Source organism: Pseudomonas sp. AC252 (assembly GCF_979258105.1).
Genome location: NZ_OZ409837.1, coordinates 1 through 454,274, shown reverse-complemented (window position 1 = coordinate 454,274; position 454,274 = coordinate 1). Strand labels below are relative to the sequence as shown.

The 454,274-nt window shown below is 59.8% G+C and carries 395 protein-coding genes, 10 tRNA genes, 3 rRNA genes, 20 pseudogenes and 1 riboswitch; of the genes and pseudogenes, 256 read left to right on the top strand and 172 right to left on the bottom strand.

Features of this window, described 5'->3' with window-relative positions; all coding sequences use genetic code 11:
* Nucleotides 1-131: 131 nt before the first annotated feature.
* A pseudogene (locus tag ACZZZ4_RS02140) lies at nt 132-1,153 on the bottom strand (transporter).
* Nucleotides 1,154-1,248: 95 nt separating this feature from the next.
* Here ACZZZ4_RS02140 and ACZZZ4_RS02135 point away from each other — a divergent pair.
* A pseudogene (locus tag ACZZZ4_RS02135) lies at nt 1,249-2,166 on the top strand (methyl-accepting chemotaxis protein); the annotation flags it as partial.
* Nucleotides 2,167-2,283: 117 nt separating this feature from the next.
* Nucleotides 2,284-3,051, top strand: coding sequence for a methyl-accepting chemotaxis protein (locus ACZZZ4_RS02130; RefSeq protein WP_430981868.1), 768 nt, complete (start codon nt 2,284-2,286; stop codon nt 3,049-3,051).
* A gap of 182 nt (nt 3,052-3,233) precedes the next feature.
* Here the strand turns inward: ACZZZ4_RS02130 and ACZZZ4_RS02125 are convergent, their stop codons facing one another.
* The gene (locus tag ACZZZ4_RS02125) at nt 3,234-3,539 is read right to left on the bottom strand and encodes a PepSY domain-containing protein (protein WP_039758030.1); all 306 of its coding nucleotides are present in this window, start codon (nt 3,537-3,539) and stop codon (nt 3,234-3,236) included.
* A 157-nt stretch (nt 3,540-3,696) separates the two neighbouring features.
* Nucleotides 3,697-4,824, bottom strand: coding sequence for a glycerophosphodiester phosphodiesterase (locus tag ACZZZ4_RS02120; RefSeq protein ID WP_463547151.1), 1,128 nt, complete (start codon nt 4,822-4,824; stop codon nt 3,697-3,699).
* 220 nt (nt 4,825-5,044) lie between these two features.
* Between ACZZZ4_RS02120 and ACZZZ4_RS02115 the strand changes: the two genes are divergently transcribed.
* Nucleotides 5,045-5,371 carry a DUF2025 family protein gene (locus ACZZZ4_RS02115; protein WP_463547150.1) on the top strand — a complete coding sequence of 109 codons (327 nt, stop codon included), beginning with the start codon at nt 5,045-5,047 and terminating at the stop codon, nt 5,369-5,371.
* A gap of 154 nt (nt 5,372-5,525) precedes the next feature.
* Here ACZZZ4_RS02115 and ACZZZ4_RS02110 read toward each other — a convergent pair whose 3' ends face one another.
* The 3 genes from ACZZZ4_RS02110 to ACZZZ4_RS02100 all read right to left on the bottom strand — a co-directional run bounded on the left by ACZZZ4_RS02110 (nt 5,526) and on the right by ACZZZ4_RS02100 (nt 8,499).
* Nucleotides 5,526-6,239, bottom strand: a complete 714-nt coding sequence (locus ACZZZ4_RS02110; RefSeq protein ID WP_463547149.1) for a CTP synthase C-terminal region-related (seleno)protein — start codon at nt 6,237-6,239, stop codon at nt 5,526-5,528.
* Between the two features lie 99 nt (nt 6,240-6,338).
* Nucleotides 6,339-7,658: a methyl-accepting chemotaxis protein gene (locus tag ACZZZ4_RS02105; RefSeq protein WP_463547148.1), complete on the bottom strand. Its 1,320-nt coding sequence runs from the start codon at nt 7,656-7,658 to the stop codon at nt 6,339-6,341.
* A 232-nt stretch (nt 7,659-7,890) separates the two neighbouring features.
* On the bottom strand, nt 7,891-8,499 hold the full coding sequence (locus ACZZZ4_RS02100) for a TetR/AcrR family transcriptional regulator (RefSeq protein WP_110602421.1): 609 nt from the start codon (nt 8,497-8,499) through the stop codon (nt 7,891-7,893).
* Nucleotides 8,500-8,709: 210 nt separating this feature from the next.
* Here ACZZZ4_RS02100 and ACZZZ4_RS02095 point away from each other — a divergent pair, with 210 nt between their 5' ends.
* On the top strand, nt 8,710-9,765 hold the full coding sequence (locus ACZZZ4_RS02095) for an MBL fold metallo-hydrolase (RefSeq protein WP_463547147.1): 1,056 nt from the start codon (nt 8,710-8,712) through the stop codon (nt 9,763-9,765).
* 10 nt (nt 9,766-9,775) lie between these two features.
* Here ACZZZ4_RS02095 and ACZZZ4_RS02090 read toward each other — a convergent pair whose 3' ends face one another.
* From ACZZZ4_RS02090 to ACZZZ4_RS02075, 4 genes are all read right to left on the bottom strand, one after another.
* Entirely contained in the window at nt 9,776-10,093 is a 318-nt protein-coding gene (locus ACZZZ4_RS02090) for a helix-turn-helix domain-containing protein (protein WP_122602120.1), read from the bottom strand.
* Nucleotides 10,083-10,430, bottom strand: a complete 348-nt coding sequence (locus ACZZZ4_RS02085; protein WP_276320601.1) for a type II toxin-antitoxin system RelE/ParE family toxin — start codon at nt 10,428-10,430, stop codon at nt 10,083-10,085. Before ACZZZ4_RS02085 ends, ACZZZ4_RS02090 begins: the two co-directional genes overlap by 11 nt.
* A gap of 62 nt (nt 10,431-10,492) precedes the next feature.
* Nucleotides 10,493-10,810, bottom strand: coding sequence for a helix-turn-helix domain-containing protein (locus ACZZZ4_RS02080; protein WP_415761745.1), 318 nt, complete (start codon nt 10,808-10,810; stop codon nt 10,493-10,495).
* Nucleotides 10,811-10,903: 93 nt separating this feature from the next.
* Complete coding sequence (locus ACZZZ4_RS02075; protein WP_463547146.1) at nt 10,904-11,671, bottom strand: AraC family transcriptional regulator; 768 nt, start codon at nt 11,669-11,671, stop codon at nt 10,904-10,906.
* Between the two features lie 109 nt (nt 11,672-11,780).
* On the opposite strand from ACZZZ4_RS02075, the gene ACZZZ4_RS02070 reads away from it, so the two are divergent.
* From ACZZZ4_RS02070 to ACZZZ4_RS02060, 3 genes are all read left to right on the top strand, one after another.
* Entirely contained in the window at nt 11,781-12,596 is an 816-nt protein-coding gene (locus ACZZZ4_RS02070; RefSeq protein WP_463547145.1) for a sulfite exporter TauE/SafE family protein, read from the top strand.
* Between the two features lie 77 nt (nt 12,597-12,673).
* Entirely contained in the window at nt 12,674-13,393 is a 720-nt protein-coding gene (locus tag ACZZZ4_RS02065) for a DUF6933 domain-containing protein (RefSeq protein WP_463547144.1), read from the top strand.
* Between the two features lie 81 nt (nt 13,394-13,474).
* Complete coding sequence (locus ACZZZ4_RS02060; RefSeq protein ID WP_463547143.1) at nt 13,475-14,611, top strand: hypothetical protein; 1,137 nt, start codon at nt 13,475-13,477, stop codon at nt 14,609-14,611.
* 3 nt (nt 14,612-14,614) lie between these two features.
* On the opposite strand, the gene ACZZZ4_RS02055 is transcribed toward ACZZZ4_RS02060, so the two are convergent.
* From ACZZZ4_RS02055 to ACZZZ4_RS02010, 10 genes are all read right to left on the bottom strand, one after another.
* Nucleotides 14,615-15,601, bottom strand: coding sequence for a hypothetical protein (locus tag ACZZZ4_RS02055; RefSeq protein WP_463549243.1), 987 nt, complete (start codon nt 15,599-15,601; stop codon nt 14,615-14,617).
* A 274-nt stretch (nt 15,602-15,875) separates the two neighbouring features.
* Nucleotides 15,876-16,385 carry a BRO-N domain-containing protein gene (locus tag ACZZZ4_RS02050; RefSeq protein ID WP_463547142.1) on the bottom strand — a complete coding sequence of 170 codons (510 nt, stop codon included), beginning with the start codon at nt 16,383-16,385 and terminating at the stop codon, nt 15,876-15,878.
* A 623-nt stretch (nt 16,386-17,008) separates the two neighbouring features.
* Nucleotides 17,009-17,362: a hypothetical protein gene (locus tag ACZZZ4_RS02045; protein ID WP_463547141.1), complete on the bottom strand. Its 354-nt coding sequence runs from the start codon at nt 17,360-17,362 to the stop codon at nt 17,009-17,011.
* 218 nt (nt 17,363-17,580) lie between these two features.
* Nucleotides 17,581-17,757, bottom strand: coding sequence for a hypothetical protein (locus ACZZZ4_RS02040; protein ID WP_463547140.1), 177 nt, complete (start codon nt 17,755-17,757; stop codon nt 17,581-17,583).
* Complete coding sequence (locus ACZZZ4_RS02035; protein ID WP_463547139.1) at nt 17,754-18,539, bottom strand: hypothetical protein; 786 nt, start codon at nt 18,537-18,539, stop codon at nt 17,754-17,756. Before ACZZZ4_RS02035 ends, ACZZZ4_RS02040 begins: the two co-directional genes overlap by 4 nt.
* A complete protein-coding gene (locus ACZZZ4_RS02030) occupies nt 18,514-18,939 on the bottom strand; it encodes a hypothetical protein (protein ID WP_463547138.1) in 426 nt (141 codons plus the stop codon). Before ACZZZ4_RS02030 ends, ACZZZ4_RS02035 begins: the two co-directional genes overlap by 26 nt.
* Before the next feature lie 41 nt (nt 18,940-18,980).
* Complete coding sequence (locus tag ACZZZ4_RS02025; RefSeq protein ID WP_463547137.1) at nt 18,981-19,961, bottom strand: hypothetical protein; 981 nt, start codon at nt 19,959-19,961, stop codon at nt 18,981-18,983.
* Complete coding sequence (locus ACZZZ4_RS02020) at nt 19,946-20,422, bottom strand: hypothetical protein (protein ID WP_463547136.1); 477 nt, start codon at nt 20,420-20,422, stop codon at nt 19,946-19,948. Before ACZZZ4_RS02020 ends, ACZZZ4_RS02025 begins: the two co-directional genes overlap by 16 nt.
* Before the next feature lie 43 nt (nt 20,423-20,465).
* The gene (locus ACZZZ4_RS02015; protein ID WP_463547135.1) at nt 20,466-20,798 is read right to left on the bottom strand and encodes a hypothetical protein; all 333 of its coding nucleotides are present in this window, start codon (nt 20,796-20,798) and stop codon (nt 20,466-20,468) included.
* Nucleotides 20,799-20,882: 84 nt separating this feature from the next.
* Nucleotides 20,883-21,338: a very short patch repair endonuclease gene (locus ACZZZ4_RS02010; protein ID WP_463547134.1), complete on the bottom strand. Its 456-nt coding sequence runs from the start codon at nt 21,336-21,338 to the stop codon at nt 20,883-20,885.
* Between the two features lie 13 nt (nt 21,339-21,351).
* On the opposite strand from ACZZZ4_RS02010, the gene ACZZZ4_RS02005 reads away from it, so the two are divergent.
* Nucleotides 21,352-22,986 carry a DNA cytosine methyltransferase gene (locus tag ACZZZ4_RS02005; protein ID WP_463547133.1) on the top strand — a complete coding sequence of 545 codons (1,635 nt, stop codon included), beginning with the start codon at nt 21,352-21,354 and terminating at the stop codon, nt 22,984-22,986.
* A gap of 94 nt (nt 22,987-23,080) precedes the next feature.
* On the opposite strand, the gene ACZZZ4_RS02000 is transcribed toward ACZZZ4_RS02005, so the two are convergent.
* The 3 genes from ACZZZ4_RS02000 to ACZZZ4_RS01990 form a co-directional block, all read right to left on the bottom strand.
* Nucleotides 23,081-23,944 (bottom strand): HNH endonuclease, encoded by an 864-nt coding sequence (locus ACZZZ4_RS02000; RefSeq protein WP_463547132.1) that lies wholly within the window; start codon nt 23,942-23,944, stop codon nt 23,081-23,083.
* A gap of 157 nt (nt 23,945-24,101) precedes the next feature.
* On the bottom strand, nt 24,102-25,352 hold the full coding sequence (locus ACZZZ4_RS01995) for a ribonucleotide-diphosphate reductase subunit beta (protein WP_016773579.1): 1,251 nt from the start codon (nt 25,350-25,352) through the stop codon (nt 24,102-24,104).
* A 547-nt stretch (nt 25,353-25,899) separates the two neighbouring features.
* Nucleotides 25,900-26,160, bottom strand: coding sequence for a DUF2790 domain-containing protein (locus ACZZZ4_RS01990; protein WP_024014021.1), 261 nt, complete (start codon nt 26,158-26,160; stop codon nt 25,900-25,902).
* 423 nt (nt 26,161-26,583) lie between these two features.
* On the opposite strand from ACZZZ4_RS01990, the gene acs reads away from it, so the two are divergent.
* The 7 genes from acs (at nt 26,584) to argR (ending at nt 34,646) form a co-directional block, all read left to right on the top strand.
* Nucleotides 26,584-28,539, top strand: a complete 1,956-nt coding sequence (acs, locus tag ACZZZ4_RS01985; RefSeq protein WP_016773581.1) for an acetate--CoA ligase — start codon at nt 26,584-26,586, stop codon at nt 28,537-28,539.
* 724 nt (nt 28,540-29,263) lie between these two features.
* A complete protein-coding gene (locus ACZZZ4_RS01980; protein ID WP_463547131.1) occupies nt 29,264-30,037 on the top strand; it encodes an ABC transporter substrate-binding protein in 774 nt (257 codons plus the stop codon).
* 91 nt (nt 30,038-30,128) lie between these two features.
* Nucleotides 30,129-30,818: an ABC transporter permease gene (locus tag ACZZZ4_RS01975; RefSeq protein ID WP_016773583.1), complete on the top strand. Its 690-nt coding sequence runs from the start codon at nt 30,129-30,131 to the stop codon at nt 30,816-30,818.
* A complete protein-coding gene (locus ACZZZ4_RS01970) occupies nt 30,815-31,513 on the top strand; it encodes an ABC transporter permease (protein ID WP_122507650.1) in 699 nt (232 codons plus the stop codon). Before ACZZZ4_RS01975 ends, ACZZZ4_RS01970 begins: the two co-directional genes overlap by 4 nt.
* Nucleotide 31,514: 1 nt before the next feature.
* Nucleotides 31,515-32,627 carry a succinylglutamate desuccinylase/aspartoacylase family protein gene (locus tag ACZZZ4_RS01965; RefSeq protein WP_463547130.1) on the top strand — a complete coding sequence of 371 codons (1,113 nt, stop codon included), beginning with the start codon at nt 31,515-31,517 and terminating at the stop codon, nt 32,625-32,627.
* A 27-nt stretch (nt 32,628-32,654) separates the two neighbouring features.
* Nucleotides 32,655-33,419, top strand: coding sequence for an ABC transporter ATP-binding protein (locus ACZZZ4_RS01960; RefSeq protein WP_402813557.1), 765 nt, complete (start codon nt 32,655-32,657; stop codon nt 33,417-33,419).
* A 246-nt stretch (nt 33,420-33,665) separates the two neighbouring features.
* Nucleotides 33,666-34,646: a transcriptional regulator ArgR gene (argR, locus tag ACZZZ4_RS01955; RefSeq protein ID WP_415761755.1), complete on the top strand. Its 981-nt coding sequence runs from the start codon at nt 33,666-33,668 to the stop codon at nt 34,644-34,646.
* Nucleotides 34,647-34,653: 7 nt separating this feature from the next.
* Here the strand turns inward: argR and ACZZZ4_RS01950 are convergent, their stop codons facing one another.
* Entirely contained in the window at nt 34,654-38,406 is a 3,753-nt protein-coding gene (locus ACZZZ4_RS01950) for a leucine-rich repeat domain-containing protein (RefSeq protein ID WP_463547129.1), read from the bottom strand.
* A complete protein-coding gene (locus ACZZZ4_RS01945) occupies nt 38,403-42,431 on the bottom strand; it encodes a dermonecrotic toxin domain-containing protein (RefSeq protein WP_463547128.1) in 4,029 nt (1,342 codons plus the stop codon). The genes ACZZZ4_RS01950 and ACZZZ4_RS01945 overlap by 4 nt, the downstream gene beginning before the upstream one ends.
* A 303-nt stretch (nt 42,432-42,734) precedes the next feature.
* On the opposite strand from ACZZZ4_RS01945, the gene ACZZZ4_RS01940 reads away from it, so the two are divergent.
* From ACZZZ4_RS01940 to astE, 7 genes are all read left to right on the top strand, one after another.
* Entirely contained in the window at nt 42,735-43,955 is a 1,221-nt protein-coding gene (locus ACZZZ4_RS01940; RefSeq protein WP_016773586.1) for an aspartate aminotransferase family protein, read from the top strand.
* 236 nt (nt 43,956-44,191) lie between these two features.
* On the top strand, nt 44,192-45,211 hold the full coding sequence (aruF, locus tag ACZZZ4_RS01935) for an arginine/ornithine succinyltransferase subunit alpha (RefSeq protein ID WP_463547127.1): 1,020 nt from the start codon (nt 44,192-44,194) through the stop codon (nt 45,209-45,211).
* A 51-nt stretch (nt 45,212-45,262) separates the two neighbouring features.
* Nucleotides 45,263-46,288, top strand: a complete 1,026-nt coding sequence (gene astA / locus ACZZZ4_RS01930) for an arginine N-succinyltransferase (RefSeq protein ID WP_024014014.1) — start codon at nt 45,263-45,265, stop codon at nt 46,286-46,288.
* Nucleotides 46,285-47,754: a succinylglutamate-semialdehyde dehydrogenase gene (astD, locus tag ACZZZ4_RS01925; protein ID WP_463549242.1), complete on the top strand. Its 1,470-nt coding sequence runs from the start codon at nt 46,285-46,287 to the stop codon at nt 47,752-47,754. Before astA ends, astD begins: the two co-directional genes overlap by 4 nt.
* A gap of 164 nt (nt 47,755-47,918) precedes the next feature.
* On the top strand, nt 47,919-49,265 hold the full coding sequence (gene astB / locus ACZZZ4_RS01920; RefSeq protein WP_463547126.1) for an N-succinylarginine dihydrolase: 1,347 nt from the start codon (nt 47,919-47,921) through the stop codon (nt 49,263-49,265).
* Between the two features lie 57 nt (nt 49,266-49,322).
* Nucleotides 49,323-49,613 (top strand): hypothetical protein, encoded by a 291-nt coding sequence (locus ACZZZ4_RS01915; protein WP_016773591.1) that lies wholly within the window; start codon nt 49,323-49,325, stop codon nt 49,611-49,613.
* Nucleotides 49,614-49,625: 12 nt separating this feature from the next.
* Nucleotides 49,626-50,633: a succinylglutamate desuccinylase gene (astE, locus tag ACZZZ4_RS01910; protein ID WP_463547125.1), complete on the top strand. Its 1,008-nt coding sequence runs from the start codon at nt 49,626-49,628 to the stop codon at nt 50,631-50,633.
* A gap of 136 nt (nt 50,634-50,769) precedes the next feature.
* On the opposite strand, the gene ACZZZ4_RS01905 is transcribed toward astE, so the two are convergent.
* Nucleotides 50,770-51,279, bottom strand: coding sequence for a 6,7-dimethyl-8-ribityllumazine synthase (locus ACZZZ4_RS01905; RefSeq protein ID WP_039757946.1), 510 nt, complete (start codon nt 51,277-51,279; stop codon nt 50,770-50,772).
* Between the two features lie 103 nt (nt 51,280-51,382).
* Nucleotides 51,383-51,554, bottom strand: a riboswitch (FMN riboswitch).
* 276 nt (nt 51,555-51,830) lie between these two features.
* Here ACZZZ4_RS01905 and ltaE point away from each other — a divergent pair.
* From ltaE to ACZZZ4_RS01870, 7 genes are all read left to right on the top strand, one after another.
* A complete protein-coding gene (gene ltaE, locus ACZZZ4_RS01900) occupies nt 51,831-52,835 on the top strand; it encodes a low-specificity L-threonine aldolase (RefSeq protein WP_463547124.1) in 1,005 nt (334 codons plus the stop codon).
* Between the two features lie 146 nt (nt 52,836-52,981).
* Entirely contained in the window at nt 52,982-55,597 is a 2,616-nt protein-coding gene (alaS, locus tag ACZZZ4_RS01895) for an alanine--tRNA ligase (protein ID WP_039757942.1), read from the top strand.
* 90 nt (nt 55,598-55,687) lie between these two features.
* Complete coding sequence (locus tag ACZZZ4_RS01890) at nt 55,688-56,929, top strand: aspartate kinase (RefSeq protein ID WP_016773595.1); 1,242 nt, start codon at nt 55,688-55,690, stop codon at nt 56,927-56,929.
* 186 nt (nt 56,930-57,115) lie between these two features.
* Nucleotides 57,116-57,304, top strand: coding sequence for a carbon storage regulator CsrA (gene csrA, locus ACZZZ4_RS01885; protein WP_002554426.1), 189 nt, complete (start codon nt 57,116-57,118; stop codon nt 57,302-57,304).
* A 62-nt stretch (nt 57,305-57,366) separates the two neighbouring features.
* Nucleotides 57,367-57,457 (top strand) — tRNA-Ser (locus tag ACZZZ4_RS01880).
* Between the two features lie 107 nt (nt 57,458-57,564).
* Nucleotides 57,565-57,641: transfer RNA gene (locus ACZZZ4_RS01875), tRNA-Arg, on the top strand.
* 72 nt (nt 57,642-57,713) lie between these two features.
* Nucleotides 57,714-57,790, top strand: a tRNA-Arg gene (locus tag ACZZZ4_RS01870).
* A gap of 19 nt (nt 57,791-57,809) precedes the next feature.
* On the opposite strand, the gene ACZZZ4_RS01865 is transcribed toward ACZZZ4_RS01870, so the two are convergent.
* Nucleotides 57,810-58,322, bottom strand: a complete 513-nt coding sequence (locus ACZZZ4_RS01865; RefSeq protein WP_463547123.1) for a cell envelope protein SmpA — start codon at nt 58,320-58,322, stop codon at nt 57,810-57,812.
* 321 nt (nt 58,323-58,643) lie between these two features.
* Here ACZZZ4_RS01865 and mgtE point away from each other — a divergent pair, with 321 nt between their 5' ends.
* The gene (gene mgtE, locus ACZZZ4_RS01860) at nt 58,644-60,086 is read left to right on the top strand and encodes a magnesium transporter (RefSeq protein ID WP_016773597.1); all 1,443 of its coding nucleotides are present in this window, start codon (nt 58,644-58,646) and stop codon (nt 60,084-60,086) included.
* Between the two features lie 116 nt (nt 60,087-60,202).
* Here mgtE and ACZZZ4_RS01855 read toward each other — a convergent pair whose 3' ends face one another.
* The gene (locus ACZZZ4_RS01855; protein WP_003178899.1) at nt 60,203-60,529 is read right to left on the bottom strand and encodes an Arc family DNA-binding protein; all 327 of its coding nucleotides are present in this window, start codon (nt 60,527-60,529) and stop codon (nt 60,203-60,205) included.
* Between the two features lie 388 nt (nt 60,530-60,917).
* Between ACZZZ4_RS01855 and phnN the strand changes: the two genes are divergently transcribed.
* Nucleotides 60,918-61,487, top strand: coding sequence for a phosphonate metabolism protein/1,5-bisphosphokinase (PRPP-forming) PhnN (gene phnN / locus ACZZZ4_RS01850; RefSeq protein ID WP_463547122.1), 570 nt, complete (start codon nt 60,918-60,920; stop codon nt 61,485-61,487).
* On the opposite strand, the gene ACZZZ4_RS01845 is transcribed toward phnN, so the two are convergent.
* A complete protein-coding gene (locus tag ACZZZ4_RS01845; RefSeq protein ID WP_016773599.1) occupies nt 61,462-61,641 on the bottom strand; it encodes a PA3371 family protein in 180 nt (59 codons plus the stop codon). The genes phnN and ACZZZ4_RS01845 overlap by 26 nt on opposite strands.
* 22 nt (nt 61,642-61,663) lie before the next feature.
* A pseudogene (locus ACZZZ4_RS01840) lies at nt 61,664-61,894 on the bottom strand (hypothetical protein); the annotation flags it as partial.
* Nucleotides 61,895-62,192: 298 nt separating this feature from the next.
* Here ACZZZ4_RS01840 and ACZZZ4_RS01835 point away from each other — a divergent pair.
* Together ACZZZ4_RS01835 and ACZZZ4_RS01830 are read left to right on the top strand one after the other, a co-directional pair.
* Nucleotides 62,193-62,269: transfer RNA gene (locus ACZZZ4_RS01835), tRNA-Arg, on the top strand.
* A 136-nt stretch (nt 62,270-62,405) separates the two neighbouring features.
* Nucleotides 62,406-62,945 carry a hypothetical protein gene (locus ACZZZ4_RS01830; protein WP_129997702.1) on the top strand — a complete coding sequence of 180 codons (540 nt, stop codon included), beginning with the start codon at nt 62,406-62,408 and terminating at the stop codon, nt 62,943-62,945.
* 6 nt (nt 62,946-62,951) lie between these two features.
* Here ACZZZ4_RS01830 and ACZZZ4_RS01825 read toward each other — a convergent pair whose 3' ends face one another.
* Both ACZZZ4_RS01825 and ACZZZ4_RS01820 read right to left on the bottom strand, forming a co-directional pair.
* On the bottom strand, nt 62,952-67,088 hold the full coding sequence (locus ACZZZ4_RS01825) for a CheR family methyltransferase (protein WP_463547121.1): 4,137 nt from the start codon (nt 67,086-67,088) through the stop codon (nt 62,952-62,954).
* Nucleotides 67,089-67,273: 185 nt separating this feature from the next.
* Nucleotides 67,274-68,629 (bottom strand): lysozyme inhibitor LprI family protein, encoded by a 1,356-nt coding sequence (locus ACZZZ4_RS01820; RefSeq protein WP_463547120.1) that lies wholly within the window; start codon nt 68,627-68,629, stop codon nt 67,274-67,276.
* A 217-nt stretch (nt 68,630-68,846) separates the two neighbouring features.
* On the opposite strand from ACZZZ4_RS01820, the pseudogene ACZZZ4_RS01815 reads away from it, so the two are divergent.
* From ACZZZ4_RS01815 to ACZZZ4_RS01800, 4 genes and pseudogenes are all read left to right on the top strand, one after another.
* Nucleotides 68,847-70,450, top strand: a pseudogene (locus ACZZZ4_RS01815) (response regulator).
* Nucleotides 70,447-71,139, top strand: coding sequence for a sensor histidine kinase (locus ACZZZ4_RS01810; protein ID WP_262136700.1), 693 nt, complete (start codon nt 70,447-70,449; stop codon nt 71,137-71,139). Before ACZZZ4_RS01815 ends, ACZZZ4_RS01810 begins: the two are co-directional and overlap by 4 nt.
* Before the next feature lie 199 nt (nt 71,140-71,338).
* On the top strand, nt 71,339-72,580 hold the full coding sequence (locus ACZZZ4_RS01805) for a glutamine synthetase family protein (protein WP_463549241.1): 1,242 nt from the start codon (nt 71,339-71,341) through the stop codon (nt 72,578-72,580).
* Between the two features lie 69 nt (nt 72,581-72,649).
* A complete protein-coding gene (locus ACZZZ4_RS01800; protein ID WP_463547119.1) occupies nt 72,650-74,032 on the top strand; it encodes an MFS transporter in 1,383 nt (460 codons plus the stop codon).
* Nucleotides 74,033-74,104: 72 nt separating this feature from the next.
* On the opposite strand, the gene ACZZZ4_RS01795 is transcribed toward ACZZZ4_RS01800, so the two are convergent.
* The 4 genes and pseudogenes from ACZZZ4_RS01795 to flgA all read right to left on the bottom strand — a co-directional run bounded on the left by ACZZZ4_RS01795 (nt 74,105) and on the right by flgA (nt 76,709).
* On the bottom strand, nt 74,105-74,851 hold the full coding sequence (locus tag ACZZZ4_RS01795) for a flagellar brake protein (RefSeq protein ID WP_039757860.1): 747 nt from the start codon (nt 74,849-74,851) through the stop codon (nt 74,105-74,107).
* A 92-nt stretch (nt 74,852-74,943) separates the two neighbouring features.
* The gene (locus ACZZZ4_RS01790) at nt 74,944-75,411 is read right to left on the bottom strand and encodes a flagella synthesis protein FlgN (RefSeq protein WP_039757859.1); all 468 of its coding nucleotides are present in this window, start codon (nt 75,409-75,411) and stop codon (nt 74,944-74,946) included.
* 48 nt (nt 75,412-75,459) lie between these two features.
* Nucleotides 75,460-75,785, bottom strand: a pseudogene (flgM, locus tag ACZZZ4_RS01785) (flagellar biosynthesis anti-sigma factor FlgM).
* 162 nt (nt 75,786-75,947) lie between these two features.
* Nucleotides 75,948-76,709: a flagellar basal body P-ring formation chaperone FlgA gene (gene flgA, locus ACZZZ4_RS01780; protein ID WP_080769351.1), complete on the bottom strand. Its 762-nt coding sequence runs from the start codon at nt 76,707-76,709 to the stop codon at nt 75,948-75,950.
* 82 nt (nt 76,710-76,791) lie between these two features.
* Between flgA and ACZZZ4_RS01775 the strand changes: the two genes are divergently transcribed.
* The 7 genes from ACZZZ4_RS01775 to ACZZZ4_RS01745 all read left to right on the top strand — a co-directional run bounded on the left by ACZZZ4_RS01775 (nt 76,792) and on the right by ACZZZ4_RS01745 (nt 83,681).
* Entirely contained in the window at nt 76,792-77,724 is a 933-nt protein-coding gene (locus ACZZZ4_RS01775; protein WP_016773611.1) for a chemotaxis protein CheV, read from the top strand.
* 46 nt (nt 77,725-77,770) lie between these two features.
* Entirely contained in the window at nt 77,771-78,598 is an 828-nt protein-coding gene (gene cheR / locus ACZZZ4_RS01770) for a protein-glutamate O-methyltransferase CheR (RefSeq protein WP_016773612.1), read from the top strand.
* Nucleotides 78,599-78,965: 367 nt separating this feature from the next.
* Nucleotides 78,966-79,376 (top strand): flagellar basal body rod protein FlgB, encoded by a 411-nt coding sequence (gene flgB / locus ACZZZ4_RS01765; protein ID WP_016773613.1) that lies wholly within the window; start codon nt 78,966-78,968, stop codon nt 79,374-79,376.
* Nucleotides 79,377-79,379: 3 nt separating this feature from the next.
* Nucleotides 79,380-79,823, top strand: a complete 444-nt coding sequence (flgC, locus tag ACZZZ4_RS01760) for a flagellar basal body rod protein FlgC (RefSeq protein ID WP_039757856.1) — start codon at nt 79,380-79,382, stop codon at nt 79,821-79,823.
* A gap of 15 nt (nt 79,824-79,838) precedes the next feature.
* Complete coding sequence (gene flgD / locus ACZZZ4_RS01755) at nt 79,839-80,564, top strand: flagellar hook assembly protein FlgD (protein ID WP_129997429.1); 726 nt, start codon at nt 79,839-79,841, stop codon at nt 80,562-80,564.
* A 31-nt stretch (nt 80,565-80,595) separates the two neighbouring features.
* Entirely contained in the window at nt 80,596-81,924 is a 1,329-nt protein-coding gene (gene flgE, locus ACZZZ4_RS01750) for a flagellar hook protein FlgE (RefSeq protein WP_016773616.1), read from the top strand.
* 237 nt (nt 81,925-82,161) lie between these two features.
* Nucleotides 82,162-83,681, top strand: a protein-coding gene (locus ACZZZ4_RS01745) for an IS3 family transposase (RefSeq protein WP_374046330.1) whose coding sequence is annotated in 2 segments (ribosomal slippage) — nt 82,162-82,627 and nt 82,627-83,681 — 1,521 coding nt in all. Because the reading frame shifts where the segments join, the coding sequence is not laid out codon by codon here.
* A gap of 798 nt (nt 83,682-84,479) precedes the next feature.
* On the opposite strand, the gene ACZZZ4_RS01740 is transcribed toward ACZZZ4_RS01745, so the two are convergent.
* On the bottom strand, nt 84,480-87,374 hold the full coding sequence (locus ACZZZ4_RS01740; RefSeq protein WP_024013986.1) for a ribonucleoside-diphosphate reductase subunit alpha: 2,895 nt from the start codon (nt 87,372-87,374) through the stop codon (nt 84,480-84,482).
* Nucleotides 87,375-88,231: 857 nt separating this feature from the next.
* Between ACZZZ4_RS01740 and ACZZZ4_RS01735 the strand changes: the two genes are divergently transcribed.
* Nucleotides 88,232-88,954 carry a response regulator gene (locus ACZZZ4_RS01735; protein WP_415761767.1) on the top strand — a complete coding sequence of 241 codons (723 nt, stop codon included), beginning with the start codon at nt 88,232-88,234 and terminating at the stop codon, nt 88,952-88,954.
* Nucleotides 88,951-90,561, top strand: coding sequence for an ATP-binding protein (locus tag ACZZZ4_RS01730; RefSeq protein ID WP_463547118.1), 1,611 nt, complete (start codon nt 88,951-88,953; stop codon nt 90,559-90,561). The genes ACZZZ4_RS01735 and ACZZZ4_RS01730 overlap by 4 nt, the downstream gene beginning before the upstream one ends.
* 141 nt (nt 90,562-90,702) lie before the next feature.
* Here ACZZZ4_RS01730 and ACZZZ4_RS01725 read toward each other — a convergent pair whose 3' ends face one another.
* Both ACZZZ4_RS01725 and ACZZZ4_RS01720 read right to left on the bottom strand, forming a co-directional pair.
* Nucleotides 90,703-91,428, bottom strand: coding sequence for a 4'-phosphopantetheinyl transferase family protein (locus ACZZZ4_RS01725; protein ID WP_415761769.1), 726 nt, complete (start codon nt 91,426-91,428; stop codon nt 90,703-90,705).
* Between the two features lie 152 nt (nt 91,429-91,580).
* Nucleotides 91,581-92,372, bottom strand: coding sequence for a dienelactone hydrolase family protein (locus ACZZZ4_RS01720; RefSeq protein ID WP_463547117.1), 792 nt, complete (start codon nt 92,370-92,372; stop codon nt 91,581-91,583).
* 143 nt (nt 92,373-92,515) lie between these two features.
* Here ACZZZ4_RS01720 and ACZZZ4_RS01715 point away from each other — a divergent pair, with 143 nt between their 5' ends.
* From ACZZZ4_RS01715 to ACZZZ4_RS01705, 3 genes are all read left to right on the top strand, one after another.
* Nucleotides 92,516-93,121 (top strand): hypothetical protein, encoded by a 606-nt coding sequence (locus ACZZZ4_RS01715; protein WP_463547116.1) that lies wholly within the window; start codon nt 92,516-92,518, stop codon nt 93,119-93,121.
* 148 nt (nt 93,122-93,269) lie between these two features.
* A complete protein-coding gene (locus ACZZZ4_RS01710; RefSeq protein ID WP_016773623.1) occupies nt 93,270-93,947 on the top strand; it encodes a response regulator transcription factor in 678 nt (225 codons plus the stop codon).
* Nucleotides 93,944-95,290 (top strand): ATP-binding protein, encoded by a 1,347-nt coding sequence (locus ACZZZ4_RS01705; protein WP_310405455.1) that lies wholly within the window; start codon nt 93,944-93,946, stop codon nt 95,288-95,290. The genes ACZZZ4_RS01710 and ACZZZ4_RS01705 overlap by 4 nt, the downstream gene beginning before the upstream one ends.
* 95 nt (nt 95,291-95,385) lie before the next feature.
* Here the strand turns inward: ACZZZ4_RS01705 and ACZZZ4_RS01700 are convergent, their stop codons facing one another.
* Entirely contained in the window at nt 95,386-96,384 is a 999-nt protein-coding gene (locus ACZZZ4_RS01700; RefSeq protein ID WP_463547115.1) for an AraC family transcriptional regulator, read from the bottom strand.
* A gap of 347 nt (nt 96,385-96,731) precedes the next feature.
* Here ACZZZ4_RS01700 and ACZZZ4_RS01695 point away from each other — a divergent pair, with 347 nt between their 5' ends.
* Nucleotides 96,732-98,066, top strand: coding sequence for a dicarboxylate/amino acid:cation symporter (locus tag ACZZZ4_RS01695; RefSeq protein WP_039757846.1), 1,335 nt, complete (start codon nt 96,732-96,734; stop codon nt 98,064-98,066).
* A 143-nt stretch (nt 98,067-98,209) separates the two neighbouring features.
* Complete coding sequence (locus ACZZZ4_RS01690; RefSeq protein WP_463547114.1) at nt 98,210-99,391, top strand: CaiB/BaiF CoA transferase family protein; 1,182 nt, start codon at nt 98,210-98,212, stop codon at nt 99,389-99,391.
* Between the two features lie 106 nt (nt 99,392-99,497).
* Here ACZZZ4_RS01690 and ACZZZ4_RS01685 read toward each other — a convergent pair whose 3' ends face one another.
* Nucleotides 99,498-99,992 carry a SprT family zinc-dependent metalloprotease gene (locus tag ACZZZ4_RS01685; RefSeq protein ID WP_024013976.1) on the bottom strand — a complete coding sequence of 165 codons (495 nt, stop codon included), beginning with the start codon at nt 99,990-99,992 and terminating at the stop codon, nt 99,498-99,500.
* A gap of 147 nt (nt 99,993-100,139) precedes the next feature.
* A complete protein-coding gene (locus ACZZZ4_RS01680; RefSeq protein WP_016773629.1) occupies nt 100,140-100,742 on the bottom strand; it encodes a Yip1 family protein in 603 nt (200 codons plus the stop codon).
* Between the two features lie 423 nt (nt 100,743-101,165).
* Here ACZZZ4_RS01680 and ttcA point away from each other — a divergent pair, with 423 nt between their 5' ends.
* Nucleotides 101,166-101,990, top strand: a complete 825-nt coding sequence (gene ttcA / locus ACZZZ4_RS01675) for a tRNA 2-thiocytidine(32) synthetase TtcA (protein WP_039757843.1) — start codon at nt 101,166-101,168, stop codon at nt 101,988-101,990.
* A gap of 167 nt (nt 101,991-102,157) precedes the next feature.
* On the top strand, nt 102,158-102,832 hold the full coding sequence (locus tag ACZZZ4_RS01670) for a DNA-3-methyladenine glycosylase I (RefSeq protein WP_463547113.1): 675 nt from the start codon (nt 102,158-102,160) through the stop codon (nt 102,830-102,832).
* 146 nt (nt 102,833-102,978) lie between these two features.
* Here the strand turns inward: ACZZZ4_RS01670 and ACZZZ4_RS01665 are convergent, their stop codons facing one another.
* Genes ACZZZ4_RS01665 through arsC form a run of 3 tightly spaced genes read right to left on the bottom strand, consistent with a single transcriptional unit; the run spans nt 102,979 to nt 104,350 of the window.
* Nucleotides 102,979-103,404, bottom strand: a complete 426-nt coding sequence (locus ACZZZ4_RS01665) for a DUF2069 domain-containing protein (protein ID WP_463547112.1) — start codon at nt 103,402-103,404, stop codon at nt 102,979-102,981.
* Entirely contained in the window at nt 103,404-104,000 is a 597-nt protein-coding gene (gene wrbA / locus ACZZZ4_RS01660) for an NAD(P)H:quinone oxidoreductase (RefSeq protein ID WP_463547111.1), read from the bottom strand. The genes ACZZZ4_RS01665 and wrbA overlap by 1 nt, the downstream gene beginning before the upstream one ends.
* On the bottom strand, nt 103,997-104,350 hold the full coding sequence (gene arsC, locus ACZZZ4_RS01655) for an arsenate reductase (glutaredoxin) (protein ID WP_415761774.1): 354 nt from the start codon (nt 104,348-104,350) through the stop codon (nt 103,997-103,999). The genes wrbA and arsC overlap by 4 nt, the downstream gene beginning before the upstream one ends.
* 113 nt (nt 104,351-104,463) lie before the next feature.
* Here arsC and ACZZZ4_RS01650 point away from each other — a divergent pair, with 113 nt between their 5' ends.
* Nucleotides 104,464-104,928, top strand: a complete 465-nt coding sequence (locus tag ACZZZ4_RS01650; RefSeq protein ID WP_016773636.1) for a TlpA disulfide reductase family protein — start codon at nt 104,464-104,466, stop codon at nt 104,926-104,928.
* Nucleotides 104,929-105,070: 142 nt separating this feature from the next.
* Here ACZZZ4_RS01650 and ACZZZ4_RS01645 read toward each other — a convergent pair whose 3' ends face one another.
* Together ACZZZ4_RS01645 and ACZZZ4_RS01640 are read right to left on the bottom strand one after the other, a co-directional pair.
* A complete protein-coding gene (locus ACZZZ4_RS01645) occupies nt 105,071-105,475 on the bottom strand; it encodes an META domain-containing protein (RefSeq protein ID WP_463547110.1) in 405 nt (134 codons plus the stop codon).
* Complete coding sequence (locus tag ACZZZ4_RS01640) at nt 105,475-105,909, bottom strand: hypothetical protein (RefSeq protein ID WP_039757838.1); 435 nt, start codon at nt 105,907-105,909, stop codon at nt 105,475-105,477. The genes ACZZZ4_RS01645 and ACZZZ4_RS01640 overlap by 1 nt, the downstream gene beginning before the upstream one ends.
* 134 nt (nt 105,910-106,043) lie before the next feature.
* On the opposite strand from ACZZZ4_RS01640, the gene ACZZZ4_RS01635 reads away from it, so the two are divergent.
* Nucleotides 106,044-106,502: a hypothetical protein gene (locus ACZZZ4_RS01635; protein ID WP_463547109.1), complete on the top strand. Its 459-nt coding sequence runs from the start codon at nt 106,044-106,046 to the stop codon at nt 106,500-106,502.
* 6 nt (nt 106,503-106,508) lie between these two features.
* Here the strand turns inward: ACZZZ4_RS01635 and ACZZZ4_RS01630 are convergent, their stop codons facing one another.
* Both ACZZZ4_RS01630 and ACZZZ4_RS01625 read right to left on the bottom strand, forming a co-directional pair.
* On the bottom strand, nt 106,509-107,498 hold the full coding sequence (locus ACZZZ4_RS01630) for a 2-hydroxyacid dehydrogenase (RefSeq protein WP_463547108.1): 990 nt from the start codon (nt 107,496-107,498) through the stop codon (nt 106,509-106,511).
* Between the two features lie 81 nt (nt 107,499-107,579).
* Nucleotides 107,580-110,333 (bottom strand): response regulator, encoded by a 2,754-nt coding sequence (locus ACZZZ4_RS01625; protein WP_039758470.1) that lies wholly within the window; start codon nt 110,331-110,333, stop codon nt 107,580-107,582.
* Nucleotides 110,334-110,540: 207 nt separating this feature from the next.
* Between ACZZZ4_RS01625 and ACZZZ4_RS01620 the strand changes: the two genes are divergently transcribed.
* From ACZZZ4_RS01620 to ACZZZ4_RS01590, 7 genes are all read left to right on the top strand, one after another.
* The gene (locus ACZZZ4_RS01620; protein ID WP_463547107.1) at nt 110,541-111,263 is read left to right on the top strand and encodes a response regulator transcription factor; all 723 of its coding nucleotides are present in this window, start codon (nt 110,541-110,543) and stop codon (nt 111,261-111,263) included.
* Nucleotides 111,250-112,674 (top strand): histidine kinase sensor domain-containing protein, encoded by a 1,425-nt coding sequence (locus ACZZZ4_RS01615; RefSeq protein WP_463547106.1) that lies wholly within the window; start codon nt 111,250-111,252, stop codon nt 112,672-112,674. The genes ACZZZ4_RS01620 and ACZZZ4_RS01615 overlap by 14 nt, the downstream gene beginning before the upstream one ends.
* A 234-nt stretch (nt 112,675-112,908) precedes the next feature.
* Nucleotides 112,909-113,811 carry a cysteine synthase CysM gene (cysM, locus tag ACZZZ4_RS01610; protein ID WP_039757833.1) on the top strand — a complete coding sequence of 301 codons (903 nt, stop codon included), beginning with the start codon at nt 112,909-112,911 and terminating at the stop codon, nt 113,809-113,811.
* Nucleotides 113,811-115,187 (top strand): 23S rRNA (uracil(1939)-C(5))-methyltransferase RlmD, encoded by a 1,377-nt coding sequence (rlmD, locus tag ACZZZ4_RS01605; protein ID WP_463547105.1) that lies wholly within the window; start codon nt 113,811-113,813, stop codon nt 115,185-115,187. Before cysM ends, rlmD begins: the two co-directional genes overlap by 1 nt.
* A gap of 101 nt (nt 115,188-115,288) precedes the next feature.
* Nucleotides 115,289-117,532, top strand: a complete 2,244-nt coding sequence (gene relA, locus ACZZZ4_RS01600; RefSeq protein WP_129997412.1) for a GTP diphosphokinase — start codon at nt 115,289-115,291, stop codon at nt 117,530-117,532.
* Between the two features lie 130 nt (nt 117,533-117,662).
* Nucleotides 117,663-118,496, top strand: a complete 834-nt coding sequence (gene mazG, locus ACZZZ4_RS01595) for a nucleoside triphosphate pyrophosphohydrolase (protein ID WP_024013963.1) — start codon at nt 117,663-117,665, stop codon at nt 118,494-118,496.
* Between the two features lie 26 nt (nt 118,497-118,522).
* Entirely contained in the window at nt 118,523-119,065 is a 543-nt protein-coding gene (locus ACZZZ4_RS01590; protein WP_016773645.1) for a DUF2058 domain-containing protein, read from the top strand.
* A 68-nt stretch (nt 119,066-119,133) separates the two neighbouring features.
* On the opposite strand, the gene ACZZZ4_RS01585 is transcribed toward ACZZZ4_RS01590, so the two are convergent.
* From ACZZZ4_RS01585 to ACZZZ4_RS01560, 6 genes are all read right to left on the bottom strand, one after another.
* Nucleotides 119,134-119,322 (bottom strand): hypothetical protein, encoded by a 189-nt coding sequence (locus tag ACZZZ4_RS01585; protein ID WP_016773646.1) that lies wholly within the window; start codon nt 119,320-119,322, stop codon nt 119,134-119,136.
* Between the two features lie 441 nt (nt 119,323-119,763).
* Nucleotides 119,764-120,984 carry a beta-ketoacyl-ACP synthase I gene (fabB, locus tag ACZZZ4_RS01580; RefSeq protein WP_016773647.1) on the bottom strand — a complete coding sequence of 407 codons (1,221 nt, stop codon included), beginning with the start codon at nt 120,982-120,984 and terminating at the stop codon, nt 119,764-119,766.
* An 11-nt stretch (nt 120,985-120,995) separates the two neighbouring features.
* A complete protein-coding gene (gene fabA, locus ACZZZ4_RS01575) occupies nt 120,996-121,511 on the bottom strand; it encodes a 3-hydroxyacyl-[acyl-carrier-protein] dehydratase FabA (RefSeq protein WP_024013962.1) in 516 nt (171 codons plus the stop codon).
* Between the two features lie 247 nt (nt 121,512-121,758).
* A complete protein-coding gene (locus ACZZZ4_RS01570; RefSeq protein ID WP_129997409.1) occupies nt 121,759-123,663 on the bottom strand; it encodes an ATP-binding protein in 1,905 nt (634 codons plus the stop codon).
* On the bottom strand, nt 123,660-124,592 hold the full coding sequence (locus tag ACZZZ4_RS01565) for an ABC transporter substrate-binding protein (protein WP_415761785.1): 933 nt from the start codon (nt 124,590-124,592) through the stop codon (nt 123,660-123,662). Before ACZZZ4_RS01565 ends, ACZZZ4_RS01570 begins: the two co-directional genes overlap by 4 nt.
* Before the next feature lies 1 nt (nt 124,593).
* The gene (locus ACZZZ4_RS01560) at nt 124,594-126,750 is read right to left on the bottom strand and encodes a TonB-dependent receptor plug domain-containing protein (protein WP_463549240.1); all 2,157 of its coding nucleotides are present in this window, start codon (nt 126,748-126,750) and stop codon (nt 124,594-124,596) included.
* A gap of 163 nt (nt 126,751-126,913) precedes the next feature.
* On the opposite strand from ACZZZ4_RS01560, the gene ACZZZ4_RS01555 reads away from it, so the two are divergent.
* The 9 genes from ACZZZ4_RS01555 (at nt 126,914) to ACZZZ4_RS01515 (ending at nt 134,938) form a co-directional block, all read left to right on the top strand.
* Complete coding sequence (locus ACZZZ4_RS01555; RefSeq protein WP_463547104.1) at nt 126,914-127,939, top strand: NAD(P)H-dependent glycerol-3-phosphate dehydrogenase; 1,026 nt, start codon at nt 126,914-126,916, stop codon at nt 127,937-127,939.
* A gap of 30 nt (nt 127,940-127,969) precedes the next feature.
* On the top strand, nt 127,970-128,317 hold the full coding sequence (locus ACZZZ4_RS01550; protein WP_016773653.1) for a DUF4389 domain-containing protein: 348 nt from the start codon (nt 127,970-127,972) through the stop codon (nt 128,315-128,317).
* Entirely contained in the window at nt 128,314-128,766 is a 453-nt protein-coding gene (sixA, locus tag ACZZZ4_RS01545) for a phosphohistidine phosphatase SixA (RefSeq protein WP_415761787.1), read from the top strand. The genes ACZZZ4_RS01550 and sixA overlap by 4 nt, the downstream gene beginning before the upstream one ends.
* A 200-nt stretch (nt 128,767-128,966) precedes the next feature.
* Complete coding sequence (locus tag ACZZZ4_RS01540; RefSeq protein ID WP_463547103.1) at nt 128,967-130,622, top strand: AMP-binding protein; 1,656 nt, start codon at nt 128,967-128,969, stop codon at nt 130,620-130,622.
* A 31-nt stretch (nt 130,623-130,653) separates the two neighbouring features.
* The gene (locus ACZZZ4_RS01535) at nt 130,654-131,097 is read left to right on the top strand and encodes a hotdog fold thioesterase (protein WP_463547102.1); all 444 of its coding nucleotides are present in this window, start codon (nt 130,654-130,656) and stop codon (nt 131,095-131,097) included.
* A 151-nt stretch (nt 131,098-131,248) separates the two neighbouring features.
* Nucleotides 131,249-132,055, top strand: a complete 807-nt coding sequence (locus ACZZZ4_RS01530) for an alpha/beta fold hydrolase (RefSeq protein WP_039757823.1) — start codon at nt 131,249-131,251, stop codon at nt 132,053-132,055.
* Nucleotides 132,052-132,906: an alpha/beta hydrolase gene (locus tag ACZZZ4_RS01525; protein WP_463547101.1), complete on the top strand. Its 855-nt coding sequence runs from the start codon at nt 132,052-132,054 to the stop codon at nt 132,904-132,906. Before ACZZZ4_RS01530 ends, ACZZZ4_RS01525 begins: the two co-directional genes overlap by 4 nt.
* A 115-nt stretch (nt 132,907-133,021) precedes the next feature.
* Entirely contained in the window at nt 133,022-133,828 is an 807-nt protein-coding gene (locus ACZZZ4_RS01520) for a DUF4892 domain-containing protein (RefSeq protein ID WP_463547100.1), read from the top strand.
* Between the two features lie 69 nt (nt 133,829-133,897).
* Nucleotides 133,898-134,938, top strand: a complete 1,041-nt coding sequence (locus ACZZZ4_RS01515; RefSeq protein ID WP_415761791.1) for an AI-2E family transporter — start codon at nt 133,898-133,900, stop codon at nt 134,936-134,938.
* 937 nt (nt 134,939-135,875) lie between these two features.
* Here ACZZZ4_RS01515 and ACZZZ4_RS01510 read toward each other — a convergent pair.
* Nucleotides 135,876-136,925: a sensor histidine kinase gene (locus ACZZZ4_RS01510; RefSeq protein ID WP_463547099.1), complete on the bottom strand. Its 1,050-nt coding sequence runs from the start codon at nt 136,923-136,925 to the stop codon at nt 135,876-135,878.
* Nucleotides 136,925-137,674, bottom strand: coding sequence for a response regulator (locus tag ACZZZ4_RS01505; protein ID WP_129997404.1), 750 nt, complete (start codon nt 137,672-137,674; stop codon nt 136,925-136,927). Before ACZZZ4_RS01505 ends, ACZZZ4_RS01510 begins: the two co-directional genes overlap by 1 nt.
* Before the next feature lie 261 nt (nt 137,675-137,935).
* Here ACZZZ4_RS01505 and pyrF point away from each other — a divergent pair, with 261 nt between their 5' ends.
* Nucleotides 137,936-138,634: an orotidine-5'-phosphate decarboxylase gene (pyrF, locus tag ACZZZ4_RS01500; protein WP_129997403.1), complete on the top strand. Its 699-nt coding sequence runs from the start codon at nt 137,936-137,938 to the stop codon at nt 138,632-138,634.
* Between the two features lie 126 nt (nt 138,635-138,760).
* Here pyrF and ACZZZ4_RS01495 read toward each other — a convergent pair whose 3' ends face one another.
* Nucleotides 138,761-139,765, bottom strand: a complete 1,005-nt coding sequence (locus ACZZZ4_RS01495) for an NADP-dependent oxidoreductase (protein WP_016773662.1) — start codon at nt 139,763-139,765, stop codon at nt 138,761-138,763.
* Between the two features lie 233 nt (nt 139,766-139,998).
* On the opposite strand from ACZZZ4_RS01495, the gene ACZZZ4_RS01490 reads away from it, so the two are divergent.
* The 4 genes and pseudogenes from ACZZZ4_RS01490 (at nt 139,999) to ACZZZ4_RS01475 (ending at nt 144,427) form a co-directional block, all read left to right on the top strand.
* Entirely contained in the window at nt 139,999-140,760 is a 762-nt protein-coding gene (locus ACZZZ4_RS01490; RefSeq protein ID WP_463547098.1) for an SDR family oxidoreductase, read from the top strand.
* A 190-nt stretch (nt 140,761-140,950) separates the two neighbouring features.
* The gene (locus ACZZZ4_RS01485; RefSeq protein ID WP_039764163.1) at nt 140,951-142,351 is read left to right on the top strand and encodes an aminotransferase-like domain-containing protein; all 1,401 of its coding nucleotides are present in this window, start codon (nt 140,951-140,953) and stop codon (nt 142,349-142,351) included.
* A gap of 108 nt (nt 142,352-142,459) precedes the next feature.
* A pseudogene (locus tag ACZZZ4_RS01480) lies at nt 142,460-143,566 on the top strand (HAMP domain-containing protein); the annotation flags it as partial.
* Nucleotides 143,546-144,427 carry a methyl-accepting chemotaxis protein gene (locus ACZZZ4_RS01475; RefSeq protein ID WP_372241007.1) on the top strand — a complete coding sequence of 294 codons (882 nt, stop codon included), beginning with the start codon at nt 143,546-143,548 and terminating at the stop codon, nt 144,425-144,427. The pseudogene ACZZZ4_RS01480 and the gene ACZZZ4_RS01475, both read left to right, overlap by 21 nt.
* Before the next feature lie 249 nt (nt 144,428-144,676).
* Here ACZZZ4_RS01475 and ACZZZ4_RS01470 read toward each other — a convergent pair whose 3' ends face one another.
* Nucleotides 144,677-145,435 carry a hypothetical protein gene (locus ACZZZ4_RS01470; RefSeq protein WP_039764159.1) on the bottom strand — a complete coding sequence of 253 codons (759 nt, stop codon included), beginning with the start codon at nt 145,433-145,435 and terminating at the stop codon, nt 144,677-144,679.
* A 383-nt stretch (nt 145,436-145,818) separates the two neighbouring features.
* Between ACZZZ4_RS01470 and ACZZZ4_RS01465 the strand changes: the two genes are divergently transcribed.
* The 4 genes from ACZZZ4_RS01465 (at nt 145,819) to ACZZZ4_RS01450 (ending at nt 146,231) form a co-directional block, all read left to right on the top strand.
* Nucleotides 145,819-145,894 (top strand) — tRNA-Glu (locus ACZZZ4_RS01465).
* Between the two features lie 2 nt (nt 145,895-145,896).
* Nucleotides 145,897-145,972 (top strand) — tRNA-Gly (locus tag ACZZZ4_RS01460).
* Nucleotides 145,973-146,076: 104 nt separating this feature from the next.
* Nucleotides 146,077-146,152: transfer RNA gene (locus ACZZZ4_RS01455), tRNA-Glu, on the top strand.
* Nucleotides 146,153-146,155: 3 nt separating this feature from the next.
* Nucleotides 146,156-146,231 (top strand) — tRNA-Gly (locus tag ACZZZ4_RS01450).
* Between the two features lie 137 nt (nt 146,232-146,368).
* Here ACZZZ4_RS01450 and ACZZZ4_RS01445 read toward each other — a convergent pair.
* The 4 genes from ACZZZ4_RS01445 to ACZZZ4_RS01430 form a co-directional block, all read right to left on the bottom strand.
* Complete coding sequence (locus tag ACZZZ4_RS01445; RefSeq protein ID WP_463547097.1) at nt 146,369-148,108, bottom strand: dipeptidase; 1,740 nt, start codon at nt 148,106-148,108, stop codon at nt 146,369-146,371.
* Between the two features lie 187 nt (nt 148,109-148,295).
* Nucleotides 148,296-148,934 carry a LysE family translocator gene (locus ACZZZ4_RS01440; RefSeq protein WP_016773667.1) on the bottom strand — a complete coding sequence of 213 codons (639 nt, stop codon included), beginning with the start codon at nt 148,932-148,934 and terminating at the stop codon, nt 148,296-148,298.
* 1 nt (nt 148,935) lies between these two features.
* Nucleotides 148,936-149,706 carry a 2OG-Fe(II) oxygenase gene (locus ACZZZ4_RS01435; protein ID WP_122700212.1) on the bottom strand — a complete coding sequence of 257 codons (771 nt, stop codon included), beginning with the start codon at nt 149,704-149,706 and terminating at the stop codon, nt 148,936-148,938.
* Between the two features lie 90 nt (nt 149,707-149,796).
* On the bottom strand, nt 149,797-150,423 hold the full coding sequence (locus tag ACZZZ4_RS01430; protein ID WP_463547096.1) for an alanyl-tRNA editing protein: 627 nt from the start codon (nt 150,421-150,423) through the stop codon (nt 149,797-149,799).
* An 89-nt stretch (nt 150,424-150,512) separates the two neighbouring features.
* Here ACZZZ4_RS01430 and ACZZZ4_RS01425 point away from each other — a divergent pair, with 89 nt between their 5' ends.
* Nucleotides 150,513-151,511: a LysR family transcriptional regulator gene (locus ACZZZ4_RS01425; protein WP_463547095.1), complete on the top strand. Its 999-nt coding sequence runs from the start codon at nt 150,513-150,515 to the stop codon at nt 151,509-151,511.
* Nucleotides 151,512-152,136: 625 nt separating this feature from the next.
* Here the strand turns inward: ACZZZ4_RS01425 and ACZZZ4_RS01420 are convergent.
* Nucleotides 152,137-152,544, bottom strand: a complete 408-nt coding sequence (locus tag ACZZZ4_RS01420) for a PA2817 family protein (protein WP_039760212.1) — start codon at nt 152,542-152,544, stop codon at nt 152,137-152,139.
* Between the two features lie 73 nt (nt 152,545-152,617).
* Entirely contained in the window at nt 152,618-155,065 is a 2,448-nt protein-coding gene (locus tag ACZZZ4_RS01415) for an acyl-CoA dehydrogenase (protein ID WP_463547094.1), read from the bottom strand.
* A 247-nt stretch (nt 155,066-155,312) separates the two neighbouring features.
* On the opposite strand from ACZZZ4_RS01415, the gene ACZZZ4_RS01410 reads away from it, so the two are divergent.
* The 4 genes from ACZZZ4_RS01410 to ACZZZ4_RS01395 all read left to right on the top strand — a co-directional run bounded on the left by ACZZZ4_RS01410 (nt 155,313) and on the right by ACZZZ4_RS01395 (nt 158,481).
* Entirely contained in the window at nt 155,313-155,972 is a 660-nt protein-coding gene (locus tag ACZZZ4_RS01410) for a transglutaminase-like domain-containing protein (protein WP_463547093.1), read from the top strand.
* Between the two features lie 43 nt (nt 155,973-156,015).
* A complete protein-coding gene (locus tag ACZZZ4_RS01405) occupies nt 156,016-156,639 on the top strand; it encodes a glutathione S-transferase family protein (RefSeq protein ID WP_123443610.1) in 624 nt (207 codons plus the stop codon).
* A gap of 133 nt (nt 156,640-156,772) precedes the next feature.
* A complete protein-coding gene (locus ACZZZ4_RS01400) occupies nt 156,773-157,705 on the top strand; it encodes an ABC transporter ATP-binding protein (protein WP_095181611.1) in 933 nt (310 codons plus the stop codon).
* Nucleotides 157,702-158,481, top strand: coding sequence for an ABC transporter permease (locus tag ACZZZ4_RS01395; RefSeq protein WP_039760202.1), 780 nt, complete (start codon nt 157,702-157,704; stop codon nt 158,479-158,481). The genes ACZZZ4_RS01400 and ACZZZ4_RS01395 overlap by 4 nt, the downstream gene beginning before the upstream one ends.
* Nucleotides 158,482-158,618: 137 nt before the next feature.
* Here the strand turns inward: ACZZZ4_RS01395 and ACZZZ4_RS01390 are convergent, their stop codons facing one another.
* Nucleotides 158,619-159,137: a DUF2062 domain-containing protein gene (locus tag ACZZZ4_RS01390; RefSeq protein WP_016770668.1), complete on the bottom strand. Its 519-nt coding sequence runs from the start codon at nt 159,135-159,137 to the stop codon at nt 158,619-158,621.
* A gap of 136 nt (nt 159,138-159,273) precedes the next feature.
* Here ACZZZ4_RS01390 and ACZZZ4_RS01385 point away from each other — a divergent pair, with 136 nt between their 5' ends.
* The 12 genes from ACZZZ4_RS01385 (at nt 159,274) to ACZZZ4_RS01330 (ending at nt 170,788) form a co-directional block, all read left to right on the top strand.
* Complete coding sequence (locus tag ACZZZ4_RS01385) at nt 159,274-161,508, top strand: DNA internalization-related competence protein ComEC/Rec2 (RefSeq protein WP_463547092.1); 2,235 nt, start codon at nt 159,274-159,276, stop codon at nt 161,506-161,508.
* Between the two features lie 101 nt (nt 161,509-161,609).
* The gene (locus ACZZZ4_RS01380; RefSeq protein WP_016771007.1) at nt 161,610-162,245 is read left to right on the top strand and encodes a MotA/TolQ/ExbB proton channel family protein; all 636 of its coding nucleotides are present in this window, start codon (nt 161,610-161,612) and stop codon (nt 162,243-162,245) included.
* Nucleotides 162,242-162,670, top strand: coding sequence for an ExbD/TolR family protein (locus ACZZZ4_RS01375; protein WP_039760196.1), 429 nt, complete (start codon nt 162,242-162,244; stop codon nt 162,668-162,670). The genes ACZZZ4_RS01380 and ACZZZ4_RS01375 overlap by 4 nt, the downstream gene beginning before the upstream one ends.
* Nucleotides 162,670-163,680: a tetraacyldisaccharide 4'-kinase gene (gene lpxK / locus ACZZZ4_RS01370; protein WP_463547091.1), complete on the top strand. Its 1,011-nt coding sequence runs from the start codon at nt 162,670-162,672 to the stop codon at nt 163,678-163,680. Before ACZZZ4_RS01375 ends, lpxK begins: the two co-directional genes overlap by 1 nt.
* A gap of 23 nt (nt 163,681-163,703) precedes the next feature.
* Complete coding sequence (locus tag ACZZZ4_RS01365; RefSeq protein WP_003179363.1) at nt 163,704-163,889, top strand: Trm112 family protein; 186 nt, start codon at nt 163,704-163,706, stop codon at nt 163,887-163,889.
* A complete protein-coding gene (gene kdsB, locus ACZZZ4_RS01360; protein WP_095181614.1) occupies nt 163,886-164,650 on the top strand; it encodes a 3-deoxy-manno-octulosonate cytidylyltransferase in 765 nt (254 codons plus the stop codon). The genes ACZZZ4_RS01365 and kdsB overlap by 4 nt, the downstream gene beginning before the upstream one ends.
* Entirely contained in the window at nt 164,650-165,114 is a 465-nt protein-coding gene (locus ACZZZ4_RS01355; RefSeq protein WP_463547090.1) for a low molecular weight protein-tyrosine-phosphatase, read from the top strand. The genes kdsB and ACZZZ4_RS01355 overlap by 1 nt, the downstream gene beginning before the upstream one ends.
* Nucleotides 165,111-166,130: a UDP-N-acetylmuramate dehydrogenase gene (gene murB / locus ACZZZ4_RS01350; RefSeq protein WP_463547089.1), complete on the top strand. Its 1,020-nt coding sequence runs from the start codon at nt 165,111-165,113 to the stop codon at nt 166,128-166,130. The genes ACZZZ4_RS01355 and murB overlap by 4 nt, the downstream gene beginning before the upstream one ends.
* A 299-nt stretch (nt 166,131-166,429) precedes the next feature.
* Nucleotides 166,430-166,900 (top strand): (2Fe-2S)-binding protein, encoded by a 471-nt coding sequence (locus ACZZZ4_RS01345; RefSeq protein ID WP_039760186.1) that lies wholly within the window; start codon nt 166,430-166,432, stop codon nt 166,898-166,900.
* The gene (locus ACZZZ4_RS01340; RefSeq protein WP_463547088.1) at nt 166,897-169,215 is read left to right on the top strand and encodes a xanthine dehydrogenase family protein molybdopterin-binding subunit; all 2,319 of its coding nucleotides are present in this window, start codon (nt 166,897-166,899) and stop codon (nt 169,213-169,215) included. The genes ACZZZ4_RS01345 and ACZZZ4_RS01340 overlap by 4 nt, the downstream gene beginning before the upstream one ends.
* On the top strand, nt 169,215-170,195 hold the full coding sequence (locus ACZZZ4_RS01335) for an XdhC family protein (protein WP_463547087.1): 981 nt from the start codon (nt 169,215-169,217) through the stop codon (nt 170,193-170,195). Before ACZZZ4_RS01340 ends, ACZZZ4_RS01335 begins: the two co-directional genes overlap by 1 nt.
* Nucleotides 170,192-170,788 carry a nucleotidyltransferase family protein gene (locus tag ACZZZ4_RS01330; protein ID WP_463547086.1) on the top strand — a complete coding sequence of 199 codons (597 nt, stop codon included), beginning with the start codon at nt 170,192-170,194 and terminating at the stop codon, nt 170,786-170,788. Before ACZZZ4_RS01335 ends, ACZZZ4_RS01330 begins: the two co-directional genes overlap by 4 nt.
* A 100-nt stretch (nt 170,789-170,888) precedes the next feature.
* Here ACZZZ4_RS01330 and rne read toward each other — a convergent pair whose 3' ends face one another.
* Nucleotides 170,889-174,173, bottom strand: coding sequence for a ribonuclease E (gene rne, locus ACZZZ4_RS01325; RefSeq protein WP_463547085.1), 3,285 nt, complete (start codon nt 174,171-174,173; stop codon nt 170,889-170,891).
* Nucleotides 174,174-174,872: 699 nt separating this feature from the next.
* Between rne and rluC the strand changes: the two genes are divergently transcribed.
* Genes rluC through sppA form a run of 3 tightly spaced genes read left to right on the top strand, consistent with a single transcriptional unit; the run spans nt 174,873 to nt 177,495 of the window.
* Nucleotides 174,873-175,832, top strand: a complete 960-nt coding sequence (gene rluC / locus ACZZZ4_RS01320; RefSeq protein WP_415761807.1) for a 23S rRNA pseudouridine(955/2504/2580) synthase RluC — start codon at nt 174,873-174,875, stop codon at nt 175,830-175,832.
* Complete coding sequence (locus ACZZZ4_RS01315) at nt 175,819-176,481, top strand: HAD-IA family hydrolase (protein ID WP_083352208.1); 663 nt, start codon at nt 175,819-175,821, stop codon at nt 176,479-176,481. Before rluC ends, ACZZZ4_RS01315 begins: the two co-directional genes overlap by 14 nt.
* A 24-nt stretch (nt 176,482-176,505) precedes the next feature.
* On the top strand, nt 176,506-177,495 hold the full coding sequence (sppA, locus tag ACZZZ4_RS01310; RefSeq protein ID WP_039760176.1) for a signal peptide peptidase SppA: 990 nt from the start codon (nt 176,506-176,508) through the stop codon (nt 177,493-177,495).
* An 86-nt stretch (nt 177,496-177,581) separates the two neighbouring features.
* Here sppA and ACZZZ4_RS01305 read toward each other — a convergent pair whose 3' ends face one another.
* The gene (locus tag ACZZZ4_RS01305; RefSeq protein ID WP_463547084.1) at nt 177,582-178,160 is read right to left on the bottom strand and encodes a Maf family protein; all 579 of its coding nucleotides are present in this window, start codon (nt 178,158-178,160) and stop codon (nt 177,582-177,584) included.
* Nucleotides 178,161-178,265: 105 nt separating this feature from the next.
* Here ACZZZ4_RS01305 and ACZZZ4_RS01300 point away from each other — a divergent pair, with 105 nt between their 5' ends.
* The 27 genes from ACZZZ4_RS01300 to ACZZZ4_RS01170 all read left to right on the top strand — a co-directional run bounded on the left by ACZZZ4_RS01300 (nt 178,266) and on the right by ACZZZ4_RS01170 (nt 203,120).
* Nucleotides 178,266-178,793 (top strand): YceD family protein, encoded by a 528-nt coding sequence (locus tag ACZZZ4_RS01300; RefSeq protein WP_003204262.1) that lies wholly within the window; start codon nt 178,266-178,268, stop codon nt 178,791-178,793.
* A 13-nt stretch (nt 178,794-178,806) separates the two neighbouring features.
* On the top strand, nt 178,807-178,989 hold the full coding sequence (gene rpmF / locus ACZZZ4_RS01295) for a 50S ribosomal protein L32 (protein ID WP_003179396.1): 183 nt from the start codon (nt 178,807-178,809) through the stop codon (nt 178,987-178,989).
* 4 nt (nt 178,990-178,993) lie between these two features.
* Nucleotides 178,994-180,004, top strand: coding sequence for a phosphate acyltransferase PlsX (gene plsX / locus ACZZZ4_RS01290; RefSeq protein WP_264083031.1), 1,011 nt, complete (start codon nt 178,994-178,996; stop codon nt 180,002-180,004).
* A 123-nt stretch (nt 180,005-180,127) separates the two neighbouring features.
* Nucleotides 180,128-181,066 (top strand): ACP S-malonyltransferase, encoded by a 939-nt coding sequence (fabD, locus tag ACZZZ4_RS01285; RefSeq protein WP_463547083.1) that lies wholly within the window; start codon nt 180,128-180,130, stop codon nt 181,064-181,066.
* 16 nt (nt 181,067-181,082) lie between these two features.
* Nucleotides 181,083-181,826 carry a 3-oxoacyl-ACP reductase FabG gene (fabG, locus tag ACZZZ4_RS01280; protein WP_016770989.1) on the top strand — a complete coding sequence of 248 codons (744 nt, stop codon included), beginning with the start codon at nt 181,083-181,085 and terminating at the stop codon, nt 181,824-181,826.
* A gap of 196 nt (nt 181,827-182,022) precedes the next feature.
* The gene (acpP, locus tag ACZZZ4_RS01275; protein WP_003175607.1) at nt 182,023-182,259 is read left to right on the top strand and encodes an acyl carrier protein; all 237 of its coding nucleotides are present in this window, start codon (nt 182,023-182,025) and stop codon (nt 182,257-182,259) included.
* A gap of 108 nt (nt 182,260-182,367) precedes the next feature.
* Nucleotides 182,368-183,612 carry a beta-ketoacyl-ACP synthase II gene (gene fabF / locus ACZZZ4_RS01270; RefSeq protein WP_038860467.1) on the top strand — a complete coding sequence of 415 codons (1,245 nt, stop codon included), beginning with the start codon at nt 182,368-182,370 and terminating at the stop codon, nt 183,610-183,612.
* Nucleotides 183,612-184,427 carry an aminodeoxychorismate lyase gene (gene pabC / locus ACZZZ4_RS01265; RefSeq protein ID WP_463547082.1) on the top strand — a complete coding sequence of 272 codons (816 nt, stop codon included), beginning with the start codon at nt 183,612-183,614 and terminating at the stop codon, nt 184,425-184,427. The genes fabF (ACZZZ4_RS01270) and pabC overlap by 1 nt, the downstream gene beginning before the upstream one ends.
* A 3-nt stretch (nt 184,428-184,430) precedes the next feature.
* Nucleotides 184,431-185,612: an endolytic transglycosylase MltG gene (mltG, locus tag ACZZZ4_RS01260; RefSeq protein ID WP_463547081.1), complete on the top strand. Its 1,182-nt coding sequence runs from the start codon at nt 184,431-184,433 to the stop codon at nt 185,610-185,612.
* A gap of 19 nt (nt 185,613-185,631) precedes the next feature.
* Complete coding sequence (gene tmk, locus ACZZZ4_RS01255) at nt 185,632-186,264, top strand: dTMP kinase (RefSeq protein WP_039760153.1); 633 nt, start codon at nt 185,632-185,634, stop codon at nt 186,262-186,264.
* A complete protein-coding gene (locus ACZZZ4_RS01250) occupies nt 186,257-187,240 on the top strand; it encodes a DNA polymerase III subunit delta' (RefSeq protein ID WP_463538577.1) in 984 nt (327 codons plus the stop codon). The genes tmk and ACZZZ4_RS01250 overlap by 8 nt, the downstream gene beginning before the upstream one ends.
* Nucleotides 187,241-187,282: 42 nt before the next feature.
* Nucleotides 187,283-187,639: a PilZ domain-containing protein gene (locus ACZZZ4_RS01245; protein ID WP_016770983.1), complete on the top strand. Its 357-nt coding sequence runs from the start codon at nt 187,283-187,285 to the stop codon at nt 187,637-187,639.
* A gap of 15 nt (nt 187,640-187,654) precedes the next feature.
* Complete coding sequence (locus tag ACZZZ4_RS01240; RefSeq protein WP_463538576.1) at nt 187,655-188,446, top strand: TatD family hydrolase; 792 nt, start codon at nt 187,655-187,657, stop codon at nt 188,444-188,446.
* 349 nt (nt 188,447-188,795) lie between these two features.
* The gene (locus ACZZZ4_RS01235) at nt 188,796-189,434 is read left to right on the top strand and encodes a TetR/AcrR family transcriptional regulator (RefSeq protein ID WP_016770981.1); all 639 of its coding nucleotides are present in this window, start codon (nt 188,796-188,798) and stop codon (nt 189,432-189,434) included.
* Nucleotides 189,435-189,572: 138 nt separating this feature from the next.
* Complete coding sequence (locus ACZZZ4_RS01230; RefSeq protein ID WP_076563802.1) at nt 189,573-190,541, top strand: GTP 3',8-cyclase MoaA; 969 nt, start codon at nt 189,573-189,575, stop codon at nt 190,539-190,541.
* A 181-nt stretch (nt 190,542-190,722) separates the two neighbouring features.
* Nucleotides 190,723-191,328, top strand: a complete 606-nt coding sequence (locus tag ACZZZ4_RS01225; RefSeq protein WP_463547080.1) for a DUF4823 domain-containing protein — start codon at nt 190,723-190,725, stop codon at nt 191,326-191,328.
* Between the two features lie 14 nt (nt 191,329-191,342).
* Nucleotides 191,343-191,903 (top strand): DUF1285 domain-containing protein, encoded by a 561-nt coding sequence (locus ACZZZ4_RS01220; RefSeq protein ID WP_463547079.1) that lies wholly within the window; start codon nt 191,343-191,345, stop codon nt 191,901-191,903.
* A 192-nt stretch (nt 191,904-192,095) separates the two neighbouring features.
* On the top strand, nt 192,096-192,812 hold the full coding sequence (locus tag ACZZZ4_RS01215; protein WP_039760144.1) for a FadR/GntR family transcriptional regulator: 717 nt from the start codon (nt 192,096-192,098) through the stop codon (nt 192,810-192,812).
* A gap of 134 nt (nt 192,813-192,946) precedes the next feature.
* Complete coding sequence (locus tag ACZZZ4_RS01210) at nt 192,947-193,822, top strand: SMP-30/gluconolactonase/LRE family protein (RefSeq protein WP_463547078.1); 876 nt, start codon at nt 192,947-192,949, stop codon at nt 193,820-193,822.
* A gap of 270 nt (nt 193,823-194,092) precedes the next feature.
* Nucleotides 194,093-194,911, top strand: coding sequence for an SDR family oxidoreductase (locus ACZZZ4_RS01205; protein ID WP_463547077.1), 819 nt, complete (start codon nt 194,093-194,095; stop codon nt 194,909-194,911).
* 136 nt (nt 194,912-195,047) lie between these two features.
* Entirely contained in the window at nt 195,048-196,052 is a 1,005-nt protein-coding gene (locus tag ACZZZ4_RS01200; RefSeq protein WP_016770973.1) for a substrate-binding domain-containing protein, read from the top strand.
* 53 nt (nt 196,053-196,105) lie between these two features.
* The gene (gene araG / locus ACZZZ4_RS01195) at nt 196,106-197,653 is read left to right on the top strand and encodes an L-arabinose ABC transporter ATP-binding protein AraG (RefSeq protein WP_236168407.1); all 1,548 of its coding nucleotides are present in this window, start codon (nt 196,106-196,108) and stop codon (nt 197,651-197,653) included.
* A 12-nt stretch (nt 197,654-197,665) separates the two neighbouring features.
* Nucleotides 197,666-198,634, top strand: coding sequence for an L-arabinose ABC transporter permease AraH (araH, locus tag ACZZZ4_RS01190; protein WP_463547076.1), 969 nt, complete (start codon nt 197,666-197,668; stop codon nt 198,632-198,634).
* A gap of 186 nt (nt 198,635-198,820) precedes the next feature.
* Nucleotides 198,821-199,534, top strand: a complete 714-nt coding sequence (locus ACZZZ4_RS01185) for a GntR family transcriptional regulator (RefSeq protein ID WP_129997374.1) — start codon at nt 198,821-198,823, stop codon at nt 199,532-199,534.
* Complete coding sequence (locus tag ACZZZ4_RS01180; RefSeq protein WP_463547075.1) at nt 199,531-200,529, top strand: ADP-ribosylglycohydrolase family protein; 999 nt, start codon at nt 199,531-199,533, stop codon at nt 200,527-200,529. Before ACZZZ4_RS01185 ends, ACZZZ4_RS01180 begins: the two co-directional genes overlap by 4 nt.
* 202 nt (nt 200,530-200,731) lie before the next feature.
* Entirely contained in the window at nt 200,732-202,198 is a 1,467-nt protein-coding gene (locus tag ACZZZ4_RS01175) for a purine-cytosine permease family protein (RefSeq protein ID WP_463547074.1), read from the top strand.
* Nucleotides 202,191-203,120 carry a PfkB family carbohydrate kinase gene (locus tag ACZZZ4_RS01170; RefSeq protein WP_463547073.1) on the top strand — a complete coding sequence of 310 codons (930 nt, stop codon included), beginning with the start codon at nt 202,191-202,193 and terminating at the stop codon, nt 203,118-203,120. Before ACZZZ4_RS01175 ends, ACZZZ4_RS01170 begins: the two co-directional genes overlap by 8 nt.
* A 105-nt stretch (nt 203,121-203,225) precedes the next feature.
* Here ACZZZ4_RS01170 and ACZZZ4_RS01165 read toward each other — a convergent pair whose 3' ends face one another.
* The 5 genes and pseudogenes from ACZZZ4_RS01165 to ACZZZ4_RS01145 all read right to left on the bottom strand — a co-directional run bounded on the left by ACZZZ4_RS01165 (nt 203,226) and on the right by ACZZZ4_RS01145 (nt 206,351).
* Nucleotides 203,226-203,606 carry a Rho termination factor N-terminal domain-containing protein gene (locus ACZZZ4_RS01165; RefSeq protein ID WP_463547072.1) on the bottom strand — a complete coding sequence of 127 codons (381 nt, stop codon included), beginning with the start codon at nt 203,604-203,606 and terminating at the stop codon, nt 203,226-203,228.
* Between the two features lie 61 nt (nt 203,607-203,667).
* The gene (locus tag ACZZZ4_RS01160; protein WP_024013907.1) at nt 203,668-203,925 is read right to left on the bottom strand and encodes a hypothetical protein; all 258 of its coding nucleotides are present in this window, start codon (nt 203,923-203,925) and stop codon (nt 203,668-203,670) included.
* 44 nt (nt 203,926-203,969) lie between these two features.
* Complete coding sequence (locus ACZZZ4_RS01155; protein ID WP_463547071.1) at nt 203,970-204,314, bottom strand: hypothetical protein; 345 nt, start codon at nt 204,312-204,314, stop codon at nt 203,970-203,972.
* A gap of 39 nt (nt 204,315-204,353) precedes the next feature.
* Nucleotides 204,354-205,589: an MFS transporter gene (locus tag ACZZZ4_RS01150; protein WP_463547070.1), complete on the bottom strand. Its 1,236-nt coding sequence runs from the start codon at nt 205,587-205,589 to the stop codon at nt 204,354-204,356.
* A 109-nt stretch (nt 205,590-205,698) separates the two neighbouring features.
* Nucleotides 205,699-206,351 (bottom strand): annotated as a pseudogene (locus ACZZZ4_RS01145) (HD domain-containing protein).
* Nucleotides 206,352-206,576: 225 nt separating this feature from the next.
* Between ACZZZ4_RS01145 and ACZZZ4_RS01140 the strand changes: the two are divergent.
* The 10 genes from ACZZZ4_RS01140 (at nt 206,577) to ACZZZ4_RS01095 (ending at nt 214,965) form a co-directional block, all read left to right on the top strand.
* On the top strand, nt 206,577-207,056 hold the full coding sequence (locus ACZZZ4_RS01140) for a GNAT family N-acetyltransferase (RefSeq protein ID WP_041479417.1): 480 nt from the start codon (nt 206,577-206,579) through the stop codon (nt 207,054-207,056).
* A 159-nt stretch (nt 207,057-207,215) separates the two neighbouring features.
* Nucleotides 207,216-207,878, top strand: a complete 663-nt coding sequence (locus ACZZZ4_RS01135; protein ID WP_463547069.1) for a hypothetical protein — start codon at nt 207,216-207,218, stop codon at nt 207,876-207,878.
* Complete coding sequence (locus ACZZZ4_RS01130) at nt 207,875-208,369, top strand: PAAR domain-containing protein (protein WP_041479413.1); 495 nt, start codon at nt 207,875-207,877, stop codon at nt 208,367-208,369. Before ACZZZ4_RS01135 ends, ACZZZ4_RS01130 begins: the two co-directional genes overlap by 4 nt.
* Before the next feature lie 6 nt (nt 208,370-208,375).
* Nucleotides 208,376-209,110 carry an alpha/beta hydrolase gene (locus ACZZZ4_RS01125; RefSeq protein ID WP_415761826.1) on the top strand — a complete coding sequence of 245 codons (735 nt, stop codon included), beginning with the start codon at nt 208,376-208,378 and terminating at the stop codon, nt 209,108-209,110.
* A 3-nt stretch (nt 209,111-209,113) separates the two neighbouring features.
* Nucleotides 209,114-209,611, top strand: a complete 498-nt coding sequence (locus ACZZZ4_RS01120; RefSeq protein WP_463547068.1) for a hypothetical protein — start codon at nt 209,114-209,116, stop codon at nt 209,609-209,611.
* A gap of 139 nt (nt 209,612-209,750) precedes the next feature.
* Nucleotides 209,751-210,740 carry a 2-dehydro-3-deoxygalactonokinase gene (locus ACZZZ4_RS01115; RefSeq protein WP_463547067.1) on the top strand — a complete coding sequence of 330 codons (990 nt, stop codon included), beginning with the start codon at nt 209,751-209,753 and terminating at the stop codon, nt 210,738-210,740.
* 19 nt (nt 210,741-210,759) lie between these two features.
* Complete coding sequence (locus tag ACZZZ4_RS01110) at nt 210,760-211,380, top strand: 2-dehydro-3-deoxy-6-phosphogalactonate aldolase (RefSeq protein ID WP_463547066.1); 621 nt, start codon at nt 210,760-210,762, stop codon at nt 211,378-211,380.
* Between the two features lie 60 nt (nt 211,381-211,440).
* A complete protein-coding gene (gene dgoD / locus ACZZZ4_RS01105) occupies nt 211,441-212,589 on the top strand; it encodes a galactonate dehydratase (RefSeq protein ID WP_463547065.1) in 1,149 nt (382 codons plus the stop codon).
* Nucleotides 212,590-212,789: 200 nt separating this feature from the next.
* Complete coding sequence (locus ACZZZ4_RS01100; RefSeq protein WP_130888462.1) at nt 212,790-214,100, top strand: MFS transporter; 1,311 nt, start codon at nt 212,790-212,792, stop codon at nt 214,098-214,100.
* 61 nt (nt 214,101-214,161) lie between these two features.
* The gene (locus tag ACZZZ4_RS01095; RefSeq protein ID WP_016770958.1) at nt 214,162-214,965 is read left to right on the top strand and encodes an IclR family transcriptional regulator; all 804 of its coding nucleotides are present in this window, start codon (nt 214,162-214,164) and stop codon (nt 214,963-214,965) included.
* On the opposite strand, the gene ACZZZ4_RS01090 is transcribed toward ACZZZ4_RS01095, so the two are convergent.
* Complete coding sequence (locus ACZZZ4_RS01090) at nt 214,962-216,014, bottom strand: NAD(P)-dependent alcohol dehydrogenase (RefSeq protein ID WP_016770957.1); 1,053 nt, start codon at nt 216,012-216,014, stop codon at nt 214,962-214,964. The genes ACZZZ4_RS01095 and ACZZZ4_RS01090 overlap by 4 nt on opposite strands.
* A 190-nt stretch (nt 216,015-216,204) precedes the next feature.
* Between ACZZZ4_RS01090 and ACZZZ4_RS01085 the strand changes: the two genes are divergently transcribed.
* On the top strand, nt 216,205-217,095 hold the full coding sequence (locus ACZZZ4_RS01085; RefSeq protein WP_463547064.1) for an AraC family transcriptional regulator: 891 nt from the start codon (nt 216,205-216,207) through the stop codon (nt 217,093-217,095).
* A 184-nt stretch (nt 217,096-217,279) separates the two neighbouring features.
* Here ACZZZ4_RS01085 and ACZZZ4_RS01080 read toward each other — a convergent pair whose 3' ends face one another.
* Nucleotides 217,280-218,944 (bottom strand): electron transfer flavoprotein-ubiquinone oxidoreductase, encoded by a 1,665-nt coding sequence (locus tag ACZZZ4_RS01080; protein WP_039760105.1) that lies wholly within the window; start codon nt 218,942-218,944, stop codon nt 217,280-217,282.
* Nucleotides 218,945-219,493: 549 nt separating this feature from the next.
* Here ACZZZ4_RS01080 and ACZZZ4_RS01075 point away from each other — a divergent pair.
* The 10 genes and pseudogenes from ACZZZ4_RS01075 to ACZZZ4_RS01030 all read left to right on the top strand — a co-directional run bounded on the left by ACZZZ4_RS01075 (nt 219,494) and on the right by ACZZZ4_RS01030 (nt 228,917).
* Nucleotides 219,494-220,243 (top strand): electron transfer flavoprotein subunit beta/FixA family protein, encoded by a 750-nt coding sequence (locus ACZZZ4_RS01075; protein ID WP_007908338.1) that lies wholly within the window; start codon nt 219,494-219,496, stop codon nt 220,241-220,243.
* Nucleotides 220,244-220,245: 2 nt separating this feature from the next.
* Nucleotides 220,246-221,175: an electron transfer flavoprotein subunit alpha/FixB family protein gene (locus ACZZZ4_RS01070; protein WP_042610727.1), complete on the top strand. Its 930-nt coding sequence runs from the start codon at nt 220,246-220,248 to the stop codon at nt 221,173-221,175.
* 80 nt (nt 221,176-221,255) lie between these two features.
* Nucleotides 221,256-222,077 carry a substrate-binding periplasmic protein gene (locus ACZZZ4_RS01065; protein ID WP_463547063.1) on the top strand — a complete coding sequence of 274 codons (822 nt, stop codon included), beginning with the start codon at nt 221,256-221,258 and terminating at the stop codon, nt 222,075-222,077.
* A 9-nt stretch (nt 222,078-222,086) separates the two neighbouring features.
* Nucleotides 222,087-222,427, top strand: a pseudogene (locus ACZZZ4_RS01060) (DUF4398 domain-containing protein); the annotation flags it as partial.
* 16 nt (nt 222,428-222,443) lie between these two features.
* Nucleotides 222,444-223,256: an OmpA family protein gene (locus ACZZZ4_RS01055; RefSeq protein WP_463547062.1), complete on the top strand. Its 813-nt coding sequence runs from the start codon at nt 222,444-222,446 to the stop codon at nt 223,254-223,256.
* 201 nt (nt 223,257-223,457) lie between these two features.
* Nucleotides 223,458-224,897 carry an aminotransferase-like domain-containing protein gene (locus ACZZZ4_RS01050; protein ID WP_024013893.1) on the top strand — a complete coding sequence of 480 codons (1,440 nt, stop codon included), beginning with the start codon at nt 223,458-223,460 and terminating at the stop codon, nt 224,895-224,897.
* Between the two features lie 78 nt (nt 224,898-224,975).
* Nucleotides 224,976-225,447: pseudogene (locus tag ACZZZ4_RS01045) on the top strand (translation initiation factor 2).
* Between the two features lie 162 nt (nt 225,448-225,609).
* Nucleotides 225,610-225,864 carry a YkgJ family cysteine cluster protein gene (locus ACZZZ4_RS01040; RefSeq protein WP_463547061.1) on the top strand — a complete coding sequence of 85 codons (255 nt, stop codon included), beginning with the start codon at nt 225,610-225,612 and terminating at the stop codon, nt 225,862-225,864.
* 40 nt (nt 225,865-225,904) lie between these two features.
* Nucleotides 225,905-226,510 (top strand): START domain-containing protein, encoded by a 606-nt coding sequence (locus ACZZZ4_RS01035; RefSeq protein ID WP_039760095.1) that lies wholly within the window; start codon nt 225,905-225,907, stop codon nt 226,508-226,510.
* Nucleotides 226,511-226,823: 313 nt separating this feature from the next.
* Entirely contained in the window at nt 226,824-228,917 is a 2,094-nt protein-coding gene (locus tag ACZZZ4_RS01030; RefSeq protein WP_463547060.1) for an LTA synthase family protein, read from the top strand.
* A 71-nt stretch (nt 228,918-228,988) separates the two neighbouring features.
* On the opposite strand, the gene ACZZZ4_RS01025 is transcribed toward ACZZZ4_RS01030, so the two are convergent.
* Nucleotides 228,989-229,141, bottom strand: a complete 153-nt coding sequence (locus ACZZZ4_RS01025) for a DUF3309 family protein (RefSeq protein ID WP_003183939.1) — start codon at nt 229,139-229,141, stop codon at nt 228,989-228,991.
* Between the two features lie 331 nt (nt 229,142-229,472).
* On the opposite strand from ACZZZ4_RS01025, the gene ACZZZ4_RS01020 reads away from it, so the two are divergent.
* The 3 genes from ACZZZ4_RS01020 (at nt 229,473) to csrA (ACZZZ4_RS01010) (ending at nt 231,003) form a co-directional block, all read left to right on the top strand.
* Nucleotides 229,473-230,288: an SDR family oxidoreductase gene (locus ACZZZ4_RS01020; protein ID WP_039760088.1), complete on the top strand. Its 816-nt coding sequence runs from the start codon at nt 229,473-229,475 to the stop codon at nt 230,286-230,288.
* 63 nt (nt 230,289-230,351) lie between these two features.
* Entirely contained in the window at nt 230,352-230,684 is a 333-nt protein-coding gene (locus tag ACZZZ4_RS01015; protein ID WP_016770946.1) for a YnfA family protein, read from the top strand.
* 133 nt (nt 230,685-230,817) lie between these two features.
* Complete coding sequence (csrA, locus tag ACZZZ4_RS01010; protein WP_024013891.1) at nt 230,818-231,003, top strand: carbon storage regulator CsrA; 186 nt, start codon at nt 230,818-230,820, stop codon at nt 231,001-231,003.
* Between the two features lie 5 nt (nt 231,004-231,008).
* On the opposite strand, the gene ACZZZ4_RS01005 is transcribed toward csrA (ACZZZ4_RS01010), so the two are convergent.
* The 4 genes and pseudogenes from ACZZZ4_RS01005 to ACZZZ4_RS00990 all read right to left on the bottom strand — a co-directional run bounded on the left by ACZZZ4_RS01005 (nt 231,009) and on the right by ACZZZ4_RS00990 (nt 236,264).
* On the bottom strand, nt 231,009-231,236 hold the full coding sequence (locus ACZZZ4_RS01005) for a YheU family protein (RefSeq protein WP_003172962.1): 228 nt from the start codon (nt 231,234-231,236) through the stop codon (nt 231,009-231,011).
* 169 nt (nt 231,237-231,405) lie between these two features.
* Nucleotides 231,406-232,595 (bottom strand): annotated as a pseudogene (locus tag ACZZZ4_RS01000) (osmoprotectant NAGGN system M42 family peptidase).
* Between the two features lie 147 nt (nt 232,596-232,742).
* Nucleotides 232,743-234,488, bottom strand: coding sequence for an N-acetylglutaminylglutamine synthetase (gene ngg, locus ACZZZ4_RS00995; RefSeq protein WP_463547059.1), 1,746 nt, complete (start codon nt 234,486-234,488; stop codon nt 232,743-232,745).
* 3 nt (nt 234,489-234,491) lie between these two features.
* Nucleotides 234,492-236,264, bottom strand: a complete 1,773-nt coding sequence (locus ACZZZ4_RS00990; protein WP_463547058.1) for an N-acetylglutaminylglutamine amidotransferase — start codon at nt 236,262-236,264, stop codon at nt 234,492-234,494.
* Between the two features lie 316 nt (nt 236,265-236,580).
* Between ACZZZ4_RS00990 and ACZZZ4_RS00985 the strand changes: the two genes are divergently transcribed.
* Together ACZZZ4_RS00985 and ACZZZ4_RS00980 are read left to right on the top strand one after the other, a co-directional pair.
* A complete protein-coding gene (locus tag ACZZZ4_RS00985; protein WP_463547057.1) occupies nt 236,581-239,823 on the top strand; it encodes a dermonecrotic toxin domain-containing protein in 3,243 nt (1,080 codons plus the stop codon).
* Complete coding sequence (locus ACZZZ4_RS00980; protein ID WP_463547056.1) at nt 239,820-241,391, top strand: NEL-type E3 ubiquitin ligase domain-containing protein; 1,572 nt, start codon at nt 239,820-239,822, stop codon at nt 241,389-241,391. The genes ACZZZ4_RS00985 and ACZZZ4_RS00980 overlap by 4 nt, the downstream gene beginning before the upstream one ends.
* 3 nt (nt 241,392-241,394) lie before the next feature.
* On the opposite strand, the gene mnmC is transcribed toward ACZZZ4_RS00980, so the two are convergent.
* Nucleotides 241,395-243,374, bottom strand: coding sequence for a bifunctional tRNA (5-methylaminomethyl-2-thiouridine)(34)-methyltransferase MnmC2/FAD-dependent 5-carboxymethylaminomethyl-2-thiouridine(34) oxidoreductase MnmC1 (gene mnmC / locus ACZZZ4_RS00975; RefSeq protein ID WP_463547055.1), 1,980 nt, complete (start codon nt 243,372-243,374; stop codon nt 241,395-241,397).
* A 313-nt stretch (nt 243,375-243,687) separates the two neighbouring features.
* Between mnmC and pap the strand changes: the two genes are divergently transcribed.
* A complete protein-coding gene (gene pap / locus ACZZZ4_RS00970; RefSeq protein WP_463547054.1) occupies nt 243,688-245,202 on the top strand; it encodes a polyphosphate:AMP phosphotransferase in 1,515 nt (504 codons plus the stop codon).
* 103 nt (nt 245,203-245,305) lie between these two features.
* Entirely contained in the window at nt 245,306-246,490 is a 1,185-nt protein-coding gene (locus ACZZZ4_RS00965) for a thiolase family protein (RefSeq protein WP_039760075.1), read from the top strand.
* 116 nt (nt 246,491-246,606) lie between these two features.
* On the opposite strand, the gene ACZZZ4_RS00960 is transcribed toward ACZZZ4_RS00965, so the two are convergent.
* Complete coding sequence (locus ACZZZ4_RS00960; RefSeq protein ID WP_071173176.1) at nt 246,607-246,798, bottom strand: DUF6316 family protein; 192 nt, start codon at nt 246,796-246,798, stop codon at nt 246,607-246,609.
* 210 nt (nt 246,799-247,008) lie between these two features.
* Between ACZZZ4_RS00960 and ACZZZ4_RS00955 the strand changes: the two genes are divergently transcribed.
* Nucleotides 247,009-247,968: a DMT family transporter gene (locus ACZZZ4_RS00955; protein WP_129997354.1), complete on the top strand. Its 960-nt coding sequence runs from the start codon at nt 247,009-247,011 to the stop codon at nt 247,966-247,968.
* A 123-nt stretch (nt 247,969-248,091) separates the two neighbouring features.
* Here ACZZZ4_RS00955 and ACZZZ4_RS00950 read toward each other — a convergent pair whose 3' ends face one another.
* Complete coding sequence (locus tag ACZZZ4_RS00950; protein WP_129997353.1) at nt 248,092-249,486, bottom strand: class II fumarate hydratase; 1,395 nt, start codon at nt 249,484-249,486, stop codon at nt 248,092-248,094.
* Nucleotides 249,487-249,677: 191 nt separating this feature from the next.
* Between ACZZZ4_RS00950 and ACZZZ4_RS00945 the strand changes: the two genes are divergently transcribed.
* The 7 genes and pseudogenes from ACZZZ4_RS00945 (at nt 249,678) to ACZZZ4_RS00915 (ending at nt 257,501) form a co-directional block, all read left to right on the top strand.
* Nucleotides 249,678-250,199 (top strand): DUF2059 domain-containing protein, encoded by a 522-nt coding sequence (locus tag ACZZZ4_RS00945; RefSeq protein ID WP_039760068.1) that lies wholly within the window; start codon nt 249,678-249,680, stop codon nt 250,197-250,199.
* A 12-nt stretch (nt 250,200-250,211) separates the two neighbouring features.
* Complete coding sequence (locus tag ACZZZ4_RS00940) at nt 250,212-250,511, top strand: BolA family protein (RefSeq protein WP_415761844.1); 300 nt, start codon at nt 250,212-250,214, stop codon at nt 250,509-250,511.
* A gap of 164 nt (nt 250,512-250,675) precedes the next feature.
* Nucleotides 250,676-251,617: an oxygen-dependent tRNA uridine(34) hydroxylase TrhO gene (gene trhO / locus ACZZZ4_RS00935; protein ID WP_463547053.1), complete on the top strand. Its 942-nt coding sequence runs from the start codon at nt 250,676-250,678 to the stop codon at nt 251,615-251,617.
* A 35-nt stretch (nt 251,618-251,652) separates the two neighbouring features.
* Nucleotides 251,653-252,254: pseudogene (locus ACZZZ4_RS00930) on the top strand (DsbA family protein).
* Nucleotides 252,247-254,064, top strand: a complete 1,818-nt coding sequence (locus ACZZZ4_RS00925) for an ABC transporter ATP-binding protein (RefSeq protein ID WP_463547052.1) — start codon at nt 252,247-252,249, stop codon at nt 254,062-254,064. The pseudogene ACZZZ4_RS00930 and the gene ACZZZ4_RS00925 overlap by 8 nt, the downstream one beginning before the upstream one ends.
* Nucleotides 254,065-254,201: 137 nt before the next feature.
* A pseudogene (locus ACZZZ4_RS00920) lies at nt 254,202-256,660 on the top strand (EAL domain-containing protein).
* A 79-nt stretch (nt 256,661-256,739) separates the two neighbouring features.
* A complete protein-coding gene (locus tag ACZZZ4_RS00915) occupies nt 256,740-257,501 on the top strand; it encodes a TenA family transcriptional regulator (RefSeq protein WP_404822179.1) in 762 nt (253 codons plus the stop codon).
* A gap of 102 nt (nt 257,502-257,603) precedes the next feature.
* On the opposite strand, the gene ACZZZ4_RS00910 is transcribed toward ACZZZ4_RS00915, so the two are convergent.
* A complete protein-coding gene (locus tag ACZZZ4_RS00910; RefSeq protein WP_463547051.1) occupies nt 257,604-258,530 on the bottom strand; it encodes a GGDEF domain-containing protein in 927 nt (308 codons plus the stop codon).
* 156 nt (nt 258,531-258,686) lie between these two features.
* Between ACZZZ4_RS00910 and ACZZZ4_RS00905 the strand changes: the two genes are divergently transcribed.
* Nucleotides 258,687-258,905 (top strand): hypothetical protein, encoded by a 219-nt coding sequence (locus ACZZZ4_RS00905; protein ID WP_415761849.1) that lies wholly within the window; start codon nt 258,687-258,689, stop codon nt 258,903-258,905.
* Here the strand turns inward: ACZZZ4_RS00905 and ACZZZ4_RS00900 are convergent.
* The 4 genes from ACZZZ4_RS00900 to ACZZZ4_RS00885 all read right to left on the bottom strand — a co-directional run bounded on the left by ACZZZ4_RS00900 (nt 258,892) and on the right by ACZZZ4_RS00885 (nt 262,648).
* On the bottom strand, nt 258,892-259,632 hold the full coding sequence (locus tag ACZZZ4_RS00900) for a YciK family oxidoreductase (RefSeq protein WP_463547050.1): 741 nt from the start codon (nt 259,630-259,632) through the stop codon (nt 258,892-258,894). The genes ACZZZ4_RS00905 and ACZZZ4_RS00900 overlap by 14 nt on opposite strands.
* 248 nt (nt 259,633-259,880) lie before the next feature.
* Complete coding sequence (mupP, locus tag ACZZZ4_RS00895; RefSeq protein ID WP_463547049.1) at nt 259,881-260,552, bottom strand: N-acetylmuramic acid 6-phosphate phosphatase MupP; 672 nt, start codon at nt 260,550-260,552, stop codon at nt 259,881-259,883.
* Nucleotides 260,553-260,556: 4 nt separating this feature from the next.
* Nucleotides 260,557-261,255 (bottom strand): bifunctional 2-polyprenyl-6-hydroxyphenol methylase/3-demethylubiquinol 3-O-methyltransferase UbiG, encoded by a 699-nt coding sequence (gene ubiG / locus ACZZZ4_RS00890; RefSeq protein ID WP_463547048.1) that lies wholly within the window; start codon nt 261,253-261,255, stop codon nt 260,557-260,559.
* 58 nt (nt 261,256-261,313) lie between these two features.
* Nucleotides 261,314-262,648, bottom strand: a complete 1,335-nt coding sequence (locus ACZZZ4_RS00885; RefSeq protein ID WP_463547047.1) for a TRZ/ATZ family hydrolase — start codon at nt 262,646-262,648, stop codon at nt 261,314-261,316.
* A 108-nt stretch (nt 262,649-262,756) separates the two neighbouring features.
* Between ACZZZ4_RS00885 and mtnA the strand changes: the two genes are divergently transcribed.
* The 18 genes and pseudogenes from mtnA to ACZZZ4_RS00795 all read left to right on the top strand — a co-directional run bounded on the left by mtnA (nt 262,757) and on the right by ACZZZ4_RS00795 (nt 285,358).
* Complete coding sequence (mtnA, locus tag ACZZZ4_RS00880) at nt 262,757-263,833, top strand: S-methyl-5-thioribose-1-phosphate isomerase (RefSeq protein WP_039760044.1); 1,077 nt, start codon at nt 262,757-262,759, stop codon at nt 263,831-263,833.
* A 423-nt stretch (nt 263,834-264,256) separates the two neighbouring features.
* A pseudogene (gyrA, locus tag ACZZZ4_RS00875) lies at nt 264,257-266,912 on the top strand (DNA gyrase subunit A).
* A 231-nt stretch (nt 266,913-267,143) separates the two neighbouring features.
* A pseudogene (gene serC, locus ACZZZ4_RS00870) lies at nt 267,144-268,230 on the top strand (3-phosphoserine/phosphohydroxythreonine transaminase).
* Nucleotides 268,230-269,324 carry a prephenate dehydratase gene (pheA, locus tag ACZZZ4_RS00865; RefSeq protein ID WP_016770924.1) on the top strand — a complete coding sequence of 365 codons (1,095 nt, stop codon included), beginning with the start codon at nt 268,230-268,232 and terminating at the stop codon, nt 269,322-269,324. The pseudogene serC and the gene pheA overlap by 1 nt, the downstream one beginning before the upstream one ends.
* A 13-nt stretch (nt 269,325-269,337) precedes the next feature.
* A complete protein-coding gene (gene hisC, locus ACZZZ4_RS00860) occupies nt 269,338-270,450 on the top strand; it encodes a histidinol-phosphate transaminase (protein ID WP_415761854.1) in 1,113 nt (370 codons plus the stop codon).
* Between the two features lie 28 nt (nt 270,451-270,478).
* Nucleotides 270,479-272,686 (top strand): bifunctional prephenate dehydrogenase/3-phosphoshikimate 1-carboxyvinyltransferase, encoded by a 2,208-nt coding sequence (locus ACZZZ4_RS00855; protein WP_463549239.1) that lies wholly within the window; start codon nt 270,479-270,481, stop codon nt 272,684-272,686.
* Nucleotides 272,683-273,372 carry a (d)CMP kinase gene (gene cmk, locus ACZZZ4_RS00850; protein ID WP_024013869.1) on the top strand — a complete coding sequence of 230 codons (690 nt, stop codon included), beginning with the start codon at nt 272,683-272,685 and terminating at the stop codon, nt 273,370-273,372. Before ACZZZ4_RS00855 ends, cmk begins: the two co-directional genes overlap by 4 nt.
* 119 nt (nt 273,373-273,491) lie before the next feature.
* Complete coding sequence (rpsA, locus tag ACZZZ4_RS00845; RefSeq protein ID WP_016770920.1) at nt 273,492-275,177, top strand: 30S ribosomal protein S1; 1,686 nt, start codon at nt 273,492-273,494, stop codon at nt 275,175-275,177.
* 192 nt (nt 275,178-275,369) lie between these two features.
* Nucleotides 275,370-275,648: a hypothetical protein gene (locus ACZZZ4_RS00840; protein ID WP_129997345.1), complete on the top strand. Its 279-nt coding sequence runs from the start codon at nt 275,370-275,372 to the stop codon at nt 275,646-275,648.
* A gap of 153 nt (nt 275,649-275,801) precedes the next feature.
* Nucleotides 275,802-276,098 carry an integration host factor subunit beta gene (gene ihfB, locus ACZZZ4_RS00835; RefSeq protein WP_007950920.1) on the top strand — a complete coding sequence of 99 codons (297 nt, stop codon included), beginning with the start codon at nt 275,802-275,804 and terminating at the stop codon, nt 276,096-276,098.
* Nucleotides 276,099-276,128: 30 nt separating this feature from the next.
* The gene (locus ACZZZ4_RS00830) at nt 276,129-276,368 is read left to right on the top strand and encodes a lipopolysaccharide assembly protein LapA domain-containing protein (protein ID WP_039760034.1); all 240 of its coding nucleotides are present in this window, start codon (nt 276,129-276,131) and stop codon (nt 276,366-276,368) included.
* A 222-nt stretch (nt 276,369-276,590) separates the two neighbouring features.
* A complete protein-coding gene (gene rfbB / locus ACZZZ4_RS00825) occupies nt 276,591-277,667 on the top strand; it encodes a dTDP-glucose 4,6-dehydratase (protein ID WP_129997343.1) in 1,077 nt (358 codons plus the stop codon).
* Nucleotides 277,664-278,557 (top strand): dTDP-4-dehydrorhamnose reductase, encoded by an 894-nt coding sequence (gene rfbD, locus ACZZZ4_RS00820; RefSeq protein ID WP_415761855.1) that lies wholly within the window; start codon nt 277,664-277,666, stop codon nt 278,555-278,557. Before rfbB ends, rfbD begins: the two co-directional genes overlap by 4 nt.
* Complete coding sequence (gene rfbA, locus ACZZZ4_RS00815; protein WP_039760028.1) at nt 278,554-279,444, top strand: glucose-1-phosphate thymidylyltransferase RfbA; 891 nt, start codon at nt 278,554-278,556, stop codon at nt 279,442-279,444. The genes rfbD and rfbA overlap by 4 nt, the downstream gene beginning before the upstream one ends.
* A 251-nt stretch (nt 279,445-279,695) precedes the next feature.
* Nucleotides 279,696-281,138, top strand: coding sequence for a mannose-1-phosphate guanylyltransferase/mannose-6-phosphate isomerase (locus tag ACZZZ4_RS00810; RefSeq protein ID WP_310405673.1), 1,443 nt, complete (start codon nt 279,696-279,698; stop codon nt 281,136-281,138).
* Nucleotides 281,139-281,287: 149 nt separating this feature from the next.
* Nucleotides 281,288-282,652 (top strand): phosphohexomutase domain-containing protein, encoded by a 1,365-nt coding sequence (locus tag ACZZZ4_RS00805; protein WP_463547046.1) that lies wholly within the window; start codon nt 281,288-281,290, stop codon nt 282,650-282,652.
* A gap of 100 nt (nt 282,653-282,752) precedes the next feature.
* The gene (locus ACZZZ4_RS00800) at nt 282,753-283,976 is read left to right on the top strand and encodes a glycosyltransferase family protein (protein ID WP_463547045.1); all 1,224 of its coding nucleotides are present in this window, start codon (nt 282,753-282,755) and stop codon (nt 283,974-283,976) included.
* Nucleotides 283,973-285,358 carry a glycosyltransferase family 4 protein gene (locus tag ACZZZ4_RS00795; RefSeq protein ID WP_129997337.1) on the top strand — a complete coding sequence of 462 codons (1,386 nt, stop codon included), beginning with the start codon at nt 283,973-283,975 and terminating at the stop codon, nt 285,356-285,358. The genes ACZZZ4_RS00800 and ACZZZ4_RS00795 overlap by 4 nt, the downstream gene beginning before the upstream one ends.
* A gap of 48 nt (nt 285,359-285,406) precedes the next feature.
* Here the strand turns inward: ACZZZ4_RS00795 and ACZZZ4_RS00790 are convergent, their stop codons facing one another.
* From ACZZZ4_RS00790 to ACZZZ4_RS00745, 10 genes and pseudogenes are all read right to left on the bottom strand, one after another.
* A complete protein-coding gene (locus ACZZZ4_RS00790) occupies nt 285,407-286,708 on the bottom strand; it encodes a glycosyltransferase (RefSeq protein WP_463547044.1) in 1,302 nt (433 codons plus the stop codon).
* The gene (locus ACZZZ4_RS00785; protein ID WP_039760021.1) at nt 286,705-287,742 is read right to left on the bottom strand and encodes a glycosyltransferase family 4 protein; all 1,038 of its coding nucleotides are present in this window, start codon (nt 287,740-287,742) and stop codon (nt 286,705-286,707) included. Before ACZZZ4_RS00785 ends, ACZZZ4_RS00790 begins: the two co-directional genes overlap by 4 nt.
* A complete protein-coding gene (locus ACZZZ4_RS00780) occupies nt 287,739-288,203 on the bottom strand; it encodes a glycosyltransferase family 4 protein (protein ID WP_463538820.1) in 465 nt (154 codons plus the stop codon). Before ACZZZ4_RS00780 ends, ACZZZ4_RS00785 begins: the two co-directional genes overlap by 4 nt.
* Nucleotides 288,200-288,772, bottom strand: coding sequence for a glycosyltransferase family protein (locus ACZZZ4_RS00775; RefSeq protein WP_463547043.1), 573 nt, complete (start codon nt 288,770-288,772; stop codon nt 288,200-288,202). The genes ACZZZ4_RS00780 and ACZZZ4_RS00775 overlap by 4 nt, the downstream gene beginning before the upstream one ends.
* Nucleotides 288,772-289,874: pseudogene (locus tag ACZZZ4_RS00770) on the bottom strand (DegT/DnrJ/EryC1/StrS family aminotransferase). The gene ACZZZ4_RS00775 and the pseudogene ACZZZ4_RS00770 overlap by 1 nt, the downstream one beginning before the upstream one ends.
* A 10-nt stretch (nt 289,875-289,884) precedes the next feature.
* The gene (locus tag ACZZZ4_RS00765; protein WP_463547042.1) at nt 289,885-290,514 is read right to left on the bottom strand and encodes an acetyltransferase; all 630 of its coding nucleotides are present in this window, start codon (nt 290,512-290,514) and stop codon (nt 289,885-289,887) included.
* Nucleotides 290,504-291,049, bottom strand: a complete 546-nt coding sequence (locus ACZZZ4_RS00760) for a hypothetical protein (protein WP_463547041.1) — start codon at nt 291,047-291,049, stop codon at nt 290,504-290,506. The genes ACZZZ4_RS00765 and ACZZZ4_RS00760 overlap by 11 nt, the downstream gene beginning before the upstream one ends.
* A gap of 5 nt (nt 291,050-291,054) precedes the next feature.
* Complete coding sequence (locus ACZZZ4_RS00755) at nt 291,055-291,798, bottom strand: ABC transporter ATP-binding protein (RefSeq protein ID WP_039760008.1); 744 nt, start codon at nt 291,796-291,798, stop codon at nt 291,055-291,057.
* A 12-nt stretch (nt 291,799-291,810) separates the two neighbouring features.
* A complete protein-coding gene (locus tag ACZZZ4_RS00750; RefSeq protein WP_463547040.1) occupies nt 291,811-292,131 on the bottom strand; it encodes an ABC transporter permease in 321 nt (106 codons plus the stop codon).
* Nucleotides 292,128-292,634 carry an ABC transporter permease gene (locus tag ACZZZ4_RS00745; protein ID WP_463547039.1) on the bottom strand — a complete coding sequence of 169 codons (507 nt, stop codon included), beginning with the start codon at nt 292,632-292,634 and terminating at the stop codon, nt 292,128-292,130. Before ACZZZ4_RS00745 ends, ACZZZ4_RS00750 begins: the two co-directional genes overlap by 4 nt.
* 354 nt (nt 292,635-292,988) lie before the next feature.
* On the opposite strand from ACZZZ4_RS00745, the gene gmd reads away from it, so the two are divergent.
* The 4 genes and pseudogenes from gmd (at nt 292,989) to ACZZZ4_RS00725 (ending at nt 297,197) form a co-directional block, all read left to right on the top strand.
* Nucleotides 292,989-294,020, top strand: a complete 1,032-nt coding sequence (gene gmd / locus ACZZZ4_RS00740; protein WP_039760002.1) for a GDP-mannose 4,6-dehydratase — start codon at nt 292,989-292,991, stop codon at nt 294,018-294,020.
* Nucleotides 294,020-294,916: a GDP-mannose 4,6-dehydratase gene (locus ACZZZ4_RS00735; RefSeq protein WP_039759999.1), complete on the top strand. Its 897-nt coding sequence runs from the start codon at nt 294,020-294,022 to the stop codon at nt 294,914-294,916. The genes gmd and ACZZZ4_RS00735 overlap by 1 nt, the downstream gene beginning before the upstream one ends.
* Nucleotides 294,917-296,062 carry a glycosyltransferase family 4 protein gene (locus ACZZZ4_RS00730; protein ID WP_415761860.1) on the top strand — a complete coding sequence of 382 codons (1,146 nt, stop codon included), beginning with the start codon at nt 294,917-294,919 and terminating at the stop codon, nt 296,060-296,062.
* Nucleotides 296,059-297,197: pseudogene (locus ACZZZ4_RS00725) on the top strand (glycosyltransferase family 4 protein). Before ACZZZ4_RS00730 ends, ACZZZ4_RS00725 begins: the two are co-directional and overlap by 4 nt.
* Nucleotides 297,198-297,267: 70 nt before the next feature.
* Here the strand turns inward: ACZZZ4_RS00725 and ACZZZ4_RS00720 are convergent.
* The 6 genes and pseudogenes from ACZZZ4_RS00720 to ACZZZ4_RS00695 all read right to left on the bottom strand — a co-directional run bounded on the left by ACZZZ4_RS00720 (nt 297,268) and on the right by ACZZZ4_RS00695 (nt 305,199).
* Nucleotides 297,268-299,469, bottom strand: coding sequence for a hypothetical protein (locus ACZZZ4_RS00720; protein WP_463547038.1), 2,202 nt, complete (start codon nt 299,467-299,469; stop codon nt 297,268-297,270).
* 130 nt (nt 299,470-299,599) lie between these two features.
* Nucleotides 299,600-301,795, bottom strand: a complete 2,196-nt coding sequence (locus tag ACZZZ4_RS00715) for a hypothetical protein (RefSeq protein WP_129997329.1) — start codon at nt 301,793-301,795, stop codon at nt 299,600-299,602.
* Nucleotides 301,796-301,805: 10 nt separating this feature from the next.
* Nucleotides 301,806-302,216, bottom strand: a complete 411-nt coding sequence (locus ACZZZ4_RS00710; RefSeq protein ID WP_235374471.1) for a GtrA family protein — start codon at nt 302,214-302,216, stop codon at nt 301,806-301,808.
* Nucleotides 302,217-302,247: 31 nt separating this feature from the next.
* A pseudogene (locus ACZZZ4_RS00705) lies at nt 302,248-303,168 on the bottom strand (WxcM-like domain-containing protein); the annotation flags it as partial.
* Nucleotides 303,161-304,105: a glycosyltransferase family 2 protein gene (locus ACZZZ4_RS00700; RefSeq protein WP_039759989.1), complete on the bottom strand. Its 945-nt coding sequence runs from the start codon at nt 304,103-304,105 to the stop codon at nt 303,161-303,163. The gene ACZZZ4_RS00700 and the pseudogene ACZZZ4_RS00705, both read right to left, overlap by 8 nt.
* Complete coding sequence (locus ACZZZ4_RS00695) at nt 304,102-305,199, bottom strand: DegT/DnrJ/EryC1/StrS family aminotransferase (RefSeq protein ID WP_039759986.1); 1,098 nt, start codon at nt 305,197-305,199, stop codon at nt 304,102-304,104. The genes ACZZZ4_RS00700 and ACZZZ4_RS00695 overlap by 4 nt, the downstream gene beginning before the upstream one ends.
* Nucleotides 305,200-305,578: 379 nt before the next feature.
* Here ACZZZ4_RS00695 and ACZZZ4_RS00690 point away from each other — a divergent pair, with 379 nt between their 5' ends.
* From ACZZZ4_RS00690 to fabF (ACZZZ4_RS00670), 5 genes are all read left to right on the top strand, one after another.
* A complete protein-coding gene (locus ACZZZ4_RS00690) occupies nt 305,579-306,550 on the top strand; it encodes a UDP-glucose 4-epimerase family protein (RefSeq protein WP_463547037.1) in 972 nt (323 codons plus the stop codon).
* The gene (locus ACZZZ4_RS00685) at nt 306,547-307,563 is read left to right on the top strand and encodes an MraY family glycosyltransferase (protein WP_463547036.1); all 1,017 of its coding nucleotides are present in this window, start codon (nt 306,547-306,549) and stop codon (nt 307,561-307,563) included. Before ACZZZ4_RS00690 ends, ACZZZ4_RS00685 begins: the two co-directional genes overlap by 4 nt.
* A gap of 106 nt (nt 307,564-307,669) precedes the next feature.
* Nucleotides 307,670-309,664 carry a polysaccharide biosynthesis protein gene (locus tag ACZZZ4_RS00680; protein ID WP_415763998.1) on the top strand — a complete coding sequence of 665 codons (1,995 nt, stop codon included), beginning with the start codon at nt 307,670-307,672 and terminating at the stop codon, nt 309,662-309,664.
* Nucleotides 309,665-309,774: 110 nt separating this feature from the next.
* Nucleotides 309,775-310,110: a ComEA family DNA-binding protein gene (locus ACZZZ4_RS00675; RefSeq protein ID WP_463547035.1), complete on the top strand. Its 336-nt coding sequence runs from the start codon at nt 309,775-309,777 to the stop codon at nt 310,108-310,110.
* Nucleotides 310,111-310,315: 205 nt separating this feature from the next.
* The gene (fabF, locus tag ACZZZ4_RS00670) at nt 310,316-311,590 is read left to right on the top strand and encodes a beta-ketoacyl-ACP synthase II (RefSeq protein ID WP_463547034.1); all 1,275 of its coding nucleotides are present in this window, start codon (nt 310,316-310,318) and stop codon (nt 311,588-311,590) included.
* Here fabF (ACZZZ4_RS00670) and ACZZZ4_RS00665 read toward each other — a convergent pair.
* The 3 genes from ACZZZ4_RS00665 to eat form a co-directional block, all read right to left on the bottom strand.
* Complete coding sequence (locus tag ACZZZ4_RS00665) at nt 311,587-312,144, bottom strand: TetR/AcrR family transcriptional regulator (protein WP_129997325.1); 558 nt, start codon at nt 312,142-312,144, stop codon at nt 311,587-311,589. The genes fabF (ACZZZ4_RS00670) and ACZZZ4_RS00665 overlap by 4 nt on opposite strands.
* Nucleotides 312,145-312,281: 137 nt before the next feature.
* Entirely contained in the window at nt 312,282-312,449 is a 168-nt protein-coding gene (locus ACZZZ4_RS00660) for a DUF2897 family protein (protein WP_016770901.1), read from the bottom strand.
* Nucleotides 312,450-312,578: 129 nt separating this feature from the next.
* On the bottom strand, nt 312,579-313,943 hold the full coding sequence (gene eat, locus ACZZZ4_RS00655; RefSeq protein ID WP_310405719.1) for an ethanolamine permease: 1,365 nt from the start codon (nt 313,941-313,943) through the stop codon (nt 312,579-312,581).
* A gap of 351 nt (nt 313,944-314,294) precedes the next feature.
* On the opposite strand from eat, the gene kdpF reads away from it, so the two are divergent.
* The 6 genes and pseudogenes from kdpF (at nt 314,295) to ACZZZ4_RS00625 (ending at nt 322,376) form a co-directional block, all read left to right on the top strand.
* A complete protein-coding gene (gene kdpF, locus ACZZZ4_RS00650) occupies nt 314,295-314,384 on the top strand; it encodes a K(+)-transporting ATPase subunit F (RefSeq protein ID WP_007899818.1) in 90 nt (29 codons plus the stop codon).
* A gap of 8 nt (nt 314,385-314,392) precedes the next feature.
* On the top strand, nt 314,393-316,087 hold the full coding sequence (gene kdpA, locus ACZZZ4_RS00645) for a potassium-transporting ATPase subunit KdpA (RefSeq protein WP_039759970.1): 1,695 nt from the start codon (nt 314,393-314,395) through the stop codon (nt 316,085-316,087).
* 10 nt (nt 316,088-316,097) lie between these two features.
* Nucleotides 316,098-318,155 carry a potassium-transporting ATPase subunit KdpB gene (gene kdpB, locus ACZZZ4_RS00640; protein WP_463547033.1) on the top strand — a complete coding sequence of 686 codons (2,058 nt, stop codon included), beginning with the start codon at nt 316,098-316,100 and terminating at the stop codon, nt 318,153-318,155.
* A gap of 128 nt (nt 318,156-318,283) precedes the next feature.
* Nucleotides 318,284-318,829 carry a potassium-transporting ATPase subunit KdpC gene (gene kdpC / locus ACZZZ4_RS00635; protein WP_122611497.1) on the top strand — a complete coding sequence of 182 codons (546 nt, stop codon included), beginning with the start codon at nt 318,284-318,286 and terminating at the stop codon, nt 318,827-318,829.
* Nucleotides 318,830-318,981: 152 nt separating this feature from the next.
* A complete protein-coding gene (locus ACZZZ4_RS00630) occupies nt 318,982-321,633 on the top strand; it encodes a DUF4118 domain-containing protein (protein ID WP_463547032.1) in 2,652 nt (883 codons plus the stop codon).
* Nucleotides 321,634-321,681: 48 nt separating this feature from the next.
* Nucleotides 321,682-322,376 (top strand): annotated as a pseudogene (locus tag ACZZZ4_RS00625) (response regulator).
* A 109-nt stretch (nt 322,377-322,485) separates the two neighbouring features.
* Here ACZZZ4_RS00625 and ACZZZ4_RS00620 read toward each other — a convergent pair.
* Nucleotides 322,486-323,523 carry a patatin-like phospholipase family protein gene (locus ACZZZ4_RS00620; protein ID WP_463547031.1) on the bottom strand — a complete coding sequence of 346 codons (1,038 nt, stop codon included), beginning with the start codon at nt 323,521-323,523 and terminating at the stop codon, nt 322,486-322,488.
* 215 nt (nt 323,524-323,738) lie between these two features.
* Here ACZZZ4_RS00620 and ACZZZ4_RS00615 point away from each other — a divergent pair, with 215 nt between their 5' ends.
* From ACZZZ4_RS00615 to ACZZZ4_RS00605, 3 genes are all read left to right on the top strand, one after another.
* Nucleotides 323,739-324,017 (top strand): lipoprotein, encoded by a 279-nt coding sequence (locus ACZZZ4_RS00615; RefSeq protein WP_042607906.1) that lies wholly within the window; start codon nt 323,739-323,741, stop codon nt 324,015-324,017.
* A gap of 104 nt (nt 324,018-324,121) precedes the next feature.
* Entirely contained in the window at nt 324,122-324,883 is a 762-nt protein-coding gene (locus ACZZZ4_RS00610) for a CHAD domain-containing protein (protein ID WP_463538550.1), read from the top strand.
* A gap of 236 nt (nt 324,884-325,119) precedes the next feature.
* Nucleotides 325,120-325,914: an acyl-CoA thioesterase gene (locus ACZZZ4_RS00605; RefSeq protein WP_463547030.1), complete on the top strand. Its 795-nt coding sequence runs from the start codon at nt 325,120-325,122 to the stop codon at nt 325,912-325,914.
* Between the two features lies 1 nt (nt 325,915).
* Here ACZZZ4_RS00605 and ACZZZ4_RS00600 read toward each other — a convergent pair whose 3' ends face one another.
* From ACZZZ4_RS00600 to ACZZZ4_RS00590, 3 genes are all read right to left on the bottom strand, one after another.
* Nucleotides 325,916-326,281 carry a DUF962 domain-containing protein gene (locus ACZZZ4_RS00600; protein WP_310405730.1) on the bottom strand — a complete coding sequence of 122 codons (366 nt, stop codon included), beginning with the start codon at nt 326,279-326,281 and terminating at the stop codon, nt 325,916-325,918.
* Between the two features lie 228 nt (nt 326,282-326,509).
* Entirely contained in the window at nt 326,510-327,991 is a 1,482-nt protein-coding gene (locus ACZZZ4_RS00595; RefSeq protein ID WP_463547029.1) for a methyl-accepting chemotaxis protein, read from the bottom strand.
* Nucleotides 327,992-328,207: 216 nt separating this feature from the next.
* On the bottom strand, nt 328,208-329,014 hold the full coding sequence (locus ACZZZ4_RS00590) for a TatD family hydrolase (protein ID WP_463547028.1): 807 nt from the start codon (nt 329,012-329,014) through the stop codon (nt 328,208-328,210).
* 233 nt (nt 329,015-329,247) lie between these two features.
* Here ACZZZ4_RS00590 and ACZZZ4_RS00585 point away from each other — a divergent pair, with 233 nt between their 5' ends.
* The 3 genes from ACZZZ4_RS00585 (at nt 329,248) to ACZZZ4_RS00575 (ending at nt 331,775) form a co-directional block, all read left to right on the top strand.
* On the top strand, nt 329,248-330,669 hold the full coding sequence (locus ACZZZ4_RS00585) for an MltF family protein (protein WP_463547027.1): 1,422 nt from the start codon (nt 329,248-329,250) through the stop codon (nt 330,667-330,669).
* 113 nt (nt 330,670-330,782) lie between these two features.
* Nucleotides 330,783-331,217: a DoxX family protein gene (locus ACZZZ4_RS00580; protein ID WP_039759946.1), complete on the top strand. Its 435-nt coding sequence runs from the start codon at nt 330,783-330,785 to the stop codon at nt 331,215-331,217.
* 249 nt (nt 331,218-331,466) lie between these two features.
* Nucleotides 331,467-331,775 carry a hypothetical protein gene (locus ACZZZ4_RS00575; protein ID WP_041478394.1) on the top strand — a complete coding sequence of 103 codons (309 nt, stop codon included), beginning with the start codon at nt 331,467-331,469 and terminating at the stop codon, nt 331,773-331,775.
* Between the two features lie 6 nt (nt 331,776-331,781).
* Here ACZZZ4_RS00575 and greB read toward each other — a convergent pair whose 3' ends face one another.
* The 3 genes from greB to ACZZZ4_RS00560 are packed head-to-tail and all read right to left on the bottom strand — an operon-like array spanning nt 331,782 to nt 335,501.
* Nucleotides 331,782-332,279 (bottom strand): transcription elongation factor GreB, encoded by a 498-nt coding sequence (gene greB / locus ACZZZ4_RS00570; protein ID WP_071173132.1) that lies wholly within the window; start codon nt 332,277-332,279, stop codon nt 331,782-331,784.
* Nucleotides 332,280-332,313: 34 nt separating this feature from the next.
* Nucleotides 332,314-334,818, bottom strand: a complete 2,505-nt coding sequence (locus ACZZZ4_RS00565) for an ABC transporter permease (RefSeq protein WP_463547026.1) — start codon at nt 334,816-334,818, stop codon at nt 332,314-332,316.
* Nucleotides 334,818-335,501: an ABC transporter ATP-binding protein gene (locus ACZZZ4_RS00560; RefSeq protein WP_016770883.1), complete on the bottom strand. Its 684-nt coding sequence runs from the start codon at nt 335,499-335,501 to the stop codon at nt 334,818-334,820. The genes ACZZZ4_RS00565 and ACZZZ4_RS00560 overlap by 1 nt, the downstream gene beginning before the upstream one ends.
* 10 nt (nt 335,502-335,511) lie before the next feature.
* Between ACZZZ4_RS00560 and ACZZZ4_RS00555 the strand changes: the two genes are divergently transcribed.
* The 3 genes from ACZZZ4_RS00555 to ACZZZ4_RS00545 all read left to right on the top strand — a co-directional run bounded on the left by ACZZZ4_RS00555 (nt 335,512) and on the right by ACZZZ4_RS00545 (nt 337,652).
* The gene (locus tag ACZZZ4_RS00555) at nt 335,512-336,117 is read left to right on the top strand and encodes an arylesterase (protein WP_129997313.1); all 606 of its coding nucleotides are present in this window, start codon (nt 335,512-335,514) and stop codon (nt 336,115-336,117) included.
* A 57-nt stretch (nt 336,118-336,174) separates the two neighbouring features.
* Entirely contained in the window at nt 336,175-336,468 is a 294-nt protein-coding gene (locus ACZZZ4_RS00550) for a hypothetical protein (RefSeq protein WP_039759936.1), read from the top strand.
* 212 nt (nt 336,469-336,680) lie between these two features.
* Nucleotides 336,681-337,652: a L,D-transpeptidase family protein gene (locus ACZZZ4_RS00545; RefSeq protein ID WP_024013783.1), complete on the top strand. Its 972-nt coding sequence runs from the start codon at nt 336,681-336,683 to the stop codon at nt 337,650-337,652.
* A 126-nt stretch (nt 337,653-337,778) separates the two neighbouring features.
* On the opposite strand, the gene oprI is transcribed toward ACZZZ4_RS00545, so the two are convergent.
* Complete coding sequence (gene oprI / locus ACZZZ4_RS00540) at nt 337,779-338,030, bottom strand: outer membrane lipoprotei OprI (RefSeq protein ID WP_003183784.1); 252 nt, start codon at nt 338,028-338,030, stop codon at nt 337,779-337,781.
* Nucleotides 338,031-338,669: 639 nt separating this feature from the next.
* Between oprI and ACZZZ4_RS00535 the strand changes: the two genes are divergently transcribed.
* Nucleotides 338,670-338,951 (top strand): GNAT family N-acetyltransferase, encoded by a 282-nt coding sequence (locus ACZZZ4_RS00535; protein WP_016770879.1) that lies wholly within the window; start codon nt 338,670-338,672, stop codon nt 338,949-338,951.
* A gap of 60 nt (nt 338,952-339,011) precedes the next feature.
* Here the strand turns inward: ACZZZ4_RS00535 and ACZZZ4_RS00530 are convergent, their stop codons facing one another.
* Both ACZZZ4_RS00530 and ACZZZ4_RS00525 read right to left on the bottom strand, forming a co-directional pair.
* The gene (locus tag ACZZZ4_RS00530; protein WP_016770878.1) at nt 339,012-340,088 is read right to left on the bottom strand and encodes a 3-deoxy-7-phosphoheptulonate synthase; all 1,077 of its coding nucleotides are present in this window, start codon (nt 340,086-340,088) and stop codon (nt 339,012-339,014) included.
* A 129-nt stretch (nt 340,089-340,217) separates the two neighbouring features.
* Entirely contained in the window at nt 340,218-340,661 is a 444-nt protein-coding gene (locus tag ACZZZ4_RS00525) for a PilZ domain-containing protein (protein ID WP_463547025.1), read from the bottom strand.
* Here ACZZZ4_RS00525 and ACZZZ4_RS00520 point away from each other — a divergent pair.
* The 5 genes from ACZZZ4_RS00520 to cysB all read left to right on the top strand — a co-directional run bounded on the left by ACZZZ4_RS00520 (nt 340,660) and on the right by cysB (nt 344,617).
* Nucleotides 340,660-341,046, top strand: coding sequence for a thioredoxin family protein (locus tag ACZZZ4_RS00520; RefSeq protein ID WP_463547024.1), 387 nt, complete (start codon nt 340,660-340,662; stop codon nt 341,044-341,046). The two genes, ACZZZ4_RS00525 and ACZZZ4_RS00520, sit on opposite strands and share 2 nt — an antisense overlap.
* A complete protein-coding gene (locus ACZZZ4_RS00515; protein ID WP_463547023.1) occupies nt 341,043-341,999 on the top strand; it encodes a putative 2-dehydropantoate 2-reductase in 957 nt (318 codons plus the stop codon). The genes ACZZZ4_RS00520 and ACZZZ4_RS00515 overlap by 4 nt, the downstream gene beginning before the upstream one ends.
* A 22-nt stretch (nt 342,000-342,021) precedes the next feature.
* A complete protein-coding gene (locus tag ACZZZ4_RS00510) occupies nt 342,022-342,927 on the top strand; it encodes a 5'-nucleotidase (RefSeq protein WP_039759920.1) in 906 nt (301 codons plus the stop codon).
* Nucleotides 342,928-343,025: 98 nt separating this feature from the next.
* Nucleotides 343,026-343,529 (top strand): universal stress protein, encoded by a 504-nt coding sequence (locus tag ACZZZ4_RS00505; protein ID WP_039759918.1) that lies wholly within the window; start codon nt 343,026-343,028, stop codon nt 343,527-343,529.
* Between the two features lie 113 nt (nt 343,530-343,642).
* Nucleotides 343,643-344,617: an HTH-type transcriptional regulator CysB gene (cysB, locus tag ACZZZ4_RS00500; RefSeq protein ID WP_016770873.1), complete on the top strand. Its 975-nt coding sequence runs from the start codon at nt 343,643-343,645 to the stop codon at nt 344,615-344,617.
* 9 nt (nt 344,618-344,626) lie between these two features.
* Here cysB and ACZZZ4_RS00495 read toward each other — a convergent pair whose 3' ends face one another.
* Entirely contained in the window at nt 344,627-345,109 is a 483-nt protein-coding gene (locus tag ACZZZ4_RS00495) for a GreA/GreB family elongation factor (RefSeq protein ID WP_071173126.1), read from the bottom strand.
* 2 nt (nt 345,110-345,111) lie between these two features.
* Nucleotides 345,112-345,528 (bottom strand): hypothetical protein, encoded by a 417-nt coding sequence (locus ACZZZ4_RS00490; RefSeq protein ID WP_415761880.1) that lies wholly within the window; start codon nt 345,526-345,528, stop codon nt 345,112-345,114.
* A gap of 125 nt (nt 345,529-345,653) precedes the next feature.
* Here ACZZZ4_RS00490 and earP point away from each other — a divergent pair, with 125 nt between their 5' ends.
* Entirely contained in the window at nt 345,654-346,796 is a 1,143-nt protein-coding gene (earP, locus tag ACZZZ4_RS00485) for an elongation factor P maturation arginine rhamnosyltransferase EarP (RefSeq protein WP_463547022.1), read from the top strand.
* Nucleotides 346,797-346,844: 48 nt separating this feature from the next.
* On the top strand, nt 346,845-347,414 hold the full coding sequence (locus ACZZZ4_RS00480) for an elongation factor P (RefSeq protein ID WP_003226785.1): 570 nt from the start codon (nt 346,845-346,847) through the stop codon (nt 347,412-347,414).
* A gap of 178 nt (nt 347,415-347,592) precedes the next feature.
* Here ACZZZ4_RS00480 and ACZZZ4_RS00475 read toward each other — a convergent pair whose 3' ends face one another.
* The 4 genes from ACZZZ4_RS00475 to ACZZZ4_RS00460 form a co-directional block, all read right to left on the bottom strand.
* On the bottom strand, nt 347,593-348,603 hold the full coding sequence (locus tag ACZZZ4_RS00475; protein WP_463547021.1) for an alpha/beta hydrolase: 1,011 nt from the start codon (nt 348,601-348,603) through the stop codon (nt 347,593-347,595).
* A gap of 37 nt (nt 348,604-348,640) precedes the next feature.
* A complete protein-coding gene (locus tag ACZZZ4_RS00470) occupies nt 348,641-349,060 on the bottom strand; it encodes an organic hydroperoxide resistance protein (RefSeq protein WP_463547020.1) in 420 nt (139 codons plus the stop codon).
* Nucleotides 349,061-349,400: 340 nt separating this feature from the next.
* Nucleotides 349,401-349,856, bottom strand: a complete 456-nt coding sequence (locus ACZZZ4_RS00465) for a MarR family winged helix-turn-helix transcriptional regulator (protein WP_129997308.1) — start codon at nt 349,854-349,856, stop codon at nt 349,401-349,403.
* 27 nt (nt 349,857-349,883) lie between these two features.
* Nucleotides 349,884-350,888: a LysR family transcriptional regulator gene (locus ACZZZ4_RS00460; protein ID WP_463547019.1), complete on the bottom strand. Its 1,005-nt coding sequence runs from the start codon at nt 350,886-350,888 to the stop codon at nt 349,884-349,886.
* A 112-nt stretch (nt 350,889-351,000) separates the two neighbouring features.
* On the opposite strand from ACZZZ4_RS00460, the gene ACZZZ4_RS00455 reads away from it, so the two are divergent.
* Entirely contained in the window at nt 351,001-351,747 is a 747-nt protein-coding gene (locus tag ACZZZ4_RS00455) for a sulfite exporter TauE/SafE family protein (RefSeq protein WP_434766278.1), read from the top strand.
* Here ACZZZ4_RS00455 and ACZZZ4_RS00450 read toward each other — a convergent pair.
* Nucleotides 351,737-352,591, bottom strand: coding sequence for a LysR substrate-binding domain-containing protein (locus tag ACZZZ4_RS00450; protein ID WP_172667885.1), 855 nt, complete (start codon nt 352,589-352,591; stop codon nt 351,737-351,739). The two genes, ACZZZ4_RS00455 and ACZZZ4_RS00450, sit on opposite strands and share 11 nt — an antisense overlap.
* Nucleotides 352,592-352,688: 97 nt before the next feature.
* Here ACZZZ4_RS00450 and ACZZZ4_RS00445 point away from each other — a divergent pair, with 97 nt between their 5' ends.
* Together ACZZZ4_RS00445 and ACZZZ4_RS00440 are read left to right on the top strand one after the other, a co-directional pair.
* Nucleotides 352,689-352,910, top strand: a complete 222-nt coding sequence (locus ACZZZ4_RS00445) for a DUF1127 domain-containing protein (RefSeq protein WP_024013770.1) — start codon at nt 352,689-352,691, stop codon at nt 352,908-352,910.
* A 64-nt stretch (nt 352,911-352,974) separates the two neighbouring features.
* A complete protein-coding gene (locus tag ACZZZ4_RS00440; protein WP_463547018.1) occupies nt 352,975-354,201 on the top strand; it encodes a winged helix-turn-helix domain-containing protein in 1,227 nt (408 codons plus the stop codon).
* A gap of 131 nt (nt 354,202-354,332) precedes the next feature.
* Here the strand turns inward: ACZZZ4_RS00440 and ACZZZ4_RS00435 are convergent, their stop codons facing one another.
* Nucleotides 354,333-355,679 (bottom strand): class II 3-deoxy-7-phosphoheptulonate synthase, encoded by a 1,347-nt coding sequence (locus ACZZZ4_RS00435; protein WP_129997307.1) that lies wholly within the window; start codon nt 355,677-355,679, stop codon nt 354,333-354,335.
* Between the two features lie 151 nt (nt 355,680-355,830).
* Between ACZZZ4_RS00435 and ACZZZ4_RS00430 the strand changes: the two genes are divergently transcribed.
* On the top strand, nt 355,831-356,586 hold the full coding sequence (locus ACZZZ4_RS00430) for a spermidine synthase (protein ID WP_130911595.1): 756 nt from the start codon (nt 355,831-355,833) through the stop codon (nt 356,584-356,586).
* Between the two features lie 131 nt (nt 356,587-356,717).
* Here ACZZZ4_RS00430 and ACZZZ4_RS00425 read toward each other — a convergent pair whose 3' ends face one another.
* The gene (locus ACZZZ4_RS00425; RefSeq protein ID WP_463547017.1) at nt 356,718-357,509 is read right to left on the bottom strand and encodes a crotonase/enoyl-CoA hydratase family protein; all 792 of its coding nucleotides are present in this window, start codon (nt 357,507-357,509) and stop codon (nt 356,718-356,720) included.
* A 419-nt stretch (nt 357,510-357,928) separates the two neighbouring features.
* On the opposite strand from ACZZZ4_RS00425, the gene ACZZZ4_RS00420 reads away from it, so the two are divergent.
* The gene (locus tag ACZZZ4_RS00420) at nt 357,929-359,602 is read left to right on the top strand and encodes a DEAD/DEAH box helicase (protein WP_039759894.1); all 1,674 of its coding nucleotides are present in this window, start codon (nt 357,929-357,931) and stop codon (nt 359,600-359,602) included.
* A 103-nt stretch (nt 359,603-359,705) separates the two neighbouring features.
* Here ACZZZ4_RS00420 and ACZZZ4_RS00415 read toward each other — a convergent pair whose 3' ends face one another.
* Complete coding sequence (locus ACZZZ4_RS00415; protein WP_463547016.1) at nt 359,706-360,473, bottom strand: DODA-type extradiol aromatic ring-opening family dioxygenase; 768 nt, start codon at nt 360,471-360,473, stop codon at nt 359,706-359,708.
* 104 nt (nt 360,474-360,577) lie between these two features.
* On the opposite strand from ACZZZ4_RS00415, the gene ACZZZ4_RS00410 reads away from it, so the two are divergent.
* Nucleotides 360,578-361,234, top strand: a complete 657-nt coding sequence (locus ACZZZ4_RS00410; protein ID WP_463547015.1) for a thiopurine S-methyltransferase — start codon at nt 360,578-360,580, stop codon at nt 361,232-361,234.
* Nucleotides 361,235-361,404: 170 nt separating this feature from the next.
* Here ACZZZ4_RS00410 and htpX read toward each other — a convergent pair whose 3' ends face one another.
* Together htpX and ACZZZ4_RS00400 are read right to left on the bottom strand one after the other, a co-directional pair.
* Complete coding sequence (htpX, locus tag ACZZZ4_RS00405) at nt 361,405-362,292, bottom strand: protease HtpX (protein WP_007908619.1); 888 nt, start codon at nt 362,290-362,292, stop codon at nt 361,405-361,407.
* Nucleotides 362,293-362,595: 303 nt separating this feature from the next.
* A complete protein-coding gene (locus ACZZZ4_RS00400) occupies nt 362,596-363,807 on the bottom strand; it encodes a pyridoxal phosphate-dependent aminotransferase (protein WP_463547014.1) in 1,212 nt (403 codons plus the stop codon).
* 224 nt (nt 363,808-364,031) lie between these two features.
* Here ACZZZ4_RS00400 and msrB point away from each other — a divergent pair, with 224 nt between their 5' ends.
* The 3 genes from msrB (at nt 364,032) to ACZZZ4_RS00385 (ending at nt 365,473) form a co-directional block, all read left to right on the top strand.
* Nucleotides 364,032-364,427: a peptide-methionine (R)-S-oxide reductase MsrB gene (msrB, locus tag ACZZZ4_RS00395; protein ID WP_463547013.1), complete on the top strand. Its 396-nt coding sequence runs from the start codon at nt 364,032-364,034 to the stop codon at nt 364,425-364,427.
* A gap of 105 nt (nt 364,428-364,532) precedes the next feature.
* The gene (locus ACZZZ4_RS00390; RefSeq protein WP_463547012.1) at nt 364,533-365,018 is read left to right on the top strand and encodes a glutathione peroxidase; all 486 of its coding nucleotides are present in this window, start codon (nt 364,533-364,535) and stop codon (nt 365,016-365,018) included.
* A complete protein-coding gene (locus ACZZZ4_RS00385; RefSeq protein ID WP_415761888.1) occupies nt 365,015-365,473 on the top strand; it encodes a MarR family winged helix-turn-helix transcriptional regulator in 459 nt (152 codons plus the stop codon). The genes ACZZZ4_RS00390 and ACZZZ4_RS00385 overlap by 4 nt, the downstream gene beginning before the upstream one ends.
* Here ACZZZ4_RS00385 and ACZZZ4_RS00380 read toward each other — a convergent pair.
* The gene (locus tag ACZZZ4_RS00380; RefSeq protein ID WP_463547011.1) at nt 365,457-367,778 is read right to left on the bottom strand and encodes a hybrid sensor histidine kinase/response regulator; all 2,322 of its coding nucleotides are present in this window, start codon (nt 367,776-367,778) and stop codon (nt 365,457-365,459) included. The genes ACZZZ4_RS00385 and ACZZZ4_RS00380 overlap by 17 nt on opposite strands.
* A gap of 165 nt (nt 367,779-367,943) precedes the next feature.
* On the opposite strand from ACZZZ4_RS00380, the gene ACZZZ4_RS00375 reads away from it, so the two are divergent.
* A complete protein-coding gene (locus ACZZZ4_RS00375; protein ID WP_039759880.1) occupies nt 367,944-368,834 on the top strand; it encodes an ATP-binding protein in 891 nt (296 codons plus the stop codon).
* The gene (locus ACZZZ4_RS00370; RefSeq protein WP_463547010.1) at nt 368,831-369,313 is read left to right on the top strand and encodes a GAF domain-containing protein; all 483 of its coding nucleotides are present in this window, start codon (nt 368,831-368,833) and stop codon (nt 369,311-369,313) included. Before ACZZZ4_RS00375 ends, ACZZZ4_RS00370 begins: the two co-directional genes overlap by 4 nt.
* Here ACZZZ4_RS00370 and ACZZZ4_RS00365 read toward each other — a convergent pair.
* From ACZZZ4_RS00365 to ACZZZ4_RS00330, 8 genes and pseudogenes are all read right to left on the bottom strand, one after another.
* A pseudogene (locus ACZZZ4_RS00365) lies at nt 369,314-372,258 on the bottom strand (HD domain-containing phosphohydrolase). It abuts the gene before it with no gap.
* 49 nt (nt 372,259-372,307) lie between these two features.
* Nucleotides 372,308-375,948 (bottom strand): annotated as a pseudogene (locus tag ACZZZ4_RS00360) (transporter substrate-binding domain-containing protein).
* Nucleotides 375,949-375,956: 8 nt separating this feature from the next.
* On the bottom strand, nt 375,957-376,583 hold the full coding sequence (locus tag ACZZZ4_RS00355; RefSeq protein ID WP_039759876.1) for a response regulator transcription factor: 627 nt from the start codon (nt 376,581-376,583) through the stop codon (nt 375,957-375,959).
* Between the two features lie 392 nt (nt 376,584-376,975).
* A complete protein-coding gene (locus ACZZZ4_RS00350) occupies nt 376,976-378,304 on the bottom strand; it encodes a deoxyguanosinetriphosphate triphosphohydrolase (protein WP_463547009.1) in 1,329 nt (442 codons plus the stop codon).
* A 69-nt stretch (nt 378,305-378,373) separates the two neighbouring features.
* Entirely contained in the window at nt 378,374-379,537 is a 1,164-nt protein-coding gene (locus ACZZZ4_RS00345; protein WP_463547008.1) for an EAL domain-containing protein, read from the bottom strand.
* Nucleotides 379,538-379,657: 120 nt separating this feature from the next.
* Nucleotides 379,658-379,996, bottom strand: coding sequence for a hypothetical protein (locus ACZZZ4_RS00340; RefSeq protein WP_039759873.1), 339 nt, complete (start codon nt 379,994-379,996; stop codon nt 379,658-379,660).
* Nucleotides 379,993-380,379: a phage holin family protein gene (locus ACZZZ4_RS00335; protein ID WP_039759872.1), complete on the bottom strand. Its 387-nt coding sequence runs from the start codon at nt 380,377-380,379 to the stop codon at nt 379,993-379,995. The genes ACZZZ4_RS00340 and ACZZZ4_RS00335 overlap by 4 nt, the downstream gene beginning before the upstream one ends.
* A 2-nt stretch (nt 380,380-380,381) precedes the next feature.
* Complete coding sequence (locus ACZZZ4_RS00330) at nt 380,382-380,696, bottom strand: ElaB/YgaM/YqjD family protein (protein ID WP_016770842.1); 315 nt, start codon at nt 380,694-380,696, stop codon at nt 380,382-380,384.
* 301 nt (nt 380,697-380,997) lie between these two features.
* Between ACZZZ4_RS00330 and ACZZZ4_RS00325 the strand changes: the two genes are divergently transcribed.
* A complete protein-coding gene (locus ACZZZ4_RS00325) occupies nt 380,998-382,206 on the top strand; it encodes an ammonium transporter (RefSeq protein WP_039759870.1) in 1,209 nt (402 codons plus the stop codon).
* Here the strand turns inward: ACZZZ4_RS00325 and ACZZZ4_RS00320 are convergent.
* On the bottom strand, nt 382,203-383,915 hold the full coding sequence (locus ACZZZ4_RS00320; protein ID WP_415761894.1) for a cation:proton antiporter: 1,713 nt from the start codon (nt 383,913-383,915) through the stop codon (nt 382,203-382,205). The genes ACZZZ4_RS00325 and ACZZZ4_RS00320 overlap by 4 nt on opposite strands.
* A gap of 199 nt (nt 383,916-384,114) precedes the next feature.
* Here ACZZZ4_RS00320 and ACZZZ4_RS00315 point away from each other — a divergent pair, with 199 nt between their 5' ends.
* From ACZZZ4_RS00315 to ACZZZ4_RS00305, 3 genes are all read left to right on the top strand, one after another.
* A complete protein-coding gene (locus ACZZZ4_RS00315; RefSeq protein ID WP_039759867.1) occupies nt 384,115-384,351 on the top strand; it encodes a glutaredoxin family protein in 237 nt (78 codons plus the stop codon).
* Between the two features lie 114 nt (nt 384,352-384,465).
* Nucleotides 384,466-384,783, top strand: a complete 318-nt coding sequence (locus tag ACZZZ4_RS00310) for a hypothetical protein (RefSeq protein ID WP_016770837.1) — start codon at nt 384,466-384,468, stop codon at nt 384,781-384,783.
* A 70-nt stretch (nt 384,784-384,853) separates the two neighbouring features.
* A complete protein-coding gene (locus tag ACZZZ4_RS00305) occupies nt 384,854-385,744 on the top strand; it encodes a pseudouridine synthase (protein WP_463547007.1) in 891 nt (296 codons plus the stop codon).
* A gap of 82 nt (nt 385,745-385,826) precedes the next feature.
* On the opposite strand, the gene ACZZZ4_RS00300 is transcribed toward ACZZZ4_RS00305, so the two are convergent.
* Nucleotides 385,827-386,048 (bottom strand): YgdI/YgdR family lipoprotein, encoded by a 222-nt coding sequence (locus ACZZZ4_RS00300; protein ID WP_016770600.1) that lies wholly within the window; start codon nt 386,046-386,048, stop codon nt 385,827-385,829.
* Between the two features lie 78 nt (nt 386,049-386,126).
* Nucleotides 386,127-386,729, bottom strand: coding sequence for a molybdenum cofactor guanylyltransferase MobA (gene mobA / locus ACZZZ4_RS00295; RefSeq protein WP_463547006.1), 603 nt, complete (start codon nt 386,727-386,729; stop codon nt 386,127-386,129).
* An 81-nt stretch (nt 386,730-386,810) separates the two neighbouring features.
* On the opposite strand from mobA, the gene moaB reads away from it, so the two are divergent.
* Both moaB and ACZZZ4_RS00285 read left to right on the top strand, forming a co-directional pair.
* Nucleotides 386,811-387,350 (top strand): molybdenum cofactor biosynthesis protein B, encoded by a 540-nt coding sequence (gene moaB, locus ACZZZ4_RS00290; RefSeq protein WP_016770598.1) that lies wholly within the window; start codon nt 386,811-386,813, stop codon nt 387,348-387,350.
* A complete protein-coding gene (locus tag ACZZZ4_RS00285) occupies nt 387,334-388,560 on the top strand; it encodes a molybdopterin molybdotransferase MoeA (protein ID WP_463547005.1) in 1,227 nt (408 codons plus the stop codon). The genes moaB and ACZZZ4_RS00285 overlap by 17 nt, the downstream gene beginning before the upstream one ends.
* A 59-nt stretch (nt 388,561-388,619) precedes the next feature.
* On the opposite strand, the gene ACZZZ4_RS00280 is transcribed toward ACZZZ4_RS00285, so the two are convergent.
* Entirely contained in the window at nt 388,620-388,928 is a 309-nt protein-coding gene (locus ACZZZ4_RS00280) for a hypothetical protein (RefSeq protein ID WP_205884313.1), read from the bottom strand.
* A 315-nt stretch (nt 388,929-389,243) separates the two neighbouring features.
* Between ACZZZ4_RS00280 and yegS the strand changes: the two genes are divergently transcribed.
* Nucleotides 389,244-390,161: a lipid kinase YegS gene (gene yegS, locus ACZZZ4_RS00275; protein ID WP_039759859.1), complete on the top strand. Its 918-nt coding sequence runs from the start codon at nt 389,244-389,246 to the stop codon at nt 390,159-390,161.
* On the opposite strand, the gene ACZZZ4_RS00270 is transcribed toward yegS, so the two are convergent.
* The 3 genes from ACZZZ4_RS00270 to ACZZZ4_RS00260 form a co-directional block, all read right to left on the bottom strand.
* Nucleotides 390,145-390,804, bottom strand: coding sequence for a response regulator (locus ACZZZ4_RS00270; protein ID WP_039759857.1), 660 nt, complete (start codon nt 390,802-390,804; stop codon nt 390,145-390,147). The genes yegS and ACZZZ4_RS00270 overlap by 17 nt on opposite strands.
* Nucleotides 390,801-391,694 carry a sensor histidine kinase gene (locus tag ACZZZ4_RS00265; protein WP_463549238.1) on the bottom strand — a complete coding sequence of 298 codons (894 nt, stop codon included), beginning with the start codon at nt 391,692-391,694 and terminating at the stop codon, nt 390,801-390,803. Before ACZZZ4_RS00265 ends, ACZZZ4_RS00270 begins: the two co-directional genes overlap by 4 nt.
* Nucleotides 391,695-392,155: 461 nt before the next feature.
* Entirely contained in the window at nt 392,156-392,626 is a 471-nt protein-coding gene (locus tag ACZZZ4_RS00260; protein ID WP_463549237.1) for a hypothetical protein, read from the bottom strand.
* Nucleotides 392,627-393,080: 454 nt separating this feature from the next.
* Between ACZZZ4_RS00260 and ACZZZ4_RS00255 the strand changes: the two genes are divergently transcribed.
* Nucleotides 393,081-394,016: a chemotaxis protein CheV gene (locus tag ACZZZ4_RS00255; protein WP_016770829.1), complete on the top strand. Its 936-nt coding sequence runs from the start codon at nt 393,081-393,083 to the stop codon at nt 394,014-394,016.
* A gap of 166 nt (nt 394,017-394,182) precedes the next feature.
* On the top strand, nt 394,183-394,989 hold the full coding sequence (locus ACZZZ4_RS00250; RefSeq protein WP_129997295.1) for an MOSC domain-containing protein: 807 nt from the start codon (nt 394,183-394,185) through the stop codon (nt 394,987-394,989).
* A 71-nt stretch (nt 394,990-395,060) separates the two neighbouring features.
* On the opposite strand, the gene ppnP is transcribed toward ACZZZ4_RS00250, so the two are convergent.
* The 8 genes from ppnP to ACZZZ4_RS00210 form a co-directional block, all read right to left on the bottom strand.
* Nucleotides 395,061-395,345 carry a pyrimidine/purine nucleoside phosphorylase gene (gene ppnP / locus ACZZZ4_RS00245; protein WP_039759849.1) on the bottom strand — a complete coding sequence of 95 codons (285 nt, stop codon included), beginning with the start codon at nt 395,343-395,345 and terminating at the stop codon, nt 395,061-395,063.
* Between the two features lie 71 nt (nt 395,346-395,416).
* Nucleotides 395,417-395,959 carry a 3'-5' exonuclease gene (locus ACZZZ4_RS00240; RefSeq protein WP_039759847.1) on the bottom strand — a complete coding sequence of 181 codons (543 nt, stop codon included), beginning with the start codon at nt 395,957-395,959 and terminating at the stop codon, nt 395,417-395,419.
* A gap of 70 nt (nt 395,960-396,029) precedes the next feature.
* A complete protein-coding gene (locus tag ACZZZ4_RS00235; RefSeq protein ID WP_463547004.1) occupies nt 396,030-397,991 on the bottom strand; it encodes an acetyl/propionyl/methylcrotonyl-CoA carboxylase subunit alpha in 1,962 nt (653 codons plus the stop codon).
* A 120-nt stretch (nt 397,992-398,111) separates the two neighbouring features.
* Nucleotides 398,112-398,906, bottom strand: a complete 795-nt coding sequence (locus tag ACZZZ4_RS00230) for an enoyl-CoA hydratase/isomerase family protein (protein WP_463547003.1) — start codon at nt 398,904-398,906, stop codon at nt 398,112-398,114.
* Nucleotides 398,903-400,060 (bottom strand): citronellyl-CoA dehydrogenase, encoded by a 1,158-nt coding sequence (gene atuD, locus ACZZZ4_RS00225; RefSeq protein WP_039759842.1) that lies wholly within the window; start codon nt 400,058-400,060, stop codon nt 398,903-398,905. Before atuD ends, ACZZZ4_RS00230 begins: the two co-directional genes overlap by 4 nt.
* A 30-nt stretch (nt 400,061-400,090) precedes the next feature.
* Entirely contained in the window at nt 400,091-401,707 is a 1,617-nt protein-coding gene (locus tag ACZZZ4_RS00220) for an acyl-CoA carboxylase subunit beta (RefSeq protein WP_463547002.1), read from the bottom strand.
* A gap of 3 nt (nt 401,708-401,710) precedes the next feature.
* Entirely contained in the window at nt 401,711-402,595 is an 885-nt protein-coding gene (locus tag ACZZZ4_RS00215) for an SDR family oxidoreductase (RefSeq protein ID WP_310405819.1), read from the bottom strand.
* Nucleotides 402,596-402,607: 12 nt separating this feature from the next.
* Nucleotides 402,608-404,392: an acyclic terpene utilization AtuA family protein gene (locus ACZZZ4_RS00210; RefSeq protein ID WP_463547001.1), complete on the bottom strand. Its 1,785-nt coding sequence runs from the start codon at nt 404,390-404,392 to the stop codon at nt 402,608-402,610.
* A gap of 184 nt (nt 404,393-404,576) precedes the next feature.
* Here ACZZZ4_RS00210 and ACZZZ4_RS00205 point away from each other — a divergent pair, with 184 nt between their 5' ends.
* The 3 genes from ACZZZ4_RS00205 to ACZZZ4_RS00195 all read left to right on the top strand — a co-directional run bounded on the left by ACZZZ4_RS00205 (nt 404,577) and on the right by ACZZZ4_RS00195 (nt 407,191).
* Nucleotides 404,577-405,200 carry a TetR/AcrR family transcriptional regulator gene (locus tag ACZZZ4_RS00205; protein WP_039759835.1) on the top strand — a complete coding sequence of 208 codons (624 nt, stop codon included), beginning with the start codon at nt 404,577-404,579 and terminating at the stop codon, nt 405,198-405,200.
* Nucleotides 405,201-405,294: 94 nt separating this feature from the next.
* Entirely contained in the window at nt 405,295-406,092 is a 798-nt protein-coding gene (locus ACZZZ4_RS00200) for a substrate-binding periplasmic protein (RefSeq protein ID WP_463547000.1), read from the top strand.
* An 85-nt stretch (nt 406,093-406,177) separates the two neighbouring features.
* Nucleotides 406,178-407,191, top strand: a complete 1,014-nt coding sequence (locus ACZZZ4_RS00195; RefSeq protein WP_463546999.1) for a GNAT family N-acetyltransferase — start codon at nt 406,178-406,180, stop codon at nt 407,189-407,191.
* A gap of 134 nt (nt 407,192-407,325) precedes the next feature.
* Here the strand turns inward: ACZZZ4_RS00195 and ACZZZ4_RS00190 are convergent, their stop codons facing one another.
* The gene (locus ACZZZ4_RS00190) at nt 407,326-407,880 is read right to left on the bottom strand and encodes an RNA polymerase factor sigma-70 (protein WP_008088195.1); all 555 of its coding nucleotides are present in this window, start codon (nt 407,878-407,880) and stop codon (nt 407,326-407,328) included.
* Between the two features lie 371 nt (nt 407,881-408,251).
* On the opposite strand from ACZZZ4_RS00190, the gene ACZZZ4_RS00185 reads away from it, so the two are divergent.
* From ACZZZ4_RS00185 to ACZZZ4_RS00175, 3 genes are all read left to right on the top strand, one after another.
* Complete coding sequence (locus tag ACZZZ4_RS00185; RefSeq protein ID WP_463546998.1) at nt 408,252-421,250, top strand: non-ribosomal peptide synthetase; 12,999 nt, start codon at nt 408,252-408,254, stop codon at nt 421,248-421,250.
* A gap of 185 nt (nt 421,251-421,435) precedes the next feature.
* The gene (locus tag ACZZZ4_RS00180) at nt 421,436-422,266 is read left to right on the top strand and encodes an alpha/beta fold hydrolase (protein ID WP_463549236.1); all 831 of its coding nucleotides are present in this window, start codon (nt 421,436-421,438) and stop codon (nt 422,264-422,266) included.
* Nucleotides 422,267-422,432: 166 nt separating this feature from the next.
* A complete protein-coding gene (locus ACZZZ4_RS00175; RefSeq protein ID WP_463546997.1) occupies nt 422,433-423,461 on the top strand; it encodes a ParB/Srx family N-terminal domain-containing protein in 1,029 nt (342 codons plus the stop codon).
* Between the two features lie 30 nt (nt 423,462-423,491).
* Here ACZZZ4_RS00175 and dsbG read toward each other — a convergent pair whose 3' ends face one another.
* From dsbG to ACZZZ4_RS00155, 4 genes are all read right to left on the bottom strand, one after another.
* Nucleotides 423,492-424,262 carry a thiol:disulfide interchange protein DsbG gene (dsbG, locus tag ACZZZ4_RS00170; protein ID WP_039759820.1) on the bottom strand — a complete coding sequence of 257 codons (771 nt, stop codon included), beginning with the start codon at nt 424,260-424,262 and terminating at the stop codon, nt 423,492-423,494.
* Nucleotides 424,238-425,119 (bottom strand): TlpA disulfide reductase family protein, encoded by an 882-nt coding sequence (locus ACZZZ4_RS00165; RefSeq protein ID WP_039759818.1) that lies wholly within the window; start codon nt 425,117-425,119, stop codon nt 424,238-424,240. Before ACZZZ4_RS00165 ends, dsbG begins: the two co-directional genes overlap by 25 nt.
* Nucleotides 425,119-426,852 (bottom strand): protein-disulfide reductase DsbD, encoded by a 1,734-nt coding sequence (gene dsbD / locus ACZZZ4_RS00160; RefSeq protein ID WP_463546996.1) that lies wholly within the window; start codon nt 426,850-426,852, stop codon nt 425,119-425,121. The genes ACZZZ4_RS00165 and dsbD overlap by 1 nt, the downstream gene beginning before the upstream one ends.
* Before the next feature lie 97 nt (nt 426,853-426,949).
* On the bottom strand, nt 426,950-427,642 hold the full coding sequence (locus ACZZZ4_RS00155; protein ID WP_415761911.1) for a hypothetical protein: 693 nt from the start codon (nt 427,640-427,642) through the stop codon (nt 426,950-426,952).
* Between the two features lie 253 nt (nt 427,643-427,895).
* Between ACZZZ4_RS00155 and ACZZZ4_RS00150 the strand changes: the two genes are divergently transcribed.
* From ACZZZ4_RS00150 to ACZZZ4_RS00130, 5 genes are all read left to right on the top strand, one after another.
* Nucleotides 427,896-428,576, top strand: coding sequence for a response regulator (locus ACZZZ4_RS00150; protein WP_039759813.1), 681 nt, complete (start codon nt 427,896-427,898; stop codon nt 428,574-428,576).
* Nucleotides 428,576-429,898 (top strand): ATP-binding protein, encoded by a 1,323-nt coding sequence (locus tag ACZZZ4_RS00145; protein WP_463546995.1) that lies wholly within the window; start codon nt 428,576-428,578, stop codon nt 429,896-429,898. The genes ACZZZ4_RS00150 and ACZZZ4_RS00145 overlap by 1 nt, the downstream gene beginning before the upstream one ends.
* 205 nt (nt 429,899-430,103) lie before the next feature.
* Nucleotides 430,104-430,625 carry a GNAT family N-acetyltransferase gene (locus ACZZZ4_RS00140; protein ID WP_122507481.1) on the top strand — a complete coding sequence of 174 codons (522 nt, stop codon included), beginning with the start codon at nt 430,104-430,106 and terminating at the stop codon, nt 430,623-430,625.
* Between the two features lie 106 nt (nt 430,626-430,731).
* Nucleotides 430,732-432,144 (top strand): diaminobutyrate--2-oxoglutarate transaminase, encoded by a 1,413-nt coding sequence (locus ACZZZ4_RS00135; RefSeq protein WP_463546994.1) that lies wholly within the window; start codon nt 430,732-430,734, stop codon nt 432,142-432,144.
* An 83-nt stretch (nt 432,145-432,227) separates the two neighbouring features.
* Nucleotides 432,228-432,452 carry an MbtH family protein gene (locus ACZZZ4_RS00130; protein ID WP_041478467.1) on the top strand — a complete coding sequence of 75 codons (225 nt, stop codon included), beginning with the start codon at nt 432,228-432,230 and terminating at the stop codon, nt 432,450-432,452.
* A 199-nt stretch (nt 432,453-432,651) separates the two neighbouring features.
* Here the strand turns inward: ACZZZ4_RS00130 and ACZZZ4_RS00125 are convergent, their stop codons facing one another.
* The 10 genes from ACZZZ4_RS00125 to soxR all read right to left on the bottom strand — a co-directional run bounded on the left by ACZZZ4_RS00125 (nt 432,652) and on the right by soxR (nt 440,152).
* A complete protein-coding gene (locus tag ACZZZ4_RS00125) occupies nt 432,652-433,557 on the bottom strand; it encodes a metal ABC transporter substrate-binding protein (protein ID WP_463546993.1) in 906 nt (301 codons plus the stop codon).
* Nucleotides 433,558-434,457 carry a metal ABC transporter permease gene (locus tag ACZZZ4_RS00120; RefSeq protein ID WP_129997278.1) on the bottom strand — a complete coding sequence of 300 codons (900 nt, stop codon included), beginning with the start codon at nt 434,455-434,457 and terminating at the stop codon, nt 433,558-433,560.
* A complete protein-coding gene (locus ACZZZ4_RS00115) occupies nt 434,457-435,155 on the bottom strand; it encodes a metal ABC transporter ATP-binding protein (RefSeq protein WP_463549235.1) in 699 nt (232 codons plus the stop codon). Before ACZZZ4_RS00115 ends, ACZZZ4_RS00120 begins: the two co-directional genes overlap by 1 nt.
* Before the next feature lie 148 nt (nt 435,156-435,303).
* Entirely contained in the window at nt 435,304-436,233 is a 930-nt protein-coding gene (locus ACZZZ4_RS00110) for a metal ABC transporter substrate-binding protein (protein WP_463546992.1), read from the bottom strand.
* A gap of 35 nt (nt 436,234-436,268) precedes the next feature.
* Nucleotides 436,269-436,844, bottom strand: coding sequence for a DUF6162 family protein (locus ACZZZ4_RS00105; protein ID WP_463546991.1), 576 nt, complete (start codon nt 436,842-436,844; stop codon nt 436,269-436,271).
* The gene (locus ACZZZ4_RS00100; protein WP_463546990.1) at nt 436,841-437,179 is read right to left on the bottom strand and encodes a hypothetical protein; all 339 of its coding nucleotides are present in this window, start codon (nt 437,177-437,179) and stop codon (nt 436,841-436,843) included. The genes ACZZZ4_RS00105 and ACZZZ4_RS00100 overlap by 4 nt, the downstream gene beginning before the upstream one ends.
* Nucleotides 437,176-437,718 (bottom strand): thiamine pyrophosphate-binding protein, encoded by a 543-nt coding sequence (locus ACZZZ4_RS00095; protein WP_463546989.1) that lies wholly within the window; start codon nt 437,716-437,718, stop codon nt 437,176-437,178. The genes ACZZZ4_RS00100 and ACZZZ4_RS00095 overlap by 4 nt, the downstream gene beginning before the upstream one ends.
* Nucleotides 437,715-438,914: a PepSY-associated TM helix domain-containing protein gene (locus ACZZZ4_RS00090; RefSeq protein WP_463546988.1), complete on the bottom strand. Its 1,200-nt coding sequence runs from the start codon at nt 438,912-438,914 to the stop codon at nt 437,715-437,717. Before ACZZZ4_RS00090 ends, ACZZZ4_RS00095 begins: the two co-directional genes overlap by 4 nt.
* A gap of 215 nt (nt 438,915-439,129) precedes the next feature.
* On the bottom strand, nt 439,130-439,588 hold the full coding sequence (locus tag ACZZZ4_RS00085) for a VOC family protein (RefSeq protein WP_415761920.1): 459 nt from the start codon (nt 439,586-439,588) through the stop codon (nt 439,130-439,132).
* A 111-nt stretch (nt 439,589-439,699) separates the two neighbouring features.
* The gene (soxR, locus tag ACZZZ4_RS00080; RefSeq protein WP_039759792.1) at nt 439,700-440,152 is read right to left on the bottom strand and encodes a redox-sensitive transcriptional activator SoxR; all 453 of its coding nucleotides are present in this window, start codon (nt 440,150-440,152) and stop codon (nt 439,700-439,702) included.
* Nucleotides 440,153-440,243: 91 nt separating this feature from the next.
* Between soxR and ACZZZ4_RS00075 the strand changes: the two genes are divergently transcribed.
* From ACZZZ4_RS00075 to ACZZZ4_RS00055, 5 genes are all read left to right on the top strand, one after another.
* The gene (locus tag ACZZZ4_RS00075; protein WP_039759790.1) at nt 440,244-440,597 is read left to right on the top strand and encodes an antibiotic biosynthesis monooxygenase; all 354 of its coding nucleotides are present in this window, start codon (nt 440,244-440,246) and stop codon (nt 440,595-440,597) included.
* Between the two features lie 111 nt (nt 440,598-440,708).
* The gene (locus tag ACZZZ4_RS00070; RefSeq protein WP_039759788.1) at nt 440,709-440,978 is read left to right on the top strand and encodes a lipoprotein; all 270 of its coding nucleotides are present in this window, start codon (nt 440,709-440,711) and stop codon (nt 440,976-440,978) included.
* Nucleotides 440,979-441,079: 101 nt separating this feature from the next.
* Complete coding sequence (locus ACZZZ4_RS00065) at nt 441,080-441,694, top strand: LysE family translocator (RefSeq protein WP_039759787.1); 615 nt, start codon at nt 441,080-441,082, stop codon at nt 441,692-441,694.
* A 205-nt stretch (nt 441,695-441,899) separates the two neighbouring features.
* Nucleotides 441,900-443,066 carry an aminotransferase class V-fold PLP-dependent enzyme gene (locus tag ACZZZ4_RS00060; RefSeq protein WP_463546987.1) on the top strand — a complete coding sequence of 389 codons (1,167 nt, stop codon included), beginning with the start codon at nt 441,900-441,902 and terminating at the stop codon, nt 443,064-443,066.
* A 57-nt stretch (nt 443,067-443,123) separates the two neighbouring features.
* Nucleotides 443,124-444,932 carry an aminopeptidase P family protein gene (locus ACZZZ4_RS00055; protein WP_463546986.1) on the top strand — a complete coding sequence of 603 codons (1,809 nt, stop codon included), beginning with the start codon at nt 443,124-443,126 and terminating at the stop codon, nt 444,930-444,932.
* A 44-nt stretch (nt 444,933-444,976) separates the two neighbouring features.
* On the opposite strand, the gene ACZZZ4_RS00050 is transcribed toward ACZZZ4_RS00055, so the two are convergent.
* On the bottom strand, nt 444,977-445,573 hold the full coding sequence (locus ACZZZ4_RS00050) for a 2-hydroxychromene-2-carboxylate isomerase (protein ID WP_463549234.1): 597 nt from the start codon (nt 445,571-445,573) through the stop codon (nt 444,977-444,979).
* 40 nt (nt 445,574-445,613) lie between these two features.
* Nucleotides 445,614-446,342: an SDR family oxidoreductase gene (locus ACZZZ4_RS00045; protein ID WP_415761925.1), complete on the bottom strand. Its 729-nt coding sequence runs from the start codon at nt 446,340-446,342 to the stop codon at nt 445,614-445,616.
* Between the two features lie 91 nt (nt 446,343-446,433).
* On the opposite strand from ACZZZ4_RS00045, the gene ACZZZ4_RS00040 reads away from it, so the two are divergent.
* The gene (locus ACZZZ4_RS00040; protein ID WP_415761926.1) at nt 446,434-447,003 is read left to right on the top strand and encodes a TetR/AcrR family transcriptional regulator; all 570 of its coding nucleotides are present in this window, start codon (nt 446,434-446,436) and stop codon (nt 447,001-447,003) included.
* Here ACZZZ4_RS00040 and ACZZZ4_RS00035 read toward each other — a convergent pair whose 3' ends face one another.
* Both ACZZZ4_RS00035 and rhtA read right to left on the bottom strand, forming a co-directional pair.
* On the bottom strand, nt 447,004-447,285 hold the full coding sequence (locus ACZZZ4_RS00035; protein WP_039759777.1) for a hypothetical protein: 282 nt from the start codon (nt 447,283-447,285) through the stop codon (nt 447,004-447,006).
* Nucleotides 447,286-447,452: 167 nt separating this feature from the next.
* Complete coding sequence (gene rhtA, locus ACZZZ4_RS00030; protein WP_039759775.1) at nt 447,453-448,340, bottom strand: threonine/homoserine exporter RhtA; 888 nt, start codon at nt 448,338-448,340, stop codon at nt 447,453-447,455.
* 674 nt (nt 448,341-449,014) lie between these two features.
* On the opposite strand from rhtA, the gene ACZZZ4_RS00025 reads away from it, so the two are divergent.
* The 5 genes from ACZZZ4_RS00025 to rrf all read left to right on the top strand — a co-directional run bounded on the left by ACZZZ4_RS00025 (nt 449,015) and on the right by rrf (nt 454,226).
* Nucleotides 449,015-450,551 (top strand): 16S ribosomal RNA (locus ACZZZ4_RS00025).
* Between the two features lie 81 nt (nt 450,552-450,632).
* A tRNA-Ile gene (locus tag ACZZZ4_RS00020) sits at nt 450,633-450,709 on the top strand.
* 30 nt (nt 450,710-450,739) lie between these two features.
* Nucleotides 450,740-450,815, top strand: a tRNA-Ala gene (locus tag ACZZZ4_RS00015).
* Nucleotides 450,816-451,062: 247 nt separating this feature from the next.
* Nucleotides 451,063-453,956, top strand: a 23S ribosomal RNA gene (locus ACZZZ4_RS00010).
* Nucleotides 453,957-454,110: 154 nt separating this feature from the next.
* Nucleotides 454,111-454,226 (top strand): 5S ribosomal RNA (gene rrf / locus ACZZZ4_RS00005).
* The 16S, 23S and 5S rRNA genes sit together here with 2 tRNA genes alongside, the layout of an rRNA operon.
* Nucleotides 454,227-454,274 lie beyond the last annotated feature (48 nt).

Sequence of the window (454,274 nt, the reverse complement as noted above, 5' to 3'; positions counted from 1 at the left end):
TTATTAGTCTGACCATGATCGTTCCCACGCTCCCGCGTGGGAATGCCGCCCGGGACGCTCCGCGTCCCAGTGACGCAGAGCGTCACCTGATGCATTCCCACGCAGAGCGTGGGAACGATCATGGCAAGAGCTCAATAATCCCCACGCTTGCGAAACGCCCAGCGTCCGGCAATCACGGTGAATGTCGCCACCAACGCAACCAGCACCCAGAACCCATGGGGATCCTGCGACAGCGGCACACCCCCACATTCATGCCGAAAAAACCGGCAATGATGTTGATCGGCAAGGCCAGCACCGTCACCACCGTCAGGGTGAACAGCGTGCGGTTGCTCTGTTCGTTGAGGTTGGCGGCGATTTCTTCCTGCAACAGTTTGATGCGTTCGCCGAGGGCGGTGAGGTCGTTGATGATCAGCGCAAACTCCTCGGTGGATTTGCGCAACTCCTTGACGTCCTCCTTCTGCAACCACGGCGGCGGACGATTGAGCAGGCGCAGCAGCGAACCCGGCTCCAGCGCCAGGAGCCGTTGCAGCCGCACCAGCACGCGGCGATTGGCGCCGAGTTCGGCGCGGTTGGTCGACAGACGCGAAGAGAGCAATTCGTCTTCGACCTGATCGACACTCAGGCTGGTCTTGCGCACGATCTGCGTCAGCACTTCGCCCTGATCGCGCAGCAGGTGCACGAGCAATTCCGAGGGCGAGCGAAAGCACTCGCCGGCCTTCACCGACGAGCGCAACTTGTCCACGGAGTGCAGCGGTTGCAGGCGCGCGCTGACGATGAGTTTGCTGCGCACGCAGACCCACAGCGTCGACACGTCGGAGGAGACCATGCTGCTGAGGTTGAACACCACATCGTTGACCACCGCCAGCAGCGCCGAATCGACATGCTCGATGCGCGTCGAACGCGAACCTTCGTGAAGCGCTTCGAAAAACTCCTCGGGCAATTGCAGATGACTTTTCATCCAGCGCTCGCACGCGGCATGGGCTAGGTTCAAGTGCAGCCAGAGGAATTCGCCGCTGTCACTGCCGTCCTGCAAACAGCGCAAAGCCGTCGCCGAATCGATTTCCCGACCACGCTCACCGGGCAGAAAACGAAAGCCGTAGAGCAAGCCAAACAGGTCCGGGTCGCGATGACTGATATCGAGGCTGTGGTTCATGGCGGCTCGCTGCGAGGAGGGTGTCTGGGGCAGGATTTTCAGGTTCACCTGGGCGGCATCATCGCAAGCTCACGTGACCGTTTTGTGACAGCAAAATGACGTCAAATCAATGCCTTACCGGCTGTCGGAAGTTTCTCAAGGAAGGCTCTGGCGCGCCGATCTCAGGTGAGTTAGGTTGCGCGCCATTGGCGTTTGCCACGGTGCGACGACAGGGAAGTCCGGCCATTTCTCACGTCCGCCCGGGCGTGCCTCATCCCTGCTTCGAGTACCTTGCAATGCTGCAAAAATCCCTGAGAGCGCAAATTCTCGCCCTGCTGAGCGGCAGTCTGCTGGCGATGCTGTTGATCGCGCTGGCCTGCTTTCATTTCCTCTCCAACGGCGTGCAAAGCTACAGCCAGTTGATTGCTGGCCCGTTGCACACTTCGCAACTGATCGATGAAGCCAACCTGCAATTCAAAGTGCAGGTGCAGGAGTGGAAAAACGTCTTGCTGCGCGGCAAGCAACCGGCAGATCTGGCGAAATACTGGAGCCAGTTCGAGGATCGCCAGCGCGACGTGCAGAACATTCTCGGTGAATTGGCCGGCCAGAAGGGTATCGAGGCCAATCTCAAATCACGTATCGAACGCTTGCGCGAAGAGCATCGCCAGTTAGGTGCTGCCTACCAGAAGGGCCGCGATGCCTACGTGGCTGCCGGTGGTGATCCGAGCGCCGGCGACGCTGCGGTCAAAGGCGTCGACCGCGCCACCAGTGAACAGATGAGCGCGTTGGTCGCCGAGCTGCGCGAGCAGGGCACCGCGCAATCGGCATTGATCAGTTCCAGCGCTGATCGCACCGTGTGGCTGGGCCTGTTGGTGATGCTCGCGTCAGGCTTGCTGATCGGTCTGCTGAGCCTGTGGCTGGTCAGCCGCAACCTGATCGAGCCGATCCGCAACCTCATCGATTACGTCACTCGCTTGAGCCGTGGCCAGTTGGCCGAGCGCGTAGTCAGCGAGCGTCGCGATGAGCTGGGCAACCTCGCTGCTGCTGCGAACACCTTGCGCGATTTTCTCGCGGACACCTTCACTCGGTTGCAGCACAGCGCGAGCAATCTGGACAGCGCCAGCGGTGAGTTGAATGCCATTGCCACGACCATGGCCGGCGGCACCAGCGAGCAATTCAGCCGCACCGATCAGGTAGCCACGGCGATGAACGAAATGTCCGCCACGGCACAGGAAGTGGCCCGTCACGCCGCCGATGCCGCGCGTGCTGCCGACGATGCCGATCAGTCGGCGCAGCAGGGTGAAAAGGTCATGCAGACCACCATTCACTCGATCACCCAGATGCGCGGTGAAATTGCCAACACCGCCACGGTGATTCGTCGCCTGGAAACCGACAGCGGTCGTATCGGCAAGGTGCTGGAAGTGATTCGTGGCATCGCCGAGCAGACCAACCTGTTGGCCCTCAACGCAGCCATTGAAGCGGCACGCGCGGGTGAGGCCGGGCGCGGTTTTGCCGTCGTCGCCGACGAGGTGCGCAACCTCGCGCAGCGCACGGCGGAGTCGATCATCGAGATCAACCAGATCATTCAGAACGTGCAAACCGGCGCGGTGGATGCCGCGCAGGCTATCGAGAGCGGACAGGCACGCAGTGATGAAAGTGTCGAGCAAGTGACCCAGGCTGGCGCGATGCTGGAGCGCATCACTTTGGCCGTGGAGGCGATTCGCGACATGAACCGTCAGATCGCCACGGCAGCAGAAGAACAGACGTCGGTGGCCGAAGATATCTCGCGCAACCTGACTGAAATCACGGCGATCGCCAGTACCAACCTGGACAACGTGCAGCGCACCGAAAGTGCCAGTCAGAACCTGCATGGGTTGTCGGGGCAGTTGAATGAGGTGACGGCGCGGTTGAGTGCTTGATTGCGAGTTCAAGCGTCCGGCAACTTTCGTAGGTCCTCGCCTGCTCGCGATAACGGTGGAACAGTCAACATTGATGTCGCTGACACTCCGCTTTCGCGAGCAGGCTCGCTCCCACATGTTTTACGGCAGGCATGAAAAAGCCGCACGATCTTTCAATCGTGCGGCTCTTTAACAGCGGTCTATCAAGTGTCTTGCTTGTTGCTCAGCACTTTACCGGTGGTGGCATCAAAGTCCACGTCGAACTCTTTCCCATCAGCGGTTTTAAGTTCAACTTCATACTCATAACCGTTGAAGTGGTTATCCAGGTCGGTGTCGGTAATCGTTGCGCCCGGGTGCAATTTCAGTGCTTCGGCGTTCATCGATTCCAGCGACTTGATCTTGCCGTCCTTGACCAGTTGCGGCACTTGGTCGATGCGAACATCAGCCTGAGCCAGGCCAGCAGTGAGGGTCAGGGCAGCGGCGGTAAACAGGGCAGTCAAAGTTTTCATCGGTTCATTCCTTGGCAGTGCGTTGAAGTGGTTGATCTGTGTAAGTGGGTTCAGATTAACCAGCGCAACTTAACTCACCCTTAAATCTCTGCTTCGCGATAAAACTGCTCTTTTGTGGGAGCGAGCCTGCTCGCGAAGCAGGCGACTCGATAACCAGTCAGAAACCGTTCTTCTTCAAAACCTCGTCAACACTGCCAACAGCCGGACGCTTATAAAACTTCAACAATTCACTGGCGCGGTTAGTAAAGATGCCGTCGACACCCGCCGCCATGACCTTCTCGTAGTCCACCGGCTCGTCGACCGTATAAACGTGCACCAGCATGCCTTGGTCGTGGGTGTACTGATTCATCCACGGTTGCACCAGGTCGGAGTAGCTCTGATCACCACCCTGAGTCAGCTTCGCCGAAGGGCCGGTGCCGATCGCGCCCTGAGCTTTGGCGTAGTCGATCCACTGCTTGAATTCAGCTTCCGACTTCGGTTCCTGCTTGCCGTAGAACACGTTTTTGTCTTTCTCGCCGGACGCGGCAAACGTCACGGCGGATTTAGGCTCGATGCTGCCTTCGCCGACCCACAACAGCAGGATCTTCGGCACTTGCGGCATTTCCTTTTCCAGCAATTGCAGGCTGTTCTTATCGAAGGTCTGCAGGATCACCTTGCCTTTGCCCTGACCGACGCCGAGCGCACTTTTCGCCAGTTTCGAACCGGCCGGGCTCAGCCAACCGCGATCCTGCAGTTTTTCCTTGAGGTCATGTTCGATGCCGGGAAACAGCTGCGGCTCTTTGGTTTCGATGTACAGGCCCGGCTTGTGCTGCGGGTTGGCGCGGGCGATGTCGATGATTTCATCGAGGGTGAGAATTTTCAGCCCGGCGTAGGAGGGGCGTGCGCGGTCAGGGTATTTGGTGTTGAACCAGCTGCCGGCATCGAGGGTTTTCAGTTCGGCCATGGTGAACGCGGTGGCCGGACTGTCCTTGCGCTCGGGGAATTTGCTGGCGACGTCGGTGGTGCGTTGCAGGTTGTCGTCGTGCAGGGCGAAGAGCACGCCGTCCTTGCTGCGCTGCAAATCCATTTCCAGGTAATCGGCGCCGAGGTCACGGGCCAGTTTGTAGGCCGCAGCGGTGGATTCCGGGGCATCGAACGACGCGCCACGGTGGGCGATCACTGCCGGATGCGGAATGCCATGGGCGGCAGCGATTGCCTTGGGCTCGGGATGGCTGGCGGCGTGCGCCTGACCGAGGCCGAACAACAGACTCAGCACCAGAGCGCTTCGGGTAAAAGTGGCAGGCATGGTCGAGTTCCTTTCGCAGGTTTTTTTCGAGACGTACCTTTTAACAATTGACGCGCCGCAGGGCTATCGCCAGACCGACATAAACCGCGCAAAACGGAAATTTCCTGCACTTTTGTGGCGCTGTTTGCAGTACGCTTGCCCTCGGCTGACGCCCCGGCAGAGGGCGCGCCGCTACATTGCCCTGCGTGTAAACCATCGATCATCTTTCGTGAGGTTTACCATGCGCATCACCTCCCAACTCATCTGCCAGGCCGCCGACGATCTCAAAGGCTTGGTCGGCCTCAACCGCAAGACCGGCCAGTACATCGTGCGCTTCAGCGAAGATTCATTCGGCATGGACGTGGCCGACGACGGCATCATCCCGGCCAGTGAATTCGTCTGGGCGAAGGCGTCGGAAACCACCATGACCCTCAAGCGCGAATTGATTCAGCTGATGCTCGATCAACACATCGACGACCGGATCAACATCACCGAACCGTTACGGGTTTACATGAGCAAGGTTGAAGTGCCGGAGATTGTGGCGGTTCGGAGTCTGGTGCGCGGTTGAGGTGGATCGGTGACTTAATGGCCATTCGCTGGCAAGCCAGCTCCCACAGTTTATGCATTGTATTGAAGAGCACGCTGTACCTGTGGGAGCGGGCTTGCCCGCGAAGAGGCCGGTTTAGACATCGCTAGGTTCAAGGTTCAGCTCACACCTGCATTCAACCCGGCACAGTGGAATTCACACAAGCCTTCACAAATGCCCGTACCAGCGGCGGAGTTTTGTTCTTGAGGGCGGCGCGTTCCGGCTGGAACAGCGTGGCGACGAAAAACGGATGACTTTTAAGTTCGATAGCGCGCAGATCCCCCGCTGAATCACGGCCTACCGCTTGTAGCTGATCGCTCATCAAATGCTGTTCGAACTGCGGATTCACCCCGTAGCGGCAGCGATAGCCTTCTTCAATTTCAGACTTTTCGTACGCCTTGGCGATCAACGAGCCGGGCTGGAGGTGAATGACGTCGATGGCTTCAACCAGCGAGCAGCTCAGCGACGTGAGTACAGCGCGTTCGGATTCTGGCGAGGTTTCGCCGTGCTCGGCGTCGGCCCATCCTAGAACATTGCGCGAATATTCCAGAACCGCATGCTGAAAACCGCCACAGGTGCCGAGGAAAGGTCGCCCTTGCTCGCGGGCAAAGCGGATGGCGCGTAGCGCACCGTCTTCACTTTTATAAGGGCTGGCGGGTACACACCAGAACCCATCGAATTGAGTCAGCGCAGTGTCGGTGCCGATCTCTTCAGTGGCCAGCCACTCGAACTGCACGGTGCGTTGCAGGTGTTCGGCGACCAGGCCGAGTGCAACCGGAATCGCTTGGTGGGCGGTGACTTGGGGGTCGTAATCACCAACCAGGGCGATGCGAATGGCGCGATTTTCCATGGGATTTCCCTGCGCTTGCTGACGGATGGCAGTCACTATAGATCGCGTGATTGCCATCCCACTATCCCGAGTTTTACCTGGTGACTGAGACTACCGCTATCACCCCGACACCCGCTCATTGGCAAACATGCTCACCGCATCCACCGCCTCACTGGCGCCATCGCGAATCTGCAGAATCACCGTGCCGGCCTGATTGGCCAATTCCACGCCTTCTGCGGCGCGGTCGCGGGTGCCTTGCATGCTCTTGATCGCCTGCCGTGTTTCGCTCTGGATCAGACTGATCATGGTAGAAATTTCCGCTGTGGAGCCGCTGGTGCGCGCCGCCAGTTGCCGGACCTCATCGGCCACCACGGCAAAACCGCGACCCTGTTCACCGGCGCGCGCCGCTTCGATGGCAGCATTCAGGGCGAGCAGGTTGGTCTGATCGGCGATCGCGCGGATGGTGTTGACGATGGCCGTGATCTGTTCAGAGCGTTCGCCCAGTTGCGCGATCAGAGTTGAAGACTGGCTGATGTCCTCGGCGATTTCGCGCATTTCGCTGGCAGCCTGTTGAATCACCTGCGTACCTTGCTCGGCGACTTTTCGCGTCGCCACCGAGATGTGATAAGCGGTGCTGGCGCTGCGCGCGTCCTGCTCGTGTTGTTCGACGCGGGCGGTGACGTCGGATGCGAACTTCACGACTTTGTACAAGCGACCCGAAGCGTCGTAGACCGGGTTGTAGTTGGCCTCCAGCCAGATGATCTGGCCGCGTTTATCCACACGCTCGAACTGCCCGTGGAAGAACTCGCCCTGATTCAGGCGCCGCCAGAAATCCTGATAGGCACTGCTGTTGACCAGCGCCGGGGTGCAGAACAACCGGTGATGCTGGCCCTTGAGCTCCGCGAGGTTGTAACCCATCCGGGTAAGAAAATTCTGGTTGGCGGTAAGAATGTTGCCGTCGAGATCGAACTCGATCACCGCCATCGCGCGATCGATCGCCTGCAGCTTGGCGTTGGCCTCGTTCTCCTGCTGCACCTTGGCGGTGACATCCATGGCGTACTTCACCACTTTGATTACCCGTCCCGACGCATCCTTGATCGGGTTGTAACTGGCCTCGAGCCAGATCGGCTGGCCTTGGCTGTTGACTCGTTCAAAAGTGCCGGACTGGAACTGACCGTTTTTCAGGCGCGACCAGAGCTCGGTGTATTGGGCACTGCGACCGAACTCTGGCGTGCAGAAATGCCGGTGCGGCTGGCCGATCGCTTGGGCAGCGGTGTAACCCATGGTCTTGAGGAAGTTGTCATTGGCACGTAACACCACGCCATCAAGATCGAATTCGATCACCGCCATCGAACGGTTGATTGCTTCGAGCATTGCAGCTTGGTCAAAAACGGTGTGTTGCAGATCTTCGAGGGCGGCTTTGTGGCGGTTGAAAAACATGCTTGCGATACTCGGGAGTGGGAAAAATCAAAAGGATTCAGTCCCTATTCCTGCGCCGGCAGACCGAAATGCACAGACGGCATTCGGTGGTGGCTGCTCAATGCCAGCGTTCCGTTACTGGCAGATGGCTACTTATACAAAACTTAATAAAGTTGTACAAGAAAGGAATTTTTCGCGAGTTTGTATAACTTTTTGTGAAATTAGTTGTACGCGGCTCGACGCTGTCGGTGATTCACCGCTGATACAGTGCCAGGAACATCTCCAGCGCCGACTCGGCAACTGCATTCTGCGCGTCTGGATCAAGGGCCGCGCGACCCAGCGAGATCTGCGGCCAGAACGCGAATGCCTTGAGCAACCCCTGCACTTGATGCGCGGCAAACTCTGGATCCACCGGCTTGAGCCGTCCGTCGGCTTGCGCCGCGCGTATCCAGACGGTCAGGCCTTCCTCGCGCTCGCCCATGCGCTCGATCATGTTCTGCGCACGTTCAGGGGAATGAATGGTCGCGGCAATCGCCACCCGGGCGAGGGTGAGAAAATTCTCGTCAGCCATCATCTGCACTTTTTCTCGCAGCATCAGGCGCAGCTGCTCATGCAGCGGTCGCTCGCGGTCGTAGCTCACCGATGGCTCGGCAATGATCCGCGCCCACAGCTGATTAAGGATCTCGGCGAACAGCTCTTCCTTGCTCGGGAAGTGGTTGTACACCGTCCGCTTCGACACCCCCGCCGTGGCGGCGATCTTGTCCATGCTGGTGATTTCGAACCCGTGGGCACGGAATTCGGCGATCGCCGCCTGGATGATGGCTTCGCGTTTGCGGTCAGTGAGGCGTTGTGGAGCGGTCATGAGCGGGCTTCGGCAGAGAGGAATGAAATTACACTCGGCAGTTTACTTGGCGTCGGCTTTGATGCAACCTAGAAACTACACCGCTCAGTGTAATGTTGCGTTAATCCTCGCACCTTACAAACCAGAGCGTTTGGCCTTTGCGTGCAGCTTGGCCATTTTCATTTCCCGTGGAATACCGTGCAGCACACGGTTTTTCGGAGTCGTTCAGTCATGGCCAATCCAGTCTCTCTCCCGGATAACACTCCCACGCCTGAAGCCTCTCGACAGGATCAAGGGCTGTTTCGCAATCATGCCCCGGTTCAGCGCGAAGGCATACGCAAAATGCTGCGGATCATGTGGAACATGATTTTCCACAAACCGCGCGACACCCGTCCGAGCGCCGCCATTCCTGTGCAGCCGCTTACTCGCGAAGATCTGCTCGCAGCGCCCAATCACAGCGTTTACCGCTTGGGGCACTCGACGCTGTTGTTGAAGATGCGCGACAAATTCTGGATCACCGACCCGGTGTTCGCCGAGCGCGCCTCGCCGGTGCAATGGGCGGGTCCGAAACGCTTCCACCAACCACCGATCAGCATTGAGGAGCTGCCGCCGATCGAAGCGGTGATCCTCTCGCACAATCATTACGACCATCTCGACTACGAAGCGGTACTCAAACTCGCCGCCAAAACCACTTACTTCCTGACTCCACTCGGCGTGGGCGACACCCTGATCAAATGGGGCATCGACGCCAGCAAGGTGCGCCAGTACGACTGGTGGCAGGGCACCGAAATCGCCGGTATCCGCTTCATCGCCACCCCATCGCAGCACTTCTCCGGCCGTGGCCTGTTCGACGGCAACAGCACGCTGTGGGCGTCATGGGTGATGATCGACGCCGACACACGAATCTTTTTCAGCGGCGACAGCGGTTACTTCGACGGCTTCAAACGCATCGGCGAACAATACGGCCCGTTCGACCTGACCCTGATGGAAACCGGCGCCTACAACGTCGAATGGCCCCACGTGCACATGCAACCGGAAGAAACCCTGCAAGCCCACATCGACCTCAAGGGCCGCTGGCTCTTCCCGATCCACAACGGCACCTTCGACCTGGCCATGCACGCCTGGCACGAACCTTTTGACCGCATCCTTGCGCTTGCATGGGAACGCAGTATTGCGATTACCACACCGCGGATGGGGGAGGCGTTCAGCCTTGCGCATCCACAACGGGGGAGTGCGTGGTGGATGGCGGTTGAAGAGGAGGGGGAGGCGCTAGTGCAGAACGCCTGACGCGTTCGCCTCAAGCGAATACCACCTCAATACGGCCCTCTTTCCGCGATCGGGGGGCCGATTTGACTACAATTTGCACATCTCGTCCGAGACGTGAAAGGCATTCCATCATTTTGGCCTCACTGATTCCGCGAAATTTGCCACGCAACATTTCGGAAAGCTTGGGTTGTGATAGTCCCAAGATTTCTGACGCCTGAATCTGAGTGAGATGACGCGCCTTAATGATTGCGCCAATTTTCGCTGCGAGCTGCGACTTCACCTGCATTTCACTTGCATTGGGTAAGTCCAGATCGTGATAGACGTTTCCGCTACCTACTTCAATCTCCATGGTTTTCTGATCCTTTCGCATGTTCCTGGGCGGCTCGAAGTCTGTTTCTGATCAGATCAATGTCCGACTGGGCGGTTTTAATCCCGCTTTTCGACTTTTTCTGAAAGCAGTGCAAAACGTAAATTGCACTGCCAAAACGAACCGTATAAATGGCGCGGTAGGTGTCGGTGTCGAAGTCTTCTATCAACTCCAGGACACCTGCGCCTCCGAACCCTTTCATTGGTTTTGCATCTGAATACTTCAGGCCACATTGAGCCAGATCCAGTGCGTGACCAAAAACGTCTTGTACCTCTGTGGGCATCTGCTTGAGATCTTTTTTACTACTGCAGACCCACATAAGCGGCTTCCTTGCACTCATGCGAAATATACCTATTTTGGAATAATTATCAAATTGCCGTTTCAGTCAGCCATCGCAAAATCCCCACGCCCCACCGATTCCCCCGCCATCCCCTGCGCCCTGACACCGCGCCCCGGTGCAAACCCCGGGAAGAACACCAACCCCTGCGCTTCAAACCGATAAGCCAGTGCCAGTCTTGCGGCGTCCGCCACGTCCTGCTGCGCTTCGAACCGCTGGATATCCGCGACTGCAACTTCGGCCTCGCGCGACAGTTGTTCAACACTCCAGCCCAGCATGGCGCGGGCCTGGACGCAGTGGGTCGGGGTGAACTGGAAAAGGGCAATGCGTTCGAGGACGTGGTTCATCGCAAGAGAGGCCATGGTGTGCTCCGGGCTCAAAAGTGCTGATTGAAAATGTACTGTGTTTTTGTACAGTTGTTTTCGGCCGGGATCAAACGCATTTTTCGAATTTGCCTAGTTCGTCGGCTCCAACCAGACGGACGGTGCCTGTCCCAGCACACGCCGAAACATCGTCGAAAACGCCGCCGGGCTCTCGTAGCCGAAGTCCAGAGCAATCCGCGTCACCGCTTCCCCCGCCGCCAACCGTGCCAACGCCTGCACGACGCACGCCTGCTGGCGCCACTGACGAAAGCTGAGCCCGGTCTGCTGCCGAAACAATCTGTTAAAGGTACGCAAGCTTATGTGTAACTGGTCCGCCCAATGCTGCGGGGATTGATGGGTGTTGGGCATGTTCAGAAAGGTCTGACACAGACTGAGGAGCTTTCCTTCGGTGGGCATAGGAATGTGTAGGGGAAGGGGCGCACTGCGTGTCAGTTCATGCAACAGCAAGTTGATCAGCACACCATCACGTCCGGCCTGGTCGTAAATCAGCGGCACGTCCACCGCCTCCATGAGCAAATGCCGCAGCAGCGCCGACACGTTGAGCACTTGGCACTTCGGGCCCAAATCCACCGTGCACGGTTCGATGTAGAGGCTGCGCGTGCTCACCCCTAGCATCAATACTTCGTGGGCGACTCCCGGCGGAATCCACACTGCACGCTGCGGCGGCACCACCCAGTTGCCGCTCTGAGTACTGACCCGCATTACACCAGTGGCGCCGTAGAGCAATTGCCCACGTCGATGCGTATGAAACGGGAGTAGGTGGCCGTGGGAATAATCGGTACCGATGGCCACGACCGGGCGAGGCGTGTCATCAAGCTGATTGATCGAAATATTGCGCATCAGGCGAGTTCCAGCGATTGGCGTAAACGCGAACATTATTGGCCCAACTGCTGAAGCCGGCCAATGCCTGCCGCACTAATGTCACGGCTCCCAGTTCTGGACGCTCACCATGTTCTACCTCCTGCTTACATTGTTCGGCTGCCTCACCGGCATCAGCGCCGTGCTCTTCGGTTTCGGCGGCGGCTTCGTCATCGTGCCGCTGCTCTATCGCATGCTCACCGCCAGCCACGCAGCCGACGACCCCATCGCTCAGTCGGCCATGCACATCGCCGTGGCCACCTCGACCTGCGTGATGATCGTCAACGCCCTGATCGCTACACGCAAACACCAACGCGCGGGCAATCTGCTCCGGGAATACCTCTGGCCATTGGGCGGGTTTATCGGCGTGGGCGCGGTAGTCGGCGCCATCGCTGCCATGTGGGTCAGCGGCGAAGTGATCCGCTACGCCTTCATCGCCTACCTGGGCGTAACCATCGTCGATTGCCTGCTGCGCCAAGGATTTCTCACACAGTCCCAAACGACAATCCCACGACGACTGACCTCAACAAAAACATCCGCCGGCGGTGTAGGCATCGGCGCCATCGCGACGTTCCTCGGCGTAGGAGGAAGCGTCATGACCGTGCCGCTGCTGCGCCGTTGCGGGCTGAGCATGTCGCAAGCAACGTCCATGGCCAATCCGCTCAGCGTCCCGGTGGCGTTGGCCGGGACGTTGACGTACATATCGCTGGCCGGATTCAGTGAAACGGATCTGGGGGAGTGGTTTGTCGGGTATGTGGATTTGCTGGCTTTTGCAGTGCTGACGGTGGGATCGTTGTTGGGGATCCGACTCGCGACACCGTGGATCGGGCGGATTCCGGATCGGGTGCATGCCTGGGTTTATATCGGTTTGCTGATTATCGTGCTGCTGTGTATCTCGTTTAAATGAACCATTGCCAGGCTACAGTGCAAGAAACCAAAATCGATAACTGAACGCTGTCCTCCAGCAATAACCAGAGACCCAGGATGTTGATCTTTAATTGCACCGAAGCCGCCAGCAAGTTTTTTAGCCGTGTTCACAAAGGCAAGAAGGTCACGCCGGTGGACGTTAGTCCGCCGTCCTCAATCATTGAAGATCATGAGTTGAGCGGCGCTGACGAGCAGTGGCTGGTTCACGCCATAACGGTGCAACGCAAGCACGTGCTGCTGGTCATTCATGTCAAAACCCGTTATTGCCTGATTCTGGCCGATTTGAAAAAGGCCAATACCGAAGACTTCGTTGCGCGGTTTATTGATCGCTGGGTCCATGGATTGATGATCAACGCACACCTTCATAAACTCGGACCCTGGCTTAACCCGGAATTGATGGCGGCACGTCTGCTACAGACCTGTGAACACCAACGGTTCTATCGACGCAGCCATCGCAGCGCGCAAAAACACATTGATGAGATTGCATGGATGTTCCAAGACAAGGTCGCCCATACCGGGTCTTTGCCACCGGATGAAACCGCAGCGATGGTGTTCGACGCACAAATGAATGACACACCCCGGAATAGCAAGGGCGTCAAGTATTACTTCTTTCCGGATGAAGAAATGACACTTCACTGGCTGCGTCATTACTGCTTTCTTGATGACGTCCAGCTCCATGCGGCCAAGGAATGTCGCCAACAAGTGGCTCGAGAACTCACAGCCCTTGAGCACGAAGCCTGGCTTAAAGAGTACGAACGAGAAAACTCGAATAGTTGATCGACTCTCGCCATAATCCGCAGCGTATTTTTCAGCGTCGGCCCCGTCGACGCTATCTCCGACCTCTTCTAGGATTGATACATGTTCAAAGGACTGATGCGCCTGGCACCATGCGCTGCTGCGCTGTTCTCATTGATTTCCATCGCCCATGCCGAAGAAGGCCCGCGTGTCTTCACCGGTACGTTGGGCAAATCACCGATCGTGGTTGAGCTCAACACTGCACAACGCGACGAAGTGACCGGTCGTTATTTCTACGAGAAGTACCACCGTGACCTGGCACTCAGCGGCTCGCTGCAGGACAACACGCTAAGCCTCGTCGAAGGCAACAACCGTTATGGTGAAGACAAACCGCTACCAACCCTCAAGTTGAAAACCACCGCCAACGGGTGGCAGGGCGAATGGCGAAATACCAAGGGCAAGAAGTTTCCGGTGCAACTGACCGAAGCCAGACTTCCTGCGCCAGCCGCTACAACGCTGCCCTTTATTGCCACATTGTCGAAAGATGATCGCTACGAATATTTGCGCTTACAGGGGCTCAAGCTTAAGCCGGAAAAGAAAGAAAATTTCATGGGCTACGACCTGCAATGGTGGACAGAGCCTGAGTCGAAGATCTCGCTGTTCAGCGTCGAGTCGGGCTACCCGAAAGAAGAGCAGCAGCGCATCAACAACCACTTGCTCGGACGACTCTGGACTGAAGTCATCGACTTTCACCGCTGCATGATGGATGGAGGGGAATACGCCGAGTTTGATCAAGGTGCTGCCCCGCAGTTTCTCTCGGCCGACGTGGTCAGTCTGGACATTTCCACCGGCTACAGCTGCGGCGGCGCTCACCCGGACTTCGGCAGTTCGCCGATCAATCTGAATGCGCACACCGGTGAATTGTTGAAACTCAAAGACGTGCTGTGGATTGGTGAACCTGATAGCGCAGCCACCGAGTACGATCAGTTGAAAGTCATGGCGCCGTGGCTGGTCAAACAGTTCACCACGCTGTACCCCGAGGAAATGAAAAAGCCCGCCGAAGACGATGGCGACTGCGACTACACCGATGAAAGTGTTTGGGGTTACGCCAACTGGCACTTCACGCCGAAGGGGATTTACCTGGGCGCTTATTTCGCCCGTATCCAGCGCAACTGCGACAACCCCGATTGGCCAGTGCTACCGTACTCGCTGGTCAACCAACACCGTGGCGAAGCCAAACTGCAACTACCCAAAGGCTAACCGTCACTCCAACCCCGGCGCTTCACGAATAATGAAGTGATCCAGGTTCTCGATATCGGCATTGAAGACCTCGAACGGCTTTTCGGGGTTCTTCTTGCCGGGCACCTGCTTCAACTCCGGCGTCACCCCATAGAAGAAACAGAACAACGCCTTGTCGCTATCCACCGCGTGCTTGATCTCCTCCAGAAACGCCTTGCGCTTGCGGTAGTTGTCGATCAGCTTCTTGTTCAGATAAACGCTGACCGGATACGGCTTCTTCTTGCTGTCCTCGGGCTTCTTGAACCAGACCTTGTCCTCGAAATCGATACGAAAACTGGCACTGTGGAAGTCCTCAATCTTCTTTATCCGCCCCCAGTAAATCAGCCCCTTGTTGTCCGTCAGATACTCAATCTTTTTGAAAAACGAACTGTACGGTGCCGAATGCTCGCCGACCTTCAACGGCATCCGCTTGAGCAGCTCCTTGTCAGCGAAGTTGGAAACAAAACACTCCACCGGATGCGCAAACACACTGGTCTTGTCCGGCGCCGACTCACGCCCCGCTGATTCCTTGCCACTGTCCGCCGCCGCCCGCACCGGATCATCCCGCAACACATCCGCCGCCCCCGCAGGCGCGACAGGCTTGCGCACATACTCACGCCGCGTCAGCAACAACTCCGACGGAAAGTGTTCCTCCCGCCCGTCACCCACCTCGCCATCCGCCGTCTCAACGCCAGACGCTGAAGCCTTCAAACTCACATACGGACAACCCGTCACGTGCTGCGTAGTGGGCAGGTTCTTGAAGTGCGGCGTGCGCACATAGTTCACGTTCTTGGCGTTGAACGTCCCCAACTCATTGGAAACCTCGAACGCCGAACGACAGGCATCGTTGGGACACTGGAAGTGTTCCTTCGCAGAGTCAAACGCCACCGTCTCATCGAAATTGAGATCGCGAACGTCATAGATCGACAACTTGTCGTCGAGGCTGAGGCAGTAGGCGAGATCGAATTTCATGGTGGGGCTCGAATCCTTGAGTGGGGGAGGGGTATTAATAGCGGGAGGCGGGGTGGGTTGCACTGATTGTTTTCTGGATGATGCGGGATCTGTGGGAGCCAGCCTGCTGGCGATTCTTGGCATCAACCAACCTTCAATACTCAGACCGCCATTGCAGGCCACGCATCACCTTGTGGCGAGGAAGCTTGCTCCCGCTCGGCTGCGAAGCAGCCCCAAGCATTTTGAACTACAAAAAATCCGCTGCTTGAAACCTAAGCAACGGATCTTGAAACCATCAGCAATCACGCAACAATCGCGAAGCTCTACGCCACCAGGATTCCTGCCGATTGAACGGATCCTCCGCCAGCAAACAAGGCATATCCCGCAACCGAATCCACGGCTCATCCTGCCAATGCAACGTACTCAGCGACATCTGCGGCCAACTCAAGACACTCAACGTCGGACGCTCAACCGAGCGCGCCGGACGAGCATCACGCAGAGCAGGCACAACCTGATGCGTCAGCCACTCACGAAGCTGCCGATGCTCAGGACAGTAGTGATAGATCAGCAGTGCATACACACCCGACTCACTCACCATCATGTGGTCCTCAGCTTCGCCATAGGTCTCCACGCGCATCATCTGCTGCTGATCAGCGTCGAGTTTACGCAATTGGCGCTCGTCAAGATGTTTGCCCATCAATCGGCCCAGCCCCTGGACGCAGAACCACGCCTGGTTCTCAACCAGAAGGGCGTGCAGGTGGGTTTTGTTTCGGGTGAACCGAGTAGGAAGAAGTGGTTCAGACATGGCATGCCTCCTGATCAAGAGGCAGGGGATTCGAACGGCGGGTACAGCGATTCACCTTCATCATGAAGGTTTGATATCCAGGCATTTCCATTTACCTCTGGCTGCTTTCTTAGGGCATTCGTTAGGGTGTCGGGAGCTAAGAAACCCACCAGAGACGGGCCGGACATATTCCCCTTTCGGGTCTTGTATTCGCCCACTCCCGACATAACGGGATTTTTCGCAGACGTAGAGAAACCGCAGACGAAAAAAAGCCGCATGACTGTCGGGTGCGGAGGACCGCTCTGGTTTAAGGCGTTTCTTAGGCGCCGACTTTGAATCCTAGGCGTTTGACGCGTTAGGGTCAACCTCAGGCAAAAGACGACTATTTTGAAGCGAAGAGATATGTGGCGTCGAGGCTAAGTCAAATACATATTGAATTTGAATTGTAGAAGACTTCTTTTTTGAGTAGAAACTGTATTGATCATGTCATCTCTCCCGCTTGCTCAGGGCTCGCTGGGCAGGAAATATTTCGTCCATTGCTAAAGTTTACGTTGCTACAGATGTTATGTGAAGAAAGGGATCCTGTGCGATTGAGAAAAAACTGCGCAAACCAATTTCTGATAAATGCGCAGTTTATTATCCGTTCAGTCTTTTGCCTGCCATTTGAGATACTCAGTTGGCAGCAGTTTTGTAATTTCGTCGCTGTCCATCTGACGTAAGTTGTAAGTGCGCTCAAACTGTTTGAAGGTGAAAGGTAGACGGCGGATTCCTCCTAGCCCAGCTTTGCTCTTCGGGTCGCAGCGATCTTTCTTTTGTCGTTGGCTAGTCGCTCCTTTTTTTACCGATCCATCGGGCATCGCGTAAAGCGCATTTGCAACAGGCCAAAAACTTCGATGCGCGTATATTTCTTGGCGTGATGTCATTTGTTCTGCCATTTCACCCCAAGGCGATCTCAGGGATCCCAAGGCGACCTTGGCTGCTGTTCCATGCAGGCTCACAAGATCCCATGCAGTTCGTGCAACAAGTCGATATGCCAATCTGGGAGACTGCATTATGTAGTGCGGCTTCGCTAAAGGTTTTCCTACGCCAGTACCTCGTCCTTTACTCGTTAAGCTTTCGATGAATGCTAGTGAGATCCATGCCCACATTCCATGGTTCGACAAGAGGGAGAAGCGATCAATATTGCCAACGAAAACTTGATTTGCCAGATACTCGCCTAGCTCGTAGCTTGTTGAGATTTTTTTGAAAGATCAATTAGATATTCATTATCAATAATATCGGTAAATGTATCGCTCTCTAAAAGCTCCGTTGGAGCTGATCCAACAGGGTTGTCTATCCAAGCAGCAAGTTTGGCAATGCCTACTTCACTAAGTGATCTGACTTGGCTTGTCATGATGACGAACCTTCCATATCGGCCAAAGCTTCAGCCATGTGATGTTTAAAAATCCCTTTTGATGCGAATCTTCGAACAACATCGTCGGCCCAGTTTTCTTGAGCTAAAATATCGTCCTCATAAGACTCAACGGGCAGATTAGTACCCAGCGTGATGATGAAGTCCGCCCATGCGGAGATCCATGTTTCGGAGTCATCAAGCGCCGAGGGGTCTTTCGCGATTGCGATTGCAATTTGACGCATTACTTCCGGCATGACGAGAGAGCCAAACCAAGGCTGGTTTACTGCAGAGGCGGCAGTGGGAAATAAAGATCGCTCAACTAGCACGTTCGGTTTTTCGCCCTGTCCTTTGCCTTCTGGAAGTATAAGTCTCCAAGCTATGCCATTAAGATCGGTGGGCTCAATGTCGACTAAACTGGAGCCGAGATTTCCCGCTTCATCCAATGCTCTGACACCGTCTGCATAGCCAACGAGCATCGATTCACCTGGCTTGTTAAAAATGAATCTGAACTTTAAAGGCTTGTCTGTGGCGATATCCCGAATGCTCATTGACGTTTTGTTAAACTCAAACACAGGGCCAAGTTCGAAGTACTCTTCTGTACTTCCCGCTTGGACGATACAGCCCATTAGTACGGACGGATCAAGATCGGCTGCCGCATAGTCGAAGCTGTCCAGCCAGAAAACTCTTCCGTCAGATGAATCATTTCTAACTCGAACCAAGAAATGCTTCTTGTCAATCTGCCTCAGCCGGGTCGGGTTAGTCGTCCTCGTTATTTGCCCCATCGGACACCTCCTGGTACTTCACGCGGATTTCAAGCTGTCGATTGCGATCAAAACCATTAACGGATAGCCAAGAGTTTTCATCCTCCAAGCGGAAGCTCATTGTATTAAGTGCAGCAGTAGGCTGGGAAACTCTAGAATGTTTACGTGGATATGATGACTCATCACCGATCCAGAAGTCAGCGGCATCCCATAGCTTGAATGCGTCACCAATAACGGTGGCATAGGCCAAAGTAATTGTGCAGTCAATAGGAAAAGTGAATCCCTCTGCTGCGTTCGCACGAACCTCGAATCCTTCATCGAGTATTTTGAGTGCAACAGGTTTGGGTTTCGGCTTCGGAATATCTACCGGCGGTTGTCGTTCACCCCTAGGAGTTTCCGGCGTAATTCCGCTCCCTCCCATGCGTTTAACTGGGGGCGAAGCCGGATCGGAGAAATAAACCGCTAAAGCGGTTTCGTCCTTTTCCCCTCAGGTGAAATCAGTTGAACTAATCGAAGTGCGGCATTGCGAACTGCATTCAGCACATCGTTGGGGGAAAAGTATTGAGCCACGACTTTTGGGCGGCGAGCGTTCCAGTTACGATGCGTTGGCTCTTCAGCAGCGACTAGCAAATCAGAGAGTTTTGGATCTTGAATAAAGGTGAGCGCCATTACAGGGACAATGATTCTTGCAGCCTTTAACCTCTTTTCACCATCGATCCCTAAGTCTTGCCTAACGAACAGCTCTTGGCTCTGTTCTGCGTTTTCGTCTTGCTGGAGAAAAACCCTAAAATTTGCAATGGATGTTTCTTTCGGTTGTTTCTTTTTTACTGGAATGAGAAAGTCTACTGAAACTAATTCTGAGTTTTCGAATTTTTCTTTTAAAGACGTCAGCTCGTCTTCTTCGAATGCGTTTACTGTCAGTCTCGCATCTTTCGACCAAGACTCATTTGCCGTAGCTGTGACTGTACTGACATCTCTTGCAGTTAATGCAAGAAAATCACGATAACCCTTACTCAGTCGGCATTGTTCTCCCATGTCATTCGCTACGCCTGCGATGCTTGACGTATCCAGAGTAATGCCACCGACTTTTACCACTAACCGACCACGATTGATGGCAAAAAAGAATTCGTTGATAACCGCATTTCGCAGAGCTTTTTCCGTTATATCTTCCGCAGGCATCGGGACAATGAAAGTCGTTCCGGCTTCTGCTCCTCTAGCTAGACCAAGCTCTGCCTTGATTCCTCCGAGCATCTGTATGTTTTCTACAGGGATTGCCAGCTCATTCGGATTACTGGTTGCTCCCCATCTGGCTTCCTTTGCCCAGCGCCTGCTGTCTTCCGGCAGTTTGTAATTACGTTTGAAGCGGCAGCAGCCGAAGAGTAGTTCAAGTCCATCCGATTTACGCTTCGTCAGTGCAAAAACGCTCCTTAGCTTGCTAGCCAAGTACAAAGTGATTTTTCCTTGACCCGCCCCCCGTTGGACCTCGTCGTTTTCGCGCCTTCACCTTCACGAAACCAGAATGCATTCCAATTTTGCGTTGATCCCTCGAATGAGGAGTCCTTGTAACAGCCTTCCAGCCCGGTTGTTCCGAAATCCTCAATTACCAGAAATGTCATCTTTGCTGGTAGTTGATCGTTCTCGATTAGTTCGCCGGCTTGGAAGTGCTTAATCCAGTCGTCCGAGAAAATGGACCGGGCGAACTTAGTCGTTGCCAAGTCTACCGTGACCAGTTTGTATTCAACGCGTACGACGCTTTCGCTGCTTCGTGCGTCCAGTGGATTCTGCAAGGTTTCGCGAACGAGAATTTCAACGCTGGTGCGTTCCTCATCCGCAAAATTGTCGTCTGAAATGCTTGATCCTGAAGTCTCATTCGGATTTAGCGGGCGGAACTGCCAATGAACCACAATCAAATCTCCCTATCTTTAGTAGATTCAGAACAATGAGTGACTACAGTTTGAAGTCACCGCCAGCCGCGTTTTCTGCGTCAGAAAAGCGCGTTTTTGCTTGGTCTAGCTCCTTCTGCAAGGTCTTGAAGATTTTCTTGATGTCCTCGTCGCTAAAACTGTAAGCACTACGGTTGGATAGGTTTCCGATCAAGCGAATGTCATTGAGCGCTCGATTTACACGCTGCTCAGCTAATCGTACAAATTTCTCTCTTTTTTCTGACATTGTTCTGTCAAAGCTCCTACAATTTTTTAGGAATATTCCTGAAATCTTTGGGTAATATTTAGTAGTTTTTTCTACCGTAGTCAAATTTTTTTGCAGGCTGATTGCCATCATTTACGGTTGGCCGCTCCTTACGTAGCAAAAAAGCCAGTGGTATCGGGCCAAGGGATAGAGGTATCAGGCGAGGTGCCGTTAAATTTAGAAGGACCCCTCAAAGAGATCAGGCCAAGACACGGTTTTTTGATTACAATCCTTGATCGCATTTAGGATCCAGCTGATCTCAGCTTCAGGCCTGCGAATTCCGCACTCCCATAGCTCGAAGACACGCCATCCTTGCTGGAGAAGTTCGTTTTTTTGCCTGATGTCTCGCTTCACGTTTTGATCGAATTTCAGCTGCCAGAATTCTTCGCGAGTTCGAGGGGTTGTGGCGTATTTACAGCCAGTGTGTCTGTGCCAAAAGCAGCCATGAATAAAAATGCAGACGTTGTAGCGAGGAAGCACAATATCTGGCTTGCCTGGAAGCTTCCGAGAATGCAGTCGATACCTGAAACCGTGTCGGTGCAGCAGCTTGCGGACCTTCATTTCGGGAGATGTATTACTGCCGCGAATACCGGCCATCATCCGAGACCTGACTTCTTTACTGACTATGTCCATGACTGAGCCCCAGATGAATTTGCCTTTAGGCCGAGATACCACTATCGAATGTGACACCGCGCGTTCGAAGCCAATTCAGATTGTCGACCTTTTCGCAGGCCCTGGAGGTCTTGGTGAGGGTTTCGCTTCCTATGGTGATGGATCACGTTTTGAGATTTTAGTCTCAGCCGAAATGAACCCGATTGCCCGCGAAACGCTCAGGTTGAGAGCGTTTTACCGTCTGCTTAAAAAACAGAATCCAAAGCAGCTAAACGACTACTACAATTTCTGTAATGGCCTAAGCCCTACACCGTATAGCGATTCAAGTAAGGCTCAGTGGCTGGAAGCGGACAGGGAAGCTAGATGTATCACTTTGGGATCTAATGAGGGTGATGAGGAGCTTGATGCGATTCTTGACGATAAACTCGAGAACAGGCCTTGGGTGCTAATCGGCGGGCCTCCGTGCCAAGCCTACTCAATTGTCGGTAGGTCGCGTAATCAGGGGAAGGCCGATTACAGCGCTGAAAATGATCACCGCCATTTTCTGTACAAGGAGTATCTCCGAATCATCAAGGAGAGAAAACCGGCTGTTTTTGTGATGGAAAATGTAAAAGGAATCTTGTCCTCAAAGATCGCTGGCGAAAGCATTTTTACCCAGATTTTGCAGGATCTTACCGACCCGAATAAGGCGCTTGGCGATCCTTCGCCGGGCAAAAAATATCGCATCTGTTCGCTTGTGACGGGTCAATCTTTCGGGCCGGATGATGATGTAAGTAAGGTAGACCCTCGAGGCTACATTATTAGATCGGAGGAGTATGGAATTCCTCAGGCAAGGCATCGAGTGATACTCCTAGGGATTGCATTGGACGAGCATGGAAGTACGGAACAATACGAATGTATTGCGAAGGCTATTGGACGAGTAAGTACGAGGCAGGTTCTCGGTGATCTACCAGAATTACGTAGTCGTCTGACCAAGCAGTCCGATGATAGCGAAACATGGTATCGGGAAGTTGCCGCTCATCTAGATGGACTGATTTCGGAAGTTGATAGTGCGTTAGAGCCGAAACTTCATGCTGAAATGAAAATCGCCCGTGAATCTCTTCTCTCCACGTCACTTGAGGTTGGCGCTCTTCGTGTTCCACGTCGTAATGACGATGGGAAGACGAAAGATGAAGCTTTAGATGATTGGTATCGTGATAAAAATCTACATTTTTGGTTAAATCATGATGCGCGTGGACATATGCCTTCTGATTTACGACGCTACATGTTTGCTAGTGTATATGCTCGAGCTTATAAGGCTTCTCCAAAAGGACATCAGCAATTCAGTCTGTCCGGATTAGCTCCCGCCCACAAAAACTGGGAGACGGGCAAATTTAGTGATCGTTTCAGAGTGCAACTGGAGCAGCTTCCATCAACAACTGTTACCAGTCATATATCCAAAGATGGCCACTATTTCATTCATTATGATCCTAAGCAGTGTCGTAGTTTGACCGTTAGAGAAGCTGCTCGGCTTCAAACATTTCCGGATAACTATTTTTTTCAAGGTAATCGAACCCATCAGTTTCATCAGGTTGGGAACGCGGTTCCACCTCTGCTAGCAAATAAAATCGCTTCGGTAGTTTTTTCAATAGTGCAGAAGAAATTGGTAGTGGCAGAGCGTCTAGCATAGTTTGATGAAAAGAATCTCTTCGAGACGACGTAGATCTCAAGCCTCGCTTAGCGAGGCTTTGCTGATTTATAAATGATGCAAGCAGTAGACGTGTTTAGTACTTATACCAAGACTGATATTTGTTCGAAGTTATTGCTTTCCCTGCTTTCTTTTCAAGTTGATTGCACTCCTTGCAAAGCAATTGAATGTTAGAGATATCATTAAAGCCGTGCCCTGCCAATGGTACTATGTGGTCGTAGTTTTCTTGGTTTTCCAAATTGATTTGGCCGGATAAATCTTTATCGCAAAGTACGCAACGGCCTCTGTCGCGATAAAAGACCGCTCTTCGCACCCATTTTGGTATGGTTGTGCGTTTCAGTACGCCGGGTTTTTTAAAGAGATATTCGATTTCTTTAGGGCAAGGGGAAGTAGATTCGGTTTCTAGCGCGTCGGCCATCATGACATTGAAGACTTTCATCAGATCGCGGTTCTGAAACAAGACATGAAATATCTCTTTAGATATATGTTCTATTAGTTTGTCAAATACACCGTCCTCACGAAGCTCATGGATATATTCATAAACGTCGTCTATGCTGCATTCAATGAATACTTTTCTCTTGCTTTCTAAAAATTCTTCAAAGCTCCGATGTTTCATGTTGTGGTGTTCGAGTGCGCGTTCAATGGGTAGTACGTGTGGCCTCATGTGTTTCAGGGCAAAAGGCAGCTCTAAAAGGGATTCATATATTGTTTTCTTTTTGTTGAGTACAGATTCATCTGCTTGATCGTAATAGACGTCGTGAATAATGAATTCGATGAACTCATGAAATAATGAGTATTTGCTGAAAGTGCTTAGTCTATAGTTTATTCGTCCATCTCCATGGAACTCATTTAGCATTCTGAGATAGTCGTCAGGATAATAAAGGATATTTTTTATTATGTTACAAAAATAGTATGTGTCGTAAAATTTTGCCTCAAGCATTTTTTTCTCGGCTTTTAGGATGTGAGGGCTGTGTGAAGTTATTTTATTTCGAATTAATTAATTTTTTTCAATAAAAAGCCCCGATCAGATCGGGGCTTTTTGCTTTCTCGATTCGCCGACTCAAACCGCAATCGTCAAATCGCTCCAAGCGAGACTATTAGTCCCAGCTCAGAGCACCACCAGTCTGATACTCAATAACCCGCGTCTCAAAGAAATTCTTCTCTTTCTTCAAGTCCATAATCTCGCTCATCCAAGGGAACGGGTTAGTCGTCCCTGGGTATTCCTCTTTCAAACCAATCTGCGACAAACGACGGTTCGCGATGAACTTCAGATAGTCCTCCATCATCGCCGCATTCATCCCCAACACCCCACGAGGCATGGTATCCCGGGCGTATTCGATCTCCAGCTGCGTACCCTGCAGAATCATCTGAGTCGCTTCTTCCTTCATCTCAGCATCCCACAAATGTGGGTTTTCGATTTTGATCTGGTTGATCACGTCGATGCCGAAGTTCAGGTGCATGGATTCGTCGCGCAGGATGTATTGGAACTGCTCGGCGACGCCGGTCATTTTGTTGCGGCGGCCCATGGAGAGGATCTGGGTGAAGCCGCAGTAGAAGAAGATGCCTTCCAGAACGCAGTAGTAGGCGATCAGGTTGCGCAGCAACTCTTTGTCGGTTTCCGGGGTGCCGGTTTCGAACTTCGGATCGGAGATCGAGCGGGTGTACTTCAGGCCCCAGGCTGCTTTTTTCGCGACCGATGGGATCTCGTGGTACATGTTGAAGATTTCGCCTTCATCCATGGCCAGCGATTCGATGCAGTACTGGTAGGCGTGGGTATGGATCGCTTCTTCGAAAGCCTGGCGCAGGATGTACTGGCGGCATTCCGGGTTGGTGATCAGGCGGTACACGGCCAGGACCAGGTTGTTGGCAACCAGGGAGTCGGCGGTGGAGAAGAAGCCGAGGTTGCGCATGACGATGCGGCGCTCGTCGTCGGTCAGGCCTTCCGGGTTTTTCCAGAGGGCGATGTCGGCGGTCATGTTGACTTCTTGCGGCATCCAGTGGTTTGCGCAACCGTCCAGGTACTTCTGCCAGGCCCAGTCGTACTTGAATGGCACGAGTTGGTTGAGGTCGGCGCGGCAGTTGATCATGCGCTTTTCGTCAACGGCGACACGGGCGGAGGCGCCTTCGAGTTCGGCGAGGCCTTCGGCGACGTCGAGGGAGTTCAGTGCAGCCTTGGCGCGGGCCACGGCGGCCGAGTCGTCGGCGGTGACGGCGCGGGCTTCCAGCGCGGCGGCGCCGCCGGCGTTGTCGAGGCGGTCCATGTTGGCTTCGCTTGCGTGGCCGGCGTTGGCGCCTTTCACGGTTGCGACTTCACTGTCTTCTTTATCGAATTCGTCCCAGCTCAGCATGACGTGTCGTCTCCTGCGTGAGGGCCTGTGCCCGTGTGAAACCTGATGGGTTGGTTTTTCACACGGCCAAAGCCGCGTTGGATGTCGTTTTTTGCAGCGCTGCACGCAGGCAAATAAACAGAAATTTTGACGGGTTCCGAGAGCCTCTGATGGGCGCAATCAGCGTCGGGCACTGTTGCGGGGCTTCAGAATGGCTTTTGCTCCCTGTAAGGGAATATTGCTGACCCGTATAGGGCGGCATTATAGGGAAATTTTTACCGGCGTGGTGCGGCGAATCGGCTCATGGCGAGGCCGAGGAGGGCGCGGATTTCGGTTCGACCGAGGGATTACAGGGCTTTGCGCGGAGTCGAGGCCGGCAGATTTTTTTTCGTTAAATTTTTGGCAGGTGATTTTCTGTTTAAAAAATAGCCAGAAAAGTGCGTTGTTCACTATATCTAGTGTTTTGCAAGCCTTTTTCGCGGCTCCAGACACAACTGAGCCCGACCGGAGCCGGGCTGGAATCGACCCTCAATGCAGCGTTGAGCGATCCGATTCGGTGCAGTCTGATTCAGTTCGTGCAGCCGTTGCCCATGATGCTGTAGCGCAGGATGTGGCGTTGGCCTTTGGAGTCGTCGTATTCCATTTTTGCCGGTACTACTTCGCAGACATTCGGAACGTCGCTCATCGATACAACTTTGGCGATGTCCAGATGGGTGGAGTAAGTGTATTCCTCGATGACCGGTTGTTGCTGTGCGACATCAGTCGGGACCTCGTCTGCCATGGCGGTTGCGCACAGACTGCTGAGGGCCAGAACCAATAAAGCTTTCATTGCTAATTCACCTTTTTGAGGTCGAGTGGGGTCACGCAACCTTTTTAGGGTTGCGTGTGGAGCTTGAGTAGTTGATGCGTTACTTGGAGAGCTGGATTAACGGCCTTCGTGGGGGCTGTAACGTTGTTAATCGCGGTTGCCTTGTTGGCGAGGTGAATTTTAGGGCGGTGGTGTGTCGGTAAACAGGGGCGGTTTTGATAAACACTTTTGATAGATTTGGTAACAATCGATTCAGGTCTTGGTGTCTGGCCGGATGGGGTTTGCCTGACGGACCGCGTTGACTGCATCGCTGGCAAGCCAGCTCCCACATGGAATGCGGACATTTTGTAGGGGCTTGTTACTACCATCGTCGAATGGTTCTATGGGCCCCACCCGGCTACAACGGGGTCATACAAAAACAACTATTACACCGAGGTAGGAAAGATGAGTGCGGCTTCTCTGTATCCCGTTCGTCCCGAGGTTCTGGCAAACACGCTGACTGACGAGGCGACCTACAAAGCCATGTACCAGCAGTCGGTCGTCAACCCTGACGGCTTCTGGCGCGAGCAAGCCAAGCGTCTGGACTGGATCAAGCCTTTCACCACGGTGAAACAGACCTCGTTCGACGATCACCATGTCGACATCAAGTGGTTTGCCGACGGCACCCTCAACGTTTCCTACAACTGCCTCGACCGTCATCTGGCCGAGCGCGGCGACCAAGTCGCGATCATCTGGGAAGGTGACGATCCTTCCGAAAGCCGCAACATCACTTACCGCGAACTGCACGAGCAAGTGTGCAAACTGGCCAACGCCCTGCGTGGTCAGGACGTGCACCGTGGTGACGTGGTGACCATTTACATGCCGATGATTCCCGAAGCCGTGGTCGCCATGCTGGCCTGTACCCGGATCGGCGCGATTCACTCGGTGGTGTTCGGCGGTTTCTCGCCGGAAGCCCTGGCCGGCCGCATCATCGACTGCCGCTCGAAAGTGGTGATCACCGCTGACGAAGGCATCCGTGCCGGCAAGAAGATTTCCCTCAAGGCCAACGTCGACGACGCCCTGACCAACCCGGAAACCAGCAGCATCCAGAAAGTCATCGTCTGCAAGCGCACCGGTGGCGACATAAAGTGGAACCAGCATCGCGACATCTGGTACGAAGACCTGATGAAAGTCGCGGGCACCGTCTGCGCGCCGAAAGAGATGGGCGCCGAAGAAGCGTTGTTCATCCTTTATACCTCCGGCTCCACTGGCAAGCCGAAGGGCGTGCAGCACACCACTGGCGGTTATCTGCTGTATGCGGCGATGACCCACGAGCGCGTGTTCGACTACCGCCCGGGCGAAATCTACTGGTGCACCGCCGACGTCGGTTGGGTTACCGGTCACAGTTACATCGTTTACGGCCCGCTGGCCAACGGCGCGACCACCGTGCTGTTCGAAGGTGTGCCGAACTACCCGGATATCACCCGGGTGGCGAAGATCATCGACAAGCACAAGGTCAACATCCTCTACACCGCGCCGACCGCAATCCGCGCGATGATGGCTTCGGGTCAGGCCGCCGTGGAAGGCGCCGATGGCAGCAGCCTGCGCCTGCTCGGGTCGGTGGGTGAGCCGATCAACCCGGAGGCCTGGGACTGGTACTACAAGAATGTCGGCAAGTCGCGTTGCCCGATCGTCGATACCTGGTGGCAGACCGAGACTGGCGGCAACATGATGAGCCCGCTGCCGGGTGCTCACGCGCTGAAGCCGGGTTCGGCGGCGCGTCCGTTCTTCGGTGTGGTGCCGGCGCTGGTCGACAACCTCGGCAACATCATCGAGGGCGAGGCCGAAGGCAATCTGGTGATTCTCGATTCGTGGCCGGGCCAGGCGCGTACGCTGTACGGCGATCACGATCGTTTCGTTGATACCTACTTCAAGACCTTCCGTGGCATGTACTTCACCGGTGACGGCGCGCGTCGCGATGCCGACGGTTACTACTGGATCACCGGGCGCGTGGACGACGTGCTCAACGTGTCTGGCCACCGCATGGGCACCGCCGAGATCGAGAGCGCGATGGTCGCGCACCCGAAAGTCGCCGAAGCTGCGGTGGTGGGTGTGCCGCATGACATCAAGGGGCAGGGCATCTATGTCTATGTGACCTTGAAGAACGGCGAGGAGCCGACCGAGCAATTGCGTCTGGAGTTGAAGAACTGGGTGCGCAAGGAAATCGGCCCGATTGCTTCGCCGGACGTGATCCAGTGGGCGCCGGGGCTGCCGAAGACGCGTTCGGGCAAGATCATGCGCCGCATCCTGCGCAAGATCGCCACGGCGGAATACGATGGGCTGGGCGACATCTCGACCCTGGCGGATCCGGGTGTGGTGCAGCATTTGATTGATACGCACAAGACCATGAATGTTGCTTAAGTAGCGGTTTGATGTGCTGAAAAGCCCTGTTCGGTGTTCGCCGGACAGGGCTTTTTTCTGTCTGCAGATTTTGTGCTGGTAGGGCTGGCCTTATCGCTGGCAAGCCAGCTCCCACACGTTTTGTGGTGTATTGAAGATTTCGGTTGCAGCACGAATCCCTGTGGGAGCTGGCTTGCCAGCGAAGGCGATCTGTCAGACACCGCAGTAGTCACCTGTAGGAAACCGCAACACCCCAACCAATAATTATCGATCTGCACCGTCAGGCCTTTCCCGCTGTTACCCGCCACGACCCAATGTGTAACCGCCCGCGCCAAACCGGGGCGATGGGAAACGCGATGCCCCGTTTTAGAGCCTCATAGCCCCCGCTGAAAAATAAGACACAACGCTGCGCTTGCCGGATTAGAAGGGTTTGCGAATAATGGGCCCGCAACTTGCAATATGTATCGGTTCACTGTCTTTCGCTCTTGCATGAATTTGCAGGGCTGTCAATGAGCTCAAACCGCTTTCTCGGTGCATCTGTAATTAGTTGTCGCATTGAAGAAATATCGGCTTCGGGCCTGTCGTTAGAATGCCGATCACTCGCTCATCGTGGCCGACGTTGAAATCGCCTGTGGTTTCAATGGGAAATTTCCCGCCGATGCGCAACCGATTTCCGATTCACCCATTCGCATATTGGGCTGTCGCTCACTCTGCCGTTTTTGCCCTTTACCGATGGAGTCCCAAGATGAAGAAACTTGTGCTGCTTGGCGCCCTGGCACTGTCCGTGGTGTCGCTGAATGCCGTCGCTGACGAAAAACCTGTGAAGATCGGCATCGAAGCGGCGTACCCTCCATTCGCTTCGAAAGCTCCGGACGGCAGCATCGTCGGGTTCGACTACGACATCGGCAACGCGCTGTGCGAAGAAATGAAGGTCAAGTGCGTGTGGGTCGAACAAGAGTTCGACGGCCTGATCCCGGCACTGAAAGTGCGCAAGATCGACGCCATCCTGTCGTCGATGTCGATCACCGAAGATCGCAAGAAGTCGGTCGACTTCACCAACAAGTACTACAACACCCCGGCGCGTCTGGTCATGAAGGCTGGCACTCAGGTCAGCGAGGGTCTGGCTGAGCTGAAAGGCAAGAACATCGGCGTACAGCGTGGCTCGATCCACGAGCGTTTCGCCCGCGAAGTTCTCGCTCCACTGGGCGCCGAGATCAAGCCGTACGGCTCGCAGAACGAAATCTACCTCGACGTGGCTGCCGGTCGCCTGGACGGTACCGTGGCTGACGCTACCCTGCTCGACGACGGTTTCCTGAAAACCGACGCCGGCAAAGGCTTCGCATTCGTTGGCCCGGCCTTCACCGACGTCAAATACTTCGGCGACGGCGTAGGTATCGCGGTGCGCAAGGGCGACGCCCTGAAAGACAAGATCAACACGGCCATCGCGGCCATCCGCGAAAACGGCAAATACAAAGCAATCCAGGACAAGTACTTCGCCTTCGACATCTACGGCAAGTAAGACGTCTCTGCGACAAGTCCGAAATGGCGCAAGCAACAGAATCTCTGCGGTTTGCGCCATTTTTTCATCCCAACTTTCGAGGACCTGAATCATGTTGAAAGGCTACGGGGCTGTCATCCTCGATGGCGCATGGCTGACGCTTCAGCTCGCCTTGTCGTCCATGGCTCTGGCCATCGTTCTCGGGCTGATCGGTGTCGCGTTGCGCCTGTCGCCAGTGCGCTGGCTGGCGTGGCTGGGCGACCTGTATTCGACGGTGATCCGCGGCATTCCCGATCTGGTGCTGATCCTGCTGATCTTCTACGGCGGTCAGGACCTGCTCAACCGCGTTGCGCCAATGCTTGGCTATGACGACTACATCGACCTGAACCCGCTGGCCGCCGGTATCGGTACCCTCGGTTTCATCTTCGGTGCGTACCTTTCGGAGACGTTCCGGGGTGCGTTCATGGCGATTCCCAAGGGCCAGGCCGAAGCGGGCATGGCGTACGGCATGAGCAGTTTTCAGGTGTTCTTCCGGGTGATGGTGCCGCAAATGATCCGCCTGGCGATTCCCGGCTTCACCAACAACTGGCTGGTACTGACCAAGGCCACCGCGCTGATTTCCGTAGTCGGTCTGCAAGACATGATGTTCAAGGCCAAGCAGGCGGCGGATGCCACGCGCGAGCCTTTCACCTTCTTCCTCGCAGTGGCGGCGATGTACCTGGTGATCACCAGTGTTTCGTTGCTGGCATTGCGTCACCTTGAGAAGCGCTACTCGGTAGGCGTAAGGGCGGCTGATCTATGATCTTCGACTACAACGTCATCTGGGAGGCACTGCCGCTGTACTTCGGCGGCCTGCTGACCACCCTCAAACTGCTCGCGCTGTCGCTGTTCTTCGGCTTGCTCGCGGCGTTGCCGCTGGGGCTGATGCGCGTCTCGAAAAACCCGTTCGTCAACGGCGCCGCGTGGCTGTACACCTACGTGATCCGTGGCACGCCGATGCTGGTTCAGCTGTTCCTGATCTATTACGGTCTGGCCCAGTTCGAAGCGGTGCGCGAAAGTTTCCTGTGGCCGTGGCTGTCGAGCGCAACGTTCTGTGCCTGCCTGGCTTTTGCTGTGAACACCAGCGCCTACACCGCAGAAATCATCGCCGGCAGCCTCAAGGCTACGCCGAACGGTGAGATCGAAGCGGCCAAGGCCATGGGCATGTCGCGCTTCAAACTGTACAAGCGCATTCTGCTGCCGTCGGCCCTGCGCCGCGCGCTGCCGCAGTACAGCAACGAAGTGATCATGATGCTGCAGACCACCAGTCTGGCGTCGATCGTGACGCTGATCGACATTACTGGCGCGGCACGAACCGTCAACGCGCAGTTCTACCTGCCGTTCGAGGCGTACATCACTGCTGGCGTGTTCTACCTGTGCCTGACCTTCATTCTGGTCAAGCTGTTCAAACTGGCCGAGCGTCGCTGGTTGAGCTACCTCGCGCCACGGAAGCACTGATATGCAACGCATCGACCACGTATTGCCGTGGAGCCACCTGGGCAGCGAGCGCAAAGTCTCGGTTTTCCGTTTCGGTAGCGGCGAGCGCAAGGCCTACATTCAGGCCAGCCTGCACGCCGACGAACTGCCGGGCATGCGCGCCGCCTGGGAGCTGAAAAAGCGCCTCCGCGAGCTCGAAGCCCAGGGCTTGCTCAACGGTGTGATCGAGCTGGTGCCGGTGGCCAATCCTCTGGGTCTCGGGCAATTGCTGCAAGGCAATTTCCAGGGCCGTTTCGAGGCGGGCAGCGGCAAGAATTTCAACCGTGACTTCGTCGAGCTCAGCGCGCCGGTAGCGGCGGCACTGGGCGACAGGCTCGGTGATGATCCGCATGCCAACGTGCGCCTGATCCGTCAGGCCATGGCCGACCACCTGGCCGGATTGCCCGAAGCGAGCAGCCAGTTGCAAGGCATGCAGCGTGTGCTGCTCAGCCACGCCTGCACCGCCGACGTGGTTCTGGATCTGCACTGCGATGCCGAAGCCGCGCTGCACATGTATGCGCTGCCGCAGCACTGGCCGCAGTGGCGTTCATTGTCGGCGCACCTGAACGTCAAGGTCGGTTTGCTCGCGGAAGATTCCGGCGGCAGCTCCTTCGACGAAGCCTGCTCGTTGCCGTGGCTGCGCCTGTCGCGGCAGTTCCCCGACGCGCAGATTCCGTTGGCATGCCTGGCGACGACCATCGAGCTGGGCGGGCAGGCCGACACCGGCCGCGTCGAAGCCGAGGCTTACGCCGAAGGCATTCTCGCGTTTCTCGCCGAGCAGGGCCTGATCACTGGCGAGTGGCCAAATCCGGCCTTCGAACCGTGCGAAGGCATGCCGTTCGAAGGCACTGAATTGCTGTTTGCGCCGCACCCCGGTGTGGTGAGTTTTTCCCGCAAGCCCGGCGAATGGGTCGAGGCGGGCGACGAGATTTTTCAAGTGATCGACCCTGTGTCCGATCGGGTCAGCACGGTGTGTGCTGGTACGTCCGGGGTGCTGTTTGCCATTGAACGGCTGCGCTATGCCCAACCCGGTTTCTGGCTGGCCAAGGTGGCGGGGCGCGAAGCGCTGCGTCACGGGCGCTTGCTCAACGACTGACTGACTGTTTTTGTGAGAACCGACCGCATGTACAAACTTGAAGTCCAAGACCTGCATAAACGCTATGGCAGTCACGAAGTGCTCAAGGGCGTGTCCCTGAAAGCCGCCGCCGGCGATGTGATCAGCATCATCGGCTCCAGTGGCTCCGGCAAAAGTACTTTCCTGCGTTGCATCAACCTGCTCGAGCAGCCGCACGCCGGCAAGATTCTGCTCAACAACGAAGAGCTGAAACTGGTGGCGAACAAGGACGGCGCGCTGAAAGCCGCTGATCCGAAACAGCTGCAGCGCATGCGTTCGCGCCTGTCGATGGTGTTCCAGCATTTCAACCTGTGGTCGCACATGACCGCGCTGGAAAACATCATGGAAGCGCCGGTGCACGTGCTCGGCATATCCAAGGCCGAAGCCCGCGAGAAAGCCGAGCACTACCTGAACAAGGTTGGCGTGGCCCATCGTAAGGATGCATTCCCCGGGCATATGTCCGGCGGCGAGCAGCAGCGTGTGGCGATTGCCCGTGCGCTGGCGATGGAGCCGGAAGTGATGCTGTTCGACGAACCGACCTCGGCCCTCGACCCGGAGCTGGTCGGCGACGTGCTGAAAGTCATGCAGGCGCTGGCGCAGGAAGGTCGCACCATGGTTGTGGTGACTCACGAAATGGGCTTCGCCCGTGAAGTGTCGAACCAGTTGGTGTTCCTGCACAAAGGCGTCGTCGAAGAAAGCGGCAACCCGCGCGAAGTGCTGGTCAACCCGCAGTCGGAGCGCTTGCAGCAGTTCCTGTCGGGCAGCCTGAAATAAATCAGGGCTGCCGTTGTGCACCAGATTAGGTCATGCTTCGCGATCTCAAGCCTGACCCAGATCCCCTCTAGGAGCTGCCGAGTGCATTGAGGCTGCGATCTTTTGATCTTGTTTTTCGAAAATCAAAAGATCGCAGCCTTCGGCAGCTCCTACATGGATCTGTGTCGGACTCAGGATTTGTGTTCATTTCCGGGCTAGCATTGGCCCATGCCTTCATCACCGTTGTTCGTTTCGGATTGCCCGCCCATGACTGCCCATCGAATTGGTTTCCTGATTTGGCCCAGCACTAAAGCGTTGACGCTGGCGCTGGCGGAGGAGGCCTTGCGTGTTGCGCAGCGGGTGCACCCGGACGTGGTTTACGAACTGACGTTCTTGCAGGCCGAGCCGCAGACCGAAGGTGCCTGGCAACTACCCGGCGAGCCCTGGGCCGGCAAGCTCGAGAATTTCCAGAAACTGTTCCTGCTCGCTGATGAGCCGCCCACCACTTTGGCGCCGGCGCTGAGCAGTGCGCTCAAGCAAGTGGTGCGCGCCGGTTGCGTGATCGGTGGTCTCTCGGCTGGTGTCTATCCACTGGCCCAGCTCGGTCTGCTCGACGGTTATCGCGCCGCCGTGCACTGGCGCTGGCAGGACGATTTTGCCGAGCGCTTCCCCAAGGTCATTGCCACCAGTCATCTGTTCGACTGGGATCGCGATCGTCTGACCGCTTGCGGTGGCATGTCGGTGCTCGATCTGCTGCTGGCAGTATTGGCCCGTGATCACGGTGCGGAACTGGCCGGTGCGGTGTCGGAAGAGCTGGTGGTCGAGCGCATTCGCGAGGGCGGTGAGCGTCAGCGCATTCCGTTGCAGAATCGCCTCGGCTCCAGCCATCCGAAGCTGACCCAAGCGGTGTTGCTGATGGAAGCCAACATCGAAGAGCCGCTGACCACCGACGAAATCGCCCAGCATGTGTGCGTATCCCGTCGGCAGTTGGAGCGGATCTTCAAGCAGTACCTCAACCGCGTGCCGAGCCAGTACTACCTGGAATTGCGCCTGAACAAGGCCCGGCAGATGTTGATGCAGACCAGCAAGTCGATCATCCAGATCGGCCTGTCCTGTGGCTTCTCCTCGGGGCCGCATTTCTCCAGTGCCTATCGCAATTTCTTCGGTGCCACGCCGCGGGAAGATCGCAACCAGCGGCGCAGCAGCAGCCCGTTCGAATTGTCGTCAGTGCCGCCAGAGCGCGGCTGATCGCGGCTTAACTGTCGCGGTTGAACTCCACGCCGACGGATATCTCCGACCCGTCACTGTCATCGGGCGATGGATTCAGGTTGACCTGACCGGCCTGCTCTTCAAGCAGACGCATTTGCCGTGCGCGGTTGTAAGCCTCAAGGCGTTGCAGACTCTGCGGATTCAGTGGATTGCCGCTGAAGTTGTAGTGCGTCGCCACGTCGCCGGGAGTCGATGGAAACTGACTTGGCAACTCGCTGATGACGTTATCCGCCAGGTTCACTGACTTCAGTCCTGGCAGATCGAACAGTCCTTTGGGCGTTGCGCGCAGGCCGATATTGTTCAGACGCAATATCTGCAGATTGGCCAGTTTGCTCAGCGCAGGAACGTTGCCCAGCGGATTGTCGCCCAAGTCCAGAGAGACGAGGTTTTGCATTCCGGCGATGGCATCTGCAGTTTGCTGGGGCAGCGTCAGGCGGCAGTCGGGCAAACTCAGGGTCGTCAGTGCATCCAGTCCGGTGATTGCCGGCGGGACTTCCCTCAGCGGGTAATTGCGGATGTCGACCACGCTCAGCTTCGGAAAAAGCTCCACCAGGCGATTGACGCCGGGAGGCGAAGCGGCGGTGCTGGTCAGTTCCAGCTGTTCGATGTAGTCGAAGCGTCCGGCCAATGGCGGCAACTCTCCCGAGAAGGCCAGATCGCAGACGAACGCGTTGTCCTTTGGCGATTTCGGATAGCGGCGCAGGCGCGCCTCCAGATTTTCCTTGAAGCGTTTTCGGCTGGCTGATTCCCGCCGCGCCGCTTCGCCGGTCAGCGGCGTACGCAAAGCCGGATGGTGCGCAGTTTCGTTGCACCAGGTATCGAGTCGCGTGAGCAGGCGCGTCATCTCCGTCTGTCGGCGCGCCAGTTCGACACGTCCGTCCGCCAGTGTGCCCGGCAGACGGTACAACAAGTCGTTGGCTTCCAGGCCGGTCAACGAGGGGTACAGCGATTGCATCAGGTTGAGGTCGGCCGGTTCGGCCCAGACGCCAAAGTTGTCTGCGGTCATTTGAAAAGTTGCCTTGATGCGCTCTCTGGACGCCGCTGACAGCGGATTGGCGCCTACGTCAATGCCATGCCCGGCGTAAGGAACGAGGTCGCCGGGCAGCTCGGCAATGTTGTTGTCGTTCAATAACGCGGCGTTTAACTGTGGCAGTTGCTCAAGCCCTGCGGGCACAGAGTCGATTCCGGTCCGGATCAGGTCGAGAAATCTCAGATCCGTCAGCGCTGATACGTCCGGGGTGGCCTCCAGAGTGTTGCCGAACAGGTCCAGCGCCTTCAAACGGCCCAGCGTGGACAAGATCGCTTGCCCCGCCGCATCGAGCGTGATCCGGCATTTGCTCAGCATCAGGGTTTCCAGCGACGGTGTGCTCTGCAGAGCCTGCGGGATCCGGCCAAGGTTGAAGTCTTTGAGTTCCAGCCCGCTTAATCCGTTGAAGCTGCGCAGAAAGCCGTCAGGCACGCTCAGCCCCGGATTACCATCAATTTGCAAATGCGTAATGTGGCCGAAATCAGCGTTCAACGGCGGTAATTCGCCGGCAAACTTAGCGCTCGTTTCAAACCTGTCCAGGCGTAACGCCAAATTTCCGGTTCGTCGGCCACGCCACAGTCGTTCCAGTCGCTTCGCGAATTCTTGTCTGGCGTCCAATTGCGCCACTCTTTGCTCGGCCGTCCAGAATTGTCCTGTGGACGGATCATTGGCTGGGATTTGGTCACGCCATGTATTGAGGTCGGCGATCATTCGGGCGAGTTCCGCTTCCCAGCGAAGCAACTGCGCCGTGCCGGCCTGCAAGGTGCCGGGCAGACGGTAGATCATGTCGCTGGCCGCCAAGTCGTTCAGTCCCGGGAAAAGCTTTCGCGCCAGGGCGATGTCCGTCGGCGCGGGGCTCACCCCAAAGTCGTGTGCGTGGCTGGCATGGTAGCGCTTGATTCGCTCACGGGTAGCGAGGGACAGCGGGTTGTCGTTCAGATACAAGCCATCGAGGCGTTGTGAATTCGCGGCGAATAGAGTCTCCGGCAACTCTGTGATGAGGTTGTCATTGAGGTACGCGTACTGCAGAACCGGGTGATCGACAATGCCTTCGGGCAGGACGGTCAGGCCGGCATTCATCAGAAAGACATCCACCAGCGCCGGCATGGTGCGCAGATCGGGCGCCATGGCCAGCGGGTTATTACTCAGATCCAAAAGCTTGAGCGTGGGCAAGGAATTGAGTACTTCCTGTCCGGCAGGTGTGAGCTTCACGGCGCAATGACTCAGGCGCAGTTCCTTGAGCGTGTGCAGGTCCGCCACAAATGCTGGTATATCGTTCAGGGCAACGGCTTTGAGCTCCAGAGCCTGCAGGTTGGGGAAGCGTTCGACGAACGTGCCGATGTTACTGATTGCAGCGTTTGCGTTTAGCTTCAGACTTGTAACGTGGCTGAAATCCGCCGACAGCCGTGGCATGTCGCCAAAAAACTTCAGGTCGGCGGCAAAAAACTCGCTTCGCGCTGCAGTCTCGTTCGACCGCTGTCGCCAAAACGCTTCCAGTGCTTCTTTGAAGGCAGTTCGCGCCGCCGTTTGCGTCTGTAATTCATCGGCCGACAGCACCTGCCCGGTAACCGGATGAGTGGCGGTGATTTGCTCTGTCCATTGCGCGAGATCGAGCTGCATCTGCTCCAGCTCTGCGCGCCATTGATCGAGCTGCATGCGACTGTCCGCCAGGTCGCCTGGCAAGTCGTAAATCATATCGCTGGCCTGTTGCTGATCCAGCCCGGTAAACAGTTGTCGGGCAAGGGCAATGTCCTGATCATCGGCGCGCACATCAAAATCGTTCTGATGGAGGCGGTAATAGGCTTTGATCTTGTCGCGTGTCGCGGCCGAGAACGGGTTGTCGGAAAGATAAATGCCGTCGCTGCGAGCCCCCGGGATCTCGAACAGGGCGTCGGGGAGGTCGGTGATGCGGTTGCCGGTCAGCACCGCAATGGGCAGCTTCGGATGAGTGGCCAGCCCATCGGGGAGTACAGTGAGACCGCTGTTGGACAGGTCGATGTATCTCAGTTCAGGCAGCAGATTCAGATCGGGAAATGTCCCCAGCGGGTTGTCACTCAGGTCCAGCCTGCGCAGGCCGTTCATGGACATCAGGGCTGCCTCGTTTTCGGGGGTCAGAACCACGCCGCAGTTTTTCAGCTCCAGTTCCGTCAGACCGGGCAGGCTGATTCCGGCCAGCGTCGGTGTATCCAGTGCGAAGCTGTCCAGACGCAGGGTAGTCAGGTTGGGGAAGCGTTCCACGAAAGGAGCGATGGCGGAGAGGTTGCTGTTGCCGCTCAGGTTCAATCGCGACACATGGTCGAAATTGGCGCTGAGGACGGGCATGGCGCCGCTGAACTCGGCACGCGCCCTCAGCTCGTCAGCGCGGCCGAACCCGGTCCGGGTGCGCCAGAACAACTGAATTTGCCGGGCGAAGGAGCGCCTTGCATTGGTCTCGCGGGTCTGTGCTTCAGGGCTCAACGGCTCGTCCGATCCAGATGGAGTCACGGAAGCCTGTTCGACCCACTGCTCCAGTTCGAGATTGAGTTGTCTCAGCTCTGCCTCCCAGCGCGACAACTGCGCCCGTCCCTCGGCCCAGTTCCCGGGCAACCGGTACAACACCTCAGTAGCCTGCTCGGCGTCAATATTGGGAAACAGGTTCATGGTGCGTTGCAGGTCTTGCGTCTCGGGGCGGACGCCGAAGTATTTGCCGGTGTGGTTGTAATAGTTTTTCACCCGTTCCTTGATGCCGTCGACAATGGATTGTCGGCAAAGGTGTAGCCATCGCTGAGGGAGCTGGCGAGGTTGAAGAACCGCTCGGGAATGCTCGTGATCCGGTTGCCGTCGAACTGCGCGGAGATCAATCGCGGGTGATCGAGCAGGTCATCCGGCACGGCGTAGAGCCCGGTATTGGACAAGTTGACGTAGCGCAGCGAAGGCATCGTGTGCAGGTCGGGAGGCAGGCCCAGCGAGTTGCCTTGCAGGTCCAGCAGGGTGAGTTGTGGTAACGACGCGAGCACCGATTGCGTGGTGGTGGTCAGGCTGATCCGGCAATCACGCATGCGCAATTCGCGAAGCGCCGGCATCGAGGTGAGCGACTGAGGCAGGCTCGGCAGGTTGAGATTGTACGCATCCAGTCTCTGCAACCGCTGGAACGACTGCAAAAAGCTGTCGAAAGAACCGGTCATGGTGTTGCCATCGATCGCCAGCCAGGTGATATGGCTGAAATCGGCCGACATCACCGGCAAGTCACCCATGATGCGGAGAGTCAGCAACATGGCGTGGCCCGAGGCGGCGCCCTGCGCATCGATCCCGACGACATTCTCCCGTCGCCAGCCCTGCAGCAGTTGTTCCCTGAATAAACGTCGGTTGCGAATTTCGGCTTGTCGCTCGATTGACGTGAGCGCGCTGCCTGTCAGAGGGTGCCGGGCGGGTGGGTTGTTGGCCCAGACCTGAAGCTCGTTCTGCAATTGCAGGTAGTCGGTTTGCAAGCGGACCATTTCCGCGCGCCAGCCCAGAGGACTGGCGCGCAGGCGTTGTGCGAAGCGGCTTGATTCAGCGGCCGACATCCTTGGATAGAGTGTTCTTATGTTGCGCTCAAGGTCGCCAATGGTCTCGCCTGTCACGACGATTGGAGGGGGAAGACGCGGGTAACCCTCCGTCCCCAGGATCCGTAATGTATCGGTCATCGGTGGCTTGATCGGATTCTCCGACAGCACCTGCCGCAGCTCGCTGCGTTCCAGCGTGTGTTCGCGAATCGCGGTTTTCAGTGTCTGGCCCTCTCCGATTTGCAGGGCGAGGCTCTGGCGTTCACTGTCCGGCAGCGCATAGAGCAGGCTGGAGTAGAAGTCACTGAGCGAATGCAGTGCCTGGCCGCGATCGTCGTAAGGTTGATATTGACCATCATCGTTGCGCACGAGGACTTTCTGCTCGGGAGCCTCTTCGCTTCCGATGCTATCGAGGACCGGGCCGTCGTAGCCGCCGTCGCGGATTTCGATGCGCACGTCGCCGCTCCAGCCTGGCAGCAGTTTCAGGCTGTGCAGGGCGAGGGCGTCGGAGTCGGCATTGCTCACCGAGCCGAGCTGCAATCCTTCGTAGGCGCGGGTGACGCGCACTTCCTGGCGCGCCAGTTGCAGCAGCTCCTGCTGACGCGGCGGGACCTGACCCTGATCCAGCTGCAACATTTCGTCGCCGGTAGCGGTGTCGAGCAGTTCGCGGGTGACGCTGGCCGGCAGCTCGGGTGCCCGGGCCTTGAGCGGTTGGGCCAGTGGATCGTCGATACCCTGCAGCGCCTGATAGCGCGACTCGAACAGCGCGCTTTTGTGGGTTTTCGCAAGGCCGGCCAGTTGCTTGCGCAGGGTCTGGCTGCGGACATCCAGTGGTGGGGTCAGCGCAAAGGGTTCGTCAAGCAGCGCCTTGATTTGTTCTTCGTCGAGGGCGGAGAGCAAGGATTTGAGCAGGTCGCCGCCGATCAGCCGATCCTGCCTCAACTCGGTCAGGGGCAGGCTTTCGTCTGCGGAGGATTGCCAGAGCAGTTCGCCGTTGCGATCAACCAGACGCAGCCGCCTGTTGCTCGGCCAACGGCCATGGTCGGTCAGCAGTTGCAACTGGGTGACCGGATCGGCACGCAAGAAATCTTCAGACGTTTCGCTGTCCATCTGATCGACGAAGCGCTGCAGCTGCTGGTCGATCTTGAAGCGCTGAATGCTGTCGGCCAGCAGCGGCGGGAGCTTTTCCTGATTGACGTGCATCTTGCGCAGGGCGTCTTCGCTGGTGCCGCTGACCTGCAGAATGGTTTCCCGCTCGGCCGGCGAAAAGCTCTCCACCGACGGGCCGATGCGGCGCAGTGCGGTTTCGCCGTCCCATTCGAGCGGTTGTTCGAGCTCTGTGTGCCAGGCGCCCTCACCGTTGTGGCGGACTGCAGGCTGGTAGGCGTCGGGCCGGGTGGGGTGTTCGATGCGGTACTGCCCGGGCTCCTCGGCGGGCTTCAGGGAAAAATGCGCATCGTCGAGCGGCAGAAGTTGCTTGCCCTGATGGGCGTGCAGGCCCAGTGCGTCGGGTTGCGAGTCGACGGGCGGACGCAGCGGGTGCTTGTAGCGCTCAAGATCGGGCTGCCAGTAGCGGGTTTCGCCTTTGGCCAGTTTCACCGGTTTGAAACGGTCGATGAACGCCAGCACGTCTGCAGGCAGCACCTTGCGAAACTCGGCTGCGCCAATCGCACCGCCCACCGCGAACAGGCCCAGCTGAATCATCGATTCGACGGTGTCCATCAGGTGCCCGATGGCTTCGGTGTTGCGACCCTGTGCCCATTCGACGATGCCTTCGAAGGTTTCGTCGAGCATCTGGTAAGCCATATACGCCATCATCGCTTCGCCAAGTACCGGCACGAATGGCGCGACAATCAGGGCTGCGGTCTGGGCGATGCTGGAAAGGATATTGACCACCGAATCCCAGAAGGCCCAGCGTGCGCGTTGATCGACCCAGGCCGTCGGGACGGCGATGACCCGGGCATCGTTGAAGACCTTGTTCAGTTTGGCCTGGTGCAGGTGTTGCCACAGGCCATCGTAAAACGGTACCAGCGCGGTCTGCAGGTCAGGCCGTTCCACGGGCGCCTCGCGCCACGCGGGCAGGGCGCTGCCGGGCTCGTGGGGATGCCATTTGATTGCGCTCAGGCGGCTGTTGAGTGTGCTGAAGAAGTAGCCGCGCTGTTCGTGATTGACGAAGCGGCTGAAGAACTGCTGGTACTCTTTTGAGCGCAACTGGCGCGTCAGCTCGACGAGCATTTCAGCCGGGGACGCATATTCCTTGAACGGATGCTCGGGATCATTCGGTACATAGGCCACGACGCGTGCGACATTGCGCGTCTGGTACAGATCCGCAGCGAACACGACGATGCCGGTGAGTGGTGCGCAGAGCATCGTCACGTCATGACACAGCACCGGTGCACCGTTGATGTAGAGCCCTGTCATGCCGTCGAGCATGGCGTCGACCAGGCGGAAATGATTTTCCGACACGTCACGGTGCATCCGCGCCCACTGCAGCGCGGCTTTCATCGCGGCCTTCTCGCTGGTGTCCAGTTTGGCGCGCAGGCTCGAGGCGAGCGCAGGGTCGGAGTAACCGAGATTTTCTTCCAGGCTGGCCTTGTACTGCGCACCGATATCCAGTCGGCGGCACAGCTGGGTAAACGCCGGAATGCTCAGTCTGGCCTTGATGTCCGGCAGTGGCTCGAACTGCCCGCTGGCCGAAGGTGCGGTGGTGTAGGTCGATGCGGCTTCGAAAGCGTTTTCGTAGGTTTCACGGTCTTCGAAGTTATGCAGTACGGCGTCCAGCAACGACACCGTCCAGACGCGGGCGCCGGTGCTGATGGCAAACCATGGTGTCGTCACCGGAATATACAAGCGCACATAGGTGTTTCTGACATCCACGTCGAGGTTGAAGCAGTTTTTCAGTTCCGCTTTGAGCAGAGGCTCGGCGAAAGCGGCGGCGTCCTGCAGATGTTCCAGGCTTTTGTCTACCTCGCTCTGCGCGGTGAGAGTGGTCGCAGTGAGTTTCTTCATCACGGCGTGTTGCTCGGCGGGAGCGGACTTGAGCGCCTCAGGCACTAGGGCCGGGCTGTTTTTCAGTGCCTCGCGGCGGGAGGCCGAGGTGTTGCCGAGCCATTGGGGAATCGCGTTTTTCAGCGGTTGATAGTGCTCGTCCGGATGTTGTGGTTCGGGCGTCTTGCTAAAGGTTGTCGGTGAGTGGCCATCAGACAGGTGCATGAGCATTCCTTGGCGTTGAGAAGAACCCTCAGCAAATCAGCAACAAGCGCCCACCGTGCGGTACATATTTATCTCTCTGCGGCGAGGCTGACTTGGTATTCTGCGCGGCCTGCCGCAAATCGGCCGCGCCCGGTAAACTGCGCCTTTGCGACGCTATATGTCGCATTGCCGTAAACCCGGGAAAATCCGGGGTTTGCGCTATAAGAAGTTGTCGCTTGGCGACAAGGCCGGGCACCCAACTGTCCTTACAATCCCCTCATCGCTCGCCAGTTCCAGGCGGGTGTTCCTCTTCAGGAGACTCCGATGTCCGTTGAGCACGCTGCGGTACAACGCGCCGATTTCGACCAGGTAATGGTTCCCAACTACGCGCCTGCCGCTTTCATTCCGGTGCGTGGCGCCGGTTCCCGGGTCTGGGATCAGGCCGGCCGCGAGCTGATCGACTTCGCCGGCGGGATTGCCGTCAACGTCCTGGGCCACGCGCATCCGGCGCTGGTCGGTGCGTTGACCGAACAGGCGAACAAGCTGTGGCACGTGTCCAACGTGTTCACCAACGAACCGGCGCTGCGCCTGGCGCACAAGCTGATCGACGCCACGTTTGCCGAGCGCGTGTTCTTCTGCAACTCCGGCGCCGAAGCCAACGAGGCCGCATTCAAGCTGGCCCGTCGCGTCGCATTCGACCGTTTCGGCACTGAGAAATACGAAATCATCGCCGCACTGAACAGCTTCCACGGCCGTACCCTGTTCACCGTCAACGTCGGTGGCCAGTCGAAGTATTCCGACGGTTTCGGCCCGAAAATCACTGGCATCACCCACGTTCCGTACAACGATCTGGCCGCACTGAAAGCCGCGGTGTCCGAGAAGACCTGCGCGGTCGTGCTCGAGCCGATCCAGGGTGAGGGCGGCGTGCTGCCGGCCGAGCTGGCCTACCTGCAAGGTGCCCGCGAGCTGTGCGACGCCAACAACGCATTGCTGGTGTTCGACGAAGTGCAGACCGGCATGGGCCGCAGCGGCAAGCTGTTCGCCTACCAGCATTACGGCGTGACCCCGGACATCCTTACTAGCGCCAAAAGCCTGGGCGGCGGTTTCCCGATCGCGGCGATGATGACCACCGAAGCGCTGGCCAAACATCTGGTCGTCGGCACCCACGGCACCACTTACGGCGGCAACCCGCTGGCCTGCGCCGTCGCCGAAGCGGTGATCGACGTGGTCAACACCCCTGAAGTGCTGAACGGTGTGAACGCCAAGCACGACAAGTTCAAGACCCGCCTGCAACAGATCGGCGAGAAGTACGGCCTGTTCACCCAGGTGCGTGGTCTCGGTCTGCTGATCGGTTGCGTGCTGAGCGAAGCCTGGAAAGGCAAGGCCAAGGACATCTTCAACGCCGCCGAGCAGGAAGGCCTGATGATTCTCCAGGCCGGCCCGGACGTGATCCGTTTCGCCCCGAGCCTGGTGGTGGAAGACGCCGATATCGATGCCGGTCTCGACCGCTTCGAACGCGCCGCGGCGAAGTTGACGCAAGCCTGATGGACCTTTCAGCGCCTGGAGGTTTTCCGGCGCCGAAGCCAATTTTTTACATCGGACAGATTCGACTGTCGGAGTGAGCCCTGTGGTGAGGGGATTTATCCCCGTTGGGGCGCGAAGCACCCCCAGAAAAGGGGCCACTACGCAGCCCAACGGGGATAAATCCCCTCGCCACACAGGCTCACTCCTACAAGGTCCGGTGTTTTTTTCTGTGAATATTGAGAGAAAGGAGTGACACCATGCTGGTGATGCGCCCCGCGCAAATGGCTGATCTGGGCGAGGTACAGCGTCTGGCTGCGGATAGCCCGATTGGTGTCACTTCCTTGCCGGATGACGTGGAACGTCTGAGCGACAAGATCGCCGCGAGCGAAGCTTCGTTTGCCGCCGAAGTGAGCTTCAACGGTGAAGAGAGTTACTTCTTTGTCCTTGAAGACTCGAGCACCGGAAAACTGGTCGGCTGCTCGGCCATCGTCGCGTCCGCCGGCTACTCGGAGCCGTTCTACAGCTTCCGCAACGAGACTTTCGTCCACGCCTCCCGCGAGCTGAAGATCCACAACAAGATCCACGTGCTCTCGCAGTGCCACGACCTGACCGGCAACAGCTTGCTGACCAGTTTCTACGTGCAGCGCGAACTGGTCGGATCGCCGTGGGCCGAGCTCAATTCCCGTGGCCGTCTGCTGTTCGTTGCCAGCCACCCGGAGCGTTTTGCCGATTCGGTGGTGACCGAGATCGTCGGTTACAGCGACGAGAATGGCGACTCGCCGTTCTGGGATGCGATCGGGCGTAATTTCTTCGACCTCAACTACGCCGAGGCCGAGCGTCTGTGCGGGCTGAAAAGCCGCACCTTCCTCGCCGAGCTGATGCCGCATTACCCGATCTACGTGCCGTTGCTGCCGGACTCCGCCCAAGAGGCGATGGGCCAGGTGCATCCACGGGCGCAGATCACCTTCGACATCCTGATGCGCGAAGGCTTCGAGACCGATCACTACATCGACATCTTCGACGGTGGCCCGACCCTGCATGCGCGGGTTTCCGGGATCCGTTCGATCGCCCAGAGCCGCGTGGTGCCGGTGAAGATCGGTGAGCCGGTCAAAGGCGCCGGGCGCCAGTATCTGGTGGCCAACGCGCAGTTGCAGGATTACCGCGCGGTGTTGCTCGAGCTGGATTACGCGCCGGGCAAACCGGTGACGCTGGATCTGGAAGCGGCCGAAGCCCTGGGCGTCGGTGAAGGTGCCAGCGTGCGCCTGGTGGCGGTTTAACGCCTTAGCGAGTTTCACGGGTGGCGCGAGCGGCCCGTTTGAGGAGATAGCATGATTGTTCGTCCCGTACGCAGCAGCGATTTATCCGCGCTGATCGACCTGGCCCGCAGCACCGGCACCGGCCTGACTACCTTGCCGGCCAACGAAGAGCGCCTGACCCACCGGGTCGGCTGGGCCGAGAAGACCTTTCGCGGCGAAGCCGGGCGCGGTGATGCCGACTATCTGTTCGTGCTCGAAGACGATGACGGCCGTGTGGTGGGGATTTCCGCCATCGCCGGTGCGGTCGGCCTGCGTGAGCCCTGGTACAACTTCCGCGTCGGTCTGACGGTCAGCGCTTCGCAAGAGCTGAACATCTACCGAGAGATTCCGACGCTGTTTCTGGCCAACGACCTGACCGGCAATTCCGAGCTGTGCTCGCTGTTCCTGCACGCCGATTACCGCAACGGTCTCAACGGCCGGATGCTGTCCAAGGCGCGCATGCTGTTCATCGCCGAGTTCCCGGAGCTGTTCGGCAACAAGATCATCGCCGAGATGCGCGGCGTGTCCGATGACGCCGGGCGCTCGCCCTTCTGGGAAAGCCTCGGTCGGCATTTCTTCAAGATGGAATTCAGCCAGGCCGATTACCTGACCGGCGTCGGCAACAAGGCATTCATCGCCGAACTGATGCCAAAATTCCCGCTATACACCTGCTTCCTCTCGCCGGATGCGCGCAACGTCATCGGCCAAGTACACCCGGACACCGAGCCGGCACTGGCCATGCTCAAGAGCGAAGGCTTCAGCTATCAGGGCTACGTCGACATCTTCGATGCCGGCCCGGCCATCGAATGCGAAACCAGCAAGATCCGCGCGGTGCGTGACAGCGAAGCACTGGTGCTGGCCGTCGGCACACCGGGCGATGACGCCACGCCGTTCATCATCCACAACCGCAAGCGCGAGGATTGCCGCATCACGGCTGCACCAGCGCGCCTGGCTGCGGGCACCCTGGTGGTCGATCCGCAGACCGCGAAACGTCTTCAACTCAGCGCCGGCGATCAGGTTCGCGCCGTGGCGCTGTCCGCTGCACGGGAGTCCAAATAATGAATTCGCTATACATCGCAGGTGAGTGGCTGGCCGGTCAGGGCGAAGCCTTTCAATCTTTGAATCCGGTGACCCAGCAGGTGCTGTGGGCGGGCGAGGGCGCCACTGCCGCGCAGGTCGAATCGGCGGTGCAGGCTGCTCGTCAGGCGTTTCCTCAGTGGGCACGTCGCACCCTCGAGGAGCGCATCAGCGTTCTCGAAGCTTTTGCTGCTGCGTTGAAAAACCACGCTGACGAACTGGCTCGCACCATCGGCGAAGAAACCGGCAAACCACTGTGGGAAGCCGCGACTGAAGTGACCAGCATGGTCAACAAGATCGCGATTTCGGTGCAGAGCTATCGCGAGCGCACCGGCGAGAAGAGCGGCCCATTGGGCGACGCCACCGCCGTGTTGCGCCACAAGCCCCACGGCGTGGTCGCGGTGTTTGGTCCTTACAACTTCCCCGGTCACCTGCCTAACGGTCATATCGTCCCGGCGCTGCTGGCCGGTAACAGCGTGCTGTTCAAGCCCAGCGAACTGACGCCGAAAGTCGCCGAGCTGACGGTCAAGTGCTGGATCGAAGCCGGTCTGCCGGCAGGCGTGTTGAACCTGCTGCAAGGCGCGCGGGAAACCGGTATCGCTCTGGCGGCGAACCCGGGTATTGACGGTCTGTTCTTCACCGGCTCCAGCCGCACCGGCAATCACCTGCATCAGCAATTCGCCGGGCGCCCGGACAAGATTCTTGCGCTGGAGATGGGCGGCAACAACCCGCTGGTGGTCGATCAGGTCGCCGATCTGGACGCGGCGGTGTACACGATCATTCAGTCGGCGTTCATTTCCGCCGGTCAGCGCTGCACCTGCGCCCGCCGTCTGCTGGTGCCGCAAGGCGCGTGGGGCGACAGCCTGCTCAAGCGTCTGGTGGAAGTCAGTTCGACCATTGAAGTCGGTGCGTTCGATCAGCAACCGGCACCGTTCATGGGCTCGGTGATTTCCCTCGGCGCGGCCAAAGCGCTGATGGATGCGCAGGAACAACTGCTGGCCAACGGCGCGGTGGCGCTGCTGGAAATGACTCAGCCACAGGCGCAATCGGCCTTGCTGACTCCGGGCATTGTCGATGTGACGGCCGTGGCCGAGCGTCCGGACGAAGAACTGTTCGGGCCGCTGCTGCAAGTGATCCGCTACACCGATTTCGCTGCGGCGATCACTGAGGCCAACAACACCGCTTATGGGCTGGCCGCCGGTTTGCTCTCGGATTCCGAAGCGCGTTATCAGCAGTTCTGGCTGGAAAGCCGCGCCGGCATCGTCAACTGGAACAAACAGCTGACCGGCGCCGCGAGCAGCGCGCCGTTCGGCGGCGTCGGCGCCTCGGGCAACCACCGCGCCAGCGCCTACTACGCAGCAGATTATTGCGCGTACCCGGTGGCGTCGCTGGAAACGCCGAGCCTGGTGTTGCCTGCCTCGCTGACACCCGGCGTGAAAATGACGTAGCGCCCAATCGCTGGCAAGCCAGCTCCCACAGGGTCAGAGACGTCCACACATTTTGTGTACGACGCGGTCAATGTGGGAGCTGGCTTGCCAGCGATGGCCGCACCGCGGTCTTACCTAATTGTTACTCGATGCCTATAACAACAGATTCTCGTGGAGCCTCGCTGATGAAATCCTATGAAGTCAATTTTGACGGTCTAGTGGGGCCGACCCATAACTACGGTGGTCTGTCCTACGGCAACGTCGCCTCGCAGAGCAACAGTCAGCAATCCTCGAATCCGAAGGAAGCGGCGCTGCAAGGTCTGGCCAAAATGAAAGCGCTGATGGACATGGGCTTTCAGCAAGGCGTGCTGGCTCCGCAGGAACGTCCTGATGTGGCGGCGCTGCGCCGTCTGGGCTTCAGCGGTACTGACGCGCAAGTGATCGAGCGCGCCGCCAAGGAAGCGATGCCGCTGCTGGTCGCCAGTTGCTCGGCGTCGAGCATGTGGGTGGCCAACGCCGCCACGGTCAGCCCAAGTGCCGACACCGCTGACGGCCGCGTGCACTTCACCGCTGCCAACCTCAATTGCAAATATCACCGCAGCATCGAACACCCGACCACCAGCCGCGTGCTCGGTGCGATGTTCGCCAATCAACAGCACTTCGCCCATCACGCCGCTTTGCCGGCAGTGGCGCAGTTCGGTGATGAAGGCGCGGCCAACCACACGCGTTTCTGCCGTGAGTACGGTGAAGCGGGCGTCGAGTTTTTCGTATTCGGCCGCAGCGCCTTCGACAATCGTTTCCCGGCACCGCAGAAATACCCGGCGCGCCAGACCCTCGAAGCCTCGCAAGCCGTCGCGCGTCTGCACGGTCTGCGTGACGAAGGCGTGGTCTACGCCCAGCAAAACCCCAACGTCATCGATCAGGGCGTGTTCCACAACGACGTGATCGCCGTGGGCAACGGTGAAGTGCTGTTCTATCACGAGGACGCGTTCCTCGAGACCGACAAGATGCTCGCCGAACTGCAAGGCAAACTGGCCAAGGTCGGCGGCAACTTCCAGTCGGTGTGTGTGCCGCGTTCGGCGGTCAGCGTCGATGATGCGGTGCGTTCCTACCTGTTCAACAGCCAGTTGCTTTCGCGTGCCGATGGTTCGATGCTGCTGATCGTGCCGCAGGAATGCCAGGCCAACGAACGTGTCTGGGCTTATCTGCAAAGCCTGACCAGCTCGGGTGGAATGATCCGCGAAGTGAAGGTCTTCGATCTCAAGCAGAGCATGCAGAACGGCGGTGGCCCGGCATGCCTGCGTCTGCGTGTGGCGCTGAATGAAACCGAACTGTCAGCGGTCAACCCAGGGGTTATCATGACGGCCCCGTTGTACGGTTCGTTGACCGCATGGGTTGAAAAGCACTACCGCGACCGCCTGAGCGAAACCGACCTGGCGGACCCGCAGTTGTTGCTTGAATGCCGGACGGCACTGGATGAACTGACGCAAATCCTTAAACTGGGCGCGGTTTATCCCTTCCAGATCAATTGATCGCCGGCGCGCTGCCTGAACGTGGCGCGCGGCGTGTCACCCCAAGAGAGTAAAAACATGAGCGATTCCCTGCAGCTGATCCTTGAAGACACCGACGGCACGCAACTGCAAACCTCGTGCACCCGCGTTGCGGTCATGTGGCAAGGCAAAGAGCTGTGGATCCAGCAGGACGGCCGTGGCCAGCTGCTGATCGGCGTCGACGTCGAGGAAGGTGACGAAGAGTACGCCAATCTGCTGCTGCGCCCATTGGCGACTAATCTGGTAAGTCTGCAACTGGAAATGGAACCGGCTGACCTCGGCGCTGACGAGGATCACGTACACGGCCCGGATTGCAACCACGACCATTAAGGAAATCGCTCTATGCTCGCCCTCGGCAAACTGCTTGAACTGACCCTCGCCGGCCGCGAACCGGCGGAGAAGACTCAACTGACTGTCGAAGGCGTGCGCATGCGCTGGTTGAGCGAAGGGGCGCTGGAAGTGCGGCCCCCGGAAGCGCGCGACAATGGCCTGGACCTGCTGCTGTCGGCAGGCATCCACGGTAATGAAACCGCACCGATCGAGTTGCTCGATCGGCTGCTGCACGACATCGCACGCGGCGATCTCAAGCCGCGCGCACGCATTCTGTTCCTGTTCGGCAACCCGGAAGCCATCCGCAAGGGTGAGCGTTTCGTCGAGCAGGACGTCAACCGGCTGTTCAACGGCCGCCACGAACAAAGCAGCGGCTCGGAAGCGTTGCGCGCCTGCGAGCTGGAACGGCTGGCGGCGAGTTTCTTCAGCAAGCCCGAGCGCCAGCGTCTGCACTACGACCTGCACACCGCGATTCGTGGGTCGAAGATCGAACAGTTCGCCTTGTACCCGTGGAAGGAAGGGCGCCAGCATTCCCGTCGCGAACTGGCGCGCCTGCGCGCTGCTGGCATGGAGGCGGTGCTGTTGCAGAACAAACCGTCGATCGTGTTCAGTTCTTATACCTACGACAAGCTCGACGCCGAGGCTTTTACCTTGGAATTGGGCAAGGCGCGACCGTTCGGGCAGAACGATGGCGTTAACGTTTCACTGCTGGAAACCCGCCTGAAGCAGATCATCGAAGGCACTGAGCCGGAGACAGAAGAAGGGCTGGACGGCTTGCAGTTGTTCAGCGTGGCGCGGGAAATCATCAAGCACAGCGATGCGTTCCGCCTGAATCTGCCTCAGGACATCGAGAACTTTTCCGAGCTGGAACCGGGTTATGTGCTGGCCGAAGACCTGGCCAATACCCGTTGGGTGATCGAAGAGCAGGGCGCACGAATCATCTTCCCCAACCCCAAGGTCAAGAATGGCCTGCGCGCCGGCATCCTGATCGTCCCGACCACAGACGAAAACCTTGCCTGACTTCACCGCATTCCGTGTGTGATCGTTCCCACGCTCCGCGTGGGAATGCAGCCCGGGACGCTCCGCGTCCCAACAGCGGACGCAGAGCGTCCATTGAGGCATTCCCACGCAGAGCGTGGGAACGATCATGTGAGAATCAGACCGCTACAGCGCGCGGCTCGGTTCGACGCAACGCGCGAATCTTCAGCAACGTATCCGCGCAAGTCCGCGCTGCTTCCTGGCCCTTGTGCACAAAGTGCTCGAAGAAGAACTTCTGATGCTCTTCGCCCGAATGGAAGTGATGCGGGGTCAGCGACACCGAGAACACCGGCACTTCGGTTTCCAGTTGCACCTGCATCAGGCCGCTGACCACCGATTGCGCGACGAACTCGTGGCGATAAATGCCGCCGTCCACCACCAGGGCGGCGGCGACGATGCCGGCGTAACGGCCGGACTTGGCCAGCAGCTTGGCGTGCAGCGGCATCTCAAAAGCGCCGCCGACTTCGAAGAAATCGATGTCCGATTCCTGATAACCCTGCACCAGCATTTCGGCGATGAAGCCTTTACGGCTCTGGTCGACGATTTCCTTGTGCCAGCAGGCCTGGATAAACGCGACGCGCTCGCCCTGTGGGTGTTTGCTTTTGCTGTCGATAGCGGTGGGTTGCATGTTCTGACTCCTGTTTGTGTGAAAAACAGGGCGTTATGAATCGAAAGGGATGCAAGGGTGCGAACGCAGGCACGAATGCACGCGGACGGCCCTTTGGCGTCGATCCCGTTCTCTCTTCATCCGGACTATGACCGTCGGCCCCGGAATCACACCGGGTCTGCTGACCTTGCCGACGCACCCGACTCAAGTCGTGTGCAACGCCAAGCGCTCGCGGGCTATGCGCGTTGCGCGCAATTACCGCCGGTGGGGAATTGCACCCCGCCCTGAGAACGTTTTCGCCGCCCATAGGCGGCGGCGGCAAGTTTGTAACACATATTTCCCGGCCATGCACATGACACTGTGGGAGCGAGCCCGCTCGCGAAAGCGGCTTCACATTCAACGAATATGCTGACTGTTACTCCGCTTTCGCGAGCAGGCTCGCTCCTACATGGGCTTTGTCTTCTCGAGGAAGAATGGGATTTTTCCGCTTTCAAGGGTTGATTAATCTGCGCGATGACCGCAGTAATCCTACTTCACAACGGGATTTCCCCTGCTGACCAGAGGCCAGATTCATGAGCGTTATCGATCTTCGCAGCGACACCGTCACCCAACCGACTCCCGCCATGCTCGAGGCGATGACCGCAGCGGACACCGGAGACGATGTGTACGGTGAAGATCCGACGGTCAATCGCCTCGAGGCCGAGCTGGCCAAACGCCTGGGCTTTGCCGCGGCTTTGTTCGTGCCGACCGGGACCATGAGCAACCTGCTCGGCCTGATGGCGCACTGCGAGCGTGGTGACGAGTACATCGTTGGTCAGCAGGCGCACACCTATAAGTACGAAGGTGGCGGGGCGGCGGTGCTTGGTTCGATCCAGCCGCAGCCGCTGGAAGTGCAGGCCGACGGTTCACTGGATCTGGATCAGGTCGCCGCCGCGATCAAACCGGACGATTTCCATTTCGCCCGCAGCCGTTTGCTGGCGCTGGAAAACACCATGCAGGGCAAAGTGCTGCCGCTGGAATATCTAACGCGCGCGCGACGCTTTACTCAGGAACACGGCCTGCAATTGCACCTGGACGGCGCGCGGCTGTACAACGCGGCGGTCAAGCTTGGCGTCGATGCCCGGGAGATCACCCAGCATTTCGATTCGGTGTCGGTGTGCCTGTCCAAAGGCCTCGGCGCGCCGGTCGGCTCGGTGCTGTGCGGATCCGAACAGTTGATCGACAAGGCGCGGCGTTTGCGCAAAATGGTCGGCGGCGGCATGCGTCAGGCCGGGTTGCTCGCGGCGGCTGGCTTGTACGCACTGGATCATCACGTCGAACGTCTGGCGGATGACCATGACAACGCGCAGTTGCTCGCCGACGGTCTGCGTGAGGCCGGTTTCGTCGTCGAACCCGTGCAAACCAACATGGTTTATGTGCAAATGGGCGACAGAGCCCAAGCACTCAAGGCCTTTGCCGGCGAACGCGGGATCAGGCTCAGCGCCGCTGCGCGCTTGCGCATGGTTACGCACATGGACGTTAGCCGGGCGCAAATCGAGCAAGTGATCGCGACATTCGTCGAGTTTTCACGCAAGTGACAGCGTTAGCCGTCCAATTGACCGTTTCTATCGTATAAACACGCTGTACCCCGCGCGCAGGGCCGATATAATGCGGCCCTTTGCCGTCGCTTCGTCTCACGACGTTTCGAACAGGCCTTTGGCCGCAGCCTCCGTGGAAGAACCTAATGAAAAGCGCAGAAATCCGTGAAGCCTTCCTTCGCTTCTTCGAAGAGCAAGGCCACACCCGTGTAGCCTCCAGCTCTTTGATTCCGGGCAACGACCCAACCCTGCTGTTCACCAACGCGGGGATGAACCAGTTCAAGGACTGCTTCCTGGGCCAGGAAAAACGTGCGTACACCCGTGCCACCAGCAGCCAGAAATGCGTGCGCGCCGGCGGCAAGAACAGTGACCTGGAAAACGTCGGTTATACCGCGCGTCACCACACGTTCTTCGAAATGCTCGGCAACTTCAGCTTCGGCGACTACTTCAAGCACGACGCGATCACCTTCGCCTGGACCTTCCTCACTGGCGTGCTGAAGCTGCCGAAGGAAAAGCTCTGGGTCACCGTCTACGCCACCGACGACGAAGCGTATGACATCTGGACACAGAAAATCGGTGTGCCAGCCGAGCGCATGATCCGCATCGGCGACAACAAGGGCGCACCGTACGCGTCCGACAACTTCTGGACCATGGGCGATACCGGCCCGTGCGGCCCGTGCACCGAGATTTTCTACGATCACGGCGAGCACATCTGGGGCGGCCCGCCGGGCTCGCCGGAAGAAGATGGCGACCGCTACATCGAAATCTGGAACAACGTGTTCATGCAGTTCAACCGCACCGCCGATGGCGTATTGCATCCGTTGCCAGCGCCGTCGGTGGACACCGGCATGGGCCTGGAGCGGATCAGTGCGGTGATGCAGCACGTCAATTCCAACTACGACATCGACCTGTTCAAGAACCTGCTGAAGGCTTCGGCTGAAGCGATCGGCTGCGAAAACGGCGATCAGTCGTCGCTCAAAGTCGTCTCCGACCACATCCGTTCCTGCGGCTTCCTGATCGCCGATGGCGTGCTGCCGTCCAACGAAGGTCGCGGTTACGTGCTGCGCCGGATCATCCGTCGCGCCTGCCGTCACGGCAACAAGCTCGGCGCTACCGGCAGCTTCTTCTACAAGATCGTCGCGGCGCTGGTCGCCGAGATGGGCGAAGCCTTCCCGGAACTGCAGAAGCAGCAAAGCAATATCGAGCGCGTGCTCAAGGCTGAAGAAGAGCAGTTCTCCAAGACCCTGGAGCACGGCCTGAAAATCCTCGAGCAGGATCTGGCCGAGCTCAAAGGCACCGTGGTGCCGGGCGACGTGGTGTTCAAACTCTACGACACCTACGGTTTCCCGATGGACCTGACCGCCGACATCGCTCGCGAACGCGGCCTGACCGTCGACGAAGCCGGCTTCGAGCGCGAGATGGAAGCCCAGCGTGTGCGCGCGCGTTCGGCGAGTTCGTTCGGTCTGGACTACAACACTCTGGTCAAGGTTGACGTGGCCACCGAATTCACCGGTTACGCCGCCACCAGCGGCTCGGCGAAAATCGTTGCCATCTATAAGGATGGTCAGTCGGTCGACGTGCTGAGCGAAGGTCAGGAAGGCGTGATCGTGCTCAATCAGACGCCTTTCTACGCCGAATCCGGTGGCCAGATCGGCGACTGCGGTTTCATTCAGGCCGGCAACAGCCGCTTTGATGTGCGTGACACCACCAAGACCGGCGGCGCATTCCTGCACCACGGTGTGCTGGCCTCGGGCAGCCTGACCATTGGCGCGCCGGTGGAAACCCACGTCGACGCCGAAGTGCGTCACGCCACTGCGCTGAACCACTCGGCTACGCACTTGCTGCACGCCGCGCTGCGTCAGGTGCTCGGTGAGCATGTGCAGCAGAAAGGTTCGTTGGTCGACAGTCAGCGCTTGCGTTTCGACTTCAGCCACTTCGAAGCGATCAAGCCAGAACAGATCAAGCAGCTGGAAGACATCGTCAACGCCGAGATTCGCAAGAACTCCGCCGTTGAAACCGAAGAAACCGATATCGAAACCGCAAAGAACAAAGGCGCCATGGCGCTGTTCGGCGAGAAGTACGGCGACAGCGTGCGCGTGCTGAGCATGGGCGACTTCTCGGTCGAACTGTGCGGCGGGATCCACGCCAACCGTACCGGCGACATCGGCCTGCTGAAAATCATCAGCGAAGGCGGTGTGGCATCGGGCGTGCGTCGTATCGAGGCAGTCACCGGTGCTGCGGCGCTGGCCTACTTGAACGCGGCGGAAGAACAACTCAAGGAAGCGGCCAGCCTGGTCAAGGGCAGCCGCGACAACCTGATCGACAAGCTCTCGGCGGTACTGGAGCGCAACCGTCTGCTGGAGAAACAACTCGAGCAGTTGCAGGCCAAGGCTGCCAGCGCGGCGGGCGACGATCTGTCGGCCTCGGCGGTGGACGTCAAGGATGTGAAGGTGCTGGCCGCCCGTCTGGACGGTCAGGATGGCAAGGCGCTGCTGGCGCTGGTCGATCAGCTGAAAAACAAACTCGGCCGCGCAGTGATCCTGCTCGGCGGTGTCCATGAGGAAAAGGTCGTACTGGTTGCAGGCGTAACCAAGGACCTGACTGGCCAACTCAAAGCCGGTGATTTGATGAAACAGGCTGCTGCGGCAGTGGGCGGGAAGGGCGGTGGTCGTCCGGACATGGCGCAGGGCGGCGGTGTCGATGCCGCTGCGCTGGATGGCGCACTGGCGCTGACCGTTCCATTCGTCGAGCAGGCTTTATAAGACGGCTCGCCGGGCCTGCAGTCTAGTGGCGGGCCCGGCGACTGTTCGGAAGATTATTGGGCGCCCTTCATGGGCAGAGGCGGCTTTGAAATGGCTTTGATCGTACAGAAATTTGGAGGCACCTCGGTCGGCACTGTCGAGAGAATCGAGCAGGTCGCCGACAAGGTTAAGAAATTCCGCGATGCCGGCGATGACCTGGTGGTTGTGCTGTCTGCAATGAGCGGCGAAACCAACCGTCTGATCGATCTGGCCAAGCAAATCAGTGGTGAGGCACAACCGGTTCCGCGCGAGCTGGACGTGATCGTTTCCACCGGTGAACAGGTGACGATTGCCCTGTTGGCCATGGCGCTGATCAAACGCGGTGTGCCGGCGGTGTCGTACACCGGTAATCAGGTGCGGATACTGACTGACAGCGCACACAATAAAGCGCGTATCTTGCAGATCGATGACCAGAAGATTCGCGGTGATCTGAAGGCCGGTCGCGTGGTGGTTGTCGCCGGTTTCCAGGGCGTCGATGAGCACGGCAACATCACCACCCTCGGTCGCGGCGGTTCCGATACCACTGGCGTGGCACTGGCAGCTGCCTTGAAGGCCGATGAATGCCAGATCTACACCGACGTCGACGGTGTCTACACCACCGACCCGCGTGTGGTGCCGGTCGCTCAGCGTCTGGACAAGATCACCTTCGAAGAGATGCTGGAAATGGCCAGCCTAGGTTCCAAGGTCCTGCAGATCCGTGCGGTGGAATTCGCCGGCAAGTACAACGTTCCGCTGCGCGTACTGCACAGCTTCAAGGAGGGTCCGGGCACCCTCATTACTATTGATGAAGAGGAAACCATGGAACAGCCGATCATTTCCGGCATCGCTTTCAATCGCGATGAAGCCAAGCTGACCATCCGTGGCGTGCCAGACACCCCGGGTGTGGCGTTCAAGATTCTCGGCCCGATCAGTGCCGCGAACATCGAAGTCGACATGATCGTGCAGAACGTCGCGCACGATAACACCACCGACTTCACCTTCACGGTGCACCGCAACGACTACCAGGCCGCACAGACCGTGCTGGAAAACACCGCTCGCGAGATCGGTGCCCGCGAAGTCGTTGGCGACACCAAGATTGCCAAGGTCTCGATCGTCGGCGTCGGCATGCGTTCCCACGCAGGCGTCGCCAGCCGCATGTTCGAATCCCTGGCCAAGGAAAGCATCAACATCCAGATGATCTCGACTTCGGAAATCAAGGTGTCCGTAGTGATCGAAGAGAAATACCTGGAACTGGCCGTGCGCGCGCTGCACACGGCTTTCGAACTGGATGCTCCGGCCCGTCAGGGCGAGTAATCCGCTTCAGTGAAGGGCGCGGTCTGACCGCGCCCTTTATTTTTGAATGGCGCGAGCCCCGGAACTGTTCTTTTGCTCGCGCTGGTCAATACTCAGGCATGTAGGGCTACGATCGCTGCGGTTGTAGGTCGGGTGCCTTTTTTTGCAGACTGTTGTCCCTGAAATGAATGGCGTAAGGAGAAAGGTATGCTGATTCTGACTCGTCGGTGCGCGGAAAGCCTGATTATCGGTGACGGCGAAATCACCGTGACCGTGCTCGGCGTCAAAGGAAACCAGGTGCGTATCGGCGTCAACGCTCCGAAAGAGGTTGCGGTGCACCGTGAGGAAATTTACCTGCGTATAAAGAAAGAGAAGGACGAAGAACCAAGCCATTAATTTTTATCGATTTTTATGTTTGCAAACGGGGAAGAAGCTGGTTAATATACGCCCCGTGTTGCGGAGAGCTGGCCGAGTGGCCGAAGGCGCTCCCCTGCTAAGGGAGTACACCTCAAAAGGGTGTCGGGGGTTCGAATCCCCCGTTCTCCGCCATTATTTGCTTAGTACGTCGTAATCTGGCTTCTTCTGTAAGTTGTTGAAATTACTAGAAAAAGTGTTTGACATAGAGATTAGACGGCCTATAATGCGCGGCAACAAATGCACTCGTAGCTCAGCTGGATAGAGTACTCGGCTACGAACCGAGCGGTCACAGGTTCGAATCCTGTCGAGTGCACCATTTAAGAGTTATTTGCTGTAAGGTGAGTAACTCGGCTTCAGCCAGTTGTGGTCTGGTTTAAAAACACAAAATGCACTCGTAGCTCAGCTGGATAGAGTACTCGGCTACGAACCGAGCGGTCACAGGTTCGAATCCTGTCGAGTGCACCATATACCAAAAAGCCCGCGTTTAACGCGGGCTTTTTGCTGTCCGGGATTTGGCTTTTCCCTTCACACAACCCCTTTCATCAAAATCAATTTGAGCACTGCGGCCTCGCTTGAGGTCGTAACGATAGCTCGTGGTCGATGTGCGCGTGTTGATCTTGTCCGGCTTGCCCAGTGCGCTTTCGACGTCCCGCTGGCTCATGCCGGCAATCACCCGCCGGTTGATGATTGCGTCGCGCCGCTGCCTGTTATCGATCTGGTTTCCACATTTGTGTTCGGCGCCGCCGACGATGCCCGGTTCGCGGCCGCGGTCGTTCATGCCTGTCACAGCTTCGTGATTGAACTCCGGCATGATTGCGACCCAGCCGGGAGAATAGGGATGAACCTCCTGAACCGAGAGTTGCTCACCCATTGCGCAGCTCATCGATGTGAAGGTGACGCTGCCGTCAGCGGCCTCGCAACGATGAAGCGTGGCGGCTTTGGATGAGATGACGGGGAGCAGGGCGGTCAATAGAAAAAGCGCGGGTTTTGATGGCATTCGATGTCCTCCGTGACGATCTACGCTCAAGGGTAGTCGCTGCTTTTTGCAATGTCGGTGTGTTTTCTTTTCAAGATGAGTCGTCGCATTTGCACGGATCACGCAAGCGCTCAGGTTTGTTTCGCAAGCGCTTGTTTCAGCCGTGATTTTTTCAACGTTTTAAACCGTCGGGCGTGTATCATTGCGCCCGTCAGCCCCGCCGGGGCTTATGGAATACCTCCATGGACTTACCCAGTAGTTGTTCAGTAAACCGTTTCACCAATCATGAATTGACTGATTGATCCTTCCGGCGTGCCCCGCTGCTGGGAGTGGAGTTCGCCTATGTCCGAAATCGAAGTAAAGAAAACACAGGAAAGCCTGCAGGACCGTCTGGCTCAGGTCGTCGAGCTGCTGCAGCGCCAGCGTGTCGTTGAAGACCTGACTCATCGCCAGGAAGGTCCGCACCACGACCGCGTGGAAAACCTGGTTCACCGGCAAAATCTCGTCGAGCTGCAACGCAAGCTCGATGACCTGCACTCCGCCGACGTCGCCTACATTCTCGAAGCCTTGCCGCTGGACGATCGTCTGACGCTCTGGCAACTGGTCAAGGCCGACCGCGACGGCGACATTCTTCTCGAAGTATCCGATTCCGTCCGTGAAACGCTGATCGCCGACATGGACGATCACGAGCTCCTGGCTGCGGCCAAGGACATGGACGCCGACGAACTCGCTGACCTGGCCTCCGAGCTGCCGCGAGACGTCGTCCATGAGTTGATGGAGAGTCTGGATAACCAGCAGCGCGAACGCGTGCGCTCGGCTCTTTCCTACGACGAGGATCAGGTCGGTGCGCTGATGGACTTCGAGATGGTGACGATCCGTGAGGACGTCAGCCTTGAAGTGGTTCTGCGCTATCTGCGTCGCCTCAAAGAGCTTCCCGGTCACACCGACAAACTGTTCGTGGTCGATTACGACGGCGTGCTCAAGGGCGTGTTGCCGATCAAGCGTCTGCTGGTCAACGATCCGGAAAAACAGGTCGCCGAAGTAATGGCCAGCGATCCGGTGAGTTTCCACCCGGATGAAGACGCTTACGACGCTGCTCAGGCATTCGAGCGTTACGACTTGATCTCGGCGCCGGTGGTCGACAAGAACGGCAAACTGATCGGCCGTCTGACCATCGACGAAATGGTCGACCTGATTCGTGAGGAAAGCGAAAGCGAAGTCCTCAACATGGCCGGTCTGCGCGAAGAGGAAGACATCTTCGCCTCGGTGTGGAAATCCCTGCGTAACCGTTGGGCATGGCTGGCGGTGAACCTGATCACTGCATTTGTGGCATCGCGGGTGATCGGTCTGTTTGAGGGCTCGATCGAGAAACTGGTGGCGCTGGCGGCACTCATGCCGATCGTCGCCGGTATCGGCGGCAACTCCGGCAACCAGACCATCACCATGATCGTGCGCGCCATGGCGCTGGATCAGGTCAGCACCGGCAACACCTCGCGATTGATGCGCAAAGAGCTGGCGGTTGGTTTGATCAACGGTCTGGTCTGGGGCGGGGTAATCGGCGTGGTCGCGTACATGCTTTACGGCAGTTGGTCGCTTGGCGTAGTGATGACGGCAGCAATGACGCTCAATCTGTTACTGGCGGCATTGATGGGCGTGTTGATTCCGATGACGCTGGCCAAAATGGGCCGCGATCCGGCGATGGGCGCCAGCGTCATGATCACTGCGATGACCGACAGCGGGGGGTTCTTCATCTTCCTCGGGCTGGCGACAATCTTCCTGCTCTGATCTGTAGTGAATGAAAAGCCCGTCAAATTGACGGGCTTTTTTTGCGCCTGCGAAATCTCGAAAACCGAGGCAAAAAAAGCCAGCAATCATGCTGGCTTCAATATGTTCGGTATAGCTCAGGACGCGTCTGCGGCCATCTCGGCGTCGTGGGCGATCAGCGACACAAGGGCGTTCTGCTGACGGTGCGACAGCTGACGGAAGCGTTGCAACAGCTCGCGCTCGTGCAGCGACAGCTCCGGGCTGTCCAGGCGCATGCTCAGCTCTTCGCCCAGTGCGCCTTCCTGAATAAGACTCTGCTCAAGGCGCGCAATGATCTCGGAGTTCATGCTGCGATGATGATTGCGAGCCACCTCGGCAATGCGTTCACGCATTCCGTCTGGCAGACGTACGACAAACTTGTCAGCCGTACGGCTGGAATAAATTGCCTGTTTCAATGGGCGCATATATTTAACCGGTTAGTTCAGGGGAGCGGTTCTCGGGATTGGCCGCAGGATGTGTGGTAGGACAAGCATCCGGACCAATTGGTTCAACCTGAATTGTTAAGAGGCCGGCATCATGCCTCAAAATTGCCAGATCATTGGCGTCAATTCTGTGACAAATATTGAGCCGGGTAAAGGCGTAATGCCAGCACCAGTTGTCAGAAATGCGGACTGGTTGGAAAACTTTCCATTCGTCCGTATCGCTGCCCGCTTTCGAATGCACATCTGTTGATGTCCGAAGACGCCAGAACGTGCATGCTATGCAGCTCGCTATTCTTGATCCCTGTCTGTACAGGATAGTGGCAATTTGCCGATTTACTAGAGGCAGAACCTGTCGGAGGGCGTTTACAGGATGGATGGCAAGCTTTTTTACCTGATGGGGCCGTCCGGTTCGGGCAAGGACAGCCTGATCGAGGCAGCGCGAGAGCCATTGCGAGCGTTGAACTGTGAAGTAATGCGCCGGGTGATTACCCGATCAGCGGAGTCCGTTGGCGAAGATGCAATCGGCGTGACGCCTGAAGAGTTCGACCGGCGACAGCGCGCCGGGGCCTTTTCCTTGGCTTGGCAAGCCAACGGCCTGTCTTACGGTATTACCAAAGAAATGGATGAATGGTTGCGAAGCGGGCGGCATGTGCTGGTGAATGGTTCGAGAGCGAACCTGCGCCAGGCGATGGAGTTTTATCCGACCCTTGTGCCGATCCTGCTGACCGTCAAAGACGAGGTCCTGCGCAAGCGCTTGCTCAAGCGTGGCCGGGAAACCCCTGAGCAGATCGATGCGAGGCTGGCTCGCAACGCGTTGTTCAAAGACCGAAGATCCAGCGACAGCCCCGTTCACCAGATCGATAATTCTGCCGACCTTGCCGTCGCTGTCGCCGCGTTACTGGAATGGGTTCAACTCAACGCAGGACCGGATCGAACTTGATCTTGCGCCCGGCGATCAGCGCCAGCACAAACAGCACTGCAAATACGCCACAGCCAACCAGAGGCAAGGTGACTTCCGTCTCCTCGAACAGCGCCAGGTGGGTAACGCCACTCAGTAAAGCGAGGATGAGAAATCCTGTCGCCGATTTGGACATGTTCTACTCCTGAAGATATTTCAAAAACCAGACGTTCGGTGGTCGGCGCCGAGGCTTGCTCAGGCTCGCTGACCATTTGCGTAGAAGCGTCGCTGCGGTCACTCAACACTGCCCACTGCGGCGCTTTCTGCACCTGCAGGTAATGCGGCATGCGCTGCGCTACTGGCTGCTCAATGTCAGCCTTGGGAAAAAAATGTGATCCGAGCAAGAAAGCCAGAGCCGCTGCGTTTGCAAGCAAGAGGGTGCTGTTCATGGCACGACGCTCCAAATTGTTCTTTTTGATAGAACAGGCATAGCAGTCGCCGTGCCAACAGTGTAACGGGTGATAAGTCCTTTAAAAACAAGGGTTTGGTAAGGTTTTTCGCGAAGCGCTGATTGCAATCTGCAATGACTGCATTTTCGCGCAGTGCAATTTGCCCGGTAAAAGTTCCCGCAATCTTGCGGGGCGCTTGCCTACACTTAAAAAGCCCTACGGACGACATGACAAAACAGGGGCTGGCCGTTAACATGCACGCCGTCTGTCGTGCCGCGTCCAGCGCGCGACAATCAGTGTCTCAGTAGCTCAATTGGATAGAGCATCCCCCTCCTAAGGGGAAGGTTGCAGGTTCGAACCCCGCCTGGGACACCACCTCTTCAACACCGAAAAGCCCCGTCGCATCTATCCGTGCCACGGGGCTTTTTGCGTTTGTGTCAGCTGACGAGTTGTCCTGGCGATCCGCCGATTCTGTGCCTTAATTTCCGACTCGCGGGGGAGGAGAGCCATGGTGAGACGTCGGGGTGCCCAGTATTGGTTTTGGAGCAACAGCCGTTTAGCGCTGTACAGCCATGAAGAAGTCTTGAGCGACGGCTTGCAGATCGAAGTGCAGGCGCGGATCAACACACGCGGCGTGACACAGGTGTTTGTCGGGGTTTACCTGGAGGACGGGCGGGCGCTCAGTGAGGAGTTTCACGATCGTGAAACCTCGCAATCCTGCGAGGTGGCCTTGAAGTGGGGGACCCGGCGCGCACGGGAGATCTTGCTCGACTACCAGGGGTTCATTTCACCGCACCGGGTTCAGTGCGTCTTGAGTCCGGTGGTCACCGACCCATTGGCGCTGGCCCTGCGCCGGATGGACATGAGCGAAACCGAGCGGCTCAAGCTCAAGGCTGCCGACGCCTGGTCGGAATACCTGGAAGCCAAAGCCGTCGTGCTTGAGTTGATGCGCCGCACGCGCGTCGATCCTGGCCTCTGGGCCGAGAGCAAGGCGCGTTTGCAGCAGGCGATCGATCGTCGGGTCTGCGTGCAACGCGCTTATTTGTGCTGAGCGCCGTTACAGCAACTCTGAGCGGCGCAACGCCTCGATGGTTTCAATCAGGTCGTCGTACGCCACCGGTTTGCCCAGATGCTGATCGAACCCGGCTTCACGGGACTTCTGCATGTCGCTCTGAGTGCCATAACCGGTGAGGGCGATCGCCGGTACGTTTTTCACCAGCGGCAGCTTGCGCAGTGCAGCCATCAGTTCGTACCCGCTCATGACCGGCATGCCAAGGTCGGAAATGATCAGATCGAAGCGCGTACCCTCGGCAGCTTTCAGCGCTGCCACGGGATGGTCGAACGCGGTCACTTCGGCATCTTCCATTTCGAGCAGCATTTTCAAGGTCTCCAGCACTTGCGGCGAGTCATCGACCAGCAGAATGCTCAAGCCCACCAGCTTGCCCGATTCCGGTTCTGCCGGCGGCTGCTCGGAGGTTTCCACGGTTTCGATGGCTAGCGGCAGGCATACGGTGAACGTACATCCGGCGCCCAGCCCCGGTGAGGCAACCCGTACGGTGCCGTGTTGCGCCTCGGTCAGTTGCCGTACCAGCGACAAGCCAATGCCGAGCCCTTCGCGTTGATGATTGGTGTGCTGTTTTTCCGCTTGGCCAAACAGGTCGAACACGTGTTCGAGGTTTTCCGCTGCGATGCCGACGCCGTTGTCCTTGACGTTGAGTTGAGCCATTTGCCCACTCTTGCTGGCAATCAATTCGATGCGTCCGGTCGGTGGGGTGAATTTCAGCGCGTTGTTCACCAGGTTCCAGATGATCTGCTCGACGCGGGTTGGATCGGCATGGATGAACAGCGACTCTTCGGGCAGTTGCAGGTCGATGTGCGTTGCATGCTGTTCATTCAGCACGACCGTGTGGATGTCACGCAGCACAGCGCTCAGGTCGACGCGGGCCAGTTGCAGCTTGAGCTTGCCGGTGCGTACGCGAGCCACGTCGAGCAAGTCGTCGATGATCCGCGCCTGGCTGTTGACCGCATCGCAGATGGTATTGACCGCTTTGGTCGCCGGGCCGGCAGTACGGATCATCGGCAGGCGACGCAGCAGTTCGGCGTTGAGCTGAATCAGATTCAAGGGATGCTTGAGTTCGTGGGACATGACCGCAAAGAATTCGTCGCGCAACGACACCGTGTTGCGTGTCTGGGCCAGTTCCTGGCTTTGCTCGTCCTGCGCGCGTTTATGCCCGGTCAGATCGCGAGCGATTTTCACATAACCCTGCAGGTGATCGCCGCTGAGCAACGTGACTTCGCCGCTGCAGAAAAACCGGCTGCCATCCTTGCGTATGTGCCAGCGCTCGTCCTGAGCGCGTCCGTGCTGACGAGCCGTCGCCAGTTCGTTTTCGGCCATACCGGCGTTGCGGTCTTCACCGGTAAAAATGAAATCGTAAAACTGCCCCTCGGCCTCGCTCTTGGTGTGGCCGAAGATCAGCTCGGCACCCTTGTTCCAACTGGTGATCACGCCCATCTCGTCGAGAATGATGATTGCGTAATCGCGGGTGCTTTCGGCGACCAGGCGCATGCGTTCTTCGCCCAGGCGCAGCTCTTCCTCGGCTTCGCGGCGCTTGCTGATGTCGATGAAGGTCAGCACCGTGCCGTCGATATGGTCTTCGCTGGAGCGATAAGGCAATAGCCGGGCGATGTACCAGCGATTATCGGTGCTGTTAACCTCGCGTTCGATCATATTCAGCGATTCAAATACCTGCGCAGCGTCCTGGGCCATGTCCGGGTAATTCAAGCGATGGGTGATATCCAGCAGCGAACGGCCGGTGTCTACCGGCAGCATGCTGAAGATGTCGGTGGCGCGCGGCGTGAACCATTTGATGCGCATGCTGCGATCGACGAACACCGTAGCAATGTCAGTTGAAGCGATCAGGTTGGTCAGATAATCGTTGATCTTGTCGGTTTCCTCGACTTTGGTCTTCAGCTCGTAATTGACCGTCAACAGCTCTTCATTGATCGACTGCAACTCTTCCTTGCTGGTCTCGAGCTCTTCGGTGGCCGAGCGCAATTCTTCGTTGATCGCCTGCATCTCCTCGTTGGAAGCCTTGAGCTCTTCGCTGGAGATTTCCGACTGTTCGATGGTGTCCTGCAAATGCAATTTGGTGCGTTGCAGCTCACGTTCCAGGTTCGAGAGCACTTGGCTTTCAGTCTGCAGCACCGTGGTCAGCGCCTGCTCGTGCGCGTCGATCTCCGTTTCATCGAAGGTCACCAGCACGCACTCGCTGTCGAAGTCGTCGTCCTTGTACGGCTGCGCAATCAGCGTGATGCGGTACTGGCGCTCCTCGCGCTTGAGCAGCACTTCACGCGAGCGCACGGTGAGGTTGCTTTGCTGCACCTGGAACAGTGTCGTGCGAATTTCCAGGCGCAGTTCCGGCAGGATCAGCGTCAGCAAGTTGCGTGACAGCTCGCCGCCGACATGCCGCAGGAAACGCCCGGCGGCTTCGCTCATGTGAAGAATATCGGCATTGGTGTCGACGATGATGCTCGGCGGGGCGAAGCGTTCTATGGCGCGGCGGTGGATATCGGCAAACGACAGCTTGACGGGCTCGATGGCTTTCGATGGCGGTCGGGAAACGCTGGTGCGCATGTAACCGCCACGTGGCATGGTCGGGGTGCGGCGGCTGTTCGGGGTACCGGTCTTGGCGCGGAAGATGCGGTTGCGCTTGTCCACTGGCGCGAACAATTCATGGCAGGCATCGGCGCTTTCAGAGGTGCCGAGAAACAGGAAACCGCCCGGTCGCAGGGCAAAGTGGAACATCTGCAGGATTTCCCGCTGCACCTCGCGATCCAGGTAAATCAGCAGATTGCGGCAAACGATCAGGTCGATCTGCGAGAACGGCGGGTCGGACAACAGGCTGTGCTTGGCGAACAGAACTTTCTCGCGGATTTCCTTGCGAATCCGGTAATGCTCATTGTCCTTGACGAAATAATGTCGCAAGCGGGTTGGCGGTACGTCGGTAACGATGGCTTGCGGGTAGGTGCCGGCGCGGCCGGTGGTGATCGCACGTTCGTCGATATCGGTGGCGAACACTTGCAGATTGGCCTTGCTGCTTTGTACCTGCATCTGATCGTCGAGCAGGATCGCCAGGCTGTAGGCTTCCTCGCCGGTCGAGCAACCGGCAGACCAGATGCGCAGTTCTTCTTTTTCCGACGAGTCGGCAACCGATTGCACCAGTTGCGGCAGCACATCGCGCTCAAGGGCTTCGAAGGCTTCGCGGTCACGGAAGAAGTTGGTCACGCCGATCAGCATGTCGCCGAGCAAGGCCTTGGCTTCTTCCGGGGTATTTTGCAGGTAGTTGTAGTAAGCGCTGAGGTCAGACTGGCTGTTGACCTGCATGCGCCGCTCGATGCGGCGCAGCACGGTGGCGCGCTTGTAGTGTTTGAAATCGTGACCGGTGCTGCTGCGCAGGTACAACAGGATTTCATGCAGGCGTTGTTCGGCGATCGACGCCTCGTGTTCGTTTGCAGGCTTCAAGGCTTTCAAGTCGGGATCATTGGCGCTGGGTAATTTGATGTTCTGGGAGTTGCGCCAGAGCTCCATCAGTTTCTGCGGCATCTCGACCACTGGCAGCACCAGATCGACCATGCGCGTCTCGATGGCGGCGCGCGGCATGCTGTCGAACTCGGCGTCTTCCGGCACTTGCACCAGCGTCACGCCGCCCTGTTCCTTGATTCGCGACAAACCCACCGCACCATCGGAACCGGTGCCTGACAGCACCACGCAGAACGCCCGCTCACGGTGCACATCGGCCAGATCGCGAAAGAACAGGTCGATGGCCGTGTGGCGCGCCTGCGGCGAACCGGCCGTGCTGACCCGCAGATAGCCGTCGTTCATCGACAGCGAATGCGCTGGCGAGATCACGTACACACAGTTCTTTTCGATCGGCACCGGCTGCGTCACTTGCAGCACCGGCATGCGCGTCGATTCCTGAATGATCTGGTCGGCGATGCTTTGGTGATCGGGCGACAGATGCAGAATGATCACGAACGCCATGCCACTGTCCTTCGGCATATGCTCGAAAAACAGCTTGATCGCTTGCAGGCCGCCCGCCGAGGCGCCGATGCCCACCACCGGGAAATTCAGGTGGCTGGGGGTCACATCCTTGCGCTCGGGCGCAGAGGGCGAGGCAGGGGTTTTCGAGGTCATCACTTCGGCCTTTTTTTGTGGCGGTACAAGCGTATCGCGGACGTCCGGGGGCGCAGGTAATTGAGCAGAATAAACCTCATTTGCGGATCTGCCTGCATTTTTGAAGGACAAATGTGCTGTCTGTGTCTTTGACCTCCGGCGATTGGCAACCGTGCCGATTATTTTGCCGGTGTGATGATCGGTGGTCAGTCGTCGTTGATTTCGACTTTGCCAAGGCTCCCGCTGACCTCGGTAACATGCCGGCGGCCGTAGACTTCGTAGCTAGTCCCGCTGGCCTCGACGCCCGGCTTGCGCACGGCCAGTTGGGCGAATAACCCAGCCTTTTCGCTGTAGCTGCCGAACCAGTTGACCAGCGCCCCGATGTAGCATTCGCCGCCAATCATCACCGGCAGGTCGGTGATCTTTTCGATGGCATAGTACGTTGGGCCGTAGCTGTAGTAATCGTCGTCTCCGGTACCCGTGGGAGGAATTGGGCAAAGGGGCGAGTTATTGGTTGAGTCGGGGGCGGCTTTCATCGCTTGAGTGATGGCGTGGTCGAGTGCCGCGTGCAAATCCGCTTCGAGCTCATACGTGCTGGTGTCGTCTTCTTTATGTTGCGTGGTTGGCACTTGCAGGGAGTAAGCGTAACGCACGGACACCGTCGGTACCTGACGGTTGATCTTCAGCGGATTGAGCAGGTACAGATTATCGACACCATAGGTGCCGTTTCGGTAAGCGGCATAAATTCTGTCGTGAAGCCTGATCCAGCTGACTGCCTGATTGGCGCCACGGTCGTTGGTGTAGAACAGCGAACTTTCCGGCTCGACCGATCTTTTGACAAAGCGCTCGCCCGTTCGGTGCCAGGTTTCCACGTAGGTGAACAGGCCAGTGCCGCCTGAGTATGTGTCGACGATAAGGTCGCGTTGGCCATCATCGTCCAGATCCAGCAGTGCGTAGGAAGTCCGTCCGGTCTCGGCGGCGCCTTCAATGCGTGAGGCGTTCAATGCTTTCCATTCGTCCTCGCTCACGCCTTTGGGGCGCGACTTGGGGAAAGTGGTTTGCTCGCCGTAACTGTCGTCGACTGGATCGCCTGCGAACGATGTCTCGGATGCATCGAAAGCCCGCGCGGCCAAGGCATGTTCCAGCGCAAACTCCGGATGGCTTTTGTTCTCGGCACGAATGCTGTCCTGCAGATCGTTCATCGCCTGAAGGTCCACGGCGTCCGGCTGCCACATTGCGGCTTGCGTCCATTGTGCCTGCAACGCTTGCAGGCGCTGGCGGTAGCTGCCATCCAGGCAAGCGACATCGTCTGCGCAGGTGTTGCGGCTTTTCAGCCAGGCGCGCTGGGTGCGCTTGAGTTCCGGTTGCGCCGCTGCGGCAGCTGTCATCAGTTGGCGATACAGCGTGCCCATCTGGGCGTCCAGCTCATACAGCGTTTTGTTCGCACAAATCGTGTTTTCCACGTCGTTCGCGGCTTTTGTGCAGTCCATTGCCGCCGCACTCATTGGCTGGATAAACAGCAGCAAAAAGGCCGACAGGATGTAGCGTCCCTTGATGTACACGATTCAGTCCTTATGGAAATCCTTGAGCAGGCGCGCAGAGTAATACTCGAAGCAACATTCTTGAAGCACCACCCTCAGGCCCCGGCACTTTTGGCCGATAACCCGAACGGTGAGTTCAGACTCCAGCGAAATCGCTTGATGGCGCATGGCCTCCAGCTATCATCTGCGCGCCTGAAATCGCCTCGGTTCGTTTTCTTCAATTGCCTGGAAATCCTCGATGTCGTCGTATCACCAAAAAGCTTTCTGATCGTCGATGATTTTTCCGATTTCCGCAGTTCCGTGCGTTCGATGTTGCGTGAGCTCGGCGTCAAGGATGTCGATACTGCCGACACTGGCGAGCAGGCGCTGAAGATGTGCTCGCAGAAGTCCTATGATTTCATTCTTCAGGACTTCCACCTCGGCGACGGCAAGAAGAACGGCCAGCAGGTGCTCGAAGACCTGATGTCGGAAAAGCTCATCAGCCACGAAGCCGTTTTCGTCATGGTCACCGCCGAAACCAGTCAGGCGATGGTGCTCAGTGCGCTGGAGCATGAGCCGGATGCGTACCTGACCAAGCCGTTCAACCGTTCCGGACTGGCCCAGCGCCTTGAGCGTCTGGAACAACGCAAGACGTTGCTCAAACCGATTCTGCAAGCCCTTGATCGCGGTAAGCCGGTCGAGGTGCTCAATGCCTGTATTGCGCTGTGCAAACAGGACATCCGCTATTCGCCGCTGTGCCTGCGTTACCGCGCCGACGCCCTGCGCGACATGAACCAGAACGAAGCGCTGGAGCGACTCTACGACGGCATCATTGCCGACCGCCCATTGCCATGGGCCTTCGCTGGATTGGGCAAGTTGCTGTTCAAACGCGGGCAGGTCTCGCAGGCCAAAGAAGTTTATGAAAAAGCCCTGAAAGTCTTCCCGATGATGCCGGCGCTGTATGACGGCATGGCTGATGTGCTGGTGGCCGAAGGCGACAGCAAAGGCGCGCAGCGAGTGCTGGAAGAAGCGATTCGCCTGTCGCCGCTGGCAGTGCGTCGTCAGGCCTTGCTCGGCAAACTGGCGATGGCCAACGAAGATTTCGAAACCGCCTCGCGTGCTTATCGCCAGGCAGTAGCACAGGGCGCGCAGTCGCGTTTCAAGGACCCGGAAAGCAATCTCGGCCTGGCGCACGCGCTGATCAGCAAGGGCAGTGATCGCGGTCTCGACACGCGCACGCGGCTGGAGATCAACACCACACTCAGCGCCGTGGCCAAAGAAAATCCAAGCGACCCCGGCCTGCAGATTCGTGCGCGGCTGATGAAAGCCACCAGCCTGTTGCTTAACGACGCTGAAACCGCCGATAAGCTCACCGAACAAGCACTGATGCGCCTCGATGGCATGGAACAATTCATGAGCCCCGAGGCGGCGCTGTTGGTGGCCAAGCAGTTGCAAATGCTCGGTCAGGCCGAGGCGGGCACTTCGATGCTCAAGAGTTGCGCGGAGATCTACGGTGATGATCCGGCGGTGATGAAAGACATCGCCAAGCTCACCGACGATCCGACCATTCTCAGTTCGAGTAACGCCGCGGCCGATCTCAACCGCCAGGGCGTGCGCGTGTACAAGACCGGCAATCTGGTCGAGGCCCGCGAGGTGTTCCGCAAGGCGCTCAAGCTGCAACCGAAAAACATCAGTATTGCGCTGAACCTGGCCCAGTCGCTGTTGCATGGCACCGACACCAGTGTGCCGTCGGCGGAGCTGGAAGAATGTCGGGCCTGCCTGAAACTGGTGGGCCTGATGCCCGACACCGACGCGCGGTTTGCGCGTTATCAGAAGCTGAAAAGCAAGGCGTTTGGCGAATGAACCCAATTGATCCGGCGCTGGATTTTTCCACGGTGATTGCCTCCACCGTCCACGACATGAAGAACTCCCTGGCCATGCTGATGCAGGCGCACAGCCAATGGCTGGCGCGTTTGCCGAAAGAGTTGCGCGAAGGCTCGGAGCAGGGCGTGATCGACTTCGAGTTCGCCCACCTCAATGGCATGCTGGTGCAGTTGCTCGGGCTGTACAAACTCGGCGTCAATCAGTTGCCGCTGCAGCCGGCGTATCACGAACTCGACGATTTCATCGAGGCGCAACTGGCCGCGCATCAGGAAGTGTTCGCCAGTCGCGGCATCATCGCCACTTATGAGGTCGATCCGTTGAGCCCGCTGGGTTTCTTCGATCGTGAGCTGATCGCTTCGGTGCTCGGCAACTGCATCAACAATGCGATCCGTTACGCCCGCGAGTCGCTGCTGATCACCGTCAGCGACGAAGCCGGGCAACTGGTGCTGAGCATCAATGACGATGGCGACGGCTATCCGGCGCAGATGCTCGAGCGTCAGGCCGATTATGTCCAGGGCATCAATCACAGCAGCGGCAGCACTGGGCTGGGACTGTATTTCGCCAATCGCATCGCCGCGCTGCACCAGCGCAACGGTGTGGAAGGGCGCACCGAAATCAGCAACGGCGGGCCGTTGGGTGGTGGGGTGTTCAGCCTCTATCTGCCATGACAGGCTTTTTGTTTGACGCTGCTTGATATTCCGAACAGCCGCAGCCTATTTTGTCCGGGTCGCCGTTCGCGGCTCGCACAACAACAAGGATTGCGTCATGACAACCGATGGCCAGGGTTCACTCGCGCAGCGATTGACCGGCATTGATGAGATTGAATGTGTCACCCCGGATCTGAACGGGGTGCCACGGGGCAAGGTGATGACCGCCGAGGGTTTCCTCGAGGGGCGGCGTTTGCAGTTGGCGCGGGGTGTGCTGCTGCAATGCATCATGGGCGGCTATCCGCCGGCGCGGTTTTACGGCAGTGACGACGGCGATCTGGCGCTGGTCGCCGATCCTGCGCAGATTCATCGTTTGCCATGGAGCGACGAGCCGCGCGCCATGGCGATTTGCGACGCCGACGAACTGGGCGGGGAGAGCTCCAGCCTCTCGACCCGTGGCCAGCTCAAAGCGGTCATCGCCCGTTATGCCGCGCACGGTCTGGCGCCGGTGGTGGCGACCGAACTGGAATTTTTCGTCTTCGCACCCAATACCGATCCGACTCAGCCGTTCCGTCCGCCGGTAGGCCTCGACGGTCGCCGCGAGGATGGCCAGTCAGCGTTCAGCGTCAGTTCCAACAACGGTCTGCGGCCGTTCTTCTGCGAAGTGTATAAATGCATGGCCGCCCTCGGCCTGCCGCGTGACACCTTCATGCATGAAATGGGCGTCAGCCAGTTCGAGATCAATCTGCTGCACGGCGATCCGCTGCTGCTGGCCGATCAGACGTTTCTGTTCAAGCACCTGCTCAAGGAAGTCGCGCTCAAGCATGGCCTGAGCGTGGTGTGCATGGCCAAACCGCTGGCGCATACGCCGGGCAGTTCGATGCATATTCACCAGAGCATCGTTGAAATCGGCAGCGGCAAAAATGTCTTCACTGACACGAAGGGCGAGCCGACGGCGATGTTCCGCCACTTCATCGGCGGGCAGCAGGCAGGGTTGGCCGACTTCACCGCGCTGTTCGCGCCCAATGTGAATTCCTATCAGCGCCTGTGTCATCCGTACGCGTCGCCGAACAACGCCTGTTGGTCCCATGACAATCGCGCCGCCGGCTTGCGTATTCCCGCCAGCTCGCCGGTCGCCCGTCGGGTCGAAAACCGTTTGCCGGGCGCCGATGCCAATCCGTATCTGGCCATCGCCGCCAGTCTGGCCGCGGGTTTGCACGGCATCGAACAAGAGCTGGAACCGAGCGCGGCGATCCAGGGTGAATTCGCCGTGCCGGATAGTCTGGCCTTGCCGTGTACCTTGCACGCCGCGCTTGAGCGTCTGAAACGTAGCCAGTTGGCGAGGGAACTGTTCGGGTCGGAGTTCATCGAAGGCTACATCGCTTCGAAGACCATGGAGTTGACCAGCTTCTTTGATGAAATCACCCCCTGGGAGCGCCGTGTACTGGCCGCCCAGGCCTGACGTATCGCTGCTGCCGGGCAGTCGTTCTGACCGCCCGGTATTTACTGCAAGGAGCCGCTCGGAACGCCGATGCGCCAAATCTGGAAATCCTTTCGAGCACTGTATTTCGCCTCGCTGATGATGTTGATCGGCTCTGGCCTTCTTTCTACTTATCTGGCTTTGCGTCTGGCCGCCGACAATGTCGACGGTCTGTGGGTCGGTGCGCTGATGGCGGCCAACTATTTCGGTCTGGTGCTGGGCGGCAAGATCGGCCATCGCCTGATTGCCCGGGTCGGGCATATCCGTGCCTACTCGGCGTGTGCCGGGATCGTCGGCGCGGCGGTGCTCGGCCATGGGCTGGTGGACTGGTTGCCGGCGTGGCTGGTGCTGCGGACAATCGTTGGTCTGGGCATGATGTGCCAGTACATGGTGATCGAGAGCTGGCTCAACGAGCAGGCCGATGCCAATCAACGCGGCCTGGTGTTCAGCGGCTACATGATCGCCTCGTATCTGGGCCTGGTACTGGGCCAGCTGATTCTGGTCATGCACCCCGGCCTCGGGCTGGAACTGCTGATGCTGGTGGCGCTGTGCTTTGCTCTGTGTCTGGTGCCGGTAACGCTGACCCGACGGATTCACCCGGCGCCCCTGCACCCGGCGCCGATGGAGCCGCGCTTCTTTATCAAGCGCGTGCCGCAATCGCTGAGCACGGTGCTCGGCGCCGGTCTGATCATCGGTTCATTTTATGGTCTGGCGCCGCTGTATGCCTCGCAGCAGGGGCTGTCGACCGAGCAGGTCGGTCTGTTCATGGGTAGCTGCATTTTTGCCGGTTTGCTGGTGCAGTGGCCGTTGGGCTGGTTGTCCGACCGTTATGACCGTGCGCTGCTGATTCGCTGCTTTGCCGGGTTTCTGGCGGTGGCGGCGTTACCGTTGGCGATCATGCCGCAGGTACCGCTTGAGGTGCTGTTCGTCGTCGGTTTCTTCTGTTCGCTGGTGCAGTTCTGCCTGTATCCGCTGGCGGTGGCGTTCTCCAATGACCACGTCGAAGGCGATCGCCGGGTGTCGCTGACCGCCATGCTACTGGTGACTTACGGCGTTGGCGCGAGCATCGGGCCGCTGTTGGCGGGCGTGCTGATGAAGTTTCTCGGCAGTCAGAGCCTGTATGCGTTCTTCAGTTTCTTCGCGTTGGTGCTGGTCTGGCGGATTCGTCCGAAAGCGGTCACCAACCTGCACCAGGTCGACGACGCACCGCTGCATCACGTGGCGATGCCGGACAGCATGTCGAGCTCGCCGCTGGTGGCAGCGCTTGATCCGCGTGTCGATGAGCAGGTGGTGCAGGAGCAGATGGTGCAGGACCCGGCGCCGGTCACCCCTGAGCCTGAGCCCGAAGCGCAGCCGGGAGCAGTCGTTGAAACCGAACTGGACAGCGGCAATGACGATAAGCCTGCGCCGGATATCAGTGGTGGCAGGCCTTGAGCCGAAGATAAACATCGGCGCATAAAAAAGGGCAGCCCTGTGCGGGACTGCCCTTTTTTTGATCGCTGCGACTCAGAGATCGTCTTTGTCGAAACGCCGTGCTTCACGCTGCAACTGATAAACAAAACGCTCGACGTTGCGCGCAGCCTGGCCACTGATGTTGTGGAAGCGCAGACCGGCGAAGGTGATGTTGAGTTTTTCTTCGAAATGCAGATAGCGCAGTTCGACCGATGTTGGCTGATTGCCGAACAGCGGCGGGGCGATCAGGCGATCATAGACCTGGCCCAGTTGCAGGCGATCAGTGATGTCGCCTTCGAAGCGGAATTTGCAGCCAGTGGCGGAGATATCCAGCAGCTTGCCGTGCAACGGCGTCTTGAGCTTTTCGCCGCCCAGTTCCACGCTGACCAGATCAGTGAGCTTCAACGCAGCGCGGAAGGCGTTGCGGCGCTGGTGATAGACCACCTCGCTCGGCAGCTCACCGGTATAGAAGCGGTCGCCGTCGGATTCTTCGATGTTCAGCGTGCCGTTGCATTCCCAGGCGATGCGCACGCCGTCATGAAAGCCTTCGACCTTGAACGGTTCGCCCGCCTGCAGAAAGCGCTCGCCATCACGCGGAATCATTTCGTCCAGTGCGATCGTTGCGGTTTCGCGGTCGACCTTGATCAGGTAACTCTGAAAGCGCTGGCTGCGTTCATGGAAAGTGATGATCAGCGGATCGTGGCTGTCTTGCAGCTGGCGCAGGTTGCTGGAGATTTCCAGTGGCGTGGTGAGCACCTTCGGAGGCTGCGGAGCATCATCCGCGCTTAGGGTGTTGGACACGGTTCTTCAATCTCCAGACAAAATAAGACTACGGCCGGCCAGTATTTTGCCAGCATCTTGCGCAGGTGGATAGGGCAGGGCCAGCGATTGGCTCATGCCTGGCTGAGCGTTCGCGGTTTGACCGGCTTGGCAAAAGTCCCGCTGGCGTCGTACAGCGCTGGCGGCTCACCGCCGGTGAGGATCTTCAGCTGGTTGGCCGTAGTCGCCTGCTGGATCTGGATCGACTGACCGTTCTTGACGTTGGCCGCCTGGCATTGGGCGATCAGCGCGGTCAGGGCGTCGCCCTGGGCCAGCAACTGGTCGCCAATGCTCGACTGGCTGGCCAGTTGCTCAAGACCTGTGCGATCGGTCGGCAGGTTGAGGCTGGCGAGGATTTCGCTGCGCTTGCGGCCATGCTGCTCGAGCAGAATGATCAACGCTTGCTTGGTCGCCAGAATTTCTTCCAGCAACGGCATGTCGCGACCATGCAAAGCGAGGGATTCGGTTTGCAATAACTCCAGCAATTGTTGCGCTGGAGCAAAGTCGTCGTTGATCAGTTGCAATAAGTTAGTGTCGTGCATGGCTGGCCTTGGGGTTTAAGCGTCCAAAAGCCTGGCGCCGGCAAAAGCCTAGCGCTGGGCTTCGAAGTTGAGCAGTTTGCTGGCTACACGGTTGCTGTCGACTTTATAGCTGCCATCGGCAATCGCGGCTTTCAACTCGGCCACACGGGCTTTGTCGACAGCAGGCTGATCGCGCAGCTTGTCAGTGAACTTCTGCAACTGTTGAGCCTCATTGCTGAGGTGTACCGATTCCCCGCTTTTGGCGGCACTGGCCGGTTCGGCCTGGGTATTCAGCGGCGCGGAGGGGCTGTTTTCAGCGCTTTCCTGGCGTTGCTGGTACGTGTATTGCCGGTAAGTGACGAGGAACTGTTCAATCGGTTGAAATCGATAACCATGATAAAAAACCTCTGGGAATTTGGACGCTTGCCATGTTTTCGGCTATCCCCTGAAAAACTTTAGGCCCAATCAACCATAAGCTTGCATGCGCCGCTGCGAGACCTGCTGCGGCACAGTTTAGGGAAGCGACGGGATCGGCGCCAGTTTTCTCCGCGAGGCTTTTACATGGCCACTTCGACCTGTCCCGGCGCAATCACCTGCGCCTTGATAACTCTTTGAGAATTAAGGTTTTTTACGCGAATCTGTTCTTTCATGCCGCCATTGGAGAGTGCTTCCCCCGGCATGCGTACGGCGAGGGTGCCGCTGCGCGCTGTGATTACCACCTGGTCACCCTTGCGCACGACTTCGGCCTGCTCCAGATGCACCTGCGTGATGACCTGATCGGCTACCGTTGGTCGGGTCAATTTCTGCCCGATCGCTTCGTCGACGGAGGTGAGGAAACCCTGATTGATCGTGCTGACATCGCGCTCGCGCAACGTCACGTCCTGCGGCTCGATGATACCGGCGCGTTTCAGCGGACGAGTGGTGGTCACGATCTCGCGAAACAGGCGGACTTGAGCGGGTACGAACACCGTCCAGGGCGAACTGCCTTCGCAGCGAACCTTCACCGTGACGCGCCCCAGCGGGCGTGCCGGGCTCTCCAGAGTGGCTGTCAATTCCTTGTCGCACATCGGCATGCGCATGCGCGGGTCGAGCTGGTTGACTTCGATTTCGTAGCGGCCTTCGGTTTGACTGGAAGCCAAATAGTCTTCTACGGTGAATTCAAGAAAGCCCTGAGTCACGCCGATAAGCATATCAGGCAAGGTAACCGCATCTGCATGGGCAGGACTGCCAGCAAGCAAGCAGCAAACGGCGGACACCGCGCAAAGCCCTTTGCGAAGGGTAGATGTCAGGCGTCGGGAAAATGTCGTTTGAGCGTTCATACGAGTTAAAAAGCAAGCGCCGTGCCGTTTAGCAATGAATGTGCGTCGCAACAACACTTGGCGTTGATGTAGGAGTCTGGGCATGGCTGGTGTAATGGATTCGGTGAACCAGCGCACGCAACTGGTAGGGCAGAATCGCCTCGAGCTGCTGTTGTTCCGTCTCGACGGGCCGCAGCTCTATGGGATCAACGTGTTCAAGGTACGGGAAGTGTTGCAATGCCCGTCCCTGACCTTGATGCCCAAATCCAGTCCTGTCGTGTGCGGGGTAGCGAATATACGGGGAGCGACCATTCCGATCCTGGATCTGGCAATGGCAACGGGCTCCGGTGCGTTGAAAGACAAGAACAGCCCGTTCGTGATCATCACGGAGTACAACACCAAGACCCAGGGTTTCCTGGTCCGCTCGGTGGAGCGCATCGTCAACATGAACTGGGAAGAGATCCATCCGCCGCCCAAGGGTACCGGCCGCGATCACTACCTGACCGCTGTGACTCGGGTCGACAACCAGCTGGTCGAAATCATCGATGTCGAGAAGGTGCTGGCCGAAGTGGCGCCGACGCCGGAAGCCATTTCGGTGGGCGTGGTCGATGTCGAGACGCAGACGAAGGCATTGTCGCTGCGGGTGCTGACGGTCGATGACTCGTCGGTGGCGCGCAAGCAGGTCACGCGTTGTCTGCAGACCATCGGTGTCGAAGTGGTGGCGCTGAACGATGGCAAGCAGGCGCTGGATTACCTGCGCAAGCTGGTCGACGAGGGCAAGAAGCCGGAAGAAGAGTTCCTGATGATGATTTCCGACATCGAGATGCCGGAGATGGACGGGTACACCCTGACGGCGGAAATCCGCGGCGACGCACGCATGCAAAAGCTCCATATCATCCTGCATACTTCGTTGTCGGGGGTATTCAATCAGGCGATGGTGAAGAAAGTCGGTGCTGATGACTTTTTGGCCAAATTCCGTCCTGATGACCTCGCATCCCGGGTAGTCGACCGGATCAAAGCAGCAGATATCAGCTAGGGGCGTTTTGCCCTTGGCGTTCAACACGATTTAAGAGGCGGCATCATTGTCTACGGGTAATTTGGATTTCGAACAGTTCCGGGTCTTCCTGGAAAAAGCCTGTGGCATTCTGCTCGGTGAAAACAAGCAGTATCTGGTCTCGAGCCGTCTCAACAAACTGATGGAGCAGCAAGGCATCAAGTCCCTGGGTGAGCTGGTACAGCGCATTCAGACCCAGCCGCGCAGCGGTTTGCGCGAGCAGGTGGTCGATGCCATGACGACCAACGAAACCCTGTGGTTTCGCGACACCTATCCGTTTGAAGTCTTGAAGAACAAGGTACTGCCGGAAGCGATCAAGGCCAGCCCCAACCAGCGTCTGCGGATCTGGTCGGCGGCCTGCTCGTCGGGGCAGGAACCGTACTCGCTGTCGATGTCGATCGACGAGTTCGAGCGCAGCAACCTTGGGCAGTTGAAGATGGGCGTGCAGATTGTTGCCACCGATCTGTCGGGTCTGATGCTCAACAACTGCAAGACCGGTGAGTACGACAGCCTGGCGATCGGTCGCGGTCTGTCGCCGGAACGCCTGCAACGCTACTTCGACCCGAAAGGGCCGGGGCGCTGGGTGGTCAAGGCGCCGATCAAGAGCCGAGTGGAATTCCGCTCCTTCAACCTGCTCGACAGCTACGCAGCGCTGGGCAAGTTCGACATCGTGTTCTGCCGCAACGTGCTGATCTACTTCTCTGCCGAAGTGAAGAAAGACATCCTGTTGCGCATTCACAGCACGTTGAAGCCGGGCGGGTATCTGTTCCTTGGCGCGTCCGAGGCGCTGAACGGTTTGCCGGATCATTACCAGATGGTTCAGTGCAGCCCGGGGATTATCTACAAGGCGAAATAAGCGGTTTGCGCTGATACAAAAAACGGGAAGCCCGCAAAGGCCTCCCGTTTTTTTATGTCCGAAGAAATTCTCTTAACACCAACAATCCCTGTGGGAGCGAGCTTGCTCGCGAAGAGGCCGTCACATTCTGCATTTGCATTGGCTGGCACTCCGCCTTCGCGAGCAAGCTCGCTCCCACAGTTTTTCGCCGGCGATAGAGGCAGCCAAGCGGCAGAAAAGCGGCATCCGGCGGTAATCGATTGCCGCTTTTCTGGCATTGCCGCTTTGCCTGTTCGGCGCAAGGCCCCGGAATACGGGGCTTTGTTGATTTGGCACGGCGCTTGCTAAAGCTCAGATACGAAAAACCGGTCACCTGAAGGTTCCCGACATGAGCATCAGCTTCGACAAAGCGCTGGGCATTCACGAAAAGGCATTGGGCTTCCGCGCCCAGCGTGCCGAAGTGCTGGCCAACAACATCGCCAACGCCGACACCCCGAACTACAAGGCGCGGGATCTGGATTTCTCCAAAGTGCTCGAAGCACAGACCGAGAAAACCAAGACCGGCGGCCACTTTGCCCTGAACATGACCAACAGCCGTCACATCGAGGCTGAAGGGCTGGGCAACGGCGACGAGTCGCTGATGTATCGCACGCCGATGCAGCCTTCGATCGACCAGAACACCGTCGACGCTCAACTGGAACAGTCCAACTACGCGGAAAACGCCGTCGGTTTCCAGGCCAGCTTCACCTTGCTCAACAGCAAATTCAAAGGGCTGGTGTCAGCCCTGCGCGGAGAATAATCCATGTCCCTGTCCAGCGTTTTCAACATTGCCGGCAGCGGCATGAGCGCGCAGACCACACGTCTGAACACCGTGGCCTCGAACATCGCCAACGCCGAAACCGTCTCCTCGAGCATCGACCAGACCTACCGCGCCCGTCACCCGGTGTTCGCCACCATGTTCCAGGGCGGCCAGGCCGGCGGCAGCAGTTCGTTGTTCCAGAACCAGGACGCGGCCGGGCAGGGTGTGCAGGTGCTCGGCGTTGTCGAAGACCAGAGCAACCTCGAGGCGCGCTACGAGCCGAACCACCCGGCCGCTGACGCCAAGGGCTACGTCTACTACCCGAACGTCAACGTGGTGGAAGAAATGGCTGACATGATTTCCGCCAGCCGCTCGTTCCAGACCAACGCGGAAATGATGAACACCGCCAAGACCATGATGCAGAAGGTACTGACCCTCGGTCAGTAATAAGGGACGAATGCCATGAGCGTTACGGACACCACCAGCACCCTGAGCATGAAAGACATCCTGGCCAACTCGTCCAAGACGAGTAGCACCACGTCGGGCGGCATCGCCTCGGCGACCAACAGTGCCACCGGCGGCCAGGCGCTGGGCAAGGATGCGTTCCTGCAATTGCTGGTCACCCAGCTGAAAAACCAGAACCCGCTCGACCCGCAGGACAACAGCGCTTTCGTGGCGCAACTGGCGCAGTTCAGCAGCCTTGAAGGCATCACCACGCTGAACTCCACAGTCAGTGGCCTTGCCGGCAACTACAACTCGTCGCAGGCGCTGCAAGCCTCGTCGCTGGTCGGTCGCAACGTAATCGTGCAGACCAACACCGCGCAGCTCGATGACCCGAGCAAAGGCCTGACCGGTTCGGTCTCCGTGCCTTCGTCGATTGCCGGCGGCACCGTGACCATCACCGACAAGGACGGCAAAGCCGTGCGCACCATCGACCTGGGCAGCCGCGCTGCGGGTGCTGCCAGTTTCACGTGGGACGGCAAGGACACCGCCGGCACCGTGGTTCCGGTCGGTACTTACACGTTCAAGGCCAGCGCACCGATCAACGGCGCGGCGACCGACCTGGCGACCTACCTGCCAGCAACCGTCAACAGCGTGACGATCAGCCAGACCGGTGGCGAGCTGATGCTCAACCTGGCCGGCAAGGGCACCGTCGCCCTGTCCAAAGTACAAACCATTGGTATATAGAGCCGACTAACCCGGCACGAAGGAGTGGTACATGTCTTTTAACATCGGCCTTAGCGGTCTCTATGCCGCCAACAAACAACTCGACGTGACCGGCAACAACATCGCCAACGTCGCCACCGCCGGGTTCAAATCCTCGCGCGCAGAATTCGAAGACGTCTATTCGGCGACTCGTCTGGGCAGCGGCAGCAAAGTGATCGGTAACGGCGTACGCCTGGCCAACGTGTCCCAGCAGTTCACCCAGGGTGACATCAACAACACTGGCAACGTGCTGGATATGGGCATTAACGGCTCTGGCTTTTTCACCATGAACAACAACGGCTCGGTGTCTTACACCCGTGCCGGTACGTTCAAGGTCGATAACGCCGGCTACATCACCAACACCGACTACACCTCGCGTTTGCAGGGCTACGGTGTGGATGCCAACGGCAAGATTATTAACGGCGTCTTGACCGACCTCAAGATCGATACCTCGAACCTGGCCCCGAAGTCGACTTCGGCGGTGGCTTCGACCATCAATCTGAACTCGACCGCTGCGGTGATCGACGATACGGTCGCGGCAGGCAAATTCGACCCTACCAACACTGCGACCTACACCAAGTCGTTCAGCACCCCGATCTATGACAGCCAGGGCAACCAGCACACCATGGATCAATACATGGTGAAAACCGGCGCCAACACCTGGAAGGTCTACACCCTGGTGGACGGTCGTAACCCGGATGCGACCGGCAGCGATCCGAAGACCACCGCGCCTGTGGCCTCGACGCTGTCCTTTGACGCGACCGGCAAGCTGACCCAGGTCAGCACGCCAGATCCGCTGGGTGGCCCGGCCATCATCAGCAGCGACCTGACACTCAAGGGCTGGGTGCCAGGCACTGTGACCGATGGTGTCTGGAAGGCTAACGGCGCGGCGGCAAACCCGGCGGGTGTGACCATCTCGATGGCCAAGACCACTCAGTACAACGCCGACACCTCGCGCACGATTCCTACTCAGGATGGTTACGCGACTGGCCAGATCACCAACCTGACCATCGACGGTACCGGTACCTTGTTCGCCAACTTCAGCAACAACCAGAGCAAGGCCATCGGACAGGTTGCACTGGCGAGCTTCACCAACGAACAGGGCCTGCAGGCGATCGGTGGCACCAGCTGGAAAGAGACGTTTGCTTCGGGTATTCCGGGCTACGATGCGCCTGAGACCGGTACGCTGGGTTCGGTGGTGTCCAACTCGCTGGAAGAATCGAACGTTAACCTGACCAATGAGCTGGTTGATCTGATCAAAGGCCAGAGCAACTATCAGGCGAACGCCAAGACCATTTCGACGCAGAGCACGATTATGCAGACCATTATTCAGATGACCTGATTCGGGTTTCTGAGCTGGTTTTTTGGGCCCCTCGTTTTGAGGGGCTTTTTTTTGGTCTTGGCGGCCTCTGGGTCGGCCAGGCTTTGGGTGATTTGGGTGAATATCCGTTGCTGCGGTCGCGGCTGCTGGCGGTTTCGCCTGACGGCGACTTACTTTTTTACAAGCGCCCCCCGTGTCAGCCTACCTGTCACCTCTGTTGATTGACTCAACCATTCATGGGGGCGAAGGTGTCTAGCAATGCCGAAGCGTTATGACGATGACTTCAGAGACTGGGCTGTTCTTCAAATGATGCCGCCCTTAAACCGTTCCGTAGCAGAGCTCGCCGTTGCAATCGGCGTCACCCCACAGTCACTGCGAAACTGGAGGCAAATGGCTAGAGATAAAGGATTGATTGTTCCTGGGAATAATAAAACCAGCAATCAGTGGTCCAGCGCCGACAAATTCAACGCCGTTCTGGAAACCGCGCCGTTGAGCGAGGTAGAGCTTTCACAATATTGCCGAATCAAGGGCATTTATCCTGAGCAGATTCAGCAATGGCGCCAAGCTTGCCAGAATGCCAACACTGCGATGGAGCCTCAGCCCAACAAAAAACCGACCACCGAGCAAATACGGATAAAGGAGCTGGAGCGACAACTGCTTCGATCCGATGCTGATTGCAAGGAGGCGGTCGCTTTACTGGAACTCAGAAAAAAAGCCAATGCGATCTGGGGCAAGGACAAGGAAGGCTGATCAGCGCCCCTGATCGTGTGCAGGCTTTGGGCCTGATCGCTGAGGCAGTAGCAAGTGGTGCTCGTCGGTTTCGTGCATGCAAAGAGATCGGGCTGTGTTTGCGGACGGTTCAGCGTTGGCGACACTGCGAAGCCGACAAGCGCCAGATCATCAAGCGCGAAGCACCGTCCAACAAACTCAGCGTCGCAGAGCGTCAGGCTGTTTTGGATGCTGCTAATCAACCTGGCTACGCGAGTCTGACACCGCACCAGATTGTCCCGAAGTTAGCTGACGAAGGTATCTATCTGGCATCGGAATCAACATTCTATCGGGTGCTGAAAGAGGCAAATCAGAATAGCCGTCGAGGCCGAGCCAAAGCTCCGAAGCGCCGAGCTTTGACCACACATTGTGCTGATGCCCCAAATCGAGTTTGGTGTTGGGATATCACGTGGTTACCCACCACCGTTAAAGGTCGCTTTTACTACTGGTACATGGTCAAAGACATCTATAGCCGCAAATTAGTGACCAACGAAGTACACGAATCCGAACGCGCAGAACATGCATGCGTACTGCTTGAAAAAGGATGCTTACGAGAGCGTACGGCGGGTCGTCCGCTGGTACTGCACTCGGACAACGGTCACGTAATGAGAGGCTCGCTTCTTCGAGAAAGCATGATTGCATTGGGCGTCGAACCGTCGTTCAGCCGACCCCGAGTAAGCAATGACAACGCCTATGCCGAAGCGCTTTTTCGTACGGCTAAGTATTGCCCGCTGTGGCCCGAGCGGCCCTTCGACAACCTCACGGAAGCACGACTCTGGGTGCAGAAATTCGTTGAGTGGTACAACGACGAGCATCGTCATAGCGCCTTGAAATACGTGACGCCCAATGAGCGTCACGAAGGCAAGGCACCTGCGTTACTGCAGGCACGGGAGAATCTTTACAAGGCAGCCAAAGCAACTAACCCTAGCCGTTGGAGCGGCGAAGTACGTAATTGGAAACTCGCAAACGCTGTTTACCTGAATCCAGAGCGCCCTGAAACAAGGGCGTAATAGACTCCTAAAACAGCCGTGAAGCGACAGATACGTTGACACGCACCGGCGCCAAAAAAAGTAAGCAAAAAACGCTTGCTCCTGCGTTCGGCCCTCGCAGGCTCGGGTTCCTTCGCTCCGGGACTGATCCAGGCGCAGCGGCTACGGTTTGCTTCGCTGCACCTCCTTGCGCTGTGTCTGGCTGCGCCAGACGGTCGCTGCGCTCCCACGCCCGGATCAATCCCTCCGCTCAGCCTTCCGACGTCGCCTGTGGATCAAGATCAAGGGCGCTCGAGCTTGCGCTCATTGTTGAGTGGGGCGGCTTCGCCGCGGGCAGCTGCGCTGCTTTGCTTTTGCTTTTGTGGGAGCGAGCCTGCTCGCGAAGGCGGCCTGTCAGCCGACCTGTCCTTGAGCGTACGCGATCCAACTGTAGGAGTGAGCCGGCTCGCGATAGCGGTCTGGCGGCCAACCAATTTCGCCCAGATACCCACGATCCAACTGTAGGAGCCGCCGAAGGCTGCGATCTTTGATCTGGCTCTTGATCTGGCTTTTGCTTTGCTTCGGCTCTTGATCTTTCGCCCCTTCGGCAGGCTTCGTTACGGGATCGATCCGGGGGAGGAAGCGCAGCAACCTACGACCAGGTCTCTGAAAAGGTGACTCGCTGTAACAGCGAAACCATAAGAAGCCGTTATCGCTGCAACGGATATTCACCCAAACCTAAACCCCAAAAAACAAAACCCCCGACAAACCAGAAGTCTGTCGGGGGTTTTGTTTGCCTTGAGATTCCAGGCGTCTCGCAACGCCTGGTCTCAGCTCAGCTTATTGACAAGCTTCGCAATCCGGCTCGTCAATCGCGCAGGCCTTTGGCACGGGTGCCGGACCTGCCGGAGCGGCCAGGACCGAATCGTCGCCGTGGTTGCCGCCGCTGGAAACAGCGTTCAGCTTACCGGTGTTGATGGTCGACTTCTCGGTGCTGGTCGCGGCCAAGGCACGGAGGTAGTAAGTGGTTTTCAGGCCACGGTACCAGGCCATGCGGTAGGTCACGTCGAGCTTCTTGCCCGATGCGCCGGCGATGTACAGGTTCAGCGACTGGGCCTGGTCGATCCACTTCTGACGACGGCTGGCGGCGTCAACGATCCACTTGGTGTCCACTTCGAACGCGGTCGCGTAGAGCTCTTTGAGCTCTTGCGGGATGCGCTCGATCTGCTGCACCGAACCGTCGTAGTACTTCAGGTCGTTGATCATCACCGAGTCCCACAGACCGCGAGCTTTCAGATCGCGAACCAGGTAAGGGTTGATCACGGTGAATTCGCCCGACAGGTTCGATTTCACGTACAGGTTCTGGTAGGTGGGTTCGATCGACTGCGAAACGCCAGTGATGTTGGCGATGGTCGCGGTCGGTGCGATGGCCATGATGTTCGAGTTACGGATGCCTTTCTGTACACGGGCGCGAACCGGTGCCCAGTCGAGGGTTTCCTTCAGGTCGACGTCGATGTACTTCTCGCCACGCTGTTCGATCAGGATCTGTTGCGAATCCAGCGGCAGGATGCCTTTGGACCACAGCGAGCCGTTGAACGTCTCGTAGGCGCCGCGCTCGTCGGCCAGGTCGCAGGAAGCCTGGATCGCGTAGTAGCTGACCGCTTCCATCGACTTGTCGGCGAACTCGACGGCAGCGTCGGAGCCGTAGGCAATGTGCTGCAGGTACAGAGCGTCCTGGAAGCCCATGATGCCCAGACCGACCGGACGGTGGCGGAAGTTGGAGTTCTTCGCTTGCGGCACCGAGTAGTAGTTGATGTCGATCACGTTATCGAGCATGCGCACAGCGGTGTTGACGGTGCGTTGCAGCTTGGCGGTATCGAGCTTGCCGTCGACGATATGGTTCGGCAGGTTGATCGAGCCCAGGTTGCAAACGGCGATTTCGTCCTTGTTGGTGTTCAAGGTGATCTCGGTGCACAGGTTCGAGCTGTGGACCACGCCGACGTGCTGCTGCGGGCTGCGCAGGTTGCACGGGTCTTTGAAAGTCAGCCATGGGTGGCCGGTTTCGAAGAGCATGGACAGCATTTTGCGCCACAGGTCTTTGGCCTGGATGGTCTTGAACAGCTTGACCTTGCCCGGGTACTCGGTCAGCGCTTCGTAGTACTCGTAGCGCTCTTCGAAGGCTTTACCGGTCAGGTCGTGCAGGTCCGGTACTTCGGATGGCGAGAACAGGGTCCACTTGCCGTCATCGAAGACACGCTTCATGAACAGGTCAGGGATCCAGTTGGCGGTGTTCATGTCGTGGGTACGACGGCGATCGTCACCGGTGTTCTTGCGCAGCTCGATGAACTCTTCGATGTCCATGTGCCAGGTTTCCAGGTAGGCACACACTGCGCCTTTGCGCTTGCCACCCTGGTTCACGGCCACAGCGGTGTCGTTCACCACTTTGAGGAACGGCACCACGCCTTGCGACTTGCCGTTGGTGCCCTTGATGTACGAACCCAGCGCACGAACAGGCGTCCAGTCGTTGCCCAGGCCGCCGGCAAATTTCGACAGCATGGCGTTGTCGTGGATCGCGTGATAGATGCCCGACAGGTCATCCGGCACGGTGGTCAGGTAGCAGCTCGACAGCTGTGGACGCAGGGTACCGGCGTTGAACAGGGTTGGAGTCGAAGCCATGTAGTCGAACGAGGACAGCAGGTTGTAGAACTCGATCGCACGGTCTTCTTTCTGCTTCTCTTCGATCGCAAGACCCATGGCCACGCGCATGAAGAAGATCTGCGGCAGTTCGAAACGCACGCCATCCTTGTGGATGAAGTAGCGGTCGTACAGGGTCTGCAGGCCCAGGTAGGTGAATTGCTGATCGCGCTCGTGGTTGATCGCCTTGCCCAGTTTTTCCAGGTCGAAGGTGGCCAGCACAGGGTTCAGCAGTTCGAACTCGATACCCTTGGCGATGTACGCCGGCAGGGCCTTGGCGTATAGGTCGGCCATTTCGTGATGGGTGGCGCTTTCGGCAACTTCGAGGAAGTTCAGGCCTTCGGCACGCAGGGTGTCCATCAGCAGGCGGGCGGTGACGAACGAGTAGTTCGGCTCACGCTCGACCAGGGTGCGGGCGGTCATCACCAGTGCGGTGTTGACGTCGGTCAGGGCGACGCCGTCGTACAGGTTCTTCAGGGTTTCGCGCTGGATCAGGTCGCCGTCGACTTCTTCCAGGCCTTCGCAGGCCTCGGTGACGATGGTGTTCAGACGGCCCATGTCCAGCGGCGCCAGGCTACCGTCGGCGCGGGTGATGCGGATCGACGGGTGCGCGTTGACGGCTGCTTCGGCCGGGGCGTGGGCAGCGCGTTCTTTCGAACGGCCGTCACGGTAGATCACGTAGTCGCGAGCGACTTTCTGCTCGCCGGCACGCATCAGGGCCAGTTCGACCTGGTCCTGGATTTCTTCGATGTGGATGGTGCCGCCCGATGGCATGCGACGCTTGAAGGTCGCGGTGACCTGTTCGGTCAGGCGCGCAACGGTGTCATGGATTCGCGACGAAGCGGCAGCGGTGCCGCCTTCAACTGCGAGGAACGCTTTGGTGATAGCGACAGTGATCTTGTCATCGGTGTAAGGAACGACAGTGCCATTACGCTTGATCACGCGCAGCTGGCCAGGCGCGGTGGCTGCCAGATCCGAAGTCGAATCGGCGGCCTGCGGCAAGGTGCCCTGCGGGTTCTCGCGAGTTGTGTCGGTTTGCATGGGGGTGGTCTCCACATTCTCTATGTTTGTTTGGCACCGTCATGGTGCTCACCGTTCTGTACCGAAGCACTGCAACCGACGGGCGTCGGCATTACAAACTTCGGAACAGTAGGAAAAAGGCTGCAACGCCGCATCCTTGCCGAAGTTTTGGTAGCCAGCCGAAGCTCGCCACCGGATTCCTTCGCGGGTGACAGTCATGACTGCAACACCCATACCGTTTTGTCCGTTTCGGACCAAATAAAACGGTGCCATCCGCCAGTGCGGTTTGGGCTTGAAAAAACTCGTTCGTTCAACCGGAAACTCGCCATAAAGCGCTTGAGTTTCAGGTCTGAAATGTGGTTGGGCGATTTAGACGAAAACCCTATATGTAGGGTCTGCGTTTTCGCGGTGCTACAAGATAATGCGTTTCAGGGGGGATTGCAACGTACTACCTGTGGATAAGCCTGTGCGTAATTTGTGTAAGAAACAGGGAAAACGCGTGTAGGCCGCGAACCTGCTGAGCCAGACCGTTTGTCACTGTTTTTTTGCCTGGAAAAACGTTACAGCGGTTTTTTAAGGGCGCGAACCCTATCACAGAATTCCGCCTTGTCCGAACGCATTTACCGACTTGTTTTCCGGGTGGCCGGCGTTTATACAATCGCTGGCTGCATGGGCATTTTTATCCTCCTGAAACATGACAGATGATCGGGAGGTACACGCAGGATTGTGGGAGCGAGCCTGCTCGCGAATCGGTTGACCACTGAGCATTCAGGTTGGAGCAACTGACGCTTTCGCGAGCAGGCTCGCTCCCACAGGTTTTGTCCGTGTCAGGCGATTGTCTTTCTTATTTTAATAAAAACAGCAAACAGAGGTCACCGGTGGAGCAACAAACCTGGCAGGTATTGATTGTCGAGGATGACCAGCGACTGGCCGAGCTCACCCGTGACTACCTGCAAGCCAATGGCCTGCGCGTGGAGATCGAAGGCAACGGTGCGCTGGCGGCGGCGCGGATCATCAGGGAGCAGCCGGATCTGGTGATCCTCGATCTGATGCTGCCCGGCGAGGATGGCCTGAGCATCTGCCGCAAGGTGCGCAGCCAGTACGACGGGCCGATCCTGATGCTCACCGCGCGCACCGATGACGCTGATCAGATCCACGGCCTCGACCTTGGTGCCGACGACTATGTCTGCAAACCGGTGCGCCCGCGTTTGTTGCTGGCGCGGATCCAGGCGTTGCTGCGACGCAGTGACACACCGGAACCGGCCGCGGAAAAATCCCGTCGCCTGCAATTCGGCCCGCTGGTGGTCGACAACGCGTTGCGTGAAGCCTGGCTGAGCGACAACGGCATCGAGCTGACCAGCGCCGAGTTCGACCTGCTCTGGCTGCTGGTCTCCAACGCCGGGCGGATTCTTTCGCGCGAAGAAATCTTCACCGCATTGCGCGGCATCGGCTATGACGGCCAGGACCGCTCGATCGACGTGCGCATCTCACGCATCCGTCCGAAAATCGGCGACGACCCCGATCATCCGCGTCTGATCAAGACCATTCGCAGCAAAGGCTACCTGTTCGTCCCGGAAGCCTGTGCAGACCTGGCGCTGTGAATTCGATCTTCCTGCGCATCTACGGCGGCATGTGCGCCGCGCTGATTCTGGTGGCGGTGCTCGGCGTGCTGGCACTGAACCTGCTCAATCAGGTGCGCAGCGAGCAATATCGCGAACGCCTGGCGCACGGCACTTTCTCGCTGATGGCCGACAACCTGCAACCGATGAACCAGACCGAACGCCATCGCGCGTTGCTGGTGTGGGAGCGGCTGCTCGGCATCCCGCTGACGCTGAAGAAATTCTCTGAAAGCGACCTCGATCTGGCCCAGCGCACCCGTGTGCTGCGCGGTCAAGCGCTGGTCGAGCAGACCGGACCCCACGCGGCCAAGGTCTATCGACTGGTCAGCGAAAAAGGGCAGCTTGTACTGGTAGGAGAGGTACAGCAGATCAGCGAGCAACTGGCCCGGGCGACCATTTATTTGCTCGCCGATGAACTGGTGCGAGTACCGGTCGGCGAACAGCCCAAACGTCTGGCGCAGATAAAGCAGGAAAAGGGCTTCGGCTTCGATCTGCGTCTGGTCACGGTAAATGACGCCGACATGGACGAAGACCAGAGCCGCCGCGTGGCCGAGGGCGATACGGTGATGGCGCTGGGCAAGGGCGGCGATTCGATCCGCGTCTTCGCCGGCATGGTCGGCACGCCGTGGGTGCTGGAAATCGGCCCGCTGTATCAGATGAATCCGTACCCGCCGGAATGGCTGGTGCTGATTGCCGCTCTGGGTCTGACGCTGATCGGTCTCATCGTCTATCTGTTGGTGCGTCAGCTTGAGCGGCGTTTGCGCGGCCTCGAAGCAGCGGCCACGCGCATCGCCAAGGGCAGCCTGGAAACCCGCGTGCCGGCGCGCGGTGCCGACTCGGTTGGACGGCTGGCGTCGGCGTTCAATGGCATGGCCGAGCATTTGCAGCAACTGCTGGCGATCCAGCGAGAACTGGTGCGCGCGGTCTCCCATGAGTTGCGCACGCCGGTGGCGCGGCTGCGTTTCGGTCTGGAGATGATCGGTACGGCGACCACCCCGCAGGCACTGGAGAAATACCGCGAAGGCATGGATCACGACATCGAAGACCTCGATAAGCTGGTCGACGAGATGCTCACCTACGCAAGACTGGAGCAAGGCTCACCGGCGCTGACCTTCCAGCGCATCGATCTGGATGCGCTGGTCAATCAGGTCATCGAAGAACTGGCGCCACTGCGCGCCGAAGTCACGGTGCAGCGCGGTTTGTGTCTGTCATCGGCCGACAACGACGGCGCCTGGGTCGAGGCCGAGCCGCGTTATTTGCACCGAGCGCTACAGAATCTGGTGGGCAACGCGATGCGCCATGCGCATTCGCAGGTGACGGTGAGTTATCAGGTCGGCCAATTGCGCTGCCGGATCGACGTCGAGGACGACGGGCCGGGAGTGCCGGAGGTGGCATGGGAGCGGATCTTCACGCCGTTTCTGCGCCTCGACGATAGCCGCACGCGGGCCTCGGGCGGGCATGGTCTGGGCTTGTCGATTGTGCGGCGGATCATTCACTGGCACGACGGCCGCGCGATCATTGGCAAGAGCAAGAGCCTGGGTGGGGCGTGTTTCAGTCTGAGTTGGCCGAGGAATCAGGAGCGCCGGTAGGGTGTGTAGTGGCAGGGCTGGCCCCATCGCTGGCAAGCCAGCTCCCACAGGTTTTGCGGGTGTACATTGTCTCTGTGTACACCGCGAATACTGTGGGAGCTGGCTTGCCAGCGATGAGGACCATGCAGGCAATGCAAAACTTCAGGCAGGAATGCTGACCAGACTCAACAACTGCCCATCCTGCACTGCAAACTGCGCCTCCAGCTCCGATCCGTTGCGCCATTCGCCGGACAAATCAGTCAACAAGCGCAGCCTGACCTGACCCGCCTCAGTCCACTCCAACACTTCTGCATGCTCGAAATAAAAACGCTGCTGCACGATCGGGTACAGCGCTTTGAATAAACTCTCTTTGACCGAAAACGTCAGGGTCACCAGTAACGCCAACTGATCCTCAGATCCCGCTGCCATGCGCTGCAGTTCCGCTGGGGTGAGAATTTCCCCGGCCAGGCGTTCGGCGCGCTCGTGGCTCAACAGGTTTTCCAGATCCATGCCCAGGCCGCGCCAGTGCTGCTTGTTGGCGACAATCGCTGCGGCGCGGCCGGTGCTGTGGGTGATCGAACCGCAAATGTGCGCTGGCCACACCGGGGCGCGGTCTTCGCCGATCGGCGGAACGATATTCAGGCCTTCGAGTTGGTGCAGCGCGGCACGGGCGCAGATGCGCCCGGCGAGAAACTCGGCCTGACGCTTGGCCACCGAGCGCTGGATGCTTGGCGGCGCGAGTACAGCGCTGCGATGGAAGTCATCGCCGAGCAACTGTGCCGGATCGAAGTGGGTACTGAGCAGCACGGTATCGGCAAGCACCGTTGGCAACGGCCAATGGCTGTCGAGGGCAGTGCAGCAGGCGGGCAGGGCGAGGGTGATATGCATGGCGGGCATTTTGCCGGTTAGTCGGGGCGAGGTCGAGATCGGCGGTGAAGCCTTCGCGAGCAGGCTCGCTCCCACAGGGGATCTTCTGTGCGACAGATACCCGGTGTGGGAGCGAACCTGCTCGCGAAAGCCACGCCTCGGTCGTTACTGACTCAACCGAAAATCCTCTTGAAGAACGCCTGCATATCCGCCCACGACTTCTCGTCCGCCGCCTTGTTGTAACCAATGTCCGGCCCGCCATGCTCGCCATGGCTCAGGCGATCGGCATCCGGGTTGCTGAAACCATGCTTGGCGCCATCCAGACTGACGAACTGGTAGTCCGCCCCGGCCTTGTCCATCTCCGACTTGAACGCGGTGACGTGGTCCTGAGTGACCATGCTGTCCAGCGCACCGTGCTCGACGAGGATTTTCGCCTTGACGCTGCCCGGAGTCGCCGGGGTCTTGGTTGCCAGCGCGCCATGGAAACTCACCACACCGGCCAGCGGCACACCCTGACGCGCCGCATTCAGCACCACGCCGCCACCGAAGCAATAGCCGATGGCGGCGATTTTGTTCGGGTCGGTCTGCGGTTGCTTCTTCAGCAGATCGAGCCCGGCGGCGAAGCGTTTACCGGCAGCATCGGCGTCCTTGGTCGCTGCCTGCATGAAGGCCATGGCGTCTTTCGGGTGCTCGGTGTTCTTGCCTTCGCCGTACATGTCGATGGCCAGCGCGCTGTAGCCGAGTTCGGCGAGATCCCGCGCGCGGCGCTTGGCGTAATCGTTCAACCCCCACCATTCGTGGACCACGACAACGCCGGGGCGGGGGCCTTTGATCGCGTCGTCATAGGCGTAGTAACCGATCAGTTGGCTGCCGTCGGCGCTTTGATAGGGGATTTCTGCAGTCTTGATCGCAGCCTGGGTGAGGCTGCTGACCGCCAGCAAAGTCAGGGCGAGGAACAGGCGCATGGTCGGGTCTCCTTATTGAAAGTGGTCAGAACAGCCTAGTCGATCTGGTTCAGGTCTGGTTCAGAGACGGTTCAGGGGCCGTACAGGGGCGGCTGAGTAACCTTGCGCCATACCCAAACAGCACTGTGAAAGAGGAAATACCCATGACTCGTATCAACAAACTGCTGCTGGCTTTTACCCTGTTAGGCTCCAGCATCGCGGCCAATGCTGACGACACCAGCAACTTCGCCGGCCTGACGTTCGGCCAGACCAGCGACAAGATCGACAAGTCCCACGCACTGAACAATAACCTCGGCCACCCCAACGTCACGGGGGCCATCGACGGCAACAACACCTACGGCATGCGCCTCGGTCAGCAAAACAGCCAGGGCCGCTATTACGCCACCTACGACAACGTTTCCGGCTCGCACAATGGCGTTAAACTGCGCCAGGAAAATCTGCTCGGCAGCTATGACCTGTTCTACCCGGTGGGCGGCAGCACCAAGTTGTTCGGTGGCGCCACCGCCGGTCTGACCAAGCTGACGCAGGATTCGCCGGGCTTCAGCCGTGACAGCGACATCGGTTACGCCATCGGTGGTCAGGTCGGTGTGTTGCAGCAGGTTTCGCAGAACACGTCGGTGGAACTCGGTTACCGTTACCTGCGCAGCAACGCCAGCACCGAAATGAAAGAGAGCGGCGGCAGCAAACAGGGCTCGCTGGACTTGACCAGCAGCGCGCAGACCTACCTGTCGGCCAACTACTATTTCTAAGCGGTTGCCGCCGATTGAAGTGTGGGAGCGAGCCTGCTCGCGAAAGCGATGTTTCATTCAACATCATCGTTGACTGAATGACCGCATTCGCGAGCAGGCTCGCTCCCACAGGTTGTGACTGGAGTGTTCAAGTGATGGGGAGAAGGACATGAAACTGTTGGTCGTCGAAGATGAGGCGCTGTTGCGTCATCACCTGCAAACCCGCCTGACGGAGAGCGGTCATGTGGTCGAGTCCGTGGCCAATGCCGAGGAGGCGCTGTACCAGACCGGACAGTACAACTTCGATCTGGCAGTGATCGATCTCGGCCTGCCGGGCATGGGCGGCCTGGACCTGATCCGCCAGTTGCGCTCGGGCGGCAAGACCTTTCCGATCCTGATCCTCACCGCGCGCGGCAATTGGCAGGACAAGGTCGAAGGGCTCGCCGCCGGTGCCGACGATTACGTGGTCAAGCCGTTCCAGTTCGAAGAGCTCGATGCACGCCTGAACGCATTGCTGCGCCGCTCCAGCGGCTTCACCCAGTCGACCATCGTTGCCGGGCCGTTGCTGCTCGACCTCAATCGCAAACAGGCGAGCCTTGATGAGCAGCCGCTGGCGCTGACCGCCTACGAGTACCGCATCCTCGAATACCTCATGCGCCATCATCAACAAGTGGTGCCCAAGGATCGCTTGATGGAGCAGCTCTATCCGGACGATGACGAGCGCGATCCGAATGTCATCGAAGTGCTGGTCGGCCGTCTGCGGCGCAAACTCGAAGGCCCGGCCGGGTTCAAGCCGATCGACACCGTGCGCGGCCTCGGCTACCTGTTCAATGAGCGCTGCACTTGATCCGTTCCCTTCGCGTTCGCTTGATGCTCGCCGCCACCACGTTGGCGGTGTTGTTCATGCTTGCCTTGTTGCCGGCGATGCAGGGCGCCTTCAGCCTTGCCTTGCAGGACTCGATCGAGCAACGTCTGGCCTCCGACGTCACCACATTGATCTCCGCCGCACGGGTGGAAAACGGCCATTTGGTGATGCCCTCGCAATTGCCGGATGAGCGCTTCAACCTTACCGATTTCCGCTTGCTCGGCTATATCTACGACCGCGACGGCAAGCTGGTGTGGCGTTCGAAAGCCACCCAGGAAGAACAGATCAACTACAAACCGCGTTACGACGGCCTCGGCAACGAGTTCGCGCGGATCCGGGAAGCCAGCGGTCAGGAGTTCTTCGTCTACGACGTCGAAGTCAAATTGCTCGGCGGCAAAAGCGCAGCGTTCAGCATCGTCGCCCTGCAACCGGTGCGCGAATACGAAACCACTCTCGAAGGCCTGCGCGAAAACCTCTATCTGGGCTTCGGCGCGGCATTGCTGGTTTTGCTGGCGCTGCTATGGATCGGCCTGACCTGGGGCCTCAAGGCCTTGCGCCGCTTGAGCCAGGAACTCGACGAAATCGAAGGCGGCACTCGCGAAAGCCTCACGGAAAAACACCCGCGTGAACTGCTGCGCCTGACCGGCTCGCTCAACCGCCTGCTGCTCAGCGAACGCCAGCAGCGCAGCCGCTACCGCGACTCCCTCGACGACCTCGCCCACAGCCTGAAAACCCCCTTGGCGGTGCTGCAAGGTGTCAGCGAAGACATGGCGCAGCGCCCGGAAGACCGCGACCAGGCTTGGGTCCTGCAAAGCCAGATCGAACGCATGAGCCAGCAGATCAGCTACCAACTGCAACGGGCCAGCCTGCGCAAAAGCGGCCTGGTGCGCCATCAGGTGCGCCTGCAACCGGTGCTCAAAAGCCTCTGCGATACGCTGGACAAGGTCTACCGCGACAAACACGTGCGCGTAACCTTTGATCTGCCGGAACATTGCTACGTGCCGATCGAGCAGGGCGCCTTGCTGGAAATGCTCGGCAACTTGCTGGAAAACGCCTATCGCCTGTGCCTCGGCGAAGTGCTGGTCAGCGTGCGCGAGTCACTGGCCGGGATCGAATTGTGCGTAGAAGATGACGGGCCGGGTGTACCGCTCGATCAGCGTGCGCGGATTCTCGAACGCGGCGAACGTCTGGACGCCCAGCATCCGGGGCAGGGGATCGGGCTGGCGGTGGTCAAGGACATCATCGAAAGCTACAACGCCCGTTTGGCTTTGGGCGATTCGCCGATGGGCGGGGCGGCGTTCAGGATTCATTTTCCTGCGGTGTGAAGGTTGGCCGTGCCGGCCTCTTCGCGAGCAGGCTCGCTCCCACCTTGAAACGCATTCCCCTGTGGGAGCGAGCCTGCTCGCGAAGGCGTCTGACTTCACAACTCCTGCGCCCGATAAGCCCCCGGTGTCAGCCCCGTCCATTTCTTGAATGCCCGGTGAAACGCCGAAGGCTCGGAAAACCCGAGCTGCTCGGCAATCTGCTGCAATGACAGATCCGCCCGGCCCAGATGATAGATGGCGATATCCCGCCGCAGCTGATCCTTGAGCTCCTGAAAACTCGTGCCTTCCTCACGCAAATGCCGCCGCAAGGTTTGCGGGCTGATATGCAAATGCGCGGCGACGGCTTCCAGATCCGGCCAATGTGCCGCGTCGCGGCTGAGCAAGCGGCGCAGGCGGCTGCTCAGGCTGTCGCCGTCGTCCGGACGCGAGAGCAGGTCGGCGGGGGAGCGTTCGAGGAAATGTTTGAGCGTGCGTTCGTCCTGCAACAGCGGCATGGCCAGGTAGCGACTGTGAAACAGCAGGCTGCTCTGCTCGGCATCAAAGGTCAGCGGGCAGGGGAACAGCAAGTCGTATTCGCCGCCGTGCTCGGGGCGCGGATAGCTGAAAGTCGCCTGCTCGAGCCGAATGCGCTGGCCGATCAGCCAACTGCCGAGGCGATGCCAGATCACCAACAAACTCTCGCTGAGAAAATGATCCGGGTCCCACCACTGCGCATCGTCGAGGCTCAAACGCACCCATTCGTCTTCGCGGCGCAGAGCCAGGCGCGGGGCGTCGGGGAACAGGCTATAAAACAGCAAACCGCGTTGCAGAGCCTTCTCCAAGTTGCGGCAGTGAATCGAGGCGTGGCACATCATGGCGAAGCTGCCGGGCTTGCTCGGGGCGTTACCGAAACCCAGGTATTCGTCGTCCAGCGCCAGCCACAGCCCTTGAATCAGCCGGGTGAACTGCTCAGGGGCAATCCGCGCGCGGGGCTCGTCGAGCAACTCCGGGCTGATCCCCAGTTGCTGTAACAGGCCTGAATAATCCAGGCCGCGCCGGCGTGCGCCGCCAAGAGCGGCACGGGCGAAATGGCTGGCGATGGTGCGTTCGCGCATAAGCGGCAATCCTTGTTCAGGCACCGATCGTAATGGCGGGCCGGCAACGTCACAAGGCGGATTTCCGCCAAATTGCAGGACGCTGGACGCTCAGTTGGCGGAAATCCGCCATGCCTCAAGTCACTGATTGGTGACAGGAAAATCCCGCAGGCCCTGATATCAAAAGGCTTGCTGCCATTCGCACCAATCTGGCACGACGTTTGCGATACAAGCGACAGAAGCGTGCATTTTTTCCTCCCGGGAGGATGCCGTTCCAACAACAAATCCCTCCAGTGCAGGAGGGTTCGCAATTAAGGTTCGGCGCTCGACAGATGGATGTTGCCGCTGGACGCTTGAGGAAACCTGCAATGACGACTCGTCAGCCACTGTACAAATCCCTGTATTTCCAGGTGATCGTTGCCATCGCCATCGGCATCCTGCTCGGTCACTTCTATCCGCAGACCGGTGTGGCCCTCAAGCCACTGGGCGACGGCTTCATCAAGCTGATCAAAATGGTCATCGCCCCGATCATCTTCTGTACTGTTGTCAGCGGCATCGCCGGCATGCAGAACATGAAATCGGTAGGCAAGACCGGCGGCTACGCGCTGCTGTACTTCGAAATCGTTTCGACCATTGCCCTGCTGATCGGTCTGGTCGTGGTCAACGTTGTGCAACCGGGCGCCGGCATGCACATCGACGTCACCACCCTCGACGCCTCGAAAATCGCCACCTACGTGACGGCCAGTAAAGACCAGAGCATTGTCGGTTTCCTCCTCAATGTGATCCCGAACACCATCGTCGGCGCGTTCGCCACCGGTGACATCCTGCAAGTGCTGATGTTCTCGGTGATCTTCGGCTACGCCCTGCATCGCCTCGGCTCGTACGGTCGTCCGCTGCTGGACATGATCGATCGCTTCGCCCACGTGATGTTCAACATCATCAACATGATCATGAAACTGGCGCCACTGGGTGCGTTCGGTGCCATGGCGTTCACCATCGGTGCCTACGGTGTCGGCTCGCTGGTGCAACTGGGCCAGTTGATGATCTGCTTCTACATCACCTGCGTACTGTTCGTCGTGCTGGTGCTGGGTGCGATCTGCCGGGCTCACGGTTTCAGCGTGTTCAAGCTGGTGCGTTACATCCGTGAAGAACTGTTGATCGTACTGGGTACGTCCTCGTCGGAATCGGCACTGCCACGCATGCTGATCAAGATGGAGCGTCTGGGCGCGAAGAAATCGGTAGTTGGTCTGGTGATCCCGACCGGTTACTCGTTCAACCTCGACGGTACTTCGATCTACCTGACCATGGCCGCCGTGTTCATCGCCCAGGCGACTGACACGCACATGGACATCACCCACCAGATCACTCTGCTGCTGGTACTGCTGCTGTCCTCCAAAGGCGCGGCGGGTGTGACCGGTTCGGGCTTCATCGTGCTGGCCGCGACACTGTCGGCGGTAGGTCACCTGCCGGTGGCCGGTCTGGCGCTGATCCTCGGTATTGACCGCTTCATGTCCGAAGCCCGCGCACTGACCAACCTGGTCGGTAACGCTGTTGCGACCATCGTTGTGGCCAAGTGGGTCAAGGAGCTGGACACCGATCAACTGCAAGCCGAGCTGGCTTCCGGCGGTCGCGGCATCTCCGACGAGCGTGAAGAAGACGACCTGGGTGTCGCTGAAGGCCCAACCCCGAGCAATGTGAAGTAAGCATCGCTTGTAGAGAAAACCCGCTTCGGCGGGTTTTTCTTGCCCGGGATTTGAGCGCAACGGTCACACCTGCTGACATTTGCGGTGATTGCCGCATCGACAATGGCTGCCTAGGCTGAGTGCATCGCCCAAGGAGTTTGCCCATGTCCGCACCGCTGGCCTCACTGAAGATTCTCGATTTCTCGACCTTGCTGCCGGGGCCGTTCGCCTCGTTGCTGCTGGCAGACATGGGCGCCGAGGTGCTGCGCATCGAATCGCCGACCCGTATGGACCTGCTGCGAGTGCTGCCGCCGCATGATGGCGGGGTATCGGCCAGCCACGCTTATCTGAACCGCAACAAGCGCAGTCTGGCGCTGGATCTGAAACAGCCCGAAGCGCTGCAGATCATCAAGCAACTGCTGGGTGAATACGACATCGTCCTCGAGCAGTTTCGCCCCGGGGTGATGGAGCGTCTGGGCCTGGGTTATGAGGCATTGAAGGCGATCAACCCAAAGCTGATTTATGTGTCGATCAGCGGTTACGGCCAGACCGGGCCGTACAAGGAGCGCGCCGGGCATGACATCAACTATCTGGCCCTGGCGGGACTCGCCAGCTACACCGGACGCGCCGACAGCGGGCCGTTGCCGCTGGGCATGCAGGTGGCGGACGTGGCGGGCGGCTCACTACACGGCGTGATCGGCCTGCTGGCAGCGGTGATTGCCCGTCAGCAAACCGGGCAGGGCACCCATCTGGATGTGAGCATGACCGATTGCGCGTTCAGCCTGAACGCCATGGCCGGCGCGGGATATCTGGCCTGTGGCGCGGAACCGGGTTGGGAAGACCAGATGCTCAATGGCGGCAGCTTCTACGATTATTACCGCACCCGGGATGGGCGCTGGATGTCGGTGGGCAGTCTGGAACCGGCGTTCATGCAGCAACTGTGCACGGCGCTGGGCCGGCCGGAACTGGCGGCGCAAGGATTGTCGCCCAGGCCTGAGCAGCAACAGGCCTTGAAAGAGGCGTTGCGCATCGAATTCGAACGGCATGATTTTGCAGAACTGTGTGAGTTGTTCGCCGGGGTCGATGCCTGTGTCGAGCCGGTATTGAGTCTGGGCGAGGCGCTGCGCCATCCGCAGCTACAGGCGCGGGAGTTGATGACACAAGTGCCGCGCGGCGATGGCACGACGCAGGCGCAGATGGCGTGTCCGTTGAAATTCTCCGAGGCGTTGCCGGCGCCAAGGCATGTTGGCGCCGGGTTGGGGCAGCATACGGATGAGGTGTTGGGGGAGTTGGGGTTGAGTGCTTCGAAGATCGCTGAGCTGCGTTCCGCCAGGGTGATTTTGTAGCGCCCTGGCGCCGCCTTCGCGAGCAGGCTCGCTCCCACATTGAAATGCATTCCCCTGTGGGAGCGAGCCTGCTCGCGAAGGGGCCCGCCGATACTCTACAAAACTGTCATTCCACCCGCATTTCACCACTGAACACCAGCGTACTGCGGCAGCGCCGGCACAGATACCGCCGCCCTTGCCGCACCAGGCCATGGCGCTGGGCGGTAAACGGGAAATCACTGTCGGGACACGGGCATTTGTAGATATAGCGGGTCACGCTGCGTCGCTTGATTTCATAGGTGTGGCAGCGGTCCGGCGGCAATTCGTAGACGCCACGCATGATCAGTTGCCACTCCTCGCCATGGGGCTGGATGCGGTCGCCGAACAGTTGATGCGCGATCAGGTGCGCAACTTCGTGGGCCACGGTCTGCTTGAGGAAGTGCTCGGTGTTTTCCCGGTACAGCTGTGGGTTGAAGCGCAGCAGGTTCTCGTGCAGATGCGCGACACCGGCTTTCTGCCCGCGCAGCTTGAGGCTGACGACCGGGCGTTTGAAGGAGCGTTTGAAAAAGGATTCAGCGAGTTGGTAACAATCTTCGACGCGGGTATTGAGTTGCTCGGGCATGCTTGATGGATCTCCAGAGACGCCGAGTATGCCGCAACCCCGGCGACTTGCGAATCGCCGACCTGCCGAATGGTCGTCGCCCAACGAGAAGGCCGCCTTGCGGCGGCCTGTATTGGCAGATGTTGTTTTTCTCAGGGAGGAAACAGGTCAGTTGGTATAGACCGGGCCGACACCCAGGCCCCAGACAATCACGGTGAATGCCATGATCGCCACCAGCACCACCAGGCCGACGGCAAGCACTGAGCTGGAAAACAGGAAACCTTCATCCGAAGGAATGTTCATGAACGTCGGCAGGCCGACATACAACAGATACACCGTGTAGCAGATGGCCGCCGTGCCGACGATCATCCCCAGCCACATGTGCGGATACAAAGCGGCCAGTCCACCCACGAATAACGGTGTTGCGGTGTAAGTGGCAAACGCCACGCAACGGGCCAGGCTCGGGTTGGCGTCGTAGGTGCGCGCCATCCAGTGCACGAAGGCGCCCATCACCGCGACCCCGCCGAGCATGGCCAGGTACGACATGATGGTCATCCACAAGGCGCTTTCGAACGTGAGCATCACCGGCGCGCGATTGCCGATCACCCAGCCCACCTGGGTCGTGCCGATGAACGCCGAGACCGCAGGGATCGCCGCCAGGATCAGCGTGTGCGTCAAGTACATGTGGCTGATGCTTTCCTCTTGGTCGCCACGGATCTCTTTCCATTCCTGATCGGGGTGGGTAAACAGTCCCACTACGTGATGGATCATGCCATTCACTCCTCTTGTCATTGCCATCGCCCCCCAACGGAGCGCCTACGGGCCAAGGGCCGAGCAAATACAGGTCTAAAGACGTGTGCGACCTTATGTCGCAGTATAGGAAGGACTCCAGCGCACCGGTATGCCGGGCTTAGAGCAAATCGCGCTGTAAACATTGCAGGTAATCGCCTCGGGGTCTTGCGGGGAAGGCATTTTTGAGGTCGAAACACTTTTGTGGCGAGGGGATTCATCCCCGTTCGGCTGCGCAGCAGTCGCCAAGCCATTCACCGAGCAGGGTCAGGCGATACGAGTTCTCGGGTTTCAGGGCTGCTTCGCAACCCAGCGGGGATAAATCCCCTCGCCACAGATGCTTCGCGCTACTGGGGTTTTTGCGTAAAATGCCGGCCTTTCGTCACACCTCACGGATTTCGCGTCATGGGCACTCTTACGGTCAACCAGAACAAACTGCAAAAGCGCCTGCGCCGCCTGGCCGGCGAAGCGGTCGCCGATTTCAACATGATCGAAGACGGCGACAAGGTCATGGTCTGCCTGTCCGGGGGCAAGGACAGCTACACCATGCTCGACGTGCTGATGCACCTGCAGAAGGTTGCACCGATCAAGTTCGACATCGTTGCGGTGAACATGGACCAGAAACAGCCGGGCTTTCCCGAGCACGTGCTGCCGGCCTACCTGAAAGAACTGGGCATCGAGTATCACATCGTCGAGAAGGACACTTACTCGGTGGTCAAGGAACTGGTGCCGGAAGGCAAGACCACCTGCTCGCTGTGCTCGCGCCTGCGTCGCGGCACGCTGTACACCTTCGCTGACGAAATCGGCGCGACGAAAATGGCCCTCGGTCACCACCGCGACGACATCGTCGAAACGTTCTTCCTCAACATGTTCTTCAACGGCACCCTGAAAGCGATGCCGCCGAAACTGCGCGCCGACGATGGCCGCAACGTGGTGATTCGTCCGCTGGCGTACTGCAACGAGAAGGACATTCAGGCCTACTCGGACTTCAAGCAATTCCCGATCATCCCGTGCAACCTCTGCGGCTCGCAGGAAAACCTGCAGCGCCAGGTGGTCAAGGAAATGCTCCAGGACTGGGACCGCAAGACCCCGGGCCGTACCGAATCGATTTTCCGCAGCCTGCAAAATGTGGTGCCATCGCAACTGGCCGACCGCAATCTGTTCGACTTCACCAGCCTGAAGATCGACGAAACCGCGGCTTCGCGTTTCGTCAATGTCGTCAATCTGTAAACACAACCTGTAGAAGCGAGCCCTGTGGCGAGGGGATTCATCCCCGCTGGGGCGCGAAGCGGCCCCAAAATCTCGGGGTCTGCTGCGCAGCCCAGCGGGGATGAATCCCCTCGCCACAGGGGTCTGCTTCTGCAGGTGTTATTCATTTCCAAACCTCAGGAGAGGGCATGCGCGATTACAAGTGGCTGCACGAATACTGTCTGAACCGTTTTGGTTCGGCGGCTGAACTGGAAGCCCATCTGCCCGTTCCCAAGACCCCCGCTCAACTGCGCAAGATCCGCGACGACCGGTACCTCTCGACCATGGCCCTGCGGGTTTTTCGCGCCGGGCTCAAGCACAGCCTGGTCGACGCCAAGTGGCCGGCGTTCGAAGAAGTGTTCTTCAAGTTCGATCCGGAAAAAGTCGTGCTGATGAGCGCCGAGCACCTGGAGCGGCTGATGCAGGACGCGCGGATCATCCGCCACCTCGGCAAGCTGAAAAGCGTGCCGCGCAATGCGCAGTTCATTCTTGATGTGGAAAAGGACAAGGGCAGCTTTGGCGCGCTGATCGCCGACTGGCCGGTGACCGATATCGTCGGCCTGTGGACCTACCTGAAAAAGCACGGCCACCAACTCGGCGGGCTGTCGGCGCCACGCTTTTTGCGCATGGTCGGCAAGGACACGTTCGTGCCCAGCTACGACGTGGTCGCGGCGCTGAATGCGCAGAAGATCGTCGACAAAGGGCCGACCAGCCAGCGTGATCTGGCAACGGTGCAGAACGCCTTCAACCAGTGGCACGAACAGAGCGGCGGCCGGCCGATGAGCCAGATTTCGATGATGCTCGCCTATACCGTGAACCATTGAGTCAATCCGATCGTTCCCATGCTCCGCGTGGGAATGCCGCCATGGACGCTCCGCGTCCACTATGACGCAGAGCGTCACGGGATGCATTCCCACGCGGAGCGTGGGAACGATCATGTGGGAGCGAGCCTGCTCGCGAAAGCGGTTGGTCAGGCGACGCTGATCTCGCCTTCGCCCGCCAATTTGCGATTCAACTGATAGCGCCAGCGCACATACAGCAGCGCCGAGCAGAACACCGCCAGGCTCGCGGCCATTTCCAGCAGGCCGAACAGCTGCCGGTTGGGATCGTACGCCGCCAGTGCGCCTTTGATGAAATACAGGTTCACCACAAAACACATCCACGAATGACCACGGGCGCTGCCCGTGATCATCGCCGGGGCGAGGACCAGCCACGGGATCAGCTCGACCAGCAGAATCACCCACGGCCGCGCGCCATGCAGATCGGCGAACAGCAGGTAATAAGCCGCCAGCAACCCGGCGAGGGCGAAAAAGCTCAGCAGGCTGAGCACGCGCATCGCCTTGACCCGTGGCTCAAGCCACGCCACCGAGGGCAGGACTTTCGGCTTCTTCGCCATCAGCTCACCAGTTTCTGCGCGGTTTTCGCCAGACGCAGACCGAGCGCTCGACACAGCGCCACTTCGTGTTGATCCAGGCCACTCTTGCCATCGGCACCGGCGTGATGGCTGGCGCCGTAAGGCGTGCCGCCACCTTCGGTTTCGAGCAGGGCCGATTCGCTGTAGGGCAGGCCGGTGATCAACATGCCGTGATGCAACAGCGGCAACATCATCGACAGCAGCGTGGTTTCCTGACCGCCGTGCAGGCTGGCGGTGGAGGTAAACACGCCGGCCGGTTTGCCGACCAGCGCGCCAGTCAGCCAGAGGTTGCTGGTGCCGTCGAGAAAGTACTTGAGCGGCGCGGCCATATTGCCGAAACGTGTCGGGCTGCCCAAGGCGAGGCCGGCGCAGTTCTTCAGATCATCGAGGCTGGCGTAGAGCGCGCCCTCATCGGGAATCTCCGTCGCCACCGCTTCGCATTCGGTGGAAATCGCCGGCACTGTGCGCAAACGCGCTTCCATTCCGGCCTGCTCGATGCCACGGGCGATCTGCCGGGCCATCTCGTTGGTCGAACCGTTGCGGCTGTAATAGAGAACCAGAATGTACGGCGTGCTCATGGCAACAACTCCAGCACGTTTTCCGGCGGGCGACCGATGACGGCCTTGTCACCGACTTCGAGAATCGGCCGCTCCATGAGTTTCGGGTGCGCAGCGATGGCGTCGATCAGGTGCTGTTCGCTGAGGCTGGCGTCCGCCAGGTTCAGGGTCTTGTATTCATCTTCACCGCTGCGCAACAACTGCCGCGCACTGATCCCGAGTTTGCCGAGCAAGGCCTTGATCTGCGCGGCGCTCAGCGGCGTTTCCAGGTAGCGCACGACAGTCGGAGTCAAGCCGCGGGCTTCGAGCAGTTCCAGCGCGCCGCGGGATTTCGAGCAGCGCGGATTGTGATAAAGCGTCAGATCGGTCATGGCGGGTCGCTTCTGGCGTAAAGTGGCGGCTATTCTAACTGTGCGGCGCGCAATCCAGAACCGTCAGAGGCGATGGGTCGCAGGCGCTTTCGAATTTTCACAAGGAACACGACATGACACGGCGATTGGCAGCGGCATTGACGATTCTCGGGGCGTTGATGCTGGGGGGCTGCGGCAATGATTACGGCATCGACCAGAACGGCCAGAAGGTTGCGTCCGAACGTCTGGACAAACAATGGGTGGTGCTCAATTACTGGGCCGAGTGGTGTGGCCCGTGCCGCACGGAAATTCCTGAGCTGAATCATTTGGCTGATGAGCTCAAGAGCAAGAATGTCGGGGTGTTCGGGGTCAACTTCGACAACGTGCAGGGCGCGGAATTGAAAGAGGCGAGTGAAAAACTCGGCATCAAGTTCACCGTGCTGGCGCAGGATCCGGCCGAGCTGTTCGACCTGCCGCGCAGTGAAGCGCTGCCGGTGACGTTCATCATCGATGACAAGGGCAAGGTGCGTGAACAATTGCTGGGCGAGCAGACGGCGGCAGGGGTCATGGCGAAGCTGGAGGCGTTGCGGAACAAGTAACCTGTGGCGAGGGGATTCATCCCCGTTGGGTCGCGAAGCTGCCCCATGCGCAGTTCCAGGCGAACTGCAAACTCAGGGCTGCTACGCAGCCCAACGGGGATGAATCCCCTCGCCACAGGTCCCCTGCGGGCACAGAAGGGGCTCAGCCCTCTTCCAGCCACCAGCGCAACGGTTTGCCTTCAGCCGGCCAGAAGCGTATCTGCTCGATCGGCGAAATGTCCCAGCGCTCGACTTTCTCCAGCGCCTGCAAAAAGCGTTGTTCCTGCTCCATCAGCGCCGGGGCGCAGAGTTTGCGGGTCTTGCCGATCTTGCCAAAGGTCAGCTTGTCGCCGTCCTGCGTATAAGGCGCGAACCAATGGTTGCAGCCACCGTTGCCATAAGCACGGCCGTCATCGCCGAGGGTCACGGTCAGATGGCTGTAATCCATCAGTGGCCGCTCGCCGATCCATTCCAGGATGTAGCTGCGGTTGTGCTGCAGTTGCACCGGCTCTGCGGCACAACCAACCAGGCCGACACCGATCAGTGCGGTCAGGGCAAGCCGTTTCATCACGCAGGCTCCTGGCATTTCGGGCACAGGTGCTTGTCGCCCACGGCTTTCCAGCCGAGCTCGGCGATGCGCGCGGTGGCGGCGGGTTTCTCGGCGGTCTTGCCCAGCTTGGCGTCCACGGCAAATTCAAAGCTCAGCTCTTTCGCGCAGCTGTCGCAGTTGACCTGCCAGGTGTGAATCGCCAGTTCGCCAAACACCGGGCCAGTGGTCATTGCGGTCCATTGGCCTGGCGGATTGATCAGGTGGCGGACGGTGTCGACGGTCAGGCGCATGGACAAATCCTTGCTGCCTTTGAGCGTGACCAGCAGGGCATCGCCAATACGGATCGAGCCACCGTTGCCGGTCACCTGATAGCGGCCCGGAACGAGGGCGCGGCATTCGGTGAGGGTGTGTTGCGGGTTCATCAGGGTGTAGCGGAAATCGTGTTCGACCATGGGTCCTCCAAATATGCGCGACATGCTAGCACGGGCTCGATTGCAGAATGATGCGCGCGTGCGACCTTCGATCCGGTTCAAATGCGCCGACAGTCATGGCAAACTGCCGGCCCCCGAATCTGAAGGAACGGAACATGGCGCTGATCGAATGTTATGAATGCAAACGGAGCATCAGTTCCGAAGCGCTGGTGTGCATTCACTGCGGCGCGCCGATGGCCGAACACGCCGCCATGCAGGCGCAATCCACTGCGGCAGCGGCGCAGACCTCGACGATTTCCTTCGGCAGCTTGCCTCGCAACAAGGCTGTGCCCGAGGCGGTTGCGCCACCAGTGGCCGAGCCGCTGCCCAAAGTGATGCCAGCGGCAGCAGGGCGTCGCCGTCGTCAGCAGGCGGCGGAACAGGCACGCCAGGCACAACAACCGCTGAACGCCGATGGCAGCCGTCCGGTGGAAGGCTGGCTGAAAATCATGGTGTTTCTGTTACCAGCGTTTTTTGTCTGGTTCCTGCTGCGCAATGGCCACTCCAGCAAGCAGCGCCTGCTCGGTTTCGGCTGGCTGGGCTTGCTGATCCTGGCGTCTTTGTTGCCCAAGTAGAACGATTCAACCCTCGACCAGGTTCTGCGGCGCCCCCGCCGCCCAGGTCGCGATGTTGTGCAGGGTGGTCGCGGCAATCGCGCCCAGCGCCTCGCGCGTCAGGAACGCCTGATGCGCGGTGATGATCACGTTGGGAAACGTCAGCAGCCGCGCCAGCACATCGTCCTGCAACGGCAGGTCGGAGCGGTCCTCGAAAAACAGCTGGGCTTCTTCCTCATAAACATCCAGCCCCAGATACCCGAGTTGGCCGTCCTTCAGCGCGTCGATCAGTGCCGGCGTGTCCACCAGACCACCGCGCCCGGTATTGATCAGCATCGCCCCCGGTTGCATGCGCGCCAATGACTGGCGATTGATCAGGTGTTTGCTTTGCTCGTTGAGCGGGCAATGCAGGCTGATGATCCGCGACTCTGCGAGCAACTCCGGCAGGCTCAGGTAACGTGCGCCCAACGCCAGCACGTCGGGATTGGGATACGGATCGTAAGCCAGCAAATCACAGCCGAAGCCATGCATGATTTTTGCGAACGTTGCGCCGATCTGCCCGGTGCCGACGATGCCGACGGTCTTGCCAACCAGGTCGAAACCGGTCAGGCCATGCAGGCTGAAATCGCCTTCGCGGGTGCGGTTGTAGGCGCGGTGCAAGCGACGATTGAGGGCGAGGATCAGCGCCACCGCATGTTCGGCCACGGCGTGCGGCGAGTAGGCCGGCACACGCACCACGGCCAGGCCGAGGCGTTTCGTCGCCGGCAGGTCGACATGGTTGTAACCCGCCGAACGCAAGGCAATCAGCCGCGTGCCACCAGCAGCAAGGCGTTCCAGCACCGGGGCGCTGAGGTCGTCGTTGATGAACGCGCAGACCACTTCGTGCTGTTCGGCCAACGCCGCCGTATCGAGGCTCAGCCGCGCCGTTTGAAAGTGCAGGTCGAGCCCGGCCGGGCAGTCGGCGGCGAGGAAGCTGTCGCGGTCGTAGGTCTGGCTGCTGAAAATGATCGTGCGCATGAATCCTCCTGGAACATCGACGCGGGCCGCAATGGCCCGCGACAACTGTAGCGCTTTGCGCGCGTCGCGCCTTGCCGTGGATCAGACGCTGATGCGCGCCTGCGCCGCAAGTCGGTTGATCGAGCGCTCCAGTTCGTCCAGCGCGGCAGCGGCTTTCGGATCGTCCTGCTTGAGCAGGGTTTCGCTGCGCTGGCAAGCAGCGCGCAGTTGCGGCACGCCGCAATAACGGGTCGCGCCGTGCAACCTGTGCACGCGTTCGAGCAGAGCATTCTGGTCGTGACTGTCACGTGCGGCGCGAATCGCTTCGCGGTCGGCTTCCAGCGACGCCAGCAGCATGGCCAGCATGTCCGCCGCCAGATCGGCCTTGCCCGCCGCCAGGCGCAAGCCTTCCTCGTGATCAAGCACTGGCAGTTCCTGCTGACTCGCCGCGCTGTCGCCGCTGCGCTCCGGCGCCTGATTGCGCAGGGCTAGCCCGGTCCACTTCAACACCACTTGTGCCAGTTGCCGCTCGCTGATCGGTTTGGTCAGGTAGTCGTCCATGCCGCTTTGCAGCAGCGCGCGTTTTTCGTTGGCCATGGCGTGGGCAGTGAGGGCGACGATCGGCAGCGGCGTACAATGCCGCTCGCTTTCCCACTGGCGAATGGTTTCGGTGGTCTGGCGACCGTCCATGCCCGGCATCTGCACGTCCATCAACACCAGATCGAAAGATTCGCTCTGCACCGCTTTGACTGCCGCGTAACCGCTTTCGACTGCAAGTACGCGGGCGCCCATGTCTTCGAGCAGGGTTTGCACCAGCAACAGATTGGCCGGGTTGTCGTCGACACACAGCACGCGCGGCGCACGGCTCGACAGCGGTTCGCCCGGTTCGCTGCGGGTCTGGCGCGGATTGACCAGATCGGCCAAGGCCCGGCGCAATTTGCGCGTACACGCCGGTTTGGCTTGAAGCTGGCTGTGCGGGTTGGGCACCGACAAATGGAACAGCGTCTGCTCGGTGGTCGGGCACAGCACCAGCACTTTGCAGCCGAGGTGTTCGAGGTCCCAGATGTGCTGGTTCAAGCGTTCCGGGAGCATGTCGTTGCTGGTGATGCCGATCACCGCCAGATCAATCGCCTGATCGGTCTGATGCGCGCCGGTAACGCCATTGCTCAGGCTTTCCAGGGTGTTGAACGGAGTGACGTCGAGGCCGCAGTCTTCCAGTTGATGCTGCAAGGCCTGACGCGCCAGTTCGTGATTTTCCAGCACCGCCACGCGGCGCCCGAGCAGTGGCGCCGCGGGCAGGTCCTCGGCATCGTCGCGAGTCTTCGGCAGACTGAGGCTGATCCAGAATTCCGAACCTTCGCCCGGCGTACTGTCGACGCCGATCTCGCCGCCCATCTGTTCTATCAGTCGTTTGGATATCACCAGCCCCAGACCGGTGCCGCCGGGCTGACGTGACAGTGAATTGTCGGCCTGACTGAAGGCCTGGAACAGCGCGCGAACATCCTGACTCGACAGGCCGATGCCCGTGTCCTGAATGCTGATGCGCAACTGCACGCTGTCTTCATGTTCTTCTTCGAGCATCGCCCGGGCGACGATAGTGCCTTCGCGGGTGAACTTGATCGCGTTGCTGACCAGATTGGTGAGGATCTGCTTCAGGCGCAGCGGATCGCCGACCAGCGACAGCGGCGTATCGCGATAGACCAGACTGACCAGTTCGAGCTGCTTGGCGTGCGCCGCCGGGGCGAGAATGGTCAGGGTGTCCTGCAACAGATCACGGAGATTGAACGGAATGTGATCGAGCACCAGTTTGCCGGCCTCGATCTTCGAGAAGTCGAGAATCTCGTTAATGATTCCCAACAGGCTGTCGGCAGACTTTTCGATGGTGCCCAAATAGTCGAGCTGGCGCGGGGTCAATTCGCTTTTCTGCAACAGGTGAGTGAAGCCGAGAATGCCATTAAGCGGCGTGCGGATCTCGTGGCTCATGTTGGCGAGGAATTCGGATTTGATCCGGCTGGCTTCCAGCGCTTCTTTGCGCGCCAGGTCCAGTTCGATGTTCTGGATCTCGATGGTTTCCAGGTTCTGCCGCACGTCTTCGGTGGCCTGATCGACGCTGTGCTGCAATTCTTCGCGAGCGTTCTGCAGGGTGCCGGCCATGCGGTTGATGCCCGAGGCCAGTTCGTCCAGTTCCTGGCTGCCGAGGGGCGGCAAGCGGGTTTCCAGATGACCGTCCTTGAGCTGGGCGACCGCTTGTTTGATCTGGCTCAGCGGACGATTGATGGTGCGGCCCATGCGCAACGCGAGTAGGGCGGCACCGGCCAGTCCGGCGGCGATCAGCAGCAGGCTGGCGAACAGGCTGCGATAGCCGCGCAGCAACATGCCGTTGTGCGACAGCTCCAGCTCGACCCAGCCGAGCAGCCGTTCGGATTCTTCGGGAATGATTTCACCGGCGAGGTTGCGGTGCTTGCCGAACACTGGCATCAGGTAGCGCGTCGCGTCATTGCCGCTGCGTCGTTGCAGTAGCGCGCTGTCGCCGCTCGGTGCCTGATTGAGCATGGTCGGGCCGGCGTGGGCCAGAGGCGAGCGGTCCGCCGCGAGGAAGGTCACCGCGCGCACGTCGGGTTGTTCAAGGGACTGGGTGGCGATGCGTTCAAGCAGGTCGGCGTCACCGTGGCCCATCGCCGGCGCGACCAGTGGCGCCAGTTGCTCGGCGATCATTTCGCCGCGCTGCATCAATTGGCTCTGCAGGTCGGTCTGCTGCGTCCAGGTGAAATAGCCACCCAGCACCAGCGCCATCAGGCTGGTCGGCAACAAGGTCAGCAACAGCACGCGACCTTTGATTCCCAGTTTCTTGAGCACGCCTATCTCCCGCATCCCGCTGATCTGTTGACACATGCGTGCATCCGGCACGCGACATGGGCGCAGTGTAGCGATTTGCAGGCGGGCAATCTTGCGGAAAATGCAGGCGCCGCCCACGCACTCGTTCGTCCGACAGGCCAAGCTTGTGTTGCCCGCTGTCGGACAATCTTGAATAATCCGCCAACTGAGAATTACTTGCAGATACTCATGACTCCTGTTTCCGTTGGCCAGCCACGCATCCTTTCCATTGAAGACGATCCGGTCCTCGGCGCGTATGTGCACGAGCATCTGGGCCGCAGCGGTTTTCAGGTGACCTGGTGCCAGAACGGCCAGGAAGGTCTGAGCATCGCCCAGCGCCAGCCTTTCGACGTGGTGCTGATGGATATTCTGCTGCCGGGGCTCGATGGCCTGCAGTTGTTGACGCAATTGCGGCAGAGCCATTCGACGCCGGTGTTGCTGATGTCGGCGCTGGGTGCCGAGGCCGATCGCATCAGCGGTTTCCGCCTCGGCGCCGATGACTATTTGCCCAAGCCGTTCAGCATGGCCGAGCTGCATGTGCGCATCGAGGCGATTCTGCGCCGGGTTGCGCTGGATCGGCGCCCGCCCGCTGTCGCCCCTGCGGTCGTCAGTGGCACCCTGCGTTTCGACGATGAAAACTGCGACGTGTTCTTCCGCCAGCAAGCTGCCGGGCTGACCCGCAGCGAATTCCGTCTGCTGGAAACCCTGCACCGCAACAATGAAGAAGTGCTGAGCAAAGCCTTTCTCTATCAGCACGTATTGCAACGCGGCTATGCGGCGCACGATCGCAGCCTCGATATGCACATCAGCCAGATCCGCCGCAAACTCAAAGCCATCGGTTACACCGAGCGCGAAGTGCGCACGGTGTGGGGCAAGGGCTACGTTTTGAGTGCCGCCGATGAAACTGTCTGAACTGCCGGGGCGGCATTCGCTGTTCTGGAAACTGGCGTGCCTGTTGGTGGCGTTCTGTCTGCTGATGATCTGGCTGAGCTGGTCGTGGGGTCGCTACATGGAGGAGCGCAACCAGTTCCTCTCCAGTGACGCGCGCAGCACCCTCAGCCGTTATGCCGCGCAAGCCGAACAGGCGTGGCAGCGCGGCGGGCGCAATGGCGTCGATGACTGGTTGCAGAGCATGGAATTGCGCGAGGCCAGTTGGGTCGGGGTGATCGGCGCTGATTTGCAGTCGCTGAGCAGCCAGCCCTTGAGCGCGGCGGAGGTGCAGCACCTGACCTTTTTGCGCGGCCTCGACTGGCCGATTCACAAGAAGGGCCGACCCTGGCTGCGGCTACCGTTCCCCCAGGATCCGGCGGCGGGCATTCTGGTCATCGAATTGCCCGAGCGTTTTGTGCCAGGCAAATACCGGGTGTTCTGGCGGGTGATCACCAACGGCGTAATTCCCGGGTTGTTCACTCTGTTGCTCTGCGTCGGTTTGTATCGCCTGTTGGTGGTGCCGCTGAACAACCTGCGCGAACAGGCCAATGCCTGGCGTGCCGATCAATTGAATGTGCGCCTGTCGAGCGGTATCACCCAGCGCCCGGATGAACTCGGTGAGCTGGCGCGGGCCTTCGACTCTATGTCCGAGCGCCTGCAAACCACAGTCGCCTTGCAGCAGCAGTTATTGCGTGACTTGTCCCACGAACTGCGCACGCCGCTGAGCCGCCTGCGCGTGGCCAGCGAAAGCGAACAGAGCCTGGCGCCATTGCGCGAGCGCATCGGCCGCGAAGTCGATGGCATGCAACGGCTGGTCGAAGACACCCTGCAACTGGCCTGGCTCGACACCGACCGCTCGCCGTTGCCGGATGAAGCGATCCAGATTCAGGCGCTGTGGGAAATGCTCACCGACAACGCCTGTTATGAAAGCGGCTGGCCGAGTCTGCAACTGCAATGCTCGGTCGAAGCATCGTGCTGGGTGCGCGGCAACCTCAATGCCCTGGCGCAAGCGCTGGAAAACATCCTGCGCAACGCCATTCGTCACTCGCCCGAGGGCGGGATTGTGCGGCTCGATGCACGGCGCGATGGCGAGTATTGGCATTTGTGGCTGGAGGATCAGGGCGGCGGCGTGGCTGACGAAGATCTGCAGCGGATCTTTTCGCCGTTCATTCGATTGGACGGATCGAGACCCGGGGATGGTGGCTTTGGCCTGGGGTTAAGCATTGCGCGCAACGCGGTGCAACGGCAGGGTGGGTTGCTCTGGGCGGAAAATGCCGGGGCTGGGTTGCGGTTGAATTTGCGCTTGTTGGCCGATGATGGTGTTGCGCATGCGGACGCCTTCGCGAGCAGGCTCGCTCCCACAATGGAGCTCGGTTCGCCGCAGGCTGTGTGATCTACCGTTAATAGTGTCATCACTGCTGACACTAAATCCTGTGGGAGCGAGCCTGCTCGCGAATTCCAAGCATCACCACGAGAACTGAGTGTTGCGCAAATAAGAGTCGCACCACTGGCGCGACTTTTATTTGCTTATTCCCATAAACCATAAGCACCGCACTTTGCGTGATATGGCCTGCGCGGGTTTGCCGGTATGATAGGCGCCCCCGCACGTCTGGATTGCGAATACGCCATGACCCTGCAGTACCCAACCATCGCCGATTGCGTCGGCAACACGCCGCTGGTGCGTTTGCAGCGCCTGCCCGGCGCCACCAGCAACACTCTTTTGCTCAAGCTCGAAGGGAATAACCCGGCGGGTTCGGTCAAGGACCGCCCGGCGTTGTCGATGATCACTCGCGCCGAGTTGCGCGGGCAGATCAATCCCGGCGATACGCTGATCGAGGCGACTTCCGGCAATACCGGTATCGCGCTGGCGATGGCCGCGGCGATCAAGGGTTACAAGATGATCCTGATCATGCCGGACAACTCCAGCGCCGAGCGCAAAGCGGCGATGACCGCGTATGGCGCCGAGCTGATTCTGGTGACTCAGGAAGAGGGCATGGAAGGCGCCCGCGATCTGGCCCAGCGTATGGAAGCCGAAGGCCGTGGCAAGGTGCTCGACCAGTTCGCCAATGGCGACAACCCCGAAGCGCATTACACCACCACCGGTCCGGAAATCTGGCGTCAGACCCAGGGCAGCATCACCCATTTCGTCAGTTCGATGGGCACCACCGGCACCATCATGGGCGTGTCGCGCTACCTCAAAGAGCAGAGCGACAGCGTACAGATCGTCGGCCTGCAACCGATGGAAGGCTCGGCCATTCCCGGCATCCGCCGCTGGCCGCAGGAATACCTGCCGAAGATCTATCAGGCTGACCGCGTCGACCGCATCGTCGACATGGCGCAGAGCGAGGCCGAAGACGTCACCCGGCGCCTGGCCCGCGAAGAAGGCATCTTCTGCGGCGTGTCCTCGGGCGGTGCGGTGGCAGCGATGCTGCGCTTGTCCAAAGAAGTTGAAAACGCGGTGATCGTCGCGATCATCTGCGACCGTGGCGACCGTTACCTGTCGACCGGCATTTTCGACGCGCCGAACTGATGGCCAAACACGAGAGAGGCCTGCGCTTCCAGCCCACCGGCGGCAGCAAGGCGCCACAGATCCCGACCGGCAAAAAGCAGCGCTTGAGTATCGAGCGCCTGGCCAATGACGGTCGCGGTATCGCGTTTGTCGAAGGCAAAACCTGGTTCGTCCTCGGCGCCCTCGCCGGTGAAGAGGTCGAAGCGCGGGTGCTCGGCGCCCACGGCAAAGTGGTCGAAGCACGCACCGAGCGCGTCTTCACTGCCAGCGAATTGCGTCGCCCGGCCGCGTGCCCGCACTTCGGCCGCTGTGGCGGTTGCAGCGTTCAGCACCTGCCCCATACCGAACAGCTTGCCCTCAAACAACGCATGCTCGCCGAGCAATTGTCGCGGGTTGCCGGCGTCGAACCCGAAGAGTGGGCAGCGCCGTTGACCGGCCCGGAATTCGGTTACCGTCGGCGCGCGCGGATCGCCGTGCGCTGGGACATGAAAGCGAAGAAACTCGAAGTGGGTTTTCGCGCTGCCGGCAGTCAGGACATCGTCGCGATCAGCGAATGCCCGGTGCTGGTACAGCCCTTGCAACCGATCATGACCCGTTTGCCGGAGATGCTGCGGCGCCTGAGCAAACCGCAGGCGCTGGGCCATGTCGAGTTGTTCAGTGGTTCGTCGCTGGCGGTATTGCTGCGGCACATGGCGCCGTTGTCCGAAGCGGATCTGACGATTCTCAAGGATTTCTGCCAGTTTCATGAGGCGCAATTGTGGCTGCATGGCGAAGGTGAACCGCAACCGGTCGAGGCCGGTCAGAGCCTCGGTTATCGCCTGGAACAGTGGAATCTCGAGCTGGCTTATCGGCCGGGTGACTTCGTTCAGGTCAACGCCGGGGTCAACGAAGCGATGATCGCCCAGGCGCTGGACTGGCTGAAACCGACGGCTGAAGAACGCGTGCTCGACCTGTTTTGCGGGTTGGGAAATTTTGCGCTACCGCTGGCCAAAAGCGTCCGTGAAGTGGTGGCGGTGGAGGGCGTGCAGACCATGGTCGAGCGGGCCGCTGCCAACGCCGTCAGTAACAATTTGCATAACACAAAGTTTTTTCAAGCCGATTTATCCCAGCCTTTGACCGATGCCCAGTGGATCGGAAACGGCTTTTCTGCGGTACTCTTGGACCCACCGCGTGACGGTGCTTTCGAGGTGGTGCGCAAGCTCGCGACCCTGGGTGCCAGGCGGTTGGTATATGTGTCGTGCAACCCGGCCACGCTGGCGCGCGACACGCAGGAATTGATCAAGCAGGGCTACCGGTTAAAACGTGCCGGGATTCTCGATATGTTTCCTCAGACGGCACATGTCGAGGCCATGGCGTTATTTGAAGCGAGCCAGGACGGCTCGTCTGAATCCGCCTGATCTGTCCGCGCAGCGCTCGCCTGAGCCCCGCGAGCGCGAACGGACATTGAGGATCAGCGATTTGACGCATTGAATCTGCGTCGTAGGGAAGGTAAAGCAGCATGGTACAGGTGAGAGCACACCAGCCGATCAACACCGACGGCAGTATCAATCTCGAGGCCTGGCTCGATCACGCGGTCAGTGTCGATCTGGCACTGGATCGCGAGGCCTTGAAAGAGGCCTGCGAGTTCGCCCGCGAGGCCGAACAGCAGTCCAATGCGAAGAAGAACCTGTGGGCCGAAGGCTCCGGCAGTTTCAGCACGGGCCTGGAGATCGCCGAGATCCTCGCCGACCTCAAGCTCGATCAGGATTCGCTGGTCGCCGCCGTGTTGTATCGCGGCGTGCGTGAGGGCCAGATTGAACTGGCAGCAGTCGGCCAGCGCTTCGGTCCGGTAGTGGCCAAGCTGATCGACGGCGTGCAGCGCATGGCGGCCATCAGCGCCAGCCTAAGCCCACGGCAGTCGATGGTCATGGGCACGCAAGGGCAGGTCGAGAACCTGCGCAAGATGCTTGTGGCCATGGTCGATGACGTGCGCGTTGCGCTGATCAAACTGGCCGAACGCACCTGCGCCATCCGTGCCGTGAAAACCGCCGACGATGAAAAGCGCAACCGCGTTGCTCGCGAAGTCTTCGACATCTACGCACCGCTGGCCCATCGCCTCGGCATCGGTCACATCAAATGGGAGCTGGAGGACTTGTCCTTCCGCTATCTCGAACCCGATCAATACAAGCAGATCGCCAAGTTGCTGCATGAGCGGCGGCTGGATCGCGAGCGTTTCATCAGCGACGTGATGACCCAGCTCAAGGACGAACTGCAGGCCACCGGCGTCGACGCCGACATCAGCGGCCGGGCCAAACACATCTACTCGATCTGGCGCAAAATGCAGCGCAAGGGTCTGGAGTTCAGCCAGATCTACGACGTTCGCGCCGTGCGCGTATTGGTGCCGGAAATGCGCGACTGCTACACCGCGCTCGGTATCGTCCACACCCTGTGGCGGCACATCCCGAAAGAATTCGACGACTACATCGCCAACCCGAAAGAGAACGGCTACCGCTCGCTGCACACGGCGGTGATCGGCCCGGAAGGCAAGGTTCTCGAGGTGCAGATCCGTACCCATTCGATGCACGAAGAAGCCGAACTCGGCGTCTGCGCGCATTGGCGCTACAAGGGCACCGACGTCAAATCCGGCTCGAACCATTACGAAGAGAAAATTTCCTGGCTGCGTCAGGTCCTCGAATGGCACGAAGAGCTCGGTGATATCGGCGGTCTGGCCGAACAACTGCGCGTCGACATCGAGCCCGACCGGGTCTACATCTTCACTCCCGACGGTCACGCCATCGACTTGCCGAAAGGCGCGACGCCGCTGGATTTTGCCTATCGCGTGCACACCGAAATCGGCCACAACTGCCGGGGCGCGAAGATCAACGGCCGTATCGTGCCGCTGAACTACAGCCTGCAGACCGGCGAGCAGGTCGAGATCATCACCAGCAAGCACGGCACGCCGAGCCGCGACTGGCTGAACCCGAACCTCGGTTACGTGACCACCTCGCGAGCGCGGGCGAAGATCGTTCACTGGTTCAAGTTGCAGGCTCGTGATCAGAACGTTGCGGCCGGTAAAACCCTGATCGAGCGCGAACTCACTCGCCTCGGGCTGCCCGCGGTGGATTTCGACAAGCTGGCCGAAAAGGCCAACATGAAAACCGCCGAAGACATGTTCGCTGCCCTCGGCGCCGGCGACCTGCGTCAGGCGCATCTGGTCAACCTTGCGCAGCAACTGGTCGAACCGGAGCGCGGCAACGAGCAACTGGAACTGATCCCGCGCAAGGCCACCGGTTACAAACCGGGCAAGCGCGGCGATATTCAGATCCAGGGCGTCGGCAACCTGATGACGCAGATGGCCGGCTGCTGCCAGCCGCTGCCGGGCGATGCGATCGTCGGTTACATCACCCAGGGCCGTGGCGTGAGCATTCACCGTCAGGACTGCGCCTCGGTACTGCAACTCGGCGGGCGCGAGCCGGAGCGGATCATTCAGGTCAGCTGGGGGCCGGTGCCGGTGCTCACCTATCCGGTGGACATCATCATCCGCGCCTACGATCGTTCCGGGCTGCTGCGTGACGTCTCGCAGGTGCTGCTCAACGAGCGCATCAACGTGCTGGCGGTCAACACCCGCTCGAACAAGGAAGACAACACTGCGCTGATGTCGCTGACCATCGAGATCCCCGGTCTGGATGCGCTCGGGCGGCTGCTGGGGCGGATTTCGCAATTGCCGAACATCATCGAAACGCGGCGTAACCGTACCCCGTGAAGATGACTCTGATCCCATGTGGGAGCTGGCTTGCCAGCGATGCAGACAACTCGGTCTCTCAGGAGAGTCGAGGTGATGCAATCGCTGGCAAGCCAGCTCCCACAGGATTTTTTGGTGAGACAGATAGATGATGTATTCACTCGAAGACCTGCTCCACCTGATGTCCCGTCTGCGTGATCCGCAGTTCGGCTGTCCTTGGGACATCAAGCAAACCTATGCGACCATCGTCCCGCACACTCTCGAAGAAGCCTATGAAGTGGCGGATGCCATCGAGCGTGGCGATCTCGACCATTTGCAGGGCGAGTTAGGCGATCTGCTGTTTCAGGTGGTGTATTACAGCCAGTTGGCCAAGGAAGAAGGGCGGTTCGAATTCGCCGGGGTGATCGACAGCATCACGCGCAAACTGATCCGCCGTCATCCCCACGTATTCCCCACTGGCGATCTCTACGCGCCGCTCGACGTGCCGCGCTTGAGCGAAGAGCAGGTCAAGCAGCGCTGGGAAGAAATCAAGGCCGAAGAGCGCGCCGAGAAAGCCTCGGCGCCCGAGCAGTTGTCCTTGCTCGACGACGTGCCGGCCACGTTGCCGGCACTGTCGCGCTCAGCCAAGTTGCAGAAGCGCGCCGGGCAGGTCGGTTTCGACTGGCCGGACGCTTTGCCAGTGCTCGACAAGGTGCGCGAAGAGCTCGATGAAGTGCTCGAGGCGATGTCGGAAAATGACCCGGTAGCCGTGGCCGACGAGATCGGCGACCTGCTGTTTTCCGTGGTCAATCTGGCCCGGCATCTGAAGGTCGATCCGGAAACCGCCTTGCGCGGCGCCAATGGCAAGTTTGAAAGACGTTTCCGTTTTATCGAACAGGCATTGCGCGACACCCACCGTCCCATGGAAGATTGCACCCTCGAAGAGTTGGACGCCCTTTGGGGTGAAGCCAAACGCCAGGAAAAGAATGAGCCCAGCTGCGGCTGAGCCGTTGCCCAAGTGAGTAAGCATTGATGAGCCTTTCCCTTCGCGACCAGTTGCTCAAAGCAGGCCTGGTCAACCAAAAGCAGGCCAAACAGGTCAGCAAAGACAAGCAGAAGCAACAGCGCCTGGCCCACAAAGGCCAGGCCGAGCTGGACGATTCGCAGCAGCGCGCTGCCCAGGAAGCCATGGCCGAGAAGGTCAAGCGCGACCAGGAGCTGAATCGTCAGCAGCAGGAGAAGGCCGAGGCCAAGGCCCGCGCCGCGCAGGTCAAGCAGTTGATTGAAGTCTCGCGTCTGCCCAAGCTGACCACCGAGGACTACTACAACTTTGTCGACGACAAGAAGGTCAAGCGCATCTCGGTCAACACGCTGATGCGCAACAAGCTCAGCAGCGGTTCGCTGGCGATCGTGCACCACAACGGCGGCTATGAAGTGATTCCCCGTGAAGCGGCGCTGAAGATCCAGGAGCGCGACCCGCAGCGCATCGTCCAGCTCAACGTGCAGACCGAAGAGGTCAACGCTGAGGACGATCCGTACGCGGCGTACCAGATCCCTGACGATCTGATGTGGTAAATCCACGGCTGTAACAACGACGAACCCCGCTCATGGCGGGGTTTGTCGTTTTCAATGCTGTGGTTGCCTCAGGCGGACTTCAGTTCTCGTTGCTGTTCCTGCACTTCCAGTTCGGCCTTGTAGTTGTGGGCATCGATCTCGTTGTGGAACATGCCGACCAGCAAATCTTGTTGATGCACATCCCAGATACGGATGCCGGCGGCCAGGCCTTCGTGGGACATGTGTGAATCGTCGCGTTCAGTTACTTTTACAGTCATCTGCTAGCTCCAGATCTCAAGTTACTGCACCAAGGCATGTGCAGGACTCTGTTATAGGTTTTGTTAGCCAGCTAAGTAAACCGCCAATTGGCGCAAGGTGTCGTTGCGCATTTCGCAACAGTGCTGCAGGCCACGTAAACCGCGACATTCGGTCGCAGGGTAGTAAGTTTCATGACAGAAGTTTCATCTCCAGAACGCTCTGGATCCCTGTCTTTGATCGTTCCCACGCTCCGCGTGGGAATGCCTCTGGGGACGCTCCGCGTCCAGTGACGCGGAGCGTCACGGGCTGCATTCCCACGCAGAGCGTGGGAACGATCAATATCGCATTCGCGAGCAGGCTCGCTCCCACAGGTTTTGCGGTGTACCTGCTATTTTCTGCAGACGAAAAAAAACGCCCCGAACCAGTCGGGGCGTTTTCATGTGTGGCTCAGCAGCGGGGAATTACTTGCCTTCCCAGCGCTTCAGCACCAGCGTGGCGTTGGTGCCGCCGAAGCCGAAGCTGTTGCTCATCACGGTGTTGATGGTGGCGTTTTCGCGGGTCTTGGTCAGCACCGGCAGATCGGCCACTTCCGGGTCGAGCTCGTCGATGTTGGCGGAGCCGGCGATGAAGTTGCCTTCCATCATCAGCATGCAGTAGATCGCTTCGTGCACGCCGGCAGCGCCCAAGGAGTGACCGGACAAGCTCTTGGTCGAGCTGATTGCCGGAGCCTTGTCGCCGAACACTTCACGCACACCTTTCATTTCCGCGACGTCGCCGACCGGAGTCGAAGTGCCGTGGGTGTTCAGGTAATCGATCGGGGTGTCGACGGTGGACAGCGCCTGCTGCATGCAGCGGATCGCGCCTTCGCCGCTCGGGGCAACCATGTCGTAGCCGTCGGACGTTGCGCCGTAGCCAACGATCTCGGCGTAGATCTTCGCGCCACGGGCCAGAGCGTGTTCCAGCTCTTCGACGACAACCATGCCGCCGCCGCCAGCGATGACGAAACCATCGCGATCCTTGTCGTAGGCGCGGGAAGCTTGTTCCGGGGTGTCGTTGCGCTTGCTGGACAGAGCGCCCATCGCGTCGAACAGGAACGACTGGCTCCAGTGCTCTTCCTCACCGCCACCGGCGAAGACGATGTCCTGCTTGCCCATCTGGATCTGTTCCATGGCGGTACCGATGCAGTGAGCACTGGTGGCGCAGGCAGAAGCGATGGAGTAGTTCAGGCCCTTGATCTTGAACGGCGTGGCCAGGCAAGCGGAAACGGTGCTGCTCATGGTCCGCGTGACACGGTACGGGCCAACGCGCTTCACGCCTTTCTCGCGGAGGATGTCCAGCGCTTCCATCTGGTTCAGCGTGGAAGCGCCGCCGGAGCCGGCGATCAGACCGGTGCGCGGGTTGGACACCTGCTCTTCGGTCAGGCCGGAGTCAGTGATCGCGTCTTTCATGGCCAGGTAGGCGTAAGCCGCTGCATGGCCGACGAAGCGATAGATCTTGCGATCGATCAGCTCTTCAAGGTTGAGGTCGATGGAGCCGGAAACCTGGCTACGCAGACCCATTTCAGCATATTCCGGGTTGAACCGGATGCCAGGGCGGCTTGCACGCAGGTTAGCGGAGACGGTCTCTTTGTCATTGCCCAGGCACGAAACGATGCCCAGACCAGTGATAACGACGCGGCGCATGCGAATAACCCTTAGAAGTTGTCAGTGGAGGTGAACACGCCGACGCGCAGGCCTTCGGCGGTGTAGATTTCGCGTCCGTCGACACTGACCGAACCATCGGCGATGGCCATGTTCAGCTTGCCCTTGAGGACGCGTTTGATATGAATGTTGTAAGTGACTTTCTTGGCGGTCGGCAGCACCTGGCCGAAGAATTTCACTTCGCCCGAACCCAGCGCACGGCCGCGGCCCGGCAGGCCTTGCCAGCCCAGGAAGAAACCGACCAGTTGCCACATGGCGTCCAGACCCAGGCAGCCCGGCATCACCGGATCGCCTTCGAAATGGCAGGCGAAGAACCACAGATCAGGGTTGATATCCAGCTCGGCGACCAATTCACCTTTGCCGTACTTGCCGCCTTCTTCGCTGATATGGGTGATGCGATCCACCATCAGCATGTTCGGGGCGGGCAGTTGCGCGTTACCTGGGCCGAACAGCTCACCGCGACTGCAGCGCAGCAGGTCTTCCCGAGTAAAGGCGTTTTGTTTGGTCATGCGAGCTCCTCAATAATCCCATGCGGCAGGTGGGGCAGATCTTCCCGACCGTTCAAGGCGTTCATGCCTCGAACCGGCAGCCTACTCATAGACTATTGCGTTGTGGTGAAAGTCACAGCACCAAGGACATGAATGTACACTTGTGCACTGAAATTTTTAATCAAGCCCCTTTTGGGGCTCGTTCGGGTGCCTAAGACTGCCGCACTTTCGCTTTTCACGCCAGTCGCAGATGGTCGAAAGGCCCACACTACGACACCCAGCGCTGCAAAATCTGCTGCAGGTCATTGCGTTTGAACGGCTTGGCCAGGTAATCGTTCATCCCCGCCGCGAGACAGGTTTCGCGGTCGCCCTGCAGGGCATTCGCGGTCAGTGCAATGATCGGCACATCGCGGCGTCCGGGCAGGTCGCGGATCTGCCGCGTGGCCTCGTAGCCGTCGATGATCGGCAGCCGGCAGTCCATCAGAATCACTTCGAATTCGCCGCCCTCGGCACTGCGCACTGCTTGCGCGCCATCGGTCGCCACGCTGACGGCAAAGCCGAGGCTGCGCAGCATCGCTTCGATCACGGTCTGGTTGACCGGATTGTCTTCGACCAGCAACACATGGCGTCCTTCGCCCTGACCGCTGCCGTTCAACGCACGTGGCGCGGCCAGTGCGGGCATTGCCTGCTTATAGAGCGCCAACGGGATTTCCAGGGTGAAAACCGAGCCACGACCTTCTTCGCTCTGCGCGCGCAAGGTACCGCCCATGCGTTCGGCCAGGGTCCGCGCGATCGGCAGACCGAGACCGGTGCCGCCGTAACGACGGGAAATCGAACTGTCGGCCTGCTGGAAGGCATTGAACATCAGCTCCAGACTCTCAGAAGAAATGCCGATGCCGCTGTCGCGCACCGAGCAGGTGAACCACAGCAGTTCGTGATCCAGCGATTGCCATTGCGCTTCGATGCTGACCCGGCCCTGCTCGGTGAACTTCAAGGCATTGCCGACCAGGTTGACCAGAATCTGCCGGATCCGCGTCGGATCGCCCTGCACCTGCAAGCCACGCATGTCGTCGGGAATGCGCAGATTCAGCGCCAGGCCTCGCTGCACCGCGCTGTGCTGGAACGACTGCGCGCAGGCGCCGATCAACTCGGCGAGGTTGAACGGAATGTGCTCAAGCTCCAGCTCCGAACGCTCGATTCGCGAGAAGTCGAGAATGTCGTTGATGACCTTGAGCAAATGCTCGGTCGACTCCGACGCGAGCGCCGCGTATTCCGCCTGCTCGTCGGTCATCTCGGTGGTTTCGAGCAGTTGCAGCATGCCCAGTACGCCGTTCATGGGCGTGCGCAGTTCATGGCTCATCATCGCCAGAAAATCCGACTTGGCGTTGTTGGCCTTTTCCGCCTCTTCGCGGGTCTGGATCAATTGCGCCATCGCCTGCTGCTGTTCGCGACTGGCCTGCTCCAGCGCTTGGGCGAGGTTGTTGATGTGCTGCGACAGCGCACCCAGCTCTGTGTCATCGACAATCGGCAGCGGGGTTTTGTAGTCGCCTTCCTGGATCGCTTTGACAGCGTTGCCAATGTCACGGATCGGTTGCGACAGGCTGCCGGCCAGGCGCCGCGCCACGACAAAAGTGAAGAGCAGGGCGAACAGCGCGAGAATCCCGGCCTTGAACAGGATCTCCTGCTGGCGCTGACTGAAAGCATCGTTGGACAGGCCGACGATCACTCGCCCGAGATAATCCTCGCCGGCGGCGCTGTTGCTGACCTTGCCGTCCTGGAAAAAATCATTGTGCAAGGCGATCCGCTGCAAACGCACCGGCGCCTGGAATACTTCGACCTGATGCGGGCGGCTGTGGCTGTCGGCCGGTTGTTCGACGTACACCACAATCCGGTTGGCGCTGTCCTGCACTTCGAGAAAGCGCACATTGGGTGTGGCCAGTGTCGCCTTTAGCAGGCTTTCCAGCACTTCGTTGTTGCCGGAGATCACCCCGTATTCCGTGGCCGGGGCCAGTTGGTTGGCGATCAACTGGCCGGTGTGGTTCAGCTCCTGGCGCAAATCCTGAATGCGCACGAAGGTGAAAAAGCTGATCAACAGCAACGTCAGCAACAGCGCCGGCCCGAGGCTGATCAGCTGCGTGCGGGTGTTGATGTCCCAACGGCGACGAAAACTCATGGGCGGCGCTCTCCTTCGGCCAAGGCACTGGCGACAGATGCTTCATTCAGCGGTTCGATGCCTAAGGAACGAGCCACCTGCGCATTACTTGAGACTTTGAAACGAGCGGGATAAAGCGTTCGTGGCCAGGCACTGGTCGGCTGGTCGAGCAAATGATCGAGAATCGCCAGCCAGTCACTCTGGTCGCTGTAGGTGCTGGCGAGGCTGCCCGCGCGAACGAAGGCAATGTTGGGGCCGATCAGCGCAACCTGCCGCGAGTAGCTGCTGAGCAAAAGGTTTTTCGCCGTTTGCGAGTTGTACAGGTCGGGATCGTCGAGGCCGAGCAATACGTCGCTGTTTTTCAGCACCGCTTGCAGCGGACGGCTGTCGTGGGTGTTGTCCCAGCGCTGGCTGACGATGTCCAGATTCAACGGCCGCGCAGCCGCACGCAATTCGTCGAGAAGGAACTCGCCATGCTCATCGAACAACACGCCGACGCGTCGGGCCTGCGGCAGAATCCGTCGGATCAGTTGCAATTGTCGGCTTAGCGGCGGATCGCTCCACAACAGGCTCAGGCGCGCCGGGTGCGAGTCAGCGAAACGCTGGCGTGCCTGCAAGCGACTGATGCGCAACACCAGCGTCGACGGGCCTTGCGAGTCCTGCAGGCGCCAGTCGAGGCTGGGCAGGTCGAGCAGGATCAAGCGCAGGCTGGCCGGCAGTTTGCCCGGAGCCGGCAAACTGGCCAGCGGCTGAAACCGCACGTTGTCGGTCGGGCGCAGTTCACTCAGTGCCTGAACAAAAGCTTGCACGCCGGGGCTTTCCTCGGCGCCGGTCAACAGAATATCCGCCGCCTGCACCGCGACACCGTGCAGCCACGCGGTCAAGAACAGGCAGAGCCCGGCCAGCCAGTGGCCAAGGGTTGGCGTCTTCCGTGACGGGCCGTTGCGCATCCTAAAACTCCAGCTCGGCGCTGAAATACATCACTCGGCGTTCGTCGTAATTGTTGTCGACGAAGGTGTTCGGCTGATGGTCGAGACGCTGTTGCAGCACCCCGGCCAATTGCAGCTGAGCTTTGCCAATGGCGATACGTTTGGCGATGCGCGTGTCGACGCGTTCGAAGCGATAGCCGTTGAGCGCGTTGTCGCCGTAATAGACGAGGGCGCTGTTCCAGCCATGCCCCCAGTTGCGCAGCCAACCGGCGGAACCGCTGTGGCGTGAGGTGTACTGCTGGTCCAGCGGATTGCTCGCCTCGGCGTCGACGAAGGCGTAGGTCAAACGCAAGCGGTCGGCGCTGCCGAGGCGCCAGTCGAGTTGCGTTTCGGTGCCGCGAAAGCGCGAGCTGTTGGCGTTGCTGGCGATGTATTGGTTATTGCGCAGCGGCTCGCTGATCATGCCGGTGATTTCGTCGTAGAACAGCTTCACGTCCACCGCCAGACCGAGTTCGGCGAAATAACCGTTGTAGCCCAATTCACGCGAGCGCATGTGCTCCTGATCGAGATCGCCGGGGCCACGGGTCTTGACGAAATAACGCGCCGACGACTGGCCGTACGCCGAGGGCCGCAGGTTGCTGACCTGATAGCTCCAGTTGACGTTGTTCTCGAACATGTCCGGCGAACGGATCGCCTCCGAGTACACCGCACGCAGACCGTGACGCGGGTTGATCAGGTAGTTGACCGCGAAGCGCGGCGTCAGCGAACTGCCGATCAGTTGCGTGTCTTCGAACATCGCACCGCCCTGCAGCAGCCAGTGCTCGGTGGCGCGCCATTCCAGTTGACCGAAGGCGCGCCAGGTGGTGTCGTCGAGGGTGCCGTTGAAATAGGTCTCGGAGTCGGCGCGGTCGTAGCGGTAGTTGAGGCCGCTGACCAGACGCAGGCTGTCGGACAGACTGAGGGTGTCCTGCAGTTCGAGGTCGTAGCGCGATTCGCGGGCGCTCTGGTCGATGTCGCCGCATAGGGTCTGGCTGGCGCCGTTGCGCCATTGCTCAAGCACTTGATTGGCCAGCGCCATTTCCTGCGGCGTGCCGGGTGCCGCGCCGGGGCCGGTGAACTGGTTGATGTTGCGCGCCAGCCGCTCGGTGTAATTCGGGTTGAGCTGCCACAGCTGCGCCAGCTCGGGGCTGAACGACACTTCAGCATCGCAAGCGCGCCAGACTTGCTGGCGATCCCAGTGCTGCGCCGAACCTTGTACATAAAGGCTGTGTTCGGGGTTGATATCGAGGTTCCAGCGCACCGAACCGGCGTAATCCTTGGCCACCACGTCGGAATTGTTCCCGGCGTCGGTAATCCCCGAGAACACCGGGCGGTAGGTATAAGGTCGCTGATTGCTGCCGTCCTTGGCGTTGAGCTGCCAGTCGAGGCTTTGCCCTTCATTGAGGTCGTGGCTGACCGCCAGGCTCAGACGATTCAAGCGTCGACTGTCGCGATAATCGGCGCCGTTGCGGTCGCTGTCGAAACCGTCGTCTTCCTGGCCGGACAGCGACAGGCGCAGATCACCGCCATCCCACCCGGTGCCCTGGCTGGCATAAAAGTCGTTGATGCCACGCTGACCGCGGGTGATTTTCAGGCGCGTGCCGTGGCTGTCGGCCGGGTGTCGGGTGATGATGTTGATCACCGCCATCAGCGCGTTGGCGCCGTAGCTGACCGTGTTCGGGCCGCGAAACACCTCGATCCGGTCAATGTCTTCCATCGCTACCGGAATATCGCTCCAGTCCACCGTCGCCAGGCCGGCGCGATACACCGAGCGGCCATCGATCAACACCTGCATGCGCCGCGCTTCGCTGGCATTCGTGCCGTGGTAATTCACCGCCGGCTGATTGCCATTGATGCTGCCGACCATCATTCCGGGCACCAGCCGCAGCAGTTCGCTGATATCGCGGGCACCGCTGGCGTTGATCAATTCGTTGTCGAGCACGGTCATGCTCCCGGGCACTTCCGCCGGCGTCTGCTTCAGCCGCGTGGCCGTCAGCACCGGCGGCAGCGTCTGGCTGTCGACGAACAGGTCGTCCGCCAGTACCAGCGGGCTGAACAGCAGCGCCAGTAGCAGGGGCGAGCGCGGAGGAGGAGGGCCAGAAAACACGACACAGCCTGCAGAGAAGGAATTGGCGCGCATGTTAACCGAGGGCAGCGACTTTTCCAGTGACGTTACAGGCATTTTCCTAGGTTTTATTGGTCTTCTTCCTACAAATGTCGGTAATTGTTGCTGGGGCTGGCCGCCACCGGGGCGCCCCGTATAATGCCCGGCATCGCCACTGGTATGGATTAACGGATTGCATATGACTGAACAGCGCCCGATTGCGGTCCTGGGAGGCGGAAGTTTTGGTACCGCCGTGGCCAATCTGCTGGCCGAGAACGGCCATCAAGTCCTTCAGTGGATGCGTGACCCCGAGCAGGCCGAGGCCATCCGGGTCAATCGCGAAAACCCGCGTTACCTCAAAGGCATCAGGATTCTGCCGGGCGTGACCGCCGTCACCGACCTGCAAGCCACCCTCGACGCCTGCGATCTGTGCTTTGTCGCGCTGCCGTCCAGCGCCTTGCGCACGGTACTCGCCGCCCACGCCGAGCGTTTGAGCGGCAAGATGCTGGTCAGTCTGACCAAAGGCATCGAAGCGCAGACCTTCAAGCTGATGAGCCAGATCCTCGAAGAGATCGCCCCGCAGGCACGCATCGGCGTGTTGTCCGGGCCGAACCTGGCGCGGGAAATCGCCGAGCACGCATTGACCGCCACGGTGGTCGCCAGCGAAGACGAAGAACTGTGCAAAGCGGTGCAAGCCGCGCTGCACGGGCGCACCTTCCGCGTTTACGCCAGCGCCGACCGTTTCGGTGTCGAGCTGGGCGGTGCGTTGAAAAACGTCTACGCAATCATCGCCGGCATGGCGGTGGCGCTGGACATGGGCGAGAACACCAAGAGCATGCTGATCACCCGCGCCTTGGCCGAGATGACCCGATTTGCGGTGAATCAAGGCGCCAACCCGATGACCTTCCTCGGTCTGGCCGGGGTCGGCGATCTGATCGTCACCTGCTCTTCACCGAAAAGCCGCAACTATCAGGTCGGTTTCGCCCTCGGTCAGGGCTTGAGCCTCGACGAAGCGGTGTCGCGTCTCGGTGAGGTCGCTGAAGGGGTCAACACCCTCAAGGTGCTCAAGGCCAAGTCCCAGGAAGTCGGCGTGTACATGCCGCTGGTCGCCGGGCTGCACGCGATCCTGTTCGAAGGACGCACGCTGGAGCAGGTGATCGGTCTATTGATGCGTGCCGAGCCGAAAACCGACGTCGACTTTATTTCCACCAGCGGTTTCAACTGATTCAGCTGTTACACGGACAGGAAGCAAGCCATGAACGATCCGAAAAGCGAAACCCAGTACGAATCCATCCTCCTGCGGGTGTTGTGGATGATCGTTTATCTGCTGGTCTGGCAAGTCGCGCAATTCATCCTCGGCGCGGTGGTCCTGGTGCAACTGATCTACCGCCTGATCTACGGCGCACCGAGCGCCAGCCTGATGAATTTTGGCGACAGCCTCAGCCAGTTCCTCGCGCAGATCGGCCGCTTCGGCACGTTTCACAGTGACCAGAAGCCCTGGCCGTTTGCCGACTGGCCGGCGCCGCGCACCCCGGAAGGGGAAGCGCCGCACACTGTCGCCCCGGCCGCGCACCCGGTGCGCGATGAGGAGCCCAAACTATGAAACTCTGGGTATTGCGTCACGGTGAGGCGGTGCCTCACGGCTCGAAAATCGATTCCGAGCGCGAGCTGACCGAGCACGGCCGTAAGGAAGTCCTCAGCAGCGCGGCGCATCTGATCGGGCAGCCGCTGACGGCGATTTATGCCAGCCCTTATGTACGCGCTCAGCAAACCGCGCAGATTGTCCGCGAGGCGCTGGGGTTCGAGCCGGAGATTCGCACGGTCGAATGGCTGACGCCGGAGAGCGATCCGGACAAGGTTGCCGAGCAACTGGTATCTGTGAGCAATGTGTTGCTGGTCAGCCACAACCCGTTGGTGGGCAACCTGCTCAGCTATTTGCAGCACGGCGCCGGGCATCCGCCGGAGCGGGTCAGTACGGCGGGGCTGGCGGAGCTTGAGCACAGTGAACTGCTGATTGGCTCGATGAAGCTCAATAGCCTCAAGCACCCTTAACGCCATATCCCTGTGGGAGCGAGCCTGCTCGCGAAGGCGGCGTGTCATTACCCTTTTTGGGGCCGACACACTGCATTCGCGAGCAGGCTCGCTCCCACATTGTTTCTGTCACCCCAAGAAATTATTTGATTGAAAATTCCAACCAAGCACTTGCTTGGTTGACTACGCTTGCTCCAGACCAAAAAACAGGAGCGAGTCGCATGTCTGCCGCCTTCCGTTTGCCGCTGGACGTGTTCTACGAACGGGAAGCCCGGCACCCGCGCCAGCGCTTTCTGGTGCAGCCCATCGGCGGTGGTCAGGTCGAGACGCTGACGTGGGCCGATGTCGGCCATCAGGCCCGCTGCGCTGCACACTGGTTGCGCGCGCGCGAGTTGCCGCCCGGCAGCCACATCGCCTTGATCTCGAAAAACTGCGCGCACTGGATCATCGCCGATCTGGCGATTTGGATGGCCGGGCATGTGTCCGTGCCGCTGTACCCCAATCTCACCGCCGAGTCCGTGGCGCAGGTGCTGACTCACTCGGAAAGCGCACTGGCGTTCATCGGCAAGCTCGATGACTGGGCAGGCATGGCGCAAGGCGTGCCGACGGGTTTGCCGACCATCAGCCTGCCGCTACATCCGCCGGGGGAGTTCGATTACAGCTGGGCGGACCTGCAAAGCTGTTCGCCAATCCAGGACGATCCACGCCCCGCCGCCGAGCAACTGGCGACGATCATCTATACCTCTGGTACCACCGGTCTGCCCAAAGGCGTGATGCACAGTTTCGCCAATCTCGGTTTCGCCACCAGTCGCGGCACGCAGCTGTTCGGGCTCAACGAGAACGATCGGCTGCTGTCGTATCTGCCGCTGTGCCACGTTGCGGAACGCATGTTTGTCGAATTGGCGTCGATCTATACCGGGCAGACAGTGTTCTTTGCCGAAAGCCTCGAGACGTTCATCACCGATCTGCAGCGCGCGCGGCCGACGGCGATGTTTGGCGTGCCGCGTATCTGGACCAAATTCCAGATGGGCGTGTATGGCAAGATTCCGGCAAAGCGTCTGGATTTTCTCCTCGGGCTGCCCTTCATCGGTAAACGGGTCGGGCGCAAAGTGCTCGCCGGGCTTGGGCTGGACGCCTTGCGCGTGGCATTGTCCGGCGCCGCGCCGGTACCGCAGACCTTGCTCGCCTGGTATCAGAAACTCGGCCTCGATGTGCTGGAGGTCTATGGCATGACCGAGGGCTGCGGTTATTCGCATATCTGCTTGCCGGGGCAGTACAAGCAGGGCTGGATCGGCCAGCCATGCCCGGAAGTCGAGGTGCGCATCGATGAGTCCGGCGAAGTGCAGGTGCGCAGCCAGGCCAACATGCTCGGCTATTTCAAGGAACCGCAGAAAACCGCCGAGACGCTTACCGCAGACGGCTTTCTGCGCACGGGCGACAAGGGCGAGCAGGACAGTGAAGGGCGCCTGCGCCTGACCGGGCGACTCAAGGAAATCTTCAAGACCAGCAAGGGCAAATACGTCGCGCCGGCGCCGATCGAAAACCGTCTGGCCGTGCATTCGCGCATCGAGCAAGTGTGCGTGGTCGGCGATGGCCTAAGGGCGCCGCTGGGCTTGTGCGTGCTGTCGACGGTCAATCAGCAAGAGCCTCGTGCCAGCCTGCACGCGAGCCTGGAAAAGCTGCTGGGGGAGGTCAACGCCGCCCTCGACAAGCACGAACGCCTGCACCGGCTGGTCGTAGTCAAGGACAGTTGGGCGGTGGACAACGGCTTCCTCACACCGACCCTGAAAATCAAACGCAACGTCATCGAGGATCGCTACGGGCCGCGCTTCGAAGAATGGAGCGCGCGCAGCGAGGCGGTGCTGTGGCAGGATTAGGCATCGATTACAACAACAAAGGAAGTCTGCGATGAGCTTGTGGCGTACTACTCCCGACACCGAACAGTTGAACGCGATCCAGAAGAACACCATCGGCGAAGTGCTGGATATTCGCTTCGAAGCCTTCGATGAACAGTCGCTGACGGCGAGCATGGTCATCGACCACCGCACCCACCAGCCTTACGGCCTGCTGCATGGCGGCGCGTCGGTGGTGCTGGCGGAAACCGTGGGCTCGATGGCCAGTTATCTGTGCATCGATGCCAGCAAGTTCTATTGCGTCGGCCTGGAGATCAACGCCAATCACCTGCGCGGTTTGCGTAGCGGGCGGGTGACCGCGGTGGCCACGCCGATCCATATCGGCCGCACCACGCACGTATGGGACATCCGCCTGACCAGCGACGAAGGCAAGGCCAGTTGCGTATCGCGCCTGACCATGGCGGTGGTGCCGCTGGGAGAGCAGCCGCCGCTGCGTTGACAGGTTGAAGATCAAAAGATCGCAGCCTTCGGTGTTGTGGTCTTTTGCTTGCGAAGCGTCTCCACCACCATTTCTGGCAGTTATGGTCATTGCTGCGGCGCCGGGTCTTGCGGACAATCAACGCACGTTTCCCGCTCATGGATTTGCCCGCATGTCGCAACCGATCTTTTTCGCCCACGCCAATGGCTTCCCTTCGGGGACCTACGGCAAGTTGTTCGCGGCGCTGGCGCCGGAGTACCGGGTCGCGCATCTGGAGCAGCACGCCCATGACCCGCGTTTTCCGGCAGACGACAATTGGTACAACCTCGTCGATGAACTGATCCATCACCTCGAGCAGCAGGAACAGCCGGTGTGGGGCGTCGGCCATTCCTTTGGTGGTCTGCTGCATTTGCACGCGGCGTTGCGTTGTCCAGAGTTGTATCGCGGCGTGGTGATGCTCGACTCGCCAGTCTTGACCCGCACCGATCAGTGGGTGATTCGCGCGGCCAAGCGCTTTGGTTTCATCGACCGGCTGACTCCCGCCGGGCGCACCCTCGGGCGCCGTGAAGAATTCGCCGATCTCGACAGCGCCCGCAGTTATTTCTCCGGCAAAACCCTGTTTCGCGGCTTCGATCCGGAATGCTTCGATGCCTACCTGCAACACGGTTTGCATCAGGTCGACGACAAGCTGCGTCTGCGTTTTGACCCAGCCACGGAAATCAGCATCTATCGCGGCGTGCCGCACACCAGTCCGGGGCGCACCCGCCAGTTGCAGGTGCCGCTGGCCATGGTGCGCGGGCACAAGAGCCGCGTGGTGATGCGTCATCACACGCGTTTCGTCTCGCGACTGCCGCAAGGTGAGGCACTGAGCATGCCCGGCGGGCACATGTTTCCGCTGGAGCGCCCGCAAGATACGGCGCGACTGCTCAAGAGCCTGTTCATGCGCTGGGAACAGCGGCAGAACAAGGATTGCGCATGAGCGCGACCTGCGAAGAAGTGCGCCTGAATCTGCCGCACATCGAGTTGGCCGCGCACCTGTTCGGCCCCGAGGACGGCTTGCCGGTGATCGCATTGCACGGCTGGCTCGACAACGCCAACAGCTTCGCGCGGCTGGCGCCCAGGCTCAACGGCTTGCGCATCGTTGCCCTGGACATGGCTGGCCACGGCCATTCCGGGCATCGGCCGAGCGGTGCCGGTTATGCCCTTTGGGACTACGCCCATGATGTTTTGCAAGTGGCTGAGCAATTGGGCTGGAAGCGTTTCGGTTTGCTCGGGCATTCGATGGGCGCGATTGTCTCGATGGTCCTCGCCGGTTCGCTGCCCGAGCGCATCAGCCATCTGGCGCTCATCGATGGAGTGATCCCTCCGACAGACCAAGGTGAGAACGCCGCCGAGCGCATGGGCATGGCCCTGCAGGCGCAACTCGATCTGCGCGAAAAGCGCAAACCGGTCTACAGCAGCCTTGAGCGGGCCATTGAGGCGCGGATGAAAGGCCTGGTAGCAGTCAGTCGCGAGGCCGCCGAACTGTTGGCCCAGCGCGGCTTGATGCCGGTGCCCGGGGGTTACACCTGGCGTACCGACAATCGCCTGACCCTGCCATCGCCGCTGCGCCTGACGGAAGAACAGGCAATGGCGTTTTCCTCGCGCGTCAGTTGCCCGGCGCATCTGGTAGTCGCGGCGGATGGCATGTTGGCCAGGCATCCGGAGTTGCTGCAGCGTCTACCCTTCAGCCACGAACAGCTGCCGGGCGGGCATCATCTGCACCTGAATGACGAGGCTGGCGCAGGTCTTGTAGCAGACTGTTTCAATCGCTTCTTCGCCATGCCTTGACTTGCTGCGGGCAACTGCCGAGGCTGGGCGGGTTGAAATGGGAGACAAACTCGATGGATTTCTATACCGCTGCGACCCCGACCCGCCCAGCCATGACCGTCCGGTGAGCCTGACTATGCGGTCACTCAGTCTTTTCGCGCTGTGCTGCTTCAGCCCCTTGTGCTTAGCTGCCGATGTGCCGGGCAGCCAGGATCTGCAAATCGTGCCGCGTCTGGCCGACGCACAGATCGTCGACTACCGCCCTGCGGCCGAGCTGGAGCGCATCTACCCGCTGGGCTCGATCCGCAAGATCAGCGGCCAGTTGCGCTTCGACGGTCAGGTCACCGCCCGTGGCCAGACCACCTCGGTGACTTACGAGTTGCCGCCGGAACATTCCGCCACCGAAGCCTTTACCGCCGCCCGCGAAGCCCTGCAACAGCAGGACGCCGAGTTGCTGTTCTGGTGCCAGGCCCGCGATTGCGGCGAAAGCAGCCTGTGGGCCAACGAAGTGTTCGGCAACGCCAAGCTGTATGGCGCTGACGAGCAACAGGCTTATCTGTTGCTCAGGCTGGCGGCGCCAAAGGACAACACGCTGGTGGCGCTCTACAGCATCACTCGCGGCAATCGTAAAGCCTATCTGCATGTCGAACAGTTCGAGGCGACTGCGCCGTTGGGCGAACTGCTGCCGACCTCGGCAACCCTGCTGCGCCAGTTGAAAAGCACCGGCGAGCTGGATTTCCCGAAACTGGTCGATGAGCCGGATGCCACCTGGCTGCGCCTGATTTCCCGTGGCCTGAATCTCGACACGACCTTGCGGGTCACGGTTTCCGGGCCCAAGGCCGAAGCGTGGCGCCAGGCGCTGATCACTCAGGGTGTGCGCGCGGCGCGGATGGAAACCGGCAATCTCGACGGCTCTGGCCTGCGCATCGACCTGTTGCGATAAGCTGTACCGGGCGAGCACGCACGCAGTGTTCGCCTACTCTTTCGCTGACTGACTTTGCCGGGATTTTCCATGCTCAATAACGATCGCCTGCTGGTGCAGATTCTGCTGCTGGTGTTGTTTGGTGCCAGCCTGTGGGTGATGGCGCCGTTCTGGTCGGCGCTGTTCTGGGGCGCGGTGCTGGCGTTCGCCAGTTGGCCGCTGATGCGTCTGTTGACCCGCGCGCTCAATGGCCGCGAATCGCTGGCTGCGTTGATCCTGACGCTGGGCTGGATGTTGCTGGTGGCGGCGCCGCTGGTGTGGCTGGGTTTCAATCTTGCCGATCATGTGCGCGATGCCACGGCATTCATCAAGGACGTGCAGGTCGACGGTTTGCCGGAAGCGCCGACCTGGCTTGGCAGCGTGCCTCTGGTCGGTGAGCGGCTGGTGGCGATGTGGGACAGCATCGATCAGCAGGGCGCTGCGCTGATGGTCTCGATCAAGCCGTATCTGGGCCAGGTCGGCAACTGGCTGCTGGCGCGCAGTGCGCAGATCGGCGGCGGGATTCTCGAGCTGACGCTGAGTCTGGTGTTCGTGTTCTTTTTCTACCGTGACGGGCCGCGACTGGCGGCGTTTGTGCACAGTCTGCTGCAGCGCCTGATTGGTGATCGTGCCGGTTATTACATCGAGCTGGTGGCGGGTACTGTGCAGCGGGTGGTCAACGGTGTGATTGGTACGGCGGCAGCCCAGGCAGTGCTGGCGTTGATCGGGTTCCTGATCGCCGGGGTGCCGGGGGCGCTGGTGCTGGGGATCGTCACCTTTCTGCTCAGTCTGATTCCGATGGGGCCGCCGCTGGTGTGGGTGCCGGCCACGGCCTGGCTGGCGTGGAAGGGCGAATACGGAATGGCGGTTTTTCTCGGGATCTGGGGGACGTTCATCATCAGTGGCGTAGATAACGTGCTCAAGCCTTACCTGATAAGTCGTGGCGGGAATTTGCCGTTGGTGATTGTGTTGCTCGGGGTGTTTGGCGGGTTGATTGCCTTTGGCTTTATTGGGTTGTTTATTGGGCCTACGTTGTTGGCGGTGGCTTATAGTTTGTTGACGGATTGGAGTAAGAGTCAGGCTCGGGTCTAGGGGGGCTTGGCGGCCTTTGGGCCGACCATGCTTGGGTTTGTTTGGTGTGAATATCCGAATGTTTCGCTGCGGCGGCTGGCGGTTTCGCCTGACGGCGACTTACTTTTTACAAGCGCCAAAAAAGTAAGCAAAAAACGCTAGCTCCTGCGTTCGGCCCTCGCAGGCTCGGGTTCCTTCGCTGCGGGATCGATCCGGGCGCAGCGGCTACGGTTTGCTTCGCTGCACCTCCTTCCGCTGTGTCTGGCTGCGCCAGACGGTCGCTGCGCTCCCACCCCCGGATCACTCCCTCCACTCAGCCTTCCGACGTCGCCGGTGGATCAAGATCAAAAGCACTCGAGCTAACGCTCATTGTTGAGTGGGGCGGCTTCGCCGCGGGCAGCTGCGCTGCTTTGCTTTTGCTTTTGCTTTTGTGGGAGCGAGCCTGCTCGCGAAGGCGGCCTGGCAGCCAGCCCATCTCTCTCTGAAACCACTCGATCCCTGTGGGAGCTGGCTTGCCAGCGATAGCGCCCTCACATCCAACCAATATCTACCGAATACACTCAGTTTCATTGTGGGAGCGAGCCTGCTCGCGAAGGCGGCCTGGCAGCCAACCCATCTCTCTCTGAAACCACTCGATCCCTGTGGGAGCTGGCTTGCCAGCGATAGCGCCCTCACATCCAACCAATATCTACCGAATACACCCAGTTTCATTGTGGGAGCGAGCCTGCTCGCGAAGGCGGCCTGGCAGCCACCCCATCTCTCTCTGAAACCACTCGATCCCTGTGGGAGCTGGCTTGCCAGCGATAGCGCCTCCACATCCAACCAATATCTGCCGAATACACTCAGTTTCATTGTGGGAGCGAGCCTGCTCGCGAAGAGGCCGATACATTCAACCAAGGCATTGAATCATCAGACGCTTTCGCGAGCAGGCTCGCTCACACTTCAAGTCGGCTGAGCCTCAGCCTCGTGGCAACCGGACAACGGCGGTCAGCCCGCCACCCGGCGTTTCTTCCAGATCCAACCGCCCACCCAACCGCTGCGCCGCTTCGCGGGCGATGGTCATGCCCAGTCCTACGCCGCCGGAGTTGCGATTACGCGAGCCTTCCAGTCGGTAAAACGGCTCGAACACCGCTTCCCGCTGGTCCTCAGCAATGCCCGGCCCGTGATCAATTACCCGAATCAGCAGTTCTTCGCGCTGTTCCAGCAGTTCAATCCTTGCCTGTCCGGCGTAACGCAGGGCGTTGTCCAGCAGGTTGTTGATGCACGAACGCAGTGCCATCGGTTGCACCGGCAAGGGCGTGCAGCCGCCGCTGACCTGTACATCGGCGCCCTGGTCCTGGGCGTTCTCGCAGAGCGATTCGACCAGCGCTTGCACGTCGAGCAGTTGCAAGGCTTCGCTGGTGCGTTGTTCGTGCAGATAGGTGAGGGTGGCGTCGAGCATGCTGATCATGTCGTCCAGATCTTGGCGCATCTGGTTTTGAAGCTTGTCGTCGCTGATGTTTTCCAGGCGCAGTTTCAGCCGTGACAGTGGCGTGCGCAGGTCGTGGGAGACGGCGCCGAGCATGCGCGCGCGTTGCTGGACCTGTTCGCGGATGCGCCGTTGCATGAGGTTGAAGGTGTGCGCCGCTTGACGGGCTTCGCGTGGGCCGGATTCGTCGAGGGGGGCGCTGTCGAGGTCTTCGCTCAGGCGTTCGGCGGCGTCGCTCAGGCGCTGGATTGGCCGGCTGAGCAGTTTCGCACCGTACCAGGCAGCAATCATCAGCGTGATGAATTGAAAGGTCAGCGGTACCACCGGGCCACCGAACCAGGGCCGTGCTTGCCTCGGAGGGTAAGCAGGATCGTGCATGGGCGGTTGGCCGTCGATATTCGTTGAGAGTTCTGGCGGCGGTGGGGGCGGAGGAGGGCCGTAGAGTCTGAACCAGGCGAAGGCCAGCAAGTGCGCCAGGACAATCGCCACGAACAGCACGCCAAACAGACGCCCGAACAGCGTGTCGAAGCGCGCCTTCATCAGCCGATGTCCCGCGCGTCGAACAGGTAACCCTCGCCGCGTACGGTCTTGATCAGTTGCGGGGCTTTCGGATCGTCGCCGAGTTTTTGCCGCAAGCGCGAGACCAGCAGGTCGATGCTGCGGTCGAAGGCTTCGATCGAGCGACCGCGAGCGGCGTCGAGCAATTGTTCGCGGCTGAGCACGCGGCGTGGGCGTTCGAGGAAGACCCAGAGCAGGCGGAATTCGGCGTTGGACAACGGCACTACCAGGCCGTTGTCGGCGACCACTTGGCGCAGGACGCTGTTGAGGCGCCAGTTGTCGAAGCGAAGGTTCGCGCGCTGGTCAGTGCGGTCGTCGCGCACGCGGCGCAGGATAGTCTGGATGCGGGCGACCAGTTCGCGTGGTTCGAACGGTTTGGCCATGTAATCGTCGGCGCCCAGTTCCAGGCCGATGATGCGGTCGGTGGGTTCGCAGCGGGCGGTGAGCATCAGGATCGGGATGTCCGATTCGGCGCGCAGCCAGCGGCACAGCGACAGACCGTCTTCGCCGGGTAGCATCAGGTCGAGGACGATGACGTCGAAATGTTCGCCCTGCAGCGCCTGGCGCATCGCCGCGCCGTCGGTGACGCCGCTGGCGTGAATGTTGAAACGGGCGAGGTAATCGATCATCAGCTCGCGGATCGGCACGTCGTCGTCGACGATCAAAGCGCGGATGCTCCAGCGCTTGTCGTCTTTGCTTTCATCCGTCACGGTTGTCGGGGCGTTGGGCATGGGGCTGTTCACTACCAGAGGTGGTTTCAGCATAGGCGTCCAGCCGGGAGGCGGGAAGTGCTGTTGTAAGGACGTGTTGCGCCGGCGAGGCTAACCCCGGTGCGTGTTGCGGGCGTGTCGGCTGTGTATCGGAGTCGACACATTGGCCGCGCCGGCTAAGCTGATCACGGTCGGCGCGACGATTTACCGATCATCGGGTGCCGCGCCGCCGCCGGTTCCGCTACAATGCGCGCCGTTTTCGACCAGCCTGAGAGCCCATCCATGTCCGCCTGCCAGACTCCTATCATCGTCGCCCTGGATTTCCCCACCCGTGACGCCGCACTGAAGCTGGCCGACCAGTTGGACCCGAAACTGTGCCGGGTCAAAGTGGGCAAGGAACTGTTCACCAGCTGCGCGGCGGAAATCGTCGGCACCCTGCGTGACAAGGGTTTTGAAGTGTTTCTGGACCTGAAATTCCACGACATTCCCAACACCACCGCAATGGCCGTGAAAGCCGCTGCCGAGATGGGCGTGTGGATGGTCAACGTGCACTGCTCCGGTGGCCTGCGCATGATGGCGGCCTGCCGTGAGGTGCTGGACAAGCGCAGTGGTCCGCAACCGTTGTTGATTGGTGTGACCGTGCTGACCAGCATGGAACGCGAGGATCTGGCCGGTATCGGTCTGGATATCGAGCCGCAGGAACAAGTGCTGCGTCTGGCGGCGTTGGCCGAGAAGGCCGGGATGGACGGTCTGGTGTGTTCGGCGCTGGAAGCGTCGGCGCTGAAAACCGCGCACCCGTCGCTGCAACTGGTGACCCCGGGGATTCGCCCGGCGGGCAGCGCGCAGGATGATCAACGGCGCATTCTGACCCCACGTCAGGCGCTGGATGCCGGTTCCGATTACCTGGTGATCGGCCGTCCGATCAGCCAGGCGGCAGATCCGGCGCAGGCGTTGGCGGCGGTGGTAGCCGAAATCGCCTGAAACTTATTGAAGCTCCAACTGTGGGAGCGAGCCTGCTCGCGAAGAGGGAGTGTCAGTCGGCATCATTACCGACTGATCCACCGCTTTCGCGAGCAGGCTCGCTCCCACATTGGTTTCAGGCTTGCCTTAAACCTTCAACACTAATTTGCCAAAGTTTTCGCCGTTGAACAGTTTCATCAGCGTCTCCGGGAACGTCTCCAGTCCTTCAACCACATCTTCCTTGCTCTTGAGCTGCCCGTTGGCCATCCAGCCGGCCATCTCCTGCGCGGCGCTGGCGAACTGCGCGGCGTAGTCCATCACCACAAAACCTTCCATGCGCGCGCGATTGACCAGCAGTGACAGGTAATTGGCCGGGCCTTTGACCGCTTCTTTATTGTTGTACTGGCTGATCGCGCCGCAGATCACCACTCGCGCCTTCATGTTCAAGCGGCTCAGCACCGCGTCGAGAATGTCACCGCCGACGTTATCGAAGTACACGTCCACGCCTTTCGGGCATTCACGTTTGAGTCCGGCCACAACATCTTCGGCCTTGTAATCGATGGCGCCGTCAAAGCCCAACTCATCGATGAGGAATTTGCACTTGTCGGCCCCGCCGGCGATGCCAACGACGCGGCAGCCTTTGATTTTGGCGATCTGCCCGGCCACGCTGCCCACCGCACCGGCCGCGCCGGACAGCACCACGGTGTCACCGGCTTTCGGTGCGCCGACATCGAGCAGGGCGAAGTAGGCGGTCATGCCGGTCATGCCCAGTGCAGACAGATAGCGTGGCAATGGCGCGAGTTTCGGGTCGACCTTATAGAAACCGCGCGGCTCGCCGAGGAAATAATCCTGCACACCGAGGGCGCCGTTGACGTAATCGCCGACGGCGAAGCCGGGGTTGTTCGAGGCGATGACTTTTCCCACGCCCAGTGCGCGCATGACCTCACCGAGACCGACCGGCGGGATGTAGGACTTGCCTTCGTTCATCCAACCGCGCATGGCGGGGTCAAGGGACAGGTATTCGTTTTTCACCAGAATCTGTCCCGCCTGTGGCTCGCCGACCGGTACTTCCTGATAAGTGAAAGTTTCGCGAGTAGCGGCGCCCACCGGGCGTTTGGCGAGCAGGAACTGGCGATTGGTCTGGTTGGTCATGACAGGCACTCAAATGGAAGGAAGCCTTGTTGATAGCTCTTCAACGGCGATGTCGCAAGGTTGGCTGATACGGCGAATGCGAGACGATCCAGTGCAGTGATGGTTACGGCGCGGGTTTCATCACTGCAGCGCATGCGCCGGTAAACAGCGATTGCATAGTGCTGACGCGCTTTCGCTGCCCTTGGCTATGCTGCGACGCAACATCTCCAGTTTTTGCATTCGAGGACATCTCCATGAGCATGACATTCTCCGGTCAGGTGGTTGTAATCACGGGAGCCGCCTACGGCATCGGTCGCGCGACAGCCCTGGCGTTTGCCGCCGAAGGCCTGAAAGTGGTGGTGGCTGACCTGGATGCGGCTGGAGGCGAAGGCACGGTGGCGCTGATTCGTACAGCCGGTGGCGAAGCGTCCTTCGTGCGCTGCGACGTGACGGTGGAAAGCGATGTAAAAAATCTGATGGATGAGGTGATCACTACCTACGGGCGTCTCGACTACGCCTTCAACAACGCCGGGATCGAAATCGAGAAAGGCAAACTCGCCGACGGTTCGCTGGAGGAGTTCGACGCGATCATGGGCGTCAACGTCAAAGGCGTCTGGCTGTGCATGAAGTATCAGTTGCCGCTGCTGCTGGCACAGGGCGGTGGCGCGATCGTCAACACGGCGTCGGTAGCAGGGCTGGGCGCAGCGCCGAAAATGAGCATCTACGCGGCATCGAAACATGCGGTGATCGGCCTGACCAAGTCGGCGGCGATCGAATACGCGAAGAAGAAAATCCGCGTCAACGCAGTGTGCCCGGCGGTAATCGATACAGACATGTTCCGCCGCGCTTACGAAGCCGACCCGAAGAAGGGCGAATTCGCCAACGCCATGCATCCGGTCGGACGCATCGGCAAGGTCGAAGAAATCGCCAGTGCTGTGCTGTATCTGTGCAGCGATGGCGCGGCATTCACAACCGGGCACTCTCTGGCGGTGGACGGCGGTGTGACCGCGTTTTGACATTCGCCCTCATCCAACGAGCCCGCCTTCGCGCGGGTTTTTTTGTGCCTCGCGCTCTGCGGCGTGAATCCCGTTAAACAATGTGTATCAAAGAGTTAGAACCGCTGCATTTGACGCGTTTGTCGCACAGCTTCGACGGCGCGGCTGTGATTTACTGCTGCCAGCAAAACGGACAGGAGTTTGCGAGCTCATGGAACTGAGAATTGACCGACAGGCAATGGTGCCGGTCGTGCAGCAGGTTGTCGACGGTCTGACGGACTGGATTGTGCAAAGCGGCGTCCCGCCTGCAACGCGGTTGCCCTCTGTGCGGCAAATCGCCCGCGGTAATCTGCTCAGCCAGTCGTGCGTGGTCGAGGCCTGCGAGCGCCTGGTGTCGCAGGGTGTCCTGACCACGCGTCAGGGCTCCGGCTTTATCGTTGCGGCGCCGCCGACGCTGCGCGATGCAGATCCGGAACTCGCCGGGTTCGAGGGGCGCCATGCCTGGTGCAGTGAGATCAGTGCTGCGAGCGGTCGCTTGAAACTGGGGCAGGGCAGCTTGCCGTCGAGCTGGCGCGAGCCCGACGACCTCAGCTACGCGTTGCGTGAGGTCGCGCGCACCGATATGGACAGCCTGTTCAATTACAGCTCGCCGCTGGGCCTGCCAGCGCTGCGCGAGCAAATTGTCAGGCGCCTCAAAGTGCTGAATATTGCTGCCTGCAGCAGCCGGCTGATGAGTACCAGCGGTGCCAGTCATGCGCTGGATCTGATTGTCCGCACCCTGTTCAAGGCCGGCGATTGTGTGGTGGTGGAAACGCCCGGTCATGCACCGTTGTTTGACCTCTTGCGCATGCACGGCATACGGATGCTCGAAGTGCGCCGTACATCGAACGGGCCAGATGTCGAAATGCTTGAATCGGTACTTCGTCAGTTTCGTCCCGGCGCCCTGTTCATCGGCAGTCATCATCACAATCCCACCGGCAGTTGCCTGACGCCCGCCGTGGCCCAGCGCATTGTGCAGTTGAGCAAGCGCTACGATCTGCAGGTGATTGAGGATGATGTCTACGCTGACCTGCACACCGGCAACGGTACGCGGCTGGCGGCGCTGGATCATGAGGGCCGGGTCATTTACGTGGGCAGCTTTTCCAAGACACTGAGCAGTTCGTTGCGCGTCGGCTTTGTTCTGGCAGACAGCCACCTGCTGACGCGCCTGGCCGAGGTCAAGATGATCAGCGGCATGGGCTGTTCGAGACTGGCTGAGGCGGTGCTGGCGAGGCTGATGGCGACCGGCGCCTATCGCAAACTGGTACAACGTCAGCGCCAGCGCTTGAATGCCGATCGCGCAGCGGCCTTGCAGGCCCTGGAAGATGCCGAGTGGGAAGTGTTCGGCAAGCCGGTTGGCGGACTGTTCATCTGGGCGCGGGCACGATTGAAGGATCAAGCATTGGTGCGCAGCCAGGCTCAGCATTGCGGGCTGGAGTTATCGGCAGCAGATGCCTTCAGTCCCAGCGGCGAGGCGGGCGATTGGCATCGCATCAATGTGGCTTGTGCCTGTGACCCACGGGCCCGGCAGTTTCTTCGCAATACCTGCGCGGATCGACCTCCAGCATTCTGAAAACGACGCGGGCGTAGCTTTTTGCCATTATTCCGACGCCCGAGACTTGTGCTGGTTCGGGCCCGTTGCGAATCTTCGGCAACAGACTTTGGCAGGGGACTACGCGCAATGATTTCGGCCGTGCAAGGACGTTTTGCCAACCTCGGTATGGCGAAAAAACTGGGTATCGGATTTGTGCTGGTTTTGCTGTTGACTGCACTGGTCGCGGCGATTGGCGTCTGGTCCCTGCAAACGATCAGTCTGCGTTTCGACGGATTGAAGCAGATGTCCGCGCTCAACAGCGGGTTGCTGAATGTGCGCCTGCTCGAGCAGGAGTACGCGCTGCGTGGCAATCCGAAAACTGCCGATGCCTTGCGTGAAGGCGTCGATGGGTTGGTTGTCCTCGCCGGTGAGCTCAGGGCGCAAACGCCGGCCAATGTGCCGGTGATGAACGATGTCGAGCAAGCGCTGGGCGCGTATCGCAAGGCATTCGATGAGTTTGTCTCGCTGAGTCAGGCCAAGGATCTTGCGTTGGAAATGGCCAGTTGGTCGGTGTCCAGCGTGGCCAATAACCTCGATGTGTTGCAGGCCGGGCTCGCCGATGATGGCGCCTACACATTGAAAGACACCGAGGGCAAGGACGGCGCCCAGTTCATCGAACAGGCCAATCAGGTCAGTCAGGTCTCGCGACTGATGTTGCAGGCGATGAACGAAGCGCGCGTGCGTCTGGATCAGAGCCGCAAGGGCGATGCCGACAATGCCGGTCAAGGCAACATCGAGCAGGCGGCGCAAGCACAGGAGCAGGCCGAGGCGCTGAAAACCACGGTCAAGGACGAGGGCTATCTGACCGTGCTCAATGAAGTCTCGGGACATATCGCTGGATTCAACGAGAAACTGGCTGAATACACCGGTTTGCTGGCGCAAGAAAAAACGGTTTATGACCAACTGCATCAGCGCGCGGCGCAAGTGGTGGACCGGGTCAATCAGGCCTATGTCGCCGAAGATGCTGCGATGCAGGCGGAGCTGAAAAAGAACACGGTGTTGATCATTGGCTCTTCGGCGCTGGCCTTGTTGGTCGGATTGCTCGCTGCGTGGGTAATCACGCGCCTGATCGTTGCGCCGCTGCGCAGTGTGATTCGCGTGGCGCAGCAGATTGCTGCGGGTGATCTGACGGCGAAGGTCGAGGTGACGCGGCGCGATGAAATGGGGCAGCTGATGTTGGCGATGCAGCAGATGGCCGCCGGTCTCGGCACGATTGTCAGTGGCTTGCAGGCCGGTATCGAGCGACTGGCCGGCTCCGCACAATCGCTGTCTGCGGTGACCGAGCAGACCAATCTGGAGGTCAACAGCCAGAAGGAGGAAACCGAGCAGGTCGCCACGGCCATGAACCAGATGACCGCCACGGTACATGACGTCGCGCGCAATGCCGAAGAAGCGGCGCTGGCGGCGCAGACGGCGGATGACAAAGTCGAGAGCGGCCAGCAGGTGGTGCGCCAAAGCATGGCGCGGATCGAGCAGTTGGCGGATTCGGCGACGTCTGCCAGTTCCAGCATCGAGAGCCTCAGCGCCGAGATTCAGAATATCGGCACGGTGCTGGAGGTGATCAAGAGCGTGGCCGAGCAGACCAATCTGCTGGCCCTGAACGCGGCGATCGAAGCGGCGCGGGCTGGCGAGCAGGGCAGGGGATTTGCGGTGGTGGCTGATGAAGTGCGTGCACTGGCACGGCGTACGCAGCAATCGACCGAGGAGATCGAGCGCCTGGTCAGTGCCCTGCGCGCGGCGGCGCAGTCGTCGGTGCAGCAGATTCGCAGCAGTGGCGAGCTGGTGAAGCTGGCGGTCAGCGATGCGTTGCAGACCGAGAGTGCGTTGGGGAGTATTGCGGCGGCGGTATCGTTGATTCAGCAGATGAATCAGCAGATTGCCGCGGCGGCGGAGGAGCAGAGTTCGGTGGCGGAGGAGATCAATCGCAGTGTTACGCAGATTCGTGCGAGTGCGGATCACTCTTCCGTGGCCATGCGCGGGAATGCGGCTTCGAGTGTTGAGCTGGCGCAGTTGGGTGGGGAGTTGCGCTCGATGGTTGGGCATTTTCGGCTTTGAGCCGTTGGCGGCCTTTGGGCCGACCAGGTTCTCGACTTCGACGCGTGGGTATGGCCCGCTTTTGCTGTTCTGTGGGAGCTGGCTTGCCAGCGAAGGCGGTCTGCCAGCCGACCGATTTTTACCTGAGAGCACTGCTTCCCAATGTGGGAGCGAGCCTGCTCGCGAAAGCGGTCTTCAATTCACATCCTCTTTCAAGTCACCCACAAAAAAGCCACCCATGAAGGTGGCTTCTTTACCAGCATTCCCGCCTCAGTCGTAAATCACTTTCTTCTTCCAGTCCGCATCCGCTTCGACATCCTTCAAACCGGCGGTCAGTTGGTTTTCTTCACCTTCCACCGGGGCAATCTTGTCCATGACCTGGGCGTTGGCTCGGGCGAGGAGTTTTTCCAGGTATTGCAGTTGCTCGGCATACATCTGCGGGTCCTGCTGCTTGCGCAGATATTGCACGCCGCGTTCGAAGGCGAGGCGGGCCTGGCCGGGTTGGTTTTGTTGCAGGGACTGTTGGCCGAGGTTGTTGAAGAATTCGATGTGCAGCAGCACGAGGATGTGGCGCACCTCGCGAATCCATTGTTTGGCTTCGTTCGGTGGCAGGAAACCGTCGTGGGCGGCGCGGGTGATCTGGCCGTGCAGGGCTTCGAGGAGGAAGCGCACGTCTTTGGCTTTGGCTTCGGTCAGGATCGGCGCGGGCGGGTTGTTCACCGGGATCGATTCGCCTTGGGCAACGAGGGCGCTGAGTTCGGTGATGCGGGCCTTGGTCGTCGCGCTGGTTTTTTCCAGATTGAGCAGGCGCTGGCAGACGTTGAGTTCCAGGCGGGTCAGCAGCAGTTTCAGCGCCGGGGTCATGAACTGGCCGGGGAAGGTTTCGGTCAGTTCGCCGCAGCGGCGCAGGCGGTCGTTGAGTTCGACTTTGGTGCGGGCCTTCTCCAGTTTGTTGTTTTCCACCACATGGTTCATGTAGCCAATGGCGATCAGAATTGCGATCCCGGCTACGACTAGCAGGGTGATCATGAGTGGTGTCACCGGTAAGACCTCTTTATAGGGTTCGCATGCGAGTGTAGTGGCTGGGCATTTAGGCGCCTAGCGCCGCTCGACGGGTTTGATCGGCTGCTGCAATCTGTATCGGCCGCCGGCTGTATAGATGAATGCTGGCGCTGGATGTGCAGATTGCCATCACTGTGCGGTGACTATAACGTCTTGGCGAGTGGCGGAATATAGGCGTCAGGTTTCGGACGACGGAAAAGCCCTACGCGGCCCGTAATCCAGGTCGAAGTCATTGATTTAAATAAATTTATATCAGGGGGTTGACGACCCCTCAATCCATCCATAGAATGCGCGCCACTTGCAGCGTAAAGCACACAGCGAAACGCGGCAGGGAGTGAATGTTGTAGTGTGTCCCCTTCGTCTAGTGGCCTAGGACACCGCCCTTTCACGGCGGTAACAGGGGTTCGAGTCCCCTAGGGGACGCCAATGCGGGAATAGCTCAGTTGGTAGAGCACGACCTTGCCAAGGTCGGGGTCGCGAGTTCGAGTCTCGTTTCCCGCTCCAATTTTAAACAGCAGCGCTTTCGGGCGGTGCTGAGTGAAACCAGAACCAAGTCTTCGGATGCGGATCTGGACACCGAAACACACACCATGTGTTCCGGGTAGCGTGTCCCCTTCGTCTAGTGGCCTAGGACACCGCCCTTTCACGGCGGTAACAGGGGTTCGAGTCCCCTAGGGGACGCCATTTGCGGGAATAGCTCAGTTGGTAGAGCACGACCTTGCCAAGGTCGGGGTCGCGAGTTCGAGTCTCGTTTCCCGCTCCAATTTCACAAAAACGCCGATCAGTGATGATCGGCGTTTTTGTTTGTGCGCGTTTTGTGGCGGCCATAAAAAAAGGACCTTTTCACAGGTCCTTTTTTATTTTTGAGCCCGGTCATCAATGATCGGGCTCAGCCCTTGCTTACAGCTTCGGCAACTGCCCGACACGCCCCATCATTTCCGTGACGATCTGCAGATCCAGCAGGAACTGCTCGACGGTTTTGAATTCACCATCGGTGTGGCCGGTGTATTTGGCTTCAGGTCGCGCCAGGCCGAATTGCACGCCGTTCGGCAATTCGTGAACCGACGTCGCACCAGCGGAAGTACCGAATTCCGACTTCATGCCGAGGTTTTCGCTGGCCACGGCAAGCAGCGCCTTGACCCACTCACCCTCGGGGTTGCGATACATCGGTTCTGCCACCGAGTAATCGAACGCCACGGCAACATGAGTCTTCTTGCTCCAGGCATCCAGCTTCTCAGCGATCTCAGCCTTGAGCTTTTCCGGGGACTTGCCCTTCGGTACGCGCAGGTTTACCGCCAGCTTGAAGGCTTTGTCATCTTCGCCGACGTAGGTCAGCGAGGTGGTCAGCGGACCCATGAACGAGTCGGAGAAGCCCACGCCAAGTTTTTTGCCCAGGTAGTCCAGGCCCCAGTTTTCATCGGCATAACGTGCGGCGTCGGTGAACTGGTTGTGCTTGAGCGCGACTTTGCCGTCCAGGCTGTTGATGAAGCTCAGCATTCGCGCGACCGGGTTGACGCCGGACTCTGGTTCGGAGGAGTGCGCAGAAACTCCCGTCACGGTCAGTTTGACGTCTTCGCCATCAACCTTTGCCGCGACTTCAAAATCGCCGCCGTTGGCCTTGGCATAAGCGTCGCCGGTTTTTTGCAGACTGGTGGCGAGCTCGGCTGGCTTGTCGGTTACCAGCGTGACCACCGAAGCCGATGGGATCTGGTTGGTCGCCTTGCCGCCGGTCATCGAAACGATTTCCGCGCCGTTGCCTTCGCCTTTGCGTTTGGCAAAGTTGGCCATGACGGTGCCGTAACCTTTTTCGGCGATCACTACCGGATAACCGCCGTCCAGCGCCATGTTGTAGTTCGGCGTCGGGTTGCGCTCGAAGTAATAGGGAATGGCGTCGCCGCTGGTTTCTTCGGTGGTGTCGACCAGCAGCTTGAAGTTACGCGCCAGTGGCAGTTTCTCGTCCTTGATCACTTTCATGGCGTACAGCGCCACGACAATGGCGTTCTTGTCATCCTCGGTACCACGACCGTACATGCGATCGCCAATCAGCGTGACTTTGAACGGGTCGAGTTTGGTGCCATCTTTCAACACCCAGTTTTCCGGCGTCACCGGCACCACATCGGCGTGGGCATGAATGCCAACGACTTCGTCGCCTTTGCCGTCCAGAGAGATTTCGTAGACGCGGTTATCGATATTGCGGAATTTCAAACCGAAGGATTCGGCGAGTTTCTGGATCTCGCCGGCAATCTTGATGAATTCCGGGTTGTCGTGTTGCTCCACGCCGTCCTTGCGGAAGGTCGGGATCTCGACGAGTTGGCGCAGGGTTTCCAGCGCGGCCTTGCCATATTTCACGCGGGTATAAATGCCCAGCAGACGGTGAATTTCATTCTGCTGTTCGGCGTTCAGGGTCTTGTTGTCGAGGAAGGCGCTGATGGACGGGGTGAGATTATCCGTCTTGGCCAGGTCGCTTTTCGCCAGGCTGCCAAGGAAGCTGTGGAAATCCGTCAAGCTCTTGCCGTCAAAGGATTTCAGGATCGCTGCACTTTGCTCGGCAGTGATGTTGGCTTGTGCAGCGCTGGTAAACGCGGTGAGACTGACCATGACGAGCGTAGCGGCGGCCAGTTTTTTCAGGGAAAAGACCATTGAACAGGCATTCCTTTGCTAAGGGTGGGAGGAAATGATTCTGATGCTTGTTGCAGAAACATTTTGCAACCTAACACCGTGGGCGGGTGAAGAGGGAGTCACAAACTTGATCTGTCGCACAGAAATGCAAAAGAGGCGCACAAATGAAAAAGTCCCGGCAGCTGATGCCGGGACTTTTTTGTGTGGGTTACATCGACAGCATCAGGCGTCCGGCAAATAGAATCAGGATGACGCCCATGCTGCGCTCGAACCAGTGTCCAAGGCGCATGAACAGCAGGCGCACTTTGTTGCTGGAGAAAAACAGCGCGACGATCACGAACCACAGCGCGTTGACGAAGCACATCCACAATCCGTAAAACGCCTGGATCTGCAGCGGTGTGCTGGCGCTGATGATCGTGGTGAAGATGGCCAGGAAAAACAGCGTGGCCTTGGGGTTGGTCGCGTTGGTGAGAAAACCGGTGCTGAATGCCTTGAACAGTGACTGTTCAACCAGTGGCTCATCGGCGGTTTTCTCGCCTTCGACGCTGCTCTTCGGTTTGCTGCGAATCAGGCTGACGCCCAGATAGAGGATGTACGCCCCGCCGACCACTTTGGCCACAGTCAGCAGCCACGGTGTGGTGTGCATCAAAGCGCCAACGCCGAGCAGGGTATACAGCACGTGCACGGAAATTCCCGCGCCGATGCCCAGCGCAGTGCAGATACCGACGAGCCGACCGAAGCGCACGCTTTGGCGGATGGTCACGGCGAAGTCCGGACCGGGTGCAACCACGGCGAGAAAATGGATGGTGGCCAATGCGAGAAACTCGCCCAGGTAATTGGAAAGCATGTTAGCTCCAGAAAGTCAGAGGGGAAGCGTTGCCGCGATAGCCGACAAAGAACGACAGGCTCAAACGCGGGTCGGCCACGCCCGGGGTTACCGAGTGCATGCGCCGCGAATTGAACATGATGAAATCGCCGGGCTGCGGTCGTACTTCGAGGGCGGGCGGCCCCAGCAGGGACGGCTCGATGCCATAACTGTCGCCGCGCATTTCGTCGAATTGATCCGGGGTGATGTGGTCATTCCACATCTGCAAGGCGCCACCCTCGGTGGGCATGTTCAGGTAGACGTTGCAGGCAAATTGCGCCTCGAGGCTGCGCGCCTGAAAACTGTCCGGGGCGTCCTTGGCGAAGATGTCGTGATGAGCAAGAAAGCACACGCCGGGTTTGACCACGCGAGACAAGCCGACATACATTTTGCGCCCGTAAAGGTTTTCCAGATGCGCGCCAGCGGGCCAGGATTCGTCAAGCATGCAGCGCAAGGTGTCGATCGGCGAAGAGTAGGGCGCGCAGCGCTGGCGCAGTTCGTCGATGTTGCGGGTCGCGCGTTCGAAGTAATCCTCGATCAGCAGCGGCTGGTTTTCTGCCTCGTAAAAGGCCATCCCAATGCGGCCGATGCTCGGTGCGTTGATGTAGCCTTCAAAGCCGGGAGCGAGAATCTTGTCGCCAATTTCGATCGCCAGTGGCTCGGGCAGAAAGCGTTTGACGCGGATGGCGAGGACTTCTTCGTTGGCCAGTTTTTTTATGCACGTCTCATCGAGACGCTCGACGTCTAGCATCATTTGTTTTAGGTCCATCTATCGATAGTCAACGGAACCGGCGAGTGCGGTTCCCCGGCGTCGGACCCTGCGCAATGGCAGGGTCCGAAATGCTCAATCCACGCTGTAGTGGACGGACAACGTGCCTTTCTTCTGCGAAAGCGAGGCGATCGTGACTGTGCCCAGATCCTTCAGGCTGCGTACGTGGGTACCACCGCAGCCAAAGGCTGGCAGTTCACCAAAACTGATTTCTCGCGCGCCTTCGCGCAGGGAAGTCAGGCGCGGCAGATCGTGTTCGATCCACTGCTCGATGCCGGTTTGCACGGTGGGTGCATCGACTTCTTCTGCGCCATCGCCCGGTTTGAATTGCACCCGACCTTCGTCCGGCCAGTGGTGTGCCTTGATCGGCATCCAGCCCATGGCCTGAATGAAATGACCGATCAGGTGCCCGGCCGAGTGCATGCGTGTGTTGAAGCGGCGGCGCTCTTCATCGATGCGGATGACGGTCATGCCCAGCGGCAGCGGGCGGTCGACGAAATGCACAATGCGCTCCGCTTCCTGCACCACGCGCGACACCCGGCTTTCACCGATCCAGCCGGTGTCGCAAGGCTGACCGCCGCCCTGGGGGTGAAACAGGGTAGCGCGCAGCACTACGGCGAATTCGTTCTCGTGGGGTGTGCAGTCGAGGACTTCGACATTCGCCTTGAGGTCGTCAATGTGAAAAAACAGGCGAAGCGTCATATTCCATGCCCTGATCGAAGTTCTGTTTTTATTATATGAATCGTGCAATAACGTGATAATCCGTTCGAACATCAAAGGACTTGTGCGTCGTGAGCATCAATCTTCCGCTGCCGCTGCTGGGTGAAATGGCGATTTTCGTCAAGGTTGTCGAGACCGGCAGCTTCTCTGAAGCGGCGCGGCAGATGGGTTCCTCACCCTCGGCGGTCAGTCGCAGTATTTCCCGATTGGAAAAGGCGTTGGCCACGCGCTTGCTGCAACGCACCACGCGCAAACTGCGCTTGAGCGATGGCGGTGAGGAGGTGTTCAAGCGTTGCCAGGAAATGGTCAGCGCGGCCAGATCGGTGATGGAAATCAGCGGCCAGTTCACCCACGAAGCCGAAGGTCTGGTACGGGTCAGCGTGCCGAAAGCGGTGGGGCGCTTTGTGATTCATCCGCACATGCCGGAGTTTCTGCGCCGCTATCCCAAGGTCGACGTCGAGTTGTTGCTGGAAGATCGGCAGGTCGACTTGATCGATGATCATGTCGATCTGGCGATTCGCATCACTGATCGTCCACCGGCCGGTCTGGTCGGGCGGCAGTTGCTGACCATCGATCATTTGCTTTGCGCCACGCCGCAATACCTGGCCGAACATGGCACGCCGACGCATCCTCACGATTTGCTCAATCACAGTTGTATTTATCTGGGCGAAACGCCGAGCGATGCGCGCTGGAAATTCAAGAAGGGCAGCAAGGCGGTCACGGTCGGTGTGCGTGGGCGTTATGCCGCCAATCACACGGGCGTGCGGTTGGGTGCGGTGTTGCAGCACATCGGGATTGGCAGTCTGCCGTATTTCACGGCGCGTTATGCGTTGGAGCAGAAGCTGATTGTGCAGGTGCTGCCGGACTGGACGTTTCTTGCTTCCTATCATGGCGGGTTGTGGTTGCTGCATTCGCCGACGCGGTATTTGCCGCCGAAGTTGCGGGTGTTTATTGATTATCTGGTGGAGTGTTTGCAGAGGGAGCCGACGTTGGGTCGGCCCGGGAAGTCGGTAGGCGGGAGCAATGCGGCTGTGGCGTATGAGCTGCCGGAGAGTGAGGGGTTGCTTTGAGGTTTCTTTGGGGGGGCTTGGCGGCCTTGGGGCCGACCAGGCTCTTGGGGTTTTGGGTGTATATCCGTTGCTTCGGTTGTTGCTTCTGGCGGTTTCGCCCTTACGGCGAGTCACTTTTTCAGACGCCAAAAAGTAACCAAAACGCTAGCTCCTGCGTTCGGCCCTCGCAGGCTCGGGTACCTTCGCTTCGGGACTGATCCGGGCGCAGCGGCTACGGTTTGCTTCGCTGCACCTCCTTCCGCTGTGTCTGGCTGCGCCAGACGGTCGCTGCGCTCCCACGCCCGGATCAATCCCTCCGCTCAGCCTTCCGACGTCGCCGGTGGATCAAAATCAAAAGCGGTACTCGAGCTTGCGCTCATTGTTTTGAGTGGTGAAAAGCGTGTGGTCTGCTTTGGATCTGTGTTGGATTCACCCCTCACCCCAGCCCTCACCCGAGGGAGAGGGAGCTGATGTGTGTGCTTTTCAAATCCTGAGTTCAACTCGGACTTTCACATCGACGTACCTCGTCCAAACAGCGGGGTCAGTCCCCTCTCCCTCCGGGAGAGGGCTAGTGAGGGGCTTTTGATCTTGAAAAAAAGGCCCGCACTGAATCACCAGTGCGGGCCTTTTGATTACCTGTCGAATATCAATGCTTGCTGTCCTGCGCAGACATGGCCAGCAGTTGTTTTTCCTGGTTCCAGTCGAACGGTTCGTCGTTCTGTTCGGCTTCGTAGCGGCGTTCTTCGAGGGCCTGGTACAGGTCGATTTCTTCGTCGGAGAGGTAGTGCAGGCAGTCGCCGGCGAAGAACCACAGCAGGTCGCGCGGGATCAGGTGGGCGATTTGTGGGTAGCGGCTGATGACTTGGGTGAGGATGTCCTGGCCCAGGTATTGGCTTTCGATAGGGTCGATCGGCAGGGAGGCCAGCAGTTCGTCGAAGCGCTCGAGGAACAGGGCATGGCTTTCTTCAGGCACTTGTTCGGCCTCACCTACGGCGACCAGGATACTGCGCAGGTGGTCGAGCAACACGAGATGATCGGCAACGACGTTGGACACGAGATAAGTCCTCAAGAGCAAAACGGGCGCGGGAGTATAAAGCCCTCGCGCCGTTTTTTCACATAAACCGGGATCAGCGGACTTTGCCCTCTGCCTGGGTCAGTTCTTCTTTGGCGAAATCGTCGACGTCGATCACCTTGCGGCGGGCCGCTTCGGCGTCGCGCAGGCTTTGCGCTTCGACGGCTTGCAGTACGCCGGCTTCCAGCGCGGCATCGATGGCGTGTTCGCCGGCGGCCGGTTTCACCTGGCCGCTTTTCAACGCGGTGTGCAGTTTCTTGTGCAGCGGTTGCGCGGCGTTGAGCAGGTCACTGGCGTGTTGCAGGGCGCCTACGGCATCGTCCGCCGATTGCGGGCGGTAGCAGCCGGCGAGCAATTCTTCCAGTGCCGGATCGCCTTTGGCGCGACCGATGACCGCAGCGACTTCAGCGCCGAGTTTGTCCGATGGGCCTTTGTGACGGCGACCAAACGGGAAGACGATGACCCGCAGCAGGCAGCCGAAGACTCTGTTCGGGAAATTGCTCAGCAGTTCATCCAGCGCACGCTCCGACTGACCAAGGCTTTCTTCCATGGCCCAGCGGAACAGCGGCTCCATGTACGCCGGCGAATCCAAGTCGTGATAACGCTTGAGCGCGGCCGAGGCCAGATACAGGTTGCTCAGTACATCGCCAAGGCGAGCCGACAGACGTTCGCGGCGTTTCAGTTCGCCGCCCAGGAGCATCATGCTGAAGTCGGCGAGCATGGCGAATGCGGCGGCCTGACGGTTCAGCGCGCGGAAGTAGCCCTGACTGATCCTGTCGCCCGGCGCATGTTCGAAGTGTCCCAGGCCGAGGTTCAGCACCAGTGTGCTGGCGGCATTGCTGACGGCAAAACCGATGTGCTTGAGCAACAGGCCGTCGAATTCCTTGAGTGCCTGATCCTTATCGTCGCGACCGGCCAGGGCCATTTCCTTGAGTACGAATGGATGGCAGCGGATCGCGCCCTGACCGAAGATCATCAGGTTGCGCGACAGGATGTTCGCGCCTTCGACGGTGATGAAGATCGGCGCGCCGTTCCAGCTGCGGCCGAGGTAGTTGTTCGGCCCCATGATGATGGCTTTGCCGCCGTGCACATCCATGGCGTGGCTGATGCATTCGCGGCCGCGTTCGGTGAGGTGATATTTGAGGATCGCCGAGAGCACCGATGGTTTTTCGCCGAGATCCACCGCATTGGCGGTGAGCATCCGTGCGGCGTCCATCATCCACGCGTTGCCGCCAATACGCGCCATGGCTTCCTGAATGCCTTCGAAAGCCGAGAGCGGTACGTTGAATTGTTCACGAATTTGCGCGTACTGGCCTGTGACCAGACTGGTGAACTTGGCCGCGCCAGTGCCCACTGCTGGCAGCGAGATCGAACGCCCGACCGACAGGCAGTTCATCAGCATCATCCAGCCTTTGCCGAGCATTTCCTGACCACCGATGAGGTAGTCCAGTGGAATGAACACGTCCTTGCCGGAGTTCGGCCCGTTCATGAACGCGGCGCCCAGTGGCAGGTGACGACGACCGATTTCCACACCTGCGGTATCGGTCGGGATCAGCGCCAGACTGATGCCGAGGTCTTCCTCTTCTCCGAGCAGGTGGTCCGGGTCGTAAGCCTTGAATGCCAGGCCAAGCAGAGTCGCGACCGGGCCGAGGGTGATGTAGCGTTTCTCCCAGTTCAGGCGCAGGCCGATCACTTCTTCACCCTCCCACTGGCCTTTGCAGATGATCCCGGTATCGGGCATCGCGCCGGCGTCGGAACCGGCCAGCGGGCCGGTGAGGGCGAAGCATGGAATATCGTCGCCACGGGCCAGGCGCGGCAGGTAGTGATTGCGTTGTTCGTCGGTGCCGTAATGCAGCAACAGCTCCGCCGGGCCGAGGGAATTGGGCACCATCACGGTCGAGGCGAGGTCGCCGCTACGTGTCGCCAGTTTCATTGCTACTTGGGAGTGAGCGTACGCGGAGAAGCCTTTGCCGCCGTATTCCTTTGGAATGATCAGGGCGAAAAAGCCGTGTTCCTTAATGTGCGTCCAGGCCTCGGGCGGCAGGTCCATTGACTGGCCGATCTGCCAGTCGCTGACCATTGCGCAGAGTTCTTCGGTCGGGCCGTCGATGAAGGCCTGTTCCTCTTCGCTCAGTTGCACTTTTGGATAGGACAGCAATTTGTCCCAGTCCGGACGGCCGCTGAACAGCTCGCCGTCCCACCACACGGTGCCGGCGTCGATCGCATCGCGCTCGGTCTGCGACATTGGTGGCAGGGTTTTCTGGAACCAGTTGAACAGCGGCGCGGTGAAGTGCTTGCGGCGCAGGTCAGGCAGCAACAACGGCGCGGCGACCACCGCCAGCAATACCCAAAAGACAAAGAGCAGCCAGCCCGGCGCGTGACTGAAAATCCCCATGGCAACCAGATAGGCCGCAACGATGCCCAACGCGGGCAGCGGGGCGATGCGTCGATGGGCGAGATACGCCACGCCGACGATCAAAACCAGTATCCACAACAACAGCATATTCAGTCCTCCGTGAACCAAGGCAAATCGACCCTCCAGAGCTTAGACGGCATCTGCAAATAAGGGCGGTCAGAGCATGGTGATTGAAATCGTGGGAAACCCCGGATGGTTTTCGTAGGTTCGGTGGGCAACACGTGTGGGAAATCGTTCGTTGCTGCGCAGCTTTGCTTTCAGGTTTGGCCGAAACGTCGTTATCTCTGTGCTCAGGCTGTCGCTAGACTCGTGGCTTACCCAGGAGATTGCCGTCATGCACGAGTATCTGAGCCCCGGCCGCTTCATCGATAGTGACCACCCGGCGGTGGTGGAGTTCGCCGAGCAGCATCGCGGTGCCAGTAATGATCCGCGTGAGCAGGCGATCAGTCTTTATTACGCTGTGCGCGAGGCGGTGCGCTACAACCCGTACACCTTCAGCCGTGATCCGCAAACCCTGTGCGGCAGTTACGCACTGGCAGCGGGGGAGAGCTATTGCGTGCCGAAAGCCACCCTGCTCGCCGGTTGCGCGCGGCATTGCGGGATCCCGGCGCGCATCGGTCTGGCCGACGTACGCAATCATCTGTCGACGCCGCGTCTGCTCGAGTTGCTGAAAAGCGATGTGTTTGCCATGCATGGCTACACCGAGCTGTTTCTCGACGGCCGCTGGGTCAAGGCGACGCCAGCGTTCAACCAGCAACTGTGCGAGTTGTTCAACGTCGCAGCGCTGGAGTTCGATGGCATCAATGACAGCGTTTTCCACCCGTTCAACCGTGACGGCGCGCAGTTGATGGAGTATCTGATCGATCACGGCCAGTTTACCGATGTGCCGGAAACCTTCTTCTTCGAGCACCTGCAAAAGTGCTATCCGCATCTGTTCAGTGAGCAGTTGCCGGTGTTGCTGGGCGATATGCAGAGCGATTTGAGTCGCACCTGATCCGGCGTATGCTGGCCGTCCACTCACTTGCAAAGAGGCGGTCATGCTGAAGATCTGGGGACGGAAAAATTCATCGAATGTCAGAAAACCCTTGTGGGCTGCCGAAGAGCTGGGCCTCGCGTACGAGGCCATCGATGCCGGCGGCGCGTTCGGGGTGGTCGACACGCCCGAGTACCGCGCGATGAACCCGAATGGCCGGGTGCCAGTGATCGAGGATGACGGTTTCGTGCTGTGGGAATCCAACGCCATCGTTCGCTATCTGCTGGCCAAACACGCCCCGGACAGCGCCTGGTATCCGGCGGATGCGCAAGCCCGCGCCGCAGCGGACAAGTGGATGGACTGGACCACTTCCAGTTTCGCCGGGCCGTTTCGCACGGTGTTCTGGGGTGTGCTGCGCACGCCTGCCGAGAAGCAGGACTGGAAGGCGATCAACGCCGCGATCAAGGAATGCGATGAACTGCTGAACATGGCCGACCACGCCTTGATCAGCCAGCCTTATCTCTCCGGCAATGACATCGGCATGGGCGACATCCCGCTGGGCAGCTTCATTTATGCCTGGTTCGAAATGCCCATCGAGCGCGCCCCGCAACCGCATCTGCAAGCCTGGTATGAACGTTTGAAGCAGCGTGCGGCCTATCAGAAGGCGGTCATGACCGCGTTGACTTGATAATTACTATCGACACACTTGACTGTACTTGTGCGGCGGCGGCAAGCACCATTGCGAACGTGCGCCGCGGTTGTTTCCCTCGCCGCCCGCCCTTATCTATCCCTTTCCTTCCTTCTTGGTGCGTAAATCCGATATGAGTTCCGCTCTGTCCATCCGGCAGCTAACCAAAACCTACGGCAACGGGTTCCAGGCCTTGAGTGGTATCGATCTGGACGTCGCCGAAGGTGACTTTTTCGCCTTGCTCGGCCCTAACGGTGCCGGCAAATCCACCACCATTGGCATCCTCTCGACCCTGGTCAACAAGACCAGCGGTACCGTGAATATTTTCGGCAATGACCTGGACAAGAACCCGGCGGCGCTCAAGCGCTCGATCGGCGTGGTGCCGCAGGAATTCAACTTCAACCAGTTCGAAAAGACCTTCGACATCGTCGTGACCCAGGCCGGTTACTACGGCATTCCGGCGAAAGTCGCCAAGGAACGCGCCGAGCAGTACCTGACCCAGCTGGGCCTGTGGGACAAGCGCGATGTGCCGTCGCGTTCGCTGTCCGGCGGCATGAAACGTCGTTTGATGATCGCTCGTGCACTGGTGCACGAACCGCGTCTGCTTATTCTTGATGAACCGACTGCGGGCGTCGACATCGAGCTGCGCCGTTCGATGTGGACCTTCCTCACCGAGCTGAACCAGAAAGGCATCACCATCATTCTGACCACGCATTACCTGGAAGAGGCCGAGCAGCTGTGCCGCAACATCGGCATCATCGACCACGGCACCATCGTCGAAAACACCAGCATGAAACAGTTGCTGGGCCAGTTGCACGTGGAAACCTTTTTGCTCGACCTGAAACACGACTTGCACGTTGCGCCGCAATTGCTCGGCTACCCGGCCCGATTGCTCGACGGCCACACCCTGGAAGTGCAGGTCGACAAATCCATGGGCATCACGGCGCTGTTCACCCAGTTGGCGCAGCAGAACATCGAAGTGCTGAGCCTGCGCAACAAAACCAATCGCCTTGAGGAGTTGTTCGTGTCCCTGGTGGAGAAAAATCTGTCGAAGGTGGCGGTATGAGTTCCGAGTTCGGTCCCAACCTCGTCGCCCTGCAAACCATCGTCTACCGCGAGGTCAAACGCTTCATGCGGATCTGGCCGCAGACGTTGCTGCCGCCGGCGATCACCATGGTTCTGTACTTCGTGATCTTCGGCAACCTGATCGGCCGACAGATCGGCGACATGGGTGGCTTCACCTACATGGAGTACATTGTGCCGGGCCTGATCATGATGTCAGTGATCACCAACTCCTATGGCAACGTGGTCTCGAGCTTTTTCGGCAGCAAGTTCCAGCGCTCGATCGAAGAGTTGATGGTCTCGCCGGTGTCACCGCACACGATCCTGATCGGCTTCACCATTGGTGGTGTATTGCGCGGTCTGGCGGTGGGTCTGATCGTGACGATTCTGTCGCTGTTCTTCACCGATTTGCAGGTGCATCACCTCGGCGTGACCATCCTGGTGGTGGTGCTGACCGCGACAATTTTCTCGCTGCTGGGCTTCATCAACGCGGTGTTTGCGCGCAACTTCGATGATATTTCGATCATTCCGACGTTTGTGCTGACCCCGCTGACTTACCTGGGTGGCGTGTTCTATTCGATCACATTGCTGCCACCGTTCTGGCAGACCGTGTCGCTGGCCAACCCGGTGCTGCACATGGTCAACGCCTTCCGCTACGGCATCCTGGGTGTCTCGGATATCCGCATCGGCATCGCCATTACCTTCATGCTGGTGGCGACCGTGGTGCTGTATCTCGGCTGTGCGCGGTTGCTGGTGAGCGGGCGCGGGATGCGTACCTGATCCGACCGCGTCGCTTTCTTCGCGAGCAGGCTCGCTCCCACATTGGAATGATGTTCTCTGTGGAGCGAGCCTGCTCGCTAAGGGGCCAGCCCAGACACAACAAAAAACGGCCTCCCATCGCGGAGGCCGTTTTGCATTCATTTCTGCCGGCTTTTCTTGCGCCGCCGCCATTGCCGCGCCACCCACCAGCGCCAGTACAGCATCACCAGAAAGTAGGCGAGGACGCCCAGCACCAGACCGACGACCACCGAGCCGAGCAAAAACGGCTGCCACAATGTCGACAATTCGCCGCTGATCCATTCCCAGGTCAGCTCGTCCGGCAGATGCCGCGCCGGCACATCCATCAGGAACGCCCCGGCCTGGTAGGTGCAGAAAAACACCGCCGGCATGGTGATCGGATTGGTCAGCCAGACCAGACTCACCGCGATCGGCATATTGCCGCGCACCATCACCGCCAATGCCGCCGCCACCAGCATCTGTGCCGGGATCGGCAGGAATGCCGCAAACAAACCGACCGCCATCGCCCGGGCGACCGAGTGGCGATTGAGGTGCCAGAGGTTCGGGTCATGCAGCAACGTGCCGAGAAAGCGTAAGGATTTGTGTTCCCTGATGCTCGTCGGGTCGGGCATGTAGCGTTTGAATAAGCGCCGGGGCATAAGGCTTCTCGGTCGGTTAAGGCGGCAAGTATGTCTGGATTCTACGAACCGCCCATTCAGACTTTGTGACAATTGTTGACGACGGTGGTGCCGCAGACCCGCTATGCCTAAGGAGGGAACTCTCAAGGACGGGCATATGCGCACAGGGATGATGGCGCTGGCAGTCGGTCTGCTGGCCCCGGTTTTTTTGCCGGCCTTGCCGCCGGTCGGCTTGCTGGCAGTGCTGCCAGTGGTGGCGCTGATGCTGCTGCCGTTTCGCAGCTATCCATTGGCATGTTTGCTGTTTGGCTTTACCTGGGCCTGCGTTAGCGCGCAGTGGGCGCTGAATGACCGCTTGCCACCGAGTCTGGACGGCGAAACCCGTTGGCTCGAAGGGCGTGTGGTCGGCTTGCCGCAGCACGGCGACGGTGTGGTGCGTTTCGAGCTGGCCGATGCGCACTCACGGCACGAGAAACTTCCATCGCTGCTGCGCCTGGCCTGGTATGCCGGGCCGCCGGTCAATAGTGGTGAGCGTTGGCGCCTGGCCGTGAAGTTGAAGCGCCCGGGTGGCTTGCTCAATCCCGACGCCTTCGATTACGACGCGTGGCTGCTGGCACAGCGCATCGGTGCAACCGGGACGATCAAGGATGGCCAGCGTCTGGCTGAGGCCCGGCATGCCTGGCGCGACGGTGTTCGGCAGCGCCTGCTGGCCGTGGATGCGCAAGGGCGAGAGGGTGCGCTGGCAGCGCTGGTGCTCGGCGACGGTTCAGGCCTCAGTCGCGAGGATTGGCAGGTGCTGCAAGATACCGGCACCGTGCATTTGCTGGTGATCTCCGGCCAGCACATCGGTTTGCTGGCGGCGGTGATGTATATGCTGGTCGCCGGGCTGGCGCGTTTCGGAGTCTGGCCGTTGCGCTGGCCATGGTTGCCGTGGGCGTGTGGCCTGGCCTTCGCGGCGGCGCTGGGTTACGGCTTGCTCGCCGGTTTCGATGTGCCGGTGCAGCGCGCCTGCGTGATGGTGGCGCTGGTGCTGCTGTGGCGCCTGCGTTTTCGTCATCTCGGCGCATGGTGGCCGTTGCTGCTGGCATTCAATGGCGTGCTGCTGCTTGATCCGCTGGCCAGCTTGCGTCCCGGCTTCTGGCTGTCCTTCGCCGCAGTGGCGGTGTTGATCTTCACCTTCGGCGGGCGGCTGGGCGCTTGGCGGTGGTGGCAGACCTGGACTCGCGCGCAGTGGCTGATCGCGATCGGTTTGTGTCCGGTGTTGCTGGCGCTGAGCTTGCCGATCAGCGTCAGCGGGCCTGTAGCCAATCTGCTGGCGGTACCGTGGGTCAGCCTCGTGGTGTTGCCGCCGGCGTTGCTCGGCACGCTATTGCTGCCCGTGCCTTATGTTGGCGAAGGGCTGCTGTGGCTGGCCGGTGGTTTGATCGACTGGCTGTTTATCGGGCTGGCGCTGATTGCCGGGCAATGGCCGGCGTGGATACCCGCCGCCATTCCATGGTGGGCGTTGGTCCTGGGCAGCCTTGGCGCGTTGTTATTGCTGTTGCCCCGTGGCGTGCCGTTGCGCCCGTTTGGCTGGCCGCTGCTGTTGCTTCTGGTGTTGCCGCCCCGAGAGCGGATGGAGGAAGGCCGAGCCGATGTCTGGCAACTCGATGTTGGCCAGGGCCTGGCCATCCTTGTTCGCACCCGCCATCACGCATTGCTCTATGACGCCGGCCCGCGTTTCGGCGAGTTCGATCTCGGTGAACGAGTGGTGTTGCCTGCGTTACGCAAACTCAATGTGCAAGCGCTCGACCTGATGCTGCTCAGCCATGCCGACGCCGATCACGCTGGCGGCGCCAGGGCGGTTATGCGTGGATTGAATGTGCACCGTGTCGTCAGTGGCGATGCGCCAAACCTGCCGCCGGAGCTGAACGCCGAAGCCTGCGCCAGTGGCGAACAATGGCAGTGGGATGGCGTGCAGTTTCAGCTCTGGCAGTGGTCGGCGGCCGATGACAGCAACCAGCGCTCCTGTGTCTTGCAGATCGAGGCCAACGGCGAACGCCTGCTGCTCACTGGCGATATCGACACTCATGCCGAGCGCGTCCTGCTCGACAGCCCACTGGCCGTGCCGACGCAGTGGCTGCAATCGCCACATCACGGCAGCCGCAGTTCATCGTCGATGGCCCTGCTCAAAACCTTGCAGCCCGAAGCGGTGCTGATCTCCCGCGGCCACGGCAACTCCTTCGGTCATCCGCATCCAACCGTGCTTGCGCGCTACCGCAAGCAAGGCCTGCGCATCTACGACAGCGCCGAGCAAGGTGCCATTCATTTGCAACTGGGCAGCTTCAAGCCGCCGTGGACGATGCGTCAACAGCGGCGGTTCTGGCGCGATCCGCCGGTGGCTGGCCGTTGATCGGTGCCAGCATGGGTGCCACCTCACGGTCGTCGGGGCGGCGGGTCTTAATCGCGAATCGGTATGGTAAAGTGGCGCACTTTTTCGAGGGGACTGTCACTGTGTGGGAATTGGTCAAATCCGGCGGCTGGATGATGTTGCCGATCATTCTGAGTTCCATCGCGGCCATGGCGATCGTCGCCGAGCGCCTGTGGACACTGCGCGCCAGTCGCGTCACCCCCGAGCATCTGCTGGGTCAGGTCTGGGTCTGGATCAAGGACAAGCAGCTCAACAAGGAAAAACTCAAGGAATTGCGCGCCAACTCGCCGCTGGGGGAAATCCTCGCCGCAGGCCTGGCCAATTCCAAGCATGGCCGCGAGATCATGAAAGAGTGCATCGAAGAGGCCGCCGCGCGGGTCATTCATGAACTCGAACGCTACATCAACGCCCTCGGCACCATCGCCGCCATGGCGCCGCTGCTCGGCCTGCTCGGCACTGTGCTGGGCATGATCGACATTTTCAGTGCCTTCACCGGGTCCGGCATGACCACCAATGCTTCGGTACTGGCCGGCGGTATTTCCAAAGCACTGATCACTACCGCAGCGGGCCTGATGGTCGGGATTCCAGCGGTGTTCTTCCACCGCTTCCTGCAACGCCGCATCGATGAGCTGGTGGTCGGCATGGAGCAGGAAGCAATCAAACTGGTGGAAGTGGTGCAGGGCGACCGTGATGTGGATCTGGCCGAGGGCAAAGCGTGAAATTCCGTCGCAAGCCCCGGGAAACCGTAGACATCAACCTCGCGTCGCTGATCGACGTGGTGTTTATCCTGCTGCTGTTTTTCGTGGTCACTACCACCTTCACCCGCGAAACCCAGTTGCGCGTGGATCTGCCGGAAGCGGTGAGCGGTTCGCCTGCCGAAGATCAGCAGGTCAAACAGCTGGACGTCGCGATCAGTGCCGAAGGCGTGTTCTCGGTGAACAACAAGATTCTGCCGAAGAATGACCTGCCGACGCTGATGGAAGCCATGCAGAAAGAATCCAATGGCGACACCAGCATGCCGTTGTCGATCAGTGCCGACGGCAAGGCCCAGCATCAATCGGTGATCACCGCCATGGACGCGGCCGGCAAGCTCGGTTTCAGCCATCTGCGCATGACCACGGTCGAGGCGGCGCCGAAATCCTGATGAGCCTGTCTGATCGCCTGCTCGCCGCGTGGTATCAGGGGCATCCGGCCCTGACGCTGCTGCGGCCGCTGGAAATGCTGTATCGCCGCGTGGTGATCAACAAGCGTCAGCGCTTTCTCGACGGCGAAGGTGAAATCTACCAATCGCCGGTGCCGTTGATCGTCGTCGGCAATATCACCGTTGGCGGTACCGGCAAGACGCCGATGATTCTCTGGCTGATCGAACATTGCCGACGCCGTGGACTGCGCGTTGGAGTTGTCAGTCGCGGTTACGGCGCCAAGCCGCCGCAATTGCCATGGCGGGTTGAGGCCGAGCACAGCGCCGAGATTGCCGGTGACGAGCCGTTGCTGATCGTCCAGCGCACCGGCGTGCCGCTGATGATCGATCCCGATCGAAGCGCCGCCGTCAAAGCCTTGATTGCCAGTGAGCCACTGGACCTGATTCTGTCTGACGACGGCATGCAGCATTATCGTCTGGCGCGGGATCTGGAACTGGTGCTGATCGATGCGGCCCGGGGGCTGGGCAACCAGCGCTGTCTGCCGGCCGGGCCGTTGCGGGAGCCGGTCGAGCGCTTGCAAAGCGTCGATGGCGTGCTGTTCAACGGCGCCCTTGATGATCGCGACGATGGTTTCGCCTTTCGCCTGCAACCTACGGCGCTGGTCAATTTGCGCAGCGGCGAACGTCAGTCGCTCGAGCATTTTCCGCCCGGGCAAACGCTGCATGCGGTGGCCGGCATCGGCAATCCGCAACGTTTCTTCAATACCCTTGAAGCGCTAGACTGGCGCCCGGTTCCGCATGCTTTTGCCGACCACGCCGAGTACAGCCTGCAGGCGTTGAATTTCACCCCGTCATTGCCGTTGGTGATGACCGAAAAGGACGCGGTGAAGTGCCGTGCCTTTGCCGCTGCCGATTGGTGGTATCTGGCGGTCGATGCCGTGCCGTCGCCAGCCTTTGTGGCCTGGTTCGATACTCAGCTGATGCGCCTGTTGCCGGATCGTCTGCTGCCTTAACTCTTTTATTTCTGGGAATGTTCATGGACACCAAACTGCTCGACATCCTCGCTTGCCCCGTGTGCAAAGGCCCGCTGAAGCTCAGCGCCGACAAGACCGAACTGATCAGCAAGGGCGCGGGCCTGGCCTATCCGATCCGCGACGGCATCCCGGTGATGCTGGAAAGCGAAGCGCGCACCCTGACCACCGACGAGCGTCTGGATAAATGACCACAGCCTTCACCGTTGTCATTCCGTCGCGATTCGCCTCGACCCGTCTGCCGGGCAAGCCGTTGCTGGATATTGCCGGCAAGCCGATGATCCAGCATGTCTGGGAACAGGCGAGCAAAAGCAGCGCGACCCGCGTCGTTGTTGCAACTGACGATGCGCGCATCGTCGAGGCGTGCAAAAGCTTTGGCGCCGAAGTGGTGCTGACCCGTGAAGATCACAACTCCGGCACCGATCGTCTGGCCGAGGTCGCAGCGAAACTCGGTCTTGCGCCTGATGCGATCGTGGTCAACGTCCAGGGCGATGAGCCGCTGATTCCGCCAAGCGTGATTGATCAGGTCGCCGCCAACCTGGCTGCCCATACCGAAGCGCGCATGGCCACGCTGGCCGAGCCGATCGAAGACGTGGAAACCCTGTTCAACCCCAACGTGGTCAAGGTCGCCAGCGACATCAACGGCCTCGCGCTGACCTTCAGCCGCGCGACCTTGCCGTGGGCTCGCGATGCGTTTGCCAAGAGCCGTGAGCAACTGCCGCAAGGCGTGCCCTATCGCCGTCACATCGGCATCTATGCCTATCGCGCCGGGTTCCTTCAGGATTTCGTCAACTGGGGCCCATGCTGGCTGGAAAACACCGAATCCCTCGAACAACTGCGTGCCTTGTGGCATGGCGTGCGCATCCATGTTGCCGACGCGCTGATCGCGCCGCCGACCGGCGTCGACACCGTCGAAGACCTTGAGCGGGTTCGTCGCCTGCTGGGGGCCTGATGCGCGTTCTGTTCGTGTGCCTGGGCAACATCTGCCGTTCGCCCACCGCCGAAGGCGTGTTGCGCCACAAGTTGCGCGAAGCCGGATTGGCGGACGTGGTCGAAGTGGCCTCCGCGGGCACCGGTGACTGGCACGTTGGCAACCCGCCGGACAAGCGCAGCCAGGCCGCGGCGAAACTGCGCGGTTATGACCTGTCGACGCAACGCGCGCAACAGGTCAGCCGAGCCGATTTCGCCAGCTACGACCTGATTCTCGCGATGGATAACAGCAATCTGCGCAACCTCAAGGCCTTGCAGCCGTCCACCGGCAGGGCCGAGCTGGATCTGTTTTTGCGTCGTTATGCCGGGCTGCTCGATGAAGTGCCGGATCCGTATTACGACGGTGAACAAGGTTTCGAGCAGGTGCTCGATCTGATCGAAGCGGCCTGCGACCAGTTGCTGATCGAAGTGAAGGGCCGTTTATGAGTTTGCAGGTGCAACCGCAAGTATCTTTGCAGGCCTTCAATACGTTTGGCGTCGATGTGCGCGCGCAGCTATTTGCCGAAGCCCGCAGCGATGAAGATGTCCGCGAAGCGCTGGCCTATGCCGCGTCCCATGACGTGCCGTTGCTGGTGATCGGCGGCGGCAGCAATTTGCTGCTGACGGCGGATATTCCGGCGCTGGTGTTGCGCATGGCTACACGCGGCATCCGCGTGCTCAGCGACGATGGCAGTCGCGTGGTGGTCGAGGCGGAAGCGGGCGAACCGTGGCACCCGTTCGTGCAGCAAACGCTGGCCCAGGGTTTTGCCGGGCTGGAAAATCTCAGCCTGATTCCCGGCACCGTCGGCGCCGCGCCGATGCAGAACATCGGTGCCTATGGTGTCGAGATCAAGGACGTGTTTGCCGGCCTCACCGCGCTGGATCGCGAGAGCGGCGAGTTGCGGGATTTCAGCCTGGAGCAATGCAACTTCGGCTACCGCGACAGCCTGTTCAAGCAACAGCCGGGACGTTGGCTGATCCTGCGGGTGCGCTTCACGCTTGATCGCGCAGCGCACCTGCATCTGGAATACGGCCCGGTGCGTCAACGCCTGAGCGAGCTGGGCATCGAACAGCCGACGCCCAGCGACGTCAGCCGCGCCATCTGCAGCATCCGCAGCGAAAAACTGCCGGACCCGGCGGTGCTCGGCAATGCCGGCAGCTTTTTCAAGAATCCGCTGGTGTCCGCCGCTGTGGTCACGCAGATCAAAGCGCAGCACCCGGATCTGGTGGCTTACCCGCAAGCGGACGGACAGATGAAACTGGCCGCTGGCTGGCTGATCGAACGCGCAGGCTGGAAAGGTTTTCGCGACGGCGATGCCGGCGTGCACAAGTTGCAGGCATTGGTGCTGGTCAACTACGGCACGGCGACCGGCCTGCAACTGCTCGACCTGGCGCAGCGTATCCAGAAAGACATCGCCGAACGGTTTCATGTCGAATTGGAAATGGAGCCCAATCGGTATTGAGGCAGCTGCAAGCTTCAAGCTTCAAGCTTCAAGCTTCAAGCTACACTGCGTCATGAGCGCCAAGCCGCTTCTACTTGCAGCTTGTAGCTAGAAGCTTGCCGCTAAAAAGCCCTGTTTAAGCAGGGCTTTTTTGTTAATGCTGGGTTAACTTAGCCAGCTAACGATACCAATCATTTGCTCCACCCAAGACGCGGTTGCGAGCTGCAAGCGAATCAGACACGCCTTCACTTGTAGCTTGCAGCTCGAAGCTTGCCGCTAAGATGTTACCCATAACCACTAAAAAATATGCGGGCGTGCCCATGATTACCCTGAAACTCAACGGTCAAGACCACTCTCTCGATGTCACTGAAGACATGCCGCTGTTGTGGGCGATTCGTGACGTCGCCGGATACAACGGCACCAAATTCGGTTGCGGCATGGGCCTGTGCGGCGCCTGCACCATCCATATCGACGGCTTGCCGGCACGCAGTTGCATCACGCCGATCGGCTCGGTGATCGGCCAGAACGTCACCACCATCGACAATCTCCATGCCGACCCGGTCGGCAAGGTCGTGCAGCAAGCCTGGCTCGACAGCGCTGTGGCTCAATGCGGTTATTGCCAGGGCGGGCAGATCATGTCGGCCACCGCTCTGCTGAAAACCAACCCCAACCCGAGCGACGAGCAGATCGAAGAAGCCATGGTCGGCAACATCTGCCGCTGCGGCACCTACAACCGGATCAAGACCGCGATCCGCCAGGCCTCCACCCAACTGAAGGGGGTGAAGGCATGAGCCGCGTCCCGAATGATTTCGCCCTGAGCAACCTCAGCCGTCGTGGTTTTCTCAAAGGCGTCGGCGCCACCAGCGCGCTGGTCCTCGCCGCGAGCTGGGGCTGGCAGGATGCGCTGGCCGATGACGCGAAGAAGTTTGGCGCCGATGGCATGCCCAATGGCTGGATCGACGATCCCAAGGTCTACGTGAGCATTGCTGCCGATGGCAGCGTCACCGTGGTGTGCAACCGTTCGGAAATGGGCCAGGGCGTGCGCACCAGCCTGAGCATGGTGGTTGCCGATGAACTTGAGGCCGATTGGGCTCAGGTCAAAGTGCAGCAGGCGCCGGGTGACGAAGTGCGCTTCGGCAACCAGGACACCGATGGTTCGCGCAGCATGCGTCACTGGTACGAGCCGATGCGTCGTTGCGGCGCCGCGGCGCGAACCATGCTCGAACAGGCCGCTGCTGCGCAGTGGAAAGTGCCGGTTGGCGAATGCCATGCGCAATTGCACAAAGTCATTCACAAACCGTCCGGCCGCGAACTGGGCTACGGCGAACTCGCCGCTGCCGCCAGTGCGCTGGCAGTACCGGCGCGTGACAGCCTGCGACTCAAGCAGCCGTCGGAATTTCGCTACATCGGTAAGGAAGGCACCAAGGCCATCGACGGTGCCGATATCGTCAATGGCCGCGCTGTGTACGGCGCTGACGTGCATTTCGACGGCATGCTCTACGCCACCATCGCTCGTCCGGCGGTGTATGGCGGCAAGGTCAAAAGCCTCGATGACAGCGCCACACTGAAAGTCCCCGGCGTGCTAAAAGTCATGCAGATTGAAGGCCGACCGTTGCCGTCGGAGTTTCAGCCACTGGGCGGCGTCGCGGTTGTGGCCAGCAACACCTGGGCGGCGATCAAGGGCCGCGAGGCGCTGAAGATCGAGTGGGATGACGGCCCGAATGCCAGTTATGACTCGATTGCCTATCGCAAAGAGCTTGAAGCCGCGTCGCTGAAGGCCGGCAAAGTGGTGCGTAACACCGGTGATATCGACAAGGCCTTGAGCGGCGCCGCCAGCACGCTCGAAGCCTCGTATTACCTGCCGCACCTGGCGCAGGCACCGATGGAACCAATGGTCGCCATCGCGCGATTCAAGGACGGCGTCTGCGAAGCCTGGGCGCCGAGTCAGGCACCGCAGGTCACCCGCGAGCGCATCGCCGAACGCCTGGGCGTGCCGTTCGAAAAGGTCACCTTCAACGTAACGTTGCTGGGCGGTGGTTTCGGGCGCAAGTCGAAACCGGACTTCGTCGTCGAAGCGGCGATTCTCGCCAAGGAGTTCCCGGGCAAGGCTGTACGGGTGCAGTGGACCCGCGAAGACGACATCCACAATTCGTATTTCCACACGGTGTCGGCGGAATATCTGAAAGCGGGCATCGACAAGAACGGCCTGCCGTCCGGGTGGCTGCATCGCACCGTGGCGCCAAGCATCACTGCGTTGTTTGCGCCGGACATGAACCACGAGGCCGCGTTCGAGTTGGGCATGGGCTTTACCAATATGGCCTATGCGATTCCCAACGTGCGCCTGGAAAACCCCGAAGCCAAGGTGCACACGCGGGTCGGCTGGTATCGCTCGGTGTCGAACATTCCCCACGGCTTCGCAATTCAGAGCTTCGTCGATGAACTGGCGCACAAGGCCGGGGAAGATCCGCTCAAGTACCAGATCAAATTGCTCGGCCCGGATCGGCAGATCGATCCACGCACCTTGAGCGAGGAGTGGAACTACGGGGAATCGCCCGAGCGTTATCCGATCGACACCGGGCGCATGCGCACGGTGCTGGAAACTGCCGCCAAGGCCGCCGGTTGGGGGCGCAAGCTGCCAAAGGGCCGTGGGCTCGGTCTGGCGGTGCATTACAGCTTCGTCACCTATGTGGCGGCAGTGATCGAAGTCGAGGTCAAGGACGACGGTTCGCTGATCGTGCACAAGGCCGACATCGCCGTCGACTGCGGGCCGCAGATCAACCCTGAGCGCATCCGTTCGCAGTTCGAAGGCGCGTGCGTCATGGGCCTGGGCAACGCTGTACTCGGCGAAATCAGCTTCAAGGACGGCAAGGTCCAGCAGGACAACTTCCATATGTACGAGGTCGCGCGCATGTCGCTGGCGCCCAAGGAAGTTGCGGTGCATCTGGTCACGCCTCCAGGTGACGTGCCGTTGGGTGGCGTCGGTGAGCCGGGTGTGCCGCCGATTGCCCCGGCGCTGTGCAATGCGATCTTCGCCGCCACCGGCAAGCGCATCCGCAATCTGCCGGTGCGGTATCAGTTGCAAGGCTGGCAGAAGGCGCAAGCGTAATGGACAGCGTCGATCTCAACGTCCTGCGCAGCGTCCTCGAGTGGCGCCGTGCCGGGCAGCGGGTGGTGCTGTTCAGCGTGGTGCAGACCTGGGGCACCGCGCCGCGCTCGCCCGGCGCCATGCTCGCCTTGCGCGAGGATGGTGTGGTGATCGGTTCGGTGTCAGGCGGCTGTGTCGAAGATGACTTGATCGCGCGGCTGCACGACGGTCGCATCGCCACCGATGGTCTGCCGGTGCAGATGATTACTTACGGCGTGACCCGCGAGGAGGCTGCGCGTTTCGGTCTGCCTTGCGGCGGCACCCTGCGCCTGACCGAAGAGCGCGTCGGCGACCCGGCGTGGGTGGCCGAGTTGCTGCAGCGTTGCGAAAACCATGAAATCGTTGCCCGTGAACTGAACATCGAAACCGGCGCGGTACTGCTGGCACCGGCCACTAAATCCGACTCGCTGGTATTCGACGGCAAAGTCCTGCGAGCGATTTACGGCCCGCGCTGGCGCCTGTTGTTGATCGGCGCCGGGCAGTTGTCGCGCTACGTCGCCGACATGGCGCGGCTGCTGGATTTCGAAGTGCTGATCTGCGACCCGCGCAGCGAGTTCGTTTACGGCTGGGAAGAGCAGCACGGCCGTTTCGTTCCCGGTATGCCGGACGAGGCGGTGTTGAACATCCAGACCGACGAACGCACGGCGATTGTCGCCTTGACCCACGATCCTCGCCTGGATGACATGGCTTTGCTCACTGCGCTCGACTCGCCGGCGTTCTACGTCGGTGCGCTCGGTTCGCGGGTCAACAGCCAGAAGCGCCGGGAAAATCTCGCTCAGATAGGCTTGTCGCAAGCGTCGATTGATCGCTTGCATGGGCCGATCGGCCTGCACATCGGCAGTCATTCGCCGGCAGAGATCGCCTTGTCCTTGCTGGCGGAAATTGTCGCGATCAAGAACGGTGTGGAGCTTAAACAGAAAAAACCGCTGGAGGGTGCATGAGCCAATCCATCGCAGTGATTGTGCTGGCGGCGGGCGCGGGCAATCGCTTTCGCCAGATTGCCGGCCCCGATAAAGACAAGTTGCTCGCTGACTGCACCGGGCGCGACGGCGCCGTGCGCTCGGTCGTCGAGCAGGTGCTGGTGAACCTGCCGGCCAGTCTCGACAAGCGCGTGTTGGTCACCACTGAAGCGCGACCGCAGGCGATGCGCATGGCCCAGGCTTACGGCTGCGACGTGGTGTCGATCGAATCGACCGGCATGGGCGACAGCATTGCCGCCGGTGTTGCCGCTTGCCCGGACGCTGATGGCTGGTTGATTGTGCTGGGCGATATGCCGTTTATCTTGCCGTCGAGTATCGAGCGAGTGGTCGCGGCGATGGCTGATGACGCGGTGAGCGTGCCGGTGCTGGATGGCGAGTTTGGTCATCCGGTAGGGTTTGGTCGTTCGTTTGGCGCGCAATTGCAGGCGCTGACCGGTGATCGTGGTGCACGGCCGTTGTTTGCGCAGGGTAGGGTGGTGGAAGTGGCGGTGGATGATCCTGGCGTGTTGTGGGATATCGATGTGCCTGAATCTCTGGTATTTCCTCGGCCCTGAGCCGTGTTGTATCCCTTGTGGGAGCGATGATGCTGGATTTCAGGCAATAAAAAGCCCCGCCAGGCTTTCACCGGGCGGGGCTTTTTAACGGCTTCAGGAATTACACGAGTGGTTTAGGCTCGTGCTCTTTTTCCTGAGCTTCTTCACGCTGCTCTACCGCGTCCTGAACGGAGCGTGGCGCTTCAGCGATCACCGCTTCAACCGATGCTTCTTCAGCGACCGGGGCAGGGGCTGCCTCGATCACTTCAGCTGCAGGGGCTGGTTCGGCAGCAACCGGAGCCGCAGCGGCAGCCAGTTCGGCTTCCTTCTGCAGACGCTCGGCTTCACGCTTGCGACGGCGCACTTCACGCGGGTCGTTTGGTGCGCGGCCGTTTGGCGTCAGGGCGCTGACCGGAGCCGGCGCTTCAACCACTGGCGCTGGCGCTTCGACTGCGGCTGGCGCTTCTTCAACCTGAGCTTCGGCAACCGGAGCTTCAACAACTGGTGTCGGCGCCGGCTCTGCTGCTGCAACTACTGGCTCGGAAACCATGGCTTGCGGCACTTCGGCTTCAGCGACTGGCGCTGGAACTTCGGTCACAGCTGGCTCGGCAACCCAGTTGAACGCAGTCTGCTCTTCGCGAACTTCACGCACGGTTTTGGTCACGTTTTCGCTGACGGTTTCTACCGCTGGCTCAGTGACGGCCGCTGGTGCTTCGACGACAGCTTCCGGTTCGGCAGTTGCTTCAGCCTGAGGCTGAGCTTCGCGGACCGGAGCGACTTCGATTTCCGGTGCAGCAGTCACTTCTACAGCAGTGGTGGCTTCGACAACCGGCGCTTCGACTGGAGCAGTTTCCAGTGTGGCGGCAGTGGCGCGTTCAGCCTGCTCGTGAGCTTGGGCTTCTGCCGGAGCGCTGATGGTGCTGCTGGCAACGGCAGTGGTGACGGCCAGGCCAGCGGCCAGATCGGCAGTGCTTGGCTCGCCAGCGTTTTCAGCGGACTCGGACTCTTCCGAACCTTCGATCACATTGCCATTGGCGTCACGTTGACGCTCGCGACGGTTGCTGCGACGACGCTGGCCACGGGAGCGACGACGTGGACGATCGCCTTCGGCGTTGTCCTGACCGTCTTCCGGCAGTTGCTCTTCGTTGTTGCTGTTCACTTCTTCTTCAGCGACGGCAGCAGCGGCCTGCTCGGAACGCGGTTGACGCTCTTCACGCGGCGGACGCGGAGCGCGTTCTTCGCGTGGCTGACGGGCCGGACGCTCTTCAGCGGTCACGGCTGCAGCGGCTGCAGCGGCTGCAGCGGCTGCGACTGGCGCGGCGTCCAGTGGCTCGCGCAGTTCACGCACGCGCTCTTCACGCTCGCCGCGCGGCTTGCGATCTTCACGCGGTGCGCGCGGTGCACGTTCTTCACGCGGGGCACGTGGTGCGCGCTCTTCGCGGGCTACCGGCGTTTCGCTGCGAGTTTCACGCGGCTCACGGGCTTCACGTGGCTGACGCTCTTCGCGCGGCTCGCGTGGGGCGCGTTCTTCACGTGGCGCACGCTCTTCGCGCGGCTTGCGTTCTTCATCGCGGCGACCGTTACGGTTGCGGCTCTGCTGACGACCGTTGCGGCGCTCTTCGTTGCGGGCAGGACGCTCGGTGGCAGCCGGTTTCGCAACGGCAACCGGTGCGGCTGGCTCTTCCTTGGTGGCGAACAGGCTGACCAGCGACTTCACCAGACCCTTGAACAGGCTTGGCTCAGGCGCGGCAACCGGTGCCGGAGCAGGTGCGGCAGGTGCAACTTCAGTCGGCACCGGTGCGTTGGCACGGGCCGGCGCAGTTTTCACTGCAGCTTCCTGGCGAACCAGGGTGCGGGTCGCAGCGGCTGGCTGGACTTCTTCGACTTCGGCAGCGGCCGCAGCGATTTCGTAGCTGGACTGGTTGGTCGCCGCTTCCGGGCTGTCGTCACGCAGGCGCTGAACTTCGAAGTGCGGCGTCTCGAGGTGATCGTTCGGCAGAATGACGATGCGGGCACGGGTGCGCAGTTCGATCTTGGTGATCGAGTTGCGTTTTTCGTTGAGCAGGAACGCAGCGACCGGGATCGGCACTTGCGCGCGAACTTCGGCGGTGCGGTCTTTCAGGGCTTCTTCTTCGATCAGGCGCAGGATGGCCAGCGACAGCGATTCAACGTCACGGATGATGCCGGTGCCGTTGCAACGCGGGCAGACGATGCCGCTGCTTTCGCCCAGCGATGGACGCAGGCGCTGACGGGACATTTCCAGCAGGCCGAAACGCGAGATGCGACCGATCTGCACGCGGGCGCGGTCGGCTTCCAGGCATTCACGGACTTTCTCTTCCACGGCGCGCTGGTTCTTGGCCGGGGTCATGTCGATGAAGTCGATGACGATCAGGCCGCCGATGTCGCGCAGGCGCAACTGACGGGCGATTTCTTCGGCGGCTTCAAGGTTGGTCTGCAGGGCGGTTTCTTCGATGTCGCTGCCTTTGGTGGCGCGCGCCGAGTTGATGTCGATGGACACCAGGGCTTCGGTCGGATCGATGACGATGGAGCCGCCGGAAGGCAGTTCAACGACGCGCTGGAATGCGGTCTCGATCTGGCTTTCGATCTGGAAACGGTTGAACAGCGGCACGCTGTCTTCGTACAGCTTGATCTTGCTGGCGTACTGCGGCATCACCTGACGGATGAAGGTCAGGGCTTCGTCCTGGGCTTCAACGCTGTCGATCAGCACTTCGCCGATGTCCTGGCGCAGGTAATCGCGGATGGCGCGGATGATCACGTTGCTTTCCTGATAGATCAGGAAAGGCGCGGAACGATCCAGCGAGGCTTCTTTGATGGCGGTCCACAGTTGCAGCAGGTAGTCGAGGTCCCACTGCATTTCTTCGCTGCTGCGGCCCAGGCCTGCAGTGCGCACGATCAGGCCCATATCGGCCGGAGCAACCAGACCATTCAGCGCTTCACGCAGTTCGTTGCGCTCTTCGCCTTCGATGCGACGGGAGATGCCGCCGGCACGCGGGTTGTTCGGCATCAGTACGAGGTAACGACCGGCCAGGCTGATGAAGGTGGTCAGGGCGGCGCCCTTGTTGCCACGTTCTTCTTTCTCGACCTGAACGATGACTTCCTGGCCTTCGCTCAGGACGTCCTTGATGTTGACGCGGCCTTCGGGGGCTTTCTTGAAGTATTCGCGGGAGATTTCTTTGAGGGGCAGGAAGCCGTGGCGCTCGGAGCCGAAATCGACAAAGGCAGCCTCAAGGCTTGGTTCGATGCGAGTGATACGGCCTTTATAGATGTTGGCCTTCTTCTGCTCGCGTGCACCGGATTCGATGTCCAGGTCGTAGAGGCGCTGGCCATCTACCAGTGCAACACGCAACTCTTCGGGTTGAGTTGCGTTAATCAGCATTCTTTTCATGTAGTACCGTCGGTTTCCGGGCTGCCGGAAACGGCGTTCGGCACACACGACTTCTCACGGTCGGTGTCAGGTGCGTCGGGAGTGGTTGGCCATTCCCGTGTCCAGCGATGTGCGACCAATTGGGCCGATACCGCGACGTACGCGTCCTGCTTGCTGTGGCTACTTAAGCACTCAGTCAGGAGGAGGAATCAACCAGCGGCTGTGGACGAGATGAAGCGTCTTGATCAAAGCTTGTTGCTACACAGTCCGGCGGTTGTGCATCTCCACCCTACACGTATCCCTGATAATTCGGGTGCTGCCGCGCGCAGAATCCGCAGCGGGTTGGCATTTACCGTGAGCTCCGAAAGGGGAGGTCACGCATCATGGCTAATTCAGGCGATGTTTCCGAAGCAATCGCTCGGGGTCATTCGCAGTCGACTGCACTTTGTGAACTGGCCTCGAATGTCGCCTGCCGGGCGAGTGAGAACTCTGCTCGGCGGTGTAATTCAGGCCTCATGTCACCTGCGCTCGTTACAACCGCAAACTCCACCGTTACGTAGCGAAAGCCCCGTAGGACGGCCTCGCGCCCTGGTGAATTGCGTTGGTCAGGGCCGGTCTTTGACCGTGGTTCCGCTGTCCAGGCCGCTTTTGGCGGCGTTCGCGACTATAGCAGCAATGATTAAGTGCTTCAATTCCATAAAAATTGTTATCATCCGCGGCATGACAACTACTGCCCCTTCGACTCCAGGCGTTCAACTGCTTGAAGTCTCGCCGGAGTATGCCGGCCAACGAATCGACAACTTTCTCCTCGCCCGGCTCAAAGGCGTGCCCAAGACCTTGATTTACCGCATTTTGCGCAAAGGCGAAGTGCGCGTGAACAAAGGTCGGATCAAGCCCGAATACAAGCTGCAGGCCGGCGATATCGTGCGCGTGCCGCCGGTTCGCGTGCCTGAGCGTGACGAGCCGGTGCCGCTGGCCCAGGGGCTGTTGCAGCGCCTGGAAGCCTCGATCGTCTTCGAAGACAAAGCCCTGATCGTGATCAACAAGCCCGCCGGCATTGCGGTTCATGGCGGCAGCGGGCTGAACTTCGGCGTGATCGAAGCCTTTCGTCAGTTGCGTCCCGATGCCAAGGAGTTGGAGCTGGTTCACCGTCTCGACCGTGACACCTCCGGACTGCTGATGATCGCCAAGAAGCGCAGCATGTTGCGTCACCTGCACGAGCAGTTGCGCGGCGATGGCGTCGACAAGCGTTACATGGCACTGGTCCGTGGCAACTGGGCAACCTCGATCAAGCAGGTTCGCGCACCGTTGCTCAAGAGCAATCTGCGTTCCGGCGAGCGCATGGTCGAAGTCAACGATGAAGGCAAAGAAGCCCTGACGATGTTCAAGGTGCTGCGCCGTTTCGGTGATTTTGCCACCATGGTCGAAGCTAAGCCGGTTACCGGTCGTACCCACCAGATTCGCGTGCACACGCTGCATGCTGGCCATTGCATTGCCGGTGACAGCAAGTATGGCGACGAGGATTTCACCAAGGAAATCCGTGATCTGGGCGGTAAGCGCCTGTTCCTGCACGCTTACATGCTGACCGTGCCGCTGCCCGACGGCGGCAAGCTGAATCTGCAAGCGCCTGTCGATGAAATGTGGGCCAAAACCGTGGAGCGATTGAGTGCGCCCATCTGATTACAAACTGCTGATTTTCGACTGGGACGGCACCCTCGCCGATTCCATCCATCGCATCGTCGAGGCCATGCACTCGGCCTCCGGGCGTTCCGGTTTCGAGTTGCGCGATGACTTCGCCGTCAAAGGCATCATCGGTCTCGGCTTGCCGGAAGCGATTCGCACGCTATACCCCGAGATCAGCGACGCAGAATTGCTCGCGTTTCGCGAGTATTACGCCGATCACTACATCGCTGCCGAAGCTGTGCCTTCGCCGCTGTTCGAGGGCGTGGTCGAGTCGATGGCATCGTTTCGCGAGCAGGGTTATCACTTGGCGGTTGCGACGGGCAAGAACCGGCGCGGACTGGATCGTGTGCTCAAGGCCAACGGATGGGAAGATTATTTCGATATCACCCGCGCGGCCGATGAAACTGCCAGCAAGCCGCACCCTCTGATGCTTGAGCAGATTGTCAGCCACTGCGGCGTACGCCCGGAGCAGGCGTTGATGGTCGGTGATTCGTCGTTCGATCTGCTGATGGCGCGCAACGCGGGGATGGATTCGGTGGCGGTCAGTTATGGCGCACAATCGATCGAGTCCCTGCAACAGTTCGAGCCGCGCCTGTCGATTGACCGTTTTTCTGAATTGCACGCCTGGCTGGGTCAGCGGGCTTAACAGGTTTTTGTTGGGGTGGATGGCATGACCGACGAATGGAAAGCACCGGACAAGGCAAGTGCCGCCGACGGTGACGCGAAAAGCTGGAAGCTGTTGGAAAAGACTTTGCTGGCCGGTGTACAGGAACAACGCCGTTCGCGGCGCTGGGGGATTTTCTTCAAGCTGCTGACGTTTGTTTATCTGTTTGTTGCGCTGCTGCTGTTCACGCCGCTGATGGACATGGAAAAAAGCGCCACCCGCGGCCCGAACTACACGGCGTTGATCGAGATCGACGGCGTCATTGCCGACAAGGAGCCAGCCAGCGCCGACAATATCGTTGGCAGCTTGCGCGCGGCGTTCGAAGACAAGAAGGTCAAGGGCGTGGTCCTGCGCATCAACAGTCCGGGCGGCAGTCCGGTGCAGTCTGGCTATGTCTATGACGAGATCAAGCGTCTGCGAGCTTTGCACCCGGAGATCAAGCTCTACGCAGTGATTTCCGATCTGGGTGCTTCGGGCGCCTATTACATCGCCAGCGCGGCGGATCAGATCTACGCCGACAAGGCCAGTCTGGTCGGCTCAATCGGCGTGACAGCAGCGGGTTACGGTTTTGTCGGCACCATGGAAAAACTCGGGGTTGAGCGTCGCACCTACACCTCGGGCGAGCACAAGGCATTCCTTGATCCGTTCCAGCCGCAAAAGCCTGAAGAAACCGCATTCTGGCAAAGCGTGCTCGACACCACGCACAAGCAGTTCATCAACAGCGTCAAGCAGGGTCGTGGCGATCGCCTGAAGGACAAGGAGCATCCAGAGCTGTTTTCCGGACTGGTCTGGTCGGGTGAGCAGGCGCTGCCGCTGGGCCTGATCGATGGCTTGGGCAGTGCCAGTTCGGTGGCGCGTGATGTGATTGGCGAGAAGGAGTTGGTGGACTTCACCGTGCAGGAATCGCCGTTTGATCGCTTCTCGAAAAAGCTCGGCGCCAGCGTGGCCGAGCAGTTGGCGATGTGGATGGGGTTCCACGGGCCGTCGTTGCGGTAAGACGTTTCAAGGTCGAAAGATCGCAGTCGGCGGCAACTCTTGCACGGATCGGTGTAGGAACTGCCGAAGGCTGCGATCTTTTGCTTTTAAGGGATTTGCACGCCTTCGACCAATAACATATCGATCAGGCGAATCAGCGGCAGGCCGATCAGGCTGGTAGCATCCGGGCCTTCGGTCGATTGAAACAGGCTCACGCCCAGTCCTTCGGCCTTGAAGCTGCCGGCGCAGTCGTACGGTTGCTCGATGCGCAGGTAGCGTTCGATGCGCGCCTGATCCAGCTGACGCATGTGCACGGTAAACGGCACGCAGTCGACCTGGCATTGCCCGGTCTGGCTGTTGAGCAGTGCCAGGCCGGTCAGGAAGGTCACGCTCGCGCCGCTGGCCGCCATCAATTGCGCGCGGGCCTTTTCGAAGGTGTGCGGCTTGCCAATGATCTGTTCGCCCAGGACGGCGACCTGATCCGAGCCAATGATCAGATGAGCAGGGTGGCTGTCCGCCAGGGCGCGGGCTTTTTCTTCAGCGAGACGTTTGACCAGATCGATCGCGGATTCGCCCGGGCGGTGACTTTCGTCGATGTCCGGCGAGCCGCAGACGAACGGCAAGTGCAGGCGGGCGAGCAATTCGCGGCGATAAGTCGAGCTTGAAGCGAGTAATAAAGGCAGCATGGACGTCTCCTGAGGCAGGTACGGATTCTAGCGGAGGCGCGCAAGTGACGGACAGGGCACAATTTCCTTTGACATGGGTGGGTGCATCCCTATAATGCTGCGCCTATGTTGAATGACCCGATTCCACCTCACGTTGACCCGCGCAAATTGGCTGACCGTGGCACCACCCTTCAAGGTGAACTGCTGCTGGCCGATTTGAAGAGACTCTGCGACCCGCTTTCCGACGATGTCGGTACGGTGCAGGCCAAATTCGTTTTTGAACGAGATGAACGTAAGTCTGTGGTCATCCACAGCTTTATCGACACCGAAGTCAAAATGGTTTGCCAGCGTTGTCTTGAGCTGGTCACCCTGCCGATCCACAGCGAATGCAGTTACGCGGTGGTGAAGGAGGGTGCGAATACCCAGTCGTTGCCGAAAGGTTATGACGTGCTGGAACTGGGCGAAGATCCATTGGATCTGCAGTCACTGATCGAGGAGGAGCTTCTGCTCGCCTTGCCCATTGTGCCTGCTCATCATCCGGAAGAATGCCAGCAGCCGGCGGGAGCAGATGAGCCCGAACCGAGCGAGGACGAGGTAACGCGGTCCAACCCGTTCAGTGTATTGGCGCAGTTAAAGCGTGACCCAAACGTTTAGGAGTTAATCAATTATGGCTGTTCAGCAGAACAAAAAATCCCGCTCTGCCCGTGACATGCGCCGTTCGCACGACGCTCTCGAGGCTAGCACCCTGTCTGTAGAAAAAACCACTGGTGAAGTTCACCTGCGTCACCACGTATCGCCAGAAGGCGTATACCGTGGCCGTAAAGTGATCGACAAGGGCGCTGACGAGTAATCACTTGTCTGCTCAAGTCATCGCGATTGACGCAATGGGCGGGGACTTCGGTCCCCGCAGCATTGTTCAGGCCAGTCTCGCTTGCCTGTCTGCTACGCCCTCGCTGCACCTGACCCTCGTCGGTCAACCCTCCCTTCTTGAAGAATTGATCCACGGCCAGTCGGCTGCTGATCGCGCGCGCCTGACGATTGTTGCGGCCAGCGAAGTCATCACCATGGACGAAAAACCTGCCCAGGCCCTGCGTGGCAAGCCGGATTCGTCGATGCGTGTCGCCCTAGAACTGCTGCGCGATGGCAAGGTGCAAGCCTGTGTCAGTGCCGGCAATACCGGTGCGTTGATGGCCTTGTCGCGATTCGTGCTCAAGACGCTGCCCGGCATTGATCGTCCGGCCATGGTCGCGGCGATTCCGACGCAGACCGGTTATTGCCAGCTGCTCGATCTGGGCGCCAACGTCGATTGCAGCGCCGAGCATCTGTTGCAGTTTGCTGTGATGGGTTCGGTGGCCGCGCAGACCTTGGGTATCGCCCGTCCGCGTGTAGCACTGCTGAACATCGGCACCGAAGACATCAAGGGCAATCAGCAGGTCAAACTGGCCGCAACACTGTTGCAGGCGGCACGCGGGATCAACTACATCGGTTTTATCGAAGGCGACGGCTTGTATCGCGGTGAGGCCGACGTGGTGGTGTGTGACGGCTTCGTCGGCAACATCCTGCTGAAATCCAGCGAAGGTCTGGCGACGATGATTGCTGCGCGCATCGAGGCCTTGTTCAAGAAAAACATGGCCTCTCGTGCGGTCGGCGCTCTCGCGCTGCCGTTGATGAAGCGTCTGCAGGCCGACCTGGCCCCGGCGCGACATAATGGCGCAAGCTTTCTCGGCTTGCAGGGCATCGTTGTGAAAAGCCACGGATCGGCCGGGGTGCAGGGCTTTCAGAGTGCCATTCAACGGGCGCTGATCGAGATTCAGGAGAACCTGCCCGAGCGTCTCCACGGTCGTCTGGAGGAACTGTTGTCTTAGGCGTTTTCGTCGGACAATGCTTAAATGTGACCGCCCGGTTCAAAGGGCCATCCAAACTGTCAGTTTCTGGCGTCCCCAACGGGGCGTTATTTTCCGACGACAAGATCATTAGGGGCTTGTTACATGTCTGCTTCCCTCGCATTCGTCTTTCCAGGACAGGGTTCGCAGTCCCTCGGCATGCTGGCCGAGCTGGGCGCGCAACATCCGCTGATCCTCGAAACCTTTCAAGAAGCCTCTGCTGTGCTGGGCTACGACCTGTGGGCACTGACCCAACAGGGCCCGGAAGAGCTGCTCAACCAAACCGATAAAACCCAACCGGCCATTCTGACCGCTTCGATCGCCCTGTGGCGTCTGTGGCTGGCCGAAGGCGGCGTGCGTCCGGCATTCGTCGCCGGCCATAGCCTGGGTGAATACAGTGCGCTGGTTGCCGCCGGCAGCCTGAGCCTGGCTGACGCGGTCAAGCTCGTTGAGCGCCGTGGTCAGTTGATGCAGGAAGCGGTGCCGGCCGGGCAGGGCGGCATGGCCGCGATCCTCGGCCTGGAAGATGCCGACGTGCTGGCTGCCTGCGCCGAAGCGGCGCAAGGTGAAGTCGTCAGCGCGGTGAATTTCAACTCACCGGGCCAAGTGGTGATCGCCGGTGCCAAGGCAGCCGTCGAGCGCGCCATCGAAGGCTGCAAGGCCCGTGGTGCCAAACGCGCCATGCCGTTGCCAGTGAGCGTGCCGTCGCACTGCGAGCTGATGCGTCCGGCTGCCGAGCGTTTCGCCGAATCCATCGCCGCCATCGACTGGCAGACGCCGCAGATTCCGGTTGTGCAGAACGTCAGCGCGCAAGTGCCGGCCGATCTGGAAACCCTCAAGCGCGATCTGCTTGAACAGCTCTACAAGCCAGTGCGCTGGGTTGAATCGGTGCAGACCCTGGCCGCCAAGGGCGCGACCAATCTGGTCGAATGCGGCCCGGGCAAAGTCCTCGCTGGCCTGAACAAGCGTTGCGCCGAAGGCGTTTCGACTTCCAACCTCAATACCCCAGACGCCTTCGCTGCCGCTCGCGCAGCGCAGGCCTGAATCAGGAGAAACTTGCATGAGTCTGCAAGGTAAAGTTGCACTGGTCACCGGTGCAAGCCGCGGTATCGGCCAGGCCATCGCGCTGGAATTGGGTCGTCAGGGCGCCATTGTTGTCGGCACCGCGACCTCCGCATCGGGCGCCGAGCGCATTGCCGCGACCCTGAAGGAAAACGGTATCCAGGGCGCCGGTTTCGAACTCAATGTCACCAGCGACGAATCGGTCAGCGCCGTACTGGCTGGCATTCAGGAGCAGTTCGGTGCGCCGGTAGCGATTCTGGTCAACAATGCCGGTATCACCCGCGATAACCTGATGATGCGCATGAAAGACGACGAGTGGTACGACGTGATCGATACCAACCTGAACAGTCTGTATCGCCTGTCCAAGGGCGTTCTGCGTGGCATGACCAAGGCGCGTTGGGGCCGAATTATCAGTATTGGCTCGGTGGTGGGTGCCATGGGCAACGCCGGCCAAGTAAACTATGCAGCCGCCAAGGCCGGTCTGGAAGGTTTCAGCCGGGCGATGGCGCGTGAAGTCGGTTCGCGTTCGATTACGGTCAACTCGGTAACCCCAGGGTTCATCGACACCGATATGACCCGCGAACTGCCTGAAGCACAGCGTGAAGCCTTGCAGACGCAGATTCCGCTGGGTCGTCTGGGACAAGCTCAAGAGATCGCGTCCGTGGTCGCTTTTCTTGCATCTGACGGTGCGGCATACGTTACCGGGGCTACAATCCCGGTGAACGGTGGGATGTACATGTAAGTAAAATGTGACGGATTGCTTCAAAAAAATGTCATACGAGCTGTCTAAAATCCGTTATAAAGCTGCAATCTATTTATAGGCAGATGGCCGCAGGGTTTGAGGAGTGAAGCTTTCAGTTGAAAAACTGAAAAGGCTTTCTATACACTTACCCACTGGCCAGCTGCCTGAATTTGTCCATTAGGAGTGAAAACAAGGTATGAGCACCATCGAAGAGCGCGTCAAGAAAATCGTTGCCGAGCAACTGGGTGTTAAAGAAGAAGAAGTGGTCAACACCGCTTCCTTCGTAGAAGACCTGGGTGCCGACTCCCTTGACACCGTTGAGCTGGTGATGGCTCTGGAAGAGGAATTCGAGACCGAAATCCCTGACGAAGAAGCTGAAAAGATCACTACTGTACAAGCTGCAATCGACTACGTTACCAGCCACCAGGCGTAATAGTTTGTAATCGTTGCTTGCTGTCATGGAAAAACCGCACTGCCATCATGGCGTGCGGTTTTTTCTTTAGGCCTGATGCAAAGTCGTCATTTGAAAAAGGAGAGTGCTGTGTCGCGTAGACGCGTCGTAGTCACCGGTATGGGTATGTTGTCGCCACTGGGCACGGATGTGCCGAGCAGTTGGCAGGGCATTCTGGCTGGCCGCAGTGGCATTGGTCTGATCGAACACACCGACCTTTCTGCCTATTCGACTCGCTTCGGCGGCTCGGTCAAAGGCTTCAATGTCGAGGAATACCTGTCGGTCAAGGAAGCGCGCAAGCTCGACCTGTTCATTCAGTACGGCCTCGCCGCAGGCTTTCAAGCCGTGCGCAACGCTGGTCTGGAAGTCACCGATGCCAACCGTGAACGCATTGGCGTGGCCATGGGTTCGGGGATTGGCGGTCTGACCAACATCGAAGAGACCAGCCGCACCCTGCACGAGACCGGTCCGCGTCGGATCTCGCCGTTCTTTGTGCCTGGCTCGATCATCAATATGATTTCCGGCTTCCTGTCGATCCATCTGGGCGCACAGGGACCCAACTACGCCATCGCCACCGCATGCACCACCGGTACGCACTGCATCGGCATGGCGGCGCGCAACATCATGTACGACGAAGCCGACGTGATGATTGCCGGCGGTGCGGAAATGGCCGCCTGCGGTCTGGGTATGGGCGGCTTCGGCGCATCCCGTGCGCTGTCGACGCGCAACGACGAGCCGACCCGTGCCAGCCGTCCATGGGACAAGGGCCGTGACGGCTTTGTTCTGTCCGACGGTGCCGGTGCGCTGGTTCTCGAAGAGCTCGAACACGCCAAGGCCCGTGGTGCGACGATCTACGCCGAGCTGATCGGTTTCGGCACCAGCGGCGATGCGTTCCACATGACCTCGCCACCCGCCGACGGCGCCGGTGCCGCGCGCTGCATCACCAATGCGTTGCGCGACGCGAAGATCAATGTCGATCAAGTGCAGTACATCAACGCCCACGGCACCTCGACGCCGGCCGGCGACCTTGCCGAAGCCAACGCGATCAAGTCGGTGTTCGGCGATCACGCCTACAAGCTGGCGGTCAGCTCGACCAAGTCGATGACCGGCCACCTGTTGGGTGCGGCGGGCGCGGTTGAGGCGATCTTTAGCGTGCTGGCAATCAACAGCCAGGTGGCGCCGCCGACCATCAACCTCGATGAGCCGGACGAAGGCTGCGATCTCGATTTCGTCGCGCACACCGCGCGCAACATGGACATCGATGTCGTGCTGTCCAACTCCTTCGGTTTTGGCGGCACCAACGGCACCTTGGCGTTCCGTCGGTTCGCCGGCTGATGGACAGCTGGGTCGACGGTCAACCGGCTGACGCGCTGTCGCTGAAAGATCGCGGCCTGGCTTACGGCGATGGTCTGTTCGAGACCATTGCCGTGCGCAGTGGACAGCCGGTCCTGCTGGATCGGCACCTGGCGCGTCTGGCTGATGGCTGCGTGCGTCTGGCCATCGCGACCGATCTCGAGCTGATTCGCCATGAGCTGCTCAGCTATGCGGCAGCGCTGGGCGAGGGCGTGCTCAAGCTCATCCTCACTCGTGGCGACGGTTTGCGCGGTTATGCGCCCGATCCTGCGGCGCAGGCCCGACGCATTCTGCAAGGCAACCCGCCGGCGGCTTATCCCGCTGCCCATGCCGAGCACGGCATCCGCCTGTATCCCTGCAACACGCGTTTATCTACGCAGCCGTTGTTGGCCGGATTGAAACATTTGAATCGACTGGAACAGGTGCTCGCCCGCGCCGAATGGCAGGACAGCGATCATGCCGAAGGCTTGATGCTTGATCAGGCCGGGCGCGTCGTCGAAGGCGTGTTCAGCAATGTTTTCCTGGTGCGCGACGGTGGCTTGATCACGCCCGACTTGAAGCGCTGCGGCGTCGCTGGGGTGATGCGCGCGGAAATTTTGTTTCAGGCCGAGTCGCTGGCCATCCCCACGCAAATCGCCGATATCAGCCTCGAACAGCTGCAATGGGCTGATGAAGTGTTTGTCTGCAACAGCGTTTATGGCGTCTGGCCGGTACGCGCCTGTGCTGCACTGAGCTGGCCGGTTGGCCCGCTCACCCGTAAACTGCAAACCATTGCCCGCGCGCTACTGGATGCCTGATTCGTGAGACGTAAACTTTTGCTGCTGCTGGAAACCGGACTGGTTCTGGCAGGGCTGCTGTTGGGCGCCAGCGCCTGGAAAATTCATTCGGCGCTGGAACAGCCCCTGAACATCCCGCAGGAACAACTGCTGGATGTGCCGAAAGGCTCTACCCCGACCCGTACCTTCCTTGAACTCGAAACCGATGGCGTCATCAAGGACGCGTTCTGGCTGCGCGTCTACTGGCGCTTCAATCTTGCCGGCACACCGATTCACAGCGGCGAGTACCGCATGCAGCCCGGCATGACCGTCAACGGTCTGATCGATTCGTGGAAGCGCGGCGACGTGGTTCAGTACAGCCTGACCCTGGTCGAAGGCTGGACTTTCCATCAGGTGCGCGCCGCCCTGGCCAAGGACGACAAGCTCGAGCAGACACTCAATGGTCTGAGCGACAGCGACGTCATGGCGAAAATTGGACACAAAGGCTTGTTCCCTGAAGGCCGGTTCTTCCCGGACACCTATCGCTTCGTGCGCGGCATGTCCGATGCCGAGTTGCTGAAAAAGGCGTTTGATCGACTTGACGAGGTGCTCGCCAAAGAGTGGGCGCAGCGTTCTGCCGATGTGCCTTACAGCGAACCTTATCAAGCGCTGATCATGGCCTCGCTGGTCGAGAAAGAGACCGGTGTTCCGCAGGAGCGCGGGCAGATTGCTGGAGTGTTCGTACGGCGCATGGCGCTGGGCATGCAGTTGCAGACCGACCCGACGGTGATTTATGGCCTCGGCGACCGCTACACCGGCAAACTGACCCGCGCGCATCTGAAAGAGCCAACGCCCTATAACACTTATGTGATTCCCGGCTTGCCGCCGACGCCGATTGCGATGGTCGGGCGCGAAGCGATTCATGCTGCGCTCAATCCGGTGGAAGGCAGCAGCCTGTATTTCGTCGCCCGTGGCGATGGCAGCCATGTGTTTTCCGATGATCTGGATGCACACAACAACGCGGTGCGCGAATACCAGCTCAAGCGCCGTGCCGATTACCGTTCCAGCCCGGCACCAGTAACCGCGCCGGCCACCGATGAGGCGATTCCAGCGGCCTCGCCGAACACCGCGCCCGAGGTGCTGCCCGAAGTGCCATCGAAAGCGCCGCCGCAAGATCCGGCGCCAGCCCAAGAACCGGACCCCGCTGCACCACAGAACGCGCAATGACTTTGATGAAGGACTGCCTGTGACTGGCTTGTTTATTACCCTGGAAGGCCCGGAAGGCGCGGGCAAGAGCACCAATCGCGAATACCTCGCCGAGCGCCTGCGCGCCGCCGGTATCGAAGTGCTGCTTACCCGTGAGCCAGGCGGTACGCCGCTGGCCGAGCGGATTCGCGACGTGTTGCTGACCCCGGCCGACGAAGTGATGCACCCGGACGCCGAGCTGTTGCTGGTGTTCGCCGCCCGCGCGCAGCATCTGGCTGAGGTGATTCGCCCGGCGCTCGCTCGTGGCGCGGTGGTGTTGTGTGATCGCTTCACTGATTCGACGTACGCCTATCAGGGCGGCGGTCGTGGTTTGTCGCTGGAACGCATCGCCACCCTGGAAACGTTCGTGCAGGGCGACTTGCGGCCCGATCTGACCTTGATTTTCGACCTGCCCGTGGAAATCGGTCTGGCCCGCGCCAGTGCCCGTGGTCGACTGGACCGTTTCGAATTGGAAGGCCGGGCCTTTTTCGAGGCTGTGCGCAATGCGTTTCTGAAGCGCGCCGAAGCCGATCCTTCGCGCTATGTGCGCATTGATGCCGGTCAGCCACTGGCCAAGGTTCAACAATCGCTGGATACCCTGATTCCGAACTTGTTGGAGCTGGCCCGTGGCTGAGGCCTATCCATGGCAGGACAGTCTCTGGCAGCAACTGGCCGGACGCAGTCAGCATGCCCATGCGTATCTGCTGCACGGTCCGGCCGGGATCGGCAAGCGCGCACTCGCTGAACGCTTGATGGCCAGCCTGCTGTGTCAGCGCCCTGCGCCTGAGGCGTGCGGCGAGTGCAAATCCTGTCTGCTGCTCAAGGCCGGCAGTCATCCGGACAATTACATTCTGGAGCCGGAAGAGGCGGACAAGGCGATCAAGGTCGATCAGGTTCGTGATCTGGTCAGTTTCGTCGTGCAGACCGCGCAGCTTGGCGGGCGCAAAGTGGTGCTGATCGAGCCGGTCGAGTCGATGAACATCAACGCTGCCAACGCCTTGCTCAAAAGTCTTGAAGAACCGTCCGGCGATACGGTTCTGCTATTGGTCAGCCACCAGCCGAGCCGTTTGTTGCCAACCATCAAGAGCCGTTGCGTGCAGCAGGCCTGTCCGCTGCCGGGCGAAGCAATGAGTCTGCAATGGCTGGAGCAAGCGTTGCCGGAATGTTCCGAAGAGGAGCGCGTCGAACTGCTGACGCTGGCCGCCGGTTCGCCGTTGATGGCGGTCAGCCTGCAATCCCAGGGTGTACGTGAACAGCGCGCGCAAGTGGTCGAAGGCGTGAAGAAGCTGCTCAAGGGCCAGCAATCGCCGACGCAACTGGCGGAAGAGTGGAAAAGCATTCCGATGCTGCGTCTGTTCGACTGGTTCTGCGACTGGTCGAGCCTGATCCTGCGCTATCAACTGACTCAGGACGAAGCGGGCCTCGGCCTGGCCGATATGCGCAAGGTTGTGCAATACCTGGCGCAGAAAAGTGCGCAGGGCAAAGTGCTGGATATTCAGGACTGGATTCTCGCCCAACGGCAGAAAGTGTTGAGCAAGGCCAACCTCAATCCGGCCCTGTTGCTGGAAGCATTGTTGGTGCAATGGGTGGGATTGCCTGGTCAAAGATAAGAATGTGTACCTAGACTCTGAAGATCAGCAGTGGAGGTGAACATGATTGAGCCTGTCAGCCCGGGGCCACGTAACGGCATCTTGTCCCTGACCATCAAGGACAAGTCGGTGCTTTACGCCGCCTACATGCCGTTCATCAAGAATGGTGGTCTGTTCATCCCGACCAACAAAAGCTACCGGTTGGGCGACGAGGTGTTCATGCTGTTGCACCTGATGGATGAAGCGGAAAAAATTCCCGTCGCCGGCAAAGTCGCCTGGATCACCCCCAAAGGTGCACAAGGCAATCGCGCCGCCGGTGTCGGCGTGCAGTTCAACGACGGCGACGACACTGCGCGCAGTCGCATCGAAACTCATCTGGCCGGAGCGCTGAAATCCGACCGTCCCACTCATACGATGTAAGTTGCAGTCCCTTTTATGCTCGTAGATTCCCATTGTCACCTTGATCGTCTCGACCTCGCCGCCCATGACGGCTCGCTGGATGCCGCACTCGCTGCGGCCCGCGAGCGTGGGGTCGGACACTTTCTGTGCATCGGCGTCAGCGCCGACAACGCCGCCGACGTCAAAGCCCTCGCTGAACGTTATGACGATGTCGATTGTTCGGTCGGTGTGCATCCGCTGGATGTGCAGCCGGGCGCGGCGCCAGCGCTGGACTGGCTGCTGCACGAACTCAATCACCCGAAAGTGGTGGCGATCGGCGAAACCGGCCTCGATTATCACTACGAGCCGGAGGCCGCCGAGCTGCAGCAGGAATCGTTTCGCCTGCACCTGCAAGCGGCGCAGCAGACCGGCAAACCGGTGATCATCCACACCCGTGGCGCCCGTGCCGACACCCTCGAACTGCTGCGCGAAGCGGCGTTGCCACAGGCCGGTGTGTTGCATTGCTTCACTGAAGACTGGGACATGGCCAAAGCGGCGCTGGACATGGGCTATTACATTTCCCTGTCGGGCATCGTCACGTTCCGCAATGCCGACGCCTTGCGTGACGTGGCGAGCAAAGTGCCGGCCGATCGCCTGCTGGTGGAAACCGACTCGCCGTACCTGGCGCCGATCCCGTATCGCGGCAAGCCGAACCTGCCGCAATACGTGCGCGAAGTCGCGGAATTTCTGGCGATGTTGCGCGGTGAAAACTACGAGCGCTTTGCCGAGCAGACCACAGAGAACTTCAAGCGTCTGTTCCCGCTGGCGAGTGTTAAATCTGCCCCGTGACCGCTGGTCAAATCGCAGGCAAAAAAACCCGGGTTCTGGGGGTGAATCCGGGTTAAGACCATTAGGAGTAAAACAAAGGCACGCGGTCCGTTGGTACCTTTACCGGCGCGACACTTGGGGGAGATGTCGCCCGACAGTTCAAGTATTGATCAGTCTGGCGCGCAGTCCAGTGAGCCGGTCGGGATTTTTAAACAAATTTGGAATACGTTCGCTTCAATTGAGTTCTCATTGCACTCCAATCGTTCTCGAAATGAACAAGAAACACAGATTTGGTCGATGAACCGTGCTTTTTTGCGCAAGTTAGGCATAATACGCGGCTTCGAATTTTGACCCTTCAGACCTTTTTCTTATGCATAAAGAACCTCGTAAGGTCCGTGAATTTCGTCGCCGCGAGCAGGAAATTCTCGATACCGCGCTCAAGCTGTTCCTCGACCAAGGTGAAGACAGTGTCACCGTCGAGATGATTGCTGATGCCGTGGGTATCGGCAAAGGCACGATCTACAAGCACTTCAAATCCAAGGCCGAGATCTACTTGCGCCTGATGCTCGACTACGAGCGCGATCTGAACGAGCTGCTGCATTCCGCTGATGTCGACAAGGACAAGGAAGCACTGTCCCGCGCCTACTTCGAATTCCGCATGCGCGACCCGCAGCGCTATCGCCTGTTCGACCGCCTCGAAGAGAAAGTGGTCAAGGGCAATCAGGTGCCGGAGATGGTCGAGGAGCTGCACAAGATCCGTGCCTCGAACTTCGAACGCCTGACCCTGCTGATCAAGGGTCGCATCAGCGAAGGCAAGCTCGAAGACGTGCCGCCGTACTTCCACTACTGCGCATCCTGGGCGCTGGTGCACGGCGCGGTGGCGCTGTATCACTCGCCATTCTGGAGCAATGTGCTGGAAGATCAGGAAGGCTTCTTCCAGTTCCTGATGGACATCGGCGTGCGCATGGGCAACAAGCGCAAGCGCGACCCGGAAACGCCGAGCACATAAGCCATTCAGCGGGCTGATTGCGCCGTGTTTTCGCAACATGGCGCAATAGCACAGGAATATACTCAGGCATAGGGCTTGCTAAAACCTGATTTCTCAGTCAAGTTTTGCTCGCTCGATTTTCTTTCGCCGGAGTGTTTCATGATCGTTGACCGTCAAGGCAGGCGTTTTCGCAATCTGCGCATCAGCCTGACCTCTGCCTGCAATTACGCCTGTACCTACTGCGTGCCCAACGGCAAGCGGTTGGTCGCTGCGCAGGATGAACTGTCGGCCGAAGCCATGGCGCGCGGCGTCGAATACCTGATTGAAGCGGCCGGCATCGAGCGCCTGCGCATCACCGGCGGCGAGCCACTGGTCAGCCCCAAACTCGAATCGTTCATGACTGCCGTCGGCCAGATGGGCCTCGACGACATCAGCCTGACCACCAACGGTCAACTCCTCGCGAAAAAACTGCCGCTGCTGGTCGATGCCGGTCTGCGCCGGATCAACGTTTCCCTCGATACCCTTGATGCCGCTGCTTTTCGCAGCATCGCCCGTGGCGGCGATCTGGCCAGCGTGCTCGATGGCATGGATCAGGCTGCCGCCGCCGGGATGAAGATCAAGGTCAACATGGTGCCGTTGCGCGGGCAAAACCTCGATCAGGTCATGCCGTTGCTTGATTACTGTCTGGAACGCGGCTTCGAACTGCGCTTCATCGAGCTGATGCGCATGGGCCACCTGGCCAAGGATTCCAATGCCTTCCTGCAGCAGTTCGTCAGCCTTGAGCAGTTGCTCGGCCTGATTGGCGAGCGCTATGAATACGCCCAGACCGACGCACCGGTGGACGCCACGGCTGTGCGCTATGCGATTCCCGGTCGCGGCAATTTCGGGGTGATCGCCAACGAAAGCGTGCCGTTCTGCCGCACCTGTTCGCGCTTGCGCCTGTCGTCGACCGGTTGGCTGCATGGCTGCCTGTCGTCGAGCAACCGCCACTATGTCGGCGATCTGCTCGACAAGCCGCGTCATCAGGCGTTGCCGGCGCTGCAACGTTTGCTGGTCAAGGCGTTGGGTGACAAGCAGGAGGTGGCGTTCTCCGGTGGTGCGACCGTCATGAAGATCATTGGCGGCTGATTAACCGCCTTCGCGCGCAGGTCGAATCGTCGCACCGTCGCTCCCACATTTGGATTGCATTTCAATTGTGGGAGCGAGCCTGCTCGCGAATGCCTCTATCACTGAATTTGCCGAGCTGGCGCAAAAGCTGCATCCAACGGCCATTCGCCGGTTTTCCGACACCGGCTTCTGGAGGAATAGGATGCGTAGCCTGGTTTTGCTGCTGGCCGTTTTGGCGCTTGGCGGCTGCATGAATGTCAGCGATATGGCCGAAGGCACTCGCTATCACATGAGCGATGCGGGGCTTCTGGACCACAGCGACAGCCGCCGGGTGAGCAATATCCGCATTCAGCCGGACTCGTTCATCTTCATCGCCCAGGGCGCGTTCGCGCCGCCGGGTGGTTCCTATCCACGGCCGAACGTGGTCGCCGAAGAAGCCTTCAAGGGCTTTGTCGAATATTTCCCGATGGTCCGCCGCGCCCGTGCGCCGGAAGGCCTCGATCAAGCCATGGGCGAAGCCCGTGATGCCGGCGCGCATTACCTGCTCTACACACGTTTCGCCAAGGCTGACGACCGCATCGGCAACTCCGACGAGTGGCTGGATCAAGAGGCGGTGGATCGCCTCGGTATCGACGGCGGCGTGATTCAGATCATGTTGATCGAGACCAGCACCCAGTATTTGATTGATACTGCACGGATCAAGAGTCGTGGCGGTTTACTGACGTTCCATGACTCCAAACCCGAAGACCTCATCGGTCCGCCGCTGGCGCAGTACGCACGCAGCCTGCTGGGGATCGGCGACCAGTAATCAAGGAGTACGCCATGAGTGACCCGCAAACAGCCAATGACCTGCTGGGGCAGATCCCCAAGACCAAAGGCCTGCCACCGGTGCATTTGTGGAACCCGGATTTCTGCGGCGACATCGACATGCGCATCGCCCGTGACGGCACCTGGTATTACCTGGGCACACCGATCGGGCGCAAGCCGATGGTCAAACTGTTCTCCACCATCATCCGCCGCGACGGCGATGATTACTTCCTGATCACCCCGGTCGAGAAGGTCGGGATCAAGGTCGATGACGCGCCGTTTGTGGCGGTTGCGGTGGAAGTGGAGAGCGAGGGCGAGGCGCAGGTTTTGCGTTTTACCAGCAACGTCGAGGAAACCATCGAGGCGGGAGCGGATCATCCGATCCGTGTCGAGATCGATCCTGAGACCCAAGAGCCTGCGCCTTATGTGCATGTGCGCAGCAACCTTGAAGCGCTGATTCACCGCAATGTGTTTTACCAGTTGGTGGAATTGGCGGTGAGCCGCGAGATCGATGGTCAGCGCTGGTTGGGCGTGTGGAGTGGCGGCGAGTTCTTCCGCATCGGCCTGGAACCTTAAAACACATCACCTTCGTGGGAGCGAGCCTGCTCGCGAATGCGCTGTATCAGTCGCTAGCAATGTTGACTGACACGACGCTTTCGCGAGCAGGCTCGCTCCCACAATGGTTTGTGCAAGCTGAAAAAATCCGATTGACTGTTATTCGTATGATGATTAGCGTAGGCACCCATCGCGATTCGCCTTGAGGTGTACATGTCCAGCAGCTTTCATGCGTCGACCGTTGACTGGCTGGGCAGTTGGATTGCTGCCGGTCAGGTCAAGCCGGGGCAGACCATCAAGGTCGAGGCGGATCTGGGCGAACAGCTTGGCGTCAGCCGCACGGTGATTCGCGAAGCCATCAAAACCCTCGTCGCCAAAGGCATGCTCGAAGTCGGGCCGAAGGTTGGCACGCGGGTATTGCCGGTCCGGCGCTGGAATCTGTTCGATCCGCAAGTGGTCGGTTGGCTATCGCGCAACGGCTTGCCGGAAAACTTCGTCGATGACCTGCTGGATTTGCGCCGCACCATTGAGCCGATGGCGGTGCGCTGGGCCTGTGAGCGGGCGACGCCGGAGCAGATCGAAGCGGTGCAACTGGCCTTCAACGCACTGGAACGTGCCGTCGACAGCGGCATCGACTACAACCGTGCCGACCAGGCCTTCCACGAATGCATCCTGGCCGCCAGCCATAATCAGTTCATCGAACAAATGGTCCCGGCCCTTGGCGCGTTGCTGGCGGTGTCGTTCGAAGTCTCCGCTGCCGACCCGGATGAACTGCGCCGCACCTTGCCGATCCATAAAGACATGGCCGACGCCATCGCCGCGCGCGATTCGACCCGTGGCGTGTGGGCATGCATGACCTTGATCGACAACGCCGATCTGGCGATAAAACGTTTTTACCCGAAAGTCATGGCCGACCGAAAAGCCAGCTGAACACCGAGATCCCCTGAAGGAGTGAGCCTGCTCGCGATAGCGGTGCATCAGACGACATCATTGGCACTGAACCACCGCTATCACGAGCAGGCTCACTTCTACAATGCGCACAACAAGAACCTGAAGGATTCCAGATGACCTGCACCGCCCTGACCCAACACCGCGCGCAACTCGGCGAAGGCCCGTTCTGGGATGCGCCGACCCAGGCGTTGTACTGGGTGGATATCGCTGGCAAACAAGCATTGCGCCTGATTGGTCAGAATGTGCAGATCTGGCAGATGCCTGAGCACATTTCTGCCTTCATTCCCTGCGCCAGCGGAGATGCGTTGGTCACGCTGAGCAGCGGTGTCTATCGACTGGATCTCGATTCACCGGGCCTCGAGCCACGGTTGACGCTGTTCTGCGTCGCCGACCCGCAACCGGGCAACCGCCCCAACGAAGCCCGTTGCGATGCCTTGGGCCGGTTGTGGTTGGGCACCATGCAAAACAACATCGGCGAGCATGGCGAGGATCTGCCGCTGGTGCGCCGTTCCGGTGGCCTGTTCCGTATCGATCCCGATCAACGCGTGACACCGCTGCTGCTCGGTCTGGGCATCCCCAACACTTTGTTGTGGAGCGATGACGGCACCACGCTGCTGTTTGGTGAAAGTCTCGACAGCACGCTCAATCGATATTTCATCCGCACCGACGGCAGTCTCGATACGCCGCAGGTGTTTTACTCGTCCGATCAGAATGGCGGCCCCGATGGCTCGGCGATGGACGCCGAAGGCTACGTGTGGAATGCACGCTGGGACGGCAGTTGCCTGTTGCGCCTGACGCCGGACGGGAAGGTGGATCGCAAAATCGATTTGCCGGTCAGTCGCCCGACCAGTTGCGTGTTCGGTGGCGAAGATCTGAAAACCCTGTTCGTCACCAGCGCCAAGAGTCCGCTGAACCATCCACTGGATGGTGCGGTGCTGAGCATGCGCGTTGATGTTGCAGGAAAACTCTGTACGCGTTTTGCTGGATAAATCCCAAAATATGGGATGCAAAATTATATATTGAGATTATTTGGCGGTCGGGTTTATAGTCGGCTCCAGCAGTAACACGCACTCACACTTAAAAAGAACAAAACAGGTGAAGTGATGCAGCGAATTCTTGTCGCCCGCGCAAGCGGGATCCGCCTTTCGCCAAGGCTCAATGCCGTCGGCGACGCTTGCCTGTCTGTTTTTCCGAGCCGTCAGAACCGGACATCCACCGATGTCCGGTTTTTTTGCGCCTGCGTGCAGGAGGCTTGAGACATGGCTGAAGCGCTGACATTGCCGGCAGTGCCGGCCCCGCCGAAAGGCGAGCGCCTGAAAAACAAGGTCGTGCTGTTGACCGGGGCCGCTCAGGGCATCGGCGAAGCCATCGTCGCCGCCTTCGCCTCGCAGCAAGCCAGATTACTCATCAGCGACATCCAGGCCGACAAGGTCGAGCAGGTCGCCGCTCACTGGCGGGATCAGGGCCATGACGTGCAAGCGCTCAAGGCTGACGTGTCGAATCAGCAGGATCTGCACGCCCTGGCCCGACGCGCGGTGGAACTGCATGGCCGCATCGATGTGCTGGTCAACTGCGCCGGGGTCAATGTGTTTCGCGATCCTTTGCAGATGACCGAAGAGGATTGGCACCGCTGCTTCGCCATCGATCTGGACGGCGCCTGGTATGGCTGCAAAGCGGTGCTGCCGCAGATGATCGAGCAGGGCGTCGGCAGCATTATCAACATCGCCTCGACTCATTCCAGCCACATCATTCCCGGCTGCTTTCCGTACCCGGTGGCCAAGCATGGCTTGCTCGGCCTGACCCGCGCACTCGGCATCGAATACGCGGCCAAAGGCATTCGCGTCAACGCCATCGCGCCGGGCTACATCGAAACGCAGCTGAACGTCGATTACTGGAACGGCTTTGCCGATCCCCACGCCGAGCGGCAGCGCGCCTTTGATCTGCATCCGCCCAAGCGCATCGGCCAGCCGATCGAAGTGGCAATGACCGCAGTGTTTCTGGCCAGTGATGAAGCACCGTTTATCAACGCTTCGTGCATCACCATCGATGGTGGTCGTTCGGTGATGTACCACGACTGAATAAAACGAATTTCCAGCGCTGAACTACGCTTGAAATCCAATCATCATACGATATGACTATTTTCAACCAGCTTCACTAAGAACACGCTTCAACGCTTTTCAAACCTTGCTCAAAAAAATAACAAGGAGTCATCTGATGAAACGTCGTTTCGGGATTCGTACCCTGTGCAGCACTGCCCTGGCGGTCACTGCGTTCAGCCTGAGCAGCGCGCTGCTCGCCGCCGACGCGGTGAAGATCGGTTTTCTGGTCAAGCAGGCCGAAGAACCGTGGTTCCAGACCGAATGGGCTTTTGCCGAAAAAGCTGCCAAGGACAAAGGCTTTGAACTGATCAAGATCGCTGTGCCGGATGGCGAGAAGACCCTCTCGGCGATCGACAGCCTGGCCGCCAACGGCGCCAAGGGCTTCGTGATCTGCCCGCCGGACGTGTCCCTCGGCCCGGCCATCATGGCCAAAGCCAAGATCAACGACCTGAAAGTGATTGCCGTCGACGACCGTTTTGTCGACGCCAATGGCAAGTTCATGGAAGACGTGCCGTACCTGGGCATGGCCGCGTTCGAAGTCGGTCAGAAACAGGGCGCCGCCATGGCTGCCGAAGCGAAGAAGCGTAACTGGGACTGGAAAGACACCTACGCGGTGGTCAACACCTACAACGAACTCGACACCGGCAAGAAGCGCACCGACGGTTCGGTCGATGCCCTGAAGAAGGCCGGCATGCCGGAGGACCACATCCTCTTCGCCGCACTGAAAACCCTCGACGTACCGGGCAGCATGGACGCCACCAACTCGGCGCTGGTGAAACTGCCGAGCGCGGCGAAAAACCTGATCATCGGCGGCATGAACGACAACACCGTGCTCGGCGGCGTGCGCGCCACCGAAGCGGCCGGTTTTGCCGCAAGCAACGTGATCGGCATCGGCATCAACGGCACCGACGCCATCGGCGAGTTGAAAAAGCCTAACAGCGGCTTCTTCGGTTCGATGCTGCCTAGCCCGCACATCGAAGGCTACAAGACCGCCGAGATGATGTACGAGTGGATCACCGCCGGCAAAGAGCCGCCGAAGTACACCGCCATGGATGACGTCACCCTGATCACCCGCGAAAACTTCAAGCAAGAGCTGGAAAAAATCGGCTTGTGGAACTGAGGCAGCGACGGCCCGGGCAGCCGGGCCGTTTTTCGGTGTGAAGAGGTGGCTTTATGCACGCGCAAGTACAGACACAAGAACAACATGGCGCCAGCGGCAGCCTGCGCTTCAACGGGATCGGCAAGACCTTTCCCGGCGTGAAAGCGCTCGACGGCATCAGCTTCGTCGCCCACCCCGGCCAGGTTCATGCCTTGATGGGCGAGAACGGCGCGGGCAAATCGACCCTGCTGAAAATCCTCGGTGGCGCCTACATTCCGAGCAGCGGCGAGCTGCAGATCGGCGAGCAGGCGATGGCGTTCAAGTCCACTGCCGACAGCATCGGCAGCGGCGTTGCGGTGATTCACCAGGAACTGCATCTGGTTCCGGAAATGACCGTTGCCGAAAACCTGTTTCTCGGCCATCTGCCGGCCAGTTTCGGCTTGATCAATCGCGGTGAGCTGCGCCAGAAAGCCTTGAATTGCCTGAAAGGCCTGGCCGACGAAATCGATCCGCAAACCAAGGTCGGGCGCTTGTCGCTGGGTCAGCGGCAATTGGTGGAAATCGCCAAGGCGCTGTCGCGCGGCGCCCACGTCATCGCTTTCGACGAACCGACCAGTAGCCTCTCGGCGCGCGAGATCGATCGCTTGATGGCGATCATCGGTCGCCTGCGCGACGAAGGCAAAGTGGTGCTCTACGTGTCCCATCGCATGGAAGAAGTCTTCCGTATCTGCGACGCCGTCACCGTGTTCAAGGACGGCCGCTACGTGCGCACCTTCGATGACATGAGTCAGTTGACCCACGATCAACTGGTGACCTGCATGGTTGGTCGCGACATTCAGGACATCTACGATTACCGCCATCGCCCGCGTGGCGCCGTGGCGTTGAAAGTCGACGGCCTGCTCGGTCCGGGCTTGCGCGAGCCGATCAGTTTCGAAGCGCACAAAGGCGAAATCCTAGGCCTGTTCGGACTGGTCGGGGCAGGGCGCACCGAGCTGTTCCGCCTGCTCAGTGGGCTGGAGCGCAACACCGCCGGACGCCTCGAACTGCGCGGTCATGAGCTGAAACTGCGCTCGCCGCGTGACGCGATTGCTGCCGGCATTCTGCTCTGCCCGGAAGATCGCAAGAAGGAAGGCATCATCCCCTTGGCCAGCGTCGCCGAGAACATCAACATCAGTGCCCGTGGTGCGCATTCCGGGCTCGGCTGCCTGATTCGCGGTTTGTGGGAAAAGGGTAACGCCGACAAGCAGATCAAAGCCCTGAAAGTGAAAACCCCGCACGCCGGCCAGCAGATCAAATTTCTCTCCGGCGGCAATCAACAGAAGGCCATCCTCGGCCGCTGGCTGTCGATGCCGATGAAAGTCCTGCTGCTCGACGAACCGACCCGAGGCATCGACATCGGCGCCAAGGCCGAGATCTACCAGATCATCCATAACCTCGCCGCTGACGGTATTTCGGTGATCGTGGTGTCCAGCGACCTGATGGAAGTGATGGGTATTTCCGACCGCATCCTGGTGCTGTGCGAGGGCGCCCTGCGCGGCGAAGTCAGCCGCGACCAGGCCAATGAATCCAACCTGCTGCAACTGGCTTTGCCACGCCACCGCGCTGACGGCGTGGCGAACTGAGAGGTGACTATGATGACAACCCAAAACGAAACCCTGCCCAAAGAGCGCAAACCGCTGGACATGCGGCGCTTCCTCGACGACTGGGTCATGCTGCTGGCGGCCGTGGGCATTTTTGTCGCCTGCACGTTGCTGATCGACAACTTCCTTTCGCCGCTGAACATGCGTGGCCTGGGCCTGGCGATTTCCACCACCGGTATCGCCGCGTGCACCATGCTTTATTGCCTGGCATCCGGGCACTTCGACCTCTCGGTCGGTTCGGTGATCGCCTGTGCCGGCGTCGTCGCGGCGGTGGTGATGCGCGACACCAACAGCGTGTTCCTTGGGGTCAGCGCGGCATTGGTGATGGGCCTGATCGTTGGTTTGATCAACGGCATCGTGATTGCCAAATTGCGCGTCAATGCCTTGATCACGACGCTGGCGACCATGCAGATCGTGCGCGGCCTGGCCTATATTTTTGCCAACGGTAAAGCGGTCGGTGTGTCGCAGGAGTCGTTCTTCGTCTTCGGTAACGGCCAGCTGTTCGGTGTGCCGGTGCCGATCCTGATCACCATTGTCTGCTTCCTGTTTTTCGGCTGGCTGCTGAACTACACCACCTATGGGCGCAACACCATGGCCATCGGTGGCAATCAGGAAGCGGCGCTGCTGGCGGGCGTCAACGTTGACCGGACCAAGATCATCATCTTCGCCGTGCACGGTGTGATCGGTGCGCTGGCGGGTGTGATTCTGGCGTCGCGGATGACTTCCGGGCAGCCGATGATTGGTCAGGGTTTTGAACTGACGGTGATTTCTGCCTGCGTATTGGGCGGGGTTTCGCTGAGTGGCGGTATCGGCATGATCCGCCATGTGATTGCCGGGGTGTTGATTCTGGCGATCATCGAGAATGCGATGAACCTGAAGAACATCGATACGTTTTATCAGTATATGATTCGTGGTTCGATTCTGTTGCTGGCCGTGGTCATCGACCGCTTGAAACAGCGCTGACACAAGCACTTCCCTGTGGGAGCGAGCCTGCTCGCGAAGGCATTGGCACATCCAGCACTGATGTGTCAGGGATCCCGCCTTCGCGCGCAGGCTCGCTCCCACAGTTGATCGCGCCATTCCTGCCTTTTGTCATCTCCATTAAATAATTCTTGCTCGTCAGCGACCGTTTCGGTTATCAATTTGTACATGATTAGACAGGTACGATTCGACAAGAAACAACGGGTGGTCGACGAGCTCGTCCGACGCATCGAAAGCGGCCTCATGGAGGACGGCTTTCTGTTGCCCGGCGAACATCAGTTGGCTCAAGAATTCCAGGTCAGCCGTGGCACCTTGCGTGAGGCGCTGGCCGAACTGAAGCGGCGTAAATACATCGCCACGCAGAGCGGTGTCGGCTCCATCGTCACCTTCGACGGTGTCGCGCTGGATCAGCGCAGCGGCTGGGCGCAGGCGCTGGCCGACAGCGGGGCGCTGATCAATACCGAAGTCTTGCGCCTCGAAGCCGTGACCCGCCCGGATCTGCTGGTGCGTTTTGGCACCGATCAATTCATCACCCTCGATCGTCGCCGGCGCGCCACCGACGGTACGCTGGTGTCTCTGGAACGATCCTTGATGCCGGCCAACGGCGGCCTGGAAAGCCTGCCTCGCGTCGGTTTGATCGACAATTCCCTGACTATCACCCTGGCCGCCTACGGCTACATCGGCGAGCGCGGCGATCAGTGGATCGGCGCCGAGCCGCTGAATGCCGAAGACGCCGAGCTGCTCGGTCGCCCGGTCGGCACGGTGTTTCTCAAAGCGTTGCGCACTACTTACGACCGGCAGAACCGTTTCATGGAACAGGTCGAAAGCCTGCTCGACCCGGTGCACTTTCGTCTGCACCTGCAATTCGGAGAATCGAAATGACCGCGCTCAATCGTGCGCTTGGCGCTTTCTATGGTCTGGCCCTGGGTGATGCGTTGGGCATGCCGACGCAGTCGCTCAACCGCGAAACGATCAAAGCGCGCTTCGGCCAGATCACTGATCTGCAGGACGCAGGTCCCTTGCAACCGATCGCCGCGAACATGCCCAAAGGCTCGATCACCGATGACACCGAGCAGGCGATCCTGGTCGGCGAATTACTGGTCGAAGGCCAAGGCCGCATTGAGCCGGCGGTCCTCGCTCAGCGCTTGATCGAATGGGAAGCCGAGATGCAGGCCAAAGGCTCGCAGGACTTGCTCGGCCCCTCGACCAAACGCGCCATTGAAATGATCCTCGCCGGGCACTCCCCGGAAGAAGCCGGGCGCTACGGCACCACCAATGGCGCAGCCATGCGCATCACCCCGGTGGGGATTGCTGTGAACGTGGCCGATCCGCAGCGCTTCATTGCGGCGGTCGTGCAAGCGTGCCAAGTGACGCATAACACCACGCTGGGAATTTCCAGTGCGGCGGCGGTGGCGGCGGTGGTCTCCGCTGGCATCAACGGCGTTGATCTGGGCGAGGCGCTGAACCTCGGCCAGCAGATCGCCCAGCAGGCTGAAGCCCACGGGCACTGGGTCGCTGGCGGGCGCATGGCGTCGCGCATCAGTTGGGCGCGCAGTATCAGCGTCGACAGTGACAAAGCACTGCTGGCGGATCTGCTCTACGACGTGATCGGTACATCGGTGGCGTCGCAGGAGTCGGTGGTGGTTTCATTCGCCCTGGCCCAACAAGTGGCCATCGGTGAGATGACGGCATTCGAGGCGTTGTGCATGGCCGCCAGCCTCGGTGGCGACACGGATACCATCGCGGCGATTCTCGGCGCCATGCTCGGGGCCTGCCTGGGCCTTGAGTGCTGGCCGGAGCAGATGATCGAGACGGTGAAAGCTGTTAATCATCTGCAGCTTGAGCCGTTGGTACAGGGGCTGTTGGCCTTGCGTTGACTGGCTGGCCTCTTCGCGAGCAGGCTCGCTCCCACAATTGGAATGCATTCCCTTGTGGGAGCGAGCCTGCTCGCGAAAGGGGCGGCGCATTTCTAAAGAATTCACACAGCAATGGATCGCACAGACAGGCCTCGGAAGGCCGGTTGTCTTGTCGTTTTGCATCATTGCCACAACCACAAAAAAGGCAAACAGGAGCATCTTCATGAGTTCATCAACCGCCGGGCAAACCGTCGGGCAATTGGAAACCCGGGGCATCGAGCCGGTGCCGGAAGCCGAGTGCAACGGTCATCCGTTGCAGCTGTTCTGGGTCTGGTTTGCGGCCAATATTTCCATCCTCGGCCTGCCGCTGGGCGCCACGCTGGTGGCGTTTCGCGGGCTGGCGATCTGGCAGGCGATCATCGTCGCCATCCTCGGCGCCGCCGGTTCGTTTGCCGTGGTCGGGATCATTTCGATTGCCGGGCGTCGTGGCCGCGCGCCGAGCCTGACGCTATCGCGAGCAATCTTCGGCGTGCGCGGCAACATCGGCCCGACGCTGGTTTCGCTGATGTCGCGTCTGGGTTGGGAAACCGTCAATACCACCACCGCAGCCTTCGTGCTGCTGTCGCTGTGTTCGATTCTGTTCGGCTCGCCGGTCGAGGCGAAAAGTGCGCCGATACTGACGCTGATCTTCATCGCCATCTTCGTCCTGCTGACCTTGTCGGTGTCCGGCCTCGGCCACGCGACCCTGCTGGTGATCCAGAAGTGGGCGACGTACGTGTTCGGTGCGCTGAACATTCTCGTCGGCGGTTTTCTCTGCGCGACGATCGACTGGAGCGCGGTGTTCAACGCCACGCCAGCACCGCTGAGCGCAATGATCATCGGCATCGGCACCATGGCCGCCGGCACCGGCATCGGCTGGGCCAACGCTGGTGCCGACATGTCGCGCTATCAGCATCGCAGCGTCAAGGCTGTGCGCCTGGTGGCGTCGGCGGCGTTCGGCGCAGGGATTCCGCTGGTGCTGCTGATCACCCTCGGTGGCTTGTTGTCGGTGGGCAACAATGACCTGGCGTCGGCGACTGACCCGATCGTGGCGATCCGCGACATGCTGCCGACGTGGATGGCCGTGCCGTACCTGATCACCGCGTTCGGCGGTCTGCTGCTGTCGAACAACCTGTCGGTGTACTCCGCCGGCCTGACCACGCTGACACTGGGCCTGAAGGTCAAACGCGTCTATGCGGTGGTGGTCGACATCGTCGCGATCTTCGCCGGCTCGATCTACTTCATGCTGATCGCCGACAGTTTCTACGGTCCGTTCATTACCTTCATTTCCCTGCTGGCGGTGCCGATCACTGCGTGGGTTGGGATCTTCGTGGTCGACCTGATTCATCGTCACTACTACAGCCCCAACGACCTGCTCGACGTCAGCCCGAGCAGCGCCTACTGGTATCGCGGCGGCATCGAGTGGCGCGCATTCGGCGCGTGGGCGATCGCCATCGTCCTCGGTTTCAGCTTCACCACCATCGGCACCACAGCGGAAAACGTCTGGTTCAAGGGCTTTCTGTCCGACTCCTGGCTGGGTCACAACGGCCTCGGCTGGATCGTGACCTTCGTCGTCGCTGGTGGCCTTTACCTGATACTGGGCGGCGCGAAAGATCGTCGCGCCGCGCAACCCGAGAATGCTCATGCCTAAGATGTTGCACACCGGCCAGGTCATTATCGACCTGGTCATGGCCGTGGAAAAACTGCCGCAGATTGGCGGCGACGTGCTGGCGCAGTCGGCGGGGTTCGAAGCCGGCGGCGGTTTCAACGTGATGGCCGCTGCGGTGCGTAACGGTCTGCCGGTGGTTTACCTCGGTCGCCATGGCACGGGGCGTTTCGGTGACCTGGCGCGCCAAGCGATGCAGGCGGAAGGTATCGGCATCGGCATCCGCGAACCGGCCGAGCGCGACACTGGTTTGTGCGTGGCGCTGACCGATGCCTCAGCTGAACGCAGTTTCATTTCCTACATCGGCGCCGAAGGCGAGGTGACCGAGGACGATTTGAACAGCGTGGCTGCCGAGCCTGGCGATTACGTTTATCTCAGCGGTTACAGCCTGCTGCACGAAGGCAAGGCGCAGGCGTTGCTCGACTGGACGCTGGCGCTGCCGGCGGCGGTCCATGTGGTGTTCGACCCGGGGCCGTTGGTGGAGTCGCCCGATGCGCCAATGATGCAGGCGTTGCTGCCGCGCATTGATGTGTGGACCAGCAACAGTGTCGAGGCGCTGCGGTTTACCGGAGCCGATGAGATTGGTATCGCGATGGATCGCCTCGTGGAACTGCTACCGGAAAATGTGCTGATGGTGGTGCGCGATGGACCGCAGGGTTGCTGGATTCAACAGCGTGGCGAGCGTCGACAGGTGCCGGGGTTTGCTGTGAAAGCAGTGGACAGTAATGGCGCTGGTGATGCGCATGCCGGGGTGTTTATGGCCGGATTGGCGCAGGGGTTGGAGGCACCGGAAGCGGCGCGGCGGGCCAATGCGGCGGCGGCACTGGCGGTGACGCGCTGGGGGCCGGCGACATCGCCGGGAACGGCGGAGGTGGATGCTTTTATCCGCGCGTCCTGCGGTGACTGATAAATGGCTTTCGCGAGCAGGCTCACTCCTACAGGGGAACGCATTCCAACTGTAGTAGTGAGCCTGCTCGCGATAGGGCCATCACATACGCTGAAAGATCTGGACCTAGCCAGCCTTGCGCAACGCCTCGATCAACTCCTGCTTGCGCATCGACGAGCGCCCAGGAATGTTCTTCGCTCGGGCTTCCTTCATCAGGCTGTCGACAGTCTGCGTGTCCTTCGAAGTTTCGCTGTTGCGCGAATGGCCCTTGCGACTCGCCACCGCGCGCCGCGATGACTCTTTGCGATCTTCCGACTTGGCACTCGCAGGCTTCTTGCGCCCCGAGCCGCCGGACTTCTCACCACCACCGGACTGTTTGTTTACCGTCGCCCAAGCGCGAGCCTCAGCTTCATCTTGCGACACGCCTTTTTTCTCATAGCTGTCTTCGATGTGCTCGGCCTTGCGTTTCTGTTCACTGGTGTATTTGTCTTTGCTTCCACGAGGCATGGGATTTCTCCTCAAGTTGCGGATCCGGCCGCTCGCCGCTTCGACGGCGAGCGGCGTGGCACTACTGCAGATCCAGTTTGCGCGCCGCTTCGACGCCGGCAGAACTGAGCTTGATCGGCAGGTTCAGCGAGTGTTCGCCCGCTTCGCTCAAGGTCACATGACCATGATGAATCAGCCCGCGATCCTGCAGGGCGGCGAGGGCGCTGGCCACGACTTTCTCGCCCCGGTAATTGTCCAGCACCTCCTTGCCCAAGCCGTTGGGATGCGCGTGCAGCAGGCGGGTGAGGACTTCTTTTTCCAGGTCTTTGTCGACGTTCATGGTTACCTCTTCATGGGAGTGAATAGGGCGCTCGCGTCGGCGAACTACTGACCGGCACCTTCGGAACCGGAGCCACCTGTGGTGGTTTTCGAACCGACACCGGGGCCGGCATTGTCAGGCGCAGTGGCAGGAGTGTCAGGCGTGTTCATGCCGCCCTGACGCCCCGGATCGCTGCCCTGAGTACGCGGATCGGTGCCAGTGGCGGGTGGCTGATTAATCAACGGCACGCCGGAACCATCGGTGTTCATTCCGGGGGCACTGTTGATGGCGGGCGCGCGTGGCGGGGTCGGATCGGTAGGGCCAGTGCCCGCTGCCGTGGACGAGGCGGCGAACACCGCAGGGCAGAGCAGGGCGCTGAAGACTAAAGCGGTCAACCTTGACGGGATCATAGGGCTTCTCCAGTGATTGGAATCCTTACACTGGGTTGGTCAGCCCTTATGACGGATTGGTGCCTGAGGATCGACGAACGGTCGGCCTCGGCCTTGGGTTTTTGCAGTGAATCGGCGCCATAGCAGGCGGCCGATAGTGATCAACCAGTTCGCCAGCGCCACACCCAACAACGTCAGCAGCAATGACGCCATGCCTTGCTCGACGATGAGTTTGCCGGCGAGCAACGGGAAACCGAACACCCCGATAAAGTATGCGAGACTGAACAGCAGCAGTGCTTGGGAAGTGGTGCCATCAGGTGCTTCGTTGGCGGCGAGGCCGTTAATCACCGAATAGGTCAGCCCGTAACCGACGCCGAGCATGACCGCCGCCAGCAGATAGCTGAGGCCGCCGTTGACGCCGAACGCGAAGAGCATGACCGACGCGAGCATCACACCCGACAGCAGGCACGAGGCGCGTAACGGATCGCGCTTGATCACGTAGCCTGCGATCAACATCCGGCTGCTGATCGCCGCGCCCATGAACCCCACGAAAAACCACGAATAATCCAGCGCTCGCACGGCGGCGTAGCTGGTCTGGAAACTCGACAACCCGCCAAACACACAACCGCCCAGACCGACCATGATGATCGGCAGCAAGGCCTGTGAGCTGAAGACTTGAGTGGTCGCGCGCCAAGTGATTTTCGCTGTGGTGGTTTGCGATGGGGTCAGTCTCGGAGCAAGTCGCCAGAACAGCAGCGCGCCGACGAAGCTCGCCAGCGCAGCCAGATAAAAGGCTGAAGCGAGCGGTAAATCCAGTGCACTGGCCGCCCTTCCGAACAATGGTCCGCTGCCGATCCCGCTCATCATGCTGCCGGACAGCAAAGCGAAATATTTCGCGCGCTGAGCCGGGACCACCAGATTGGCAACGATGATCGGCCCCAGGGTGTAGAACACGCCCCAACCCAATCCCAGCAGCAAACCGAAAAACAGCAGCCCGTAACCGAACCCCGATGTCATCGCAAAGCCCAGACTCGCCGCCACCAGCAACAGGGCGAACACGCCAATCGAGCGCGCCGCGCCGAGCAGATCCGCCAGATGACCACAGCCCAGTACGGCAACAAAGGTACTGAGCATCGCCGCCGAAATCACCGTGCCCGCGTCATGTTCATTGCCGCCGCGCGCACCGATCAATAGCGCCAGCAAAAACGTCGTGCCATATGACAGCGACAGCAGATAACTGGCGAGACAGAACAGACCGAACAGTTTGCCTGACACCTTGGGTGTTACATGGGACATGGCGCGCTTCCTTGAGCGGGGGAATTAACCTTGTCTGTTTATCACGGAGAACGTGCGCGTCAGGTGTGAGGTTGCTGAAGTCAGGATCGCGCTTTGCCGGAGTAAAGGATCAGACGATGCCGATTTCTTCCTTGAACTGCTCCATGAAATCCTTCAAGCGCTGATGTCGAACCCACGCCAGGCGCTGGCCGGTGGCGGTCTGAAAACCCTCGGCGAGGTGCAGCAGTTTGGTCTGGAAGTGGTCCAGGCAGAAGCGTGTGTCGTCGTATTCGCGGTGCTGCGCCTCGGGGTCTTGCGGATCGTAAATGGCCGAGCCCATGCGCCCGGCGACGTAGAAGGTGCGGGCGACGCCGAGCATGCCCAGCGAGTCGAGGCGGTCGGCGTCCTGCACGATTTTCGCTTCGAGGGTCAGCGGGGCGATGTTGGCGGAGAAGCTGTGGGCTTCGATGGCGTGGGCGACGCTGATGGTTTTTTCGCGAGGCCAGTCCATCTCCTTCAGAACGGACGAAGCTTTTTCCGCTGCCAGACGCGAAGCCTGCGAGCGTAGCGGCGAGTTTTTTCGACCGATACGCAGTCGTGCAACAGCACCGCTGCGAGCAAAACCTCGAGATCGCCGCCTTCGGTTGCATGCAGGGTGCGTGCGGTGTGCCAGACCCGCTGCAAATGGGCGAGGTCATGGGCGCCGTCGTCCGAGGGTTCGAGTGCGTGGGGCAGCAACTGCGCCGCAAGGGTCGTCATCGGCACGAATGCATTAAGGCTCATCAGATTCCTTTCAGGTTGGCTTGGTACCTGTGGGAGCGAGCTTGCTCGCGAAGGCGTCCGGTCAGGGGAAACAGATAGCGCCTGATCCACCGCTTTCGCGAGCAAGCTCGCTCCCACACAGTCCCGCGGTGTTGGCAATGACTGTACATTAATCCCGTTTTGCCATGTGACGAGCGCCGCTGCGCGCCTTAGTATGGCGCTTTAATTTGCACACAAGGCCCGTCCATGACGATCGAAATCCGCCCGGCGACCCCCAGCGATGCACCGCAGATCCTCGCCTTCATCACCGAACTCGCCGATTTCGAAAAGGCCCGTCACGAAGTCATCGCCAGCGTCGCCGACATCGAACGCAGCCTGTTCGGCGAAGGCGCCACCGCCCACGGCCTGATCTGCCTGCGCGACGGCTTGCCGATCGGCTTCGCGGTGTTCTTCTTCAGTTATTCGACCTGGCTGGGCAGCAACTGCCTGTACCTCGAAGACCTCTACATCACCCCCGAACAACGCGGCGGCGGCGCCGGCAAAACCCTGCTGCGCCACCTGGCAAAAATCGCCTGCGCCAACGACTGCGGCCGCTTCGAATGGAGCGTGCTGGAATGGAACACCCCGGCCATCGAATTCTACAAATCCCTCGGCGCACAACCGCAGGAGGAGTGGGTGCGGTATCGCATGGATGGCAAGGTGTTGCGCGAATTTGCCGAGGGCTGAGCACAATGATGGCAATCTACTGCTGATTCAGTTGTCGCCACCGCTCTAGTCCGGCATTCTGTGCGCCATTTTTGCGCGCTCACGGACGACACTTGCAATGCATCTGGCAAAATTTCTCCGCGCCTGTGGAGCCCTCGCTGCGTCAATGAGTGACCAGCTATGAGCGGACTGCAGGCGTCTATGCGTCTGTATGGTCTGGTGAAAACTACCGGCTCTTCTGACGACCCGAATCGACAGGCTGTCGAAATTCTCTGCATGGCCCAGCGCACTGGCGGCGTGGCTATACGGGCTTTCGTGTCGCGGCTTGATGCCGAGTTGATGACGCGCAGTTCCGACCTTGGCGACTACCGCGTGATAGCGCTGAGAACCTTTGATCCCACAGCGATTATCGACGCCCATCAAGGCTGGCTGATGCTGCACGTCTGTTGCGGCTTCGTCGCTCTCGCCGGCCATTCTCTGTTGAAAAACGGTGCGTTGATCCCGATGGGCTGGCACGTCTACTCCGAAGTGGGGCGCTGGACCTCCAGGCATCATCTGGACCTTGGCGTGCAAATGGGCGACTTGCTGCAATCGACTTTCGAGCGCAATCACCTGCGCAACTACAACGCCTGGCTCAACGAACTTGATGATGCAACGCCTGCCGATTTGAGTTGGCAAGCCAATGAAGCCTGGCGTGCCATACAAACCGCGACATCACCTGAAAGCCGTGAGCATTGTCATGCTCTGTTCGACCCGGTCGACAATCGCTGGCGCTTTGCCGCGACCGACATCGACATCTATCAGCCATCCCCGGCACCCCTTAAGCAAGGAGCTTTGAATTGAGTGGTAAACCCGCAGCTCGCGTCACCGACCCAACCGCCTGCCCACTGCCAGGTCACGGCACCAACCCGATTGTCTCCGGCTCGCCGGACGTATTCTTCGACGGCCTCGCTGCTGCACGCATGACCGATAAATCAGCGTGTGGCAGCCCTATCACCGGAGCGGTCTCCGGCACTGTTTTCATCAACGGCCTGAACGCCGCGATGCTCGATAGCACTGGTGGGCATGGCAATGTCGTGATCGGTGGCTCGGGAACGGTGATCATCGGCCAGAGTGGGGGAGGGGCTGCGTTTAGTGGGCTGTTGCCGATGCCGGTGCATTTCACTGACAGGTTGCAAGTGACGAATGAAGCGACTGGACAGCCAGTGCCTTATCACGCCTACACCATTCAACGAGGCGACGGAAGTGAGGAACACGGTGTAACCGATGCAAACGGATTCACGCATATGGTCAGCTCGCACGTGGCAGAAACCATTAAATTATTTGTGGAGTGATGGGTGATGTCCGAAGTCAGCGCACCGAGTGAAACACCCCACGCGAAAAGGGAAGTGAAAGCACACATACTTACCTGCAAGACCGACCAGTCCAATAAGCAGGTGGCGATATCTTTGAGAAACTTCGTTGTATTCTTTATTGGCGGTGCTGGAGATCAGGAAAGCTATTATTTCAGCGGTCCTAATAATAACGTCGATGCAGTACGCGAAATATTTCTGAGAGATGCCAAGGCTCTGAAGTTTCCTGCAGGGAAATTTGAATCATGGCCCCTTGGGTATAATGATTTCATTAGTGATAAAGATCTGTCCGAAAAAGTGCTGGCTAGAATCCCTGACTGTTCTACCGCTGTGTATATCATTGGCCATAGCTTGGGAGGTTGGAATGGCGCCCACCTCTCATCTGTTCTCACAGAAAAAGGCTATACGGTAAGAATGTTAATGACCATCGATCCTGTCGGCGAGGGAGTGATGGTTTGGGGCATTTCCAATATCTACAGGTTGCCGCCCAAGCCCAAGGCCCAGTACTGGGTCAATATTCGCGCCGCACCAAAAGTAAGAAACGTTTCAGATACAGTTGCAAGCTTCGGTGAACAGTGGGAAATCACTACCGGACCAAATGTGATGGGACAGGTAGACGTGAACCATGCGGATGCCAATATCATGTATCTGCGGCCATTGAATAATGGCAAGACTGCTCGTCAGATTTTCAACGAGTCAGTATTGAATCTATTCAAGGAGTAAGATGTGTCCCGATTTGTCTTGATGTTTGTATTAGTCGCTTGCTCCGCATGTTCAATGAATCATGGCAAGCCGATAGCAAGGCTGGTTTATTCCGGAGTCGAGGAACTGGAATATACCGGGATTTATCAGATTCGTTTTCACTCCGACGTGCAAATTCTCGAGTTGTTCAAATCCCATATCAGCCAAGGGTTAGTATGTGCGGTGGACGATGATCTGGACTTTTCTGTGGCGCATACGATAAGACGCTCCGGTTTTGGTCTCGTTGAGCGCGACGAAAAGGGCGCACCAAACGATTACAAGGCCGAAGTCATATTTAGAGAGTCCACCGGAGAAAAGGGGGCCGAATTTTTCCCCGGTGGACCAGAGCTCGGTCGTTGGATCGCGACTAAACCTTTCATTTCTTGTGTGTTCCGAACTCACACGACTACTTACAAAACGTATTTTTCCGAAATCATGCGCGTGCCTACGACTGACTTGGCACGTGCTATTAATCGGAATTGAGTCTTTTCGTCTGGAAAGGCCTCTAGCTTGGTGATCGTCATATCCCATAATATGGGATAGACATTTATATATTGAGATTTCCCCGCCCCCGGGTTTATAGTCCATCGCACTCACTGCCAAAAACAAAACAGGTGAAGCGATGCAGGCGCAATTGATCGCGCTCGATTGGGGGACGACCTCATTACGTGCTTACAAACTCGCGGCGGACGGTGTGGTGCTGGAACAGCGTGCGCTGTCGTCCGGGATCATGCAGTTGCCCAAGACTCCACGAGTGATTCACGACAGTGAATGCGCCGACGGTTTTGAACTGGCGTTTGACGAGGCCTGCGGTGACTGGCTCGATGCGCAGCCGGATCTGCCGGTGATCGCTTGCGGCATGGTCGGCAGTGCGCAGGGCTGGCGCGAAGCGGCTTACTGCGAGACGCCGGCCGACGTCGCCCATCTCGGAAATTCCCTACAAACCGTTATCAGTCTGCGCGGCAATCCGGTGCATATCGTCCCGGGCGTGATCCAGCGTTCGCGACTGCCCAATGTGATGCGGGGCGAAGAAACCCAAGTCCTCGGCGTGCTGCAAAGTCTTCCGGCCGAAGCGGGTAACGATCTGCTGATCGGCCTGCCCGGCAGCCACTCGAAATGGGTAGAAGTGGTCGATGGCCGCATCACACATTTCGACACGTTCATGACCGGCGAAGTCTTCGCCGTACTCAGCGAGCACAGCATTCTTGGCCGTACCCAGCAGCCGAGCGCGACGTTCGATGCGCAAGCGTTCGACCGCGGCGTGCAAATCGCGCTGTCGGCGGATGCCGAGCTCGGTGTGCTCTCGACCTTGTTCAGCGCCCGCACCCTCGGCCTGACCGGTGAACTGAGCCCGACCGCTCAGGCGGATTATCTCTCCGGCCTGATGATCGGCCATGAGCTGGCAGCGCTTGCCAATGTGCAGCGGCGCCGGCGCAATCAATCGAACCTTCCAGCGATCGTGCTCATCGGTAATGCGCAACTGTGCACGCGTTATCGCCGCGCCCTCGACGCCTGCGGCTTTGCTCAGGTGACGCTGGCCGAGCAGGCGACCGAGCGTGGCCTGTGGCACCTGGCGCGCGCCGCCGGACTGATCGATTCCTCATCCCGTTAACCCTGACTGGAGGCCTGACATGCTCAAGCAAGCACTGGCACAAAACGGTCTGATCGCGATTCTGCGTGGCCTGCAACCGCAGGAAGCGGCGGCTGTCGGAGAAGTCCTGTATTCCGCCGGATTTCGTGTCATCGAAGTACCGCTCAATTCCCCATCCCCGTACGAAAGTATCCGCATCCTGCGTGATGCGCTGCCCGCCGATTGCCTGATCGGTGCCGGCACCGTGCTCAGCCCCGAGCAGGTCGAGCAGGTCAAAGCGGCTGGCGGCCAAGTGATCGTCATGCCGCACAGCGATGCCAAGGTGTTGCGCGCGGCGAAAGCGGCGGGGCTGTACCTGTCGCCCGGCGTGGCCACGCCGACCGAAGCCTTCGCCGCATTGGCCGAGGGCGCGGACATTCTCAAACTGTTCCCGGCCGAGCAGATGGGCCCGGCCGTCGTCAAAGCCTGGCTCGCGGTATTGCCGGCCGGCACGGTGCTGGCGCCGGTCGGTGGCATTACACCGGACAACATGCAGGCCTTTATTGACGCTGGTGTGAAAGGTTTTGGCCTCGGTTCCGGCCTGTTCAAACCGGGCATGACACCCGAGCAGGTGGCGGTCAATGCCAAGGCCTACGTGGCTGCCTGGAAAGCCCTGCGTTAAGACTTTTGGCGCTGTGAGCGCTGCATCTAATAAAAGCTGCATTTACAAAAGAGAGCAGAGATGAAAATCACCAAACTCACGACCTTCATCGTTCCGCCGCGCTGGTGCTTCCTCAAGGTCGAAACCGACGAGGGCGTGACCGGTTGGGGCGAGCCTGTGGTCGAAGGGCGCGCGCATACCGTAGCGGCTGCGGTGGAAGAATTGTCCGACTACCTGATCGGCAAAGACCCACGCAATATCGAAGACATCTGGACCGTGCTCTATCGCGGCGGTTTCTACCGTGGCGGCGCGATCCACATGAGCGCGCTGGCGGGTATCGACCAGGCACTTTGGGACATCAAGGGCAAGGCCCTCGGCGTATCGGTCAGCGATCTGCTCGGTGGCCAAGTGCGCGACAAGATTCGTGTGTACTCGTGGATCGGCGGCGACCGTCCGGCCGACACCGCGCGTGCGGCGAAAGAAGCAGTGAGCCGTGGTTTCACGGCGGTGAAAATGAACGGTACCGAAGAGCTGCAGTTCCTTGACACCTTCGAGAAAGTCGATCTCGCCTTGGCCAACGTCGCCGCCGTGCGTGACGCGGTCGGGCCGAACGTCGGCATCGGCGTCGACTTCCATGGCCGCGTGCACAAGCCGATGGCCAAGGTGCTGATGAAGGAGCTCGACCCGTACAAACTGATGTTCATCGAAGAACCGGTGCTCAGTGAAAACTATGAAGCGCTGAAAGAACTGGCGCCGCTGACCAGCACGCCGATTGCCCTCGGCGAACGGCTGTTCTCGCGTTGGGACTTTAAACGGGTGTTGAGCGAAGGCTACGTCGACATTATCCAGCCGGATGCCTCCCACGCAGGGGGCATCACTGAAACCCGCAAGATCGCCAACATGGCCGAAGCCTACGACGTCGCGCTGGCGCTGCACTGCCCGCTGGGACCGATCGCGCTGGCGGCGTGTTTGCAATTGGACGCGGTTTGTTACAACGCGTTTATCCAGGAGCAGAGCCTGGGCATCCATTACAACGAAAGCAACGACTTGCTCGACTATGTGAAGGATCCACGGGTGTTCGACTACGACCAAGGCTTCGTCAAAATCCCGAACGGCCCGGGGCTGGGTATCGAGATCAACGAGGAATACGTGATCGAGCGTGCGGCCGTCGGCCACCGCTGGCGCAACCCGATCTGGCGCCATGCCGATGGCAGCTTTGCCGAGTGGTGAGTCTCTGACTCGCTAGCATCAGATCGTTCCCACGCTCTGCGTGGGAATGCCTCAATGGACGCTCTGCGTCCGCTGCTGGGACGCGGAGCGTCCCGGGCTGCATTCCCACGCGGAGCGTGGGAACGATCAGTCAGTTTTTGATCTCCAGGGAGAGGAGATCTGCGTCATGACCTCAACAAACATAAAAAGAGGCATCTCTCATGCAAACGCACACCCTCTCCGGGCAGGCGTCTTTAGTCACGCCCAGCCGCAAGCGGTTTTTCATCATGGTGTTGCTGTTCATCACCGTGGTCATCAACTACCTCGACCGTAGCAACCTGTCGATTGCCGCGCCGGCGCTGACCAGTGAACTGGGCATCGATCCGGTTCATGTCGGTCTGATCTTCTCCGCCTTCGGCTGGACTTACGCCGCGATGCAGATCCCCGGCGGCTGGCTGGTCGATCGCGTGCCGCCGCGCATTCTCTACAGCGTCGCGCTGCTGCTTTGGTCGGTGGCCACAGTGATGCTCGGTTTCGTCAGCAGCTTCATTGCCCTGTTCGTGCTGCGGATGGCCGTCGGTGCGCTGGAAGCACCGGCTTATCCGATCAACAGCCGCGTGGTGACGACCTGGTTTCCTGAGCGCGAACGCGCCACGGCGATCGGTTTCTACACCTCCGGGCAGTTTGTCGGTCTGGCCTTCCTGACCCCGGTGCTGGCGTGGCTGCAACATGCATTCGGCTGGCACATGGTGTTCGTCGCGACCGGCGCGGTGGGCATTCTCTGGGCGCTGATCTGGTACGCGGTGTATCGCGAGCCGCGCGATTTCAAAGGCACCAACCAGGCGGAAATCGACCTGATTCGTGAAGGCGGCGGGCTGGTGGATATCCAGGCCGAGGCGGCCAAGGTCAAAGCCAGATTCAGCTGGACCGATCTGGGCATCGTCCTCAGCAAGCGCAAGTTGTGGGGCATCTACCTCGGCCAGTTCTGCCTGAACTCGACGCTGTGGTTCTTCCTCACCTGGTTTCCGACCTATCTGGTGAAATATCGCGGCATGGACTTCATCAAGTCCGGTCTGCTCGCATCGCTGCCGTTTCTTGCCGCGTTCGTCGGTGTGTTGTGCTCGGGATTCTTTTCCGACTTCCTGATCCGTCGCGGCTACACCGTGGGCTTCGCGCGCAAGCTGCCGATCATCGGCGGGCTGCTGATTTCGACTTCGATCATCGGCGCCAACTTTGTCGAGTCGACGCCGCTGGTGATTGCCTTCCTCGCGCTGGCATTTTTCGGCAACGGTCTGGCGTCGATCACCTGGTCACTGGTGTCGACACTGGCGCCGGCGCGTTTGCTCGGCCTGACCGGTGGCGTATTCAACTTCATCGGCAACCTCTCGGCGATTGCTACACCGATCGTGATCGGCTTCCTCGCCAGCGGCGATTCGTTCGCTCCGGCGATCACCTACATCGCCGTGCTCGCGCTGGTCGGTGCCTTGTCCTACGTGCTGCTGGTGGGCAAGGTCGAGCGTATCGAGTTGTAGTGCTCAGTCTCGGGCGACCATAATGCCGCCCGTTCCTTCGCTCAACGGTAAAAGGCTGGATATGCAGGAAGACGCTCCGGAAAAAACCAAGGACGCCGCGCCCACCGGCACCCAGACGCTGCTGCGCGGCCTCGGTGTGGTGCAGGCGGTGGCCAGTGGCGCGCGTGATCTCAAGGAGATCGCCCGGCTGATCGGCACCACGCGCAGTACCACCCATCGTCTGGCCAGTTGCCTGGTCGACGAGCGTTATCTGCGCGTGGTGCCGCAAATCGGTTATCTGCTCGGGCCGAAACTGATCGAACTGGGTTTTCAGGCCCGCGAAGAGTTGCCGCTGGTGACGTTGGCCGGGCCGTATCTGGACGAGTTGTCGGCACTGACCGGCGATACGGTGCACCTCGGAATCCGCGAAGGCGACGAAGTGCTGTATCTGTTGAAGAATCCTGGACGCAACGGCCCGGAAATGCGTTCAAGGGTCGGCCATCGCATGCCGCTGGTGCGCACCGGGATCGGCAAGGCCTTGATGCTCGATGATTCGCCGCAGGATTGGCGGCGGCTGTACGACATCAGCCTGCCGGCGGGTGGCAAAAGTCAGTTCTGGCCGCAGCATCCCCAGCAGTCGTGGGAACAGCTTGAGCAGCGCATGGGCGAGTATGTCGCCGGTGGTTATGCGTTCGATCTGGAAGACAACGAACCGTCGATCCGCTGCGTGGCGGCGCCGATTCGTGATGCGAGCAAGGGCATTGTCGCGGCGATCAGTATCGCCAGCACCGTGCCGTACATGCCGCTGGAAAAAATGGCCGAGTTGATCCCCCTGCTCAAAGGGGTCACAACTCGGCTATCAGCTGAGCTAGGGCTTAAGGTTTAAGCCTTCAGCGTCGCCATGTCGATGACGAAACGGTACTTCACGTCACCGGCAATCATCCGCGCATAAGCCTCGTTGATCTGGCGGATGTCGAGCATTTCGATGTCGCAGGTGATGTTGTGCTCGGCGCAGAAATCCAGCACTTCCTGGGTTTCGGCGATACCACCGATCAAGGAGCCGGCCAGTACGCGGCGGCTCATCACCAGTTTGCCGGCGTGGACGGGCGGGTTCACCGGCTCGATCAGGCCGACCAGAATGTGCACACCGTCGAAACGCAAGGTATCGAGGTACGGGTTCAAATCGTGTTGCACCGGAATGGTGTCGAGCAGGAAGTCGAAGTAGCCGGCCGCGGCCTTCATCTGCTCGGCATCGGTGGAGACGATGACGTGATCGGCGCCCTGACGGCGACCTTCTTCAGCCTTGCTCGCCGAGCGGGTGAACAGCGTGACTTCCGCGCCCATGGCCTTGGCGAACTTGATGCCCATGTGGCCGAGGCCGCCCATACCGAGAATCCCGACTTTATCACCGGCCTTGACGCCGTAGTGCTTGAGCGGCGAGTAGGTGGTGATGCCGGCGCAGAGAATCGGTGCGGCGCTGGCCAGAGCCAGTTTCTCGGGGATGCGCACAACGAAGTGTTCGCTGACCACGATGCTGTCGGAGTAACCGCCCATGGTGTTGCTGCCATCGACTCGGTCCGGGGTGGCGTAGGTCATGGTCGGGCCTTCGAGGCAATACTGCTCGAGGTTCGCCTGGCAGGCTTCGCAGCTGCGGCAGGAGTCGACCATGCAGCCGACGCCAACCAGATCGCCTACCTTGTGACGGGTGACATTCGCACCGACAGCGGTGACTTTTCCGACAATCTCATGGCCAGGCATCAGCGGATAAACGGCGATGCCCCATTCATTGCGTGCCTGATGGATATCGGAATGGCAGACGCCGCAGTAGAGAATTTCGATCGCCACGTCGTCGGCGCGCGGGCTGCGGCGTTCGAATTTCATCGGGGCGAGGGGCGTGGTGGCCGATTGGGCGGCATAGCCGATGGCGGTGTACATGGGTGACCTCGCAAAAACAGTGACAAGTGAGGCGGTGAATTCTGGGTGCCAGAGGCGGGTGCGGCCATGACGAATTCTCCGGGTCTCATGCCTAATCCTCCGGCATGCGGGTTTCGGCGGTCGCATTGGCCAGCGGATCTGCGATGATGTTTTCATCCCTTTTTCCGTGAATTTTACGAAGACCTATTCGATGCAGTTGACCCGTCATCTTGATGCCAATGCCCGGCTGGTTTCGTTGATCGAACCGCTGGCGCTGCGCGATGGCTACAGCCAGACCGGCCTGCCCGGTGTGCAGATCTTGCGCGCCAGTTGCGACGTCGCCCGTGGCCCGCATATCTACGAGCCGAGCCTGATGATCATCGCCCAGGGCAGCAAACTGGCGTTTCTCGGCCCTCGGACCATGGAGTATGGCGCCGGGCATTACTTGATCCAGGCGCTGCCGGTGCCGTTCGAATGTGAAATTTTCGCCTTGCCCGATGCGCCATTGCTCGGTGTGTCGGTGGCGATCGATCGCGTCCTGCTCGGCGAACTGGTGCTGGCCATGGGGCTGGCGCCGGGGCGGCATATTCCGGCGCAGACGCCGGAGTCGATGACCTCGGTGGTGCTCGACGACGGCATGCGCGGTTGCGTCGAACGGCTGCTCAGCTGTCTGCACGATCCGCTGGAATGCCAGATTCTCGGCCCGGCGCGGGTCCGCGAATTATTGTTCGTCGCGCTGCGCGGGCCTCAAGCGGATGTGTTGCGTGCGCTGGTCGAGCAACAAGGGCAATTCGCCCGGGTCGCGGCATCGATCAGCCATCTGCATGCGCATTACACCGAGCCGCTGAATGTCGAGACCTTGGCCGGTTGCGCGAACATGAGCGTGTCGACCTTTCATGAGCATTTCAAACGCAGCACGTTGTTGTCGCCGGTTCAGTATCTGAAGCGTTTGCGCTTGTTGAAGGCGCAGACGTTGCTGGTGGCGGAGCGGCTTGGCGTGGCGCAGGTGGCGCATCGGGTCGGGTATCAGAGCACCTCGCAATTCAGCCGCGAGTACAAGCGTTACTTCGAACGTAGCCCGGGGGACGAGCGCGCTGCCTGATCTGCCGATAATCCCCTGTGGGAGCGAGCCTGCTCGCGAAGGCGCTGGATCAGTCGACATCATCTTTATATGACACACCGCTTTCGCGAGCAGGCTCGCTCCCACAGTTGTTTTGTGGTGGCAGAGGAATTGTGGGCAACAAAAAGGCCCCCATTGCGGGAGCCTTGTTGTTCGGCGTTTTGACTTACATATTCGGGTAAGTCGGGCCGCCGGCACCTTCCGGCGCCACCCAGGTGATGTTCTGCGCAGGGTCCTTGATGTCACAGGTCTTGCAGTGCACGCAGTTCTGGGCGTTGATCTGGAAGCGTTTCTCGCCGTCTTCCTTGGTGATCACTTCGTATACGCCGGCCGGGCAGTAACGCTGCGCCGGTTCGTCGTACAGCGGCAGGTTTTTGCTGATCGGGATGCTCGGATCGGTCAGCTTCAAGTGGCACGGCTGCTCTTCTTCGTGGTTGGTACCGGAGATGAACACCGAGCTGAGTTTGTCGAAACTCAGTTTGCCGTCGGGTTTCGGGTAGTCGATCTTCTTGCAGTCGGCCGCGAGCTTGAGGCAGGCGTAATCCGGCTTGGTGTCGCGCAGGGTGAACGGCAGTTTGCCGCCGAAAATGTTCTGGTCCAGCCAGTTGAAACCACCGCCGATGATCGCGCCGTACTTGTGAATCGCCGCGCCGAAGTTGCGGCTGGCGAACAGTTCTTCGTGCAGCCAGCTGTTCTTGAACGCGTCGACGTAAGTGGTCAGTTCGACTGTGCAATCCTGCTCGGCGAACAGCGCATCGGCTACCGATTCCGCCGCGAGCATGCCGGACTTCATCGCCGTGTGGCTGCCTTTGATCTTGGCGAAGTTCAGGGTGCCGAGGTCGCAACCGATCAGCGCGCCGCCCTTGAAGACCATTTTCGGCAGCGAATTCAGGCCGCCCTTGGCGATGGCGCGGGCGCCGTAGCTGACGCGCTTGCCGCCTTCCAGGTATTGCTTGAGCACCGGGTGATGCTTGAGCCGCTGGAACTCATCGAAGGGCGACAGGTAAGTGTTGCTGTAGGACAGGTCGACGATCAGACCGACCACCACCTGATTGTTTTCCAGGTGATAGAGGAACGAGCCGCCGGTGTTTTCGGTGCCCATGATGTCCAGCGGCCAGCCGGCGGTGTGCACCACCAGGCCTGGCTGATGCTTGGCCGGGTCGATTTCCCAGATTTCCTTGAGGCCGATGCCGTAATGCTGAACGTCGGCATCGCTGTCGAGGTTGTAGCGCTTGATCAGTTGCTTGCCGATGTGGCCACGGCAGCCTTCGGCGAACAACGTGTATTTGCCACGCAATTCCATGCCCGGGGTGTACAGGCCTTCTTTCGGATGGCCTTCACGGTCGACGCCCAGATCACCGGTGATGATCCCGCGCACCACGCCGTTTTCATCGATCAGCGCTTCCTGAGCGGCGAAGCCCGGGTAGATTTCAACACCGAGGTTTTCAGCCTGCTGAGCCAGCCAGCGGCACAGGTTGCCGAGGGAGATAATGTAGTTGCCTTCGTTGTGCATGGTCTTGGGCACAAAGAAGTCAGGGATCTTCTGCGCACTGTCGGCATTTTTCAGCACGAAAATGTCATCGCGTGTGACGGGCGTGTTCAGCGGCGCGCCGAGCTCTTTCCAGTCCGGGAACAGTTCGTTCAGAGCGCGGGGTTCGAATACCGCACCGGAGAGGATATGTGCGCCGACTTCGGAGCCTTTTTCGACCACGCAGACGCTGATTTCCTTACCGGCGTCAGCGGCCTTCTGCTTCAAGCGGCAGGCGGCGGACAGACCAGCGGGGCCGGCACCGACGATGACGACGTCGAATTCCATGTATTCGCGTTCCACAGGCTATCTCCTACTCAAGGCTCAACAGTTTTTTTCTAATATGGAGGTTTGATCTCGCATCCGTATTGCCTTTACGTTAACGTCAAAGGGAATATTGGCGAATCCACCTTTCTCTCTAGGCGGCGCATTATATCTACACCACTCCGAGCGTCCAATACAAACGTTTGTTTGAATCGCCTCCAGCCCTGATAAATCAAAGAAGCGCGGCTTATGACAGGGCATTTTGGCGTATTGACCAGAATGGGCGTTCCGGTCAAGATACGGGCGGTTTTGCGCTCGCCGTAGGCAGACTGGCGGTTTCAAGAGCACCTCTAAAGACAGGGCACAGGCAGTAGACGGTGATGCGCAGCGCAAGTCCGGCGCGCAGTTTACACAGCGTGAGAATGAATGACCCGGCAGTCACCCCTGACGAACGGTCACCTCCCTTCGCGAAGTGAATCACCTTACATTCAAGCCGGCGTTTTTAGAGGTGCCCTTGTCGCCCGATGAGCATCATCCGCCAGGTTCGCCTAGGCGACTTTCTTTTCACCGGAGAGTAACGAGGAATCCATGAAGGTTCTTGTAGCTGTCAAACGCGTTGTGGATTACAACGTCAAGGTCCGCGTCAAGGCGGACAATTCCGGCGTCGACCTCGCCAACGTCAAGATGTCGATGAACCCATTCTGCGAAATCGCCGTGGAAGAAGCCGTACGCCTGAAAGAGAAGGGCGTTGCGACTGAAATCGTCGTCGTCTCCATCGGCCCGACCACCGCTCAGGAGCAGCTGCGTACCGCACTGGCTCTGGGTGCCGACCGCGCCATCCTCGTCGAATCCGCTGAAGACCTGACCTCGCTGGCCGTGGCCAAGCTGCTCAAGGCTGTTGTCGACAAGGAACAGCCGCAGCTAGTGATTCTTGGCAAACAGGCGATCGACAGCGACAACAACCAGACCGGCCAGATGCTCGCGGCACTGAGCGGCTACGGTCAGGGCACCTTCGCCTCGAAAGTCGAAGTCTCCGGCGACAGCGTTGCCGTGACCCGCGAAATCGACGGCGGCGCGCAGACCGTTTCGCTGAAACTGCCTGCAATCGTCACCACCGACCTGCGTTTGAACGAGCCGCGCTACGCGTCCCTGCCAAACATCATGAAAGCCAAGAAGAAGCCTCTCGAAGTGCTGACTCCGGACGCTTTGGGCGTTTCCACCGCCTCCACCAACAAGACCCTGAAAGTCGAAGCGCCGGCTGCACGCAGCGCGGGCATCAAGGTCAAGTCGGTGGCTGAACTGGTCGAGAAACTGAAAAACGAAGCGAAGGTAATCTAATCATGACTATCTTGGTAATCGCCGAACACGACAACAAAGTGCTGGCTCCGGCCACACTGAACACCGTGGCTGCTGCTGCCAAAATCGGCGGCGACATTCACGTTCTGGTTGCAGGCCAAGGCGCTGGCCCGGTGGCCGAAGCCGCTGCGAAAATCGCTGGCGTGAGCAAAGTCCTCAACGCTGACAATGCCGCTTACGCGCATCAGCTGCCGGAAAACATTGCTCCTCTGGTTGCAGAGCTGGGCGCTGGCTACAGCCACATCCTGGCTGCCGCGACTTCCAACGGCAAAAACATCCTGCCGCGCGTTGCTGCTGCGCTGGACGTTGACCAGATCTCCGAGATCATCTCGGTTGAAAGCGCTGACACCTTCAAGCGTCCGATCTATGCCGGTAACGCCATCGCTACCGTGCAATCGACCGCCGCGATCAAAGTGATCACCGTGCGTGCCACCGGTTTCGATCCGGTGGCTGCTGAAGGTGGTTCGGCTGCCGTTGAAGCCGTTGGCGCTGCTCACGACGCCGGTACTTCGAGCTTCGTCAGCGAAGAGCTGGCCAAGTCCGATCGTCCTGAGCTGACCGCTGCCAAGATCGTCGTTTCCGGCGGTCGCGGCATGCAGAACGGTGACAACTTCAAGCACCTGTACGCGCTGGCCGACAAGCTCGGCGCGGCTGTTGGCGCTTCGCGCGCTGCGGTCGACGCAGGTTTCGTACCGAACGACATGCAGGTCGGTCAGACCGGCAAGATCGTTGCGCCACAGCTGTACATCGCCGTCGGCATCTCCGGCGCGATCCAGCATTTGGCCGGCATGAAAGACTCCAAGGTGATCGTTGCGATCAACAAGGACGAAGAAGCGCCGATCTTCCAGGTGGCCGATTACGGTCTTGTGGCGGATCTGTTCGAAGCAGTACCTGAGCTGGAGAAGCTGGTCTAATCCGGCGGCTTCACTTATAAAGAGCCCGGCCTGTTGGTCGGGCTTTTTTTGTCTCGGATTTGAGTGGGGAGTGTTTTGCCATGGATCTGCGCTGCGGATGGTTATTGGGATTGATGCTGTTGCCCGGTTTGGCCATGGCCGCGGGCAAGTGCGAGCGCCTGGTCGTCACCGGCAGCCCGTATGCGCCGCCGTACCTGTGGCAGGACCCGCAAAACCCCAAGCGCCTGATCGGCGCCAGTGCCGATCTGTTGCAGCAAGTGGCCAAGGATCTGGGCATCAAAGTCGACCTGCTCTACGCCGGCAAACGCTCGCAGGCCCTCGATGAAGTGCGCAGCGGGCGCATGGACATGCTGGCCGACGCACCGCTGACCGTGACCGAGCTGGAAAACTTCGACTTCGTTCATCCGCCACTGCTGGAAAACGACTATCTGGTGTGGACGCGCAAAGGCTCGACGCTGACCTATGCCGAGGCCGGCGACCTTAAAGGGCACGCCGGCGCGGTGTCGGAAAAATCTCGGATGACCCAGGCATTCGGCACTTTCGCCGAGCAGAATCTGACCCTGACGCGGACAGCCAACCTTACCCAGGCACTACAGAAACTGCTGTTGGGCGAGGTGGAATATGTCCTCGCCGGGCGCTACTCAGGCCTGGCCGCCGCGCAGACATTGGGCATGACCAGCGATCTGCTGGCGTTCGAACAACCCATCGACCGGCCGGGTCTGTTCCTCGCGGTTTCGCATAACTCGGCCTGCAACGATCCGTGGTTGCGCGGACAGCTCGCCAAAAAGATGACAGAATTGCCCGCGTCCGGACTGACGGAAGCCGCGCTGCAACGCAACCTCGAGCGCTGGAAGGCGCAACAGCAACAGCCGCCACGACCTGTCAGTGCCCCAAAACAGTAGGGATTCTTAGTGAGTATTCGACCTCTTTTCGCGGCTGTGGCCGTTCTGGCCCTGGCCGGGTGCGCAACCGATCCGGCACCCAGTGAACAAATGCGTTTGACCGAACAAGCCATCGTGCAGGCCAAGGCCGTTGGCGCCACCGCTGACGACGTGCCGGAAATGCAACTGGCCGAAACCAAGTACAACCGCGCCAAAGGCAACATGGCGGACGAGTCCTATCGCAACGCGCGCATGCGGGCCGAGCAGGCCGAACTGGATGCGCGTCTGGCTGAAGCCAAGGTGCTGACGAAAAAAGCCAAGAGCAACTGAATGTGCTCAATACCCGCATTGTCCGCCTGCGCAAGCAGCTGCAACTGGGGAAGCGCAATGAGCCTCAAGTCCAACGCTCTCGGCATTCTGCTTCTTGCCGGTTGCGCCAGCCTCTACGGCTGCGCCGGCCAGCACAGCGAGGCGGCGCTGCAACAGGCCGGCGCTGATTTCCAGAAGGTCAAGGAAGATTCCAATGTGCTGCGCATCGCGCCGAAAGACGTGATCCGCGCCGGCGAATCCCTGGCCCGCGCCGATCGGCTGTCGACCTATTGGGGCAGCGGTGCCGACGTGGTGCATTACGCCTACCTGAGCCAGCGCTACAGCGAAATCGCTCGCGAGCACACCAATCAGGTACTCAACGAGGAGCAAGCGGCCAAGCTCGAACTGGAGCGGCAGCGCCTGCAACTGGCCCTGCGCGAATCGAAACTGCTCAGCGTGCAGCAACAAGGCAAGTGGCTGGAGGAACAGATCGTCGCGCTGGCGACCACGCAGACCGATCGCGGTCTGGTGATGACCCTCGGCGATGTGTTGTTCGACACTGGCGAAGCGGAACTGAAAAACTCGGCCAACCGGGTCGTGCTGAAGATCGTTCAGTTCCTGCAGCTCAATCCCAAGCGCGTGGTGCGCATCGAGGGTTACACCGACAGCACTGGTGGGAAACAGGAAAACCTCAAACTGTCCCGCGACCGCGCGCAATCGGTGGCTGACGTGCTGGTCGATCTGGGGGTCGACGAAAAGCGCATCCAGGTCGAAGGTTACGGTGATCAGTTCCCGGTCGATGCCAACGCCTCCGAGCGTGGACGGGCGCAGAATCGCCGTGTGGAAATTGTGTTCTCTGACGAAAAAGGCCAGCTCGGCGCCGCCCGCTGAGGGCTGCGTCTCTGGAAAGCCCGGACTGTCATGCAGTGCCGGGCTTTTTTGTGTCTGTCGATTGCCGCGCAAAACCGTACAGATGGGGCAGACACCGCACTGTATGGTCGAGTAATCTGGCAACTGTCCCCGTACACTTCTAAACTGTTCCGGTATTGTTTCAGACAAGAATAAAACGCCCGTGAAATCGAGTGCTGCGTCATGACCAATCTCTTGCTCTACCAACGTATTGCTCAGCAACTGGCCGAAGACATCCGCCGGGGTGTCTATCAACCCGGGGAGCGCGTGCCTTCGGTGCGCAAGATGAGTTCGCAGCTCAACGTCAGTCATGCGACGGTGTTGCAGGCCTACGCCAATCTCGAAGATCAGGGCCTGATCCGCGCTCGTCCGCAATCGGGTTATTACGTACACCAGACCCCCGCGCTGACCGCGCCGACGCCTGACATTGCCCGGGTCGAACGGCCGGGGCTGGTCACGCGCAGCAGCATCATTCAACAGGTATTGGTGGAGTCCCGCCGGGAAGGCGTGTTTCCGCTGGGCGCTGCGGTGCCGAGTGTCGATTATCTGCCGGTGCGCGCGCTGCATCAGCAATTGGCCAAGGTGACCCGGTTTCACAGCCCACGGGCGTTCAGCTACATGTTCAGCCCCGGTTTTGAACCGCTGCGTCGGCAAGTGGCGATTCGCATGCGTGATGCTGGTGTGGTGGTGGACCCGTCGGAAGTAGTGATCACCCACGGCTGTGTCGACGCCTTGCAGATGTCGTTGCGTGTGCTGACCCGGCCGGGCGATCTGATCGCTGCCGAATCGCCAACCTATTACGGCCTGCTGCAACTGGCCGATCTGCTTGGCCTGAAAGTCATCGAAATCCCCAGCGACCCCGCTACCGGCATGAGTCTGGAAGCCTTGCAGCTGGCCGCTAATCAATGGTCGATCAAGGCGTTGGTGCTGACCACGCGCCTGAGCAATCCCCTCGGCGGCACCATGCCGGAAGAGCGGCAGAAACAGTTGCTGCGCCTGGCCTCGGATTTCGATATCCAGATTGTCGAAGACGATATCTACGGGGAACTGATGTTCGAGCAGGGCCGCACCAAAGCGCTGAAGGCCTACGATCGACTGGATCGAGTGATCTACTGCTCGAGCTTCTCCAAAACCCTGTCGCCCGGTGTGCGCATCGGCTGGATGATCGCCGGCAAGTACCAACAGGAAATCCAGCGCCTGCAAACCTTCAGTACCCATTCAGCGTGCAGCGTCACGCAGATGGCGATAGCGGCCTATCTGGAAAACGGCGGTTATGACCGGCATTTACGCTACATCCGTCAGGAATACCGAAAAAACCTCAGCGCGTTCCAGCTGGCGGTGCAGCAGCACTTCCCTGAAGGCACGCAAATGTCCCGACCTACGGGCGGTTTCATCCTGTGGGTGAGCTTGCCGGGGCGGGTCAACACCCAGGAATTGCATGTCCGCGCGTTGCAACAAGGCATCAGCATCGCGCCGGGGCTGATCTTCAGTAACACCGAGCAGTTCAACCACTGTATCCGCCTGAATTGCGGCATTCCGTGGAATCGCGAGGCGGAGCGGGCGCTGATGACGCTGGGTCTGTTGGCCACCCAACTGTGTCAGGAAACCGCTGGCGGATTCTGAACGAAGAGGGCGGTGATGCTTGTCATGTGACTCACAACAGGCGAGCATGTGGCCCTCTGCCGTTAGTTCGTTGGGTCCATGAAAGCGATTGTTCCTGCCGCGTGGGTACTGCTGGGTTTGCTGATGATCGGCCAGGCGCCGGGTGTCCTGGCGGCCGCAGCCCAGGAAAAACCGGCAGCGACCAGTACCACGAACAAAGCCACCAAAACCGCGGCTCCGGCAAAAAAGCCCAAGCCAAAAAAACGCCACGGTGAAGAAGCGCCGCCCGGTTGCTTCGAAATCGAAACCCGCCAGCGAAGTGGCCAAGACCAAATTGCCGCCGGCAAAACTCGACCTCAGCCTGCCCAAGGATATGGTTGAAGAGTTGAAGCCACGGGGCACCGTGGAGCTGCCCAAACGCGATGCCATCCTGCCGCAGATGTTTGGCGAGAAAGATAACGGCTTCCAGCTCAACGGCCGTTTGCTCAGCAACGAAATGCAGTTGCAACTGCGCAACGAAGCGCGCCGCGATGTGGAAGGTGCGGCGCTGGATTTCGAATTCAAACAATAGATCCGGGCATCTGCGACGCGCAGACCAGACGCTTCGTCGGAGACTGCCCGGTCACTTTTACTTATCGTTGAAAACCCGCTTGCAGCAATTTGAAACAGCCATTTTAGCGGTTACTCTGTTCGCGTCTCTTTACACATCGCCCGTCGCGAGGATCTGTTCGTCATGAAATGCCGTGAAGGCTGTGGCGCTTGCTGCATTGCCCCCTCCATCAGTTCGCCGATCCCGGGCATGCCCGATGGCAAACCCGCCGGCGAACGTTGCGTGCAACTGTCGGTCGATAACCTGTGCAGCATTTTCGGCCGTCCGGAGCGCCCAGCTGTCTGCGCGGGCTTCGCTGCGGATGTCGAGGTCTGCGGCAGTAGCTCCGAAGAAGCGATCAGATTGATCGGCTGGTGGGAGCAGATGACGGCGGCGTGATGTGTTCACCAACGGAACTTCAACAATAAGGAATAACACTATGGGTTCGCTGCACCGTATCGCTGTTTTGTGTGGTCTGACCGCCGTGCTCGTCACTTCGGTCGCCCAGGCGGAAGACTGGAAAGTCGCCAAGAATGAAGACGGCATCAAGGTTTCCCTGAGCGAAATACCCGGTTCGGACTACAAGTCCTACCAAGGCGTCGCGCTGATGAAAACCACCGTTGCCAAACTGCGCGCCTTGCAGGAAGACGTCTCCGGCGCTTGCGCCTGGATTCACGAATGCAAGAGCCAGAAACTGCTCAAGCACGAAGGCGATCTGAGCTGGACCTATTCGCAATTCAACACGCCGTGGCCGGTGACCCCGCGTGATTCGGTGCTGAAGATCACCACCGTTGAAGGCGCCGACGGCAGCCTGACCCGGAATCTTGAAGGCGTACCGACCTATCTGCCGGAAGAAAAAGGTTTCGTGCGGGTTCAGCAGGTCAAAGGCTTCTGGAAGTTCGTGCCAAAAGGCGATCAGGTCGAAGTGACTTATCAAGTGCACACCGAGCCAGGCGGCAGCGTGCCGGCGATGGTTGCCAACAAGTTTGTTGTCGATGCGCCATTCAATACCTTGAAAGCGCTGAAAGAACGCGCCGAGAAATAATTTTCGCGCTCTAAACAAAACGCCCCGAACGGTTCGGGGCGTTTTGTTTTGTCTCTAAATTGTATTTCCAGATATGCGTTGCACGAAATTTTCACAAAGTCTTAAAGACAATTCGCCCGCACTTGTTGCCTGCCATAGCGCAGCAGCCCTTTGAATGAAAGTCTTCAAGAGCAGGGCAGTAATCAATGGCAATGGTGTGAACGATCGTGCAACATTTGCGCACTGCGCACGCCCCGGGGTCTGGAATGACCAATAGAGGGCCTGGCGCCGCTGTATTTTTGCAACTTCAACTTCCAATGGGTCCTAAAACGACATGGCAAACCCGGACGCCCTGAATCAGCAGCGATCTTCTGCTCGCCTGCTGCAACCGACCGTCAAATCGCATCTGGCCTACACGCTGCTGTGCGCACTGGTCATGATGGTCATGTTTTCCGCGCTGCGCCTCGCGCTGCTGGTCTACAACCGCGAAATGATCCTCGACACTCCGGCCGCGACCTTCCTCGAAGCGTTCGTCAACGGTCTGCGTTTCGACCTGCGCCTGGTAGTGTACCTGTGCATTCCGCTGGTGCTGGCGCTGTTCAGTGCCCGGGCCATGGCCGCGCGCGGTTTCTTCCGCCTGTGGCTGACCGTCGCCTCGAGCATCGCGCTGTTCCTCGGCCTGATGGAAATGGACTTCTACCGCGAGTTTCACCAGCGCCTCAACGGTCTGGTGTTCCAGTACGTGAAGGAAGACCCGAAAACCGTAATGAGCATGCTCTGGTACGGTTTTCCGGTGGTGCGCTACCTGCTGGCGTGGGTGATCGGCACAGTGATTCTGACCCTGGCGTTCAAAGGCGCCGATCGTGCCACTCGCCCGCGCGGACCGTTCAGCGGCGGCAGCGTCAGCTCCCGTCAAGTCGCACCGTGGTACACCCGTCTGGCGGTGTTCGTGGTCTGCCTGTTGATCTGCGTGATTGCCGCCCGTGGCACCCTGCGTCAAGGCCCGCCGATGCGCTGGGGTGACGTCTACACTACCGATTCCAACTTTGCCAACCAGCTCGGTCTCAATGCCACGCTGTCGCTGATCGAGGCCGCCAAGTCCCGCATGGGCGAAGATCGCGACAATATCTGGAAAGCCACGCTGCCGCAGGAGCAGGCGCAGAAAATCGTCCGTGAGATGCTGCTCATGCCGGACGACAAACTGGTCGACGCCGATATTGCCGCCGTGCGCCGTGATTACACGCCGCCAGCCGACAAGACCCTGCCGATCAAGAACGTCGTCGTGATTCTCATGGAAAGCATGGCCGGTCACTCGGTCGGTGCGTTGGGCGCGCCGGGGAACATCACTCCGTACCTGGACAACCTGTCGAAGGAAGGTCTGCTGTTCGACCGTTTCTTCTCCAACGGCACCCACACCCACCAGGGCATGTTTGCGACCATGGCCTGCTTCCCTAACCTGCCAGGTTTCGAATACCTGATGCAGACTCCGGAGGGCAGTCACAAACTGTCCGGTCTGCCGCAGGTGCTCAGTGCTCGCGACTACGACGACGTGTACGTCTACAACGGCGATTTCGCCTGGGACAACCAGTCGGGCTTCTTCAGCAACCAGGGCATGACCAACTTCGTTGGCCGCAATGACTTCGTCAATCCGGTGTTCTCCGATCCGACCTGGGGCGTTTCCGACCAGGACATGTTTGATCGTGGCCTGCAGGAACTGAAGGCGCGGGAAAACGGCAAGCCGTTCTACGCATTGCTGCAAACGCTGTCCAACCATACCCCGTACGCTTTGCCGACACCGTTGCCGGTCGAGCGCGTCACTGACCGTGGCAGCCTCAACGAACACTTGACCGCCATGCGCTACTCCGACTGGGCGCTCGGCCAGTTTTTCGAGAAGGCGCGCAAAGAGAAATATTTCAACGAAACCCTGTTTGTCATCGTCGGCGACCATGGCTTCGGCAACGAGCGCCAGATCACCGAAATGGACCTGGGCCGTTTCAACGTGCCGATGCTGATGATTGCTCCAGGCATTCAGCAGAAGTTCGGTACCCGTGACCATACCGTGGGTACGCAGATCGACATCGTGCCGACCATTATGGGCCGTCTTGGTGGTGAAGTGCGTCACCAGTGCTGGGGCCGTGACCTGCTCAACCTGCCGCAGGGCGATACCGGTTTCGGTGTGATCAAGCCATCGGGCAGCGAGCAGACCACCGCCATCGTTACCGCCGAGCAGATTCTGGTGTTGCCGCGTGACAAGGACATGGGCCCGAAAATCTGGCAATACCAGCTCGGTGCCAATCCGCACGCCGAAGTTGTGCCGGACGCGCCGCGCACTGCCGAACTCAAACTCAAACTTGAAGCGTTCCTGCAAACCGCGACCAAGAGCCTGCTCGATAACACCGCCGGTGTGATTCACGGCACGCCGGACTGATGCCTGGTTAAAGTCCACGCAATAAAAAAGAGGCCCTTGAACAAGGGCCTCTTTTTTACAGCTTCAAATCGTCATATCTTGCCGAGTAACAACAGCACCAGCAGCACGACCAACACCACGCCGATAATGCCCGACGGGCCATAACCCCAACTTCTGGAGTGCGGGAAGACCGGCAGACCACCGATCAGCAACAGGATCAGGATGATGATTAGAATTGTGCCCATGGGTGATTTCCTTGTTCAGAGTCTGGAAGAGTCTTGATGCTCAGTGGGCAGCTGGAGAGCAACTAAATTCCAGCCGGCTTACATGTTCCGACTTGCGCCAGTGAAAAATAATTCAATGTTTTTTTAATGTATTTGGATTGCTCGGTTATTTCCTTTCCAGCAAAAAGATCGCAGCCTCGTTGCACTCGTCAGCTCCTGCATGAGACCAACCGGAAAACGATGACGGCTGCAATCTTTTGATCCTCCATTCAGCAACTGGATGGAGCGTGGGTGGCGCTGGATCCTTCGCTACACTCGGCGCATCTCTCCCGGAACAACAAGGCTGTCCGCTATGCAAAATCGCATGATGATCACTGGTGCAGGCTCAGGCCTGGGTCGCGAAATCGCGCTGCGCTGGGCCCGTGAAGGCTGGCGGCTGGCCTTGTCCGACGTCAGTGAGCCCGGCCTGCAGGAAACCCTGAAGCTGGTGCGCGAGGCGGGCGGTGACGGTTTCATCCAGCGCTGCGACGTGCGCGATTACAGCCAGCTCACCGCGTTCGCCCAGGCTTGTGAAGAGAAACTCGGCGGCATCGACATCATCGTCAACAATGCTGGCGTCGCCTCGGGCGGGTTCTTCAGCGAACTGTCGCTGGAAGACTGGGACTGGCAGATCGCGATCAACCTGATGGGCGTGGTCAAAGGCTGCAAGGCGTTCCTGCCATTGCTGGAACAGAGCAAGGGCAAGATCATCAACATCGCCTCTATGGCCGCGCTGATGCAGGGCCCGGCGATGAGCAACTACAACGTGGCCAAGGCTGGCGTGGTGGCCTTGTCGGAAAGTCTGCTGATTGAACTGGCGCAGCAGGAAGTGGCGGTGCATGTCGTCTGCCCATCATTCTTCCAGACCAACTTGCTGGATTCTTTCCGTGGCCCGACCCCGGCAATGAAAGCGCAGGTCGGCAAGTTGCTGGAAAGTTCGCCGATCAGTGCAGCGGATATCGCTGACTACATCTATCAGCAAGTCGCCGCCGGCGAGTTCATGATTCTGCCTCACGAACAAGGGCGCATGGCCTGGGCGCTCAAACAGAAGAACCCGCAATTGCTCTACAACGAGATGACCTCAATGGCCGAGAAAATGCGCGCCAAGGCCAGACAAAACAACGCTTGATCTTGTTCGTTGCTGGCCGCGTGGTTAGGGTGACCGCCATGGTCACCCTGTCGAGACGCGTTGATGCTCAATTACCTGTGGTTCTTCCTTGCGGCGCTGTTTGAAATCGCCGGCTGTTTTGCTTTCTACATGTGGCTGCGCCAAGGCAAGAGTGCGTTGTGGGTGATTCCCGCGTTGCTCAGCCTGACCCTGTTCGCGCTGTTGCTGACCCGTGTTGAAGCGGCCTACGCCGGGCGCGCCTATGCGGCATATGGAGGGATCTACATCGTTGCTTCGATTGGCTGGCTAGCGGTGGTCGAGCGGGTGCGTCCGCTGGGTTCGGACTGGATTGGCATGGCCCTGTGCGTGGTCGGTGCCAGCATCATTCTGTTCGGGCCGCGCTTTTCCGCCGCCTGAGGCTTTTGTGCGAAGCGTCTGACAGCTGTGGGCGTGGGCGACTGTAGGGCAAGACTGATTTGCTCGTCGTGGATTGTGAAGACGCTGTAAGCCGCGCATCTTCAGGGTTTGCCAGTCCTGAAGGATGAATCCCATGCTTGTACTCAGCCGTGTGGTCGGTGAGTTGATTTCAATCGGTGACGACATCACCCTGCGTGTTCTGTCGGTCAATGGCTCCAGCGTGCGCTTCGGCGTCGAGGCGCCGAAGAAAGTCCATGTGCACCGCGCCGAGGTCTATGACCGGATCAAGCGCAAGGAGGCCGCCGCGAAGGCTGGCTGACGGTTTCAGTCGAACAGATGCTTGGGTACGTCGTGCTTGAGCATCAGCTGGCACTGTTCGCTTTCCGGGTCGAACACGATCAGTGCCTGGCCTTTGGTCAATGCCTGGCGCACGCGCAATACGCGGGTTTCCAGCGGGGTGTCATCGCCGTTGTCAGTACCGTCGCGAGTGACGAAATCCTCGATCAGGCGGGTGAGGGTGTCGACTTCAAGCGCGTCGTGTGGAATGAGCATGGGCACCTCGGTCAAATCAATGTCGGGATGCTACGGGGATTGGGTTTTGCCTGCCAGTTCTGTATTGGACTTGTCGGCCCATTCGCGAGCAGGCTCGCTCCCACATTTGAAATGCGATCCCTGTGGGAGCGAGCCTGCTCGCGAAGGCGGTCATCTGTTCACCGAAGGCTCAACTGTCAGAACGCTGCCCCACCAGACTGTCTACCGGCGGCACGCGGGTTTCGCTTTCCATCTGCGTGTCATGCTCGATCTGATGGCTGAAGCGATCCAGAGACGCATTGGCCGGCGCCGCATCGCTGGCGAAGACTGGCGGGCTGAGGATGTACGCGCCGAGCAAACGGCTGAGCGCCGCCAGGCTGTCGATGTGCGTGCGTTCGTAGCCGTGCGTGGCATCGCAGCCGAAGGCGAGCAGGGCAGTGCGGATGTCGTGGCCGGCGGTGACCGCCGAATGCGCATCGCTGAAGTAATAGCGGAACATGTCACGGCGCACCGGCAATTCGTTCTCGCCGGCCAGACGCAGCAAATGCCGCGACAAGTGATAGTCGTACGGCCCGCCAGAGTCCTGCATCGCCACGCTCACCGCGTGTTCACTGGAATGCTGGCCCGGCGCGACCGGCGCAATGTCGATGCCGACGAACTCGCTGACATCCCACGGCAATGCTGCCGCCGCACCGCTGCCGGTTTCCTCGGTAATGGTGAACAGTGGATGGCAATCGATGGTCAGCTCCTGGCCACTGTCGACAATCGCCTTCAGTGCGGCGAGCAGTGCGGCCACGCCGGCCTTGTCGTCGAGGTGGCGCGCACTGATATGGCCGCTTTCGGTGAACTCCGGCAGCGGATCGAACGCCACCACGTCACCGACATGAATGCCCAGCGATTCGCAATCGGCTTTGGTCGCGCAGTAGGCGTCCAGCCGCAGTTCGACATGGTCCCAGCTGATCGGCATTTCATCGACCTGGGTATTGAATGCATGCCCGGAAGCCATCAGCGGCAACACGCTGCCGCGAATCACGCCAGTGTCGGTAAACAGGCTGACCCGGCTGCCCTCGGCAAAGCGGCTCGACCAGCAACCGACCGGGGCGAGGGTCAGGCGACCATTGTCCTTCACCGCACGCACCGCGGCGCCGATGGTGTCCAGGTGCGCCGATACGGCGCGGTCGGGGCTGCTTTTTTGCCCTTCAACGTCGCGCGAATGGTGCCGCGTCGGGTCATTTCAAACGGAATACCCAGCTCTTCGAGACGCTCGGCGACATAGCGCACGATGGTGTCGGTGAACCCGGTAGGGCTGGGAATGGCGAGCATCTCCAGCAGGACTTTTTGCAGGTAAGCCAGATCCGGTTCAGGGATTTGTGTGGTCATGGTCATGGAAACTCCTGATGGGTTGAGCACTGATCGTTCCCACGCTCTGCGTGGGAATGCAGCCCGGGACGCTCTGCGTCCCTCGAATGGACGCGGAGCGTCCGATGAGGCGTTCCCACGCAGAGCGTGGGAACGATCAGGAAAGGTTCAGACAGCCGGCTGACTATGCGGAAACAACAGATCGACAAAGCGCTCCGCCGTCGGCTGCGGTTCATGGTTGGCGAGGCCGGCGCGTTCGTTGGCTTCGATGAACACGTAGTCGGGCTGATCCGCCGCCGGCACCATCAGATCGAGGCCGACCATCGGAATATCCAGCGCCCGCGCCGCGCGCACTGCCGCGTCGACCAGGGTCGGATGAAGAATGTCGGTCACGTCTTCCAGCGTACCGCCGGTGTGCAGGTTGGCCGTGCGCCGCACGAACAGATGCTCGCCGGCCGGCAGGATGCTGCTGTAGTCATAGCCGGCAGCGTGCAGCGTACGTTGGGTTTCGTGGTCCAGCGGGATCTTGCTCTCGCCGCTGGTGGCCGCTTGCCGTCGGCGGCTCTGCGCTTCGATCAGCGCACCGATGGAATGCTGCCCATCACCGACCACTTCGGCGGGCTTGCGAATAGCAGCCGCGACCACTTCAAAACCGATCACCACAATGCGCAGATCGAGACCTTCGTGGAAGCTCTCCAGCAACACGCGACTGTCGAACTGCTTGGCGGTTTCGATGGCCTTCTGCACCTCTTCGATGGTGCGTAAATCCACCGCGACGCCTTGGCCCTGTTCACCGTCGAGCGGTTTGACCACCACCCGCTGGTGTTCATCGAGGAAGGCCAGGTTGTCGTCGGCATTGCCCGCCAGTTGCTGTGCCGGCAGTTTCAGGCCGGCGGCCTTGAGCACCTTGTGGGTCAGGCTTTTGTCCTGGCACAAGGTCATGCTGATGGCGCTGGTCAGGTCGCTGAGCGACTCGCGGCAGCGCACGCGACGGCCACCATGGCTGAGGGTGAACAGCCCGGCGTCGGCGTCATCCACTTGCACGTCGATACCGCGTCGATGCGCTTCTTCGACGATGATCCGTGCGTAAGGGTTGAAATTCGCCTCCGGCCCCGGGCCGAGAAACAGCGGCTGATTGATCCCGTTCTTGCGCTTGATGGCGAAGGTCGGCAGGTTGCGGAAACCGAGTTTGGCGTAGAGGTTTTTCGCCTGACGGTTGTCGTGCAGCACCGACAGATCCAGATAAGCCAGGCCACGGCTCATGAAGTGCTCGACCAGATGTCGCACCAGCACTTCGCCGACGCCGGGGCGCGAGCAATGCGGGTCGACCGCCAGGCACCACAGGCTGCTGCCGTGTTCCGGATCGTTGAAAGCTTTTTGATGGTTGAGGCCCATGACACTGCCGATCACCGCGCCGCTATCCTCGTCTTCCGCCAGCCAATACACCGGACCGCCCTGATGATGCGGAGTGAGCAGCTCCGGATCGATCGGCAACATGCCGCGCGCCTGGTACAAGCGGTTGATCCCTTGCCAGTCGCTTTCGCTCTGCGCGCGACGAATGCGGAAGCCGCGAAACACCCGCGTGGCCTGCCGGTAATCGCTGAACCACAGGCGCAGGGTGTCGGATGGATCGAGAAACAGCTGCGTTGGCTCCAGGCCAAGAATCTGCTGCGGTGCGGCAACGTATAGCGCGATGTCACGCTCGCCGGGCTGTTCGTTGAGCAGCTCCTGCGCCAGCGACGCCGGGTCTGGAAAGGTGTGCCCGATCAGCAGCCGGCCCCAGCCGCAGTGCACGGCAATCGGCGCGCTGGCAGGCTCGCTGCCGTCTTCGGCCAGGCGCGCCTGCAAACGTTCATACGAGGGGGCCTGACCACGCAACAGGCGTTGGTTGATGGACGTGGCATGGGGTTTCATCAATCAAATTCCTTGTTCACTGAGCCACAGGTTGAGGGCCGCCAGTTGCCACAGTTTCGAACCGCGCAACGGGGTCAGCTGGCCTTGCGGATCAGTCAGAAGCTTGTCGAGCATGGTCGGGTTGAACAGGCCGCGATCCTGGCTCGGATCCAGCAGCAGTTCGCGCACCCAGTTCAGAGTGTCGCCCTGCAAGTGCTTGAGGCCCGGCACCGGGAAATAGCCTTTCTTGCGGTCGATCACTTCGCTTGGAATGACCCGGCGCGCAGCTTCTTTCAGCACTTGTTTGCCGCCGTCGGGCAGTTTGAATTTGCCCGGTACTCGCGCCGACAGTTCGACCAGCCGATAGTCGAGGAACGGCGTACGCGCTTCCAGGCCCCAGGCCATGGTCATGTTGTCGACACGTTTGACCGGGTCATCGACCAGCATCACCGTGCTGTCCAGACGCAAGGCTTTGTCCACCGCGGCATCAGCGCCAGGCTGGGCAAAATGCGCTTTGACGAAGTCGCCCGCTGCGTCGTGATCGACCAGCCATTTCGGCTGAACCGTTGCCGCGTAATCGTCATAGCTGCGGTCGAAGAATGCGTCGCGGTAGGCCGCGTATGGATCGGCCGCGCCGTCTACCTGCGGATACCAGTGATAACCGGCAAACAACTCGTCCGCGCCCTGGCCGCTCTGCACCACTTTGCAGTGCTTGGCCACTTCCCGCGACAACAGATAGAACGCGATGCAGTCATGGCTGACCATCGGCTCGCTCATCGCCCGGAAAGCAGCAGGCAGTTGCTCGATGATTTCTTTCTCGTCGATGCGCAACTGATGGTGGCGGGTGCCGTAGTGCTTGGCGATCAGGTCCGAATACTGGAACTCGTCGCCGCGCTCGCCGCCGGCATCCTGGAAACCGATGGAGAAGGTCGACAGGTTCTCTACACCGACTTCACGCAACAGGCCGACCAGCATGCTCGAGTCGACACCGCCAGACAGCAACACGCCGACATCCACTGCCGCACGCTGACGAATCGCCACCGCTTCGCGGGTGCTGTCGAGGACGCGATCGACCCAGTCTTCAAGGTTGAGGTTTTTCTCGTCCTCATGTGGGCCGTAGGGCAGGGTCCACCAGGTTTTCTGCTCGGTGCGGCCATCGGCCTCAACGCGCATCCAGGTGGCGGGCGGCAATTTTTCGATACCGGCCAGCAAGGTGCGCGGCGCAGGCACCACCGCATGGAAATTCAGGTAATGGTTGAGCGCCACCGGATCAAGAATCGGGTTGATGTCGCCACCCTTGAGCAGCGCCGGCAGTGCCGAGGCAAAGCGCAGGCGTTGGCCAGTGCGCGACAGGTACAGCGGCTTCACGCCGAGACGGTCACGGGCGATGAACAGACGCTTGGCATCGCGCTCCCAAATGGCGAAGGCGAACATGCCGTTGAGCTTCGGCAGCAACGCCTCGCCCCAGGCGTGATAACCCTTGAGCAGCACTTCGGTGTCGCCGCCGGAATAAAAGGCATAGCCCAGCGCTTCGAGCTCTGCGCGCAATTCCGGGAAGTTGTAGATCGCGCCATTGAAAGCCAGGGACAGGCCCAATTGGCTGTCGATCATCGGCTGCGCCGACCCGTCCGACAGGTCCATGATCTTCAGGCGTCGATGGCCCAGGGCAATCGGCCCTTGGGCATGGAAGCCCCACGCGTCAGGGCCGCGAGGGGCCAGGTGATGGGTGATTCTCTCGATCGCTGCAAGGTCTGCAGGTTGTTGATCAAAACGTAACTCGCCAGCTAATCCGCACATAAAGTCCTTACCGGTTTTTCCGTTGGGGAAGGTCAAGCCGTACCGCGCGAAAAGTGCGGGTACTCAGAAACTGACCTGTCTCGGTATGTGGAGTTTTAGATCGATAAGTTATAAGCGAGCCGTCTGCGCCAAGGTGCGGCGGTTATCCAAACGCAAGGAGCGTGGACAACCGACTCTGAGCTACTGGGTGGTAGCGGGCTGTTTTAACGGTCGCAAATCCTGTTCGGTTGCCGGGATTTCCCCGAGCTTTTTGAATTATCAATTCGCCTCAGGCATCGCTAAGGTCACAGGCCTCCCGCAATAAAGGACTATTGCCATGCCTTCCAAAGAAAACAACATCCCAACGACTCAAGCCACGATTCTCGGCACATTGCTTGAGGCTACCGGCGACCTCGATATTGCCCAAGCCCTGCAGAAAAACCTGCCGCCGCAATTGCTTACGGCCTCGCCTGCGACCCTCGCGGTGCTCGATGAGACCGTCAGAGATCTGCATACCCTGCAACTGAGGGTCGAGAAGGACTTCAGCCGCCTCGAATCGTTGCAGCCTTTCTGCATCCGCGAGCTGACCGCCGCGCTGAAGAAAAAATGGCCGGCGGTCTATGACGTCGAGCGGGATCTGCTGAGCCTGCCCGGTGTCGACTGCGGTTGTGAGGCGGTCACTGCCGATGAGTCCGGCGTCGAAGTGATCAAACATGCCACGCAAACCTTGCTGCAGGCGGCGATGCAGAATTTCACCGAGGATGAAGAACAGGCAGATGCGTTCCCCTCAGGCAGTGTGGTGCGCGTCCACAGTGCGCCCGGCGGGGTCAAGGATCTGACTCCGGCGGCGTTCGCCACGTTGTGCCGCGAGCTGGATCTGGGCAAGCAATACCAGCTGCATTTGCAGAAAACCTTCGGCCTTGTGGACGATGGCGGGAAAGTCGTGGCCAGCAGTGCCATGACCCGCGACATCGTCGCGATGAAAAAGCATCTGTTGCGACTGGATGCCGAGCAGGCCTGGCTCAAAGGTGACATCACCTCATCCGGGCTGCGCATGGTCAAGGATCTGATCGAGGCCGATGGCGTGGCGTCGCCGCAAACCCTGCGCTACGGCGAGGACCCGATGGTCATGCAGGGCATTGAAATATTCGACAGCTGCGTCTGGGGCGTCGTGGTTTTCAGCGCACGTTCCCTGGAGCACCATCCGGAGGACGGCTGCCTGGTGTACATGCCTGGCGAGCCCGCACGAGCCCTGTACGAGTACCCCAATCTGGCGGCCTTCAAGCTCTACCTTACGCAACAACTGCGGACGACGGACTACCGGGAATACTTCGCTCGCAGTCTGGATGAAGATGACAAGGCCGATTTCTTCACGGCGTTCACCGACAAGGGTGAGGTGGCCGTTATCAAACAGCTGTCGATCGATGTATCACTGTTCGATTTCATGCTGCTGAGTCATATCGGCAAGCGCCAGATCGATGCGCGCAAACTGGCGGTGCCGACCGCGGATATCGATGAAGAAGCGCGTCGCAAACGCCTGCAGGACTGGCTCGAGTCGGGAGTGACCCTGGCTTCTGTGGCAGGGCTGTTCGTGCCGGTACTCGGGCAGTTGATGATGGGCGTCGCAGTGGGCCAATTGCTTGGCGAGGTGTTCGAGGGCGTCGAAGACTGGCAACGCGGTGACCATCAGCAAGCCCTGTCGCATGTGCTCAGTGTCGTCGAGAACATTGCGCTCATGGGCGTCTTCGCCGGTGGGCAAAAAGCAATCGGTGCCCTGGGCGGCAAGCTGCTGCGCAGCCATCCCGAGTTTTTCGGACAATTCGCTGCGATTCTCGATCACGCCGCAAGACCTCGCTTGTGGAAGCCGGAACTCAGCCATTATGAGCACGCGCTTCCAGCCGGTTTCACCATCGATGCGGGCTCCGAGGAGTTCTACCGGATCGGGATCAAGACCATAGGCCGTGTCGACCATCGGCTGCTTGCGGGCAAGTACGACGCCGACGGCAAGACCTGGCACCTCGAACACGCGCAACGTGCAAACGCCTATGCCCCACAATTGGTCCGGCATGTCGAGGGCGGCTGGCAGGTTCCCAACGAGGCGCCGGAAGAATGGAGCAGCTCGGCCTACACGCTCAAGCGCATCGATCCACAACTCAGCGAGTTCGTCGATGATGATCTGGACATGATGCGCCGGCTTAGCGACACCTCGCACGAGGCGCTTCTGCAAACCTTCAATGACAACCTGAAGCTGCCGGTGCGCTTGCGCGACACCGTGGAGCGTGTGCGCCTGATCCGGCAATTGCGCGAGCTGACAATCGAATTGCACAGCGGCGAGTACCATTCCGGCCAGCCTGTCGAGGAGCAGTTGCACGCTTTGCCGACGTTGCCGGGCTGGCCGACTGACCGTTATATCGCGGTGACCAGCGCCGAAAAAGCCATTGAAGCAACCTATCCTGCGACGCGCTTGCTCGACGACACCCTCAGTGTCGAGGTGACGCGCGAGCAGTTGTCCCGGGGTCAATTGCTGCAAACGGTCATCGATGGCCTTGACCAGCACGAAGTCAAAGAGATGCTTGGCGCCAAGGTGGCGAAATCCACGCAGGCATCGGCGCTGGCAAAAAAGCTGGCCGCGGCGCTCACTGCGGATCATCGCGCGGCCTTCAAGCGCATGTACCAGCGTTCCGACCAGAGCGAGGCGGGTGAACTGGTGAAATTACGCCAGGTGTTCACTGACCTTTCGGCGCGCCATGGGCAACGCTTGGTCGACCGCGCCACCAGTATCGAGCGCCAGCACCTGCGATCGACCGGACGGGTGCCGTTGCGCCTTGCGCAGCGGGCCGGGGCCGGCATTGAGGAGGTGCGCCTCGATCACGCGCTGGCGGGTTTTCATTGGCCGCGTCTGGCCAACGTTGACACTGATGCGCTGGCCATCCGCTTGCTGCCGCGCCTGAACGGCTGGGATACGCAATGGCGTCTGCAGCTGCGCGAAAACACCCTGGCGGGGCCGGTTCTGGAAGAGGTCGGCGACACGGCGGCCAGCGCGGAAAACACCTGCACACTGGTGAAATCCGCCGCCGGTTATGAAGCGTTCAGCGGCGAGGGAAAGTCCCTTGGCAAGGTGGCCATGGGGCCTGAAGCGTTGTTCACGGCCATTTTCAAGGCACTGCCGCAGCGTCAGCGCACGCTGCCGGGTTTTGCCGCGAACACCCGGCAATTGCGCAGCAAGCTGCTTGATGCCGCCTTGCAGGAACGCCAGGTCACGGCTCGCACGTTACGCAACGCTAAGGCCGCGAGGATCGAGGAACCGGCATGCGTGCAAGGTGATCAAGCCCCTGCAAACAAGCATCCGCGCGGGCTGCTGCGCAAAGTGCGCAGGCTGTACCCGCGCCTGAGTGAAACCCAGGCCAGCCAACTGATCGATGGCCTCGGCGCGGATCCGCTGAGCCGCGCGACCCGGGTCAAAGCGCTGCAGCAGGAACTGAAAACGCTGCGTGACGCCTTGTTTGTCTGGAGCGAGGACGCGCTGGGTCTGAAGGCCTTGGGGGTGACCTGGCAGAAGCGCGCCACAGCCGAAAAATGACCGCAGAACTGATCGAGGAGGGTTTTCGCCGGTTTCACTGGGTGCCTGACGAACAGGGCAAATCCCTCTGCACGCTCAACCTTGATGGCATGCGCGTAGGCAAGCTGCCGACACTGCCGCCGGGGGTGAGCTTTGATCACATCCAGCAGCTATCGATGAAGAACATGGCCCAGAGCGACGACGTCGCGCACTTTCTCAAATCCTTCAAACAGCTCGAGTCGCTGGAACTGGACAACAACAGCGTTACACGCTTGCCGGAAATGCTGTCGTACATGCCCAATCTCCAGCGGCTGAGCCTGGCAAACAATCAGCTGCAGCTGACGGAGCCGACGCTGGCCAAGCTCAAACGCATGACCACGCTGCACTACCTCAATCTCAATGGCAATCCTCTGGGCGCGACGCCGGACGTCAGTGCCATGCGCGATTTGCGCCGATTGCTGCTGCGCGAAACGGGACTTACGGAAATGCCGGTCGGCCTCAAAAATCTTCCGTTTGCCGAGTGGATGGACCTGCGCAACAACCAGATCAAGGATCTGCCCGACTGGCTGTTCGAGGTGTCGCGTCGATTCAGTCAGGCGCTGAATCTGCGCTTCAATCCGTTGTCTGCGGCCAGCGAGACTCACCTTGAAAACTACCGCAACAACATCGGTGTCGGCATGGGCTACCTGCAGGACGATATCGCTCGGCTGGACGAGCAGAAGGCCCGTTCGCTGTGGATGATCGGCAATCCCCCAGCGCAGGCCGCCGAGCGTGAACGGATCTGGACCGCTTTCAAGGACGATGAGCGTGGCGAGGCCTTGTTTCACTTGTTGTCGGAACTGGGCGATACCGCTGATGCGACGCAGGGCAGTGCCGACATGCGCCGGCGCGTCTGGGCTGTGCTTGAGGCGGCGCAGCGTGACCCGGTGCTGTGCGATCAAGTGCTCAACCTCGCCGCCAATCCGATCAACTGCACGGACAGCGCGGCGATGAACTTCAGTCATCTGGAAGTGGCGGTCGAAGTTGATCGGGTCAGTAATATCGCCGGCGGCCGGCCGGTCACTGCCAAACCGCTATTGGAACTGGGAAAGCGCCTGTTTCGCCTGGAAAAGCTCGGCGACCTTGCGCTTGAACATGTGCGCAAACATCCGAAGGCTGACGCACTGGAGGTCAATCTGGCCTATCGCACCGGACTTGCCGAGGCGCTCGATTTACCCGGGCAGCCGCGACGGATGCAGTTCGCCGAACAGGGGGGCGTGACGGCTGCCGATCTGGAGACGGCGAAGAACCGGATCACGACGGCGGAGCTGTCGCCCGAATGGCTGAAATTCATGCAGCGGCAAGGGTTCTGGACAGACTATCTGCAGCGCACATTCGCGCGGAAATTCTCGCCCATCGATGCGCTCTACGCACCGCGCATCGATGCTGTATTCGAACAGGCCGAAACGCTGCCCTCCGCCGATTACCTGAGCCAGATGGATGCCATCAGGCTCGAGCGCGATGAGGCACAACAAGCCGTAATCAAGCGTCTGACCGAAGAGTCGATACGCCTGATGGACCTCGGCCTCTGTGTAATGCCCGACGAGTGAAACCTACTTGCCGCGAATCAACTGGCGCAGGGCGAAACGGTTGGGATGACAGGCTTCGGCCACGCTGCGTGGCAACGGCAGCGGCTCGTTGTCCAGCCACGCGGCGAGCAATTCGCCGGACAGCGGGGCGGTGATCAGCCCGCGAGAACCGTGGCCACTGTTGACGTAAAGTCCGTCGAGCCATGGGCAAGCGACGTCCGGCACTTGGCGGGCGTCCTTGCTCAACGCTGCGTAGCTCTGGAGGAAGGCTGTGCGGTCGGCGAGCGGGCCGACGATCGGCAGATAATCCGGGCTGGTGCAACGGAAGGCGGCGCGGCCTTCAAGGTTCTCGACTGGCTGCTCGCTGATGTTCAGACGGGTGAGCAGATCGTTGGAAATCTCTTCGAGCATTGCCAGATTGCCTTGGTGCTCGGCTGTCGTGGGCGTCAGATCGTCGCTGTTGAAGTCGAAACTGGCGCCCAGCGTGTGCTCGCCCAGTCGTGCCGGGGCGACGTAGCCCTCGGCGCACACCACCGTGGCCAGCGCATGACTTTCTGCAGTCTCAGCCAGACGCGTGATCTGCCCGCGAATGCGCTTGAGCGGTAGTTCGGCACTCTGGGCAAAACGTTTGATTTCGGCGGCTCCGGCCAGGATCACTACCGGCGCACTGGCGAGCAGTCGTTCGCCGTCGAAGGCTTGCCACAGGTCTGCGACTTTGCGCAGTTCCAAAGCTTCGTGATGGCTGAGCAAATCAATGTTGGCATGCATTGCCTGGGCCTGACACAGCGCTGGCGGATGCACCCAGCCGCCTTCGGGGTAGAACAAGCCGCCGTGGGCCACGCCGACACCGGCGCGGGCCTGGGCTTCAGGTTGTTCCAGCCAATGCAGCAGATCTTCCGGGAATGCCTGCGCCAGTTGCGCGTGGCGCTCGGCTTCCTTGGCATTGAACGCCAGTTGCAGCACCCCGCAGTCATCCCAGTCGCTGCCGCGCTGCAGCGTTTCCAGCAGACGCCGGGTGTAACCGAAGCCGCTGAGGATCAATTGCGACAACGCCGTGCCATGCGCGGACAGCTTGAGATAGAGCACGCCTTGCGGGTTGCCCGAAGCTTCTTGCGCCACCGCCGCATGCCGCTCCAGCAGGCTTACCTGCCAGCCGCGTGCCGCCAGACTCGATGCCGTCGCGCAGCCGGCCAGGCCGGCACCGATCACCAGCGCCCGGCGCTCGCCGTTGAGTGGAGCAGGGCGGGCGAACCAGGGTTTCGCCGGTATGGGCGCCGCCACCTCGGCGGGCCAGCCAAGAAATTCGCCACGCAGGATTTCCCATTTGTGGCCGATGCCCGGGGTGCGCTTCATCTTGAACCCGGCAGCGTTGAGCAGACGCCTTACCCAACCGGTGCTGGTGAAGGTGCTGATGGTCGAGCCCGGCGCAGCCAGACGCGCCAGTTCGACGAACAGTTCAGCGGTCCACATGTCAGGGTTTTTCGCCGGGGCGAAACCGTCGAGAAACCATGCATCGACCTGCGCATCGAGTTGTGGCAGTTGCTCCAGCGCATCGCCGATCAGCAAGGTCAGCGTCACCCGGCCTTCGGCCAGAGTGATGCGCTGAAAACCCTGATGAATCGCTACGTAGTGCTTGAGTAACTGATCGGCCAACGGCTTGAGTTCCGGCCAAAGTGCCAGGGCCCGTTGCAGATCCGCTGGCGCCAGTGGGTACTTTTCCACGCTGACAAAATGCATGCGTGCGCCGGCCACCGCGTGCTGTTCGAACAACTGCCAGGTGCAGAGAAAATTCAGCCCGGTGCCGAAGCCGGTTTCGCCAATGACCAGGCGCCCATCGGCGGGCAGTGCAGCGAAACGCTCGGCCAGACGGTTCTGTTCGAGAAACACGTAACGGGTTTCTTCCAGCCCCGACTGGTCGGAAAAATACACGTCATCGAACACCCGCGAACGTGGGCGTCCCTGGTCGTCCCAGTCGAGTTGGGCGTGGGGCATTTCGGCTTTCATGGCAGGCTCGGCAAACACAAGGCGGCCATTCTAGCCGATCGCGCCGGTACTACCTGATCCAGCACAAGGCTCGCGGTGAAAAGAACCCTGTGGCGAGGGGATTCATCCCCGCTGGACTGCGAAGCAGTCCCAAAACCATCCACCCCGTTTTCCCGATCCAAACCACACTTCCCGGATTTACGCCTGCTGCACAGCCAGTCAACGATAAATCCCCTCACACAAAGTTCTCCTCCCGTCCTGAGTTCATGGGAATTTATGCGCCGCGTCCGTGCCCAATCCGCTAGTCTTGCTGAACCCTGGAAGGAGCCGTCCCATGTTCGAATCCGCTGAAATCGGTCACGCCATCGACAAAGACACTTATGAGGCGGCGGTCCCTGCGCTGCGCGAAGCCTTGCTTGAAGCCCAGTTCGAGTTGCAGCAGCAGAAGCGCTTCCCGGTAATCATCCTGATCAACGGCATCGAAGGGGCGGGCAAGGGCGAGACGGTCAAGCTGCTCAATGAATGGATGGATCCGCGCCTGATCGAAGTGCGCACCTTCGACCAGCAAACCGATGAAGAACTGGCACGGCCACCGGCCTGGCGCTACTGGCGCATGCTGCCGGCCAAGGGCCGAATGGGGATTTTCTTCGGCAACTGGTACAGCCAGATGCTGCAGGGCCGGGTGCACGGTCTGTTCAAGGATCCGCGTCTGGATCAGGCCATCGCCGGCGCCGAGCGTCTGGAAAAAATGCTCTGCGATGAAGGCGCGCTGATCTTCAAGTTCTGGTTTCACCTGTCCAAAAAACAGATGAAAGCGCGGCTCAAAGCGCTGGCCGACGACCCGTTGCACAGCTGGCGCATCAGCCCGCTGGACTGGCAGCAATCGCAGACCTACGACAAATTCGTCAAATACGGCGAGCGCGTGCTGCGCCGCACCAGCCGCGATTACGCGCCGTGGCACATCATCGAAGGCGCCGACGCCAACTACCGCAGCCTGGCGGTGGGCAAGATTCTCCTCGAGGGCCTGCAAAGTGCGCTCAAGCGTGCCGAGGTCAATCCGCGCGAGGTCAGCGCCGCGCCCTTGGGTACGCCGGTCGATCAGTTGAATCTGCTCGACAGCCTCGACCTGACACAGCGTCTGGACAAGAAAGACTACGAAGAACAACTGATTACCGAGCAGGCGCGCCTGTCCGGGCTGATGCGTGACAAACGCATGCGTCGCCATGCGCTGGTGGCAGTGTTCGAAGGCAATGACGCGGCCGGCAAAGGCGGGGCTATCCGCCGAGTCGCGGCGGCGCTCGACCCGCGTCAGTACAGCATCGTCCCGATCGCCGCACCAACCGAAGACGAACGCGCGCAACCGTACCTGTGGCGGTTCTGGCGGCACATTCCGGCGCGGGGCAAATTTACTGTGTTCGACCGCTCCTGGTATGGGCGGGTGTTGGTTGAGCGGGTCGAAGGTTTCTGCACCCAGGCCGACTGGCTACGCGCCTACGGCGAGATCAATGACTTCGAAGAGCAATTGGCCGACGCCGGCGTGATCGTGGTCAAGTTCTGGCTGGCCATCGACAAGGATACGCAGATGGAGCGCTTCCAGGAGCGCGAAGAGATTTCCTTCAAGCGCTTCAAGATCACCGAAGACGACTGGCGCAATCGGGAAAAATGGGACGCTTATCGTGCAGCCGTGGGCGACATGGTCGACCGCACCAGCACCGAGATTGCGCCGTGGACGCTGGTCGAGGCCAACGACAAGCGCTGGGCACGGGTGAAAGTGTTGCGCACCATCAACCGCGCGCTGGAAGACGCCTTCGAGAAATCCGACAAGAAGGCCAAAAAGCACAAGGACTGAAGCGATGGCCGCGCATACGCCGGGTGAATGATCCTCGCGGTCGGCAAGAAGGTGGACTTATGCTCAGGTCCACTCTCAACCGACAACAACAATGAGGTATGCCATGCGTGAAGTGGTGATCGTCGACAGCGTGCGGACCGGCCTGGCCAAATCCTTTCGCGGCAAGTTCAACCAGACCCGCCCCGATGACATGGCGGCCCACTGCGTCAATGCGCTGCTGACCCGCAACGATATCGACCCGGCCAGTGTCGAGGACTGCATCGTCGGTGCCGGCTCCAACGAAGGCGCGCAGGGCTACAACATTGGCCGCAACGTCGCAGTGCTCTCGCGCCTGGGCACCGGCACCGCCGGCATGACTCTCAACCGCTTCTGCTCGTCGGGTTTGCAGGCGATTGCGATTGCCGCCAACCAGATCGCCTCCGGTTGCAGCGACATCATCGTTGCAGGCGGCGTCGAGTCGATCAGCCTGACCCTGAAAAGCGTCAACACCGATCACCTGATCAACCCGTTGCTCAAGCAACAGACCCCCGGCATCTACTACACCATGGGCCAGACCGCCGAAGTGGTCGCCCGGCGTTATGGCGTCAGCCGCGAGGCCCAGGATCGCTATGCGCTGCAAAGCCAGCTGCGCACCGCTCAGGCCCAGGCCGCCGGTCTGTTCGACGATGAAATCGTGCCGATGGCGGTGAAATACCGCGTCGAAGACAAGAACAGTGGCGAGGTGCAGATTGTCGATGGCGTGGTCGAGCGCGACGACTGCAACCGCCCGGACACCACCTACGAAAGCCTTGCCGGACTGAAGCCGGTGTTCGCCGACGACGGTTCGGTGACGGCGGGCAATTCATCGCAGCTGTCCGACGGTGCCTCGATGACCTTGGTGATGAGCCTGGACAAGGCCCTGGAACTCGGACTCAAGCCGAAAGCGTTCTTCCGTGGCTTCACTGTGGCCGGTTGCGAGCCGGACGAAATGGGCATCGGCCCGGTGTTCTCGGTACCGAAGCTGCTCAAGGCCAAAGGCCTGCAAGTGGCGGATATCGATCTGTGGGAGTTGAACGAGGCGTTTGCGTCGCAGTGCCTGTACAGCCGAGATCGGCTGGAAATCGACAACGACAAGTACAACGTCAATGGCGGCTCGATCTCCATCGGTCACCCGTTCGGCATGACCGGCTCGCGCCAGGTCGGGCACCTGATTCGGGAATTGCAGCGGCGCGATTTGCGTTACGGCATCGTCACCATGTGCGTGGGTGGCGGGATGGGGGCGAGCGGGTTGTTTGAGGCGGTGCGCTAAATCCTCCGTTCGTTGTCGTCGGTCAGATCGCCATCGCTGGCAAGCCAGCTCCCACAGGTTTTGTATATGTCAAAAATCCTGTGGGAGCTGGCTTGCCAGCGATGGGATCAACACGGTTAGCCCTTGGAACCCTGCCGCTGCATCCGCGCTATATAAGCCTGAATCTCCCGCTCGATCACCTGACTGTCATACGGCCCTTCGAGGGTATTTTCCCGGGTGCTGAAATACAGCTCGCCATTGACCCGACACACGCGGTCGCTGCGAAAACGGGTGGCGGGGGCGCTGTCCTCGGCGCGCATGGCGTACATGTAGGTCTCCCTGATCCTTGCGTTGAAAAGTCTGCAGTCAGCTTATGCCTGAAGCACTTGGCATGCCTGCCCGGCCGATCAACGGCGATGCGCCGGTTTATTGCTGCGACCTGCACTGTTTCATTCGCGGCCTGCCGGTAACTGTCCCTGTGTTGTGCTCGGTCGGGCGCCTAGAATGGCTGTTCTTGTCAGCAGGCTTTTGGGGTTCGCATGCACATTTCATCGGGGCGCTGGGTGTACGGACTGTTCCTGGCGCTGTTGACCGCATTTTTGTGGGGCATCCTGCCGATCAAGCTCAAACAGGTATTGCAGGTGATGGACCCGGTCACGGTGACCTGGTTTCGCCTGATGGTGTCCGGTAGTTGCCTGTTCATCTATCTGGCGTCGGTCAAGCGCCTGCCAAGTCGCAAGGTGCTCGGACCCAAGGGCGGCTGGCTGGTGCTGATGGCCGTGCTGGGTCTGGTCGGCAATTACGTGCTGTACCTGATGGGCCTCAACCTGCTCAGCCCCGGCACCGCGCAATTGGTGGTGCAGATGGGCCCGATCATGCTGCTGATCGCCAGTCTCTTCGTGTTCAAGGAACGCTTCAGTATCGGTCAGGGCATCGGATTGCTGGTGCTGCTGATCGGCTTCGGCCTGTTTTTCAATCAGCGCCTGGCCGAGCTGCTGACTTCGCTGTCCGATTACACCGCCGGCGTGCTGTTGGTGCTGCTGGCGTCGACGGTCTGGACCTTCTATGCGCTGGGCCAGAAGCAATTGCTCACGGTGTGGAATTCGTTGCAGGTGATGATGGTGATCTATCTGTTCTGCGGGCTGTTGCTGACGCCGTGGGTGCATCCGCTGGAAGCGCTAAGCCTGAGCCCGTTGCAGGGCTGGCTGCTGCTGGCGTGCTGCATGAATACCTTGATCGCCTACGGCGCATTCGCCGAAGCACTGGCGCACTGGGAAGCATCGCGGGTCAGCGCGACGCTGGCGATCACGCCGCTGGTGACGTTTGTTGCGGTGGCGATTGCGGCGCGGATCTGGCCGGAGTACGTGCATGCCGAGCAAATCAATGCGCTGGGCTATGGCGGGGCGGTGCTGGTGGTGCTGGGTTCGGCGCTGGTGGCGTTGGGGCCGTCGATGATTGCAGGATTGAAGGCGCGTCGGATGAAGATGGCAGCCAGTTGAACCGCGCCGGCCGCATTCGCGAGCAAGCTCGCTCCCACATTTTTGCGCATTCCCAGCATGAGAATGCAGTCCACTGTGGGAGCGAGCTTGCTCGCGAAGGCTGACTTCCAGGCACTGAAGATTTCAGCCCTTGGCCCCGGCCTCGATCATGTTCTCCGGCCGCACCCAGGCATCGAACTCTTCATCGGTCAGATAACCCAGCTGCAGCGCCGCCTCACGCAAGGTCAGCCCCTCGCTGTAGGCCTTCTTGGCGATCTCCGCCGACTTGTCATAACCGATGTGCGGGTTCAGCGCGGTCACCAGCATCAACCCGCGTTCCAGGTGCTGGGCCATGGCCTCGGCATCAGGTTCGAGCCCGGCGATGCAGTGCTGCTGGAAGTTGCTGCAGCCATCGCCGAGCAAACGGATCGATTGCAGCAGGTTGTGGATGATCACCGGTTTGAACACGTTCAACTGCAAGTGTCCTTGGCTGGCGGCGATACCGATCGCCACGTCGTTGCCGAGCACCTGACAGGCGAGCATCGACAGCGCTTCGCACTGGGTCGGGTTGACCTTGCCGGGCATGATCGAGCTGCCCGGCTCGTTGGCCGGCAACTTCACTTCAGCGAAACCTGCGCGCGGACCGGAACCGAGCAAGCGCAGGTCGTTGGCGATCTTCATCAAGGCCACGGCGAGGGTTTTCAGCGCGCCGGACAGCGTCACCAGTGGCTCATGGCCGGCCAGCGCGGCAAACTTGTTCGGCGCGGTGACGAATGGCAAACCGGACAGCGCAGCAAGTTCGGCGGCAATCGCCTCACCGAAGCCGTGCGGTGAATTCAGCCCGGTGCCGACTGCGGTGCCACCCTGAGCCAGCTCGCAGACCGCCGGCAACGCCGCGCGAATCGCGCGCTCGGCGTAATCCAGTTGCGCGATGAAGCCGGACAGCTCCTGGCCGAAGGTGATCGGCGTCGCGTCCATCATGTGCGTGCGCCCGGTCTTCACCAGTTTCATGTGCCGCGCCGCCAGTTCAGCGAGGCCGCCGGACAGCTCGGCAATCGCCGGCAGCAGTTGTTCCTGCACCGCTTTGGCGGTGGCAATGCTCATGGCAGTGGGGAAGCAGTCGTTGGAACTTTGCGAGCGGTTGACGTGATCGTTGGGGTGCACCGGCGACTTGCCGCCGCGCGGGTTGCCGGCCAGCTCGTTGGCGCGACCGGCGATCACTTCGTTGACGTTCATGTTGCTCTGGGTGCCGCTGCCGGTCTGCCAGACCACCAGCGGGAACTGCTCGTCATGCTCGCCGGCGAGGACTTCATCGGCGGCCTGTTCGATCAGGCGAGCGATGTCGGCGGGCAGGTCGCCATTGCGGTCGTTGACCCGCGCGGCGGCTTTCTTGATCAGCGCCAGGGCGTGCAGCACCGGTAGCGGCATGCGTTCCTGACCAATGGCGAAGTTGATCAGCGAGCGTTGCGTCTGAGCACCCCAGTAAGCGTCGTCCGGGACCTCGATCTGGCCCAGGCTGTCGGTTTCGATACGGCTCATCGTGCACACTCCTGTTGGTCTGTTGGCGCAATTTAGGCCGGCGTCGGCCCGGGTGGTTCCATCGACTCGATTGTTGACCGCAAAACCCCGCCAATCAAGCGCGGCAAGGCCCGGGGGTTGAGCCACAGCGATTGTTAGGCGCAGAATGGTCGCCCTTGGGGTTCGACCTCGCTTTGCTTAAAGGAAACTCGATGACTCGTCTTCGCGCCATCTGTACCGCGGTTGCACTGGTTTGCGCCAGCGGCCAGGTGCTTGCCGATACCGCCAGCCACAACGCCAGTGCCGAAGCTTTCCTGACGCTGGCTCACGCTGACAAGCTGGGCACCCCGGTGTACATGCAAGTGCAGCAAATGTTCGCCCAGCGCTTTGAACAGACCAAAGCCCCTGAGTCGAAGAAAGCCGTGCTCGAAACCTACCAGGCCAAGGCCAACGCCGCACTGGATCAGGCCATCGGCTGGAACAAGCTGAAACCGGACATGGTCAAGCTCTACACCAGCAACTTCAGCGAATCCGAGCTGAAAGATCTGGTGGCTTTCTACCAGTCGCCACTGGGCAAGAAAGTCCTCGAAAAAATGCCGCAGCTGACCCAGCAGTCGGCGCAGATGACCCAGGGCAAACTGGAAAGCGCAGTGCCGGTGGTCAACAAGCTGCTCGACGACATGACCAAAGAGCTGGACCCGAAAGGCGCTGCTGCGCCGGCCAAGAAGAAGTAAGCGGAGTTCGTGATGACCATGCAACAACGCATCGAATCGACGCTGGCCCTGTTACAGCCTGAGCACCTGCAAGTGCTGGACGAAAGCCACATGCACAGCCGTGGGTTACAGACCCACTACAAGGCGGTGGTGGTCAGTGCGCAGTTCGAAGGCCTGAACCGGGTCAAGCGGCATCAGAAAGTCTACGGCACGCTCGGCGAGCTGATGGGCGAATTCCATGCGTTGGCGCTGCACACCTACACCCCGCAGGAATGGGCAGAGATCGACGGCGCCCCGGCGTCGCCGACTTGTGCAGGCGGAAAGCAGCAGTAAGCTGCAAGCAGAATCAAAAGCAGCGACGTACTGCTTGCCGCTTGAAGCTTGAAGCTTGAAGCTTGAAGCTGCTCCTCTGCTACAATCCCGACGCGCCGCTTAGCCGGCGCGTTTTTTTGAATCCGGTTCACCCTTTGCGAGGGTAGCCACCTGGAGAAATACCCATGACACAACCGATTGTCGTGGCGGCACTGTACAAGTTCGTCACCCTCGAAGATTACGTTGACCTGCGCGAGCCACTGCTGCAAGCGATGGTCGACAACGGCATCAAAGGCACTCTGCTGATCGCCGAAGAAGGCATCAACGGCACGGTTTCCGGCAGCCGCGAAGGCATCGACGACCTGCTCGCCTGGCTCAAGAACGATCCACGCATGGTCGACATCGATCACAAGGAATCGTACTGCGATGAGCAGCCGTTCTATCGCACCAAGGTCAAGCTGAAGAAAGAGATCGTCACCCTCGGCGTCGAAGGCGTTGACCCGAACAAGAAGGTCGGCACTTACGTTGAGCCGCAGGACTGGAACGCGCTGATCAGCGACCCGGAAGTGCTGCTGATCGACACGCGCAATGATTACGAAGTGTCGATCGGCACTTTCGAAGGTGCCATCGATCCGAAAACCACCAGTTTTCGCGAGTTTCCCGACTACATCAAAGAACACTTCGACCCGGCCGTGCACAAGAAGGTCGCGATGTTCTGCACTGGCGGCATTCGCTGCGAGAAAGCCTCGAGCTATATGCTCGGCGAAGGTTTCGAAGAGGTCTACCACCTCAAGGGCGGCATCCTGAAGTACCTCGAAGAGGTGCCGCAGGAAGAAACCAAGTGGCGCGGCGATTGCTTCGTCTTCGACAACCGCGTCACCGTGCGCCACGACCTGACGGAAGGCGACTACGATCAATGTCACGCCTGCCGCACGCCGGTCAGCGTTGAAGATCGCGCCTCCGAGCACTACGTCGCCGGCATCAGTTGCCCGCATTGCTGGGACAAGCTCAGCGAGAAGACCCGGCGCAGCGCCATCGATCGGCAAAAGCAGATCGAACTGGCCAAGGCGCGCAACCAGCCGCACCCGATCGGCTACAACTATAAGCAAGCATCCACCGAGGCTTAACCATGTCTGCGCGCCTGCTTTATGTGATGGATCCGATGTGTTCATGGTGCTGGGGTTTGCTCCGGTGGCCAAGGCACTGGTCGAGCAGGCGCAGGCAGCCGGGGTCGAGCTGCATCTGGTGGTCGGCGGCTTGCGCACCGGCAGCGGTTCGGCGCTGGAGCCGACCACACGCCGTTACATCCTTGAGCACTGGCAGGCGGTCACCGAAGCCACCGGCCAGCCGTTCAAGCTCGACGGTGCGTTGCCCGACGGCTTTGTCTATGACACTGAGCCTGCCTGTCGCGCCATCGTCACCGCGCGCAGTCTGGCGCCGGATTGCGCGTGGACACTGGTCGGGCTGATCCAGCAGGCGTTTTACGCCGAAGGACGCGATGTCACCCAGGCCAGCGTGCTGGTCGAACTGGCGGAGCAGGCCGGTGTACCGCGTATCGAATTCGCAGCGTTGTTCGATCATGCCGACCAGCACAAGGCGACCCAGGCCGACTTCACTTGGGTTCAGGATCTGGGCATCGCCGGTTTCCCGACCCTGCTGGCCGAGCGCAACGGCCAACTGGCGCTGCTGACCAACGGCTATCAACCGCTCAGCGAGCTGTCGCCGTTGCTCGGCCGCTGGCTGGAGCGCGCGGCCTGTGTCTGACCGCGCCGATGACACGCCAGCCGTAGAGCGTGTCGACCGGCTGAGCTGGGCTGAAGTCCGGCGTCTGGCACTGCATCACAAGAAATCCCTGTGGATCGCCAACGGCGTGGCCGTGCTGGCGACGCTGTGCAGCGTGCCGATTCCTTTGCTGCTGCCATTGCTGGTCGACGAGGTCCTGCTCGGCCACGGCGATGCCGCGCTGAAAGTCATGAATCATTTTTTGCCGGGCATGTGGCAGCAGGCGGCAGGTTATATCGGCCTGATGCTAGTGGTGACCCTGACCTTACGTTGCAGCGCTCTGTGTTTTGGCGTGTTGCAGTCGCGGCTGTTCGCGCGGCTGGCCAAGGACATCGTCTACCGCATTCGCGTGCGCCTGATCGAACGGCTCAAGCGCATTTCCCTCGGCGAGTACGAAAGCCTCGGCAGCGGCACGGTGACCACGCACCTGGTCACCGATCTGGACACCCTCGACAAATTCGTCGGCGAAACCCTCAGCCGCTTCCTCGTCGCCATGCTGACGCTGGTCGGCACCGCCAGCATCCTGATGTGGATGCACTGGAAGCTGGCGCTGCTGATTCTGCTGTTCAACCCGTTGGTGATCTACGCCACGGTGCAGTTGGGCAAACGCGTCAAACACCTGAAAAAACTGGAGAACGACAGCACCTCGCGCTTCACTCAGGCGCTGAGTGAAACCCTCGATGCGATTCAGGAAGTGCGCGCCGGCAACCGCCAGGGCTATTTTCTCGGGCGCCTCGGTTTGCGCGCGCAGGAAGTGCGCAACTATGCGGTCAACTCGCAGTGGAAAACCGACGCGTCGAACCGCGCCAGTGGTTTGCTGTTCCAGTTCGGCATCGACATCTTTCGCGCGGCGGCGATGCTCACCGTGCTGTTTTCCGACCTGTCGATCGGGCAGATGCTCGCGGTGTTCAGTTACCTGTGGTTCATGATCGGCCCGGTCGAACAGCTGCTCAATCTGCAATATGCCTACTACGCAGCGGGTGGCGCGCTGGCGCGGATCAATGAATTGCTGGCCCGCGCCGACGAGCCGCAGTATCCCGGCGGCGTCGATCCGTTCAAGGGCCGCGAAACCGTCGGCATCGAGGTGCAAGGCCTGAGCTTCGGTTATGGCGACGAGCTGGTGCTGGACCAGATGAACCTGTCGATCCTGCCCGGTGAAAAAGTCGCGATCGTCGGCGCCAGCGGCGGCGGTAAAAGTACCTTGGTGCAATTGCTGTTGGGCCTGTACACGCCAGCAGCCGGGACCATTCGCTTCGGTGGATCGACCCAGCAGGAGATCGGTCTGGAGACAGTGCGCGAAAACGTCGCTGTGGTGTTGCAGCATCCCGCGCTGTTCAACGACAGCGTGCGCGCCAACCTGACCATGGGTCGCATGCGCAGCGACGAAGCCTGCTGGAAGGCGCTGGAAATCGCGCAAATGGCCGCGACCATTCGCGCGCTGCCCAACGGCCTCGACAGCATCGTCGGGCGCTCCGGCGTGCGTCTGTCCGGCGGCCAGCGCCAGCGTCTGGCGATTGCGCGGATGATTCTCGCCGAGCCGAAAGTAGTCATTCTCGACGAAGCCACTTCGGCCCTCGATGCCGCCACCGAGTACAACCTGCATCAAGCGATGGCGAAGTTTCTCAATGGCCGCACCACGCTGATCATTGCCCATCGCTTGTCGGCGGTGAAACAGGCGGACCGGGTGCTGGTGTTCGACGGCGGGCAAATCGCCGAGGACGGCGACCATCGCCAACTGATCGCCGACGGCGGTCTGTACGCCAAGCTCTACGGCAACCTGCAACAGCACTGATCGAAACCCTTGCCGGCCTGTCAGACGTTCTGCGCGCGGTGTACAGCCGCGCCTTGCCTTGAACGAGAACCCCACCTAGTCTCGTCATAGCGAATTCGCCCGGAAGGCGAGCGGGCAGTGCTCATGCAAGGAATCTCATGAAGCAAAAGCAGACTCTGGGAACACCACGGTTGTTGGGTATCGTCTGGCCCTTTATTGCTGTCGTGGTGTTCCAGGCATTACTGGGGGGCGTGAGCCTTTACGTGCTTTCGGCCGTGCGTGGCTACGTGGCCGGCGAAAGCCTGTGGTCGAAAGGCCAGAAGGACGCCATCTATTACCTGAACCTCTACGCCGACAGTCGTGACGAGGCGATCTACCGCAAATACCTGTCGGCAATCGCCGTGCCCCAGGGCGGACACGAGCTGCGCCTGGCGCTGGATCGTCAGCCGCCGGATCTGCAAGCGGCGCGCGAAGGCATTCTCAAGGGGGCAATCACCCGGACGACGTCTCCAGCCTGATCTGGCTGTATCTCAATTTTCGCCATTTCAGTTATCTGGAAACCGCGATCGATCGCTGGACAATCGGCGATGCCTACCTCGACCGGCTGCACGAAGTCGCGCAGGAGATGCATCAGGGCATTGCGCAGAACCAGGCCAGCCCCGGCGATGTGCAGCGCTGGAAAGTTCAGATCTTCGCCATCAACGATGCGGTAACTCCAGCCGCGAAAGCCTTCAGCGATGCCTTGGGCGAAGGCTCGCGGGTGATCATGCGCCTGCTGCTGTTCACCAACCTGGCCACCGCGCTGGGTCTGATCGTGCTGGCGCTGTGGCGCACACACAAATTGCTCAAGCAACGCCATGAATTTGCCCAGGCACTGCAGCTGGAGAAGGATCGCGCGCACATTACGCTACAGTCGATTGGCGATGGCGTAATCACCACCGACGTCAACGGCGCGATCGATTACATGAACCCGGCCGCCGAGGTGATGACCCACTGGAAGGCCGAGCAGGCGGCGGGCCTGCCGTTGTCGGCGCTGTTCAACCTGCTTGACGAGAACGCCCAGACCGAAGGGCTGACCTTGATTGAGCACATTCTCAGCGGCCAGCTCAGCGGCGGCAGCGAACATTCCAAGCTGATTCAGCGTCTGGATGGCAGCACGTTGTCGGTGACCCTGGTCGGTGCGCCGATCCGCAACGCCGGCAATGTCAGCGGCACGGTGCTGGTGTTGCACGACATGACCCAGGAGCGGCAATACATCGCCAATCTGTCCTGGCAAGCGACCCACGATGCACTGACCGGGCTGGCCAACCGTCGCGAATTCGAATATCGCCTCGAGCAGGCCTTGCACAACCTGACGCGCCAGCCCGGGCGGCATGCGCTGATGTTCCTCGATCTGGATCAGTTCAAACTGGTCAACGACACCTGTGGCCATGCGGCAGGCGATGAGCTGTTGCGGCATATCTGCACGCTGTTGCAATCGGGCCTGCGTGAGGGCGACACGCTGGCGCGGCTGGGCGGCGACGAGTTCGGCATTCTGCTTCAGAACTGCCCGCCAGAGGTGGCGGAGAAGATTGCCGAGAGCCTGCGCCAGACGGTGCAGAACCTGCATTTTGTCTGGAAAGGGCGGCCATTCCTGACCACCGTCAGTATCGGCCTGGTGCATGTCGCACAGAATCCGACCACCCTCGAAGCCTCGTTGCGCGCGGCGGACATGGCTTGCTACATGGCCAAGGAAAAGGGCCGCAACCGCGTGCAGGTCTATCACGCCGACGATTCAGAACTGTCCATGCGTTTCGGTGAAATGGCCTGGGTGCAGCGCCTGCACATGGCGCTGGAGGAAAACCGTTTTTGCCTGTATGCGCAGCAGATCGCGCCACTCAAACCGCATGCAGGCCAGGCCGGGCACATCGAGATCCTCCTGCGTTTACATGATGAATCGGGGCGGATGATTCTGCCTGACAGCTTTATCCCGGCGGCGGAGCGATATGGTTTGATGACCCAGTTGGATCGCTGGGTAGTTGAAAATGTTTTCAAGGTTATTGCTCAGTGCATTGAACAGGAACATGAACTTCCTTTAGCGATGTGTGCGATTAATCTGTCAGGCATTACTATCGGAGATGACGCCTTTTTGCACTTCCTGCGGGAACAGTTTGTTAACTACGCTATACCGCCTGAAATGATTTGTTTTGAAATTACTGAAACCAGTGCAATCGCAAATCTTGGCAGTGCAATTCGTTTTATCAACGAACTCAAAGGCTTAGGTTGTCACTTTTCCCTGGATGACTTTTGTGCCGGAATGTCTTCATTCGCTTACTTGAAACATTTGCCTGTAGACTTCCTGAAGATCGACGGGAGTTTCGTAAAGGATATGCTGGACGACCCGATTAATCGGGCAATGGTCGAAGTGATCAATCACATCGGCCATGTTATGGGTAAGCAGACAATTGCCGAGTTTGTTGAAACTAACCAGATCGAACAGGCGTTGCTTGAAATAGGTGTGGATTACGCTCAGGGATATGTTATCGAGCGTCCGCAGTTGTTTACCTGTGACAGTTTGCAAAGTCGCCCTGCCAGACCGCAGCCGTTGTTGTTCAAAGCGCCTGGCACGTTCCGTTGAAGTCTCTCGCCGATCCTTGCCATCACAACTCAAAAGGAGCCGAACAGTGATCGACACATTCAACCGAACCGGACCCCTCATGGAAGCTGCAAGTTATCCTGCCTGGGCGCAACAGCTCATCAAGGACTGCAGCGAGAGCAAGCGCCGGGTTGTCGAGCATGAACTTTATCAGCGCATGCGCGACAACAAACTCAGCGCGAAAACCATGCGCCAGTACCTGATCGGGGGCTGGCCGGTGGTCGAGCAGTTTGCCTTGTACATGGCGCAGAACCTCACCAAGACCCGCTTCGCCCGCCATCCCGGCGAGGACATGGCGCGGCGCTGGCTGATGCGCAATATCCGCGTCGAACTCAACCATGCCGACTACTGGATGCACTGGAGCCGCGCCCATGGCGTCAGCCTCGAAGATCTTCAGGCCCAGCAAGTGCCGCCGGAGCTGCACGCCCTGAGTCACTGGTGCTGGCATACCAGCTCGGCAGATTCGCTGATCGTGGCAATTGCCGCGACCAACTATGCGATCGAGGGCGCGACCGGGGAATGGTCAGCGGTGGTCTGCTCGACCGGGGTCTACGCGGCAGCGTTTCCGGAAGAAGATCGCAAGCGCGCGATGAAGTGGTTGAAGATGCACGCCCAGTACGATGATGCCCACCCATGGGAAGCGCTGGAAATCATCTGCACCCTGGCCGGCATGAACCCGAGCAAGGCTTTGCAGGCAGAGCTGCGTCAGGCGATCTGCAAGAGCTACGACTACATGTACCTGTTCCTGGAACGGTGCATGCAGCTTGAAACTTCGGAGCGGTTGCTGGTCAACCGCGAGCGCAGGACCGTAACCGAAAGCTGATCGAACTGTGGGAGCGAGCCTGCTCGCGAAAGCGGTGGGTCATTCAACGACTCGTTGTCTGACACTCCCTCTTCGCGAGCAGGCTCGCTCCCACAATGATTTTTAGCCGGCCATCGCCAGCCGGTTCCGCCCTTCGCGCTTTGCGACATAGAGCGCACTGTCGGCCCGGCGCAACAAGCTGTCCGCCGACTCGCCCGGCAACAACGTCGAGCATCCCAGGCTCACGGTGATCTCGATCAACTGGCCATCGGCAAAGTATTCCTCCGACTGCGTCGCCTGGCGCAAACGCTCGCCGACCATCGCTGCCGCCTCGCGACCGGTGTTGGACAGCAGAATCAAAAACTCTTCGCCGCCATAACGGAACACCATGTCGACATTGCGTAGTTGCGCCTTGATCGAAGCGGCAATCGCTCTGAGCACTTCATCACCCGCGCTGTGACCATGATCGTCATTGACCCGCTTGAAGTGGTCGATGTCGAGCATCAGTACTGATAGCGGCTGCACATGGCGGCGCGACATGTCTATCTCGCGCTGCAAGGTCTGCTCCATGGCAACGCGGTTGCCAGCGCCGGTCAATGGATCGCGCAAAGCACTTTGGGTTGCAGCGCGATAGGCCAGGGCGTTGCGCATCGGATACAACAAGCAGGACAGCAGCGACTCGAGTTCGCCCTGTTCCTTGTCGTTGAAACGCTGATTGCGACGGAAGATCAGTTCGCCCATGTGCTCACCTTCGTGGCTCAGGGTGTAGCTGACCGAATGATGACCGCGCGCGCCGAACTCCAGGCGCAGGTCGCTAGCCTTATGCACATAGCTGAGGGCGTCCAGCGGCACCAAGCGCTGGATTTCGCGAAAGAACAGGCCAAGGATGCGCTGTGGCTCCAGGCTGGTTTGCAGTTGCAGGCTCATTTGCTGACGCAGTTGCGCCAGGCTGGTCGGGCGCTCGATCAGCGCCGGTAGTTGACCGAAGCCCAGGCGCTGCAATTTGGCACTGTCGAAGTCAATTGCATGGGTCTGGGAAGGAGATTTCATATGGCGTGAGCCCCTAAGCAGTAAGTCTGTCTTACAGGCTGGGTGAGAGCGGCTATGGGCTGCGCGTCGTACTGATCCATCAGTCCCGTAGGACGTTTGGCGTAAGTTTAGTCTGCCGCAAGACGATCAGTCAGCTATCGAAATCGGCGTTGCCCCATGGCCATCACACGGCATGTTTTGAGGGAATTTAGAGCGAAACCCGTGCCATTCGGTTCGATTTTATTTAAAGCTTTTCGAATCAATGACTTGCTGGCGACCGTGGAATTGTCGCGCTGGGTTATTGGCAGCTTTGTGACGGTTTCAAGCGGCAATGGCTTGCCGCGACAGCATTCTGCCGCGGCAACAAATGCGACGTATGGCGTTATTGGGCGTTGAAAGCCTGGCCATTGACGCCCGCGCTGTCGGGGCCCATCAGGTACAGATACACCGGCATGATCTCTTCCGGTGTCGGGTTGTTCAGCGGGTTTTCCCCCGGATACGCCTGCGCGCGCATGCTCGTGCGGGTGCCGCCCGGGTTGATGCTGTTGGAGCGTAACGGCGCAACGCCTTCCACTTCATCGGCCAGGGTTTGCATCAGGCCCTCGGTGGCAAATTTCGACACACCGTAAGCGCCCCAGTACGCGCGACCCTTGCGCCCGACGCTGCTCGAGGTGAACACCACCGAAGCATCCTGGGATAGCTTGAGCAACGGCAGCAGGGTGCTGGTCAGCATGAACATCGCGTTAACGTTGACCTGCATGACGCGCATGAAGTTTTCGCCGGACAGTTGTTCGATCGGCGTGCGCGGTCCGATGATCGAAGCGTTGTGCAGCAGGCCATCGAGGTGGCCGAACTCGGTTTCGATCATCGCTGCCAGCTCATCGTACTGATGGGGCAGGGCGGTCTCGAGGTTGAACGGGATCACCGCCGGTTGCGGGTGGCCCGCTGCTTCGATTGCGTCATAGACCTCGGTCAGATTGGCTTCGGTCTTGCCCAGCAGCAGCACGGTGGCGCCGTGGGCTGCATAGCTTTTCGCCGCAGCCGCGCCGATGCCACGGCCGGCACCGGTGACCAGAATGACCCGGTCCTTGAGCAATTCAGGGCGAGCGGTGTAATCAAACATAAAAACCTCATAGTCCATTTCATGAAGACCTGCTTCACCCCTGTGGCGAGGGGGTTTATCCCCGTTCGGCGGCGAAGCCGTCGCAAAACCTGTGTGTCACATTGCCTGGATCAGAGCGGGGGCCGCTTCGCAGCCCAGCGGGGATAAATCCCCTTGCCACACAGGGAGCTTGGCGCAGTCAGGTCAGCAGCTGCACAGCCCAGCGGGGATAAATCCCCTCGCCACACAGGGAGCTTGGCGCAGTCAGGTCAGCAGCTGCACAGCGCGCTATCAAGCACCTTGCGCAACTCCAGCGGGTGATCCACCACCACGTCTGCGCCCCAATGCCGCGGATTGTCGTCCGGGTGAATGTAGCCGTAAGTGACCGCAGCGGTCTTGGTCCCGGCATCGCGACCGGATTCGATATCGCGCAGATCATCACCGATAAACAGTACGGTCGATGGATCCAGATCAAGCATGTTGCAGGCGAGGATCAAAGGCTCCGGATCCGGCTTGCTGTTCTTCACATGATCCGGGCAGATCAGCAGCGCCGAACGCTCGGCCAGCCCCAGACGTTGCATGATCGGCTCGGCGAAGCGCAGCGGTTTGTTGGTGACCACGCCCCAGATCAGGTTGGCCTTTTCGATGTCAACGAGCAGTTCGGCCATGCCGTCGAACAGTTTGCTGTGCACGGCGCAGCCGACCAGATAGCGCTCCGGGAACTCCAGACGAAGTTCTTCGAAGCCCGGCGATTCCGGGTCCATCGAGAACGTCACTGCGACCATGGCCTTGGCCCCGCCGGAAATCTCGTCGCGGATGTGCTTGTCGTTGATCGGTGGCAGACCGCGATCGGCGCGCATCGCCTGGCAGATGGCGATGAAGTCCGGCGCGGTGTCGAGCAGGGTGCCGTCCATGTCGAAAAGTACCGCTCTGATGGCCATCGGCTTATTCCTCGCGCAGGGTCTGGATCATGTAGTTGACGTCAACGTCGTTGGCCAGCTTGTAGTGCTTGGTCAGCGGGTTGTAAGTCAGGCCGATGATGTCCTTGACCGTCAGGCCGGCCACGCGGCTCCACGCGCCGAGCTCGGACGGGCGGATGAATTTCTTGAAGTCGTGGGTGCCGCGCGGCAGCAGCTTCATGATGTATTCGGCGCCGATGATCGCGAACAGATAGGCCTTCGGGTTGCGGTTGATGGTCGAGAAGAACACCTGGCCGCCCGGCTTGACCATGCGGAAGCAGGCGCGGATTACCGAGGACGGATCCGGCACGTGCTCGAGCATTTCCAGGCAGGTGACCACGTCGAACTGCTCGGGCATCTCTTCGGCGAGGGCTTCGGCGGTGATCTGGCGATACTCGACGCTGACTCCGGACTCGAGTTGATGCAGTTGCGCGACCGCCAGCGGCGCTTCGCCCATGTCGATACCCATCACCGTGGCGCCGCGCTGGGCCATGGCTTCGCTGAGGATGCCGCCGCCGCAACCGACGTCGAGGACTTTCTTGCCGGCCAGATTAACTCGTTCGTCGATCCAGTTGACCCGCAGCGGGTTGATGTCATGCAGCGGTTTGAATTCGCTTTCGCGGTCCCACCAGCGATGGGCCAGGGCTTCGAATTTGGCGATTTCGGCGTGGTCGACGTTGCTCATGTTCAATTCCTCGAAAAACCTGAAAAGGGCTGTAGCCGCGGATATTGCGCCGCGGTGTTTACGATTCGGTGTGGCCGCTGATGCGCTGGCCCCAGTGGCGGGCGGTTGCGCCCAGCTGTTGTTCGTCCATGCGGGTCAGGCGCCGGTCGTCGAGCAGTTGCTTGCCGGCGACCCAAAGGTGTTTCACGCAATCGCGCCCGGTGGCGTAGATCAGCTGCGATACCGGGTCATACACCGGTTGTTGCGCTAGACCGGACAGGTCGAAAGCGACGATGTCGGCGGCCTTGCCGATCTCCAGCGAGCCGACCTGCGCCTCGATCCCCAGTGCACGGGCGCCATTGAGGGTGGCCATGCGCAAGGCGCGGTGGGCGTCCAGCGCGGTGGCGGAACCGGCGACGGCTTTGGCCAGCAGGGCAGCGGTGCGGGTTTCGCCGAGCAGGTCGAGATCATTGTTGCTCGCCGCACCATCGGTACCGACGGCGACGTTCACTCCAGCCTGCCACAAACGTTCGACCGGGCAGAAGCCGCTGGCCAGTTTCAGATTGGATTCCGGGCAGTGGATCACGCTGCTGTTGCTTTCTACCAGCAGGGCGAGGTCGTCATCGCTGATCTGGGTCATGTGCACGGCCTGGAAGCGCGGCCCGAGCAGGCCCAGGCGGCCGAGGCGCGCCAGTGGCCGTTCGCCGGTTTGCTCGACGGCCTGTTGCACCTCGAAAGCGGTCTCGTGCACATGCATGTGGATCGCGGCGTCCAGCTCCTCGGCGATCACCCTGATTTTCTCCAGGTTCTCATCACCGACGGTGTAGGGTGCATGAGGGCCGAAAGTAATCTTGATGCGTTCGTGATGCTTGAGGTCGCCGAACAATTCGACGCCCTGACGAATGGCTTCGTCGGCACTGCTGGCGCCGGGGATCGGGAAATCGAGGATCGGAATGGCGATCTGCGCACGGATGCCGCTGTTGTGCACGCGCTCGCTGGCGACTTTCGGGAAGAAATACATGTCCGAGAAACAGCTGATGCCGCCCTTGATCTGCTCGGCGATGGCCAGATCGGTGCCGTCGCGGATGAAGTCCTCATCGACCCATTTGCCTTCGGCCGGCCAGATGTGGTTTTCCAGCCAGGTCATCAGCGGCAGATCGTCAGCCAGGCCACGGAACAGCGTCATCGCCGCGTGGCCGTGGGCGTTGATCAGTCCCGGCGCCAACAGAACGTCCGGCAGTTCACGGATTTCTGTCGCGTTACACTGCAACGCTTCGGCGCGCGGGCCGATAAACACGATGCAACCGTCGCGGATGCCCAGGCCGTGCTCCTTGAGCACCACGCCTGCGGGTTCGACGGGGACCAGCCAGGTCGGCAGCAATAACAGGTCGAGCGCAATGGCAGGTTTCGGCATCGAGGGTCGGTTCCAGTGCTTTTGTAAAGGATGGCGAAGTATACCCGAGCGTCTTCGCGGGGGGATCGCTATAATCGGCGGCTTTTGTTCATGAGTGCGGGGTGTGGGATGCGCGATCGACTGTTGGCTGCGGAGAAAGTGAAGGCCATCGATTGGCGTGATGGCGCGCTGCACCTGCTGGATCAGCGTATTTTGCCGTTCGAGGAAACCTGGATCGCCTACACCAGCGCCGCCGGCGTGGCCGAGGCGATTCGCTCGATGGTTGTGCGTGGCGCGCCGGCCATCGGTATCAGCGCGGCCTATGGCATCGTCCTCGCAGCGCGGGCGCGGATTGCCGAAGGCGGCGACTGGTACGCGGCGCTGGAAGAGGATTTTGCCCTGCTGGCGGATTCGCGTCCTACTGCGGTCAATCTGTTCTGGGCGCTGGGGCGCATGCACGATCGCCTGGATCGTTTGAAAAGCAACGCCGATCCGCTGGCGGCGCTGGAAGCCGAAGCCGTCGCCATTCACGAAAGCGACCGCGAGGCCAACCTGACCATGGCGCAGCTTGGCGTCGACCTGATTCGCAAGCATCAGGGCAACGCTCAAGCCATCCTGACCCACTGCAACACCGGCGCGCTGGCCACTGGCGGGTTCGGTACTGCGCTGGGGGTGATCCGCGCTGCTTATATAGAGGGCATGGTCGAACGCGTTTACGCCGACGAAACCCGGCCATGGCTGCAGGGCTCGCGCCTGACCGCGTGGGAGCTGGCCAACGAAGGCATCCCGGTGACCCTTAACGCTGACTCCGCCGCCGCGCACATCATGAAAACCAAAGGCGTGACCTGGGTGATCGTCGGCGCTGACCGCATCACCGCCAATGGCGACGTGGCGAACAAGATCGGCACCTATCAACTGGCAGTCAACGCCATGCACCACGGCGTGCGCTTCATGGTGGTGGCGCCGAGTTCGACCATCGACATGAACCTCGCCAGCGGCGATGACATCCCGATCGAAGAGCGTGATGGCGCCGAACTGCTCGAAGTCGGCGGTAAACGCGTCGGTGCCGATGTTGAAGCGTTCAACCCGGTATTTGATGTCACTCCAGCGGATCTGATCGACGCGATCGTCACCGAGAAAGGCATCGTCGAACGCCCGGACACCGCGAAAATGGCCCAGCTGATGTGCCGCAAGCGCCTGCATTGAAGGGCTGTAGCGTCTGAGCGGGCCCCATCGCTGGCAAGCCAGCTCCCACAGGTTTTGTGCCCGGCATTGAACCTGTGGGAGCTGGCTTGCCAGCGATGAGGGCCTGAATGTCAATAAACAACTGTAAATCCGCCCCCGATTTCACATTCAAAGAAGCTCTGAGCCTCTCTCGTCCCCCTCAAGCCTGTCATCGGTCAACTAACTATGCTCCATGCGCATCTGGGGGATAGGTGCGTGGCGGCCTTTGTGATAACATCCGGCGTTTTCCGAGGCGGCTCCACGGAGCTGTCTTTACTGCGCAAATCCGCGATCCAATGTTGATTTGTCGTAAGTCGGCGCATGGCACTCGGCCGGCCCCGACGAGCTTCGTTGCTCCCACATGGATATGACGAAGTTTCACCAGAAAAAGGAATCAGGCTTCTCATGGGCGAACTGGCCAAAGAAATCCTCCCGGTCAATATCGAAGACGAGCTGAAACAGTCCTACCTCGACTACGCAATGAGCGTGATCGTCGGCCGTGCACTGCCGGATGCGCGCGATGGCCTCAAGCCCGTGCACCGTCGCGTACTGTTCGCGATGAGCGAGCTGGGCAACGACTACAACAAGCCGTACAAGAAATCTGCCCGTGTCGTCGGCGACGTGATCGGTAAGTACCACCCGCACGGTGACACTGCCGTGTACGACACCATCGTTCGTATGGCCCAGCCTTTCTCCCTGCGCTACCTGCTGGTCGACGGCCAAGGCAACTTCGGTTCGGTCGACGGCGATAACGCCGCGGCCATGCGATACACCGAAGTGCGCATGACCAAGCTGGCGCACGAGCTGCTGGCTGACCTGCACAAGGAAACTGTGGACTGGGTGCCGAACTACGACGGCACCGAACTGATCCCGGCGGTCATGCCGACCCGCGTACCGAACCTGCTGGTGAACGGTTCCAGCGGTATCGCCGTGGGCATGGCGACCAACATTCCGCCGCACAACCTCGGTGAAGTCATCGACGGTTGCCTGGCTCTCATCGACAACCCTGAGCTGACCGTCGATGAGCTGATGCAATACATTCCCGGTCCGGACTTTCCGACGGCTGCGATCATCAACGGTCGCGCCGGCATCATCGAAGCCTACCGCACCGGTCGCGGGCGCATTTACATGCGTGCCCGCTCGATCATCGAAGACATCGACAAGGTCGGTGGCCGTCAGCAGATCGTCATCACCGAGCTGCCTTACCAGCTGAACAAGGCGCGTCTGATCGAGAAGATCGCCGAGCTGGTCAAAGAGAAGAAGCTCGAAGGCATCACCGAGCTGCGCGATGAGTCCGACAAGGACGGCATGCGCGTCGTGATCGAACTGCGTCGCGGCGAAGTGCCTGAGGTGATCCTCAACAACCTCTACGCCCAGACCCAGCTGCAATCGGTGTTCGGTATCAACATCGTCGCGCTGATCGACGGCCGCCCACGCATCCTCAACCTCAAGGATCTGCTGGAAGCCTTCGTCCGTCACCGTCGCGAAGTGGTTACCCGCCGTACCGTGTTCGAACTGCGCAAGGCGCGCGAGCGTGGGCACATTCTCGAAGGTCAGGCTGTTGCGCTGTCGAACATCGATCCGGTCATCGCCCTGATCAAGGCTTCGCCAACGCCGTCGGAAGCCAAGGAAGCGCTGATCAGCACGCCTTGGGAATCCTCGGCTGTGGTGGCGATGGTTGAGCGTGCCGGTGCCGATTCGTGCCGTCCGGAAAATCTCGATCCGCAATATGGCCTGCGCGAAGGCAAGTACTTCCTCTCGCCAGAACAGGCGCAAGCCATTCTCGAACTGCGCCTGCACCGTCTGACCGGTCTGGAGCACGAGAAGCTGCTGGCCGAGTATCAAGAGATCCTCAACCAGATCGGCGAGCTGATCCGCATCCTCAACAGCGCTGTGCGCCTGATGGAAGTGATCCGCGAAGAGCTGGAAGTGATCCGCGCCGAATACGGCGATGTGCGCCGCACCGAAATTCTCGATGCCCGTCTCGATCTGACCCTGGGCGACATGATCCCGGAAGAAGAGCGCGTCGTGACCATTTCCCACGGTGGCTACGCCAAGACCCAACCGCTGGCTGCGTACCAGTGCTCAGCGTCGTGGCGGCAAAGGCAAATCGGCTACCGGCGTCAAGGACGAGGACTACATCGCTCACCTGCTGGTTGCCAACAGCCACACCACGCTGCTGCTGTTCTCCAGCAAGGGCAAGGTGTACTGGCTCAAGACCTACGAGATCCCGGAAGCCTCCCGCGCGGCCCGTGGTCGTCCGCTGGTCAATCTGCTGCCGCTGGATGACGGTGAATACATCACCACCATGCTGCCGGTCGAGGAATACACCGAAGGTCACTACATCTTCATGGCCACCGCCAACGGCACCGTGAAGAAGACCCCGCTGGAATCCTTCAGCCGTCAGCGCAGCGTCGGTCTGATCGCGCTGGAGCTGGACGAAGGCGACGTGCTGATCTCTGCGGCCATCACTGATGGTGAGCGCGAAGTAATGTTGTTCTCCGACGGCGGCAAGGTCACCCGCTTCAAAGAGTCCGACGTGCGTGCCATGGGCCGTACCGCTCGCGGCGTGCGCGGCATGCGTCTGCCGGAAGGGCAGAAGCTGATTTCCATGCTGATCCCGGAAGAAGGCAGCCAGATCCTCACCGCTTCCGAGCGTGGTTATGGCAAGCGCACCGCGATCACCGAGTTCCCTGAGTACAAGCGTGGCGGTCAGGGCGTGATTGCCATGGTCAGCAACGAGCGTAACGGCCGTCTGGTCGGCGCAGTGCAGGTGCTCGACGGCGAAGAAATCATGCTGATTTCCGATCAGGGCACCCTGGTGCGTACCCGTGTCGACGAAGTGTCGAGCCTGGGCCGTAATACTCAGGGCGTGACGCTGATCAAGCTGGCCAAGGATGAAACCCTGGTCGGGCTGGAGCGGGTTCAGGAGCCTTCGGAAATCGAAGGCGAAGAGCTCGAAGGTGAAGAGGGCGAGGAAATCGCAGGCAGCGTCGGCATCGACGAAGCGGGTGAAGACCAGCAACTCGACGCCGCAGCAGACGAAGAACCGCAGGAATAAGCGGACAAACGAGGGGGCGGATGAGAATTCGCCCCCTTGTTATTTGTCCGGTATGAATTTTCGACATCATGGAGATCTCCTGTGGGAGCGAGCCTGCTCGCGAAAGCAGGCGCTGCGGTACCTCTGAAGCACCGCGGTGATGCATTCGCGAGCAGGCTCGCTCCCACAGGACCATGTTGATCGGTAGTGTGATTTATTGCGTGATACCACCAAATCAGAGCGAGATTGGATGTGAGCAAGCGAGCCTATAACTTCTGCGCCGGTCCGGCGGCGCTGCCTGAAGCTGTCCTGCAGCGCGCCCAGGGTGAACTCCTTGATTGGCACGGCAAGGGTCTGTCGGTCATGGAAATGAGCCATCGCAGCGATGAGTTCGTGTCCATCGCCACCCAGGCCGAGCAGGATCTGCGTGACCTGCTGAATATCCCGTCGAACTACAAAGTGCTGTTTCTGCAGGGCGGCGCCAGCCAGCAGTTCGCACAGATCCCGCTGAACCTGTTGCCTGAAGGCGGCTCGGCCGATTACATCGACACCGGCATCTGGTCGCAGAAAGCCATCGAAGAAGCCTCGCGCTACGGCCACGTCAACGTTGCTGCCACTGCCAAGCCTTACGACTATTTCGCCATCCCAGGCCAGAACGAGTGGAACCTGTCGAAAGACGCCGCTTACGTTCACTACGCGCCGAACGAAACCATCGGCGGCCTGGAATTCCAGTGGATCCCGCAAACCGGTGACGTGCCGCTGGTTGCCGACATGTCTTCGGACATCCTCTCGCGCCCGGTCGATATCTCGCGTTTTGGCATGATCTACGCCGGCGCGCAAAAGAACATCGGCCCGAGCGGCATTGTCGTCAACATCATCCGCGAAGACCTGCTCGGCAAGGCGCGCTCGCTGTGCCCGACCATGCTCAACTACAAGGTCGCGGCCGATAACGGCTCGATGTACAACACCCCGCCGACGCTGGCCTGGTACCTGTCCGGTCTGGTGTTCCAGTGGCTGAAAGAGCAGGGCGGCGTTGAAGCGATCGCCAGTGCTCAACGACGTCAAGCAGCGCACCCTGTACGACTTCATCGACGCCAGCGGCCTCTACAGCAACCCGATCAACAAGTCGGATCGCTCGTGGATGAACGTGCCGTTCCGTCTGGCTGACGATCGTCTGGACAAGCCGTTCCTCGCCGGTGCCGACGAGCGCGGCCTGCTCAACCTCAAGGGTCACCGTTCGGTTGGCGGCATGCGCGCCTCCATCTACAACGCCGTCGACATCACTGCGGTCAACGCGCTGGTGGCGTACATGGCGGAATTCGAGAAGGAACACGGCTGATGTCCGAGCAAGAACTCAAGGCACTGCGCGTTCGCATCGACGCTCTGGACACCAAGGTCCTCGAGCTGATCAGTGAGCGTGCGCGTTGCGCCCAGGAAGTCGCCCGCGTGAAGATGGCCTCGCTGGCCGAAGGCGAAGTGCCGGTGTTCTATCGTCCCGAGCGCGAAGCTCAGGTGCTCAAGCGGGTGATGGAGCGCAATCAGGGGCCGCTGGGCAACGAAGAAATGGCGCGGCTGTTTCGCGAAATCATGTCGTCGTGCCTGGCGCTGGAGCAGCCGCTGAAAGTGGCCTATCTCGGCCCTGAAGGCACCTTCACCCAAGCGGCGGCGATGAAGCACTTCGGCCACGCGGTGATCAGCAAGCCGATGGCGGCGATCGACGAAGTGTTCCGTGAAGTCGCCGCCGGTGCGGTGAACTTCGGCGTGGTGCCGGTGGAAAACTCCACCGAAGGCGCGGTCAACCACACGCTGGACAGCTTCCTCGAACACGACATGGTGATCTGTGGCGAAGTCGAGCTGCGCATTCACCACCATCTGCTGGTCGGCGAAAACACCAAGACCGACAGCATCAGCCGCATCTATTCCCACGCGCAGTCGCTGGCCCAGTGCCGCAAGTGGCTGGACGCGCATTACCCGAATGTCGAGCGCGTCGCGGTGTCGAGCAATGCCGAAGCGGCCAAGCGGGTCAAGGGTGAGTGGAATTCGGCAGCGATCGCTGGCGATATGGCGGCGGGGCTGTACGGCCTGACGCGTCTTGCCGAGAAAATCGAAGATCGCCCGGACAACTCGACGCGCTTCCTGATGATCGGTAACCAGGAAGTGCCGCCAACCGGTGACGACAAGACCTCGATCATCGTGTCGATGAGCAACAAGCCCGGCGCGCTTCATGAGCTGCTGGTGCCGTTCCATGACAATGGCATCGACCTGACCCGCATCGAAACCCGTCCGTCGCGCAGCGGCAAATGGACTTACGTGTTCTTCATCGACTTCGTCGGCCACCACCGTGATCCGTTAATCAAAGGTGTGCTGGAAAAGATCAGTCAGGAAGCAGTAGCACTCAAAGTGCTGGGTTCCTACCCGAAAGCAGTTCTCTAAGGGGCGGTAGCAAATGAGTGGCAACTTCCTCGCTCTGGCACAGCCGGGCGTGCAACAACTTTCGCCGTACGTTCCGGGCAAGCCTGTGGACGAACTGGCGCGCGAGCTGGATCTGGATCCGGCAAAAATCGTCAAACTGGCGAGTAACGAAAACCCATTGGGCGCCAGCCCAAAGGCGCTGGCGGCAATTCGCGAAGAGCTGGCCGAGCTGACCCGCTACCCGGACGGCAATGGTTTCGCCCTGAAATCACTGCTGGCCGAGCAGTGTCGCGTCGAGCTGAATCAGGTCACCCTGGGCAATGGCTCCAACGACATTCTTGAGCTGGTAGCCCGTGCCTATCTGGCCCCAGGCCTGAATGCGGTGTTCAGCGAGCACGCTTTCGCCGTCTATCCGATCGCGACTCAAGCGGTCGGCGCACAAGCCAAAGTCGTTCCGGCCAAGGATTGGGGCCATGACCTGCCGGCGATGCTTGCGGCCATCGATGCCAACACCCGCGTGGTGTTTATCGCCAACCCGAACAACCCGACCGGCACCTGGTTCGGCGCCGAAGCGCTGGACGAATTCCTGCAGGACGTTCCCGAGCATGTGCTGGTAGTCCTCGACGAGGCTTACATCGAGTACGCCGAAGGCAGCGATTTGCCGGACGGTCTCGATTTCCTCGCCGCATACCCGAACCTGCTGGTGTCGCGCACCTTCTCCAAGGCCTATGGCCTGGCCGCGCTGCGCGTCGGTTATGGCTTGTCGACGCCTGTGGTGGCGGACGTGCTGAACCGCGTTCGTCAGCCATTCAACGTCAACAGCCTCGCATTGGCGGCGGCGTGTGCCGCGTTGAAGGACGAGGAATATCTGGCGCAAAGCCGCCAGCTCAACGAAACCGGCATGCAGCAGTTGCAGGCGGGTTTCCGTGAGTTGGGGCTGGGCTGGATCGAGTCCAAAGGCAACTTCATCTGCGTCGATCTCGGCCAGGTCGCGGCGCCGGTTTTCCAGGGCTTGCTGCGCGAAGGCGTGATCGTGCGTCCGGTGGCCAATTACGGCATGCCGAACCACCTGCGGGTGACCATCGGTCTGCCAGCGGAAAACAGCCGTTTCCTTGAGGCGCTGCGCAAGGTTCTGGCTCGTGGTTGATGTCACTGCGCTGCAACCTGCTGCACCTATGATCGGTCGCCTTGTGGTGGTCGGTCTGGGGTTGATCGGTGGTTCGTTTGCCAAAGGCTTGCGTGAAAGCGGCCTGTGCCGTGAAGTGGTCGGCGTCGATCTGGATCCGCAATCGCGCAAGCTCGCGGTCGAATTGGGTGTGGTCGATCGCTGCGAAGATGATTTGGCGGCGGCTTGCGTCGGTGCCGATGTGATTCAGCTGGCGGTGCCGATTCTGGCCATGGAAAAGCTGCTCGCGCGTCTGGCTGTCATGGATCTGGGGCAAGCGATTCTTACGGATGTCGGCAGCGCCAAAGGCAACGTGGTGCGCGCGGCGACCGAAGCGTTCGGCGGCATGCCGGCGCGTTTCGTGCCGGGGCACCCGATTGCTGGTTCCGAGCAGAGCGGGGTGGAGGCCTCGAATGCCGAGCTGTTCCGCCGGCACAAGGTGATCCTGACGCCGCTCGAGCAGACCGATCCTGCCGCGCTGGCGGTGGTCGATCGCCTGTGGCGCGAACTGGGTGCCGATGTCGAGCACATGCAGGTCGAGCGTCACGACGAAGTGCTGGCCGCGACCAGCCATCTACCGCACCTGCTGGCCTTCGGTCTGGTCGATTCATTGGCCAAGCGCAATGAAAATCTGGAGATCTTCCGTTACGCTGCCGGTGGTTTTCGCGATTTCACAAGAATCGCCGGAAGCGACCCGGTGATGTGGCACGACATCTTCCTCGCCAACCGCGAGGCTGTCCTGCGCACACTCGATACATTTCGCAGCGACCTCGACGCCTTGCGCGACGCGGTCGATGCAGGGGATGGGCACCAATTGTTGGGCGTTTTCACGCGCGCCCGGGTTGCCCGCGAGCATTTCAGTAAAATCCTGGCCCGCAGGGCCTATGTGGACGCTATGAATTCCAACGATCTGATCTTCCTGGCTCAACCTGGTGGCCGCCTGTCCGGTCGGATTCGCGTACCGGGTGACAAATCGATTTCCCACCGTTCGATCATGCTCGGCTCGCTGGCCGAAGGCGTCACCGAAGTCGAAGGCTTCCTTGAGGGCGAAGACGCCCTGGCGACCTTGCAGGCGTTTCGCGACATGGGTGTGGTCATCGAGGGCCCGCATCACGGCCGCGTGACGATCCACGGTGTCGGCCTGCACGGCCTGAAACCGGCGCCGGGCCCGATCTATCTGGGCAACTCCGGCACCTCGATGCGTCTGCTCTCCGGCCTGCTGGCGGCGCAGAGCTTCGACAGCACCCTGACCGGCGACGCTTCGCTGTCCAAGCGTCCAATGAATCGTGTGGCCAATCCGCTGCGGGAAATGGGCGCCGTGATCGAAACTGCTGCTGAAGGTCGTCCACCAATGACCATTCGTGGCGGGCACAAGCTCAAGGGCCTGACTTACACCATGCCGATGGCCAGCGCGCAGGTGAAATCCTGCCTGCTGCTTGCCGGTCTGTATGCCGAAGGCAAGACCACCGTCACCGAGCCGGCACCGACGCGCGACCACACCGAGCGCATGCTGCGTGGCTTCGGCTACCCGGTCAGCGTCGACGGTGCCACGGCTTCGGTCGAATCCGGCGGCAAGCTCACTGCAACTCACATCGAAGTGCCGGGCGATATCTCGTCATCGGCGTTCTTCCTCGTTGCGGCCTCGATCGCCGAGGGTTCCGAACTGGTGCTCGAGCACGTCGGTATCAACCCGACCCGTACTGGCGTGATCGATATCCTGCGGCTGATGGGCGCCGATATCACGCTGGAAAACCAGCGCGAAGTCGGTGGCGAGCCAGTGGCTGACTTGCGCGTGCGGGCAGCTAGACTCAAGGGTATCGAGATTCCGGAAGAGCTGGTCCCACTGGCCATCGACGAATTCCCGGTCCTGTTCGTTGCTGCCGCGTGCGCCGAAGGGCGTACCGTGCTCACCGGCGCAGAAGAGCTGCGGGTGAAGGAATCCGATCGGATTCAGGTCATGGCGGACGGCTTGCTGGCGCTGGGCGTCAAGTGCGAGCCGACCCCGGACGGTATCATCATCGACGGCGGCCAGATCGGCGGCGGTGAAGTGCACGGTCACGGCGACCACCGTATTGCCATGGCCTTCAGCGTCGCTTCGTTGCGCGCTACCGCACCGATCCGCATCCACGATTGCGCCAACGTCGCGACCTCGTTCCCCAATTTCCTCGCGCTGTGCGGGCAAGTCGGCATTCGTGTGGCACAAGAGGCTCAGTCGTGAAAAACATTGCACCGGTCATCACCATCGATGGGCCAAGCGGCTCCGGCAAAGGCACGGTCGCCGGGATTCTGGCCAAGCGTCTGGGCTGGAACCTGCTGGATTCCGGTGCGCTTTATCGATTGCTGGCGTTTGCAGCGCACAACCATGGCGTCGACCTGACCAATGAAGAGCTGCTGAAGACATTGGCCGCTCATCTGGATGTGCAATTCATCGCCGCGACCGAAGGTCAGCTGCAGCGGATCATTCTGGAAGGCGATGAAGTCAGCGATGTCATCCGTACCGAGAGCGTCGGTTCCGGCGCCTCGCAAGTGGCTGCGCTGCCCGCCGTGCGCGAGGCGCTGCTGCAGCGCCAGCGTGCTTTCCAGGAAGCGCCGGGCCTGGTGGCCGACGGTCGCGACATGGGTACGGTGGTGTTTCCGGATGCACCGCTGAAGATTTTCCTCACCGCCAGTGCCGAGGAGCGGGCGCGCCGTCGATATTTGCAGTTGAAGGGCAAAGTCGAGGGTGTTAGTCTGTCGAGTCTGCTAGATGAGATCCGTGCACGCGATGAGCGTGACACCCAGCGCGCAGTAGCCCCGCTCAAGCCGGCGGCCGACGCGATTCAGCTGGATTCAACGGAGCTTTCCATCGATCAGGTGCTTGAACGCATCATGAGCGAGATCGCCATTCGCGATATCGCCGGGTGACCAAGAAGGTCGCAGGGGACCAGTCATAGTCCTGCGGTGCTTCTTTTAAATGAAACTAACCCACACCGTCTGGGGTGTGGAGATGGGCGTTTACTTCGCCCTCATCTACAGGAATTAAAATGAGCGAAAGCTTTGCGGAACTCTTTGAAGAAAGCCTGAAAACCCTGAACCTTCAGGCAGGCTCCATCATCACCGGTGTTATCGTTGATATCGATTACCAGGCTCGCTGGGTAACCGTTCACGCTGGTCTGAAGTCTGAAGCACTCATCCCGCTTGAGCAGTTCTACAACGATGCTGGCGAACTGAACATCAACGTTGGTGATGAAGTTCACGTTGCTCTGGATTCGGTTGAAGACGGCTTTGGCGAGACCAAGCTGTCCCGTGAAAAAGCCAAGCGCGCTGAATGCTGGATCGTTCTGGAAGCAGCCTTCGCAGCCGAGGAAGTGGTCAAGGGCGTTATCAACGGTAAGGTTAAAGGCGGCTTCACTGTCGACGTTAACGGCATCCGTGCGTTCCTGCCAGGTTCCCTGGTTGACGTCCGTCCAGTGCGCGACACCACGCACCTGGAAGGCAAAGAGCTGGAATTCAAGGTCATCAAGCTGGACCAGAAGCGCAACAACGTTGTCGTTTCCCGTCGCAGCGTCCTCGAAGCCGAGAACTCCGCCGAGCGTGAAGCTCTGCTGGAATCCCTGCAGGAAGGCCAGCAAGTCAAAGGTATCGTCAAAAACCTCACCGATTACGGCGCATTCGTCGATCTGGGTGGCGTGGACGGCCTGCTGCACATCACCGACATGGCCTGGAAGCGCATCAAGCATCCTTCCGAGATCGTCAACGTTGGTGACGAAATCGACGTCAAGGTTCTGAAATACGATCGCGAACGCAACCGTGTTTCCCTGGGCCTGAAGCAACTGGGCGAAGATCCATGGGTTGCTATCAAAGCCCGTTACCCAGAAGGCACTCGCGTTACCGCTCGTGTAACCAACCTGACCGACTACGGCTGCTTCGCTGAGCTGGAAGAAGGCGTTGAAGGTCTGGTACACGTTTCGGAAATGGACTGGACCAACAAGAACATCCACCCTTCGAAAGTCGTACAAGTCGGCGACGAAGTGGAAGTCATGGTTCTGGACATCGACGAAGAGCGTCGTCGTATCTCCCTGGGCATCAAGCAGTGCAAGTCGAACCCATGGGAAGACTTCTCTGGCCAGTTCAACAAGGGCGACAAGATCTCCGGCACCATCAAGTCGATCACCGATTTCGGTATCTTCATTGGTCTGGACGGCGGCATCGACGGTCTGGTTCACCTGTCCGACATCTCCTGGAACGAAGTGGGCGAAGAAGCCGTACGTCGTTTCAAGAAGGGCGACGAGCTGGACACTGTCATCCTGTCGGTTGACCCAGAGCGCGAGCGCATCTCCCTGGGCATCAAGCAGCTGGAAAGCGATCCGTTCTCCGAGTACGTCTCGGTTAACGACAAGGGCGCTATCGTGACCGGTACCGTGAAAGAAGTTGACGCCAAAGGCGCCATCATCGTTCTGGCCGACGACATCGAAGCTACCCTGAAAGCCTCCGAAATCAGCCGTGACCGCGTTGAAGACGCGCGCAACGTTCTGAAAGAAGGCCAGGAAGTTGAAGCCAAGATCATCAGTGTTGATCGCAAGAGCCGCGTAATCCAGCTCTCGATCAAGTCGAAAGACGATGCTGAAGAGAAAGAAGCCATCCAGAGCCTGAAAGCAGCTCCGGAAGGCGAAGCAGCTGATACCACTATGGCGGCACTGCTGCGTCAAGCAATGGCCAAACAGAACTGAGTTCTGCTTGATCATTAAAAAGGGCGACTTCGGTCGCCCTTTTTTGTGTCTGCGATTTGGTCTTTGTACGTCCGTGCATGAAACCAATGCCGACGCCTGCGGGTCTGTTTCTTTAATCGGATCAATCGCCTATTCGCGACTAAGCTTGGTCTTGAGCGTTAGTCGTCAGGCTTGCCTGGCATAAGGAAGTGGATGAACAAGTTACTTGTTGCTGCAATGGTCCTGGCGCTGGCAGGGTGCACCACCAGCGCGAAAACCCATGCGGTGCGCGGCGTCAGTGGTATCGAGGTCGACTGCTCGGGGCTAGGCTCCGGTTGGGAAAAGTGCCAGAAGCGCGCAGCGAAGGAGTGCAAGGGCAAGGGCTACAAGGTCATAACCCGGTCTGATGATGCCGAAGATGACGACCAATATCCGTTCGGCTTCAATCCGGCAGGCTTCGTAACCCGGACCATGCTGGTGATGTGTCGTTAGGTGCGCAGCGATCCGACTCGCCAATGGGATGCCCTGAAAATGGGCATTTTGACCCCGGGAAAGATATGTCAATCCCTGGGCTGTTCAAAATCTTCCGGGCATGCTAAAACCTTTCAAGCGCTGATCTAGCTGCTTGAAAAAGAAGGGAAAAATATGACGAAGTCGGAGTTGATCGAACGAATTGTCACCCATCAAGGGCTACTCTCATCCAAGGATGTGGAGCTGGCCATCAAGACCATGCTTGAACAAATGTCTCAGTGCCTCGCCACCGGTGATCGTATTGAGATCCGTGGTTTCGGCAGCTTCTCCCTGCACTATCGCGCGCCTCGTGTAGGTCGCAATCCCAAGACCGGCCAGTCCGTCAGTCTGGACGGTAAATTCGTTCCGCATTTCAAGCCGGGTAAAGAATTGCGTGATCGGGTAAATGAGGAAGAGGAGGAGGGCGCTTGATCTTCGCTATTCAAATTCAAGGGGGCGTGAATGCGTAACCTGAAACGCATACTGCTTGGCGTTTTTCTTCTGCTGATGGTTCTGATTGTTCTGGCATTTGTGCTGGAGAACCAACAATCGGTTGCGCTTTTGTTTCTGGGTTTTTCCGGCCCGCAGTTGCCAGTCTCGGTGGTTGCAGTGTTGGCGCTGCTGATTGGCATGCTGATTGGCCCGGTATTGGGCTGGTTTCTGGGGCGTTCATCCAGAGCCGCGCGCAAGCCAATGGTCTGAAAGCGGCAGGCGCACGGCATCTGTCGAAATTGCGTCTCGGCGTGCCTTTATCCATTAGTAAAACCATCATTAAGCTGTAAAATGCGTCCCTTGTTCGATCGTGCCTTCTGCATGTCGATTCAGACTGACTCTGACGGATGCCGACTGATAGTGGCTTCTGCATTCATGGATTAGACCGCGCTCGCTGGCAGCGCTGTCCGCAGCTCAAGGGTATCGCTTCGCGTGAAAATTCTAGTTACCGGCGGTGCCGGCTTCATTGGCTCGGCAGTCATCCGTCATATCATCTCCAAGACTTCCGATGCAGTCGTTAACGTCGATAAACTCACGTACGCCGGCAATCTGGAGTCATTGGCGGAAGTCAGTCAGAATTCCCGTTATGCGTTCGAGCGGGTCGATATCTGTGATCGTGACCAGATCGACCGCGTTCTGCGTGAACATCAACCGGATGCAATCATGCATCTGGCCGCAGAATCCCACGTTGATCGCTCTATATCGGGACCTTCCGACTTCATCCAGACCAATATCATCGGTACTTACACGCTGCTCGAAGCCGCGCGCCATTACTGGGCTGCGTTGGATGATGCACGCAAAGCGAATTTCCGCTTCCATCACATTTCGACCGACGAGGTTTACGGAGATCTCGAAGGTCCGGAAGACCTCTTCACCGAAACCACGCCTTATCAGCCAAGCTCACCCTACTCGGCGAGCAAGGCCAGCTCCGATCATCTGGTTCGGGCCTGGGCACGCACTTATGGCTTGCCTACGCTGGTTACCAACTGTTCGAACAACTATGGCCCATGTCACTTCCCTGAGAAGCTGATCCCGCTGATCATTCTCAACGCACTTGAAGGCAAGCCGCTGCCGGTGTACGGCAAAGGCGATCAGGTTCGCGATTGGTTGTATGTCGAAGATCATGCTCGTGCGTTGTACAAAGTCGTCACCGAAGGCGTCATCGGTGAGACCTACAACATTGGCGGACACAACGAAAAACAGAACATCGAAGTGGTGCATACCCTGTGTTCGTTGCTCGATGAATTGCGGCCTGATTCGGCCCATCGTCCCCATGCCAGCCTGATTACCTATGTGCAGGACCGACCTGGGCATGATCAGCGCTATGCCATCGATGCCAGCAAGATCCAGCGGGAATTGGGTTGGGCGCCTGAAGAGACCTTCGAGACCGGAATTCGCAAGACTGTCGAGTGGTACTTGAGCAACGCTGATTGGGTTGAGCACGTGAAGAGCGGCAGCTATCAGCAGTGGATCGATCAGAACTACACGGATCGCTCGAACAACGCATGAAAATCCTGCTGCTGGGCAAGAACGGTCAGGTGGGCTGGGAGCTGCAACGCTCTCTGGCTCCGCTTGGGGAGTTGATTGCGCTTGATCGCCATCAGGCCGGTGGATTGAATGGCGATCTGTCGAATCCCGAGGCTCTTCGCACGACGATTCGGCAGGTGCAGCCCGACGTTATCGTTAACGCTGCTGCTTACACTGCGGTTGATAAAGCCGAATCGGAAACCGACTTGGCTGACCGTGTAAACGGCATTGCAGCGGGTGTTATGGCTGAAGAAGCCGTCGCCTCGGATGCCTGGCTGGTTCATTATTCAACCGATTACGTTTTCAATGGCCAGGGCACTGCCGCGTGGCGGGAAACGGATGCCGTTGCGCCGGTGAACCATTATGGATTCAGCAAACTCGCCGGCGAGCAGGCAATCACTGCATCGGGTTGCAAGCACCTGATCTTCCGTACCAGTTGGGTTTATGGTGCTCGCGGTAACAACTTCGCGAAGACGATGCTGCGGTTGGCCAAGGATCGCGAAACGTTGAGCGTGGTCGCGGATCAGATTGGTGCGCCTACCGGTGCAGATCTGATTGCCGACGTAACGGCTCAGGCGCTTCGCCAGGCCCTGCAACGGCCCGAACTGGCGGGGTTGTACCACTTGGCAGCCGCTGGTGAAGTGTCCTGGCATGGCTACGCAAACCAAGTGATCGCCTTCGCTCAAGCCAATGGTGAATTACTCGCCGTGAAGGCTATCGAGCCAGTCGAAAGCGCTGCCTATCCGACGCCCGCACATCGACCGCTGAACTCGCGTCTGGATACTCAAAAGCTGCGCGCTACTTTTTCTCTACACTTGCCGGATTGGCAAAGTGGTGTAACCCGAATGCTCAGGGAAATTCTGAATAAATGATCAAGACCAATCGTAAAGGCATCATTCTCGCTGGTGGCTCCGGGACACGTTTGCATCCGGTCACGCTGGGGGTGTCCAAGCAGCTGTTGCCTATCTACGACAAACCGATGATTTTCTATCCGTTGTCTGTGCTCATGCTCGCGGGCATACGAGAAATCCTGATCATTTCGACCCCTGAAGACTTGCCCAATTTCCGCAAGTTGCTGGGCGACGGCAGTCTGTATGGCATCGAGTTGAGTTATGCCGAACAGCCGAGCCCGGACGGCCTTGCGCAGGCGTTCATCATCGGCGAATCGTTTATCGGTAGCGACCCTTGCTGCCTGATTCTCGGCGACAATATCTTTTACGGTCAGTACTTCACCGAAAACCTGCGCTCTGCCAACGCTCAGGCCTCAGGCGCGACAGTGTTCGGCTATCACGTGTCCGACCCGGAGCGTTTCGGGGTGGTGGAATTCGATGCCAATGGCTGCGCGCTGAGCATCGAAGAAAAGCCACTGAAGCCGAAATCCAACTACGCCGTGACCGGGTTGTACTTCTACGATAACCAGGTCGTCGAAATCGCCAAGAACATCAAGCCGTCGGAACGAGGCGAGCTGGAAATTACCGACATCAATCGTGCGTATCTGGAACAGAAAACCCTGAACGTCGAAATGTTGGGGCGCGGCTTTGCCTGGCTGGATACCGGTACACATGACTCGCTGCTGGAAGCCGGGCATTTCGTCCACACCATCGAGCATCGTCAGGGGCTCAAAGTAGCGTGCCTGGAGGAAATCGCCTACCACAACGGCTGGATTACCGATGAGCAGGTCGAAGCTCAGGCGCAGCGCCTGAAGAAAACCGGATACGGGCAGTATCTGCAAAAGTTGCTGGATCAACCCGCGCGTTGACGGGCGCTGCTTGCCGACCACCGTTCGTTGCATTCTGTCGAATCATCAAGGGGGCTGGCGCTGTAGAATGGCAGACAATCACGCAACGTATTCGGCGCTCGCGAGGGCGTATGTGTCATCAGCCCTGTCGTCTTGAGGCCGAGAGGCGGGGCAAGGATTCTGCACTGGGTTCGGTGCAGTTCGACTGCAATCATTATTGAGACTGCTTTCCTGGATATCATTTGCAGGAGAGAGGGTTAAGGACTTTGAGCATGGAACTGATTCCCGTAATTTTGTCTGGCGGAGTGGGCAGCCGGTTGTGGCCTGTATCCCGTGAAGCCCATCCAAAACCCTTCATGGAGTTGCCGGATGGTCAGAATCTGATCCAGAAGACGTTCTTGCGCGCCTCACGGCTGGACGGTGTGGTGGAAGTCCTCACCGTGACCAATCGCGAGTTGCTGTTCAAAACTGAAGATGAATACGGCGTCGTCAACACGGCCAGGCACGCGCAAGGCTTCATTCTCGAGCCCTTTGGGCGAAACACGGCGGCGGCAGTGGCCGCAGCGGCCTTGCAACTGGAAGCCACCCATGGTCCCGATGCACATATGCTGGTGCTCGCCGCCGATCATTTGATCCAGGACGAAAAAGCCTTTGCCGCGGCGGTGTCCGATGCTGTGGCGCTGGCCAGTGAAGGCTGGCTGGTTACGTTTGGCATTCAGCCGACCTATCCGGAAACCGGTTTCGGTTATATCGAAGCGCAGAAAGAGGCACCGCTCAAGGGCGGGTTGAAGGTCGCCCGGTTTGTCGAGAAACCTGATCTGGAGACTGCACAGAACTACGTCAGTGCTGGCAACTATTTCTGGAACTCGGGCATGTTCTGTTTCCGTGTAGGCACCGTTCTGGAAGAGCTTCGGCTGCACGCCCCCGACGTTGTCGAGGCGGTTGCAAAGACCATCGAGGTGTCTCGCCTATCGTCCTCCAACAAATATCGTTGCCTGGCGCTGGACAGCGAAAGCTTTGCGCAGGTGCCGGATATCTCCATCGACTATGCATTGATGGAGCGTTCCCAGAAAGTCGCGACCATACCGTGCGACATTGGCTGGAGTGACATCGGTTCATGGAACGCGGTGAGCGAACTGACTGCGCCGGATGAAAACGGCAACCGCTTTGAAGGCGAAGTGTTGTCCCATGGCTCGCGCAATAATTATGTGAACAGCGAGGGGCGTCTGACTGCGCTGGTCGGTGTGGAAGACCTGTTGGTCATCGACACGCCTGATGCGGTGATGATTGCTCATAAAGATCACGCTCAAGACGTGAAACACATCGTCAATCAGCTCAAGGCGTGCAGCCACACCGTGCATTTGCTGCACCGTACGGTCCACCGTCCATGGGGTACCTATACCACCCTGGAAAATGGCGAACGCTTCAAGATCAAGCGAATTGTAGTAAAGCCCAAAGCGTCGCTGTCGCTGCAGATGCATCATCACCGCAGTGAACACTGGATCGTCGTCAGCGGGATGGCGGTCGTGGTCAACGACCAGCAGGAACTGATGCTCAACACCAACGAGTCGACGTTCATCCGTGCCGGTCACCAGCATCGCCTGATGAACCCGGGCGTCATTGACCTGGTGCTGATCGAGGTGCAAAGCGGCGATTATCTGGGTGAAGACGATATCGTCCGCTTTGAAGACAATTACGGCCGCGTCGACAAATAACAGCGCGGTGGCAGCCATAGGCCTGACCGGCGATTTTTTACCGGTCGGGCTTATTTGCATGTGACATTGCGCGACTTCACTCCCTATCGATGATTCACAGCTGCGGCATTTTCCGGCGGCTGTCTCGGATTCCCAGGCAAGAGATCGAAATGCATACCCCTATCAAGACCCGCTGCTTTAAGGCTTATGACATCCGTGGTGAAGTACCGGTCGATCTGAATGAGGATGTCGCTTACCGGATCGGCCGGGCCATGGTCGTTGAGTTGCAAGCCAAAAGCATCGTGCTGGGGCGCGATATGCGACTGGAAAGTCCGATGCTGGCCGAGGCGATGGCCCGTGGACTGAGAGAGGCAGGTGCCGATGTCATCGACATCGGCCTGTGCGGAACTGAAGAAGTCTATTTCGCCACCAGTGCCTTCAATGCCGATGGTGGCGTAATGATCACGGCGAGTCACAATCCCAAAGGCTATAACGGGATGAAACTCGTCAAGTCGCAATCACGTCCCATCAGCGGTGACACCGGGCTGAACGCCATCCGTGATCGGGTAGAGAGTGGTGACCTTGGCGCGTTGGCGGAAGCCGTAGGTAATGTGCGTGAGGCGTTCGATAAAAGCCGTTACATCGACCACTTGCTGACTTACATCAACGTGGCGAACCTCAAGCCGCTGAAGATCCTTGCAGACCCTGGCAACGGTGCTGCCGGGCCGGTCCTGCAGGAGTTGATGGGCAAGTTGCCATTCGAATGGACGCTGATCAATGCCGAGCCGGACGGTCACTTCCCCAATGGCGTGCCCAACCCTCTGTTGCCGGAAAATCGCGAGCTGACGCGCCAGGCATTGCTTGAAAATGGCTGCGATGTCGGGCTGGCGTGGGATGGGGATTTTGACCGGTGTTTCTTTTTCGACGAAACCGGCCGGTTTATCGAAGGTTATTACCTGGTCGGGCTGTTGGCGGAAATGTTGCTCAAGCAACACCCGGGCAGCAAGATCATTCATGACCCGCGACTGACCTGGAACACCATCGAGCAGGTCGAGCAAGCGGGCGGCGTGCCGGTGTTGTGCAAGACGGGGCATGCCTTTATCAAAGAGCGCATGCGTATCGAGGACGCCATTTATGGCGGCGAAATGAGCGCCCACCACTATTTCCGTGATTTCGCCTATTGTGACAGCGGGATGATCCCGTGGTTGTTGGTCACGGCCCTGATGTCCAGCACTGGCAAGAGCCTGGCGCAACTGGTCGACGAGCGTATTGACGCTTATCCATGCACCGGCGAGATCAACTATCGCGTTGAAGATGTGCCGGCGATGCTGCACAAAGTCCTGGAGCATTTCCTGCCGCTCAATCCCGCGCTCGACAGGACTGACGGCATCAGCGTGTCATCTGCCGACTGGCGCTTCAACCTGCGCGGCTCCAACACCGAGCCGCTGTTGCGCCTGAACGTCGAAACCCGTGGCGATCAGGCATTGATGTGGGCGCGTCTGAAAGAGATCGAGTTGTTGATCAAGGGTGCTTGAAGCTTCGCCCGTCTGGTATTCAGCGGCGCCCGTGCTTGGGTGAGCGAAGCACAGCGATGCGGGCGCGGGTTGCGAAATATCATTTCTATAGGTTGCCATTTTGAAAACGGTTTTATTGCTAAGCACGTACCCGATTGCCAGTCCCCGTCACGGCGGACAGGTCCGGGTCGCCAACATCGCCAAGACCTTTCGCGAAAATGGTTGGGATGTAACTCATCTGGCTGTATATGAGCCGGAAGGTTATCCGCCATCTACCCTGGGTGCCAACGATGTCAGCTTTCCGGCTGGCAGCGACTTCAGGAAATACAAGGGCACGTATGTGCCACTGATCAACGATTTGCTGTCCGGGAAATTCGCAGCGTCGGAGCAGGGCGGTTTCGCTGACATTCTCAAGAAACTGCCGCCAGTGATCGACGTCATTCATGTCGAGCAGCCATGGCTATGGCCGCTGGTGCTGAAGATCCGCCAGATGCCGCAATACGCCAATGCGTGCCTCATCTACGGCTCGCAGAACATCGAAGCTCCGCTGAAGCAGGAGATTCTCGACAGCTATGGCATCAAGGGCGCCGAATCGGTGATCGCCGACATCGAGACGCTCGAGCGCAAGGCAACGCTGGAAGCAGATATTGCCGTGGCGGTAACCCAGGCCGATTTCGATATTCTCAAGGTCTGGGGCGCGAAAAGACCGCTGCTGGCGTCCAACGGTATCGCGCCATGGTCGGCCAGGGCGGAGTTGCTCGCCAGTTGGAAAGAGCGGCTGCCGCAGTCGCCCTGGATTCTCTATGTTGCCAGTGCCCATCCGCCCAATTTCAAGGGTTTCAATGAATGCCTCGGCAGTTCTCTGGCGTGCATTCCTCCGGACAGCAAACTGGTGGTGGTCGGCAGTGTATGTGAGCACCTCGAAACCACACTTCGCGACAGTCGCTGGGGACAACTGAACCTGTCGCGCCTGCAACTGCTGTACATGCTGCCGGACGAAGATCTGGACGCCGTCAAGACACTTGCGCACGCATTTCTGTTACCGATCCCTCACGGTGGCGGCTCGAATATCAAAACCGCAGAAGCCATTTACTCTGGCAAGTACGTCATCGGCACCGAAGCGGCATTTCGTGGTTTCGAACAGCATCTTCTGCTTCCCGAGATCAGTGTCGCGCGTACGCCCCACGAGTTTCATGCGGCAATCCGCGCGCGTCTCACCGGGCCTGCGATGATCAGTGGTGACGGCCCGGACAGAGCATCGCGTGAGCCATTGACGTGGGCTCGGAGTCTGGAATCAATTCCGCGTACAGCGGCAGACGTTATCGTTCAGAAGGCGCAAGCATGACCACCTGGTTTGATGTAACAACCATTCTTGGCTGGCGTCGGCCAGCCGTAGGCATTATTCGTACCGAGGCCGAGGCTGCGGCCCATGCGCTCGAACTGATCGCGGCGGGGGAAGAGGTGAAGTTCTGCTTCTTCAGTCATGCCACCGGATACAGCGCGATCGATGCGACCGACGTGGCAAAAACCCTGAAGAGAATTTCCGGGGTTCACGCGGCAGCGCCAGGCCGGGCAATTGCCGGCACTACCAATAAACGTTCGATAGAGGCGCGCCTGAAAGAAAAGGCGACCAAGGTACTGAACCGCCTGCCTCCCAAGTTGAGCGGGCGTATCTATCAGTTTTTCCAGCTGCGCCGTACCTCCATCGTGGAAGCGGTGATCGGCGTCCGCCATTTGATTTCGGCCGCACGGGCTTTTTTCAAACCGGCCCAGCGCAGCCATGTATTCAATCCTGCGTCACGCAAAGTGCACAGTGGCGGCCATCCCTTTGCCAAAGGTGACAGCTACATATCGGTGGGGCTGGACTGGGACAATAAAGACCTTGTGCATCTCTATGAGTTGAAGAAGCAGGTCGGTTTGCGCGTCATTCTCTTCTGCTACGACGTGATTCCGGTGAGGCTGCCACATTTGTGTGTGGGTGATGTTGCGGCCAAGTTTGCCAATTACTTTGCTGACGTCGCTTGGTGCGCGGACAAGATCCTGTGCATTTCCGAATGCACGCGCAAGGATCTGATCGCGTTGCTCGATGAATTGGGTGCGCCGGTTCCTGAAACGGCGGTGGTCAAGTTGGGCTGCCAGCTATCTCACGAGTTGAGCGACGCCGTCAGCCCTGACGTCGAAACATTGTTGAAAGAGCGTTTCGTCCTGTTCGTTTCCACGATTGAGCGCCGCAAGAACCATGAAGTGCTTTACCGCGCCTATACCCGCCTGATCGATAGCGGTGTTCAGGATCTGCCTAAACTGGTCTTTGTCGGAATGCCGGGTTGGGGCGTTGGTGACTTGTTATCGGACATCTCGCTTGATCCGAGAACTCAGGATTACATACGCATTCTCAATAACGTGTCGGACTCAGACCTCATGCACTTGTACCGCAACTGCATGATGACTGCGTTCCCGTCATTGTATGAAGGGTGGGGACTGCCTGTTGCCGAAAGTCTGGCTGCCGGCAAGTACTGCCTGGCCTCCAATGCGGCTTCGATTCCGGAAGTAGGCGGGCAGCTGCTGGATTACCTGGAGCCATGGGATGTGTCGGCTTGGGTGGCTGAACTGCACAAGTATGCGTTCGATCCGCTGGCGCTGGCGGCCAAGGAAGCGGCGATCAAACGTGATTACAAACCCGTTGCCTGGAAAGAGACGGCGCAGTTTGTTTTCGATAGCCTGAAGTAACGATTACAGCATGCGGTGGATCAGGGTCGATCCACCGCATGCTGGTATTCAGGCAATCGTATTGGTGTTGAACAGATTCAGCGACTTGAGAATCTCGGGCGTACCGAGCAATTCGGGGCTTGCTGACCATTTCTCGATGATGGTCGCAAAATGGTCGACCGCTGAAATGATGACCTTCGCCCGAAGCGCGACAGGCACCGCCTGCACAAGTTTGTGGGCGTAGTTCTCGGCCGTGAATGTCTCCTGTGCCCACGTTTGCGCCTGCTTGCCGATATCGATCGCCGCGGAGGGGCTGCTGCGCAGTGATAGAAGGATCTTCTTCAGATCTTCTATTTCCCTTTCAGGCGATACCTTCAATACGTACTGATCGGGCAGTTCGCTGTAAAAGCCGGTGTCGGTAACGATGGTGGCTTTACCGTACAGCATCGCTTCAATCGCAGAGGCCGAAGCCGCTTCGAGGCTGGGCCAGCGCAGGCAACTGATAACGTCAGCTTCGCGAATGGCCTCTGACAACGCGGCGTCATCGACTTCGTTGGAAATAATCAGCTCGACCCCGGCTTTGGCGGCCATTTCGGACAATTTCCGTTCGACATCCGGAAGAATCGCGCCCACCAGACGGTAACTCACGTTCTTTCGAAGTGAGGCGTTGCTGGCAATGGCCTTGATGCAACTTTCCACCCGTTTGTTGGGGTTGACGTGGCCGATGGTCAACAACCGCAACTTGCGATTGTCATTTTGTACCGGTTGCCCGGCGACAGCCCCGGGAGCGTCGTAGGCCAGCGGCGTCACAAAAACCGGACCCGCGCACGCGGCCATTACCCGCTTGCAGCCCCAGTTGCTATGGGTAATCACGCCGGTGGCCATCGAACTGATCCATTCGGTCAGCGGTGCGGTTTCTCGCGTCGAGTTGATGAAGGTCGTACTGTCGCTGACGTTGAAGTAGTCGCTGGCGATTCTGCGTCCGTACCACTGCGTCAGGATGTGATGGGCCTCATCGCGCCGTTGCTGCGCCCAACCCCAGAAAAGATGGCCGAGGAAGAAGTCATGCAGGCAGACGATGCCCGGGGCTTTGTGAAGCCAGGCCACGCCACCTTCGTGAAACTCGTAGTTGTCGCCAATCTGGTAGACGAGGCAGTCAGCGTCCGCCACTTCGGTGCCAACCCGCTCTTCATCCGTCCAGGCAATGACGGTGCAACCGAAGTCATGAGCCTCTTTGTCGAGAACATGCGAGCTTTCAGTGCGCACCAGCACAATGTGGTGCTGCTGACTGAGCAGGGCGCGAACCACGAGACGAGTCATCCTTCCGATGGCGGAGGATTTGACGCCGGGGGTAAAAATGACCAGTTTCATTTAAGTAGCGCCTCTATGGTCTCGGGCCAGTTGATGCCCAGGGTGTTCCACAGCGCCTCCGCGCCTTCGCCGTACTCGATGGTTCGGGTTTTGCTTTCAAATGCCGCATTCATCGCTTCTGCCAGACTTTCTGCAGTGGGTTCTGCCCGCCATCCGGACTCCTGCGGATTGACCAGGCCCAGGATGCCACCGCTGTCCGTCGTCGTGATCAGTGCTTTGCGCGCAGTGGCGGCTTCCATCGCGACGTAACCCAGGGAGTCTTCATCGAACGGAATGTAAGCAACCGCGAGTGCACGATTGACATAATTGACGTAGGTGGAGCGAGGCAGGAATCCAAGGTCAAGTTTGACGCGGTCATGCAGGCCGAACTCATTGATGATCGAATGCAATTGCAGCGTGTCGGCGTGCGACTCGGGAGGCCCGGCAATGACCAGCTTGACCCGTTTGTCGGCTTTGGCAAGTGCTCGCAGCAGCAAGTGCTGACGCTTCATGCCGTTGACGCGTCCGCCGGCAAATATGTAATCGTCATATTCACCGCCGGTGAATGCTTCAGGATCGTTTACGGGCGGCAACAACACCTGCGAGTCGAAGCCGTTGTATTTGAACAACCGCTGTCTGGTCACTTCGGAGTTGGTGTAGATGCTGCGGCTCTCCGCGAAAGTTTCGTTGTCCGCGTTGATAATGGCGTTGCGAATGTCGCTGCCGCTCTTGTCTGCCGGCAGGTTGGTCTGGCCGACGTCGTAAAGGTCGTAGGCCTGACGATACTGGTGCAGCAGCCACAGTGATTTGCGGTGGTGGCGAACCAGGTACGCCGGGAATTTCAAGGCGATGACGTGATCGGTATTGAAAATTTCCAGCGTGCGGGTCAGCAGCATCTGGGAGGGGATGCGCGATGCCGGTTCCCACTGAGCCGGGATGCGCATGACTTCGGCGTCGTGACCGGCCATGAGCAGGTTTCTTTGCAGATTGACCGCCAGTTCTTCGGCGCCGCCCCAGATGAACGGAGCCATGTTGTTCACAATCAGGACTTTCATGCCAACAGACGCTCCAGCACATGTGACCAGGAAATTTTCAAGTCAACCAGGCGCTGCCGGGCATTCTTGCCCATGGCTTCGGTCAGACTTCGATCCCGGTAGAGTTTGTCCATCGCAGCGGCCAGAGACTCTGGAGTCGGCTCGGCGATATAGCCGTTATAGCCATCCTGAACCAATTCCAGAACGCCACCCGAGTCGGTAGTGGTTAGGATCGGTTTTTCCGCGTGACTGGCTTCGAGGCTGGGGTAGCCGTAGGAGTCTTCATCAACCGGAAGGTAGGCGGCAGCCAGGCAAACTGACAGCTGCGCGACCTTTTCTTCTTCAGTGATCCAGCGATCATCCAGGGTCACTCGGTCCGAAAGGCCGTACTCTTCGATTTTTTCGCGCAGGGCGATGCCGTAGTCTGGACCCGCGCCCGTTCCCAGCAACCGCAGGCGGACCGGCGTCGTCGTATAGTTCAGTGCGTCGATGAGCAGGTGTTGGCGCTTGTGATGTTCGAGGCGGCAGATGTAAGCGATTTCATCGTTGTAGCCAGCGCAAAAAAACGCTCCGATTCGAAGACCGGAGGGTAAAGCACCTCGCTATCGAAGTCGTTGTAGGTCTTGAGTCGCTTGGATACGACCTTCGAATTGGTGAAGATCGCCTTTGCTTCGCCCAGGGCTCGGGTATCGGCATCCACCAGCGCATCGCGAATTGCGCGATGCTTGGCATTGTCCGGGAAATCGCGGTACGGGCTGTCCCACATATCGTAGAACGCACGAATGTGATGGATGAACCAGAGGATCTTGTGCGGATGGGGAATCAGGTGCGACTGTGGCCGGAAACATATCACCCGGTCAGCGCTCTGCAGATCGACCCAACGCAACGCCATCATCTGTTGAAACAACAGATCCGGCGCGTCCAGTTCGGGCAAGTAGACGACTTCGACCTGATGGCCGGCTGCCGTCAGCGTGGAGGCCAGCCAGTCGACGATATTCCTTCCGCCCCCTCTGATGAAGGGCACGAATGTGGAGCAAAGGGCGATTTTCATCAGTCGGCCAGGACCTCACGCAGGCTGGCTGCAATTCTGATGATGTCATCCTGAGTCAGGTCCTGATGCGTCGGCAAATTGATGCCCCGTCCCGACCACAAGTCTGCAACAGGGTAGGTACTGTCCTCCTTGTACGGTGGCAGCACGTGCATCGGGTAGAAGACCGGGCGGGTTTCGATACCCATTGCATCAAGCTTTTGCATGACTTCGTCACGTTTGTGCTCGTCGCCATCGCTCAGGAAGATGTTGTACATCCAGAAAACCTGTTTGGCCCAGGAGGCCTCGGTCGGCAACACGATTTTGCCAGCCAGGTCGGCCAGCGCTTCGTTATACCAGCCAGCGAGCCGATCACGATCTGCCAGGGCAGTATCAATGTTTTCCATCTGCGCCAGACCGATCGCTGCCTGAATGTTGGTCATGCGGTAGTTGTAGCCGACCACTGGAAACCAGTAACGACGCTTCGGGTCCATGCCCTGACCACGGAACAGGCGCAGTTTCGCCGCCAGCTCATCATCGTTGGTGGTAATCATGCCGCCTTCACCAGTGGTGACGATCTTGTTGCCAAAAAACTGAAGGTTGCGCACGTGCCGAGGCTGCCAACCTTGCTGCCCTTGACCTCGGCGCCATGGGCTTCGGCCGCGTCTTCCACCACCCACAGGTTGTGTTTGCGGGCGATTTCGTTGACGACATCCATTTGCGCAGGGTGACCGTACAGGTGCACCGGGATGATGCCTTTGGTCTTCGCGGTGATCTTGCTTTCGATGGTCTGCGGATCGATGTTCATCGTATCGGCGCAAACGTCCACCAATACAGGCGTCGCTCCGCAGTAGCGCACGGCATTGGCGGTGGCAATGTAGGTCACTGTCGGAATGATGACTTCATCGCCCGGTTGCAGGTCGAGCACGACCAATGCCAGGTGCAGTGCAGTGGTGCCGTTGTTGGTCGCGATCGCGTGCTTGACGCCGCAGAATGCTGCGAAGCTTTCTTCGAAGGCGCCGATGTATTTGCCGTTCGAGGAAATCCAGTTGGTATCCAGGCAATCCAGCACATACTTACGTTCGTTTCCGGCAAGCTTCGGTTGTGCAACAGAAATACGATTCATGCTTGTTCCTTCAAATTTTATGTAGAACTTTGGCTGGCACGCCTACGACTGTGGTTGCCGACCCGATGTTCGAAATGACGACGCTGCCGGCACCTACCATCACCGACTCGCCAATATGAACCTCGGGGATGATTTTGCTGCCGACACCGATAAAGCTGAGCTTGCCCACATGCACATTGCCCGCCAGCGCGCATTGCGGAGCGATATGGACCGCCTCGCCAATCACGCAATCGTGATCGATAGTGGCGCCGGTATTGACGATGCACAGGTCCGAAATTTTCGCCTCGGCATTGATAACGGCGCCGGCCATGACGGCGATTCCCCTCCCCAAATTAGCTGAAGGTGATACCACTGCTGCCGGACTGATCGCATTGACCAGGCCAAACCCCAGCTGGTTCGCCTTTGCGGCCAGCTTGTTTCGCACCGAATTGGAGCCGATCGCGATGAATGCCTTTTCGTAGCCATCATTGCGAAGCGCCGCGAGGTGTTCGTCATTTTTAAGTACGGGAACCCCCAGGCAGGTATCCGGACTGTCCGGATTACCTACGCAGTAAGCGACGCTATCGCCTTGGGCTCGCAGCAATTCGATACACACCTTGGCGTGCCCGCCGGCACCGACGACGATCACTTCACTTTTCATGCACCTTCACCTCTGGCTTGTCGAGGAGCGGCCGTGGCCTCGCCCTGAGGCGAATCGACAGCCGGTTGACGGTCGACGCCCGGACATTTCCGTTCGATACGGTCCAGTTGTTGTTGCAGACTTTCCAGCGAGTGCTGGCCGGAAAAGATTTTTGCGACAGTCGGGCCTGGATCTTCGCCGAGTTCGCCAGGCGCTGAAATTCGAGAACGATCTGCTGGTGCTGCTGGTACTGAATCTTCTGCAGCTTGGTGAACTCTTCCAGCATTTCCTGACGGAGGGTGGAGGTGAAGTAGTTGCGCAGGCGGAACAATAGTGGACGGGTGACCGGTCGGGCCGCTCTGACAAGGCGATGCGCAATACGCACAAGCGCCTGTTTCGTATAGTGGCGTACGATCAGTTTCATGCCTGGCTTGGTCGCGACAACCTCCGCCGGGACATCAGCCCCCGTTTCAATGAGGTTCTTGGCGTGCAGGCGGCTGGAGGCCAGCGTGAAAGCCACCTGTATATCCACGCCGTTGCGCTTAATGCTGTTCATCTGCCTCAAGCTCCGAAATAAGCTGCGGTGACCGTCGCCGGGTCGCCATCCATTTTTATTTTCCCGTGCTCCAGCCACAGCACTCGATTACAGGTGTGCATGACGAGTTCGCGCGAGTGGCTGGCAATCACCAGGATATTGGTCGATTTCACCAGCTCGTTCATGCGGATTTCGGCTTTGTGCTTGAAGCCTTCATCGCCCACCGAAAGCCATTCGTCCATCAACAGGATTTCCGGTTTTATCGTCGTCGAAACCGCAAACGCCAGACGCAAGTGCATCCCTGACGAATAAGTGCGGATCGGCATGTCGACAAAATCACCAAGCTCGGAGAATTCGATGATCTCGTCGAGCTTTTCGGCGATCTCCGACTTGGTCATGCCAAGAATGCCGCCGCGCAGGAAAATGTTTTCCCGGCCGGTCGCTTCCGGATCCGTACCCAGTGATATGTCGATCAACGAGCCGATTTCTCCCTTGATCACGGCGGTGCCGGAGGAAGGTTCGTACACGCTGCTGAGCAAGCGCAGCAGGGTGCTCTTGCCGGCGCCGTTGTGTCCAAGGAGGCCGACCCGATCCCCGTCGCGGAGCGTGAAAGTCAGGTCTTCGAGAGCTCTGACAATCACTCGGCCCTGTTGATCCGCACCTAACTGACCGCCGGTAGCCACTTGCATCAGACGCTTTTTCAGCGAGCGTCCGTTCGCGTTATAGATCGGAAAATCTACACAGACATTTTTGAATTCGATCAAGGACATTAGTCGTTCTTCTCAGAGCCAGTATGCGATGCGGCGCTTGTAACGGCCGTAAACCACGAGCGCGAAAGCCCAGCCGACGACGGCCATGCCCAGGGAAACCCACCAGTTGGTAGCGGTGGGCAACTGCCCGATCAGCGGGGATCGAACCACCGACATGACATGGTAGGCCGGGTTCAGATCGAGCAGGTACAGACCTGCCCGTTGCGGCAGCAAGCTTGGCATCCACATGATTGGCGTGAGGTAAAACACGACTTGCAACAAACTTCCGACAATCTGGGGCAGATCACGGTAGCGCGCACACAGAATGCCCAGCAGAAGGGCGATCCAGGTCAAGTTGAGCAGTGCCAGGAAAAACCCGGAATGCTGATCAGGGCCAACCAGGTCAGCGGTTTGCCGACGGCCAGCAGTACCAGTGGAAAGATCACGATGTTGTGACCCAGAATCAGGATGTTGCGCCAGATCATGCGCATGATGTGGGCAAACAGGGGGATCGGTAATTGCTTGATGATGCCTTCGGCGGCAATGAAGCCGGTGCAGCCTTCGGTGATCACCGTGGACATGAAGCTCCAGAGAATCATGCCGATCGCGAGAAAAGGCAGGAATTCCTGAATCGGAGAATTGAAAATCTGACCGAAAACCACACCGATGGTGGCGATCATGACGCCCATGCTGATAGTCAGCCAGAACGGTCCGAGTGCCGACCTTCTATAGCGCTGGCGAACGTCCTGCCAGCCTAGCATCCCTACTAAAGCGTACCGTCTCGTCGCGGCGATGATGTCCGACACGGCGATACTTACTGAACCATTGCGCATTAATAGCACCAGATTGTTGATCAAAAAACACGCCATTTTAGGCTTGGGTGCGGGGAGTGTCACTCTTTCTGAGTTATTTCTTTATTGCCTGTCGCACGAGCTGGAGGATTTCGATCAGTAGCAGCAACTTCTTGATTTATATATCCGTGTAGGCGTGGCAGGGATCGGGCAGAATGCAATCCTCGACACGCGGAGGAAGGTTATGGGCTGCTGGCATAATGATCCTGTTACGCCTGGCGAACAGCTTTGGTATCGTCGTTCCGAGCCGCATTCTGTATGATCTGCAAGATTTCATGGCTCTTCGACTTAGAGCTCAATGGGCGCACATGACACAACGGAGCCTGGCAAAGGCTCTCTAATGGAGTTTAGAGGATTCGCATGAAAGCTATCGTTACCGGCATTACTGGGCAAGACGGCGCCTATCTGGCGGAACTGCTGCTGGAAAAGGGTTATACGGTGTACGGCACCTACCGTCGAACCAGTTCTGTCAACTTCTGGCGCATTGAGGAGCTGGGTATTGAAAAGCATCCCAATCTGCATCTGGTCGAGTACGACCTGACCGATCTGTCGGCCAGCATCCGTCTGCTTCAGACCACTGAAGCGACTGAGGTTTACAACCTTGCAGCCCAGAGTTTCGTTGGCGTGTCATTCGATCAGCCTCTGACTACCGGTGACATTACCGGCATGGGGTGTGTGAACCTTCTGGAAGCGATCCGGATCGTCAATCCGAAAGTGCGTTTCTACCAGGCATCGACTTCCGAGATGTTCGGCAAGGTGCAGGCGATCCCCCAGATCGAAAGCACACCTTTCTACCCGCGCAGTCCTTACGGCGTTGCCAAACTGTACGCGCACTGGATGACCATCAACTACCGCGAGTCCTACAACATCTTTGCCACCAGCGGCATTTTGTTCAACCACGAGTCGCCACTGCGCGGACGCGAGTTCGTTACCCGCAAGATCACCGACTCTGTGGCGAAGATCAAGCTGGGCCTGCTCGACAAGATGGAACTCGGCAATCTGGACGCCAAGCGTGACTGGGGCTTTGCCAAAGAGTACGTCGAAGGCATGTGGCGCATGCTGCAGGCAGACGAGCCGGATACTTTTGTACTTGCGACCAACCGTACCGAAACCGTGCGCGATTTCGTCACCATGGCCTTCAAGGCTGTCGGGATCGATCTGGCCTGGAGCGGTGCGGCTGAAGACGAGAAGGGCACAGACCTGGCGACTGGCAAGGTGTTGGTCACGATCAACCCGAAATTCTACCGCCCTACCGAAGTCGAGCTGTTGATCGGCAACCCTGCCAAAGCCAAAGCGGCGCTGGGCTGGGAGCCAAAAACCACGCTTGAAGAGCTGTGCCGCATGATGGTCGAGGCGGATCTGCGTCGAAATGAGAAAGGGTTTTCGTTCTGATGAGTATTGCCGGTAAGCGCGCGTTGATCACAGGTATTCAAGGTTTCACCGGGCGGTACATGGCTGCTGAGCTCAAGGCCGGTGGCTATGAAGTGATAGGGATGGGTACACAACCGTCGGATGAACCTGGCTATTATCAGGTTGATCTGGCTGACGGTTCTGCCTTGCGCGAGTTACTGGCAACTATTCAACCCGACGTGGTAATTCATCTGGCTGCACTCGCCTTTGTGGCTCACGGTGCGGCCGATACGTTCTACCGCGTCAATCTCATCGGCACCCGTCACCTGCTGGAAGCCGTCGCAGCTTGTGGCAAGGTGCCGGACTGCGTGCTGCTGGCAAGCAGTGCCAATGTCTATGGCAATGCTTCGGCGGGGTTGCTCAGTGAAACCACACCGCCAGCGCCGGCCAACGATTACGCAGTCAGCAAACTGGCCATGGAATACATGGCCAGTCTTTGGCATAACCGCTTGCCGATAGTGGTGACGCGTCCTTTCAATTACACCGGTGTCGGCCAGGCCGAGAGCTTTCTGCTGCCGAAGATCGTCGCTCATTTCCGGCAACGTGCGGACAAGATCGAGCTGGGCAATCTCGATGTATCTCGCGACTTCAGTGATGTGCGTGCAGTGGTCAAGGCTTATCGCGGTTTGATCGAGGCGCGGCCTGTTGGCCAGACGGTCAATGTGAGTTCGGGCAAGAGTCATTCCCTGCGTGAAGTGATCGACATGTGTTCGGCTATCACGGGGCATCAGCTTGCAGTCGAAGTGAACCCGGCGTTCGTCCGAGCCAACGAAGTCAAAATTCTCTGCGGCGACAATACCCGTCTTTGTGAGCTGGTTCAGGGCTGGGATACGCCAAGACTGGAAGAAACTCTGAGCTGGATGCTTGCGGCGGAATAAATGAAGCTAGTTCTTTCAGTTGAGCCGATCCGCTTTCCGCTGACTGGCATCGGTCGCTATACCTATGAACTTGCGCTGAGACTTCAGCAAAGTCCCGAAATTACCGACCTGCAATTTTTTGCCGGTCGACGTTTTCTGCCTGAACTTCCCACAGCTTCCAATGAGTCGGGCAGTGGTTACGGCTTGAAGCGTGCGGTGCAGAAGAACTTTTTGGCAGTTGAAGCTTATCGGCTTTTGATGCCGATGTTGCGCAAGGCTGCCCTGAAAGGGCATGGGGATTTTCTTTACCACAGCCCCAATTATTATCTGCCGCCTTTTGCCGGGCGCAGCGTGGCAACGTTTCACGATCTGTCGCCCTTCACCTGGGCGCATTGTCACGCGCCGCAGTTAGTCCGTTATCTGCAAAAAGAGCTGAAGACCACACTGGTCAGGGCCGATGCTTTGATCACTGATTCGGAATTCACGCGACAGGAACTGGCCAGCTATTTTTCATGGCCCATCGAACGAATCCATACTGTGCCGCTGGCCAGCTCTCCGGAGTTCTTTCCTCGCGCGCCGCATGAGCTTCGCGATGTGCTTGCACGCCATGGCTTGAAGCCCGATGGCTACACGCTTTTTGTCGGTACGATCGAGCCACGCAAGAACATCGAGACGTTGCTCGCCGCCTATGGTCGATTGCCCCTTGCATTGCGAACCCGTTGGCCGTTGATCCTTACCGGGTATCACGGTTGGCGCAACGACGCGATTCACGAGAAGCTCGAAAGCGCCAGGCGTGAAGGCTGGGCGCATTATCTCGGATTCGTTCCCAGCGCAGACTTGCCCCTGCTGTTTGCCGGCGCACGTCTGTTCGCGTTTCCGTCGCTTTATGAAGGTTTCGGTCTACCGGTTCTGGAAGCCATGAGCTCCGGGGTGCCGGTGGTCTGCTCCAATAGCTCCTCGCTGCCCGAGGTGGCGGGTGATGCTGCGCTGATGTGCGCCGCGCTGGACGTAGAAGCGCTGACCGGTCTTATCGAGCGCGGGCTGACCGATCAGTGTTGGCGCGATGCCGCCGTCATCAAGGGAATGAAGCACGCGCAAGGCTTTTCCTGGGAGCGTTGTGCTCGAGAAACCCTGCAGGTCTACCAAAAGGTTATCGACGCCAAATGATCAAGGTTCTGCACTTCTTCAAAACCTATTACCCGGAAACGATGGGCGGGATCGAGCAGGTCATTTTCCAGATAGCCCAAGGCGGCGCGGAACACGGGTTTTGCTCGGAAGTGCTGTACCTCAGTGAACGGGGCGCTGCTCGTAATGAAACAGTGGGTAATCACCTGACCCATCGCTCGAGGCTGGATATGCATGTTGCCTCGACGGGATTCTCTCTGTCCGCGTTCAAGGATTTTTCGCAATTGGCCAAAGAGGCTGATGTGGTGCATTACCACTTCCCTGGCCTTATATGGACCTGGTCCATTTTGCGACTCGGCATGGCAAACCCTCGGTACTCAGTTATCACTCCGATATCGTCAAGCAAAAGACACTGCTCAAGTTGTATCAGCCACTGATGAATCGCTTTCTCTCCAGCGTGGATTGTATCGTGGCGTCTTCACCTAACTACGCACAAAGCAGTCCGGTGCTGTCACGGTTCCGCGACAAGGTCGAAATCATTCCTTATGGGTTGGACAGGGCTACCTATCCGGTCGTCCCCGAAACCAGGCTTGATTTCTGGCGGAGCAGGGTGGGTTCTAAGTTCTTCCTGTTCGTCGGTGCCTTGCGATATTACAAGGGGCTCGATTACTTGCTGGATGCGGCAAAGATCAGCGGTTTGCCAGTGGTGATCCTCGGGGGCGGGCATCAGGAGTCCGAACTAAAAGAGCAGGCTGCGCGGCTCGGCCTTGCCAATGTGCATTTTCTGGGAGGCTTGGGTGATGAGGACAAGGCTGCGCTGTTGACGCTGTGTTATGCCTTTGTGTTTCCATCACACTTGCGTTCGGAGTCATTTGGCATTTCGCTGCTCGAGGCGGCGATGTACGGCAAACCGCTCATTTCCTGTGAAATCGGCTCGGGTACGACCTTTATCAATATCGCCGGTGAAACCGGGCTCGTGGTCGCTCCGCGCAGCTCTGACGGATTGGCTGAGGCAATGAATCGGCTTTGGCATGATACCCCGTTGGCTCTGCAGATGGGGCGTCGAGCACTGCAGCGATATGAAAGCGTCTTTGCAGCTGAAAACATGGTGAAGGCCTACGCCGCTGTCTACCGCAAAGTCATCAAGGCTTCTGCGCCCCACGTGATTGAGCGCTGACTGTCTCCCAGATAGCAGCATCACAGGCGTCCAGGATTTTCGAACGCCTGTTTCCGCTACTTGCTTCAGCTCAATGTTGTCTGGAGATGTGGATTCCTTCCAGAATTGCGGACAATCCGAAATAGTTGTCATCGGTCAATGAGCTGAACTCGATGACGTTGGGGCCGTGGCGCAGTACGCCCTGATCAATCATTGCTTTGAAATTGCCCATTTCGCCCCACGAAAGAGTAACGGGTGAACCATTGATCGATATTGCCATGCTGTTCATGATCGCATTGTTGAGTAACAGACTGAATCTGCCCTCGAGAACGTATTGCCGACCCTCTTTCGGAGCGAACCTGAATATCAGGCTGGACTGCTTTTCGCTCTTCCAGGCTGATGGCTGGTGATGAAAGTAATTCACATCCCAACTCGTTTCGCGCCAGCCTGACCCTTGAGTTGGAAGTTCCATGCTCCACCATTTCCCGAATGACCACCGATAGTCATCGTTGACGACCATGTCCTTGAAGCGAATGAAGTGAGTTTTTTCATTCATTACATCAACGATGCTTTGATAGCGGTCAGGCAGCACGTTCGCAGGCATTACTGGCTTAGTGCTGTTGGATGCATCTGTGACGGAGTCAGCCTGCGTTTGCCTGCCGATCTCTACAGTGACGATATCCGATTTTGCAATGGTAAGGCTCTTCGGCTGGGTCGTAGTCGGGAAGCCAGGGCCACTAACCGACGTTGGATATTCGAATGTCCAACCGTTATCGCCCTGGATGCATCGACCTTTTCTTTGTACTGCGTCGGTCTGCTGCCATTCGCCGCTGGGCATGTGACAGACCTGAATGTTTGAGACGGGTTTGCCGTAAAGGTATGAAAGCGAACCGTTAAGGCCGTCGGCGATAAACATCCATGTATGGTTGAGCTGATTGCCGTAATCGAGAATCAGCATTGTCCTGTTGTTGAGTTGCCCGTCGAAGTGATTGGCAATGTCTTTCAGGATACCCATCTGTTTTTTTGAGATTTCAACGTAGTGGTGAAACTGATAAAGCTGGAATGAAATGCCAGTGACAAACAGAAAGCCTATGCAGGCATTGGTCAGCGGTCTGGACAGACTCAAGCCCGTGTTGATGGCCGCGAGCCACAGCAGGACTGCGCCCGGCGTTGCGAACAGAAACGTCCGCTGATTTATGACGAGGTGTGCGCCGGAAAGCAAAAACGGAGCGTAACCTAGCAGCAGTAGCGCCAATCCCGATAGCGCGAGCCGCGCATTCATTGACAGATCGGCAAAGCGCGCTGGTCCAACCGGTTGAGCGTAACGCTTGGCGAGAAGGATGATGAGGAGAGTCAACAGCAGGCTGCTGGTGATCAGATAACCGTAGTTAACAAACTCCAGAGCGGTGATTCTGGCGGCATCAAACCAGCCACCAAGGCTACTGCGCATCAGTCCAACGCTGAACAGCTTGGGAAAGTTGGTGGTCAGGGTAGATACGAGATCCTTCCCGGCCAGACTGCTTTGATAGCTTTTCACCAGGGGCGCGGTATGTATGACGTAAGCCAGATAAACGCCCACGCCGAGCAGCCAGATTCCGTGGTTAGTTACTTTGTGCAGCATTTGTTGCAGTGCGCGCTTCATGCCGACTTTTGAATAGATGACCAGTGCCGGAATACAAGCGAGCAACAACGACGCTTCGTACATGAAGCAGGCGGCAGAGAAAAGAGTGGCGCCAAGAGCGCTGACCAGTCCCGCATGAAGCTTGCGTTGCAGGTTCAGAGCAAAAAGGAACAAGGCGCTGCCCAGCAGAGCCAGGCTGAGTGCCCAATTGATATGAATCGCGCGAAACGACAGCTGCATGGTATCCGCGGGATAGATAATCACCAGAACACTGGCAATCATCCCTAACTTCATACTGCCTGTCAGATTTCTTAGCAGGTAGCTGACTGCGGAGCCTTTGATGACCAAGGCAATCATCAGCAATACATGCCAGTAATCGAAAGAGTTGCCGTCCAGCCAGTAGGCAACAGCCTGAGGGAAAATCGTCAGCGGTCGGAGTGCGTGGGCTGCAAGTGGGCTGGTGGTTCCGGTGAAAAAGAACACACCGTTATTGACGAACAGGCCCAGAATTCCCCATTCCTCCAGCAAGCCTGTCAGGGCGAATCCGAAGGGCAGCCAGAGTATCAGTACCACAACTATGGCAGGCAGGATATCGGCGAGACAGCGGCTCGTAAATGTGTGCCGGGAAAGCGTGCCTGGCTCGCTAGTCTGTACCGAAGACTTCGTAATCATTGCAAATGCCTTTGCGCGATACGCCGGGATCCAGGTAGGCGAATCCTCGGCGGGAATAATTTAAAGTTGCCGGTATCCCGGACACCTGCGAAGAAGCATCCAGGATCAAACGGCTTATCGGGGCTATGGGTCAGCGCTGCTTGGCTATTTTTACCCAGTCCAATCTGGCTGAAAGTCCGTAGTAGTTGTTATCCACTGCCGACACGAACTCGATGACATTGCGCCCGGTCTTGAGCAATTGCGGATTCAAATCGCCTCCGAAGCTGCCGTCCGCGCTCCACTGCACCGGTATGACGGTACCGTTGACCAAAACCTGCATTTCGGCACGAATTTTTTCATTGGCAAATGCGTTGAACAGACCACTGATTGCGTATGGCCCCGGGGTCGGCGCCAGGTCAAAATTCAGTGTGGCATGGGGAGCGTTTTTCCAGGCGGACGAGGTATGCCCGACTCGGCTTGCCTCCCATTCCGTGTTGCGCCAGCCAGATCCTGCAATAGGCGCGTCCAGGCTCCAGTATTTGCCGAAGCCCCAGAAGTATTCGTCTCGGTGTTCCTGATTGCGGAACGTGAAGAAATTGAACCACGGTGCGCTTTCAGTAATGCCATGCAGTCGTGCTGAAATTGGCAATACATTGGAGGCAAGGTTGCGACGGTAGACCTCCAGTTCCGGCGTAGTCGGTGTCGGATCTGGTTTGCCAACGGCGACCGTCACGACGTCGGCTTTTGCCAGTTTCCTGTCAGGTAGTTGCTGCGTAGTCGCAACTCCCGGGCCGCCAGCGGGGGTTGGATAGTGAAATGTCCAGCCCTCTGCGGTTTGTTCACAGGTACCCTTGCGTGCCAGCGAGTCGGTTTGCTGCCATTCATGACTCGGCATATAGCAAACCTCGAGAGTGTCGACAGGCTTGCCGTAGATGTGGAAAAGAACCGCTGAAAGATTGGGGTTCAAGAACATCCAGTCATGGTTCAGCTCATTGGAATAATCAAGGATCACCAACGTTTTATTGACAGCATTGCCATCGAAATTTTCGACGATGTCTTTCAGCACGCGTTGTTGTCTTTGCGAAATGTCGATGTAGTGCTGAAACTGGAATAGCTGGGCCGCCAGACCTGTGCAGACAAGCAGTGCGGCCACAGCCGTGCTGGCGATCTTCGAATAACGGTCCACAGCGACAAACAGGGCGAGGAAGAACAGGGTTGCGCCAGGCGCTGCATAGAGGAAGGTCCGCTGGCTGACCGACATGTGGGCGAGGTTGAAAATGAAGGGCAGGTAGCCCATGCAAATCAGTAACAGGCCAACGACGATCATGCGACCCAGCATGGACCAGCTACGGCCGTTTTCGTTTGCGGGAGTCAGGGCGGTCGACTTACGGGCGACGACCTGGATCAGAACCAGCAGCACCAGAGTGGCGAGGGCCAGATACCAGTAGCTGCTGATTTCGCGGAGCGTGATGCGTACAGCATCTATCCAGCCACCGATGATGCTGTGTCCCAGGCCCAGAGTGAAAATCTTGCTGTAGTGGCTCTTCAGCGAGGCCAGGGCGCTATCGCCGACGACTGCGCCCTGATAGGTCTGGACCAGCGGAGCGGTATGGATGACGTAGGCGATGTAGGCGACCGCTCCAGCGGCCCAGATCAGGTAGTGGGCGAAAAATCGCTTGAGATGGGGTATCAGGCCACTGAAGCCGACTTGAACGAAAACGACCAGTGCGGGAATAGCGGCCAGCAGCAAGGCGACTTCATACATTGCGCAGCCTGCAGCGAGCAGGAGGCTGGAGAGAATGCTGAATGTAAAAGCGCGCGCGCGACTGCGCTGGTCAAGCGCATGCAAAAAGGTGACGCTGGCGAGCAGAACCAGACTCAATGCCCAGTTGATGTGAATCGATCTGAACGACAACTGCATGGTGTCGGCAGGAAAAACGATGACCAGAATGCTCGCCAGCATGCCCCATTTCAAAGCACCCGTGATGCGGGTTGTGATGACGCTCAGTGCCCATCCCTTGATGACCAGGGCGATGATCAACAGCACATGCCAGTAATTGAACGTGTCGGGGTCCAGAAAGTAGCCCAGAGCGTGAGGGAAAATTGTCAGTGGGCGCAGCGCATGGGCCGGCATCGCACTGGTGACATCGGTGACGAAAAACACGCCGATCCTGCTGAACAGACCGATGACACCCCATTCTTCGAGCAGGCCTGTCAGCGCGAAGCCAAACGGCAGCCACATGAAAAAGACTGTCAGTATTGCCGGGCCGAAATGCGCCAGCAAAGTCAGCGCCGTTCTGTGTTGCAACGACGACGTCGGCGTGAACGCCAGATTAGTTGATGTCATGGGGCGCCTGTTAATCCTTCGCGGGCTTGGTTTTATGAGTTGCCTTAAGAACGACTTTGTTTAGAAGGTAACTTGAGGGTAGGAGAAGTAATATGACCAGAATCGGTGCGACAGCCTTGTGCATATTCAAGTGCTCGACCAGCACATTGAGTAACACTGCGCCGAGTACGTACTGCACGAGATAAATGGTCGGATAAACAAGCATGCCGATCACCGAGTGCTCGACCTTGAACACGACTTTCGAGTTGAAGAAGTAGGCAAAGACTATTCCGGCAACATAGGCGATCGCATAGGCTATCTGGTAGTTGATCACATAGCTGAGCAACAGATAGAGGCAGTAAGTTATTCCGGTATTGAGCCCGCCGCCGATCAGGAAGCTGATCCAGCGGCGAACTTGCGGATTGTTTTTCAGTGTGGTCACGGCGCGCTTTTTTGGCAGTCAGCTTGGTGAACTCTGAATAATCACGGATGTAATCGTCAGCTTCGTAATAGTCCGAGGTGAACACCAGCAGTACCGCATCTTCGGAATATTTGTACTGGATACCCCAGGTCAGTGGCGGCAGATAGATGCCTTTGTTCGGAGCGTCGAGCAACACTTCGGCACGGTTGGTGCCGTCATCTACCACCACTGCGCAGCTGCCTTTGACGCAAATCAGGAACTGGTGGCACTTGTGGTGGGCATGCTCGCCGCGGGTTTTCTGGCTCGGAACATTGAACACGAGAAAATAACGTTTGGCGGTAAACGGGATTTCCTTGTGGAACTCACCTACGGAGAGGTCGCCGCGCATGTCCGCAATGTATTTGAAGCGGTGGGTGGTGACATCGCCGACGCCGATACGCACTACCGCATCATCCTGCTCCTGGGTTTTGACAGCAGGAGTCTTGGTGGCATCACTGGAAGCGGAGTTTTCCACGTAGCCTGTTATACGGGCCGGAGAGCCGGTCACGATGGCGTACGGAGGTACGGATTTGGTAACGACCGCACCTGCACCCACCATTGCGCCGGTACCGATGGTGACGCCGGGCAGAATGACCGCGCCGCCGCCAATCGAGGCGCCGTCCTGGATGACCGTCTGCGAAAACGTCTCCGGATATACCTTGGAGCGTGGGAATTTGTCGTTGGTGAACGTGGCGTTCGGGCCGATGAATACGTCGGAGCCGATCCGCAAGCCGTCCCACACGTAAACACCGGACTTGATGGTAGTGCGATCACCAATCACCACGTCATTTTCAATCAGCGAGTGCGAGCAGACGTTGACGTCGTCACCAATCACCGCGTCCGGAAAGACCACAACGTATTGCCAGATGCGTGTGTTCTTGCCGATCTTCGAACTCTTTACATCGGCGCTGGCGTGGATGAACGGCTCAGTCATTGGAATGTTCCTTGTTGTCGAGTTTCATGCAGACGATGGCAAGCGGACGCTGCTTGCTGTTTTCGTAGGCGCGCCAGGCATAGGTGCCCACGAGCCCAAGGCCGAGCAGATTGAGTGTGCCCAACAAGAGCACCACCAGCATGGTGGCGGCATACCCTGGCACCTCGATAGCTCCAGACAATTTCGCAATGATCACCATAAAGCCGATGAACAGCGAAATGAGCGAGCCCATGGCGCCCATGCGTGTGAGCAGTCTGATCGGGTAATCGGTAAACGCGAACACACTGTCCATCATGTACTCGAGCTTCTTCTTGAAGGTCCACGCCGATTTGCCTTCCAGGCGTGTCTGCCGTTCGTATTCGATGAACTTGCGCCGAAAGCCGAGCCAGAAAATAAGCGCAATCAGCGACGAGCGCGACTCGTTCAGCTGCAGCAACTGCTCGCGAAACGCCTTGTTGCAGCCGAAGATGTCGACCCCTCCTGCAGGCATGTCGTGCACCACCAGGCGGCGATACAGGCCCCAGAAGATCGACGACGCCATCCGGCTGGAGAACGGATCCTGGCGGGCATTGCGCGTACCGATGGCAACGTCGCATTCATCGTTGGACAGCGACTTGAAAAAACTGATCAAGAGTTCTGGCGGCTCTTGCAGATCGGCGGCCATCACTCCGAAATAATCACCCTTGGCAGCCATCAGGCCGGTGCGAATGGCAGGGAACGACCCGAAGTTGCGCGAGTGCGCGAGCAGTTGTGCAGAAAATTTCATGCTACCCAAAGCCTGTTTGAGCAACAGGAACGAGTCATCAGGGCTGCCATCCACCACAAACACCACCTCGAGCTGATTCTCGAGTGTGGTGTTCATGTCGGTCAGAGCCTGGATCAGCCGGGGAATCGAATCAGCGTTTTTATAGACTGGAACGATGACGGAATATCTCATGCAGTCCATCCATTGGCGGCTGCAATCACGTTGCTGACTTCGGCGTCGGTCATTTCCGGATAGCAAGGCAGCGTGAGGATGACCGAAGCCAGTTGCTCGGTGTTGACCAGGTTGAGACCGGCGAACTGTTGGCCGAATACCGGCTGCTTGTAGTCGGGGATCGGGTAGTGCACGTCTGAGGCGATCTGCGCTTCACGCAGGTGTTTTTGCAGAGCGTCACGTTTCGGCGACTTGATCACGTACAGGTGGGCAACCGAGGCCAGGCCCGTGTCTGGCGAGTGGTTGATGTCACCGTGGCGAATCTCGGTGCGGTAGCGCTGGGCGATTTCGCGGCGGCGCGCATTGCCCTCATCAAGGTGCGGCAGAAATTCGGACAGGATGGCCGCCTGCATTTCATCGAGGCGACTGTTGCGGGCGCCTGCGAGCTCCACGCAATACTTGGATGACCACCCGTATTGGCGCAATTGCGCAACACGCTGGGCAATTGCAGCCGAATTGGTCACGACAGCGCCGCCGTCGCCCAGGGCTCCGAGATTCTTCGTTGGATAGAAGCTGAAACTGGAAGCGTCCCCGAAGGTACCCACGCGTTGACCATCGCGCTCGGCGCCATGAGCCTGGGCGCAATCTTCCAGCAGAGCAACCTTGTGCGTCGCGCAGCACGCCGCGATGGCCTTGATGTCCGGCACTGCGAGACCGTACAGGTGGGTAACGACAACGGCTTTGGCCCCGGCTTCGATCGCTTGCTCGACGCTCGCCAAGGTGACCACATGAGTGTCCAGGTCGACATCCATGAACAGCGGAGTTGCGCCGATGGCCAGTACCGATGTGGTGGTGTACATGCCGGCATTGGCCACTGTAGCGACCTGATCGCCTTCAGCGACACCGAGTGCCTTGAGCGCCAGCTCGATGGCGTCGGTTCCATTGGCGACGCTGATGCAATGGCCAGCCTGCAGATACTCAGCGAATGCTGTTTCAAAGCGTTTGACTTCCGGCCCTAATACCACCCAACCGCTGTCGACCACGCGCTGCACCGAAGCGTTAATCTGCGACTTGAACTTGTCGATCTTCGCTGCGAGGTTGTTGATCTGTTGCATGGGTGCTCTCCATTTCGAAGCAAAAGGCGTCTGCTATCTTGATTTTGGCCGGTGTTAGCCGAGATTTGACGTGATGGCGGAGCTGAAATCCTGTAGCTGCGAGCGCTCCGATCACTTTTCCGCACGGATTCTATCCGTACCCTGAGCCCGCTCCAACAGCAAAGTGCAATTAGCGCCAGTGTTTGGCTTTGCGGTAGATGCAGCTTGCAGGACTGCTATCGCCACAGAAGTGGCTATGAAGTCGTCGATTCAATAAACTGCCCGCCTCGTGCGGTAGCCGATCGGATTTTCCTGGCGTCGCGCCAGAAGCGCGGTTCCGTCACTTGCAACAGCGTCGCTGCAGTGTGTGTGCAGTATCCATTTCTTCCAAGGGTCGCCCATGAGCACCAAGACATTTCTGGTAACGGGTGGCAGCGGTTTTGTGGGCCGGGCATTGATCGGCCGATTGCTTGCGTCAGCGGACTGCCATGTCGTGGCCCCTCTGCGCCGCGCCGAAACGGCTATGGATCCTCGCATGCATGCGGTCCAGTGGTCCGGTCTTGGCCGCGGGCAGGATCTATCGGAGGCAATGCAGGGCGTCGATTGCGTCATCCATACCGCGGCGCGGGTTCATATCATGAACGAGGTGGACGCCGATCCGCTGGCAGCGTTCCGTCTAGCCAATGTGCAAGGCACTCTGGATCTCGCTCGGCAAGCCGCGGCGGCCGGAGTGCGGCGTTTCATCTTCGTCAGTTCGATCAAGGTCAACGGGGAGGGCACTGCGCCCGGGCACGTGTACACGGCCGATGACCTACCTGCGCCGGTCGATCCATACGGCATCTCCAAGCACGAAGCCGAACAGGCGTTGCTGTCTTTGGCCGCGGGCACCGGCATGGACGTGGTCATCATCCGCCCGGTGCTGGTCTACGGCCCGAGCGTCAAAGCCAATTTCCTCAGCATGATGCGCTGGCTATATCGCGGCGTGCCACTGCCGTTCGGTGCCGTCGACAATCGGCGCAGCCTGGTGGCGCTCGATAATCTGATCGATCTGGTGCTGACCTGCGCCGAGCACCCGGCAGCTGCAAATCAGGTGTTTCTGGCCAGTGATGGTGAAGATGTCTCGACCACTCAGCTGTTGCGCAGGCTCGGCACCGCGCTTGGCAGACCGGCCCGGCTATTGCCGGTCTCCGTCGGTTTCATGAGCGGTGTGGCCAGATTGCTGGGCCGTGAAGCGCTGTCGCAAAGACTCTTCGGTTCTTTGCAGGTCGATATCAGCAAGAACCGCCAACTATTGAACTGGGTGCCTCCAGTGGCCCTTGATCGCGCCTTGAACCTGACGGCGCAACATTTTCTGGATACTCGCCAACAATGAATTACGGATGGTTCATCGCGATCATTGCGCTTCTCTCCCTGACACTGACCTGGGCTTTGCGTCATTACGCTCTGGCAAGAAGCCTTATGGATATTCCCAATGCGCGAAGCTCGCATTCGGTGCCAACCCCGCGTGGTGGCGGGGTGGCGATTGTTCTGACGTTCTTGTTGGCGCTGGTGTATCTGCTGTGGCGGGATTTGATTGCGTTCGCGCCGTTTATCGCTATCGCCGGGGCGGGGGCGCTGGTCGCCGTGGTTGGGTTCATGGATGACCATGGACACATCGCTGCACGCTGGCGATTGCTGGGGCACTTTGCCGCGGCGACCTGGTTGCTCTGGTGGATGGGCGGACTCCCTGCCCTGCAGTTCTGGGGCGTGGTGGTCGACCTGGGTGTTGTCGGTCATGTGCTGGCGGTGTTTTATCTTGTCTGGCTGCTCAATCTGTACAACTTCATGGACGGTATTGACGGTATCGCCAGTGTCGAGGCCATTTGCGTATGCCTCGGCGCCTGTCTGCTTGGCTGGCTGGGTGGTTGGCCGCAAGTGGTCTGGGCGCCGCTGCTGCTGGCGGTGTGCGTCGGCGGTTTTCTGTTCTGGAATTTTCCGCCCGCTCGAATCTTCATGGGCGATGCCGGCAGCGGATTTCTCGGTATCGTGCTGGGAGGCTTGTCGCTGCAGGCGGCATGGCAGAGTGCCGAGCTGCTATGGGGCTGGCTGATACTGCTCGGCGTGTTTATTGTCGATGCGACATTCACGCTGTTTCGGCGCTTGCTGCGCGGCGATAAAGTTTATGAGGCGCATCGCAGTCACGCCTATCAATATGCCTCTCGTCGGTTTGGCAGTCATCTGCCCGTCACTATTACCGTTGCCGTGATCAATATGTTCTGGTTGTTGCCGATTGCCGTGGCCGTTACGCATTTCGGACTGGACGAGAGCCTGGGCGTTATTGTCGCCTATGCTCCTCTGCTGTGGCTTGCAATCGCATATCGCGCCGGCGAACTGGAAAAGAACTGAAAGGCCACCGCGTCACGGCTCTGTCATTTGGGTTTACAGTGCATGCCAGCAGTTCAGCAGAGGAATACAGCAGTTGAAGGGAGAAAACTGAGTGTTTGAAGAGTTGATGGACAAGGTTCGGGAGCGGCTCGTCGCATTGCCGAGGCGACGCAAACGCCTGATTCAGGTGGCAACGGACATCGTCCTGGTCTGGGCAGCCCTGTGGCTGGCGTTCATCGTCCGCCTGGGCATCGACGACATGTATAACCCATTCAGAGTGCATGTCTGGCTGTTTGTCTGCGCCCCCGTCGTCGCTATCCCCCTTTTCATTCGCTTCGGCATGTACCGGGCTGTCATGCGGTATTTCGGCAATGACGCGCTGATTGCCATTATCAAGGCGGTAAGTCTTTCTTCGCTGATCCTGGCCGTTGTCGTGTACTGGTACAGCAACCACGAGGCCGTGGTACCGCGTTCGATCATTTTCAATTACTGGTGGTTGAGTCTGGTCATCATTGGCGGACTGCGCTTGTGTATGCGCCAATACTTCATGGGGGACTGGTTTACTGCAGCGCAACATGTGCCCTTCACCAATCGTGATAACGGCTTGACGAAGGTTGCCATTTACGGCGCCGGCGTCGCCGGCAATCAGCTGGTTGCCGCGTTGCGCATGGGCAAGGTCATGCGCCCGGTGGCTTTCATTGACGATGACGCCAGTATCGCTGACCGATCGATCTCGGGTCTGCATGTCTACAAGCCCAAGCACATTCAAGAAATGATCGACGTTACCGGTGCCCAGGAAATCCTGCTGGCCCTGCCATCCTCCACCCGGGCCAGACGGCGGGAGATTCTCAACCTGCTCGAGGGTTTTCCTCTGCATATCCGCAGCGTGCCGAATTTCACCGATCTGGCCAGCGGAAGGGTGAAAGTCGAAGACATTCAGGAAGTCGACATCGCTGACTTGCTGGGGCGCGACGCCGTGCCAGCGCAACCGGACCTGCTGCAACGCTGCATCAGGGGCAAAGTCGTCATGGTGACCGGTGCTGGTGGCTCGATCGGCTCAGAGCTGTGCCGGCAGATTTTTGCCTTGGGCCCGACCACACTACTGCTGTTCGATCACAGTGAATTCAATCTCTATAGCATTTTGTCCGAACTGGAGCAGCGTGGGTGCAGGGAGTCGGTCAAGGTGCGTCTGTTGCCCATCCTCGGTTCCATTCGCCATCCGGACAAGTTGCTGGATGTGATGAAAACCTGGCAGGTCGACACGGTTTATCACGCAGCGGCTTACAAACACGTACCGATGGTCGAGCACAACATTGCCGAAGGTGTGCTGAATAACGTGATCGGCACCTTGAATACCGCGCAAGCAGCCCTGCAGTCAGGTGTGGCCAATTTCGTGTTGATTTCTACCGACAAGGCCGTTCGCCCGACCAATGTGATGGGCAGTACCAAACGCCTCGCCGAACTGGTTCTGCAAGCGTTGAGCCACGAGATCGCTCCAGTCCTGTTTGGTGACAAGGCCAACGTTTCACGGGTCAACAAAACCCGCTTCACCATGGTGCGATTCGGCAATGTGCTGGGGTCTTCCGGTTCAGTGATCCCGTTGTTCCACAGCCAAATCAAATCTGGTGGTCCTCTGACGGTGACCCATCCGAAAATAACCCGCTATTTCATGACCATCCCCGAGGCGGCCCAATTGGTGATTCAGGCTGGCTCGATGGGACAAGGCGGCGATGTGTTCGTGCTGGACATGGGCGAGCCGGTGAAGATCGTCGAGCTTGCCGAGAAAATGATTCACCTCTCGGGTCTGAGTATCCGCTCCGACCGCAACCCGCAAGGCGACGTCTCCATCGAATTCACAGGGTTGCGTCCTGGCGAAAAGCTCTACGAAGAGTTGCTGATTGGCGACAACGTCGCCGCAACCCCACATCCGATGATCATGAGTGCCAACGAAGACCATTTGTCTTGGGATGTGTTGAAAGCGCGGCTGAGCGAATTGCTCAAAGCCGTCGAGAGAGATGACTACATCCGTGTCCGCCAGCTCCTGCGTGAAACGGTCAGCGGCTACACCCCCGATGGCGAGATCGTTGACTGGATCTACCAGCAACGTCGTCTCGAGCCTTGATTGTTTCACATCCTGTAACGCTCGCATTTTTGACTTCGCTCCATCATGGCCTACGTTTGAAGAGCAGCTTGGGAAAAGCTGCTTTCTAAAACGATGATGGAGCGTCACTTATGCGTACCGGTTATTTCTACTCGCTGATCTTTGCTTTCCTCACCACTGCCTCGATCGCCGCGATTGCGGCACCTGAAGCGCCTTCGCCGACGCCGAAGGCGCCTTTGCTGGTGGATGCAGCGGCGCCTTCCCAGACTGCCAAGGTCGATCTCAACGGCGCGGATGCGGCAACGTTGCAAAAGGAGTTGGCGGGTGTGGGAGAGGCGAAAGCGCAGGCGATTGTTGCGTATCGGGATACAAATGGTCCGTTCGCGTCGGTGGATGAGTTGCTGGAGGTGAAGGGGATTGGTAAGGCGATTCTGGATCGAAATCGTGAAAAGCTGGAAGTGAACTAAGCTGACAGTTCAACGCCGAGAGGCCGGTCATTGACCGGCCTTTTTATTGGGTGCCGATCTGGTCGATGCCTGAACGCTGAAAATTACGGGTATCATATTGCGCCTTCATTATGCCTATAATAATTTCGCTCGGGACTGATTCAGCAGCTGAATCGCAGTACACCGATGCACGTCGAATTTTGAATTGATAAGGGGTCACCACAATATGAACCAACGTCGAGTCGTCGTTACGGGCATGGGCCTGGTTTCACCCTTGGGCAGTGATGTTGAAATCGTCTGGCAGCGTTTGCTGGCCGGTCGTTCCGGGTTGCGCAACCTGCCAGACGCGGTTGTGGCTGATCTGCCGACCCGGGTCGGCGGCAGCGTGCCGACGGTGGAGGAGGATGCCGAGGCCGGGTTTGATCCGGATCGTGCGACGCCGCCCAAGGAACAGAAGAAGATGGATCGCTTCATCATGTTCGCCATGGAAGCGGCGCGGCAGGCGCTGGAGCAGGCAGGCTGGCATCCGGCGGACGCTGAAAGCCAGGAGCGGACCGCAACAATCATCGGCTCGGGCGTCGGTGGTTTCGGTGCCATTGCCGATGCCGTGCGTACCACCGACAGCCGTGGCCCGCGGCGTTTGTCGCCGTTCACCATCCCATCGTTTCTGGTCAATCTCGCGGCCGGTCATGTGTCGATCCAGCATGGCCTCAAAGGGCCGTTGGGCGCACCGGTTACCGCATGTGCCGCCGGGGTTCAGGCGATCGGCGATGCGGCGCGGTTGATTCGCGCAGGTGAGGCGGACATCGCTGTATGTGGCGGTGCTGAAGCTTCGATCGATCGCGTCAGTCTCGCCGGTTTCGCGGCGGCGCGGGCGCTGTCCAGCGGTTACAACGACACTCCTGAAAAAGCCTCGCGTCCTTTCGACAGTGGGCGCGACGGTTTCGTGATGGGCGAGGGTGCCGGCCTGCTGGTCATCGAATCGCTGGAGCATGCTCTGGCGCGTGGGGCGAAACCGCTGGCCGAACTGGTCGGCTACGGCACCACCGCCGATGCCTATCACCTGACCGCCGGGCCGGAAGATGGCAGCGGCGCGCGGCGGGCGATGCAATTGGCACTGGCTCAGGGCGGTGTGACGCCGGAGCAGGTGCAGCATCTCAACGCACATGCGACGTCGACGCCGGTCGGCGATTTGGGCGAGTTGGCGGCGATAAAGGCTGTGTTTGGTACGCAGGACAAGATCGCCGTGACTTCAACCAAATCCGCCACCGGTCATTTGCTTGGCGCTGCGGGTGGGCTGGAGGCGATTTTCACGCTGCTGGCGATTCGTGACCAGATGGTGCCGCCGACGCTCAACTTCGAAAACCCGGATCCGGCGAGCAAAGGTGTGGACATTGTCCATGGCGAGGCACGGTCGATGGCGATCGAATATGCCTTGTCCAACGGCTTCGGTTTTGGCGGGGTCAACGCGAGCGTGCTGTTCAAGCGCTGCGAAGGTTAATCGCTCGATTGCTTGAGATGTTCGCGGGTGACGTCGAGGATGCGCTGAGCGAAGTCGGCATTCGCGACGCTGCGTGACAGCAGCAGTGCGCCGGCCAGGGTCGCCATGATGACAATGCTGCGATCGGCGCTGTTCTCGCCTTCGAGCGTGCCTTGAATTTGTTCGAGGCGAGCGTTGAGGACTTCGTCACTGGTGGGGCTTGGCTGGCCGCGCAGGCCCAGTTCCGAGGAAATGGTCAGCAGCGGGCAGCCCTCTTGAGGTGAGGTCTGATGCCACTGCGACAGGTAGGTGTCGATAAAGACCTGCAGCGGGTTTTCCTGCGCGAAGATTTCTTCGCACAGGCCCGCGACTTGCTCGCCGGCCTCTTGCAGGGCTTTTTCGACCAGTTCTTCCTTGGATTTGAAGTGCGAGTAGAAACCGCCATGTGTCAAGCCTAGGGCTTTCATCAAAGGCTGCAGGCCGGTGGCGCCGATGCCGTCCTTGCGAAAGCGCGCCGAGGCTTCCTTGATGATGCGCTGATGGGTCTGGGCTTTGTGATCTGGCGAGTAACGCATGTGGAGCTCTCCGCGACGATGCTGCCATCTTAACCACGGAAGATTAAATGGTGACTGTACTTCCAAAATCTAAACAGCCGGCGGGTAAGTCCGATTGCGCTGGAAAAACAAACCCCGCCATGGCGGCGGGGTTGGTGTCAGCGGTCCTGTGCGTCCTTGGCGTCCGCTTCGGCATTGCGCTGTGCGACGCGCTTGCGTTCTTCATCGGTCAGTTCGACCTTGTTGGCGGTGTCGCGCAACATCATCAATCCGCCAACAATCGAGCCGATCGCAACGACCAGAATCAACCAGGCATACCAGGGCATAACGGCTCTCCTTAAGGGCAGCTCGACGGGCGAGGACTTCGCCGTGCGATGCTGCATACCACCTTTGAGCGAAACGACTTCGCAGTGGTTCCATTCTAGGCCGCTAATGCCCGGCACACCCGAACGGCGTCACAAACCGGTCAACATCGCATCCGCCGGCGCATCGGCGCGCAGTTGCCCGGTCAGCATGAAGTAGCAGAACCCCACCGCCATGAAACCGAGGAAAATCAGCCCGATCAGTGTGTTGAACCACGCCATCGCTACCAGGCAAACCACCGCCAGTATCAGCGCAATCATCGGAACCAGCGGATAGCACGGCGCGCGGAAAGTACGTTCCAGATTCGGTTCCGATTTACGCAGTTTGAACAGGCTGAGCATGCTCATGATGTACATCACGATCGCGCCGAACACGGCCATGGTGATCATCGCTGCGGTGAGTGTCATGCCGCCGAGGTTGATCAGGCCGTCGCTGTAGATCGCCGCGATGCCGATGAGGCCGCCAGCGATGATTGCCCGGTGTGGGGTCTGAAAGCGCGACAGTTTTGCCAATGAGGCAGGCAGGTAACCGGCGCGGGCGAGGGCGAAGAATTGTCGTGAGTAGCCGAGGATGATGCCGTGAAAACTGGCGACCAGGCCGAACAGACCGATCCAGACCAGCATGTGCAGCCAACCGGAGTTGTCGCCGACCACGGTTTTCATCGCTTGTGGTAACGGATCGTTGATGTTGGCCAAGGTGCGCCAGTCGCCTACACCGCCCGCGAAGAACATCACGCCCATGGCCAGCAGCACCAGGGTCAGGATGCCGCTGATGTAGGCTTTCGGGATCGTGCGTTTCGGGTCCTTGGCTTCTTCGGCGGCCATGGCGGCGCCTTCGATGGCGAGGAAGAACCAGATCGCGAAGGGAATCGCCGCGAACATCCCGGCAATCGCCGGTGCGCCGAAGACGTCAGAACCGGCCCAGCCATTCAGTGCAAAGTTGCTGAAGCTGAACGCCGGCGCGACCACGCCCATGAACACCAGCAACTCAGCCACCGCCAGCACGCAGACGATCAGCTCGAACGTCGCGGCCAGTTTCACTCCGAGAATGTTCAGGCCCATGAACACGATGTACGCGCCGACCGCCGCGTGTTTCGGGTCCAGTGCCGGAAATTGCACATTCAAGTAAGCGCCTATCGCCAGAGCAATCGCTGGCGGGGCGAAGACGAATTCGATCAGTGTGGCCAGTCCGGCGATCAATCCGCCTTTTTCGCCAAACGCGCGGCGGCTGTAGGCAAACGGCCCGCCGGCGTGGGGAATCGCGGTGGTCAGTTCGGTAAAGCTGAAGATAAAGCAGGTGTACATGGTCGCGACCATGAATGAAGTCACCAGAAATCCCAGCGTACCGGCCACGCCCCACCCGTAACTCCAGCCGAAATATTCCCCGGAAATCACCAGCCCCACGGCAATGCCCCACAGGTGCAACGTGCCCAGCGTGGGTTTGAGTTGTGTGTTCATGCGCTTGCTCCCGCAATGGTTGGAAAGCTCGGGAGAGGGCATGTGCAGTGGACGTGCCATTACGCTGAAACAAGTCGTAATGAGTTCAAAGCTGTCGCAGCGGGGATGATTGGCGCTGAATGTGTGGGTTTTGTGCGCCAGTTGGGAGCAGCGGAGTCTGTTATGCCGTCTTCGCGAGCAAGCCCGCGATGAGGCCCGCCCTGACGCTGCAAAACCTGCTGTAACGCCGGCATAAACCCACTCTTTACGCTTTCTTTATGCCCCGCCACACCCCTCGCTCTCGTTCCTTTACAGCCTCCTTCCCGACAATCGCTGCACACACGGCAATACGCCGTTACACGGAGATCTTCCATGAGCGTTCTGGACGGGGTGTCACTGCTGTTGGCAGTGGGGCTGTTCATTTATCTGTTGGTTGCGCTGTTGCGCGCGGACCGGAACTAGGAGCGGCTATGCACAGTTATGACTATTGGCTGATCCTCGGGTTTTTTGCGCTGGTCTTGCTGCCAGCGCCGTTCCTTGGGCGCTTCTATTACAAGGTGATGGAAGGCCAGCGCACTTGGCTGACGCCGATTCTCGGCCCGGTCGAGCGCGGTTGCTATCGTCTTGCCGGGGTCGATGCGCAGGCGGAGCAGAGCTGGCAGAAATACACGCTGGCATTGCTGGCCTTCAACCTTGCCGGTTTCCTGCTCCTGTTTGCGATTCTGCTGTTCCAGGATCACCTGCCGCTGAACCCGCAAAACCTGCCGGGCCAGGAATGGACCCAGGCGTTTAACACCGCGGTCAGCTTCATGACCAACACCAACTGGCAGTCCTACAGCGGCGAAGCGACCCTCAGCTATCTGAGTCAGATGGTCGGCCTCACTGTGCAGAACTTCGTCAGCGCCGCCACTGGCCTCGCCGTGCTGGTCGCGTTGTGCCGTGGCATCGGGCGCAAATCGACGAAAACCCTGGGGAATTTCTGGGTCGACATGACTCGCGCCACCCTCTACGGCCTGCTGCCGCTGTGCCTGTTGCTGGCGCTGTATCTGGTCTGGCAGGGCGTGCCGCAGACCTTCGCCCAGTATGTAAATGCCGTGACCCTGCAAGGCGTCGATCAGGTGATCCCGCTCGGCCCGGCCGCCAGTCAGATTGCGATCAAGCAACTGGGCACCAACGGTGGCGGTTTCTTCGGCGTCAACTCGGCGCATCCGTTCGAGAACCCCACCGCGTGGAGCAACCTGTTCGAAGTCGCTTCGATCATCCTGATCCCGGTGGCACTGGTGTTCACCTTCGGCCACTACGTCAAGGATCTGCGTCAGAGCCGCGCGATCATCGCCTGCATGTTGGCGTTGTTCCTGATCGGCGGTGCGACGTCGTTGTGGGCTGAGTATCAGCCGAATCCGACCCTGAACAACGCCGCCGTTGAGCAGACTGCACCGCTGGAAGGCAAGGAAGCGCGCTTCGGTACCACCGCGACGGTACTGTGGTCGGTGACGACGACGGCGGCTTCGAACGGTTCGGTCAACGGCATGCACGACAGCCTCAACCCGCTGAGCGGCATGGTTGCGCTGGTCAACATGATGGTCGGCGAAGTGATCTTCGGCGGGGTCGGCGCCGGGCTCTACGGCATGTTGCTCAACGTGCTGATCGCGGTGTTCCTCGCCGGCCTGATGATCGGTCGGACGCCGGAATACCTCGGCAAGAAGCTTCAAGCGCGTGAGGTGCAATTGCTGGTCGTAACCTTGTTGGTGATGCCGGTCGGCGTGCTGGTGCTCGGCGCCATTGCGGCCACGATTCCCAGCGCTGCGGCAACCATCAGCAACCCCGGCCCGCACGGTTTCAGTCAGTTGCTCTATGCCTACACCTCGGCCAGCGCCAACAACGGCTCGGCGTTCGGGGGCCTGAGCGCGAACACGCCGTTTCACAACCTGATGCTGGGTCTCGGCATGTTGATCGGCCGCTTCGGCTACATCCTCCCAGTGCTGGCACTGGCCGGTAGCCTGGCGATGAAGAAAAGCGCACCGGTCGGCCAGAACAGCTTTCCGACTCACGGCCCGCTGTTCGTGACCCTGTTGACCGTGACCATTTTGCTGGTGGGCGGCCTGACGTTCTTGCCGACGCTGGCGCTCGGTCCTATCGCCGAACATTTAAGTATGGGCTTCTAAGGAATCCATCATGAATATGCCTGCAATCAAACCCGCCGCCGTCAAAGCGCCGGAACAAGCCAAAACCGCGATCTCGGCCCTGTGGCGTCCGGCGCTGGTGCAAGCCTTCGTCAAGCTCGACCCACGACAACTGGCGCGTTCGCCGGTGATGCTGGTGGTCGAACTGACGGCGATTTTCACCACTGTGCTGTGCTTCCTTCCGGATGCCGACGTGCCGACCTTCGTCGCCGCGCAAATCGCTCTGTGGCTGTGGTTCACCGTGCTGTTCGCCAACTTCGCCGAGGCCTTGGCCGAAGGTCGTGGCAAGGCCCGCGCCGACAGCCTCAAGGCCGGCAGCGAAGGCCTCAGCGCCCGCTGCCGCCAAGCCGATGGCAGCTTCAAGATCGTGCCGGCTGCCAATCTGCGCAAGGGCGACGTGGTGCGTATCGAAGCTGGCGAAATGATCCCCGGTGACGGCGAAGTCATCGAAGGCATCGCGGCGGTCAACGAAGCGGCGATCACCGGTGAATCGGCGCCGGTGATCCGCGAGTCCGGCGGCGACCGCTCGGCCGTCACCGGCAACACGCGATTGGTGTCCGACTGGCTGCTGGTGAAGATCACCACCAACCCCGGTGAATCGACCCTCGACCGGATGATCGCCCTGGTCGAAGGCGCCAAACGGCAGAAGACCCCGAACGAAGTGGCGCTGGACATCCTGCTGATCGGCCTGACCCTGATCTTTCTGCTGGTGGTCGTCACCCTGCAACCGTTCGCGCATTTCGCCAACGGCAGCCTGCCGCTGGTGTTCCTCGTGGCGTTATTGGTCACGCTGATTCCGACCACCATTGGAGGACTGCTGTCGGCCATCGGTATCGCCGGGATGGATCGGCTGGTGCGTCTCAACGTGATCGCCAAATCCGGTCGCGCAGTGGAAGCGGCGGGTGACGTGCACGTGCTGTTGCTCGACAAGACCGGCACCATCACCTTCGGCAACCGTCGCTGCAGCGCAGTGTATGCCGCGCCGGGTGTGACCGGCCGTGAGCTGGCCGAAGGCGCGCTGTTCGCCTCGCTGGGCGACGAAACCGCTGAGGGCAAATCGATCGTCGAGTTCCTCCGTGGCCTGCATCCGCAACCGGAGCCGGCCCCGGATACCCTGACCGCCGTGCCGTTCAGCGCGGAAACCCGCTTGTCCGGCGTCGATTATCAGGGCCGCGTGTATCGCAAAGGCGCGGTGGATTCGCTGCTGGCGTTTCTCGGTCAACAGCGTAGCGATCTGGCCCCGGCGCTGGCGCGGGAAATCGGCAAGATTGCCCAGAGCGGTGGCACGCCGTTGCTGGTCTGTGCTGACGGCAAATTGCTTGGCGCGATCCATCTCAAGGACGTGGTCAAGCCAGGCATCCGCGAGCGTTTTGCCGAGCTGCGCAAACTGGGGATTCGCACGGTGATGGTCACCGGCGACAACCCGCTGACCGCTGCTGCGATCGCCGCTGAAGCCGGCGTCGACGATGTGCTCGCCGAAGCCACGCCGGAGAAGAAACTCGCGCGGATTCGTCACGAGCAGAACGACGGTCGCCTGGTCGCCATGTGCGGCGACGGCGCCAACGACGCCCCGGCGCTGGCCCAGGCAGACGTCGGCATGGCCATGAACGATGGCACGCAAGCGGCACGTGAAGCGGCGAACATGGTCGACCTCGACAGCGACCCGACCAAGCTGCTCGACGTGGTGCAGATCGGCAAGGAATTGCTGGTGACCCGTGGCGCGCTGACGACCTTTTCCATCGCCAACGACATCGCCAAATACTTCGCGATTCTGCCGGCGCTGTTCGCCTCGATTTACCCGCAGCTGGGCGTGCTGAACATCATGCATCTGAGCAGTCCGCAGAGCGCGATTCTCTCGGCCATCGTCTTCAACGCGCTGATCATCGTTGTGCTGATTCCACTGGCATTGCGCGGCGTGCGGGTGCAGGCGGCGAGTGCGGCGGCGTTGCTGCGGCGCAATCTGCTGATCTATGGCGTCGGCGGGATTGTCGTGCCGTTCGTGGGGATCAAGGTGATCGACATGCTGCTTACGGCGTTGCATCTGGTGTAACGCTTTCGCGAGCAGGCTCGCTCCCACCTGAAACTGCATTCCCCTGTGGGAGCGAGCCTGCTCGCGAAGAATGCGCCACTGCTTATCTGACTCAACACAGTACTGTTTTCTGAATCGAGGATTCTGCAATGTCCACAACCCTACGCCCGGCCCTGACCCTGTTAGCGCTAATGACCCTGATCACCGGCGTCGCCTATCCACTCGCGGTCACCGGCATCGCCCAGGTCGCCTTTCCCGACCAAGCCAACGGCAGCCTGATCCACGACGCCGACGGCAAAGTCCGCGGCTCGTCGCTGATTGCCCAGGATTTCAGCGGTGACAACTGGTTCCACCCACGGCCATCCGCCGGGGCTTTTGCCACGGTCGCCAGCGGCGCCAGCAACCTCGCGCCAAGCAATCCGGCCCTGGCGACCCGCGTGATCGAAGACGCGCAAAAACAACAAGTCGCTGGGCAGGGGCCGGTGCCATTGGCCTTGCTGACCACCTCCGCCAGCGGCCTCGATCCGCACTTGCCACCGGCGGCAATTGCCTATCAACTGGCGCGTGTCGCGGCAGCGCGCAATCTGCCGGTGTCGACCTTGCAGCAATTGCTCGATAAGCACATCGAACAACCGCTGGTGGGGCCGCCGGTGGTGAATGTGCTGGAGCTGAACCTGGCACTGCAAAACCTGTAATTCAGTTGATACCGATCGTTCCCACGCTCTGCGTGGGAATGCATCAATAGACGCTCTGCGTCTGCTTTTATGGGACGCAGAGCGTCCCGGGCTGCATTCCCACGCAGAGCGTGGGAACGATCAAACCTCAGAAGAAAGAGAGCATCCCCAGCATGAGCGACTCCGGCCGCGCCGACGCACTGTTAGCAGACCTGCCCCGCGCTGGCCGTGGCCGGCTCAAGGTTTTTCTCGGGGCGGCGCCCGGGGTCGGCAAGACCTACGCCATGCTTCAGGCCGCGCACACGCAACTGCGCCAAGGCGTGAAGGTTCTCGCCGGCGTGGTCGAAACCCATGGCCGCGCCGAAACCGAAGCCTTGCTCGGCGGCTTGCCGCAGCAACCGTTGGTGCGCAGCGAATACCGTGGCGTGCTGCTCGAAGAAATGGACCTCGACGGCTTGCTCGCGGCCAAGCCGAAGCTTGTGCTGGTCGATGAACTGGCTCACAGCAACGCCCCCGGCAGCCGCCACGCCAAGCGCTGGCAAGACATTCAGGAACTGCTCGCCGCCGGCATCGACGTGTTCACCACGGTCAACGTCCAGCACCTGGAGAGCCTCAACGATCAGGTGCGCGGCATCACCGGCGTGCAGGTGCGCGAAACCCTGCCGGACTGGGTCTTGCAGGAAGCTTTCGAGCTGCTGCTGATCGACCTGCCGCCGCGTGAATTGCTCGAGCGTCTGCGCGAAGGCAAGGTCTACGTACCGGAGCAGGCCCGCGCCGCCATCGACGCTTTTTTCACCCAGACCAACCTTACCGCCCTGCGTGAACTGGCAATGCAGACCGCTGCCGCGCAGGTCGACAACGATCTCGCCCAAGGCTATCGCCAACTCGGTCAGGCCGCGCCGGCTGTGCGCGGGCGTTTGCTGGTCGGCGTCGATGGTGATGCGCAGGCCGAACGGCTGGTGCGTCACGCCAGTCGCGTCGCCCAGCGTCGGCATCTGCCGTGGAGTCTGGTGCATGTCGACAACGGCAGCGCTCGGGATGAGCAATCACGCTTGCGTCTGCAAAGCGCCCAGCAACTGGCCGAACGCCTCGGCGGCGAAGTGGTGCTGTTGCGGGCCGGCGAAGTGGCGAAAACCCTGATTCAGCACGCTGGCGAACGCCGCGCCAGTCTGCTCTTGGTCGGCCAGTCGCGGCCACGCTTGCGCCGTCGCTTGTTCGGCGGAGGCCTGGCGGCGCGCCTGCTGCGTCAGGCTCACGGTCTGGAAATCAACGTCCTCGACCGTGACCACCAACAGCATCAACCGCGCCCGCGCAATCCAGTGACGCTGGTGTGGTTCGACTACGCGCTGGCGCTGGTCGCGACCTTGTTGGCCACGGCCTTGGCCTGGGCGGTGTCGAGTGTGTTGCCGTTGCCGAACATCTCCTTGGTGTTTCTCGCGGCGGTGTTGCTGGTGGCGGTGCGCAGCAGTCTCGGCCCGGCGCTGGCCTGTGCGGCGCTGTCGTTTCTCACCTACGATTTTCTGTTTATCCCGCCGAATTTCTCGTTCAGCATCCAGCGCGAAGAAGACGTGCTGACGCTGCTGTTTTTCCTGTTGATGGCGGCGCTCACCGGCAATCTCGCAGCACGGCAGCGGCGACAATTGCAGGCCTTGCGCGATACCCAGGAAGAAACCAGCGAACTGCTCGACCTGTCGCGCAAACTCACCGCCGCGACCGATCGCCAAGCCGTAGTCAGCGCCGCTGCGCAACACCTCGAAGGCTGGAGCGATTTGCAATTGTGCCTGCTCGACCGCGACGGCCAGGGCGGCTGGAAGGTCGAAACCGGCGGACCGCTGCAATTCACCGAGGCCGAACGCGCCGCCGCCGATTGGGCCTGGCAACACGATCAACCGGCGGGCAAGGGCACCGGCACCTTGCCGCTGGGGCGTTGGTGGTGGTGGCCGTTGTCGGTCGAGGACGGGCCGCTGGCGTTGCTTGGTGTTTGCGCCAAGGAAGGCCAGAGCTTGAGCGGTCAGCGCCGACGTTTGCTCACTGCGCTGAGCCAGCCGTTGGCGCAAGCCCTGGCCCGCGCGCAATTGGCCGATGACCTCGAAGCGGCGCGTCTGCACGGCGAAACCGAACAATTGCGCAGCGCCTTACTGGCCTCGGTGTCCCACGATTTGCGCACGCCGCTGACGGCCATGCGCGGCAGTATCGATAGCCTGTTGGCTCTCGGCGAAGCGATCCCGCTGGAGGATCGCCGCGAGTTGCTCGAAGGCACCCGCGATGAGGCCGAACGCCTCGACCGCTACATCCAGAACCTGCTCGACATGACTCGGCTCGGACACGGCGCCTTGAAGCTGGCGCGGGACTGGGTATCGCCGGCCGATATCGTCGGCAGTTCGCTCAATCGCCTGCGCGCCGTGCTGGCGCCGCTGCAGGTCAGCACCGAAGTACCGGCCGAATTACCGCTGCTGTATGTGCACGCGGCGCTGATCGAACAGGCGCTGGTCAACGTGCTGGAGAACGCCGCGCGCTTTTCGCCCAGCCATGGTCGCCTTCAATTGCGTGCCGGCGCCGATGAGCAGGAGATTTTCTTTTCGGTCAGCGATGAAGGCCCGGGGATTCCCGAAGACGAGCGAGCTAAGATTTTCGATATGTTCTACACCGCCGCGCGCGGAGATCGCGGTGGTCAGGGCACGGGGTTGGGCCTGGCGATCTGTCAGGGCATGGTCGGCGCCCACGGTGGGCGTATTTCCGTGGCTGACGGCATCGACGGGCGTGGCACTTGCATCACCTTGCACCTGCCGTTGCAGGCGCAACCGGGGCTGGACGGTGAAGCTTGAAGTCGACTGCGCTACTCTCTTGCCACTCTTTTGTGTTGATGTGAATTCATGAGCCAGACCGCGACCATTTTGGTCATCGACGACGAACCGCAGATCCGCAAATTCCTGCGCATCAGCCTCGCTTCGCAAGGCTACAAAGTGCTCGAAGCGGGCACCGGCGCTGAAGGCCTGGCGCAGGCCGCGCTGAGCAAACCGGACCTGGTGGTGCTCGACCTCGGCCTGCCGGATATGGACGGTCAGCAGGTCCTGCGCGAGTTGCGCGAGTGGGCGACCACGCCGGTGCTGGTGCTGTCGGTGCGCGCCAGTGAAGTGCAGAAGGTCGAAGCGCTGGATGGCGGCGCGAACGACTACGTGACCAAGCCGTTCGGCATCCAGGAATTTCTCGCCCGGGTTCGCGCGTTGTTGCGTCAGGCTCCGGCGGGGAGGTGCAACCGGCGGCGCTGAGTTTTGGCCCGTTGACCGTGGATCTGGCCTATCGGCGCGTGCTGCTCGACGGCGCCGAAGTCGCCCTGACCCGCAAGGAATACGCGGTGCTCGCGCAACTGGCGCGGCATCCGGGGCGGGTAATCACCCAGCAGCAATTGCTCAAGGATATCTGGGGGCCGACGCACACCGAGGACAGTCATTACCTGCGGATTGTGGTCGGGCATCTGCGCCAGAAACTGGCGGACGACCCGACCCGGCCACGGTTTATCGTGACTGAGGCGGGGGTTGGGTATCGGTTGTTGAGTGAAGCTGGCTGATCTGACGCCTTCGCGAGCAGGCTCGCTCCCACAGGGGAATGCATTTCAAATGTGGGAGCGAGCCTGCTCGCGAAGAGGCCATCAAATACTCCGAAAAATCCGCATCAGTTCAACCCTGCTCCTGCTCATACCGATCCAGCGTGTCACTGGCAATTTCCCGACCCAGCGCGATCAATTCCGGCGCCTTGTAGAACTCGAAAAACCGGCACACCCGCTTCGGCACGTTGATCAGGATATCCGGGGGATACCCGGCAATCTTGTACTGCGCCAGTGAGGTCTGCATGACCTCGAAACTCTGGTTGATCAGATCCAGCAACGACGCCGGCCCGACGTTATCGATGATGAACGAACCGGTGGCGGATTTCGGTGCGCCCTCGCGTTGCGGGGCGGCGGCCGGTTGCTGGCTTTCCGGCTCGACGCCTTCGAGCCACGGATTGATCTCCGCCGCTTCGGCGCGCAACGCTTCCTGTTCCAGCTTCAACAATTGCTCGGCCTGTTTACGGCGGAATGGCAACTTCGAACCCAGGGAGTTGATCAGGCTGTCGAAGCGCGAGCGGAACGCCGCTGGCCGCTCGATCACTGGCAATTTGTATTGACGCTGATTGGTGGCGTTGAGGTTGACCGCGATGATCAGATCGCAGTGACTCGATACCACCGGAACGATCGGCAACGGATTGAGAATGCCGCCGTCGACCAGCATGCGGTTGCCCTGCATCACCGGGGTAAACAGGCTGGGAATCGCCGCAGAGGCGCGCATTGCCTGATGCAGGCAGCCTTCCTGAAACCAGATTTCCTGCTGATTGGTCAGGTCGGCGGCGACGGCGGTGTAGGGGATGCGCAGGTCTTCGATGTTGATCTCGCCGACGATCTTGCGGATCTGCCCGAAGACCTTTTCGCCGCGAATCGCGCCGAGACGGAAACTCACATCGACCAGGCGCAGCACGTCGAGGTAATCAAGGCTTTCGATCCAGCGGCGGTACTCATCCAGTTTGCCGGCGGCATAGATGCCGCCGACCACCGCGCCCATGGAACAACCGGCAATGCAGGCGATGTCGTAGCCGCGTTTTTCAATTTCTTCGATAACGCCGATATGGGCATAGCCCCGGGCGCCACCGGAGCCCAGCACCAGTGCGACACGCTTTTTCATCAAACTTCCTCCGGACAAGCCTGCACAATGCACGCATCGGCCAAGCGGCTCAATCGCCAAGGTCGTTGCGCGGAGCGGTGACGTCGTTTTTCGTTCGCGGCGCAAGCTTGCGCGCTATGCTCTGCGCCACGGGGTTTGCCCGGCTGGCAAGGCACTTTTTCGCCGCTTGACCGTCTTACCTGCACGACTGTTGACCTACTTTTGAGGTGTGAGTGATGAAAGCCTGGATCTGTGTACCGTTGATGGCTCTGGTTCTGGCCGGTTGCGCTGGCAAAACCGCGTACCGCGACAGCTGCGGCAGCCAGCTCGATACGGCCTGGCACGAACTGGACCTGGCCAAGGCTGAAGGCTTCGCCGGCACCGTCAGCTATTCCAAAGCGCTGTCGCTGCTGACCGCCGCCAAGACCCAGCAACAATTCGAAGGCTTCGAAGGCTGCAGCAAGAAAGCCGAAAAAGCCCGCTTCTACATTCGCGAATCCCGCGCAGGAAGATAAAAAAGCAGCTGCAAGTTTCAAGCTGCAAGCGGCAAGCTCAAAGCGACCCCATTCAGCTTGAAGCTTGTAGCTAGAAGCTCGCAGCTGTCTACGGAGTAGACCCCATGATTGATCGCTTGGTGGCTCATGTGTTGAGCCTGGATGTGCGGCTGCTGGCGTGTCAGGCGCGTTTGACTGCGCGCACTGATCCGGAGGCGTTGCATGATTTGCGCACTACGGTGCGGCGCTTGCGCAGTCTGTTGCGGCCGTTGCGCGGCTTGCCGGGTGTCGAGCAACTGGAGGCGGCGGCTTCGGCGGTGGGCGAGCTGACCACGCCGTGGCGTGATCGCGAAGTGCTGGCGGCGTATCTGCTCGAGCATGACCAACCTGAGGCTGCGCAGCGGCGTCTGGCGCAAATGGCCGAAGCGTATCCGGCGCTGGCGGCGAGTGCGGAATTGGCTTCGTTGCTGATGATTCTTGACGCTTTTCCACGCTTTTTGCGCGCGTCCCAGCGTCAGGGCTTGCTCAAGGATCTGGATAAGCGCATTGAAAAACGCCTGGGCAAACAATGGCAGAAGCTCGACGCGGCGCTGCACGATCCCGCCCATGATCGCCATCGACTGCGCCTGCTGATCAAACGTGTACGCTATGGCATCGAAGCCTATCCCGAGCTGGATCGCTTGCCGAAACCGGCTTACAAACGCCTGAAATCCGCGCAAGGCGCACTGGGCGACTGGCACGATTGCTGGCAATGGCTGGCGCGCGCCGAGCAGGAGGCCGATCTGCAACCGTGCGTGGCCACTTGGCAGGCGGGGTTGATCAAGGCAGAGCTGAAGGCCGATCGAGTGCTGGAAAAGCTCAGCGCGACGTGTTTCAAACACTCCTGAAGATGACTCCGTTCCCCTGTGGGAGCGAGCCTGCTCGCGAAGAGGCCGCGTCAGTCGCAATCGTTGTCGACTGATCGACCGCTTTCGCGAGCAGGCTCGCTCCCACAAGGTGATTTGTCGCTTGAAGGAATCGGGCCAAGGCCTATCTGTCAGCCCATTTGACCGGAATAGACGCTGCGCCGCCGCCCTGCGCTGGTTAAGATCCGCGCATCCCTTTTTCGTTTTCCGAGGTTGCCATGCGCTTTTGCGATCTGCTCGATGCTGTCCGCCAACAACCTGAAGTCACTATTCCCGCCGAATGGGGGCAGGGCCGGGCCAGTTTTGGCGGGCTGGTGGCCGCGCTGCAATTTGAAGCCATGCGCGCCAGGGTGCCGACGGAGCGCCCGGTGCGTTCGCTGGCGATTACCTTTGTCGGCCCGGTCGAGCCGGAGGTGCCGGTGAGTTTCGAAGTCGACGTGCTGCGTGAAGGCAAAGCCGTCAGCCAGGTGTTGGGCCGCGCCATGCAAAACGGCCAAGTGGTGACGATCATTCAGGGCAGCTTCGGCGCCTCGCGGCCTTCGGAAGTCGCCGTCGAAGCCTACCCGGCGCCCACCATGAAACACTGGGACGAATGCCAGGAGCTGCCCTACATCAAAGGCGTGACCCCGGAATTCATGCGCCATCTGGCGATGCGCTGGAGCGTCGGCGGGATTCCGTTCTCCAGCACGCCATCGCGCTTGATGGGCGGCTGGGTGCGCTTGCGTGGGGATGTCAAAGAGGAGCCGGTCAACGAGGCGCATCTGCTGGCGCTTGTGGATGCCTGGCCTCCGGCACTGTTGCCGTATCTGAAGAAACCGGCACCGGGTAGCACGCTGACCTGGACCATCGAATTCGTGCAGCCGTTACACGACTTGAGCACGCTGGATTGGTGCCAATACCTGGCCGATATCGAATACGCAGCCGACGGTTACGGCCATGTCGCCGCGAAGCTGTGGAGTGCGAAAGGGGAGCTGATTGCCATGAGCCGGCAGACCGTAACGATCTTCGCCTGACTCAATGCCGACGGTGGCGCTCACGCCAGGCGCGCCACCAGCCACCGCTGAGAAAGAACCGCGGAAAGGTCAGAAACTGCTCGACCAGCAAACGTGACACGGCGTCTTTGCGATCACTGAACGGCTCGGAGGCTTGCGCTTCCAGGCTGTGGCCGTGGCGCTGCAGACCCAGCGCCGCGACAATCCCGATCACACCGATGGCGACGCTGGCCAGACTCAAGCTGAACACCCCCGACACGATCAACAGAAACGCCACAATGAACAGCGGCACGGCAATCAGGTGCAGGACCAGATTGGCCGGATGCTGGTGATTGCCCGGGTAGGCGCGCCATTGCCACGCGGGAAGGTTGGGGTGACGTTTGCCCATGTTTGCTACTCCTCGATCCATGTTGAACACATGCTTGAAGAATAGGCCCGGTCGCGGAGGGCGGCGAATCAAGGTTGGCTATTGAGCTGATAGCGGCAATGGCAAAATTTGATGTCGCCTGAGCGGACGGCATCGCGGGCAAGCCCGCTCCCGCAGTGTGCTCGGTGTACGCACTATTGTTGATTGTCGAAAATCCCTGTGGGAGCGGGCTTGCCCGCGAAGAGGCCATTAGAGTTTCAACTGACCTATCACCTTGTTCAACTCTCCGGCCAACGTCGCCAGCTCATTACTGGTCGTCGCCGAATCCACCGTCTGCTGCACAGTGTTCTCGGTCACGTCACGAATACTCACCACCGCCCGGTTCATCTCCTCGGCAACCTGACTCTGCTGTTCCGCCGCCACGGCAATCTGCGTGTTGCTTTCGCGCATCTGCGCCACCGCCCCGGTGATTTCCGCCAGCGCCGCGCCAGCCTCCTGGGCCTGCTGCACGCAGTCGTCGGCCTTGTACGAACTCTCCTGCATGAAGTCCACCGCATCGCGGGTGCCGGCCTGCAACGCGGCGATCATGCTGGTGATCTCGTCCGTGGACGCCTGCACGCGCTTGGCGAGGTTGCGTACTTCATCGGCGACCACGGCAAAGCCGCGCCCCATCTCCCCGGCGCGGGCCGCTTCGATCGCCGCGTTGAGCGCGAGCAGATTGGTCTGTTCGGCGATGCTGTGAATCACACTGACCACGCCGTTGATCTTCTGACTGTCCTCGGCCAGCCGTTGAATCATTTCTGCCGTCTGCTGCACGCCGCTGGACAGCCCGGCAATCGACTGCTGCACCCGCGCCACCACCTGCTGGCCGCTACCGGCGAGGCCGTCGGCGGTTTTCGACAGGTCACGAGTAGCGCCGGCGTGTTGCGCGATGTGATAAACGGTGGCGGTCATTTCGTTGATCGCGGTGGCAGCCTGGTCGGTTTCGCTTTGCTGGCCGAGCATGCCTTGGCGCACATCATTCATGCTCGAGGCCAGCCGCGCAGCCCCGTCATCCAGTTGTCGTGCGGTGTTGGCAACTGTGGTTACGACGCGTTGATAACCGGCCTGCATGGCATTGAAGGCATTGGCCATTTGCCCGACTTCGTCCTTGCCCACCAGCGGCACGCGAGCAGAGAGGTCGCCGGTTTTTTCAACGTGCAGCATCACGTCTTTCAACGTGTTGAGCTGGCTGAGCAAAAAGCGGATCAGCAGTTGCGAAGCACCGAGCATCGCCAGCATCAGGATGAAGACCGCCAGTGCATAGTTGGCGAAACGCTCGCTGAACACCTGGCTCAGGCTCGGCGCGCAGGCGATGACCGCCACTTGCTCGCCGTCGGCCCGGCTGAACACCTCGGCGCCGATCAACGGGTTGTCGCCGAACAGCGGCATTTCATTGATGGCGTTCCAGCCGTTGCTGCCGCTGATTTCCAGCAGCGGTTGATCATTGAGACGCGGCGCTTCACCGCGCTTGAAGGTCAGCACTTGAGCGGACTTGGGCAACGGTTGTCCGGCCGGCCAGGCCTTGAGCAACTGCGCCTGCGCCTGCGCGGACACCTGCGCGGCGTGGCTGCGGGCCTGTTGTTCGAGGTGCACGGCGTACAGTACGAGCAGCAGGGTGGTGACAAAGGCGACCGCGTTGACCGCCCAGAATTTGTATTTCAGCGAGATGTTGCTAAGCCAGGCACCCATGGAGGTCTTCTCTGATAGCGGAAACAGTTTTGGCAAGGTGCCATTATTGTGCCGCTATGCAGATTCGGGAGTTTTGATATGAATCAACAGATGCCGCTGTCCTGCTTATCTGTAGGAGTGAGCCTGCTCGCGATAGCGGTGTGTCAGTCAATGATGTAAGCAACTGACCCACCGCTATCGCGAGCAGGCTCACTCCTACAATGGGAGTCGGCTGTGTCAGGAAACAATCGGCAAGCCATAGAAAGCCCGGGCACACGCGGTGCTATGCGCGGCCAGCGCTTCCTCGGTCTCGCCACGGTGCAACGCCACTTCGCGCAGCACTTCGGTTAGATACGCCGGCTCGTTACGGCCGTTTTTCGGCTTCGGCCGCAACGTGCGCGGGAGCAGATACGGTGCGTCGCTTTCCAGCATCAGCCGTCCCGGCTTGATCTCTTTCACCAGCGGATGCAGATGCGTGCCTCGGCGCTCATCGCAGATCCAGCCGGTAATGCCGATGTGCAGATCCAGATCGAGGTAGCTGAACAGGGCTTTCTGCTCGCCAGTGAAGCAGTGCACCACCGCCGCCGGCAGTTGATCGCGGAAGTCCTTGAGGATCTCCAGCAGGCGCTGGCTGGCATCACGCTCATGCAGGAACACCGGCAATTGCAATTCGACGGCCAGCGCCAGATGTTCTTCGAGAACCTTTTCCTGTTGCGCACGCGGGGAGAAATCGCGGTTGAAATCCAGCCCGCATTCGCCCACCGCGACGACGCTGGATTCGTTCAACAGACTGCGCAGGCGACGAGCACTGTCAGCGTTCCAGTCGCTGGCCGAATGCGGGTGGATACCGGCGGTGGCGAACAGCCGTTGGCCACTTTCATCCAGTTGCTGGCACAGTTCCAGCGCCTGCTCGCTGCCCTCGACGCTGGTGCCGGTCAGCACCAATTGGCAAACGCCTGCGGCATAAGCGCGGTCGAGTACGGCTTGGTGTTTGTCGGCGAAACTGGGGTTGGTCAGGTTGACGCCGATATCGATGAGTTGCATGGTGCTACCTCGGGCCGAAGGCCGGAAAGCATATCAGAGCTGTAGATTTATAAGAAAAGCCAAGAACTACAACGACTTATGGCTGTCTGTTGAGGCCGCGAAGGACTCCGGGGTGGCGGCAATGCCATCACTGTGCCAGTCTCTCGCACTTTATCAGCGCTCAAAGCGCTCTGTTTTCGTCGGTGATGTCGTCTTTTTGCGACGAATCGCCCCGTATTCTTTTCGGAGAGTGGATGCATCGTCCCTCGGTTCTGCTGCTGTTGTGTGCTGCGTTGCTGCTGCCGATGACGGCGGTCGCGCGCCTGCCCGGGCCGCTGCAAGCCGTGCCGGCGAGCAAGGTTCGCGACCTCTCGGACATTCGCAGCAGCCGCATGTTGCGGGTGTTGGTCAATCAGAGCCGCAACAGCTCCGGCGAGGTCCAGGGCCAGGCCATCGGTGTCGAGTACCACCGGCTGCGCGCGTTCGAGCAATACCTCAACGGCCATGCTCGTGACGGCCAGGAAGTCACCCTCAAGATCATTCCCAAAGCCAAGGATCAGTTGCTCGGCGCCTTGCAGCGCGGCGAAGGCGATATGGTCGCGCCCGGTGAATTGCTCGATCTGCCCTCGGGCTATGCGGTCGCCAGCAGTGAGCCGATTGCCAGCAACGTGCCGCTGGTGCTGGTCGGCATCAAAGGCCAGCGCCGTTACACCAAGGTCGAGCAACTGTCCGGCAAAACCCTGGCGCTGCCCACCGGCAGTGCAGCGGGGGAGGTGGTCAGTCAGCTCAACCAGAAACTGGCGCTGCACAAACTGGCGCCGATCAATATCGAATGGGTCGATCCAACTTTGGCCGTGGAGGACGTGCTGGAAATGGTCCAGGGCGGGATTTTCCACCTGACCATTGTCGAACAACCGATTGCCGAGCGCTGGGGCAAGATCCTGCCGAAGCTGCGCCTCGACCGGCAACTGAGCCTCGGCGAGCCGGGCGAGGAGCACTGGTTTGTGCGCCGCGACGCTTCAATGTTGCGCGCGAGCATCGATCGCTTTCTCACCGGTTACAAGAAACCGTCGGATGAAGACGCCGCGTTTCTGCGCATCTATCGACGCTTGTATCAGGTGCACAATCCGCTGGCCAAAGCCGATCGCCAGCGCCTGGAAAAACTCCGTCCGACCCTGCAGAAGCACGCCGATGCGCAGAACATGGACTGGCTTAATCTGGCGGCGCTGGCGTTCAAGGAATCGCGTCTGCAGCCCAACGCTCGCAGCGGCAGCGGCCCGACCGGGCTGATGCAGATCACCCCGTCCGCCGCGCAGCGGGTCGGCGTGAGCAATATCCAGAATCTCGATGCGAATGTTCAGGCCGGCGCCAAGTACCTGGCGATGATCCGCCGCAAGTTCTTCAGCAGCCCGAAACTCAACGAGCGTGAGCGCATGGCCTTCACCCTCGCCGCGTACAACATCGGCCCCGAGCGCGTGCAGGGCATGCGCGCCGAAGCCCGCCGCCGCGGCCTCAATCCCAACCAGTGGTTCTTCCAGGTCGAGCGCATCGCCATGGAGCAGGTGGGGATGGGCGCCGTCAGCTATGTTAATAGCGTGAACAAGTATTACCTGGCATTTGACCGGGAGCGTGAGTCGCTCGAGCCCCGGCAGCAGAAAGTGGTTACACGTAAATAATCTAATAATTCGATTGTTATGGCGAATTTTTTGCGCTTTAAACATGAAATAAACTGATTAATATAGCGACCAACCCAAACACACAAACACTTCTGCACAACAAGGAATGCACCATGAGCTCTCTGATCAACAAGGTTCTGTTCACCCGCGCCGGTTACGGCCTGACTGTCCTGCGCATTGCTGTCGGCGTGATCTTCGCCGCCCACGGTTCGCAGAAACTCTTTGGTCTGTTCGGTGGTTACGGCCTGGCCGGCACCGCGCAATGGATGGAAAGCATCGGCCTGACCCCGGGCTATCTGATGGCCTCGCTGGCTGGCGGTACCGAGTTCTTCGCCGGTCTGGCGCTGATCATCGGCCTGCTGGTGCGCCCGGCGGCACTCGGTCTGGCGTTTCTCTCGCTGGTAGCGATCTTCTCGGTGCACATCGGCAACGGTCTGTTCATGGCCAATAACGGTTATGAGTTCGCCCTGGCTCTGCTGGCCGGCAGCATCGCGGTACTGATCGAAGGCGCCGGCAAACTCTCGGCGGATCGCGCCATCGCCGGTTGAGCGCTCTAACTCAAGGCAAAGGCCCGCATTGCGCGGGCGTTTTTTTGTTGTGGGGGATTCTTGACACTGGTCGGTCACGTTCTCTAGGATGTTGCCCATGCGCCGATTTAAACAGCTACTTGCGGGGCGCCAGGTGACTTCTACAGTTACCGTCAGAAGCCGGAACAGGGCTTCGAAATACCGCTAAAGCGCTGGTTCGGTGTTGCCTCTCACCTGCCATGCAGACTTTTGAGGCAGAGACACGACACGATGAACGCACTACGCCCTCCAGCACGTCCCGCGCCGATCACGGCACATGTCACCCAGCGCAACCCGAAAATCCTTCTTGGCGGCAAACACCAGCCGACGCTGTTGCGTTATCTCGATGGCTGGCCACGTCGCAGCGGCGGCCCTGCCGCGTTCCTGATCCAGTTTGTCGATGATGGCGAGTCGCTGGCGCGTTTCGCTACGGACAGCTTCGATCTGGCGGTGATTCAGGCGCCGAGCGCAGAAGATGCGCCGGAAATGATCAAGCAACTGACCCGCGTAGCGCGGCAGGGCCTGATCACTCGGCGCTGATCAGTCTTACGGGTATTCAATCGCAACGATGTAAACGAACTGCTCGCCGGTCGGCGTCTGCACCCGCACTTCCGCGTCGAGTGCCTTGCCGATCAGCGCGCGGGCCAGCGGCGAGTCGATGCTGATCAAACCCTGTTTAAGGTCCAGTTCATCGGGGCCGACGATGCGGTAGCGCGATTGCTTGCCGTCTTCGTCTTCGATGGTCACCCAGGCGCCGAAATAGACCTTGTTCGGATCGCTGGGTTTTTCGCTGACCACCTTGAGCGCTTCCAGGCGTTTGGTGAGAAAGCGCACACGGCTGTCGATTTCGCGCAGCATCTTCTTGCCGTAGGTGTACTCGGCGTTTTCCGAGCGATCGCCCTGCGCGGCCGCTTCACTCACCGCCTGCGTGACCTGCGGGCGACGCACATGCCACAACTCATGGAATTCGGCGCGCATCCGCGCTTCACCTTCAGGGGTGATCAGCGCGGTGCCGGCGGTGCGGGGAGGGCGATAACGGCTCATGGCGACTTCTTGTGATTAAGACCGCGTGAGTCTATCAACCCTCGCGCAACACTGTCAGCGGGCTGGCGTTCAACGCCCGACGGGTGCCGAACACGCCGGCACCACCGATCAGCGCGGCGCCAATCACCGGTAGCACCAGCAGCCATGGATGCGGATGCCATGGCAGATCAAAAGCGAAGCAGTACAGCACCAGACTGACCACCTCCGAACCGATCGCCGCGAGCAGACCGCTGACCGCACCCAACAAACCGAACTCGATACGCCGCGCCTTGATCAGCAACTGCCGCTCGGCGCCCAGCGCGCGCAACAGCGCACCCTGGCGGATGCGTTCATCCAGCGTCGCTTGCAGACCGGAGAACAGCACCGCCATCCCCGCAGCGAGAACAAACAACAGCACATATTCCACCGCCAGGGTGACCTGAGCGAGGATGCTGCGCAGTTGTTCGAGCAACGCTTCGACCTGCAGGATGGTCACCGCCGGAAAGGCCCGCGACAGCTCGACGATCTGCTGATCGTGCCCCGGCGCCAGATAGAAACTGGTCAGGTAGGTCGCCGGCAGATCCTTCAGGGTGCCAGGCTGGAAGATCATGAAGAAGTTCGGCTGGAAATTGTCCCAGTTGATCTCGCGCAGGCTGGTGACCTTCGCTTCCCGATTGACCCCGCCGACACTGAACACCATGTGATCGCCGAGTTTGAGTTTCAGGCTTTCGGCCACCTTGCCTTCCACCGAAACCCCCGGCACGTCGTCGGACGGCTGGCCGCTCCACCATGAGCCGGCGGTGAGCTTGTTGCCGGCCGGCAGATCCGCCGCCCAGGTCAGGCTCAGGTCACGCTGGATGGCGCGGTCACCGGCCGAGTCCTTGCTGACGATTTGCTGCACCGGCTCGCCATTGATGATGATCAGTCGCCCCGGCACCACCGGATACAACGGCGCCGCTTGCGCGGACACCTTGGTCAGGTGATCGGCGAAAGCCTGTTTGTCCGCCGGCAGGATATTCAGCGCGAAGTAGTTCGGCGCGTTTTTCGGTAGCTGGTTTTGCCAAGTGTCGAGCAGTTCGCCGCGCAGCAGTGCGATCAGCGCCATCGACAGCAGGATCAGACCGAACGCCAGTGACTGCCCGGCCGCCGCCAATGGATGGCGCAACAACTGGCCAAGGCCCAGACGCCAAGGCAACGAGGCGCGGGCGAGCATGCGGCGCAGGCTTTGCAGCAGCAACAAGAGCAGGCCACCCAGCACCAGCGCGGCGACCACGCCACCGCCGAGCAGCGCGAAGGTCAATAACAGGTCGAGACTCAGGCGCCACATGATCAGGCCCAGCGCACCCAGCGCCGCGCCGTAGACCATCCATGTACTCGAGGGGATCGGCAGCATGTCGCGGCGCAACACCCGCAGCGGTGGCACGCGACCCAGTGCAGCCAATGGCGGCAAGGCAAAACCGGCCAGCGCCACCAGCCCGGTGCCAATTCCGGCTATCGCCGGAAACAGGCCGCCCGGTGGCACATCATTCGGCAACAAATCATGCAGCAACGCGAACAGCCCCAGTTGCGCCAGCCAGCCGAGCAGGGCGCCGCTGACCGCCGCGACCAGTCCAAGCACAGTCAGTTGCAGGCTGAACAGCACCATGGTTTCTCGGCGCGACAAGCCGAGGCAGCGCAGCAAGGCACTGGCATCGAAACGCCGGCTGGCGAAACGGTTCGCCGATAACGCCACTGCTACACCAGCCAGCAACACCGCAACCAGGCTGGCCATGTTCAGATAGCGCTCAGCCTTGCCCAGCGCACCGCCAATTTGCCGGTTACCGTCACGGGCATCCTGAATTCTCTGGTTCGCAGCCAGCCCCGGTTTGATCAATTCACGATAGGTTTCCAACGCCTGCGGTTCGCCGCGCCACAGTTCGCGGTAACTCACCCGGCTGCCCGGTTGCACCACGCCGGTGGCGGCGAGGTCGTCAAGATTGATCAGCACCCGTGGCGTCAGGCTGTAGAAGTTGCCGGCGCGATCCGGCTCGTAGGTCAGCACGCGGGTCAGCTTCAAGGTCTTCATGCCGACGTCGATGCTGTCGCCGATCTTCAGATCCAGCGCGGTCAACAGACGCGCCTCGACCCAGGCTTCACCGGGTTGCGGTTCGCCGCCGACTTCTTCCTGGGCGAATGGTGCGGGCGCGCTTTTCAACTCGCCACGCAGTGGATACGCGCGGTCGACGGCTTTGATGCTGGATAACTGAATGCCGTTGTCAGTGGCAATGACGCTGGAAAACTCCACCACTTGCGCATGATTCAGGCGCAGTTCGGTGCCGCTGCGGATTTGCTCCTCGCGGGCCGGCGAGCTGCCTTCCAGCACCAGATCAGCGCCAAGAAACTCGGTAGCGCGCAGCATCATCGCGCCGTTGAGACGGGCGCCGAAGTAGCCGATCGCGGTGCTCGCCGCGACGGCCACCACTAACGCAAAGAACAACACGCGCAGCTCACCGGCGCGGGCATCGCGCATGAGCTGGCGCAGGGCAAGGCTGAACAGACGCAACAGCGGCAGACGTGCCATCAAGGCTCCAGAGGGGCGACCAGCAGCCCGGCTTCAAGACGGATCAGGCGCCGGCAGCGATGAGCCAGGCGTTCGTCGTGGGTCACCAGCACCAGGGTGGTGCCGCGTTCCTTGTTCAATTCGAACAGCAAGTCGCTGATGCGCTCGCCAGTGTGGCTGTCGAGGTTGCCGGTCGGCTCGTCGGCGAACAGCACATCCGGTTCGGCGGCGAAGGCGCGGGCGATGGCGACACGTTGCTGTTCACCGCCGGAGAGCTGGCGCGGCGAGTGGGTCAGGCGCTGGCCGAGACCGACGCGCTGGAGCAATTGCGTGGCGCGCTCGCGGGCATCTTTGCGGCCGTCGAGTTCAAGCGGCAGCATGACGTTTTCCAGCGCATTGAGGCTGTCGAGCAACTGGAACGACTGGAAGACAAACCCGACGTGCTCGGCGCGGATTCGTGCGCGCTGGTCTTCGTCGAGATTGCTCAGGCCCTGGCCGGCGAGGGTGACTTCGCCGCTGCTCGGCAGGTCGAGGCCGGCGAGCAGGCCGAGGAGGGTGGATTTGCCGGAACCGGACGCGCCGACGATGGCCAGGCTGTCGCCCTTGTTCAGTTCCAGGCTGAGTTCGTGCAGGATAGTCAGTTCACCTTCCGCGCTAGGGACCACTTTGCTGAGGTTCTTCGCGGTGAGAATGCTTGCGCCCATGGAGAATCCGATGCGTGTATGGTTTTTGAGTGCTGGCCTGGCCTTGATGTGCATGGCCCAGAACGCAGCGGCGGGTACTGTCCTGATCGTTGGCGATAGTATCAGCGCCGGTTTCGGCCTGGATACCCGTCTGGGGTGGGTGTCGCTGCTCGAGCAGCGGCTCAAACAGGAGGGTTTCGACGATAAAGTGGTCAACGCCTCGATCAGTGGCGACACCAGCGCCGGAGGCCAGGCGCGGCTGCCGGCGCTGCTTGCAGAGCATAAGCCGGAGTTGGTGATCCTCGAGCTGGGTGGCAATGACGGCCTGCGCGGGATGCCGCCAACGCAATTGCAACAAAATCTTGCCTCGATGATCGACAGCTCGCGGCAGAGCGGCGCGAAAGTGCTGCTGCTCGGCATGCAGTTGCCACCCAATTATGGCAAGCGCTACACCGATTCGTTCGCCGAGGTTTACGGCAAGCTTGCCGACGAGAAAAACATCCCGCTGGTGCCGTTTTTTCTCGAAGGCGTCGGCGGCCATCCGGACCTGATGCAGGCGGATGGTCTGCACCCGGCTGCCGGGGCTCAGGGCAAGTTGCTGGAAAATGTCTGGCCGACGCTAAAACCGCTGTTATGAGGCTTTTCTAGTGGCAGGCTTTCGGCTAATGTGGCGCCCCCTAATTTGGAGCCCCCGATGCCGCGTCCTGCCTGGTCCCTGTTTGCCTACCAACTGATCGAGCCTGACGAGCAGCTGGACCTGTTCGCCTGCCAGGAAGTGCGGGTGCATCTGGTGACGCGTCAGTTGGAACTCGGTGGCTCGGCTGACCGCACGCTCTGCGGCAGTCTGCTGCCGGCGCAACCGCGCTGGTCGAATGTCGATCGGCGGGTGTTTCAGGATCAGCGCCTGTGCTCGCTGTGCCGGGCGATTCTCGAATCGCAGAAGCGCGGTACGTCGCCGATCTGGCCCGAGCTGCGATTCGAGCTCTGAGCGCTCAAGATCAAAGTGTAGGAGCGAGCCTGCTCGCGAAGGGGTTTTATCAATCGACATTTACGGTCGCTGACACACTGCTTTCGCGAGCAGGCTCGCTTCCACCTTGAAAGCACCCCGTCGCCAATAGCGGTGCTACCTCCCCGAATCCCCAAGCCGCGGTGTACAATCGCGCCCTTATACCCTTGATGATCATGCGAAGGATTTTCCGGATGTTGCCGCGCTTTCCTGCCGTCACCCGCTGCCTGTCACTTGCCGCCCTGTGTGTGGCCGGTCCCGTTGCTGCATTGGAGCTTCCCCTGCCACCACCCGGCGAGGACATCGTCGGCCAGGTGCAGGTGATCAAAGCCAAGTACGAAGACACCTTCGCTGACCTGGGCACCACCTACGATCTGGGTTATTCGGAAATGGTTGCCGCCAACCCGGGCATCGATGCTTGGCTGCCGGGCGCCGGTACCGAGATCGTTCTGCCGACGCGCTTCATCCTGCCGCCGGGCCCGCGTGAAGGCATCGTCATCAACCTCGCCGAATACCGCCTTTATTACTACCCGAAAGGCCGCGACGTGGTGTACACCTTCCCGTTGGGTATCGGCCGTGAAGGTTGGGGCTCGCCGATCGCGCACACTTCGATCATCGCCAAGACACCGAACCCGACCTGGACGCCTCCGGCCTCGATCAAGGCCGAACACGCCGCTGATGGTGATCCGCTGCCGAATGTGGTGCCGGCCGGTCCTGATAACCCGCTGGGCCCGTTCAAGTTCACCCTCGGCACACCGGGCTACCTGATCCACGGTTCGAACAAGAAGTTCGGCATCGGCATGCGCACCAGCCATGGCTGCTTCCGCATGTTCAACAACAACGTGCTGGAAATGGCTGGCATGGTCCCGGTGGGCACCTCGGTGCGCATCATCAACGACCCGTACAAGTTCGGTCGCAGCGGCGGCAAGGTCTATCTGGAAGCGCACACGCCGCTTGACGACAAGGGCAACCCGTCGGTGGTCGACAAGCACACGGCGGTGATCAACGCGATGCTCAAGCGTGAAGACATCACCAGCAACCTGCGCATGAACTGGGATGTGGTGCGTGATGTGGTCGCGGCCGAAGACGGCCTGCCGGTAGAGATCGCCGTGCCGAATACCTCGGCGCCGATGGTCAGCAGTGCGCCGATCGATCTGCAGCAATAAGCGCTGACAGGAAACCCGCCGATGCGAGCAGCGTCGGCGGGTTTTTTATTGCCCGGAGAAAAGAGTCGGGCACAAAAAAGCCGACCCGGAAAACCGGATCGGCTCGATAACAATCCCGAGGGATTATTACTTGCGGCTAGCTTTTTCCAGCATGCGCAGAGCACGCTCGTTAGCTTCGTCAGCAGTCTGTTGTGCTTTTTGAGCAGCAGCCAGAGCTTCATCAGCTTTACGGTAAGCTTCGTCTGCACGAGCCTGGGAGCGAGCAGCTGCGTCTTCAGTAGCGGTCAGACGTGCTTCGGTTTCTTTCGATGCGCTGCTGCAACCGGTAGCCAGAACTGCGGCCAGAGCCAGAGCAGAGAATTTCAGAACGTTGTTCATCGTGTTCCCCTTCAAGGACTTTCAAATTAAGTGGCTGTCTCCTCACGATTGAGGAAATAGCCGGCGTACATACTACCCATTACTTGTAGTAAGTAAACTGACGTAGCGCAAGAAGCAAAAAAAATTGTAGGCGTTGATTCTTTTTCGAGCAACTTTTAACTGCGCTGTATAAAAAATATCCAGCTGCAAGCCCCGGCGTGAGCGACTCAAACGGAAAAAGTTCCCGTGCTCGGATGCTGTTTTTGTCACTTCGGCTAAAGTCTTTCTAAATGAATTCGTCCACACTTTTGTTCAGGTTCTGCGAAGCGCTTCGCGTATCTTTGTTGATGTTCAGGTGACTTTAAAAAAGGTTGCACGTCTTAAGTCTCAACATTCCCGGCAATGTACAGGCAAGCGGCACGCAAAGATTGTCTTGCGACCGAACCTGCGAGCATCGAAGCCTTGAACGCAAACCGTCCGATGACGAGCGTACCTTGAGCATTTTCGCCAATGGTGCCTACTATTCAGCAGGTGTCAGATTGCGCGAGATCGGTGTGGCTCTTCTCGGTGTCCATCAGGCACGGGGTGGCGTAGATGTTCCTTCGCCGGGAAAACATCGGTAAGGTAGGGGTCACAATCCAAGACCCGCGAGGAGTAGTGATGAGCGAGGCGTTGTCCATCCACCATGACCAGGCTGGTCATCAATTCGAGACCACTGTGGACGGTCATCGTGCTTACCTGACCTACATGGATCTGGGCAAGCAGACCCTGGATATCTACCGCACCTTCGTGCCCAATGCCCTGCGCGGCCGTGGCATTGCCGCAGCGCTGACTGAACGCGCGCTGCAATACGCCGAAGAAATGGGCTATACGGTGATTCCGTCGTGCTCCTACGTTGAGCGCTACATGGAACGCCATCAGCGTCGCGCCGCGAAGATCTGAACCGCACACACAAAAACGCCGGACAATGTCCGGCGTTTTTTTATGCGCGCAAAACGCAACTTATGTGCGCTGACGTTTCGGCAACACGTCCTTGAGCTTGGCGTGCATGCTGCGCAAGGTGTTTTCGGTAGCGGACCAATCGATGCAGGCGTCGGTGATCGACACGCCGTATTGCAGGTCGGCGAGGTCTTTCGGGATTGCCTGGCAGCCCCAGTTCAAATGGCTTTCAACCATCAGGCCGATGATCGACTGGTTGCCTTCGAGGATCTGATTGGCGACGTTCTCCATCACCAGCGGTTGCAGGGCCGGGTCCTTGTTGGAGTTGGCGTGGCTGCAATCGACCATGATGTTCGGCTTGATCTTCGCCTTGTTCAGCGCCTGCTCGCACAGGGCCACGCTGACCGAATCATAGTTCGGCTTGCCGTTACCGCCACGCAGCACCACGTGACCGTAGGCGTTGCCTTTGGTGGTGACGATCGACACGCCACCTTCCTGGTTGATGCCGAGGAAACGGTGCGGGCTGGACACCGACTGCAAGGCGTTGATCGCCACGGTCAGGCCGCCATCGGTGCCGTTCTTGAAACCGACCGCCGAGGACAGGCCGGAAGCCATTTCGCGGTGAGTCTGCGATTCGGTGGTGCGCGCGCCGATGGCCGACCAGCTGATCAGATCCTGCAGATACTGCGGGGAGATCGGGTCGAGGGCTTCGGTCGCGGTCGGCAGGCCTTTCTCGGCCAGGTCGAGCAGCAACTGACGACCGATGTGCAGACCGTCCTGGATCTTGAACGAGTCGTCCAGATATGGATCGTTGATCAGACCTTTCCAGCCGACAGTGGTACGCGGCTTCTCGAAATACACACGCATGACCAGATACAGGGTGTCGGAGACTTCCTCGGCGAGCACCTTGAGGCGATCGGCGTATTCGTGGGCAGCCTTGATGTCGTGAATCGAGCACGGGCCGATCACGACGAACAGACGGTGGTCGGTGCCATCGAGAATATTGCGAATGACTTCGCGGCCCTTGGTAACGGTGCGCAGGGCAGCGTCGCTCAGGGGGATATCACGCTTGAGCTGATCGGGAGTGATCAGGGTCTCGTTAGAGGCGACGTTTAGGTCGTTGATCGGTAAATCAGCCATCGTTTACTCGTCAGGTCACGGGTGCCGGCCGCCAGCGATCCCCGCGCGGCGGAGCACAGCAGATTTAGCGCGTCGGGGGAGCCGAACCTTAGCGCGTCAGACGCTGCTCGACAATGGGCAAACCGTGCTTTAGTCCAGCGCTGGCTGCGCAAAAGCCTTGCGCAGGTTGTCGTGGGAGAACTCTTCGGCGTGCTCCTCGACCCATTGCAGGGCCAGCGCCTGAATATCCTGCAGGTCGTCGTGGGTGTCCTGCATGCGCGAATAGCGTTCGATCTGACACACCTGCTCACCCATTCGCGCGCTGAACAGGGTCTGTTCGTCAGTAAAAGCGATGCCCACCAGATAGCCTTTTTTGCGGCGCAGACACCAGGCCACATAGCCCGGATAACAAAAGTCGGCATTCAGCGTTGGCATGCGTACTTGCAACGCAGTGCCATGACGCCAGGCGCGGTGGTAATTGCAAGCGATGCCGCCGAGGCTGATAGTGTGCAGCTGTTGTCTGGAAATGCATTCAGGCTTGAGTAACGTCAATTCAACCGGCACTTCGTCCGGATGAGGAATGAAACGTCCCATGAGCACAGACTCCCTGTGTCGGCCATCTGACATTGTTTCCCCCAGTATAGTGGTCGAATCCGAGCTGACCGACTTCGACGCCGACCAGCGGCTGCTGGCGATGCGCGGGGTTTCTCTGGTTATCTTCACCAGCGTCGGCTGCGCCAGTTGTCGCTATGCCCGTGAGGTGTTGCCGGGCATGCCGCTGGCGATCGATCGGCTGTGCTGGATCGACGCCGGCAACAACGGCGGCCTGGTCGAGCGTTATCAGGTGTTTCATCTGCCGGCGCTGTTTGTAGTGCGCGACGGCGAGTTCTTTGGTGCGGTGCACGCTCGCCTGACGGTTGATGAACTCAGCCAGGCAGTGGCGCAGGCGCTGGGTCGAATTGCAGAGGAGTTGCCATGAGCGAGACAGTCAGTAAACCGGTGGTGGGGATTATCGGCACCGGTGCAATCGGCGGGTTCTACGGTGTGATGCTGGCGCGCGCCGGCTTCGACGTGCACTTTTTATTGCGCAGCGAATTTTCCGCCGTGGCAGAGCGCGGTCTGCAGATCAACAGTGCGGTGCATGGGCCGTTGACGCTGCATCCGGCGAATGCCTATTGCGCTGCCGAAGACATGCCGCCCTGTGACTGGCTGCTGGTCGGCACCAAAACCACCAGCAACGCCGGGCTGGCGCCAGCGATCATTCAGGCCGCCAAACCTGACGCCAAAGTGCTGTTGCTGCAAAACGGTCTGGATGTCGAAGACAGCCTGCGGCCACTGTTGCCGGATTCGCTGCATCTGCTCGGTGGTCTGTGTCTGATCTGCGTGCATCGCGAAGGGCCGGGGCAGATCACCCATCAGGCCCTTGGCGCGGTCAATGTCGGTTATCACAGCGGCTCGGCCATCGATGAAGTGGCACGCATGGCGATTGTCGAGGAGGGCGCCGGGCTGTTCCGTGCCGCCGGCATTGATTCGCAGGCTATGGCCAACCTGCATCAGGCGCGCTGGCAGAAACTGGTGTGGAATATTCCCTACAACGGACTCTCGGTATTGCTCAGCGCTGGAACGGAAGCGTTGATGGCCGATGCCGACAGCCGCCTGTCGATCCAGGCATTGATGGCCGAAGTGGTGCAGGGTGCCAAGGCCAGCGGATACGAAACCCCGCCCGGTTATGCCGAGTACCTGTTCACCATGACGGAAAAAATGCCCGACTATTGGCCGAGCATGTACCACGACTTTGCACACAAACGCCCGCTGGAACTGGAAGCGATCTACGCCCGGCCACTGGCGGCGGCGAAAGCGGCGGGGTGCGAGTTGCCGCGCATCGAGGCGTTGTATCGTCATTTGGGTTTTATTGACCGACGCAATACCTGAGTCGGTTGTTCTGGGGGAAGGCATGGCCAATAACATCGATGACAAACTGGTGCTGGCGATTTCCTCGCGCGCCTTGTTCGACCTGAGCGAAAGCCACAAGGTCTACCTGTCGAGCGGCGTCGAAGCCTATCGGCAATATCAGATCGAGCATGAAGACGAAATCCTCGCGCCGGGCGATGCGTTCCCGCTGGTGGAAAAACTCCTGAGCCTGAACAGTCGCCTCGGCCGCGCGCGGGTCGAGGTCATCCTGGTTTCGCGCAACAGCGCCGACACCGGGCTGCGCGTGTTCAACTCGATTCATCACTATGGGCTGGCGATTTCCCGGGCGGCGTTCGTCGGCGGGCGCAGTCCGTATCCCTATCTGAAAGCGTTTGGCTGCGACCTGTTTCTTTCGACCCACGCCGAAGACGTGCGTGCGGCGCTGGACGCCGGGTTCGCTGCGGCAACGATTCTCTCCGGTGGCGCCAGCCGCGCCGCCAGTGATGAATTGCGCATCGCCTTTGACGGTGACGCGGTGATTTTTTCCGACGAGTCCGAGCGCGTTTATCAGTCCGGCGGCCTGGAAGCGTTTCAGGCCAAGGAACGCGAGTCGGCACGCGAGCCGTTACGTGGCGGGCCGTTCAAAGGCTTCCTCGCCGCGCTGAATCTTTTGCAGCGCGAGTTTCCCGATGACGATTGCCCGATCCGCACGGCGCTGGTCACTGCGCGTTCGGCACCGGCCCATGAGCGGGTCATCCGTACCTTGCGCGAATGGGATATTCGTCTCGATGAATCGCTGTTTCTCGGTGGCCTGACGAAATCGGCGTTCCTCGAAGCCTTCGCCGCTGACGTGTTCTTCGATGACCAGACCGGCCATTGCGAGCTGGCCCGCGAGGTGGTTGCTACCGGCCACGTGCCCCATGGCATCAGCAACGAACCGTCGATCTAGAGCCTTTTCATACAGGACGTTGCGTCGCACGTCGTACTCGCCAAGGCACTGCTAAGCTGAATCAATCTCCGCCATCGTTGGCTTGCGAGGAGGTCCCGATGATTCGCTCAATGCTGTATGCCACCGACCTCGGTCTGTACGCACCGTTCGTGATGCAGCATGCCCTGGCATTGGCGCGCACTTTCAATGCCGATCTGTATGTAGTGCACGCGGTGGAGCCCATGGGCCTGTTTGCCGAGTCGGTGTTGCAGAGCTATCTCGACGAACAGGCATTGAACGAATTTCATAGCCAGGGTCTGAAAACAGTCATCGCCAATATCGAACAACGGGTGCTCGACAGCTTTCGTGAGGAGCTGGGGGACGACGGCGAACAGGACTTGCAGCGCATTCGCGCGGTGCGCGTGCTGCAGGGCGATCCGTCGCAGGTGATTCTCGAACAGGTGCACAAGCTCTCGGTCGATCTGCTGATCGTCGGCAGTCACAGCCATGGTGTCGGTGCGGAAACGCCGTTAGGGCGCACGGCGGCGCGGGTTCTGCAATTGGCCAAGGTGCCGGTTTATCTGGTGCCTTTGATGGAGCGCCGGCGGCGTGAGGATCGCTGAAGCAGGAATAATGGCGTTTTGATAAAAAAGTTCTAGATTTATTCTCCGAACCATTAATATAGTTATATACCGTCGCTGATGCCCGTGGCGTCTACCTGCTTTGAGGGATTGATATGAAGCTTCAACAACTGCGCTACATCTGGGAAGTGGCGCACCACGACCTCAACGTTTCCGCTACCGCCCAAAGCCTGTACACCTCGCAACCGGGTATCAGTAAACAGATCCGCCTGCTGGAAGATGAACTGGGCGTCGAAGTCTTCGCCCGCAGCGGCAAGCACCTGACCCGCGTTACTCCAGCCGGCGAGCGCATCATCACCACCGCCGGTGAAATCCTGCGCAAGGTTGAAAGCATCAAGCAGATTGCCCAGGAATTCTCCAACGAGAAAAAGGGCACCCTGTCGATCGCTACCACCCACACCCAGGCGCGTTATGCGCTGCCACCGGTGATCAGCAATTTCATCAAGCAATACCCGGACGTGGCCCTGCACATGCATCAGGGCTCGCCGATGCAGATCGCCGAAATGGCCGCTGACGGCACCGTCGATTTCGCCATTGCCACTGAAGCGCTGGAGCTGTTCGGTGATCTGGTGATGATGCCGTGCTACCGCTGGAACCGCTGCGTGGTCGTACCCCACGGCCACCCGCTGACCAAGCTGCCGAAGCTGACCCTCGAAGCGCTGGCCGAATACCCGATCGTTACTTACGTGTTCGGTTTCACCGGCCGCTCCAAGCTCGACGAAGCCTTCAGCCATCGCGGCCTGACGCCGAAAGTGGTGTTCACCGCTGCTGACGCCGACGTGATCAAAACCTACGTGCGCCTGGGTCTGGGCGTAGGCATCGTCGCTAAAATGGCCGTCGATACCAAACTCGATAACGACCTGGTGGTGCTGGATGCCAGCGAGCTGTTCGAGTCGAGCATCACCAAGATCGGTTTCCGTCGCGGCACTTTCCTGCGTGGCTTCATGTGCGACTTCATCGAGAAATTCGCGCCGCACCTGACCCGTGAAGTCATGGCCAAGGCCATTCAATGCCACAACAAGCAAGAGCTGGAAGAGCTGTTCGACGGTGTCGAACTGCCCGTTCACTAAGCACCCGCTTCAGAGCACCTCGGTGACAGCGAACTGTTGCCGGGTGCCCGCCACCAGAATCTCCACCTCATCGCCCTCGAACTTGCCCAGCAGACTTTTGCCCAGCGGCGAGCGCGGGGTGATGACGGTGACCGGCTGACCGACCACGTCGACTTTCAGCCCTGCCGCATCCGGCGCCAGAAACAGCCATTGCTCGCGACCCTTTTCGTCCTCCAGACCGAGCAGGGCGCCGACTTCGATGCCGCGATTTTCATCGTAGGCACGCAACGTCAGGTTCTGGCACAGCGCCAGTGACTGACGAATCTCCTCAACCCGTTTCGCCTGACCCGCCGCCAGATACGACGCTTCCAGCCCCAGCGTGTCGTACTTGTTTTCGGCGATGTTTTCTTCGTGGGTCGCGGTTTCGTAAGCGGTTTGCGCGGCGCGTTCGGCGATGTCGAGGTCGATGCGCAGCTTGTCGAGAATCAATTGGTGGACGCTGTGTTTGTTCATGATCAATCGCAGAATTGCAAAACGTTGGCGCGGCTCTTTTCGGTCGGCGCGGTCTGGTCCTGTTGCAGCCAGAACTGGCATTTCGGATTGGACGCATTGCGCGAATTGGCGCGCGCCTGATCCAGTCGGGCTTGCTGTTCATTCTTGCGCAAGTTTTCTTCGTACTGTTGGAACAGCGGACTTTGCGGCGGAATGTCCGGCTGAACCTGCACGGGCGCCACAGCCGGGGGATTGACGCGCTGCTGCACCGCTTGCGCGACAGGGGCCAGTTGCTCGGCAAAGATAAAGCGCGAAAGCAGCCAGCAGGTCAGCGCAATGGCGAGGAAGCCCAGCCACAGGCCCAGGGCAATGCTGCCGGTCAGATGCAGCGCGCTAAGCTGAACAGGCAAGGGACGACGGGGATTGGGACGGTAGGGCATGGCGGCCTCCTGGCGGATGGTTGCGGGCAAGCGGCGATTGTCGCACGAAGATTAATCGCCGTCGGCTCTTCTGCGCGAACGCATTTATGCGGACAATCGAGGTTTTTTGCCAACGGGAGAACGGCATGCCTGAAGCGAAACCGCGCTGGGATATTTTCTGCACCGTGGTCGATAACTTCGGTGACATCGGCGTGACCTGGCGCCTGGCCCGGCAGCTGGTGGCCGAGCATGCCTTGCCGGTGCGCCTGTGGGTGGATGATCTGCGCGCGTTCGAGCGCATTTGCCCAGAGATCGATATCGATCTTGCGCAGCAGTGGCAGCAGGGTGTCGAGGTGCGTCAGTGGCCGAGCGAATGGCTGCACGCCGAGGCGGCCGACGTAGTCATCGCCGCCTTCGCCTGTCAGTTGCCCACTGATTACATGGACAGCATGGCTGCGCGGGAAACGCCGCCGCTGTGGCTCAACCTCGATTATCTCAGCGCCGAAGACTGGGTTACCGGCTGCCACGGCTTGCCGTCGGTGAAATACAAAACGGTGCAGAAGTTCTTTTTCTTTCCAGGTTTCAAGCCGGGCACCGGTGGCTTGCTGCGTGAGCGCGGACTGCTCGAACAGCGTTGGCAGTTTCAGCAGGATCGGCCGGCGCAGCGACATTTCCTGCAAGGCCTGGGCATTGATCCTGCGCCCGACGCGCAATTGATCTCGCTGTTCGCTTATGAAAACGCGGGGTTGGCCAGTTGGCTCGATGTGCTGGCGACCGACGCGCAGCCGACTCACCTGCTGGTGCCGGAAGGGCGGATTCTCGGCGATGTGGAGCGCTGGCTGGACGTGGAAACCCTGACGGTCGGCGCGATTCACGTGCGCGAGTCACTGACCGTGCAAGTGCTGCCGTTTGTCCGTCAGGATCAGTACGACCATCTGCTGTGGTGCTGCGATTTCAATGCGGTGCGCGGTGAAGACTCATTCGTTCGCGCGCAATGGGCGGGGCGGCCGATGCTCTGGCACATCTATCAGCAGGACGATGACATCCATCTGGACAAGCTCGATGCTTTTCTCGCGCTCTACACTCACGGCCTTTCGCCCGCCTCGGCGCAGGCGATGAACGGTCTGTGGCGAGCGTGGAGCGCCGGGCAACCGATCGGCGAGCACTGGCTGGCGGCGCGAAATCATTGGCCAGAGCTCGAGGAAAACGCCGAGGCATGGTGTCTGGAACAGGCCTTGCAGGCGGATCTTGCCACGGCGCTGGTACAGTTTTACCTAAATTGGATATGATACGCGGCCTAGATTTTTGTAAATCCCATCCAAATTCGGATATTCGCAATGAAAACTGGTAAAGAACTCAAACCCGGTACCGTGATCCGTATCGACAACGATCCTTGGCTGGTTCAGAAAGCTGAATTCACCAAGTCGGGCCGTAACAGCGCGATCATGAAGACCAAGCTGAAGAACCTGCTGACCGGTTACAAGACCGAAACCGTTTACGGTGCGGACGACAAACTGGACGACGTGATCCTGGATCGTAAAGAAGCCACCCTGTCGTTCATCAGCGGTGACACTTACACGTTCATGGACACCACTGACTACACCATGTACGAGCTGAACGCCGAAGACATCGAAAGCGTTCTGCCTTTCGTTGAAGAAGGCATGACCGACGTATGCGAAGCCGTGTTCTTCGAAGAGCGTCTGGTTTCCGTAGAACTGCCGACCACCATCGTACGTCAGGTTGACTACACCGAAGGCTCCGCTCGCGGTGACACTTCCGGCAAGGTGATGAAGCCTGCCAAACTGAAGAACGGTACCGAGCTGTCGGTTGCCGACTTCATCGAAATCGGCGACATGATCGAGATCGATACCCGCGAAGGCGGTTCCTACAAAGGCCGTGCGAAATAAGCACTGCTTTTTGCGGAAAGAAAAAACCCGACCATTGAGTCGGGTTTTTTTGTGCCTGTGGCAAACACTCGGAACCCTGTGGGAGCGAGCCTGCTCGCGAATGCGGTGTGTCATTCAATGAAGCGCTGTCTGACGGGACGCTTTCGCGAGCAGGCTCGCTCCCACAATGGGACTGTGATTACTTCAAGTGTTGCTTCAGCTCTTCAGAAGCCTGCAACATCGCCGACCGCACCGCCGGCACCTGGCTGACCACGTTGAGCAAACCGTAATCGTGAATCATGCCGTTGTAGCGCACCGACGTTACCGGAACCCCGGCCTCGTCGAGTTTGCGTGCGTAAGCTTCACCTTCATCACGCAGCACGTCGGCGCTGGCAGTCTGCACCAGTGCAGGCGGCAGGCCTTTGAGCTGTGCGGTGGTGGCGCGCAGCGGTGAGGCATAGATCTCGTTGCGCTGCTTGGCGTCGGTGGTGTAGTTGTCCCAGAACCACTTCATCATGTTGCGGGTGAGGAAGTGCCCTTCGGCGTACTGGTTGTACGAACCGGTGTCGAAGTTGGCATCGGTCACCGGCCACAGCAGCACCTGGAATTTGATCGCCGGAGTGCCCTTGTCCTTGGCCATCAGCGCAACCACTGCGGCCATGTTGCCGCCGACGCTGTTGCCGGCCACGGCCAGGCGCTTGCCGTCGACATTGATCTCTTTGCCATGTTCCGCCACCCACTTGGTCGCGGCATAGGCCTGGTTGATCGCCACCGGATAATGCGCTTCCGGCGAAGGCGTGTAGTTGACGAACACCGCCGCCGCTCCCGAACCGACCACCAGATCGCGCACCAGACGTTCGTGAGTCGGGAAGTCCCCCAGCACCCAGCCGCCGCCGTGGAAGAACATGAACACCGGCAGCTCACCCTTGACCCCGGCCGGCCGGACAATGGTCAGGCTCAGCGGTTGACCATCGACCTGCACCGTTTTCTCGCTGACATCGGCTTTGGGCAGCGTCAGTTTGACCCCGGACTGCGCGCCGACCAGCACGGCGCGGGCATCCTTGGGCGACAGCTGCTCGATCGGCTTGCCGCTGCCTGAATTCAGCGCATCGAGGAATGCCTGGGTGTTCTGTTCGACATCACCGGCGAAAGCGCTGTGTACCGAGAGGGCGAGAAGGGTACCGGTCAAGACTTTGCTGAAAGTGTTCATGTTCATTTTTCCTTGTTCGGGCCGGGGGCTTGAGTGATTACACAGTCACGTGCAGACGGACATCGACGTTGCCACGGGTGGCGTTGGAGTACGGGCAGACCTGGTGAGCGGCGTCGACCAGCGACTGCGCGTCGGATTGTTCCAGACCCGGCAGGCTGATGTGCAAATCGATGTCCAGACCGAAACCGCCAGGGATCTGGCCGATGCCGACATGGGCGGTAATCGACGCGTCGTCAGGAATCTTGCGCTTGGTCTGGCTGGCTACGAATTTCAGTGCGCCGATGAAGCAGGCCGAGTAACCGGCAGCGAACAGTTGCTCAGGGTTGGTCGCCGCGCCGCCAGCACCGCCGAGTTCTTTCGGGGTGGCCAGTTTGACGTCGAGTACGTTGTCGCTAGAGATTGCACGACCGTCACGGCCGCCAGTGGAAGTTGCGATTGCGGTGTAGAGAGTTTGCATGGTGTGAGCCTCATTGGTAGTGGTTTTGTGCGCTAATTGTTTGCGCGCTAAGTAGGTGTGAAGAGAATGTATAGCGCTAATGTTTAGCGCGCAAGATAAATTTTTAATAAAAAGCACGTTTTGCTCAATGGCTAAGCCTGGAAGGGGGACGCAAGGCTTGATTTAGACGGCTTGGCGAGGAAATACAGGCGTGAAAAATATTTTTTGTTGGCGCCGAAATCAGTGTGGGAGCGGGCTTGCCCGCGAAGACGGAGTGTCAGTCAAAATGATGTCGGCTGACAGGTCGCCATCGCGGGCAAGCCCGCTCCCACAGGGACAGTGTTGTGCTCGGAAATGAGGATCAGGTCAGGCTATCTTGCAGATGTCCGCGCAGCGCTTGCAGCTCGGCCTGCAACTTCTGCAAACGTTCGAGGGTGAAACCACTGGCGCCAAGAATGCACTGTGGCACGGTCTGCGCCTTGTCGCGCAAGGCGCGGCCCGCTGCGGTCAGCTCGACAATCACCACCCGCTCATCTTCGCGACTGCGGGTGCGGCTGAGCAGGCCTTCGGCTTCCAGGCGTTTGAGCAATGGCGTCAGCGATCCCGGATCGGTCAGCAGGCGTGCGCTGATTTCTCCGACAGTCAAACCGTCCTTCTCCCACAAAACCATCATCGCCAGATACTGCGGATAGGTCAGGCCCAGCGCCTGCAACAGCGGCTTGTAGACCTTGGTCATCATCAGCGAGGTTGAGTGCAGGGCGAAGCACGCCTGATTGTCGAGCAGCAGGTCGTCGCAGTTGTCGCGTTCGGAAGTCATGTCAAAGCCTTGATCGTTGATCGTTTTTTAATCTAGCGCTCGAATCTTTAATGCGCCAGATAAATATGCCCGGCGACAGTGCCGGGCGAATTGTCGTTGCAGCGCAAGATCCCACGGCGGCACCGGGCTGAAGCGGGTTTTCAGGTATTCCAGCAACAGACGACTGCGCGAATGGACCTGCTGTTCCATGCGCAGCGCGTAAATGCCGGTGGACTCCGGCGGCGGCAGGCCATTTTCACAAAACAGCGGCACCAGTTCGCCACGCAGCAAGTAGTCGCTGGCCAGCCAGGTCGGCAGGTGTGCGACGCCCAGACCCGCCGCCGCGCCACACGCCAGGGCTTCGGCATTGTTGGCGCTCAGGCGCACCCGCGATGGCCGGTGCAGTTGCATTTGCCCGTCGACTTCGAATTTCCAGGCGAAGGGCGGAGCAAGGCCTTCCCAGTCGAGCCCGTCGTGTTCGCTCAATTGCACTGGGGACTCGGGCACGCCGCGCTGCTTGAGGTAGTCAGGGCTGGCGCAGGCGACGCGGACCATACTCGCCAGTGGCGTGGCAACCAGGCGCGAATCGGCCAACTGCCCGGTACGCAGCACCAGATCGACCTTGCCCAGGCTGCTGCCGGCCATGTCGCTGAAGCTGTCGATCAGGTGCATCTGCACATCCAGTCCAGGGTACAGCAAGAGAAAGTCGGCAATCACCGGTGCCAGATGCCGCCGCCCGAAGGCTGCTGGCGCATCGATGCGGATTAGCCCTTCCGGTGCGCTACTCAACGACACCGCCTCGGCGCGTGCCAGTTGCAACTCGGCGATGATCCGTCGCGCTCGTTCGGCAAAGGCCAGTCCGGCCGAAGTCGGTAGCACGGCATGGGTGCTACGCACGAACAGCTGGCTGCCGACGGCACTTTCCAGGCTGTCGATGCGCCGCGCCACGGCAGAAGGTGTCAGCGGATGACGGCGCGAAGCGGCAGAAAAGCTGCCACTCTCCAGCACATCGAGAAAGAGACCGAGCTGATCGGTCAATTGATTGGGGTTCATGGGAAACCACGCTTGTGCAGAATCGGCATAGCCATTGTGCGTTGCTGTGCGTTTCCCTGCTAGGCGTGAATGCGTAGCATTGGCCACCTGTCGTTAGAGGATTACCGTTGTGATGGATTTTCTGTTGTACCTGCTGTTCGGCGCTGCCCTTGGCACATTGGGCGGGATCTTTGGCATTGGCGGTGGCTTGATTGCGATTCCGTTGCTTGGCGTGTGGTTTGGGCTTGATCAGCAGATCGCCCAAGGCACGGCGTTGGTGATGGTGGTACCGAACGTGATGCTCGCGCTGTGGCGTTATCACCAGCGCAATCGCATCGAGTTGCGCCATGCGCTGCCGCTGGCAGTGATGGGTTTCTGCTTTGCCTGGCTTGGTTCGATCTGGGCGGTGGGCATAGACGCGCAAACCATGCGCATCGGTTTTGTCGCCTTTCTGGTGGCGCTATCGGCCTACAACCTGTTGAAGATGTTCGGTCCGCGCCCAGCGCCGACTGCCGAGATGCGCTATTCGTGGCCGTGGCTGGGCGTGCTCGGCGCCGCGTCGGGAACCATGGGCGGCTTGTTCGGCGTCGGCGGCGCAGTGGTCGCCACGCCAGTGCTGACCAGCCTGTTCGGCACCACGCAAGTGGTCGCTCAGGGCTTGTCATTGGCGCTGGCCTTGCCGAGCACCGGGGTGACGCTGGTGACTTACGCGGTGCACCACGAAGTCGATTGGATGATCGGCCTGCCTCTGGCGGTCGGAGGTCTGCTCAGCATCAGTTGGGGCGTGAAAGTGGCCCACGCCATGCCGGAAAAAATTCTGCGTGGGCTGTTCTGCGGGTTCCTGGTGCTGTGTGCGGTGATGCTCGCGTTTAAAGTTTGAAGCCCTCGACGATGTGCTCGGCCAGGCACTCGGTGATCGGCGACGGGTTGTTCAGATTGCGGATCAGCATGATGCTCGCCTCGGGCAACAGCGGCAGATCTTCGGCGGCGCCAAGGATGCGCATGTCCGGGGTGATCAGGCTTTCCAGTTGCGCGGTGATCGCTAGCCCTGCGCTGACCACGGCCATCAGCGCCGACAGGCTGCTGCTGTTGTAGGCGATGCGGTAATCGCGGCCCATCGCGTCCAGCGCATTGCACGCCCACAAACGGCAGAAACAATCACTGTTGAACATCGCCAGGGGCAGCGGCGTCTGTTCGTGGGCGCTGAAGTTCTGCGCCTCGGCCCAGACAAAACGCTCCTTGCGCAGCAACTGGCCAATCTCGTTGCCCGGTTCACGGGTGACGATCGACAAGTCCAGATCGGTGCGTTGCAGCAGCTGTTTGCTTGACTCGCAATGCACCTCGATCTGGATCAGCGGATAGAACTGCGCAAAGCGCGACAGGATCCCCGGCAGAAAACGCATCACGTAATCATCCGGAGTACCGATGCGCACGGTGCCGACCATGTGCGGCTCGCGCAGGGTGTTGAACACCTCACTGTGCAGTTTGAGGATGCGCCGCGCGTAACCGAGCAGCACCTGGCCTTCAGCTGTCAGCCGCACCTGACGTCCATCGCGCTCGAACAGTTGGCGCTGCAACACATCCTCTTCCAAGCGTTTCATCTGCATGCTCACCGCCGACTGGGTGCGGTTGACCATCTCGCCCGCACGGGTGAAACCGCCCTGATCGGCAATCGCGACGAAGGTGCGCAAGACATCGGTATCAATACTGGGGTAGGCGGACAATTGATGAATCTCCGTGATGCATGCCATCAGAAACATTCGTTGGATTGATCTTAGCGCCGGCGCGAGACTTGAGCCATCCATAAAAGGAGGCAAGACGATGAAAGGTCAAAGAGAGTATGCAAGCGAAGAACAGCTGTCCGGCCACGGCCATATCGTGTCCGATCTGCTGCACAAATTCAGCCGTTGGTATGAGCTGCATCGTGAACGGGAAATGCTCGCCGGTCTGAGCGATGAGGCGCTGAAGGACATCGGCATCAGCCGCGCCGATGTCGAGCACGAAACCGTGCGGCCGTTCTGGGACGACCCGATGCATAAATGATGAGGCTATCGCTACACAAACCCCTTTCAGGTGAGGTAGGTTGCGAGCAGACATGGAGGAATAAATGCCCGCGACAGTGTCCTTTTCCCTCAAACAGGCGCGACGTCTGGCGCTGGCCGCCCAAGGGTTCAACGGGCGCCAGCTGCCGACCGTCAATGCCAGTCATCTCAACCGGCTGATCGAACGGCTGGGCCTGCTGCAAATCGATTCCGTCAATGCCGTGGTGCGCTCGCACTACCTGCCGCTGTTTTCCCGTCTCGGTTCCTATCCTTCCGACTTGCTCGACCAGGCTGCCTGGAGTTCGGGGCGGCGGCGCACGCTGTTCGAATATTGGGGTCACGAAGCGTCGCTGCTGCCGCTGTCGATGTACCCATTGCTCGGCTGGCGCATGCAGCGGGCCAGACGAGGCGAGGACATCTACAGGCAACTGGCAAAGTTCGGTCGCGAACAACAGGAAACCATCCGCCGCGTGCTGACTGCGGTTGAGGAGCGGGGCGCGCTCGGCGCCGGCAGTCTGTCGACCCGCGAAGACAAGGCCGGGCCATGGTGGGACTGGAGTGCCGAGAAACATGCGCTGGAATGGTTGTTCGCCGCCGGTGAGGTCACAGTAGCGGGGCGACGCGGTTTCGAGCGCTTGTACGATTTGCCCGAGCGAGTGATTCCGGCAGCGATTCTGCAGCAGCCCCAACCGGACGAGGCCGAGGCGCAACGCGGTTTGCTGCTGCATGCGGCGCAAGCATTGGGTATTGGTACGGAAAAAGACCTGCGCGATTATTTCCGTCTGAGCCCTGCGGATGCGCGGCCGCGTCTGGCTGAGTTGGTTGAGGCGGGGCAATTGCAGATGTGCGAAGTCGCCGACTGGCGGCAGATCGCCTATTGCCTGCCGGAGCCCAAAGTGCCGCGCAAGGTCATTGCCAGCGCGCTGCTGTCGCCGTTCGACTCGCTGATCTGGGAACGCAGCCGCACCGAGCGCCTGTTCGATTTTCGCTATCGTCTGGAAATCTACACACCGCAGCCCAAGCGGGTTTACGGCTATTACGTGCTGCCGTTTTTGCACAACGAGCGGATCGCCGCGCGGGTTGATCTGCGTGCCGAACGGGCAGCAGGGCAGTTGGCGGTGCATGCGGTTCACGAGGAAGAGCCGGGGCTGGATGAAGAGGGGATGTCGGCGCTGGCGCTGAATTTGCGGCGGATGGCGGGTTGGCTGGGGCTTGAGCGGGTGCAGTTGAATTGTCAGCGCGAGAGTGCGGCTCGGCTTGGGATGGCAATGGCGCAGATCGGGTGCGACTGAGCTGACGCCATCGCTGGCAAGCCAGACTCCCACAGGTTCTGTGCCGGATACATAAATTGCATACGACACGAACCCTGTGGGAGCGGGCTTGCCCGCGAAGAGGCCAGTTCAGGCAATAAAGAACGCCAACCTCATCGCCGAACCTGCTTCAACGTCTCGGCAATCAAAAACGCCAATTCCAGCGACTGATCGGCATTCATCCGCGGATCGCAGTGGGTGTGATAACGGTCGGACAAGCCATCCTCGGTAATCGGTCGGGCGCCGCCGATGCACTCGGTGACGTTCTGCCCGGTCATCTCGATGTGAATGCCGCCGGCATAACTGCCTTCCGCTTCGTGCACCTGGAAGAACTGCTTCACCTCGCCAAGAATCTGCGCGAAGTCACGGGTCTTGTAGCCGCTGCTGGCCTTGATGGTGTTGCCGTGCATCGGGTCGGAGCTCCACAGCACCTGCTTGCCTTCGCGCTGGACCGCGCGGATCAGTGCCGGCAGATGATCGCCGACCTTGTTCGCGCCCATCCGCGCGATCAGATTCAAGCGGCCCGGATCGTTGTCCGGGTTGAGCACGTCGATCAGGCGAATCAGATCATCGGGATTCATGCTCGGGCCGACCTTGACGCCGATCGGGTTGTTCACCCCGCGCAGGAATTCGACGTGCGCGCCGTCCAGCTGGCGGGTGCGGTCGCCGATCCACAGCATGTGCGCCGAGCAATCGTAGTAATCGTTGGTCAGGCTGTCGCGGCGCACGAAGGCTTCTTCGTAGTTCAGCAGCAACGCTTCGTGGGCGGTGAAGAAACTGGTTTCGCGCAGTTGCGGCGAGCTGTCCATGCCGCAGGCGCGCATGAACGCTAGGGTTTCATCGATGCGGTCGGCGAGGTGGCTGTACTTCTCGGCCAGCGCCGAGTTGGCGATGAAATCCAGGTTCCACTTGTGCACCTGATGCAGGTCGGCAAAACCGCCCTGAGCGAAAGCGCGCAACAGGTTCAGGGTCGCCGTGGACTGATGATAGGACTGCAGCAAACGCTCCGGATCCGGCACGCGGCTCTTTACGTCGAAGCCGATGCCGTTGACGATGTCGCCACGGTAGGCCGGCAGGGTCACGCCGCCGATGGTTTCGTCGTTGGCCGAACGCGGCTTGGCGAACTGGCCGGCCATGCGCCCGACCTTGACCACCGGGCAGCCAGCGGCGAAGGTCATGACGATTGCCATCTGCAGCAACACTTTAAAGGTGTCGCGGATCTTCGCGGCGGAGAATTCGGCGAAGCTTTCCGCGCAATCGCCGCCCTGCAACAGGAACGCGCGGCCCTGGGTGACTTCGGCAAACTGGCGGCGCAGTTCGCGCGCTTCGCCGGCGAACACCAGCGGCGGATAGCTGGCCAGAGTCTGCTCGACCTGGCGCAGGTGCGCGGCGTCGGGGTATTGCGGTTGTTGCTGGATCGGCAGGGCGCGCCAGCTGTCAGGGCTCCACGGTTGGCTCATCACGGTCTCGAAGTTCGTACGCAGGGGAGCGCCATGTTAGCAGCAATTAGTGCGTGACCTGCTCCCGCCCCATCGCCGACAATCGCCGCTTTGCCACGGCGCCACAGCGGTGCCATCGCGTCACCGCGCCCGGTGACCATCAGGAGACGAAATGACTGAGGAGCGCGTCGAGCATCTGCTCGCCGAAGTACAGGATGAGTTCGGCGTGATTCGCGTGCTGGAAGTGGCCGATTACCGCTTTCTCGAGTTCGGCGATGCGATCGAGCAGAGCTGCGTGTTCACCGCCGATCCGAGCTGGCTGGAGTACGACTATACCCGCGCCATGCTGATCGGCGCGCTGTGCCACGAGCAGCCGGAGAGCGCACTGTTTCTCGGTTTGGGGGCGGGCACGCTGACCCAGGCTTGCCTGAAGTTTCTGCCGCTGGAAGACGTCGAAGCCATCGAACTGCGCCCGGACGTGCCGCGTCTGGCCATCGAATATCTCGGCCTGGACGATGATCCGCGTTTGTACATCCGCGTCGGCGATGCGCTGGAATTGCTGCCGACTGCCGAGCCGGCGGATCTGATTTTCGTCGACCTCTATACCGATGTCGGCCCCGGTGTCGGGCATCTGGCGTGGAGTTTTCTCGGCGATTGTCAGAAGCGCTTGAATCCGGGCGGCTGGCTGGTGATCAACCAGTGGGCCACCGACGACGGAAAACCGCTGGGCGCGGCGTTGTTGCGTGGCCTCTATCACCGGCACTACTGGGAGTTGCCGGTGAAGGAGGGCAACGTGATTCTGATTGTCCCGGCCGATCTCGATCAGGCACTGGACATGCAGGCGCTGACCCAACGGGCCGAAGCACTGGCGCCGCGGTTGGGGTATTCGTTGCAATCGTTGATCAACGCGATTCGCCCGGCGACCTGAGCCGGCAGTACCGCCCCCTTCGCTGGCAAGCCAGCCCCCACAGGATTCGCGCCGTACGTAAAACGTGTGGACGACTCGGTCATTGTGGGAGCGGGCTTGCCCGCGAAGGCGTCCTGATAGTCACATATCTTTCAGATCCCTTTGAAAACCCCAGGCCGCCGTTCCACCAACGACCGCACCCCCTCCCGGGCATCCTCAGTGGCGAGCAACTTCTTCACCAGCGCCGGTAACGCCTGCGCCGCCGCTGTCTCACCCTCATAACGCGCCTGTCTCGCTGACATCAAGGTCGCCTGCACGCCCAGCGGCGCCTGCCGGGCAATCCGTTCGGCCAGTTCGATCGCTCGGGGCAGCAAGTCTTCGCTGGCCATCACTTCCTGGACCAAGCCCAGATGCAACGCATCGTGGGCATCGAACTCATCGCCAGTGAGCAACCAGCGCATCGCATTGCCCCAGCCGGCGATCTGCTGGAAACGTAAAGTCGCACCGCCGAAAGGAAAGATCCCACGCTGCACTTCCATCTGCGCGAAGCGGGTATTGCTCGCGCACAGGTTGATGTCTGCCGCCAGCATCAGCTCGATGCCGATGGTCAGGCAGTAACCCTGCGCGGCGACGATGACCGGTTTGCTCACCCGTGGGCCGACGAAAACACCCCGGGGATCGCACCCGCCGCTTGGAACCTGCCAGCCTTCGGCCAGTGCTGCACTGGCGTTGACCAGATCGAGCCCGGCGGTGAAGTGTTCGCCGTGGCCAAACACCACCGCCACTCGCGCTTCGCGGTCAGCTTCGAATTCGCCGTAGGCCAGGCTCAGATCATTGAGCAGGTCGATATCGAAAGCGTTGCGCTTGGCCGCCCGATCAAGGCCGATCAGGTGCACGTGGCCACGACGTTCTCGGCTGACGCGGCCGGCGCAGGGCTGATTCATGGCTAAATCCTCAAGCGGGAAGGGCGAAGGCGCGGCGCTTTGCCGCAGGTCGGTGAATCGTTTTAGCGGCATCGCCCACAGGGCCGGGCCTTTGCAAAATAGACCGTTGCACGATTATCCGCAAAAGCCCGTTACACGGCGGTGACACACGGATTGTGGCGATAAAAAAGCTCCCTTTTTGGGCAAAATCCGGTATAGTGCGCGCCGGCCTTTAACCGGGCCGCGTTTAGGTAGCGCAATTTCCCGAAGTCAGCTTCGGCTGCACGTCCGCACTGCGGGCTCTTCCTTGACGATTCATCTTCATTCATTCGTTTTCGCAAATCCCCGCCGACAAAGCTGCCAGGGCGACTCTTGAGTCTCAACACGGCATGCGCAGCTTTGGAGCATGGGTCTTTGCGGATGCACTTAGAGGCAGACCCATGACCCAGGAAACCGGCGGATTCGCCGCTTTTAATCTCAACCCGAATATTCTTGCAGCCGTCGCAGCGACCGGCTACGAAGAGCCTTCGGCGATTCAGCAGCAATCGATCCCGATCATCATGGCCGGCCAGGACATGATTGGCCAGGCGCAAACCGGTACCGGTAAAACCGCCGCGTTCGCACTGCCTATTCTGCACCGCATCGATCCTGCCAAGCGCGAACCGCAAGCCCTGATCCTGGCGCCAACCCGAGAGTTGGCGCTGCAAGTAGCAACCGCTTTTGAAACCTACGCCAAGCAAATGCCAGGCGTCACCGTCGTGGCCGTTTACGGCGGCGCGCCGATGGGCCCGCAACTCAAGGCAATCCGTAATGGCGCACAGATCGTTGTCGCCACTCCGGGTCGTCTGTGCGACCACCTGCGTCGCGACGAGAAAGTCCTGTCGACCGTGAACCATCTGGTTCTCGACGAAGCCGACGAAATGTTGAAGCTGGGCTTCATGGATGACCTGGAAGTCATCTTCAAGGCTCTGCCAGCGACCCGCCAGACCGTTTTGTTCTCGGCGACCCTGCCGCAGTCGATCCGCGCCATTGCCGAACGCCACCTGCGCGATCCGCAACACGTCAAGATCCAGACCAAGACCCAGACCGTTACCGCGATCGAACAGGCTCACCTGTTGGTTCACGCTGACCAGAAAACCTCGGCCGTACTCAGCCTGCTGGAAGTCGAAGACTTCGACGCCCTGATCATGTTCGTGCGCACCAAGCAAGCGACCCTGGACCTGGCCAGCGCCCTCGACGCCAAAGGCTACAAAGCCGCCGCGTTGAACGGTGACATCGCCCAGAACCAGCGTGAGCGCGTGATCGACTCGCTCAAAGATGGCCGTCTGGACATCGTTGTCGCCACCGACGTTGCTGCCCGTGGTCTCGACGTTCCGCGTATCACTCACGTATTCAACGTTGACATGCCGTACGACCCAGAGTCCTACGTGCACCGTATCGGCCGTACCGGCCGTGCCGGTCGCGAAGGTCGTGCGCTGCTGCTGGTGACTCCGCGTGAGCGCCGCATGCTGCAAGTGATCGAGCGTGTAACCGGGCAGAAGGTTGCCGAAGTACGTCTGCCGGACGCTCAGGCTGTTCTCGATGCGCGCATCAAGAAACTGACCAACAGCCTGTCGCCGCTGGTGGGTGATGCCGAATCGACCCACGGCGAGCTGCTTGATCGCCTGACCGCTGACATCGGTTGCACCCCACGTGCACTGGCCGCTGCGCTGCTGCGCAAGGCTACCAACGGTCAAGCACTGAACCTGGCGGCGATCGAGAAGGAACGTCCACTGGTGCCGAACAACGCACCGCGCGGCGACCGTCCTGAGCGTTCCGGTGATCGCCCTGATCGTGGTGACCGCGAGCGTCGCGCGCCAATGCCGTTGGGCGAAGGCCGTGCTCGTTGCCGTACCGCGCTGGGTGCGCGTGACGGTATCGCTGCGAAAAACCTGCTGGGCGCCATCCTCAACGAAGGCGGTCTGGCCCGTGAAGCGATCGGTCGCATCCAGGTGCGTGACAGCTTCAGCCTCGTCGAGCTGCCGGAAGAAGGTCTGGAAAAGCTCCTGACCAAACTGAAGGACACTCGCGTGGCCGGTAAGCAGCTCAAGCTGCGTCGCTACCGCGAAGATTGATCCGCCCTTGGGCTGATTGATCGCACATAAAAAATCCCCGACTGGTTCGGGGATTTTTTTGCCTTTTTTGGCTCCTGTGGGAGCGAGCCTGCTCGCGAATGCTTCAACCGAAACGATAAATATCCATGCCCAGCGCGCCCATCGTGAATCCCTGATGCGCCACGCTAAACCTCCCACCGGCACCCCGCGCAAAATACAACGGCAACAGATGCTCATCACTCGGATGGCTGCGCACGGCATTCGGCGCCTGCTGGCGATAATCATGCAGTGCCGTTTCATCGTCGGCCGCCAGCTTGTCGATCATCCAGTCACGAAAATCCCGCGCCCACGGTTCAATGCTTTCCGGCCCGGCATGCCAGTCCAGCTCCCGCAGGTTATGGGTGATGCTGCCGGAGCCGATCAACAAGATGTCTTTTTCGCGCAGGCTCGCCAGCGCACGGCCAACCCGCGTCTGCAACGCCGGCCCGCCACGACTCGGCAGCGACACTTGCACCACCGGAATGTCGGCCTGCGGATACATCAACGACAGCGGCACCCAAACACCATGATCGAACGGTCGCTGCGGATCGAGCCGCGCTGGCAGGTCATTGGCGTTCAGCAGCTCAGCCACCTCTGCGGCCAGTTGCGAATTACCCGGGGCCGGGTACTGCACTTCAAACAGCGCGCGGGGGAAACCGCCGAAGTCGTGCCAGGTGTCCGGGTGCGGATGGCTGCTGACCAGCAGTTCCTGGCTTTCCCAGTGCGCCGAGATGATGACGATGGCTTTGGGGCGCGGCAGTTCGGTGGCCAGTCGCGCCAGTGCCGGGCCGCTGGCACCGGGTTCCAGCGCCAGCATCGGCGAGCCGTGGGAGATAAACAGGCTGGGCAACATGGACGGGCTCCTGAACGATTAAGATGAGCCATCTTCAGCCAGATCATCGATCTGAATCTAATATAAGTTTCTGCGGTTTTTCATCGGTTTTTCGGGAGTGATCCATGCAGCCAGAATTTTGGTACAAGAAATGGGATTCGAACCAGATCGGCTTTCACCAGTTTGAGGCAAACCCGTATTTGCAGCGCTATTGGCCGGAGCTGGCGATTGCACCGTCAGCGCGCGTGCTGGTGCCGCTGTGCGGGAAAAGTCTGGATCTGCTCTGGCTCGCCGGGCAGGGACATCAGGTGCTTGGAGTGGAGCTGTCGGAAAGGGCCGTCGAGGATTTTTTCGTTGAGCACAAGATTGAACCGCAGATCAGCGAGCAGGGCGCATTCAAGGTGTATCGCAGTGATGCCATCGAACTGTGGTGCGGGGATTTCTTCGCGCTGACCGCAGAGGATGTTGCCGGTTGCACGGCGTTGTATGACCGTGCCGCGCTGATTGCCTTGCCGGAAGCGATGCGCGAGCGCTACACGGCGCATCTGCAGCAGTTGCTGGCGCCGAGGGTGAAAGGGCTGGTGATTACCCTGGATTACGATCAGACGCAGATTCCGGGGCCGCCGTTTGCGGTGAATGATGATGAGGTGCAGCGCTTGCTGGGCCAGGGTTGGCAGGTGGAGAACCTGCAAGAGCGGGATATTCTGGCTGAGAGCCCGAAGTTTCTGCAGGGCGGGGTTGAGTGGTTGGTGGAGCGGGTCTATCGGGTTTCTTCCAGATAGTTTTCTGTTAGCAGCTCCGGCGTCTTCGCGAGCAGGCTCGCTCCCACAGGGGAACGCATTCCAAAGGTGGGAGCGAGCCTGCTAGCGAATGGGACTTTGCTGACAACGCATGATCTGAAGATGCAAAAAAGCCCGCATCACTGCGGGCCTTCTTTTTCGCTTCGATCAAATCAACCGCGACGACGCAATGCGTCAATACGCTCTTCCAGCGGCGGGTGGCTCATGAACATGCGGGCGAAGCCCTGTTTGATGCCACCGTTGATGCCAAAGGCATTCAGGGTGTCGGGCATGTGCACCGGCAGGCCCTGTTCGGCACGCAGACGTTGCAGTGCGCCGATCATCGCGCTGGTACCGGCCAGGCGGGCGCCGGCTTCGTCGGCGCGGAATTCGCGCTTGCGCGAGAACCACATGACGATTGCGCTGGCGAGGATGCCCAGCACCAGTTCGGCGAAGATGGTCGCCACGTAATAGGCGATGCCCTGGCCTTCTTCGTTCTTGAAGATCACCTTGTCGACGAAGTTGCCGATGATCCGTGCGAAGAACATCACAAAGGTGTTCACCACGCCCTGGATCAGCGCCAGCGTGACCATGTCACCGTTGGCGACGTGACCGATTTCGTGAGCCAGTACGGCTTTCACCTCATCGGGCGAGAAACGCTCGAGCAGGCCCTGGCTGACCGCGACCAGCGCGTCGTTCTTGTTCCAGCCGGTAGCGAAAGCATTCGCTTCGTAGGCCGGGAAAATCCCGACCTCAGGCATCTTGATCCCGGCTTCGCGCGACAGTTGCTCGACCGTTTGCAGCAGCCATTGCTCATGACGGGTGCGTGGCTGGCTGATGATTTGCGTGCCGGTGCTCATCTTGGCCATCCACTTGGAGATGAACAGCGAGAACAACGAGCCGGCGAAACCAAAGACCGCACAGAAAACCAGCAGCTGACTGAGGTCGAGGTCGACCCCGTTGGCCGCCATGAACCCGTTGAAGCCGAATAGGCTCAGGGTGATGCTGGCTATCAGCACGACCGCCAGGTTAGTGGCCAAAAACAGCAGGATGCGCATCATGGTTGTAGAACTCTCCTCAAGCTAAAGATGTAGCGTACTGCGGGGTATATAAGGTGCGGCACCGGGCTATTCAACCGAGTGACTATTTCAAACTGTGTCCTACAGCAGTTTCCTGAGGGCAAAGAAAATTCCCACCCTCAATTCCGATACAGCTGACACACCCTTTCGCCCCGCGCGCATTAGGTCGGACAGGCCTTTACGGCTCGCATCGCAAGTGTAGAAGGGCTGCAAAGGTGCGGGACAAAGATGTGTTGCTGAATCAGACAGTGCGCAACGGGCAATCCGTTGCGCACTAATGGCCTATTACTGGCGGTAGGACTTGAGGAAGTTACCGATACGGCCGATGGCCATTTCCAGGTCATCGACGCGGGGGAGGGTGACCACACGGAAGTGATCCGGCCACGGCCAGTTGAATGCCGTGCCCTGCACCACCAGCAGCTTCTCGGAAAGCAGCAGGTCGAGGACGAACTTTTCGTCGTTGTGGATCGGGCAGACCTTCGGGTCGATCTTCGGGAAGGCGTACAGCGCGCCCATTGGCTTGACGCAGCTGACCCCGGGAATGTCGTTGAGCAATTCCCAGGTGCGGTTGCGCTGATCCAGCAGGCGACCTTGCGGCAGCACCAGGTCGTTGATGCTCTGATAACCGCCCAGCGCGGTCTGGATCGCGTGCTGGCTCGGCACGTTGGCGCACAGACGCATGTTGGCCAGCATGTCGATGCCTTCGATGTAGCTCTGCGCGTTGTGTTTCGGCCCGGAGATGGCGATCCAGCCGGAGCGGAAACCGGCCACGCGGTAGGATTTGGACAAGCCGTTGAAGGTCAGGCAGAGCAGGTCCGGTGCCAGCGACGCGGTGCAGATGTGCACGGCATCGTCATACAGAATCTTGTCGTAGATCTCATCGGAGAACACCACCAGGTTGTGCGCACGGGCGATTTCCAGCATGCCCAGCAGCACTTCCTTCGAGTACACCGCACCGGTCGGGTTGTTCGGGTTGATGATCACCATGGCCTTGGTGTTCGGGGTGATCTTGGCCTTGATGTCAGCCAGATCCGGGAACCAGTCGGCGCCTTCGTCGCACAGGTAGTGCACGGCGTTACCGCCGGCGAGGCTGACGGCAGCGGTCCACAGCGGATAGTCCGGGGCTGGCACCAGCACTTCGTCGCCGTTGTTGAGCAGTGCCTGCAGCGACATCACGATCAGCTCGGACACACCGTTGCCCAGGTAGATGTCTTCGATGCCGACACCTTCGACCTGCTTCTGCTGGTAGTACTGCATCACCGCCTTGCGCGCGCTGAACAGGCCTTTGGAATCGCTGTAGCCTTGCGCGGTGGGGAGGTTGCGGATCACGTCCTGAAGGATTTCGTCCGGCGCTTCGAAACCAAACGGCGCCGGGTTGCCGATGTTCAGCTTGAGGATGCGCTGGCCTTCCTCTTCCAGTCGTTTGGCGTGCTTGAGCACCGGGCCGCGAATGTCGTAGCAGACGTTGGCGAGCTTGTTCGATTTGCTGAACTGCATGGCGATGTGATCCCGAAAATGAACGATCCAGGCGGCAAATGGACAACCGTACTGGGATTGCTGCGTCTTCGCACAGGCGGAGGTCCGGCGCTTTTGCGCTCAGAATCCGTTTGAATGCGCCCGGTCTGGCTGCCAGACTGGCGCGTGACGAGGCGCAATCATACGTGCCGCCCGATCCGTGGAAAAGGTACAGATCGGGCTTTTTCAGCCGCTGAGGTGTGATGATGGAAAAGTTGCAGAAAACCCTGGAAGAGTGGAAGGCCATGCTCGACCCCGAGCAGTACAACGTCTGCCGTCTGAGTGCCACCGAGCGCCCGTTCTCGGGCAAATACAACGACACCAAGACCGACGGTGTCTACCACTGCGTCTGCTGCAATGAGCCGCTGTTCGATTCCAACACCAAATTCGACTCTGGCTGCGGCTGGCCGAGCTTCTATGCGCCGATTGGCGAAAACGCGATGACCGAAATTCGTGACACCAGCCACGGCATGATCCGCACTGAAGTGAAGTGCGCGCGCTGTGATGCGCACTTGGGTCATGTGTTCCCGGATGGCCCGCCGCCGACCGGCCTGCGTTATTGCATCAACTCGGTGTGCCTGGATCTCAAGCCCCGCGAGTAACGAACAAGGCGACAGGTTGTGTCGCCTTTGTTTCGGTTAATTGAATTGCACACAATTCAATTGCTCGTTATGTTTGCGCCTTCCTGATAATTGCGGAGCCGACCCATGAGCGACAACCTGCTGAATATCCCTTGCATCACCATCAAAGGTGAGCAAAAAACCTTGGCTGACTACGCCGGCAAAGCCGTGTTGGTGGTCAACACGGCGAGCAAGTGTGGCTTCACTCCGCAATACCAGGGCCTCGAAGAGCTCTGGCAGACCTACAAGGACCAAGGGCTGGTGGTGCTGGGCTTTCCTTGCAACCAGTTCGGCAAGCAGGAACCGGGCAACGAGGGCGCCATCAGCGAGTTCTGCGAATTGAATTTCGGCGTCAGCTTCCCGCTGTTCAAAAAGATAGACGTCAACGGCGCCGATGCTCATCCGCTGTTCGTGCAGTTGAAGAAACGCGCTCCCGGTGTGCTCGGTTCGCAAGGCATCAAGTGGAACTTCACCAAGTTCCTGATCGGCAAGGACGGCCAGATGGTCAAGCGTTTCGCGCCGACGACCAAGCCGCAGGACTTGAGCGGCGAGATCGAAGCTCTGCTCAAATGAACCAGCCGGGTGACTCGCTGAAGCTCGACAGCCAGTTGTGCTTCAAGCTGTACGCGGCCTCACGGGCGGTGATTCGCGCCTACAAGCCGATGCTCGATCAGTTGGGCCTGACTTATCCGCAGTACCTGGCGATGCTGGTGCTGTGGGAATGGCAGGACGCGGCACCGGAGCAACCGACGGTGAAAGCTCTGGGCGAGCGTCTGGCGCTGGACTCGGGCACGTTGACGCCGTTGCTCAAGCGTCTGGAGCAGATTGATCTGGTCCAGCGCCGACGTTCGGCACGTGATGAACGCGAGGTTCATTTGAGCCTGACGTCTGCCGGACGGGCGTTGCGTGAGCAGGTCGGGCCGCTGAAAGCGCGGCTGCTGTGCGACAGCGGCGTTGATCTCGACCGGCTCAACGACTTGCGCGCCGGCCTTGATCACTTGCTCGGGCAGATCAAAGCGCTGTCGTAGTCGGCATCCATTGATCGAGCAACGCCGCGAGTTCTTCGCGGCGAAACGGTTTCGCCAGATAGTCGCTCATGCCGGCCGCGCGGCAACGTTCGCGTTCCTCGGACATCGCATTGGCAGTCAGCGCGACAATCGGCAGATTCGGCCAGCGCCCGCTCTGGCGAATCTGCCGACTGGCTTCATAGCCATCCATCACCGGCATGTTGCAATCCATCAGCACCAGATCGAAATCGGTGAATTCCAGCTGATCCAGCGCCTCGGCACCATGGCCGGCCACCACCACGTCGCAGCCAAGCTTGCCGAGCATGCCTTTGGCGACCAACTGGTTGACGGGGTTGTCCTCGACCAGCAGCACCTTGCCGCGACGCGCGGACGGCGAGGCGTCCGCTTGCGATTCACTGAGGGTGCCGACATCCGGTTGCAGAATCCGCCGCAGATGCTGGTGCAGCGCATTACGCGCCAGCGGCCGGGCTTGCTGTTGCAGCGGGGCGAGGGCGGCGGCTTCTTCGCTGGGCAGAAAACTGCCGTAAGCCGTCACCAGCAAGATCGGCGCAGTGATGCTCGGGCGCAAACCGAACAGGCATTCCGGGCAATCGGTGATCACCACGTCGGGATTGAGGCCCAGCCGCGAATCGTCGATGGTGCGTTGCATGTACTCCAGCCCCCAAACCGGCAACAAGCTTTTCAGCAACTCCGCCAGACCGCTGCTGGCAGCGGTGATCGCCAGAACCTTGCCGCGTAACGGCTCCGGTACCAGCGCGCGGGTGTGAGAGGGCAGTGGCAGCTCGGCACAGAACTGGCTGCCGAAGCCGCTTTCGGAACTGATGGTCAGACGACCCTGCATCGCTTCGCAGAGGTTGTACGTCAGCGCCAGACCCAACCCGGTGCCGCCGTATTGCCGGGTGATACCAGCACCGGCCTGAGTAAACGGCTGGAAGATTTTCACCTGGGCTTCCTGGGCGATGCCGATGCCGGTGTCGCAGACTTCGATGCGCACGCCATCCTTGTGAGCTGACAAACGCACATCGACCCGACCGAAGCGGGTGAATTTCAGCGCATTCGACAACAGGTTGCTGACAATCTGCCGCACTCGCGTCGGGTCGCCCAGCACCAGCGCCGGAAAGTTCGGCTCGATCAGGCAGGTCAATTCGACGCTCGGTGCGGCATTCTGCGAAAGCAGGTTGGCGGTATCTTCGATCAACGAACCGAGATCGAACGGGATGTTTTCCAGCTCCAGTTGCCCGGCGTCGAATTTCGACAGATCGAGAATATCGTTGAGCAGCTCCACCAGCACCTTGCCCGAATCGTGGGCAATCGACAGTTGTTGCTGCTGCTCGGCGTTCAGCGGGCCGTCCAGCGACAGCGCGATCATCCCCAGCAACCCGTTGAGTGGCGTGCGGATTTCATGGCTCATGTTGGCCAGGAAGGCCGAACGTGCTTCGGCCATGTCCAACGCAGTGCGGCGCGCCGCTTCGAGTTCTTCGTTGGATTGGCTGAGGCGGGTATTGATGGCCTTGAGCTCGGCGGTGCGCGCCGAGACGATGTCTTCCAGTTGCGCGAGGTATTCGGTCAGGCGGTTTTCCGCCGTGCGCCGTTGCTGGATTTCGGTGGCGATGTTCTCGAATTGCTGGTTGGCAACTTTGACCAGTACGCCGATTTCATCGTTGCCGTGGCCGGCGGGGCACTCGAGCGTGGTCGGCTCGGCGCTGCGTGGATCACGGCCGCTGAGTTCACGGATGACCCGCACCAGCGGCTTGGTCAGCATCACGTAGAACAGCGCCAGGAGGATCCCGGTCAGCAGCAGGCTGCGGGCGAAACCGTTGAGCAGGGTGACTTCGGCGCGGCGCAGGAAGCGACTGCCAAAGGCGTAAGTGTCGACTTCCAGTTTGAGGACGCCGAGGGATTCGTTGGGCAAGTGGTCAAGGTACAGGCGGTCTTCGAAATGACGCTTGGCGCCGAACAGGAAGTCGCTGATCAGCCGGTAGTTGCTCTGCAGCTCCGGGCGTTTGACGTTGGCCAGCACGGTATCGTTGTTGTCGATCAGTTGCGCGGCGATGATCGCGGGCGAGCGCAGCAGGCCCAGGGTGAGTTCCTGCGCCAGTTCGGCGTCGATGTTATAGGCGATGCGCGAGGCCGGATTGTGGCTGATTTCCAGCAGCGCGAGGATTTCACGGTTGATGGACGCGTCTTCGCTGGCATAATCGATGCCGATCTGCAGCAGACTGAGCAGGGTGCCCAGAATGAACCCGACCAGCACGGTAAGCCTGGCTTGCTTGTAAGACAGCCGGTGGGTGAATTTGATATCCATGGGGTGTTGAACCACTTCCGTTTCCCTTCGCTGCTCAAGCATAGTCGATCATGTATGGATACCGAGGTTCCCGAATCGCCTTGTAACAAGGCTTGCTCGGGCAATTCTATCTGTGCAGGGTCGCTGGATCGTCATCATCACTGTGAAAGTGCCCGAGGAGAAGACGTGGATTCACGATTGAATGCTTTTCTTGAACGCGCCGAGTCGGTTCTGGCGCGAATCGAACCGCTGTTGCCGGCACCGCGTCCTGTGATTGACTGGAACACTTGCCTGGCGGCGCGCTGGCAGCGTGACGGGCGCAGCGGTTATCTGCTGCCGCTGGAAGTCAGCCTCGACATGCGCCTGTCGGACCTGATCGGCGTCGACCGTCAGCTGGAGCAGTTGGGGCGCAACACACAACAATTTCTTGATGGCATGCCGGCCAACCACGCCTTGCTCTGGGGCTCGCGCGGTACCGGCAAGTCCTCGCTGGTGCGTGCGTTGCTTGCCGAACACGCTGGCGCGGGCCTGCGTCTGATCGAAATCGAGCGCGATCATCTGGCGGACTTGCCACGAGTGGTCGAGCAAGTCGCCAAATTGCCGCAACGTTTCGTGCTGTTCTGCGATGACTTGTCGTTCGAATCCGGCGAAGGTGACTACCGCGTGCTGAAAAGCGTGCTCGATGGTTCGCTCGAGCAGGCCCCCGACAACGTCTTGCTGTACGCCACTTCCAACCGCCGCCACCTGGTGCCGGAAAAGGAAAGCGACAACGAAAACTGGAAGCGCGTCGATGGCGAATTGCACCCGAGCGAAGCGGTGGAAGACAAGATTGCCTTGTCGGACCGTTTCGGCCTGTGGCTGTCGTTCTACCCGTTTACCCAAGAACATTTCCTCAATGTCGTCGAGCACTGGATCGGCCAGTTGGCTGCCAAGGCCGGCCTGAGCTGGGAGCGCGACGAAGCACTGGACATTCTCGCCGTGCGCTGGGCCACCGGCCGCGGTAATCGCAACGGACGTTGCGCGTATCAATTCGCCCGCTACTGGGTGGGACTGAAATTGCTGGAGCACAAGGCATGATTGATTTGCAACACAGCGGCCAGGGCCTTGAAGGCTACGGTATGTTGGCCGCGCAACTGGAATCGCTGCTGGCGGACGAGCGCGATTTCATCGCCAATGCCGCGCAGTTTTCCGCGTTCCTGTTCAACCAGCTCGATGATCTGAACTGGGCCGGTTTCTACCTCAATCGCAACGAAGAACTGGTGCTCGGCCCGTTTCAGGGCCAGATCGCTTGCGTGCGCATCCCGTTCGGCCGTGGCGTGTGTGGCGCCGCTGCTGCCAGTCTGCAGATCCAGTGCGTCGAGGATGTGCATGCATTCCCCGGCCACATCGCTTGCGACAGCGCGTCCAACAGTGAGCTGGTGGTGCCGTTGGTCAAGGACGGTCGCCTGATCGGCGTGCTCGACCTCGACAGCCCGAAGCTGGCGCGTTTCGGCGCCGAAGATCAGGCCGGCATCGAGCAGCTGGCGGCGATTTTCCTGCGCCTGACCGACTGCTGATCAACCGCTGAGGCCAGCCTTGTGCAACAGGCTGGCCGTGTCCACGCTGTCGATTTGCGCTGGATCGAGAAACCGCGTCGCGTACTGCATGTACACCCCCTTGTTGATGAACAGGCCAAACAGTGGCGCATCGATGTGCGCTTCACGGCACATGGTCGCCATGATCCCCAGCGCCTCGCTCAGCGTCTTGGCTTTCTTGTAAGGCCGATCGGCCGCTGTCAGCGCTTCGAAAATATCGGCAATCGCCATCATTCTGGCCGGCAGGCTCATGTCCTCGCGTTTCAACCGTTTCGGGTAGCCGGTGCCATCCATTTTTTCGTGATGGCCGCCGGCGATTTCGGCAATGCTGTCCAGGTGGCCGGGGAAGGGCAGGTGGCTGAGCATCATGATCGTCTGCACCATGTGGTGATTGATGATGTAGCGCTCTTCGCGGGTCAGCGTGCCACGGTTGATCTTCAGGTTGTATAGCTCACCGCGGTTGTATTTGTAGGTGGGCACATCGAGCTTGAAGCCCCAGGGGTTGTCTTCCGGGATCAGTTCGTTCTGGTTGCGTTCGATCAGGTGCTCGGGTTTGTCGGCGAGCAGCCTTTCGCTGACGGGTAAAGCGGGCGCCGGCGTTTTTGCCTGACGGCCGTTTTCCTCCCAGGAAACACCGAGGCGATCATCGAGTGTGCGCATCCAGGTGCGCTTGGCAATCTGCTCAAGGCGTTGCAGATCGGCCTCGGCCATGGCCTCGCCACCGAGATTGCAGCGGGCGACAAAGGCAAAATCCTCATCCAGCGTCAGCAACTCATGGTCGCGCGAGCGGGCCAGCGCAGCTTCGTCTGCGCCTGCCGCCAGCGCCTGCCAGTAGTTGATCCACACGTCACGCTTGAGCACTTCGAAGCGGGTGCGGATCTCGTGGATGCGGTCGTGGATGGTCTCGAGTTTGGTGGCTTTGTCGACCACGTACTCCGGCGTCGTGACCTTGCCGCAATCGTGCAGCCACGCGGCGATGTGCAGCGCCTCCCATTCATCTTCGCTGGGTTGATAGGCGCTGAAGGCCGGTTCCTGGCTGGCGGCGGCAGCCTGGGCGAGCATCAGCGTCAGCTCCGGCACACGCTGGCAATGGCCGCCGGTGTACGGACTCTTGGCGTCGATTGCGCTGGCGAGCAGTTGGATGAACGCGTCCAGCAACTGTTTTTGCCGGGCCTGCAGGCGCTGGCTTTCAATGCTGACCGCCGCCGCGCCCGAGACGGCTTGCAAAAACGCGATGCGGTCGGGCCGCAGCTTTTCCAGATCGCTCGGCGCGCCGCTGTCATTGACCAGCAAAATCAGCAGGCCGATGGTTTCGTCATGCTGGTTGTGCAGGCGGATACCGATCAGATGAATGCGCGGCGATTCCATGGCCAGCAGGATTTTCTGCAAGTCGCCCGCCTGATCGAAGCCCAGGTGGCTGACCACATTGTTCGCGCTGACCAGTTGTTCGAACCAGGCCGGCCCGGTGTTCTTGTGCAGGTCACGCCCCTGAATATCGAACGTCTCCAGTGCCTGGGGCACGCCGTTGATGATCAGACCATAAGGTTCCATGCGCGCACCGTCGGCTTCGCGCAGGTAGATCAGACCGGCCTGCGCCTGGGCGATCTGTACGGTTTCGAACAGCACACGCTCGAGCAGCGGGGCAAAACGTGTTTCGGCGCACAGGCTGTCGGTGATCCGGAAGAAGCTCCCCAGGGTTTCCTTCATCCGCGCCATTGACAGGCTCAATTGATCGACTTCCAGTACGAGGGAGCGTCGCGCCAGCGGAAAATTGAAGTCGAAGCTGCGGATCGCATCGGCTTCCTTGACAAGGGCGTGCAGCGGCTTGACCAGAATCCGCGAAATCACCCAGCCCAATGGCAGGCACAGCAAGAGGATGGTCAGGGTAATCAGCGCGGCTTGCCAGCGCATGCGGAATGCATCCACCAGTAATTCGTCTTCCGGCACCAGCAGCGCCAATTGCAGACCTTTCGGTCCGCCTTCCTGAATACTCGTGCGCGCAACAATCCACTGTCGACCGTTGACCTGCAGGCGCTTGCCGTTATTTTCAGTGCTCAACAGCGCGCTCAACTCCGGGCTGAGATCGGCGGCTCTGGCGAGCCGCGCGGTGCGGTCATCGACGATCAGGCGACTGCTGTCGGGATAAGCCACGGCATTGCCATCGGCATCGTACAAGGCGATTTCGGTCGACGCGGTGACCCGATGTTTGTTCAGCGTCGTCGACAACGCGGCCAGCGTCAGGTCGGCACCGATCACGGCATGCTCGCCGGCGCGTCGGGCCAGGGTGGTGCCGACGTTATGGGTGGAAAAAATACGTAAGGCTCGGTGGTGATCTGCCCGGCCTGCTGCAGGGCCTCGCTGAACCAGTTTCGGCTGCGCGGATCGTACACGTCTTCGGGATGCTCGCGCCGAATGATCAGAGACAGAGCCTGATCAAAGAACAGTGATTGCGAGCGTACGGCGCCTTGCGGGTCGTGTTCGATGCTCCAGACTTGGTATGCCGCTGCGTCCGGCGCCTGCAATTGTGCTTTGATCGCCGCGGAGCGCAGTGCCCGCACCATGAAGAAGTCGCCACTGGCATAACCCAGATACAGCGACGCCAGTGCCGGGTTGTCGCTGAGTGACTGACTGAAGGGCTTGAGCAAAGACAGGCGCTGCTCGAAATTGCCAGTGTCGGCGGCCGGGGTCTCTGCCAGCAGGCTCAACAGGTTGCGGATCGGCTGATAAGTCGCCTGCAAGTCGTTGCGTACGTCCTGTTCGATGCGATCGAACAGTTTCTCGCTGCTCGACAGGATGATTTGCGTGGTCTGGTGGTAATTGAACAGGCCCAGCACCACGCCCGTGAGCAACAAGAGAAAGGTGAACATGACGCTGATGTGCACGTGCAGCGGCAACCGGCGTTGCTCGGGGCGCAGTGGGCTGTGCATTGCAGGCTCTCCATGAATGTTTAACTCACTGCTCAGCGCCAAAGCATAGTTAAGACTCGCTCAATGTGCCTTGATCGGCCAGGGTCAATTGATTCTGCAGGGCCTGTTCCAGTTCGAGCATTGCCTGACTGGTGGCCGCCCAGTGGCGGGCAGTCTCCTGCGATGCGAGGGCTTGCTGGCAAGCTTCCTCGAGGGCGTCGCAACATTCGATCAACCGCGAGGCCTGGGCGATGCGTGCCGCGCCCTTGATCTTGTGCGCAACCACGGCCAATGCTTCGCGATCATCTTCGGGTGACAGAGTGAGCAGTTCCTCGCGGTCGAGACGGCTGCTTTTAAGCAGTTCCGCGAGCATGCGACGTGTCTGCGCCGGGTTGCCGCCCGTCAGCACGCTCAGACTTTGCAGGTCGAATACCGGCGCGGGGAAGGTCGGTGTGATTTCATCGATCCACTGCCCGAGCAGGGTCAGGCTCAACGGCTTGAACAGGCAATCGTTCATGCCGGCAAGCTTGCAGCGCTGGATTTCTTCAGGCTGTGCATTGGCGGTGAAGCCCAGCACGGTGCACGGCGGCCGGCGGTTGTGCAGTTCCAGTTGGCGAATCGCGCGAGTCATCTCATAGCCGTTCATCAAAGGCATGTTGCAGTCGACAATCACCAGATCGAAATGCCCTGACTTCCAGCGTTCGAGACCGCTGCAGCCGTCCTCGGCGAGGCTGAAGCGATGACCGAGGAATTCCAGTTGCTGGCACATCAGCAGGCGATTGGCGGGATGGTCGTCGACGACCAGTACGTGTAATGGGGTTGTTGCGGTCTTGATCAACGGTTCGCCTTTCTGCGGATTGATTTTCGCCGGCTGGCTGTCCAGTGGCAGCGACACGCAGACTTGAGTGCCGATGCCGGGCTGGCTGCTCAACTGCAATTGCCCGCCCATCATTTCGCACAGGTTCCGACTGATGACCAGTCCAAGCCCCGCGCCGTTTTTGGCTTGCCGGCTGCCGTTTTCCGCCTGTGCGAAAGGTTCGAACAGACGCTGTTGGTCCTCGGCACTGATACCGGTTCCGCTGTCCTGCACGGTCAATTGCATCAAGGTGCGTCCGGGGGCGTCCGATGTGAGCATTTCCAGGGTAATCCGCACGTGCCCGTGTTCGGTGAATTTGATGGCATTGCTGACCAGGTTGGACAGCACTTGTTTGAAGCGCAGTGGGTCCAGGTGCACATCTACGGCCGGATCCCGGGGGTTGAAGACAGTTTGCAAGGCGAGATTCCTCTGTCGGGCAAGACCGTCGAAGATGCGCGCAACGGAATTGACCGTGTCGACCAGATTGATCCATTCCGGACACAGGCCAAGGCGCCCGGATTCGATGCGCGCTATGTCGAGAATGTCGCCGATCAAGCCCAACAGGTCCTTGGCCGAATGGTAGGCCGTGTCGATCGACGCGCGATCAGGATGGTGCGGATCAATGCGTCTGAGGGTCAGTTCGAGCATCCCGATCACGGCATTCATCGGCGTGCGTATTTCATGGCTCATGGTCGCCAGAAATGTACTCTTGGCCCGATTCGCCTCGTCCGCCCGCTCCTTGGCCGCGCGCAGCTCATCGAACAATTGGCGGCGTTCGCTGATGTCGATCCAGCCGCCGATGATGCCCTGGACCGCGCCGCTGGAGTCGCGATAGGGAAGTATCCAGTGATAGATGGTCAGGCGTCGGTTGCCGATATGCAGCGGCCGGTCAAGTATCAACGGAGTGCCTTCGGCGATGACTCTCTGGTAATCGGCATGGAATGCCTGGGCTTCGAACGCATTGCTCAGCGTGCCCTGCATGACACCTTTGCCAATGATGTCCTCGCGCCGGGCATTGAACGCTTCGAGATAACTGTCGTTGCAACTTTGCAGAAGACCCTGTCGGTCACGGACATAGATCGGATGCGGTGTGCCATTGACCAGCGAGCGCATGAATTCCAGTTGGTCGCTCAATGCACGTTCGGCGGCCTGGCGCTGTTTGATCTGATGACGCATATAGGCATTCCAGGTCAACAGCAACAGCAGTACCAGGGCAGCGGCGGCGACCACTTGATAGAACAGGCGCTGGTAGTTTTGCCAGATGTTCTGCGAGGCAGTGGAATACCCGCGCCAGCGACCGTTGATAACGCCGAGTTCTTCGGGGGCGATGCTCAATAGTGCCTTGTTGATGATCGAGGCCAGTTCAGTGTTGTCCCGGGCGGTCGCCAGCGAAAAAGCGGCCTGGCCGGTGCCGATCGTGGTGGTGATCTGCAATGGCCGGTCAAAGATGCGCGAAGAGATGAAGTAGTTGGCAATCACCAACGAATTCACTGCACCCTCGACATGGTTTTCGGCAAGCATCGACACGGCACTGAACGTGTCAGGTGTTTCGATCAGCTCAATGCCGGGATGTTCCTGGCGCAGGTTGTCGATCAGCGGGTTGCCCTGAGCGATGGCCAGCCGCTTGCCTTTCAGCTGCGCCAGGTTGGTCGGACCATCGGCGCTTTTGCGGGTGAGCAGTACATAGGAGTTTTCCAGATACGGGCGACTGAACTGCAGTTTTTTTCACGTTCGGCGCTGGGCAGCAGGGCGGCAATCAGATCGGCTTTGTGGTTGTCGATTTGCTTGATCATTTCTGCGTCATTGCGACTGCGTTGAATATTGAAACGCAACCCGGTACGCAAGCGAATCAGCTCGAGCAGATCGGCGCTGATGCCTCGAAAGTTGCCTGCACTGTCGAAGAACGTCAGCGGTGCGTAAGCTTCATTGACGACAACGTTGACCACCGGATGTTGTTTGAGCCAGCTTTCCTCGCGCTCCGTCAGCTGGAGTTTCCTGTCCGTCAGCAGCAGGTCGCTGCCGGCGCTCCAGCGTTTGGCAATGTCGTCACGCTGAGTGCCCGGGACTGCCTCGAGCACCGTGTCGATCACGCTCAACAGGTGCGGATTGCTGCGCCGTACCGCGAAGCTGAAGCCCTGGGCTTCCTGCTTGCCGAAATTGGCCATGCGCACGTTGTTGAGATAGCCCTTGTTGATCATGTAATGGGTGGAGAGGGTGTCGCCGAGAAACACGTCGGCCTGATCAAAGGCAACCGCGTTGATTGCGTTCTGGTAGGACGGGTAACAGGTGATCAGCGCCTTGGGATACATCGCTCTGATCTCGGGCAGCGGCAGATAGTGATAGACCATGCTCAAGCGCAGGCCGGCCAGGCCTTCAGTCAGTGAGCGGGTTTCGTCCTCGCGCGTCACCAGCACCGGCTGATCGACTGCATAGGGAATGGAGAGGGCCAGGTTGGCATTACCTGCTTCGTATCCATTTGCTGTGCCGAGCACGTCGACCTGGCCATTGATCAATGCGCTGATTGCGGCGTCGCGTGAGGCAAAGCGTTGCACCCGAATCGGCAAACCAGTGGCCTTGCCGATAATCCCTGCGTAGTCGGCGGTCAGTCCCTCGTACTCCTTGCCGCTGACGGTCATGTCGAACGGCGGATAGTCAGGTGCAGACGTTCCCAGGATCAATTCTTTGCGCGTCTGCAGCCACTGCCGTTGGACCGGCTGCAAGGCAACCGGAACGGCTGCGGTCGCCCGGCTGAGCAAGGCGTATTCCGCTGATTCGCTTGGCAGGGCAGACGCATTGGCGCTCAGGCACAGACCTGCGCTCAAGGCGATTAGATAGTCCTTCAAACGGCTGGGCATGCGGGGTCTCACACGAGTGCGTTGCGTTTGGCCATTTCGATAAGTTCTACAAGGGACCTGGCCTTGAGTTTTTGCATCAGGCGCTTTTTGTAGGTGCTTACGGTCTTGTTGCTCAGAAACATGCCCTTGGCGATTTCCTTGTTGGTACGTCCTTGGGCAAATAACTGCAACACCATTAATTCGCGATCGTTGACGGCTTTGAATAATTCCAGCTCGGCGTACCTGATATCGTCGCTGCGAACCGGATTGAGCGCCTGGCTGGGGAAATAGTTGTAACCGGACAGTACCGCTTTAATTGCGCTGACCAGTTCGCTCAAGTCTTCCTGTTTACAGACATAGCCCGAGGCTCCCGATTGCATGCAACGGATGCCGAACAGCGTAGGACACTGTGCCGTCAGAATAAGGATCTTGAAATTCGATCCCATACTATTGAAACGCGCCAGTACTTCCAGGCCGTCCAGCTTGGGGATGCTGATATCGAGAATGACCAGGTCGGGCATGCATTCACGGACCATTTGCATGGCATCAACTCCGTTATCGGTCTCACCGACGACCTTGTAGCCTTCATGTTCCAGCAACATTCGCACGGCGAGACGGATGACCGGGTGATCGTCCACAATAAAAACGGAGTTCATAAATAGAGTCCCATGCAAGCATGAATAAAGCGCGCACCTTAGCTCAGTTGAATGAACACTCGCATGGACTGCCGGGGGCTCGACTACGCTATCGGATTAATCCTACGCATAATGAAGAATCGGACTACGTTGAAATTAGGTTTGACGTAAGGAAGTGCGCGGTCGTTGCTGGCTTTTAGCGAAATCTGGTTCCTTGGTTAATATCGATCTCCATTATTTGCATGTGTTTAAAGTTGTGTTTAACCCACGCTGTTTGTTTTATCTGATGACTTGACGATAGCCCGACTGCATTCGGCGAGAGAAACCAAAATGTTTGAGGTTTGGTGCAGTCGGGCCGGAGAACGTCACTGTATTTGGCCGGCCCGATCAGCAGCAGGCCAGATACAGCGCGATCAGTGACTTGAACGTCCGGTCATTTCCAGCGCCATGTCGCTGGCGTAACTGTCGGTCATGCCGGCGATGAAATCGATCATGCGCAGAAACGAGCTGTGCAGCGAGCCCTGCGGATCGGGCGCGTTGTTGCCGAGCAGATCGAGGATGCGCCGACTCTTGAACGACGGCGTGCGGCCGTTGTGTTGTTCCAGTGCGGCGCCGCAGAACGAATTGAGCAGAATCTCCAGCGTGGTATAGGCGCCGATCTCATGCAGCGTCTTGCGTTTGTCCTGGAAGATCTTCTTGCGCGCGATGTCCTTGGCATTCAACACGCAGCGCTTGGCCGGCCCGTGCATGTGTTCGACCAGATCGCCGTGCAGCGTACCCGCGAGCAGGGCCTCCTGCTGTTCGACAAATGCCCGCGCTGCCGCGTTGGTCAGGTGCTCGATGGCCTTGCCGCGCAGGATCGCCAGTTTGCGTCGGCGGGAATCCTGCGGGCCGAGCTGGCGATAGGTTTCCGGCAAGTCGTCACCGACCAGATCCAGCAGCAGCGATTCGACTTCGGCGTAGTCGAGCAGCTCCATCTCGAGACCGTCTTCCAGATCGATCAACGCGTAGCAGATGTCATCGGCGGCCTCCATCAGATACACCAGTGGATGGCGTGCCCAGCGCTGGTCTTCGAGCTGCGGCAGGCCGAGCTTGTGGGCGATCTGTTCGAGCAACGGCAGTTCGCTCTGGTAGCAACCGAATTTGTGTTTCTTGTAGCCGAGAGAGTCGGCGTGGCGCGCGGTCCACGGGTACTTCAGATAGGTGCCCAGGGTCGCGTAGGTCAGACGCGTGCCGCCATCGAACTGGTGATATTCCAGCTGCGTCAGCACGCGAAAGCCCTGAGCGTTGCCTTCGAAATTGAGGAAGTCACCGCGCTCGGCGTCGCTCATGCCATCGAGCCAGCCGCGCCCGGCGGCTTGTTGGAACCAGTGGCGGATGGCGTCTTCGCCGGAATGGCCGAATGGCGGGTTGCCGATGTCATGCGCCAGGCAGGCCGATTGCACGACCATGCCGAGGTCGGCCGGGTCGCACCAGTCTGGCAGCGCGCTGCGCAAGGTTTCACCGACACGCATGCCCAGCGAGCGGCCGACGCAGCTGACTTCCAGCGAGTGGGTCAGGCGGGTGTGAATGTGATCGTTGCTGGTGACCGGATGCACTTGAGTCTTACGCCCGAGGCGGCGGAAGGCACCGGAGAAAATGATGCGGTCATGGTCTTTGTGAAAGGGGCTGCGGCCGAGTTCTTGCGGGCTGTGCAGCGGCTTGCCGAGGCGTTCGCGGTTGAGCAGGGTAGGCCAATCCAAGGCTGAATCTCTCCGTCTGGTGACTGATCGCCCTAGCTTCCCGGTTCGGCCCGGCGCCTGCAAGCAGAACTACAGGCCTGCCGCATCGATATCGATCAACAACAGTCGCTCACCGTTATCGAAGAACTGTCCGGCAGTCAGGCAATACTGGTTACTGGTAGCATCGCGATAGGTGTTGGACAGGGTCAGGCGGCGCTCTTCCCAGCCTTCGGCGAGCAGGTGATAGAAGTACGGTCGCCACGACCAGTTGTGCCCCAGGTAGCGATCATCAGCGAACCAGCCGCCCTGACGCCATTCCAGGTTGGGTGTCAGCTGGGTGCCGTGGCGATCGCATTGGTAAAAGCGCAGTAGCCAAGGGAAGGCCTGAAGTTGTGGCAGTGCGCTGAGCGGTGCGCGGGCTTGCGCCCATTGCTGCAGAATCGCCATCAACTCGCCGAGTTGCTGACGCATCTGCATCAGCCGCCCGCGCTCGCTGAGTTTCTGCATCACGTAGCGCTGGCGCAAACGAGCGAAATGCGCGACGAAAGCATCCGTGGCGAAGAACGCTTCCTGCGCCCCGGCGAAGAGAAATCCCTGTACGTAGCGTGAGCCGCATTCCAGCGCGAAATTCAGCTGCGCCTCGGTTTCGACGCCTTCTGCGATGATCCAGCAGCCGGTTTTTTCGGCCATCTGCGCAAGCGCTTTGACCACGTCACTGCTCGGGCCGCCGAGGGCCGCTGCCTGAAACAGACGCATGTCGAGCTTGAGAATGTCCGGTTGCAGGGCCAGCACCCGATCCAGTTGCGAATAGCCGGCGCCGAAATCGTCGATGGCGATTCTTGCGCCAGCCTCGCGGTAGCGCGCCACCACCTGGGCCAGGCGTTCGCTGTTACCGCCCAACTCAGTGATCTCGAAAACGATGCGCCGCGGGTCAACGTCATGCCGCGCCAGCTGCTTGAGACTGGGCAGCGCTTGGTCGGCGCGCAGGCGGCTGATCCAGCGTGGCGACATGTTCAGGCTGAGAAACCAGTCCGCCGGGGCTTCATGCAGACAACTGAGCGCGTGGTCACGGATCTGCCGATCGAGACGGCGCAGGGCGGTCGCCGGGGTCCGCGGATCGGCGAACAATGGCCCGACCGAGGTCAGTTGACCTTCGCTCTGGCGCAAGCGACCCAGTGCTTCAACGCCGGCAATGCGCCCGGTGGCGGTGTCGATAAAAGGCTGAAAGCAGGCGAGCGGTTGCCCCTCGATCACGGCAGGTCCTTAATCTTATTGTTCGTTGGCCGCGTTTGCCGGATAGGCACGCGGAATTGAACCCTCCGATAAGAGGGTTCATCCCGGCGCTATTGCAAGATTGTAGCCAGAGAAGTCGGCTTAGCGTTTGCCCGAGCTGTGCATGACCAGTCTGATCAGCGGCCCAAGCGTCGTGCCCAGACGCAGCAGTCGCGTCAAGCCGCCACCACTGCCGCGTTTCGAGCCTTTGCCGGTGAGGAAACCCAGCAGCGTCACCGCCGCAACGCCCCACAACGGCGCATGCTTGATGCCGAAACCGTCCTGCACGTTCTGCTTCATGCCGCGCATGCGCTGCAAGGGTTGCAGGACTTGCGCGGTTTCGTGGCGGATTTCCTGACGGTGCATTTCCATGCGCAGGCGGATCAGTGCCTTGCGCATTTCCCGACGCGAGCTGTTGTGTGGAAGTTCAGGCAGGCTCATGGCAACAGGCGCTCCCGGTCGTTGGCCAGCTCTTCGAGCGTGCCGTGGAAAGGCGAGGACTCATCGAAAATTGCAGCCTTGAGGCGCAGACCGCAGAAGATCGAGGCCAGCGTATAGAAAACGCACAGGCCGATGATCGCTGGCAAACGGTAGGTGTCCCAGAAAATGATCATCACCAGCGTCGACAGACCTACCAGCAACAGCAGGGCAAACACCAGCGCCAGACCGGCGAACAGCAGCAGGCTGACGGTGCGTGATTTCTGCTCCTGCAATTCGATGCCAAACAACTCGACATGGCTGTGCAGCAGGCCCAGAACGGCGGCGCCGAGACGACGCGTGGAAGAGGCGGTGCCCGCAGTCGGGCCGGATTCACCGATCGACATGATCAGCGCCGAGTGGCCAGCAGGCCGATCAGAAAGCCGACGCCGGCAGCGATGCCCACCGACTGCCATGGGTTGGCCGACACATAATCTTCAGTGGCGGTGACCGCCGCCTGACCGCGTTCGCGCAGCGTGTCTTCAGTCACTTTCAGGGTTTCCCGGGCGCGCAGCAGGCTGTCATGAATCTGGGCGCGCAGCTCATCGGCCTGATCGCCAGCGAGGGTCTTGGTGTGCTCGAGCAAGCGTTCGGTGTCGGCGACCAGAGTCTGGAAGTCGTTCATCAGGATTTCTTGAGCAGTCTTTGCCTTGATGCTGGCCATTGGTGGATCTCCGTAGGTGGCTTTGAAGCGTTCGAGTATGAGCCTTGCGCGAAGGTTCAGTACAAATGCCTGGTACAACTTTTGCTGTGTCGTGGTGCGTAGCTCGGTGTGTGTGCGCTGTTGCCGGGCGTCCCGGCAAAAAATCCAATTCAGATGCTTGCGGTTCGTGATCGGACATTGATCTGTGCGCCTAATCAGGTCGGCCATTGTGCAGTGGGATGACTGGCGGGGTACAACTTGGTGCAAGAAATGTCTGCATGAACCGCTTTGGTGCCTTTTCAGCCTTCAGGTCTGCCTTCTCATGGAAAATCTGCAAAGCGCTGTGGACACGCTGGTCCACAGTTCCAATACGTTGTTCATTCTGATCGGTGCAGTGATGGTACTGGCCATGCACGCCGGTTTCGCCTTTCTGGAAGTCGGGACGGTCCGGCAGAAAAACCAGGTCAACGCACTGGCGAAAATCCTCAGTGACTTCGCCGTCTCGACCCTGGCCTATTTCTTTATAGGCTATTGGATCTCCTACGGCGTCACCTTCATGCAACCGGCTGCGGCGCTGACGAACGATCATGGCTATGGACTGGTGAAGTTTTTCTTCCTGCTGACCTTCGCTGCCGCGATCCCGGCGATCATTTCCGGCGGCATTGCCGAGCGCGCGCGGTTTGTTCCGCAGTTGTGCGCGACGGCGCTGATCGTGGCGTTTATCTATCCGTTCTTCGAGGGACTGATCTGGAACGGCAACTTCGGCTTGCAGGGCTGGCTGGCAGCGCAGTTTGGCGCGGCGTTCCATGATTTCGCCGGTTCGGTGGTGGTGCATGCCATGGGCGGTTGGCTGGCGCTGGCCGCTGTTCTGCTGCTCGGCCCGCGCAATGGCCGCTATCGCGATGGACGCCTGGTCGCGTTTGCGCCGTCGAGCATTCCGTTTCTGGCACTGGGTTCGTGGATCCTGATTGTCGGCTGGTTCGGCTTCAACGTGATGAGCGCGCAGACACTGCAAGGTGTCAGTGGCCTGGTCGCGGTGAACTCGTTGATGGCCATGGTCGGTGGTACCGTCGCGGCGTTGATCGTCGGGCGCAATGACCCGGGCTTTCTGCACAACGGCCCGTTGGCCGGTCTGGTGGCGATCTGCGCGGGATCCGATCTGATGCATCCAGTCGGTGCGCTGGTGACAGGCGCGGTCGCCGGAGCCTTGTTTGTCTGGTGCTTTACCGCTGCTCAAGTCAAATGGCGCATCGACGATGTGCTGGGCGTCTGGCCATTGCATGGCTTGTGTGGCGTGTGGGGCGGGATTGCCTGCGGCATCTTCGGCCAGACCGCGCTGGGTGGCCTGGGCGGCGTCAGCCTGATCAGCCAGATGATCGGCACTGCGCTCGGCGTCGCGGTGGCGCTGGTTGGCGGCTTCGTTGTTTACGGCGCGATCAAGGCATTGCATGGGCTGCGCCTGAGTCAGGAACAAGAGTATTACGGCGCCGACCTGTCGCTGCACAAGATCGGCGCGGTGAGTCAGGACTAGATTTCCTCATCATTGGCTCCGGGGTAGAAGCCGTGGAGGAGGCGATAGCGGTTGATGCGCACCTGATCGACTTTCTCCTGCACCTGATGCGCGGGCAGACCAAGCATGATCAGCGCGTGTGAAGCGAGCATCAGGCTCGACTCCAGAAGCTCCGGCACCACCTCGGTGGCGCCGGCGGCTCGTAACTCGGCCGATTGGCTGTCGTCACGGGTGCGCACCAGAATCGGTACCTGTTGGTTGAGGCGGCGGGCTTCACGCAGAATGCGCAAGGCCACGTCGCTTTGGTCCACGGCAATCACCAATAGCCTGGCGCGCAACAGGCCGACGGCAGTCAGCAGATCGCCACGCGCCGAGTCGCCGTAATGCACGTCGCTTTGCGCGGATGCGGCTTCCTGCACCCGCACCGGATCGTTGTCCAGCGCAACATAGGCTTGCCCGGCGTTGCCCATGAAGCGGCCGATGGACTGGCCGACGCGACCGTAGCCGCAGATCACCACATGCTGATCGAGGTCGGCGTTGAGCGCGCTGATCTGTTCGATCTGCGCCTCCTGATTAGGCTTGCGGTGCAGCACGGCGGCAATGCGCGGCGCCGCACGCAAAAGCAGTGGAGTGAGCAGCATCGAGCAGAACGTCGCCGCGAGCAGCAGGGCGCCCGGTTCGGCCGGCAACAGGCTGTTCTGCTGCATCTGCGCCATCAGCGCAAAGCAGAATTCGCCGCCCTGCGCCAAGGCCAGACCACTGCGCCATGCGGTTTCGCTGTCACTGCCGCGCCACTTCACCAGCAGCGCGACCACGATGCCCTTGATCAGCATCAGGCCGAGCGTCAGGCCGATGATCAACAGGCTGTGACTGACGAACAATTGCAGGTCGATCAGCATGCCGATGCTGACGAAGAACACGCCGAGCAGAATGTCGCGAAAGGGCCGGATGTCGGCTTCGATCTGGTGCCGGTAATGGCTTTCCCCGAGCAACATGCCGGCGAGGAAAGCGCCGAGTGCAGGCGACAGGCCCAGCAAGTGCGTGAGCCAGGCAGTCAACAGCACGATCACCAGCGCCAGCAGCACGAAGAGCTCGGGCGAGCGCGAGGCCGCCACCTCATGAAACAGCCGTGGCAATAACCAGCGACTGGCGAGCAGCAGGCCGAAGAACAGCACCACGGTTTTGCCCAGCGTCAGCGGCAAGGCCCAATACCAGGACTGCTCGCTGGTGCCGGCGAACACCGGAACCAGTGTCAGCAGCAATACCGCGACCACATCCTGAAACAGCAGTACTCCGACGGCGTTCTGGCCGTGGCTGCTGAACACTTCGCCAAGACTGCCCAGCTCCTTGGTCACGATCGCCGTGGATGAAAGCGATAAACCGGCACCGAGCAACAGCGCCGGCGTCAGCGGCATTCCCAACCCCACCAACAGTGTGCCGAGCAGCGCTGTGCTGATCAGCACTTGCTGACTGCCGAGGCGAAACACCACCTGACGCAGCGCAATCATCTTCGACAGGGAGAACTCCAGGCCCAGGGAAAACAGCAGAAACACCACGCCCAGTTCGGCGACATCTGGCAGATGTTCGCTCTCATTGACCCAGTCGAATGCGTTCGGCCCGACCAGTAATCCCACGCACAGGTAACCGAGCACCGGCGGCAGTCGCAGGTGCCGGAACAGGGCAATCACCACCAGGGATGAGGCGAGGATGATCAACAGATTTGCAAACACGGGACACTCCGCTGTCAGGGCGTTGGCCTCTGAAGCGTAGAGGCAAAAAGTCCGCGAGGATGACGTATTTGCAATCTGCGCTGAATGATTTGCGTCAGGATTTTGCGCCGGCAGGGTTATGTCCTTCGGGCGGCGGTGGGTCGACGAGTATTCGGGGCCGTCCTAGAATGGGCTCACTTGTTTTTCCGGTAACGCCGTCATGCCTCCAGAATGTCAGCTGTTCGGCACCCTTGGGTGCCACCTGTGTGAAGTTGCCGAAGCCGAGCTGATGCCCTTCGTCGAGCACGGTCTGCTGGTGGAACTGGTGGACATTGCCGAAGACGAATCGTGGTTCGAAAAGTACAGCTTGCGCATTCCGGTACTGCGACGCATCGACACCGGCGCGGAGCTGGACTGGCCTTTCAGTGCCGACCAGGTGGTGGCGTTTTTAGGTTGATTAGGTTGTGCCTTGATGCCTCCGCTGGTCGCGGCAACCCATCCTTGCGTTGGCACTCGCTGGCTTCTTCGGTTACTGTATGTTCATACAGCAATCGAGTCAGAGGGATGAACCGTGGTCAATGTCGAACAGTTGAAGAGCAGCGTTAACCGGATGTCGGTCGACGTGGTGCGCGAGGCGGTCCTCGAATTGCGCCTGGACGGGCTGGTCACGGAAGGCAAGACGCCATTCAACAAGCTGCATTTCAATACCTGCTTTGCCGAAATCGAAGCCCTTTTTCAACGCGCTGGTTATCACAAGCAGCTGGATGTGGTGGGTTATCAGGGGTTGCTGTATGCCTTGTACGACCCGGGGCGTTGGGAAGCGGTCGATGTGTTGCGCTGGCTGAAGGAGTTCACCGAAGCGGCGGCCCTCAAATCGATTCCAGCCTGATCAAACTGCGCTAGGTCGCTTTGCCTCACTGTTGGATAATGCCGGCCTGCATTGAGGATTTCTGTTTCGTATGACCAGCCCCGTATTTCCCGCTGCGCACAATCAGGCCAGCACCTTGTATTTGCCGCCCGGTCCCTGGCTGACGGTACTCGATTGTCTCTGCGAGCACTTCAGTGCCATCGGCCGCGAACAGTGGCTCGACCGGATTGCTCGCGGACGGGTGCTGGATGCGCAGGGCCAGCCAATTGCCCTGGACTTGCCGTACAAGGAAGGGCTGCGCATTCATTACTTTCGTGAGGTGCCGGACGAAAAGCCGATCCCGGTGCTCGAGTCGATTCTCTATGCCGATGGGCATCTTGTGGTCGCCGACAAACCTCACTTTCTGCCAGTCACCCCGGCCGGGGAATATGTCGAACAAACCCTGCTGCGTCGTCTCATCCGTCGGCTGGACAATCCGCATCTGGTGCCGCTGCACCGCATCGATCGGCACACCGCAGGGTTGGTGATCTTCTCGGCGAATCCGCAAACCCGTTCCGCCTATCAGTCGTTGTTCCCGACGCGGCAGATCGACAAGCGCTACGAAGCGATTGCCCCGGCGCTGCCTGAGCTAAATTTCCCGTTGGTGCACAAGAGCCGGTTAGTCGATGGCGAGCCATTCTTCCGCATGCAGGAAGGGCCTGGGGTCAGCAATACCGAAACGGCAGTGGAGGTCCGCGAGAAAAATGGCGATCTGTGGCGCTATGGCCTGTTTCCCGTGACCGGCAAGAAGCATCAGCTGCGTGTGCACATGACGGCTTTGGGCGCGAGTATCTGCAACGATCCGTTTTATCCGACCGTGTTGAAAGATGTCGTGGACGACTACGCCAATCCGTTGAAGCTGCTCGCGCAAGGGCTGCGCTTCGTGGATCCGGTGACGGGCGAGGCGCGAGAGTTCGAGAGTCAAATCACTTTGCAGTGGTGAAGCTGAACCCGTTTTTCGAGCGCCCATGAAAAAGCCCGCATGACAATGCGGGCTTTTCTGTATCCGGTATCGATCCGCAGCCTTACAGCTCTTTAACGGTACGAACCTGATCCTTGTTGATGCGGGTTTCTTTGCCGTCCAGCTGCTGGAACTCGTAGAAGCCCGAATCATCATCGTATTTCGGGGTGTCGACGGCCTGGATTTCGCGACCGTCATTCAAGGTGATCACTGTCGGCGAGGAGCAACCGGCGAGGGTTGCCAGGCCCAGTGCGAGCATGAAAGTGGCGAGGGTCCGTTGAGTCATGAGTGTGTCTCCGAATGGGAAATCTTCTGGTTACTGAGCTTGAGACGTAAACAAGGCGTGAGAGTTCCTTGGATAATGTCAGTCTGACACAGTGTTGTGCAGATGTAACAATTCGGGGGTGTTGAGGTTGGCCAGTCGCGGGTCGTTGTCAGGGCATTGCAATGCGACGGCGTCGAGACTGCGCATCACTCGGCCGGGGCTGCGTTCGCCTGCATTCCAGGCGGCTTCGAATGCGGCCAACAGCGCCACGGGGATCACGCACAGCAGTGGTTCCCAGTGCGCGCCATGGCGCAGCATTAAAGGTTTTTCACGTTGCTGATTGGCAGTCGTCAGCATGTCCTCGAGCAAGGCCTTGTCGATTCGCGGCACATCACACGGCGACACCAGCAAATGCGCATGGCGCGCCGCTTTCAGCCCTGCGCGGATACCGGCCAATGGGCCCGGAAAGTCGCCCTCGTCATCCATGACCAGTTGATCGGCAAAAGCGGCATAGCGCTCGCGATTGCGGTTACACGAGATAATGAGATCGTCGGTCAGCGGTCGCACCTTGCGCTGCAGATGCGCGATCAAAGGTTCGCCCTGCCATTCGATGAGGCCCTTGTCCTGGCCGCCCATGCGTTGGCCGCGTCCACCGGCCAAAAGCAGGACGGAGCAGGGTGGCAATGGGCTGTTCAAGGGCATGACGACTCTCCGGAGGGGCGGCAGAAAAATGAGCCGCTGTGATATAACACCGGGCTGTTTCCCCTACAACTGGAAGAGCCTATGAAAGCCAAGGCTGATGTACCTTTCGTGCCGCTCAATATTGCGGTGCTGACTGTCAGCGACACCCGGACGCTGGAAACCGATACTTCCGGTCAGGTCTTCGTTGATCGCTTGATCGCGGCCGGCCACGCGCTGGCCGAGCGCGTTCTGCTTAAAGATGATCTGTATAAAATTCGCGCGCAAGTTGCCAATTGGATTGCCGACGATGTGGTTCAGGTTGTGTTGATCACTGGCGGTACTGGCTTCACCGGGCGTGACAGCACACCGGAAGCGGTGGCGTGCCTGCTCGACAAACAGGTCGACGGATTCGGCGAGCTGTTCCGCCAGATATCTGTCGCCGATATCGGCACTTCCACCGTGCAGTCCCGTGCCCTGGCAGGTCTGGCCAACGGCACGCTGGTGTGCTGCCTGCCGGGTTCGACCAATGCGGTACGCACCGGCTGGGATGGCATCCTCGCAGAGCAACTGGACGCTCGTCATCGTCCGTGCAACTTCGTCACGCATCTGAAGCAGGCGGCACCTTGTGAATCCCGTGGGTAAGCCGGGCAAGAGCGGCAGTTTGCTGCCCGTCGAAACGGCGCTCGAGCGCTTGCTGGCAATGGCCGATGCTTCGCGGATTGTCGAGCGCGAGCACTTGCCGCTGGCTCAAGTCGTAGGGCGGGTGCTGGCTGAAGATCTGATCTCGACGCTGGACCTGCCGCCGTGGCCCAACAGTGCCATGGACGGCTATGCCTTGAATCTGGCTGACTGGAAGGGTGAGCCGTTGCCGGTTAGCCAAAAAGTCTTTGCCGGGCAGTCGCCGCAACCCTTGGAGCCAGGCACTTGCGCTCGCATCTTTACCGGGGCGCCGCTGCCGCCCGGCGCCGACTGTGTCGAGATGCAGGAAAACGCCGACGTTCAGGCCGACGCAAGAGTGCGCTTCCTCGAGCCTTTGAAAGCCGGACAGAACATTCGTCCGCAGGGCCAGGAAACCACGGTCGGTGAACTGGTCCTGCAGGCAGGCACCCGATTGGGACCGATCGAGCAGGGCCTGGCTGCATCATTGGGCTGCGCCGGCCTCAACGTCGTGCGCAAGCCGCGCGTGGCGGTTCTGTCTACCGGAGACGAGCTGGTTGAACCCGGTCAGGCATTGGGTCCGGGCCAGATCTACAACAGCAACCGGGTGCTTTTGTGCAGCTGGCTGCAGCGTCTGGGTTGTGAAGTCATCGATGGCGGAATCCTCCCGGACGATCTTCCCGCCACGCGGGCCCGGCTGGGCGAGCTGCAGGATGTCGATCTGATTCTGTCCACCGGCGGTGTCTCGGTCGGTGAAGCGGATTTCCTTGGCATTGCCTTGCGTGAAGAAGGCGAACTGGCCTTGTGGAAGCTGGCCATCAAACCGGGGAAACCGTTGACGTTTGGTCATTTCCGCAACGTGCCGGTGATCGGCCTGCCCGGAAATCCCGCGTCGACGCTGGTGACGTTCGCCTTGCTCACGCGCCCTTATCTGTTGCGACGCCTGGGCGTGCAAGCCGTCGAGCCGCTCAAGTTTGCAGTGCCCGCAGGCTTTGTCTGGCCGGTGGCCGGAAATCGTCGCGAGTATTTGCGCGGACGTATCGACCAAGGGCGCGCAATCATTTATCGCAACCAGAGCTCGGGGGTGTTGCGCAGCGCAGCGTGGGCCGACGGATTGGTCGAAGTCCGGGAAGGCCGCACGCTGAGCGAGGGCGATGAAGTGAGCTTCATTCCCCTCAGTGACCTGCTGGGGTAACCCGTCTTGCCCATGCACGCGTCGGCTGGTAAGCACGGCGCGTGCAACAATTGATTCGGTCAGTTGCTGATGAGTGACACCAACTGGTCGAATCGGCTGTTGGCCACCCATCCCAGCAGTCCGAGGATGACAGCGGTTGCACCCGCCGAATACGCCAGACGATGTTTTATCGTCCGCACATCATTGAGTACTTCATCCATGTCGCGGCGCATGTATTTGAAGTGGGTTTCCAGCTCGCTGACGCGGGGCTCCATATCAAACTCTCCACTGGTCTTGGCGCTGTTACAGAATTCTGGTTTTTTGCTGGCACGGCTTTCGGCGAGAGCGGCGACCGGGCTCACCGGTGCCTTGGTTTCATGGTTGCGCATGGAAATACTCGCTGATCGTAGCAACTGCACGCTTGCTGGTTTTTCCATTGCTCGATTCATGGAAATGAATCGCGGGGTATCCGTTCATTACCTGCACATCCTTGTGTTGTTGGGTTGAAAGTTGATGCTGCCGGTACACGGTGACCCAAGGGGCGGCCGGGGTCAATTAAGCCGATTCCTCTTGTTTCGTAAGAAAAAATACCGCTGTGTAGGACGCCGGTTGTTGGAAGAGGAATTAATTGCCATCTCCGTGGCTTTTTTAAGGCGCACAGTGGTCAAGATGTTTCAATCGATTTCAATTCTTGGAGTGACGTTATGAGTGAACGCCGGGCACTGCTGATCCTGCATGGCAAACAGGCACTCAACGAGGATGTCCGCGCCGCCGTCGAAGCCAGGCGCGAGCAAGGCTGGGAGCTGGCTGTCCGGGTGACCTGGGAGGCCGGCGACGCCCAGCGTCTGGTCGAAGAGGCGCTGGCAGCGGGTTACACGAAAATCATTGCAGGCGGCGGCGACGGTACCTTGCGCGATATTGCCGAAGCGCTGGCGCAGCATCCGCAAAAAGCCAGTCTTGTCCTGCTACCGCTGGGCACTGCCAACGATTTTTCCCGCGCCGCCGGCATTTCGCTGGAACCGGCGCAGGCGCTGGATTTGCTCGACGTCGAGCCTTCGGATATCGATCTGGGCGAAGTGGGCGGGCAGATTTTCCTGAACATGGCGACGGGTGGATTTGGCAGTCAGGTCACCGCCAATACGTCGGAAGACCTGAAAAAAGTCTTGGGTGGCGCTGCGTACCTGTTCACCGGCCTGACCCGGTTCAGTGAGCTGCATGCCGCTTACGGTGAGTTGCAGGGGCCGGATTTTCATTGGCAGGGTGAACTGCTCGCGCTGGGAATCGGCAACGGAAGGCAGGCGGGTGGCGGCCATGTGCTGTGCCCCGAGGCGCGAGTCGACGATGGTTTGCTGGATATCAGCATTCTGCCGGCACCGCAGGAGCTGGTCGGGACGCTGAAGAATCTGCTGAGCGAGGGCTTCGGTCTCGACAGCATGTTTGTGCGTGCTCGCTTGCCGTGGGTCGAGATCAAGGTTGCCGAAGGGTTGAGCATCAATCTCGATGGCGAGCCGCTGGAAGGCGACAGTCTGCGTTTTGTCGCCAAACCTGCAGCGTTGCAGGTGCACCTGCCAAAGGACTCGCCGTTATTGGGCCAACAGCCGTCAATCAGTCATCAAGGCTGATGATCTGCTCACGCACGGCGAACAGCACCAGACCCGCCACGTCGTAGATTTGCAGGCGCTTCATGATCTGCGCGCGATGGGTTTCAACGGTCTTGACGCTCAGGCCCAGACCGTTGGCGATTTCCCGTGTGGACTTGCCTCGTACGATCAGCCTGAGGATCTCTAACTGGCGCGCCGTCAGATTGTGCGAATCGGCGATGTCCGGCTGGCTTTTCTGGCTACGGGTCAGCGCCTGATTGATCACGGTATGAGCAATGGCCGGGCTGAGGTAGCGTTCGTTGTTGCGCAGGGCCTCCAGCGCGTGCTCAAGCTCAGTGGCCGTTGTGTCTTTGAGCAGATAACCATGGGCGCCGGACTCCAGCGCCTGCATGATCAGCGCCGGATCGGTGTGCATCGACAGGATCAGAACCTTGCTCTGCGGGCGCACGCGCTTGAGGCGTTGCAGCGCTTCCAGGCCACCGGTTTCTCTCATCGAGATGTCCAGCAATACGATGTCGGGGCTCAGTTGCTCGACCATTTCAAGCAATTGCGAACCATCACTGGCTTCGCCGATTACCGCGTAACCGGGAATATCCAGTACCAGAGCGCGCACGCCGGCTCTGATCAGCGAGTGGTCATCCACCAGAAGTAAGTTACAAGTCAACGCATAACCTTATTCGTACTGGCCCGTTCGAGCGACCGAGGCGCCCATGGGAAAAGTGCTTCGATTCTTGTGCCTTTGCCCGGCTCGCTTATAACACTCAATGTGCCGCCCAACTGTTCGATACGCTCGGCCATTCCGGCCATGCCGCGTTGGCCTTCTCTGGCCGGATCGGCTGCCGGGGTGAAACCGAGACCGTCATCGCTGATCAACAAAGTCAGACCTTGCGGCAGACGCTGTACCTGAATCAACAGGTTTTTCGCCTGTGCGTGCCGCAGGATGTTGGTTACGGCTTCCTGGGCGATGCGAAACGCCGCGACGGCCATTTCCTCGGGAATGCCATTGAGTCGTTGCTGACAGTCGAGGCTCCAGTTCACCGGCGTGTTGGCGAGTGTCTTGAGCAAATGTGCACGCAGGCTGGCTTCAAGGCCCAGGCTGGTCAATTGGCGCGGATTGAGAATGGCCGAGACGTCACGCACTTTGTTCAGGGTTTCATCCAGCGTGTCGCAAAGTACCGTGCACTGCTCCTGCAGTTCTTCCGGCAGGCGACGTTTGAGCCAGTCACTTTGCAGCTTGGCGGCGGTAAGCAACTGGCCGATATCGTCGTGCAATTCACGGCTGAGACGGTGGCGCTCGTTTTCCTGCACTTGCAACAGGCGGTCAGCCAGCTCTTGCGGCTGAAACTTGATCGACTTGCGCGACAAGCGATATTGCACCCAGACGCAAGCGGTGGCGGCGACGTCGAGAGCCAACAACCCCAGCGGAATGTGCGCGGAGAAAAGATAAGCCAACAGACTGCCAAGGGTCGCCAGAACACACATGACGAGTGTGAAGCGTCGGGCATTTTCCCGCGAAGGCGGCCATGTGGTGAGTGACTTGAGACTGGCGTACATAACGGATGGAGCCAATGGATGTTCGCTGCGGGCAGACCGGCCGGTGGCTGGCGGATCTCTGTGTGAAAATACTGTCAATTATGTTACTGATTCAAACTGCATTTGTTGAGCAATCATTGACTGGCAATAACATTGCTGAGGAAATGCTGGAGTCAGTGTGCCATTAACGGCAGGCAACTAGACGGCGGCATAATACCACTTAACATACCGTTGGTCGCGGTTGCTATATATGTCCATTCAGTCAGGAAATATCGGTTTGTGGACGTAAGTTCCATATTGGAAAAAGTTGGAGTTGTTGTATTTCGGCCACTTTGACGGGCCTGGAAGTGTCGCTGGGTGACACAGGGAAAACCCTGATGGCGGCACTTGGAAATTAGCCGTTGGTCGGGCTGATTATTAGATCCGGATTGTCGCTGGCAGGTATGAACTATTCAATTACGACAATATCGCGGCCTGTCTTATCAAGCCTGCCGCGCTGCTGGGGAGGGTGACAGCAAACGTTTGCTCATCGTCCTCGGCTCAAATGTGTCCTGACCCATTTGCGCGGCGAACGCTTCCAGCAAAGCTGTTTGCTCGCTTTCATCAAGGCTCAGCTGTCCGGTCTTGTGATCCACCAGCTCCAGTTGCCATGCCATCAAGGTGAAACAGTCTCGTAATGCATCAAGCGCCTGGTCGTGCAGGTCGACATGATCCTGCGTCAGATTCAGCAGACTATAGATATGCAGGGAAAACTCGGAGATTGCTTCCAGTGCCAACGCTTCGGCGCGGCCTGCCAACTTCAGCAGAGTGCCGAGCATACAGTCGATGGCATCCTTGTCATTGCTGATCAATTGCAGATGGTTCAGGCATTCTTCGGACTTGGCGAGAAGCGTTTCGGCCTCGACCAGAAATTCGGGGAAGCGTTGCGCCCAGTCTTTGCGGTCGATTGGCATGTTTATCTCCACCACGTCGTGTTGGTTGACGGATGGCCGGGTGTGTCGACGATCGTGGATCGTCGGCAGATCGCGCCCGGTCGTGCAAGTACACGGGCCGAGGGGTTCCAGAGGGTGGGTTGCCACTGAATTGCGATCGCACACAATAGCCTGACTCCGTTCATGCAATGAGAATGGCGTCACAGTAATGGCTATTGGAAATGGCGAATATCAGGTTGGGCCTGATTGATCCTAGGGGAATCCCTTAGGCGCGGGAACCTAACGTGCAAACCGAGGTCGCGCCGCAATGAATCTAGCAGATGAAATCACGAATGCCAGTAAAGCATGATGTCAGTGTGACATCAATGGTCGTTTGTGGCATTTTTACTTACGGGCTTTACAGCAATCAAGATTAGCTGAATGCAGCCGATAAACCCCGATAGTGAATTCATCAGATCAAGCCCAGGAGTCATTGATGGCCGGCATTCTCGACACGGTAGACCAACGCACGCAACTGGTGGGTGAGAATCGCCTGGAAATCCTCATGTTTCGCCTGGCCGGACGCCAGTTGTTCGCGATCAACGTGTTCAAGGTTCAGGAAGTACTGCAACTGCCGAAGCTGACCCTGATGCCGCAGCGTCATCCCTTTGTTTGCGGCGTGGTCAACCTGCGCGGTCAGACATTGCCGGTGATCGACCTGTCCCAGGCAATCGGCATGCGCCCACTGGTGCCGGGCCCGAACAGCACGATCATCGTCACCGAGTACAACCGTTCGGTGCAGGCCTTCCTCGTCGGCGGCGTCGACCGCATCGTCAACATGAACTGGGAAGCCATTCTGCCGCCGCCGACCAGTGCCGGCCGCCAGCATTATCTGACCGCGATCAGCAAGGTCGACGATCAACTGGTCGAGATCATCGACGTAGAGAAAGTCCTCGCTGAAATCGTCCCTTACAACGCCAAGGTTTCACGCGAGAAACTCGACGACCCGGTACTCGAGCGCGCCCGTGGCCGCGAAGTGTTGCTGGTGGACGACTCCAACGTAGCGCTTTCGCAATTGCGCGATACCCTCGGCCAGCTCGGGGTGAAAATGCACATTGCCAGTGACGGTCTGAAAGCCTTGAACATGCTCAAGGCCTGGGCCGATACCGGCGTGCACATGACTGACAAACTGCTGATGATTTTCACCGACGCGGAAATGCCGGAAATGGACGGCTATCGCCTGACCACGGAAATCCGCAACGATCCGCGCCTGCGTGGGTTGTATGTCGTGCTGCACACCTCGTTGTCGGGCAGCTTCAACGACTCGATGGTGAAGAAGGTCGGTTGCGACAACTTCCTCTCCAAATTCCAGCCGGACAAACTGGTTGATGTGGTGCGCCAGCGTCTGATGCTCGACGCCGTGCCCGCTTGATCGCACGCCCATTGTAGGAGTGAGCCTGCTCGCGATAGCGGTGTGTCAGCCCCGAATCATTACCTGACACACCGTCTTCGCAAGCAGGCTCACTCCTACAGTTATTGCTCTTTGCTTCCTGATCGAGCTCGTATAGGGTGGCGTTTTTCCATCAAGGAAGCTGGCCATGCTGCGTCTGAGCGCGCTTTATCGTTACCCGTTGAAATCCGGCAAGGGCGAACTCCTGCAAAGCATCGAGCTGGACAAGCTGGGCCTGGCAGGCGACCGCCGCTGGATGCTGGTGGACGAGGCCAGCGGGCGCTTTCTGACCCAGCGTGCCGAAGCGAAGATGAGTCAGTTGTCGGCCTTGTGCAATGCCAGCGGCGGTCTGACCCTGAGCGCTCCGGAGCACGGCTCGATCGAAATTCCTTTGCCTGATGCAGACGCCGAGCTGCGCGGTGTGACGATCTGGCGCGACACCCTGCGGGTGCCGGACGCCGGTGATCAAGCCGCGCGTTTCGTCAGCGACTTCCTCGGCAAGCCCACGCGTCTGGTGCAAATGCCGCTCGAGCGGGCACGCACCACGCAGTCGGGTTTCGGCAAGGACGACGATAAAGTAGCGTTCGCCGACGGTTATCCATTGCTGCTGATCGGCGAAGCCTCGCGGCAGGCGCTCTCGGAAACGGTAGGGCGAGAGCTGGAGATGCTGCGCTTCCGTCCGAATCTGGTCATCGAGGGCAGCGCCCCTTACGCCGAGGACAACTGGAAGCGTCTTCGCATCGGCGACATCGAATTCCGTGTGGTCAAACCGTGCGCGCGTTGCATCATGACGACTGTTGACCCGCAAACCGGTGAGCGCAGCCCTGATCGCGAGCCGTTCGCGACGCTGCAGAAACACCGCAGCACCGCTGACGGCGCGATGTTCGGGCAGAATCTGGTCAATGACGGCAACGGCCGCCTGGAAGTCGGCATGCCGGTGGAAATTCTCGAATAGGTTGTCGCCGCAACGAAAAATGCCCGGGTCTTTTGGACGCGGGCATTTTTTGCGCTGTGAACCCGGCGGGATCAGCCGCGGTATTCGCACAGGTAAGCGGTATCGACGGCGACCTTCAGCTGGAACTTGCTGTTGGCCGGGACGTTGAACTGGCTGCCAGCGGCGAAGGTTTCCCAGTCGCTGCTGTCTGGCAGTTTGACGCTCAGCGCGCCGGACACCACGTGCATGATCTCGCGCTGGCTGGTGCCGAATTCGTATTCGCCCGGGGCCATGACGCCAATGGTCGCCGGACCTTCAGCGGTGCCAAAGGCGATCGACTTGACGGTGCCGTCGAAGTACTCGTTGACTTTAAACATGGGCGGATTCCTCGAAAAGGGCTTAAAAGGGGGCGGCCAGTATGCACAAGGCTTTTCGTGCCGTCACGCGTCTAAAGCGGCAGCACCAGCGGCAATAACCGTGCGGTATTGCGGGCATCTTCCAGCGCGCGATGTTGTTGGCCGTTGAACTGCATCCCCGCCAGTTGCAACGCGCCGTTGAGCCCCAGCGGTCGTTCCAGGCGGCGAGCCTTGGCGAAGCGCTGTTTGAGGTTCATGTGCGGGACTTTGCTCAGGCCACTGTCGATGTTCAGGCGCTGCCACTCTTGCAGCAACTGCTGGCGATCGTAACCGCCCCAACTGGCCCAGCCTTCAAGGCGAGCCTGATGCTGCGCCAGCCAGCGCTCAAAGGCTGGCCAGACCTCGCTCAGCGGTTGCGCCGAGTCGATGTTGGCCTGGGTGATGTGCGTCAGCTCCCGACAGAACGACGTCAGCAATGGACGGCGGGTCGGTTTGACGAAGCGCTGAAAGTGATCCTGCTCGCGCCCGGCGCGGTCGACCAGGGTCGCACCGATTTCGATAATTTCCATTTCCGCGACCGGCCAGCCACCTTCGTCTGTGGTGGCTTCCAGATCTATGACCAGCCAATGGGGCATCGCAGGGTTCCTGATTTCCGCGTTCTGATTTATCAGAGCGTAGTCAAACCCCGCACTTGTGCCCGGGCGACTACTCGACCTGCAACAGAACCTGACGATTTTTTACCTGATCGCCGACCTTCACTTGCACCCGTTTGAGCACGCCATCGATGCCGGCCTTCAACGGATGCTCCATTTTCATTGCCTCCAGTACCACCAGTAATTGACCCTTGCTGACCGTACTGCCTTCGCTGACCAGCACGTCGACAATGGCACCGTCCATCGGTGCTTTCAGGGTGCCGGAGGCGACGCTCGTCTGACTGCCGATCGGCGCATGAGTTCGATCCTCCAGGCGCAGGCTGCCCGGATGAGTGAACAGCCACAGCTGCCCATCGTGCAGACGATAGGCATGGCGCTGGCGCAGGCCGTCGACCTCCATGGTCACCGACTGGGTGGTGTGCTCGATGATTTTCAACTCCAGCGTGCGTTCGCCGACCTGCACGACATATTCACCGGATTTGCGCGCCAGCACCGACAGCGTCCAGTCCTGTTCGTCCCTGCCGAGTCGATAGTGCAGCGGCACACTGGCGTTGTTGCGCCAGCCATGCAGCGGGGCGCGATGGGGCAGGGCGCTGGCCTGATAGAACAACGCCACGGCAATCGCCAATTGCTCTGCCTTGGGCACATGAGCGTTGAGACTGGCGTGGCTGGAAAAGTGTTGCTGGATGAACGCTGTGCTGAAGTCGCCACTGATGAATTGCGGATGTTGCAGCAGGCCTTCGAGCAAGCGCTGATTGCTCTGCACGCCAAGCAGCACGGTGTCCTGCACCGCACGCAACAGCTTGCGCCGCGCCTCTTCACGAGTGGCGCCGTGGGCGATCAGTTTGCCCAGCATCGGATCGTAGAACGGGCTGACCGACTGACCTTCAAGCAGGCCGTGATCAATCCGCGCACCGTGCGCCAGCGCTGGCTGCCATGCCACAACGCGGCCGGTTTGCGGGAGAAAATCCGCAGCGGGATCTTCAGCGTAGAGGCGCACTTCCATGGCGTGACCGTCGAGGCGGATCTGCTCTTGGGTCAGCGGTAGCGGCTGGCCTTCGGCGACCAGCAACTGCCAGGCGACGAGGTCTTGCCCAGTGATCATTTCCGTTACCGGGTGTTCGACCTGCAGTCGGGTGTTCATCTCCAGGAAGTAGAACTGCCCGCGCGCGTCGAGCAGGAACTCCACGGTGCCGGCGCCGACATAATTCACCGCCCGCCCGGCCTTGAGCGCCGCCTCGCCCATGGCCTGACGCAGCTCGGCGGTCATCACCGGGCACGGTGCTTCTTCGACAACTTTCTGATGGCGGCGCTGGATCGAGCAATCGCGTTCGCCGAGATAGACCAGATGGCCGTGCTGGTCGCCGAACAGTTGCACTTCGACGTGACGCGGTTCGATCACTGCCTGCTCGAGAATCAAATCGTCGCTACCGAAACCGTTCATTGCTTCGGAGCGCGCGGTGCGCAGTTGCGCCGCCAGTTCGCTGGCCTCGTGCACCAGGCGCATGCCACGTCCACCACCACCGGCGCTGGCCTTGATCATCAGCGGATAGCCGATGCGCTCGGCCTCGGCCAGCAAGGTCGCGTCGTCCTGCGCTGCGCCTTGATAGCCAGCGATACACGGCACGCCCGCGTCGAGCATGGCGATTTTCGACAGGCGTTTGCTGCCCATCAGTTCGATCGCTTCGACGCTGGGGCCGATGAAAATCAGCCCGGCTTCGGCGCAGGCGCGGGCGAAATCGGCGTTTTCCGAGAGGAAGCCGTAGCCGGGATGAATGGCATCGGCGCCGCTGCGGCAGGCGGCGTCGAGGATCGCCGCAATGTTGAGGTAGGACTGTTGCACTGGCGCCGGGCCGATGTGCACGGCCTGATCGGCCATTTGTACGTGCAGCGCATCGGCATCGGCGTCGCTGAACACCGCGACGGTGCGATAGCCCAGCGCCTGGGCCGTGCGCTGGATGCGGCAGGCGATTTCACCGCGGTTGGCGATCAGGATTTTGTGAAGGGTGGGCATGGTGGGTTTCCTGAGGTTTTGACTTTGAATGTGATGGCCTCATCGCAGGCAAGCCAGCTCCCACAAGTTTTTTGAGCGAATGAGAAACCGTGTGGGAGCGGGCTTGCCCGCGATGCTTTTTCAGGCCCACCCCGGTTTGCGTTTCTGCATGAATGCCATGGTTCCCTCCACACCTTCGGGGCCGGTCACCGCCGCGCTGAACCACTGCGCCGCCTCATCAAGCAATTCACTCGAAGGCTGTCCGGCATTCGCCAGCAACAACTTTTTCGTCACCGCATTCGCTTCCGGCGCGCAGCGCAGCACCTGTTGCAACACGTCATCCAGTCGCTCGGCCAGCGCCTGCGCATCCTGTTCAACGCAATGCACCAGGCCCAATCGCTGCGCCTCAGCGCCATCGAAACGCGCCGCCGTCAGCGCGAGCCGGCGGGTTTCGGTCAAGCCGATCCGTTGCACCACAAACGGTGCGATTTGCGCCGGGATCAGGCCGAGGCTGGTTTCCGGCAAACCGAACTGCGCCTGGTGATCGGCCAGGGCGATATCGCTGACGCAGGCCAGACCGAAGCCGCCGCCGAGGACGGCGCCTTGCAGCACAGTGATCAGCACTTGTGGTGTGTGTTGGGCTTGTTCCAGTAACGCACCGAACGCCCGGTTCAACTCACGGTAAGCCTCCGCCCCCTGAGCCCGTGCATTGGCCATGTCCTTGATGTCGCCGCCGGCGCAAAAATGCCCGCCGGCACCGCTGAGCACCAAGGCCCGCACTGTGCGGTCATCGCGTATCGCCGCCAGCACTGCGCGCAGTTCGGCGACCATTTGCAGGCTCATCGCGTTGCGGCTGTCCGGGCGGTTGAGGGTGATGTGCAGCACGCCGCCATGCAGTTCCAGCAACAGCGTCTGGCAATCGGGCAGGCGGCTCATTTCTTTTTCCCGGGCAGGATGCCCATCAGTTTGCAGATGATGCCCAGCATGATTTCGTCGGCGCCGCCGCCAATCGACACCAGACGCACATCGCGATAGGCGCGGGCCACCGGGTTGTCCCACATGAAGCCCATACCGCCCCAATATTGCAGGCAGCTGTCGCTGACTTCACGGCCGAGGCGTCCGGCCTTGAGCTTGGCCATCGACGCCAGTCGGGTGACGTCCTGACCTTTGATGTACTGCTCGGTGGCCTGATAGACCAGCGCGCGCAGGCATTCGATTTCGGTCTGCAATTCGGCCAGGCGGAAGTGAATCACCTGGTTGTCGATCAGCGCGTTGCCGAAGGTCTTGCGCTCCTTGCAGTACTCGATGGTGCTGTCGATGCAATATTCCAGGCCCTTGATCATGTTCGCCGCGCCGAACAGGCGTTCCTCCTGGAACTGCAGCATCTGCATCATGAACCCGGCGCCTTCGTGGCCGATGCGATTGCGCTGCGGCACGCGCACGTTGTCGAAGAACACCTGCGCGGTTTCCGAGCTGCGCATGCCGAGTTTGTCCAGGTGCGAGCTGAGGCTGATGCCCGGGGTGGTCATCGGCACCATGATCAGCGACTTGTTGATGTGCGGCTTGTCGTCCGACGTGTTGGCCAGCAGGCAGATGAAATCGGCGCTCGGCGAGTTGGTGATCCACATTTTGCTGCCGTTGATCACGTAGTCGTCGCCGTCCTTGCGCGCCGTGGTTTTCAGCCCGGCAACATCGGAGCCGGCGCCGACTTCGGAAACGCCGATGCAGCCGACCTGCTCGCCCGTGATCGCCGGCCGGAGGAACTCTTCGCGCAGTTCATCGGAGCCGAAGCGGGCGAGGGCCGGGGTGCACATGTCGGTCTGTACGCCGATCGACATCGGAATCCCGCCGCAATGAATGGTGCCGAACTCTTCGGCGGCGACAATCGAATAGCTGTAGTCGAGGCCCATGCCGCCGAATTTTTCCGGCTTGGAAATGCCCAGCAGGCCCAGCTCGCCGGCCTTGCGGAAAATCTCGTGGATCGGAAAGCGCCCGGCCTTTTCCCATTCTTCGACGTGCGGGTTGATCTCGTGCGTGACGAACTGGCGGACGGTGCGGCGCAGGGCTTCGTGTTCCGGGGTGAAGATCATTGTTGTTGTTCTCCGTAGGATCCGTGGCGGTCAGAAGCGGCTGACGCCGAAGCTGTTGGGTTGCAGCGTACGCCGGTCGGCTTCGTGGCAGATATCCAGCAAGTAGCCAAGCAGGGTGCGGGTGTCGCGCGGGTCGATCAGGCCGTCGTCCCACAGGTTGGCGCTGCCGTACAGGGCGGTGGACTGGCTGTCGAGTTTCTGCGCGGTCATCTGTTCGAGCATGTCGAGCATTTTCGGATCGGGCTCGATGCCGTCCTTCAGCTGTTTGGCCTCAGTGACGATGCGCAGAACCTTGCCGGCCTGCGCGCCACCCATCACTGCCGTTCGGCTGTTGGGCCAGGCGAAGATGAAGCGCGGATCGAGCCCGCGTCCGCACATCGCATAATTGCCGGCGCCGTAGGAACCGCCGACGACGATGGTCAGTTTAGGCACCCGTGCATTGGCCACCGCCTGGATCAGTTTCGAGCCGTGCTTGATCACCCCTTGCTGCTCCGATTCGGTGCCGACCATGAACCCCGTGGTGTTGTGGAAAAACAGCAGCGGCGTCTGGCTCTGGTCGCACAGCTGGATGAACTGCGCCGCCTTGCTCGCACCTTGCGGGGTGATCGGGCCGTTGTTGCCGATGAAGCCGCAGGCGCGGCCCTGGATTTTCAGTTGGCCGCAAAGGGTTTGCTGATCGAACTCGCCTTTGAATTCGAGAAAGTCCGACTCATCGGCGATCCTCGCGATGATTTCGCGCACGTCGTAGGGCTTTTTCGCATCGTCGGGGATCAGCCCCAGCAGTTCGTCGATGGGGTAGAGCGGTTCCTTGTATTGCGGCTCCGGCAGCCAGGGCAGCTGTTCGTTCCACGGCAGCATGCGCATGATGTCGCGGACCTGACGGATGCCGTCAGCATCGTTTTCAGCGAGGTATTCAGCGGTGCCGGCGACCTGCGCGTGCATCTCGGCGCCACCGAGTTCTTCATCGGTGGCCACTTCGCCGGTCGCGGCTTTGAGCAACGGTGGGCCAGCGAGAAACAGCTTGGCCTTGCCGCGCACCACCACCACGTAATCCGACAAGCCCGGTTGATAGGCGCCGCCCGCCGTGGCCGAGCCGTGCACCACGGTGATCTGCGGCAAACCCATGGCTGACATGCGCGCCTGGTTGGCGAAACTGCGCGCGCCTTCGACAAAAATCTCCGCCGCGTAGTTGAGGTTGGCGCCGCCGCTTTCGGCGAGGGTGATCATCGGCAGTTTGTTTTCCCGGGCGATCTGTTGCAGGCGCAGGGATTTTTTCAGGCCGCTCGGCGAGATCGTGCCGCCCTTGATTGCGCTGTTGTTGGCGACCACCATCGCGCGGATGCCGCAGACATAACCGATGCCGGCAATCAGCCCGCCACCGGCCGAACTGCCGTCCTTGTCGTCATGCAACTTGTAGCCGGCGAGGCTGGCCAGTTCGAGGAACGGCGCGCCGGGGTCGAGTAACAGATTCAGGCGCTCGCGGGGCAACAGTTGCCCGCGTTTGCTGAATTTGTCTTTGGCTTCGGCGGCCTTGTTCAGCAGGTTTCGTTCAAGCTGCTGCACCTGCTCGATGGCGGCAAGCATGGCCGCGCGGTTGCGCGCGAACGCTTCGCTGTGCGGATCGAGTTGCGACTGGATCTGCGCCATGGCTTATTCCTTGTCCTTGAGCGCGTCGGGACGCAACACTTCTGGTAAATAGGCGCGGTGAAAGCCGTTGAACGATTCGCTGTGGCTGGCCTTGTGCAGCGGCCACGCCCGACTGCCGAGGCTGGCGGCACCGTCGATTTTCACCGTAGTGCCGCTGATGAACGCCGCCGCCGGGCTGAGCAGAAACACGATCGCCGCGCTGACTTCCGATTCGGTGCCGATGCGCTTGAGCGGCACGTGCTCGCGCAGGGTCGGGATCACCGCTTTGAACGCGCCTTCGTAAGTGTCCATGCCACTGGAGGCGATCCAGCCCGGCGCCACGGCGTTGACCCGGACCCCGGCATAACCCCATTCGAACGCGGCAGTCTTGGTGAAGTTGTCCATGCCCGAACGCGCCGCGCCCGAGTGGCCCATGCCGGGCATGCCGCCCCACATGTCGGCGAGCATGTTGACGATGCTGCCGCCGTGTTTGCTCATCGACTGGTTGAACACTTCCCGGGCCATGAGGAAACCGCCGACCAGATTGGTGCGCAGCACGGTTTCAAAACCCTTCTGATTGATCGAGGCCAAGGGCGACGGATACTGGCCGCCGGCATTGTTGACCAGACCGTGGATCGGCCCGTGTTCGACGATCAGCTCTTTGACCAATTGTTTGACCGCTTCTTCATCGCGGATATCGCAGGCCTTCCAGTGCGCGCGGCCGCCGTCCTCGGCGATTTCGGCGGCGACCTTTTCGAGTTTTTCCGGCTTGCGCCCGACCAGCAGCACATTGGCGCCAAGGGCCGCCAGTTCATGGGCGGTGCAGCGACCGATGCCGCTCCCGCCGCCGGTGACAATCAGGTTCTGGCCGCTGAACAGATCGGCGCGAAAAATCGACGCGTAAGCCATGCACACCATCCTCTAGTCGAGCTGTTCGGCGATGCTCTGCGGCACCGGAATCTGGATTTCCAATAGTTGTTGAGCGAAGGCCTTGCCCTGCGGATCGATGCGCAGACTGGCGACACCGCCACCGCCGAGGGCGTTTTCCAAGAGAAAGTTGAGGCTGTGGCTGCCGGGCAGATACCAGCGTTCGACACGCCCGAGAAGTGGATCGAGGACGTGACGCATCCAGTCGACCACCACCGAAGTGGTCAGCGCTTCGGCGATCCACGGCAGGTAATCGGGATGGCGCGGCATCACGCCGATGTTGCTGTGGTTGCCCTTGTCGCCGGAGCGCGCCACCGCCAGTTTCACCAGCGGCACACTGGCATCGGCGCGGCCCTGGGGTTTGGGTGGCTGATGGGCGATCGGCAAATCTGCGCTGTCGAGGGCCACCGGATCGGGCAGGGCGCACGGATGGCGCTCACCGGCCATGTCGATTTGCAGGGCGCAGGCGCTTTTATCGACGAGGAACGAGAACAAGCGGATGACTGGGTACACGGTCGGACGTCCGCCGACAATGCCGGTCAGACCGGGCGCCATACCGGTCGCGGCCTGGGCGATCTCTTTGGAAAACAGCACCAGCGCGCGTTTGTCAGGATGGCGCACGGCGATCTTGATCACCACTTCACGGCTGTCGCGGCGCTGGCCGTGGGGGCCATAGGTGGCTTCGCTGCCGAGCAGTTCGACATGGGTTTCGCTGTAGGGCGACCAGCCGCGCAGGCTGAACATCTCGGCGGTCTTGTCGATGATCGCCTGACTGACCCGCCGCGCCTTGTCTACCGCGTCGATGCCGGCCATCAGGCAACTCGCCGTACAGCGAAAACCGTCCGGGTACGTGGCGCTGACCTTGTATTTATCGCTGGGCGGCAGGCCTTTGGCACCGTGCACCTGCACGATATTTTTGCCTTGTTGCTGAAGTTTGACCTGAGTGAAATCGCAGATCACATCGGGTAACAGATAGGCCTGCGGATCGCCGATTTCGTAGAGCATCTGCTCGCCGACGGTCAGCGGCGTGACCAGGCCGCCGGAGCCTTCGGGTTTGCTGACGAGGAACTGGCCATCGGCGCTGACCTCGACGATCGGAAAACCGATGTGCTCGTAATCCGGCACCTCGCGCCAGTCGGTGAAATTACCGCCGGTGCACTGCGCGCCGCATTCAATGATGTGCCCGGCCAGCGCGGCCTGGGCGAGTTTGTCGTAGTCGTGCCACGACCAGCCGAATTCATGGACCAGCGCCGCGCTGACCACGGCGCTGTCGACCACCCGGCCAGTGATGACGATGTCGGCACCCAGGCGCAACGCTTCGACAATTCCTGGCGCGCCGAGGTAGGCGTTGGTCGATACGCACATCCGCGGCAGTGGAGCGCCGCTGAACATTTCGCGGATATCGGCGGGGTTTTTGAGCTGTCCTTGCAGGTCATCGCCGAGCAATACGGCAATCTTCAGCGGGACCCCAGCCTGGTCGCAGGCCGCTTGCAGGGCCGCCGCGCAAGCCCGCGGATTGACCCCGCCGGCGTTGCTGATCACGCGGATCTTCTGTTCAGCCAGTTGCGTCAGCAGCGGTGCCAGCACTTCAACGAAGTCGCTGGCGAACCCGGCCTGCGGGTCTTTCAGGCGCGCGCCCGCCATGAGCGACATGGTGATCTCGGCGAGGTAATCGAACACCAGATAGTCGAGGTTTCTCCCCGTGACAAGCTGGGCGGCAGCGGTGGAGGTGTCGCCCCAGAAGGCACTGGCGCAGCCGATTCGCACGGTGGTTGGCATTTTTATCTCCGACTCAGGGACCTGCGACAGAAGTGTCTGGAGGCTACCAAGCAAGCGCTTGGTTTGTAAACAGGCGAAACATTCTTCTGCCCAAGCGCTTGCTTGGTGCCCGCGCGCGGCTTAAATTGCGCGCAACCCTGCGGTTACAGGGGGCAACACACTGATCGACTGTAGGAGAGAACGGGTGGACGAGCAAAAAGCCCTGCGGGTCATGCGCGAACTGGTCGAGCAAGGCCAGTTGACCGACCCGGACAGCGCCCGTGGCAAATTGCTGCAAGTGGCGGCTCACCTGTTTCGCAACAAAGGCTACGAGCGCACCACGGTGCGTGATCTGGCCAGCGCTGTGGGCATTCAGTCGGGCAGTATTTTTCATCACTTCAAAAGCAAGGATGAAATCCTTCGCGCAGTGATGGAGGAGACCATCCGCTACAACACCGCGTTGATGCGCGCAGCCCTGGCCGAGGCAAGCGACGTGCGCGACAAGGTGCTGGCGCTGATTCGTTGCGAGTTGCAGTCGATCATGGGCGGCAGCGGCGAAGCGATGGCGGTGCTGGTGTACGAATGGCGCTCATTGTCCGAAGACGGCCAGGCTAAAGTCCTTGCGTTGCGTGACGTTTATGAAGACATCTGGCTGCAGGTTCTGGGCGAGGCCAAGGACGCCGGCTACATTCGCGGCGACGTTTTTATTACCCGACGTTTCCTCACCGGCGCACTGTCCTGGACCACCACCTGGTTCCGTGCCGGCGGCAGTTTGAGCCTCGATCAACTCGCCGATGAAGCGCTGATTCTGGTCCTCGAAGCACGGTGAATGGCCGTCTGTTCCGGGCGGGAAACTGGCTAACTCGGCGAAACCGCCTAGCTTGAATGCATTGATCGCTATTTTTTTCGGGGAGTGGGGTGTTTTGAAGTCTTCGCCAATTCGGACAGCCGCCGGGCTGATGCTCGCTGCGCTGGCTGCGTTATGGGTATTGCCCGCTCAGTCAGCGCAATTGGTCCGGGTCGGCGCCGCGCATTTCCCGCCCTATACGATTCGCCCGGAAAACGGCGCCGACACCGGCCTGTTGCCGCAATTGGTCGAGGCGCTGAACCGCTCGCAGAGCGAGTATCAGTTCGTCCTGGTGCCGACGTCGATCCCGCGCCGTTTCGGTGATTTCAAGCAGGGCCGCATCGATATGGCGATCTTCGAGAACCCCGAGTGGGGCTGGAAGGACATTCCCCACGACGACGTCGACATGGGCCTGGAAGACGCTGAGATTTTTGTCGCCCAGCGCGAGGATGGCCGCCAGCAGAACTACTTTTCCAGCCTGTCAGGCAAACGTCTGGCGCTGTTCAGCGGTTATCACTACGAATTCGCCAACTTCAACGCCGACCCGAAATACCTCGCGAAAAACTACAATGCCGCGCTGACCTATTCCCATGACAGTAACCTGCTGATGGTGCTGCGCGGGCGCGCCGACATTGCCCTGGTGACCCGCTCCTATCTGTTCGATTACCTGCTGCGCAACGAGAAGGTCCGCGATGAGCTGTTGGCGTCGCAGCGTACCGATCAGATCTATCATCATTACGCGATTCTGCGGCCAAGCGCTCCGATCAGCGGCGAAGCCTTCGGCAATCTGTTGCAGCGTTTGCGCGACAACGGCGAGTTATTGAAGATTTTCGAGCCGTACAGGATTGCCGTGGTGCCGGTGCCGCATCACTGAAGCGCTGTTTTCGTCTCGCGCTTAAATTTCCCCTCCCGGCTCACGTCACTTCGTTGAACTGTCGACGATTACGTGAGCCCGACCCATGTCCCATCTGAACGACCTGACTGCCCTGGCGTTGCCCTCGGGCAGTCGCTTGATCGCTGATGCCAGCGAAAGCCGCTTGAGCCTGAGCCTGGACGGGCAACCGTTGATTCGGCTGCGCCTGAACCGTGGAGGCAAGGGCCCGATCCAGCTTGATGAACGTTATGCCCTGCCGCCCGGGCAGGCCTTATGGGCGGCCTGTTACTGGTTGTTCGCCCGTGACCCGGCGTGTCAGCAGCTAACCTGGCAACTCGATCAACCGCCGACCGAGGCGTTGCTCAGCGGTTTGCTGATTAATACCGATGTCGCCGGCGAATATCGCTGCGAGCGCACGCTGTTCTGGCAACTGCCGCAGCCGTGGCTGGGCACTTCACTGACCGGCAGCTATCCGCAGCAAATGGTCATCAGCCAGGGCAAGCGCCACCCGCTGCGACCGGTGAAACCGCGCGGTGAAGTCTATCGGCGTTTCGATGCGCGGCTTGGCGCATGGGTTTCCTTGCGTACGCTGGAAATCGAAGAAGATCTGTCGCGCTTCAATCGCTGGCAGAACAGCCCGCGCGTGGCGAGCTTCTGGCAGGAGGAGGGCAGCCTTCAGCAGCATCGCGAGTACCTCAACAAGCTCGATGCCGATCCGCACACGCTGACGCTGATCGGCTGTTTCGATGATCAGCCGTTCGCCTATTTCGAAGCCTACTGGGCCAAGGAAGATCGCATCGCGCCGTTCTACGATGCCGGCGATTACGACCGTGGCATTCACATGCTGGTCGGCGAAGAAAGTCATCGCGGCCCGCACAAAGTGGCGAGTTGGTTATCGGCGCTGGTGCATTACCTGTTTCTCGATGATCCGCGCACCCAGAGCGTGGTTGCCGAGCCGCGTGCCGACAACGCGAAGATGATCGGGCATATGCACAACCAATGTTTTCACTGCGAGAAGGAATTCGATTTTCCGCACAAGCGCGCGGCGCTGATGATTCTGGGGCGGGAGCGGTTTTTTGATCGGTGCAGCTTGGCCTGATGCGTTCGGCCTCGGTATTGCGTTGAGTCTGAGGCCGCTTTCGCGAGCAGGCTCGCTCCCACTGGATTTGTGTCGTTGTTCAAACCCTGTGGGAGCGAGCCTGCTCGCGAATGGCTTGACGCAAAATCCGGATCCTAACGACGACCCGCGATCACCGCATCCCGCCGACTGCCCGAAACCTTGCGGCAGTGCACCAAAGCATCACGAATCATGAAGTTGACCAGGGTGGGCGACACACCCAGTTCCTTGGCGATGTCTTTCTGCGGTACGCCGTGCAAGCGGTACATCTCGAAGGCATAACGGGTGCGGCTGGGCAGCTCGGTCAGCGCATCGGCGATGTGTTCGAGGGTCGAGAAGTTGATGTGCGAAGTTTCCGGCGAAGCGCCCTGAATCACCACGTTCAAGCCTTCCTCTTCCGGGCCTGAGTATTTCTGTTCGAGCGCCTGCTTGCGGTAATGATCGATGGCGAGGTTGCGCACGATCTGGAACAGGTAGCTCAGCTGAGCCTTGATCGACGACGTGATCGGCGGCGCCGATTGCAGTCGGAAAAACGCATCCTGCACCACGTCTTCGGCGCGAGACCTGCAGCCGGTAATGCGCGCTGCAATCTTGACCAGAATCAGTCGATTGTCGACGAATGCCTGAAGTAGCGGTGAATCGCACCTGCTTGTGGATACTTGTTCCGTCATGGAAATCACCTTGCTGCCAATAGGTTAGTGGGAGGGCCTCGGGGGATGGCGCCGTCCTACACATCGAGCGACAAATTATGTTGAATGATAATGATTGTCAAATGAGAAAGAGAGGTATTGCTGTAAGGCGATGTGTTTTGCGAACTGCGACACGCCGCCGCACCCCAGCCCTGCTGGACGTCGCGCCTGCCGACTAATTATTTCCCCAGGTCATCCGTTCTCATTGGTGAATGGTGCCGGGTGCAGATCCCCGGCCCCAGCGCATTCCGATGCCTCGCGCGGTCGGCACAGACCGCGCCCCGCACGCCTCTCGACAGGTGTGACGCAGCTACCCGATTCCACTTGCAAGCCGAATTCAGGCAGGAAACCTCATGACCGACGCGTTCGAACTCCCCAGCACCCTGGTCCATGCCCTCAAGCGTCGCGCGGCCCTGACGCCGGACCGACTGGCCTTGCGTTTTCTCGCCGAAAACGCCGATCAGGCTGTGGTGCTCAGCTATCGCGAACTGGATCAAAGGGCGCGCACCATTGCCGCCGCGTTGCAGGCCGAGGCCGGTTTCGGTGAGCGTGCGGTGTTGCTGTTTCCCAGTGGCGCGGATTACGTCGCGGCGTTTTTCGGCTGCCTGTATGCCGGTGTGATCGCTGTGCCGGCCTATCCGCCGGAATCCGCGCGTCGGCATCATCAGGAGCGTTTGCTGTCGATCATCGCCGACGCCGAACCCAGGCTGTTGCTGACCAGCGCCGATCTGCGCGATGCCTTGCAGCAAATCGACGGCGCGCCGCCGCTGTTGTGTGTCGACACCCTCGACAGCGCGCTGGCCGAACGCTGGGCTGAACCGAGCCTGCCGGCCGAGCACATCGCCTTCCTGCAATACACCTCCGGCTCCACCGCGTTGCCCAAGGGTGTGCAGGTCAGCCATGGCAACCTGGTCGCCAACGAACTGCTGATCCGTCACGGTTTCGGCATCGACGTCAACCCGGACGACGTCATCGTCAGCTGGTTGCCGCTGTATCACGACATGGGTTTGATCGGTGGCCTGCTGCAACCGATTTTCAGCGGCGTGCCGTGCATTCTGATGTCGCCGGCCTACTTCCTCGGCCGTCCGTTGCGCTGGCTGGAAGCGATCGCCGAATACGGCGGCACCATCAGCGGCGGCCCGGATTTCGCCTACCGTTTGTGCAGTGAGCGGGTCAGCGAATCGGCCCTTGAGCGCCTCGATCTGAGCCGCTGGCGCGTGGCCTATTCCGGTTCCGAGCCGATCCGTCTCGATACCCTCGAGCGCTTCGCCGAAAAATTCGCTGCTTGCGGTTTCAGCGACAACAGTTTCATGGCCTCGTACGGTCTGGCCGAGGCGACCCTGTTTGTCGCTGGCACACCGCGCGGCACCGGCATCCCGGCGTTGCGTGTGGACGATCAGGCGCTGGCGCAAAACCGCGCCGAGCCGGGCGACGGCAGCGCGGTCATGAGTTGCGGCATCAGCCAGCCTGAGCACGCGGTGCTGATCGTCGAACCGAATACCCTCGAAGAACTCGCCGACAATGCCGTCGGCGAAGTCTGGGCCGCCGGCCCGAGCATCGCCCACGGTTACTGGCGCAACCCCGAAGCCAGCGCCAAGACTTTTGTTCAGCATGCCGGCCGCACCTGGTTGCGCACCGGCGACCTGGGTTTTATCCGTGACGGCGAGTTGTTTGTCACCGGGCGCCTGAAAGACATGCTCATCGTCCGTGGCCATAACCTGTATCCGCAGGACATCGAGCAGACTGTCGAGCGCGAAGTCGAAGTGGTGCGCAAGGGTCGTGTGGCGGCGTTCGCGGTCACTCACAACGGCGAAGAGGGCATTGGCATCGCTGCGGAAATCAGCCGTAGCGTGCAGAAAATCCTTGCGCCAGATGCGCTGATCAAAGCCATTCGCCAAGCCGTGGCCGAGGCGTATCAGGAGGCGCCAAGCGTGGTGGTGCTGCTCAATCCGGGCGCGTTGCCGAAAACCTCCAGCGGCAAACTACAGCGCTCGGCGTGCCGCAATCGTCTGGCTGATGGCAGCCTCGACAGTTACGCGCTGTTCCCTTCGATCACAGCCGCAACGGAAAACGCGACCAGCAGCACTTCGGACCTTGAAGCGTTGATCGGGCAAATCTGGGCCGAGCAACTCAACGTCAAGCAAGTCAGTGGCGACGACCATTTCTTTCTGCTCGGCGGCAACTCGATCGCCGCCACGCAAGTGGTCGCGCGGGTTCGCGAAGCACTCGGTGTCGCGCTGAGCCTGCGCCTGCTGTTCGAAGCGCCAACCCTGTCTGCCTTCGCCGCCGCTGTGGCGCAGCAACAACAGACTGGCGGCAGCGCCCACGATGCAATCAGCACGTTATCGCGCAGCGAACCGATGCCACAGTCGCTGGCACAAAACCGCCTGTGGATCACGTGGCAACTCGATCCACAGAGCAGCGCCTACAACATTCCCGGTGGCCTGCGCCTGCGTGGCGAGCTGGACGTAAACGCCGTGCGCGACAGCTTCCAGCAACTGATCGAACGCCATGAATCACTGCGCACACGTTTCTTCGAGCGTGACGGCGTGGCATTGCAGCAAGTGCTCGCGGATGCCGAATTCAACCTGCAACTGATCGACATCAGCGACTTGCCAATGCCCGAGCGTGAAGCCCGTGCCGAGCAGATTCGCGAAGACCAGGCGCGCACTCGGTTCGATCTGGAAAAAGGCCCGTTGCTGGCGGTGACACTGGTGCGTCTCGATGACGAAGAACATCAACTGCTGGTGACCCTGCACCACATCATCGCTGACGGCTGGTCGCTGAATATCCTGCTCGACGAATTCTCGCGTCTCTACGCGGCGGCGACCCAAGGTACGCCGGCGACACTGGCAGCGCTGCCCACGCAATACGCCGACTATGGCAATTGGCAGCGGCAATGGCTGGCGCAAGGCGAGGGCGAGCGGCAACTGGCGTACTGGAAAGCGCAACTGGGCGAAGACCATCCGACGCTGGAACTGGCCACCGATCACCCGCGCTCGGCCCGACACAACCACAGCGCCGCGCGCCACAGCGTGCGCTTGAGTAGCAAACTCAGCGAGGCGATTCGCCAGACTGCGCAGGCCCACGAAGCCACGCCGTTCATGCTTCTGCTCGCTGCCTTGCAAAGTTTGCTGCACCGCTACAGCGGTCAGCGCGACATTCGCATCGGCGTGCCCAACGCCAACCGTCCGCGCCTGGAAACCCAAAGCCTGATCGGCTTCTTCATCAATACCCAGGTGTTGCGTGCGCAAATCGATTCGCGCCTGACATTTGCCGAGTTGCTGAACCAGACCCGCCAGGCCGCACTCGGCGCCCAGGCCCATCAGGATCTGCCCTTCGAACAACTGCTCGAAGCTTTCCCGCAGGCCCGCGAACACGGACTGTTCCAGGTCATGTTCAACCATCAGCAGCGCGACCTCAGTGCGCTCAAGCGCCTGCCCGGTCTGCTCGCCGAAGAACTGCCGTGGCACAGCCGCGAGGCCAAGTTCGATCTGCAATTGCACAGCGAAGAGGATCGCAACGGGCGCCTGAGCCTGTCGTTCGACTACGCCAGCGAACTGTTCGACGCCGCGACCATCGAGCGCCTGGCCGAGCATTTCCATACTCTGCTCAGCGAAGTTTGCCAACGGCCGCAGCGGGCCATCGGCGATCTATGCTTGCTGACCGCCGGCGAGCAGAATCAGCTAGAGGACTGGAGCGTCGCACCGTGCACCCCGGCGCGACACTGGCTGCCGGAACTGCTCGAGCAACAACTGCGCAGCACCCCGCAACGCACCGCACTGCTGTGGGACGGCGGTAGCCTGGATTTTGCCGAGCTGCACGCGCAAGCCAACCGCCTCGCCCATTACCTGCGCGACAAAGGCGTTGGCCCGGACGTGTGCGTGGCCATTGCCGCCGAGCGTTCGCCGCAACTGCTGATCGGTCTGCTGGCGATCATCAAGGCCGGCGGCGCCTATGTGCCGCTTGATCCAGATTATCCGGCCGAACGCCTCGCCTACATGCTCAGTGACAGCGGCGTTGAATTGCTCCTGACCCAGACGCAATTGCTCGAGCGTTTGCCGGCCAGCGACGGTGTCAGCGTGATCGCCATGGATGCGCTGCACCTGGATAAATGGCCGAGCCAGGCACCGGGCCTGCGACTGCACGGCGATAACCTCGCCTACGTGATTTACACCTCGGGTTCCACCGGGCAACCGAAAGGCGTCGGCAACACCCACGCCGCGCTGGCCGAGCGCCTGCAATGGATGCAGGACACTTACCGCCTCGACGAAACCGACGTGCTGATGCAAAAAGCGCCGATCAGTTTCGACGTCTCGGTGTGGGAATGCTTCTGGCCGCTGATCACTGGCGCGCGTCTGCTGCTTGCCGCCCCCGGCGAGCACCGTGACCCGCATCGCATTGCGCAACTGATTCAGAAGCACGGCGTGACCACGCTGCACTTCGTGCCGCCGCTGCTGGCGCTGTTCATCGACGAGCCGCTGAGTGCCGAGTGCACCAGCCTGCGCCGGCTGTTTTCCGGCGGTGAAGCCTTGCCCGCCGAGTTGCGCAACCGGGTACTGGCGCAATTGCCAGCGGTGCAGTTACACAACCGCTACGGGCCGACGGAAACCGCGATCAACGTCACCCATTGGCACTGCACAACTGCCGATGGCGAGCGCTCGCCGATTGGCCGGCCGCTGGGCAATGTGGTCTGCCGCATCCTTGATGCCGATCTCAATCCAGTGCCGGCGGGTGTCGCGGGTGAACTGTGCGTCAGCGGTCTTGGTCTGGCTCGCGGTTACCTTGGTCGTCCGGCGTTGACCGCCGAGCGTTTTGTCGTCGATCCACTGGGCGAGCAGGGCGCCCGTTTGTACCGCACCGGCGACCGTGCGCGCTGGTCCTCTGATGGCGTGATCGAATACCTCGGCCGTCTCGATCAGCAGGTCAAGCTGCGTGGCTTTCGCGTTGAGCCGGAAGAAATCCAGGCGCGACTGCTGGCGCAAAATGGCGTCGCCCAGGCCGTGGTCCTGGTGCGCGAAACCGCTGCCGGCGCGCAACTGATCGGCTACTTCACGGCGAGCGATACGCAGGAAAATGCCGACCAACAAATCGCTCGGCTGAAGAACGCTTTGGCCGCTGAGCTGCCGGAATACATGGTCCCGGCGCAACTGCTGCGCCTCGACGCGATGCCGCTCAGCCCCAGCGGTAAACTCGACCGCCGCGCCTTGCCCGAGCCGCAATGGCAAGTGCGTGAACACATCGAACCGGTCACTGAGCTGGAGCAACAGATCGCCGGCATCTGGCGCGAGGTGCTCGGCCTGAGCCAGGTCGGCCTGCGTGATGATTTCTTCGCCCTCGGCGGTCACTCGCTGCTGGCCACGCAAATCATTTCACGCACACGCCAGGCCTGTGACGTGGAGCTGCCGCTGCGCACCTTGTTCGAGCACAGCGAACTGGGCGATTACGCCGAACAGATTCGCCTGATCCAGGTCAGCGGTCGCACCAATCAACAGTTGCCGATTGCAAAAATCGACCGCAGCCAAGCGGTGCCGTTGTCCTATTCGCAACAGCGCATGTGGTTCCTCTGGCAGATGGAACCGGACAGCCCGGCGTACAACGTCGGCGGTATGGCGCGCTTGCGCGGCGTGCTGCATGTCGAGCATTTCGAGGCCGCGTTGCAGGCGCTGATCCTGCGCCATGAAACCCTGCGCACCACATTCCCAAGTGTCGATGGCGTCGCCCGCCAACAGGTGCATGCCGAGACCGGTGTGCGCATGGGCTGGAAGGATTTTTCCAGCCTGCCGGCGCAGCTGCGCGAGCAACAAGTGCAACAACTGGCTGACGCAGAAGCGCACCAGCCGTTCGATCTGGAAACTGGTCCGTTGCTGCGTGCCTGTCTGGTCAAGATCGCCGAGCACGAGCATTACTTCGTCCTGACCTTGCACCACATCGTCACCGAAGGCTGGGCAATGGACATCTTTGCCCGTGAACTCAGTGCGCTGTACGAAGCGTTTGTCGATGAGCGCGAATCTCCGCTCGAGCCGCTGCCGGTGCAATACCTCGACTACAGCGTCTGGCAGCGCAACTGGCTGGAGTCCGGCGAGCGCCAGCGCCAGCTCGACTACTGGACCGCGCAACTCGGTCGTGAGCATCCGCTGCTGGAACTGCCCGGCGACCGTCCCCGTCCACCGGTGCAGAGCCATCAGGGCGAGCTGTTCCGTTTCGATCTGAGCGATGATCTCGCTGCGCGGGTGCGGACGTTCAATGCGCAAAACGGCCTGACCCTGTTCATGACCATGACCGCCGCGCTCGCCACGTTGCTCTACCGCTACAGCGGCCAGACCGACCTGCGCATCGGCGCACCGGTGGCCAACCGCATCCGCCCTGAAAGCGAAGGGCTGATCGGGGCGTTCCTCAACACCCAGGTGCTGCGTTGCCAGCTCGACGGGCAGATGTCGGTCGGCGAATTGTTCGAGCAGGTGCGCCACACCGTGATCGAAGGCCAGTCCCATCAGGATCTGCCGTTCGATCATTTGGTCGAAGCCTTGCAGCCACCGCGCAGCGCGGCTTACAACCCGTTGTTCCAGGTGATGTGCAACGTGCAGCGCTGGGAATTCCAGCAGAGCCGCACGCTCGCTGGGATGACCGTCGAGTATCTGGCCAACGATGCGCGGGCGACCAAGTTCGATCTCAATCTGGAAGTCACCGACCTCGACCATCGCCTCGGCTGCTGCCTGACTTACAGCACCGATCTGTTCGACGAACCGACCATCGAACGCATGGCCAGGCATTGGCGCAACCTGCTTGAAGCGTTGATCGCTGATCCGCAGCAACGCCTCAGCGAACTGCCGTTGCTCGACAACACCGAGCAACAGCACCTGCTCGACAGCCTTGGCGTCGAGCCGGGCGAACATCGTCTCGACCAGTGCATCCATCATCTGTTTGCCGAACAGGCACTGGCGCGCAAAGACGCGCCGGCGCTGACCTTCGCCGGGCAGACCCTGAGCTACGCCGAACTCGATGCCCGGGCCAATCGTCTGGCCTGGGCGCTGCGTGAGCGCGGCGTCGGCCCGCAAGTGCGGGTCGGTCTGGCGCTGGAGCGTTCGCTGGAAATGGTCATCGGCCTGCTGGCGATTCTCAAGGCTGGCGGCGCCTATGTGCCGCTGGATCCGGAGTACCCGCTCGACCGTCTGCATTACATGATCGAAGACAGCCGCATCGGTCTGCTGCTCAGCGATCGGGCGATGCTCCAGGCCCTAGGTGATTTGCCATCGGGCGTGGCGCGCTGGTGTCTGGAAGACGACAGCCCGGGATTGGCCGACTATCCGGCCAGCGAGTTGCCGTTTATCAGCCTGCCGCAACATCAGGCCTACTTGATTTACACCTCGGGCTCGACCGGCAAACCGAAAGGCGTGGTGGTCTCCCACGGCGAAATTGCCATGCACTGCCAAGCCGTGATCGAACGCTTCGGCATGCGCCCGGACGACTGTGAACTGCATTTCTATTCGATCAACTTCGACGCCGCCACCGAACGTTTGCTGGTGCCGCTGCTCAGCGGTGCGCAGGTGGTGCTGCGGGCGCAAGGGCAGTGGGACGCGGAAGAAATCTGCGGTTTGATTCGCACGCATCGAATCAACGTCCTCGGCTTCACGCCGAGCTACGGCAGCCAGTTGGCGCAGTTCCTTGCCACGCAGAATGACGTCCTGCCGGTGCGCATGATCATCACCGGCGGTGAAGCGCTGACGGGCGAGCATCTACAGCGCATCCGCGCGGCATTCCAACCGGCGCAGTTTTTCAATGCTTACGGCCCGACTGAAACCGTGGTCATGCCGCTGGCCAGTCTGGCGCCGCAGGTGCTGGAAGAGGGCGCCGGCAGTGTGCCGATCGGCAGCGTGATCGGTGCTCGGGTCGCGTACATTCTTGATGCCGATCTGGCCTTGGTGCCGCAAGGCGCGACCGGTGAATTGTTTGTCGGCGGCGCCGGTCTGGCTCAGGCCTATCACGACCGCCCGGGCATCAGCGCCGAGCGTTTTGTCGCGGACCCGTTTGCCGCTGACGGCGGGCGCATGTATCGCACCGGCGACCTGGTGCGCCAGCGTGCCGATGGTTTGGTCGAGTATCTGGGGCGGATCGACCATCAAGTGAAAATCCGCGGTTTCCGCATCGAACTGGGCGAGATCGAAACGCGCCTGCTCGATCACCCTTCGATCCGCGAAGCAGTGGTGCTGGCGCTGGATGCGCCGAGTGGCAAGCAGTTGGTGGGTTACCTCGTTACGGAGGTCGCCGACCAGAGCGAAGCGCAACAGGCTGAACTGCGCAAAGCGCTCAAGTCGCACCTCAAGGCGCAACTGCCGGACTACATGGTGCCGACCCACCTGATGCTGCTGGCAAGCATGCCACTGACCGCCAACGGCAAACTCGACCGTCGCGCCTTGCCGGCGCCGGATCCGCAGCTCAATCGTCAGGACTATGTCGCGCCAAGCAATGAGCTGGAGCAGACCCTGGCGCAGATCTGGTGCGATGTGCTCAACGTCAGGCAGGTCGGCCTCAACGACAACTTCTTCGAACTCGGCGGCGACTCGATTCTGTCGATTCAAGTGGTCAGCCGCGCGCGTCAGCAGGGCATTCATTTCAGTCCGCGCGACCTGTTCCAGCATCAGACCGTGCAGACGCTCGCCGCCGTTGCCAGTCGCACCCAGCAAGTGACAGCCGAGCAAGGCCTGGTGGTCGGCGAGTCGCGTCTGACGCCGATTCAGCACTGGTTCTTTGATACGGACATTCCCCAGCGCCAGCACTGGAATCAGGCGCTGTTGCTGGAACCGACTGCGCGCCTCGAGCCGCAACGATTGCAGCAAGCTTTGCTGGCCGTGATCGAGCAGCACGATGCGCTGCGTCTGCGTTTCACTGAAACCGATGATGCATGGCAAGCGACGCATCAAGCGCTGACGAATGAGGATGTGCTCTGGCAAGTCAGCGTCGATTCGCTGGATCGGTGCGAATCTCTGTTCGCCGACGCGCAACGCAGTCTGCATCTGCACAACGGCCCATTACTGCGCGCAGTGCTGGTCGATGTTGCGGGTGGTCAGCAGCGCCTGTTCATCGCCATCCACCACTTGGTGGTCGACGGCGTTTCCTGGCGCGTTTTGCTGGATGATCTGCAAACCGCCTATCGCCAGCTCGACGCTGCGCAGCCGCTGAAACTGCCAGCTAAAACCAGCGCCTTCAAGGACTGGGCCGCGCGTTTGCAGGCTTACGCCGGCAGCGAATCGCTGCGTGAGGAATTGAGCTGGTGGCAGGCGCAACTGGCCGGGCCGAGCGCTGATCTGCCTTGCGAAAACCCGCAGGGCGGCAGGCAGAATCGCCATGCGCAAACCGTCAGCGTGCGCCTCGACGCCGAGCGCACCCGACAGTTGTTGCAACAGGCGCCGAGCGCTTACCGCACCCAGGTCAACGACCTGCTGCTGACCGCGCTGGCCCGTGTGCTGTGCCGCTGGAGCGGTCAGCCTTCTGCTCTGATTCAACTGGAAGGCCACGGTCGCGAAACCCTGTTCGACGAGATCGACCTGACCCGCACGGTCGGCTGGTTCACCAGCGCTTACCCGCTGCGCCTGACCCCGCATGATGTCGAAGAAGCCGCCGGGCAGGGCGCTTCGATCAAAGCGATCAAAGAGCAATTGCGCGCCGTGCCGCACAAAGGTCTCGGTTATGGCGTGCTGCGTTATCTGGCCGATGACGGCTGCCGCCATAGCATGGCCGCGCTGCCGCAGGCGCCGGTCACCTTCAATTACCTCGGCCAGTTCGACCAGAGCTTCGGCAGCGATGCGCTGTTCCGTCCGCTGGATGAGGCGGTCGGTGCCGCCCACGATCCGCAGGCGCCGTTGCCCAACGAGCTGAGTGTCGACAGTCAGGTTTACGGTGGTGAGCTGCTGCTGCGCTGGACTTTCAGTGCCGAGCGTTACGAGGCGCAAACCATTAACGATCTGGCCGCCGCTTACCTCGGCGAGTTGCAAAGCCTGATCGCCCATTGTCTGCAAGACGAAGCCGGCGGCCTGACGCCGTCGGACTTCCCGCTGGCCAGACTGACTCAGGCGCAACTCGATGCGCTGCCGGTGCCGGCCGCGCATATCGAAGATGTCTACCCGCTGACGCCGATGCAGGAAGGCATGTTGCTGCACACCTTGCTCGAGCCGGGCACCGGTCTGTACTACATGCAGGATCGTTATCGCATCAACAGCGAACTCGACCCCGAGCGTTTCGCCCAGGCCTGGCAAGCGGTGGTCGCTCGTCATGAAGCTTTGCGCGCTTCGTTCTGCTGGAACGTTGGCGAAGACATGCTGCAAGTGATCCATACGCCGGGACGTACGCCGATCGAGTATCTGGACTGGAGCGCGGTCGCCGAAACCGAGCAGGAACCACAGCTGCAAGCGCTGCTGAAAAGCGAGCGCGAGGCCGGGTTTGATCTGCTCAATCAGGCGCCATTCCACCTGCGCCTGATCAAGGTCGGCGCGGCGCGCTACTGGTTCATGATGAGCAACCACCACATCCTCATCGATGCGTGGTGCCGTTCGCTGCTGATGAACGACTTCTTCGAGATCTACACCGCCCTTGGTGAAGGTCGTGAAGCGCAGTTGAGTGTGCCGCCGCGCTATCGCGATTACATCGGCTGGCTGCAACGTCAGAGCCTGGCCGAGGCGCGGCAGTGGTGGCGGCAGAATCTGCAAGGCTTCGAGCGCACCACGCCGATCCCGAGCGACCGGCCGTTCCTGCGCGAACACGCCGGCGAAAGTGGCGGCATGATCGTTGGTGACCGTTACACCCGCCTCAATGTTGAGGACGGTGCACGCCTGCGGGAACTGGCGCAGGCCCATCAACTGACCGTCAATACTTTCGCCCAGGCTGCGTGGGCGCTGGTTCTGCGGCGCCTGAGCGGCGATCACGACGTGCTCTTCGGCGTCACCGTGGCCGGGCGTCCGGTGGAGATGCCGGAAATGCAGCGCACTGTCGGTCTGTTCATCAACAGCATTGCGCTGCGGGTGAAGATGCCCGCGGACGATCAGCGCAGCAGCGTGCGCCAGTGGCTCAGCGCTTTGCTCGACAGCAACATGCAGCTGCGCGAGTACGAATACCTGCCACTGGTGAACATCCAGGAACAGAGCGAATTGCCCAAAGGCCAGCCGCTGTTCGACAGCCTCTTCGTCTTCGAAAACGCTCCGGTGGAAGTCTCGGTGCTCGACCGTGCGCAGAGCTTGAATGCGACCTCGGATTCCGGCCGTACCCACACCAACTTCCCGCTGACGGCGGTGTGCTACCCGGGCGATGACCTTGGCCTGCATTTGTCGTATGACCAGCGTTATTTCGACGAGTCGACGGTCGAGCGCATGCTCGCTGAGTTCAAGCGCCTGTTGCTGGCGCTGGTCGATGGCTTCCATGGCGACATGGCCGATTTGCCGCTGCTGGGCGACGAAGAGCGCGATTTCCTCCTGCACGGTTGTAACCAGAGTGGTCACGACTACCCGCTGGAGCAGAGCTACGTGGCGCTGTTCGAAGCGCAGGTCGCGGCGCAACCGCAGCGCATTGCCGCCAGTTGCCTCGATCAGCAATTGAGCTATGCCGAACTGAACCACAACGCTAACCGCCTCGGCCATGCTCTGGTCGCTGCCGGTGTGCGCATGGATCAACCGGTGGCGCTGCTGGCCGAGCGTAATCTCGACCTGCTCGGCATGATCATCGGCAGCTTAAAGGCCGGCGCTGGTTATCTGCCGCTGGATCCGGGCCTGCCGAGCCAGCGCCTGAGCCGCATCATCGAGCTCAGCCGCACGCCGTTGCTGGTGTGCAGCGCAGCCTGCCGCGAACAGGCGCAAACCCTGCTCGAGGAATTTGGCTGTTCGAATCGTCCGCGCTTGTTGGTGTGGGAAGAGGTCCAGGCGTCGGCCGCAGCGACGCACAATCCTGGCATCCACAGTGGCCCGGACAATCTCGCCTATGTGATCTACACCTCGGGTTCGACCGGGCTGCCTAAAGGCGTGATGGTCGAGCAGCGCGGCATGCTCAACAACCAGTTGAGCAAACGTCCTTACCTCGACTTGAGCGAGGCCGATGTGATCGGGCAGACCGCCTCGCAAAGCTTCGACATTTCCGTCTGGCAGTTCCTTGCCGCGCCGTTGTTCGGCGCGCGGGTCGACATCGTACCGAATGCGATTGCCCACGATCCGCAAGGTCTGCTGGCGCATGTACAGGCGCAGGGCATCACCGTGCTGGAAAGTGTGCCGTCGCTGATTCAGGGCATGCTCGCCGCTGATCACATGAGCCTCGACGGCTTGCGCTGGATGTTGCCGACCGGTGAAGCGATGCCGCCGGAACTGGCCCATCAATGGCTGCTGCGTTACCCGGACATTGGTCTGGTCAATGCTTACGGCCCGGCGGAATGCTCGGATGACGTGGCGTTCTTCCGCGTCGACATGGCGTCGACGCGCGGCAGCTATTTGCCGATCGGCACGCCGACCGACAATAACTCGCTGTACCTGGTCGATGGCGCGCTGGATCTGGTGCCGCTCGGCGCGGTGGGCGAATTATGCGTGGCTGGTACCGGCGTCGGGCGCGGCTATGTCAGCGATCCGCTGCGCACCGCGCCGGTGTTTGTGCCGAACCCGTTCGGCGCGCCGGGCGAGCGTCTGTATCGCACCGGTGATCTGGCGCGGCGCCGCACCGATGGCGTGCTGGAATACGTCGGCCGCGTCGATCATCAAGTGAAGATTCGCGGTTACCGTATCGAGCTCGGTGAAATCGAAGCGCGCCTGCACGAACAACCGGAAGTGCGCGACGCTGCGGTGGGTGTGCAGGAAGGCGTCAACGGCAAGCATTTGGTGGGCTATCTGGTCGCGGCCGATGCAGCGCTCAATCCGGGCGAACGTTTGGAACTGATCAAGCAGCGCCTGCGCGCCGAACTGCCGGAATACATGGTCCCGCTGCACTGGCTATGGCTGGAGCAAATGCCCCTGAATGCCAACGGCAAACTCGACCGCAAAGCCTTGCCGGCACTGGAAATCGGTCAGTTGCAAAGTGCGGATTATCTGGCGCCGCGCAATCCACTGGAGCAGACCCTGGCTGATATCTGGGCCGAGGTGCTGAAAGTGGAAAAGGTCGGCGTGCGCGACAACTTCTTCGAACTGGGCGGGCATTCGCTGCTGGCTACGCAAATTGCATCGCGGGTACAAAAAGCCCTGCAACGCAACGTGCCGCTGCGCGCGATGTTCGAATGCAGCACGGTGGAGGAACTGGCCGAATACATCGATGGGCTGGCGGCCAGTGACATGACTGAAGACAAGGTTGATCGGTTGAATGATCTGATGGCAGAGCTGGAGGGACTGTAATTCTCCGGCGCCTGGGCCGGCCTCTTCGCGAGCAGGCTCGCTCCCACACGGGATCTGTGGTGTTCACAAATCCCCTGTGGGAGCGAGCCTGCTCGCGAATGGCGTCTGTACATTGCCGTACATTTCCATCCTTGACGATCAACAACCGGCAGCTCAGTCTGCCGGTTCTGTTTTTTCTCGCGGAGGTGGTCGATGCCTTTTTCACGGTTGACGGACAAGCGCTGCACTACATTGATCAAGGCACCGGCCCGGCCGTGTTGCTGGCTGGCAGCTATCTTTGGGATCAAGCGATGTGGGCGCCGCAGATTGCCGCACTGACTGCGCACTATCGCGTCCTGGCCCTGGATCTGTGGGGGCATGGCGAGTCCGGCAAGTTACCCGAAGACACCACATCGCTGGATGACATTGCCCGACAGGCGCAGGCCTTGCTTGATCATCTGGACATCGACCGCGTCACTCTGGTCGGGCTTTCGGTCGGCGGCATGTGGGGCGCGCGTTTGGCATTGTCCGCACCGCAACGTCTCAACGGTCTGGTGCTGATGGACACCTACGTCGGCGTCGAGCCGGAACCGACCCGGCAGTATTACTTCTCGCTGTTCAAGCAGATCGAAGACAGCGGGACCATCTCCGAACAACTGCTCGACATCGTCGTGCCGATCTTCTTCCGCCCGGGCATCGACCCGCAGTCGGCGCTGTATCAGGACTTCCGCGCAAAACTGCACGGCTACTCGCCCGAGCGTCTGCGCGACAGCATTGTACCGATGGGACGCATCACGTTTGGCCGCGACGATCTGTTGCCACGCCTGGGCGAGCTGAACCCGGCGACGACACTGGTGCTGTGCGGCGATCAGGACAAACCACGGCCACCCTCCGAAGCCCGGGAAATGGCTGAATTGATTGGCTGCCCGTGTGTGCTGGTACCGGAGGCGGGGCATATCTCCAATCTCGAGAATCCCGAGTTTGTCACTGAGGCGCTGCTGGCGTTTCTGGCCGAGCGCAACCGCAAGACCGAGTGAGCTTCATTCGCGAGCAGGCTCGCTCCCACAGTTAATCGCATTCTTGCTGAGGGAATGCAAATGCAGTCAACCGTGGGAGCGAGCCTGCTCGCGAAAGGGCCTCTCAGGGCACAATACAATCGCGAGTGTGAAACTCATCTGTAAAAGCATTTGATAAGGGAACGACGTGCAACAGTTCTGGTGGCGTGACCTCAAGGATCTCGAGGACAAGTGGGTTGGATTGAGTATTGAGGTCAACCGATCGAAATCAAGCAAACCGCCGCTTTATCTGCAAAGTGGCAACAACGGGCGGATGAAGTTGATGCTCAATGAAAGCCCACTCTTCTGGGCGACCATTGCCACCTCATATTACGGTGCTTGGCTGGTTCGCAATCCGCGGCCCGTTCAACTCGAATCGCCATCCGTGCCACCCATCGGTTCGGTTGACGTACAGGAGCACTTTGAATTACCCGTCCAAGAGCGCTTCCCGCGCTGGTGTCGCTATTTCATCAACCAGTTGATGAACAATCAGGCGGACTTTCTCTATCCCGGCCACTGGGTGGCGCGCCCTTTATTGCCAGCAGTTAGCCGATACAAACCCGTCGCAGGTCGGGATGGCTGGTATTTTTCCACCCCGGCCGATGCGTCCAGTCATTTGCCCAACTGGTACGCGCGCGGCGAGGGCATTCTCGACAATGTGCAACCGCACACCGTGCATTGGCTTGATTGGGATTTGGGGCACTTGATCGGTCTGCACACGGTGGACCCTTTGGCAGGTCGCCTCAAATGGTGGCGCAAAAAAGCCAGGGAGGGCAGCTTGCCGCCGGTCCTGCTCTGGTATGTGGGTGGGCTGTGTTCTTACGTGATCATCGATGGACATTACAGATTGCAGGCCGCGCTCGATGAAGGTGTCAAACCTGATTTCATTGTCCTGAGCTCGACCAAAGCCCAGCAAATCAAACCATGCGATGCAACGCAACAGCGCGTGTTCGGTTCGTTGTTATTGCAGAATGCGAAAAATCCCAAGTTCAACGTTCACACATTCAATCAAGCGCTGATCAATACGTTTGACGACCGTCCCTGGCATTGGGCGGGGACGCACGCTTGGGCCGGTATTCCCTCAGACCAAGCGTGGTGCGCTGAGGTGACAACCTTTCTCACGGAACAGGGAAAGACTGAGCACTTGCAGGACATTATCGAACGGTGTGAGTACTGATCAACCCGCACCGGTCAGTGCTTGTGAAGGCTATTTCGGCCCGAGAATCTTCACCAACTTGTCCGGCGAAGGCGCGCCTTGCTGTTGTTGCAGTTCGCCTTTGTCGTCCAGGTAGAAAATCGCCGGGGTGGCCTGCAGTTCGAGGTCTTCCATCAACTGCATGTTGGTCGCGAGTTTGGTTTGCACGGCGACCGGGATGTCTTTCAGGGCCTTCAGCGCGCTGCCCTTGCCGGCTTTTTCGTGATCTTCCAGGGCCTTGGCCGGGTCTTTCGCTGCCAGCAGCGCGGCTGACTTGCCAGGGCTGTCTTCGCGGATGATGCCGACCATGATGTGGCGCAACTGCACCTTGCCCGCCTTGACCCATGGCCGTGCCTGTTCCCAGAACATGTTGCAGTATGGGCAGTTCGGGTCGCTGAACAGGTACACCGTGCGCGGCGCGTCCTTGTTGCCGTCCTGAATCCAGTTGCTAGCCTCGAACTTGGCCCAGACTTCCTTGGACATCGGCGCGTAGACGAGTTTTTGCAAAGGTTCGCTGCTCAGGTCCTTGCCGTCGGCATCGTACAGATTGCCCACCACGACGTGTTTGCCGTCCGGGGTCAGGTACAGCGCCATGCCGCGATTCTGGTATTGCGCGGCGTACCCGCGCAGGCCATCGGGGGCGTCGAACTGGCCGACGATTTTCGCGCCCTTGGCTTCAATCTTTTTGATCGCCGCGGGCAGTTCTTCAGCAGCCTGCACCGACGGCAAGTGCAGCAGGGCAGTGCCCAGGGTCAGCGTCAGCAGGTGGCGGAGGCGGGGCATGGCAGTTTCCTTGCAGAGTTGGCCGGGGCAACGGCCTGATTCGGGCTTGAAGGTGAAGTGTCGAAGGTTTCCAGGGCGCGGGCGAGGCTGGCGTTCGACAGTTCACCGAGATGACTGGTCAGCAAGCGACCGTCCGGGCTATAGAACAGCGTAGTCGGTAACGCCATGGAACCCACGGCCTGACCGAGACGGCCATTGCGGTCGAACAGCACGTTGTTCAGGCTCAGGCCCTGGGTTTCCAGAAATGTCGCCACGCTTTGCATGCTTTCGGCCTGATTGACGAACAGGAAGGTCAGGTCCGGTCGCTGCTGTTGGGCGTTTTCCAGCACCGGCATTTCTCGCCGGCACGGCGGGCACCAGGTCGCCCACAGGTTGATCACCAGCGGGCCGCCCTGATAGTCACTGAGCTTGATCTTTTCCCCGGCGGCGTTGCGCAGGGAAATATCCGGCAGCCGCGTACCCTGTTCATAGATGTTCAGCGACAGGGTGGCAAGCAGCCAGAACGCTACGCCACTGACCACGCCGAAGCCCAGCGGGCGTCGCAGTCCGGGGCGGCGCCAGCCGCGATACAACGCCGCCAACAACAGAACGATCACCCCAGGCCAGGCGAGGAAACCACCGTCGCGCAGATCGATGATCTGCCACGGGTCATTGCGATAGTGCGACCAGTACAGAGCGACAAACGCAATGCGCGCCGCAAGCATGCCCAGCAAGAACAGGCTGAACAGCGCCGACTCGGGGTTATCGCCGCCGCGCTTGGCCACCCGCCAGCCGACAAACGTCGCCAGCGCCAAAGCACTGATCAGCAGCAGGTGGTTGAGCGCGATGGCGAAAGTGCCGAGGGTGAACGTCAGCATCAGTTGGCGTCTCGGGTAGTGGACCAGCGTTGCAGGAAGGTGTCGGCATCGACCTCGCCAGTGATGCGCTGGCTGCGGCGTTCTTCGCCGTCAGCGCCGATCCAGATGAACGTCGGCGGCCCCGGCACTTTATAGCGACTGAGCAGCTCGCGGCTGGCAGCGTTGTCGGCGGTCACATCCAGGCGCAGCAGGCGCACATCGCTCAGGGCCTGCATGACCTTGGCTTCACCGAACACCTTCTTCTCCATGACCTTGCACGACACACACCAATCGGCGTAGTAATCGAGCAATACCCACTGGCCCTGCGCCTTGGCCGCGTCGAGTTCACGTTGCAGGGCGGCCGGCTCCTTGATCGTGGTGAAGGCGTCGTGACTACTTGGCGCTGCACTGGCGACACGGCCGACGCTGTAGACCTGCAACGGCTGATACGGATCATCGCTGCCGCCCGCCGCACCGATCACCAACACGCTGCCCCACAAACCGAGCAACAGGGACAGGGCGCCAAACATCTGCGCGACGCGGCCAAAACCTGCGGATTGTTTCCAGGCGCTGTAAGCCGCAATCACCAGCAGCGCGCCACACAGACCCAGCCACAACGACGAATCCAGCACCGGACGCAGCATCAGCAATGCAGTGGCAAGAAAGAGGAAGCCGAATATGCCCTTCAGCAGATTCATCCACGCGCCGGGTTTCGGCAGGAAGCGGTTACCGACGGTGACCAGCAGCAACAGCGGCACACCGATGCCGATGCCCAGCGCAAACAGGATCAGCCCACCGTGCAAGGCGTTACCGCTTTGTGCGATGTACAGCAGCGCACCGGCCAGTGGCGCGGTCATGCACGGCCCGACCAACAGACCGGACAATGCGCCCAGCACACCGGCGCCGATCAGGCTGCCGCCGCTGCGGCTGCGCGACGCATGTTCAAGTCGATCACGCAGGGCCACCGGCAGTTGCAGCTCGAAGAAGCCGAACATCGGCAATGCCAGCACCACGAAAATCGCTGCAAACGCACCGAGCAGCCAAGGGTTCTGCAACCACGCCTGCAGGTTTGCACCGAGCAGCGCTGCAATCACACCCATCGCCGCATAGACCAGCGCCATGCAGATCACGTAGCTGCTGGCCAAGGCAAACCCGCGCCGAGGCGTGGCACCACTGCCGACAATCATGCCGGCCAGAATCGGCAGCATCGGCAGCGAACACGGCGTGAACGCCAACAGCAGACCAAGACCGAAGAACACCAACAGGCTCCAGCCCAGCGCCCGTTGTTGCAGGCTGCTGGCCAACGCCTGATCCGGCGCTTCAGCGCCCGTTGTTGCTGCGGCTTTGCCGCCCAGATCGATCACCCGGGTTTGCGGTGGGTAGCACAGACCGGCATCGGCGCAGCCCTGATAACTGACCTTGATCTGACCGCTGGCCGCCGCGGGGATTTTCACTTCCAGCCCTTGCCGATAGACCGGCTGCTCGCCGAAGAACTCATCGCTGTGGGATTCGCCGTCAGGCAGCACCGGCTGCTGATCGGCGGCCAGTCCGTCGAATTTCAAACGTTTTTGATAGAGGTAGTAGCCGTCGGTGATCTGCCAGAACAGCTGGGTTTCGCCCGACTCCAGACGCTCGGAAGTCAGTACGAATGCCTTGTCGACGGGTAAAAAGTCCGGCTTGGACTCGAACGGATTGTTTCCGGCCTGAGCCAGACCGGAAATCAGCAGAGCAAACAGAAGAAAAAAATGACGCATGGAGGAGCCTTGTCCCTGTGCAAGTGGGGTGCAGGATGGGCGGCGGCGATTAACCGATAATTAACCCTATCCTACTAGCCTCGCCGGGATTGACCAATCAGCCACGCAGCAGGCCGGGCCAATTGTCGTCATTGATTGTTGTGGGGCCGGAAACCAGTCGGTCGGATTGAATGTTGTAGGTCAAATACTGATTGTTGGTGAGGAAGATGTACCAGTAGCTGTCCGCGAATGTCCGGTCATTCTGTGCCGCAGTGATAATTCGGTCTTTATAGGGTTTCAGCGCGCCTAGTTGATATTCGCCGAAGCGGTTGCGCGTAAGGGTCTTGGCCTTGTAGTTGAAAGAGAGATAGTGTCCGTCATCAAGGATAAACCGGAACAGGAAGGGGTGGCCGGTAAGTTGAAACCAGGTGCCGGCGATAATCTTGTCGAAATAAGGAAGGATCGGCTTCCAGATAGAGTCAGCGACCTTGTAGAAAGCAGCCACCTTATCGTTGTCCTGGTCATATTTGCAGACCATCGGCGTTGTTCCCTGATAAAAGAACAACCAGGCAATATCCTCGTCACTGCCGGCATTCCAGCCAAACGAAGTGGTGGTCAAGCCGAAGCGCAGGTCCTTTATATAGGGGTCGAAAGTATCCCAGCTGCCAGCAGTTGAGGCTGGATAATTTTCCGATACGCTATTGTCGCCAATATCAAAGCGCGAATAAGTGTCGGTGTCCTTGAAAAAGAAATAAATTCGATCGGGGCCGGAGCGCCAGTCTATGGCGACGAAGTTATTCAAGTTGCTCATGTTTTAAATTCCGTTGAAAAGTGGATTCGAAGCGGCAGGCAGAAACTAAATGAAGTCATGTTTTCGATACAGTCCGGAATTGTTTCTGGATGGGTAAACAGCAAAAAAGAGTTGTGACGCTGGGCCTCGCATTCGCCGCTGATACGCGATAACCCACTTTGTTTTCGTGCAGCTTCCCGAACCCGACATGTAGCGCCATAATTGCGCCTTAATCTTCGCCTGTTTCACTCGCGTTTTTATCCACGGAGCCCCCATGCACGTACTGGTTTGCGAAGACGACGAACTGATCGCCAGCGGTATCGTTGCCGGGCTCACGGCACAGGGCCTGACCGTCGAGCACGTCAACACCGCGTCGAAGGCGCGGGCGATGCTCAAGGTTGCGGAATTCGACGTGATGGTGCTCGACCTCGGCCTGCCCGACGAAGACGGCCTCAAGTTGCTGCAGCAATTGCGCCAGAGCGGCCTGGAAATCCCCGTGTTGATTCTCACCGCTCGCGATTCAGTAACTGATCGTGTCGACGGCTTGCAGGCCGGCGCTGACGACTACCTGCTCAAGCCTTTCGACCTGCGCGAACTGTTCGCTCGGCTGCAAACCTTGTTGCGCCGAGTGGCCGGGCGCAGCGTCAATCTGATCGAGCACGGCGCGCTCACCTACGACCCGAGCAGCCGGGAAACCCGTCTGGCCGGGCAACCGGTGGATTTGTCGCGCCGCGAGCAGTCACTGTTGCAGGCACTGCTGCACAATCGCGGACGGGTGCTGTCCACCGAGCAACTGAAGGACAGCGTCTACGGTTTCAACGACGAACTGGAAAGCAACGCACTGAACGTGCATATCCATCATCTGCGCAGCAAGCTTGGTAAAGGCATCGTCGAAACCGTGCGCGGTCTGGGCTATCGCCTCGGGCCTGCCGATGGCGCAGAGCAAGGCAAGTGATGAGTCTGCGCCTGCGCCTGAGCCTGACGCTCGGCGCCGCCTTCGCGCTGATCTGGGCACTGGCGGCGGCGTGGATGCTCAGCGATTTGCGCAATCAGATGATGTTTTCTCTCGATCAGCGTCTGGTTGCCTCGGCGCGCATGGTCGCCGGCCTGCTCGAGCAATTGCCGACGCTGCCGAGCAAAGGCGAGGGCACCCACTTCAGTGCTGAACAGCTGAACATTCCCGGCGGCATGGCCTGTCAGGTCAGCTCATTGCGCGGCGAGATTCTCGCGCGAAGCCACAACAACCCCGAGCAAGCGCTGGAAGCCGAGAAAATGGGCTTCCACGATCAGATGATCGACGGCGCGCCGTGGCGCAGTTTTACCCTGGCCCGCGGCGATGTGCGCATCACGACGGCAGACCGGCAGATCGAGCGCGAAGCCTTGAACATGTCGATTCTGCTCGCCGCTTCGGTACCGGTTGGCGTCGCCTTGCTGGGTTGTCTGTGCCTGTTGTGGCTAGGCATCGGTCAGGGCCTGGCGCCACTGAATCGCCTGCGCGAAGCGCTGATGCGGCGCAATGCCGATTCCCTTGAGCCATTGCAGCTGCAAGCGTTTCCCAGCGAATTGAAGCCGTTGCTGGAAACCCAGAACCAATTGTTCCAGCGCATTGGCAAGACCATCGAGCGTGAACGCCGCCTGACCGGTGACGCCGCACATGAATTGCGCAGCCCGCTGACGGCGATCAAGACCCACCTGCAAGTGGCGCGCATGACCGATGGCAGCGCCCGCGATCAGTCGTTGGCTCGCGCCGAGGAGGGCGCCGATCGCCTGCACCGCACCCTTGAACAGTTGCTGTTGCTGGCGCGGGTCGAGGGCAGTCTGTCGTTCGATGACGGTTCGCAATGCAGTGCCGAGCAAGTGGCCCGACTGGCGATCCAGGACGCCACCGGCGGTGAACGACTGCGGATCAAACTGCATGTGCCGGGTGACCTGTCCGCCGCGCCGCTGCAAATGCCTGCGGTACTGGCGATTGCTGCCCTGCGCAACCTGCTCGACAACGCCCTGCGCCATACGCCTGAAGAGTGTGCGGTCGAGGTCAATCTGGAAAACATCGGCAAGCGCGTGCGTTTTGTCGTGCGTGACCATGGCCCCGGCATTGCGCCAGATGATTTGCAGCATCTGACCCAGCGCTTCTGGCGCAACGGCCAGAGCACCGGTTGCGGGCTGGGGCTGGCAATTGTCCAGGCGATCGTTCAGCGCTGTGATTGTGCCCTGCATTTCGACAGCCGCCCGGATGGCTTGCGGGTCGAACTGACCATGCCGTTGCAAACCCTCTGACCGTTCCCTGTGGGAGCGAGCCTGCTCGCGAATGCGGTAACTCACTCGACATCGACGTTGACTGGTCCGACGCTTTCGCGAGCAGGCTCGCTCCCAAAAAAACATGTTCTGGCACATCAAATGTAACTTTTCGGCGTTCGCTATCCGCCAGGGTTGGGGCTAAGGTCAACCCAGCTTTGACTCAATGGATTGAGGGAACTGCGCCATGGAAGCACCCGTCTGTATACGTCCGGCCACCTTGGCCGACACCGGCATCATCAACCGCATTGTCGAGCGCTCGATCCGCATCGGATGTGCACTCGATCACCGCAACCATCCACTTCTGGTCAGCGACTGGCTCAACCGTTCTCCCGCCGATTTCATCAGTAGCCGGCTCGCCGACCCACATTTCTATCTCTGCGTCGCTTTGCTTGAAGACAAACCGGTCGGTGTCGGCATGGCCCGGGTCAGTGGCGAAATCCTGCTGTGTTACGTCCAGCCGGAATCCTTCCGCCGAGGCGTCGGCAGGGCGCTGATGCACAATCTCGAGGGTTGGTTGCGCATTCGTGGTGTGCAGCATGTGCACCTCAACAGCACCCGCACCGCCGAGGCGTTCTATCGGCATCTGGGTTACCAACAGGCAGCGCCACCCGGCCACTCCATCGGCCTGCAAACCGTGCCGCTGCGCAAACCTTTGTCCTCACCGGCCGGACAACTCGATCAAGGGTGTAAATCCGCACCGCGCTGAAGCGTTTCCAGAACAGGAAAACCTGCAAGTGCGCCCCGCGACCGGAACGCGCACCTGTCGGTGTGCTGTTCTGGTCACTATCCATAGCGAATTGAGGGGTCGAGAGATGTCAGTCGCCACCAGTCTTATCGAAGCGTCGTCGGCCCGGGTCGCCTCGGCGCCGGCGGAAACGTTGTTCGAATTCAACGAATCACCGTTGTTGGCGCGGCAGAGCCGGCAGGAGTCCAACGCGCGCAGTTACCCTCGGCGTATTCCCTTGGCGCTCAAGCGTGCCAAGGGCCTGTATGTCGAGGATGTTGAAGGACGTACATTCATCGACTGCCTGGCTGGAGCCGGCACGCTGGCGCTGGGGCATAACCACCCGGTGGTGATCGAGGCGATCCAGCAGGTGCTGGCCGATGAGCTGCCGCTGCACACCCTCGACCTGACTACGCCGGTCAAGGATCAATTCGTCCAGGACCTGTTCGGACTGCTGCCGACAGAGCTGGCGGCGCAAGCGAAAATCCAGTTCTGCGGCCCGACCGGCACCGACGCCGTGGAAGCAGCGCTGAAACTGGTGCGCACGGCTACCGGCCGCAGCACGGTGCTGTCGTTTTCCGGCGGTTATCACGGCATGAGTCAGGGGGCGTTGAGCCTGATGGGCAGCCTCGGGCCGAAAAAACCAATGGGTGCCTTGCTCAGCAGCGGCGTGCAGTTCATGCCGTTTCCCTACGATTACCGTTGCCCGTTTGGCCTAGGTGGCGCGGCCGGAATCAAAGCCAATCTGAGCTATCTGGAAAATCTGCTCAACGATCCCGAGGCCGGGGTGCAATTGCCGGCGGCGGTGATCGTCGAGGCGGTGCAGGGCGAGGGCGGAGTGATTCCAGCTGATATCGAATGGTTGCGCGGTTTGCGCCGAATCACCGAGAAGGCTGGTGTGGCGCTGATTGTCGATGAGATCCAGAGCGGTTTCGCTCGTACCGGCAAGATGTTCGCCTTTGAACACGCGGGCATTGTTCCGGATGTGGTTGTACTGTCCAAGGCCATCGGTGGCAGCCTGCCATTGGCGGTAGTGGTTTACCGCGACTGGCTCGACACCTGGCAACCGGGCGCCCATGCAGGCACGTTCCGCGGCAATCAGATGGCCATGGCCGCCGGTTCAGCGGTGATGCGCTATCTGGTGGAGCACAAGGTTTGCGAGCACGCCGCCGCCATGGGTGATCGACTCAGGGAGCATCTGCACATCCTGCAACGCGACTTCCCGCAGTTGGGCGATATTCGTGGTCGCGGCCTGATGCTCGGCGTTGAACTGGTGGACCCGAACGGCGCGCCCGACGCGCTCGGTCATCCGCCAGCGTATGCGTGTCTGGCGCCGCTGGTGCAGCGTGAATGCCTCAAGCGTGGCCTGATTCTGGAGCTGGGCGGTCGGCATGGTGCGGTGGTGCGCTTCCTGCCGCCGCTGGTGATCACTGCCGCGGAAATCGATCGGGTGGCCGAGATCTTCGGTCGCGCATTGGCCGCTGCCACCACCGCGCTGTAAATTTTTTCGCGCGGCGAACGTTCTTACTACATACCCCGGCTGCATCCATTGTGCAGCCGACCCTACAACGATGGAGAACCAGCATGACGTCAGTATTCGACCGCGAGGACATCCTCTTTCAGGTCGTGGTCAACCACGAAGAGCAATACTCGATCTGGCCCGATTACAAAGCCGTGCCGGAAGGCTGGCGTACCGTTGGCAAGAGCGGCCTGAAAAAGGAATGCCTGGCCTACATCGAAGAAGTCTGGACCGACATGCGCCCGTTGAGCCTGCGCCAGAAGATGGATGCACAAGTCGCGGCGCAATAAGCGGCCGGGCAAAAGAAACCCGCTGGACCAGTGATGGTCAGCGGGTTTTTTCATGCCTTGAATTTGTATTGCCTGCACAGTCTCATCGCTGGCAAGCCAGCTCCTACAGGTATTGTGGTTGATCACAAATGTGTGTTCGCCAAAAAACTTTGTGGGAGCTGGCTTGCCAGCGATGAACGATGACGCGGATTTACTCAAACTACGCTCCGCTCAACCCCTTGAGCAACACATCCACATTCCCCTCCAGCTCCGCCAGCGGATCCGCCGCATCGGTACTCAACACCACCAGGCGGCTGCCGGATTCGGCAATCGCCGCTTTCACCGGCTCCGCTGGCTGGCGATGGTGCAGGACCACCGCCACGTCGTTGTCCTTGAGCGTCGCCGTCAGCTTCTTCAACTCATCTGGCGTCCACTCGGCATCAGGACGCGCGTCCTGTCCGGCCAGTTCGAGATTGAGGCTGCCAATCAGATAGCCGAAGTGATCGCTCAAGCTCATCACGCTCAGGTTGTCTGCTTCGGCCAAGCGCGCTTCGGTGTCGGCGCTGAGTTTCAGCAGGCGCTGTTTCAACGCCGCCAGGTTGGCCTCTATCGCAGGCTTGGCGCTCGGTGCCAGGCGCACCAGGTCCGCCGCCATCACATCGGCCATGCGTCCCATGTTGTTGCTCGCCAGCCATGGCTGACTGTTCAGGCCATCAACCTGCAGGCCCGGCTGCACGGCGATGCCGGGCAGGGCGCCGTCGACCGGACGCGCAGCGTCGACTTCGACGATACGGATGTTGCTGCGCCGCGCGATCGGGTACAGCGGATCATCGGCCCACAGCGAACGCAGACCGATTACCGCGTCCGCGTCGGTGGCCAGTTTGCTCAGCGCCGGCGCGCCACGGCCGGTGAAATACGCAGTCTGACGGCTACCCGGAAGGTTGGCCGGCGCTGCACGTTCGAGATTGACGTCGGTACCCTTGAGCAATGCTTCGCCCAATCCATAGGTGATCGGTAACGAGGCCAGAACGCGCAAGGGTTTCGCACTTTCAGCCGCCAGCAGCGGGGTGCAGACCACGCCACACAGGGCCATGGCCAGAGTCAGGTTACGCAGTGAAAAAGCCATTTATCCAAGGTTCCCTTTCAGGCTGGGGACGACGCCGCGCGCAATGGCGGCGAGGGCGAAAGCGATGCCGGCGACCAGAATGATCGCGGCGCCGGATGGAATCGGCAGGTCGAACACGATCGGCGCAAGAATCCCGCACAGGGTGCTGGCGGTAGCGATCAGCACCGAGCACCAGAAAAAGCCTTTCAGCGACTGACTGAGCAAGCGCGCCGCTGCCGCCGGAATCACCAGCAAGGCACCGACCAGAATCGCGCCAATCACCTTCACTGCCGCGACGGTGATCAAGGTCACCAGAATCACGAACAGGTAATCCAGGGTCTTCACCGCTACGCCACGCACCGCCGCCAGTTGCGGATTGAAACTGGCGAGCATGATGCGGTTGTACAGCGGCAGGGCGAGGGCCATGACCAGCGAACCGACGATGGCCAGCACCGCCAGATCATTGCCGTTGACGGTTAGTACCGAACCGAACAGCACGTTTTCCAGAATGTGCACGTTGATCTTGCCGGCGAGAATCAGCAGCAGGCTCGCGCCCAGTGCCAGCGACACCGAGAGAAACACGCCGATCAGCGTATCCGGTGCCAGTCCGGTGCGGTTGCGCAGGTAATTGAGCAGGATGCCGAACAGCAGGCAGTAGCCAAACAGGCTGCCGTACGGGCCGGTGTAGGGTTCGCCGAGCAGGATGCCGATGGCGACACCGGTCAACGCGGCATGGCCGACTGCTTCGGAAAAGAACGCAAAGCGCTTGACCACCACCAGCGTGCCGAGCCCGCCGAGCACCGGGCCGATCAGCAGGCCGGCGAGCAAGGCGTTGACGACAAAACCGTAGGCCAGCGCTTCCGGCAGATAACCGGAAGACGCCCAACCCTGAACCATCAAACGAAAGGCTTCGTAACTCATCAGACCGCGCTCCGTGGATGGGTGGAAAACAGCGTCAGCAGACGTTCCGGAGTCAGCGCCTGTTGCGGTGTGGCATCGAACAGCACGCGGCGGTTGAGACCGGTAACCCGATCGGCCAGCCGACCCACCGCTTCCAGGTCATGTTCGATCCACAACACCGAGATGCCCGCCGCGCGCCAGTCAGTCAGCAGACGTTCGAACACCTGGATCCCGGCCTCATCGAGGGCCGACATCGGCTCGTCGAGCACCAGCAATTGCGGTGCCGGAATCAAGCCCTGCGCGAGCAGTACCCGCTGCCGCTCGCCGCCGGACAGCGCGCCCATGCGCCGCTTGCGCTTGTCCTCCATGCCGACGCGCTCCAGCGCCGCGCCGATGGCGCCGGCGTAGTGTTTGCTCAAACCGAGGAAGGCCGGGCGGCGTTGACACATTGCCGCCATGAAATCGTCGACGGTCATCGGCAAGCCGCGATCGAACTCCAGCGCCTGCGGGACGTAACCAATGGTGCCGGGCTCGCCGGGCCAGTGCAGACTGAGCTGGCCCTGATGCGGCATCTGCCCGAGCAGGGTCTTGATCAGCGAACTCTTGCCACCGCCGTTGGGGCCGACCAGCGCATGCACGCTGCCGGGCTGCACCTGGAGGCTGACCTTGTCGAGAATCGTCGTACGCCCCAAGGTCAGGCTGATACCCGCAAACTCCAGCGCCGGCCCGTTTTTCCCTGTGGGAGTGAGCCTGCTCGCGAATGCGGTGTGTCATTCAACGAAGATGTTGGCTGATCCGGCGCCTTCGCGAGCAGGCTCGCTCCCACAGGGTTATTGATGTTGTCAGGGACGAGGGTTTCTTTCGACGTCATGCCCCCGACTCCTGAATCGCCCGAACCACGGTGTTGAGGTTGCCGGTCATTTCCTTTTCATACTTGTCGGCGGTGTATTCGCCGTAGGAAATGTGCGACAGCGGGTACAGCTTCACCCCGGATTCGCGCTGGATGGTGTCGACGTAGCTGGAAGGGAAATCCATCTCGGAGAAGATCACTTTCACGTCGAGTTCGCGTAATTGATCGATGGTCTTTTTCAGCTGACTCGGGCTTGGCTCGATGCCGTGGGCCGGCTCGACCACGGCCGTCACTTCCAGACCGAATTCACGCAACAGATAGTCGTAAGCCGCATGCACCGTGGCCACGCGCAGTTCGGCGTTCGGTGCCTGGGTCAGTTTGGCCAACGCGTCGGCGCGCATCTGCCGCAGGCGTTTGCCATAGGCGCGGGCGTTCTGGGTGTAGGTCTTGGCATTGTCCGGATCGATCTTGCCCAGCTCGCGGGCGATGTTGTTGACCTGGGCGATGGAAGCGCTGATCGACAGGAACGTGTGCGGATTGACCACTTTGCCGGCGCCGCGCGCAGCGACACCGGTGGCCGCCAGCAGCGGAACGTTCTCGTTGGCTTCGATGGTTTTCACGTTGGGTGTTTCGCTGGCGGCGATCATCCGGTCGGCGAAGTCGTCGTGGCCGACGCCGTTGAGCACGACCACGTCCAGTCCGCCGATGCGCTTGATGTCTTCGGCGCGCGGTTCGTAGGCGTGCGGATTGAAGCCCGCAGGAATCAGCGGCACCACTTCGGCCTTGTCGCCGACGATGTTGGCGACATAGCTGTAATACGGATGCAGAGTGATGCCGATACGCAGGCGTTTGCCTTGCTCGGCGCTGGCCAACGGGCTCAGCAGGCAGGCGCACAGGCCAAGCAGAAACAGGCGTAACAAGGGACGGCGAGGAGATGAAATGGGCATGGGCAAGCAGTCTTCTCTCGGATAAAGGCGAGGAATCAATGGCGATGTTCGCGGGTAACCCCGGCATCGAATTGCGCGACGATCTGTTTCCAGCCAGCGGCGGACAGCGCGGCGTCAGACAGATCCTCAGCAGGTGCGGGATCGGCGCCACGGTTGAGCCAGATGTCCGGCACCGCGTTGGCGTCAGTGCCGACACGCATCAGAAATGAACCGGCGACATCAGGAGTTGCACTACGGCCGAAATAGGCGCGGTCGGCGAGCATCTGCCATGCGTGACCGCCACGGCTGACCGAACTGGCATCCTGCGCGAACGGCGCGAAACCTTCGTCGGCCAGCATCTGAGGCGTCGGCAGGGTTTGTTGCTCTTCGCGCAGCAAGCGGATTTCGTCGAGGGTCACTCGCAGGTCGGCATAGATGCCTTGCTCGGCGGCGCTGAGATCGCGGCGGGCATCGTACTGATTACTGGCAACCGGCTCCGCTTCATGAGAAACCCCGCGCCACGCCACCACCGAGCCGGCGACCGCGAGGATCAGCAGGCACAACAGCAGCACGTTGAGGGTTTCATGACCGGCGCCGGCCGGGCGTACCACTTGCGTCGTCGGGGTACTCATGGGGCTTCGATATCCGCCTGGTCGATTTCCACCACGTGGCCGGGGCCGGCGTCGAACAGCACATAGAACTCGCTGCCGGGCTTCTTGAACGTCAGGGTCGAGTCATCGCCTAGTTTGCCCGGCACCAGAATGGTTTCATCGTAGCCGATCACATCCAGAGTCACGCCTGGCGCGCCGCTGCCATCGGAGAAACCGCCGGTGCATCTGATCTGTTCGGCATCGATGGCTTTGCATTCGCACATCGGGTTGTGCGCCAAAGCGCCGGTACTGAAACCGGCGCTCAGCAGCAGCGCGGCGCTGGCGAGCAAACGGGTATGAAGGGGTGAGCGAGTCATGGTTTGGCTCCTTGTTTGTTCAGCCATGCAACCGTGGCGGGGGAGGCTTGGCTCAGGGGAATCGCGGCTTGGTGCATGCTGCCGTCCCAGCCTTCCATGGTGATCCACAGCTCGGCGTCAGGTTTGGTCTTTGCCGGGATCGGCATTTGCGTGCCCATGCGATAAGGCGTACCGAAGAAGATCGTGCCAGCGGCGCGCAGACTGCGCGGTTTGCCGATGCGCAGGTAAGTCGCCTTGACCTGTTCGACGCAGGCATCACAAACGGCGGCAGTGAAATCCTTCATATAGCCGGCCGGACCGCTCAGGTGCGGCGCCTCTTCGCGTAACTCGGCCAGGCGCAGGCTCCATGGGCCGACCTGAACCGTGCCAATTTCCCGTTGACCCAGGCCACTGTCGCCGCGAAACAGCGAGGCATCGGCAAAGTATTTCGGCATGAAGCCCAGCGGGATCAGCAGCAGCAGGACATTGATGTGGAAGCGCCACTTGTGCCAGAAACGCGACAGGCGCGAGGGCGGTGTGACCGAGATGGCTTTGTTCACAGGCTGGCCTCCGAAGGTTCACGGCGCAGCGCCGGTTGGGCGGTGACACGGTTTTTCTTGTCCTCGCGTTTCAGCGCATTGGCGGTGGCCAACGCGGTGCGCTTGGTCCAGATCAGCAGGCCGCTGAGGATCATCATGCTCAGCAACAGACCGAAGAAGAACCAGATCAATTTGATCCAGATGCCGCCGAAGTCACCGGTATGCAGCGGACGCATGGATTCGGTGACGAATTCCAGCGAGGAGCGGTCGGACAGCAAGCGTGAGGAAGCCATTTCGCCGTTGTAGGGGTTGAGTGTCGCGGTCTGATACATCAGCGGATACCAGCCACGGCCGCTGACGCTCATGTGCGAGTAGGCATTGCCCGGCAGGTTGACGTAGCTGGCTTCCAGCCCCGGAATCTTCTGCTGAGCGATTTCGATGGCGCGGTTCAGGCTGATGCGCGGCGGCGGGGTGCCGGCGGCCGAAATCGGCACACTTTCGCGGGACATCGCCGGAATGATCGGCTCGCTGGAAATCGAAATCTGGTTATCGAACAGGATCGCCTTGATCAGGAACCAGATGCCGGTGATGGAAATCACCGCGATGAACCAGATCGACCAGATGCCGCACAGGCGATGGAAGTCGCCCCAGAAGATCCGCGCGCCGTGGCGCACGCGCAGGGTCGGGCGCAGAAAACCTTTCCAGAAGCGTTTGTAGACCACCAGCCCGGTAATCAGCGACACCAGCATCGGCACGCCGAGCAGCGACACCAGATACCAGCCCCAGCTGTAGCCATTGGTGAACGGCACCAGCCACCAGCCATGCAGGGCGCGGGTAAAGGCCTTGAAATCGAAGGCCGGCGCGGTGCCCTGAATGACCCCCGTGTACGGATTGACATACACCGTCAACGAGCGCCCGTCGGGGTAGCTGACTTCGACGTCGAGGGCAAAGTGCGACTCGTCGGGGCGATTGATGCTCTGCACCAGGGTTTGCGGCTCGGCTTGTTTGATCGCGGCGATGATCTGGTCGTAGCTCAGTCGCGGCGCATCGTCCGACGGCTGACTGGCGCGCATTTGCGGGTTGGCCAGCCAGACAATCTCCTGGCTGACCACCGCCAGCGTGCCGGTGACACAGACGATCAATACAAAGAACCAGATCGGCAACGCCAGCCAGCTATGCACCAGGAACCACAGTTTGGAACGGGATTTCTTCGACATGATTGCGCGTCTTGATTGCGGTGGAAGGGGCCGGGCTACGGGCTTCGCAGCACGGAACTCCCCGGGAGGCCGCTCGTGGCTTTTGCCTACGCGAACGGCCTGCATTCCTATAAGACGGATGAGCGAAGAAAATCCCGAAAGCGGATATGAAAGCAAATGTTTCGCAATTACATCGGCAGTGCATATTTTGCCGGTTGATCCGAGGCAACAAGCCCTCAGCCTTGGTTGAACATCTCCATCGCTCGCTGGCGAATCTGCTCTTCGCTCAAATCCTCTTTGCGCGTGGCGAGAAACCACAGATGGCCGAACGGATCTCTCAACGTGCCGCTGCGGTCACCGTAAAACTGGTCTTTGACCTCGGAGACGCTTTGCGCCCCGGCATCCAGCGCTTGTTGAAAGGATTGGTCGACATCGGTGACGTAGAGATGCAAGCCGATCGAGACCGCTTGCTGCGGATTGCTCAGCGGTCCTTGATCGCAAGGCGTGCCGAGCATGATCGCGCCGTCGCCGATGCGCAGTTCGGCATGGCCGATGTTGCCGTCGGGCATGGTCAGGCGCATGACTTCGCTGGCATTGAAGGCTTTCTTGTAGAACTCGATGGCCTCGGCGGCCTGTTGGATGCCGAGATACGGGGTAATGCTGTGATACCCCTCGGGAATGGGTTTGACGCTCATGACGTTCTCCCTGTTTTGTTTTCAACAAATGTGGTTACGCCGGATTTGCCCGGAGCAATCACTATAGAACCGTCCTTACTGCGCGGAATTTGCGCCGACGAGCCGCGCTCATCATTCATCGCGAAAGTGCGGGCCTGGCCCTTGGTCACCGAGCATGTCGCCTTTATTGCGCAGCGGACACGCTTCCATGGACAGACAGCCGCAGCCGATGCACCCGGTCAGCTGATCGCGCATCAGCGTCATTTGCCTGATCCGTTCGTCGAGCTCGCGCTGCCATTGTTCAGAGAGCATTTTCCAGTCCGCCGCCGACGGCGCGCGATCCTGCGGCAGGATTTTCAGCGCTTCGCCGATCTCCGCCAGCGGTATCCCCAGCCGTTGCGCGACTTTGATCAACGCCACCCGGCGCAGGACGGCGCGCGGATAACGGCGCTGATTGCCGGCGTTGCGTTCACTCTTGATCAACCCTTTGGCTTCGTAAAAATGCAGCGCGGTGACCGCGACGCCACTGCGCGCCGCAACCTCGCCCACGGTGAGAGGCTTGTGCACCTGCTCCTTGCTGATCATGCGGAAAATACTCTTGACCTTGACTTAGCTAGAGGTTTTACCCTGCAGCTCTTCGGGTCGCAAGGCTCGCTTCAATAAATGGGGGCTTTCCATGAGCAATCGCAGTTTTACCCAATTGATCGAATTCGAAATCGAACCCCGTCAGCAAGCGGCGCTGGTCTCGGCACTGGCCACGCAGACCGAGGGGCTGGCCCAGCGTTCCGACGGGTTTCTCAGCGCCAGCGTGCAGGCCAGCGACGACGGCCGCCGCGTGCTGAGCTTTTTGCAGTGGCAAAGTCGCGAAGCGGGGGAGGCGGCATTTCGCAGTTTCGAAAGCGGCGAGGAGGATTTCTGGCAGTTGATCCGCACCCATCGGGCGAAAACCGTGACCTTCAATTCATTCCAGGTGCACAGCAGCATTGCCCGCAGCCACGACGATGCGCTGCATTGCCGTCTGCCGGTTTAGCCAGTATTAGCGCAAAGCTGATAGCCACTATTGAGAGCGTTGATTTCTGCGCGAGCGTGCCCGGGCGTAGCCTTTCTCCATCGACCCCACATTGCTCGCCAGGACGCTCCCATGAACCGTTTACTGACTGTTTCGCTGACGCTCGCTGTTTCCGTACTCGCCGGTTGTGCCGGCCATGTTTCGCCCGAGCTGCGCCCTTACACCGCTGAAGAATCCCGCGAACTGGCGCTGGAAGCGCTGAACCGCAGCGGTTTGTCGTTCGACGAATACCACGCGAAAAAAGCCCAATTGCTCGGCCAGCCGCAGAAGACTTTCGGCTTCGATCAGCAGGGCGAGATGAGCGCCGAACGTGCCATACAGCTGCACGGTCGTCCAAGCTGAAAGCAAACTGTACTGCTTGAAGTTTTCCCTAACTGTCCGTGGGTTTGCCGGGCCGTGTGGGATAGGGTCAACAGCTGAATGACCCTGGATGGACTGCCTCGATGAACCTCTCGCTTGATCTGCTGTTGGGCTTTGCCCTGTTTGCCCTTGTTACCTCGATCACACCGGGGCCGAACAACACCATGTTGCTGGCGTCCGGCGTGAACTTTGGCTTCAACCGCACCATTCCGCACATGCTCGGCATCAGCTGCGGCTTCTTTCTATTGGTGGTCGCGGTGGGCTTCGGCCTTGGCGCGGTGTTTCAGGCCTATCCGATTCTGTATACGGTGCTGCGCTATGTCGGCGCGGCGTATTTGCTGTATCTGGCGTGGAAGATCGCCCACTCCGGCCCGGTCGGCGACAGCGCCGACAGCGAGGCGAAACCGATCAGCTATCTGGGCGCCGCGGCGTTCCAATGGGTCAACCCCAAGGCTTGGATCATGGCCATCGGTGCCATCAGCACCTATACGCCGATGCAGGGTTATTTCTACAACGTCGTGATCATCGCGGCGGTATTCGCCATCATCAATCTGCCCAGTGTCGGCTTGTGGGCGGCGTGCGGCACGCTGTTGCGCAATGTGCTCAAGGATCCGCGCTGGTTGCGCGTGTTCAATTGGGGCATGGCGGCGCTGTTGGTGATCTCGCTGTATCCGTTACTTCTCGAAAGCTTTCATTGACGCATTGCTTCAATCGCCGGCCCGATGCCTGTTAAGCTCGGTTTCAGGAGCGTTCCTACGCACTTTTAAATGAAGCCCTACTTCTTTAACGGCATCCGATCAGGTATTGATGACGCTCTCGAACCCATGCACAGCTCACGAGGCTGTGCATCGTCGTTTGCAGACACGAGCCTCCTGATCCCGGAACACGCTCTGCGAGTCCTTTATGAACACACGTCCGCTGTATTTCGATTACGCCGCCACCACCCCGGTGGACGAGCGGGTCATCCAGGTGATGATCAAATGTCTGGGTTTTCACGGTAACTTCGGTAACCCGGCGTCCAGCTCCCACGCCTTCGGCCAGCAGGCCCGGCAGACGGTCGAGCAGGCACGTCGGCAAGTCGCCGAACTGGTCGGCGCGCAGCCTGAGCAGATTGTCTGGACCTCCGGTGCCACCGAATCCAACAACCTCGCGCTCAAAGGCGTCGCCCAGGCTCGTGGCATCTCGGGCGGCCACATCATTACCAGCCAGATCGAACACAAGGCGATCCTCGACACCGCCCGGCAATTGCAGGATTCAGGCATTGCCGTGACCTATCTGGTGCCGGACGCAGAAGGCCTGATCACGCCGCAAGCGGTCCGCGAAGCGATGCGTGATGACACCTTTCTGGTGTCGCTAATGCTGGTCAACAACGAGTTGGGCACGGTCAACGATGTCGAGGCGATTGGTGAGGTGGTGCGCAGTCGGCAGGCGTTGTTTCATGTTGATGCGGCGCAAGGCGCGGGCAAAGTCGCGATCGACCTGAGCCGCTGGCCGGTGGATCTGATGTCGTTTTCCGCACACAAACTCTACGGCCCCAAGGGCATCGGCGCCTTGTATGTGGGCCCGCTCGCGCAGCAACGCCTGCAGGCGCAAATCCATGGTGGCGGTCATGAAGGTGGCCTGCGCTCCGGAACCCTGGCGACTCATCAGATTGCCGGGATGGGCGCTGCTTTCGCTTTGGCCGCCGACGCATTCGATGAAGAAAAAAACTCTATTGTCGCTTTGCGCGAACGCTTGCTCGAACAACTGATGAGTCTGCCGGGCGTGCGCCTCAATGGCAGTGCCTCGCAACGTATTCCGCACACCCTGAGCCTGACCTTCAGCGAAGGCGAGTTCAACAGCGCTGCTTTGAGCCATTCGATCGCGTTTTCCGCGACGTCGGCGTGTAATTCCGCAAGTAATGCGCCGTCCCACGTGCTGCTCGCGCTCGGGCACGATGCGCGGCTCGCGGGGCGCACCATTCGCTTGAGCCTCGGCCGGTTTACTACCGTGGAGGATGTCGACAAGGCCGTCGAACTGATCAGGACCGCCTGCACCAGTGCCCCGGCATTTTGGGCAACAGGCCTCTAAACAGCTGAAAATTATCGGCTACGAACAATAACGATGACGCGATTAGCAGGAGACATGATGAGTTCCCACAGCTTGACCGAAGGATCGGTGCCTCAGCGCCTGGCGCATACCCGTGAACTGATGCGCCGCGAAGGCATCCATGCGCTGCTGGTGCCGTCCGCCGACCCGCATCTGTCGGAATATTTGCCGGGTTACTGGCAGGGCCGGCAATGGCTGTCGGGTTTCCACGGCTCGGTCGGTACGCTGATCGTCACCGCTGATTTCGCCGGTGTGTGGGCCGACAGTCGTTACTGGGAACAGGCGACGAAAGAGCTCAACGGCAGCGGCATCGAACTGGTCAAGCTGCAACCGGGGCAGCCGAGCCCGCTGGACTGGCTGGCGGAGCAAACACCCGAGGGCGGCGTGGTTGCAGTGGATGGTGCAGTAATGGCGGTGGCTTCGGCGCGCACACTGAGCAGCAAGCTTGAGGCACGCGGTGCTCGCCTGCGCACCGATACCGACCTGTTGCAGGAAGTCTGGCGTGATCGCCCGAGCCTGCCGAACGCGCCGATCTATCAGCATCTGCCGCCACAAGCGACCGTCAGCCGTGGCGAGAAACTGGCGAAATTGCGCGAAACCTTGCAAGAGCGTGGCGCCGATTGGCATTTCATCGCCACCCTCGACGACATCGCTTGGCTGTTCAACCTGCGTGGCGGTGATGTTTCGTTCAATCCGGTGTTTGTTTCGTTCGCCTTGATCAATCAGCAACAGGCCACGCTGTTCGTGGCGCTGAGCAAGGTCGATGCCGATCTGCGCGCGGTGCTTGAGCAGGATGGCGTGACGCTGCGTGACTACCGCGAAGTGGCCGATGCATTGCGTGCTGTGCCGAGTGACGCGAGCCTGCTGGTCGATCCGGCGCGAGTGACCACGGGGTTGCTGGACAACTTGGACAGTGGCGTGAAACTGGTCGAGGGTCTCAACCCGACTACGTTGGCCAAATCGCAGAAAAGCGAAGCCGACGCTCAGCACATCCGTAAAGCCATGGAGCAGGATGGCGCGGCGTTGTGCGAATTCTTCACCTGGCTGGAATCGGCGTGGGGGCGCGAGCGCATCACCGAGCTGACCATTGACGAAAAACTCACCGCTGCCCGCGAACGTCGTCCCGATTATGTTTCGCTGAGCTTCAACACGATTGCTGCGTTCAACGCCAACGGCGCGATGCCGCACTATCACGCTACTGAAGAAGAGCATGCTGTGATCGAGGGTGATGGTCTGTTGCTCATCGATTCCGGCGGCCAGTACCTCGGCGGGACCACAGACATCACCCGCATGGTCCCGGTGGGCACGCCGACGCAAGAGCAGAAACAGGATTGCACGCGCGTGTTGAAAGGCGTGATTGCGCTGTCGCGGGCACGATTCCCGAAAGGCATTCTGTCACCTCTGCTCGACGCCATCGCCCGTGCGCCGATCTGGGCTGACAACGTCGACTACGGTCACGGCACCGGTCATGGCGTGGGCTATTTCCTCAATGTTCACGAAGGTCCGCAAGTGATCGCTTATCAAGCGGCACCGGCACCGCAGACGGCGATGCAGCCGGGGATGATTACCTCGATCGAACCCGGCACTTATCGCCCGGGCCGCTGGGGCGTGCGCATCGAGAACCTGGCGATGAACCGCGAGGCCGGCAGCAGCGAATTCGGCGACTTCCTCGAGTTCGAAACCCTGACGCTGTGCCCGATTGATACCCGCTGCCTGATTGCCGACCTGCTGACCCAAGAAGAAAAGCAGTGGCTGAACGACTACCATCGCGAAGTGCGCGAGCGTCTGAGCCCATTGCTGGACGGTGCGGCGCTGAGCTGGCTGAACGAGCGTACTGTGGCCGTTTGATCGATTTACCCAAGGCGCCGCTCGCGGTGCCTTGGGGCTCGGCTTCAATCCTGGCGCAACGCCTCTTCTACGAAGTCGAGTCGATCCTGACCGAAGTACAACTGATCGCCGATGAACATGCTGGGAGCACCGAAAACGCCGCGCTTGATGGCGGCTTCGGTGTTTTCCTTGAGAGTGGCTTTGACCGATTCATCGTTGCACAGCGTCATGATCTCTTGAGGATCGAAGCCGTTTTCAGTCAGCACGGCGGCGATGGTCTGCGGGTCATTGAGGTTGCGGCCTTCCACCCAAAGGGCCCTGAACAGGCAATCGACGAACTCGGCGAAGCGTTGCGGCTGATGTAGTTGGATGCCGGTGACGGCACGCATCAATGTCAGCGTATTGATCGGAAAGTGCGGATTGAGTCTGAGCTGGACGCCATAGCGTTTGGCGAAGCGATCCAGGTCCAGAAACATGTAGCGACCCTTGGCCGGAATCATTGCTGGCGAAGCGTTGCCAGTGGCTTTGAACACCCCTCCCAACAGCATTGGAATGTAGGTCAATTCGCTTTGGGTATCAGCGCAAATCTTCGGCAGTTGGGTGTACGCCAGATAGGTGGCGGGGCTGCCAAGGTCGAAATAGAATTCCACGGTTTTCGTCATGATCAAGTTGCGCTCTTGTTGTTGTAATCCGGGAGAGGGCTTACCAGCGTTCATTCCATGGGCGCAGGTCCAGCTCGAAGGTCCAGGCATCCCGAGGCTGACTGTGCAGATACCAGTAGTTTTCGGCAATGTGCTCTGGCTTGAGAATGCCGTCCTGATCCTTGGTCGCGTATTTCTCAGGAAAGCTGTTACGGATGAAATCGGTGTCGATCGCACCATCAACCACAATGTGGGCGACATGAATGTTCATCGGCCCCAACTCTCTCGCCATGCTTTGTGCCAATGCGCGAATGCCATGTTTGGCTCCAGCGAAAGCGGCGAACCCTGAAGCACCGCGCAATCCGGCAGTGGCACCGGTGAACAGAATCGTGCCGCGCTGCCGGGTCACCATGCGCTTGGCCACTTCACGGGCATTGAGAAAGCCGGAGAAGCAGGCCATCTCCCAGATCTTGAAATATTTGCGTGCGGTTTCTTCGAGAATGCTGCAGGGCACGTTGGCACCGATGTTGAAGACAAAGGCCTCAATCGGGCCGACTCGGGTTTCGATGTCTTCAATCAGCGCGATGACGTCTTCTTCCTTACGTGCATCGCAGGCGAAACCATGAGCCTCACCGCCCTCAGCGATGATTGCGTCAACCAGTGGCTGAAGTTTTTCGGCGCTGCGCCGGGTCACGCAGGCAATGAAACCTTCACTGGCAAAACGCTTGGCAATCGCTCCGCCCGTGGCATCCCCGGCCCCGACAACCAATACGACCTTCTTGTTATTCATGGGTGAATCCCTTTGGGTTAACGATCGTTTAGTTAACGAACGTTATGCTAGGATTCGGGCAGCGTCAAGGCGAGCTATTTCAGGAGATGACATGCGTTATTCGGCCGGACACAAATCGGAAACCCGCGAACGGTTGCTGCAAAGCAGCGCGCTGTCGGCGAAAAAATCGGGGTTTTCCACAGTGGGCGTGGATGGCCTGATGAAAGCCATCGGTTTGAGTGGCGCGGCGTTCTACAGCCACTTTTCATCCAAGGATGCCTTGTTCGCAGCCATCGTCGAGCGGGAGTTGAGCGAGAGTCTTGAGCGTCTTGGCGGGCAGGGCGGTGCGGATCGGCAGCGACTGGAGCGTTGTCTGAAGCATTACCTGAGCATGGCCCACGTCGAACAACCCGAGGTCGGTTGCGCGCTGCCGACATTGGGCGCGGAGATTGCCCGTGCCGATGTGCAGGTGCGTGAGCAGGCTGAAGAGTGGATCTGTCGTCTTCAGCAAAGCTGGGCGCAGATACTGGAAAGCGAAAGTCTGGCCTGGTCGGTACTTTCGCAATGCGTGGGTGCGTTGGTGGTCGCGCGTATGCTGGCAACACCGGACGTGCAGCGTACGGTGTTGCGCTCGAGTCACGAGGAAATTACACGTCAGCTCGCTTTGCCACGAGCCGAGTAGTTATTTGCAGATGACGATCATGCTGCGGCTGGTATAACCGGCGGGGTTCAAGCCGAACGGATAGTCACCAGGTTCCTCTACCGCATCCCCGGATTTGGCGATCACCTTGTAGCCCTTGGGGGCGCAGGAGTTGGCGGCGCTGGTGTAACACTTGTCCCATGAGGATGAAAGTCCGGAACAGTTGATATGCAGCCCCTTCTTGCCGCGTTTGACCTGGGTTTCCGAGGTCGCTGCGCAACTCGCGATCGCCAGAAGGGCGATCAATAGCAAAATTCGTTTCATTACCATCCTTAATAGCGGCCACGAGTCTGGTGCTCGGGTCTGCCTGTATTCGCTCGCGTTTGCAGCGTTGTGCCGTCCTTTGCGAAAAAATCCATGCCTGGCGATGGGTTACGAAGCTAAACATGGCCTAAATGAGCGCCAATTACCAGAGTCAGTTTGATTACGCCTCAGTCGGCCGCTACCGCGGGCTTTGCTCCGTTACCCATGGTCATCGTTGCGCCCACGGAAGCCAGGATAATGCACAGGATGGCCAGCCATTGTGACAATGAAAGGTATTCCTGGAGAAAGAGCAGGCCTGACAGCGCGCCGAATGCCGGTTCGATACTCATGAGCGTGCCGAAGGTGCGTGCTGGCATTCGAGTGAGGGCGACCATTTCCAGGGTGTAGGGCAGGGCGGTGGATAGAATGGCGACTCCGATAGCAATCGGAATCAGTGATGGTGTAAGCAGCGCAGCGCCGGCATGAACGATTCCGATCGGCGCCACGAACAGCGCGGCGATCATCACGCCCAGCGCAGCCGTCGTTACGCCATTGTCGGCGCCAGCCTTCTGCCCAAACAAAATGTATAACGCCCAGCAGACCCCGGCTCCCAACGCATAGCCCGCACCGACCAAGTCAATGCCAGCAGTTGTTGCTCCAGTAGGTATCAATAGAAGCAAGCCGGCCGCGGCGAGAGCGATCCAGACAAAATCGATGGCGCGACGTGAGGCATATATAGCTACAGCCAGCGGGCCGGTGAATTCCAGCGCAACGGCGATGCCCAGCGGCACCGTCCGTAAGGACATATAGAAGAGGAAGTTCATTCCGCCCAGTGCCATTCCGTAGACGATCACGGTACGAAGGGACTTGGCGGTCAGCTTTGCACGCCATGGGCGCAGTATCAGCAGCATGATCACGCTGGCGAAGATCAGGCGCAGCGTGGTGGTTCCTTGTGCGCCGATAATCGGGAACATGCTTTTGGCCAGAGAAGCACCTGACTGGATGGATGCCATGGCGATCATGAGCAGGCCCACCGGAAACAATGTCGAGGCGAGAGAGCGGGGTTGGTCATTCATTGCGTGGCAGCATCCAAGGCAAAAACAGTATTGTTGTGGGGATGGGCAATATACTGCGCATCGGAGTGGGCTGCGTCTATATATAGAGGCGCTTTTTACTCTTTTGGAAGAAAAGCGAAATTAACGGTTGACGGCAGATTCCAAGGGCCTATAATTCGCCCCACTTCCGGCGCGGTCGAAACGGAAAACTCCTTGAGATTCAAAGAGTTACGCAGTTTTCGACAGCGGCTTGCTTCAGATCATCGAAGCCTGGAAGGAGTTGAAAGAGCAGTGATGTGTAGCTCTTTTAACGGTTCGATCTTCTCGGTCGAAAGCGGAGAAAAAGAGGTGTTGACAGCAGCGATTAACGCTGTAGAATTCGCCTCCCGCTGACGAGAGATCGGAAGCGCAAGTGGTTGAAGTGGTTGAAGTTGTTGAAGAATTCTTCGAAAACTTCTGAAAATAATCACTTGACAGCAAATGAGGCTGCTGTAGAATGCGCGCCTCGGTTGAGACGAAAGATCTTAACCAACCGCTCTTTAACAACTGAATCAAGCAATTCGTGTGGGTGCTTGTGCAGTCAGACTGATAGTCAACAAGATTATCAGCATCACAAGTTACTCCGCGAGAAATCAAAGATGTAACCAACGATTGCTGAGCTAAGTTTAGGGTTTCTTAAAAACCCAAAGATGTTTGAACTGAAGAGTTTGATCATGGCTCAGATTGAACGCTGGCGGCAGGCCTAACACATGCAAGTCGAGCGGATGAAAGGAGCTTGCTCCTGGATTCAGCGGCGGACGGGTGAGTAATGCCTAGGAATCTGCCTGGTAGTGGGGGACAACGTTTCGAAAGGAACGCTAATACCGCATACGTCCTACGGGAGAAAGCAGGGGACCTTCGGGCCTTGCGCTATCAGATGAGCCTAGGTCGGATTAGCTAGTTGGTGAGGTAATGGCTCACCAAGGCGACGATCCGTAACTGGTCTGAGAGGATGATCAGTCACACTGGAACTGAGACACGGTCCAGACTCCTACGGGAGGCAGCAGTGGGGAATATTGGACAATGGGCGAAAGCCTGATCCAGCCATGCCGCGTGTGTGAAGAAGGTCTTCGGATTGTAAAGCACTTTAAGTTGGGAGGAAGGGTTGTAGATTAATACTCTGCAATTTTGACGTTACCGACAGAATAAGCACCGGCTAACTCTGTGCCAGCAGCCGCGGTAATACAGAGGGTGCAAGCGTTAATCGGAATTACTGGGCGTAAAGCGCGCGTAGGTGGTTTGTTAAGTTGGATGTGAAATCCCCGGGCTCAACCTGGGAACTGCATCCAAAACTGGCAAGCTAGAGTATGGTAGAGGGTGGTGGAATTTCCTGTGTAGCGGTGAAATGCGTAGATATAGGAAGGAACACCAGTGGCGAAGGCGACCACCTGGACTGATACTGACACTGAGGTGCGAAAGCGTGGGGAGCAAACAGGATTAGATACCCTGGTAGTCCACGCCGTAAACGATGTCAACTAGCCGTTGGGAGCCTTGAGCTCTTAGTGGCGCAGCTAACGCATTAAGTTGACCGCCTGGGGAGTACGGCCGCAAGGTTAAAACTCAAATGAATTGACGGGGGCCCGCACAAGCGGTGGAGCATGTGGTTTAATTCGAAGCAACGCGAAGAACCTTACCAGGCCTTGACATCCAATGAACTTTCCAGAGATGGATTGGTGCCTTCGGGAACATTGAGACAGGTGCTGCATGGCTGTCGTCAGCTCGTGTCGTGAGATGTTGGGTTAAGTCCCGTAACGAGCGCAACCCTTGTCCTTAGTTACCAGCACGTAATGGTGGGCACTCTAAGGAGACTGCCGGTGACAAACCGGAGGAAGGTGGGGATGACGTCAAGTCATCATGGCCCTTACGGCCTGGGCTACACACGTGCTACAATGGTCGGTACAAAGGGTTGCCAAGCCGCGAGGTGGAGCTAATCCCATAAAACCGATCGTAGTCCGGATCGCAGTCTGCAACTCGACTGCGTGAAGTCGGAATCGCTAGTAATCGCGAATCAGAATGTCGCGGTGAATACGTTCCCGGGCCTTGTACACACCGCCCGTCACACCATGGGAGTGGGTTGCACCAGAAGTAGCTAGTCTAACCTTCGGGAGGACGGTTACCACGGTGTGATTCATGACTGGGGTGAAGTCGTAACAAGGTAGCCGTAGGGGAACCTGCGGCTGGATCACCTCCTTAATCGACGACATCAGCTGCTGCATGAGCTCCCACACGAATTGCTTGATTCATTGAAGAAGACGATAGAAGCAGACCGAAATTGGGTCTGTAGCTCAGTTGGTTAGAGCGCACCCCTGATAAGGGTGAGGTCGGCAGTTCGAATCTGCCCAGACCCACCAATTTTGTGTGGGAAACGCCTGTAGAAATACGGGGCCATAGCTCAGCTGGGAGAGCGCCTGCCTTGCACGCAGGAGGTCAGCGGTTCGATCCCGCTTGGCTCCACCACTACTGCTTCTGAAGTTTGAAAGCTTAGAAATGAGCATTCCACCGGTTCGGTGATGAATGTTGATTTCTAGTCTTTGACTAGATCGTTCTTTAAAAATTTGGGTATGTGATAGAAAGATAGACTGAACGTTACTTTCACTGGTAACGGATCAGGCTAAGGTAAAATTTGTGAGTTCTCTTAGTTGAGAAATTCGAATTTTCGGCGAATGTCGTCTTCACAGTATAACCAGATTGCTTGGGGTTATATGGTCAAGTGAAGAAGCGCATACGGTGGATGCCTTGGCAGTCAGAGGCGATGAAAGACGTGGTAGCCTGCGAAAAGCTTCGGGGAGTCGGCAAACAGACTTTGATCCGGAGATGTCTGAATGGGGGAACCCAGCCATCATAAGATGGTTATCTTGTACTGAATACATAGGTGCAAGAGGCGAACCAGGGGAACTGAAACATCTAAGTACCCTGAGGAAAAGAAATCAACCGAGATTCCCTTAGTAGTGGCGAGCGAACGGGGACTAGCCCTTAAGTGGCTTTGAGATTAGCGGAACGCTCTGGAAAGTGCGGCCATAGTGGGTGATAGCCCTGTACGCGAAAATCTCTTAGTCATGAAATCGAGTAGGACGGAGCACGAGAAACTTTGTCTGAATATGGGGGGACCATCCTCCAAGGCTAAATACTACTGACTGACCGATAGTGAACTAGTACCGTGAGGGAAAGGCGAAAAGAACCCCGGAGAGGGGAGTGAAATAGATCCTGAAACCGTATGCGTACAAGCAGTGGGAGCAGACTTTGTTCTGTGACTGCGTACCTTTTGTATAATGGGTCAGCGACTTATTTTCAGTGGCGAGCTTAACCGAATAGGGGAGGCGTAGCGAAAGCGAGTCTTAATAGGGCGTCTAGTCGCTGGGAATAGACCCGAAACCGGGCGATCTATCCATGGGCAGGTTGAAGGTTAGGTAACACTGACTGGAGGACCGAACCGACTACCGTTGAAAAGTTAGCGGATGACCTGTGGATCGGAGTGAAAGGCTAATCAAGCTCGGAGATAGCTGGTTCTCCTCGAAAGCTATTTAGGTAGCGCCTCATGTATCACTGTAGGGGGTAGAGCACTGTTTCGGCTAGGGGGTCATCCCGACTTACCAAACCGATGCAAACTCCGAATACCTACAAGTGCCGAGCATGGGAGACACACGGCGGGTGCTAACGTCCGTCGTGAAAAGGGAAACAACCCAGACCGTCAGCTAAGGTCCCAAAGTTATGGTTAAGTGGGAAACGATGTGGGAAGGCTTAGACAGCTAGGAGGTTGGCTTAGAAGCAGCCACCCTTTAAAGAAAGCGTAATAGCTCACTAGTCGAGTCGGCCTGCGCGGAAGATGTAACGGGGCTCAAACCATACACCGAAGCTACGGGTATCATCTTCGGATGATGCGGTAGAGGAGCGTTCTGTAAGCCTGTGAAGGTGAGTTGAGAAGCTTGCTGGAGGTATCAGAAGTGCGAATGCTGACATGAGTAACGACAATGGGTGTGAAAAACACCCACGCCGAAAGACCAAGGTTTCCTGCGCAACGTTAATCGACGCAGGGTTAGTCGGTCCCTAAGGCGAGGCTGAAAAGCGTAGTCGATGGAAAACAGGTTAATATTCCTGTACTTCTGGTTATTGCGATGGAGGGACGGAGAAGGCTAGGCCAGCTTGGCGTTGGTTGTCCAAGTTTAAGGTGGTAGGCTGAGATCTTAGGTAAATCCGGGATCTTAAGGCCGAGAGCTGATGACGAGTTACCCTTTGGGTGACGAAGTGGTTGATGCCATGCTTCCAAGAAAAGCTTCTAAGCTTCAGGTAACCAGGAACCGTACCCCAAACCGACACAGGTGGTTGGGTAGAGAATACCAAGGCGCTTGAGAGAACTCGGGTGAAGGAACTAGGCAAAATGGCACCGTAACTTCGGGAGAAGGTGCGCCGGTGAGGGTGAAGGACTTGCTCCGTAAGCTCATGCCGGTCGAAGATACCAGGCCGCTGCGACTGTTTATTAAAAACACAGCACTCTGCAAACACGAAAGTGGACGTATAGGGTGTGACGCCTGCCCGGTGCCGGAAGGTTAATTGATGGGGTTAGCTAACGCGAAGCTCTTGATCGAAGCCCCGGTAAACGGCGGCCGTAACTATAACGGTCCTAAGGTAGCGAAATTCCTTGTCGGGTAAGTTCCGACCTGCACGAATGGCGTAACGATGGCGGCGCTGTCTCCACCCGAGACTCAGTGAAATTGAAATCGCTGTGAAGATGCAGTGTATCCGCGGCTAGACGGAAAGACCCCGTGAACCTTTACTATAGCTTTGCACTGGACTTTGAATTTGCTTGTGTAGGATAGGTGGGAGGCTTTGAAGCGTGGACGCCAGTTCGCGTGGAGCCATCCTTGAAATACCACCCTGGCAACTTTGAGGTTCTAACTCAGGTCCGTTATCCGGGTCGAGGACAGTGTATGGTGGGTAGTTTGACTGGGGCGGTCTCCTCCTAAAGAGTAACGGAGGAGTACGAAGGTGCGCTCAGACCGGTCGGAAATCGGTCGTAGAGTATAAAGGCAAAAGCGCGCTTGACTGCGAGACAGACACGTCGAGCAGGTACGAAAGTAGGTCTTAGTGATCCGGTGGTTCTGTATGGAAGGGCCATCGCTCAACGGATAAAAGGTACTCCGGGGATAACAGGCTGATACCGCCCAAGAGTTCATATCGACGGCGGTGTTTGGCACCTCGATGTCGGCTCATCACATCCTGGGGCTGAAGCCGGTCCCAAGGGTATGGCTGTTCGCCATTTAAAGTGGTACGCGAGCTGGGTTTAGAACGTCGTGAGACAGTTCGGTCCCTATCTGCCGTGGACGTTTGAGATTTGAGAGGGGCTGCTCCTAGTACGAGAGGACCGGAGTGGACGAACCTCTGGTGTTCCGGTTGTCACGCCAGTGGCATTGCCGGGTAGCTATGTTCGGGAAAGATAACCGCTGAAAGCATCTAAGCGGGAAACTTGCCTCAAGATGAGATCTCACTGGAACCTTGAGTTCCCTGAAGGGCCGTCGAAGACTACGACGTTGATAGGTTGGGTGTGTAAGCGCTGTGAGGCGTTGAGCTAACCAATACTAATTGCCCGTGAGGCTTGACCATATAACACCCAAGCAATTTGCTGACCTGAGAAGGCGCCAGATTGCGGTGTGTGAAGACGAAACGAACCGAAAGTTCGAAACGCACAAACACCTAGCTGTCACATACCCAATTTGCTGAAACGAGGCCATCTGGTCACGAGTCAGTACCCGAATTTCTTGACGACCATAGAGCGTTGGAACCACCTGATCCCATCCCGAACTCAGCAGTGAAACGATGCATCGCCGATGGTAGTGTGGGGTTTCCCCATGTGAGAGTAGGTCATCGTCAAGATTAAATTCCGAAACCCCAATTGCGAAAGCAGTTGGGGTTTTGTTTTGC

What these genes read in the sequence shown, in the direction of transcription:
- ACZZZ4_RS01505 (WP_129997404.1), bottom strand. Translation starts at nt 137,674, where the DNA reads ATGCCCAACGCCCCGACAACCGTGACGGATGAAAGCAAAGACGACAAG.
- ACZZZ4_RS00550 (WP_039759936.1), top strand. Translation starts at nt 336,175, where the DNA reads ATGCCGCGTCCTGCCTGGTCCCTGTTTGCCTACCAACTGATCGAGCCT.
- ACZZZ4_RS01235 (WP_016770981.1), top strand. Translation starts at nt 188,796, where the DNA reads ATGCATAAAGAACCTCGTAAGGTCCGTGAATTTCGTCGCCGCGAGCAG.
- ACZZZ4_RS00055 (WP_463546986.1), top strand. Translation starts at nt 443,124, where the DNA reads ATGAGTTCCCACAGCTTGACCGAAGGATCGGTGCCTCAGCGCCTGGCG.
- ACZZZ4_RS00785 (WP_039760021.1), bottom strand. Translation starts at nt 287,742, where the DNA reads ATGAAAGTCCTGATTGTGAACAACATGGCTCCGTTCATCTGGGGCGGC.
- ACZZZ4_RS01185 (WP_129997374.1), top strand. Translation starts at nt 198,821, where the DNA reads ATGATTAGACAGGTACGATTCGACAAGAAACAACGGGTGGTCGACGAG.
- ACZZZ4_RS01055 (WP_463547062.1), top strand. Translation starts at nt 222,444, where the DNA reads ATGAGCCTCAAGTCCAACGCTCTCGGCATTCTGCTTCTTGCCGGTTGC.
- ACZZZ4_RS02000 (WP_463547132.1), bottom strand. Translation starts at nt 23,944, where the DNA reads ATGCTTGAGGCAAAATTTTACGACACATACTATTTTTGTAACATAATA.
- ACZZZ4_RS01525 (WP_463547101.1), top strand. Translation starts at nt 132,052, where the DNA reads ATGAGCGCGACCTGCGAAGAAGTGCGCCTGAATCTGCCGCACATCGAG.
- eat (WP_310405719.1), bottom strand. Translation starts at nt 313,943, where the DNA reads ATGAACACACAACTCAAACCCACGCTGGGCACGTTGCACCTGTGGGGC.
- rpsA (WP_016770920.1), top strand. Translation starts at nt 273,492, where the DNA reads ATGAGCGAAAGCTTTGCGGAACTCTTTGAAGAAAGCCTGAAAACCCTG.
- ACZZZ4_RS00050 (WP_463549234.1), bottom strand. Translation starts at nt 445,573, where the DNA reads ATGACGAAAACCGTGGAATTCTATTTCGACCTTGGCAGCCCCGCCACC.
- mobA (WP_463547006.1), bottom strand. Translation starts at nt 386,729, where the DNA reads ATGCCCTTGAACAGCCCATTGCCACCCTGCTCCGTCCTGCTTTTGGCC.
- ACZZZ4_RS00075 (WP_039759790.1), top strand. Translation starts at nt 440,244, where the DNA reads ATGAGCAATCGCAGTTTTACCCAATTGATCGAATTCGAAATCGAACCC.
- ACZZZ4_RS00630 (WP_463547032.1), top strand. Translation starts at nt 318,982, where the DNA reads ATGAGCGACTCCGGCCGCGCCGACGCACTGTTAGCAGACCTGCCCCGC.
- ACZZZ4_RS02060 (WP_463547143.1), top strand. Translation starts at nt 13,475, where the DNA reads ATGTTCAAAGGACTGATGCGCCTGGCACCATGCGCTGCTGCGCTGTTC.
- ACZZZ4_RS00660 (WP_016770901.1), bottom strand. Translation starts at nt 312,449, where the DNA reads ATGCCCTGGTATGCCTGGTTGATTCTGGTCGTTGCGATCGGCTCGATT.
- ihfB (WP_007950920.1), top strand. Translation starts at nt 275,802, where the DNA reads ATGACGAAGTCGGAGTTGATCGAACGAATTGTCACCCATCAAGGGCTA.
- ACZZZ4_RS01075 (WP_007908338.1), top strand. Translation starts at nt 219,494, where the DNA reads ATGAAGGTTCTTGTAGCTGTCAAACGCGTTGTGGATTACAACGTCAAG.
- ACZZZ4_RS01865 (WP_463547123.1), bottom strand. Translation starts at nt 58,322, where the DNA reads ATGCCATCAAAACCCGCGCTTTTTCTATTGACCGCCCTGCTCCCCGTC.
- ACZZZ4_RS00980 (WP_463547056.1), top strand. Translation starts at nt 239,820, where the DNA reads ATGACCGCAGAACTGATCGAGGAGGGTTTTCGCCGGTTTCACTGGGTG.
- ACZZZ4_RS00585 (WP_463547027.1), top strand. Translation starts at nt 329,248, where the DNA reads ATGCATCGTCCCTCGGTTCTGCTGCTGTTGTGTGCTGCGTTGCTGCTG.
- murB (WP_463547089.1), top strand. Translation starts at nt 165,111, where the DNA reads ATGAGTTTGCAGGTGCAACCGCAAGTATCTTTGCAGGCCTTCAATACG.
- rfbD (WP_415761855.1), top strand. Translation starts at nt 277,664, where the DNA reads ATGAAAATCCTGCTGCTGGGCAAGAACGGTCAGGTGGGCTGGGAGCTG.
- ACZZZ4_RS00955 (WP_129997354.1), top strand. Translation starts at nt 247,009, where the DNA reads ATGCACATTTCATCGGGGCGCTGGGTGTACGGACTGTTCCTGGCGCTG.
- ACZZZ4_RS00390 (WP_463547012.1), top strand. Translation starts at nt 364,533, where the DNA reads ATGAGCGACAACCTGCTGAATATCCCTTGCATCACCATCAAAGGTGAG.
- dsbD (WP_463546996.1), bottom strand. Translation starts at nt 426,852, where the DNA reads ATGCGTCATTTTTTTCTTCTGTTTGCTCTGCTGATTTCCGGTCTGGCT.
- atuD (WP_039759842.1), bottom strand. Translation starts at nt 400,060, where the DNA reads ATGATCTTCACCCCGGAACACGAAGCCCTGCGCCGCACCGTCCGCCAG.
- ACZZZ4_RS00420 (WP_039759894.1), top strand. Translation starts at nt 357,929, where the DNA reads ATGACCCAGGAAACCGGCGGATTCGCCGCTTTTAATCTCAACCCGAAT.
- ltaE (WP_463547124.1), top strand. Translation starts at nt 51,831, where the DNA reads ATGAGCGTTATCGATCTTCGCAGCGACACCGTCACCCAACCGACTCCC.
- ACZZZ4_RS00610 (WP_463538550.1), top strand. Translation starts at nt 324,122, where the DNA reads ATGATTGATCGCTTGGTGGCTCATGTGTTGAGCCTGGATGTGCGGCTG.
- ACZZZ4_RS01475 (WP_372241007.1), top strand. Translation starts at nt 143,546, where the DNA reads ATGTTGGCGATGCAGCAGATGGCCGCCGGTCTCGGCACGATTGTCAGT.
- ACZZZ4_RS01005 (WP_003172962.1), bottom strand. Translation starts at nt 231,236, where the DNA reads ATGCTCATTCCACACGACGCGCTTGAAGTCGACACCCTCACCCGCCTG.
- fabD (WP_463547083.1), top strand. Translation starts at nt 180,128, where the DNA reads ATGTCTGCTTCCCTCGCATTCGTCTTTCCAGGACAGGGTTCGCAGTCC.
- ACZZZ4_RS01890 (WP_016773595.1), top strand. Translation starts at nt 55,688, where the DNA reads ATGGCTTTGATCGTACAGAAATTTGGAGGCACCTCGGTCGGCACTGTC.
- earP (WP_463547022.1), top strand. Translation starts at nt 345,654, where the DNA reads ATGCCTGAAGCGAAACCGCGCTGGGATATTTTCTGCACCGTGGTCGAT.
- ACZZZ4_RS01980 (WP_463547131.1), top strand. Translation starts at nt 29,264, where the DNA reads ATGAAGAAACTTGTGCTGCTTGGCGCCCTGGCACTGTCCGTGGTGTCG.
- csrA (WP_002554426.1), top strand. Translation starts at nt 57,116, where the DNA reads ATGCTGATTCTGACTCGTCGGTGCGCGGAAAGCCTGATTATCGGTGAC.
- ACZZZ4_RS01225 (WP_463547080.1), top strand. Translation starts at nt 190,723, where the DNA reads ATGCGTAGCCTGGTTTTGCTGCTGGCCGTTTTGGCGCTTGGCGGCTGC.
- ACZZZ4_RS00965 (WP_039760075.1), top strand. Translation starts at nt 245,306, where the DNA reads ATGCGTGAAGTGGTGATCGTCGACAGCGTGCGGACCGGCCTGGCCAAA.
- ACZZZ4_RS01715 (WP_463547116.1), top strand. Translation starts at nt 92,516, where the DNA reads ATGACTCGTATCAACAAACTGCTGCTGGCTTTTACCCTGTTAGGCTCC.
- ACZZZ4_RS01150 (WP_463547070.1), bottom strand. Translation starts at nt 205,589, where the DNA reads ATGTCCCATGTAACACCCAAGGTGTCAGGCAAACTGTTCGGTCTGTTC.
- ACZZZ4_RS00145 (WP_463546995.1), top strand. Translation starts at nt 428,576, where the DNA reads ATGAGTCTGCGCCTGCGCCTGAGCCTGACGCTCGGCGCCGCCTTCGCG.
- sppA (WP_039760176.1), top strand. Translation starts at nt 176,506, where the DNA reads ATGACCGACGAATGGAAAGCACCGGACAAGGCAAGTGCCGCCGACGGT.
- ACZZZ4_RS00135 (WP_463546994.1), top strand. Translation starts at nt 430,732, where the DNA reads ATGTCAGTCGCCACCAGTCTTATCGAAGCGTCGTCGGCCCGGGTCGCC.
- ACZZZ4_RS01805 (WP_463549241.1), top strand. Translation starts at nt 71,339, where the DNA reads ATGACCGCCGAGGGTTTCCTCGAGGGGCGGCGTTTGCAGTTGGCGCGG.
- ACZZZ4_RS00990 (WP_463547058.1), bottom strand. Translation starts at nt 236,264, where the DNA reads ATGTGCGGATTAGCTGGCGAGTTACGTTTTGATCAACAACCTGCAGAC.
- ACZZZ4_RS00250 (WP_129997295.1), top strand. Translation starts at nt 394,183, where the DNA reads ATGCTGCGTCTGAGCGCGCTTTATCGTTACCCGTTGAAATCCGGCAAG.
- phnN (WP_463547122.1), top strand. Translation starts at nt 60,918, where the DNA reads ATGGATGGCAAGCTTTTTTACCTGATGGGGCCGTCCGGTTCGGGCAAG.
- flgD (WP_129997429.1), top strand. Translation starts at nt 79,839, where the DNA reads ATGAGCGTTACGGACACCACCAGCACCCTGAGCATGAAAGACATCCTG.
- ACZZZ4_RS00680 (WP_415763998.1), top strand. Translation starts at nt 307,670, where the DNA reads ATGGACAAGGTTCGGGAGCGGCTCGTCGCATTGCCGAGGCGACGCAAA.
- ACZZZ4_RS00915 (WP_404822179.1), top strand. Translation starts at nt 256,740, where the DNA reads ATGGAAGCTGCAAGTTATCCTGCCTGGGCGCAACAGCTCATCAAGGAC.
- ACZZZ4_RS00910 (WP_463547051.1), bottom strand. Translation starts at nt 258,530, where the DNA reads ATGAAATCTCCTTCCCAGACCCATGCAATTGACTTCGACAGTGCCAAA.
- ACZZZ4_RS01495 (WP_016773662.1), bottom strand. Translation starts at nt 139,765, where the DNA reads ATGACCAACCAGACCAATCGCCAGTTCCTGCTCGCCAAACGCCCGGTG.
- ACZZZ4_RS01030 (WP_463547060.1), top strand. Translation starts at nt 226,824, where the DNA reads ATGGCAAACCCGGACGCCCTGAATCAGCAGCGATCTTCTGCTCGCCTG.
- lpxK (WP_463547091.1), top strand. Translation starts at nt 162,670, where the DNA reads ATGAGCCTGTCTGATCGCCTGCTCGCCGCGTGGTATCAGGGGCATCCG.
- ACZZZ4_RS00255 (WP_016770829.1), top strand. Translation starts at nt 393,081, where the DNA reads ATGGCCGGCATTCTCGACACGGTAGACCAACGCACGCAACTGGTGGGT.
- ACZZZ4_RS00305 (WP_463547007.1), top strand. Translation starts at nt 384,854, where the DNA reads ATGACCAGCCCCGTATTTCCCGCTGCGCACAATCAGGCCAGCACCTTG.
- ACZZZ4_RS01020 (WP_039760088.1), top strand. Translation starts at nt 229,473, where the DNA reads ATGCAAAATCGCATGATGATCACTGGTGCAGGCTCAGGCCTGGGTCGC.
- ACZZZ4_RS00720 (WP_463547038.1), bottom strand. Translation starts at nt 299,469, where the DNA reads ATGATTACGAAGTCTTCGGTACAGACTAGCGAGCCAGGCACGCTTTCC.
- ACZZZ4_RS01855 (WP_003178899.1), bottom strand. Translation starts at nt 60,529, where the DNA reads ATGCGCCCATTGAAACAGGCAATTTATTCCAGCCGTACGGCTGACAAG.
- rne (WP_463547085.1), bottom strand. Translation starts at nt 174,173, where the DNA reads ATGAAAAGAATGCTGATTAACGCAACTCAACCCGAAGAGTTGCGTGTT.
- ACZZZ4_RS00280 (WP_205884313.1), bottom strand. Translation starts at nt 388,928, where the DNA reads ATGCGCAACCATGAAACCAAGGCACCGGTGAGCCCGGTCGCCGCTCTC.
- flgA (WP_080769351.1), bottom strand. Translation starts at nt 76,709, where the DNA reads ATGAACGCTCAAACGACATTTTCCCGACGCCTGACATCTACCCTTCGC.
- ACZZZ4_RS01590 (WP_016773645.1), top strand. Translation starts at nt 118,523, where the DNA reads ATGAGCCTTTCCCTTCGCGACCAGTTGCTCAAAGCAGGCCTGGTCAAC.
- ACZZZ4_RS01510 (WP_463547099.1), bottom strand. Translation starts at nt 136,925, where the DNA reads ATGAAGGCGCGCTTCGACACGCTGTTCGGGCGTCTGTTTGGCGTGCTG.
- ACZZZ4_RS00470 (WP_463547020.1), bottom strand. Translation starts at nt 349,060, where the DNA reads ATGCAAACTCTCTACACCGCAATCGCAACTTCCACTGGCGGCCGTGAC.
- ACZZZ4_RS02030 (WP_463547138.1), bottom strand. Translation starts at nt 18,939, where the DNA reads ATGGGAGGGAGCGGAATTACGCCGGAAACTCCTAGGGGTGAACGACAA.
- ACZZZ4_RS00855 (WP_463549239.1), top strand. Translation starts at nt 270,479, where the DNA reads ATGATCGGTCGCCTTGTGGTGGTCGGTCTGGGGTTGATCGGTGGTTCG.
- ACZZZ4_RS00190 (WP_008088195.1), bottom strand. Translation starts at nt 407,880, where the DNA reads ATGACGGAACAAGTATCCACAAGCAGGTGCGATTCACCGCTACTTCAG.
- pabC (WP_463547082.1), top strand. Translation starts at nt 183,612, where the DNA reads ATGGACAGCTGGGTCGACGGTCAACCGGCTGACGCGCTGTCGCTGAAA.
- ACZZZ4_RS01635 (WP_463547109.1), top strand. Translation starts at nt 106,044, where the DNA reads ATGGCGCTGATCGAATGTTATGAATGCAAACGGAGCATCAGTTCCGAA.
- ACZZZ4_RS01155 (WP_463547071.1), bottom strand. Translation starts at nt 204,314, where the DNA reads ATGATCCCGTCAAGGTTGACCGCTTTAGTCTTCAGCGCCCTGCTCTGC.
- ACZZZ4_RS01165 (WP_463547072.1), bottom strand. Translation starts at nt 203,606, where the DNA reads ATGCCTCGTGGAAGCAAAGACAAATACACCAGTGAACAGAAACGCAAG.
- ACZZZ4_RS00905 (WP_415761849.1), top strand. Translation starts at nt 258,687, where the DNA reads ATGGCCATCACACGGCATGTTTTGAGGGAATTTAGAGCGAAACCCGTG.
- oprI (WP_003183784.1), bottom strand. Translation starts at nt 338,030, where the DNA reads ATGAACAACGTTCTGAAATTCTCTGCTCTGGCTCTGGCCGCAGTTCTG.
- rpmF (WP_003179396.1), top strand. Translation starts at nt 178,807, where the DNA reads ATGGCTGTTCAGCAGAACAAAAAATCCCGCTCTGCCCGTGACATGCGC.
- ACZZZ4_RS00185 (WP_463546998.1), top strand. Translation starts at nt 408,252, where the DNA reads ATGACCGACGCGTTCGAACTCCCCAGCACCCTGGTCCATGCCCTCAAG.
- ACZZZ4_RS00130 (WP_041478467.1), top strand. Translation starts at nt 432,228, where the DNA reads ATGACGTCAGTATTCGACCGCGAGGACATCCTCTTTCAGGTCGTGGTC.
- ACZZZ4_RS01710 (WP_016773623.1), top strand. Translation starts at nt 93,270, where the DNA reads ATGAAACTGTTGGTCGTCGAAGATGAGGCGCTGTTGCGTCATCACCTG.
- mtnA (WP_039760044.1), top strand. Translation starts at nt 262,757, where the DNA reads ATGCGCGATCGACTGTTGGCTGCGGAGAAAGTGAAGGCCATCGATTGG.
- ACZZZ4_RS00370 (WP_463547010.1), top strand. Translation starts at nt 368,831, where the DNA reads ATGATTGATTTGCAACACAGCGGCCAGGGCCTTGAAGGCTACGGTATG.
- ACZZZ4_RS00555 (WP_129997313.1), top strand. Translation starts at nt 335,512, where the DNA reads ATGCGTGTATGGTTTTTGAGTGCTGGCCTGGCCTTGATGTGCATGGCC.
- ACZZZ4_RS01040 (WP_463547061.1), top strand. Translation starts at nt 225,610, where the DNA reads ATGAAATGCCGTGAAGGCTGTGGCGCTTGCTGCATTGCCCCCTCCATC.
- ACZZZ4_RS01940 (WP_016773586.1), top strand. Translation starts at nt 42,735, where the DNA reads ATGTCCGTTGAGCACGCTGCGGTACAACGCGCCGATTTCGACCAGGTA.
- ACZZZ4_RS00795 (WP_129997337.1), top strand. Translation starts at nt 283,973, where the DNA reads ATGACCACCTGGTTTGATGTAACAACCATTCTTGGCTGGCGTCGGCCA.
- ACZZZ4_RS00445 (WP_024013770.1), top strand. Translation starts at nt 352,689, where the DNA reads ATGAAAGGTCAAAGAGAGTATGCAAGCGAAGAACAGCTGTCCGGCCAC.
- ACZZZ4_RS01970 (WP_122507650.1), top strand. Translation starts at nt 30,815, where the DNA reads ATGATCTTCGACTACAACGTCATCTGGGAGGCACTGCCGCTGTACTTC.
- ACZZZ4_RS01170 (WP_463547073.1), top strand. Translation starts at nt 202,191, where the DNA reads ATGCCTAAGATGTTGCACACCGGCCAGGTCATTATCGACCTGGTCATG.
- ACZZZ4_RS00165 (WP_039759818.1), bottom strand. Translation starts at nt 425,119, where the DNA reads ATGCTGACGTTCACCCTCGGCACTTTCGCCATCGCGCTCAACCACCTG.
- ACZZZ4_RS01015 (WP_016770946.1), top strand. Translation starts at nt 230,352, where the DNA reads ATGCTCAATTACCTGTGGTTCTTCCTTGCGGCGCTGTTTGAAATCGCC.
- ACZZZ4_RS00300 (WP_016770600.1), bottom strand. Translation starts at nt 386,048, where the DNA reads ATGACTCAACGGACCCTCGCCACTTTCATGCTCGCACTGGGCCTGGCA.
- ACZZZ4_RS00950 (WP_129997353.1), bottom strand. Translation starts at nt 249,486, where the DNA reads ATGAGCCGTATCGAAACCGACAGCCTGGGCCAGATCGAGGTCCCGGAC.
- ACZZZ4_RS00120 (WP_129997278.1), bottom strand. Translation starts at nt 434,457, where the DNA reads ATGAGTTACGAAGCCTTTCGTTTGATGGTTCAGGGTTGGGCGTCTTCC.
- ACZZZ4_RS01385 (WP_463547092.1), top strand. Translation starts at nt 159,274, where the DNA reads ATGCGCACAGGGATGATGGCGCTGGCAGTCGGTCTGCTGGCCCCGGTT.
- flgC (WP_039757856.1), top strand. Translation starts at nt 79,380, where the DNA reads ATGTCCCTGTCCAGCGTTTTCAACATTGCCGGCAGCGGCATGAGCGCG.
- ACZZZ4_RS00070 (WP_039759788.1), top strand. Translation starts at nt 440,709, where the DNA reads ATGAACCGTTTACTGACTGTTTCGCTGACGCTCGCTGTTTCCGTACTC.
- ACZZZ4_RS00240 (WP_039759847.1), bottom strand. Translation starts at nt 395,959, where the DNA reads ATGCCCCATTGGCTGGTCATAGATCTGGAAGCCACCACAGACGAAGGT.
- ACZZZ4_RS01435 (WP_122700212.1), bottom strand. Translation starts at nt 149,706, where the DNA reads ATGATGCTAGACGTCGAGCGTCTCGATGAGACGTGCATAAAAAAACTG.
- ACZZZ4_RS00425 (WP_463547017.1), bottom strand. Translation starts at nt 357,509, where the DNA reads ATGAATCAGCCCTGCGCCGGCCGCGTCAGCCGAGAACGTCGTGGCCAC.
- astA (WP_024014014.1), top strand. Translation starts at nt 45,263, where the DNA reads ATGATTGTTCGTCCCGTACGCAGCAGCGATTTATCCGCGCTGATCGAC.
- ACZZZ4_RS01975 (WP_016773583.1), top strand. Translation starts at nt 30,129, where the DNA reads ATGTTGAAAGGCTACGGGGCTGTCATCCTCGATGGCGCATGGCTGACG.
- pap (WP_463547054.1), top strand. Translation starts at nt 243,688, where the DNA reads ATGTTCGAATCCGCTGAAATCGGTCACGCCATCGACAAAGACACTTAT.
- ACZZZ4_RS00315 (WP_039759867.1), top strand. Translation starts at nt 384,115, where the DNA reads ATGCCTCCAGAATGTCAGCTGTTCGGCACCCTTGGGTGCCACCTGTGT.
- ACZZZ4_RS00235 (WP_463547004.1), bottom strand. Translation starts at nt 397,991, where the DNA reads ATGCCCACCCTTCACAAAATCCTGATCGCCAACCGCGGTGAAATCGCC.
- ACZZZ4_RS00265 (WP_463549238.1), bottom strand. Translation starts at nt 391,694, where the DNA reads ATGTACGCCAGTCTCAAGTCACTCACCACATGGCCGCCTTCGCGGGAA.
- ACZZZ4_RS01615 (WP_463547106.1), top strand. Translation starts at nt 111,250, where the DNA reads ATGAAACTGTCTGAACTGCCGGGGCGGCATTCGCTGTTCTGGAAACTG.
- ACZZZ4_RS01215 (WP_039760144.1), top strand. Translation starts at nt 192,096, where the DNA reads ATGTCCAGCAGCTTTCATGCGTCGACCGTTGACTGGCTGGGCAGTTGG.
- msrB (WP_463547013.1), top strand. Translation starts at nt 364,032, where the DNA reads ATGGAAAAGTTGCAGAAAACCCTGGAAGAGTGGAAGGCCATGCTCGAC.
- ACZZZ4_RS01565 (WP_415761785.1), bottom strand. Translation starts at nt 124,592, where the DNA reads ATGCGCAACGGCCCGTCACGGAAGACGCCAACCCTTGGCCACTGGCTG.
- ACZZZ4_RS00210 (WP_463547001.1), bottom strand. Translation starts at nt 404,392, where the DNA reads ATGCCAACCACCGTGCGAATCGGCTGCGCCAGTGCCTTCTGGGGCGAC.
- ACZZZ4_RS00040 (WP_415761926.1), top strand. Translation starts at nt 446,434, where the DNA reads ATGCGTTATTCGGCCGGACACAAATCGGAAACCCGCGAACGGTTGCTG.
- yegS (WP_039759859.1), top strand. Translation starts at nt 389,244, where the DNA reads ATGAGTGAACGCCGGGCACTGCTGATCCTGCATGGCAAACAGGCACTC.
- ACZZZ4_RS02110 (WP_463547149.1), bottom strand. Translation starts at nt 6,239, where the DNA reads ATGGAAAATCGCGCCATTCGCATCGCCCTGGTTGGTGATTACGACCCC.
- fabA (WP_024013962.1), bottom strand. Translation starts at nt 121,511, where the DNA reads ATGACCAAACAAAACGCCTTTACTCGGGAAGACCTGCTGCGCTGCAGT.
- ACZZZ4_RS00325 (WP_039759870.1), top strand. Translation starts at nt 380,998, where the DNA reads ATGGAAAATCTGCAAAGCGCTGTGGACACGCTGGTCCACAGTTCCAAT.
- ACZZZ4_RS01540 (WP_463547103.1), top strand. Translation starts at nt 128,967, where the DNA reads ATGTCTGCCGCCTTCCGTTTGCCGCTGGACGTGTTCTACGAACGGGAA.
- ACZZZ4_RS01520 (WP_463547100.1), top strand. Translation starts at nt 133,022, where the DNA reads ATGCGGTCACTCAGTCTTTTCGCGCTGTGCTGCTTCAGCCCCTTGTGC.
- ACZZZ4_RS00515 (WP_463547023.1), top strand. Translation starts at nt 341,043, where the DNA reads ATGAGCGAGACAGTCAGTAAACCGGTGGTGGGGATTATCGGCACCGGT.
- ACZZZ4_RS00150 (WP_039759813.1), top strand. Translation starts at nt 427,896, where the DNA reads ATGCACGTACTGGTTTGCGAAGACGACGAACTGATCGCCAGCGGTATC.
- ACZZZ4_RS00620 (WP_463547031.1), bottom strand. Translation starts at nt 323,523, where the DNA reads ATGAAAAAGCGTGTCGCACTGGTGCTGGGCTCCGGTGGCGCCCGGGGC.
- htpX (WP_007908619.1), bottom strand. Translation starts at nt 362,292, where the DNA reads ATGATGCGCATCCTGCTGTTTTTGGCCACTAACCTGGCGGTCGTGCTG.
- kdsB (WP_095181614.1), top strand. Translation starts at nt 163,886, where the DNA reads ATGACCACAGCCTTCACCGTTGTCATTCCGTCGCGATTCGCCTCGACC.
- ACZZZ4_RS00525 (WP_463547025.1), bottom strand. Translation starts at nt 340,661, where the DNA reads ATGGGACGTTTCATTCCTCATCCGGACGAAGTGCCGGTTGAATTGACG.
- ACZZZ4_RS01720 (WP_463547117.1), bottom strand. Translation starts at nt 92,372, where the DNA reads ATGCGCCTGTTCCTCGCCCTGACTTTGCTGGCGGTCAGCAGCCTCACC.
- ACZZZ4_RS01345 (WP_039760186.1), top strand. Translation starts at nt 166,430, where the DNA reads ATGATTACCCTGAAACTCAACGGTCAAGACCACTCTCTCGATGTCACT.
- ACZZZ4_RS00505 (WP_039759918.1), top strand. Translation starts at nt 343,026, where the DNA reads ATGATTCGCTCAATGCTGTATGCCACCGACCTCGGTCTGTACGCACCG.
- ACZZZ4_RS00220 (WP_463547002.1), bottom strand. Translation starts at nt 401,707, where the DNA reads ATGGCGCAGATCCAGTCGCAACTCGATCCGCACAGCGAAGCGTTCGCG.
- ACZZZ4_RS00215 (WP_310405819.1), bottom strand. Translation starts at nt 402,595, where the DNA reads ATGGCTTACGCGTCGATTTTTCGCGCCGATCTGTTCAGCGGCCAGAAC.
- ACZZZ4_RS00430 (WP_130911595.1), top strand. Translation starts at nt 355,831, where the DNA reads ATGACTGAGGAGCGCGTCGAGCATCTGCTCGCCGAAGTACAGGATGAG.
- ACZZZ4_RS00760 (WP_463547041.1), bottom strand. Translation starts at nt 291,049, where the DNA reads ATGAACAGCATTAAGCGCAACGGCGTGGATATACAGGTGGCTTTCACG.
- ACZZZ4_RS00465 (WP_129997308.1), bottom strand. Translation starts at nt 349,856, where the DNA reads ATGACTTCCGAACGCGACAACTGCGACGACCTGCTGCTCGACAATCAG.
- ACZZZ4_RS01180 (WP_463547075.1), top strand. Translation starts at nt 199,531, where the DNA reads ATGACCGCGCTCAATCGTGCGCTTGGCGCTTTCTATGGTCTGGCCCTG.
- ACZZZ4_RS02105 (WP_463547148.1), bottom strand. Translation starts at nt 7,658, where the DNA reads ATGTTTTTCAACCGCCACAAAGCCGCCCTCGAAGATCTGCAACACACC.
- ACZZZ4_RS00410 (WP_463547015.1), top strand. Translation starts at nt 360,578, where the DNA reads ATGCAGCCAGAATTTTGGTACAAGAAATGGGATTCGAACCAGATCGGC.
- ACZZZ4_RS01915 (WP_016773591.1), top strand. Translation starts at nt 49,323, where the DNA reads ATGAGCGATTCCCTGCAGCTGATCCTTGAAGACACCGACGGCACGCAA.
- ACZZZ4_RS01995 (WP_016773579.1), bottom strand. Translation starts at nt 25,352, where the DNA reads ATGCTGAGCTGGGACGAATTCGATAAAGAAGACAGTGAAGTCGCAACC.
- csrA (WP_024013891.1), top strand. Translation starts at nt 230,818, where the DNA reads ATGCTTGTACTCAGCCGTGTGGTCGGTGAGTTGATTTCAATCGGTGAC.
- ACZZZ4_RS01330 (WP_463547086.1), top strand. Translation starts at nt 170,192, where the DNA reads ATGAGCCAATCCATCGCAGTGATTGTGCTGGCGGCGGGCGCGGGCAAT.
- ACZZZ4_RS00600 (WP_310405730.1), bottom strand. Translation starts at nt 326,281, where the DNA reads ATGGGCAAACGTCACCCCAACCTTCCCGCGTGGCAATGGCGCGCCTAC.
- ACZZZ4_RS01070 (WP_042610727.1), top strand. Translation starts at nt 220,246, where the DNA reads ATGACTATCTTGGTAATCGCCGAACACGACAACAAAGTGCTGGCTCCG.
- ACZZZ4_RS01670 (WP_463547113.1), top strand. Translation starts at nt 102,158, where the DNA reads ATGCGCGATTACAAGTGGCTGCACGAATACTGTCTGAACCGTTTTGGT.
- flgB (WP_016773613.1), top strand. Translation starts at nt 78,966, where the DNA reads ATGAGCATCAGCTTCGACAAAGCGCTGGGCATTCACGAAAAGGCATTG.
- ACZZZ4_RS01240 (WP_463538576.1), top strand. Translation starts at nt 187,655, where the DNA reads ATGCTCGTAGATTCCCATTGTCACCTTGATCGTCTCGACCTCGCCGCC.
- ACZZZ4_RS00595 (WP_463547029.1), bottom strand. Translation starts at nt 327,991, where the DNA reads ATGGGTGCCTGGCTTAGCAACATCTCGCTGAAATACAAATTCTGGGCG.
- ACZZZ4_RS00385 (WP_415761888.1), top strand. Translation starts at nt 365,015, where the DNA reads ATGAACCAGCCGGGTGACTCGCTGAAGCTCGACAGCCAGTTGTGCTTC.
- ACZZZ4_RS01570 (WP_129997409.1), bottom strand. Translation starts at nt 123,663, where the DNA reads ATGAGTTTTCGTCGCCGTTGGGACATCAACACCCGCACGCAGCTGATC.
- ACZZZ4_RS00490 (WP_415761880.1), bottom strand. Translation starts at nt 345,528, where the DNA reads ATGCCCTACCGTCCCAATCCCCGTCGTCCCTTGCCTGTTCAGCTTAGC.
- ACZZZ4_RS01065 (WP_463547063.1), top strand. Translation starts at nt 221,256, where the DNA reads ATGGATCTGCGCTGCGGATGGTTATTGGGATTGATGCTGTTGCCCGGT.
- ACZZZ4_RS00520 (WP_463547024.1), top strand. Translation starts at nt 340,660, where the DNA reads ATGAGCACAGACTCCCTGTGTCGGCCATCTGACATTGTTTCCCCCAGT.
- ACZZZ4_RS02085 (WP_276320601.1), bottom strand. Translation starts at nt 10,430, where the DNA reads ATGTGGGTCTGCAGTAGTAAAAAAGATCTCAAGCAGATGCCCACAGAG.
- ACZZZ4_RS01550 (WP_016773653.1), top strand. Translation starts at nt 127,970, where the DNA reads ATGAACGATCCGAAAAGCGAAACCCAGTACGAATCCATCCTCCTGCGG.
- rhtA (WP_039759775.1), bottom strand. Translation starts at nt 448,340, where the DNA reads ATGAATGACCAACCCCGCTCTCTCGCCTCGACATTGTTTCCGGTGGGC.
- ACZZZ4_RS00260 (WP_463549237.1), bottom strand. Translation starts at nt 392,626, where the DNA reads ATGCCAATCGACCGCAAAGACTGGGCGCAACGCTTCCCCGAATTTCTG.
- ACZZZ4_RS01645 (WP_463547110.1), bottom strand. Translation starts at nt 105,475, where the DNA reads ATGAAACGGCTTGCCCTGACCGCACTGATCGGTGTCGGCCTGGTTGGT.
- ACZZZ4_RS00755 (WP_039760008.1), bottom strand. Translation starts at nt 291,798, where the DNA reads ATGTCCTTGATCGAATTCAAAAATGTCTGTGTAGATTTTCCGATCTAT.
- sixA (WP_415761787.1), top strand. Translation starts at nt 128,314, where the DNA reads ATGAAACTCTGGGTATTGCGTCACGGTGAGGCGGTGCCTCACGGCTCG.
- ACZZZ4_RS00495 (WP_071173126.1), bottom strand. Translation starts at nt 345,109, where the DNA reads ATGAACAAACACAGCGTCCACCAATTGATTCTCGACAAGCTGCGCATC.
- ACZZZ4_RS01650 (WP_016773636.1), top strand. Translation starts at nt 104,464, where the DNA reads ATGACACGGCGATTGGCAGCGGCATTGACGATTCTCGGGGCGTTGATG.
- wrbA (WP_463547111.1), bottom strand. Translation starts at nt 104,000, where the DNA reads ATGAGCACGCCGTACATTCTGGTTCTCTATTACAGCCGCAACGGTTCG.
- ACZZZ4_RS00790 (WP_463547044.1), bottom strand. Translation starts at nt 286,708, where the DNA reads ATGAAACTGGTCATTTTTACCCCCGGCGTCAAATCCTCCGCCATCGGA.
- arsC (WP_415761774.1), bottom strand. Translation starts at nt 104,350, where the DNA reads ATGACCGATCTGACGCTTTATCACAATCCGCGCTGCTCGAAATCCCGC.
- argR (WP_415761755.1), top strand. Translation starts at nt 33,666, where the DNA reads ATGACTGCCCATCGAATTGGTTTCCTGATTTGGCCCAGCACTAAAGCG.
- ACZZZ4_RS01245 (WP_016770983.1), top strand. Translation starts at nt 187,283, where the DNA reads ATGATTGAGCCTGTCAGCCCGGGGCCACGTAACGGCATCTTGTCCCTG.
- ACZZZ4_RS01695 (WP_039757846.1), top strand. Translation starts at nt 96,732, where the DNA reads ATGACGACTCGTCAGCCACTGTACAAATCCCTGTATTTCCAGGTGATC.
- ACZZZ4_RS00105 (WP_463546991.1), bottom strand. Translation starts at nt 436,844, where the DNA reads ATGAGTACCCCGACGACGCAAGTGGTACGCCCGGCCGGCGCCGGTCAT.
- kdpA (WP_039759970.1), top strand. Translation starts at nt 314,393, where the DNA reads ATGCACAGTTATGACTATTGGCTGATCCTCGGGTTTTTTGCGCTGGTC.
- ACZZZ4_RS00565 (WP_463547026.1), bottom strand. Translation starts at nt 334,818, where the DNA reads ATGGCACGTCTGCCGCTGTTGCGTCTGTTCAGCCTTGCCCTGCGCCAG.
- ACZZZ4_RS00340 (WP_039759873.1), bottom strand. Translation starts at nt 379,996, where the DNA reads ATGAGCCTGCCTGAACTTCCACACAACAGCTCGCGTCGGGAAATGCGC.
- ACZZZ4_RS01095 (WP_016770958.1), top strand. Translation starts at nt 214,162, where the DNA reads ATGCAGGAAGACGCTCCGGAAAAAACCAAGGACGCCGCGCCCACCGGC.
- ACZZZ4_RS02055 (WP_463549243.1), bottom strand. Translation starts at nt 15,601, where the DNA reads ATGAAATTCGATCTCGCCTACTGCCTCAGCCTCGACGACAAGTTGTCG.
- ACZZZ4_RS01125 (WP_415761826.1), top strand. Translation starts at nt 208,376, where the DNA reads ATGTCCGAAGTCAGCGCACCGAGTGAAACACCCCACGCGAAAAGGGAA.
- mnmC (WP_463547055.1), bottom strand. Translation starts at nt 243,374, where the DNA reads ATGAAAGCCGAAATGCCCCACGCCCAACTCGACTGGGACGACCAGGGA.
- ACZZZ4_RS01110 (WP_463547066.1), top strand. Translation starts at nt 210,760, where the DNA reads ATGCTCAAGCAAGCACTGGCACAAAACGGTCTGATCGCGATTCTGCGT.
- ngg (WP_463547059.1), bottom strand. Translation starts at nt 234,488, where the DNA reads ATGAAACCCCATGCCACGTCCATCAACCAACGCCTGTTGCGTGGTCAG.
- ACZZZ4_RS00560 (WP_016770883.1), bottom strand. Translation starts at nt 335,501, where the DNA reads ATGGGCGCAAGCATTCTCACCGCGAAGAACCTCAGCAAAGTGGTCCCT.
- ACZZZ4_RS00330 (WP_016770842.1), bottom strand. Translation starts at nt 380,696, where the DNA reads ATGGCCAGCATCAAGGCAAAGACTGCTCAAGAAATCCTGATGAACGAC.
- ACZZZ4_RS02095 (WP_463547147.1), top strand. Translation starts at nt 8,710, where the DNA reads ATGGCCAATCCAGTCTCTCTCCCGGATAACACTCCCACGCCTGAAGCC.
- ACZZZ4_RS01485 (WP_039764163.1), top strand. Translation starts at nt 140,951, where the DNA reads ATGGAACTGAGAATTGACCGACAGGCAATGGTGCCGGTCGTGCAGCAG.
- ACZZZ4_RS00685 (WP_463547036.1), top strand. Translation starts at nt 306,547, where the DNA reads ATGAATTACGGATGGTTCATCGCGATCATTGCGCTTCTCTCCCTGACA.
- ACZZZ4_RS01230 (WP_076563802.1), top strand. Translation starts at nt 189,573, where the DNA reads ATGATCGTTGACCGTCAAGGCAGGCGTTTTCGCAATCTGCGCATCAGC.
- ACZZZ4_RS00960 (WP_071173176.1), bottom strand. Translation starts at nt 246,798, where the DNA reads ATGTACGCCATGCGCGCCGAGGACAGCGCCCCCGCCACCCGTTTTCGC.
- ACZZZ4_RS01640 (WP_039757838.1), bottom strand. Translation starts at nt 105,909, where the DNA reads ATGGTCGAACACGATTTCCGCTACACCCTGATGAACCCGCAACACACC.
- ACZZZ4_RS01405 (WP_123443610.1), top strand. Translation starts at nt 156,016, where the DNA reads ATGCTGAAGATCTGGGGACGGAAAAATTCATCGAATGTCAGAAAACCC.
- ubiG (WP_463547048.1), bottom strand. Translation starts at nt 261,255, where the DNA reads ATGAGCAACGTCGACCACGCCGAAATCGCCAAATTCGAAGCCCTGGCC.
- ACZZZ4_RS02090 (WP_122602120.1), bottom strand. Translation starts at nt 10,093, where the DNA reads ATGGAGATTGAAGTAGGTAGCGGAAACGTCTATCACGATCTGGACTTA.
- ACZZZ4_RS00695 (WP_039759986.1), bottom strand. Translation starts at nt 305,199, where the DNA reads ATGCAACAGATCAACAACCTCGCAGCGAAGATCGACAAGTTCAAGTCG.
- dgoD (WP_463547065.1), top strand. Translation starts at nt 211,441, where the DNA reads ATGAAAATCACCAAACTCACGACCTTCATCGTTCCGCCGCGCTGGTGC.
- ACZZZ4_RS00065 (WP_039759787.1), top strand. Translation starts at nt 441,080, where the DNA reads ATGAACCTCTCGCTTGATCTGCTGTTGGGCTTTGCCCTGTTTGCCCTT.
- pheA (WP_016770924.1), top strand. Translation starts at nt 268,230, where the DNA reads ATGTCCGAGCAAGAACTCAAGGCACTGCGCGTTCGCATCGACGCTCTG.
- mupP (WP_463547049.1), bottom strand. Translation starts at nt 260,552, where the DNA reads ATGGCCATCAGAGCGGTACTTTTCGACATGGACGGCACCCTGCTCGAC.
- ACZZZ4_RS00675 (WP_463547035.1), top strand. Translation starts at nt 309,775, where the DNA reads ATGCGTACCGGTTATTTCTACTCGCTGATCTTTGCTTTCCTCACCACT.
- ttcA (WP_039757843.1), top strand. Translation starts at nt 101,166, where the DNA reads ATGGGCACTCTTACGGTCAACCAGAACAAACTGCAAAAGCGCCTGCGC.
- ACZZZ4_RS01340 (WP_463547088.1), top strand. Translation starts at nt 166,897, where the DNA reads ATGAGCCGCGTCCCGAATGATTTCGCCCTGAGCAACCTCAGCCGTCGT.
- gmd (WP_039760002.1), top strand. Translation starts at nt 292,989, where the DNA reads ATGAAAGCTATCGTTACCGGCATTACTGGGCAAGACGGCGCCTATCTG.
- ACZZZ4_RS00575 (WP_041478394.1), top strand. Translation starts at nt 331,467, where the DNA reads ATGAACGCACTACGCCCTCCAGCACGTCCCGCGCCGATCACGGCACAT.
- ACZZZ4_RS00460 (WP_463547019.1), bottom strand. Translation starts at nt 350,888, where the DNA reads ATGAACCCCAATCAATTGACCGATCAGCTCGGTCTCTTTCTCGATGTG.
- ACZZZ4_RS01305 (WP_463547084.1), bottom strand. Translation starts at nt 178,160, where the DNA reads ATGCTGCCTTTATTACTCGCTTCAAGCTCGACTTATCGCCGCGAATTG.
- ACZZZ4_RS01115 (WP_463547067.1), top strand. Translation starts at nt 209,751, where the DNA reads ATGCAGGCGCAATTGATCGCGCTCGATTGGGGGACGACCTCATTACGT.
- fabF (WP_463547034.1), top strand. Translation starts at nt 310,316, where the DNA reads ATGAACCAACGTCGAGTCGTCGTTACGGGCATGGGCCTGGTTTCACCC.
- ACZZZ4_RS01530 (WP_039757823.1), top strand. Translation starts at nt 131,249, where the DNA reads ATGTCGCAACCGATCTTTTTCGCCCACGCCAATGGCTTCCCTTCGGGG.
- kdpC (WP_122611497.1), top strand. Translation starts at nt 318,284, where the DNA reads ATGTCCACAACCCTACGCCCGGCCCTGACCCTGTTAGCGCTAATGACC.
- ACZZZ4_RS00060 (WP_463546987.1), top strand. Translation starts at nt 441,900, where the DNA reads ATGAACACACGTCCGCTGTATTTCGATTACGCCGCCACCACCCCGGTG.
- ppnP (WP_039759849.1), bottom strand. Translation starts at nt 395,345, where the DNA reads ATGTTTAAAGTCAACGAGTACTTCGACGGCACCGTCAAGTCGATCGCC.
- ACZZZ4_RS00125 (WP_463546993.1), bottom strand. Translation starts at nt 433,557, where the DNA reads ATGGCTTTTTCACTGCGTAACCTGACTCTGGCCATGGCCCTGTGTGGC.
- ACZZZ4_RS01845 (WP_016773599.1), bottom strand. Translation starts at nt 61,641, where the DNA reads ATGTCCAAATCGGCGACAGGATTTCTCATCCTCGCTTTACTGAGTGGC.
- ACZZZ4_RS01665 (WP_463547112.1), bottom strand. Translation starts at nt 103,404, where the DNA reads ATGGCGAAGAAGCCGAAAGTCCTGCCCTCGGTGGCGTGGCTTGAGCCA.
- ACZZZ4_RS00440 (WP_463547018.1), top strand. Translation starts at nt 352,975, where the DNA reads ATGCCCGCGACAGTGTCCTTTTCCCTCAAACAGGCGCGACGTCTGGCG.
- ACZZZ4_RS02015 (WP_463547135.1), bottom strand. Translation starts at nt 20,798, where the DNA reads ATGATGGCAATCAGCCTGCAAAAAAATTTGACTACGGTAGAAAAAACT.
- alaS (WP_039757942.1), top strand. Translation starts at nt 52,982, where the DNA reads ATGAAAAGCGCAGAAATCCGTGAAGCCTTCCTTCGCTTCTTCGAAGAG.
- ACZZZ4_RS02035 (WP_463547139.1), bottom strand. Translation starts at nt 18,539, where the DNA reads ATGGGGCAAATAACGAGGACGACTAACCCGACCCGGCTGAGGCAGATT.
- ACZZZ4_RS01300 (WP_003204262.1), top strand. Translation starts at nt 178,266, where the DNA reads ATGTTGAATGACCCGATTCCACCTCACGTTGACCCGCGCAAATTGGCT.
- ACZZZ4_RS01085 (WP_463547064.1), top strand. Translation starts at nt 216,205, where the DNA reads ATGCAGTTGACCCGTCATCTTGATGCCAATGCCCGGCTGGTTTCGTTG.
- ACZZZ4_RS00900 (WP_463547050.1), bottom strand. Translation starts at nt 259,632, where the DNA reads ATGTTTGATTACACCGCTCGCCCTGAATTGCTCAAGGACCGGGTCATT.
- ACZZZ4_RS01050 (WP_024013893.1), top strand. Translation starts at nt 223,458, where the DNA reads ATGACCAATCTCTTGCTCTACCAACGTATTGCTCAGCAACTGGCCGAA.
- ACZZZ4_RS01200 (WP_016770973.1), top strand. Translation starts at nt 195,048, where the DNA reads ATGAAACGTCGTTTCGGGATTCGTACCCTGTGCAGCACTGCCCTGGCG.
- astB (WP_463547126.1), top strand. Translation starts at nt 47,919, where the DNA reads ATGAAATCCTATGAAGTCAATTTTGACGGTCTAGTGGGGCCGACCCAT.
- ACZZZ4_RS00455 (WP_434766278.1), top strand. Translation starts at nt 351,001, where the DNA reads ATGGATTTTCTGTTGTACCTGCTGTTCGGCGCTGCCCTTGGCACATTG.
- ACZZZ4_RS02010 (WP_463547134.1), bottom strand. Translation starts at nt 21,338, where the DNA reads ATGGACATAGTCAGTAAAGAAGTCAGGTCTCGGATGATGGCCGGTATT.
- ACZZZ4_RS02050 (WP_463547142.1), bottom strand. Translation starts at nt 16,385, where the DNA reads ATGTCTGAACCACTTCTTCCTACTCGGTTCACCCGAAACAAAACCCAC.
- ACZZZ4_RS00535 (WP_016770879.1), top strand. Translation starts at nt 338,670, where the DNA reads ATGAGCGAGGCGTTGTCCATCCACCATGACCAGGCTGGTCATCAATTC.
- ACZZZ4_RS01690 (WP_463547114.1), top strand. Translation starts at nt 98,210, where the DNA reads ATGTCCGCACCGCTGGCCTCACTGAAGATTCTCGATTTCTCGACCTTG.
- trhO (WP_463547053.1), top strand. Translation starts at nt 250,676, where the DNA reads ATGACACAACCGATTGTCGTGGCGGCACTGTACAAGTTCGTCACCCTC.
- ACZZZ4_RS00155 (WP_415761911.1), bottom strand. Translation starts at nt 427,642, where the DNA reads ATGAGCAACTTGAATAACTTCGTCGCCATAGACTGGCGCTCCGGCCCC.
- ACZZZ4_RS00885 (WP_463547047.1), bottom strand. Translation starts at nt 262,648, where the DNA reads ATGCCGAAACCTGCCATTGCGCTCGACCTGTTATTGCTGCCGACCTGG.
- ACZZZ4_RS00615 (WP_042607906.1), top strand. Translation starts at nt 323,739, where the DNA reads ATGAAAGCCTGGATCTGTGTACCGTTGATGGCTCTGGTTCTGGCCGGT.
- ACZZZ4_RS00090 (WP_463546988.1), bottom strand. Translation starts at nt 438,914, where the DNA reads ATGTCGAAGAAATCCCGTTCCAAACTGTGGTTCCTGGTGCATAGCTGG.
- ACZZZ4_RS00840 (WP_129997345.1), top strand. Translation starts at nt 275,370, where the DNA reads ATGAACAAGTTACTTGTTGCTGCAATGGTCCTGGCGCTGGCAGGGTGC.
- ACZZZ4_RS01410 (WP_463547093.1), top strand. Translation starts at nt 155,313, where the DNA reads ATGCACGAGTATCTGAGCCCCGGCCGCTTCATCGATAGTGACCACCCG.
- ACZZZ4_RS00730 (WP_415761860.1), top strand. Translation starts at nt 294,917, where the DNA reads ATGAAGCTAGTTCTTTCAGTTGAGCCGATCCGCTTTCCGCTGACTGGC.
- ACZZZ4_RS01135 (WP_463547069.1), top strand. Translation starts at nt 207,216, where the DNA reads ATGAGCGGACTGCAGGCGTCTATGCGTCTGTATGGTCTGGTGAAAACT.
- ACZZZ4_RS00605 (WP_463547030.1), top strand. Translation starts at nt 325,120, where the DNA reads ATGCGCTTTTGCGATCTGCTCGATGCTGTCCGCCAACAACCTGAAGTC.
- ACZZZ4_RS02125 (WP_039758030.1), bottom strand. Translation starts at nt 3,539, where the DNA reads ATGAAAACTTTGACTGCCCTGTTTACCGCCGCTGCCCTGACCCTCACT.
- ACZZZ4_RS01905 (WP_039757946.1), bottom strand. Translation starts at nt 51,279, where the DNA reads ATGCAACCCACCGCTATCGACAGCAAAAGCAAACACCCACAGGGCGAG.
- ACZZZ4_RS02070 (WP_463547145.1), top strand. Translation starts at nt 11,781, where the DNA reads ATGTTCTACCTCCTGCTTACATTGTTCGGCTGCCTCACCGGCATCAGC.
- ACZZZ4_RS02100 (WP_110602421.1), bottom strand. Translation starts at nt 8,499, where the DNA reads ATGACCGCTCCACAACGCCTCACTGACCGCAAACGCGAAGCCATCATC.
- ACZZZ4_RS00940 (WP_415761844.1), top strand. Translation starts at nt 250,212, where the DNA reads ATGACCATGCAACAACGCATCGAATCGACGCTGGCCCTGTTACAGCCT.
- ACZZZ4_RS00475 (WP_463547021.1), bottom strand. Translation starts at nt 348,603, where the DNA reads ATGAACACTTTCAGCAAAGTCTTGACCGGTACCCTTCTCGCCCTCTCG.
- ACZZZ4_RS01440 (WP_016773667.1), bottom strand. Translation starts at nt 148,934, where the DNA reads ATGCTTTCCAATTACCTGGGCGAGTTTCTCGCATTGGCCACCATCCAT.
- moaB (WP_016770598.1), top strand. Translation starts at nt 386,811, where the DNA reads ATGAAAGCCAAGGCTGATGTACCTTTCGTGCCGCTCAATATTGCGGTG.
- araH (WP_463547076.1), top strand. Translation starts at nt 197,666, where the DNA reads ATGACAACCCAAAACGAAACCCTGCCCAAAGAGCGCAAACCGCTGGAC.
- cysM (WP_039757833.1), top strand. Translation starts at nt 112,909, where the DNA reads ATGACCCTGCAGTACCCAACCATCGCCGATTGCGTCGGCAACACGCCG.
- rluC (WP_415761807.1), top strand. Translation starts at nt 174,873, where the DNA reads ATGACAACTACTGCCCCTTCGACTCCAGGCGTTCAACTGCTTGAAGTC.
- ACZZZ4_RS01960 (WP_402813557.1), top strand. Translation starts at nt 32,655, where the DNA reads ATGTACAAACTTGAAGTCCAAGACCTGCATAAACGCTATGGCAGTCAC.
- aruF (WP_463547127.1), top strand. Translation starts at nt 44,192, where the DNA reads ATGCTGGTGATGCGCCCCGCGCAAATGGCTGATCTGGGCGAGGTACAG.
- ACZZZ4_RS01555 (WP_463547104.1), top strand. Translation starts at nt 126,914, where the DNA reads ATGACTGAACAGCGCCCGATTGCGGTCCTGGGAGGCGGAAGTTTTGGT.
- ACZZZ4_RS00765 (WP_463547042.1), bottom strand. Translation starts at nt 290,514, where the DNA reads ATGAAAAGTGAAGTGATCGTCGTCGGTGCCGGCGGGCACGCCAAGGTG.
- ACZZZ4_RS01365 (WP_003179363.1), top strand. Translation starts at nt 163,704, where the DNA reads ATGGACACCAAACTGCTCGACATCCTCGCTTGCCCCGTGTGCAAAGGC.
- ACZZZ4_RS01160 (WP_024013907.1), bottom strand. Translation starts at nt 203,925, where the DNA reads ATGAACGTCGACAAAGACCTGGAAAAAGAAGTCCTCACCCGCCTGCTG.
- fabB (WP_016773647.1), bottom strand. Translation starts at nt 120,984, where the DNA reads ATGCGCCGCGTCGTTATCACTGGTCTGGGCATCGTTTCGTGCCTGGGC.
- ACZZZ4_RS02005 (WP_463547133.1), top strand. Translation starts at nt 21,352, where the DNA reads ATGAATTTGCCTTTAGGCCGAGATACCACTATCGAATGTGACACCGCG.
- ACZZZ4_RS01140 (WP_041479417.1), top strand. Translation starts at nt 206,577, where the DNA reads ATGACGATCGAAATCCGCCCGGCGACCCCCAGCGATGCACCGCAGATC.
- ACZZZ4_RS00230 (WP_463547003.1), bottom strand. Translation starts at nt 398,906, where the DNA reads ATGAGCCGCCTGCCCGATTGCCAGACGCTGTTGCTGGAACTGCATGGC.
- kdpB (WP_463547033.1), top strand. Translation starts at nt 316,098, where the DNA reads ATGAATATGCCTGCAATCAAACCCGCCGCCGTCAAAGCGCCGGAACAA.
- ACZZZ4_RS01025 (WP_003183939.1), bottom strand. Translation starts at nt 229,141, where the DNA reads ATGGGCACAATTCTAATCATCATCCTGATCCTGTTGCTGATCGGTGGT.
- ACZZZ4_RS00510 (WP_039759920.1), top strand. Translation starts at nt 342,022, where the DNA reads ATGGCCAATAACATCGATGACAAACTGGTGCTGGCGATTTCCTCGCGC.
- ACZZZ4_RS00140 (WP_122507481.1), top strand. Translation starts at nt 430,104, where the DNA reads ATGGAAGCACCCGTCTGTATACGTCCGGCCACCTTGGCCGACACCGGC.
- relA (WP_129997412.1), top strand. Translation starts at nt 115,289, where the DNA reads ATGGTACAGGTGAGAGCACACCAGCCGATCAACACCGACGGCAGTATC.
- ACZZZ4_RS00085 (WP_415761920.1), bottom strand. Translation starts at nt 439,588, where the DNA reads ATGAGCGTCAAACCCATTCCCGAGGGGTATCACAGCATTACCCCGTAT.
- ACZZZ4_RS00045 (WP_415761925.1), bottom strand. Translation starts at nt 446,342, where the DNA reads ATGAATAACAAGAAGGTCGTATTGGTTGTCGGGGCCGGGGATGCCACG.
- ACZZZ4_RS02040 (WP_463547140.1), bottom strand. Translation starts at nt 17,757, where the DNA reads ATGACAAGCCAAGTCAGATCACTTAGTGAAGTAGGCATTGCCAAACTT.
- ACZZZ4_RS01090 (WP_016770957.1), bottom strand. Translation starts at nt 216,014, where the DNA reads ATGTACACCGCCATCGGCTATGCCGCCCAATCGGCCACCACGCCCCTC.
- pyrF (WP_129997403.1), top strand. Translation starts at nt 137,936, where the DNA reads ATGTCCGCCTGCCAGACTCCTATCATCGTCGCCCTGGATTTCCCCACC.
- acs (WP_016773581.1), top strand. Translation starts at nt 26,584, where the DNA reads ATGAGTGCGGCTTCTCTGTATCCCGTTCGTCCCGAGGTTCTGGCAAAC.
- ACZZZ4_RS00805 (WP_463547046.1), top strand. Translation starts at nt 281,288, where the DNA reads ATGCATACCCCTATCAAGACCCGCTGCTTTAAGGCTTATGACATCCGT.
- ACZZZ4_RS02130 (WP_430981868.1), top strand. Translation starts at nt 2,284, where the DNA reads ATGGCCGGCGGCACCAGCGAGCAATTCAGCCGCACCGATCAGGTAGCC.
- ACZZZ4_RS02080 (WP_415761745.1), bottom strand. Translation starts at nt 10,810, where the DNA reads ATGGCCTCTCTTGCGATGAACCACGTCCTCGAACGCATTGCCCTTTTC.
- ACZZZ4_RS01620 (WP_463547107.1), top strand. Translation starts at nt 110,541, where the DNA reads ATGACTCCTGTTTCCGTTGGCCAGCCACGCATCCTTTCCATTGAAGAC.
- cysB (WP_016770873.1), top strand. Translation starts at nt 343,643, where the DNA reads ATGAAGCTTCAACAACTGCGCTACATCTGGGAAGTGGCGCACCACGAC.
- ACZZZ4_RS00415 (WP_463547016.1), bottom strand. Translation starts at nt 360,473, where the DNA reads ATGTTGCCCAGCCTGTTTATCTCCCACGGCTCGCCGATGCTGGCGCTG.
- ACZZZ4_RS00830 (WP_039760034.1), top strand. Translation starts at nt 276,129, where the DNA reads ATGCGTAACCTGAAACGCATACTGCTTGGCGTTTTTCTTCTGCTGATG.
- fabG (WP_016770989.1), top strand. Translation starts at nt 181,083, where the DNA reads ATGAGTCTGCAAGGTAAAGTTGCACTGGTCACCGGTGCAAGCCGCGGT.
- ACZZZ4_RS01810 (WP_262136700.1), top strand. Translation starts at nt 70,447, where the DNA reads ATGAACCCAATTGATCCGGCGCTGGATTTTTCCACGGTGATTGCCTCC.
- hisC (WP_415761854.1), top strand. Translation starts at nt 269,338, where the DNA reads ATGAGTGGCAACTTCCTCGCTCTGGCACAGCCGGGCGTGCAACAACTT.
- ACZZZ4_RS01535 (WP_463547102.1), top strand. Translation starts at nt 130,654, where the DNA reads ATGAGCTTGTGGCGTACTACTCCCGACACCGAACAGTTGAACGCGATC.
- mgtE (WP_016773597.1), top strand. Translation starts at nt 58,644, where the DNA reads ATGTCCGAAATCGAAGTAAAGAAAACACAGGAAAGCCTGCAGGACCGT.
- araG (WP_236168407.1), top strand. Translation starts at nt 196,106, where the DNA reads ATGCACGCGCAAGTACAGACACAAGAACAACATGGCGCCAGCGGCAGC.
- ACZZZ4_RS01205 (WP_463547077.1), top strand. Translation starts at nt 194,093, where the DNA reads ATGGCTGAAGCGCTGACATTGCCGGCAGTGCCGGCCCCGCCGAAAGGC.
- acpP (WP_003175607.1), top strand. Translation starts at nt 182,023, where the DNA reads ATGAGCACCATCGAAGAGCGCGTCAAGAAAATCGTTGCCGAGCAACTG.
- ACZZZ4_RS00735 (WP_039759999.1), top strand. Translation starts at nt 294,020, where the DNA reads ATGAGTATTGCCGGTAAGCGCGCGTTGATCACAGGTATTCAAGGTTTC.
- rlmD (WP_463547105.1), top strand. Translation starts at nt 113,811, where the DNA reads ATGGCCAAACACGAGAGAGGCCTGCGCTTCCAGCCCACCGGCGGCAGC.
- ACZZZ4_RS01515 (WP_415761791.1), top strand. Translation starts at nt 133,898, where the DNA reads ATGCTCAATAACGATCGCCTGCTGGTGCAGATTCTGCTGCTGGTGTTG.
- ACZZZ4_RS01700 (WP_463547115.1), bottom strand. Translation starts at nt 96,384, where the DNA reads ATGCGCGAACGCACCATCGCCAGCCATTTCGCCCGTGCCGCTCTTGGC.
- ACZZZ4_RS01445 (WP_463547097.1), bottom strand. Translation starts at nt 148,108, where the DNA reads ATGGTCTTTTCCCTGAAAAAACTGGCCGCCGCTACGCTCGTCATGGTC.
- ACZZZ4_RS01415 (WP_463547094.1), bottom strand. Translation starts at nt 155,065, where the DNA reads ATGCTGTTGTTGTGGATACTGGTTTTGATCGTCGGCGTGGCGTATCTC.
- dsbG (WP_039759820.1), bottom strand. Translation starts at nt 424,262, where the DNA reads ATGCCCCGCCTCCGCCACCTGCTGACGCTGACCCTGGGCACTGCCCTG.
- ACZZZ4_RS00035 (WP_039759777.1), bottom strand. Translation starts at nt 447,285, where the DNA reads ATGAAACGAATTTTGCTATTGATCGCCCTTCTGGCGATCGCGAGTTGC.
- ACZZZ4_RS00380 (WP_463547011.1), bottom strand. Translation starts at nt 367,778, where the DNA reads ATGGATATCAAATTCACCCACCGGCTGTCTTACAAGCAAGCCAGGCTT.
- mazG (WP_024013963.1), top strand. Translation starts at nt 117,663, where the DNA reads ATGTATTCACTCGAAGACCTGCTCCACCTGATGTCCCGTCTGCGTGAT.
- ACZZZ4_RS00985 (WP_463547057.1), top strand. Translation starts at nt 236,581, where the DNA reads ATGCCTTCCAAAGAAAACAACATCCCAACGACTCAAGCCACGATTCTC.
- ACZZZ4_RS01470 (WP_039764159.1), bottom strand. Translation starts at nt 145,435, where the DNA reads ATGATCACCCTGCTAGTCGTAGCCGGGATCGCAATTCTGATCGCCATT.
- astE (WP_463547125.1), top strand. Translation starts at nt 49,626, where the DNA reads ATGCTCGCCCTCGGCAAACTGCTTGAACTGACCCTCGCCGGCCGCGAA.
- ACZZZ4_RS01430 (WP_463547096.1), bottom strand. Translation starts at nt 150,423, where the DNA reads ATGACGCTTCGCCTGTTTTTTCACATTGACGACCTCAAGGCGAATGTC.
- ACZZZ4_RS01685 (WP_024013976.1), bottom strand. Translation starts at nt 99,992, where the DNA reads ATGCCCGAGCAACTCAATACCCGCGTCGAAGATTGTTACCAACTCGCT.
- ACZZZ4_RS02065 (WP_463547144.1), top strand. Translation starts at nt 12,674, where the DNA reads ATGTTGATCTTTAATTGCACCGAAGCCGCCAGCAAGTTTTTTAGCCGT.
- ACZZZ4_RS01585 (WP_016773646.1), bottom strand. Translation starts at nt 119,322, where the DNA reads ATGACTGTAAAAGTAACTGAACGCGACGATTCACACATGTCCCACGAA.
- ACZZZ4_RS01490 (WP_463547098.1), top strand. Translation starts at nt 139,999, where the DNA reads ATGAGCATGACATTCTCCGGTCAGGTGGTTGTAATCACGGGAGCCGCC.
- flgE (WP_016773616.1), top strand. Translation starts at nt 80,596, where the DNA reads ATGTCTTTTAACATCGGCCTTAGCGGTCTCTATGCCGCCAACAAACAA.
- ACZZZ4_RS01990 (WP_024014021.1), bottom strand. Translation starts at nt 26,160, where the DNA reads ATGAAAGCTTTATTGGTTCTGGCCCTCAGCAGTCTGTGCGCAACCGCC.
- ACZZZ4_RS01400 (WP_095181611.1), top strand. Translation starts at nt 156,773, where the DNA reads ATGAGTTCCGCTCTGTCCATCCGGCAGCTAACCAAAACCTACGGCAAC.
- ACZZZ4_RS00715 (WP_129997329.1), bottom strand. Translation starts at nt 301,795, where the DNA reads ATGACATCAACTAATCTGGCGTTCACGCCGACGTCGTCGTTGCAACAC.
- ACZZZ4_RS01775 (WP_016773611.1), top strand. Translation starts at nt 76,792, where the DNA reads ATGGCTGGTGTAATGGATTCGGTGAACCAGCGCACGCAACTGGTAGGG.
- ACZZZ4_RS01945 (WP_463547128.1), bottom strand. Translation starts at nt 42,431, where the DNA reads ATGCACCTGTCTGATGGCCACTCACCGACAACCTTTAGCAAGACGCCC.
- ACZZZ4_RS00665 (WP_129997325.1), bottom strand. Translation starts at nt 312,144, where the DNA reads ATGCGTTACTCGCCAGATCACAAAGCCCAGACCCATCAGCGCATCATC.
- ACZZZ4_RS01825 (WP_463547121.1), bottom strand. Translation starts at nt 67,088, where the DNA reads ATGACCTCGAAAACCCCTGCCTCGCCCTCTGCGCCCGAGCGCAAGGAT.
- ACZZZ4_RS01560 (WP_463549240.1), bottom strand. Translation starts at nt 126,750, where the DNA reads ATGCGCGCCAATTCCTTCTCTGCAGGCTGTGTCGTGTTTTCTGGCCCT.
- ACZZZ4_RS00480 (WP_003226785.1), top strand. Translation starts at nt 346,845, where the DNA reads ATGAAAACTGGTAAAGAACTCAAACCCGGTACCGTGATCCGTATCGAC.
- ACZZZ4_RS00435 (WP_129997307.1), bottom strand. Translation starts at nt 355,679, where the DNA reads ATGAGCCAACCGTGGAGCCCTGACAGCTGGCGCGCCCTGCCGATCCAG.
- ACZZZ4_RS00530 (WP_016770878.1), bottom strand. Translation starts at nt 340,088, where the DNA reads ATGGCTGATTTACCGATCAACGACCTAAACGTCGCCTCTAACGAGACC.
- ACZZZ4_RS01335 (WP_463547087.1), top strand. Translation starts at nt 169,215, where the DNA reads ATGGACAGCGTCGATCTCAACGTCCTGCGCAGCGTCCTCGAGTGGCGC.
- ACZZZ4_RS00335 (WP_039759872.1), bottom strand. Translation starts at nt 380,379, where the DNA reads ATGTCGATCGGTGAATCCGGCCCGACTGCGGGCACCGCCTCTTCCACG.
- rfbA (WP_039760028.1), top strand. Translation starts at nt 278,554, where the DNA reads ATGATCAAGACCAATCGTAAAGGCATCATTCTCGCTGGTGGCTCCGGG.
- ACZZZ4_RS01210 (WP_463547078.1), top strand. Translation starts at nt 192,947, where the DNA reads ATGACCTGCACCGCCCTGACCCAACACCGCGCGCAACTCGGCGAAGGC.
- kdpF (WP_007899818.1), top strand. Translation starts at nt 314,295, where the DNA reads ATGAGCGTTCTGGACGGGGTGTCACTGCTGTTGGCAGTGGGGCTGTTC.
- ACZZZ4_RS00110 (WP_463546992.1), bottom strand. Translation starts at nt 436,233, where the DNA reads ATGCCCATTTCATCTCCTCGCCGTCCCTTGTTACGCCTGTTTCTGCTT.
- ACZZZ4_RS00690 (WP_463547037.1), top strand. Translation starts at nt 305,579, where the DNA reads ATGAGCACCAAGACATTTCTGGTAACGGGTGGCAGCGGTTTTGTGGGC.
- ACZZZ4_RS01035 (WP_039760095.1), top strand. Translation starts at nt 225,905, where the DNA reads ATGGGTTCGCTGCACCGTATCGCTGTTTTGTGTGGTCTGACCGCCGTG.
- ACZZZ4_RS00355 (WP_039759876.1), bottom strand. Translation starts at nt 376,583, where the DNA reads ATGAACTCCGTTTTTATTGTGGACGATCACCCGGTCATCCGTCTCGCC.
- ACZZZ4_RS01390 (WP_016770668.1), bottom strand. Translation starts at nt 159,137, where the DNA reads ATGCCCCGGCGCTTATTCAAACGCTACATGCCCGACCCGACGAGCATC.
- ACZZZ4_RS00590 (WP_463547028.1), bottom strand. Translation starts at nt 329,014, where the DNA reads ATGCAACTCATCGATATCGGCGTCAACCTGACCAACCCCAGTTTCGCC.
- ACZZZ4_RS00810 (WP_310405673.1), top strand. Translation starts at nt 279,696, where the DNA reads ATGGAACTGATTCCCGTAATTTTGTCTGGCGGAGTGGGCAGCCGGTTG.
- greB (WP_071173132.1), bottom strand. Translation starts at nt 332,279, where the DNA reads ATGAGCCGTTATCGCCCTCCCCGCACCGCCGGCACCGCGCTGATCACC.
- ACZZZ4_RS01630 (WP_463547108.1), bottom strand. Translation starts at nt 107,498, where the DNA reads ATGCGCACGATCATTTTCAGCAGCCAGACCTACGACCGCGACAGCTTC.
- ACZZZ4_RS01395 (WP_039760202.1), top strand. Translation starts at nt 157,702, where the DNA reads ATGAGTTCCGAGTTCGGTCCCAACCTCGTCGCCCTGCAAACCATCGTC.
- ACZZZ4_RS01175 (WP_463547074.1), top strand. Translation starts at nt 200,732, where the DNA reads ATGAGTTCATCAACCGCCGGGCAAACCGTCGGGCAATTGGAAACCCGG.
- ACZZZ4_RS01725 (WP_415761769.1), bottom strand. Translation starts at nt 91,428, where the DNA reads ATGCATATCACCCTCGCCCTGCCCGCCTGCTGCACTGCCCTCGACAGC.
- ACZZZ4_RS01100 (WP_130888462.1), top strand. Translation starts at nt 212,790, where the DNA reads ATGCAAACGCACACCCTCTCCGGGCAGGCGTCTTTAGTCACGCCCAGC.
- ACZZZ4_RS00195 (WP_463546999.1), top strand. Translation starts at nt 406,178, where the DNA reads ATGTCCCATCTGAACGACCTGACTGCCCTGGCGTTGCCCTCGGGCAGT.
- ACZZZ4_RS00100 (WP_463546990.1), bottom strand. Translation starts at nt 437,179, where the DNA reads ATGACTCGCTCACCCCTTCATACCCGTTTGCTCGCCAGCGCCGCGCTG.
- ACZZZ4_RS02120 (WP_463547151.1), bottom strand. Translation starts at nt 4,824, where the DNA reads ATGCCTGCCACTTTTACCCGAAGCGCTCTGGTGCTGAGTCTGTTGTTC.
- ACZZZ4_RS01680 (WP_016773629.1), bottom strand. Translation starts at nt 100,742, where the DNA reads ATGATCCATCACGTAGTGGGACTGTTTACCCACCCCGATCAGGAATGG.
- ACZZZ4_RS02075 (WP_463547146.1), bottom strand. Translation starts at nt 11,671, where the DNA reads ATGCGCAATATTTCGATCAATCAGCTTGATGACACGCCTCGCCCGGTC.
- ACZZZ4_RS00545 (WP_024013783.1), top strand. Translation starts at nt 336,681, where the DNA reads ATGTTGCCGCGCTTTCCTGCCGTCACCCGCTGCCTGTCACTTGCCGCC.
- soxR (WP_039759792.1), bottom strand. Translation starts at nt 440,152, where the DNA reads ATGATCAGCAAGGAGCAGGTGCACAAGCCTCTCACCGTGGGCGAGGTT.
- ACZZZ4_RS00700 (WP_039759989.1), bottom strand. Translation starts at nt 304,105, where the DNA reads ATGAGATATTCCGTCATCGTTCCAGTCTATAAAAACGCTGATTCGATT.
- ACZZZ4_RS01740 (WP_024013986.1), bottom strand. Translation starts at nt 87,374, where the DNA reads ATGCAAACCGACACAACTCGCGAGAACCCGCAGGGCACCTTGCCGCAG.
- ACZZZ4_RS00400 (WP_463547014.1), bottom strand. Translation starts at nt 363,807, where the DNA reads ATGCAGTTCAGCAAATCGAACAAGCTCGCCAACGTCTGCTACGACATT.
- ACZZZ4_RS02115 (WP_463547150.1), top strand. Translation starts at nt 5,045, where the DNA reads ATGCGCATCACCTCCCAACTCATCTGCCAGGCCGCCGACGATCTCAAA.
- ACZZZ4_RS00580 (WP_039759946.1), top strand. Translation starts at nt 330,783, where the DNA reads ATGAGCTCTCTGATCAACAAGGTTCTGTTCACCCGCGCCGGTTACGGC.
- ACZZZ4_RS01790 (WP_039757859.1), bottom strand. Translation starts at nt 75,411, where the DNA reads ATGCACGACACTAACTTATTGCAACTGATCAACGACGACTTTGCTCCA.
- ACZZZ4_RS01355 (WP_463547090.1), top strand. Translation starts at nt 164,650, where the DNA reads ATGCGCGTTCTGTTCGTGTGCCTGGGCAACATCTGCCGTTCGCCCACC.
- ACZZZ4_RS00945 (WP_039760068.1), top strand. Translation starts at nt 249,678, where the DNA reads ATGACTCGTCTTCGCGCCATCTGTACCGCGGTTGCACTGGTTTGCGCC.
- ACZZZ4_RS00775 (WP_463547043.1), bottom strand. Translation starts at nt 288,772, where the DNA reads ATGAAAATCGCCCTTTGCTCCACATTCGTGCCCTTCATCAGAGGGGGC.
- ACZZZ4_RS01965 (WP_463547130.1), top strand. Translation starts at nt 31,515, where the DNA reads ATGCAACGCATCGACCACGTATTGCCGTGGAGCCACCTGGGCAGCGAG.
- ACZZZ4_RS01800 (WP_463547119.1), top strand. Translation starts at nt 72,650, where the DNA reads ATGCGCCAAATCTGGAAATCCTTTCGAGCACTGTATTTCGCCTCGCTG.
- ACZZZ4_RS01220 (WP_463547079.1), top strand. Translation starts at nt 191,343, where the DNA reads ATGAGTGACCCGCAAACAGCCAATGACCTGCTGGGGCAGATCCCCAAG.